General features: G+C 68.9%; 429 protein-coding genes, 10 tRNA genes, 2 other RNA genes and 7 pseudogenes (2 of these 448 running past the window's edge). 248 read left to right on the forward strand and 200 right to left on the reverse strand.

Annotated elements, in window-relative coordinates:
- Nucleotides 1-732: the 3' portion of a methyl-accepting chemotaxis protein gene (locus HMF7854_RS08240; protein WP_126718661.1), read on the forward strand. 666 nt of this gene lie to the left of the window's left edge; only the last 732 of its 1,398 coding nucleotides appear in the window; its start codon lies beyond the left edge, outside the window; the stop codon is at nucleotides 730-732.
- 6 nt (nucleotides 733-738) lie between these two features.
- Here HMF7854_RS08240 and HMF7854_RS08245 read toward each other — a convergent pair whose 3' ends face one another.
- Both HMF7854_RS08245 and HMF7854_RS08250 read right to left on the reverse strand, forming a co-directional pair.
- Nucleotides 739-1,581: an AAA family ATPase gene (locus HMF7854_RS08245; RefSeq protein WP_126718662.1), complete on the reverse strand. Its 843-nt coding sequence runs from the start codon at nucleotides 1,579-1,581 to the stop codon at nucleotides 739-741.
- A 38-nt stretch (nucleotides 1,582-1,619) separates the two neighbouring features.
- Nucleotides 1,620-2,288 (reverse strand): DUF6975 family protein, encoded by a 669-nt coding sequence (locus HMF7854_RS08250; protein WP_126718663.1) that lies wholly within the window; start codon nucleotides 2,286-2,288, stop codon nucleotides 1,620-1,622.
- A 266-nt stretch (nucleotides 2,289-2,554) separates the two neighbouring features.
- On the opposite strand from HMF7854_RS08250, the gene HMF7854_RS08255 reads away from it, so the two are divergent.
- The 3 genes from HMF7854_RS08255 (at nucleotide 2,555) to HMF7854_RS08265 (ending at nucleotide 5,276) form a co-directional block, all read left to right on the forward strand.
- On the forward strand, nucleotides 2,555-3,706 hold the full coding sequence (locus HMF7854_RS08255; protein WP_126718664.1) for a two-component system sensor histidine kinase NtrB: 1,152 nt from the start codon (nucleotides 2,555-2,557) through the stop codon (nucleotides 3,704-3,706).
- Nucleotides 3,707-3,806: 100 nt separating this feature from the next.
- Nucleotides 3,807-4,208 carry a hypothetical protein gene (locus tag HMF7854_RS08260; RefSeq protein WP_239016902.1) on the forward strand — a complete coding sequence of 134 codons (402 nt, stop codon included), beginning with the start codon at nucleotides 3,807-3,809 and terminating at the stop codon, nucleotides 4,206-4,208.
- Between the two features lie 30 nt (nucleotides 4,209-4,238).
- Complete coding sequence (locus HMF7854_RS08265) at nucleotides 4,239-5,276, forward strand: LLM class flavin-dependent oxidoreductase (RefSeq protein WP_126718666.1); 1,038 nt, start codon at nucleotides 4,239-4,241, stop codon at nucleotides 5,274-5,276.
- Nucleotides 5,277-5,299: 23 nt separating this feature from the next.
- Here HMF7854_RS08265 and HMF7854_RS08270 read toward each other — a convergent pair whose 3' ends face one another.
- Nucleotides 5,300-5,974 (reverse strand): protein-L-isoaspartate(D-aspartate) O-methyltransferase, encoded by a 675-nt coding sequence (locus HMF7854_RS08270; protein WP_126718667.1) that lies wholly within the window; start codon nucleotides 5,972-5,974, stop codon nucleotides 5,300-5,302.
- 203 nt (nucleotides 5,975-6,177) lie between these two features.
- On the opposite strand from HMF7854_RS08270, the gene HMF7854_RS08275 reads away from it, so the two are divergent.
- The gene (locus HMF7854_RS08275; RefSeq protein ID WP_126718668.1) at nucleotides 6,178-6,933 is read left to right on the forward strand and encodes an alpha/beta fold hydrolase; all 756 of its coding nucleotides are present in this window, start codon (nucleotides 6,178-6,180) and stop codon (nucleotides 6,931-6,933) included.
- Between the two features lie 86 nt (nucleotides 6,934-7,019).
- Nucleotides 7,020-8,894, forward strand: a complete 1,875-nt coding sequence (locus tag HMF7854_RS08280; protein WP_126718669.1) for a M2 family metallopeptidase — start codon at nucleotides 7,020-7,022, stop codon at nucleotides 8,892-8,894.
- Between the two features lie 3 nt (nucleotides 8,895-8,897).
- On the opposite strand, the gene HMF7854_RS08285 is transcribed toward HMF7854_RS08280, so the two are convergent.
- The 3 genes from HMF7854_RS08285 to HMF7854_RS08295 all read right to left on the reverse strand — a co-directional run bounded on the left by HMF7854_RS08285 (nucleotide 8,898) and on the right by HMF7854_RS08295 (nucleotide 11,166).
- Nucleotides 8,898-9,974 (reverse strand): SDR family oxidoreductase, encoded by a 1,077-nt coding sequence (locus HMF7854_RS08285; RefSeq protein WP_185829210.1) that lies wholly within the window; start codon nucleotides 9,972-9,974, stop codon nucleotides 8,898-8,900.
- A 74-nt stretch (nucleotides 9,975-10,048) separates the two neighbouring features.
- Nucleotides 10,049-10,594 (reverse strand): hypothetical protein, encoded by a 546-nt coding sequence (locus HMF7854_RS08290; RefSeq protein ID WP_126718671.1) that lies wholly within the window; start codon nucleotides 10,592-10,594, stop codon nucleotides 10,049-10,051.
- Nucleotides 10,595-10,689: 95 nt separating this feature from the next.
- Nucleotides 10,690-11,166, reverse strand: coding sequence for a peroxiredoxin (locus tag HMF7854_RS08295; protein WP_126718672.1), 477 nt, complete (start codon nucleotides 11,164-11,166; stop codon nucleotides 10,690-10,692).
- Nucleotides 11,167-11,266: 100 nt separating this feature from the next.
- On the opposite strand from HMF7854_RS08295, the gene HMF7854_RS08300 reads away from it, so the two are divergent.
- The 5 genes from HMF7854_RS08300 to HMF7854_RS08320 all read left to right on the forward strand — a co-directional run bounded on the left by HMF7854_RS08300 (nucleotide 11,267) and on the right by HMF7854_RS08320 (nucleotide 17,419).
- Nucleotides 11,267-11,839 carry a YqgE/AlgH family protein gene (locus HMF7854_RS08300; RefSeq protein ID WP_126718673.1) on the forward strand — a complete coding sequence of 191 codons (573 nt, stop codon included), beginning with the start codon at nucleotides 11,267-11,269 and terminating at the stop codon, nucleotides 11,837-11,839.
- Between the two features lie 36 nt (nucleotides 11,840-11,875).
- On the forward strand, nucleotides 11,876-12,889 hold the full coding sequence (locus tag HMF7854_RS08305) for a lysylphosphatidylglycerol synthase transmembrane domain-containing protein (protein WP_126718674.1): 1,014 nt from the start codon (nucleotides 11,876-11,878) through the stop codon (nucleotides 12,887-12,889).
- A gap of 105 nt (nucleotides 12,890-12,994) precedes the next feature.
- Complete coding sequence (gene ahcY, locus HMF7854_RS08310; RefSeq protein ID WP_126718675.1) at nucleotides 12,995-14,407, forward strand: adenosylhomocysteinase; 1,413 nt, start codon at nucleotides 12,995-12,997, stop codon at nucleotides 14,405-14,407.
- Nucleotides 14,408-14,615: 208 nt separating this feature from the next.
- Entirely contained in the window at nucleotides 14,616-15,887 is a 1,272-nt protein-coding gene (locus HMF7854_RS08315; protein ID WP_126718676.1) for a TonB-dependent receptor plug domain-containing protein, read from the forward strand.
- Entirely contained in the window at nucleotides 15,869-17,419 is a 1,551-nt protein-coding gene (locus HMF7854_RS08320) for a TonB-dependent receptor domain-containing protein (RefSeq protein WP_126718677.1), read from the forward strand. Before HMF7854_RS08315 ends, HMF7854_RS08320 begins: the two co-directional genes overlap by 19 nt.
- A 52-nt stretch (nucleotides 17,420-17,471) precedes the next feature.
- Here the strand turns inward: HMF7854_RS08320 and HMF7854_RS08325 are convergent, their stop codons facing one another.
- Both HMF7854_RS08325 and HMF7854_RS08330 read right to left on the reverse strand, forming a co-directional pair.
- Complete coding sequence (locus tag HMF7854_RS08325; RefSeq protein ID WP_126718678.1) at nucleotides 17,472-18,434, reverse strand: 2OG-Fe(II) oxygenase; 963 nt, start codon at nucleotides 18,432-18,434, stop codon at nucleotides 17,472-17,474.
- A 96-nt stretch (nucleotides 18,435-18,530) separates the two neighbouring features.
- Complete coding sequence (locus tag HMF7854_RS08330) at nucleotides 18,531-21,896, reverse strand: TonB-dependent receptor (RefSeq protein ID WP_126718679.1); 3,366 nt, start codon at nucleotides 21,894-21,896, stop codon at nucleotides 18,531-18,533.
- Nucleotides 21,897-22,286: 390 nt separating this feature from the next.
- Here HMF7854_RS08330 and HMF7854_RS08335 point away from each other — a divergent pair, with 390 nt between their 5' ends.
- From HMF7854_RS08335 to addB, 5 genes are read left to right on the forward strand one after another with little or no spacing between them, the layout of a single operon-like run.
- Nucleotides 22,287-24,623 carry a sensor histidine kinase gene (locus tag HMF7854_RS08335; protein WP_126718680.1) on the forward strand — a complete coding sequence of 779 codons (2,337 nt, stop codon included), beginning with the start codon at nucleotides 22,287-22,289 and terminating at the stop codon, nucleotides 24,621-24,623.
- Nucleotides 24,620-25,057 (forward strand): tRNA (adenosine(37)-N6)-threonylcarbamoyltransferase complex ATPase subunit type 1 TsaE, encoded by a 438-nt coding sequence (gene tsaE / locus HMF7854_RS08340; RefSeq protein WP_126718681.1) that lies wholly within the window; start codon nucleotides 24,620-24,622, stop codon nucleotides 25,055-25,057. Before HMF7854_RS08335 ends, tsaE begins: the two co-directional genes overlap by 4 nt.
- Nucleotides 25,042-26,043, forward strand: coding sequence for an aminoglycoside phosphotransferase family protein (locus tag HMF7854_RS08345; protein WP_239016903.1), 1,002 nt, complete (start codon nucleotides 25,042-25,044; stop codon nucleotides 26,041-26,043). The genes tsaE and HMF7854_RS08345 overlap by 16 nt, the downstream gene beginning before the upstream one ends.
- Nucleotides 26,040-26,798, forward strand: a complete 759-nt coding sequence (locus tag HMF7854_RS08350; RefSeq protein WP_126718682.1) for a nucleotidyltransferase family protein — start codon at nucleotides 26,040-26,042, stop codon at nucleotides 26,796-26,798. The genes HMF7854_RS08345 and HMF7854_RS08350 overlap by 4 nt, the downstream gene beginning before the upstream one ends.
- A complete protein-coding gene (gene addB / locus HMF7854_RS08355) occupies nucleotides 26,791-29,712 on the forward strand; it encodes a double-strand break repair protein AddB (protein ID WP_126718683.1) in 2,922 nt (973 codons plus the stop codon). The genes HMF7854_RS08350 and addB overlap by 8 nt, the downstream gene beginning before the upstream one ends.
- Before the next feature lie 6 nt (nucleotides 29,713-29,718).
- On the opposite strand, the gene HMF7854_RS15745 is transcribed toward addB, so the two are convergent.
- Nucleotides 29,719-29,871 (reverse strand): hypothetical protein, encoded by a 153-nt coding sequence (locus tag HMF7854_RS15745; protein ID WP_185829211.1) that lies wholly within the window; start codon nucleotides 29,869-29,871, stop codon nucleotides 29,719-29,721.
- A 74-nt stretch (nucleotides 29,872-29,945) separates the two neighbouring features.
- On the opposite strand from HMF7854_RS15745, the gene addA reads away from it, so the two are divergent.
- The 3 genes from addA to HMF7854_RS08370 all read left to right on the forward strand — a co-directional run bounded on the left by addA (nucleotide 29,946) and on the right by HMF7854_RS08370 (nucleotide 34,092).
- Nucleotides 29,946-33,338, forward strand: a complete 3,393-nt coding sequence (gene addA / locus HMF7854_RS08360) for a double-strand break repair helicase AddA (RefSeq protein ID WP_126718684.1) — start codon at nucleotides 29,946-29,948, stop codon at nucleotides 33,336-33,338.
- Nucleotides 33,339-33,394: 56 nt separating this feature from the next.
- Nucleotides 33,395-33,715, forward strand: a complete 321-nt coding sequence (trxA, locus tag HMF7854_RS08365) for a thioredoxin (protein ID WP_126718685.1) — start codon at nucleotides 33,395-33,397, stop codon at nucleotides 33,713-33,715.
- A gap of 86 nt (nucleotides 33,716-33,801) precedes the next feature.
- Entirely contained in the window at nucleotides 33,802-34,092 is a 291-nt protein-coding gene (locus tag HMF7854_RS08370; RefSeq protein WP_126718686.1) for a hypothetical protein, read from the forward strand.
- Here HMF7854_RS08370 and HMF7854_RS08375 read toward each other — a convergent pair.
- The gene (locus HMF7854_RS08375; RefSeq protein ID WP_126718687.1) at nucleotides 34,058-34,996 is read right to left on the reverse strand and encodes a LysR substrate-binding domain-containing protein; all 939 of its coding nucleotides are present in this window, start codon (nucleotides 34,994-34,996) and stop codon (nucleotides 34,058-34,060) included. The genes HMF7854_RS08370 and HMF7854_RS08375 overlap by 35 nt on opposite strands.
- 114 nt (nucleotides 34,997-35,110) lie before the next feature.
- Here HMF7854_RS08375 and HMF7854_RS08380 point away from each other — a divergent pair, with 114 nt between their 5' ends.
- Both HMF7854_RS08380 and ahpD read left to right on the forward strand, forming a co-directional pair.
- Nucleotides 35,111-35,653, forward strand: a complete 543-nt coding sequence (locus HMF7854_RS08380; protein ID WP_126718688.1) for a peroxiredoxin — start codon at nucleotides 35,111-35,113, stop codon at nucleotides 35,651-35,653.
- Nucleotides 35,654-35,856: 203 nt separating this feature from the next.
- Complete coding sequence (gene ahpD, locus HMF7854_RS08385; protein ID WP_126718689.1) at nucleotides 35,857-36,378, forward strand: alkylhydroperoxidase, AhpD family; 522 nt, start codon at nucleotides 35,857-35,859, stop codon at nucleotides 36,376-36,378.
- Between the two features lie 16 nt (nucleotides 36,379-36,394).
- Here ahpD and HMF7854_RS08390 read toward each other — a convergent pair whose 3' ends face one another.
- On the reverse strand, nucleotides 36,395-36,790 hold the full coding sequence (locus HMF7854_RS08390) for an acyl-CoA thioesterase (protein WP_126718690.1): 396 nt from the start codon (nucleotides 36,788-36,790) through the stop codon (nucleotides 36,395-36,397).
- Nucleotides 36,791-37,010: 220 nt separating this feature from the next.
- On the opposite strand from HMF7854_RS08390, the gene HMF7854_RS08395 reads away from it, so the two are divergent.
- Nucleotides 37,011-37,724, forward strand: coding sequence for a phosphatase PAP2 family protein (locus HMF7854_RS08395; protein WP_126718691.1), 714 nt, complete (start codon nucleotides 37,011-37,013; stop codon nucleotides 37,722-37,724).
- An 81-nt stretch (nucleotides 37,725-37,805) separates the two neighbouring features.
- Here HMF7854_RS08395 and HMF7854_RS08400 read toward each other — a convergent pair whose 3' ends face one another.
- Nucleotides 37,806-38,159: a hypothetical protein gene (locus HMF7854_RS08400; RefSeq protein WP_126718692.1), complete on the reverse strand. Its 354-nt coding sequence runs from the start codon at nucleotides 38,157-38,159 to the stop codon at nucleotides 37,806-37,808.
- Between the two features lie 104 nt (nucleotides 38,160-38,263).
- Between HMF7854_RS08400 and HMF7854_RS08405 the strand changes: the two genes are divergently transcribed.
- The gene (locus tag HMF7854_RS08405; RefSeq protein WP_126718693.1) at nucleotides 38,264-38,968 is read left to right on the forward strand and encodes an NAD-dependent deacylase; all 705 of its coding nucleotides are present in this window, start codon (nucleotides 38,264-38,266) and stop codon (nucleotides 38,966-38,968) included.
- Nucleotides 38,958-39,464, forward strand: coding sequence for a YcxB family protein (locus HMF7854_RS08410; protein WP_126718694.1), 507 nt, complete (start codon nucleotides 38,958-38,960; stop codon nucleotides 39,462-39,464). The genes HMF7854_RS08405 and HMF7854_RS08410 overlap by 11 nt, the downstream gene beginning before the upstream one ends.
- Nucleotides 39,465-39,512: 48 nt before the next feature.
- On the opposite strand, the gene era is transcribed toward HMF7854_RS08410, so the two are convergent.
- From era to lepB, 3 genes are read right to left on the reverse strand one after another with little or no spacing between them, the layout of a single operon-like run.
- Nucleotides 39,513-40,415, reverse strand: coding sequence for a GTPase Era (gene era, locus HMF7854_RS08415; RefSeq protein WP_239016904.1), 903 nt, complete (start codon nucleotides 40,413-40,415; stop codon nucleotides 39,513-39,515).
- Nucleotides 40,408-41,094 (reverse strand): ribonuclease III, encoded by a 687-nt coding sequence (gene rnc / locus HMF7854_RS16040; RefSeq protein ID WP_239016905.1) that lies wholly within the window; start codon nucleotides 41,092-41,094, stop codon nucleotides 40,408-40,410. Before rnc ends, era begins: the two co-directional genes overlap by 8 nt.
- Nucleotides 41,091-41,915, reverse strand: a complete 825-nt coding sequence (gene lepB / locus HMF7854_RS16045; RefSeq protein ID WP_239016906.1) for a signal peptidase I — start codon at nucleotides 41,913-41,915, stop codon at nucleotides 41,091-41,093. The genes rnc and lepB overlap by 4 nt, the downstream gene beginning before the upstream one ends.
- A gap of 92 nt (nucleotides 41,916-42,007) precedes the next feature.
- Between lepB and pgi the strand changes: the two genes are divergently transcribed.
- The 4 genes from pgi to HMF7854_RS08440 are packed head-to-tail and all read left to right on the forward strand — an operon-like array spanning nucleotide 42,008 to nucleotide 47,306.
- Complete coding sequence (gene pgi, locus HMF7854_RS08425) at nucleotides 42,008-43,507, forward strand: glucose-6-phosphate isomerase (RefSeq protein ID WP_239016907.1); 1,500 nt, start codon at nucleotides 42,008-42,010, stop codon at nucleotides 43,505-43,507.
- A gap of 19 nt (nucleotides 43,508-43,526) precedes the next feature.
- A complete protein-coding gene (locus HMF7854_RS08430; RefSeq protein WP_126718697.1) occupies nucleotides 43,527-44,357 on the forward strand; it encodes a pepsin/retropepsin-like aspartic protease family protein in 831 nt (276 codons plus the stop codon).
- A complete protein-coding gene (gorA, locus tag HMF7854_RS08435) occupies nucleotides 44,354-45,700 on the forward strand; it encodes a glutathione-disulfide reductase (RefSeq protein WP_126718698.1) in 1,347 nt (448 codons plus the stop codon). Before HMF7854_RS08430 ends, gorA begins: the two co-directional genes overlap by 4 nt.
- A gap of 22 nt (nucleotides 45,701-45,722) precedes the next feature.
- Entirely contained in the window at nucleotides 45,723-47,306 is a 1,584-nt protein-coding gene (locus HMF7854_RS08440; RefSeq protein WP_126718699.1) for a phytoene desaturase family protein, read from the forward strand.
- Nucleotides 47,307-47,425: 119 nt separating this feature from the next.
- On the opposite strand, the gene HMF7854_RS08445 is transcribed toward HMF7854_RS08440, so the two are convergent.
- Both HMF7854_RS08445 and HMF7854_RS08450 read right to left on the reverse strand, forming a co-directional pair.
- Nucleotides 47,426-48,151, reverse strand: coding sequence for a hypothetical protein (locus tag HMF7854_RS08445; protein WP_126718700.1), 726 nt, complete (start codon nucleotides 48,149-48,151; stop codon nucleotides 47,426-47,428).
- Nucleotides 48,148-49,335 carry a toxic anion resistance protein gene (locus HMF7854_RS08450; protein ID WP_126718701.1) on the reverse strand — a complete coding sequence of 396 codons (1,188 nt, stop codon included), beginning with the start codon at nucleotides 49,333-49,335 and terminating at the stop codon, nucleotides 48,148-48,150. Before HMF7854_RS08450 ends, HMF7854_RS08445 begins: the two co-directional genes overlap by 4 nt.
- Before the next feature lie 230 nt (nucleotides 49,336-49,565).
- Here HMF7854_RS08450 and HMF7854_RS08455 point away from each other — a divergent pair, with 230 nt between their 5' ends.
- The 3 genes from HMF7854_RS08455 to HMF7854_RS08465 are packed head-to-tail and all read left to right on the forward strand — an operon-like array spanning nucleotide 49,566 to nucleotide 51,819.
- Nucleotides 49,566-50,855 (forward strand): pilus assembly protein TadG-related protein, encoded by a 1,290-nt coding sequence (locus HMF7854_RS08455; RefSeq protein ID WP_126718702.1) that lies wholly within the window; start codon nucleotides 49,566-49,568, stop codon nucleotides 50,853-50,855.
- Nucleotides 50,855-51,388: a TadE/TadG family type IV pilus assembly protein gene (locus HMF7854_RS08460; protein WP_148104697.1), complete on the forward strand. Its 534-nt coding sequence runs from the start codon at nucleotides 50,855-50,857 to the stop codon at nucleotides 51,386-51,388. The genes HMF7854_RS08455 and HMF7854_RS08460 overlap by 1 nt, the downstream gene beginning before the upstream one ends.
- Complete coding sequence (locus HMF7854_RS08465; protein WP_126718704.1) at nucleotides 51,385-51,819, forward strand: TadE/TadG family type IV pilus assembly protein; 435 nt, start codon at nucleotides 51,385-51,387, stop codon at nucleotides 51,817-51,819. Before HMF7854_RS08460 ends, HMF7854_RS08465 begins: the two co-directional genes overlap by 4 nt.
- Here the strand turns inward: HMF7854_RS08465 and HMF7854_RS08470 are convergent.
- Nucleotides 51,816-52,583, reverse strand: coding sequence for an enoyl-CoA hydratase-related protein (locus HMF7854_RS08470; protein WP_126718705.1), 768 nt, complete (start codon nucleotides 52,581-52,583; stop codon nucleotides 51,816-51,818). The two genes, HMF7854_RS08465 and HMF7854_RS08470, sit on opposite strands and share 4 nt — an antisense overlap.
- A gap of 80 nt (nucleotides 52,584-52,663) precedes the next feature.
- Here HMF7854_RS08470 and fsa point away from each other — a divergent pair, with 80 nt between their 5' ends.
- The 3 genes from fsa to HMF7854_RS08485 are packed head-to-tail and all read left to right on the forward strand — an operon-like array spanning nucleotide 52,664 to nucleotide 54,842.
- On the forward strand, nucleotides 52,664-53,317 hold the full coding sequence (fsa, locus tag HMF7854_RS08475) for a fructose-6-phosphate aldolase (protein ID WP_126718706.1): 654 nt from the start codon (nucleotides 52,664-52,666) through the stop codon (nucleotides 53,315-53,317).
- 35 nt (nucleotides 53,318-53,352) lie between these two features.
- Nucleotides 53,353-53,934 (forward strand): DUF484 family protein, encoded by a 582-nt coding sequence (locus HMF7854_RS08480; protein ID WP_239016908.1) that lies wholly within the window; start codon nucleotides 53,353-53,355, stop codon nucleotides 53,932-53,934.
- Nucleotides 53,922-54,842, forward strand: coding sequence for a tyrosine recombinase XerC (locus tag HMF7854_RS08485; protein WP_126718707.1), 921 nt, complete (start codon nucleotides 53,922-53,924; stop codon nucleotides 54,840-54,842). The genes HMF7854_RS08480 and HMF7854_RS08485 overlap by 13 nt, the downstream gene beginning before the upstream one ends.
- A 235-nt stretch (nucleotides 54,843-55,077) precedes the next feature.
- Here the strand turns inward: HMF7854_RS08485 and gshB are convergent, their stop codons facing one another.
- From gshB to rsmI, 3 genes are read right to left on the reverse strand one after another with little or no spacing between them, the layout of a single operon-like run.
- Nucleotides 55,078-56,037, reverse strand: coding sequence for a glutathione synthase (gene gshB / locus HMF7854_RS08490; protein WP_126718708.1), 960 nt, complete (start codon nucleotides 56,035-56,037; stop codon nucleotides 55,078-55,080).
- A 32-nt stretch (nucleotides 56,038-56,069) separates the two neighbouring features.
- Nucleotides 56,070-56,423 (reverse strand): YraN family protein, encoded by a 354-nt coding sequence (locus tag HMF7854_RS08495; protein ID WP_126718709.1) that lies wholly within the window; start codon nucleotides 56,421-56,423, stop codon nucleotides 56,070-56,072.
- Complete coding sequence (rsmI, locus tag HMF7854_RS08500; RefSeq protein ID WP_126720138.1) at nucleotides 56,420-57,256, reverse strand: 16S rRNA (cytidine(1402)-2'-O)-methyltransferase; 837 nt, start codon at nucleotides 57,254-57,256, stop codon at nucleotides 56,420-56,422. The genes HMF7854_RS08495 and rsmI overlap by 4 nt, the downstream gene beginning before the upstream one ends.
- Nucleotides 57,257-57,269: 13 nt before the next feature.
- Between rsmI and HMF7854_RS08505 the strand changes: the two genes are divergently transcribed.
- Nucleotides 57,270-58,397 carry a penicillin-binding protein activator gene (locus tag HMF7854_RS08505; RefSeq protein WP_126718710.1) on the forward strand — a complete coding sequence of 376 codons (1,128 nt, stop codon included), beginning with the start codon at nucleotides 57,270-57,272 and terminating at the stop codon, nucleotides 58,395-58,397.
- Nucleotides 58,398-58,476: 79 nt separating this feature from the next.
- Complete coding sequence (locus HMF7854_RS08510; RefSeq protein ID WP_126718711.1) at nucleotides 58,477-58,860, forward strand: hypothetical protein; 384 nt, start codon at nucleotides 58,477-58,479, stop codon at nucleotides 58,858-58,860.
- Nucleotides 58,861-58,864: 4 nt separating this feature from the next.
- Here the strand turns inward: HMF7854_RS08510 and hemW are convergent, their stop codons facing one another.
- A complete protein-coding gene (hemW, locus tag HMF7854_RS08515) occupies nucleotides 58,865-60,040 on the reverse strand; it encodes a radical SAM family heme chaperone HemW (RefSeq protein ID WP_126718712.1) in 1,176 nt (391 codons plus the stop codon).
- 16 nt (nucleotides 60,041-60,056) lie between these two features.
- On the opposite strand from hemW, the gene HMF7854_RS08520 reads away from it, so the two are divergent.
- Nucleotides 60,057-60,662 carry a CAP domain-containing protein gene (locus tag HMF7854_RS08520; RefSeq protein WP_221766422.1) on the forward strand — a complete coding sequence of 202 codons (606 nt, stop codon included), beginning with the start codon at nucleotides 60,057-60,059 and terminating at the stop codon, nucleotides 60,660-60,662.
- Here the strand turns inward: HMF7854_RS08520 and rdgB are convergent.
- Entirely contained in the window at nucleotides 60,659-61,261 is a 603-nt protein-coding gene (gene rdgB / locus HMF7854_RS08525) for an RdgB/HAM1 family non-canonical purine NTP pyrophosphatase (RefSeq protein WP_239016909.1), read from the reverse strand. The genes HMF7854_RS08520 and rdgB overlap by 4 nt on opposite strands.
- The gene (gene rph, locus HMF7854_RS08530) at nucleotides 61,258-61,962 is read right to left on the reverse strand and encodes a ribonuclease PH (RefSeq protein ID WP_126718715.1); all 705 of its coding nucleotides are present in this window, start codon (nucleotides 61,960-61,962) and stop codon (nucleotides 61,258-61,260) included. The genes rdgB and rph overlap by 4 nt, the downstream gene beginning before the upstream one ends.
- 68 nt (nucleotides 61,963-62,030) lie before the next feature.
- On the opposite strand from rph, the gene hrcA reads away from it, so the two are divergent.
- The 4 genes from hrcA to HMF7854_RS08550 all read left to right on the forward strand — a co-directional run bounded on the left by hrcA (nucleotide 62,031) and on the right by HMF7854_RS08550 (nucleotide 64,741).
- On the forward strand, nucleotides 62,031-63,071 hold the full coding sequence (gene hrcA, locus HMF7854_RS08535) for a heat-inducible transcriptional repressor HrcA (protein WP_126720139.1): 1,041 nt from the start codon (nucleotides 62,031-62,033) through the stop codon (nucleotides 63,069-63,071).
- Entirely contained in the window at nucleotides 63,071-63,610 is a 540-nt protein-coding gene (gene grpE, locus HMF7854_RS08540; protein ID WP_126720140.1) for a nucleotide exchange factor GrpE, read from the forward strand. Before hrcA ends, grpE begins: the two co-directional genes overlap by 1 nt.
- A gap of 91 nt (nucleotides 63,611-63,701) precedes the next feature.
- Nucleotides 63,702-64,400, forward strand: coding sequence for a serine O-acetyltransferase (cysE, locus tag HMF7854_RS08545; RefSeq protein ID WP_126718716.1), 699 nt, complete (start codon nucleotides 63,702-63,704; stop codon nucleotides 64,398-64,400).
- On the forward strand, nucleotides 64,397-64,741 hold the full coding sequence (locus HMF7854_RS08550; protein WP_126718717.1) for a DUF2794 domain-containing protein: 345 nt from the start codon (nucleotides 64,397-64,399) through the stop codon (nucleotides 64,739-64,741). The genes cysE and HMF7854_RS08550 overlap by 4 nt, the downstream gene beginning before the upstream one ends.
- Before the next feature lie 41 nt (nucleotides 64,742-64,782).
- Here the strand turns inward: HMF7854_RS08550 and HMF7854_RS08555 are convergent, their stop codons facing one another.
- Nucleotides 64,783-65,862 (reverse strand): hypothetical protein, encoded by a 1,080-nt coding sequence (locus HMF7854_RS08555; RefSeq protein WP_126718718.1) that lies wholly within the window; start codon nucleotides 65,860-65,862, stop codon nucleotides 64,783-64,785.
- Between the two features lie 59 nt (nucleotides 65,863-65,921).
- On the reverse strand, nucleotides 65,922-66,233 hold the full coding sequence (locus HMF7854_RS08560; RefSeq protein WP_126718719.1) for a glycine zipper domain-containing protein: 312 nt from the start codon (nucleotides 66,231-66,233) through the stop codon (nucleotides 65,922-65,924).
- A gap of 108 nt (nucleotides 66,234-66,341) precedes the next feature.
- Here HMF7854_RS08560 and HMF7854_RS08565 point away from each other — a divergent pair, with 108 nt between their 5' ends.
- Together HMF7854_RS08565 and HMF7854_RS15750 are read left to right on the forward strand one after the other, a co-directional pair.
- Nucleotides 66,342-66,941 carry an SOS response-associated peptidase gene (locus HMF7854_RS08565; RefSeq protein WP_126718720.1) on the forward strand — a complete coding sequence of 200 codons (600 nt, stop codon included), beginning with the start codon at nucleotides 66,342-66,344 and terminating at the stop codon, nucleotides 66,939-66,941.
- 16 nt (nucleotides 66,942-66,957) lie between these two features.
- Complete coding sequence (locus HMF7854_RS15750) at nucleotides 66,958-67,302, forward strand: hypothetical protein (RefSeq protein WP_185829213.1); 345 nt, start codon at nucleotides 66,958-66,960, stop codon at nucleotides 67,300-67,302.
- Here HMF7854_RS15750 and rsmD read toward each other — a convergent pair.
- On the reverse strand, nucleotides 67,299-67,838 hold the full coding sequence (gene rsmD / locus HMF7854_RS08575; RefSeq protein WP_126718722.1) for a 16S rRNA (guanine(966)-N(2))-methyltransferase RsmD: 540 nt from the start codon (nucleotides 67,836-67,838) through the stop codon (nucleotides 67,299-67,301). The genes HMF7854_RS15750 and rsmD overlap by 4 nt on opposite strands.
- Nucleotides 67,835-68,602 (reverse strand): pseudouridine synthase, encoded by a 768-nt coding sequence (locus HMF7854_RS08580; protein ID WP_239016911.1) that lies wholly within the window; start codon nucleotides 68,600-68,602, stop codon nucleotides 67,835-67,837. Before HMF7854_RS08580 ends, rsmD begins: the two co-directional genes overlap by 4 nt.
- A 56-nt stretch (nucleotides 68,603-68,658) precedes the next feature.
- Between HMF7854_RS08580 and HMF7854_RS08585 the strand changes: the two genes are divergently transcribed.
- Both HMF7854_RS08585 and HMF7854_RS08590 read left to right on the forward strand, forming a co-directional pair.
- Nucleotides 68,659-69,087 carry a response regulator gene (locus HMF7854_RS08585; RefSeq protein WP_126718723.1) on the forward strand — a complete coding sequence of 143 codons (429 nt, stop codon included), beginning with the start codon at nucleotides 68,659-68,661 and terminating at the stop codon, nucleotides 69,085-69,087.
- 120 nt (nucleotides 69,088-69,207) lie between these two features.
- Nucleotides 69,208-70,932: an AmpG family muropeptide MFS transporter gene (locus HMF7854_RS08590; protein ID WP_239016912.1), complete on the forward strand. Its 1,725-nt coding sequence runs from the start codon at nucleotides 69,208-69,210 to the stop codon at nucleotides 70,930-70,932.
- On the opposite strand, the gene HMF7854_RS08595 is transcribed toward HMF7854_RS08590, so the two are convergent.
- From HMF7854_RS08595 to HMF7854_RS08615, 5 genes are all read right to left on the reverse strand, one after another.
- The gene (locus HMF7854_RS08595) at nucleotides 70,929-72,236 is read right to left on the reverse strand and encodes a bifunctional folylpolyglutamate synthase/dihydrofolate synthase (RefSeq protein ID WP_420822374.1); all 1,308 of its coding nucleotides are present in this window, start codon (nucleotides 72,234-72,236) and stop codon (nucleotides 70,929-70,931) included. The genes HMF7854_RS08590 and HMF7854_RS08595 overlap by 4 nt on opposite strands.
- Before the next feature lie 22 nt (nucleotides 72,237-72,258).
- Nucleotides 72,259-72,753, reverse strand: coding sequence for a cupin domain-containing protein (locus HMF7854_RS08600; protein ID WP_126718725.1), 495 nt, complete (start codon nucleotides 72,751-72,753; stop codon nucleotides 72,259-72,261).
- A gap of 149 nt (nucleotides 72,754-72,902) precedes the next feature.
- Nucleotides 72,903-73,757, reverse strand: coding sequence for an acetyl-CoA carboxylase, carboxyltransferase subunit beta (gene accD, locus HMF7854_RS08605; RefSeq protein ID WP_126718726.1), 855 nt, complete (start codon nucleotides 73,755-73,757; stop codon nucleotides 72,903-72,905).
- Nucleotides 73,758-73,819: 62 nt separating this feature from the next.
- Nucleotides 73,820-74,491 carry an orotidine-5'-phosphate decarboxylase gene (gene pyrF, locus HMF7854_RS08610; RefSeq protein WP_126718727.1) on the reverse strand — a complete coding sequence of 224 codons (672 nt, stop codon included), beginning with the start codon at nucleotides 74,489-74,491 and terminating at the stop codon, nucleotides 73,820-73,822.
- Nucleotides 74,488-74,772 carry a hypothetical protein gene (locus HMF7854_RS08615; protein WP_126718728.1) on the reverse strand — a complete coding sequence of 95 codons (285 nt, stop codon included), beginning with the start codon at nucleotides 74,770-74,772 and terminating at the stop codon, nucleotides 74,488-74,490. Before HMF7854_RS08615 ends, pyrF begins: the two co-directional genes overlap by 4 nt.
- Nucleotides 74,773-74,992: 220 nt before the next feature.
- Here HMF7854_RS08615 and HMF7854_RS08620 point away from each other — a divergent pair, with 220 nt between their 5' ends.
- Together HMF7854_RS08620 and HMF7854_RS08625 are read left to right on the forward strand one after the other, a co-directional pair.
- Complete coding sequence (locus tag HMF7854_RS08620) at nucleotides 74,993-76,267, forward strand: serine hydrolase domain-containing protein (protein WP_126718729.1); 1,275 nt, start codon at nucleotides 74,993-74,995, stop codon at nucleotides 76,265-76,267.
- A gap of 118 nt (nucleotides 76,268-76,385) precedes the next feature.
- Nucleotides 76,386-76,889, forward strand: coding sequence for a hemerythrin domain-containing protein (locus HMF7854_RS08625; protein WP_126718730.1), 504 nt, complete (start codon nucleotides 76,386-76,388; stop codon nucleotides 76,887-76,889).
- A 75-nt stretch (nucleotides 76,890-76,964) separates the two neighbouring features.
- On the opposite strand, the gene HMF7854_RS08630 is transcribed toward HMF7854_RS08625, so the two are convergent.
- Both HMF7854_RS08630 and HMF7854_RS08635 read right to left on the reverse strand, forming a co-directional pair.
- Nucleotides 76,965-78,266, reverse strand: a complete 1,302-nt coding sequence (locus tag HMF7854_RS08630; RefSeq protein WP_126718731.1) for a L,D-transpeptidase family protein — start codon at nucleotides 78,264-78,266, stop codon at nucleotides 76,965-76,967.
- Between the two features lie 332 nt (nucleotides 78,267-78,598).
- Complete coding sequence (locus HMF7854_RS08635; protein ID WP_239016913.1) at nucleotides 78,599-80,947, reverse strand: ATP-dependent helicase; 2,349 nt, start codon at nucleotides 80,945-80,947, stop codon at nucleotides 78,599-78,601.
- 875 nt (nucleotides 80,948-81,822) lie between these two features.
- Here HMF7854_RS08635 and HMF7854_RS08640 point away from each other — a divergent pair.
- On the forward strand, nucleotides 81,823-82,944 hold the full coding sequence (locus tag HMF7854_RS08640; protein WP_126718733.1) for an alpha/beta fold hydrolase: 1,122 nt from the start codon (nucleotides 81,823-81,825) through the stop codon (nucleotides 82,942-82,944).
- Nucleotides 82,945-82,953: 9 nt separating this feature from the next.
- On the opposite strand, the gene HMF7854_RS08645 is transcribed toward HMF7854_RS08640, so the two are convergent.
- Both HMF7854_RS08645 and HMF7854_RS15755 read right to left on the reverse strand, forming a co-directional pair.
- Nucleotides 82,954-83,334 (reverse strand): cupredoxin domain-containing protein, encoded by a 381-nt coding sequence (locus tag HMF7854_RS08645; protein WP_126718734.1) that lies wholly within the window; start codon nucleotides 83,332-83,334, stop codon nucleotides 82,954-82,956.
- 88 nt (nucleotides 83,335-83,422) lie between these two features.
- A complete protein-coding gene (locus tag HMF7854_RS15755; protein ID WP_185829214.1) occupies nucleotides 83,423-83,869 on the reverse strand; it encodes a ferritin-like domain-containing protein in 447 nt (148 codons plus the stop codon).
- Between the two features lie 120 nt (nucleotides 83,870-83,989).
- On the opposite strand from HMF7854_RS15755, the gene HMF7854_RS08655 reads away from it, so the two are divergent.
- Nucleotides 83,990-84,838, forward strand: coding sequence for an energy transducer TonB (locus tag HMF7854_RS08655; protein ID WP_126720142.1), 849 nt, complete (start codon nucleotides 83,990-83,992; stop codon nucleotides 84,836-84,838).
- On the opposite strand, the gene HMF7854_RS08660 is transcribed toward HMF7854_RS08655, so the two are convergent.
- Nucleotides 84,835-85,578, reverse strand: a complete 744-nt coding sequence (locus HMF7854_RS08660) for a hypothetical protein (RefSeq protein WP_126718736.1) — start codon at nucleotides 85,576-85,578, stop codon at nucleotides 84,835-84,837. The genes HMF7854_RS08655 and HMF7854_RS08660 overlap by 4 nt on opposite strands.
- An 86-nt stretch (nucleotides 85,579-85,664) precedes the next feature.
- Nucleotides 85,665-86,276: a glutathione binding-like protein gene (locus HMF7854_RS08665; RefSeq protein ID WP_221766423.1), complete on the reverse strand. Its 612-nt coding sequence runs from the start codon at nucleotides 86,274-86,276 to the stop codon at nucleotides 85,665-85,667.
- 98 nt (nucleotides 86,277-86,374) lie between these two features.
- On the opposite strand from HMF7854_RS08665, the gene HMF7854_RS08670 reads away from it, so the two are divergent.
- The 4 genes from HMF7854_RS08670 to HMF7854_RS08685 all read left to right on the forward strand — a co-directional run bounded on the left by HMF7854_RS08670 (nucleotide 86,375) and on the right by HMF7854_RS08685 (nucleotide 90,231).
- Nucleotides 86,375-87,139, forward strand: coding sequence for a class I SAM-dependent methyltransferase (locus HMF7854_RS08670; RefSeq protein WP_126718737.1), 765 nt, complete (start codon nucleotides 86,375-86,377; stop codon nucleotides 87,137-87,139).
- On the forward strand, nucleotides 87,136-88,425 hold the full coding sequence (locus HMF7854_RS08675; RefSeq protein ID WP_126718738.1) for a dicarboxylate/amino acid:cation symporter: 1,290 nt from the start codon (nucleotides 87,136-87,138) through the stop codon (nucleotides 88,423-88,425). The genes HMF7854_RS08670 and HMF7854_RS08675 overlap by 4 nt, the downstream gene beginning before the upstream one ends.
- Entirely contained in the window at nucleotides 88,422-89,669 is a 1,248-nt protein-coding gene (locus tag HMF7854_RS08680) for a dicarboxylate/amino acid:cation symporter (protein ID WP_126718739.1), read from the forward strand. Before HMF7854_RS08675 ends, HMF7854_RS08680 begins: the two co-directional genes overlap by 4 nt.
- A gap of 220 nt (nucleotides 89,670-89,889) precedes the next feature.
- Nucleotides 89,890-90,231, forward strand: a complete 342-nt coding sequence (locus HMF7854_RS08685; RefSeq protein WP_126718740.1) for a UrcA family protein — start codon at nucleotides 89,890-89,892, stop codon at nucleotides 90,229-90,231.
- Nucleotides 90,232-90,292: 61 nt separating this feature from the next.
- On the opposite strand, the gene HMF7854_RS08690 is transcribed toward HMF7854_RS08685, so the two are convergent.
- Both HMF7854_RS08690 and HMF7854_RS08695 read right to left on the reverse strand, forming a co-directional pair.
- A complete protein-coding gene (locus HMF7854_RS08690) occupies nucleotides 90,293-91,042 on the reverse strand; it encodes a LytR/AlgR family response regulator transcription factor (RefSeq protein ID WP_126718741.1) in 750 nt (249 codons plus the stop codon).
- A complete protein-coding gene (locus HMF7854_RS08695; protein ID WP_126718742.1) occupies nucleotides 91,035-92,297 on the reverse strand; it encodes a sensor histidine kinase in 1,263 nt (420 codons plus the stop codon). The genes HMF7854_RS08690 and HMF7854_RS08695 overlap by 8 nt, the downstream gene beginning before the upstream one ends.
- A 155-nt stretch (nucleotides 92,298-92,452) precedes the next feature.
- Here HMF7854_RS08695 and HMF7854_RS08700 point away from each other — a divergent pair, with 155 nt between their 5' ends.
- Together HMF7854_RS08700 and HMF7854_RS08705 are read left to right on the forward strand one after the other, a co-directional pair.
- The gene (locus HMF7854_RS08700; protein WP_126718743.1) at nucleotides 92,453-92,665 is read left to right on the forward strand and encodes a hypothetical protein; all 213 of its coding nucleotides are present in this window, start codon (nucleotides 92,453-92,455) and stop codon (nucleotides 92,663-92,665) included.
- Nucleotides 92,666-92,903: 238 nt separating this feature from the next.
- Complete coding sequence (locus HMF7854_RS08705) at nucleotides 92,904-93,455, forward strand: hypothetical protein (protein WP_126718744.1); 552 nt, start codon at nucleotides 92,904-92,906, stop codon at nucleotides 93,453-93,455.
- A 102-nt stretch (nucleotides 93,456-93,557) separates the two neighbouring features.
- On the opposite strand, the gene HMF7854_RS08710 is transcribed toward HMF7854_RS08705, so the two are convergent.
- From HMF7854_RS08710 to HMF7854_RS08720, 3 genes are read right to left on the reverse strand one after another with little or no spacing between them, the layout of a single operon-like run.
- Entirely contained in the window at nucleotides 93,558-94,043 is a 486-nt protein-coding gene (locus tag HMF7854_RS08710; protein ID WP_126718745.1) for a 5' nucleotidase, NT5C type, read from the reverse strand.
- Nucleotides 94,043-94,414: a hypothetical protein gene (locus HMF7854_RS08715; protein WP_126718746.1), complete on the reverse strand. Its 372-nt coding sequence runs from the start codon at nucleotides 94,412-94,414 to the stop codon at nucleotides 94,043-94,045. Before HMF7854_RS08715 ends, HMF7854_RS08710 begins: the two co-directional genes overlap by 1 nt.
- A 10-nt stretch (nucleotides 94,415-94,424) precedes the next feature.
- A complete protein-coding gene (locus tag HMF7854_RS08720) occupies nucleotides 94,425-95,816 on the reverse strand; it encodes a Mur ligase family protein (RefSeq protein WP_126718747.1) in 1,392 nt (463 codons plus the stop codon).
- Between the two features lie 47 nt (nucleotides 95,817-95,863).
- On the opposite strand from HMF7854_RS08720, the gene HMF7854_RS08725 reads away from it, so the two are divergent.
- The gene (locus HMF7854_RS08725) at nucleotides 95,864-96,676 is read left to right on the forward strand and encodes an LD-carboxypeptidase (protein WP_126718748.1); all 813 of its coding nucleotides are present in this window, start codon (nucleotides 95,864-95,866) and stop codon (nucleotides 96,674-96,676) included.
- Nucleotides 96,677-96,754: 78 nt separating this feature from the next.
- Nucleotides 96,755-97,030 (forward strand): SWIB/MDM2 domain-containing protein, encoded by a 276-nt coding sequence (locus HMF7854_RS08730; RefSeq protein WP_126718749.1) that lies wholly within the window; start codon nucleotides 96,755-96,757, stop codon nucleotides 97,028-97,030.
- 81 nt (nucleotides 97,031-97,111) lie between these two features.
- On the opposite strand, the gene HMF7854_RS08735 is transcribed toward HMF7854_RS08730, so the two are convergent.
- From HMF7854_RS08735 to HMF7854_RS08745, 3 genes are all read right to left on the reverse strand, one after another.
- The gene (locus HMF7854_RS08735) at nucleotides 97,112-97,831 is read right to left on the reverse strand and encodes an extensin-like domain-containing protein (RefSeq protein WP_126718750.1); all 720 of its coding nucleotides are present in this window, start codon (nucleotides 97,829-97,831) and stop codon (nucleotides 97,112-97,114) included.
- Nucleotides 97,832-97,856: 25 nt separating this feature from the next.
- Entirely contained in the window at nucleotides 97,857-98,597 is a 741-nt protein-coding gene (locus HMF7854_RS08740; RefSeq protein WP_185829215.1) for an NUDIX hydrolase, read from the reverse strand.
- Nucleotides 98,598-98,685: 88 nt separating this feature from the next.
- A complete protein-coding gene (locus HMF7854_RS08745) occupies nucleotides 98,686-98,982 on the reverse strand; it encodes a hypothetical protein (protein ID WP_126718752.1) in 297 nt (98 codons plus the stop codon).
- Between the two features lie 85 nt (nucleotides 98,983-99,067).
- On the opposite strand from HMF7854_RS08745, the gene ssrA reads away from it, so the two are divergent.
- Nucleotides 99,068-99,431: a transfer-messenger RNA gene (gene ssrA, locus HMF7854_RS08750) on the forward strand.
- Between the two features lie 37 nt (nucleotides 99,432-99,468).
- Here the strand turns inward: ssrA and yihA are convergent.
- The 6 genes and pseudogenes from yihA to HMF7854_RS15760 form a co-directional block, all read right to left on the reverse strand.
- Nucleotides 99,469-100,125, reverse strand: coding sequence for a ribosome biogenesis GTP-binding protein YihA/YsxC (gene yihA / locus HMF7854_RS08755; RefSeq protein ID WP_239016914.1), 657 nt, complete (start codon nucleotides 100,123-100,125; stop codon nucleotides 99,469-99,471).
- The gene (gene yidC / locus HMF7854_RS08760) at nucleotides 100,125-101,840 is read right to left on the reverse strand and encodes a membrane protein insertase YidC (RefSeq protein ID WP_126718753.1); all 1,716 of its coding nucleotides are present in this window, start codon (nucleotides 101,838-101,840) and stop codon (nucleotides 100,125-100,127) included. Before yidC ends, yihA begins: the two co-directional genes overlap by 1 nt.
- 16 nt (nucleotides 101,841-101,856) lie before the next feature.
- A complete protein-coding gene (gene yidD / locus HMF7854_RS08765; protein ID WP_126718754.1) occupies nucleotides 101,857-102,069 on the reverse strand; it encodes a membrane protein insertion efficiency factor YidD in 213 nt (70 codons plus the stop codon).
- Nucleotides 102,066-102,374, reverse strand: a pseudogene (gene rnpA, locus HMF7854_RS08770) (ribonuclease P protein component); the annotation flags it as partial. The pseudogene rnpA and the gene yidD, both read right to left, overlap by 4 nt.
- A 14-nt stretch (nucleotides 102,375-102,388) precedes the next feature.
- Entirely contained in the window at nucleotides 102,389-102,523 is a 135-nt protein-coding gene (rpmH, locus tag HMF7854_RS08775; protein ID WP_037504084.1) for a 50S ribosomal protein L34, read from the reverse strand.
- Between the two features lie 86 nt (nucleotides 102,524-102,609).
- Nucleotides 102,610-103,029 (reverse strand): hypothetical protein, encoded by a 420-nt coding sequence (locus tag HMF7854_RS15760; RefSeq protein WP_185829217.1) that lies wholly within the window; start codon nucleotides 103,027-103,029, stop codon nucleotides 102,610-102,612.
- A 126-nt stretch (nucleotides 103,030-103,155) separates the two neighbouring features.
- Between HMF7854_RS15760 and HMF7854_RS08785 the strand changes: the two genes are divergently transcribed.
- From HMF7854_RS08785 to HMF7854_RS08795, 3 genes are all read left to right on the forward strand, one after another.
- Complete coding sequence (locus HMF7854_RS08785; RefSeq protein WP_126718755.1) at nucleotides 103,156-104,664, forward strand: YifB family Mg chelatase-like AAA ATPase; 1,509 nt, start codon at nucleotides 103,156-103,158, stop codon at nucleotides 104,662-104,664.
- Nucleotides 104,665-104,871: 207 nt separating this feature from the next.
- Entirely contained in the window at nucleotides 104,872-105,777 is a 906-nt protein-coding gene (locus HMF7854_RS08790; RefSeq protein ID WP_126718756.1) for a LysR substrate-binding domain-containing protein, read from the forward strand.
- A 75-nt stretch (nucleotides 105,778-105,852) separates the two neighbouring features.
- Nucleotides 105,853-105,936: transfer RNA gene (locus tag HMF7854_RS08795), tRNA-Leu, on the forward strand.
- 104 nt (nucleotides 105,937-106,040) lie between these two features.
- Here HMF7854_RS08795 and HMF7854_RS16260 read toward each other — a convergent pair.
- The 3 genes and pseudogenes from HMF7854_RS16260 to HMF7854_RS08810 form a co-directional block, all read right to left on the reverse strand.
- Nucleotides 106,041-106,994, reverse strand: a pseudogene (locus HMF7854_RS16260) (acyltransferase family protein); the annotation flags it as partial.
- 10 nt (nucleotides 106,995-107,004) lie between these two features.
- A complete protein-coding gene (locus tag HMF7854_RS08805; RefSeq protein ID WP_126718757.1) occupies nucleotides 107,005-108,207 on the reverse strand; it encodes a dihydrolipoamide acetyltransferase family protein in 1,203 nt (400 codons plus the stop codon).
- Nucleotides 108,207-110,333, reverse strand: coding sequence for an alpha-ketoacid dehydrogenase subunit alpha/beta (locus tag HMF7854_RS08810; protein WP_126718758.1), 2,127 nt, complete (start codon nucleotides 110,331-110,333; stop codon nucleotides 108,207-108,209). Before HMF7854_RS08810 ends, HMF7854_RS08805 begins: the two co-directional genes overlap by 1 nt.
- Nucleotides 110,334-110,477: 144 nt before the next feature.
- On the opposite strand from HMF7854_RS08810, the gene HMF7854_RS08815 reads away from it, so the two are divergent.
- The 4 genes and pseudogenes from HMF7854_RS08815 to HMF7854_RS16050 all read left to right on the forward strand — a co-directional run.
- On the forward strand, nucleotides 110,478-110,945 hold the full coding sequence (locus HMF7854_RS08815) for an Lrp/AsnC family transcriptional regulator (RefSeq protein ID WP_126718759.1): 468 nt from the start codon (nucleotides 110,478-110,480) through the stop codon (nucleotides 110,943-110,945).
- Nucleotides 110,946-111,010: 65 nt separating this feature from the next.
- Nucleotides 111,011-112,237: an AI-2E family transporter gene (locus tag HMF7854_RS08820; protein ID WP_126718760.1), complete on the forward strand. Its 1,227-nt coding sequence runs from the start codon at nucleotides 111,011-111,013 to the stop codon at nucleotides 112,235-112,237.
- Between the two features lie 59 nt (nucleotides 112,238-112,296).
- Nucleotides 112,297-112,373, forward strand: a tRNA-Asp gene (locus HMF7854_RS08825).
- Between the two features lie 68 nt (nucleotides 112,374-112,441).
- A pseudogene (locus HMF7854_RS16050) lies at nucleotides 112,442-112,624 on the forward strand (J domain-containing protein); the annotation flags it as partial.
- A gap of 581 nt (nucleotides 112,625-113,205) precedes the next feature.
- Here the strand turns inward: HMF7854_RS16050 and HMF7854_RS15925 are convergent.
- From HMF7854_RS15925 to HMF7854_RS15765, 5 genes are all read right to left on the reverse strand, one after another.
- A complete protein-coding gene (locus HMF7854_RS15925) occupies nucleotides 113,206-114,369 on the reverse strand; it encodes a cell wall hydrolase (RefSeq protein ID WP_221766424.1) in 1,164 nt (387 codons plus the stop codon).
- A gap of 35 nt (nucleotides 114,370-114,404) precedes the next feature.
- Nucleotides 114,405-114,626, reverse strand: a complete 222-nt coding sequence (locus tag HMF7854_RS08840; protein ID WP_126718762.1) for a DUF2842 domain-containing protein — start codon at nucleotides 114,624-114,626, stop codon at nucleotides 114,405-114,407.
- On the reverse strand, nucleotides 114,623-115,213 hold the full coding sequence (locus HMF7854_RS08845; protein WP_126718763.1) for a 5-formyltetrahydrofolate cyclo-ligase: 591 nt from the start codon (nucleotides 115,211-115,213) through the stop codon (nucleotides 114,623-114,625). The genes HMF7854_RS08840 and HMF7854_RS08845 overlap by 4 nt, the downstream gene beginning before the upstream one ends.
- 159 nt (nucleotides 115,214-115,372) lie before the next feature.
- Entirely contained in the window at nucleotides 115,373-115,693 is a 321-nt protein-coding gene (locus tag HMF7854_RS08850) for a cell division protein ZapA (RefSeq protein WP_126718764.1), read from the reverse strand.
- A 2-nt stretch (nucleotides 115,694-115,695) separates the two neighbouring features.
- The gene (locus HMF7854_RS15765) at nucleotides 115,696-115,869 is read right to left on the reverse strand and encodes a hypothetical protein (protein WP_185829219.1); all 174 of its coding nucleotides are present in this window, start codon (nucleotides 115,867-115,869) and stop codon (nucleotides 115,696-115,698) included.
- 138 nt (nucleotides 115,870-116,007) lie between these two features.
- On the opposite strand from HMF7854_RS15765, the gene tkt reads away from it, so the two are divergent.
- Genes tkt through HMF7854_RS08870 form a run of 4 tightly spaced genes read left to right on the forward strand, consistent with a single transcriptional unit; the run spans nucleotide 116,008 to nucleotide 120,657 of the window.
- Entirely contained in the window at nucleotides 116,008-117,984 is a 1,977-nt protein-coding gene (tkt, locus tag HMF7854_RS08855; RefSeq protein ID WP_126720144.1) for a transketolase, read from the forward strand.
- Complete coding sequence (gap, locus tag HMF7854_RS08860; RefSeq protein WP_126718765.1) at nucleotides 117,981-118,988, forward strand: type I glyceraldehyde-3-phosphate dehydrogenase; 1,008 nt, start codon at nucleotides 117,981-117,983, stop codon at nucleotides 118,986-118,988. Before tkt ends, gap begins: the two co-directional genes overlap by 4 nt.
- 11 nt (nucleotides 118,989-118,999) lie before the next feature.
- Nucleotides 119,000-119,455 (forward strand): MOSC domain-containing protein, encoded by a 456-nt coding sequence (locus HMF7854_RS08865; protein ID WP_126718766.1) that lies wholly within the window; start codon nucleotides 119,000-119,002, stop codon nucleotides 119,453-119,455.
- Nucleotides 119,452-120,657, forward strand: a complete 1,206-nt coding sequence (locus HMF7854_RS08870) for a phosphoglycerate kinase (protein ID WP_126718767.1) — start codon at nucleotides 119,452-119,454, stop codon at nucleotides 120,655-120,657. Before HMF7854_RS08865 ends, HMF7854_RS08870 begins: the two co-directional genes overlap by 4 nt.
- A gap of 3 nt (nucleotides 120,658-120,660) precedes the next feature.
- On the opposite strand, the gene HMF7854_RS08875 is transcribed toward HMF7854_RS08870, so the two are convergent.
- Nucleotides 120,661-121,167, reverse strand: coding sequence for a TlpA family protein disulfide reductase (locus HMF7854_RS08875; protein ID WP_126718768.1), 507 nt, complete (start codon nucleotides 121,165-121,167; stop codon nucleotides 120,661-120,663).
- Between the two features lie 219 nt (nucleotides 121,168-121,386).
- On the opposite strand from HMF7854_RS08875, the gene HMF7854_RS08880 reads away from it, so the two are divergent.
- From HMF7854_RS08880 to HMF7854_RS08905, 6 genes are all read left to right on the forward strand, one after another.
- Nucleotides 121,387-122,292, forward strand: coding sequence for a fructose bisphosphate aldolase (locus HMF7854_RS08880; protein ID WP_126718769.1), 906 nt, complete (start codon nucleotides 121,387-121,389; stop codon nucleotides 122,290-122,292).
- 109 nt (nucleotides 122,293-122,401) lie between these two features.
- Nucleotides 122,402-122,878: a hypothetical protein gene (locus HMF7854_RS08885; protein ID WP_126718770.1), complete on the forward strand. Its 477-nt coding sequence runs from the start codon at nucleotides 122,402-122,404 to the stop codon at nucleotides 122,876-122,878.
- 22 nt (nucleotides 122,879-122,900) lie between these two features.
- Entirely contained in the window at nucleotides 122,901-123,596 is a 696-nt protein-coding gene (gene thiE / locus HMF7854_RS08890; RefSeq protein WP_126718771.1) for a thiamine phosphate synthase, read from the forward strand.
- Nucleotides 123,597-123,695: 99 nt separating this feature from the next.
- Nucleotides 123,696-124,274 carry a hypothetical protein gene (locus HMF7854_RS08895; RefSeq protein ID WP_126718772.1) on the forward strand — a complete coding sequence of 193 codons (579 nt, stop codon included), beginning with the start codon at nucleotides 123,696-123,698 and terminating at the stop codon, nucleotides 124,272-124,274.
- 12 nt (nucleotides 124,275-124,286) lie between these two features.
- Nucleotides 124,287-124,865 carry a hypothetical protein gene (locus HMF7854_RS08900; protein ID WP_126718773.1) on the forward strand — a complete coding sequence of 193 codons (579 nt, stop codon included), beginning with the start codon at nucleotides 124,287-124,289 and terminating at the stop codon, nucleotides 124,863-124,865.
- A 33-nt stretch (nucleotides 124,866-124,898) separates the two neighbouring features.
- Nucleotides 124,899-125,180: a hypothetical protein gene (locus HMF7854_RS08905; protein ID WP_126718774.1), complete on the forward strand. Its 282-nt coding sequence runs from the start codon at nucleotides 124,899-124,901 to the stop codon at nucleotides 125,178-125,180.
- Here HMF7854_RS08905 and HMF7854_RS08910 read toward each other — a convergent pair.
- Together HMF7854_RS08910 and HMF7854_RS08915 are read right to left on the reverse strand one after the other, a co-directional pair.
- Nucleotides 125,177-125,839 carry an HAD family hydrolase gene (locus tag HMF7854_RS08910; RefSeq protein WP_126718775.1) on the reverse strand — a complete coding sequence of 221 codons (663 nt, stop codon included), beginning with the start codon at nucleotides 125,837-125,839 and terminating at the stop codon, nucleotides 125,177-125,179. The genes HMF7854_RS08905 and HMF7854_RS08910 overlap by 4 nt on opposite strands.
- Nucleotides 125,840-125,846: 7 nt before the next feature.
- The gene (locus tag HMF7854_RS08915; protein WP_126720145.1) at nucleotides 125,847-126,599 is read right to left on the reverse strand and encodes a DUF72 domain-containing protein; all 753 of its coding nucleotides are present in this window, start codon (nucleotides 126,597-126,599) and stop codon (nucleotides 125,847-125,849) included.
- Between the two features lie 61 nt (nucleotides 126,600-126,660).
- Between HMF7854_RS08915 and HMF7854_RS08920 the strand changes: the two genes are divergently transcribed.
- The 25 genes from HMF7854_RS08920 (at nucleotide 126,661) to HMF7854_RS09040 (ending at nucleotide 149,740) form a co-directional block, all read left to right on the forward strand.
- Nucleotides 126,661-127,836 (forward strand): L,D-transpeptidase family protein, encoded by a 1,176-nt coding sequence (locus HMF7854_RS08920; protein ID WP_239016915.1) that lies wholly within the window; start codon nucleotides 126,661-126,663, stop codon nucleotides 127,834-127,836.
- Nucleotides 127,837-127,850: 14 nt separating this feature from the next.
- Nucleotides 127,851-128,483: a M23 family metallopeptidase gene (locus tag HMF7854_RS08925; protein ID WP_126718776.1), complete on the forward strand. Its 633-nt coding sequence runs from the start codon at nucleotides 127,851-127,853 to the stop codon at nucleotides 128,481-128,483.
- Between the two features lie 72 nt (nucleotides 128,484-128,555).
- Nucleotides 128,556-129,119: an elongation factor P gene (efp, locus tag HMF7854_RS08930; protein WP_126718777.1), complete on the forward strand. Its 564-nt coding sequence runs from the start codon at nucleotides 128,556-128,558 to the stop codon at nucleotides 129,117-129,119.
- A 2-nt stretch (nucleotides 129,120-129,121) separates the two neighbouring features.
- Nucleotides 129,122-129,937, forward strand: coding sequence for an inositol monophosphatase family protein (locus tag HMF7854_RS08935; RefSeq protein WP_126718778.1), 816 nt, complete (start codon nucleotides 129,122-129,124; stop codon nucleotides 129,935-129,937).
- 184 nt (nucleotides 129,938-130,121) lie between these two features.
- Complete coding sequence (gene ndhC, locus HMF7854_RS08940; RefSeq protein ID WP_126718779.1) at nucleotides 130,122-130,499, forward strand: NADH-quinone oxidoreductase subunit A; 378 nt, start codon at nucleotides 130,122-130,124, stop codon at nucleotides 130,497-130,499.
- A 98-nt stretch (nucleotides 130,500-130,597) separates the two neighbouring features.
- On the forward strand, nucleotides 130,598-131,071 hold the full coding sequence (locus HMF7854_RS08945) for a NuoB/complex I 20 kDa subunit family protein (RefSeq protein WP_420822375.1): 474 nt from the start codon (nucleotides 130,598-130,600) through the stop codon (nucleotides 131,069-131,071).
- Nucleotide 131,072: 1 nt separating this feature from the next.
- Nucleotides 131,073-131,972, forward strand: a complete 900-nt coding sequence (locus HMF7854_RS08950) for an NADH-quinone oxidoreductase subunit C (RefSeq protein ID WP_126718781.1) — start codon at nucleotides 131,073-131,075, stop codon at nucleotides 131,970-131,972.
- Nucleotides 131,969-133,201, forward strand: a complete 1,233-nt coding sequence (locus tag HMF7854_RS08955) for an NADH-quinone oxidoreductase subunit D (RefSeq protein ID WP_126718782.1) — start codon at nucleotides 131,969-131,971, stop codon at nucleotides 133,199-133,201. The genes HMF7854_RS08950 and HMF7854_RS08955 overlap by 4 nt, the downstream gene beginning before the upstream one ends.
- Nucleotides 133,201-133,890 carry an NADH-quinone oxidoreductase subunit NuoE gene (gene nuoE / locus HMF7854_RS08960; RefSeq protein WP_126718783.1) on the forward strand — a complete coding sequence of 230 codons (690 nt, stop codon included), beginning with the start codon at nucleotides 133,201-133,203 and terminating at the stop codon, nucleotides 133,888-133,890. Before HMF7854_RS08955 ends, nuoE begins: the two co-directional genes overlap by 1 nt.
- On the forward strand, nucleotides 133,890-135,200 hold the full coding sequence (nuoF, locus tag HMF7854_RS08965; RefSeq protein WP_126718784.1) for an NADH-quinone oxidoreductase subunit NuoF: 1,311 nt from the start codon (nucleotides 133,890-133,892) through the stop codon (nucleotides 135,198-135,200). The genes nuoE and nuoF overlap by 1 nt, the downstream gene beginning before the upstream one ends.
- Nucleotides 135,200-135,778, forward strand: coding sequence for a hypothetical protein (locus HMF7854_RS08970; protein ID WP_221766425.1), 579 nt, complete (start codon nucleotides 135,200-135,202; stop codon nucleotides 135,776-135,778). The genes nuoF and HMF7854_RS08970 overlap by 1 nt, the downstream gene beginning before the upstream one ends.
- Nucleotides 135,778-137,781: an NADH-quinone oxidoreductase subunit NuoG gene (nuoG, locus tag HMF7854_RS08975; protein ID WP_126718786.1), complete on the forward strand. Its 2,004-nt coding sequence runs from the start codon at nucleotides 135,778-135,780 to the stop codon at nucleotides 137,779-137,781. The genes HMF7854_RS08970 and nuoG overlap by 1 nt, the downstream gene beginning before the upstream one ends.
- Nucleotides 137,778-138,899, forward strand: a complete 1,122-nt coding sequence (gene nuoH, locus HMF7854_RS08980) for an NADH-quinone oxidoreductase subunit NuoH (RefSeq protein WP_126718787.1) — start codon at nucleotides 137,778-137,780, stop codon at nucleotides 138,897-138,899. The genes nuoG and nuoH overlap by 4 nt, the downstream gene beginning before the upstream one ends.
- Nucleotides 138,896-139,351: a hypothetical protein gene (locus tag HMF7854_RS08985; RefSeq protein ID WP_126718788.1), complete on the forward strand. Its 456-nt coding sequence runs from the start codon at nucleotides 138,896-138,898 to the stop codon at nucleotides 139,349-139,351. Before nuoH ends, HMF7854_RS08985 begins: the two co-directional genes overlap by 4 nt.
- Nucleotides 139,348-139,830 (forward strand): NADH-quinone oxidoreductase subunit NuoI, encoded by a 483-nt coding sequence (gene nuoI, locus HMF7854_RS08990; protein ID WP_126718789.1) that lies wholly within the window; start codon nucleotides 139,348-139,350, stop codon nucleotides 139,828-139,830. Before HMF7854_RS08985 ends, nuoI begins: the two co-directional genes overlap by 4 nt.
- 140 nt (nucleotides 139,831-139,970) lie before the next feature.
- Complete coding sequence (locus HMF7854_RS08995; RefSeq protein ID WP_126718790.1) at nucleotides 139,971-140,582, forward strand: NADH-quinone oxidoreductase subunit J; 612 nt, start codon at nucleotides 139,971-139,973, stop codon at nucleotides 140,580-140,582.
- Nucleotides 140,579-140,884 carry an NADH-quinone oxidoreductase subunit NuoK gene (nuoK, locus tag HMF7854_RS09000; protein WP_126718791.1) on the forward strand — a complete coding sequence of 102 codons (306 nt, stop codon included), beginning with the start codon at nucleotides 140,579-140,581 and terminating at the stop codon, nucleotides 140,882-140,884. The genes HMF7854_RS08995 and nuoK overlap by 4 nt, the downstream gene beginning before the upstream one ends.
- A gap of 1 nt (nucleotide 140,885) precedes the next feature.
- Nucleotides 140,886-142,940, forward strand: a complete 2,055-nt coding sequence (gene nuoL, locus HMF7854_RS09005; protein WP_126718792.1) for an NADH-quinone oxidoreductase subunit L — start codon at nucleotides 140,886-140,888, stop codon at nucleotides 142,938-142,940.
- Nucleotides 142,937-144,460, forward strand: coding sequence for an NADH-quinone oxidoreductase subunit M (locus HMF7854_RS09010; protein WP_126720147.1), 1,524 nt, complete (start codon nucleotides 142,937-142,939; stop codon nucleotides 144,458-144,460). The genes nuoL and HMF7854_RS09010 overlap by 4 nt, the downstream gene beginning before the upstream one ends.
- A complete protein-coding gene (gene nuoN / locus HMF7854_RS09015) occupies nucleotides 144,460-145,887 on the forward strand; it encodes an NADH-quinone oxidoreductase subunit NuoN (RefSeq protein WP_126718793.1) in 1,428 nt (475 codons plus the stop codon). The genes HMF7854_RS09010 and nuoN overlap by 1 nt, the downstream gene beginning before the upstream one ends.
- A gap of 5 nt (nucleotides 145,888-145,892) precedes the next feature.
- Complete coding sequence (locus tag HMF7854_RS09020; RefSeq protein ID WP_126720149.1) at nucleotides 145,893-146,579, forward strand: biotin--[acetyl-CoA-carboxylase] ligase; 687 nt, start codon at nucleotides 145,893-145,895, stop codon at nucleotides 146,577-146,579.
- The gene (locus HMF7854_RS09025; RefSeq protein WP_221766426.1) at nucleotides 146,572-147,048 is read left to right on the forward strand and encodes a GNAT family N-acetyltransferase; all 477 of its coding nucleotides are present in this window, start codon (nucleotides 146,572-146,574) and stop codon (nucleotides 147,046-147,048) included. Before HMF7854_RS09020 ends, HMF7854_RS09025 begins: the two co-directional genes overlap by 8 nt.
- Before the next feature lie 9 nt (nucleotides 147,049-147,057).
- Nucleotides 147,058-147,843 (forward strand): type III pantothenate kinase, encoded by a 786-nt coding sequence (locus HMF7854_RS09030; protein WP_126718794.1) that lies wholly within the window; start codon nucleotides 147,058-147,060, stop codon nucleotides 147,841-147,843.
- Entirely contained in the window at nucleotides 147,840-149,477 is a 1,638-nt protein-coding gene (locus HMF7854_RS09035) for a ribonuclease J (protein WP_126718795.1), read from the forward strand. Before HMF7854_RS09030 ends, HMF7854_RS09035 begins: the two co-directional genes overlap by 4 nt.
- On the forward strand, nucleotides 149,474-149,740 hold the full coding sequence (locus HMF7854_RS09040; protein ID WP_126718796.1) for a DUF1467 family protein: 267 nt from the start codon (nucleotides 149,474-149,476) through the stop codon (nucleotides 149,738-149,740). Before HMF7854_RS09035 ends, HMF7854_RS09040 begins: the two co-directional genes overlap by 4 nt.
- A 27-nt stretch (nucleotides 149,741-149,767) precedes the next feature.
- Here HMF7854_RS09040 and HMF7854_RS09045 read toward each other — a convergent pair whose 3' ends face one another.
- Nucleotides 149,768-152,062, reverse strand: a complete 2,295-nt coding sequence (locus HMF7854_RS09045) for a hypothetical protein (protein WP_185829220.1) — start codon at nucleotides 152,060-152,062, stop codon at nucleotides 149,768-149,770.
- Nucleotides 152,063-152,133: 71 nt separating this feature from the next.
- Between HMF7854_RS09045 and HMF7854_RS09055 the strand changes: the two genes are divergently transcribed.
- From HMF7854_RS09055 to HMF7854_RS09065, 3 genes are all read left to right on the forward strand, one after another.
- Nucleotides 152,134-153,315 carry a hypothetical protein gene (locus tag HMF7854_RS09055; protein ID WP_126718798.1) on the forward strand — a complete coding sequence of 394 codons (1,182 nt, stop codon included), beginning with the start codon at nucleotides 152,134-152,136 and terminating at the stop codon, nucleotides 153,313-153,315.
- Nucleotides 153,316-153,383: 68 nt separating this feature from the next.
- Nucleotides 153,384-154,376: a DUF2336 domain-containing protein gene (locus tag HMF7854_RS09060; protein WP_185829221.1), complete on the forward strand. Its 993-nt coding sequence runs from the start codon at nucleotides 153,384-153,386 to the stop codon at nucleotides 154,374-154,376.
- Nucleotides 154,360-155,700, forward strand: a complete 1,341-nt coding sequence (locus HMF7854_RS09065; RefSeq protein WP_126718800.1) for a sensor histidine kinase — start codon at nucleotides 154,360-154,362, stop codon at nucleotides 155,698-155,700. The genes HMF7854_RS09060 and HMF7854_RS09065 overlap by 17 nt, the downstream gene beginning before the upstream one ends.
- Before the next feature lie 93 nt (nucleotides 155,701-155,793).
- On the opposite strand, the gene HMF7854_RS09070 is transcribed toward HMF7854_RS09065, so the two are convergent.
- Both HMF7854_RS09070 and gltX read right to left on the reverse strand, forming a co-directional pair.
- Nucleotides 155,794-157,083 (reverse strand): citrate synthase, encoded by a 1,290-nt coding sequence (locus HMF7854_RS09070; RefSeq protein ID WP_126718801.1) that lies wholly within the window; start codon nucleotides 157,081-157,083, stop codon nucleotides 155,794-155,796.
- A 2-nt stretch (nucleotides 157,084-157,085) separates the two neighbouring features.
- Nucleotides 157,086-158,483: a glutamate--tRNA ligase gene (gltX, locus tag HMF7854_RS09075; RefSeq protein ID WP_126718802.1), complete on the reverse strand. Its 1,398-nt coding sequence runs from the start codon at nucleotides 158,481-158,483 to the stop codon at nucleotides 157,086-157,088.
- 185 nt (nucleotides 158,484-158,668) lie between these two features.
- Here gltX and HMF7854_RS09080 point away from each other — a divergent pair, with 185 nt between their 5' ends.
- The gene (locus HMF7854_RS09080; RefSeq protein ID WP_239016916.1) at nucleotides 158,669-160,651 is read left to right on the forward strand and encodes a ComEC/Rec2 family competence protein; all 1,983 of its coding nucleotides are present in this window, start codon (nucleotides 158,669-158,671) and stop codon (nucleotides 160,649-160,651) included.
- On the opposite strand, the gene HMF7854_RS09085 is transcribed toward HMF7854_RS09080, so the two are convergent.
- The 3 genes from HMF7854_RS09085 to dnaG all read right to left on the reverse strand — a co-directional run bounded on the left by HMF7854_RS09085 (nucleotide 160,648) and on the right by dnaG (nucleotide 164,887).
- Nucleotides 160,648-160,836, reverse strand: coding sequence for a DUF3008 family protein (locus HMF7854_RS09085; RefSeq protein WP_126718803.1), 189 nt, complete (start codon nucleotides 160,834-160,836; stop codon nucleotides 160,648-160,650). The two genes, HMF7854_RS09080 and HMF7854_RS09085, sit on opposite strands and share 4 nt — an antisense overlap.
- Nucleotides 160,837-160,994: 158 nt before the next feature.
- Nucleotides 160,995-163,037, reverse strand: a complete 2,043-nt coding sequence (rpoD, locus tag HMF7854_RS09090; RefSeq protein WP_126718804.1) for an RNA polymerase sigma factor RpoD — start codon at nucleotides 163,035-163,037, stop codon at nucleotides 160,995-160,997.
- Nucleotides 163,038-163,051: 14 nt separating this feature from the next.
- The gene (gene dnaG, locus HMF7854_RS09095) at nucleotides 163,052-164,887 is read right to left on the reverse strand and encodes a DNA primase (RefSeq protein ID WP_126720151.1); all 1,836 of its coding nucleotides are present in this window, start codon (nucleotides 164,885-164,887) and stop codon (nucleotides 163,052-163,054) included.
- A gap of 127 nt (nucleotides 164,888-165,014) precedes the next feature.
- Between dnaG and HMF7854_RS09100 the strand changes: the two genes are divergently transcribed.
- On the forward strand, nucleotides 165,015-165,638 hold the full coding sequence (locus HMF7854_RS09100; RefSeq protein WP_126718805.1) for a glutathione S-transferase family protein: 624 nt from the start codon (nucleotides 165,015-165,017) through the stop codon (nucleotides 165,636-165,638).
- Nucleotides 165,625-166,881 carry a M24 family metallopeptidase gene (locus HMF7854_RS09105; protein ID WP_126718806.1) on the forward strand — a complete coding sequence of 419 codons (1,257 nt, stop codon included), beginning with the start codon at nucleotides 165,625-165,627 and terminating at the stop codon, nucleotides 166,879-166,881. The genes HMF7854_RS09100 and HMF7854_RS09105 overlap by 14 nt, the downstream gene beginning before the upstream one ends.
- A 59-nt stretch (nucleotides 166,882-166,940) precedes the next feature.
- Here HMF7854_RS09105 and HMF7854_RS09110 read toward each other — a convergent pair whose 3' ends face one another.
- Nucleotides 166,941-168,251: a dicarboxylate/amino acid:cation symporter gene (locus HMF7854_RS09110; protein WP_126718807.1), complete on the reverse strand. Its 1,311-nt coding sequence runs from the start codon at nucleotides 168,249-168,251 to the stop codon at nucleotides 166,941-166,943.
- A gap of 149 nt (nucleotides 168,252-168,400) precedes the next feature.
- Between HMF7854_RS09110 and HMF7854_RS09115 the strand changes: the two genes are divergently transcribed.
- Nucleotides 168,401-169,198, forward strand: coding sequence for an HAD-IIA family hydrolase (locus HMF7854_RS09115; protein WP_126718808.1), 798 nt, complete (start codon nucleotides 168,401-168,403; stop codon nucleotides 169,196-169,198).
- Nucleotides 169,199-169,244: 46 nt separating this feature from the next.
- On the opposite strand, the gene HMF7854_RS09120 is transcribed toward HMF7854_RS09115, so the two are convergent.
- Together HMF7854_RS09120 and flaF are read right to left on the reverse strand one after the other, a co-directional pair.
- Nucleotides 169,245-171,266: an elongation factor G gene (locus HMF7854_RS09120; RefSeq protein WP_126718809.1), complete on the reverse strand. Its 2,022-nt coding sequence runs from the start codon at nucleotides 171,264-171,266 to the stop codon at nucleotides 169,245-169,247.
- A gap of 281 nt (nucleotides 171,267-171,547) precedes the next feature.
- Nucleotides 171,548-171,940 carry a flagellar biosynthesis regulator FlaF gene (flaF, locus tag HMF7854_RS09125; protein ID WP_126718810.1) on the reverse strand — a complete coding sequence of 131 codons (393 nt, stop codon included), beginning with the start codon at nucleotides 171,938-171,940 and terminating at the stop codon, nucleotides 171,548-171,550.
- A gap of 141 nt (nucleotides 171,941-172,081) precedes the next feature.
- On the opposite strand from flaF, the gene HMF7854_RS09130 reads away from it, so the two are divergent.
- Together HMF7854_RS09130 and HMF7854_RS09135 are read left to right on the forward strand one after the other, a co-directional pair.
- On the forward strand, nucleotides 172,082-172,531 hold the full coding sequence (locus HMF7854_RS09130) for a motility-associated protein (RefSeq protein WP_185829222.1): 450 nt from the start codon (nucleotides 172,082-172,084) through the stop codon (nucleotides 172,529-172,531).
- Between the two features lie 10 nt (nucleotides 172,532-172,541).
- Nucleotides 172,542-174,044 carry an acyl-CoA ligase (AMP-forming), exosortase A system-associated gene (locus HMF7854_RS09135; protein WP_126718811.1) on the forward strand — a complete coding sequence of 501 codons (1,503 nt, stop codon included), beginning with the start codon at nucleotides 172,542-172,544 and terminating at the stop codon, nucleotides 174,042-174,044.
- On the opposite strand, the gene truA is transcribed toward HMF7854_RS09135, so the two are convergent.
- Nucleotides 174,038-174,775, reverse strand: coding sequence for a tRNA pseudouridine(38-40) synthase TruA (gene truA / locus HMF7854_RS09140; RefSeq protein ID WP_126718812.1), 738 nt, complete (start codon nucleotides 174,773-174,775; stop codon nucleotides 174,038-174,040). The genes HMF7854_RS09135 and truA overlap by 7 nt on opposite strands.
- Entirely contained in the window at nucleotides 174,772-175,677 is a 906-nt protein-coding gene (fmt, locus tag HMF7854_RS09145; protein ID WP_126718813.1) for a methionyl-tRNA formyltransferase, read from the reverse strand. The genes truA and fmt overlap by 4 nt, the downstream gene beginning before the upstream one ends.
- 47 nt (nucleotides 175,678-175,724) lie before the next feature.
- Between fmt and recR the strand changes: the two genes are divergently transcribed.
- Both recR and def read left to right on the forward strand, forming a co-directional pair.
- Nucleotides 175,725-176,321 carry a recombination mediator RecR gene (gene recR / locus HMF7854_RS09150; RefSeq protein ID WP_126718814.1) on the forward strand — a complete coding sequence of 199 codons (597 nt, stop codon included), beginning with the start codon at nucleotides 175,725-175,727 and terminating at the stop codon, nucleotides 176,319-176,321.
- A gap of 32 nt (nucleotides 176,322-176,353) precedes the next feature.
- On the forward strand, nucleotides 176,354-176,911 hold the full coding sequence (def, locus tag HMF7854_RS09155) for a peptide deformylase (protein WP_126718815.1): 558 nt from the start codon (nucleotides 176,354-176,356) through the stop codon (nucleotides 176,909-176,911).
- On the opposite strand, the gene HMF7854_RS09160 is transcribed toward def, so the two are convergent.
- The gene (locus HMF7854_RS09160) at nucleotides 176,908-177,306 is read right to left on the reverse strand and encodes a four-helix bundle copper-binding protein (protein ID WP_126718816.1); all 399 of its coding nucleotides are present in this window, start codon (nucleotides 177,304-177,306) and stop codon (nucleotides 176,908-176,910) included. The genes def and HMF7854_RS09160 overlap by 4 nt on opposite strands.
- 117 nt (nucleotides 177,307-177,423) lie before the next feature.
- Between HMF7854_RS09160 and HMF7854_RS09165 the strand changes: the two genes are divergently transcribed.
- Nucleotides 177,424-178,914 (forward strand): DNA recombination protein RmuC, encoded by a 1,491-nt coding sequence (locus HMF7854_RS09165; RefSeq protein WP_126720152.1) that lies wholly within the window; start codon nucleotides 177,424-177,426, stop codon nucleotides 178,912-178,914.
- A gap of 15 nt (nucleotides 178,915-178,929) precedes the next feature.
- Here the strand turns inward: HMF7854_RS09165 and HMF7854_RS09170 are convergent, their stop codons facing one another.
- The 9 genes from HMF7854_RS09170 to HMF7854_RS09205 form a co-directional block, all read right to left on the reverse strand.
- Complete coding sequence (locus HMF7854_RS09170) at nucleotides 178,930-179,706, reverse strand: META domain-containing protein (RefSeq protein WP_185829223.1); 777 nt, start codon at nucleotides 179,704-179,706, stop codon at nucleotides 178,930-178,932.
- A gap of 2 nt (nucleotides 179,707-179,708) precedes the next feature.
- A complete protein-coding gene (locus HMF7854_RS15770) occupies nucleotides 179,709-180,056 on the reverse strand; it encodes a hypothetical protein (protein WP_185829224.1) in 348 nt (115 codons plus the stop codon).
- Nucleotides 180,057-180,090: 34 nt separating this feature from the next.
- Nucleotides 180,091-180,891, reverse strand: a complete 801-nt coding sequence (locus HMF7854_RS09175) for a TrmH family RNA methyltransferase (RefSeq protein WP_126718818.1) — start codon at nucleotides 180,889-180,891, stop codon at nucleotides 180,091-180,093.
- 69 nt (nucleotides 180,892-180,960) lie between these two features.
- On the reverse strand, nucleotides 180,961-181,230 hold the full coding sequence (locus tag HMF7854_RS09180) for an HPr family phosphocarrier protein (RefSeq protein WP_126718819.1): 270 nt from the start codon (nucleotides 181,228-181,230) through the stop codon (nucleotides 180,961-180,963).
- Complete coding sequence (locus tag HMF7854_RS09185) at nucleotides 181,227-181,634, reverse strand: PTS sugar transporter subunit IIA (RefSeq protein WP_126718820.1); 408 nt, start codon at nucleotides 181,632-181,634, stop codon at nucleotides 181,227-181,229. The genes HMF7854_RS09180 and HMF7854_RS09185 overlap by 4 nt, the downstream gene beginning before the upstream one ends.
- 6 nt (nucleotides 181,635-181,640) lie before the next feature.
- Nucleotides 181,641-182,570 carry an RNase adapter RapZ gene (rapZ, locus tag HMF7854_RS09190; protein WP_126718821.1) on the reverse strand — a complete coding sequence of 310 codons (930 nt, stop codon included), beginning with the start codon at nucleotides 182,568-182,570 and terminating at the stop codon, nucleotides 181,641-181,643.
- Nucleotides 182,570-183,022, reverse strand: coding sequence for an HPr kinase/phosphorylase (locus tag HMF7854_RS09195; protein WP_126718822.1), 453 nt, complete (start codon nucleotides 183,020-183,022; stop codon nucleotides 182,570-182,572). The genes rapZ and HMF7854_RS09195 overlap by 1 nt, the downstream gene beginning before the upstream one ends.
- Nucleotides 183,019-184,608 carry a sensor histidine kinase gene (locus tag HMF7854_RS09200; protein WP_420822361.1) on the reverse strand — a complete coding sequence of 530 codons (1,590 nt, stop codon included), beginning with the start codon at nucleotides 184,606-184,608 and terminating at the stop codon, nucleotides 183,019-183,021. Before HMF7854_RS09200 ends, HMF7854_RS09195 begins: the two co-directional genes overlap by 4 nt.
- Entirely contained in the window at nucleotides 184,595-185,320 is a 726-nt protein-coding gene (locus HMF7854_RS09205; protein WP_126718824.1) for a response regulator transcription factor, read from the reverse strand. The genes HMF7854_RS09200 and HMF7854_RS09205 overlap by 14 nt, the downstream gene beginning before the upstream one ends.
- A 185-nt stretch (nucleotides 185,321-185,505) precedes the next feature.
- Here HMF7854_RS09205 and HMF7854_RS09210 point away from each other — a divergent pair, with 185 nt between their 5' ends.
- From HMF7854_RS09210 to HMF7854_RS09220, 3 genes are all read left to right on the forward strand, one after another.
- Entirely contained in the window at nucleotides 185,506-187,119 is a 1,614-nt protein-coding gene (locus tag HMF7854_RS09210; RefSeq protein ID WP_126718825.1) for a phosphoenolpyruvate carboxykinase, read from the forward strand.
- Between the two features lie 115 nt (nucleotides 187,120-187,234).
- Entirely contained in the window at nucleotides 187,235-187,684 is a 450-nt protein-coding gene (locus tag HMF7854_RS09215) for a hypothetical protein (protein ID WP_126718826.1), read from the forward strand.
- Nucleotides 187,685-187,737: 53 nt separating this feature from the next.
- Nucleotides 187,738-188,343, forward strand: coding sequence for a DUF937 domain-containing protein (locus HMF7854_RS09220; RefSeq protein WP_126718827.1), 606 nt, complete (start codon nucleotides 187,738-187,740; stop codon nucleotides 188,341-188,343).
- Between the two features lie 57 nt (nucleotides 188,344-188,400).
- Here the strand turns inward: HMF7854_RS09220 and HMF7854_RS09225 are convergent, their stop codons facing one another.
- Genes HMF7854_RS09225 through HMF7854_RS09235 form a run of 3 tightly spaced genes read right to left on the reverse strand, consistent with a single transcriptional unit; the run spans nucleotide 188,401 to nucleotide 191,709 of the window.
- A complete protein-coding gene (locus HMF7854_RS09225; protein WP_126718828.1) occupies nucleotides 188,401-190,257 on the reverse strand; it encodes a DUF885 domain-containing protein in 1,857 nt (618 codons plus the stop codon).
- Nucleotides 190,250-190,714, reverse strand: a complete 465-nt coding sequence (locus HMF7854_RS09230) for an NfeD family protein (RefSeq protein WP_126718829.1) — start codon at nucleotides 190,712-190,714, stop codon at nucleotides 190,250-190,252. Before HMF7854_RS09230 ends, HMF7854_RS09225 begins: the two co-directional genes overlap by 8 nt.
- Nucleotides 190,711-191,709, reverse strand: coding sequence for an SPFH domain-containing protein (locus HMF7854_RS09235; protein WP_126718830.1), 999 nt, complete (start codon nucleotides 191,707-191,709; stop codon nucleotides 190,711-190,713). The genes HMF7854_RS09230 and HMF7854_RS09235 overlap by 4 nt, the downstream gene beginning before the upstream one ends.
- A 74-nt stretch (nucleotides 191,710-191,783) precedes the next feature.
- Here HMF7854_RS09235 and HMF7854_RS09240 point away from each other — a divergent pair, with 74 nt between their 5' ends.
- Both HMF7854_RS09240 and HMF7854_RS09245 read left to right on the forward strand, forming a co-directional pair.
- Nucleotides 191,784-192,449: a hypothetical protein gene (locus HMF7854_RS09240; RefSeq protein ID WP_126718831.1), complete on the forward strand. Its 666-nt coding sequence runs from the start codon at nucleotides 191,784-191,786 to the stop codon at nucleotides 192,447-192,449.
- Nucleotides 192,446-193,243 carry an HpcH/HpaI aldolase/citrate lyase family protein gene (locus HMF7854_RS09245; protein WP_126718832.1) on the forward strand — a complete coding sequence of 266 codons (798 nt, stop codon included), beginning with the start codon at nucleotides 192,446-192,448 and terminating at the stop codon, nucleotides 193,241-193,243. Before HMF7854_RS09240 ends, HMF7854_RS09245 begins: the two co-directional genes overlap by 4 nt.
- A gap of 54 nt (nucleotides 193,244-193,297) precedes the next feature.
- On the opposite strand, the gene HMF7854_RS09250 is transcribed toward HMF7854_RS09245, so the two are convergent.
- A complete protein-coding gene (locus tag HMF7854_RS09250; protein WP_126718833.1) occupies nucleotides 193,298-193,702 on the reverse strand; it encodes a hypothetical protein in 405 nt (134 codons plus the stop codon).
- A 168-nt stretch (nucleotides 193,703-193,870) separates the two neighbouring features.
- Here HMF7854_RS09250 and HMF7854_RS09255 point away from each other — a divergent pair, with 168 nt between their 5' ends.
- From HMF7854_RS09255 to HMF7854_RS09275, 6 genes are all read left to right on the forward strand, one after another.
- Nucleotides 193,871-195,010, forward strand: a complete 1,140-nt coding sequence (locus tag HMF7854_RS09255) for a glycosyltransferase family 4 protein (protein ID WP_126718834.1) — start codon at nucleotides 193,871-193,873, stop codon at nucleotides 195,008-195,010.
- 27 nt (nucleotides 195,011-195,037) lie between these two features.
- Nucleotides 195,038-195,850 (forward strand): metallophosphoesterase, encoded by an 813-nt coding sequence (locus tag HMF7854_RS09260; RefSeq protein WP_126718835.1) that lies wholly within the window; start codon nucleotides 195,038-195,040, stop codon nucleotides 195,848-195,850.
- A gap of 98 nt (nucleotides 195,851-195,948) precedes the next feature.
- Nucleotides 195,949-196,611, forward strand: coding sequence for a polysaccharide biosynthesis/export family protein (locus HMF7854_RS09265; RefSeq protein WP_126718836.1), 663 nt, complete (start codon nucleotides 195,949-195,951; stop codon nucleotides 196,609-196,611).
- Nucleotides 196,612-196,630: 19 nt separating this feature from the next.
- Complete coding sequence (locus HMF7854_RS09270; protein WP_185829225.1) at nucleotides 196,631-198,841, forward strand: GumC family protein; 2,211 nt, start codon at nucleotides 196,631-196,633, stop codon at nucleotides 198,839-198,841.
- A 20-nt stretch (nucleotides 198,842-198,861) separates the two neighbouring features.
- Complete coding sequence (locus tag HMF7854_RS15775) at nucleotides 198,862-200,001, forward strand: hypothetical protein (RefSeq protein WP_185829226.1); 1,140 nt, start codon at nucleotides 198,862-198,864, stop codon at nucleotides 199,999-200,001.
- Nucleotides 200,001-201,365: an O-antigen ligase family protein gene (locus HMF7854_RS09275; protein ID WP_185829227.1), complete on the forward strand. Its 1,365-nt coding sequence runs from the start codon at nucleotides 200,001-200,003 to the stop codon at nucleotides 201,363-201,365. The genes HMF7854_RS15775 and HMF7854_RS09275 overlap by 1 nt, the downstream gene beginning before the upstream one ends.
- On the opposite strand, the gene HMF7854_RS09280 is transcribed toward HMF7854_RS09275, so the two are convergent.
- Complete coding sequence (locus HMF7854_RS09280) at nucleotides 201,362-202,441, reverse strand: nucleotidyltransferase family protein (RefSeq protein ID WP_126718839.1); 1,080 nt, start codon at nucleotides 202,439-202,441, stop codon at nucleotides 201,362-201,364. The two genes, HMF7854_RS09275 and HMF7854_RS09280, sit on opposite strands and share 4 nt — an antisense overlap.
- 68 nt (nucleotides 202,442-202,509) lie before the next feature.
- Here HMF7854_RS09280 and HMF7854_RS09285 point away from each other — a divergent pair, with 68 nt between their 5' ends.
- A complete protein-coding gene (locus HMF7854_RS09285) occupies nucleotides 202,510-202,929 on the forward strand; it encodes a lasso peptide biosynthesis B2 protein (protein ID WP_185829228.1) in 420 nt (139 codons plus the stop codon).
- Here HMF7854_RS09285 and HMF7854_RS09290 read toward each other — a convergent pair.
- Entirely contained in the window at nucleotides 202,920-203,378 is a 459-nt protein-coding gene (locus HMF7854_RS09290) for a GatB/YqeY domain-containing protein (RefSeq protein ID WP_126718841.1), read from the reverse strand. The genes HMF7854_RS09285 and HMF7854_RS09290 overlap by 10 nt on opposite strands.
- Nucleotides 203,379-203,495: 117 nt before the next feature.
- On the opposite strand from HMF7854_RS09290, the gene carA reads away from it, so the two are divergent.
- A complete protein-coding gene (gene carA / locus HMF7854_RS09295; RefSeq protein ID WP_126718842.1) occupies nucleotides 203,496-204,680 on the forward strand; it encodes a glutamine-hydrolyzing carbamoyl-phosphate synthase small subunit in 1,185 nt (394 codons plus the stop codon).
- A 125-nt stretch (nucleotides 204,681-204,805) separates the two neighbouring features.
- Here carA and HMF7854_RS09300 read toward each other — a convergent pair whose 3' ends face one another.
- Nucleotides 204,806-205,156, reverse strand: a complete 351-nt coding sequence (locus HMF7854_RS09300) for an endonuclease domain-containing protein (protein WP_126718843.1) — start codon at nucleotides 205,154-205,156, stop codon at nucleotides 204,806-204,808.
- A 157-nt stretch (nucleotides 205,157-205,313) separates the two neighbouring features.
- On the opposite strand from HMF7854_RS09300, the gene carB reads away from it, so the two are divergent.
- The 3 genes from carB to HMF7854_RS09315 all read left to right on the forward strand — a co-directional run bounded on the left by carB (nucleotide 205,314) and on the right by HMF7854_RS09315 (nucleotide 209,844).
- Nucleotides 205,314-208,652: a carbamoyl-phosphate synthase large subunit gene (gene carB, locus HMF7854_RS09305; RefSeq protein ID WP_126718844.1), complete on the forward strand. Its 3,339-nt coding sequence runs from the start codon at nucleotides 205,314-205,316 to the stop codon at nucleotides 208,650-208,652.
- A gap of 75 nt (nucleotides 208,653-208,727) precedes the next feature.
- The gene (greA, locus tag HMF7854_RS09310) at nucleotides 208,728-209,201 is read left to right on the forward strand and encodes a transcription elongation factor GreA (RefSeq protein WP_126718845.1); all 474 of its coding nucleotides are present in this window, start codon (nucleotides 208,728-208,730) and stop codon (nucleotides 209,199-209,201) included.
- A 7-nt stretch (nucleotides 209,202-209,208) separates the two neighbouring features.
- On the forward strand, nucleotides 209,209-209,844 hold the full coding sequence (locus HMF7854_RS09315) for a rhomboid family intramembrane serine protease (protein WP_126718846.1): 636 nt from the start codon (nucleotides 209,209-209,211) through the stop codon (nucleotides 209,842-209,844).
- Nucleotides 209,845-209,892: 48 nt separating this feature from the next.
- On the opposite strand, the gene HMF7854_RS09320 is transcribed toward HMF7854_RS09315, so the two are convergent.
- The 5 genes from HMF7854_RS09320 to HMF7854_RS09340 form a co-directional block, all read right to left on the reverse strand.
- A complete protein-coding gene (locus HMF7854_RS09320) occupies nucleotides 209,893-210,108 on the reverse strand; it encodes a DUF4170 domain-containing protein (protein WP_126718847.1) in 216 nt (71 codons plus the stop codon).
- Nucleotides 210,109-210,199: 91 nt separating this feature from the next.
- Nucleotides 210,200-210,568, reverse strand: coding sequence for a hypothetical protein (locus HMF7854_RS09325; protein WP_126718848.1), 369 nt, complete (start codon nucleotides 210,566-210,568; stop codon nucleotides 210,200-210,202).
- Nucleotides 210,568-210,915 carry a DUF3618 domain-containing protein gene (locus tag HMF7854_RS09330; RefSeq protein ID WP_126718849.1) on the reverse strand — a complete coding sequence of 116 codons (348 nt, stop codon included), beginning with the start codon at nucleotides 210,913-210,915 and terminating at the stop codon, nucleotides 210,568-210,570. Before HMF7854_RS09330 ends, HMF7854_RS09325 begins: the two co-directional genes overlap by 1 nt.
- Nucleotides 210,912-211,259 (reverse strand): phage holin family protein, encoded by a 348-nt coding sequence (locus HMF7854_RS09335; protein WP_126718850.1) that lies wholly within the window; start codon nucleotides 211,257-211,259, stop codon nucleotides 210,912-210,914. The genes HMF7854_RS09330 and HMF7854_RS09335 overlap by 4 nt, the downstream gene beginning before the upstream one ends.
- A complete protein-coding gene (locus HMF7854_RS09340) occupies nucleotides 211,259-211,918 on the reverse strand; it encodes a hypothetical protein (RefSeq protein WP_126718851.1) in 660 nt (219 codons plus the stop codon). Before HMF7854_RS09340 ends, HMF7854_RS09335 begins: the two co-directional genes overlap by 1 nt.
- A gap of 151 nt (nucleotides 211,919-212,069) precedes the next feature.
- On the opposite strand from HMF7854_RS09340, the gene eno reads away from it, so the two are divergent.
- The 10 genes from eno to HMF7854_RS09390 all read left to right on the forward strand — a co-directional run bounded on the left by eno (nucleotide 212,070) and on the right by HMF7854_RS09390 (nucleotide 221,322).
- Nucleotides 212,070-213,380, forward strand: a complete 1,311-nt coding sequence (eno, locus tag HMF7854_RS09345) for a phosphopyruvate hydratase (RefSeq protein ID WP_126718852.1) — start codon at nucleotides 212,070-212,072, stop codon at nucleotides 213,378-213,380.
- 205 nt (nucleotides 213,381-213,585) lie between these two features.
- Nucleotides 213,586-214,602 carry a 3-deoxy-7-phosphoheptulonate synthase gene (gene aroF, locus HMF7854_RS09350; protein WP_126718853.1) on the forward strand — a complete coding sequence of 339 codons (1,017 nt, stop codon included), beginning with the start codon at nucleotides 213,586-213,588 and terminating at the stop codon, nucleotides 214,600-214,602.
- Nucleotides 214,599-216,122 (forward strand): anthranilate synthase component 1, encoded by a 1,524-nt coding sequence (locus HMF7854_RS09355; protein ID WP_185829229.1) that lies wholly within the window; start codon nucleotides 214,599-214,601, stop codon nucleotides 216,120-216,122. Before aroF ends, HMF7854_RS09355 begins: the two co-directional genes overlap by 4 nt.
- Entirely contained in the window at nucleotides 216,119-216,712 is a 594-nt protein-coding gene (locus tag HMF7854_RS09360) for an anthranilate synthase component II (RefSeq protein ID WP_126718855.1), read from the forward strand. Before HMF7854_RS09355 ends, HMF7854_RS09360 begins: the two co-directional genes overlap by 4 nt.
- 67 nt (nucleotides 216,713-216,779) lie before the next feature.
- On the forward strand, nucleotides 216,780-217,091 hold the full coding sequence (locus HMF7854_RS09365) for an FtsB family cell division protein (RefSeq protein ID WP_126718856.1): 312 nt from the start codon (nucleotides 216,780-216,782) through the stop codon (nucleotides 217,089-217,091).
- A gap of 83 nt (nucleotides 217,092-217,174) precedes the next feature.
- A complete protein-coding gene (gene pdhA / locus HMF7854_RS09370) occupies nucleotides 217,175-218,230 on the forward strand; it encodes a pyruvate dehydrogenase (acetyl-transferring) E1 component subunit alpha (protein WP_126718857.1) in 1,056 nt (351 codons plus the stop codon).
- Nucleotides 218,230-219,669: a pyruvate dehydrogenase complex E1 component subunit beta gene (locus HMF7854_RS09375; RefSeq protein ID WP_126718858.1), complete on the forward strand. Its 1,440-nt coding sequence runs from the start codon at nucleotides 218,230-218,232 to the stop codon at nucleotides 219,667-219,669. The genes pdhA and HMF7854_RS09375 overlap by 1 nt, the downstream gene beginning before the upstream one ends.
- Before the next feature lie 103 nt (nucleotides 219,670-219,772).
- The gene (locus HMF7854_RS09380; protein WP_126718859.1) at nucleotides 219,773-220,336 is read left to right on the forward strand and encodes a hypothetical protein; all 564 of its coding nucleotides are present in this window, start codon (nucleotides 219,773-219,775) and stop codon (nucleotides 220,334-220,336) included.
- A gap of 60 nt (nucleotides 220,337-220,396) precedes the next feature.
- The gene (locus HMF7854_RS09385) at nucleotides 220,397-220,852 is read left to right on the forward strand and encodes an EF-hand domain-containing protein (RefSeq protein WP_126718860.1); all 456 of its coding nucleotides are present in this window, start codon (nucleotides 220,397-220,399) and stop codon (nucleotides 220,850-220,852) included.
- Between the two features lie 41 nt (nucleotides 220,853-220,893).
- Complete coding sequence (locus tag HMF7854_RS09390) at nucleotides 220,894-221,322, forward strand: BLUF domain-containing protein (protein ID WP_126718861.1); 429 nt, start codon at nucleotides 220,894-220,896, stop codon at nucleotides 221,320-221,322.
- Here the strand turns inward: HMF7854_RS09390 and trmFO are convergent.
- Complete coding sequence (gene trmFO, locus HMF7854_RS09395) at nucleotides 221,319-222,662, reverse strand: methylenetetrahydrofolate--tRNA-(uracil(54)-C(5))-methyltransferase (FADH(2)-oxidizing) TrmFO (protein WP_126718862.1); 1,344 nt, start codon at nucleotides 222,660-222,662, stop codon at nucleotides 221,319-221,321. The two genes, HMF7854_RS09390 and trmFO, sit on opposite strands and share 4 nt — an antisense overlap.
- Before the next feature lie 40 nt (nucleotides 222,663-222,702).
- On the opposite strand from trmFO, the gene HMF7854_RS09400 reads away from it, so the two are divergent.
- Nucleotides 222,703-223,134, forward strand: a complete 432-nt coding sequence (locus HMF7854_RS09400; protein ID WP_126718863.1) for a DUF488 domain-containing protein — start codon at nucleotides 222,703-222,705, stop codon at nucleotides 223,132-223,134.
- Here HMF7854_RS09400 and HMF7854_RS09405 read toward each other — a convergent pair.
- Both HMF7854_RS09405 and gyrA read right to left on the reverse strand, forming a co-directional pair.
- Nucleotides 223,131-223,598 carry a host attachment family protein gene (locus tag HMF7854_RS09405; protein ID WP_126718864.1) on the reverse strand — a complete coding sequence of 156 codons (468 nt, stop codon included), beginning with the start codon at nucleotides 223,596-223,598 and terminating at the stop codon, nucleotides 223,131-223,133. The genes HMF7854_RS09400 and HMF7854_RS09405 overlap by 4 nt on opposite strands.
- 81 nt (nucleotides 223,599-223,679) lie before the next feature.
- Nucleotides 223,680-226,475, reverse strand: a complete 2,796-nt coding sequence (gene gyrA, locus HMF7854_RS09410) for a DNA gyrase subunit A (RefSeq protein WP_239016918.1) — start codon at nucleotides 226,473-226,475, stop codon at nucleotides 223,680-223,682.
- Nucleotides 226,476-226,773: 298 nt separating this feature from the next.
- Here gyrA and HMF7854_RS09415 point away from each other — a divergent pair, with 298 nt between their 5' ends.
- Nucleotides 226,774-228,015, forward strand: coding sequence for a tetratricopeptide repeat protein (locus tag HMF7854_RS09415; RefSeq protein WP_148104700.1), 1,242 nt, complete (start codon nucleotides 226,774-226,776; stop codon nucleotides 228,013-228,015).
- A gap of 162 nt (nucleotides 228,016-228,177) precedes the next feature.
- Nucleotides 228,178-229,770, forward strand: coding sequence for a histidine kinase dimerization/phospho-acceptor domain-containing protein (locus tag HMF7854_RS09420; RefSeq protein ID WP_126718866.1), 1,593 nt, complete (start codon nucleotides 228,178-228,180; stop codon nucleotides 229,768-229,770).
- A 15-nt stretch (nucleotides 229,771-229,785) separates the two neighbouring features.
- Here the strand turns inward: HMF7854_RS09420 and HMF7854_RS09425 are convergent.
- From HMF7854_RS09425 to HMF7854_RS09455, 7 genes are all read right to left on the reverse strand, one after another.
- Nucleotides 229,786-229,860: transfer RNA gene (locus tag HMF7854_RS09425), tRNA-Ile, on the reverse strand.
- 132 nt (nucleotides 229,861-229,992) lie between these two features.
- Nucleotides 229,993-230,069, reverse strand: a tRNA-Pro gene (locus HMF7854_RS09430).
- Between the two features lie 40 nt (nucleotides 230,070-230,109).
- Nucleotides 230,110-230,472: a hypothetical protein gene (locus HMF7854_RS09435; RefSeq protein ID WP_126718867.1), complete on the reverse strand. Its 363-nt coding sequence runs from the start codon at nucleotides 230,470-230,472 to the stop codon at nucleotides 230,110-230,112.
- Nucleotides 230,473-230,498: 26 nt separating this feature from the next.
- Entirely contained in the window at nucleotides 230,499-231,896 is a 1,398-nt protein-coding gene (locus HMF7854_RS09440; protein ID WP_126718868.1) for a M28 family peptidase, read from the reverse strand.
- Nucleotides 231,897-231,951: 55 nt separating this feature from the next.
- Nucleotides 231,952-233,022 (reverse strand): PA0069 family radical SAM protein, encoded by a 1,071-nt coding sequence (locus HMF7854_RS09445; RefSeq protein ID WP_126718869.1) that lies wholly within the window; start codon nucleotides 233,020-233,022, stop codon nucleotides 231,952-231,954.
- Between the two features lie 43 nt (nucleotides 233,023-233,065).
- Complete coding sequence (locus tag HMF7854_RS09450; RefSeq protein ID WP_126718870.1) at nucleotides 233,066-234,901, reverse strand: lytic transglycosylase domain-containing protein; 1,836 nt, start codon at nucleotides 234,899-234,901, stop codon at nucleotides 233,066-233,068.
- Nucleotides 234,898-235,638 (reverse strand): uracil-DNA glycosylase, encoded by a 741-nt coding sequence (locus tag HMF7854_RS09455; protein ID WP_126718871.1) that lies wholly within the window; start codon nucleotides 235,636-235,638, stop codon nucleotides 234,898-234,900. The genes HMF7854_RS09450 and HMF7854_RS09455 overlap by 4 nt, the downstream gene beginning before the upstream one ends.
- 82 nt (nucleotides 235,639-235,720) lie before the next feature.
- On the opposite strand from HMF7854_RS09455, the gene HMF7854_RS09460 reads away from it, so the two are divergent.
- Genes HMF7854_RS09460 through HMF7854_RS09485 form a run of 6 tightly spaced genes read left to right on the forward strand, consistent with a single transcriptional unit; the run spans nucleotide 235,721 to nucleotide 245,885 of the window.
- The gene (locus tag HMF7854_RS09460; protein ID WP_126718872.1) at nucleotides 235,721-237,373 is read left to right on the forward strand and encodes an electron transfer flavoprotein-ubiquinone oxidoreductase; all 1,653 of its coding nucleotides are present in this window, start codon (nucleotides 235,721-235,723) and stop codon (nucleotides 237,371-237,373) included.
- Nucleotides 237,374-237,389: 16 nt separating this feature from the next.
- Nucleotides 237,390-239,030, forward strand: a complete 1,641-nt coding sequence (locus tag HMF7854_RS15930; protein ID WP_126718873.1) for a tetratricopeptide repeat protein — start codon at nucleotides 237,390-237,392, stop codon at nucleotides 239,028-239,030.
- Nucleotides 239,027-239,839: a 4-(cytidine 5'-diphospho)-2-C-methyl-D-erythritol kinase gene (locus tag HMF7854_RS09470; RefSeq protein ID WP_126718874.1), complete on the forward strand. Its 813-nt coding sequence runs from the start codon at nucleotides 239,027-239,029 to the stop codon at nucleotides 239,837-239,839. Before HMF7854_RS15930 ends, HMF7854_RS09470 begins: the two co-directional genes overlap by 4 nt.
- Before the next feature lie 10 nt (nucleotides 239,840-239,849).
- A complete protein-coding gene (locus tag HMF7854_RS09475) occupies nucleotides 239,850-241,193 on the forward strand; it encodes an NAD(P)H-hydrate dehydratase (protein WP_126718875.1) in 1,344 nt (447 codons plus the stop codon).
- Nucleotides 241,190-242,377, forward strand: a complete 1,188-nt coding sequence (locus tag HMF7854_RS09480) for a class I SAM-dependent RNA methyltransferase (RefSeq protein ID WP_126718876.1) — start codon at nucleotides 241,190-241,192, stop codon at nucleotides 242,375-242,377. The genes HMF7854_RS09475 and HMF7854_RS09480 overlap by 4 nt, the downstream gene beginning before the upstream one ends.
- A gap of 58 nt (nucleotides 242,378-242,435) precedes the next feature.
- On the forward strand, nucleotides 242,436-245,885 hold the full coding sequence (locus HMF7854_RS09485) for a glycosyltransferase (RefSeq protein WP_126718877.1): 3,450 nt from the start codon (nucleotides 242,436-242,438) through the stop codon (nucleotides 245,883-245,885).
- Here the strand turns inward: HMF7854_RS09485 and HMF7854_RS09490 are convergent.
- Nucleotides 245,829-246,269: an MAPEG family protein gene (locus HMF7854_RS09490; protein ID WP_126718878.1), complete on the reverse strand. Its 441-nt coding sequence runs from the start codon at nucleotides 246,267-246,269 to the stop codon at nucleotides 245,829-245,831. The two genes, HMF7854_RS09485 and HMF7854_RS09490, sit on opposite strands and share 57 nt — an antisense overlap.
- 90 nt (nucleotides 246,270-246,359) lie before the next feature.
- Here HMF7854_RS09490 and HMF7854_RS09495 point away from each other — a divergent pair, with 90 nt between their 5' ends.
- The gene (locus tag HMF7854_RS09495) at nucleotides 246,360-247,142 is read left to right on the forward strand and encodes an SDR family oxidoreductase (RefSeq protein ID WP_126718879.1); all 783 of its coding nucleotides are present in this window, start codon (nucleotides 246,360-246,362) and stop codon (nucleotides 247,140-247,142) included.
- Between the two features lie 114 nt (nucleotides 247,143-247,256).
- On the opposite strand, the gene HMF7854_RS09500 is transcribed toward HMF7854_RS09495, so the two are convergent.
- Nucleotides 247,257-248,318 (reverse strand): 1,9-bis(guanidino)-5-aza-nonane synthase, encoded by a 1,062-nt coding sequence (locus HMF7854_RS09500; RefSeq protein WP_126718880.1) that lies wholly within the window; start codon nucleotides 248,316-248,318, stop codon nucleotides 247,257-247,259.
- A 146-nt stretch (nucleotides 248,319-248,464) separates the two neighbouring features.
- A complete protein-coding gene (locus HMF7854_RS09505; protein ID WP_239016919.1) occupies nucleotides 248,465-249,706 on the reverse strand; it encodes a type III PLP-dependent enzyme in 1,242 nt (413 codons plus the stop codon).
- Between the two features lie 206 nt (nucleotides 249,707-249,912).
- On the opposite strand from HMF7854_RS09505, the gene HMF7854_RS09510 reads away from it, so the two are divergent.
- Complete coding sequence (locus tag HMF7854_RS09510; protein ID WP_239016920.1) at nucleotides 249,913-250,860, forward strand: threonine ammonia-lyase; 948 nt, start codon at nucleotides 249,913-249,915, stop codon at nucleotides 250,858-250,860.
- On the opposite strand, the gene HMF7854_RS09515 is transcribed toward HMF7854_RS09510, so the two are convergent.
- Complete coding sequence (locus HMF7854_RS09515) at nucleotides 250,851-251,102, reverse strand: hypothetical protein (RefSeq protein ID WP_126718882.1); 252 nt, start codon at nucleotides 251,100-251,102, stop codon at nucleotides 250,851-250,853. The two genes, HMF7854_RS09510 and HMF7854_RS09515, sit on opposite strands and share 10 nt — an antisense overlap.
- A 53-nt stretch (nucleotides 251,103-251,155) precedes the next feature.
- Between HMF7854_RS09515 and HMF7854_RS15780 the strand changes: the two genes are divergently transcribed.
- Nucleotides 251,156-251,323: a hypothetical protein gene (locus tag HMF7854_RS15780; RefSeq protein WP_185829233.1), complete on the forward strand. Its 168-nt coding sequence runs from the start codon at nucleotides 251,156-251,158 to the stop codon at nucleotides 251,321-251,323.
- Between the two features lie 43 nt (nucleotides 251,324-251,366).
- Here HMF7854_RS15780 and HMF7854_RS09520 read toward each other — a convergent pair whose 3' ends face one another.
- The gene (locus HMF7854_RS09520; protein ID WP_126718883.1) at nucleotides 251,367-252,014 is read right to left on the reverse strand and encodes an alpha/beta hydrolase; all 648 of its coding nucleotides are present in this window, start codon (nucleotides 252,012-252,014) and stop codon (nucleotides 251,367-251,369) included.
- Between the two features lie 93 nt (nucleotides 252,015-252,107).
- On the opposite strand from HMF7854_RS09520, the gene HMF7854_RS09525 reads away from it, so the two are divergent.
- The 3 genes from HMF7854_RS09525 to HMF7854_RS09535 are packed head-to-tail and all read left to right on the forward strand — an operon-like array spanning nucleotide 252,108 to nucleotide 254,628.
- Nucleotides 252,108-253,178 (forward strand): cysteine desulfurase family protein, encoded by a 1,071-nt coding sequence (locus tag HMF7854_RS09525; protein ID WP_126718884.1) that lies wholly within the window; start codon nucleotides 252,108-252,110, stop codon nucleotides 253,176-253,178.
- Nucleotides 253,175-254,296 (forward strand): cysteine desulfurase family protein, encoded by a 1,122-nt coding sequence (locus HMF7854_RS09530; protein WP_126718885.1) that lies wholly within the window; start codon nucleotides 253,175-253,177, stop codon nucleotides 254,294-254,296. The genes HMF7854_RS09525 and HMF7854_RS09530 overlap by 4 nt, the downstream gene beginning before the upstream one ends.
- On the forward strand, nucleotides 254,293-254,628 hold the full coding sequence (locus tag HMF7854_RS09535; RefSeq protein ID WP_126718886.1) for a 2Fe-2S iron-sulfur cluster-binding protein: 336 nt from the start codon (nucleotides 254,293-254,295) through the stop codon (nucleotides 254,626-254,628). The genes HMF7854_RS09530 and HMF7854_RS09535 overlap by 4 nt, the downstream gene beginning before the upstream one ends.
- Before the next feature lie 111 nt (nucleotides 254,629-254,739).
- Here HMF7854_RS09535 and HMF7854_RS09540 read toward each other — a convergent pair whose 3' ends face one another.
- Entirely contained in the window at nucleotides 254,740-255,108 is a 369-nt protein-coding gene (locus HMF7854_RS09540) for a hypothetical protein (protein ID WP_126718887.1), read from the reverse strand.
- A gap of 109 nt (nucleotides 255,109-255,217) precedes the next feature.
- On the opposite strand from HMF7854_RS09540, the gene ffs reads away from it, so the two are divergent.
- The 5 genes from ffs to ettA all read left to right on the forward strand — a co-directional run bounded on the left by ffs (nucleotide 255,218) and on the right by ettA (nucleotide 260,850).
- Nucleotides 255,218-255,315, forward strand: an RNA gene (ffs, locus tag HMF7854_RS09545) — signal recognition particle sRNA small type.
- 63 nt (nucleotides 255,316-255,378) lie between these two features.
- The gene (locus HMF7854_RS09550) at nucleotides 255,379-257,043 is read left to right on the forward strand and encodes a DNA polymerase III subunit gamma/tau (RefSeq protein WP_126718888.1); all 1,665 of its coding nucleotides are present in this window, start codon (nucleotides 255,379-255,381) and stop codon (nucleotides 257,041-257,043) included.
- A gap of 14 nt (nucleotides 257,044-257,057) precedes the next feature.
- A complete protein-coding gene (locus HMF7854_RS09555; protein WP_126720155.1) occupies nucleotides 257,058-257,381 on the forward strand; it encodes a YbaB/EbfC family nucleoid-associated protein in 324 nt (107 codons plus the stop codon).
- Nucleotides 257,382-257,493: 112 nt separating this feature from the next.
- On the forward strand, nucleotides 257,494-259,083 hold the full coding sequence (locus HMF7854_RS09560; RefSeq protein ID WP_126720156.1) for a long-chain fatty acid--CoA ligase: 1,590 nt from the start codon (nucleotides 257,494-257,496) through the stop codon (nucleotides 259,081-259,083).
- 87 nt (nucleotides 259,084-259,170) lie between these two features.
- The gene (gene ettA / locus HMF7854_RS09565) at nucleotides 259,171-260,850 is read left to right on the forward strand and encodes an energy-dependent translational throttle protein EttA (protein WP_126718889.1); all 1,680 of its coding nucleotides are present in this window, start codon (nucleotides 259,171-259,173) and stop codon (nucleotides 260,848-260,850) included.
- A gap of 43 nt (nucleotides 260,851-260,893) precedes the next feature.
- On the opposite strand, the gene HMF7854_RS09570 is transcribed toward ettA, so the two are convergent.
- Entirely contained in the window at nucleotides 260,894-261,370 is a 477-nt protein-coding gene (locus HMF7854_RS09570) for a DoxX family protein (RefSeq protein ID WP_126718890.1), read from the reverse strand.
- A 126-nt stretch (nucleotides 261,371-261,496) separates the two neighbouring features.
- Here HMF7854_RS09570 and HMF7854_RS09575 point away from each other — a divergent pair, with 126 nt between their 5' ends.
- Nucleotides 261,497-262,417 carry a DMT family transporter gene (locus HMF7854_RS09575; RefSeq protein WP_126718891.1) on the forward strand — a complete coding sequence of 307 codons (921 nt, stop codon included), beginning with the start codon at nucleotides 261,497-261,499 and terminating at the stop codon, nucleotides 262,415-262,417.
- Here HMF7854_RS09575 and HMF7854_RS09580 read toward each other — a convergent pair.
- Together HMF7854_RS09580 and HMF7854_RS09585 are read right to left on the reverse strand one after the other, a co-directional pair.
- A complete protein-coding gene (locus HMF7854_RS09580; protein ID WP_126718892.1) occupies nucleotides 262,414-262,827 on the reverse strand; it encodes a DoxX family protein in 414 nt (137 codons plus the stop codon). The two genes, HMF7854_RS09575 and HMF7854_RS09580, sit on opposite strands and share 4 nt — an antisense overlap.
- 8 nt (nucleotides 262,828-262,835) lie before the next feature.
- Entirely contained in the window at nucleotides 262,836-263,561 is a 726-nt protein-coding gene (locus tag HMF7854_RS09585) for a DUF899 family protein (RefSeq protein WP_126718893.1), read from the reverse strand.
- A gap of 124 nt (nucleotides 263,562-263,685) precedes the next feature.
- Between HMF7854_RS09585 and dnaE the strand changes: the two genes are divergently transcribed.
- Entirely contained in the window at nucleotides 263,686-267,135 is a 3,450-nt protein-coding gene (gene dnaE / locus HMF7854_RS09590) for a DNA polymerase III subunit alpha (protein WP_126718894.1), read from the forward strand.
- Between the two features lie 45 nt (nucleotides 267,136-267,180).
- Here the strand turns inward: dnaE and HMF7854_RS09595 are convergent, their stop codons facing one another.
- Both HMF7854_RS09595 and mtgA read right to left on the reverse strand, forming a co-directional pair.
- Entirely contained in the window at nucleotides 267,181-267,831 is a 651-nt protein-coding gene (locus HMF7854_RS09595; protein WP_126718895.1) for a hemerythrin domain-containing protein, read from the reverse strand.
- A 326-nt stretch (nucleotides 267,832-268,157) separates the two neighbouring features.
- Nucleotides 268,158-268,898: pseudogene (gene mtgA / locus HMF7854_RS09600) on the reverse strand (monofunctional biosynthetic peptidoglycan transglycosylase); the annotation flags it as partial.
- A gap of 91 nt (nucleotides 268,899-268,989) precedes the next feature.
- Between mtgA and alaS the strand changes: the two are divergent.
- On the forward strand, nucleotides 268,990-271,644 hold the full coding sequence (gene alaS / locus HMF7854_RS09605) for an alanine--tRNA ligase (protein WP_126718897.1): 2,655 nt from the start codon (nucleotides 268,990-268,992) through the stop codon (nucleotides 271,642-271,644).
- A 90-nt stretch (nucleotides 271,645-271,734) separates the two neighbouring features.
- On the forward strand, nucleotides 271,735-272,187 hold the full coding sequence (locus tag HMF7854_RS09610; RefSeq protein WP_126718898.1) for a hypothetical protein: 453 nt from the start codon (nucleotides 271,735-271,737) through the stop codon (nucleotides 272,185-272,187).
- A gap of 5 nt (nucleotides 272,188-272,192) precedes the next feature.
- Here HMF7854_RS09610 and HMF7854_RS09615 read toward each other — a convergent pair whose 3' ends face one another.
- Entirely contained in the window at nucleotides 272,193-273,974 is a 1,782-nt protein-coding gene (locus HMF7854_RS09615) for a cation:proton antiporter domain-containing protein (RefSeq protein ID WP_126718899.1), read from the reverse strand.
- Nucleotides 273,975-274,069: 95 nt separating this feature from the next.
- On the opposite strand from HMF7854_RS09615, the gene HMF7854_RS09620 reads away from it, so the two are divergent.
- Genes HMF7854_RS09620 through HMF7854_RS09630 form a run of 3 tightly spaced genes read left to right on the forward strand, consistent with a single transcriptional unit; the run spans nucleotide 274,070 to nucleotide 276,732 of the window.
- Complete coding sequence (locus HMF7854_RS09620; RefSeq protein WP_126718900.1) at nucleotides 274,070-274,282, forward strand: hypervirulence associated TUDOR domain-containing protein; 213 nt, start codon at nucleotides 274,070-274,072, stop codon at nucleotides 274,280-274,282.
- Nucleotides 274,279-275,499 (forward strand): FAD-dependent oxidoreductase, encoded by a 1,221-nt coding sequence (locus HMF7854_RS09625; RefSeq protein ID WP_239016921.1) that lies wholly within the window; start codon nucleotides 274,279-274,281, stop codon nucleotides 275,497-275,499. The genes HMF7854_RS09620 and HMF7854_RS09625 overlap by 4 nt, the downstream gene beginning before the upstream one ends.
- A gap of 33 nt (nucleotides 275,500-275,532) precedes the next feature.
- Nucleotides 275,533-276,732, forward strand: coding sequence for an FAD-dependent oxidoreductase (locus HMF7854_RS09630; RefSeq protein WP_126718901.1), 1,200 nt, complete (start codon nucleotides 275,533-275,535; stop codon nucleotides 276,730-276,732).
- Here the strand turns inward: HMF7854_RS09630 and HMF7854_RS09635 are convergent.
- Together HMF7854_RS09635 and HMF7854_RS09640 are read right to left on the reverse strand one after the other, a co-directional pair.
- A complete protein-coding gene (locus HMF7854_RS09635; RefSeq protein ID WP_126718902.1) occupies nucleotides 276,726-277,388 on the reverse strand; it encodes a hypothetical protein in 663 nt (220 codons plus the stop codon). The two genes, HMF7854_RS09630 and HMF7854_RS09635, sit on opposite strands and share 7 nt — an antisense overlap.
- Nucleotides 277,388-278,623, reverse strand: coding sequence for an NADP-dependent isocitrate dehydrogenase (locus HMF7854_RS09640; protein ID WP_126718903.1), 1,236 nt, complete (start codon nucleotides 278,621-278,623; stop codon nucleotides 277,388-277,390). Before HMF7854_RS09640 ends, HMF7854_RS09635 begins: the two co-directional genes overlap by 1 nt.
- 107 nt (nucleotides 278,624-278,730) lie before the next feature.
- On the opposite strand from HMF7854_RS09640, the gene HMF7854_RS09645 reads away from it, so the two are divergent.
- Complete coding sequence (locus HMF7854_RS09645; protein WP_126718904.1) at nucleotides 278,731-279,459, forward strand: phosphatidylserine decarboxylase; 729 nt, start codon at nucleotides 278,731-278,733, stop codon at nucleotides 279,457-279,459.
- 41 nt (nucleotides 279,460-279,500) lie between these two features.
- Nucleotides 279,501-280,256, forward strand: a complete 756-nt coding sequence (locus HMF7854_RS09650) for a CDP-alcohol phosphatidyltransferase family protein (RefSeq protein ID WP_126720158.1) — start codon at nucleotides 279,501-279,503, stop codon at nucleotides 280,254-280,256.
- On the opposite strand, the gene HMF7854_RS09655 is transcribed toward HMF7854_RS09650, so the two are convergent.
- Nucleotides 280,189-280,422 (reverse strand): hypothetical protein, encoded by a 234-nt coding sequence (locus HMF7854_RS09655; RefSeq protein ID WP_126718905.1) that lies wholly within the window; start codon nucleotides 280,420-280,422, stop codon nucleotides 280,189-280,191. The genes HMF7854_RS09650 and HMF7854_RS09655 overlap by 68 nt on opposite strands.
- Nucleotides 280,423-280,695: 273 nt before the next feature.
- Here HMF7854_RS09655 and rpsB point away from each other — a divergent pair, with 273 nt between their 5' ends.
- From rpsB to fabZ, 11 genes are all read left to right on the forward strand, one after another.
- Entirely contained in the window at nucleotides 280,696-281,448 is a 753-nt protein-coding gene (rpsB, locus tag HMF7854_RS09660; RefSeq protein WP_126718906.1) for a 30S ribosomal protein S2, read from the forward strand.
- A gap of 83 nt (nucleotides 281,449-281,531) precedes the next feature.
- Nucleotides 281,532-282,476, forward strand: coding sequence for a translation elongation factor Ts (gene tsf, locus HMF7854_RS09665; protein ID WP_126718907.1), 945 nt, complete (start codon nucleotides 281,532-281,534; stop codon nucleotides 282,474-282,476).
- A gap of 118 nt (nucleotides 282,477-282,594) precedes the next feature.
- On the forward strand, nucleotides 282,595-283,320 hold the full coding sequence (gene pyrH / locus HMF7854_RS09670) for a UMP kinase (RefSeq protein ID WP_126718908.1): 726 nt from the start codon (nucleotides 282,595-282,597) through the stop codon (nucleotides 283,318-283,320).
- A gap of 3 nt (nucleotides 283,321-283,323) precedes the next feature.
- Nucleotides 283,324-283,881: a ribosome recycling factor gene (gene frr, locus HMF7854_RS09675; protein WP_126718909.1), complete on the forward strand. Its 558-nt coding sequence runs from the start codon at nucleotides 283,324-283,326 to the stop codon at nucleotides 283,879-283,881.
- Nucleotides 283,882-283,964: 83 nt separating this feature from the next.
- Entirely contained in the window at nucleotides 283,965-284,633 is a 669-nt protein-coding gene (gene uppS, locus HMF7854_RS09680; RefSeq protein WP_126720159.1) for a polyprenyl diphosphate synthase, read from the forward strand.
- Nucleotides 284,630-285,283: a phosphatidate cytidylyltransferase gene (locus HMF7854_RS09685; protein ID WP_126718910.1), complete on the forward strand. Its 654-nt coding sequence runs from the start codon at nucleotides 284,630-284,632 to the stop codon at nucleotides 285,281-285,283. The genes uppS and HMF7854_RS09685 overlap by 4 nt, the downstream gene beginning before the upstream one ends.
- Nucleotides 285,283-286,440 carry a 1-deoxy-D-xylulose-5-phosphate reductoisomerase gene (locus HMF7854_RS09690; RefSeq protein WP_126718911.1) on the forward strand — a complete coding sequence of 386 codons (1,158 nt, stop codon included), beginning with the start codon at nucleotides 285,283-285,285 and terminating at the stop codon, nucleotides 286,438-286,440. The genes HMF7854_RS09685 and HMF7854_RS09690 overlap by 1 nt, the downstream gene beginning before the upstream one ends.
- Nucleotides 286,440-287,567 (forward strand): RIP metalloprotease RseP, encoded by a 1,128-nt coding sequence (gene rseP, locus HMF7854_RS09695; protein ID WP_126718912.1) that lies wholly within the window; start codon nucleotides 286,440-286,442, stop codon nucleotides 287,565-287,567. Before HMF7854_RS09690 ends, rseP begins: the two co-directional genes overlap by 1 nt.
- 108 nt (nucleotides 287,568-287,675) lie before the next feature.
- Entirely contained in the window at nucleotides 287,676-290,303 is a 2,628-nt protein-coding gene (gene bamA, locus HMF7854_RS09700) for an outer membrane protein assembly factor BamA (RefSeq protein WP_126720160.1), read from the forward strand.
- Nucleotides 290,303-290,887, forward strand: coding sequence for an OmpH/Skp family outer membrane protein (locus HMF7854_RS09705; protein WP_126718913.1), 585 nt, complete (start codon nucleotides 290,303-290,305; stop codon nucleotides 290,885-290,887). Before bamA ends, HMF7854_RS09705 begins: the two co-directional genes overlap by 1 nt.
- Before the next feature lie 58 nt (nucleotides 290,888-290,945).
- The gene (fabZ, locus tag HMF7854_RS09710; RefSeq protein WP_239017032.1) at nucleotides 290,946-291,368 is read left to right on the forward strand and encodes a 3-hydroxyacyl-ACP dehydratase FabZ; all 423 of its coding nucleotides are present in this window, start codon (nucleotides 290,946-290,948) and stop codon (nucleotides 291,366-291,368) included.
- Here fabZ and HMF7854_RS09715 read toward each other — a convergent pair.
- Genes HMF7854_RS09715 through HMF7854_RS09725 form a run of 4 tightly spaced genes read right to left on the reverse strand, consistent with a single transcriptional unit; the run spans nucleotide 291,334 to nucleotide 295,577 of the window.
- Nucleotides 291,334-292,095, reverse strand: coding sequence for an ABC transporter ATP-binding protein (locus HMF7854_RS09715; protein WP_126718915.1), 762 nt, complete (start codon nucleotides 292,093-292,095; stop codon nucleotides 291,334-291,336). The genes fabZ and HMF7854_RS09715 overlap by 35 nt on opposite strands.
- Nucleotides 292,056-292,976 (reverse strand): iron chelate uptake ABC transporter family permease subunit, encoded by a 921-nt coding sequence (locus HMF7854_RS09720; protein ID WP_239016922.1) that lies wholly within the window; start codon nucleotides 292,974-292,976, stop codon nucleotides 292,056-292,058. The genes HMF7854_RS09715 and HMF7854_RS09720 overlap by 40 nt, the downstream gene beginning before the upstream one ends.
- Before the next feature lie 41 nt (nucleotides 292,977-293,017).
- Entirely contained in the window at nucleotides 293,018-293,758 is a 741-nt protein-coding gene (locus HMF7854_RS16055; RefSeq protein ID WP_239016923.1) for an ABC transporter substrate-binding protein, read from the reverse strand.
- A complete protein-coding gene (locus HMF7854_RS09725) occupies nucleotides 293,727-295,577 on the reverse strand; it encodes a TonB-dependent receptor plug domain-containing protein (RefSeq protein ID WP_185829234.1) in 1,851 nt (616 codons plus the stop codon). Before HMF7854_RS09725 ends, HMF7854_RS16055 begins: the two co-directional genes overlap by 32 nt.
- Before the next feature lie 309 nt (nucleotides 295,578-295,886).
- Here HMF7854_RS09725 and rpmE point away from each other — a divergent pair, with 309 nt between their 5' ends.
- Together rpmE and HMF7854_RS09735 are read left to right on the forward strand one after the other, a co-directional pair.
- Entirely contained in the window at nucleotides 295,887-296,117 is a 231-nt protein-coding gene (rpmE, locus tag HMF7854_RS09730) for a 50S ribosomal protein L31 (RefSeq protein ID WP_126718918.1), read from the forward strand.
- A 1-nt stretch (nucleotide 296,118) separates the two neighbouring features.
- Nucleotides 296,119-296,670 carry a GNAT family N-acetyltransferase gene (locus tag HMF7854_RS09735; protein ID WP_126718919.1) on the forward strand — a complete coding sequence of 184 codons (552 nt, stop codon included), beginning with the start codon at nucleotides 296,119-296,121 and terminating at the stop codon, nucleotides 296,668-296,670.
- On the opposite strand, the gene HMF7854_RS09740 is transcribed toward HMF7854_RS09735, so the two are convergent.
- Both HMF7854_RS09740 and HMF7854_RS09745 read right to left on the reverse strand, forming a co-directional pair.
- Nucleotides 296,667-297,857 (reverse strand): acyl-CoA dehydrogenase, encoded by a 1,191-nt coding sequence (locus HMF7854_RS09740; protein ID WP_239016924.1) that lies wholly within the window; start codon nucleotides 297,855-297,857, stop codon nucleotides 296,667-296,669. The two genes, HMF7854_RS09735 and HMF7854_RS09740, sit on opposite strands and share 4 nt — an antisense overlap.
- A gap of 42 nt (nucleotides 297,858-297,899) precedes the next feature.
- Nucleotides 297,900-300,038 carry a TonB-dependent receptor gene (locus tag HMF7854_RS09745; RefSeq protein WP_126718921.1) on the reverse strand — a complete coding sequence of 713 codons (2,139 nt, stop codon included), beginning with the start codon at nucleotides 300,036-300,038 and terminating at the stop codon, nucleotides 297,900-297,902.
- A 172-nt stretch (nucleotides 300,039-300,210) separates the two neighbouring features.
- Here HMF7854_RS09745 and HMF7854_RS09750 point away from each other — a divergent pair, with 172 nt between their 5' ends.
- Nucleotides 300,211-301,215, forward strand: coding sequence for a glycosyltransferase (locus HMF7854_RS09750; protein ID WP_185829235.1), 1,005 nt, complete (start codon nucleotides 300,211-300,213; stop codon nucleotides 301,213-301,215).
- A gap of 10 nt (nucleotides 301,216-301,225) precedes the next feature.
- On the opposite strand, the gene HMF7854_RS09755 is transcribed toward HMF7854_RS09750, so the two are convergent.
- Nucleotides 301,226-302,791, reverse strand: a complete 1,566-nt coding sequence (locus tag HMF7854_RS09755; RefSeq protein ID WP_126718923.1) for an oligosaccharide flippase family protein — start codon at nucleotides 302,789-302,791, stop codon at nucleotides 301,226-301,228.
- Nucleotides 302,792-303,034: 243 nt separating this feature from the next.
- Nucleotides 303,035-303,124: transfer RNA gene (locus HMF7854_RS09760), tRNA-Ser, on the reverse strand.
- Between the two features lie 136 nt (nucleotides 303,125-303,260).
- Here HMF7854_RS09760 and HMF7854_RS09765 point away from each other — a divergent pair.
- From HMF7854_RS09765 to HMF7854_RS09825, 13 genes are all read left to right on the forward strand, one after another.
- Nucleotides 303,261-304,379, forward strand: coding sequence for a lytic murein transglycosylase (locus HMF7854_RS09765; protein ID WP_275402005.1), 1,119 nt, complete (start codon nucleotides 303,261-303,263; stop codon nucleotides 304,377-304,379).
- A gap of 41 nt (nucleotides 304,380-304,420) precedes the next feature.
- The gene (locus HMF7854_RS09770; protein WP_126718924.1) at nucleotides 304,421-305,605 is read left to right on the forward strand and encodes a D-alanyl-D-alanine carboxypeptidase family protein; all 1,185 of its coding nucleotides are present in this window, start codon (nucleotides 304,421-304,423) and stop codon (nucleotides 305,603-305,605) included.
- Between the two features lie 11 nt (nucleotides 305,606-305,616).
- The gene (gene tmk / locus HMF7854_RS09775; protein ID WP_126718925.1) at nucleotides 305,617-306,258 is read left to right on the forward strand and encodes a dTMP kinase; all 642 of its coding nucleotides are present in this window, start codon (nucleotides 305,617-305,619) and stop codon (nucleotides 306,256-306,258) included.
- Between the two features lie 89 nt (nucleotides 306,259-306,347).
- Nucleotides 306,348-307,655: a cytochrome c gene (locus HMF7854_RS09780; RefSeq protein WP_221766428.1), complete on the forward strand. Its 1,308-nt coding sequence runs from the start codon at nucleotides 306,348-306,350 to the stop codon at nucleotides 307,653-307,655.
- Nucleotides 307,652-308,143: a (2Fe-2S)-binding protein gene (locus tag HMF7854_RS09785; protein ID WP_126718927.1), complete on the forward strand. Its 492-nt coding sequence runs from the start codon at nucleotides 307,652-307,654 to the stop codon at nucleotides 308,141-308,143. Before HMF7854_RS09780 ends, HMF7854_RS09785 begins: the two co-directional genes overlap by 4 nt.
- Nucleotides 308,140-310,365 carry a molybdopterin cofactor-binding domain-containing protein gene (locus tag HMF7854_RS09790; RefSeq protein WP_126718928.1) on the forward strand — a complete coding sequence of 742 codons (2,226 nt, stop codon included), beginning with the start codon at nucleotides 308,140-308,142 and terminating at the stop codon, nucleotides 310,363-310,365. The genes HMF7854_RS09785 and HMF7854_RS09790 overlap by 4 nt, the downstream gene beginning before the upstream one ends.
- A gap of 49 nt (nucleotides 310,366-310,414) precedes the next feature.
- Nucleotides 310,415-311,413: a DNA polymerase III subunit delta' gene (locus HMF7854_RS09795; protein WP_126718929.1), complete on the forward strand. Its 999-nt coding sequence runs from the start codon at nucleotides 310,415-310,417 to the stop codon at nucleotides 311,411-311,413.
- 12 nt (nucleotides 311,414-311,425) lie between these two features.
- The gene (gene metG, locus HMF7854_RS09800; RefSeq protein ID WP_126718930.1) at nucleotides 311,426-312,928 is read left to right on the forward strand and encodes a methionine--tRNA ligase; all 1,503 of its coding nucleotides are present in this window, start codon (nucleotides 311,426-311,428) and stop codon (nucleotides 312,926-312,928) included.
- The gene (locus HMF7854_RS09805) at nucleotides 312,925-313,704 is read left to right on the forward strand and encodes a TatD family hydrolase (protein ID WP_126718931.1); all 780 of its coding nucleotides are present in this window, start codon (nucleotides 312,925-312,927) and stop codon (nucleotides 313,702-313,704) included. The genes metG and HMF7854_RS09805 overlap by 4 nt, the downstream gene beginning before the upstream one ends.
- Nucleotides 313,701-314,468, forward strand: a complete 768-nt coding sequence (locus tag HMF7854_RS09810; RefSeq protein ID WP_126718932.1) for an MBL fold metallo-hydrolase — start codon at nucleotides 313,701-313,703, stop codon at nucleotides 314,466-314,468. The genes HMF7854_RS09805 and HMF7854_RS09810 overlap by 4 nt, the downstream gene beginning before the upstream one ends.
- Entirely contained in the window at nucleotides 314,465-315,049 is a 585-nt protein-coding gene (locus HMF7854_RS09815) for a retropepsin-like aspartic protease family protein (RefSeq protein WP_126718933.1), read from the forward strand. Before HMF7854_RS09810 ends, HMF7854_RS09815 begins: the two co-directional genes overlap by 4 nt.
- On the forward strand, nucleotides 315,046-315,630 hold the full coding sequence (locus HMF7854_RS09820) for a retropepsin-like aspartic protease family protein (RefSeq protein ID WP_126718934.1): 585 nt from the start codon (nucleotides 315,046-315,048) through the stop codon (nucleotides 315,628-315,630). Before HMF7854_RS09815 ends, HMF7854_RS09820 begins: the two co-directional genes overlap by 4 nt.
- A 92-nt stretch (nucleotides 315,631-315,722) precedes the next feature.
- On the forward strand, nucleotides 315,723-316,148 hold the full coding sequence (locus HMF7854_RS09825; protein ID WP_126718935.1) for an SET domain-containing protein-lysine N-methyltransferase: 426 nt from the start codon (nucleotides 315,723-315,725) through the stop codon (nucleotides 316,146-316,148).
- Here the strand turns inward: HMF7854_RS09825 and HMF7854_RS09830 are convergent.
- Nucleotides 316,082-317,347 carry a hypothetical protein gene (locus HMF7854_RS09830; protein WP_221766429.1) on the reverse strand — a complete coding sequence of 422 codons (1,266 nt, stop codon included), beginning with the start codon at nucleotides 317,345-317,347 and terminating at the stop codon, nucleotides 316,082-316,084. The two genes, HMF7854_RS09825 and HMF7854_RS09830, sit on opposite strands and share 67 nt — an antisense overlap.
- Nucleotide 317,348: 1 nt before the next feature.
- Here HMF7854_RS09830 and HMF7854_RS09835 point away from each other — a divergent pair, with 1 nt between their 5' ends.
- The gene (locus HMF7854_RS09835) at nucleotides 317,349-318,332 is read left to right on the forward strand and encodes a methyltransferase (RefSeq protein ID WP_239016925.1); all 984 of its coding nucleotides are present in this window, start codon (nucleotides 317,349-317,351) and stop codon (nucleotides 318,330-318,332) included.
- 115 nt (nucleotides 318,333-318,447) lie between these two features.
- Complete coding sequence (gene mazG, locus HMF7854_RS09840) at nucleotides 318,448-319,179, forward strand: nucleoside triphosphate pyrophosphohydrolase (RefSeq protein ID WP_126718936.1); 732 nt, start codon at nucleotides 318,448-318,450, stop codon at nucleotides 319,177-319,179.
- 3 nt (nucleotides 319,180-319,182) lie between these two features.
- On the opposite strand, the gene hflX is transcribed toward mazG, so the two are convergent.
- From hflX to dusB, 5 genes are all read right to left on the reverse strand, one after another.
- Entirely contained in the window at nucleotides 319,183-320,499 is a 1,317-nt protein-coding gene (gene hflX / locus HMF7854_RS09845) for a GTPase HflX (RefSeq protein ID WP_126718937.1), read from the reverse strand.
- Complete coding sequence (hfq, locus tag HMF7854_RS09850; RefSeq protein WP_126718938.1) at nucleotides 320,496-320,972, reverse strand: RNA chaperone Hfq; 477 nt, start codon at nucleotides 320,970-320,972, stop codon at nucleotides 320,496-320,498. The genes hflX and hfq overlap by 4 nt, the downstream gene beginning before the upstream one ends.
- 8 nt (nucleotides 320,973-320,980) lie before the next feature.
- Nucleotides 320,981-322,363 carry a nitrogen assimilation response regulator NtrX gene (ntrX, locus tag HMF7854_RS09855; RefSeq protein ID WP_126718939.1) on the reverse strand — a complete coding sequence of 461 codons (1,383 nt, stop codon included), beginning with the start codon at nucleotides 322,361-322,363 and terminating at the stop codon, nucleotides 320,981-320,983.
- A gap of 4 nt (nucleotides 322,364-322,367) precedes the next feature.
- On the reverse strand, nucleotides 322,368-324,680 hold the full coding sequence (locus tag HMF7854_RS09860; RefSeq protein WP_185829237.1) for a sensor histidine kinase: 2,313 nt from the start codon (nucleotides 324,678-324,680) through the stop codon (nucleotides 322,368-322,370).
- A gap of 66 nt (nucleotides 324,681-324,746) precedes the next feature.
- Nucleotides 324,747-325,745 (reverse strand): tRNA dihydrouridine synthase DusB, encoded by a 999-nt coding sequence (gene dusB, locus HMF7854_RS09865; RefSeq protein WP_126718941.1) that lies wholly within the window; start codon nucleotides 325,743-325,745, stop codon nucleotides 324,747-324,749.
- A gap of 53 nt (nucleotides 325,746-325,798) precedes the next feature.
- Between dusB and HMF7854_RS09870 the strand changes: the two genes are divergently transcribed.
- Nucleotides 325,799-326,941: a bifunctional 2-C-methyl-D-erythritol 4-phosphate cytidylyltransferase/2-C-methyl-D-erythritol 2,4-cyclodiphosphate synthase gene (locus HMF7854_RS09870; RefSeq protein WP_126718942.1), complete on the forward strand. Its 1,143-nt coding sequence runs from the start codon at nucleotides 325,799-325,801 to the stop codon at nucleotides 326,939-326,941.
- The gene (locus tag HMF7854_RS09875; RefSeq protein WP_126718943.1) at nucleotides 326,938-327,441 is read left to right on the forward strand and encodes a CinA family protein; all 504 of its coding nucleotides are present in this window, start codon (nucleotides 326,938-326,940) and stop codon (nucleotides 327,439-327,441) included. The genes HMF7854_RS09870 and HMF7854_RS09875 overlap by 4 nt, the downstream gene beginning before the upstream one ends.
- On the opposite strand, the gene HMF7854_RS09880 is transcribed toward HMF7854_RS09875, so the two are convergent.
- Nucleotides 327,402-327,863 (reverse strand): type II toxin-antitoxin system RatA family toxin, encoded by a 462-nt coding sequence (locus tag HMF7854_RS09880; RefSeq protein WP_126718944.1) that lies wholly within the window; start codon nucleotides 327,861-327,863, stop codon nucleotides 327,402-327,404. The genes HMF7854_RS09875 and HMF7854_RS09880 overlap by 40 nt on opposite strands.
- Nucleotides 327,863-328,783, reverse strand: a complete 921-nt coding sequence (gene lipA, locus HMF7854_RS09885) for a lipoyl synthase (protein WP_126718945.1) — start codon at nucleotides 328,781-328,783, stop codon at nucleotides 327,863-327,865. Before lipA ends, HMF7854_RS09880 begins: the two co-directional genes overlap by 1 nt.
- Before the next feature lie 82 nt (nucleotides 328,784-328,865).
- Between lipA and HMF7854_RS09890 the strand changes: the two genes are divergently transcribed.
- The 3 genes from HMF7854_RS09890 to HMF7854_RS09900 are packed head-to-tail and all read left to right on the forward strand — an operon-like array spanning nucleotide 328,866 to nucleotide 330,814.
- Nucleotides 328,866-329,501 carry a carbonic anhydrase gene (locus HMF7854_RS09890; RefSeq protein ID WP_126718946.1) on the forward strand — a complete coding sequence of 212 codons (636 nt, stop codon included), beginning with the start codon at nucleotides 328,866-328,868 and terminating at the stop codon, nucleotides 329,499-329,501.
- A gap of 9 nt (nucleotides 329,502-329,510) precedes the next feature.
- Nucleotides 329,511-330,227, forward strand: a complete 717-nt coding sequence (locus tag HMF7854_RS09895) for an NYN domain-containing protein (RefSeq protein ID WP_126718947.1) — start codon at nucleotides 329,511-329,513, stop codon at nucleotides 330,225-330,227.
- A 59-nt stretch (nucleotides 330,228-330,286) separates the two neighbouring features.
- Nucleotides 330,287-330,814: a pyridoxamine 5'-phosphate oxidase family protein gene (locus HMF7854_RS09900; RefSeq protein WP_126718948.1), complete on the forward strand. Its 528-nt coding sequence runs from the start codon at nucleotides 330,287-330,289 to the stop codon at nucleotides 330,812-330,814.
- Nucleotides 330,815-330,875: 61 nt separating this feature from the next.
- On the opposite strand, the gene HMF7854_RS15785 is transcribed toward HMF7854_RS09900, so the two are convergent.
- From HMF7854_RS15785 to proS, 4 genes are read right to left on the reverse strand one after another with little or no spacing between them, the layout of a single operon-like run.
- A complete protein-coding gene (locus HMF7854_RS15785; RefSeq protein WP_185829238.1) occupies nucleotides 330,876-331,871 on the reverse strand; it encodes a lysozyme inhibitor LprI family protein in 996 nt (331 codons plus the stop codon).
- A gap of 37 nt (nucleotides 331,872-331,908) precedes the next feature.
- Nucleotides 331,909-332,583, reverse strand: a complete 675-nt coding sequence (locus tag HMF7854_RS09920; RefSeq protein WP_126718951.1) for an ABC transporter ATP-binding protein — start codon at nucleotides 332,581-332,583, stop codon at nucleotides 331,909-331,911.
- Entirely contained in the window at nucleotides 332,576-333,826 is a 1,251-nt protein-coding gene (locus HMF7854_RS09925) for a lipoprotein-releasing ABC transporter permease subunit (RefSeq protein WP_126718952.1), read from the reverse strand. Before HMF7854_RS09925 ends, HMF7854_RS09920 begins: the two co-directional genes overlap by 8 nt.
- Complete coding sequence (gene proS / locus HMF7854_RS09930; RefSeq protein WP_126718953.1) at nucleotides 333,823-335,145, reverse strand: proline--tRNA ligase; 1,323 nt, start codon at nucleotides 335,143-335,145, stop codon at nucleotides 333,823-333,825. Before proS ends, HMF7854_RS09925 begins: the two co-directional genes overlap by 4 nt.
- Before the next feature lie 426 nt (nucleotides 335,146-335,571).
- Here proS and HMF7854_RS09935 point away from each other — a divergent pair, with 426 nt between their 5' ends.
- The 3 genes and pseudogenes from HMF7854_RS09935 to HMF7854_RS16265 form a co-directional block, all read left to right on the forward strand.
- Entirely contained in the window at nucleotides 335,572-335,889 is a 318-nt protein-coding gene (locus tag HMF7854_RS09935) for a hypothetical protein (protein ID WP_126718954.1), read from the forward strand.
- A gap of 30 nt (nucleotides 335,890-335,919) precedes the next feature.
- Complete coding sequence (locus HMF7854_RS16170) at nucleotides 335,920-336,054, forward strand: hypothetical protein (RefSeq protein WP_275402006.1); 135 nt, start codon at nucleotides 335,920-335,922, stop codon at nucleotides 336,052-336,054.
- Nucleotides 336,055-336,135: 81 nt separating this feature from the next.
- A pseudogene (locus HMF7854_RS16265) lies at nucleotides 336,136-336,333 on the forward strand (phosphatase PAP2 family protein); the annotation flags it as partial.
- 75 nt (nucleotides 336,334-336,408) lie between these two features.
- Here the strand turns inward: HMF7854_RS16265 and HMF7854_RS09945 are convergent.
- Entirely contained in the window at nucleotides 336,409-337,491 is a 1,083-nt protein-coding gene (locus tag HMF7854_RS09945; RefSeq protein ID WP_126718956.1) for a Zn-dependent alcohol dehydrogenase, read from the reverse strand.
- Nucleotides 337,492-337,651: 160 nt separating this feature from the next.
- Here HMF7854_RS09945 and HMF7854_RS09950 point away from each other — a divergent pair, with 160 nt between their 5' ends.
- From HMF7854_RS09950 to HMF7854_RS09960, 3 genes are read left to right on the forward strand one after another with little or no spacing between them, the layout of a single operon-like run.
- Nucleotides 337,652-338,917, forward strand: coding sequence for an acyl-CoA dehydrogenase family protein (locus HMF7854_RS09950; protein ID WP_126718957.1), 1,266 nt, complete (start codon nucleotides 337,652-337,654; stop codon nucleotides 338,915-338,917).
- Between the two features lie 13 nt (nucleotides 338,918-338,930).
- Complete coding sequence (locus HMF7854_RS09955) at nucleotides 338,931-340,127, forward strand: acyl-CoA dehydrogenase family protein (protein ID WP_126718958.1); 1,197 nt, start codon at nucleotides 338,931-338,933, stop codon at nucleotides 340,125-340,127.
- A 1-nt stretch (nucleotide 340,128) separates the two neighbouring features.
- On the forward strand, nucleotides 340,129-341,244 hold the full coding sequence (locus HMF7854_RS09960) for an acyl-CoA dehydrogenase family protein (protein WP_126718959.1): 1,116 nt from the start codon (nucleotides 340,129-340,131) through the stop codon (nucleotides 341,242-341,244).
- On the opposite strand, the gene HMF7854_RS09965 is transcribed toward HMF7854_RS09960, so the two are convergent.
- Genes HMF7854_RS09965 through HMF7854_RS09980 form a run of 4 tightly spaced genes read right to left on the reverse strand, consistent with a single transcriptional unit; the run spans nucleotide 341,241 to nucleotide 346,001 of the window.
- Nucleotides 341,241-342,788, reverse strand: a complete 1,548-nt coding sequence (locus tag HMF7854_RS09965) for a class I adenylate-forming enzyme family protein (protein WP_126718960.1) — start codon at nucleotides 342,786-342,788, stop codon at nucleotides 341,241-341,243. The two genes, HMF7854_RS09960 and HMF7854_RS09965, sit on opposite strands and share 4 nt — an antisense overlap.
- 4 nt (nucleotides 342,789-342,792) lie before the next feature.
- A complete protein-coding gene (locus tag HMF7854_RS09970; RefSeq protein ID WP_126718961.1) occupies nucleotides 342,793-343,704 on the reverse strand; it encodes an SMP-30/gluconolactonase/LRE family protein in 912 nt (303 codons plus the stop codon).
- 1 nt (nucleotide 343,705) lies between these two features.
- On the reverse strand, nucleotides 343,706-344,836 hold the full coding sequence (locus tag HMF7854_RS09975) for an acyl-CoA dehydrogenase family protein (RefSeq protein WP_126718962.1): 1,131 nt from the start codon (nucleotides 344,834-344,836) through the stop codon (nucleotides 343,706-343,708).
- 1 nt (nucleotide 344,837) lies between these two features.
- Nucleotides 344,838-346,001 (reverse strand): acyl-CoA dehydrogenase family protein, encoded by a 1,164-nt coding sequence (locus HMF7854_RS09980; protein WP_126718963.1) that lies wholly within the window; start codon nucleotides 345,999-346,001, stop codon nucleotides 344,838-344,840.
- Nucleotides 346,002-346,229: 228 nt separating this feature from the next.
- Here HMF7854_RS09980 and HMF7854_RS09985 point away from each other — a divergent pair, with 228 nt between their 5' ends.
- Both HMF7854_RS09985 and HMF7854_RS09990 read left to right on the forward strand, forming a co-directional pair.
- Nucleotides 346,230-347,024, forward strand: a complete 795-nt coding sequence (locus HMF7854_RS09985; RefSeq protein ID WP_126718964.1) for a tyrosine-protein phosphatase — start codon at nucleotides 346,230-346,232, stop codon at nucleotides 347,022-347,024.
- An 18-nt stretch (nucleotides 347,025-347,042) separates the two neighbouring features.
- A complete protein-coding gene (locus tag HMF7854_RS09990) occupies nucleotides 347,043-348,047 on the forward strand; it encodes an NADPH:quinone oxidoreductase family protein (RefSeq protein ID WP_126718965.1) in 1,005 nt (334 codons plus the stop codon).
- On the opposite strand, the gene HMF7854_RS09995 is transcribed toward HMF7854_RS09990, so the two are convergent.
- Nucleotides 348,044-349,243 (reverse strand): TetR/AcrR family transcriptional regulator, encoded by a 1,200-nt coding sequence (locus tag HMF7854_RS09995; RefSeq protein ID WP_126718966.1) that lies wholly within the window; start codon nucleotides 349,241-349,243, stop codon nucleotides 348,044-348,046. The two genes, HMF7854_RS09990 and HMF7854_RS09995, sit on opposite strands and share 4 nt — an antisense overlap.
- Before the next feature lie 128 nt (nucleotides 349,244-349,371).
- On the opposite strand from HMF7854_RS09995, the gene HMF7854_RS16175 reads away from it, so the two are divergent.
- The 9 genes and pseudogenes from HMF7854_RS16175 to HMF7854_RS10040 all read left to right on the forward strand — a co-directional run bounded on the left by HMF7854_RS16175 (nucleotide 349,372) and on the right by HMF7854_RS10040 (nucleotide 361,205).
- On the forward strand, nucleotides 349,372-349,710 hold the full coding sequence (locus HMF7854_RS16175) for an acyl-CoA thioesterase (protein ID WP_275402007.1): 339 nt from the start codon (nucleotides 349,372-349,374) through the stop codon (nucleotides 349,708-349,710).
- Complete coding sequence (locus tag HMF7854_RS10000; protein ID WP_275402008.1) at nucleotides 349,664-350,275, forward strand: acyl-CoA thioesterase; 612 nt, start codon at nucleotides 349,664-349,666, stop codon at nucleotides 350,273-350,275. The genes HMF7854_RS16175 and HMF7854_RS10000 overlap by 47 nt, the downstream gene beginning before the upstream one ends.
- Before the next feature lie 176 nt (nucleotides 350,276-350,451).
- The gene (locus tag HMF7854_RS10005; RefSeq protein WP_126718967.1) at nucleotides 350,452-352,188 is read left to right on the forward strand and encodes a class I adenylate-forming enzyme family protein; all 1,737 of its coding nucleotides are present in this window, start codon (nucleotides 350,452-350,454) and stop codon (nucleotides 352,186-352,188) included.
- Nucleotides 352,189-352,206: 18 nt separating this feature from the next.
- The gene (locus HMF7854_RS10010) at nucleotides 352,207-352,971 is read left to right on the forward strand and encodes an SDR family NAD(P)-dependent oxidoreductase (protein WP_126718968.1); all 765 of its coding nucleotides are present in this window, start codon (nucleotides 352,207-352,209) and stop codon (nucleotides 352,969-352,971) included.
- 25 nt (nucleotides 352,972-352,996) lie between these two features.
- The gene (locus tag HMF7854_RS10015; protein WP_126718969.1) at nucleotides 352,997-354,247 is read left to right on the forward strand and encodes a serine hydrolase domain-containing protein; all 1,251 of its coding nucleotides are present in this window, start codon (nucleotides 352,997-352,999) and stop codon (nucleotides 354,245-354,247) included.
- Nucleotides 354,248-354,420: 173 nt separating this feature from the next.
- Nucleotides 354,421-355,323 carry an SDR family NAD(P)-dependent oxidoreductase gene (locus tag HMF7854_RS10020; protein WP_239016926.1) on the forward strand — a complete coding sequence of 301 codons (903 nt, stop codon included), beginning with the start codon at nucleotides 354,421-354,423 and terminating at the stop codon, nucleotides 355,321-355,323.
- A gap of 70 nt (nucleotides 355,324-355,393) precedes the next feature.
- Nucleotides 355,394-357,889: pseudogene (locus HMF7854_RS10025) on the forward strand (TonB-dependent receptor).
- A gap of 14 nt (nucleotides 357,890-357,903) precedes the next feature.
- Nucleotides 357,904-359,400 (forward strand): MFS transporter, encoded by a 1,497-nt coding sequence (locus HMF7854_RS10035; RefSeq protein WP_126718972.1) that lies wholly within the window; start codon nucleotides 357,904-357,906, stop codon nucleotides 359,398-359,400.
- Complete coding sequence (locus HMF7854_RS10040; protein WP_126718973.1) at nucleotides 359,397-361,205, forward strand: flavin-containing monooxygenase; 1,809 nt, start codon at nucleotides 359,397-359,399, stop codon at nucleotides 361,203-361,205. Before HMF7854_RS10035 ends, HMF7854_RS10040 begins: the two co-directional genes overlap by 4 nt.
- 34 nt (nucleotides 361,206-361,239) lie before the next feature.
- Here HMF7854_RS10040 and HMF7854_RS16060 read toward each other — a convergent pair.
- Together HMF7854_RS16060 and HMF7854_RS10050 are read right to left on the reverse strand one after the other, a co-directional pair.
- Nucleotides 361,240-361,350 (reverse strand): annotated as a pseudogene (locus tag HMF7854_RS16060) (SDR family oxidoreductase); the annotation flags it as partial.
- A 92-nt stretch (nucleotides 361,351-361,442) separates the two neighbouring features.
- Nucleotides 361,443-362,489 (reverse strand): phosphotransferase family protein, encoded by a 1,047-nt coding sequence (locus HMF7854_RS10050; protein WP_126718975.1) that lies wholly within the window; start codon nucleotides 362,487-362,489, stop codon nucleotides 361,443-361,445.
- Between the two features lie 122 nt (nucleotides 362,490-362,611).
- On the opposite strand from HMF7854_RS10050, the gene HMF7854_RS10055 reads away from it, so the two are divergent.
- Nucleotides 362,612-363,889 carry a TetR/AcrR family transcriptional regulator gene (locus tag HMF7854_RS10055; protein WP_126718976.1) on the forward strand — a complete coding sequence of 426 codons (1,278 nt, stop codon included), beginning with the start codon at nucleotides 362,612-362,614 and terminating at the stop codon, nucleotides 363,887-363,889.
- 35 nt (nucleotides 363,890-363,924) lie between these two features.
- Here HMF7854_RS10055 and HMF7854_RS10060 read toward each other — a convergent pair.
- Nucleotides 363,925-364,001: transfer RNA gene (locus tag HMF7854_RS10060), tRNA-Met, on the reverse strand.
- A 127-nt stretch (nucleotides 364,002-364,128) separates the two neighbouring features.
- Between HMF7854_RS10060 and HMF7854_RS10065 the strand changes: the two genes are divergently transcribed.
- Nucleotides 364,129-364,545, forward strand: coding sequence for a DUF3775 domain-containing protein (locus tag HMF7854_RS10065; protein ID WP_126718977.1), 417 nt, complete (start codon nucleotides 364,129-364,131; stop codon nucleotides 364,543-364,545).
- Nucleotides 364,546-364,560: 15 nt separating this feature from the next.
- On the opposite strand, the gene HMF7854_RS10070 is transcribed toward HMF7854_RS10065, so the two are convergent.
- The 3 genes from HMF7854_RS10070 to HMF7854_RS10080 all read right to left on the reverse strand — a co-directional run bounded on the left by HMF7854_RS10070 (nucleotide 364,561) and on the right by HMF7854_RS10080 (nucleotide 367,619).
- Nucleotides 364,561-365,064 carry a 2'-5' RNA ligase family protein gene (locus tag HMF7854_RS10070; protein ID WP_126718978.1) on the reverse strand — a complete coding sequence of 168 codons (504 nt, stop codon included), beginning with the start codon at nucleotides 365,062-365,064 and terminating at the stop codon, nucleotides 364,561-364,563.
- Nucleotides 365,061-365,573: a PRC-barrel domain-containing protein gene (locus HMF7854_RS10075; RefSeq protein ID WP_185829239.1), complete on the reverse strand. Its 513-nt coding sequence runs from the start codon at nucleotides 365,571-365,573 to the stop codon at nucleotides 365,061-365,063. The genes HMF7854_RS10070 and HMF7854_RS10075 overlap by 4 nt, the downstream gene beginning before the upstream one ends.
- 90 nt (nucleotides 365,574-365,663) lie before the next feature.
- Nucleotides 365,664-367,619: a potassium transporter Kup gene (locus tag HMF7854_RS10080; protein WP_126718980.1), complete on the reverse strand. Its 1,956-nt coding sequence runs from the start codon at nucleotides 367,617-367,619 to the stop codon at nucleotides 365,664-365,666.
- Nucleotides 367,620-367,769: 150 nt separating this feature from the next.
- Between HMF7854_RS10080 and ald the strand changes: the two genes are divergently transcribed.
- Both ald and HMF7854_RS10090 read left to right on the forward strand, forming a co-directional pair.
- Entirely contained in the window at nucleotides 367,770-368,876 is a 1,107-nt protein-coding gene (ald, locus tag HMF7854_RS10085; protein ID WP_126720165.1) for an alanine dehydrogenase, read from the forward strand.
- A gap of 63 nt (nucleotides 368,877-368,939) precedes the next feature.
- A complete protein-coding gene (locus HMF7854_RS10090; protein WP_126718981.1) occupies nucleotides 368,940-369,167 on the forward strand; it encodes a DUF3072 domain-containing protein in 228 nt (75 codons plus the stop codon).
- A 36-nt stretch (nucleotides 369,168-369,203) separates the two neighbouring features.
- On the opposite strand, the gene HMF7854_RS10095 is transcribed toward HMF7854_RS10090, so the two are convergent.
- From HMF7854_RS10095 to HMF7854_RS10130, 9 genes are all read right to left on the reverse strand, one after another.
- Complete coding sequence (locus tag HMF7854_RS10095) at nucleotides 369,204-369,815, reverse strand: tetratricopeptide repeat protein (protein ID WP_126718982.1); 612 nt, start codon at nucleotides 369,813-369,815, stop codon at nucleotides 369,204-369,206.
- Nucleotides 369,812-370,156: a cytochrome c-type biogenesis protein gene (locus HMF7854_RS10100; RefSeq protein ID WP_239017034.1), complete on the reverse strand. Its 345-nt coding sequence runs from the start codon at nucleotides 370,154-370,156 to the stop codon at nucleotides 369,812-369,814. The genes HMF7854_RS10095 and HMF7854_RS10100 overlap by 4 nt, the downstream gene beginning before the upstream one ends.
- Nucleotides 370,157-370,236: 80 nt before the next feature.
- Nucleotides 370,237-370,797 carry a redoxin family protein gene (locus HMF7854_RS10105; RefSeq protein WP_239016927.1) on the reverse strand — a complete coding sequence of 187 codons (561 nt, stop codon included), beginning with the start codon at nucleotides 370,795-370,797 and terminating at the stop codon, nucleotides 370,237-370,239.
- Nucleotides 370,758-372,671, reverse strand: a complete 1,914-nt coding sequence (locus tag HMF7854_RS10110) for a heme lyase CcmF/NrfE family subunit (protein WP_126718984.1) — start codon at nucleotides 372,669-372,671, stop codon at nucleotides 370,758-370,760. The genes HMF7854_RS10105 and HMF7854_RS10110 overlap by 40 nt, the downstream gene beginning before the upstream one ends.
- The gene (gene ccmE, locus HMF7854_RS10115) at nucleotides 372,668-373,111 is read right to left on the reverse strand and encodes a cytochrome c maturation protein CcmE (RefSeq protein ID WP_126718985.1); all 444 of its coding nucleotides are present in this window, start codon (nucleotides 373,109-373,111) and stop codon (nucleotides 372,668-372,670) included. Before ccmE ends, HMF7854_RS10110 begins: the two co-directional genes overlap by 4 nt.
- Nucleotides 373,111-373,242, reverse strand: coding sequence for a heme exporter protein CcmD (locus tag HMF7854_RS15790; protein WP_185829240.1), 132 nt, complete (start codon nucleotides 373,240-373,242; stop codon nucleotides 373,111-373,113). The genes ccmE and HMF7854_RS15790 overlap by 1 nt, the downstream gene beginning before the upstream one ends.
- On the reverse strand, nucleotides 373,239-373,955 hold the full coding sequence (gene ccmC / locus HMF7854_RS10120; RefSeq protein WP_126718986.1) for a heme ABC transporter permease CcmC: 717 nt from the start codon (nucleotides 373,953-373,955) through the stop codon (nucleotides 373,239-373,241). Before ccmC ends, HMF7854_RS15790 begins: the two co-directional genes overlap by 4 nt.
- A 52-nt stretch (nucleotides 373,956-374,007) precedes the next feature.
- Entirely contained in the window at nucleotides 374,008-375,057 is a 1,050-nt protein-coding gene (locus tag HMF7854_RS10125) for a Glu/Leu/Phe/Val family dehydrogenase (RefSeq protein WP_126718987.1), read from the reverse strand.
- A 29-nt stretch (nucleotides 375,058-375,086) separates the two neighbouring features.
- Nucleotides 375,087-375,163: transfer RNA gene (locus HMF7854_RS10130), tRNA-His, on the reverse strand.
- 422 nt (nucleotides 375,164-375,585) lie between these two features.
- Between HMF7854_RS10130 and HMF7854_RS10135 the strand changes: the two genes are divergently transcribed.
- A complete protein-coding gene (locus tag HMF7854_RS10135) occupies nucleotides 375,586-376,209 on the forward strand; it encodes a Crp/Fnr family transcriptional regulator (RefSeq protein ID WP_185829241.1) in 624 nt (207 codons plus the stop codon).
- 90 nt (nucleotides 376,210-376,299) lie between these two features.
- On the opposite strand, the gene HMF7854_RS10140 is transcribed toward HMF7854_RS10135, so the two are convergent.
- The 3 genes from HMF7854_RS10140 to lon form a co-directional block, all read right to left on the reverse strand.
- Nucleotides 376,300-376,374 (reverse strand) — tRNA-Val (locus HMF7854_RS10140).
- Between the two features lie 51 nt (nucleotides 376,375-376,425).
- Nucleotides 376,426-376,698 carry an HU family DNA-binding protein gene (locus HMF7854_RS10145; RefSeq protein WP_126718989.1) on the reverse strand — a complete coding sequence of 91 codons (273 nt, stop codon included), beginning with the start codon at nucleotides 376,696-376,698 and terminating at the stop codon, nucleotides 376,426-376,428.
- An 86-nt stretch (nucleotides 376,699-376,784) separates the two neighbouring features.
- A complete protein-coding gene (lon, locus tag HMF7854_RS10150) occupies nucleotides 376,785-379,187 on the reverse strand; it encodes an endopeptidase La (protein WP_126718990.1) in 2,403 nt (800 codons plus the stop codon).
- 116 nt (nucleotides 379,188-379,303) lie between these two features.
- On the opposite strand from lon, the gene HMF7854_RS10155 reads away from it, so the two are divergent.
- On the forward strand, nucleotides 379,304-379,489 hold the full coding sequence (locus HMF7854_RS10155; protein WP_126718991.1) for a hypothetical protein: 186 nt from the start codon (nucleotides 379,304-379,306) through the stop codon (nucleotides 379,487-379,489).
- On the opposite strand, the gene HMF7854_RS10160 is transcribed toward HMF7854_RS10155, so the two are convergent.
- From HMF7854_RS10160 to HMF7854_RS10200, 9 genes are all read right to left on the reverse strand, one after another.
- Nucleotides 379,483-379,998, reverse strand: coding sequence for a hypothetical protein (locus HMF7854_RS10160; RefSeq protein ID WP_126718992.1), 516 nt, complete (start codon nucleotides 379,996-379,998; stop codon nucleotides 379,483-379,485). The genes HMF7854_RS10155 and HMF7854_RS10160 overlap by 7 nt on opposite strands.
- Before the next feature lie 126 nt (nucleotides 379,999-380,124).
- Nucleotides 380,125-381,390: an ATP-dependent Clp protease ATP-binding subunit ClpX gene (clpX, locus tag HMF7854_RS10165; RefSeq protein WP_126718993.1), complete on the reverse strand. Its 1,266-nt coding sequence runs from the start codon at nucleotides 381,388-381,390 to the stop codon at nucleotides 380,125-380,127.
- A gap of 178 nt (nucleotides 381,391-381,568) precedes the next feature.
- Nucleotides 381,569-382,588 carry an inorganic phosphate transporter gene (locus tag HMF7854_RS10170; RefSeq protein ID WP_126718994.1) on the reverse strand — a complete coding sequence of 340 codons (1,020 nt, stop codon included), beginning with the start codon at nucleotides 382,586-382,588 and terminating at the stop codon, nucleotides 381,569-381,571.
- An 11-nt stretch (nucleotides 382,589-382,599) separates the two neighbouring features.
- Nucleotides 382,600-383,706 (reverse strand): DUF47 family protein, encoded by a 1,107-nt coding sequence (locus HMF7854_RS10175; protein ID WP_239016929.1) that lies wholly within the window; start codon nucleotides 383,704-383,706, stop codon nucleotides 382,600-382,602.
- 121 nt (nucleotides 383,707-383,827) lie between these two features.
- Nucleotides 383,828-384,481 (reverse strand): ATP-dependent Clp endopeptidase proteolytic subunit ClpP, encoded by a 654-nt coding sequence (clpP, locus tag HMF7854_RS10180; protein WP_126718995.1) that lies wholly within the window; start codon nucleotides 384,479-384,481, stop codon nucleotides 383,828-383,830.
- A gap of 129 nt (nucleotides 384,482-384,610) precedes the next feature.
- Nucleotides 384,611-387,484 carry a TonB-dependent receptor domain-containing protein gene (locus HMF7854_RS10185; protein WP_126718996.1) on the reverse strand — a complete coding sequence of 958 codons (2,874 nt, stop codon included), beginning with the start codon at nucleotides 387,482-387,484 and terminating at the stop codon, nucleotides 384,611-384,613.
- 68 nt (nucleotides 387,485-387,552) lie between these two features.
- On the reverse strand, nucleotides 387,553-388,542 hold the full coding sequence (locus HMF7854_RS10190) for a glycosyltransferase (RefSeq protein WP_126718997.1): 990 nt from the start codon (nucleotides 388,540-388,542) through the stop codon (nucleotides 387,553-387,555).
- Nucleotides 388,543-388,598: 56 nt separating this feature from the next.
- The gene (gene tig, locus HMF7854_RS10195; protein WP_126718998.1) at nucleotides 388,599-390,257 is read right to left on the reverse strand and encodes a trigger factor; all 1,659 of its coding nucleotides are present in this window, start codon (nucleotides 390,255-390,257) and stop codon (nucleotides 388,599-388,601) included.
- Nucleotides 390,258-390,315: 58 nt separating this feature from the next.
- A tRNA-Leu gene (locus HMF7854_RS10200) sits at nucleotides 390,316-390,400 on the reverse strand.
- Nucleotides 390,401-390,492: 92 nt separating this feature from the next.
- Here HMF7854_RS10200 and HMF7854_RS10205 point away from each other — a divergent pair.
- A complete protein-coding gene (locus HMF7854_RS10205) occupies nucleotides 390,493-390,681 on the forward strand; it encodes a hypothetical protein (protein WP_126718999.1) in 189 nt (62 codons plus the stop codon).
- Nucleotides 390,682-390,772: 91 nt separating this feature from the next.
- Here the strand turns inward: HMF7854_RS10205 and HMF7854_RS10210 are convergent, their stop codons facing one another.
- The 7 genes from HMF7854_RS10210 to gatC form a co-directional block, all read right to left on the reverse strand.
- Entirely contained in the window at nucleotides 390,773-391,378 is a 606-nt protein-coding gene (locus tag HMF7854_RS10210) for a hypothetical protein (protein WP_126719000.1), read from the reverse strand.
- Nucleotides 391,375-392,595, reverse strand: coding sequence for a M48 family metallopeptidase (locus HMF7854_RS10215; protein ID WP_239017035.1), 1,221 nt, complete (start codon nucleotides 392,593-392,595; stop codon nucleotides 391,375-391,377). Before HMF7854_RS10215 ends, HMF7854_RS10210 begins: the two co-directional genes overlap by 4 nt.
- A 2-nt stretch (nucleotides 392,596-392,597) precedes the next feature.
- On the reverse strand, nucleotides 392,598-393,374 hold the full coding sequence (locus tag HMF7854_RS10220; RefSeq protein WP_126719002.1) for a hypothetical protein: 777 nt from the start codon (nucleotides 393,372-393,374) through the stop codon (nucleotides 392,598-392,600).
- A gap of 87 nt (nucleotides 393,375-393,461) precedes the next feature.
- The gene (locus HMF7854_RS10225; protein ID WP_126719003.1) at nucleotides 393,462-395,069 is read right to left on the reverse strand and encodes an alkaline phosphatase family protein; all 1,608 of its coding nucleotides are present in this window, start codon (nucleotides 395,067-395,069) and stop codon (nucleotides 393,462-393,464) included.
- 98 nt (nucleotides 395,070-395,167) lie between these two features.
- Nucleotides 395,168-396,643 carry an Asp-tRNA(Asn)/Glu-tRNA(Gln) amidotransferase subunit GatB gene (gatB, locus tag HMF7854_RS10230; protein WP_126719004.1) on the reverse strand — a complete coding sequence of 492 codons (1,476 nt, stop codon included), beginning with the start codon at nucleotides 396,641-396,643 and terminating at the stop codon, nucleotides 395,168-395,170.
- Nucleotides 396,643-398,124, reverse strand: coding sequence for an Asp-tRNA(Asn)/Glu-tRNA(Gln) amidotransferase subunit GatA (gene gatA, locus HMF7854_RS10235; protein ID WP_126719005.1), 1,482 nt, complete (start codon nucleotides 398,122-398,124; stop codon nucleotides 396,643-396,645). The genes gatB and gatA overlap by 1 nt, the downstream gene beginning before the upstream one ends.
- The gene (gatC, locus tag HMF7854_RS10240) at nucleotides 398,124-398,411 is read right to left on the reverse strand and encodes an Asp-tRNA(Asn)/Glu-tRNA(Gln) amidotransferase subunit GatC (RefSeq protein WP_126719006.1); all 288 of its coding nucleotides are present in this window, start codon (nucleotides 398,409-398,411) and stop codon (nucleotides 398,124-398,126) included. Before gatC ends, gatA begins: the two co-directional genes overlap by 1 nt.
- On the opposite strand from gatC, the gene HMF7854_RS10245 reads away from it, so the two are divergent.
- From HMF7854_RS10245 to HMF7854_RS10260, 4 genes are read left to right on the forward strand one after another with little or no spacing between them, the layout of a single operon-like run.
- Nucleotides 398,410-399,573, forward strand: coding sequence for an SPL family radical SAM protein (locus tag HMF7854_RS10245; RefSeq protein ID WP_239016930.1), 1,164 nt, complete (start codon nucleotides 398,410-398,412; stop codon nucleotides 399,571-399,573). The two genes, gatC and HMF7854_RS10245, sit on opposite strands and share 2 nt — an antisense overlap.
- A gap of 29 nt (nucleotides 399,574-399,602) precedes the next feature.
- Nucleotides 399,603-400,709 carry a DUF3089 domain-containing protein gene (locus HMF7854_RS10250; protein WP_126719007.1) on the forward strand — a complete coding sequence of 369 codons (1,107 nt, stop codon included), beginning with the start codon at nucleotides 399,603-399,605 and terminating at the stop codon, nucleotides 400,707-400,709.
- On the forward strand, nucleotides 400,706-401,179 hold the full coding sequence (ruvX, locus tag HMF7854_RS10255; protein WP_126720169.1) for a Holliday junction resolvase RuvX: 474 nt from the start codon (nucleotides 400,706-400,708) through the stop codon (nucleotides 401,177-401,179). The genes HMF7854_RS10250 and ruvX overlap by 4 nt, the downstream gene beginning before the upstream one ends.
- Before the next feature lie 11 nt (nucleotides 401,180-401,190).
- On the forward strand, nucleotides 401,191-402,069 hold the full coding sequence (locus HMF7854_RS10260; protein ID WP_126719008.1) for an aspartate carbamoyltransferase catalytic subunit: 879 nt from the start codon (nucleotides 401,191-401,193) through the stop codon (nucleotides 402,067-402,069).
- 7 nt (nucleotides 402,070-402,076) lie between these two features.
- Here the strand turns inward: HMF7854_RS10260 and HMF7854_RS10265 are convergent, their stop codons facing one another.
- From HMF7854_RS10265 to HMF7854_RS10275, 3 genes are read right to left on the reverse strand one after another with little or no spacing between them, the layout of a single operon-like run.
- Nucleotides 402,077-403,396, reverse strand: coding sequence for an SPOR domain-containing protein (locus HMF7854_RS10265; protein ID WP_126719009.1), 1,320 nt, complete (start codon nucleotides 403,394-403,396; stop codon nucleotides 402,077-402,079).
- Nucleotides 403,397-403,400: 4 nt separating this feature from the next.
- The gene (locus HMF7854_RS10270; protein WP_185829242.1) at nucleotides 403,401-404,063 is read right to left on the reverse strand and encodes a hypothetical protein; all 663 of its coding nucleotides are present in this window, start codon (nucleotides 404,061-404,063) and stop codon (nucleotides 403,401-403,403) included.
- Between the two features lie 14 nt (nucleotides 404,064-404,077).
- Complete coding sequence (locus HMF7854_RS10275; protein ID WP_126719010.1) at nucleotides 404,078-404,797, reverse strand: ParA family protein; 720 nt, start codon at nucleotides 404,795-404,797, stop codon at nucleotides 404,078-404,080.
- Between the two features lie 142 nt (nucleotides 404,798-404,939).
- On the opposite strand from HMF7854_RS10275, the gene HMF7854_RS10280 reads away from it, so the two are divergent.
- Nucleotides 404,940-405,857 (forward strand): SPOR domain-containing protein, encoded by a 918-nt coding sequence (locus HMF7854_RS10280; RefSeq protein ID WP_185829243.1) that lies wholly within the window; start codon nucleotides 404,940-404,942, stop codon nucleotides 405,855-405,857.
- Here the strand turns inward: HMF7854_RS10280 and serB are convergent.
- Nucleotides 405,854-406,744 (reverse strand): phosphoserine phosphatase SerB, encoded by an 891-nt coding sequence (gene serB / locus HMF7854_RS10285; RefSeq protein ID WP_126719012.1) that lies wholly within the window; start codon nucleotides 406,742-406,744, stop codon nucleotides 405,854-405,856. The genes HMF7854_RS10280 and serB overlap by 4 nt on opposite strands.
- Between serB and miaA the strand changes: the two genes are divergently transcribed.
- Both miaA and ilvC read left to right on the forward strand, forming a co-directional pair.
- Entirely contained in the window at nucleotides 406,737-407,669 is a 933-nt protein-coding gene (gene miaA, locus HMF7854_RS10290) for a tRNA (adenosine(37)-N6)-dimethylallyltransferase MiaA (RefSeq protein ID WP_126720171.1), read from the forward strand. The two genes, serB and miaA, sit on opposite strands and share 8 nt — an antisense overlap.
- Before the next feature lie 15 nt (nucleotides 407,670-407,684).
- Nucleotides 407,685-408,650, forward strand: a complete 966-nt coding sequence (gene ilvC / locus HMF7854_RS10295) for a ketol-acid reductoisomerase (protein ID WP_185829244.1) — start codon at nucleotides 407,685-407,687, stop codon at nucleotides 408,648-408,650.
- Here ilvC and HMF7854_RS15795 read toward each other — a convergent pair.
- The 5 genes from HMF7854_RS15795 to mutL form a co-directional block, all read right to left on the reverse strand.
- Nucleotides 408,647-408,814: a hypothetical protein gene (locus HMF7854_RS15795; protein WP_185829245.1), complete on the reverse strand. Its 168-nt coding sequence runs from the start codon at nucleotides 408,812-408,814 to the stop codon at nucleotides 408,647-408,649. The genes ilvC and HMF7854_RS15795 overlap by 4 nt on opposite strands.
- Nucleotides 408,815-408,904: 90 nt before the next feature.
- Nucleotides 408,905-409,477, reverse strand: a complete 573-nt coding sequence (locus HMF7854_RS10300) for an outer membrane protein (RefSeq protein ID WP_126719014.1) — start codon at nucleotides 409,475-409,477, stop codon at nucleotides 408,905-408,907.
- 388 nt (nucleotides 409,478-409,865) lie between these two features.
- Complete coding sequence (locus tag HMF7854_RS10305) at nucleotides 409,866-410,177, reverse strand: hypothetical protein (protein ID WP_239016931.1); 312 nt, start codon at nucleotides 410,175-410,177, stop codon at nucleotides 409,866-409,868.
- Nucleotides 410,178-410,256: 79 nt separating this feature from the next.
- Complete coding sequence (locus HMF7854_RS10310) at nucleotides 410,257-410,574, reverse strand: hypothetical protein (protein ID WP_126719015.1); 318 nt, start codon at nucleotides 410,572-410,574, stop codon at nucleotides 410,257-410,259.
- Between the two features lie 167 nt (nucleotides 410,575-410,741).
- Nucleotides 410,742-412,511 carry a DNA mismatch repair endonuclease MutL gene (gene mutL / locus HMF7854_RS10315; RefSeq protein ID WP_126719016.1) on the reverse strand — a complete coding sequence of 590 codons (1,770 nt, stop codon included), beginning with the start codon at nucleotides 412,509-412,511 and terminating at the stop codon, nucleotides 410,742-410,744.
- A 151-nt stretch (nucleotides 412,512-412,662) separates the two neighbouring features.
- Between mutL and HMF7854_RS10320 the strand changes: the two genes are divergently transcribed.
- The 6 genes from HMF7854_RS10320 (at nucleotide 412,663) to HMF7854_RS10345 (ending at nucleotide 418,398) form a co-directional block, all read left to right on the forward strand.
- A complete protein-coding gene (locus HMF7854_RS10320) occupies nucleotides 412,663-413,706 on the forward strand; it encodes a rod shape-determining protein (RefSeq protein WP_114228128.1) in 1,044 nt (347 codons plus the stop codon).
- 14 nt (nucleotides 413,707-413,720) lie between these two features.
- Nucleotides 413,721-414,593, forward strand: a complete 873-nt coding sequence (locus HMF7854_RS10325) for a rod shape-determining protein MreC (protein ID WP_126719017.1) — start codon at nucleotides 413,721-413,723, stop codon at nucleotides 414,591-414,593.
- The gene (gene mreD / locus HMF7854_RS10330) at nucleotides 414,593-415,111 is read left to right on the forward strand and encodes a rod shape-determining protein MreD (protein WP_126719018.1); all 519 of its coding nucleotides are present in this window, start codon (nucleotides 414,593-414,595) and stop codon (nucleotides 415,109-415,111) included. The genes HMF7854_RS10325 and mreD overlap by 1 nt, the downstream gene beginning before the upstream one ends.
- Nucleotides 415,108-417,129 carry a penicillin-binding protein 2 gene (gene mrdA / locus HMF7854_RS10335; protein ID WP_126719019.1) on the forward strand — a complete coding sequence of 674 codons (2,022 nt, stop codon included), beginning with the start codon at nucleotides 415,108-415,110 and terminating at the stop codon, nucleotides 417,127-417,129. The genes mreD and mrdA overlap by 4 nt, the downstream gene beginning before the upstream one ends.
- Nucleotides 417,126-418,238, forward strand: coding sequence for a rod shape-determining protein RodA (gene rodA, locus HMF7854_RS10340; protein ID WP_126719020.1), 1,113 nt, complete (start codon nucleotides 417,126-417,128; stop codon nucleotides 418,236-418,238). The genes mrdA and rodA overlap by 4 nt, the downstream gene beginning before the upstream one ends.
- Before the next feature lie 84 nt (nucleotides 418,239-418,322).
- A tRNA-Lys gene (locus HMF7854_RS10345) sits at nucleotides 418,323-418,398 on the forward strand.
- Nucleotides 418,399-418,429: 31 nt separating this feature from the next.
- Here HMF7854_RS10345 and HMF7854_RS10350 read toward each other — a convergent pair.
- Entirely contained in the window at nucleotides 418,430-420,415 is a 1,986-nt protein-coding gene (locus HMF7854_RS10350) for a TonB-dependent receptor (RefSeq protein WP_185829246.1), read from the reverse strand.
- 113 nt (nucleotides 420,416-420,528) lie between these two features.
- Entirely contained in the window at nucleotides 420,529-421,740 is a 1,212-nt protein-coding gene (locus HMF7854_RS10355; protein WP_126719022.1) for a CaiB/BaiF CoA transferase family protein, read from the reverse strand.
- Nucleotides 421,741-422,086: 346 nt separating this feature from the next.
- Here HMF7854_RS10355 and HMF7854_RS15935 point away from each other — a divergent pair, with 346 nt between their 5' ends.
- A complete protein-coding gene (locus HMF7854_RS15935) occupies nucleotides 422,087-423,040 on the forward strand; it encodes a methyl-accepting chemotaxis protein (protein WP_476712810.1) in 954 nt (317 codons plus the stop codon).
- A gap of 3 nt (nucleotides 423,041-423,043) precedes the next feature.
- On the opposite strand, the gene dapA is transcribed toward HMF7854_RS15935, so the two are convergent.
- Nucleotides 423,044-423,919, reverse strand: coding sequence for a 4-hydroxy-tetrahydrodipicolinate synthase (dapA, locus tag HMF7854_RS10365; RefSeq protein WP_126719023.1), 876 nt, complete (start codon nucleotides 423,917-423,919; stop codon nucleotides 423,044-423,046).
- 82 nt (nucleotides 423,920-424,001) lie between these two features.
- Between dapA and HMF7854_RS10370 the strand changes: the two genes are divergently transcribed.
- The 4 genes from HMF7854_RS10370 (at nucleotide 424,002) to HMF7854_RS10380 (ending at nucleotide 428,317) form a co-directional block, all read left to right on the forward strand.
- The gene (locus tag HMF7854_RS10370; RefSeq protein ID WP_185829247.1) at nucleotides 424,002-425,969 is read left to right on the forward strand and encodes a lytic transglycosylase domain-containing protein; all 1,968 of its coding nucleotides are present in this window, start codon (nucleotides 424,002-424,004) and stop codon (nucleotides 425,967-425,969) included.
- Nucleotides 425,970-426,002: 33 nt separating this feature from the next.
- Nucleotides 426,003-426,488: a transcription elongation factor GreB gene (gene greB, locus HMF7854_RS10375; RefSeq protein WP_126719025.1), complete on the forward strand. Its 486-nt coding sequence runs from the start codon at nucleotides 426,003-426,005 to the stop codon at nucleotides 426,486-426,488.
- Nucleotides 426,489-426,556: 68 nt separating this feature from the next.
- Nucleotides 426,557-427,114 (forward strand): PAS domain-containing protein, encoded by a 558-nt coding sequence (locus HMF7854_RS16065; protein WP_239016932.1) that lies wholly within the window; start codon nucleotides 426,557-426,559, stop codon nucleotides 427,112-427,114.
- A gap of 24 nt (nucleotides 427,115-427,138) precedes the next feature.
- The gene (locus HMF7854_RS10380; protein WP_239016933.1) at nucleotides 427,139-428,317 is read left to right on the forward strand and encodes a response regulator; all 1,179 of its coding nucleotides are present in this window, start codon (nucleotides 427,139-427,141) and stop codon (nucleotides 428,315-428,317) included.
- Nucleotides 428,318-428,320: 3 nt separating this feature from the next.
- Here HMF7854_RS10380 and HMF7854_RS10385 read toward each other — a convergent pair whose 3' ends face one another.
- Entirely contained in the window at nucleotides 428,321-429,082 is a 762-nt protein-coding gene (locus tag HMF7854_RS10385; protein WP_126719026.1) for a polyphosphate kinase 2 family protein, read from the reverse strand.
- Nucleotides 429,083-429,136: 54 nt separating this feature from the next.
- Nucleotides 429,137-430,933, reverse strand: coding sequence for an aspartate--tRNA ligase (gene aspS, locus HMF7854_RS10390; protein WP_126719027.1), 1,797 nt, complete (start codon nucleotides 430,931-430,933; stop codon nucleotides 429,137-429,139).
- A 186-nt stretch (nucleotides 430,934-431,119) separates the two neighbouring features.
- On the opposite strand from aspS, the gene rnd reads away from it, so the two are divergent.
- The gene (rnd, locus tag HMF7854_RS10395; protein WP_126719028.1) at nucleotides 431,120-432,304 is read left to right on the forward strand and encodes a ribonuclease D; all 1,185 of its coding nucleotides are present in this window, start codon (nucleotides 431,120-431,122) and stop codon (nucleotides 432,302-432,304) included.
- Nucleotides 432,297-432,590: an I78 family peptidase inhibitor gene (locus HMF7854_RS10400; protein WP_239016934.1), complete on the forward strand. Its 294-nt coding sequence runs from the start codon at nucleotides 432,297-432,299 to the stop codon at nucleotides 432,588-432,590. The genes rnd and HMF7854_RS10400 overlap by 8 nt, the downstream gene beginning before the upstream one ends.
- Here the strand turns inward: HMF7854_RS10400 and HMF7854_RS10405 are convergent.
- The 4 genes from HMF7854_RS10405 to HMF7854_RS10420 are packed head-to-tail and all read right to left on the reverse strand — an operon-like array spanning nucleotide 432,587 to nucleotide 438,072.
- A complete protein-coding gene (locus HMF7854_RS10405; protein ID WP_126719030.1) occupies nucleotides 432,587-434,044 on the reverse strand; it encodes a Ppx/GppA family phosphatase in 1,458 nt (485 codons plus the stop codon). The genes HMF7854_RS10400 and HMF7854_RS10405 overlap by 4 nt on opposite strands.
- Nucleotides 434,041-436,176, reverse strand: coding sequence for an RNA degradosome polyphosphate kinase (locus HMF7854_RS10410; protein WP_126719031.1), 2,136 nt, complete (start codon nucleotides 436,174-436,176; stop codon nucleotides 434,041-434,043). Before HMF7854_RS10410 ends, HMF7854_RS10405 begins: the two co-directional genes overlap by 4 nt.
- The gene (locus HMF7854_RS10415) at nucleotides 436,173-436,796 is read right to left on the reverse strand and encodes an HdaA/DnaA family protein (RefSeq protein ID WP_126719032.1); all 624 of its coding nucleotides are present in this window, start codon (nucleotides 436,794-436,796) and stop codon (nucleotides 436,173-436,175) included. Before HMF7854_RS10415 ends, HMF7854_RS10410 begins: the two co-directional genes overlap by 4 nt.
- 1 nt (nucleotide 436,797) lies before the next feature.
- Nucleotides 436,798-438,072 (reverse strand): heavy-metal-associated domain-containing protein, encoded by a 1,275-nt coding sequence (locus HMF7854_RS10420; protein ID WP_126719033.1) that lies wholly within the window; start codon nucleotides 438,070-438,072, stop codon nucleotides 436,798-436,800.
- Between the two features lie 65 nt (nucleotides 438,073-438,137).
- Here HMF7854_RS10420 and purM point away from each other — a divergent pair, with 65 nt between their 5' ends.
- The 3 genes from purM to HMF7854_RS10435 form a co-directional block, all read left to right on the forward strand.
- The gene (gene purM, locus HMF7854_RS10425) at nucleotides 438,138-439,229 is read left to right on the forward strand and encodes a phosphoribosylformylglycinamidine cyclo-ligase (protein ID WP_126719034.1); all 1,092 of its coding nucleotides are present in this window, start codon (nucleotides 438,138-438,140) and stop codon (nucleotides 439,227-439,229) included.
- A complete protein-coding gene (gene purN / locus HMF7854_RS10430) occupies nucleotides 439,210-439,794 on the forward strand; it encodes a phosphoribosylglycinamide formyltransferase (protein ID WP_126719035.1) in 585 nt (194 codons plus the stop codon). The genes purM and purN overlap by 20 nt, the downstream gene beginning before the upstream one ends.
- Nucleotides 439,795-440,056: 262 nt before the next feature.
- Nucleotides 440,057-440,207: the beginning of an asparagine synthetase B family protein gene (locus HMF7854_RS10435; protein ID WP_126719036.1), read on the forward strand. It continues 1,622 nt past the right edge of the window; 151 of the gene's 1,773 nt are visible here — the first part of the coding sequence; its start codon is at nucleotides 440,057-440,059; the stop codon falls past the right edge of the window.

A 440,207-nucleotide genomic window follows, 5' to 3' on the forward strand; every position in this document is an offset into this window, starting at 1 on the left:
ATCGTCGGCATGGTCGATCGCCAGACCGAGGGGATCGCCCACTCGACCAGCATGATCCAGACCAGCGTCGACCGGGTGAAGGCGGGGCTGACCGAGTTCGCCGCCGACGCCCGCCAGAACGGCGGCTCGCTGGTCGATGCCCGCAAGCGGCTCGCGCACCTCGAGCTGATCAGCAACTCGATGCTCGACACGCTGGCGAACTCCGGTTGCGAGATCGACGATACGCCGATGATCCTGATGTGCCAGGAGGCGATGCGCGAGGTCGCGTCGGTGGTCGAGCGCGGGATCGAGCAGGGAGAGGTCAGCCTCGAGCAGGTGTTCGACCGCAACTATGTCCCGGTGCCGGGTTCCAACCCGCAGCAGTATGACACCGGCTTCTGCACGTTCGCCGACAGCCATATCCGGCCGATTCTCGACCACTACAAGGCGCGCTCGAACAAGATCATCGGATCGGCGATCACCGACGTGAACGGCTATCTGCCGACCCATCTCAGCGCCCGCTCGCTGCCGCAGGGAGCGGACCCGGTGTGGAACGAGGCCAATTGCCGTAACCGCCGGATCCTGATGGACGAGCAGACCCGGCTCGCCATCCAGAGCGAGAAGCCCGCGATGCTCGCTACCTATCGGATGGAGCTGGGGGACACGGCCGTGGCGGTGAAGAACATCTTCGTCCCGCTGTTCATCAAGGGTCGTCGCTGGGGCAATTACGAGATCGCCTACCGCGACGACTGAGTCGCGCTAGCCCTTGCGGCGCGACATGAAGGCGAGCCGCTCGAACAGCATGACGTCCTGCTCGTTCTTGAGCAGCGCGCCGTGCAGCGGCGGGATGGCCTTGGTCGGGTCGCGATCCTGAAGCACTTCCAGCGGCATGTCCTCGTGAAGCAGCAACTTGAGCCAGTCGAGCAGCTCGCTGGTCGATGGCTTCTTCTTGAGCCCGGGCACGTCGCGGACCTCGAAGAAGAGGTCGAGGGCGCGGCTGAGCAGGATCTTCTGGATGTCGGGGAAATGCACCGCGACGATCCGCTCCATCGTCGCGCGGTCGGGAAAGCGGATGTAGTGGAAGAAGCAGCGGCGCAGGAAGGCGTCCGGCAGTTCCTTCTCGTTGTTCGACGTGATCACCACCACCGGCCGCTCGGCCGCCTTCACGGTCTGGCCGGTCTCGTAGACGTGGAACTCCATTCGATCGAGTTCCTGCAGCAGGTCGTTGGGGAACTCGATGTCGGCCTTGTCGATCTCGTCGATCAGCAGGACGGGGAGGGTCGGCGCGGTGAAGGCCTCCCACAGCTTTCCACGGCGGATGTAGTTGGCGATGTCGTGGACGCGCGGGTCGCCGAGCTGGCTGTCGCGAAGGCGCGCCACCGCGTCATATTCGTAGAGGCCCTGTGCTGCGCGGGTGGTCGACTTGACGTGCCACTCGATCAGCGGCGCTTCGAGCGCGCCGGCGATCTCGTGGGCGAGGACCGTCTTGCCCGTTCCCGGCTCGCCTTTGACGAGGAGGGGGCGGCGCAGCTTGACGGCGGCGTTGACGGCGACCTTGAGGTCGTCCGTGGCGACATAGTTGTGGGTGCCTTCGAAGCGCATCGCCCCGCTGTAGCAGGCCTTGGGCCCGCCTCAACGGGCTAGATGGCCTGACGGGCCTCGGCGCGGGCTTCAAGCAGGTCGAACAGCGAGCGGTGCTGCAGCAGGAGCTGCTCCGAACCGAAGCCGACCGCGCGCTGCGCCGCGACCTCGTCCGCGAGAAGCCCGACCGCGCCATCGATGCTGTTGTCGTCCGGAAGCTCGGCGACGGGACTCGCCGTCCCGATCCGTTCTGCCGCACGGTCGAGTAGCGGGCGGACGGTCCGCCAGTCGCACAGCAACGCGACCGCAGCGCCGAGCGCGCAGCCCCGGCGTTCCGAGCGGGCGAGAGTCTCCAGTGCATGGCGCTGCCCGGCAACCGCCGACTCGGTGTGCGCCGCACCGGGCGTGCTGGGAATGGGGCCGACGGCCGCGGTCAGGCGGACGACGAACATCCGCTCCTGCTCGAACCCGCGCGCGGCGCGTTCGAGCCACGCACGAGTCGGCCCGGTGGCGCTCGCCAGGGCCAGATCGACCAGTCCGGGGTACTGGCCGTAGAGCTTGCTGAGAAGGTGAACCAGGTCGGTCAGGGCTTGGGCATGGCCGGCCCCCGAGCCGAGACGGAGCGCCTCGACGTGCGGGTGCGCCGCGATCCCGTCGGCGACGATCCGCGCAGTGTGCGAGAGCGCCGACTGTCCGGCCTTCCTGCCCGCCACCCCGTTGACCGCCATTCCCTCGTCTCCCCTCGATGGTCGCCCATCCGACCTTCCTCGGCTGCGGCTAATCCAACTCGCGTAAAGAGGTCGTTGATGGCTCGGTAACCTCCTGTTCGGAGAAATTACCAACCGTCCCACGCTGGAACGCCGCTGCAGGCTAGGCTTCGGTTAACATTGGAATTCCCTGAAATCGGCCAATACTCACATACGTGACTCCACCCGTTCCGGTTTCGCTGCTATTCTCGTTGGCGAGCGGAACTCCAGCCGAACGGGGGACCAGCATGAACGCGATTGCTGGCGGATTCACGAGGCCTGCGCACGAGCCGGGATCTGGCGAAGGCGTCTGGCTGACCTCGGGCGACATGCTGCGCCATCAGTTCGACAGCTCGCCCGATTGCCTGTTCTTCGTGCGTTCGGACGCGGGTGGGCAGCTGGTCTACGCGGACGTGAACAACACCGCGCTGAAGCAGCTGGGACAGCCCTTGCACGCGGTGCTCGGGCGAGCACCCAAGAGCCTGATGCCGGGCGCGGCCGGAGAAGCGATCCAGACCGACCTCGAACGGGTATTCACCAGCGGCGAGCCCTTCAGCTCTTCGCCGATGCTGGACCTGCCGGACGCCTCGGGGCTGAGCTACGATGCGACCTACACGCCGGTGCGCAACGATGCGGGGCAGATCGTCGGCGTGTTCGGGCGGGCCCGGGACGTGACCGCGCTTCGGCAAGCCGAGCAAGCGAGCCGGCAGTCCTTCAAGATGGACGCGCTGGGATCGCTGGCCGGCGGGGTGGCGCACGATTTCAACAATCTCCTGTCCGAGCTGATCGCCTGCCTGACGCTGATCGACCGGCACACCGGCGAGGAGGAAACCCGCGAGCTGGTTCAGGACGGATTGCGCGCGCTGGAGCGGGGAAGCTCGCTGACCGGTCGCCTACTCGCCTTCGCCCGCCCGCAGCCGCTGGAAAAGCGGTGCGTCGACCTGCGCGGGCAGCTGGAAGACCTGGGTCGGATGCTCAGGCGCACGCTGGGCCGCCGGATCATCGTCCGGATCGACGTCGACGCGGATCTCCGCAAGGTCATGGTCGACGTCAACGAGCTGGAGCTGGCGATCATCAACCTGGCGGTGAACGCGCGGGATGCGATGCCGGACGGCGGAACGCTGACCGTGCGCGCGCGGAACGTCGAGACGGAGGAGGAGCCATGTCTCGCGCCCGGTTCCTTCGTCCGCCTGAGCGTCGTCGATACGGGCACCGGGATGGACGCGGCGACCCTGGCCCATGCGGTGGAGCCCTTCTTCACCACCAAGGCCGAAGGCAAGGGCACCGGCCTCGGGCTCAGCATCGTCTCGTCGATGGCCGCGCAGCTTGGCGGGGCGATGCGGCTGACCAGCCGGCCGGGCGAAGGCAGCCAGGTCGATCTCCTCCTGCCGGCCTGCTGAGCGGACCCGGCCGAAAAGCGCGGTCGGCCGCAACCGGGCGGTCGGAACGGCGGCCTGAAAAGGACCGTTCACCTCCGCACGTGGAGGTAAGCGTATGGACATGAAGAAGGTCGGCCTCGGACTCGGGGTCTTCAGCATCGGGCTCGGCGCGCTCGAGGTGACGGCGCCGGGCTGGATCGCGAAGAAGCTCGGTCTCGAAGGCTCGAAGACGGCGGAGACCACGACCCGGATCTTCGGTGCCCGCGAATTGCTGGCCGGAGCGATGTTGCTGCGCGGGCCGGCGGTGTCCACCAATGCCTGGAACCGGGTGATCGGCGATACCGTCGACGCGGGAGCGCTGCTGCTGGCGCTGCGCAGCTCGACCAAGAAGGGCGCGGTCGCCGGGGCGCTCGCTTTCGTTGCCGGGGCGGCGGCGCTCGACTGGTGGGCGGCGCAGGGCTTGGACCAGGAGACCGGGCGGACTTTCCCGGTGATCGTGGATCGCGAACCCGTCGGCGGTTGAACCCGGCGGCCGGGAGCCCATCTCGGCGGCATGCCCAAACTTTCCGTCCTCGACCTCGCGCCGATCACCGAAGGGAGCGATGCCGGCGAGGCGCTCCGACGCTCGGGCGAGCTGGCCGCGCATGCCGAGGCGCTCGGCTACAATCGCTACTGGATGGCCGAGCACCATTCGATGGTCGGGATCGCCAGCGCGGCCACGGCGGTCGGGCTAGCCTATGTCGGCACCCGGACCAGCCGGATCCGCATCGGCGCCGGGGGGATCATGCTGCCCAACCACGCGCCGCTGATCATCGCCGAGCAGTTCGGGACCCTCGACGCGCTGTTTCCCGGCCGGATCGACCTCGGACTCGGCCGTGCGCCGGGGACAGACCAGGCCGCGGCATACGCCATGCGCCGCAATCTCACTGCCGACGAGAACCAGTTCCTGCGCGACGTGCTGGAGCTGATTGGATACTTCAAGGGCGAGAACGGACGGGTCCGGGCCGTCCCCGGCGAGGGTGCGAACGTTCCCGTCTGGATTCTCGGGTCCTCGACCTATGGGGCGCAGCTCGCGGCCATGCTCGGGCTGCCTTACGCCTTCGCCTCGCATTTCGCGCCGCAGATGATGGATCAGGCCGTTCGGGTCTATCGCGAGACGTTCCGGCCGTCCGAATGGCTGGCCGAGCCCTATTTGATGATGGGTTTCAACGCGATCGTCGCCGACAGCGACGAAGAGGCGCGGCTTCTGGCCACGTCGATCCAGCAGGCCGTGGTTGCGCTGCGCACCGGTCAGCCCCGGCAGCTCCCGCCGCCGGTGGAGGGTTATGCCGACATGCTGCCGATGGAAGCGCGGCTGATGATCGACCAGTTCCTGTCCCAGGCGGCGATCGGCGCTCCCGACACCGCTAAGGCAGCGCTGGACGCCTTCGCCGCCCGAACGGGTGCGGACGAGTTGATGGTGACGAGCCAGATCTTCGACTTCGACGCGCGCAAGCGGAGCTACGAGCTGTTGATGGCGGTTGCGGGGGAGGGCGGCGCGCCGGCGACCACGGCAGCCCCTGCCGATGAGGAACTGGCGACGGTCTCCTGAGACCCGATCGTCCGGGGGGTCCGTCAGACCCCGACTTCGAGCTTGGTGAAGCGAACGGCCATGAGCGGGTCGGTCGATATCTCTCCCGCCTCGTCCTTGGTCACCAGGCTGAGCTGCTGGGCCTCCTTGTCGCCGAGCGGGATGACGAGCCGGCCGCCGGCTTTCAGCTGGTCCAGCAGCGCGGGCGGGACTTCGCTGGCGGCAGCAGTGACCAGGATCGCGTCGAACGGGGCGTTCGCCTCCCAGCCGCGGGTGCCGTCGCCGACCCGCACCTCGACGCCGAGCCCGAGCGCGGCGAAGCGCGCCTGCGCGGCCTCGGCGAACTCCTCCACCACCTCGACGCTCCACACACGGGCGCCCATCTCGGCCATCACGGCGGCCTGGTAGCCGAGGCCCGTGCCGATCTCGAGCACCCGCTGTTCGGGTTGGAGTTCCAGCAGGTCGATCATCAGCGCGCCGATGAAAGGCTGCGAGAGCGTCTTGTCGAAGCCGATCGGGAGCGGCGAGTCCTGGTAGGCCACCGCCATCAACTGGGAGGGCACGAAGAGGTGGCGCGGCACGTCCATCATCGCCCGGTGGAGGCCGGTCGGGAGGTGCTCCCGCCCGATGTCATCGCTGGCGAGATCGTAATGCATGTCGACGAGCTCGACCATGTGCCGGCGAAGGATCGCCAGGTGCTGCTCGGTCATCGGTTTCATGGGACGGGCCTTTCGATGGGCGAACGGCCGTGAGGCGAGGGACGTTCCCCAGCGAGCCGCCGAAGACCGGGCCTGCGCCCACGCGCTCCGCGGTTCGGCGCCCCCCTGCGGTTGCATCCCGGCAGCCGGCCTGACAAGCGGAGAAGCATGATTACGCTGATCGATCCGAATGCCTCGTGCTGCCCTGCTCTGGAGTGGCGGCCATGACTGCCACCAGTCTCCAGCGTTGGACGGCGTCGGACGGAGTCGAGCTGGCCTATCATGAGGTCGGCGCGGGACGAGCGGTCATCCTGCTGCACGGGCTCTTCTCGGACGCGCAGCTCAACTGGGTAAAGTTCGGCCATGCCGCTCGGCTCGAGGCGGCGGGATTCCGCGTGATCATGCCGGACCTCCGCGCCCATGGGGCATCGGGCAAGCCGCACGACCCGGCCTGCTACCCGCCGGGCATCCTGGCGCGCGACCTCAGGGAGCTGGTCGCCGGGCTGAGTCTCGCTGACTATGACCTCGGTGGCTTCTCGCTGGGCGGCCGGACAACGGTCCAGGCAGTCGGCGAAGGCGCCCAGCCTCGGCGTGCGGTGCTCGGCGGGATGGGGATCGAGGGTCTGCAGCGCTGGGTGCTGCGCAAGCGCTTCTTCCTCGACGCGATCGACGGCTTCGACGCGTTCGACCGTGGCGACCCGCACTGGCTGACGGTCCAGTTCATGAAGAGCCAGAAGATCGACCGCGTTGCCGCCCGCCTGCTGCTCGACGGGTTCGAGGATGCCCGGATGGACTGGCTCGAGGCCTTCACCATGCCGACGCTGGTGGTCTGCGGGACCGAGGATCATGACAATGGCTCGGCGCTGGAGCTCAGTCAGCGGCTGCCGAACGCGATCTACGTGCCGGTGCCGGGGACCCACATGAGCAGCGTGACCAAGCCCGAGCTTGGTCATGCTATCGCTCAGTTCCTCGCGGGCTGACGTTCGTCGAAAAGCGCGCGGGAGCGCTTGACCGGGTAGGTGCCAGCGGCAACGCTCAACCTTTCCATTCTGTCATGTGGGGCCCGATGAAGTCTCTTGCCGCTGTCTCCCTCGTCGCGCTGGCGCTCGCCGGCTGTGCGACCACGTCCGCTCCTCCTGCCGCAATGGCCGCGGCGCAGCCGGACGGCGCCGCGCTCGGCGCCGCGACACCCGAGACTGTTCCGACGGCCGAGCAGGCCCGCGCCTTCGTTGCCGGAGTCGAGAAGGAGCTGTTCGATCTCGGGGTGATCTCTGCCCGGGCCTCGTGGGTGAACGCGACCTACATCACCGACGATACCGACGCGATCGCCGCCTACTTCGGGACGATCGGGACCGAGAAGGGCGTGCAATATGCGAAGGAGGCGGCGCGCTATGCACGGGCGCCTGGGCTTGATCCGGACACGGCGCGCAAGCTGAACATCCTGCGCGGGGCACTGGTGCTCGCGGCGCCCTCGACCCCGGGCTCGGCGGCGGAGCTCAACGACATCACCACCCGCCTCCAGTCCACCTACGGCAAGGGACGGGCGAGCCTCGACGGCAAGCCGGTGACGGGCGACGTCGCCGAGGAGAAGATGGGTACGCTGCGCGATCCCGCACGGACGAAGGAGCTGTGGACCAGCTGGCACCAGAATGTCGGTCGGCCGATGCGCGCCGACTATATCAAGATGGTCGGTATCGCGAACCAGGGCGCCAAGGAGCTCGGCTATGCCGACACCGGGGCAATGTGGCGGTCGCAGTATGACATGACCCCCGAGCAGTTCTCGGCGATGTACGACCGGCTGTGGAGCGAGGTGAAGCCGCTCTACGACCAGCTGCACTGCTACACGCGGGCCAAGCTCAGCCAGAAATATGGCCCCGCCGTGCAGCCCGCAAGCGGCCCGATCCGCGCCGACCTGCTCGGCAACATGTGGGCGCAGGAATGGGGCAACATCTACGACGTGGTCGCGCCCAAGGGGGCGGGCGACATCGGCTACGACCTCACCGACCTGCTCGCGAAGAAGAAGTACACGCCCGAGCAGATGGTCCGCACCGGCGAGCGCTTCTACACCTCTCTCGGTTTCCCCGCGCTTCCCGCGACCTTCTGGACGAACAGCCAGATCGTCCGGCCGCGCGACCGCGAGGTGATCTGCCATGCCTCGGCCTGGGACGTGAACAACAAGGACGACCTGCGCATCAAGATGTGCACCAAGGTCAACGCCGACGACTTCGTGACCATCCATCACGAGCTCGGGCATAATTTCTACCAGCGCGCCTACAACCAGCAGCCCTATCTCTATCTCAATGGCGCCAATGATGGCTTTCACGAAGCCATCGGCGACTTCATCGCGCTGTCGGTCACGCCGGAGTATCTGGTGCAGATCGGGCTGCTCGACCGCTCGCGGGTGCCGAGTGCGGACAAGGACATCGGGCTGCTGCTCCGGCAGGCGATGGACAAGGTCGCCTTCCTGCCGTTCGGGCTGATGGTCGACAAATGGCGCTGGGGCGTGTTCGACGGCTCCATCCCGTCCTCGGGCTACGAGAAGGGCTGGACGGATCTGCGCCGCCAGTACCAGGGGATTACCCCGCCCGCCGAGCGCAGCGAAGCCGACTTCGACCCGGGCGCCAAGTTCCACATCCCGGCGAACACGCCTTACGCGCGCTACTTCCTCGCCCGCATTCTCCAGTTCCAGTTCTACAAGGCGGCCTGCGACATGAGCGGGTGGAAGGGCCCGCTTCATCGCTGCAGCTTCTACGGCAACAAGGAAGTCGGCCAGCGGCTGAACGCAATGCTGGCGATGGGCGCGTCCAAGCCCTGGCCGGACGCGCTGCAGGCGTTCACCGGCAGCCGCGAGATGTCGGGCCGGCCGATGCTCGAATATTTCGCGCCGCTCCAGCAATGGCTGGAGAAGCAGAACGCGGGGAAGAGCTGCGGCTGGAGCTGAGCGTCAGCTGGTGGAGCCGGCGGCGCGGATGCGCCGTTCGGCTTCCTCCGTGCCGATGTCGCGTTGCTCGCGGCGCGTAGCGAGCATGAACGCCCCGCCGGCCAGCGCCGCCAGTCCGCCCACGATCGCCGCCGTGGCGACGGGATGCAGCTGGGCCTCGAGGTAGAGCGAGGTCTGGCGGGTGAAGGGCAACTGGTTGCTCTCGGTCCGACCGTCGGCGCGGGGCTCGAAGAGGTTGTCCGCCGCCCCGGGGCCGGGCGGCACCGTGGTCGTCTGCAGCGGTTCGCCGCCGACGAGTTCCATGCCCTTGTCCGCCAGCCGCGGCACCGCCGGGGCAAGCAGGGCGATGCCGAGACCGCCTCCACCCACATACAGGGTCCGGCGCTTGTGGGCGGCCGCGAAGCAGATCGCCTTCGCGGCCAGCTCCACGTCGTAGATGGGCTGGGGTAGCCGGGCCGGGCGGTCGAGCTTGTTGCGCGCGTGCTCGGGATAGGGGGTGTCGATCGCGGCGGGCTTGATCAGGGTCACGCTGATGTCGGCGTCGTCCTTCTCGAGTTCCATCCGCAGTGCATCGGTGAACTGCATGACTGCCGCCTTCATCGCGGCATAAGGAGCCTGCAGCGGGATCGCGCGGTTGCTGAGCACCGAACCGACGTTGATCAGCGCACCGCCCTTGCCCTTGAGATGGCGAACCGCGGCCATGCTGCCCTGGACGAGCCCGAAATAGCCCACGTCAAACACTCGCCGGTGCTCCTCCGGGCTGACATCCTCGAGCTTGGCGTAGAGCGCCGTGGCGGCGTTGTTGACCCAGGTGTCGAACCCGCCGAACTCCTCGATCGCGCGCTCGGCGATGCGATCGGCCGCTCCCGCATCGGCCACGTCGACGGCGATGCTGATCGCCTGACCGCCCTTGTTGCGAATCCCGACCACGGCCTCGTCAAGCGCCTCGGCATTGCGGGCGGCAAGGACGACGCGGGCGCCGGCAGCCGCCGCGCGACGGGCGGTCGCAAGCCCGATCCCGGACGAGGCGCCGGTGATGATGATGGTCTGGTCGGCGAGGGCTTTGAGCGGATTGGGCAAGAGGGTCTCCGTTGGGGGCGATCTGGTCCGGATGTGAGAAGGGGCGCCGCAGCGCCCCTTCCTGTGCTTGACGATCAATAGGCGATGGCTCCGACCTGGCTCTGGTCCGGGACGGTGCTGCTGTCGCCGCTCTGCTTGAGCGAAAGCGCCTCGTTGGCGATGTCCGTCTGGCTCTTCCTGCTGCGACGGCCTGAGCTCATCCGCTGGGACTTGGCCTCGCTTGCCGAGTCCATGCCGGTCAACGGCGACTGGTCGGCCGAGTCATCGCTGCCCACGAGCTTGCCCGAAACCTCGCTCACCTTGTCGGTGAGGTTGGAGACCTGCTCACCGACGGCGGCGCGCTTGGCGAAGAGGAAGGCACCGGCACTGGCGGCGACGCCGGCGATCGCCGCGGTCGTCAGCGGACGCGACTTGATCGCCTCGATGAAGCCGCCGGCATAGCCGCCCGCCTGCTCGCGCGCCGAGGCGCCCGAGCGCGACTTGGCGGTGCTGCTCTTGGCGCGGCTGGTGCTGGTCGAGCGGCTGCCGCCGGTCGAGCTGTTGCGGTTCTTGCCGCGAGCGGTGATGGTGGTTCCGGTGGTGCGGCGCGAGCCGCCGTTGGATTTACGCGTGGTGGCCACTGCAATTCTCCCATGAGTTTTGCAGTCACAACGCCCACCCGCCGCAACCGTTCAACTGTCGGTGGCGGCGGGTGTAAGGGAACGGGTGAAACGGCTCAGAGCTGGCCGAGCAGCGTCTCCCCGCTAGACGCGGAATATTCGCCCGGCTTCTCGACGTTGAGCTGCTCGACCATGCCGTCGTTGACGAGCATGGAGTAGCGCTGGCTGCGCGTTCCCATGCCGAAGCCCGACCCGTCCATGGTGAGCCCAAGCGCCTGGGCGAACTCGCCGTTGCCGTCGGCAAGCATGGTGATGTCGCCGCTGCCCTGGGCCTGGTTCCAGGCGCCCATGACGAAGGCGTCGTTGACGCTGGTGCAGGCGATCTCGTCGACGCCCTTGGCCTTCATTTCGTCGGCCTTCTCGACGAAGCTCGGCAGGTGACGCGCGGAGCAGGTCGGGGTGAACGCCCCCGGGACCGCGAACAGCGCCACCTTCTTGCCCGCGAAATAGTCGCCGCTGGTCGTCGGCTGCGGGCCGTCGGCTGTGGCGAGGGTGAGCTTCACGTCAGGGATCCTGTCGCCGACCTTAATCATTTTGTCTCTCCGCTGAAATGGGGTGGGCGCGACATAGGCGGTGCTTTTCACGCGCTCAAGCGGGGTTGCCGCCGTCCCGCCCGCCCTCCATGCTAGGAGGATGGACGCGCCCCGCTTCCTTTCCGGCAAGCTGCTCCTCGCCATGCCCGGGATGGCCGACCTGCGCTTCGACCGCGCGGTGATCGCCGTCTGCGTCCATGACGAGAACGGCGCCGTCGGCATCGGCATCGGTCAGAAGCGCGCCGGCCTGCGCTTCCGAGACCTGCTCAAGCAGCTCGATCTCGATCCCGGGCAGGCGCCCGACGCGGCGGTCCATCATGGCGGCCCGGTCGAGCCGGGGCGCGGCTTCGTCCTCCACAGTGACGATTGGGGCGGGGAGGACACGCTGCACGTAACGGGCGAGGCGGGTGAGCTGTGCGCCATGACGGGGACCATCGACGTTCTCCGCGCGATCGCCGAAGGGCGAGGTCCGAGCCGGTGGATCGTGGCGCTCGGCTACGCCGGCTGGAGCCCCGGGCAGCTGGAACAGGAGATGACCGGGCATGGCTGGTTCGCCGTTCCCGGCAAGAGCGATCTGCTGTTCGACACGCCGACCGACGAGCGCTGGGCGGCGGCCTTCAAGGCGCAGGGCGTCGACCCGCGGCTCCTGTCGAGCGAGGCGGGGGTCGCCTGATCGCCGGATAGAAGCGCCGGGCTGCTGCGTTCGGCGATGATGGCGAGAAGGAAGGACAGTGCGGGAGCGGCGCAGCAGCCGGATCGCGGGATCGGCGCGCACTGGCGCAACTGGCTGCTTGCCGCCCTGCTGGTGGCGGCGCTCGCCGTCGCCATCCTACACTGGGGCGACGTCAAGAAGTTCGCGGCGCTGCTGGCCACGGCCGAGCCGCTGTGGCTGATCGTCGCCGGGCTGCTCCAACTGGCGACCTACTTCGGCCTCTCCGCTCAGTGGTGGCTGGTGCTGCGCCAGGGGCGGACTCCCGAACCGCACGCCGAGCTGTTCCGGCTGACCTTCGCCAAGCATTTCGCCGACCAGGTCGTGCCCACGGCCGGCATGAGCGGCAATGTCCTGCTCGTCGACCGGCTGGTGAACCTGGGCGTGCCGCGCGGGAATGCGGTCGCCGCGCTGCTGCTGCAGGTCATCGCTTATTATCTCAGCTATTCGCTGGGCGCCTTCGCGGTGCTTGTGGACCTGTGGTGGAAGCATCGCTCGAGCGCGCTCCTCGACGGTGCGGTGCTGCTGTTCCTGGTCGTCTCGGCTGGCATTCCTGCGCTCACCCTGTGGCTGCATCGCCGCGGGCAGGAGAAGCTCCCCCATTGGCTCGGCCGATGGTCGAAGGCGCGGAGCTTCTTCGCCCTGGTCGGCGAGGCGCCGCGCGAACTGATCCGCGATCCACGGCTGATCGCCTGGCTGACGCTGCTCAACCTCGCGGTGTTCGCGGCGGACGCGGCGACGATGCAGGCCTGCCTGCGGGCGCTTGGCGTCCATGCCCCGCTGAGCGCCGGCTATGTCGCTTTCATGATGGCCTCCATCGCCGTCATCCTCGGCCCGATCCCGATGGGCCTGGGCAGCTTCGAGGCGGTCAGCATCGCCATGCTGCGCCTGTTCGGAGTCCCGTTCGAAGCAGCGCTGTCGGCCACGCTCCTGTTCCGCGGCTTCACCTTGTGGCTGCCGCTGCTGCCCGGCGGGCTGCTGATGCGGCGCGAGCTCCGACCGGTCGAGGCGTAGGGAACATATAAAGCTTTCTTTATATGACGTTTGCAGCTAGGGCGCGGCGCTTCACCGCCCGAGCGCCGCTGGCGCGGGCAGACGCGACTTTCGGAGATAGACACCGTGGCGACCCAGCCCCAGACGATCGAGCATGACTATGTGATCAAGGACATCTCCCTGGCAGATTTCGGCCGCAAGGAGATCGAGATCGCCGAGACCGAAATGCCGGGCCTGATGGCGCTCCGTTCCGAATATGGCGCGTCGCAGCCGCTCAAGGGCGCGCGGATCACCGGCTCGCTGCACATGACGATCCAGACCGCGGTGCTGATCGAGACGCTGACCGCGCTCGGCGCCGACGTCCGCTGGGCGTCGTGCAACATCTTCTCGACCCAAGACCATGCCGCCGCCGCGATCGCCGCGACCGGCGTGCCCGTCTTCGCCGTCAAGGGTGAGACGCTCGAGGAATATTGGGACTATGTCGTCAAGATCTTCGACTGGGGGCAGGACCAGACCTGCAACATGATCCTCGACGACGGCGGCGACGCGACGATGTTCGCGCTGTGGGGCGCTCGGGTCGAGGCGGGCGAGACGCTGTTCACGCCGTCGAACGAGGAAGAGGAAATCTTCGTCGCGACGCTCAACCGCTTCCTCAAGGAGCGTCCGGGCTATCTCACCAAGACGGTCGAGGCGATCAAGGGCGTGTCGGAAGAGACCACCACCGGCGTCCACCGCCTCTACGAGCTCGCCAAGCAGGGCAAGCTCCCGTTCCCGGCGATCAACGTCAACGACAGCGTGACCAAGTCGAAGTTCGACAATCTCTACGGCTGCAAGGAGTCGCTGGTCGACGCGATCCGCCGCGCGACCGACGTCATGCTGGCCGGCAAGGTCGCCTGCGTCGCCGGCTTCGGCGATGTCGGCAAGGGCTCGGCCGCCTCGCTTCGCAACGGCGGTGCGCGGGTGCTGGTCACCGAGGTCGACCCGATCTGCGCGCTGCAGGCGGCGATGGAAGGTTATGAGGTGGTGACGATGGAGGAGGCCGCGGGCCGCGCCGACATCTTCGTCACCGCGACCGGCAACATGGACGTCATCACGCTCGACCACATGCGCGCGATGAAGAACATGGCGATTGTCTGCAACATCGGCCATTTCGACAGCGAGATCCAGATCGCGGCGCTCAACAACAACAAGTGGACCGAGATCAAGCCGCAAGTCGACGAGGTCGAGTTCGCTGACGGCAAGAAGATCATCGTCCTTGCCAAGGGCCGGCTGGTAAATCTCGGCTGCGCCACGGGCCACCCGAGCTTCGTCATGTCGTCGAGCTTCACCAACCAGACGCTCGCGCAAATCGAACTGTGGACCAAGAACGACGACTATAAGAACGAGGTCTACGTCCTGCCCAAGCACCTGGACGAGAAGGTCGCGGCGCTTCACCTCGACAAGCTGGGGGTGAAGCTCAGCAAGCTCAGCGAGAAGCAGGCGAGCTACATCGGCGTGACCCCCGAGGGTCCGTTCAAGCCGGACCATTATCGGTATTGATGACCATATCGTTGACCAGCGCCTGCTCGACGCGGGCGCTGGTCGGCAAATTCGTAAGCTTCTTGTAAAAAAGCTCGGGTCTGGCGCCCTCACTGTGGCCCGTTTGTTACAGTCGAGCGGTGATCATTAAGCGTCGGAAAACAGGACTTTCGAGAGTCACCGGGAAGGCGGAAGGCGGGCTGTCCCGAGTCTCTTTGGAAGGTTGCCGATGCGTACCCTTGTTGCATCCCTCGCCTCTGTTTCCATAACAGCTCTCGCCGCCACTCCGGCCTTCGCCCAGAGCGAAACCCAGCAGGTCCAGGCCCAGCAGGCCAATCAGCAGGCGGATTGTTCGACGACGACCACGGCAGCGGCCGCGCAGAAGTGCGTCGAGACCAAGGGCACCAATGCGCAACCGGTGAACGGCGGATCGGACGACAGCTCGGTGGTCGTCACGGGCAGCCGCATCCGCAAGCCCAACTTCGACACGCTCGAGGCAACCAACGTCGTCACCAGTGCGGCCATCGAGCAGCGCGGCTTCCAGACCGTCGCCGACGCATTGAACGAGCAGCCGTCGTTCGGCGTCCCCGGGTCGTCTCCGGTCGGCAACGCCCAAGGCGGCGCGTTCGGGTCGGGCCAGAACTTCGTGAACTTTCTGGGCCTCGGCAGCCAGCGCACGCTGGTGCTGGTCAACGGCCGACGCTTCGTGTCGTCCAACACCGCGTCGATCTTCGGACCGACGGCAACCGGCCTTCAGGTCGATCTCAACTCGATCAACACCAAGCTCGTCGAGCGGGTGGAGACGATCGCGATCGGCGGTGCCCCGATCTACGGGTCGGACGCGATCGCCGGTACGGTCAACATCATCCTGAAGCGCGATTACAACGGCTTCGATATCGACGCGCAGAACGGCATCTCGCAGAAGGGCGACGCGAACGAGTACCGCATCCGTGCGCTGGCCGGGCACAACTTCCTGGACGGCCGGGCCAACATCACCGTGGCCGCCGAGTACAACAAGGCGAACGGGCTGCTCAGCAGCGACCGTGCGCTGAGCCGCCAGAACAACTTCTACGCCAGCTGCCCGACCGGCTCGACCAACACCCAGTGCCTCTACCCCGACCTGCGCTACCCCGCGCTGGGCGCATCGGGCATCCCGAGCGTCAGCAGCTTCGCCTATGTGGTCAACCCGGCGCAGGCAGCGGTGCTGGGCGGCTTCTTCGGACTGCCGCAGCTCCAGCCAGGAGTCCTCGACGCCAACGGCAATGTGCTTCAGTTCACGCCCAACGGCAGCCTCGGCGCGATCGACTTCGGCACGATCGCGCCAACACCGACCTTTACCCCGGGCGGGCCAGCACCACGACGAAGCTGTACCGCCTCGTCGGCGGCATCGATGGCAGCTACAATCTCGGCTGGCGCAAGTTCACCTTCGAAGCGGTCGCAAACCTCGGGCGGAGCCGTACCGTTGGTCATTCGCCCGAGATCGTGTTCCAGAACTTCCTGAATGCGGTAAACGCCACGCGGGACGCGAGCGGCAACATCGTCTGCGCGCCGGGCTACACCAGCGCCAACATCGCGACGATCAGCCCGACCTGCGCACCGCTGAACCTGTTCGGCACCGGGCAAGCGTCGCAGGCGGCGATCAACTACATCACCGCGATCGCGACGCCGGTCGGGATCAACCACCAGCGGGTGTTCACCGCCTCGACCGCGGGGCCGCTGTTCAAGCTGCCGGGCGGCAACTTCAGTGTCGCGCTCGGCTATGAGCATCGTTACGAAAGCACCAGCTTCAGCCCGGGCGCCTATTACCAGGGGGAGCCGGACGGTAACGGCGGCTACACCAGCTTCGGCCAGTCGGTGACGATCAGCGGGGTCAAGGGAAGCTATCACACCAACGAGTTCTTCGGAGAGGCGACGGCGGACATCGTCGGTCCGAGCAACAATGTTCCGCTGATCCGCAGCCTCGAGCTGCACGGCGCCGCTCGGTGGGTGAACAACAGCATTGCCGGCAAGGACCTGACCTGGACGGCGGAAGGCCGCTGGAACCTCGTCCGTGATCTCGGCGTGCGGGCGAACTTCACCCGTGCGATCCGGGCGCCCTCAATCACCGAGGCGTTCAACCCGTCGAGCAGCTACTACGACTTCGCCAACGATCCCTGCGATCAGGATTACATCAACTCGGGTCCGGACCCGGCGACCCGGGCCAAGAACTGCGCGGCGGCGGGCGTTCCGGCCGGCTTTGTCGGCCAGGCGTCAAGCTTCCTGCAGGCGGTCGCGGGCAACCCGAACCTGCAAAACGAGAAGTCGCGTGGCTTCTCCGGTGGTGTGGTGCTGACCCCGCACTTCGTGCGCGGGCTGACCCTGTCGGCGGACTATATCAACATCCGCCTGCGCAGCGCGATCACCCAGCTGAACGGGACGCAGGTGGCGGACGCTTGCTACGATTCCAGCAGCTATCCCAACAACCAGTATTGCCCGCTGGTGACGCGCGACCCGACCAACCACCAGATCACCTTCATCCAGAGCAGCTACTTCAACGCGGCCTCCTTCGCCTACAAGGGGATTGTTGCGGCGCTGGACTATAGGGTTGCCACCCCGTTCCTCGGTGCGCGGAGCACGCTGGGGCTGACGGGCAGCTACCAGTATCTGAAGAGCCTCACCCAGACGGCCGACCAGGCCAGCCAGCCGACCCATTTGTCGGGCTCAATCGGCTATCCCAAGCACTCGGCGGTGGTGACGGCGAGCTATGCCAACGGCCCGGTGAACCTGTTCACCACGGTGAACTACACCGGCAAGGTGCGGGTCGATCCGGACACGACCTTTGACTACTACCAGTACCCGACGCGCAAGGCGGTCGCCTTCGTGAACTCGGGCTTCAGCGTCGATGCGGCGCGGAACATGACCTTCCGCTTCATCGTCGACAATGTGCTGAACACCAAGCCGCCCTATCCGTCGCCGGCGGGCGGCGGCTCGGTCGCCTATTTCCCGGGCCTGCTCGGCCGCTACTTCCGCGCTGGGGTCGACCTCCACTTCTAGGAGGCTGGTCGCGCCGAGAAGGGGCGGGTCGTCGCGAGACGGCCCGCCCTTTTCAATATTGGAGCGGAGCCGCCCGGATCCAGCGCGAGGCGAGGAGCTTCACGCCGGCGGTGACGGGCAGGCCGGCGTGGACCGCTCCATCGTCGGGGCGTCCGTCGTCGAGCACGTTGCGGAACAGCAGGCCGTCTCCCTTGCGCCCGCGGAGCCGCAGCCCTGCCTTCGGGAAAGCGGTTTCGCCGCCGGCAAACTCGTCATTGAGCCAGACGAGGAAGGTCCAGCGCCGCTGCTGGGCGGGGACCACGCCGGGGAGCGCGTCGCTGTGCAGCCGATACTCCTCGCCGGGCGCGTACCGCAGGACCTGCAGCGGCTCGCCCGCGCCCACCTCCGTTCCGCTCGCCGCGGCGAGGCGACGATTGAGGGCGTGAATGGCGGGACGCTCGTGGACGAACGGGAAGCTGGCGCCGCTCGACGTGCGGATCGGGTTGGGCCGCTGCTCCCCGGTCGCGGGATCCACGATCACGCTGGGCTGGAGCAAGGGCTCCGCCGCAGCGATTAGGTAGTCGCACTCCGCGTCGGTCAAAAGCTTCGGGAAGCGGCGCACCAGAGGCGCCTCGCTGACGATTTCCGCCGTACTCGGCGCTCGCGGATCGCCGGACGAATCCAGCGACATCTGCCCGAGGAGGGCGAACTCTTTCCGAGCGCTCTCGTCGGTGGCCGCGGCGTCGCGCAGCATCTGGAGAGCGGCCGCCCAGTCGCGTGAGCCGCCGATGCCCTGCGCCACGAAGGCCCGGAGGATCGCCTCGGCAGGTGCATCCCCGAGGCTGGCGGCGCGGGCGAACATGGCGCGCGCACCGGGAAGATCGCGCCGGACGAGCTGGCCGGAGAGCAGCCACAAGCCGAGCTCGCGCGCCGCGGCGCCGTCGCCGGCCACTTCGGCCTGCTTGAGAAGCCTGGCGGCGCCCTGCACGTCGCCGCGCTGCAGAAGCCCTGCCGCCTGCCGAACCGGATCGATCATGAGCCCGTCCTGCCAGCCTGCTCGGCACCGTGCCAGAGCCCAACGAAAAGGGCCGGGAATTTCTTCCCGGCCCCAGTTTCGAGTGTAGTCGGACGCTTAGAAGCGGACCTTCGCGCCCAGGTAGAAGTTGCGACCGCGGATGTCGTAGATCGCGCTGCCGCTGCCGGTGCCGGTCGAGCCGAGCGGCGGATGCCGATCGAACACGTTGTCGACGCCGCCATACACCTGGACGTTGCTCGCCTTGTAGGTCTGACCCAGGTCCACCGAGAAGCGGAGATCATGATAGGTGATCGCCGGATACTTCACGATGTCGGCATAGTCCGCGTTGTTGGGCGGGCAGCCGTTCGGGGTGCAGGCCGAGGCCAGCGGGTTCACGTCTTCGTAGGCGGTGACGAACATCGAACCGATGTAGTGCATCCGGTAGCCGAAGGTGACCTTCCCAACCTTCAGGTCGGCGTCGAACCGGACCTCGTCCTTCGGATCGCCAAGCTCGGAGAGCAGACGATCCTCGAACGCCGGGCGCGACGGATCCTGGAAGTTGCTCGACTGCAGGCCGTGAACATAGATCACGCTGGTGTCGAGGCCGATGTTGCTGGTCAGCTGCTTGCGGTAGTTGGCATTGAAGTCGATGCCACGACGTACGCGCTTCGCGAAGTTCTGACCCGCCGACAGCAGGGTGTTGCCCAGAACCTCACCCGGCAGCTCGCCCAGCGGACCGGTGCCGGCACCACGGAAGCGCTGGAACAGCGGGCAGAACGGGTTGTCCAGCGACGCCGCGTCATAGCAGCCGTTGACGATCGCCTGCGCCGAGAGCGAGACGATGACGTTCTTCACCTTGATGTTGTAATAGTCGACGCTCAGCGAGAAGCCCGGGATGAACCGCGGGGTCAGCACGCCGCCGAGGGTCAGCGAGTGCGAGACTTCCGGCTTCAGGTTCGGGTTCGAGCCGCTGAGGATCGGCAGCGAACGGGTCACGTTCGGGATGCCGGCCAGCAGGTTGCCGAGGTCCGCCGAGCAGTTCGCCTGACGGTTCGGGTTGCTGCCGATCTGGGTCGACGAGCAGGGATCGACGAAGCCCGGAGCGAAGTTCGGCACGACCGGGAAGCCGGTCTCCGACACGTTCGGCGCGCGGACGGCCTTACCATAGTTGCCGCGGAAGCGCAGGTCACGGACCGGCGCATACTCGGCACCATAGTTGTAGGTGTACACGGTGCCGACGGCACCCTTGTAGTCCGACACGCGGCCCGCACCGTTCAGCGACAGGTCGTGGAAGAACGGACGATCCTTCAGGATCGGCACGTTGATTTCGCCGAACGCTTCCTTGACCGCGAAGGTCGGCGGATCGAACTCGCCGATCACGACCGCGTTGGTCAGGCCGGTCTCGACGAACGGATCGTCCTTGTAGCGCGCGCGCTCACGACGATATTCGGCACCGATCGAGAAGCCGATCGGTCCGCCCGGCAGCTCGAACAGCTGGCTCGAGTCACCCGAGAGGGTGCCGAGGAAGTCCAGCTGGGTCAGGCTCGCCTTGGTATGGGCGTTGTACGAGAAATAGTTGACCGCGGCGGCGTTGTTGCCTGCGCCGAACGGATTGTAGGGCGTGCAGGCCGCGATGTCGGCCGCCAGCTTCGCCTGCTCCTGGGCGATCTGGTCCGGGGAAAGACCACGGGTGAACGCGGTCGCCGAGGCCGGATCATACTGCGAGCGGCACTGGATCTGGCCAGTGGCCGGATTGCGACCGGAGTCGAGCGACAGCAGGAAGCGCTGGCGATCGAGGTAGCCGTAGGTCGTCGTGTCCTGCTTGAATTTGCCGTAGTTGCCCGACAGTTCGTAGTGCCAGTCGTTGTTGAACGTACCGCGCGCGCCGAGCACGATGCGGTAGGTGTCACGACGGAACTTCTCGTCGCGGATGCCAGCGTCGAGCAGCGTGCGGGCGTCGACGAAGCGATACGTCCCGGCGTTGATCGCCGTGATGTCCGCCGCGTTGAGCGCGCCGCCGATGCCCTGGCCACTCAGCGTGGTGCGGGTCGCCGAGCAGGCCGCGGTCAGGCTGGTGTTGCAGCCCGAGGCGAGGATCGCGTTGGCGATTGTGGTGCGGTCGGCAGGGTTCAGGAACGGATTGTCGAGACGAACCCGCTCGCGGATGTCGAACTGGCCGAACGTGCCCTGGATGAACGACGGGCCGGCGTTGTTGCCGAGCGCATTCACGCGGTTCCACTTGGCTTCGATGAACGGCTCGAACGCGTCGCTGACGGTATAGTGCGCCAGCATGTTGAAGTTGACGCGGTTGAGCGACGGCAGGACCGACAGCTGCTGACCTTCGCGGCCCGTGGTGCCGTTGCCGCCCAGGATGCCGCCGATGATGCCGGTGCTGTAGCGGGTGCCGGTCTGCTGGACCAGACGTCCGTCCGGCGTGAACAGGTAGGTGCAGTTGTACGGCAGGCCGCCGGTGGTGCCCGACGGGCCGTTGGTCGCGGCCAGGCCGGTGCCGCAGCGCGGGTTCGCCGCCGACTGCGTGATCGGGACGAGGCCGAGATAGCTGATGCTGGTCTGGCGGATGTCGCGGACCAAGGTGCGGTCCGGGAAGCCGTCGCTGCCGTTGGGCAGACCGGCGGTGTCGACGTCGATGACGCCGAGGCCGTCGACCCGGCGGAACCACGGGATTTCCGAACCGAAGATGCGCTTCTGGTCGGAATATTCGCCGTGCAGGGTGATGTTGCCGCGACCGTCAGCGAAGTTCTTACCGAACAGCGCCGAGGTATAGTAGTTGCCGCCGAAGTTGGCGCCGGCGAGCGCACCCTGGCCGCGCAGCTGCAGGCCGTTGTAGTCGCGCTTCAGGACGAAGTTGACCACGCCCGCGATGGCGTCCGAACCATAGACCGCCGAGTTCGAGCCGGTGACGATGTCGACGCGCTCGACGAGATCGTTCGGGATCGTGTTGACGTCCGGCGAGACGGCGTTGTTGAGGATGTCGGCGGCGACATGGCGACGGCCGTTCACCAGCACGAGGGTGCGGGCGGTGCCGAGACCGCGAAGGTCGAGCAGGTTGAGGCCGGCGATGCCGATGCCCAGGCCCGGGTTCTGCTGCGCGAAGGTGCTGCGCAGCTGCGGCAGGTCGTTGAGCGCGTCGCCTATGTTGGTCTGGCCGCGCTGGAACACCTGCTCACCCGCGATCGAGGTGACCGGGATCGGCGATTCGAGGTTGGGACGACGGATGCGCGAGCCGGTTACGGTGATCGACTGGTCGGAGCGCGAGGCGGTGCCCTCGTCGGCCTTGGTGACCGGGATTACGTCCGCGGGATTGGTCGAGTTGGTGGTGTCGCTGGGACCGGCCGGTGGGGCCGGCGGAGCCGGAACCGGCTGGACCGCCGCAGCGGCGCCCGATGCGAAAAGGAGCAGTGCACCCGTCTGCAGCGCGGTCGCGCTGAGGATTGTACGATATTTCACTTGAAGCCCACCCATGGAGTTCTTTGGAGGTGGGCTGATTTCCCGAGACGCGCACGAACCGCAATGGATTGAACAACTTCGACGGGATTTTGGACCCCGCTGTAACATTATTATCACGTAAGTTGTTGCTCGATAAACAAGCATAAACAGCCCGCTTCATTAACATGGAGCGAGAGCCGTTTTTTAGGCTGGTGAAGTGACCCGCCGGCCGGCGGGCGATTCCCTGGCGGCTCCTCTGCTGTAAGCTGTGCGTAAGTGTCAAGCCGTGTCGCCGTTGCGCTCGTCATGGCCGGGCCACCGCCTCGCGGCGTTGCACCGCGGCCACGACAATGGCCGCTCTTTTCGCTTCAACCCGGCGCCGCTTGCCTTCTATGACAGTGACATGAGGCGGGGGACCGGCTGGTCATGATGTGGGTGATTGGAGGGGTGGCGGCCGTGTGGGTTGCCGTCGCGGTCGCCCTGTCGGTGCGGGCGGCGGCGCAGCTGCGGCGGGCGAACCGGCTGATCGCCACGCTGCGCTCGCTCGGCGCGGTGCTCGCCGCGGCGCCCGTCCGCCCGGTCGAGGTCGGCCGTGACGGCGCGATCCGGCTCGAGCCGCGGCTTGCCGCCGAACTCGGGCTCGACGGGTCTGGCGTGGCCCGCCTCTCCGACCTGTCGCAGGGTGAATGCGGAATCGAGGCGGAGGACCTCGCCGCGCTGGCCGACGACGTCGCCGCGAGCGCGCTCAGCGGGGGGCGCTTCGAGCGCACCGTCCGCCTTGCCGGCTCGCGCCGGGTCATGGACGTCCGTGGCGCGCCCGCACCGTCCCCGGCCGAGCCGGGCACGCTCCTCCTCTGGCTGGGCGACGCGACCAGCGCCGAAAGCGAGAAACTCGCGCTCGGGGCCCGGCTGCGCCAGACCGAGGCGGCGCTGGAAAGCCTCACCCACCTGATCGAGAGCGCGCCGTTCCCGATGTGGTATCGCGCCGCCGACCTCCGCCTCGGCCTCGTCAACAGCGCCTATGTCGCGGCGGTCGAGGGGCGCGACGCCGCGGACGTCATCCAGCGCGGCGCGGAGCTCATCGATTCGCCCGACGACGACAGCCCGCGCGCGGCGGCCAAGGCGGCGCTCGAGCATCGCCACAGCTTCACCCGCAGCCAGCCGGCGACGATCGGCGGCGAGCGGCGGATGATGAAGGTGGTCGACGTGCCGCTGCCGACCGGCGCGGTGGCCGGCTTCGCGATCGACATCCAGGACCTGGAGGACGCCCGCTTCGAGCTTGGCCGCCACATCGAATCGCAGCGCGAACTGGCCGACCGGCTGACCGCCGGCGTCGCCCAGTTCGAGGCCGACCGGACCCTGTCCTTCTTCAACCAGCCGTTCGCGATCATGGCGCGGATCGAGCCCGAGTGGCTCAACGACGCGCCCGAGTTCGACCGCGTGCTGGAGCGGATGCGCGAGAGCAACCGGCTGCCCGAGACCCGCGACTTCCCTTTGTGGAAGGGCGAACGGCGAGCCTGGTTCACCGCGACCGAGGAAGCGTTGGAGGAGGAATGGATCCTCGCCAACGGCGACCATATCCGTGTCGTCGGCCAGCCGCTGCCCGACGGCGGACTTCGGCTCATACTCGAGGACCGCACCGAGCAGGTCCGGCTGGCGTCGGCGCGCGACACGCTGCTGCGGGTCCGCACCGCGACCTTCGACAATCTGTTCGAGGCGATCAGCGTGTTCGCGGCGGACGGGCGGCTCTATCTCTGGAACAACCGCTTTGGCAGCGTGTGGGACCTCGATGAAAGCTGGCTCGCCGAGCATCCGCGGGTCGACGAGCTGGTGCCCGCCATGGCACGCCGGCTGGTCAACCCGACCGCGGCGGCGCAGCTGCGCGAGCTGATCCGTGCCGCGACGACCGAGCGGCGCCAGGGCGGCGGACGGATCAACATGGCCGACGGGCGCAACTTCGACTTCGCCGCGGTCCCGCTGCCGGACGGCAACGCGCTGCTGACGATGATCGACGTGACCGACAGCGCGCGGATCGAGAGCGCGCTGCGCGAGCGGGCGACCGCGCTGGAGCAGGCGGACCGGGTTAAGACCGACTTCGTCGCCAACATGAGCTACGAGCTGCGCACCCCGCTGACCTCGATCGGCGGCTTCGCCGAGATGCTGGCGGGCGGCTATGCGGGCGGGCTGACGCCGGCGGCGGCCGATTATGTCCATGCCATCCTCGAGGCGGTGGCGCGGCTGTCGCGGCTGATCGACGACGTGCTCGACCTGACCCAGGGCGACCGCCACGGGGTCGCGCTCGAACGCGACCGGATCGACCTCGGCGGGCTGTGCCGGATGGTCGCGGAGGGGCTGCAGTCCGGCGCGACCGCGCGCCAGCTCAGCTTCAAGACGATCATCCAGCCGAGCGCCGGGGCGGTGATCGGCGATAGCCGCCGGCTGCGCGAGGTGTTCGAGCATGTGCTCGGCAACGCGATCACCTACACCGACGAGGGCGGCAGCGTGACGTTCGAGGCTGCCGGCAACGACCATGAGGCGATCGTCACCATCGTCGACAACGGCCCGGGCATCGCGCCGGAGGACCAGAAGCGGGTATTCGACCGCTTCACCCGGATCGGCGGCACCCATGGCGAGGCGGCGCTCGGGCTCGGGCTGCCGCTGACCCGCCAGTTCATCGAGGCGCACGGCGGCGGGGTCGAACTGGTGTCCGCGCCGGGGCAGGGAACGGCGGTGACGCTGACCATCCCGCGCGGGCGGCGATGATCCTCGCCGACGAGGCGGCCACGGCCGCGCTGGGGCGCGCCATCGCCGGGCTGCTCCGGCCGGGTGACGTGGTCGCGCTGGAAGGCCCGCTCGGGGTCGGCAAGACGGCGCTGGCGCGGGCGATCCTGGCCGGCGCCGGGCACGACGGGGAGGTGCCGAGCCCAACCTTCGCGATCGTCCAGCCCTACGAGCATCTGCCGCTGCCGATCTGGCACGCCGACCTCTACCGGCTGGAAGATCCGGACGAGCTGGAGGAGCTGGGGCTCGACTCCGCGCTGGAGGACGGGGCGCTGCTGGTCGAGTGGCCGTCGCGCGCGGGAAGCGGTGCGTGGCGGCAAGCGCTCCGCCTGTCGCTCGCCTTCGGCGAGGGCGGCGCCCGGCGCTTGACAGCCGAACCGCCTGCGTCATGGGAGGACCGATGGCCGCCCCGATGAGTCCGCCCGAAGGGGCGCATGCGTTCCTGTCCGCGAACGGCTGGCACGACGCCAAGATCGAGCCGCTGGCGGGCGACGCCAGCTTCCGCCGCTACTTCCGCGTGTTCCGCGAGGGCGAGCAGGCGGTGCTGATGGACGCGCCGCCGCCGCACGAGGACCCGCGCCCGTTCGTCGCGGTGGCCGACTGGCTGAGCGGAGTGGGGCTGACCCCGCCGGCGATCCTCGCCCGCGACCTCGAGCAAGGAATGCTGCTGCTGTCCGATCTCGGCGACGTCCGGCTGCGCGAGACGCTCGACGAGGCGCCGCACCGCGAGGCGGAGCTCTACGCGGCGGCGACCGACGTGCTGGTCCATCTCCACGCGCATCCGCCGATGGCTGGCCTCAGGCCGCACGGGCTCGAGCAGTGGCTCGAAGAGCTGAGGCTGTTCCCCGACTGGTACGGCCCCGCCGTTGGGCTCGAGCTCGACCCCGACACCTATCGCGCCGCGTGGGAGGCGGTCCTTGCGCCGGTCGCCGGCGACGGGCTCGGCCCGGTCACGGTGCTGCGCGACTATCATGCCGAGAACATCATGCTGGTCGGCGGGCACGAGGGGGTTCGCCACCTCGGGCTGCTCGACTTCCAGGACGCGCTCGCCGGGCACCCGGCGTATGACCTCGCCTCGGTATTGGAGGATGCGCGGCGCGACGTCTCGCCGGACATCGAGCGGGCGATGATCGACCGCTACGTCGAGGCGACCGGCGCCAACGGGCGGTTCGAGCATGCATACTGGGCACTCGCCGCGCAGCGCAACACGCGGATCCTCGGCGTCTTCTGCCGGCTGTGGAAGCGCGACGGAAAGCCCGGCTACCGACGCTTCCAGCCGCGCATGTGGGGACTGCTAGAACGCGACCTCGCGAAGCCCGGGCTGGAGCCGGTGCGCGACTGGTTCGACGCGCATGTCGACCCGGTCCACCGCGCCGCGGCGTGGGCGGAGGTGGCGGCATGAGCCAGACCCGCACACTTTCGCTCCGTCCCGAGGTCAAGGCGGCGGTGCCGCGGACCGCGATGGTGATGGCTGCCGGGCTCGGCAAGCGGATGCGGCCGCTGACCGCGACCCGCCCCAAGCCGCTGGTCGAGCTCGCCGGGCAAGCGCTGCTCGACCATGTCCTCGACCGGCTGCGGGCGGCGGGGATCGCCAAGGTGGTGGTCAACGTCCATTATCTCGCCGACAGCCTCGAGGCGCACCTCAAGGCGCGGTCGGGCGGGCTGGAGGTGCAGGTCAGCGACGAGCGCGAGCTGCTGCTGGAAACCGGTGGCGGGCTGGTCAAGGCGCTGCCGATGATCGACGAGGATCCCTTCTTCGCGATCAACAGCGACAATTTCTGGGTGGACGGGCCGACCGACACGCTGAAGCTGCTCGCCAGCCACTGGGACGGGGCGCGGATGGACGCGCTGCTCCTGCTGGTGCCGCAGGCGCGGGCCGGCAACCATTCGGGGCTGGGCGACTTCCACATGGACTGCGAGGGACGGCTCCGGCGGCGGACCCGGAGCAAGGTCGCGCCGTTCGTCTATACCGGGATCCAGATTGTCTCGAGGCGGCTGCTGCGCGACGCGCCGGACGGGCCGTTCAGCACCAACATCCTGTGGGACCGGGCGATCGACGAGGGGCGCTGCTTCGGCGCGGTCCACCAAGGACTGTGGTTCGACGTCGGCACGCCCGGTGCGATCAAGGCGACCGAGCAGGCGCTCGACCTTGCCTGAGGCGGTCCGCCCCAGCGTCTTCACCATTCCCGGCCATCGCAGCTTCGCCGACGCGCTCGCGGCGGGGATCATCGCGCGCCACGGTCGCGACCCGCTGACCCTCGGCCGGGGGCGGCTGCTGCTCCCCAACAATCGCGCGGTGCGGACGGTGACCGGGGCGTTCGTCCGGGCGAGCGGCGGCGGGCTGGTGCTGCCGCGGCTGATCGCGATCGGCGATCCCGAACTCGACGACCGCATCGGCGGCGCGTTCGACCCGGCGGACCCGGGCGAGCCGGTCCCGCCCGCGATCGATCCGGGCGAGCGGCTGTTCGCGCTGGCAGCGCTGCTTCGGCGGCAGGGTGGGGCGGAGCTCACCGCGGCGGAGGCGCTGCGGCTGGCCGAGGACCTCGCCCGAACGCTCGACCAGCTGCTGATCGAGGAGATGCCGGCGGCGCGGCTGGCCGATGCGGTCGCCGAGGCACCCGAGCTGGCGCGGCACTGGCAGCTCTCGCTCGACCGGCTGCAAGCGCTGATCGAGCAATGGCCGGCCGAGCTGGCGCGGCGCGGGCGGATCGATCTCGCCGAGCGGCGCAACCGGCTGCTGCGGGCGACCGCGCAGCGGTGGCGCGACCGGCCGCCGGCGGGCTTCACCATCGCCGCGGGCGTGACGACCAGCGCACCGGCGGTCGCGGCGCTGCTGGCGCGGGTGGCGCGGATGGAAGGCGGGGCGGTGGTGCTGCCGGCGCTCAGTCTCGCCGCGACCCTGCCCGACGAGGAATGGGAGGCGCTCGGCCCCGACGAACAGGGGCGGGGCGAGGAGAGCCACCCGCAGTTCCACCTCAAGCGACTGCTCGAGCGGATCGGGGTCGCCCGCGACGAGGTCGTGGAATGGCGCGGGGCGGGGCGGGCGAGCGCGCCAGCGGTGCGCGGCCGGGCGATCGCCAATGCGATGACCGCGGCCGACTTTTCCGACAAGTGGGAGCGGCTGCCGCCCCCGGAACGGCGGCTGAGCGGCGTTCGCCATGCCGAGCTGGCCGACCCGGCGGCGGAGGCGCAGGCGATCGCCATCGCGCTGCGCGAGGCGCTGGAGGAGCCGGGCCGGACCGCGGCACTGGTCACCCCCGACCGGATGATCGCGGCGCGGGTCTCGGCGCTGCTCGGCCGCTGGGGGATCCAGGCTGACGACAGCGCGGGCCAGCCGCTCGCTCAGTCGCCGCCGGGAAGCCTGCTGCTGGCGATCGTCGCGGCGGCGGCGGAGCGTCTGGCGCCGGTGGCGCTGCTCGCGCTGCTCAAGCATCCGCTGGTGCAGGCCGGGGCGGACCGGCAGGAGTGGCTGGACGCGACCCGCCACCTCGACCTTGCGCTGCGCGGCCCGCGGCCGCCGGAGGGGCTCGACGGGCTGGATCGACACTGCGGCGAGAAGGCGGCCGAGCGCCGGCACCGCGAATGCGGGCGGGCGTGGCGCCAGCTACGGCCTCTCGTCGCCCGGGTCGCCGCGCTGCTGGCGGGCTCCACCACGCTTCAGCAGCTCGCCCGCGACCTGCGCGAAGTGGCCGGGGTGCTGGCCGGCGAGGCGGCATGGAGCGGACCGGCGGGTCGCGCCGCGGCCGAGCTGCTCGGAGAAATCGAGGAGGGCGAGGGGAGCGCCGCGCTGTGGCTCGACCCTGCCGACGCGCTGCCGATCCTCCGCCAGCTGCTCGATGCCCGCGCGGTGCGTCCGCCCTTCGGCGGTCATCCGCGGATCCAGATCCTCGGCCTGCTCGAGGCGCGGCAGGTGCAGGCCGACCTGATGATCCTCGCCGGGCTCAACGAGGGGACATGGCCGGCGCTGCCCCAGCCCGACCCCTGGCTGGCGCCGCGGATCCGGCGCACGCTCGGCCTCCCCGGGCTCGACTTTCGAGTGGGGCTCGCCGCGCACGACTTCGCCTCGGCGCTGGGCGCGCCCAAGGTGCTGCTGACCCGCGCCCGCCGCGATGCGAAGGGCCCGGCGGTCGCCTCGCGGCTGTGGCTGCGGCTGATGGCGATGACCGGCGGTCTCGCCCGCGATGTCCGGCTCGAGCGGCTGGCGAGCGCGATCGACGCGCCGGCTGCGGTCAACCCGGTCGGGCGCCCGCGCCCGCGTCCGCCGGTCGAGGACCGGCCGCGGACGATCTACGTGACCGACGTCGACCGGCTTAAAGCCGACCCCTATGCCTTCTATGCCAAGGCGATGCTGCGCCTGCGCGCGCTCGACCCGGTCGATGCCGACCACACGGCGCAGTGGAAGGGCAGCGCGGTACACCAGGTGCTGGAGGAGTGGCTGCGCGACGACGATTGCGAGCCCGACACGCTGCTCGACCGCGCCCGGGCGCTGGTGGCTGGCGAGGCGATCCACCCGATGCTGCGCGCGCTGTGGCAGCCACGGCTGCTGGAGGCGATCGACTGGATCGCGGGCGAGGAGCGAAGGAACCGGGCGGACGGTCGCCGGCCGGCGGCGGCGGAGATCGAGGGCGGCACCGAGCTCGCCGGGGTGACGCTCAAGGGCAAGGTCGACCGGCTCGACCGGCTGGCCGACGGGCGGGTCGCGATCATCGACTACAAGACCGGGCGGCCGCCGACCAGGAAGGCGATCGAGGAGGGCATGGCGCTGCAGCTCGGGTTGCTCGGGCTGATCGCCCGCGCCGGCGGGTTCCGAACGGTGGCCGGCGAGCCGGAAGCGCATGAATATTGGTCATTGGCGCGGGACCAGCGGACCCGCCGCTTTGGCTATCTCGCCAAGGCCGACGGCGGCGAGCCCGAAGCCTTCCTCGAGGCTGCCGAGCGCCACTTCACCGCGGCAGCCGCGCGCTGGCTGACCGGGGACGACGAGTTCACCGCCAAGCTCAATCCGGCCTATGCGCCGTGGGGCGACTATGACCAGCTGATGCGGTTGGAGGAGTGGTATGGGCGCGAATAGGGGCGCTCAGCCCTTCTTGCGCCCCTTGCCGCCCCTGGTGGTCGAGCGCGCGTAGAGCAGCGCGGCGACGATCGCCGCCGAGCCGATCCCGATCGCGACGCCGGCCTTGAACGGCCCATGGTCCTTCTTCGTCTCGTTGTTGTCCTGGTCGTCGGCCATGGTCGATCCTGATGGTTGATCCTGTTTAACCCTGCCATAGCGCCGGCCCGGACGGCTTGCTATCTCTCGCGGCGATGGCGCGTCGTTTCAAGGCCCTGCACCGCTTAAGCCCCAACCAGAGCCTGGCCGCCGACCCGCGGGTCCATGCGACGCTGTCGGCCTCCGCCGGCACCGGCAAGACGCAGGTGTTGACCGCCCGCGTGCTGCGGATGCTGCTGGGTGGGGTCAGGCCCGAGACGATCCTCTGCCTGACCTTCACCAAGGCGGGCGCGGCGGAGATGGCCAACCGCATCGGCGAGCGGCTCGCACACTGGGTGCGGCTGAAAGACGCCGACCTGCGCAAGGACCTGTTCGCGCTCGGCGAGGCGACGGATCCGGCGACGCTTCAGAACGCGCGCCGGCTGTTCGCGCGGGTGCTCGAGGCGCCGGGCGGGCTGCGCATCCAGACCATCCACAGCTTCGCGCAGACCTTGCTCGCTGCCTTCCCGGCCGAGGCGGGGATCGCCCCAGGCTTCCGCCCGGTCGAAGGGCGCGAGGAGCAGCTGCTGGTCCGTCAGACGCTGGCCGCGCTGATCGCCGACGCCGAGCGGAACGGCGACACCGGGCTGATCGCCGACGTCCAGGCGCTGAGCAGCCGGGTCGGCGAGACGGCGGCCGAGCGCTACCTCGTGCGCTGCGCGCACAGCGCGGAGGCACTCGAGGCGCTGGGGCCGCGGGACGGGATCACGGCCCGGATCTTCGGGGCGATGGGACTTCCGGAGGATGCCAGCGAGGAATGGCTGGCGGGCCTCTGCGCCGACGAGCAATTCGACTGCGGGCTGGTCCGCGAGATGATCGAGGCCAACCGCGCCTGGGGGACCAGCACCGGGGCGGGAGCGGCGGACGGGGCGGAGGCATGGCTCGCCCGCTCGCCCGAGGCGCGCGCCGCGACGCTCGACGAGCTGGCGCTGCTGGCGCTCACCCGCGACGGGAGCGAGCGCAAGGTGGCGGCCGGCCTGGCCAAGATCTGCCAGCATTATCCCTCGCTCTGCTCGGAGCTCGGGTCGGCGGTCGGCGAGCTGCTGCGGGCGCAGCGCGGCCTCGCCTTCGCGCGCGACGTGGCGGCGGGGCTGCGCGCCGGCGCGGCCTTCGCGGCGGCCTACGAAAAGGCCAAGCGGCAGGCGGGAGTGGCCGACTTCGACGATCTGATCGCCTGGACCCGCCGGTTGTTCGCGACGCCGGGGATGGGCGAGTGGGTGCGCTACAAGCTCGACCGCCAGACCGACCATATCCTGGTCGACGAGGCGCAGGACACCAACGCTGACCAGTGGGCAATCGTCGACGCGCTGGCCGAGGAATATTTCGCCGGGGCGGGGGCCGGCGCCGGGGTGCGGACCCTGTTCATGGTCGGCGACTTCAAGCAGGCGATCTTCGGCTTCCAGGGCACCGACCCGCGCGAGTTCAGCCGGATGCGGGAGACGGTGCGCGAACGCTCGCGGTTGCTCGAGGAGGCGGCACGCGGCAGCGACGAGCGGGCCGTCGAGTTCCGCGACCTCGCGATTACCGCCAGCTTCCGCTCGGCGCCGGCGGTGCTCGAGCTGGTCGACAAGGTGATCGAGGGGATGGGGCCGCAGCCAATGGGGCTCGAGCGCGCGCCCGAGCCGCATGTCGCCTTCCACGACGAGCGGCCCGGGGTGGTCGAGCTGTGGCGGCCGTTCGAACTGGCCGGGGGCGAGGAGGGCGACGAGGCGGAGGAGGGCTGGATCGACGAGCCGCAGCGGCATTTCGCGACGGCCCTGGCGCAGCAGATCCGCGCCTGGCTCGACGAGGCACCGGTGCTCGCGGCGACGCAGCGGCCGCTCGCCGCCGGCGACATTCTCGTGCTCGTCCGCAGCCGCGGCGAGTTCGCCTCGCTGCTGGTGGCGCGGCTGTTCGCGGAAGGCGTGCCGGTGGCGGGGATCGATCGGCTGCACCTGTCGCGGCCGCTGGCAGTGCAGGACCTGATCGCGGCGATCGGCTTCGCGGTTCAGCCGCGCGACGACCTGAACCTCGCCAATTTGCTGGTCTCGCCATTGCTGGGGATGAGCCAGGAGCGGCTCTATGAGGTTGCGCATGGGCGGTCGGGAACGCTGTGGGACTCGCTGCGCGAAGCCGCCAATTTCGCCGCCGAGCGGGAGGTGCTGACCGGGCTCCTCAACATGGCCGATTACACGACCCCGGCGCGGTTCCTGGAGACGATCCTGTCGGGGCCGATGCAGGGCCGGCGCAAGCTGCTGGAGCGGCTCGGCCCCGCGGCGCGCGACCCGATCGATGAGCTGGTCGCGGCGACGCACGACTTCGAGCGGCAGGAGCTGCCGTCGCTCGACCGCTTCCTCGCCTGGTTCGCGAGCGGCGACGTCGAGGTGAAGCGCGATCCGTCCGCGCCGGTGAATGCGGTGCGGGTGATGACGGTGCACGGGTCGAAGGGGCTGGAGGCGCCGCTGGTGATCCTCGCCGACGCGACCGCGGACCCGAGCGAACTGGGTGACCGGACCGCGCCGATCGCGGTCCCGGTCGACGGTCGGCGGGTCCCGGTCGTCCGCCCGCGCAAGCCGGAGCGGATCTCGCCGTTCGACGAGGTGATGAGCGACCAGGAGGTGCGCGACCTCGAGGAGCATTTTCGCCTGCTCTACGTCGGGCTGACCCGGGCGGAGGAGCGGCTGGTGGTGGCCGGGGTCAAGCGGCGGCGGGCGCTGACCGAGGACTGCTGGCACCCGCGGGTGCGGATCGCGCTGGAGGCCCTGGGCGCCGAGGCGGTTCCCGACGAGCGGTGGGGCGAGCGGCTGGTCTACCGCGGGCAGGTGCCCGAGCAGCGGGTGCGGCCGCGGCCCTCGCGACCCGAGCTCGCCGCGCCGGAGCTGCCGGCCTGGCTGCACGCGCCGGCACCGCCCGAAGCGAGGCCGCCGCGGCCGCTCGCGCCCTCCTCGCTGGGCGTGGACCAGGAGGCGGCACCGCCGCCATCGCCAGAGCTGCGCGACGCGGCCCGGCGTGGGACTTTGCTCCATGCGCTGTTCGAGCGGCTGCCCGAACTCGCCCCGGACCGGCGGCGAGCGGCGGCCCTGCACTGGCTGGAGCGGTCGGCGGGCGTGATGGACGCGACGGTCCGGAGCGAGATGGTGGAGGCGGCCTGCGGCGTGATCGAGGACGGCCGCTTCGCCGAGCTGTTCGCGGGCGAGGCGCTGGCCGAGGCGCCGATCGCCGCGACGCTGCCCGACGGGCGGGTGATCGCGGGCACGGTCGACCGGCTGCTGGTGGAGGAAGGACGGGTTCGCCTGATCGACTACAAGACCGGCCGCTCGGTCCCGCGCTCTGCCGGCGACATCCCCGAGGCACACCGGCGACAGATGAGCGCCTATGCCGAGGCGCTGGCGGTGATCTTCCCCGGGCGGAGGATCGAGCCGGCGCTGCTCTATACCGCCGGGCCGGCGCTGATCCCGCTCGCGGGTTGAGACGGCCGGCACGCGGCCCCATATCCGGGGAAAGCGATTCGAGGAGTAAGTTTCCCATGGCCACCAAGACCGTCACCGACCAGAGCTTCGCCACCGACGTGCTCGGTTCCGACAAGCCGGTGCTCGTCGACTTCTGGGCGGAATGGTGCGGCCCGTGCCGGATGATCGCCCCCGCGCTGGAGGAGATCAGCGGGCAGCTCGGCGAGAAGGTGACGATCGCCAAGATCAACATCGACGAGAACCCCGACACGCCGGGCCGCTACGGGGTCCGCGGCATCCCGACGATGCTGCTGTTCAAGGGCGGCCAGCCGGTCGCGCAGAAGGTCGGCGCTGCCCCGCGCGGCCAGATCCAGGATTGGCTCGAAGGCCAGCTCTAGGCCATGACGCCGCGGCGGGCGCGGCGGAGCGATCGGCTCGCTTGGGCGTTGAAACGGCGGTCTCCCGCCTGCTCCCGAGTGATGGCATGATCCAGCTTGCGCCCGTCGACCGGCTCGATCCCACCCACGTCTACTGGGTTGCGGCAGTGACCGCGCCATGCCGCGACTGGAGCGGCGCGCCCGGCTGCCGAAAGGGCGCGCGCTACCTGGTCGACCCCGATGACGGCAGCACCTCGCGCCAGGCGCGGCTGGTGTTCGACAGCCGCGCCGGCTGCCTGGAATGGATGATGGCGCACCGCTCCGAGCTCGTCCGCGACCTGCCGGGCGCGAGCGTCGTTCCGGTCAACTACGCGCGCTGGCTGCTGGGGCTGGACTAGCGAGGGCCGCGCGGATCTCGCGCAGCGCGTCGGCGAGCATCCGGAACTCCTCGGCGCGCGGGCTGCCGCGGCGCCAGACGAGGGCGATGTGGCGGCTGCGCTCCGCGGTCTCGAGCGCCCGAACCTTGATGCTGGTGCCGTTCAGGATGCCGGCGGTCACCGCCATTTCGGGCACGAAGGTCATGCCGAGGCCGTTGTCGACCATCTGGACGAGCGTGTGCAGCGAGGTGCCGAGCATGGTCGAGCCGGTCCGGAGGTCGGGCCGGTTGCACACCGCCAGCGCATGTTCCTTGAGGCAATGGCCGTCCTCGAGCAGCAGCAGCCGCTCCGGGTCGATGGCGCCGGCGGCGATCTGCGGCTGGGCCGGGGCTTCGCCCTCAGGATAGGCGAGCAGCAGGTCGTCGTCGAACAGGTCGGCGCGATCCACGTCGCCGCACGAGTAGGGCATGGCGAGGAGGACGCAGTCGAGCTGGCCGCGGTGAAGCGCATCGCAGGCGGCCTGGCTGGTTTCCTCGCGCAGGTGGAGCTTGAGTTCGGGCCACTGCCGCCGCAGCCGGGGCAGGAGGACGGGGAGCATGAACGGGGCGATGGTGGGAATGACGCCCATGTGCAGCGTGCCGGTGAGCGGCTGGCTCTCCGCCTGGGCGAGGTCGGCGAGCTCCTCCGTCTCCCGTAGCACGCGGCGGGCCTTCTCGGCGACCTTGATCCCGAGCGGGGTGAAGCGGACGACGCGGCGGGTGCGTTCGACGAGGGTGGTGCCGAGCAGGGTCTCGAGCTCGCGCAGGCCGGCGGAGAGGGTCGACTGGGTGACGAAGCAGCTCTCGGCCGCGCGACCGAAGTGCCCATGGTCGCGCAGCGCGACCAGATACTGGAGCTGCTTCAGTGTGGGGAGATAGATGGTCATCGGCTTACACGATCAATTTGATTGACATAATCGGATTGAACGATCAACGCCAGCGATCTAGATGCTGCGCCGCACCATTTCTATTGCGTAAGCGAACACCTACAGGAGACTGACATGCTGACCGTCGGCGACAAGCTGCCCGGCCTTACTCTTCCCGTCCAGCAGGGCACCGGCGCACTGCCCGCGGGCGAGACGATCGATCTTGCCCAGACCAACGGCAAGTGGAAGATCCTGTTCTTCTGGCCCAAGGACTTTACCTTCGTCTGCCCGACCGAGATCGTCGGCTACAGCGAGCTCAAGGGCGACTTCGCCGACCGCGACGCCGAGCTGATCGGCGCCTCGACCGACACCGCGCACGTCCACTTCGCGTGGCGCAAGTCGGACGAGCGGCTGGCTGCCTGCGACTTCCCGTGGATCGCCGACCAGGGCAAGGAACTGGCCGAGGCGCTCGGCATCCTCGACCAGGGCGAGAAGGTCGCGTTCCGCGCGACGTTCATCGTCGATCCCGACAACATCATCCAGCACGTCACGGTCAATGGCCTCAACGTCGGTCGCAACCCGGCGGAGACGCTGCGCGTGCTTGACGCGCTGCAGACCGACGAGCTGTGCCCATGCAACTGGTCGGCCGGTGACGAGGTGCTGAAGCCCGCCGCCTGACCTGATCGCCGAAACGCCGCCGGTTCCCCTACACCGGCGGTGCTGCCGCCCGGCGATCGCCGGGCGGTGGAGGGGTTCTCTCGTCAGCCCCCCTGTGGAGAACCCCTCCCGAGCGGCGGCGCCCGCGCGCCGCCCCGTACTCCCGCGTCTCACGAACCTGCCCGCGCCGGTCGAGCGGCCGCGGCACTGGAGCATTGCCACCGATGAACTCGCTCAAGGAATTCGCCGACACGCTGCCCGACTACGCCAAGGACCTGCGGCTCAACCTCGGCTCGATGCTCAGCGACCAGCTGCTTGGCGACCAGCGCAAGTACGGGCTGCTGCTCGCCTGCGCGCACGGGTCGGGGTATCGCCCGTTGGTCGCCGCGGCCGAAGCGGAGTGCGCGCCCAAGCTATCGTCGGAGGTCGCCAACGCGGCGCGGTCGGCGGCGGCGGTGATGGCGATGAACAATGTCTACTACCGCTTCGTCCACCTCGCCTCGAACGAGGAATATGGCCGGCTGCCCGCGCGGCTGCGGATGAACGCGATCGCGACCCACGGGACCGACAAGGCCGACTTCGAGCTGTACAGCCTGGCGGTCAGCGCGATGAACGGCTGCGGCATGTGCATCGACAGTCACGAGAAGCAGCTGCTGCAGCACGGGGTGAAGCCGGAGACGATCCAGGCCGCGGCGCGGATGGCGGCGGTGATGAAGGGCGTCGCGACCGTCCACGCGACGCTTTAGGGCGAGCGGCCGACGCTCACCCCTGGAAGAAGCGGGCCGCGACTTCCTTGGCGAGGCGGGCGGGGCGGCGGCTGGCGCTGTCGAGGCAGCACCAGACGCTCTTGACCTCGGCCAGCACCTGGTCGCCGCGCTTGATCACGGTAGTGAAGAAGGCGCGCGCGCCCTCGACCTTCTCGGCGACCACATCGGCGACGACCAGATCGTCGAGGAAGGTCGGGCGCCTGAACTCGATGTCGTGCTTGAGCGCGACCCACAAGTGGCGCTTGACCGCCTCGGCGGGGGCGAAGGTCTCCCAGTAGCGGACGACGGCGTCCTGGACCCAGGTGAGATAGACGCTGTTGTTGACGTGGCCCATGTGGTCGATGTCGGCAGAGCGTATGCCGATCGGGTAGCGGAACATGTTCAGGTTCATCCCGGCAGCATGGTGGATGCTGACAATCGTGTAAACTGATTAGACGCTAAACGGTTTCCATTCCTGTCATTTAGCAGACCCGGCAGGGTGGGCGGAGCGCCGAAGCAAAATGATCGACGACGTCACGCGACTGAGCGGTCCGCGCTGAATATGACAGTTTGATGAATTAACGGTTTGTCTGCTCATTGCTATAAACGCATGTTTAAGCAATCTTCGCTTGATGTACGGCGTAGTCAGGTTCGACGCGGCGGCGGCGCGGTTCTTCAGCGAGCTGAACAACCACAGCGTTCTGGCCGATCGCATCTTCGGCTTCATCTTCGCGCTCAAGACCTTCAAGGTCTTCCCCCTGGTCCTGATCCTCGTCGCGATGTGGTTCGCGCAATCGCGCAACGAGCGGATCCGCCGCGCCGTCATCGCGGGTGCGCTGGGGGCCACGCTGACCATGTTGCTGACGCACCTGCTGCAGCATGTCGCCCCGCCGCGACTTCGCCCCGCGCAGACGGGATTGTACGAGTTCCACATCTTCGGCCCGTTCGGGCCCGATGCCAGCTCCTTCCCGAGCGACACGATCGGCCTGGCCTGCGCGCTGGCGCTCGCGATCTTCGCCGGCTCGCGCTGGTGGGGGCTCGCGGCCTTCGCCTGGGTTCTTCTCGTCGATCTCGTGAACAAGCTCTACGGCGGCTTCCACTATCCGTCCGACGCACTGGTCGGCGCGCTGATCGGGATTTCCGCGACCGGTGCCTTCCTGCTGCTGCCCGCGCTGACCGGCGCGGTGAGCGGCTGGCTCGACCGCTTCGAGCGGACCCGGCCGATGTCTTTCTACATGCTGGTCCTGTTCGCCATGTTCGAGCTGAGCACCCTGTTCGACGACTTGAGGAAGTCCGGCAACGCGCTCATCTCGCGGCACGTCTACGCGATCGAAGCCGGCGCCTGAGGCGTCGGGGTACCCTCAAACGAAAGGAGCGCCCGCCGGCTGGCGAGCGCTCCCCGTCGAATTCCAAGATGGGCCTGAGGCCTACATCCCGTTGGCGAGGTTGGTGTCGCGATCGTGGGTGTTGAGGTCCTTCTGCTTCATCGCGTTCTCGGTCGCCGAGTTGGTCGCCATGTTGCCGTCGGCGCCGCCGGTCGCGTTCATGCCGGCGTCCATCGAACCGTTCGCGCCCATCGAGCCGTTCGCGCCCATTGCGCCGTTCGCGCCCATCGCGCCGTTGGTGCCCATCATGCCGTTCTGGTCGACGGTCATGTTGTCGGTCGTGGTCGTGGTGGTGCTGGTCGCGTTCATGTCGGCGTTGGCCGAGTTGTCGGCGTTGCGGCTGCAAGCCGAGACGGCCAGGGCGGTGGTGGCGATCGCCAGGACGATGGTACGCATGATCGGTTTCCCTCTGGTAGTGATCGGGGCGACAACGCCACGGCGCGCGCTTGGGTCCGCTCGCCGCAGTGGCGATGCACGATTCACGGGGCTAGGCTGCGGCCATGACCATCCGGAACATCGTCATCCTGACCGGCGCCGGCATCTCGGCCGAGTCCGGCCTTGCCACCTTCCGCGGGCCCGATGGCTTGTGGGAGGGGCATCGCGTGGAGGACGTTTGCACGCCTGAGGCCTACGCCCGCGACCCGGCCCTGGTGCACGACTTCTACGATGCGCGACGGGCGAAGCTTGGCACGGTGGAGCCGAACGCGGCGCACCGGGCGCTGGCGCGGCTCGACGCCGAGTGGTCGGGCGAACTGCTGATCGTCACCCAGAATGTCGACGACCTGCACGAGCGCGCCGGGGCAACAAGGCTGCTCCACATGCATGGCGAGCTGATGCAGGGCTGGTGCACGGCGTGCGGCGAGCGCTTTCGGTGGGCCGGCCTGATGGGCGAGGGCGCGGAATGCCCGTCGTGTGGTCGAAAGGGCGCGGTCCGGCCCGACATCGTGTGGTTCGGCGAAATGCCCTACGAGATGGAGCGGATCGACGCGGCGCTGCGGGATGCGGATTTGTTCGTGTCGATCGGGACCTCGGGCGCGGTCTATCCGGCGGCGGGGTTCGTCCAGACCGCGCGCTATGTCGGGGCGGAGACGCTGGAGATGAACCTCGAGCCGAGCCAGGGCAGCCTGTTCTTCGACGAGCGGCGCTATGGGCGCGCGGCGGCGCTGGTGCCGGCGTGGGTGGGGGAGATGCTGAGTGGGAACTAGTGAGCCGTACACGATCGGCGAAAAGGATTATCTCGCGGCGCAGAGGGCGTTCGTCCGGCCGGCGCTGCGCAGGCTCGGGCTGGTCGCGCTGCTGCTGGCGGTGACGATCGGACTGCTGTTCCTGCTGGACCGGGGAGGCTGGGGCGAGGTGCTGCTCTCGCTCGCGACGGGAGCGGCGATCGGGCTGGCGCTGCTGTTCCTCCTGGCGCTGATGGTGACCCCCGCGCAGCAGCGCCGGGTGTTTCGGCAGAGCTCGGTTTGGGCGATCGAGCGGCGGTTCGGGTGGGACGGCGAGGCGGGGGCGCTCAGCGGCGAGGACGGGCAATGGCGGACGCCGTGGCGCCGCTTCCATGCGTGGCAGGACGGCGGGCTGGTGCTGATGCTGTTCCAGGACAGACGGGTGTTCTTCATCGTGCCGTGGCGGGCGCTGCCGGAGAACGGGCGCGCGGAGGTGATCGCGGCGCTGGAGGGGGCGGGGGTGAGGCGGCGCCGGTAGGGCCCGTCCACCACCTGGCTCCCCTGAAGCAAGTTCAGGGGAGGAATTCTACTCCGACCAGTCCAGCCCGATCTCCTGGTAGAGGCCGCGGTCTTCGGCCCAGCGGGGCGCGACCTTGACGTGGAGGAAGAGGTGGACCTTGCGGCCGAGATGCTCGGCGATGCTCTCCCGGGCCTTGGCGCCGATTTCCTTCAGCCGGCTGCCGCCCTTGCCGACGACGATTGCCTTCTGGCTGTCGCGCTCAACCAGGATCTGCTGGTGGATCACCGCGGAGCCGTCCTTGCGGTCCTCCCACTTCTCGGTCTCGACCGCGGTCGTATAGGGGAGCTCCTGATGGAGCTGGTGGTAGATCTGCTCGCGGGTCAGCTCGGCCGCGACCATCCGGTCGGTGGCGTCGGTCAGCTGGTCCTCGGGGAACAGCCACGGCCCTTCCGGCATCGCCTGGGCGAGCGCCTGCTTCAAGTCCGCGACGCCTTCGCCGGTCGCGGCGCTGATCATGAAGACGCGGTCGGGCTGCAGCCGGTCGTGGAGCGCGGCGGCGGGCCCGAGCAGCTTTTCCTTCTTGGCGATGTCGGTCTTGTTGAGGACGACGAAACGCTTCTCCGGGCGGCCCTCGAGGCTCGCCGCGACCCGCTCGGCGGCGGCGTTGAGGCCGCTCGCCGCGTCGATCACCAGCAGGACGACGTCGGCTTCCTCCGTGCCCTCCCACGCGGCCTTGACCATCGCCCGGTCGAGCCGGCGCTTGGGGGCGAAGATGCCGGGGGTGTCGACGAGCAGGATCTGGGCCTGGTCCGCGATGGCGATGCCCATCAGCCGGGCGCGGGTGGTCTGCGCCTTGGCCGAGACGATCGCGACCTTCTGGCCGACCAGCGCATTGACCAGGGTCGACTTGCCGGCATTGGGCGCGCCAATAACGGCGGCGACACCGGCTCGGGTGCCCGGCTCAGCCACGGCGGGATCCCTTCTGCGCGGGCAGCTTGCCGAGCAGCGCGGTCGCCGCGGCCGTTTCGGCGTCCTGCTTGCTGGCGCCCTCGGCCTCGGCCTCGCCCGCATCCTTGATGCTGACCCGGACGCGGAAGGTCGGGGCATGGTGGGCGCCGAAGCGGGCGACCAGCTCGTAGACCGGGGTCGCGAGCTGGCGTGCAGCGGCGGCCTCCTGGAGCGCCGACTTGGGATGGAGCGGCGCCCGCTTCTGGCTGTCGAGATAGGGGGCCCAGGCCTTGCGGATGAACGCCTCGGCGGGTCCGATTCCGCCTTCGAGATAGACCGCCCCGAGCAGTGCCTCGACGACGTCGCCGACGACGTTGTCGCTGGTCGTCGCACCGTCTTCGCGGGCCTGCTTGCCGAGGATGATCCGCTCCGGGAGCCCGATTTCGCGGCCAACGTCGGCGCAGGTCTCGCGCGCGACCAGCGCGTTGTAGCGCCGGCTCATCTTGCCCTCGGGCTCGTCGGGGAAGCGTTCGAACAGCCAGGCCGCGATCGACAGGCCGAGCACGCGGTCGCCGAGGAACTCAAGCCGCTCGTAGCTGTCGGTGCCCGCGCTGGAGTGGCTCAGCGCCCGCTCGAACAGCGCCGGCTTGCGCGGGGTCCAGCCGAACTCGGCGGCGATCCAGTCGCTCGTCTCGTTCACCGGTAGACGTGCCCCATGCGCGAGGGACGGAGCGCGGTGAACCAGCTGATCGGGTTGATCCAACTGGCGCTGCCGTCGGTGGACCAGAAGCTGATCAGCGCGCGCCCGACCAGGTTCTCGACGGGTACGAAGCCCATCCCGCCCATCTCCGGCGCGAAGCGGCTGTCCGCGCTGTCGTCGCGATTGTCGCCCATCATGAAGACGGTGCCCGCGGGAACGCGGACCGGCCCGAAGTCGTCGGCGAGCGGATTGTCGATCTGGTCGAGAGTCACGTAGCTCCGCCCGTTGGGGAGCGTCTCGCGATAGGCGTGGAAGGCGCAGGGCTGCCCGGCCGGGACCGACATGCTGACTCCGGCCGGGGTGATCTGTCGGCACGGGGTATTGGGCGAAACGGGGAGCTGGACATCGGGGATCGCCTGGCGCGCAACCGGGCGATCGTTGAGGATCAGCTGCCCGTCGCGGGTCGCGATTGTGTCGCCGGGGAGGCCGACAACCCGCTTGATCACGTCCTCGCCCTCCGGTCCGATGAAGACGACCACGTCGCCGCGCTCCGGCAGGTGGCTGAACAGGCGGCCGGGGATCGGCGGAATGCCGAACAGGAAGCTGTTCTTCGAATAGCCGTAGGGCCATTTGGCGACGAGCAGATAGTCGCCGATGTAGAGGCCCGGCAGCATCGAGCCCGAGGGAATGCTGAAGGGCGCGACGATCAGGCAGCGCAGCACCCAGGCAGCCACCAGGAAGGTCAGGAGGGACTTCCAGCTGCTGGCCTTGGGCTCTGGGGTGGCGGTCGGCGCCTCCGCGGGCGTCACGGTCTCGGTCATTGCCGGTCTCCTTCCGGGCGGACGGCGCCGAGGTCAAGTGCGCCCGGCGCTTTCGACTGGCTTTTGCGGGCTCCGCGAGTATGAAGCCCGCCATGCCGAGCACCGACTGGACCGCCCTCGAGACCCTCGCCGACAAGCCGCTCGAGGCGCTGTTCGAGGGTGACGGACAGCGGCTTCGGTGGATGGCGTTCGACGCCGCCGGGCTCCACTTCGATTTCACCAAGACCCACCTCGACCAGGCGGTCGTGGCCGCCTTCGTCCGCCTGGCGGAACAGGCCGGGTTCAAGGAGGCGCGCGAGCGGCTGTTCAGCGGCGCGATCGTCAACCCAACGGAAGGCCGGCCGGCCGAGCATCCGGCCGAGCGCGGCGAGGGATCGGAGCAGGCGGTCGAGCTGGCCGGACAGCGCCACGCGCGGATGCGGGCGGTGGTCGACGCGATTGAAGCCGGCGCATTCGGAGACGTGACCGGCGTGCTTCACATCGGCATCGGCGGGTCCGCGCTCGGGCCCGCGCTGCTGGTCGACGCGCTCGGCCGCGAGGAGGAAAGCTACCGGGTCTCGGTGCTGTCCAACATCGACGGGCAGAGCTTCGACGAGGCGGTGCGCAACCTCGACCCGCAGACCACGCTGGTGGTCGTCGCCAGCAAGACCTTCACCACCGCCGAAACGCTGCGCAACGCCGAGAGCGCGCTCGAGTGGCTCACCGCCAACGATGTCGCCGATCCCTATGGGCGGGTCATCGCGGTGACGGCAGCGCCGGCCAAGGCGGTCGAATGGGGGGTCGACGAGACCCGGGTGCTGCCGTTCGGCGAAAGCGTCGGCGGCCGTTATTCGCTGTGGTCGGCGGTGGGCTTCAGCGCCGCGCTGGCGCTCGGGGTGGACGCCTTTTCCGACCTGCTCGACGGGGCGGCGGAGATGGACCAGCATTTCCGCCTCGCACCGCCCGAGCAGAACGCGCCCATGCTCGCCGCCTTCGGTGATCTCTACTATGCGCAGAAGCGCGGCGCCGAGACCCGAGCCATCTTCGCCTACGACGATCGGCTGCGCCTGCTCACCAGCTATGTCCAGCAGCTCAGCATGGAGTCGAACGGCAAGTCGGTGACCGCAGACGGGGCTCCGCTCGGGCGGCCGAGCGGGTCGGTCGTGTGGGGCGGCGTCGGGACCGATGCGCAGCACGCGGTGTTCCAGCTGCTCCACCAGGGCACGCATCTCGTCCCGGTCGAGTTCGTCGCCGCGGTCGAGGCCGATGACGGACAGGACCCGGCCCACCATCGCGAGCTGCTGCTCAATTGCTTCGCGCAGGCGGCGGCGCTGATGAAGGGGCGGAAGAGTGAGCAGGGCGCGCGCGACTATCCCGGCGACCGGCCGTCGACGACGATCCTCCTCTCCCGCCTCGAGCCGCGCAGCCTCGGCGCGCTGCTTGCCTATCATGAGCACCGGACCTTTACCGAGGCGGTGCTGCTGGGGATCAACCCCTTCGACCAGTATGGCGTGGAACTCGGCAAGGAGATGGCCCGCGCGATCGATGATCCCGAGACCCGCGACGGCTTCGACCCGTCGACCCGGGCGTTGATCGAGCGCGCCGGCCTCTGACCCGCAAGGGAGGGCAGGGATGACCAGGTCCGCCGTTCTGTCCGTGGCGCTGGCGCTGGCGACACCGGCTGCGGCCGAGCCGCTGCGACTCGTCAACGGGCGGCTGTTCATCGACGCGAAGGTCAACGGGGTTAAGACCGAGGCGCTGCTCGACAGCGGGGCCGAGGCGACGCTGGTCGACCCGCTGTTCGCCGCCCGCGCCGCTATCGCCCCGGGCGAGGCGCTGACCATCAAGGGAGCGGGCGGAACGCAGCCGGCGCATCTCGCCTCCGGGGTGACGGTCGAGGCGCTCGGGCAGCGGCTGGCCAGGCTCGACGTCGTCCTGGTCGATCTCGGCAGCATCCGCTGGCTGGTGGGGCACCCGACCCGAGTCGTGATCGGCCGCGAGCTGTTCGACGCCGCGCCCGTCGAGGTGAACATCGCGGCGCGCACCGTCCGCGCGCTGGTGCCCGGCGCAGCGGGGCGTGGCGTGGCCCAGGCGCTGACCCCGCATGCGGGCATCGAGGCCCTGGCGGTGACCGTCAACGGCGTGTCCGCCGCGGCCGAACTCGACTTCGGCAATGGGACCGAGGTGAAGGTCTCGCGCACCATGGCCGACCGCCTGAAGCCCAAGCGGCTCGGCCGGGTCGAGGGCGGCGGGATCGGCGGCCGGATCAGCCGCGAGCGCGTGAGCCTGGCGGAGCTGCGGATCGGCGGCAGGACCTTCCGCGACGTCCCCGCGCAGGTGGACCCGTTGCCCAATGCGGGCGAGCTCAACATCGGGACCTCGATCCTCCGGCATTTCATCGTCACCGCCGACTTCGGCCATCACCGCGTCTGGCTCCAGCCGCTTGCACGAGAGAAGAAATGAGCGATTTCGATTATGATCTGTTCGTCATCGGCGCGGGCTCGGGCGGGGTGCGCGCGAGCCGGGTGGCAGCGGCGCACGGCGCCCGTGTCGCCATCGCCGAGGAGTACAAGGTCGGCGGCACCTGCGTCATCCGCGGCTGCGTGCCCAAGAAGCTGCTCGTCTACGGTGCGCATTTCGCCGAGGATCTGAACGACGCGGCGATGTTCGGCTGGGACGTGCCCAAGTGCGAGTTCAACTGGCCGGTGCTGCGCGACGCGGTGCAGGCCGAGGTGACCCGGCTGGAAGGCGCCTACACCTCCACGCTCGAGAGCCACAAGGTCGAGCGATTCCTCGAGCGGGCGACGGTGAGCGGGCCGAACCAGGTCAAGCTCGCCTCGGGACGGACGCTGACCGCCGGCAAGATCCTGATCGCGGTCGGCTCGTGGCCGGTCCTGCCGGCGATCGAGGGGATCGAGCATGCGATCAGCTCCAACGAGGTTTTCCATCTGGAGGAGCTGCCGAGGCGGGTGGTGATCGCGGGCGGCGGTTACATCGCCAACGAGTTCGCGGGGATCTTCCACCAGTTCGGTTCGCACGTGACGATCGTCAACCGGTCGGACACGCTGCTGCGCGGCTACGACCAGCAGATCGTCGACCGACTGCTGCAGATCTCGATCAAGAAGGGGATCGACTTCCGTTTCAACAGCAAGTTCGAGCGGATCGAGAAGCGCGAGGACGGTTCGCTCAAGCTGACGATGACCGGCTGCGACGACATCGAGGCCGACGCCGTGCTGTTCGCCACCGGGCGCTCTCCCAACACCAAGGGTCTGGGCCTCGCCGAGTGCGGGGTGGAGCTGGACCCGCACGGCGCGGTGAAGGTCGGGGCCGACAACCGCTCGTCGGTACCGTCGATCTTCGCGGTCGGCGACGTCACCAACCGGATCCAGCTGACCCCGGTCGCGATCCGCGAGGGACAGGCGTTCGCCGACAGTGAGTTCGGCGGCAAGCCGACTACGGTCGACTACGGGTGCGTGCCGAGCGCGGTGTTCAGCCATCCTCCGATCGGGGCGGTTGGGCTGACCGAGGGCGAGGCGCGAAACAGGCTTGGCACCATCCGCACCTACACGAGCGACTTTCGAGCGATGAAGAATGTTCTCGCCGGGCGCAACGAGCGGTCGCTCTACAAGATGGTGGTCGACGACACGACCGACGAGGTAGTCGGGCTGCACATGATCGGGCCGGACGCGCCCGAGATCCTGCAGGCGGCGGCGATCGCGGTGAAGGCCAAGCTGAAGAAGCAGGATTTCGACGCCACGGTTGCGCTCCACCCGAGCATGGCGGAAGAGCTGGTGCTGTTGAAGTAGCCGCGGGGGCGGGGACGAGGACGTGTACGACGCAGTAATCATCGGCGCGGGCCACAACGGCCTGACCTGCGCCTTCTATCTGGCCAGGAAGGGCCTCAAGGTCGCGGTGCTCGAGGCGCAGGGCACGGTGGGCGGCGCGGCGGTCACCGACGAGTTCCTGCCGGGCTTCCGCAACTCGGCGGCGAGCTACACGGTCAGCCTGCTCCAGCCGCGAGTGATCCAGGACATGGACCTCGCCCGGCACGGGCTGAAGGTCGTGCTTCGCAAGATCGACAATTTCCTGCCTGGCGAGAATGGCTATCTGCTTGGCGGACGAAACGGGCTGACCCGCGCGGAGCTGGCGCGGCATCATCCCGAGGACGGCCCGGCCTACGACCGCTACACGGCGGAGCTGGAGACGGTCGTCCCGCTGATCCAGAAGTGGCTGCTGAAGAGCCCGCCGCAGGCCGGCGGCGGTGTGCGCGGGCTGCCGACCCTGCTGCAGCTGGGCAAGGACCTCGCCGGGCTCAAGCCGGACGAGATCCGGACGGTGCACGCCTATGCGACCAAAAGCGCCGGCGACATCCTCGACCGGCATTTCACCGGCGATCTCGCCAAGGCATTGTTCGGGTTCGACGGGGTGGTCGGCAATTTTGCCTCGCCCTACTCGCCGGGCACCGCCTACGTCCTCCTCCACCACCTGTTCGGCGAGGCCGCCGGCGTGCCCGGTGCATGGGGCCATGCGATCGGCGGAATGGGGGCGATCACCCAGGCGATGGCGCGCGCGGCGCGCGAAGCCGGGGTCGACATCGTGCTCGGCACGCCGGTCGAGGAAGTGGTGGTCGAGCGGGGACGGGCGGCGGGCGTCGTCGCGGGCGGCAAGGCCTGGCGCGCGCCGACGGTGATCGCCAACGTCAATCCGCGCCTGCTGTTCGAGCGACTGATGCCCGCGGGCGCGGTGGCGGCGCCGGTCGAGACGCACATGAAGGAATGGGCGTGCGAGAGCGCGACCTTCCGGATGAACGTCGCGCTGAGCGAGCTGCCGAAGTTCACGGTCAAGCCGGAAGCGGGCGATCACCTGACCGCCGGGATCATCATCGCGCCAAGCCTCGACTATATGGACAAGGCCTATCTCGACGCGCGGCGCGACGGCTGGTCCAAGCAGCCGATCGTCGAGATGCTGATCCCGTCCACGCTCGACGACACGCTGGCACCCAAGGGCAAGCATGTGGCGAGCCTGTTCTGCCAGCATTTCCGCTACAATCTTCCGGCCGGGAAGAATTGGGACAAGGTCCGCGACAAGGTCGCCGACCAAGTGATCGCGACGGTCGATCATCACGCACCGGGCTTCGCGGCCTCGGTGATCGGGCGGCAGATCCACTCGCCGCTGGACCTCGAGCGGCGCTTCGGGCTGATCGGGGGCGACATTTTCCACGGCAAGATGGGGCTCGACCAGCTGTTCAGCGCGCGGCCGATGATCGGTGCGGCGGACTATCGAATGCCGCTCAAGGGGCTCTACCTGTGCGGTTCAGGCGCGCATCCCGGCGGCGGGGTGACCGGCGCGCCGGGGCACAATGCCGCGAAGGCGGTGCTGGCGGATCGCCGGCCGTGGCGGCGGCGGGCTTGATCAGTCCTCCCCGAGCTTGCTTGGGGAGGGGGACCGCTCAGCGCAGCTGAGGGGTGGACGGCCCCCTCCACCATGCTTCGCATAGTTCCCCTTCCCTGCGAAAGCAGGGGAGGATAATTTCAGCTTTCGATTTCGCCGTCGCCGTAGCGGCTCTGGATGAAGCGGCCCTGGGTGGAGAAGGCGTCGACGTCCGCCCTGGCAAGATTCTGGCTGATGTCGTCGAGCGCATCGCGACCGGCCTCGAGGCTCTCGACGAGCCGCTGGTCGACGGTCTTACCCTCGCCGTCCGCCTCGGTCCGGAAGGCGGCGGGCACGTTGCGGTATCGCTCGACCAGCCCCGGCAGATGGACGCTCATCAGGCGGCGCGCGTCCTGCGCCTGCGGATCAAGGTCGGGGAGGCGGCCGAGCGTCTCGCGTAGCGGGCTGAGCCGGGCGCTGATCTGGTCGACCACGGTCTGCGCCGGGGCGGGCAGGGCGGGTCGGCTGCGGTAGAGAAAGCTGTCGAAGCGCTGGACCATCTCGCCGTTGGCGAGGCTCGCGGGAACGGTCGGGACGCTGCTCGACGGGCCGGGCGCGAAGGCAAGTACCGCGGCGATGCCGATCGCCAGTCCGACCGCGGCGAGGAACCCGAACATGCCGATCGGCATGATCAGCCCGACGATGATGGTGACCAGCGAGACCAGGCCGACGGCGATCCCGACCCGCGCCGCGCGCCGCCCGAAATCCGCGTTGATCCGCTGCCGCTCGCGCCGCCGCGCCGCCGCGACCTCGCCGCCCCTGGCGTCGATCGCGGTCGTGACCCGTTCGAAGCGGGCCAGCGCCTTCTCGACGCGCTGATCCGTCACGCCGCCTCGATCGGGGTCAGCGGGGAGGGCGCGCCGAGCTGCTTGTTCTGCGCGACGCCCTCGGCACGGGCGATATAACCCTTCGACTTCTCGACCTCGCGACCAAGCGTGTCGACGGTCTGCTTCATGTTGCCGAGTGCCTGGACCTTGAACTGGTCGATCTGGTCCATCGTGTCGTAGATGTTCTGGAAGGCGCGCTGGAGCGTCTCGAGCGGGATGGTCGAGCTCGCCGCCTGCTCGTGGATCGCGGCGGACTGGGTGCGGAGCATCTCGCCGGTGGAGTCGATCATGCCGGCGGTGGTGGTGTTGAGCGCGTTGACCTGCTCGAGCACCAGCTTCTGGTTGGTCATCGCCTGCGCGACGGTGACCGCGGTGCGCAGCGCGGAAACGGTGGTGGTCGAGGCGCGGTCGACGCCCTTCACCAGCTCGACATTGTTCTTCTTGACGAGGTCGAGCGCCAGATAGCCCTGCACCGTCACCGCCATCTGAGTGAGGATGTCGGTGGTCCGCTGGCGCGTGTAGAAGAGCGCGCTCTCGCGGATCGCCTTGGCCTTCCCCGGGTCGGTCGCGTCCAGCCCGTTGGCGGCTTCCTCGAGCTTGGCGTCCAATGCCTTGGAGATGTGCACCATCTGCTCCAGCCGGTGCATCGTCTTCCATAGGTTCGCGCGCTCGGTGTCGATCGCGGCATTGTCCATCAGCAGCTCGTCCTTGCCCGAGGCGAGGCGGGCGAGGATCGCCGAGATGTGCGTCTGCGAGCTCTGGTACTGGCGGAAGTAGTTCTGGATCTTGCTGCCGAAGGGGATCAGCCCGAACAGCTTGCGCGGTCCGGTGATCGCGCCGTTGCGCTTGGGGTCGAGCGCCTCGACGGTGCGGCGGAGCTCGGTCAGGTCGGCGCCGATCCCGGTGTCGCTGTCGATCGCCTTGACCGGCCGGTCGAGGAAGCGGTTCGAGGCACCGGCGGCGTCGCCGATTTCCTTGCGGCCCATGGCGGTGAGCTGGTCGACCTTCTTGCCGAAGTCGGGGCTGTTGGCATCGAGCGCGACGAGCTCGCCCACGAACTGGTCGACCTTGGTGTCGAGCTGGGTCCGCTCCGCGTCCTTCAGCGGCACGAGCCCGGCGGCGTCGGCGGGCTCCACCGTCTGGAGCACGTCGGGCGCCTCCAGCTTGAGCTTCGTCTCGGCCATCGTCTCGCGTCTCCCTGCACTTGCGCGAGCGAAGATGGCCAAGCGCCACTCCCTCTGCAAGCCTTTCACTGTATCATAATTACAATACAGGTGGGTTCAAGCGAGCCCGGTTATGGTTAAGCTTTGGTCCGGTTCGGTTAACCTTGCTCCTTCAGCCTTTGCTAGCCCTGTTCTTCTAGAGCGGTTGTCCATCCGCCGGCCTCGACCGGTCCGCTCAGGGAAACAGGCGAATGCTGCGCACAATTCGCAAGCTCTTCGGCCACGAACGGGGCAACGTGCTGGCCATCGCCGCCGCCTGCCTTCCACTCATCGTTGGTGCAGCGGGGTTGTCCGTGGACACGATCCAATGGACCTTGTGGAAACGCCAGCTGCAGCGAGCCGCCGACTCGGCCGCCATCGCCGGAGTCTACGATCGCCAGGCGAATGCCGGCAGCACCAGCAATGTTTCCCGCACGATCACGCGCGATCTCGCGCTGAACAATGAAACCTGGATGTCACTGCTGACTGGCTACCCAACCATCACCTATCCGGCGAACGCGGGAATCCAGACCAACCAGGTCAATGTGAGCCTGGCGATCCAGCAGCCTCTCCCGTTCAGCTCGCTGTTCGTCGATGCGCCGGTCATCACCGCGAACGCGACCGCTGCCGGCATCATGCTGGGCGACCCCTGCATCCTCGCTCTCGATCCGACCGCCGGAAGTGCGGTCTACTTCTCGGGCAACGCGGAAGTGAAAATGCCCGATTGCCCCGTGTTCAGCGATTCAGCGGCGACCAATGCCGCGATCGCGAAGGGAAGCAGCGCGGTCACCGCCAAGTCGGTCGGAGCGGTCGGGGGCATTCAGCAATCGAACAACTTCAGTGTGAAGGCTTACTACCCCTATTCGGCTTCGGTCCCGGATCCGTACGCCGACGTGGTCCCGGTCGCGAGCGAAATGCATTGCACGACGGCCGAGCTGGATGAGGGTACGAGCACGTCGACCATCGGGACGGGCACGGGGCAGTATAATTGCTTTTCGGCGCTTTCGGTTAAGTCGAACAAGTCGCTGACGATCCCGAGCAGCTATACCGGCCCGATCTACATCAACGGCGGCAGCATCGACTTCAAGGGTGACTTCACCTGCGCCGCCTGCACCATCGTGCTGACCAATTCGAGCACGTCTACCGCGGCGACCATCGGCAACATCACTGCGAACGCCAGTGCCAACGTCAACATTACGGCACCCACCTCGGGAACGTACAAGGGTCTTGCGATCTACCAGGACCGGCGGGCCGTCGACTGCAACAACTGCAACAAGATCAACGGCAACTCGTCGTCGCTCATCACCGGAGCCATGTATTTCCCGAAGCAGGAGCTGCAGTACAATGGCACCGGCAACACCAGCGCGGTCTGCGCCAAATTCGTTGCCAAGCGGATCACCTTCACCGGCAACAGCGGCACCAATCAGTTCAGAGGATTGGACCAATGCACCGACTACTTCACGGATGGTGGATCGCTGATGATCGTCAGGCTCGTCGGATGATGCGTCGCCCACTGCCATCGCTGCTTCTCGACGATCGCGCGGCTGCGATCATCGAACTGGCCCTGCTCGCTCCCGTTCTGGTCCTGACCTATGCGGGGATCGCCGACATCAGCACGGCGTACAGTCGCAAGCTGGCCCTGGAGCAGGGCGCCCAGCGCGCCATCGAAAAGATCATGCAGACGACGGAGGACTCGACGGTCGAGGGCACCTTGGCGACGGAGGCCGTCTGTCAGGTCAATGGCACGAACAGCGATGGCACCTGCAAGTCGACGCCGATCACGACCGCCAATGTCACGGTGACGTATCGGCTCGACTGCACGAACAAGTCGACCTACGCGATCACCAGCACGACGACGACCAACTCCGCGGATACGCTCACCTGGACCTGCCCGACCGGGACGCTGATGGCCCAGTACATCTCGGTCGTCGTGACCGACAAATACACGCCGACGTTCCCGATCCATTTTACCGGTTATGATTCCAGCGACGGGACTTACCACCTGTCGGCCACAGCGGGGATGAGGACCTCATGAAGCGGTTCGCGAGGCGCCTTCGGCTGGCCGGCAACGAGCGTGGGGCGGCGGCAGTGGAGATGGCGTTTGCCATTCCCGTCTTCATCATGATGATCTGGGCGTTCGTCCAGTTCGCGCAGATGTTCCGCGCGCTCGCCGGGATCCAGCAGGCACTCGGTCAAGGTGCGCGCTACGCAACGTTGTGCCTCAATCCGAGCGTGGCGGGCTGCAATCCGCCGTCGCCAAGCCAGATCCAGACCAAGATCACGGATAGCGTGTATGGGATCGGCCCGGGAACCTTCACCGTCGCATCGCCGGTACAGGGCAGTTCGGGCACTGGAAGCTATTACGACCTCTCCGTGTCCTACTCCCAGCCGACGAGCCTCTTGCTTCTGCCAGGGCCGACGCTCAGCGTCACCCGGTCAAAGCGGGTCTGGGTGGCCGGTACCTAAGATCTGGCCCTCTCGCGGCCGGCGAAGAAGCCGGCGATCGCCGTCTTGACCTCGTCGCTCTGCAGCCGCTCGCCGAAGTGGCGGTTCTCCAGGTCCATTCGCTCGATCAGCTCGTCGGGCGCGCCGGTGCGGAGCAGGCGCTGGGTCAGCCGCAGCGCCTCGGGCGGCTTGGCGAGCAGCGCGGCGCAGAGCTGCTCGAAACTCTCCCCGAGCGTGCCGGCGGGCACCCGATGGCTGGCCAGCCCGATCCGCTCGGCGGTCTCCGCGTCGAACGGTTCGCCGAGCAGCAGGTAGCGCGCCGCGGCCCGCCGGCCGGCAAGGCGCGGCAGCAGCAGCGAGCTGGCCGCTTCGGGCACGAGGCCGAGGTCGACAAACGGCATGACGAAGCGGCTGCCCTCCTCGGCCATGACGAGGTCGCAGTGGAACAGCAGGGTGGACCCGATCCCCACCGCATTGCCGTGAACCGCCGCGGCGATCGGGACGGGGTTCCTCGCCAAAGCCTTGAGCAGCCGGTGGACCGGCAGCTCGCCCGTGCCCGGCTCCGGCCGGAGCCCCAGGAAATCCTTGAGGTCGTTCCCCGCGGTGAAATCGACACCCTCGCCTTCAAGCGTGATCAGGCGAAGGTCGGGATCGTCCGCCGCACCCTCGATCGCGTCGGCGAGCGCCGCGTACATGGCGACGGTGATCGCGTTGCGCGCCTCGGGCCGCGACAGGGTGATGGCGAGCCGCCCCTCGCGGCGCTCAACGCGGACCTGTTCGCTCATCTTGGTTCCCCCCCGAATCGGATGACGTGCGCCTGTCCCCCCGCTATCGAGCGGGCGAGCAACCAAGCCAAGGGGCCAGCATGAAGTTCTTCGCCGACACCGCCGAAATCGCCGAAATCCGCGATCTCGCCGCGACCGGGCTCCTCGACGGAGTCACCACCAATCCTTCGCTGATCATGAAGTCGGGCGGCAACTTCATCGAGACGGTACGCGAGATCTGCTCCATCTGCCCCGGGCCGGTTTCGGCCGAGGTCGTCGCGCTCGACCATGCGGAGATGATGCGCGAGGCCGAGGTGCTGCGGAAGATCGCCGACAATGTCACGATCAAGGTGCCGCTGACTCCGGACGGGCTGAAGACCTGCAAGGCGCTGAGCGACGACGGGACGATGGTCAACGTGACCCTGTGCTTCTCGGCGGCACAGGCGTTGCTCGCCGCCAAGGCGGGAGCGACCTTCATCTCGCCGTTCGTCGGACGGCATGACGACGTCGGCTTCAACGGAATGGACCTGATCGCCGATATCCGGCTGATCTACGACAATTACGACTATGCGACGCAGATCTTGGTCGCCAGCGTGCGCCACCCGATGCACGTGGTCGAGGCGGCGCGGATCGGCGCGGACGTGATGACGGCGCCGCCCAAGATCATCCACCAGCTGTTCAAGCACCCGCTCACCGACAGCGGTATCGCGGCGTTCCTCAAGGACTGGCAGGCGACCGGCCAGACGATCGGCTGAGCCATTCGTCGCACGCGGCATAGGAAATTAACCTCGTGCGGCGTAGTCTCGCCGGCATGGCACGGGTGATCAAATTCGAGGATCATGCGCTGGCGCGGCTGCGCGCGCGCTGCGCCGCGGCGGAAGAAGCCAACCAGGATCTGATCGCCTTCGCCCGCGGCCATTCCGGCGCGGTCAGCTCGATTCACGCGGCCGTGCTCGCGGGCCTCGAGGCGGACGATCTCGACCACCTCTTCCATATCGTCACGCAGGAGTGGCCGCTGCTGCTCGGCCTCGACGCGGTGGCCTTGGCGCTTAGCGTCGGCGAGCGCGGGTTCCGCGTCGATTCGAGCGGTGTCCAATTGGTCGAGCCGCTGCTGCTGAGCCGGCTGATCGACGAGGTCGACGGCGTGGTGCTGCGTTCGGCCGAGCGCGGCCACCCGCTGTTCGGCCCGGCCTGCGACCTCATCCGCGCCGAGGCGCTGATCCGCATCGGTCTCGACGACAGCCTTCCGCTGCCGGGGCTGCTGGTGCTCGGCCAGCGCCAGGAACAATCGCTCGACACGCGCCACGGGTCGGAGCTGCTGATGTTCCTCGGGCACAGCCTTGCCGCTATGCTCAAGCGGTGGATCAGCTAGCGTCCCATCCCGCGACGGCCACCGCCGTCCGCTTCATCGAGCATCTTGGCAGCGACCGGCGGCGCAGCCCGCACACGGTCCGCGCCTATGGCACGACGGCGCACAGCTTCATCGCCTTCCTCGGCCGTCATCGCGGCGAGGCGATCGGCCGCTTCACCTTGCTGTCGATCCAGGCCACCGACCTGCGCGCCTATCTGGCCGAGCGACGCGGCGGGGGGCTTGGCGCCGCCTCCGCCGCGCGCGAGATGTCCGCGGTGCGTGCCTTCCTCCGCTTCGCCGCCAACGAGGAGGGGGAGGCACCGCAACTGCCGCGGACCCGGGCCCCGAAGCGCCCCCGAACGCTGCCGCGGCCGGCCAGCCCGGACGACGCGATGGCGCTGGCGGAGGACGCCGGGGAGTTCGCCTCGACCCCCTGGATCGGCACGCGCGACCTCGCCATCCTGCTGCTGCTCTACGGCTCCGGGCTGCGAGTATCGGAAGCACTGTCGCTGAGCGCGCGCGACCTCCCGCTAGGGCAGGTGCTGCGAGTGACGGGCAAGCGCAGCAAGCAGCGCGTCGTGCCGCTGCTGCCGGCGGTGCGCGAGGCGATCGAGGCCTATCTGAAGGACTGTCCCTGGCCGATCCGCGGCGAACGCCCGCTGTTCGTCGGCGCGCGAGGCGGTCCGCTCAATCCCGATTTGGTCCGTCGCTCGGTTCGGGCCGCGCGGGCGAGGCTGGGGCTGCCGGACAGCCTGACCCCGCACGCGCTCCGCCACAGTTTCGCGACGCACCTGCTCGCGCGAGGCGCCGACCTGCGGTCGCTGCAGGAACTGCTCGGCCATGCCAGTCTGTCGTCGACCCAGATCTACACCGGGGTCGATGCGGCGCATCTGCTCGACGTGTACCGCCACGCCCACCCGCGGGCCTGAGCGAGGTCGTCCACGGGCGGCTGGCCGGGTGGGGAGCGGCGGAGGGCTGCCGACCCGCGGACGTGCAGCCGGATTGAACGCCTGCGGTTAGCGAGATGCTAAAGACCCGGTTCGGACCGAGCCGGGCTCGGGCCAACTGTTTCGCACAACGCGAACTTTCCATCCGAAGCCGACCAGTCTCCCGATCCATTAACGGCGTCGCGCAAGTCGCCGGGCTGGCGGCGACTCGGGTGGTTCAGGTTGAACGATGCTCGGCGTGCCTGCGCTCGATCGCGTCCCAGATCAGCGCGGGCGTGTCGGTGCCGTTGAAGCGGTCGATGGCGACGATCCCGGTCGGAGAGGTCACGTTGATCTCGGTCAGCATGCCGCCGATCACGTCGATGCCGACGAACAGCAAGCCGCGCTGGCGGAGTTCGGGCCCGAGGGCGGCGCAGATCTCCTGCTCGCGGTCGGTGAGCTCGACCTTCTCCGCGGATCCGCCCGCGGCGAGGTTGGACCGGATTTCGCCCATGCCGGGCCGGCGGTTGATCGCACCGGCGACCTCGCCGTCGATCAGCACGATCCGCTTGTCGCCGTCAGCCACGGCTGGAAGGAAGGCCTGGACGATGAACGGCTCGCGCCAGACATGGGTGAAGAGCTCGGCAAGGGCGCCGAGGTTCGCCCCGTCGCGGCCGATCTTGAAGACCGCCGCGCCGGCGTTGCCGTGGAGCGGCTTGACCACGACCTCGCCATGTCTTTCGCGGAAGGCCTGCACCTCGGCGAGGCTGCGGGTGATCAGCGTCGGCGGCATGAACCGCGCGAAGTCGAGCACGAAGAGCTTCTCGGGCGCGTCGCGGACCGAGCGGGGGTCATTCACCACCAGCGTTTCGCTGGCGATCCGCTCGAGCAGGTAGGTGGCGGTGATGTAGCCGATGTCGAACGGCGGATCCTGCCGCATCAGCACCACGTCGACGTCGCGGGCGAGATCGAGACGGACCGGCTCTCCGGCCGCGAAATGGTCACCTTGGACCCGCTGCACCGTGACCGGCCGCGCCAGCGCGGAGACCCGGCCATCCTCGTAGCTCAGCTGGTCGGCGAGATAGTGGAACAGCTGGTGGCCGCGCGCCTGGGCGGACAGCATCAGCGCGAAGGTGGAGTCGCCGGCGATGCCGATCGATTCCAGCGGGTCCATCTGGACGGCGACGCGGAGGCTCATGCCGGGGCGACTAGGCGACCCGTTCGGCTTTGTCACCCGCTCCAGACATTCTCCTGGTGGCGCGGAAGGCGACCCGGGACAATGTAGACGACGTCGATGCGGATCATGTCGCAGCCGTTGCCGTATCGATGCGCGAGCTGCTCCGCTGCGGCGGCGACCCGGGCGAGGCGCGGCTCGTCGAGCGCGTAGCTGGCGGCGCCGGCGGTCGCGCGCTGCTTCACCTCGACGAAGGCGAGGGTTCGGCCGCGCCTGGCGACCAGGTCGATCTCGCCGCCGGGGACGCGCACCCGGCGCGCGAGGATCCGCCAGCCCTTGAGCTGCAGCCAGAGCCCGGCGAGCGCCTCGGCGCGCCGCCCGCGAACCTCGGCGGCGACACGGTCCCTCACTTGCCGGCGAGCTCGAGGGCGCGGGCGTAGACCCGCTTGCGGGGCAGCTTCAGCGCGGCGGCGACATCGGCGGCAGCGCGGGACGGCGACTGGCTGGCGAGCGCGGCGGCGAGTGCCTCGTCGAGTTCCTCGCCGCTCGCCTCCGCTGCCGGCGCCGGCGGACCGACGACGATCACGATCTCGCCGCGCGGCGGCGCGTCGGCATAGCGGTCGGCGAGGGTCGCGAGCGTTCCCGTCACGCATTCCTCGTGCAGCTTGGTGAGCTCGCGCGCGACCGCCGCCTCGCGGGCGCCGAGTCCGTCGGCGAGCGCGGCGAGCGTGTCGCCGAGGCGTGGGCCACTTTCGTAGAGGACGAGGCTGGCGCGGATGCCGGCGACCTCGGCGATCGCCTCGGCGCGCGCCTTCTCCTTTGCGGGAAGAAAGCCGAGGAAGAGGAACCGGTCGGTCGGCAGCCCGGCCAGCGTCAGCGCCGCGACCGCCGCGCAGGGGCCGGGGAGGGTGTTCACCGGATGGCCAGCGGCTCGGGCGTCCCGGACCAGCTTGTAGCCCGGGTCCGAGATGAGCGGCGTGCCGGCATCGCTGATCAGCGCGATGGCGTGATCGGCAAGCAGCGCCAGGATCGAGTCGCGCTCGGCCTCGCTCGTATGGTCGGTGTAGTTGATCATCCGCGCCGTCGAGCCGACGTGCTGGAGCAGGCGCGCGCTGACCCGGCGATCCTCGACCAGGACGCGGTCGGCCCGACGCAGAACGTCGGCGGCGCGCGACGTCATGTCGCCAAGATTGCCGATCGGCGTCGCCACGATATAGAGGCCGGGAGCGAGACGTTCGTCCATAAGGTGACGTGCCATGACATCTTCCCTCACCCTGCGGCAAGCTTGGCTCTGGGCGGCCGCGACGGCCACGCTGCTGGCGGGGTGCGCGCGCGGGGGCGGCAACGAGCCCCAGGTGCTGCCCCGTCCGCCCGGCGAGATGGCGAGCAACGGGGTGGCGGTGATCGTCCCCCTGTCCGGCGAGAATGGCGCGGTCGGCCAGTCGCTGGCGAACGCCGCCAGGCTTGCGCTGCTCGACAGCGGCAACCAGGCGCTTCGCCTCAAGGTCTACGACAGCAACCGGGCGGGCGCCGCGGCGGCGATGTTCCAGGCACTCGGTGACGGCAACCGGCTGGTGCTCGGGCCGCTGCTCGCCGCCGACGTGCGCGCGGTGGCGCCCGTGGCGGCGCGGGCCAACGTGCCGGTGGTGGCCTTCTCCAACGACGAGAGCGTCGCGGGGAACGGCGTCTACATCCTCGGCATCACGCCCGGGCAATCGATCGACCGGGTGGTCCGCTACACGCGTCAGCAGGGCGCGGCGCGCTTCGCCGCCTTGACCCCGCAGACCATCTACGGCGAGCGGGCGGCACCCGCCTTCGCGGCGGCGGTGCAGCGGAGCGGCGGGGTGGTCGCAGGCGCCCAGACCTATGGCCGCACCGCCGACGGACTGCGCGGCGCGGCTCGCGCGATCGCCGCCGGCAGCCCCGATGCGGTGCTGGTGGCGGATGGCGCGCGGGCTGCAGCGTCAGCGGCCGCGGTACTCAAGCCGGGGCCGCAGCGCCGCCTGCTCGGCACCGAGCTGTGGGCCGGCGAGCGCGACCTCGGCGCCTCGCCCGCGCTCCGCGGTGCGCTGTTCGCGGCGGCGCCCAACCAGCGCTACGGTCAGTTCGTCCAGCGCTACCGGGCTCGCTTCGGGAGCGCGCCGTTCCGCATCAGCAGCCTCGGCTACGACGCCGTGCTGCTGACGATACGAGCCGCGCGGGGCTGGAGTGCCAACAAGCGCTTCCCGGTTCGTCAGCTGCTCGACAGCGACGGCTTCGCCGGGGTCGACGGGATCTTCCGCTTCGGCCGCAACGGCATCGCCCAGCGCGCGCTCGAGGTCCGGCGGGTCACTGCCGCGGGCAGCGAGGTGGTGAGCCCGGCAGCGACCAGCTTCGGGGCTTAGAACCGCAGAAATACGGCGTTTCCGCCACGAGTGAAAAGAGTCATGCTGCCGCTCTTCGAGAGAGAGGAGAGCAGGGGCCATGGTCACGCTTTCGATCGCGCTGACGATGATGCTGCAGGGACCCGTCATCGACGCCCAGCGCCAGAGCTTCATGAAGTGCCTCGCCGCAGCGACCACCAGAGGGAGCGAGCAGAAGGTGGCGGCGGAGGACGTCGATGCCTTCCTTCGCCAGGCGTGCGGAGCGGACGGCGAGCGGCTCAAGGCGTCGCTGATCAAGTTCGACACGACCCACGGTGTCGGCCGCAAGCAGGCGGAAGCCGACGACCAGCAGATGATCGAGGATTTTTACAAGGACGCGGTCGGGCATTTCCGCGCCCGCGCCACGCCGCTCGACGCCAAGCCGGTGACCGCGGCTGCGCCGCCCGGGACCCCGCCCGCTCAGCCGGCGGTTGTTCCGAAGTAGGCGCTCAGTTCGCGGCGACTTCGGCGAGGATCGAGTCGAGCAGCAACCGGCCGGGCTCCGTCAGCGCGAGGTGACCGGGCGTGCGGGCGACCAGCCCGTGCGCGACGAGGCTGGCGACCTTTCGCTCGTCGATCAGTGGCGCTCCGGTCCTCGCGGCGAGGCGGTCCGGATCGATGCCCTCGGCCAGCCGAAGGCCCATGACCAGCGCCTCGTGCGCCGCCTCGACGGGCGTGAGCGGCGCCGCCTCCACCATGCCGTGGCCGTTGCGCGCGAGACCCGAGAGAAAATTCTCCGGCTTGCGGTGGCGCACCGTCCGCTCGCCTAGGCGGCGGCCATGCGCGCCGGGGCCGATCCCGGCATAGTCGCGATAGCGCCAGTAGGTGAGATTGTGCCGGCTCTCCTCGCCCGGACGGGCGTGATTGCTGATCTCGTAGGCGGGCAGGCCGGCGGCAGCGGTGCGTTCCTGGGTCTGCTCGAACAGGTCGGCGGCGGCATCGGTGGCGAGCGGTTCGAGCTTGCCCGCGGCGTGGAGCGCGGCGAAGCGCGTGCCCGGCTCGATCGTCAGCTGATAGAGCGAGAGGTGGCCGGTGCCGAAGCTAAGCGCCCGGTCGAGCATCGTCGCCCATTGCCCGGCGGTCTGGCAGGGCAGGGCGTAGATGAGATCGAAGCTGACCCGCGCGAACTGCTGCTGGGCGTTGGCCAGTGCCGCCAGCCCCTCCTCGACACCGTGCGCTCGGCCGAGGAAGCGTAGCGCTCTGTCATCGAGTGACTGGAGACCGAGGCTGACCCGGTTGACTCCCGCGGCGGCGAGATCCGCGAAGCGCTCGGCCTCAACCGAGGAAGGGTTGGCCTCGAGCGTGATCTCGACGTCGCCGGCCGGCCGCCAGTGGGTCGTCGCGGCATCGATCAGCGCGGCGACGGTGCGCGGGTCCATCAGCGAGGGGGTGCCGCCGCCGAAGAAGATGCTGGTCAGCCGCCGTCCGGGCAGCCGGCGTGCCTCATAAGTGAGGTCCGCGAGCAACGCCTCGCGCCAAATCGACTGGTCGATGTCGCTCCGGACGTGAGAATTGAAGTCACAATAAGGACATTTGGATACACAGAAAGGCCAGTGAACATATAATGCTAGCGCGTTCTCCGAAGAGGAGTTGTTAATGCTTGGGGCGGCAGAATCGCGAACCATGATCACGCGCGCTCTTATGCTGCTTCTGCTTGCCCTGCCATGCACAGCGACGGCGGCAGTCACGCCCGACCGTCCCAGCGCCAACTGGCCCCAGGCCGCCGACCGCGGCGACGCGCTGCTGCGCAGGACCGCGCTGCGCCTCCACAACGACGCCCGGCGGCGGTTCGGCGTCGCGCCGCTGACCTGGAACGAGGGCCTGGCGGCGGCCGCGCAGGCCTATGCCGCGCAGATGGCGGTCACCGGCATCTACCAGCACGACCCGACGCCCGGCCGGCGCAAGCTGATGGGCGAGAACCTCTGGCGCGGCCAGCGCGGTGTGTTCGGCTACGAGGTGATGATCGGGCTGATGGTCGACGAGGACGCGCTGTTTCAGCCGGGGGTCTTCCCGGCGATCAGCCGCACCGGCAGCTGGCACGACGTCGGACATTATACCCAGATTGTCTGGCCGACGACGACCGAGGTCGGCTGCGCAACCGCGTCGAGCGCGACAACCGACTATTTGGTGTGCCGCTATGCTCCGACCGGGAACAAGGACGGGACGGCGCTGGTCCCTGGAGGGGCCCGGCTTAGCGTCGCGGCGCTGACGGTGGCGGCGGGAGACCCGCTCGCGCCGCTCCCCTAGGAGAGCGCCGCGACCAGCTTGCGGAAAGCATCCGCGCGATGGCTGATAGCGTGCTTCTCCGCCGGGTCCATCTCGCCGAAGCTCTGCTCACGGCCGCTCGCGACGAACATCGGGTCGTAGCCGAAGCCGCGTTCGCCGCGCGGCGGCCAGACCAGCGTGCCGTCGACCCGCCCCTCGAAGCTTTCAATCGCACCGTCCGGCCACGCCAGCGAAAGCGCACAGGCGAAGTGAGCGTCCTGTCCGGCGTCCTCGCCGGCCGCCTCCGTCTCGGTCCAGACCTTCTCCATCGCGCGATGCCAGTCACGATTGCCGGCCTCGTCCTCGGCCCAGCGGGCGGAGAAGATGCCCGGACGGCCGTGGAGCGCGTCGACGCACAGGCCGCTGTCGTCTGACAGCGCGGGAAGACCGGAAAGGTCGGCCGCCTGCCGCGCCTTCAACTCGGCATTGTCGACGAAGCTGTTGCCGGTCTCCTCGGGCTCGGGAAGGTCGAGCTCCTCGGCGCCGACGCACTCGATCCCAAGCGGCCCGAGCAGGGCGCGGATCTCGCGCAGCTTGCCCTTGTTGTGGGTGGCGATGACGAGCTTCGTCGGGCGCTTCACCGGCCGACCGCCCGGCGCTGGCCCTCGAAGATCTCGCCGCAGCCGATGCGGGCAAGGCGGAGGAGTCGGAGCAGGCTTTCGTCGTCGAAGGTGGCGCCTTCCGCGCTGACCTGGGCCTCGACGATATTGCCGTCGCTGGTCAGGACGAAGTTTCCATCGCTGCCCGCGCTGGAATCCTCGACATAGTCGAGATCAAGAACCGCCTGTCCACCGTGGATGCCGCAGCTGACCGCGGCGACCTGCGTCATGATCGGGTCGACGTCGAGCTTGAGCGTGTCGACCGCGAGCCTCAGCGCGACCCAGGCGCCGCTGATCGAGGCAGTACGGGTGCCGCCGTCGGCCTGGATCACGTCGCAGTCGACGGTGATCTGCCGCTCGCCGAGCTTCTGCAGGTCGACCACGGCGCGCAGCGAGCGGCCGATCAGGCGCTGGATTTCCTGCGTCCGGCCCGACTGCTTGCCCTTGGCCGCCTCGCGGCTGCCGCGGGTGTGGGTGGCACGGGGGAGCATGCCATATTCGGCGGTGACCCAGCCCTGGCCCTTGCCGCGAAGGAAAGGCGGGACCCGCTCCTCGAGGCTGGCGGTGACGAGCACTCGAGTGTCGCCGAAGCTGACCAGACAGCTGCCCTCGGCGTGCTTGGTGAAGCCGGGCTCGAAGCGCAGCTCGCGCATCTGGTCGGGGGCGCGGCCGGACGGGCGCATGCAGGTCTCCTTGTTGGTTCGGGCGGTCCCTAGACCCGGCTTGCCGCCAATCCTAGATGGAAAGGACGATGACCGGCCTGCCGCTGCCCGAACTGAACGACCGCATGCGCTCGATCTTCGGGCTGGTGGTGGAAGCCTATCTGGACCGCGGCCAGCCGGTCGGGTCGAAGGCGCTGGCGGGGAGCGTCAACCTGTCCTCGGCCTCGATCCGGTCCGTCATGCAGGAATTGGAGGAGCGCGGGCTGCTCACCCACCCGCACACGTCGGCGGGACGGATCCCGACCGAGACGGGTCTCCGCCTGTTCGTCGACGGGATCATGCAGACGCACCTGCCGGGCGCGCGTGAGCGGGCGGCGATCGAAGCCGAGATCCGCGGCGGCAACCGCCCGGTCGAGGAGCGACTGGCGGCGGCGACGGCGGCCCTGTCCGGCCTGTCCGCCTGCGCCGGGGTGATCGTCGCCCCCAAGCGCGAGCTGCGGCTGCGCCAGCTCGGCTTCGTCATGCTCTCGCCCGGGCAGGCGCTGGCGGTGCTGGTCGGTGCCGACGGGAGCGTCGAGAACCGCGTCGTGGCATTGCCGCCCGGAACCAGCGCGGCGGGACTCGCCGAGGTCGCCAACTACGTCAGCGCGACGCTCGCCGGACTCACGCTCGGAGAGGCCGAAGCGCGGCTCCGGCAGGAGATCCGCGAAAGGCGCGAGGCGATCGACACGGTGGCGGCGGAGCTGGTCGCGGCCGGGCTGGTGGCGTGGGGGCAGGACAATGCCCGCCGCCCGGTGCTGATCGTTCGGGGTCAGGCCAACCTCGTCGACGAGCATGCGGCGGCCGATCTCGAGCGGGTCCGAAGCCTGCTCGACGAGCTGGAGGATCGGCAGGAGATCGTCCGGCTGCTGGAGGGTGCGCAGGAAGGCGAGGGCTGCCGGATCTTCATCGGTTCCGAGAACCGGATGTTCGCTTTGTCGGGCTCCAGCGTGATCGCCGCGCCCTATCGCGGGAGCGAAGGGCAGGTGCTTGGCGTTGTCGGGGTGATCGGGCCCACGCGGTTGAACTATGCGCGCGTGGTCCCCATGGTGGATTTTACTGCGCAAGCACTGACGAGATTGATGGGATGATGGACGAACAAGACCTGCACCAGGAAGCCGACAATATCCGCAACGTGACGGCCGATGTCGCGCCCGAACTGCAGGAGCATGACCGCGTGGCCGAGCTCGAGAAGCAGCTTGAGGAGGCGAACAGCAAGGCGCTCTACGCAGCCGCCGAGATGCAGAACGTCCGCCGCCGCCTGGAGAAGGAGAAGCTCGACGCGGCGGCCTACGCCAACACCGGCTTTGCGCGTGACCTGCTGGCGGTGCGCGACCATCTCGAGCGCGCGCTCGGGCATGTGCCGGAGAGCACTGACCAGAACGTCACCAACTTCGTGTCGGGCATCCAGGCCACCCTCCGCGAGCTGGACAGCGTCTTCTCGCGACATGGAATCAGCCGGATCGAGGCGCGCGGCCTGCCGCTCGATCCCAACCGCCACCAGGCGATGATGGAGGTGCCGAGCGACCAGCACGAAGCCGGCACGATCATCGACGAAATGCAGTCCGGCTACATGTTGAAGGAGCGGTTGCTGCGCCCGTCGCTGGTCGGCGTGGCACGCAAGCCCTGACCCGAAACGGGATCTCGGGCGGCGCCAAGCTGGCAAAAGCGCCGCCCGCGCCTTACATTACGGGCGAACAGACGTGAGGACGGGCGGCCCTGTGTCCCTGATCGATTATCTCGACAGCGTGAAGGCGCGGGATCCCGCTGCCCGCAACCGCTGGGAAATCCTGCTCTATCCCGGCGTGTGGGCACTCGGCCTGCACCGGGTCGGCCACTGGCTGTACGTCGGGCGGCTCTATTTCCTTGCTCGGCTGGTCAACCATGTCTCGCGCTTCCTGACGTCGATTGACATCCACCCGGGGGCGCGGATCGGCCGCAACTTCTTCATCGACCATGGCTTCACGGTGATCGGCGAGACGGCGGAGATCGGCGACGACGTCACCATCTACCAGAACGTCACGCTGGGCGGGACCAATCCCTCGACGGGGGTTGCCGGCAAGCGCCACCCGACGCTGCGCGACGGGGTCGTGATCGGTTCGGGCGCGCAGGTGCTGGGACCGATCGACGTCGGCGCGGGTGCCAAGGTCGGCGCCAACGCCGTCGTCACCAAGGACGTCCAGCCCGGCGCGACGATGGTCGGCATCCCGGCCAAGCCGGTCCCAGTCGACACGGTCCACTACAGCCCCGGCTTCGTCCCCTACGGGACGCTGTGCGGCGAGGACTGCGACCCCGTCCGGGCGCGGATCGTCGAGCTGGAGGGCGAGATCGAGGCACTGCGCCGCGAGGTCGCCGCGCTTCGGACCCACCCGCCAGCGCCGGTCGTTGCCGTCGCCGGGCCGCAGGTGAAGAGCGCTTGAGCGTCGTCACGCCGTTTCCGCATCCGCGGGACCGGCGCTCCATTACCGCCTTCGACCGGGCCGAGCTGCAGCGGATCCTCGATCTCTACGGCCGGATGGTCGCGGCCGGGCACTGGCGCGACTATGCGATGGATTTCTCCACCGACGTCGCGAGCTTCGCTGCCTTCCGCCGCGCGGCCGAGCGCCCCGAGATCCGGATCGAGAAGCGTCCCGCGCTGCGCCAGAAGCAGGGCGCCTGGGCGCTGATCAGCGAGCATGGCGCGGTGCTGAAGCGGGGTCACGAACTGCAGCCGGTACTCGCCCCGCTCGAAAGGCGCCTGCTCCGGTTGATCGAAGAGTAGGGCAGGGCCCGCCGCCGCTGGCGCGGCGGGGCTCCGCGTTTTCAGGCCGCCGCGGCCGCTGCCTCGTGCCGCTGCACCAGCGGCAGGTAGGCCCGCAGGTTGCCTGGCAGCGGCGCCACGATCGCCGCCCGCGCCTGCTGCCAGAAGGCCGACAGGAGGAGCAGCGCCGAGCCGATGATCAGCGTGGGCAGCGCGACGCTGAGCTCGGGCGAGACGATCCGGGTCATCGCGTACAGAACGTAGGCGAGTGCCGAGACCAGCAGCGCACGGCGGTCGACCGCCAGCGCGACGACGCCCAGCAGCACGTAGAGCAGGACCACGGTTGCGGCACCCCCGGCGCTGGTCGCGCCATGGTTGAGCCCGAGCAGCGCGAAGATCGGGTGGACGATCATCGGCGCGGCGAGCAGGTGGAGCCAGAAGGCGACGTCGCTTCGCCGGGTGACCCGCGCAGGATCGCTGCCGTCCCAGCGCATGGCGAGGAAGAAGACGGCGAGGCCGAGCAGCAGGACGAAGCCGAGGATCAGGTCCATCGCGTTCGGCTGCTTGCCGATCGCCGAGAAGAGCAGGGAGACAGCGATGACCGACACCGCCGCGGCGCCCGCCGCGATGGTGATCGGGACCCGGAAGCGGCGCCAGTGCAGCCAGGCGCCCAGCGCGGCAATGCCTGCCGCGGTCGCGGCGACCAGCCCGGAGAGCATGGCATCATTGTCGAAGCTGTTGGGTCCGATGGCGATAACCAGGCTCGCCCCGACGGCCTCGAACAGCCCGCCGACGAAGGCGATGAGAAGGATGATCGAGGGTAGCGCCATCCGCCGCCGGGCCGTGAAGAAGAGCGCCAGGCCCCAGCTCGCCGCCGCGATCAGCGCGCCGGAAAGGGGCGACGGGCCATCGGTCGGAATGCGCGGCCCAAACTCAGTCCCGAGCCAAGCCAGCGAAAAGAGCAGGATCAGCGAGGCAATGCTGACAAAGATGTCGTTGAAGCCAGTGAGAAGGCGAAAATCCTCCTCGTCGGCCAGCGGCAGCCGCCGTTGCAGCTCTACGTGCGAACGAAAAGAGGCGGCGGCCTCGGCGCTTAGCGCGCCGGCGGCCACCGCCTCGTCGAGATCATTCTGACTGTACATGGCGGCTCCTCCTGTCAGGGAAGGAGCCTACCATGCTGTATTATACAGTCAATACAGTCTTATCGACACCGATAGCGGCTGTTCTTGCGGTCGATGTGACGACCGAGGAGGCCACCCGCCGCGGCGCCGAGAATGGTGGTGGTAGTGCCACCCAGCGCGCTGCCGACGAGGGCGCCGCCGCCTGCGCCAAGCAGGAGCCCGGTGGTGCCGTTGCCGCGCTTGCAGCGATAGCGGCCATCCTGATCGCGCCACACGCGACCCTGGTAGTAGCCGTTGTTGTAGTTCTGGGCGCCAGCAACGGTCGGCAGCATGACCGAGGTGGCCGGAAGCGCCATCGAGGTGGCGGCGAGCGCCATGACCATCTTGCGCATATGAAGTCTCCCTTGAAAGTTTCGTTCGCAGAGAGGAACGGTTCGGCTCGACGCCGGGTTGCATGAACCTAAAACAACGTTTCCGGCCATTGCGAGGGAGCCCGGCGAATCTGCAATCTCTACTCCATGACCGCGACGGTGGAAGCGATGCGCAGTGTGATCGGCGCGTTTGATGGCGATACCGCCAACCTTCCACCGTTCGACGAGATCTACCCGGGCAAGCTCGCCCCGGTGCTGTTCCGCCCCGAGCCGGGCAAGCTCAAGCTCGAGTTGATGGAGTGGGGCTTTCCCGGGCCACAGGCCGCAAAGGGACGGTCGGTCACCAACGTCCGCAACCTGGAAAGCCCGTTCTGGCGCAACGCGCTGGTCAACCCGGTGCGGCGCTGCGTGGTGCCGGTGACCCGCTTCTGCGAGTGGACCGAGCAGCCCGATCCGGAGACTAAGCGCAAGGCCAAGGTGTGGTTCGGGCTGCACGAGGAGGACGAGCCGTGGTTCGCCTTCCCGGGCATCTGGCGGCCCGGCCCCGAGCGGCCGTTCATGGCCTTCCTGACCTGCGCCGCGAACAGCGTGGTGGGGGAAATCCATCCCAAGGCGATGCCGGTGATGCTTCGGCCCGGGCAGATCGCCGAGTGGCTCGACAATGACCATGCCAGCGCGTGCGCGCTGGCCCAGCCTTTCGCCGACGCGGAGATGCGCCGGCTGGTCTGAACTGCAAGGAGGAAGAATGGCGAAGGAAAAGGACAAGCCGGCCAAGAAGAAGGGCGGCAAGAGGGCCAAGAAGGCGTCGGCCACGGCCGCGCCGCAGGGCCAGGACCTCGGCAACAAGGCGCTCGATACGCTCGAGAAGATCATCGAGAACCCGATCGTCTCCGAGCTGGTAGCGGCGGGCGCGATGGCGGCGATCGCCGCGGTCGCCGCGTCGGGCAAGCTCGACCCCAAGGAGCTGGCCTCGAAGGACGCGCTCAAGGCGGCCGGCAAGGCGGCGGCGGCTGCGGTCGGCGCGCGGCTGGTCCAGCAGCTCGGCGGCGAGCCGGCCAAGCCGGCGGACAAGCTGCCGAAGAAGGCCTAGCCGCGGCGGAGCAGGGTCAGGCGGGCGGCGCCGGTGTCGCGCTCGGCGTCGAGCGCGAGCCCGGCCGGCTCGACCGGCTCGCCACGGGCGGTTTCGATCGCCAGCCATCCGCCGCCCGCCAGCCAGCCGGCACCCAGCACCGAGCGCACCACGGCGCTGCCGCTGCCGACGCTGTAGGGCGGATCGGCGAGAACCAGGTCGAACGGCGCCGACGCGGGGAGCGCCTGCGCCGAGCCGGGGCGGAGCTGCGCGCGGGCGATCGCGCCGAGCGCCTCGAGATTGGCGCGGATCGCTCGCAGTGCCTCGCGGTCCTGCTCGACGAAGCAGGCGAAGGCGGCCCCGCGTGACAGCGCTTCGAGCCCCAGCGCGCCGCTGCCGGCGAAGAGATCGGCAACGCGCAAGCCGTCGAACGAGCCGAGCCGGCTCGCGAGCATGGAGAAGAGCGTCTCGCGGGTGCGGTCGGCGGTCGGCCGTGTCGCTTCCCCCGTGGGCGCGACGAGGCGCCGGCCCCGCCACTCGCCGGCGATGATCCTCACTTCAGGCCCGACTTGAAGCGGAACAGCGTCTCGCGCTCGACCTCGTCGGCGTCGCCGGGAGCGAGGCCATCGAGCAGGAAGGGACCATAAGCGGTGCGGATCAGGCGGGAGACCTGCAGCCCGAGATGCGCGAGGACTCGGCGGACCTCGCGGTTCTTGCCCTCGGTCAGGCTCATCTCGACCCAGCAGTTGCGCCCGGTCCGTCGTTCCAGATTGGCGTCGATGCTGCCGTAGCGGACGCCTTCGATCTCGACGCCTTCGCTGAGCTCCTCGAGCTGGGCCTGGGTGACGTCACCGAAGGCGCGGGCGCGATAGTGGCGGACGACCCCGCTGCTCGGCAGCTCGAGCTTGCGCTTGAGTTCCCCGTCGTTGGTGAGCAGCAGCAGTCCCTCGGTCATGAAGTCGAGCCGGCCGACCGGCATGAGGCGGGGAAGGCCGGGCGGGAGCCGGTCGTAGATCGTAGGACGGCCCTTGGGATCGCGCGCCGCGGTAAGCGAGCCCGGCGGCTTGTAGAAGCGAAACAGGCGGCTGCGCTCGGCCGCCTTGACCGGCTGGCCGTCGACCGTCACGCCCCTGAGATCAGTGAGCAGGGTGGCGGGCTTGGTGACCTTCTCGCCGTTGAGGCCGATACGGCCGTCCTCGATCATCCGCTCGATGTCGCGGCGTGACGCGACGCCGGCGCGGGCGAGCAGCTTGGCGATCCGCTGCGGTCCGCTGTCCCGCGGCTGGGGCGGGCCGGCGTGCGCCGTTCGCCTTGACGGCACCGCTTTGCGGCTGGATCGTTCCGGGGGCACGTAATTTCCTCAAAGTCGGGGGTCTAATGCTGTTCGGCAAGCGCAAGCGGATCGTCAAGCGCATCCTCATCGTCGAGGACGAGCCGCTCGTCGCCTTCGACAACGAAAGCATGTTGAGCGACGCAGGCTACGACGTGGTCGCGACCGTCGACCGCGTCTCTGCGGCGCTCGAGCACATGAGCCCGGGTGGGGTCGACCTCGTGCTGACCGACGTCAAGCTGGCCGGCGCGCGGAGCGGGCTCGATCTCGCCGAGGAGGCGCGTCGCCTCAACATCCCGGTGCTGCTGGTGACGGCGCACGTGCCGCCGGGCGCGAGCGATCTCGCGCTCGCGGCGCTCAAGAAGCCGTACAACGAGCGTGGGCTCAAGTCGGCGCTGGAGGCGATCGAGGACCATCTCCAGGGGCGCAAGAAGAAGCTCCCGAAGGGGCTGGTCATCTACGCCGAAGAGGAATGAGCGGGCCCGCTCCCGACGAAAAGGTCACTTCCGCGCCATAAATCGGACCAGCCGTTCATCGGCGGGCTAGGCACGACCGGCCAGCCAGCTAAACCTTCGTCCGAGGCAAGGGAGGGCAAGGTGGCGAACGAACGGCCGAAAGGGTGGAAGCTGCTCAGGGCGGCGCTGCGGACGCGCAAGTCGGCGACGATGCTGGCGTTCGGCTTCTCCTCCGGCCTGCCGTTCGCGCTGCTGATCGGGACGCTCAACGCCTGGCTGGGCGACGCCAAGATCAATCTGGCAACGATCGGGGTGCTGTCGTGGATCGGGCTGACCTACAGCTTCAAGTTCCTGTGGTCGCCGCTGGTCGACCGGGTCGAGCTGCCCGGGATCTGGCGCTTCGGACGGCGCAAGAGCTGGATCATGCTCTGCCAGGCGGTGCTGATCCTCAGCTTCGCGCTGCTGGCGATGACCAATCCCGCCACCAGCATCGGCTGGTTCGCCATCTTCGCGGTGATGGGCAGCCTCGCCTCGGCGACGCAGGACATCGCGGTCGACGCGTGGCGGATCGACGTCGCCGACGAGGATGCGCCGGTCGAGCTGCTTAGCGCCATCTACCAGTTCGGCTACCGCATCGCCTCCATCGTCGGGGGCGCCTTCGCGCTGTTCCTCGCGGCGCGGATGAGCTGGGGCGTGGTCTATGCGATCATGGCCGCCTTCGTGCTCGTCATGCTGTTCGTCGCCGCCCAGGCGCCCGATACGGAGCGGCCGCCGCGCGGCCTCCTCAACGAGGCGCTCGAGCAGCCGGGCGAGCTCAACCCGCGGGTCCGGCTGGCGGCGCTCGCGATCGTCACGGTCAGCTGGGTGTGGGCGATCGCCACCATCGCCAGCTTCATGGCCTCGATGCTGACCGTCGCGCCGGGCGCCAAGCCGCCCTCGGTGGCCGACTTCACCCGGCTGGTCGGCCCCTGGATCATCGCCGCCACGGTGCTGGTCCCGTTGATCGTCGCCGCCACCACCAATTGGATGCGAGCGCACGGCAAGGGCGTTCAGGCCGAGCACGGCGACGCCTCGGGCAGCGGCCGGACGGCGCTCAACCACATGTACGGGGCGCTGGTCTCGCCGCTTGCCGAGCTGTCGGGCCGCCTCGGCTGGGGCGTCCTCATCATCATCGGCTTCATCCTGACCTATGCGCTCTGCTACAATATCTGGTCGAGCTTCGCCTTCCCCTTCTATCTCGACTATCTGAAGTACACGAAGGACGAGGTCGCCTTCGCCTCGAAGATCTTCGGGATCATCATGACGATGATCGGGATCAGCTTCGGCGGCTATCTGTTCGGCAAGATCGGCAAGTTCCCGACCGTGCTGATCGGCGCCGCGGTGACCCCGTTCGGCAACCTCGTCTATGCCGACCTCGCGGACGGCGGGCCGACGATCGACGTGGTGGCGCGGGTAACCGGGCTGACCGCGCTCGGCGCGCTGCTCGGCACCGACGAGCGGATGGTCCGGCTGCTGATGGCCATCAGCTACGAGAATATCGCCACCGGCATCGCGCTGACCGCCTTTGTCGCCTACCTGTCGGGAATCGTCTCCAAGAAGTTCACGGCCGTCCAATATGCGCTGCTGTCGTCGCTGACCTTCCTCGTCGGCTCGCTCGGACGCGGCGTCGCGGGCGAGGCGTTCGACAGCTATGGCTATGCCATTGTCTTCCGCTGGACCGCGGCCGCTGGGCTGATCGCGGTCGCCTTCGTGCTGATGGAATGGGCTCGGGTCACCGCTAAAGAGCGGCGCGAGCGGGCGCGCCCGGCGGACACCGGCGCGCGGGCCACCGAGGCGCTGGCGGAGAGCGGTGAGCCGGCGCGCTAATCGGGGAACTCGCCGTTGGCGGCGAGCACTTCCCCGGCGAGGTAGAGCGACCCGAAGATGAGGATTCGCGCTCCGGACGTCGTCCGGGCGAGTGCATCCGGCAGCGTGGCTGCGGGCTCGGCGGCGAAGCCGAGGTGCTGCGCCATGGCCGCCAGTTCCCCGGCCGGGCGGCTGTCGTGACCGGGGATGGTCAGCGTCCAGACTTGGCTCGCCAGGCCCCGGAAGGGCGCGAGGACGCCGCGCGCATCCTTGGTGCGCAGACTGGCGAAGAGAAGTTCGAGCGGACGGCCGTCGGAGAACCGGCGACGGAGCTCGGACACGATCGCGCGGCTGGCGGCCGGGTTGTGCCCGCCATCGAGCCACAGCTCGCGCCCGGGTGCGCCACGCGCCAGCGGTCCGTCACCGAGGCGCTGCATGCGCGCCGGCCAGCGGGCCCCCGCCATCGCTGTCGTGAACGCGTAGTCGTCGACCGGCAGCACGTGCTGGTGGCGGAGCATGGCGAGCGCGAGCGCGGCGTTCAGCGCCTGGTGGCGTCCGGGCAGGCTGGGAGGCGGGAAGGTCAGCGTGCCGCGATCGTCCCGGTAGCGCAGCCGGCCACGGTCGGCGGCGACGTCCCACGCGGGGCCGCGGGGCCGCCAGTCGGCACCGGCGGTGATGGCGACGGCTTGGACCCGCTCGGCAGCGGCAGCGGGATAGCGCTGGGTCACCAGCGGCACGCCGCGCCGCGCGATTCCGGCCTTCTCGCCGGCGATGTCGGCCAGGCTCTTGCCGAGCCACGCCTGGTGATCGAGCCCGAGGCTGGCGATGCCGGTGACCAGCGGGCGCTCGACGACGTTGGTGGCGTCGAGCCGGCCGCCCAGCCCGACCTCGAGGATGGTGGCGTCGGCCGGTGTCTCGGCAAAGGCGAGGAAGGCGACGGCCACTGCAGCCTCGAAGAAGCTGGGGGCCAGCCCGACTTCCTCGGCGGTGTCGATCACCCGGGCGAGCAGCTTTTCCAGCGTCGCGTCGTCGATCAGCCGCCCGGCGACCCGGATCCGCTCGTTGAAGCGGACGAGGTGCGGACTGGTGAAGACATGGACCCGCCGTCCCGACGCCTCGAGCGCGGCGCGGAGGAAGGCGCAAGTCGAGCCCTTGCCGTTGGTCCCGGCGACGTGGAACACGGGCGGCAGCCGGTCCTGCGGGCGCCCGAGCCGGTCGAGCAGCGCGCGCACCGTCGCCAGCCCGATCTCGCCGCCGCCCGGCATGGCCAGCCGGTCGAGCTGGAATTGAACTCCCGCGTGGGTCGAGGTGGCGAAATCCATCAGCGCACCCGACCGGCGCGGCCGGTCAGCAGCTGCTGGGCGTGCTCCGGTCGAGACGGAAGGCCAGGCCGACGAACCCGACCGGCCTGATGACGACCGCGACGAACTCGGCAGGAGGGCTGCCGGCCGTGGCGGGGTTGCGGACGTTGTGCGACCGGTAGGCTCCCTCGATGAACGACTGGCCGGCCGAATAGACGTGTGACGTGCAAAGTGCATCATCATACCATTCGATCGAACCCTGGGTCACCGTCACGAACACCGGCGACGGATGCGCGTGCCAGCCGGTGGAGCCCTGCGGCTGGATGGTGATCCGGTCGACCCCGACGTCGGTGTCGTCGAGGGTCTTGAGGATCATTCCCCAATGCCCGGTCTTGTCGTCCGCCGTGTTGACGCTGAGCGTCCCGAAGTGGCCGTTGGCGATCGGCGCCGGCGCCACTCCGGACGGGGGCGTGGCCCAGGCGGGAGCGTTGACGAGCGCCGCGGCGATCAGGGACGTGGCGAGACGGAGATGAAAGGTCATGGCAAGCCTCCCTCGTGAAGGAAAGGCCACAAGCCGCCGCCACCCCGGGCCCGGCGGCGCTGCAACATGCCCTCCGACCCTTTTCTGGGGCAATAATCCCGGTTTACTAGACCTCGGTCAGCTTGGTCTCGCAGCAACCAGTGCCGGTGTCAGGCCGCCTGCTTCTGCGGCGACAGATAGGCGATCAGCTTGCCGAGCGTCTCGCGCAGATTGCTTCGCGGAACGACCATGTCGATCATCCCGTGCTCGAGCAGATATTCGGCGCGCTGGAAGCCGTCGGGGAGCTTCTCGCGGATGGTCTGCTCGATGACCCTGGCGCCGGCGAAGCCGATGAGCGCGCCCGGCTCGGCGATCTGGACGTCGCCGAGCATCGCATAGCTGGCGGTAACTCCGCCGGTGGTCGGGTCGGTGAGGACGACGATGTAGGGTAGCCCGGCCTCCCGCAACTCGGCCAGGGCGACCGTGGTCCGCGGCATCTGCATCAGGCTGAGGATGCCCTCCTGCATGCGCGCTCCGCCCGCCGCGGTGAAGATGATGTAAGGGCAGCCCTCGGCGACCGCGGTCTCCACCCCTTTGAGGAACGCGGCGCCGACTGCGATCCCCATCGACCCGCCCATGAAGGCGAAGTCCTGGACCCCGACGACCGCCTTGCCGCCGTCGATCAGGCCCTTGGCATTGAGCAGCGCGTCCTTCTCCCCGGTCGCGGTCCGCGCCGCCTTGATCCGATCGGTGTAGCGCTTGGTGTCCTTGAACTTCAGCGGGTCCTCGCGGACGGTCGGCGCGGCAATCGGCTCGAAGCGGCCGTCGTCGAACAGCTGGGCAAAGCGGTCGGCCGGTCCGATCCGGTCGTGGTGGTTGCACCGCGGACAGACCTTTAGGTTGTCCTCCCACTCCTTGGTGAAGACCATCGAACCGCACTTGCCGCACTTGTGCCAAAGATTGTCGGCGGTCTGGCGCTTGGGGAGAAAGGGAATCCCGTTGCGGACCCGGCTGAGCCAGCTCATCGCGAACCTCTACTTGTATCGAAACCGGCCGGGCGACTGCCTGAAGCCCGCGCGAATGTCCACTAGAGCGCCGCGACGATCCGGCGCGCCGCCGCGGCCGGGTCCGGCGCCGCGGTGATCGGGCGGCCGATCACCAGCACGCTGGCGCCGCCCTCGAGCGCCTCGATCGGGCTGACCACCCGCTTCTGGTCGCTGAGGTCGCTGCCTTCGGGACGTATCCCCGGCACCACGAAGAAACCGCCGGGCCACCGGTCGCGCGCGGTGCCGACCTCCTCGCCCGAGCAGACGATCCCGTCCACTCCGGCGGCATGGGCGAGCGCGGCGAGCCGCTCGACCTGCTTGGCCGGCGCGTCCTCGACCCCAGCCTCGGCGAGGTCGCCGGCGTCGAGGCTGGTCAGCACGGTCACGGCGACGACCTTGGTGCTGAGCGGCGCCGCGGCCTTGGCAGCGGCGAGCATGGCCCGCCCGCCGGCAGCGTGGACGGTGAGGATGGCGGGCTCGAGCGGGGCGAGCGCCGCGACCGCCTTGCCGACCGTGTTGGGGATGTCGTGGAGCTTGAGGTCGAGGAAGATCGGCAGGCCGAGCCCGGCGATCTCGGCGACTCCCGCCGGCCCGTTCGCGCCGAAGAATTCCAGCCCGAGCTTGGCTCCGCCGACGATCCCGGCGAGCCCCGTCGCGAGCTCGCGGGCGCGGCCGAGGTCAGGCGTGTCGATCGCGACGAAGACCGGGTTCACGGCGCCGGCTCCTCGACCGGCAGGGGTTCGGCCGCGGGCGTCGCCAGCCGGTTGCGCTCGGACGAATCTAGCCGCCGCGCGAGCGTCCAGATCCGCGCGCGCTGGACGAGCCAGGTGGGCAGCAGGCCCAGCAGGAACACGAGCAGGAGCAGGACCGGCAGCTTGATGTCGGCTTCCAGATTCCCCCACAGCGCGATCGCCACATCGTGCCAGTTGCGCATCGCGAAGATCGTCAAGCAGACCGCAAGCAGGACCCAGAACAGGGTCTTCAGGAACCGCATGGCTCGCCCTCCCGTTGAGGGCTCTTAGGGCAGCCGCCGGGACTTGCCTAGAAGGCGCCGTTCGTCGCTGGACCGCCTCCATCCGGCGCAGCCTCCCTCTGTGACCCGTTGAGAAGGAACGAGCAGCCCGCCACGAGTTCTGGCGGGGAGGAGAGTTCAACTGGAACGTCAGTATCTTGCCGGGCTCGGCGCCTTTGCGGCGCTGGCCGCGGTCGCCGCCATGGCCATGCCCTGGCACAAGCAGCAGCCTACCGAGGCCGTTCTCGCCAAGACGCCCGCCGCGCATCTCAAGCTGGCCAAGATCAGCACGGCCGCCCGCCGCGACGTCAACTATGCGCAGCTCGACGAGCGGCTGAAGCGGCTCATGGGCGCGCCCTCGATGGTCGGGCTCGCGGTCGGGGTGGTCGAGAATGGTCGCATCACCTTCCTCTCGGGCTACGGCGAGACGGTGAAGGGCTCGGGCGACCGCGTGACGCCCGACACGGTCTTCCGTTGGGCGAGCTGCTCCAAGGGTGTCGCCGCGACGATGGTCGCCAAGCTGGCCGAGCAGGGCAAGATCGACCTCAACGCGCCGGTCGCCAACTATGCGCCGGACCTGAAGCTGCCGGCCGGGAACGAGTATAAGGCCACGGTCGGCGACCTCCTGTCGCACCGGCTCGGGCTGTACCGCAATGCGTTCGACAACAAGCTGGAGGAGGGGCAGGACCCGAGCTTCCTGCGGTCGAGCCTGGTGACCCTCAACGCTACCTGCCAGCCGGGGACCTGCTGGTCGTACCAGAACATCGCCTATGACGCGTCGAGCGAGATGGTCGTCCGGGCAATGAAGATGTCCTACGAGGACTCGGTCCGGCAGCTGCTGTTCAACCCAATCGGCATGTCGAGCGGCAGTGCATCGCTCGCCTCGCTCGAGGCGAACAAGAGCTGGGCGCGGCCGCACAACGCCGGGCGCAAGCCGCTGCCGCTGGTCGATACCTACTACAAGGTGCCCGCCGCGGGCGGGATCAACAGCGACATCAAGGACATGGCGCTGTGGATGATCGCGCAGGCCGGCGGCATGCCCGACGTCCTCGATCCCCGGCTGCTGGCGACGATCCACGGCCGCTACGTGCAGACGCCGACCGAGCGCGCCCGGATGCGCAAGTTCCTCGAGCGGCTGGGCGGCGCGTGGTACGGCTATGGCTGGCGCAGCTACGACTATGCCGGGCACACGATCGTCGGCCATCGGGGCGGGATCCGCGGCTACCGCAGCTTCATCCTGTTCGACCCGCAGCTCAAGAGCGGGGTCGTCGCGCTGTGGAACAGCGACACGTGGAAGCCCGGCGGGCTCGAGTTCGAGGTGATGGACATGATCTATCGCCTACCGTTCCGCGACTGGCTGGAGATCGACGGCGGCCATGGCCAGCGTGCGGTCGAGGCGCCAGAGGACGAGAGCGACGACGGCACCGCGTCGGGGCCGAACGTCGCCACGCTGCGGACCGGCGCGCGCCGGGGCTGACGCCAACCCGTCGGGGTCGGCCCCCGCCCGCCGAGGCTGTCCGAACCGCTCGCCCGATTGCGCCCACTGCCGGAACTTTGCCCCGCGCGCGTCGCTTGGCTGGCGAAGGAGAACCACCATGGCGCAGGACGCGGTCACGCTGCTGAAGGACGACCATCGCAAGGTCGAGGACCTGTTCAAGGAATATCAGGACGCCAAGGGCGACGGGCGCAAGGAGAAGCTCGCGCGCCAGATTTGCCTCGAGCTGATCGTCCACACCAAGCTGGAGGAGGAGATCTTTTATCCGGCCTGCGAGGGCAAGGTCGAGGAAGCGGACCTCAAGGAGGCCTTCGTCGAGCATGACGCGGCCAAGCTGATGATCGCCGAGATCGAGAAGGGCGAGCCGTCGGACGACTTCTACGACGCCAAGGTCAAGGTGCTGCAGGAAGAGATCGAGCACCACGTCAAGGAAGAGGAGCAGTGGCTTTCGGGGATTTTCTCGCAGGCCAAGCGGCACGGCGTCGACATGGATGCGCTGGGCGAGCAGATCGCCGCGCGCAAGGCGGAGCTGATGGCCGAGTTGGGCAAGGAGAAGAACCTGCCGCAGCCCGAGCTGACGACGATGAGCGGTCCGCAGAGCTGAACATCGCCGGATAGAGAAAAGGGCTGCGCGGTACCGTCCGCGCAGCCCTTGCTCATGTCCGGGCCGGGTCCGGCCTCAGTTCTGCCCGGCGGAGGCGACGCGGGCGGGCAGGGCGACGTCCTTGCCGTAGGGATCGGGCATGTAGGCGAAGCCCTTCGGATCCGGCTGCGCGGTCAGGTAGGTGACGTAGATCGGCACTCCCTGCGGAAGTTGGACATGCTGCTCCGGCTCCGGGCCCGAGGCGGACAGGTCGCGGCCCGACAGCCACTTGCCGAGCCGGCGCGCGTCCTCGAGCCGGATGCAGCCATTGGAAATGTCGCGCTTGGCCTGGGTGAACGGCACCTTGTTCGGCGTGTCGTGGAGGTAGATGCCCCAGCTGTTGTTGAAGGGGAATTTCATCTTGCCCATCGAGTTCTGCAGGCTCGGTTTCTCGCGGACATGGACCTTGGCCTTGCCGTCGAATACCGCCTGCCAGTCGATCGAGGTCGGGTCCACCGCCGGGGCGTCGGGATCGAAGCCGGTCAGCACCTCATAGCCGTGCAGCTTGAGATAGGGCGGGCCCATCTTGAGCATGTTCTTGGCGATGAGCGAGGAGGCGAGATTATCCGGCACGTGCCAGTAGGGGTTGAGGGTCGCGTACCACAGGCGGCTGACCATCATCGGCGTCGGCGTCTCGAGCTTGCCGACGACGACCTTCATTGAATCGACGACATTGCCGTCCTGGACCATCATCAGCCGGGCCGAGGGCACGTCGACGATGACCGCCTTGCCGGCAGCGGGAAGCATGCGGGCGCGATCCATCGAGCCCATCACCCGCGGGTCGGGCGTGCCACCGGCGCGCAGGGCCGCGTCGCGCAGCGCCGAATAGAAGGGGTTCACCGCGCTGACCCGCGCGACATGGTCGCGAAGGCTCGGCGCAGCAGCCGCCTGGCCGAGGAGCTGCGCGGCGGTCAGCACCCGCGGGCGGAGCAGCGGGTCGGCATATTCGATCCCCTCGACCGGGCGCTGGAGCAGCTGGGCATAGGCGACCCAGGCGGTCGAGAGCGCACGGTCGGCCTGGCGCACCGCGGCGGGATCGCCGCTGCCGGCGGCGGCCATCGCGGCCTCGGCGTTGGCGGCGAGCGCCGGACCGGCGGCGAGCCCCTCGACCGGCGCGCGCTTCAGCGCGGCAAGCAGGTCGGGGATGGCGGCGCGGCTGGCATCGCTGCCGAGCCACAGCGGGCGGTTCTGGTTGATCTGGTAGAAGGCGTCGATCCCGGCCGTGTCGGCGGGCGAGAGCAGCGCCGGGGCCGACATCGGCATCTGCGCGGTCGCCACGGACGACAGGCCGGCCAATGCCGCCGCCGAGCCGAGCAGGATTTTCGTGAGACCTTTCATGAACGCGCCCCTTTTGACCACCTGATGCCTTGAGCGTCGGAATCTAACCCTCGCCGAGTCCGCTGCCTAGGTGCTGGAGTTAACCAGCCGAGTCGGAATCCAGCATGAACGGCCGGGTGTTGCGCCAGGGACTCACCCTGGGCTGCTGAAGCGTGCGAACTACCCGATCATGACCGTGTCGAACCCGTTCCTCGACCGCGAAAGGTCCCAATGGTCACATGGTCGGCGGCCATCGGACGGACGTGCCTCCGCCCACTCGATCCTCGCACCATGCCCCGGGGCCGCCAAACGGCTTTACCGGAGCGTGGCCGTGTAGGACAGTGGGCGGCCGGTCACCCCGCGCTGACGAAGCTGTCGAGGACGCGCTTGCGGCCGGCGTGCTCGAAATCGATCTCCAGCTTGTTGCCCTCGATCCCAGCGATGGTGCCGTAGCCGAACTTGCCGTGGAACACGCGCTGGCCGAGCGCGAGATCGTCGCGGCCCTTGTTGCCGAGGCTGATCGCGCTGGCGCGGGCCTCGATGACCCGCTGCGGCTGGGGATTGAAGTTGCCGCTGGAGGCGGCGCGTTGCCAGCCGGGGCCGCGGGTGGTGGCGCGGTGGGAGGCACCCGAGGCGAGATGGGCGAAGGGGTCGCCGCGCTCGCTCCACTGCGCGCGCCACAGACTTTCGCCGCCGGTCATCGTCGTCTCCTCGTCGATATGCTCCTTGGGGAGCTCGGCGACGAAGCGGCTGGGGATGGAGCTGGTCCACTGACCGTAGATGCGGCGGTTGGCGGCATGGAAGATGGTCGCGCGCTTGCGGGCGCGGGTGATCGCGACATAGGCGAGGCGGCGCTCCTCCTCGAGGCTGGCGAGCCCGCCTTCGTCCAGCGCGCGCTGCGAGGGGAACACGCCTTCCTCCCAGCCGGCGAGATAGACCACCGGGAACTCGAGCCCCTTGGCGGCGTGAATGGTCATCACCGTGACCTTCTCCCCCGACTTGTCGGCGTCATTGTCCATGACCAGGCTGACATGCTCGAGGAAGGCGGAGAGGCTCTCATACTCCTCCATCGCCCGGGCGAGCTCGGCGAGGTTCTCGAGCCGGCCGGCGCTCTCGGCCGAGCGGTCGGCCTGGAGCATGGCGGTGTAGCCCGATTCCTCGAGGATCAGGCGGGCGAGCTCGGCATGTGGCGCGGCGCGGGCCTGGGCGCCGAGCTGCGGGTGCGGGGCCCGGTCGTCGGACGGGGTGGCGCGCGACAGCATCTCGCGCCAGCGGGCGACATCGCCGACGAAGCGGCCGAGCGAGCGGCGCGCCTGCGGGGTGAGCTCGTCGCTGTCGAGCATTTGCGCCGCGGCCAGCAGCAGCGGCTGGCCCTGCGCCCGGGCGAGGCGATGGATGGTGGCGATCGCCTTGTCACCGAGCCCGCGCTTGGGCGTGTTGACAATCCGCTCGAAGGCGAGGTCGTCGGCGGGCGACTGGACGAGGCGGAGATAGGCGAGCGCGTCGCGGATTTCGGCGCGCTCGTAGAAGCGGAACCCGCCGACGATCTGGTAGGGCAGCCCGACCGAGATGAACCGCTCCTCGAACTCGCGGGTCTGGAACTGGGCGCGGACGAGGATCGCCGTGTCGTTGAACGAACCGCCGTCGCGCTGCCAGCTCTCGATTTCGTCGCCGACGCGGCGGGCTTCCTCCGGCCCGTCCCACACGCCAATCACCCGCACCTTCTCGCCGACGTCGGTCTCGGTCCACAGCGTCTTGCCGAGGCGGCCGCTGTTGTTGGCGATGAGGCCGGAAGCGGCGCCGAGGATGTGCGGGGTGGAGCGGTAGTTCTGCTCGAGCCGGACCACGGTGGCGCCGGGGAAGTCCTTCTCGAAGCGGAGGATGTTGGCGACCTCGGCCCCGCGCCACGAGTAGATCGACTGGTCGTCGTCGCCGACGCAGCAAAGGTTGCGGCGCGGCTCGGCGAGCAGCTTCAGCCAGTCGTACTGCGAGGCGTTGGTGTCCTGATACTCGTCGACCAGGATGTAGCGGAACCGCTCGCGATAGGTCTCCAGCACGTCGGGCTGGGTGCGGAAGATGGTCAGCATGTGTAGCAGCAGGTCGCCGAAGTCGCAGGCGTTCAGCGCCTTCAGCCGGTCCTGGTACTGCTGGTAGAACTCGCCGCCGCGGCCGTTAGCGAAGGCCTCGCTCTCGCCCGCGTCGATGTCCTTCGGGATCCAGCCGCGGTTCTTCCAGCGGTCGATCAGGCCCGAGAGTTGCCGCGCGGGCCAGCGCTTCTCGTCGAGGTTGGCGGCGACGATCAGCTGCTTGAGCAGCCTGAGCTGATCGTCGGTGTCGAGGATGGTGAAGTTCGACTGGAGGCCGACCAGCTCGGCATGGCTGCGCAGCATCCGCGCGGCGACCGAGTGGAAGGTGCCGAGCCACGGCATGCCCTCGACCGCGCCGCCGGTGATGTGCGCGATCCGCTCCTTCATCTCGCGCGCCGCCTTGTTGGTGAAGGTGACGGCGAGGATCTGGCTCGGCCAGGCGCGGCGGGTGGCCATCAGGTGGGCGAGCCGAGCGGTCAGCGCGGCGGTCTTGCCGGTGCCGGCGCCGGCCAGCACCAGCACCGGACCCTCGGTGGTCAGGACGGCGAGTCGCTGCGGTTCGTTCAGGCCGCCGAGATAGGCGGGCTCGGGGCTGGGCAGTTCGGATTCGGACACGGGATCGAGGTAGGACCGGCGGAACGAAACGGCAACCGCGGGCGAGTGGCGCCGAAGCGGTTCGGTTATGCGCCATTTCCCCGTTTTCCACAGGCCCGCAGATGGCGAATCCACTTGGGCGACTCGGGGGTGGAGGCGCATACAGAATGGGTGATCGGGGATGAAGCCCCGGCCGGGTCGCAAAACGAACCGGCAGGTAGACGGAAGACCCGATCTCCGCCGGCAGGCGAAAGAGACAAGCCCCTGGGGCAGCGGCCTTTTCTCACGAGAAGGTCTCCCAGCGAAGAGGTCTCGATCCAGTGCCGGTTAGAGGCGCCGGAAGAGACGATTTTCTTCCTCCGTCGACGAGTTCCGGAGCCCGCAGGGGTGGCCGGAAGGAAGCGGCAGAGGGGAGCGTCCCAAGAAGGGCCGCACGAACATCGGCGGTGGCCTGTCCGCGAGGACAGGGGATCCCGCGAGGAACGGCAAGGCCGGGCGCTCTTCGGAGCGACTGGGCAGCCGGACCGGACGGCGGGGTGGGCCAGGAACGAGCAAGGAAGCGGTCCGCAAGGACGGCGACCCGCTCCGACCGGGTCGGCGAACCGAGCCCGCACGGGTCTCTGGAGCGCCGGTCACAAGGCTCGAAGCGCTTCTCCCAGGGAAGCGGCCACGATGGGAGGCGACGCCTGAGCTGGTGCGCCAGGATCGAGGACAAGGACATGGTGTTCCCCAAGAGCGCCGGGTCCGGACGATCGAACACCGGCAAATCCACGTCTCGGCGCAGTGGGGGCTGGCAGCAATGCCGGCCCCCATTTCTGTATGCGGGCCGTCCGGTTGACGCGCTCGGGGATCAGGCGGACAGTTGCGCCATGTCTCGTGCGTGAGGGAGTCGCGTCATGCCTCCTGTTCGACTGGCAATCCTCGCTCTGTTTCTCGTCTTCGGATCCGCGGCCGCCGCGCAGCGACCGGGACAGCTGATCGCCAGCGAGCCGGTTTCCGCAGCCCCTGCCGGGATGCGGGCGTGGCGCCTTCGCTACTGGACCCGCGACGGCGAGGGCCGCCCGGCCGCGGCGAGCGCAATGCTGGTTGCGCCGACCGGTGCCGCCCGGGCGCCACGTCCGCTGCTTGCCTGGACCCACGGCACCTGGGGCGTTGTCAGCCGCTGCGCGCCATCGCTCAGCCCCAACTTCTGGATCGTGACCGCCGGGCTCGACGCCGTCCGGCGCGGCTATGTCGTCGTGGCGCCCGACTATCCGGGGCTCAACGGCCCGGGCGTGCATCCCTTCCTCAGCGGTACCGACACCGCGCGCTCGGTTCTCGATTCCGTGCGTGCCGCGATCGCGGTGCCGGCGGCGGGCGCGGGGCGGCGCTTTGCGGTCTGGGGCGAGTCGCAAGGCGGCCACGCCGCGCTGTGGACCGCACAGGAGGTGCGCTCCTATGCCCCCGAGTTGACCCTGCTCGGTGCCGCGGCCGCCGCTCCGCCGACCGACCTCGTCGCCAACCTGCGCGAGACTAGGAACAAGGCCGTGCGGACCTTCTTCCTTGCGTACATCGGCTACAGCTGGTCGCACCGCTACGGAGCACCGCTGGCAACCTTCGGATCGCGCCAGGACCAGGTCATCCTGAGCCGGCTAGCGCGCAACAACTGCATCGAGCTGAACAGTCGGCCGCGGCTCGGGACGATCCTCGGGATCGGCGTGCTGCAGCGGCGCTGGAGCCGCCTCGATCTCGGCACGGTCGAACCATGGGCTGGACTGGCGCGCACCAACAGCCCCGCCCTGCGCTCGCCCGGCGTGCCGCTGCTGATCGCGCAGAACGCGGACGATGACCTGGTCGCTCCGGCAGTCACCCGCCGCTTCGCCCGGGCGCAGTGTCGGGCCGGGTCGGCGGTCAAGTGGATCGACATCGCCGGCAAGGGACATGCGACCAGCGCGAAGGACAGCAGCGCCGCGACGCTTGCGTGGCTCGACCGGCGGTTCGCCGGGCAACCTACCGAGACCAGTTGCGGGCGGTTCTAAGCGGCCGCCTTATTCGACGACGATGCCGGCCTTCATCCCGAGCGCGTCGTGCCCGAAGTGGCTGCAGTGGACCTTGTAGGTGCCCGGACGGGGGATCAGGGTAACGGTCTTGCGCTCGCCCGCCTTGAGCTCGATCGCGCCGCCCGGGGCGCTCCCGTCGACGATCTGCGCATTGGCGAAGAAGGTGCGGGCGACGAAGTTGTGGCTCTTGCCCGAGGCGTTGACGAAGATGAGCTCGGTCCGGGCGCCCCCGACCAGCTGGATGGGGTTGGGCTGATATTTGTAGCTGCTGAGGGTGACGGTGACCGCCTGGATCGCGGCCGTGGCGGGGACGGCGGCGATGGACAGGGTGGAGACGGCGGCGGCAGCGACGAGAAGGGGGTGGCGCATGGGGCTCTCCTGACCGGAGAATAACCCGTGGCCACCCCGCTTGTTGCGGGTCGGGGCGCGCCGCCGGCCGGCGCGCGCCCCGCCCGGCTCAGACCTCGAGACCGTGCTTGAGGTCGCTGATCTGGTCGTGGCCCTGACGGACCGACTGGTAGGCGCGCTCGATGATCGAGCGGCTCTCCGGAGCCAGCTCGGTGGCGTTCAGCGCCGCTTCGAACTTCTCCTTGAGATAGTCCTCGCCGCGCTCGACCTCGTTGACGATCGCCTTGTCGTTGCGCCCGGTGATCGCCGACTTGAGGTCGAGGAACACCTGGTGGGTCTTACCGAGGAAGCTTCCGTTCTCGGGCGGGGTGCCGCCGAGGCGGCGGATCTCGGCGCCGAGCTCGCCGGCGACTTCGCTGCGGTCACGCGCGAACTTGTCGAAGACCTGCTTGAGGCGGCTGTCCTGCGCATGCTCGGCTGCCTCGCGGTAGCCGTTGATGCTGTCCTGCAGGGTCGAGGTCAGGGTTTCGAGCGTGCCGGTATCGTGATCGGCCATGACGTTTCTCCAAAATAAGGGTGTTTGAAGCGGACAACGCGGCTCGCCTGCTCGCGCTCCGCAAAAAATCGTGGCAGCCTGCGCGTCGGCCGCCCGGCGCGGACGGCAAAGGGGGGTTGTATGCGTAGGTTGACGACGGCGCTGCTCGGCGCTGCCCTGATGATCCCGCAGGCGGCGGCGGCCGAACCGCTCCAGCCGACTGCCAGGTGGAATGTCGACATATCCGAGGCCCAGTGTGTCGCCACGCGGCCTTACGGCGCCGCGTCGACGGCGCTGACACTCGGGGTCAAGCAGCCGGCGCTCGGTGGGATTGTTCAGTTGATTTTCGCCAGTCCTCACGCGTCGACGGCGCCTTTTGCGATCGAGACCGGAGCGCTTCTCAGCTTCGACGAGGATCCACCGATCAAGATCGATCTGCTCTTCTACGATGTCCTGAAAGCCGGCAAGCGCATCTTGCTGGCGAACATACCGCGCCACTTGCTCGAGGAGCATGCGGGGGCGAGGCTGATGACCATCCATTCGAAAGGATTGATTGAACAGCAGTTCGCGCTGTCTGACACGGGGCCGCTGCTCAAAGTGCTGGGCGACTGCGGGGTAGATCTTCGGCACTACTGGAACATCGAGGACGACGCGGAACAGAAGTTCCCGCTGCTCAAGGAAGACAAGCAACCGGGCAAAGCTCACCACGCCACGGCTGACCTGTCGAACGTCCTGCAAGCCAGTGACTACCCGGGACAGGCGGCGTTGCGTGGACAGGCCGGGACGGTCCGGCTGGCGCTACTGGTCGACGACGGCGGCAGTGTGGCCGATTGCACGGTCATCGAGACGAGCGGTGTGGCGGTCCTTGATGCGCAAGGTTGTCAGGCCATGCGCAACCGTGCTCGCTTCGAGCCAGCAGCAGACGCCACCGGCAAGCCTCGCCGAGACGGAGTGCTGGTGAGGATCCGATGGGAAATGCCCAGTGACTAGGAAGTGACGCCCGGCAGGTGCGCGGCGACCGGGGCCCAGGCACCCGTCGCGAGGAAGGTCAGGCGGACGGCGTGCATCATGATCGCCAGGCTGATCCCGAGCCGGGTCGCCGGGTGCAGCTTGCCCAAAGTCCGGCGGTCCCACAGGATCAGCGGCACGAAGCAGGCGATCGACAGGAAGTTCAGGACCGCGAAGCCGCCGAGGACGGGTGGGACGATCGGCAGGCGGCCGATCGCCGGATCCATGAACAGCAGCCCCGCGCAGAGCATCGCGCGCTTGTGCCAGGCGGCCTGGCGGCGCCAGGTCCAGCCTTCGAAGAGGAGGATGGCGTACGGCGGGATGAGCGCCAGCGGGACGATCGTCCAGTCGAGCGCGGTGGTGAACGGCGGTTGGTTGGCGCGCGCGACCTGCCACACACCGACCAGGTACATCAGCGGCAGCATCGCCAGTGCGAGGATGAAGCTGGTCACCCCGAGCTTCATGTGAATGTCGCGGCGGCCGGCGGCGACCAGCTGGGTCTGGGCCACGAAGGCCAGCATCCACAGGCTGAACAGGACGCCGTGGAGCATGACGGCGGGCGGCAGGGTGGGATTGGGCCGCGGCGAGAAGACATAGCCCCGCAGGTAGAAGCTCGGCGCGAAGCCGATGAACACCATTACCAGCATGAACAAGGCCATGCGTGAGTAGAACTTGCGCTCGGCCGATGTCCGATCCGCCGAAGACGTCGCGATGGTCGCCATGGTCCAGCCCCCTGAAACCCCGAAGGCGGCCGGATACTCCCATTCCGGTGATTTTCAAAGTGGGCGGGCTGATCCGCCCGGGGCGGTCAGGCGCCGAGGCCGGTCCGCTCCAGGACGCGCGCGACAGGCTCCTCCGCGGCGACCCGGCGGCGGAACTCGGCGAGCGCCGGCCAGCGAACGAGATCGATCCCGAACTGGTCGGTCCAGCGCAGGATCACGTAGAGATAATAGTCGCAGATGCGGGCGTGCGCGCCGGTCAGGAACGGCCCCGCGCCGCCGAGCGCCGCTTCGACATAGTCGAACTTCTTGGCGATCAGCGCCTTGGTGGCATCTTTCAACTCGTCGCTGGCCGCGGGGTTGAAGAGCGGCCCGAACCCCTTGTGGAGCTCGGTCGTGACATAGTTGGTCCACTCCAGCACCCGGTAGCGCTCCAGCCCCGACAGCGGCAGCAGCGCGGCGCTCCCCGACTTGTCGGCGATGTAGACGAGGCAGGTCATGTTCTCGGTCAACACCTCGTCCTCGTCGACGCGCAGGGCCGGGACGGCACCCTTCGGGTTGACGGTCAGATAGTCGAGGCCGGACTCGAGCCGCTTGGCGCGGAGGTCGACAAGGACCGTGCTGTAGTCGAGCCCCGAGGCCTCGAGCGCGATGTGGGTCGCGGTGCTGCACGCACCCGGGGTCGTATAGAGAATCAGCATGGGGCCCTCCGTGGTCTTGCGGTCAACGACGCGGGCTCCGGCTTGTTTCGCCGCGCCGCGGCTCTACTGTCCGGGCGAGACAGAACAGGGGAGGCACCATGAAAAAATTGTCGATGCTGGGGCTCGCCGCCGGGACGCTGCTGCTGGCCCAGCCCGTTGCCAGCGCCGCGCCGCGCGCCGATGCCGCCGCGGCGGTCGCCAACACGGCGGCGCGCTCGCCCGACAACGTCAAGCTCGACGAGGGGCGGAAGCCGGCCGAGCTGCTGCGCTTCTTCGGGCTCCAGCGCGGGATGGCGGTGGGCGACCTGTTCGGGATCAATCTTTACTGGTCGGAGATCATGGCGCCCGCGGTCGGCCCGCGCGGCAGCGTGACCATTTGGGAGCCGACCCAGTTCGTCAATGCCGAGCGCAGCGCCGCGTTCGAGGCGTTCCGGGCGAAGCAGCCGAACGTGACCATGATCCAGTCGCCGTTCGAGGCGCCCAACCTGCCGCGCGGCAAGTTCGACTTCGTGCTGATCAACCTCGACTATCACGACGTCTACTGGATGAACGAGCAGCGCCATATTGTCCGGATGGACCCGGCGGTGCTGACCCGCGCCATTTACGCCTCGTTGAAGCCGGGCGGGGTGCTCGGGCTGGTCGACCATGCCGGGCCGGCGGGCGACACAAGGGCGATCGTCGACAAGCTGCACCGGATCGACCCGGCGGTGGTCCGCCGCGACTTCACGCGCGCCGGCTTCCGGCTCGAGGCGAGCAGCAGCCTGCTGCGCAACCCCGCCGACGACCATAGCCTGCTGGTGTTCGATCCCAAGATCCGCGGCCATACCGATCGCTTCGTCTACAAGTTCCGGAAACCGCGTTGAACGATCCGGCGGCGCCGGTCGCGGCGCCTGACAGGGTCAAGCCAGCGAGGGTCCGGGGCAGCGGCGCCGCGGCGGTGCTGGTCGGGCTCGGCGCCGGGCTCGCCGCGGGGGTCGCCGCGCAGGCGATCGGCGGACCCGTCGGAACGGGCGTGGTCGCGGTCGCCGGTACGCTCGGCGGCCTGTGGCTGGACGCGCTGCGGATGACCATCGTCCCGCTGCTCGTTTCCCTGGTGGTGACCAGCGTTGCGGGGGCAGGCGAGCAGGCCGAGGCACGGCTGACGGCCCGCAGCCTGCTGCTGTTCCTCGGCCTGCTCGCGGGCTCGGCGGTGATCGGCGCGCTGGTCGTGCCGCCGCTGTTCGCCGGGATGTCCGCCGGCCCGGGCGCCGCCGCAGCGCTGGCCGGAGCCCCGCCGTTGGCCGCGCCGCCGGTGCCGGCGTTCGGCGAGTGGGTGCGGGCGCTCGTTCCGACCAACATCGTCCAGGCGGCGGCGGATGACCGGATTGTCGCGCTGGTGCTCTTCTCGCTGCTGCTCGGCGCCGCGATGATTCGGATCGAGGAACGGCACCGCCGGCCGCTGCTGGCGCTGTTCGCCGGGCTGCGCGAGGCGATGCTCGCGCTGGTCGGGTGGATCCTCCGCCTCGCTCCGCTCGGGATCGCGGCGCTGGCGCTTGCCGCGGCGTCGGGCGACCTGTTCGCCGCGGCGGGGATTACGGTCCGCTACATTGTCTCGCAGATCCTCGTTTCGCTGCTGGTCATCCTGCTGTGCGTGGCGCTCGTCGCGCTGTTCCGCCGCGCGCTGGCCGAGCGATTCGTCCGCGCTCTAGGCGGACCGCTGGCGCTGGCGGTCGGCTCGCGATCCTCGATCGCCTGCTTCCCGGCAATGATCGTTGCGACCGAGCGGATGAGGCTCGAGCGGAACGCCTCCGCCAGCGTGCTGAGCCTCGCGATCAGCCTGCTCAAGACCAGCTCCCCCGGCGCGATCGTCGGGACGATGGCGGCGCTGGCGGCCTTCTCGGGCATGCACCTCGGGGTCGGCCAGGTGCTGATCGTCGCCGCAATGGGCGCGCTCGGCACGCTGACCATTGCCGGTCTGCCGGGTGCGGTCAGCTTCTTCGCGGTGATGATCCCCACCGCCCAGGTCGCGGGGATTCCGCTCACCGCGCTGCCGTTGCTGCTGGCGGTCGAGGCGCTGGGCGACATGGCGAGGACCGCGTGCAACGTCGCCGGCGACCTGGCCGCGGCCGCGCTCCTGTCGCCCGACGCCCCGGCGGAGGAGCCGGCGTGACGGGCGGCGGCACGGTCCGGATCCTTCTCGCGCTGATCGGCGGGATCCTGCTCGGGGCGCTCTCGCTCCGGCTCGGCGACGGCTGGCGCGAGCCGCTGCTGTCGATCGCCTCGACGGTCGGCGGCCTGTGGCTCGACGGGCTGAAGATGACAGTGGTGCCGCTGATCGTCGCGCTGCTGGTGACCGGAATCGTCGGGAGCGCGGACGCGGCGCGGGCAGGCGGGGTCGCCGGCCGCAGCATGGCCTGGATTGCGCTGATCCTCACCGGCTCGGCGATCTTCGGGGCGCTGGTGATGCCGCTGCTGCTGGGCCTGTTCCCGCTGCCGCAAGGCGCGGCGGCGGCGCTCCAGGCCGGGCTGGCCGGGGTCGACCGGCAAGCCGCCGCGGCCTCCGTCCCGAGCGCGGCCGACTTCGTCCGCTCGATCGTCCCGACCAACGCGATCGCGGCGGCGGCGGGCGATCATATCCTGCAGCTGGTGGTGTTCACCGCGCTGTTCGCCTTCGCGATCACCCGCATCGACGCGAGCTTCCGGCGTCCGCTGGCCGAGCTTTTCGAGGCGCTCGCGCAGGCGATGCTGGTGATCATTGGCTGGATCCTCCTGCTGGCGCCGATCGGGGTGTTCGGGCTCGCCTTCACGGTCGGGGCGGGCGCCGGCGGCGCCGCGTTGGGTGCGATCGCGCATTATGTCGCGCTGGTTGCCAGCCTCGGCTTCGCCATCCTGCTCGCCGGCTATGCGGTGGCGGTGCTGGCCGCCAAGTGGAGCCCGGCGCGGTTCGCCCGAGCGATGATCGCCCCGCAGGCGGTGGCGATCTCCACCCAGTCCTCGCTGGCCAGCCTGCCCGCGATGCTGGCCGCGGCGCGCGAGCTCGGCGTGCCCGACCCGCAGGCCGATGTCAGCCTGCCGCTGGCGGTGGCGCTGATGCGGGCCACCGGACCGGCGATGAACATGGGCGTCGCCATCTACGTCGCGCACTGGCTCGGCATCCCGCTCGGGCCGTGGCAGCTCGCGGCCGGGGTGGTGGTCGCCGCCACCACGACCTACGGGACGGTCAGCCTCCCCGGGCAGATCAGCTTCGTCACCTCGATCGCACCGATTGCCCTGTCGATGGGGGTTCCGGTCGAGCCGCTCGCGCTGCTGATCGCGGTCGAGACGCTGCCGGACATCTTCCGGACGCTCGGCAACGTGACGATGGACGTGGCGATGACCGGCGCGGTTGCCCGCCGCACCGCCGCGGCCGGCTGAGCCGCGCCGCCGTTCGTCGATCCGCCGATCCACGAAGCGCGTTCGTCGCGGACCCGTTCCGATCGCCGATCCGGGCCGCTTGCCGGTCGAGCGACCCGCGCTGCCGTCCGCGCGATCCCCTACGCCGAAGGAGCGACGCGGGGGACGCTTGAGATCCCCAAACCGAAACGCCTCCCGCGCCGCACCTTTTGATCATCAAGCGAACGCAAAGGAGGACAAGATGAAGACCATCGCAACGGGCGGCGCCCTGCTCCTCGCGGCCACGCTGGGCACCGCCACCATCGCCGCAGCGCAGGAGGTCAGGAGCGAGCGGGTCAGCTATGCCGACCTGAACCTCGCCACGCCGGCCGGGCTCAAGGCTCTCCACTACCGGATCGACAAGGCCGCCGGGCGGATCTGTGGAAGCTCGCCCTTCCTCGACGGCGCCGGCCAGGCGGTGTGGCAGGCCTGCATCGACAATGTCCGGGCAAGCGCCAAGCCGCAGCTCGCCCTGCTGATCGAGCGGAATGGCAAGGGGCCGGCACTCGCCTCCGCCTCACTGTCGGTCAGCGCGGTCCGCTAGGCGGCACCCCTTCGCCCGCGCGGCTTCTCCCCAGCCCCGCGCGGGCGAACCCGCCAGCCGGTCAGCGGCCGACCATCGCCCGGACCGCATCGGCGTAGAGGCGCCCGACCGGCTGTTCGGCCCCGTCGTTGAGGCGGGCGATCCACCGTCCCGAGGGCACCCGCTGGAAGCCGGTGATGAAGTCGCGGCGGACGATCGCCGAGCGGTGCAGGCGGACGAACATGGCGGGGTCGAGCCCTTCCTCCAGCGCGTTCATCGAATGGTGGATGAGCCAGCTGCGCTGCCCGACGTGGAGCCGCATATAATCGCGCTCGGCCGAGACCCGGTCGATGTCGGCGACCGCGATCCGCACCAGCCCCGACAGGTCCGACGCCCAGAACTCCTCGAGGAAGCCGGTGCCGGGTGCCGGCGTCGGGGCGGTGCCCGGAGGATTCCGCTCGAGATAGGCGCGGGCCCGCTCGATCGCGCGGCCCAGCCGCTGCGGCTCGACCGGCTTCATCAGATAGTCGACCGCGTTGACGTCGAAGGCGGCAACGGCGAACTGGTCGAACGCGGTGATGAAGACCACCGCCGGGCCCGGTCGGCGCGCGGCGATCGCGCGGGCGACATCGATTCCGTCGAGCCCGGGCATGGCGATGTCGAGCAGCATCACATCGGGCTTGAGCGCCTCGGCCATCCGGACCGCGCCGTCTCCGTCGCTCGCGGTGCCGACGAGATCGACGCCCTCGCACCGCGCGAGCAGCAGCTGCAGCCGCTCGGCCGCGAGCGGCTCGTCGTCGGCAATGAGGATCTTGAGAACCGGCTCAGCCATCGGCCCGTTCGAACGGCATGGTCATCCGCACCTCGAACCCTCCTTCGTCGAGGGGGCCGTGGTGGCATTCGGCGCGCGCTCCGAAGCGCGCCTGCAGGCGCTGGCAGACATTGGCGAGGCCGACCCCCGTGCTCTCGTTCATGACCGCGTGCCGCGACGGGCGGGACTGGGCGCCGCCGGAGGTCCGGTTGGTCACCGCCAGCTGGACCGACCGGTCGTCGACGCGCCTCGCGACGATGCTGAGGACGACCTTGTCGCGGGTCGGCGACACCCCGTACTTGATCGCATTCTCGATCAGCGGCTGGAGCAGCAGCGCCGGCAGCCGCGCCTTCTCCAGCTCCGCGGGAACGTCGACCTCGACCTTCAGCCGGCGCGGGAAGCGGACCGTCTCGATGTCGAGGTAGAGGCGCTGCATCGCGATCTCCTCGGCCAGCGTGACGTCGGCGGTGGCATCGGCGGTCAGCGTCGAGCGGAGGAAGTTGGACAGCTTGAGGATCATCGCCTCGGCCTCGTTGGGACGGCCCGACAGGACCAGCGAGGAGAGGCTGTTCAGCGTGTTGAACAGGAAGTGCGGATTGACCTGGTAGCGGAGCGCGCGGATCTGCGCGGTCTGCGCGGCGCGTTCCGCCCCGGCCAGCCGGCGCTGCGCGGCGAGCGCTTCCGACTGGGCGAGGGTGGCGAGATAGAAGGCGCTCCACGCGGCGAAGAAGAAGAGCCAGATGACCGCGGCGTCGGCGGCGATCTTGAGCTGCTCGCGCTGGTTGAGCGCGCTCATCTTGGGCAGGGTGAGGACGAGCGGCTCCTGCGCGGTGCGCTCGATCCGGATCTCGGGTCCGCGCTGGATGACGGTGAAGCCCTCGCGCGCCTGGTAGCGGCTCTCCTCTCGGCTGTGCTCGTCGCGCCAGCGATCGGAGACCATGAGCACGCCGGCCTGAAGGCAGGCGGCGAGCAGCGAGGAGACGCCCGCGACCAGCGCCCGGCGGCGGATCGTCGCGTCCTGCGCGACCAGCTCGATCGCGGCGTAGATCCCGACCGTCAGGACGACTCCGCCGAGGATCATGAAGCTCTTGTCGGACAGCGTTCCCTGGAGATCTCCGGCCAGCCAGCCGCGGGCGACGACGGTGAGCGCGTAGACGACCCAGAAGCCGAGGATCGACTTGAGCGCGATCCGCCACTCGCCGAAGCGGCGGCGCTCCTGGCCGGGCTCGCTCGCGCCGGCCCGGGCCGGGCGAGTGGCGAGGAAGGGCATGTTCATCACGCCGATTGTGCCGGGACGCGCGGGAACAGGCAATCGGCCGCTTCGGCGCCGGCAGAGCGGGGCGCGCGGCTGGTCGAAAAGCGAGTGGTCGTTTCGGGGCGGAACAGAGCAAATGGGCGCACGTTTGAAATCGGGAACAAGGAGACGTTTCCGTGGCCGACGACAAACAGCAGACGATCCGCGAACCGGTGCTTTCGGGACCTCCCGAGCGAGAGCTGGAGCACCGGCTGCGCAAAAACCCGACCGATCATGACACCAAGGTCGACGTCGGCAGCGACGAGTCGATGGACGCGTCCGACCCCCCGGCGGCCTCGCAGCCCGGGACCGCCGACGAGCCGGTCGCCTCGTCGGGCTTCCCGGACTGACGGGACCCGCATTTCCGCTCTCCGGCAAAATCAAGCTGGAGAGCGGACCGTTACGGGAGCGATTCAACTAAAAGTTGCAGGGAAGTGACACGACCACATGATCTAGTGGTCGGTGAGAAATTGGACTTGCGAAAGACGGTCCGCTCCGGCTCAATCTGAACGGGGGGTGGGATCGTGGTTAAGCTTTTTGCAAGCGCTACCACAACATGATCTCGCTCGGGCAAAAGGAGTCGGGGTCATGACGACGCGGACGAGCCAGCCGGCTGGCGGCACGCTGCTGATCACGGAATTGAAGGAGTTCGCCAGCTTTCCGAAGGCGACGCAGCGGTACATCCGCCGCTCGCTGGACGTGGCCTACGGCCGACGCGATGCGATCGGCTGCTGGGCGCGCGACGAGGCGGAAGCGGCATCGATCCGGGCGCAGACCCGGCTCTACAAGCAGATCGACACGCTTCGCCACCAGGTGCCGGACGACAGCGGCCTCGACATGATCGAGCCGTTCCTCGGGCTGCTGGTGACTCTGAGCGCGTTCGACCTCGGCCAGGACCGGCTGCCGAACTTCGCCGCCTACCGCTTCCTATACGAGCGGCTGCTGGGCGCGGCGGTGCGGCCGTGGCTGCCGAGCGCCTTCTGCTCGGCCGCGGCGCTCCCGCACCTCCATCCGGACCGGCGCCGGAGCCTGCTCCAGTCGATCAGCGAGAGCGCGGCAACCGCGCCGGGTTGGTCGAACCGCGAGCCGGTGTTCTGGCCGGAATGGGTCGAGAAGGTGGACGTCAAGGCCGCGGCCTGACGCTCGACCGCGACGACAGGAAGAGGGCGGGCCGGGGGACTCGCCCTGTTTCGTTGGGGCTTCGGTGGTGGAGATCCTGCTGCCGAAGGGGTGCCGACCAGACTAAGCCGGCCGCAGCCCCGGATAGATCTCGGCGAGCGCCGCAATGCTGGTGGGCGCATCGCGATGGTGGACGAAGATCCCGCCCGCTTCCTCCCAGCGGTGGCGGTGGTCCTCGCGGTCGTCGACGAGCACGTCGGCGCCGCTCATGTGGCGATGCTTGTCGCGCGCCATGCAGGTGATGATGGAGACGCCGGGGAAATGCTCCTCGGCCCAGCGCAGCTTCTGCGGTGCCGCCCAGTTGCCGAGCGGAAGGCCGGTGAGGATCGTCGGCTCGAGATGGCGGACGGCGGCGAACAGGGCACGCGCGTCGGGCATCTCGGGCAGCCGGGCGTAGAAGTCGGGCGCGGCCGCCAGGCGGCGCCAGAAGTCGCGCCGGCCGTGGCGCTGCTGGAAGGTCTCGGCGTCGGTGCCGAGCAGCCGGCGGGCGCCCGCGTCGAAGTCGGCGAGCACGCCGTCGCAGTCGAGGAACAGCCGCGGGCGGTCCATCAGAAGCGGGCGGGGGCGACCGGCACCGGGACGGGATGGTCGAGTTCCTGCCAGCCCTGCGCCTTCAGCACGTCGTTGCTCTCGCGCGCGGTGCGGCCCGGGCCCAGCGACCAGGTGATGTGATAGGTGGAGCCGTCCGGCCGGTCGGCGGTACCGTCGATCGTCACCACATAGCATTCGACCCCGTCGCCGTCGTCGGCCCGGCCGACGATCACCGCGCGCACCGGCGCTGGCCGCTCGGCCCCCGGCTTCACGGCGAGGGTGACATGGTCGGCGACGACCTCGGCATAGGCGGGCGGGAAGCGCTCGAGCAGGGACGCGCGCTCGGCGCGGTCGAGTTTCCAGCCGATCACGGTTCCGGGCCTGGCCATGCCGCTCCAATCAGCCGCGGTCGGCGAGGTTCCCGACGAGTTCGGCGGCGAACTCGCTCAGCGTGTCGTCGCGGGCGCCCATCACCGCGATGCGGTCGCCGGGGCGGGCGAGTTCGAGCAGGCGTTCGCCGATCCGGGCCCGCTCGGGGATATGCTCGGCCTTCCCGCCGGCGCGCTCGACCGCGGCGGCGAGCCAGTCCGATCCGCGCGAGCGGTCCACGGTCCCGCCCTGGTAGACGGGGTCGGAGAGGATCAGCAGGTCGTCGCCGCGAAGGCCGCGGGCGAAGGTGGCGGCGAGCTCTTCGCCCATCTTGGCGAGCGGGCCGTAGCCGTGCGGCTGAAAGAAGACGAGCAGCCGCCCGGGCGCGGCGGTCAGCGTCGCGAGGGTCGCGGCGATCTTGTCAGGGTTGTGGCCGAAATCGTCGATCACCGTCACGCCGCCAGCTTCGCCGACCGTCTCGAGCCGCCGCTTCAGCCCGGCGAAGCGGCCGAGCGCCGGGGCGGTCTCCGCCAGCGGAAGGCCGAGCGCATGGGCGGCGCCGAGCGCGGCGAGCGCGTTCAGCGCGTTGTGGCGACCGGGCACCTGCAGCTCGACCGGGTGGGTGTCGCCGGCGATCGTGACCGAGAAGCGGCTCCCGCCCGGCACAAGCTCGAGGTTGCGGCCCTGGACCGCCGCGCCGGGGCTGTCGAACCCGTAGCCGATCGGCTCCTTGAGGATCTCGGCGATCGCGCGCGCTTCCGGGTCGTCGAGATTGACGACCGGCCGCGCCGCGCGGCTGAGGAAGGCCCCGAACAAGCTGCGCAGCTCGTCCATTTCCTTGTGGTCGAGGCTGACATTGTTGAGCACCGCGATGTCGGGTCGGTAGAGCGCGATCGATCCGTCGCTCTCGTCGACCTCGGAGACGAACAGCTCGGGGTCGCCGACCAGCGCGCTGGCGAAGGGGGTCGCGGGCGAGACGAAATTCTTCATCACCGCGCCGTTCATCACCGTCGGCTGGCGGTGCAGCGCGTGGAGGATCCAGCCGATCATCCCGGTCACGGTCGACTTGCCGCTGGTCCCGCCGACGGCGACGCTGCGGCCGGCCTGGTTGAGCAGCCGGGCGAGCAGCTGCGGGCGGGTGAGATGCTCGAGCCCGAGCGCGCGCGCCCGCTGGACGTCGGGGATCGTCTCCTCGACCGCGGCCGAAGTCACCAGCACCATCTCCTCGGCGAGCCCGCTGCCGTCCTGCGGGAAGAGGCGGATGCCGAGCGAGCGGAGATAGTCGAACTTGGGGGCAAGGCGGCCGGCGTCGAGCGCGCGGTCCGACCCGGCGACCCTCGCTCCCGAGGCCCGCACGATCGCCGCCAGGGGAAGCATGCCGCTGCCGCCGACGCCGCAGAAGAAGAAGCTGGATTGTGTCATCACCGCCGCCCTATTTGAGCTTCGGCGCCAAGACAAATGGGGTGGGGATGCGAATCGCGGTAGTGGCACCCAGTTGCACGCTGAAGCTCGACGCGGCGGCGGCGGTGAAGGGGATCGTCGCTGCGCGCGGCGATGCCGATCTGCTGATCCATCCCCAGTGCTTCCTCTCCGACGGGCATTTCGCCGGCGCGGACGCCGCCCGGCTGGCCGCCTTCCGCGAGGTCGCGGCCGATCCTGCGATCGACGCGGTGTGGTTCGCGCGCGGGGGCTATGGATCCAATCGGATCGCCGCGGCGGCGGCGGCCGACCTGCCCCCCGCCGCGCTGACCAAGCGCTATGTCGGGTACAGCGACGGCGGCTTCCTGCTCGCCGCGCTGCACCGCGCCGGCGCTCCGGTAGCGCACGGGCCGATGGTCCAGGACGTCGCGCGCAGCGGCGGCGAGAAGGCGGTCGGACGAACGCTCGACTGGCTGGCAGGCGGCTCGCCGGAGGCGCTCGAACCTGGGCTGGGTGGCCCTGCCTTCGCCTTCAATCTGACGGTCTTGTCCTCGCTTCTTGGCACCGCGCTCGAACCCGAGTGGAACGGCGCCGAGCTGCTGATCGAGGACCTCGCCGAGCATCACTACCGGATCGACCGGATGATGTTTCACCTGACCGGGCAGGCCGGCGTTCGGCGGCTGCGCGGGATTCGCATGGGCCGGCTCAGCGACATTCCCGACAACGAGCCCCGCTGGAGCGGCGACGCCGAGGCGATCGTCCGCGACTGGTGCGGGCGAAGCGGGATCCCGTATCTTGGCCATGCCGACATCGGCCACGACGCCGCCAACCGGATCGTCCCGTTTCCGCTCCGCGACGGCTGAATTTTCCCCTTCCGCAGAGCCATTGCAAAGCGCGTTGAACTACGCTCTACCTTGCGCAGAGTTCAACAGGAGGGCCTCATGGCAAAAGCATCGAGCGGGACTGGGCGCAAGGCAGGAGGCGGGCTTGCCCGTCCGGTAACCCCGTCGCCGGATCTCGCCGCGATCGTCGGCACGTCGCCGCTGCCGCGCAGCGAAGTGGTTTCGAAGGTGTGGGACCATATTCGCAAGAACAACCTGCAGAACCCGCAGAACAAGCGGGAAATCGTCGCCGACGACAAGCTGAAGAAGATCTTCGGCAAGGATCGGGCGACGATGTTCGAGATGAACAAGCATCTGTCTAACCACCTCAAGTAGGGTCCGCCTCCAGGCGGACGAGAAGGGCTCGCGCGGGGACACGCGCGGGCCCTTTTTCACGTCCGGCGCGCCCGAATCCGCTCAGCGGCACGCGCTCCAGCCGCTGTGCCGGGCGAGGTCGAGGTGGAAGTGGCCGCGGTGGGCCTTGTTGTAGTCGGGCGACAAGGTGGTGGTGAACAGCCCGCACGCACCGTCGCGGAGCCGGTGGAGGAAGGCGGCCGCGCGCGGATCGCCGCCGCGCCAGCCGCTGCCGACCAGGATCGTCCGGCCACCGGCGAGCCGGACGCCGACCAGGTCGATCGCGTTCGCCGTCGCATGTTCGCTGAAGGCGCCGGCCTTCCGTCCGTAGAGGCGGCGGCAGCTGAGCGTGCCGGCATGGAGCAGCTGGACCGCGCGCTCGCCGTAGAGGTCGTGCGCGGCGGGCTGGAGCACGTCGCGATCCCACAGCAGCAGGCCGGCCGCGAGCGGACAGCTGGCGAGCGGCGACGCCGGGCGGAAATCCGCCTTGCGGCTGCCCCCGGGCAGGATCCGGACCGCATCGTCGAAGCGGCAGTCCGGGCCGGCGTCCACCGCTGCCGCGGGCCGGTCGGCCGCGCCCGCCTCGGCGAGCAGCGCTAGGCACTGGGCCGGATCGTCGCGGAGCGCGGCGAGCTTCTCGGCGGTGAAGCGCCCGGGCGGATCGCCGAGGCGAAGCCGGGTCCACGGCAGGTCCTGCGGATGGCGCCCGGTCCACCCCGCCAGCTCGATGATCGCGACCGCCGCCACGGTCAGCAGGATGAAGAAGAGGAGGGCGCGGCGCACCGCGGGTGAACGCCCAGCGCGGCGTTCAGGCGCGCACGGCGCTGCTCAGCGGCTCGCTCGTCACCGGATAGCCGATCCCCGACGGAATGCAGACATGGTCGACCCCGTCGCGCGCCTCGACCCAGGGGCTGACCAGTTCCGCCGGGTGGGCGAGCGTGTCGCGGATCGCCTCCTCGTGGCTGGCGAAGCGGGCCAGCCGCTCGAGGTTGCGGACCGTCGGGAAGATCGCCTGAGCCCCGCCGCGTCCGATACGGTCGAGCATCGCTTCGGCCGTGATCCACAACGCGTCCGCACACTCGCCTTCCTGCGCCAGCGGGGTCCAGTCGCCGGGGGGCACGGCGGCGAGGAAGAAGCGGGTGTCGAAGATCCGCGCGTGGCGGAAGCTGGGTCGCCAGCGGGTGAAGAAGGTGAGCGCGTCGGGATCGAGCGCCAGTCTATGCTCGGCGAGCAGCGCGGCGAAGCCGGCGCCCGCGTGCAGGCGGCGCTGCAACTCGGCGGCGACCGCGGGATCGGGCTGGGGCGAGAGGCCGACCGCGATCCCGCTTTCCTCGAGCGTCTCGCGGATCGCGGCGACCCGCGCCGCGCCGAGCTCGTCGTCGCCGGCCTGGTCGCGGTCGGCGGCGTCGATCCGGCCGCCCGGGAACACCATCGCGCCCGCCGCGAAGGCCATGGTGGCGGTCCGCTGGACCATCAGCAGCTCGGGCGCGCCCGCAGGCCGGTCGCGGACGACGACCAGGGTCGCGGCGGGAATGGCGGTGTCGCTCATGCCCGACACCTAGGCAGCGGCCGCGCACAAAAAAAGGCCGGCTGCCCCGATCGGCGCCGGCCTTTTCGTCGGGCCCGAGCGGGCGCGCTTACATCGCGTTGACGTCGCGCGCGTTGCTGTCGCTGTTGGTGACGTTCTCGGCGACATTGTCGCTGCCGTTCGCCGCCGCGCTGTTGCTGGCGACCTGGTTGAGCTCGGCCGCCTGGTTGCCCAGCGCCTCCGCCTCGGCGTTCACCGCCTCGACCTGCTCGTTCACGCTGGTGTCGTTGACGGTCATGGCGCTGTTCGTCTCGACGTTGCCGCTGACCTGGTCGGGGTTATTGTTGTTGCACGCGGCGAGACCCAGCGCGCCAGTGGCCAGCAGGGCGAAAGCAACTTTCTTCATCAACGACTTCCCTCAAAGTGCGAGTTGAACCGAGCCGCCTGTAACAGCGGGAACGCCCCGCCGTGAAGACGCTTTCTCGCTGTCCGGGCTTGTTCCGACTCGCCCGAGCGACTAGATTGGCCGTGCCGGGAAACCGGCTACGCTGGTAGATTGCTTGGTGAAATAGGCATTTCGGACCCGGGGGGCAGTACCCCGGCGCCTCCACCAGCAGCGGCGCTCGGGACACGAGCGGGGGCTCTAGGGCGCCGTTGCTGATGGGGGCGAAACAGGATCGACGAGTGCAGTAAAGGCCTGGTTGCCAGTCGGCATGGAACCGCCGCTAACGGTCCATTCTCACAAGTGCCAACGATAACGAGGCGCTCGCGATTGCCGCGTAACTGAGTCCTAACGGACAAGGTTACAAAGCTTAAGCGCGGTCGGACCCCACCGGGCAACAGAAGGGGATTCCAGCGGTACGGGGAGCACCGGGCAACAGAAGCTCCCCACTCATTCTTCCTCGACGACCTCCACCCCCAGCGCGGCGTCGACGATCGCGGTGCGAAGCTCGGGAATGCCGTCGCCCTTCTCGCTCGAAGTGGCGATGATCTGCGGATGCGCGGCGACGTGCCGGGCCGCCTCCGTCCGCACGGCGTTGATGGTTTTCGCCAGTTCGGTCGGCTTGACCTTGTCCGCCTTGGTCAGGACCAAGTGGTAGGAGACCGCCGCCTCGTCGAGCATCTTCATGACGTCCCGATCGACGTCCTTCAGCCCGTGGCGGCTGTCGACCAGCACCAGCGCCCGCTGGAGCACGGCGCGGCCGCGCAAATAGTCGTTGATGAGGAAGCGCCAGCGCTTGACCATGTCCCGCGGCGCCTCGGCGAAGCCGTAGCCGGGCATGTCGACCAGCCGGAAGGCGAGGGGCCTCCCGACGTCGAAGAAGTTGAGCTCCTGCGTCCGCCCCGGCGTGTTGGAGGCGCGGGCCAGCTTGTTGCGCCCGGTGACGGCATTGAGCAGCGAGCTCTTGCCGACGTTGGAGCGGCCGGCGAGCGCGATCTCCGCCACCGCGGGATCGGGCAGATGCTCCAGCGCCGGGGCCGAGCGGAGGAACTCGACCGGGCCGGCGAACAGCTTGCGCGCGCGTTCCTGCCGCTCCGCCGGTTCCACTAGCGGGCCGCCACCGTGGTCGCCGGCGCGGGCGTGTCGTCGCTGTACTTGCGCAGCAGGAACCATTGCTGGGCGATCGTCAGCAGATTGTTGACGACATAGTAGAGCTGCAAGCCCGCCGCGAACGGCGCGAAGACCACGGTCATCACCACCGGCATCAGCGCGAAGATCTGCTGCTGCGCGGGGTCCATCGGCTGCGGGTTGAGCTTCTGCTGAACCCACATGGTCAGGCCGAACAGGATCGGCAGCACCCCGATCGCCAACATGTGCGGCGGGGTGAAGTGGAGAAAGCCGAACAGATTGACCGGGGTCAGCGGATCGGGCGCCGAGAGGTCGTGGATCCACAGCGCGAACGGCTTGTGCCGCATCTCCACCGAGATGAGCAGCGTCTTGTACAGCGCGTAGAAGATCGGGATCTGGATCAGGATCGGCAGGCAGCCCGCCGCCGGGTTGATCTTCTCGGTCTGGTAGAGCTTCAGCATCTCCTGCTGGAGCTTGGGCTTGTCGTCCTTGTAGCGCTCCTGCAGCGCCTTCATCTTGGGCTGTACCTTGCGCATCCCGGCCATCGAGCGGAACTGCTTGTTGGCGATCGGGAACATGATCGCCTTGACGATCAGGGTGAGGCAGATAATCGCCAGCCCGAAGTTGCCGACTACGCCGTACAGCCAGATCAGCAGCGAGAAGATCGGCCGCATGAACCATTCGAACCAGCCCCAGTCGATCGCCTTGGAGAGCTTGGTGATGCCCTCGTCCTCGTAGCGGTCGAGCCAGGCCTTCTCCTTGGCGCCGGCGAACAGGCGGGTGGTGGTGGTCGCCACCTGGCCGGGCGCGACCTGCACCGGCTCGTTGGCATAGTCGGCCTGGTAGCCGCCGGCCTGGCCGGTGCGGAAGCTGGTGGCGATCGATCCGTTGCCGGCCGGGGCGAGCGCGGTCAGCCAATATTTGTCGCCGAAGCCGAGCCAGCCGCCGTTGCTGTCGAGCTTCTGCGGGCCGTCCTGGTCGAGCGTCTTCCAGTCGATCCCATAGTCCGCCTTGCCGCCGAGGAAGGCGACCGGGCCGACGTGGTTGGTCCAGGTCGACGGGTCGATCGACTTGGTCGCGCGGCTGACGAGCCCGTAGGGGCGCAGCTGCACGGGCGCGGCGGCGCCGTTGGCGACGCGCTGCCGGACGGTGAAGAGATAGCCGTCGTCGATGCTGACGACGAGCTCGAAGCGCTGGCCGGTGGGATTGCTCCAGCTCAGCGTCACCGGGCGACCGGGCGTCAGCTGCGGCGCGCTGGCGGTCCACAGGCTGTTGGCGTCCGGCACGGCAACCCCCTGACCGATCCACCCGAAATCCGCGAAATAGGCGCCCGGCGCGCCGGCCGGGCTGAGCAGCCGGACCGGCGGCGAGTTGCGGTCGATGGTGGTGCTGTGGCGAACCAGGACGAGATCGTCGAAGCGGGCGCCCTTGAGCGCGATCGAGCCCGCGAGGCTGGGGGTCGCGACGCGCAGGCGCGGGCTCGCGGCGAGCGCGGCCGGCAGCGACTGCGCAGGGGCATTGGCGGGGGTGATCGTCGCGGTCTTCGGCTCGTTGACCGGCCGCGGCTTGCCGTTGACGACCTTGGTCGACTGCGGCGCGGAGGTCGGCACCACCCGGTCGCCAAGCACCAGCCAGCCGAGCCAGACGATCATGCACAGCGCCAGCGCGAGGATCAGGTTGCGGTTCTCGTTCAAGCTCGAAGGATCCTCTTTACGGAACGGGGTCGGGGCCTTGGCCGCCCCACGGATGACAGCGCATGATGCGCTTCAGGGCCAGCCAGGAGCCGCGCGCCGCCCCATAGCGCTCGACGGCGGTGATCGCATAGGCCGAACAGCTCGGCTGGAAGCGGCAACTCGGCGGCATCACCGCGCTCGGACCCTTCTGCCAGCCGCGGGCGATCAGGATGAGCAGGCGGGCGATCATCGCGTGACCTTGCCGAGCGCCTTGACCAGCTCCGCGCGGAGCAGGCCATAGTCGCGCTCGATCCCGCCGGCACGGCCGATCAGCACATGGTCGGCGCCCGCCAGCCCCTGCTCGGCGAGCACCTCGCGAGCGAGCGAGCGGAAACGCCGCTTCATGCGGTTGCGCACCACGGCGCCGCCGATCTTCTTGGTGACGGTATAGCCGATCCGCTTGTCGGGCGAGCCGTCCGCGCGGGGGCGGACCAGCAGCACGAAACCCGGCATCGCCGCCCGCTTACCTGCGTTGGCGGCGAGGAAATCCGAGCGCTTGCGGAGCTGGACTAGGCGCTGAGCTTCTTGCGGCCGCGGGCGCGGCGGGCATTCAGCACCTTGCGGCCGCCGACCGTCGCCATCCGCGACCGGAAACCGTGCCGACGCTTGCGAACCAGATTGCTCGGCTGAAAGGTGCGCTTCATTACTCATGCCCTGAAAGCTGAAAGAAAAAGGGCCGCCCGCCGGGCAGCCTCCGTTGCGCCGCCCCTATGCCGTGCTTGCGGGAAAGTCAACGCCGGCCGCCATGGCCCGGCCGCGCGGGCTCGATCTCGACCGCAGCCGGATCGATCGGCACCGGCTCGAACCCCTGCGGCGCGGGAAGGTCGCCGAGACCGCCGCCGGCGACCGCTGCCGCGCCGGCCTGACCGTCGCGTTCGCGCCGCCGCTTCGCGCTCTGGCGACGCAGCGCCCGGTCCATCCACCCGCCCGCGCGCGGCTGCCAGCGCTTGAACCGGACATAATGGCGGCGGGCCCACAGCGAGCTGCGAAGGAGGAGGGTCAGGCCGGCCGCGGCAAAGACGATCCCGCCCGGACCGGGGATCGGCCCGACCACCGCCGCACCGGCGAGCAGGAGCAGCCCGAGCCCGAACTGGATCCACTGGCCGGAACGGCTGTCGAGCCATCGACGGAAGGCACCGGGCTTGCTCATGCGGTCGCATGTGGGCGCCGCGGGCGGGTCCGGCAAGGCTTTGCACCCGCCGCCGCCCGCGGTACAAGGAGGCGCCGAGCTAGGGGGATGCTTGCGTCAGCGTGATTGCCGGGCGGGCGCGATCTGATGGTCGCGACCGTTTCCACCGTGGCCTATCTCGGGCTGGAAGCCCGGGCGGTCGAGGTCCAGGTCCAGCTCTCGCCCGGCCTGCCCAAGTTCCTGATCGTTGGGCTGCCGGACAAGGCGGTGGCGGAAAGCCGCGAGCGGGTCCGTGCGGCGCTGACCGCGATCGGGCTAGCACTCCCGCCCAAGCGAATCACCGTCAACCTGTCCCCGGCCGACCTGCCGAAGGAGGGTTCGCACTTCGACCTGCCGATCGCGCTGGCGCTGCTGGCAGCGCTCGGCGCGGCCGACCCCGAGACGCTGTCGCACTATGTCGCGGTGGGCGAGCTCAAGCTCGACGGGCGGATCGCGCCGAGCCCCGGGGTGTTGCTGGCGGCGCTCCACGCGTCGCAGGAGGAGAAGGGGCTGATCTGCCCGCAGGCGCAAGGCAGCGAGGCGGCCTGGGCCGGTGACCTGGAGCTGCTCGCGGCACCCGATCTCTTGGCTCTGCTCTCCCATCTGCGCGGCAGTTCGCGGCTGCGCCCGCCCGAGCCGGGGGAGGCCGAGCCGGTCGGCCGCGGACCCGACCTTCGGCAGGTCAAGGGGCAGGAGGTCGCCAAGCGCGCGCTGGAGATCGCCGCGGCGGGCGGGCACAACCTGCTGATGAGCGGGCCGCCCGGCGCGGGCAAGTCGCTGCTCGCCTCCTGCCTGCCGGGCATCCTGCCGCCGCTGAGCCCGGCCGAGGCATTGGAGGTGTCGATGGTCGCCTCGGTCGCCGGCGAGCTGGAGGGCGGGCGAATGACCCGTCGCCGGCCGTTCCGGGCCCCGCACCACAGCGCCTCGATGCCGGCGCTGGTCGGTGGCGGGCTGCGCGTCCGGCCAGGCGAGATCAGCCTCGCGCACCTCGGCGTCCTGTTCCTCGACGAGCTGCCCGAGTTCCAGCGCGCGGTGCTCGACTCGCTGCGCCAGCCGCTCGAGACCGGCAGCGTCACGGTCGCCCGCGCCAACACCCATGTGACCTTCCCGGCGCGGGTGCAGCTGGTGGCGGCGATGAACCCGTGCCGCTGCGGCCACCTCGGGGATGCGGCGCTCGCCTGCAGCCGGGCGCCGCGCTGCGCCGTCGACTATCAGGCAAGGCTCTCGGGGCCGCTGCTGGACCGGGTCGACCTCCACGTCGAGGTCGCCGGGGTGAGCGCCGCGGACCTGACCCTGCCGCCCCCGGCCGAGGGCAGCGCGGCGGTGGCGGCGCGGGTCGCTGCGGCGCGGCGGGTGCAGGGCGAGCGCTACCAGGGCTGCGGGGTTCGGACCAACGCCGAGGCCGATGGCGAGCTGCTCGAGCGGGTGGCGACCCCCGACGAGCCGGGCCGTCGCCTGCTCGCCGAAGCCGCCGCGGCCATGCGGCTGTCGGCCCGCGGCTTCCACCGGGTGATCCGCGTGGCGCGCACCGTCGCCGACCTTGCCGGCGCCGGGCAGGTCGGTCGAATCCATGTCGCGGAAGCGCTCAGTTACCGGCGGCAGGCGCCTGTGAACTGAGAAAAGTTCACCCCGGCGTTCGTTTTCTGCAACCGCACAAGCTCCTTTTCGCACTTGCAGCAAAAGTTGCGAATGCTAGTTTGTGTAGGCCGATTTTCGGCATCCTCTCCTCAACTTCATGGCCCTCCCGGCCTTCGGGAGGGCCTTTTTTTGTTGTCGAGTGCGGCCGCTCCGCGCTATCCGCTGCAGTGCAGCAAGGGAGAGCGCATGCGGCGATTGCCGCCCCTCGGATCCATCCAGGCCTTCGTCCACGTTGCCCGGCTCGGGTCGGTCAAGGCCGCCGCCGATGCGCTCGCCCTCTCGTCGCCCGCGCTCACCCGCCGCATCCAGAGCCTCGAACAATATCTCGGCCTGCCGCTGTTCGATCGCCAGCACAACAGCATCCGGCTGAACGGCAACGGTGACCGCTTCCTCGTCGAGGTGGCGCCGCACGTCGACGCGCTAGCCGACGCGGTCGACCGGGTCGGGTCGGGCGGGGGCTCGACCAGCATGCGGCTGAAGGTCGCCATGCCCTCGCTGTTCGCCGCCCAGCGGCTGATGCCCGCGGTCAACGACCTGCGCCGGTCGCACCCGACGCTCAGTCTCGACCTCGACACCGGGCCCAATCGGCTCGGCCGGTTGCGGGAGGGGCTCGACGCGGCGATCGTGATCGCCGAGCGGATCGACGACCAATATTATTCCCGCCACATCACCGGCGGGCAGATCGTCCCGCTGGGATCGCGCCAGCTGCTGGAGGGGCCCGACGCGGTACGCTCTCCCGCCGACATCCGGCGCCTGCCGATCCTCCTCCACCGCGACCTGCCCGGCGCGTTCCGGATCTGGAAGGAGGCGATCGGCATGCCCGACCTCGAGCCGCTGTCGACCAGCAGCTTCGATGCGGGGCAGCTGATCCTCGAAGCGGCGGCGGGCGGGATGGGGATTGCCTACATGCTCGACGGGCATCTCGCCTCCTCGACCGACCAGCGACTCGTCCAAGTCTTCGCCCAGACGGCGCCGAGCCCCTACCGCTACTGGTTCGTCTGCCTGCCCGGCGCGCTCAACCGCCGCCCGGTGCGGCTCTTCCACGACTGGCTGTTCGAGCGGTTCGCCGTCGCGCCGGCCCACGCCGCCTGAGCGCGGCTCGGCCGTTCTTCCGCTCCGCCATCGCACAGTTGCCGACCGGCGGCGCGGCGGCTAGGTGACGCGGGTGCCCCTGTGGCGGAATGGTAGACGCGATCGACTCAAAATCGATTGCCGCGAGGCGTGTCCGTTCGAGTCGGACCAGGGGCACCATCATCGCCGGAGCAGCTGCCCCGCGCCCTGAGCGCGGCTCCGGCCAACCTTTCGCGATCCTTTCGGAACAGGGCTTCCACCGTCGCGTAGGACAGTGCCGCCAAGGCGATCGACAAGAGCATCGTGAGCCCGAAGGTGGCGGCGGCGTCGAAGCGCGCGCGGAGCGCCGCGGCGATCGGGTAGTGATAGAGATAGATCCCGTAAGACAACTTCCCGAAGATCCTCAGCGACGGATGCTGGAGCAGGGGCACTCGGCCATCGACGGCCGCCTGCACCAGAACGACCGCAGCCAGTTCGGCGAGGGTGATCGGCAGGTTGGCGCTCCGGAATTGGCCGAGGAACAGGAGTGCCGTCAGGAGAAGCGCCGGGACCGCGATGCCGCGCAGCGGCACGCGCGCGAAGGCCAGCGCGCTCCCGAGCAGGAGACCGGACAGCCGCGTGTCCGCGCGGTAGTAATAATCGTGCGGATCGCCGAAGCTCCACCGCCACAGCGAGGCGAGGGCGAAGAGGACCAGCAGCCCTTGCTCCGGCCGGCGCAGGCGCATGACCAGCGGGAGCAGCAGCGGCCAGAGCAGGTAGAATTTCTCCTCCACCCCGAGCGACCAGCTGTGCTGGAGATAGAAGGGGATGCGGAAGACGCTGAAGCTGTAGTCGCTGGTGTAGGTGGCGGTGAGGACGGCGTCGCGCAGGTGCGGGTAGCCCGGCCAGACGAGCGGCGCGACCAACGCGTAGAGCGCCAGCATCAGGAGGAGCGCCGGGCCGAGCCGCGACAGCCGCCGCAAGTAGAAGCGGGTGAGATCGACCGTCCCGCTCGCGGCGATCTCCTGACGCAGCAGGGAGGTAATCAGGAAACCCGACAGGACGAAGAAGAGGTCGACGCCGACGAAGCCGCCGAAGAAGGGCCCGTGCTGATCCGAGCTGTGGAACAGCACGACGAAGATCGCGGCGAGCGCGCGAAGCCCGTCAAGTTGAGGCTTGTACCCCACCGTCCTGCCCGTGAACCTCCCGGGGCAGCTTCTACCATCAAGCCGGCGCCCGACCAACCGGCCGGGGGTCACCCGGACGGAGTCAGTCCGACCAGTTCTCCAGCGCGGCGACGAAGGCGGACAGCCAGGCGTTGGTCTGGTGGCCGTCGACCACTCGGTGGTCGATCGTCAGCGTGACATAGCTCATCGGCCGGATCTGGATCGTGTCATGCCCGTCGACCTCGCGGACCACCACGCGCTTCTCGAGCTTGCCGATCCCGAGGATGGCGGACTGCGGCTGCTGAATGATGATCGGGGTGGCGAGCAGCGAACCCGACACGCCGTGGTTGGAAATGGCGAAGGTGGCGTCCTTGAGGTCGCCCGCCTTGAGGTCGCCCGAGCGGGCGCGCGCGGTGACGTCCTGCAGCCGGGCCGCGATCCCGAGCAGCGACAAGCGGTCGGCGCCATGGACGACGGGGACGATCAGCCCCTTGTCGCCGAGCGCGGTGCCGATGCCGATGTTGACGTCGGCGAACAACTCGAGATGGTCAGCGTGCCAGCGGCTGTTGACCGCCGGGGCCGCCTTCATCGCGGCGACCGCGGCGGCGACGAAATAGGCGGTGTAGGTCAGCGCGACGCCCTGTTCCTCGAACGCGCGCCGATTGGCTGCGCGATGCGCGACGATGCGGCTGAAGTCCGCCTCGAACACCGCGGTGACGTGCGGCGCGGTGGTGAGGCTGCCCAGCACGTTATCGGCGATCAGCCGGCGCATGCGGTCGTGCGGAACGATGGTGGAGCCCTGCGCCGGTGCCGACGGGGGTGCGGACGGAGCAGTGGACGGCGAGGGAGCGCCGGCGCCGCCGGCGGCGAACGCCTCTACATCGGCGCGGGTGATCCGACCGTTGCGACCCGTTCCCTGGACCTGGCGCGGGTCGACGCGGTGTTCGGCAACGGCCTTGCGCACGGCAGGAGAGAGGCGGAGCGCCTGCGCGTCGGTGGCGGTAGGCAAGCGGGTCGCGCCCATCGGCTCCGGGGCCGCAGTCGCGGCGGACGTTTCCTCCCCCGTGCTTATGCTCAGCCGGCCCAGCAGCGCGCCGACCCCGGCCTCGCAGTCGCTGTCGAGCAGGATTTCCGCCAGCACGCCATCGGCCGGCGCCGAGACCTCGCTCGTCACCTTGTCGGTCTCGAGCTCAACCAGCGGCTCGTCCCGGGCCACCCGCTCGCCGACCTGCTTGAGCCAGCTGCGGACGACTGCCTTGGTGCCTTCAAGCTCCAGCGGCATCACCACGTCGATCAGCTCGGCCATCAGAAGCTCACCAGTTCGTCGATGCGGGCCCGGATCCGGTCGACGGAGGGGACAGCATGATTGAGGAGGGTCGGATGGTGCGGGCTGGGAATGTCGGGCATGGTCAGTCGCGAGACCGGCGCGTCGAGGTCCATGAACGCCTCGTCGGCGACAACCGCGGCGATCTCGGCCCCGAAGCCGCCGGTCTGCAGATCCTCGTGGACGATCAGGCAGCGATGCGTCCTGCGAACCGATGCGAGCACCATCTCCCGGTCCCATGGCATCAGCGTGCGAAGGTCTATCACGTCGGCCGAGACATGCGCCGCGGCAGCCTCGCAGCGCGGGGTCATCGCGCCCCAGGTGACGACGGTGATGTCGGTTCCCTCGCGGACCTTGCTGGCCTTGCCGAAGGGCAGGACGAAGCGGTCGCCCGGCCAGGGGCGCCGCGCCCAGCTGTCGTCGAGCATGGCGCGATGCTCGAAAAAGATGACGGGGTCGTTGCCGCGCAGCGACGCGCGGAGCAGCCCGACGGCATCGGCGGTGTTGGACGGCACCGCGACCTTCCAGCCGGGCTGATGGACGAAGGCGACTTCGTTGGTCTGGCTGTGCCAGGGGTCGCCGCACTTGAAGAAGCCGCCCGGAATGCGGACGACCATCGGTGCGGCGAAGCGGTTGGCGGTGCGCCAGCGCATCGTCCCGCAATCGTTCAGCTGCTCGGTCGCGGGCTCGGCATATTTGCGGAACTGGATTTCGGGGACCGGCATCAGCCCGGCGAGCGCCATCCCGACCGCCCGGCCGATGATGCCCTCCTCCGATAGGCTGGTGTCGAAGACTCGGGCCTCGCCATGCTTCTCCTGCAGCCCGAGCGTGACCGCGTGGACGCCGCCCTTGGGCCCGACGTCCTCGCCGAACACCAGCACGCGAGGGTTGAGCTCCAGCTCTTGGTCGAGGGTTCGGCGGATCGCCGCGCCCATGTTGATCCGCTGCCCGCTCGTCTCCGCGGTCTCGACGGCGGCGGGCGCGACATAGCCGTGGGTTGCCATGCCGCCCTCGGCCTGCAGCTCGCCCTCGAAGAAGACGTTGCGGGTGACCCGGTCGGGCGGGGAAGGGGCGCGTTCCTCGGCAGCGGAGCGGGCGACCTCGGAGGCGGCTCGGGCCTCGGCCTCGATCCCGTTCCACTCTTCCTCGCTCAGCAGCGAGCCGACGAGATAGGAGCGGAGCTTGGGCAGCGGGTCGCGGGCCCATTCGGCGGCAACCGTCTCGGGCGGCTTGTAGGCCTGGGTGTCCTGGAAGCTGTGGCCCTCCAGCCGCGGGACGGTGAGGCGAAGCAGGACCGGGCGTCGCTCGCCGCGGACGATGCGCAGCGCGGACTCGAGGAGGCGGGCGGCTTCCGCCGGCTCGGTTCCGTCTCCGCTCAGGACTTCCAGCCCGGCGAAACTGGCGAGGTTCGCGGCGATGTCGCCGCCGGGTGTCTGGAAGCGGCTCGGGACCGAGATGCCGTAGCCATTGTCCTCGATGAAGAAGAGCATCGGCAGGCGCTGGGTGGTGGCGATGGTCAGCGCCGACCAGAAGCCATTGGTGGCGCAGCTCGCCTCGCCGCCGAGGACCACCGCGATCGCGTCGGCATAGCGCTCGTCCTTGAGCATGGTGCGGTGATATTCGATCGCCTGCGCCCAGCCGGCGGTCGGGGTATATTGAGCGCCGACCCCGCCGCACATCGGCAGCGCGGAGGCGCCGTGCGGATTGGGGTAGTTGAATACCACGCCGATGTCGCGGCCGTCGGAATACCCACCGGAGCGGCCCATCGCCGAGGCGAGCGCGTCCTCGACCGGGACCCCGAGCGACAGCAGCATGGGCCGTGAGCGATAATAGCCGCAGGCGGCGTCGGCCGGGTCGGTCAGCCGCGAGCCGAGCAGCACCTGCGCGAGGTCGTGGCCGCGCGCCGAGAACTGGTAGAGCACCTTCTTCTCGGGAACGAGGCGGGTCTCCTCCATCTCGTCGAGCGCGCGGGAAAGCTGCACGAAATAGGCGACGCGGCGCCAGTCCCAGCCGGGCGCGGGCCCGTTGCCGCCGGTCGCGATTGTCCCGGCCGGCGCGGACGCTCCGCCCGCCTGCAGCGTGTCCGCCCGCTCCACCACCGTCGCCATCGCCATTCCTCGCCTGCGAACCGTCTCTCTAGCGGTCAGTGTAGCTCGCCAGCGGCGAATTTTCTCGCCAGAGTTTGACATCTGAGCATCGGAAGTGAAACAATTGTTTCACCTAAGGGGTAATCAAAGGCGGGAGTGTTGCAGATGGCGGGCGAGCAACTTGACCCGCTGGACCGGCGGATCCTGGCCGTCCTCCAGCGCCGCGGCGACATCAGCCAGGCGGACCTGGCGGCGGAGGTGGCGGCCTCGCCGGCATCCTGCTGGCGCCGCATCCGGGCGATGGAGCAGGCGGGGGTGCTCGGCGCGACGGTCCGGCTGGTCAACGCGGCGGCCGTCGGGCGCGAGCTCAACGCCATATGCCAGGTGCGGATGAAGGCGCATTCTAGCGAGGTGCGCCAGTCGTTCGAGGCGTTCGTCCTGGCTCAGCCCGAGGTGCTCGACTGCTGGTCAATGTCGGGGGAGTGGGATTATCTGCTGCGGGTCAGCGTCGCGCGGGTCGCCGACTATGAGGATTTCCTCATGCACCGGCTGCTCAACCATCCGGCGGTCGCCAACTCCGCCTCGCAGTTTGCGCTCAAGACGGTCAAGAACGTCACCAGCCTGCCGGTCTGACGGAACGGCGGTGCCCTGCGCGTCGCGACTGGCGGCGCGGCGGGGCCGTGCTATGGTCGCGGGCGATGGACCTCCCCGCCGCCAAGAATCCCAACCAGGTCAGCGCCAATCTGGCCCTCACCGACAACACCGATCCCAAGCGCGACCGGCTGTTGGCGTCGCTGACGCTGATCGCCGGGCTCGGGCTGCTGGTCGGGCTGCCCTTTGCGTTGCGCGAAGGCGCGGAGTTCTTCCTGCCGGTGACCGCCGCGCTGGTGGTCGCGATCACGCTGGTGCCGCTGCTCGAATGGTTCGAGCGGCGCGGCGTGCCGTCGCGCGCGGCGGCCGGGCTGTGCGTGGTGATCTTCCTGCTCGTCGCCGCCTTCGCGCTGGCCTCGATCGTGCTCCCGGCGATGGACTGGGTGACGCTGGTGCCGCAGCGGATCGGGCGGGTCCGCTCGGCGCTGCAGCCGGTCATGGACCTCTACCAGTCGCTCGAGCACTTCATCGACAAGACGGCGTCGCAGATCGCCAAGGGCGCGGCGGAGCAGGGCAGCCGGACGGTCCGGGTCGAGCAGCCGAACTCGATGCTCGGGCTGCTCGCGACCTCGGCGCCGCACCTCCTCGTCCAGCTCTTCTTCGCGCTGCTGGTGATCTTCTTCTTCCTCAGCGGCTGGACGGCGATGCGCAAGCAGACGATCACCAGCCGCGGCAGCTTCGAGGGCGCGCTGACCACCGCGCGGGTGATCCAGCAGGTGGTCGACGCCACCTCGACCTATATCGGCACCATCACGCTCATCAACGTCAGCCTCGGCGCGATCACCGCCGGCATCCTCTTCTTCTACGGCATGGACTCGCCGCTGATGTGGGGCGGCATCGTCGCGGTGCTGAACTACATCCCCTACCTCGGCCCGATCGCCGCGGCGGTGCTGCTGGGGGTGGGGGCGCTGATGAACTTCGCCGACCCGTGGCAGGCGATCTTCCCGCCGGCGATCTTCATCGGGCTGCACCTGATCGAGGCCAATGCCTTCACGCCGCTGATCGTCGGGCACCGGGTCAAGGTGAACCCGCTGCTGATCCTGGTCTCGCTGAGCTTCTGGTCGTGGATCTGGGGCACCACGGGCGCGCTGCTGGCGGTGCCGCTGCTGATCATCATCAAGACGATCTTCTCCGCCGCGGGCACCCCCGACATCGCCGGTTTCCTGTTCGAGCACGGCACCCTCACCCATGTCGGCGAGGAGGACGAGGTCGAGGTGCAGGAGGAAGCGCGGGAGAAGGTCAAAGAAAACACGGGCGAGGCGTTCATCGGCTGATTGGCCGTGTTGACAGCCTGCGGACCCTCCCGTAGTTGCCCGCCCACGCCGCAAGCTCAGCGGGTGTAGCTCAGTTGGTTAGAGCGCCGGCCTGTCACGCCGGAGGTCGCGGGTTCGAGCCCCGTCACTCGCGCCATTGCTTCGGCGATGGCCCTGGAAACTGGTTGCTTTCCACCATCGCGGCGTTCCTTTAGACCAAAGCGGATGCGTCCCTCCGTCTCGCTCTACTCGACGCTCGGCCTGTCCCCGTCGGCCGACCGCAAGGCGGTGGACGAGGCCTATCGCGCGCTGATGAAGCAGCATCATCCCGACCGGGCCGGCGGGAACGCGGCGACCGCGGCGGAGATCAACCGCGCCTATGCGATCCTCCGCGACCCGGCCAAGCTGGCGGCGTTCGACGAGACAGCCGCGGCGGCCTGGAGCGCCGCGCCGGCCGCGCCGGTCCGGCGCCCGCGCTCGCGGCGCCGGCGGCACAGCCGGGTCCATCGCGGGCGATCGGGAGCGCTGCTGCTGGGGTTGCTGCTGCTGGGCGGCACCGGCTGGATCGCGGCCCACCCGGACCTACTCGCGGCGCTGGAACTGGGTTCCTTCGGCGATCCGCCGGCGCCGGCCGGCCACCCGACGGCGGCCGACCCGATGGTCGAGCCGGTCGCGCACGAGGCGGTGCTGTCGGCCGCCCGGCTAGGGCTTCGGCTGGGGCGCGAGCCCGGGCTGGCCGCGGCCAGCAGTTACTCGCGCGACTGCCAGCGGCTGCTGCGGATGGACGGCAGCATGGAGCGGTTCGACGAGTGCGTCGCGTTCGACGCGGCGGTGGCGCTGGAGGCGCCGGACAGCAGCGACCTGTTCAATCCCGTGACCACCACCGCGCGCCAGATGGCAGCGGCGCGAACCCTGTCAGGCCGGTTCGACCTGATCGAGCATCGGCTCGACCTGCTGCGGAACGAGGTCGAGGTGATCGCGGCGCAGGATTATCGCGCCGAGGCGGAGCCGGCAGCCGCGACCGAGTCGGCCAAGGCGGCGACCGGCGCGGACGATGCCGCCGACGATGCGGGGGCGGCAACCGCCGGGGCAGTCGCGGAACGGCCCAGCGGCTTTTGATCTTCGGCCTTGGGCGCGGAGCCGCCGAGTGCCCATTGGAGGTTGCTCGAGCTGGCGGTCGCAGCCGGGTCGGTCGCGGGGAGTGCGCCCGGACGCGGGTTCTTGCCAGCGACGTTGAGTTTCATCTCGACCCGCTGGCCGTTGAGACCCGGCTCGGCATTGAGCAGCGCGGCGAGCTCGGGCGGCAGCTCCTTGCGGGCGGCGTCGATCCCGGTCGCGGCATTGTCGCTCGCCAGTTCCTTGTCGGTCGACAGCGCGGCGTTGCGGAGCGCCGCCACGTCGGGCTCGACCCGCGTGTAGCGGCCGCTGAAGGCGACCGGGGTGCCCCAGCTGCCCGCCCAGCGATAGAAGATGTGCGCGCCCACTACTGCCGACTTGGTCAGCGCCGACGACCAGTAAGGGACGACCCAGTCGGTATGATAGTGGGTCGCCTCGCCGACCGGCGTGAAGACGTAGCCGGCGAGCGCCGAGCGGGCGACCTCATAGGCGCGGTCCCAGGCCCAGCGGACCGGCGAGCGGTTCAGCGAGCCGTCGCAGGTGAAGGTGAACTGGCATCCCGTGGCGCGGTCGCTGCCCTGGTAGACGACGCCGCATACGCTCTTGGGAAAGGCGGGGTGGCGGAGTCGGTTCAGGACGACCTGCGCGACCGCGCGCTGGCCGTCGACGCTCTCGCTGCCCGCCTCGTAGTAGATGGCCTGCGCCAGGCAGTCGGTGGCCCGCTCCCGGGTGGTCGCATCGAGCTTGCCGAGGAGGAAGGGACGCGCGGCGGGGTTGGGACCGGCGTCGAGCGGGATGGCAGCGTTGATCTGCTCGGCCGTTTGCGGCGCGACGTTGCGCATCAGCATGGGCTCAACGGCGGGCGGCACGGCAGCCGACTCCACGGCCGGGAGCCGCGGCGTGGAGGCGGCGGGAGCGGCGAGCGAGGCGATCCCCACCAGCGCAGCGGCGGCCACCAGGCCGGCCGAGAAGACTTCGCGCGGATAGTCGCGGAGCACGCCGGAAAGGCGGTTCTGGGGCAAGGTCAGGACTGTCATGGAGGTGATCTATTTAGACGATACACCCGCGATTTTCAACCCCGGGGCGGTTCCACCCGCCAGCGCCCCGTCTCCATCCAGCGCAGCAGCGGCTTGAGCGGCGCGATCCAGATTATCCCCGTCACGAGATAGAAGGGGAGCTGGAGTAGGATCGGCCAGCGGCCCACGAGCGGCGCGGCCGACGCGACGATCACCGCCCAGACGATGATCAGGAGGATGATGGCGAACATGCCGCCGAGCTTGCGGAAGGCGGTCATCGCTTGAACTCCTCGAGGCCTTCGGGCGACAGGAAGCCGTCGAGCGGAACATCCCAGGGATCGGCGGCGATCGGCTCCGCCACCCGCTGGAACGCCCATCCGGCGCCGATCAGCCGGGCACCTTCTTCGCGCAGCCCCGGGAGCGCGCGGTCGTAGTGGCCCTTGCCCATGCCGATGCGATTGCCCCGGCGGTCGATCGCCAGCAGCGGGACGATGACGAGATCGGGCGCGACCGTCGGTGCCTCGGGTGCGGGCTGGAGGATGCCCCACGGCCCGGGGTCGAGCGGCGGGCCCGCCCGGAAGCTCATCCGCGCATCGCGGGCCGCGAAGGCGGGAAGGGCGGTGACCAGGCCTCGCTGCTCCGCCGCGGCGAGCAGCGGGAGCACGCTCATCTCGTCCTTCATGGGCTGATAGCCGGCGACGACGCGCGCGGACAGGAGCAACGGCGCGGCCGTTTCCACCAGCGCCTGCTCGAGCGCGAGTCGCGTGTCGTGCGACAGGCTCGCGGCGTAGGCGCGGCGCCGCTCGCGCATCGCGGCGCGGAGGGCCTGCTTGTCAGCGACGGGGGAGGGTGACGGGACCGCCATGGTCGTTTTCTCGGAAATCCTCTGACGCCAGTAACGTCAGGTGGGAACCATGTGCACCGGACCAGGATCCGGGCAGGGACAGCTCCCTAGGATCGGGAATAGCCTCAGGGATGTTCGTGAGCTCGTGCCTGGCAGTACCCGTCACCAGCCCATGTAGGGTCAGGCGAGCGACTGCTCAAGGTTGTCGGCCAATCGCTCGATGCGATCGGCGAGCGCTTCGACCCGGCGGGCGACCATCGGGTCGGCGGGCGGCTGGGGCGGGGGGACCGCCTCCGGGCCCTTCTTCTCGATCAGCTGGTCGGCGATCAGCAGTGAGGCGAACAGCAGCTGGCGCGCCTCGGACAAGGCGCCGAGCCCGGACAGCGCCTCGCGGCTCTTGCTGTCGACCAGCGCGCCCGCGGCCCGCAGATTCTCTTCCTCGCCGTCGCGGCACCCGACCCGGTAGGTCCGGCCGGCAATCGACAGTTCGACCTCGGCCATGCTCACACCTCCGCCTTCTGGATGAGCTCGTCGAGCTGCGCGATCGCGTCGCGGACCTTGGCCCGGAGCGCCTCGTCCCGGCCGCTCTGCCGCGACGCCCGCTCGGCCACCCGTTCCACCCGGGCAAGAGCCCGTTCCGCGCGAGTCAGCGCGTTCTGCAGCCGTTCGTCATCCATGTTGCCGAAAGTAGGACTGCAAGGGGCGGCCCGCAAGCGCCGCGCGCAGGTTGACGGCCATCGTTCCGCCGCTCAAAGGAGCCATCCCATCGGCCCGGTCGAATCCGGCTGCGGGCCGCCCGATCTAACGGAGCCATGATGCAGACGACGCAGCGTCGCCTCGCCAACGCCATTCGAGCGCTCTCCATGGACGCGGTCGAAACCGCGAACAGCGGTCACCCGGGCATGCCGATGGGCATGGCCGACGCCGCCACTGCGCTGTTCACCCGGGTCCTGAAGTTCGACCCGGCCCAGCCGCGCTGGCACGACCGCGACCGCTTCGTGCTGTCGGCGGGCCACGGCTCGATGCTGATCTACGCGCTGCTTCACCTCACCGGCTATGCGCAGCCCACGCTCGACGACATGCGGCGCTTCCGCCAGCTCGGCAGCCCCTGCGCCGGGCATCCGGAGAATTTCGAGCTGCCGGGAGTCGAGACGACCACCGGTCCGCTCGGTCAGGGTCTTGCTACCGCGGTCGGCATGGCGATCGCCGAGCGTCACCTCAATGCGATCTACGGCGACGAGCTGGTCGACCACCGGACTTATGTGATCGCCGGCGACGGCTGCCTGATGGAGGGCATCAACCACGAGGCGACGGGGCTCGCCGGGCATCTCAAGCTCGGCCGGCTGATCGTCCTGTGGGACGACAACAAGATTACCATCGACGGCTCGACCGAGCTCAGCCGCAACGAGGACGTGATGGCCCGCCACGCCGCGATGGGCTGGCACACGATCGAATGCGATGGGCTCGACGCCAACAAGGTCGCGCAGGCGCTCGACAAGGCGATCGCCGACCCGCGGCCGAGCCTCATCCGCTGCAAGACGATCATCGGCTATGGCGCGCCCAACAAGCAGGGCACGTCGGCGACCCACGGATCGGCGCTCGGCAAGGACGAGGTCGCCGCGGCGCGCAAGGAGCTGGGCCTCTCGCCGGAGGAGTTCAGCATTCCCGACGACGTCCTCTCCTCGTGGCGGAGCTGCGGCCAGCGCTCGGTCGCCGAGCGGCAGGCGTGGGAGAAGCGGCTCGCCGCGCATTCCAAGAAGGCGGAGTTCCTCGCCCGGATGGAGGGCAAGGCCGATGACCGCTGGCTTCAGCCCTACCTCGACGAGCTGCTCAAGAGCCCGCCCAAGGTCGCGACCCGCAAGGCGTCGGAGATGGCGCTGGAGGTGATCAACACCGCGGTGCCGGCGACCGTCGGCGGCTCGGCCGACCTCACCGGGTCGAACAACACCAGGACCAAGGGCCAGCAGCCGCTCACCGCCGACGATTATGGCGGTCGTTACATTTATTACGGAATTCGCGAGTTCGGAATGGCCGCCGCGATGAACGGGATGGCGCTGCACGGCGGGGTGATCCCCTACGGCGGCACCTTCCTCGTCTTCTCCGACTATTGCCGACCGGCGATCCGCCTCTCGGCGCTGCAGAACGCGCGGGTCATCTATGTGATGACCCATGACAGCATCGGGCTGGGCGAGGACGGGCCGACCCACCAGCCAATCGAGCAGCTGCAGAGCCTGCGGGCGATGCCCAACCTCGACGTCTACCGGCCGGCCGACGCGGTGGAGACCGCCGAGTGCTGGGCGCTGGCGCTGCAGTCGGAAGGGCCGTCGCTGTTGGCCCTGTCGCGCCAGAACCTCCGCCCGGTGCGCACCGAGGCGGCCGAGGAGAACCTCACCGCGCGCGGCGGATATGTGCTGAAGAAGGCCGGCGGCGAGCGCAAGGTGGTGCTGATCGCGACCGGCTCCGAGGTCGAGATTGCGCTCGACGTCGCAGCGCGGCTCGAGGAGCAGGACGTCGGCGCCGATGTCGTCTCGCTCCCCTGCTGGGAGCGGTTCGAGGCGCAACCGGCGGACTATCGCGACAGCGTCCTCCCGCCGGTCGGGCCCGAGCAGATCCTTCGGGTGTCGATCGAGGCCGGGTCCACCTTCGGCTGGGAACGGCTGACGATGGTCCAGGGGCTTCGCTTCGGGATCGACGGCTTCGGCGCGTCCGCGCCCGGGCCGGCCCTCTACGACCACTTCGGCCTGACCGCCGACCACATCACCCCCAAGATCATGGAGGCTCTCCGGGCATGACCAAGGTAGCAATCAACGGCTTCGGCCGCATCGGCCGGCTCGTTGCCCGCGCCATCCTCGAGCGGCCCGACTGCGGGCTCGAGCTGGTCGCAATCAACGACCTCGCCGACGCCAAGTCTAACGCCTGGCTGTTCAAGCGCGACAGCGTCCACGGCATGTTCCCGGGCGAGGTGAGCGCCGAGGGCAACGACCTCATCATCAACGGCAAGCGGATCCACGTCACCGCCGAGCGCGACCCGGCCAACCTGCCGCACGCGGCGAACGGGGTCGAGCTGGCGCTCGAGTGCACTGGCTTCTTCACCGACAAGGCGGGCGGCGAGAAGCATCTGCAGGCGGGCGCCAAGCGGGTGCTGATCTCGGCCCCGGCCAAGGGCGCCGACCTCACCGTTGTCTACGGCGTCAACCACGACAAGCTGACCCCCGAGCACAAGATCGTCTCCAACGCGAGCTGCACCACCAACTGCCTCGCGCCGGTCGCCAAGGTGCTCAACGATACGATCGGGATCGAGCGCGGGCTAATGACCACGGTCCACGCCTACACCAACGACCAGAAGATCCTCGACCAGATCCACCCCGACCTGCGCCGCGCGCGCGCGGCGGCCATGTCGATCATCCCGACCACGACGGGCGCCGCCCGCGCGGTGGGCGAGGTGCTGCCGGAGCTCAAGGGCAAGCTCGACGGCTCGGCGGTGCGCGTTCCGGTGCCGGACGGCAGCCTGATCGACCTCACCTTTACCCCCAAGCGCGACACCAGCGTCGAGGAAGTCAACGCGGCGCTCAAGGCGGCGGCGGAAAACGGGCCGCTCAAGGGCGTGCTGGTCTATTCCGAGGATCCGCTGGTCTCGATCGACATCGTCCACACGCCGCAGAGCTCGACCGTCGACAGCCTGGAGACCGCGGTCCTCGAGGGCAAGCTGGTCCGCGTCGTCAGCTGGTACGACAATGAGTGGGGCTTCTCGAACCGCATGGTCGACACGGCCTGCGCGATGGCGAAGCTGGGCTAACCCCGCCGGCGATGGGCGGGCGACTTCTGGGGATCGCGCGGCGGGAACGGCCGCGTGCCCCGATGGAGGTGATCGAGCATGGCCGCATCATCCCCGGACAGGGCGTCGTCGGCGACTTTCGCGGGGCGCTCAAGTCGGGCCGCAACAAGCGCGAGATCAGCATCCTCGCGCGCGCCGACTGGGAAGCCGCGCTGCGTGAGCTCGGGCAGCATGTCTCGTGGGAGATGCGGCGGGCAAACCTTTACGTCGACGGCATTTTCCTGCCGCGCAGCCCGGGAAGTCGGATCCGTCTGTCGGGTGGGGCGCTGCTCGAGGTGACCGGCGAGTGCGACCCCTGCAACCGGATGAACGAGATTGCCGAAGGGCTGCGGGCGGTGCTCACCCCCGATTGGCGCGGCGGGGTGCTCACCCGAGTGATCGAAGGCGGACCGATCATGGTCGGCGATAGCGTGGAAGTGGAAGAATGAGCTTCAGGACCCTCGACGACCTCCCGTCCGACCTCACCGGCAAGCGCGTGCTGGTCCGGGTCGACCTGAACGTGCCGATGCAGGACGGGGCGGTCAGCGACGACACCCGGCTCCGTGCGGCGTTGCCGACCATCCTCGACCTCGCCGACCGGGGCGCGATCGTGCTGCTGCTGTCGCACTTTGGTCGACCGAAGGGGCAGAGCCGTCCCGACATGTCGACCGCCCAGCTGGTTATGCCGCTGCACCGGCTGACCGGCCGCTCGGTCCGCTTCATCGAGGATTGCGCAGGGCCAGAGGCGGAACGGGCGATCGCGACCATGCTTCCGGGCAACATCGGCATTCTCGAGAACACCCGCTTCCATGCGGGCGAGGAGAAGAACGATCCCGAGCTGGCCAAAGGGATAGCGGCGCTCGGCGATTTCTACGTCAATGACGCCTTCTCCGCCGCGCATCGCGCGCATGCTTCCACGGAGGGTGTTGCACACCTGCTGCCGAGCTTCGCCGGTCGCGCGATGCAGGCCGAACTGGAAGCGTTGGAGAAGGCGCTCGGCCGTCCGGAGCGGCCCGTCGCGGCGGTGGTCGGCGGCGCCAAGGTCTCGTCCAAGCTGGCGGTGCTCGGCCATCTCGTCGACAAGGTCGATCACCTGATCATCGGCGGCGGAATGGCTAACACCTTCCTCGCGGCACGCGGTGTCGATGTCGGGAAATCCCTGTGCGAGAAGGACTTGCTGGGCGAAGCCGAGAGCATCTTCGAAGGCGCCGAGACGGCCGGTTGCACGGTGCACCTGCCCTATGACGTTGTGGTGGCCAAGGAGTTCGCCGCCAATCCGGCATCCCTGCGCACCTGCAACGTTCACGAGGTCGCGCCGGACGAGATGATCCTCGACGTCGGTCCGGCTGCGGTCGAGGCGCTCGGCGATGCGCTGAAGACCTGCCGCACCCTGGTCTGGAACGGGCCGCTCGGCGCATTCGAGACCCCGCCATTCGACGCGGCAACGGTGTCGCTGGCGCGGACCGCGGCGGCGCTGACGCAGGACGGCAGCCTCGTCTCGGTCGCCGGCGGCGGAGACACGGTCGCGGCTTTGAACCAGGCAGGGGTCGCCGACCAGTTCAGCTTCGTCTCGACCGCGGGCGGTGCCTTCCTCGAGTGGATGGAGGGGCGCACCCTGCCGGGGGTCGCCGCCCTGTTGCGGCAGGACTGAGGCTCAGTTGGCGCTTGTTCCGGCGGGCGGAGGTTCGCGCAGCAGCGGAACCAGCACACCGTTGAGCGTGCCCAAATTGAACGCTCCGGGCTTGGCGTAGCGGAGGTGCCCGCTGCGATCGATTACGAAGTTGGTCGGCAGCGCCTCGGCGTCATAGGCGCCGCGAACCCCGCGGACCGGGGGGATGTGCATCACCGCGAACAGCTTTCTGAGCTGATAGAGCGGAAGCGAGTCCTCGGTGGTGACGGCGAAGACCCGCAGCCCGAACCGTACCTGGGCCTTGTAGTAGGCGTCGAGCAGCGGAAGCTCCTGGCGGCACGGGCCGCACCAGGTCGCCCAGAAATTGAGAACGACTACCTTGCCGCGAAGCTCGCTCAGCGCGACCTTGTGCCCGTCGACGAGGGTCAAGTTGAAGTCCGGCGCCAGCTCGCCCAACTTGGGCGTCCCGGCCTCGGCCGGCGCCGCGGCGAGCACCAGGCCGATGAATATGAGACGCAACAGGCTCGACATGCTGACTACCCCCGCACGGCAACCTGCCCGCCTGGCGGCGAGGGGTCAACCGTTGCTCCCAGGCGCGAGCGCGCGATAGTTCTCGCGACTGTTCTGAAGTGCAACGATCCGGCTGATCCTGTCGCAGGAGGTTGCCCGAGGTTGCCGCTCGGCATGGTGCGCGCTAGAGCGCCGGGGAACGCGCATACCTATGCGTAGACCATGGATCAGGGGACCCGAATGACCACCAGCTTCGACGCGATGCGCGACAAGATCCGAGACGGGAAAGGGTTCATCGCGGCGCTCGACCAGAGCGGCGGATCGACTCCGGGCGCGCTCAAGGCCTATGGTGTCGGCGAGGACAGCTATGCGAACGACGAGGAGATGTTCGGGCTGATCCACCAGATGCGCGAGCGGATCATCACCTCGCCCTGCTTCAATGGCGACAAGGTGATCGGCGCCATCCTGTTCGAGCGGACGATGGACGGCGAGGCAGGCGGCCAGCCGGTTCCGACCGCGCTGTGGGAACGTGGCGTCGTGCCGTTCCTCAAGGTCGACAAGGGGCTCGAGGAGGAGAAGGACGGCGTCCAGCTGATGAAGCCGATGCCGGGCCTCGGCGACCTCCTCGACCGCGCCCGGGAAAAGGGCGTCTATGGGACCAAGATGCGCTCGGTCATTAAGCTCGGCAACGAAGCCGGGATCGCGGCGGTGGTGGCCCAGCAGTTCGAGGTCGCGGGCGAGATCGTCCGCCACGGTCTGATGCCGATCATCGAGCCGGAAGTCTCGATCAAGAGCCCGGAGCGCGACGCCGCCGACCGCATCCTCCTCGCCGAGACGCTCCGCCACCTCGATCGCCTGCCCAAGACCCAGCAGGTCATGTTGAAGCTCTCCATCCCGGCCGAGGCCGGGCTGTTCCAGCCGCTCGTCGACTATCCTCGCGTGCTCCGCGTCGTCGCGCTGTCGGGCGGGTTCAGCCGCAGCGACGCCTGCCGCGAGCTGGCGAAGAACCCCGGGATGATCGCCAGTTTCAGCCGCGCCCTTCTGGAGGATCTCCGTCATCAGATGAGCGGCGACGAGTTCGATCGCTCACTCGGCGGTGCGATCGACGAGATCTACCAGGCCTCGGCGGAGAAGGAACCCGCCTGAGCCGCGGCGAACCCGACTGGCTCGTTTCGCGCGAGCAGATCGCGGCGCTACTGACCCCCGGTCAGCGCGCGGCGATCGTCCGGGGCTCCGGAGGCGGGGAAGTGGCGCCGTGAGCACTGGGGAGCCGGACGCGGAGTTTTATTATCATCGCTCGGTGGCTCCGACGCTCTGGGTTCTGTTCGCCCTTGCGGCGACGGAGATGCTGGCCGTGCACCTCTTCATCGTTGCCAAATGGCCGAGGGTTTCCTGGCCGCTGCTCCTGCTGACTTTGGCCGGGCTGGTCTGGCTGGTCGTTGCGATCCGATCCATGCCCTGCATGCCGCACCGGATCGATGGCGACCGCCTGCTCCTCTTCGCCGGGCGGCTGAAGCGGGTGGAGGTGCCGCTCGCCGATATCTGCGAGGTGCGGAGCAGCTTTACCGGCGAGGAGGTGAGGGAAGGCACCCGCAACCTCGCGCTCGCCGCTTATCCCAACCGGCTGATCGAGCGGCGCACGCCGGGCCGCCGTTCGCGCATCGGGGTCCGCCTCGACAACCCCTCGACGTTCGACGCAGCGCTGCGAATGCGGGGAGTCGACGTGCGCTAGTCGCCCCGGCTAGGGGGCGACGATGATCGACGAGGACGAGTTGGACGAACGGGAGGCGCTCGACGCCTTCGCCGAAACCTTCACCCGCGAGCCGGGGCGACCTTGCCAGCTCTATCTGATCAGTCCGCAGGAGGTCGGTGGCGGCTTTCCCGACCGGCTCCGAGCGGCGCTGCAGGGCGGACCGGTCGCGGCCTTTCAGCTGCGGGTCAAGGACATGGACGAGCATGCGCTGGCGAAGCTGGCCGAGCCGCTGCAGCGGATCTGCGCCGACCACGAAGTCGCCTTCATCGTGAATGACAGCGTGAGCCTCGCGCGGAGGCTCGGGGCGGATGGTGTCCACCTCGGCCAGAAGGACGGCGACCCACGCGAGGCGCGCTCCCGGCTTGGTCCGCAGGCGCAGATCGGGGTGACCTGCCACGACAGCCGTCACCTGGCGATGGAAGCGGGGGAGGCGGGTGCCGACTATGTCGCGTTCGGCGCCTTTCATCCGACCACCACCAAGCCGACCGACTATCGCCCGACCCCTGCCATCCTCAGCTGGTGGTCGACCCTGTTCGAGATTCCCTGCGTGGCGATCGGCGGGATCACGCCGGCGAACGCGAGGCCTCTGGTGGAAGCGGGCGCCGACTTTCTCGCGGTCTGCCAGTCGGTATGGGTCAACGACGATCCCGCGGTGGCGGTCGGCGCTTTCGGTGCGCTGCTGGCGCCGACCGGCTAAGCGCCTCGGGGCAGAGCCCCGTCCCTGATCGGTTCGGTCGTGAACCAAACCCCGCAAGGCGCGTTCGCCGGAGACTGCGTCCACAGGGGTAAACGATTTATGCGTTCAACAATGATCGCGGCGCTGGCGACGGCCACGCTCGCGCTGTCCGGCTGCCAGACCGACGGGATGGGCGACAAGGTTCGGAGCGCCGGGTCGGCGGTGGGAAGCGCGGCCAGCAACGCCGCCGGTGCCGTCACTTCCGGCATTCCCTCGCTGGTCAATGTCGATCTCAGCAACGTGCTGAACAACTTGGCAGTCGATCTTCACCTCGACCGCGCCAATGTGCCGATCAACGCCCAGATCCCGATCACGCTCGCGGCGAACGTCTGCGGCGTGTCGATCAACATCCTATCGGTTTCGACGGGCGGACAGGCCAACTGCACCGCGAAAACCGCCAGCCCCGAGCTGGCCCAGGTCGTCCAGCAGCAGATCGCTGCCGGCGGCAACGTCGGCGGCGGCGCGCAGGGCGGTTCGACGGCAACCAACCCCGGCACCACCGCGACTGGCGGTACGGCGGCCTCCGGCTCGACCGGGACGACCGGCACCTCGACCGGGGCGACCACCACCAGCGGGACGATCCCGCCGGCGACTGGAACGACCAGCGCGACGACCACCACCACTCCGCCACGCAACTAAGGGGAAATCATCATGTCAAAGCGTCCCATCCTGGGCGCGGCCGTTGCGGCCTGCGCGCTTCTCGCCGGCTGCAAGACCACCGATTCTGGCACCAGCACAGGGAGCGCCGGCTCGCAGAGCGTTCCGAGCTCCACCGGAGCAGCGGCACCCGCCGGAACGACCTCGAGCGGCGGCTCGACCATGACCACGCCGGGCGGCGAAAGCGGCATTCCAGCGCTGGTCAACGTCAACCTGAACAATGTGCTTAACGACCTGTCGGTGCGCCTCAACGTCGACCGGGCGAACATCCCGGTCAACGCGCAGGTGCCGATCGATGTGGCCGCTAACGTCTGCGGCGTGTCGGTCAACGTGCTGTCGGTCTCGACCGGTGGTCAGGCAAGCTGCACCGCCAAGGTCGCGAGCCCGCAGCTCGCCCAAGTCGTCCAGCAGCAGGTCGCGGCCGGCGGTTCGGTCGGCGGCGGGGCGCAGGGCGGCTCGACCGCGACCACCGGCACCGCGACCGGCAGCGCCGGCAGCGGCACCTCGGGTTCGTCGAACACCGGTGGCACTTCGACCGGTACCACGGAAACGACGACCCAGCCGCCGCGTTGATCGGCTGAGCCGTTAGATTTGAGGAGCCTACCCGTGAGCCAGGACCAGAAGCAGCCAATGCAGGCCGACGGGTCACAGTCCGACATCCAGTCGGACGAGGACATGGGTGGGCTCGCCTCACGTCGCGAAGGCGGCGGTGGCGAGTCCGAGGGCGGCGCCTATCCCAACCCGCACTCCGGGGACGAAGGCGACAAGGACGGGTCGGACAAGTTCTTCGGCCATGGTGGCCAGAGCGACCAGGCTTATTATGGCAAGGACCAGCTCGGCGAGGACAAGCTCGGCAAGACCGACAATTCGCAAACCAGCACGGACTAGGCTGGCACTGCGGCGAGGACCGCCTGGTCGAAATGGGCGAGCACATCGGCGACGTCGTCGTAAATTCCGAGGCTGTCCGCCAGTTCCGCATCGCTGAAGCCGCCGCTGCGAACGGCGAGCGCGCCCATCCCGCCTTGGCCTGCCGCCATGACGTCATAGGGTGTGTCGCCAATCACCAGCGCTTCGGCTGTCCAGACTCCTGTCTTGCGGGCAGCGGTCTCGAAGATATCGGGACAGGGCTTTGTGCGCTCGACATCGTCGCGGCTGGTGGTGGCGTCCAGCAGACCGGCGATCCCCAACAGGTCGATATAGTGGTCCAGCTCGCGCCGACTGCTCGACGAGGCGAGCACCGTGACCAGTCCTGAGTCCCGACAGCGAGCGACCAGGTCGTGCGCGCCGGGAAAGGGCATCACCGCCGCCATCATCTCGCGCTGGAAGATGCGGCCATGCTCCTCGTCGACCCGCTCCCGAAGCGACCGAGAAGCACCGGGAAGCAGGGCCGGGACAAGATTGTCGCCGCCCTTGCCGATCTGGTGATGGATCGCGCCGCGATCGAGGTCGGCGCCGACGGCGGCAAAGGCGCGCTGCCAAGCGGTGACATGAAGGTCGTTGCTGTCGACCAGCGTGCCGTCGACGTCGAACAGGATGGCTTTGAGCATGCGCGGCCTAACCAGCCACCGTCCCGATCGTTGCTATGGCATCCCGGAGGGCGCGCGCGTCGTCGATCGCGTCCCCACCGCTGTCGTTGTTGAAATAGGCCCAAACGGAGCGGCCAGCCGACCGCTGCTCAAGCAGCCAGCGGGCCCAGTCGCGGGTTTGTTCACCGGAGTAGCGGCCGCGATACTTGCCGCCAGTGCCATGGAAGCGGACGTAGGCGGTGCGCCCGCTCGCCCGGCGCGGGCTGACGAGCCCGATTAGGTCATGCGCGACGAAGCCGACACCGTGGCGGTCAAGGAGGGCGAGCACCGCCGGATCATACCAGCTGGCGTGGCGGAACTCGACGACATGCTCGAGGTCTGCGGAGAGCAGCGCAAGATATTCGACCAGCCGTTGGTCATCGCGGTGGAGGCTGGGCGGAAGCTGATGGAGGATGGGTCCGAGGCTTGATCCAAGGCGCCGCGCGAGAGCGACAAACTGGGCGAGAGGCTCGGCGCAGTCGAGCAGCCTTTTGCTATGAGTGATGAAGCGGTTGACCTTAAGCGCGTACCGAAAGCCCGCGGGCGCCTTCTCGCGCCAGCCGTCAAAAGTCGCGGGCAGCGGCAGACGATAGAAGCTGGCGTTGATCTCCACCGTGTCGAATGTTTCAGCATAGCAGGCAAACCAGCGCCGCTGCGGCAGATCGGCAGGATAGAAACGGCCCTTCCAGTGGCGATAGACCCAGCCGGAACAGCCGATGTGGATGTCGTTCAACCCGGCCATGGAAAATAACGTCGGCTCCCTCGTTACGGTCATCAACTAACGTTTCGATGGGAGAGTTTCGTTGTCGATCAACCGTCTCGCGCCGCTTGTCGCCGGCGCCGGTCTGCTTGCCCTTGCCGGAGCCGCGCTGGCCCAGGCTCCTGCCCAACGTGGCGCGCCTGGCCGGACGGCGGCGGGCCAGCCGTCGACGGCTGGTCCCGCGAACGGTGGGGGGTGGGTGGCGCCCGGCACGCCGGGGTCGCCGATCGACGGCACCATCTTCCATGCGCAGGTTCTCCTCGATGCTGCCGGCTTCCCCGCTGGGCCGATCGACGGCAAGGCCGGCCAGTCGGTCAAGCGCGCCGTCACGGGGTTTCAGACCGCCAACGGGCTGCAGCCGACCGGTAACCTCGACAACCCGACCCGCACCGCGCTGCTTCAGAACAGCCGCGCCTCGACGGTGATGGTCACGCTGAGCCCGGGCCAGGTGGCCGGGCCGTTCGTCAATCCAATCCCGCGCAAGCCCGAGGACCAGGCCAAGCTGTCCTGCCTCTGCTACCGCAACATGCTGGAGAAGGTTTCAGAGGAGTTCCACACCACCCCGGCGACGATCATCGCCCTCAACGGGCCGGACAAGATGATCGGCGCGGGCAAGACGCTGCGCCTGCCGAATGTCATCCCGACCGATCGCAGCTACAACGCGACCGTGCCGCAGCAATATCAGGGCTGGTTCGCCGGCCTCAACGTCGGTGGCGGCCAGAAGGGCGACTATATCGTCGTCGACAAGAGCGACGGCGTGCTCCGCGTCTACCAGGGCCCGGTGCCGGAGGGGGCTTACAGCACCAACAAGGGCGGCAAGGGCGACAGCGCCGGCTCGCCCCCAGCCAACGCGGGCGAGGGAGCCAAGCTGGTCGCGCAGTTCAACGTGACCATGGGCTCGAGCCACGATCCGTTGCCCCTGGGCAAGTGGAAGGTGCCGACATACAGCTTCCTGCCCAAGTTTCACTACCAGCCCAATCTCTTCTGGGACGCGAAGGACAAGACGGCTGATGACAAGATGCTCCCGGCAGGCCCCAACGGCCCGGTCGGCGTCGCCTGGCTCGACCTCACCAAGGAGCATTACGGCATCCACGGCACCAGTAGCCCGGAGACCATCGGCCGCGCCGAGAGCCATGGCTGCGTCCGCATGACCAACTGGGACGTGCTTCGGCTCGCCGGGATGATGAAGCCCGGCTTCACCGCGATCTTTCAGGCCTGACGAACGAGGGAGGAATGACGGGACGAGGTTTTTCTATCGCCAGTACCCTGATCGTCGTCGCGGTCCTGCTTGGCGCGGTCTGGCTGTTCATCTTCAACATCCAGCACGCACCGAGCGGACTGTCGCCGGGCCGAGCGCCGGGGCGGACCGATGCCACTCCCGCTTCAACCGCACCGGAGCAGCCGCGTAACGTCGAGGTCGGTCCGTTCGGCCTTGCCGTTCCGGTCGCCGGGGTTCGGACGGGCGAGCTCGTCGACACGTTCGACGCGGCCCGCTCGGGTGGCCGGGTGCACGACGCGATCGACATCATGGCACCGGAGGGAACACCGGTGGTGGCGGCCGCCGACGGGCAGGTCGAAAAGCTGTTCAACAGCTTTCGCGGCGGAATCACCCTCTACGTGCGCTCGCCCGACACCCGGTGGAACTATTACTATGCCCACCTCAACCGCTACGCGCCGGGGATCGGCGAGGGACAGCAGGTGCGGCGCGGCCAGCTGCTGGGATTCGTCGGGCACACCGGCGATGCCAGCCCGTCGGGTCCGCACCTCCACTTCGCGATTAACCAGATGGGCCGCGGCGACGGCTGGTGGGAAGGACAGGCGATCAATCCTTACCCCTTGCTTGCGGGGCGGCCGGGCAGCCGCTAAGGGGCCGGCAGCTGGTGCCCGGGTGGCGCTCGGCGGCTCTTTCCAACGGTACAAGCGGAAGCAGGCGGTCCCATGAAGATCAGCGGCGTGGACATTCGTCCCGGCAACATCATCGAATATGAAGGCGGCATCTGGCGGGCGGTGAAGATCCAGCACACCCAGCCGGGCAAGGGCGGCGCCTACATGCAGGTCGAGATGAAGAACCTCATCGACGGCCGCAAGACCAACGTCCGCTTCCGCTCGGCCGAGACCGTCGAGCGCGTCCGCCTCGACACCAAGGATTTCCAATATCTCTACGCCGACGGCGACGACCTCGTCTTCATGGACAAGGACAGCTACGAGCAGGTCAACCTGCCTAAGGACCTGATCGGCGAGCCGGCGGCCTTCCTGCAGGACGGCATGGACGTGGTGATGGAGCTCTACAACGAGCGGCCGATCAGCGTTCAGCTGCCCGACCAGATCGAGGCGACCATCGTCGAGGCCGACGCGGTGGTGAAGGGGCAGACCGCCTCGTCCAGCTACAAGCCGGCGGTGCTCGACAACGGCGTCCGCGTCATGGTCCCGCCGCATATCGCGAGCGGAACCCGGATCGTGGTCGACGTCTACGAGCAGACCTACATCCGCCGCGCGGACTGACGATGGTTGCCCATTCCGGCCTGATCACCGTTCTCCAGCGCGCCGTCCGCAAGGCGGCGCCGCGGCTCCGGCGTGACTTCGGCGAAGTCGAGCAGCTGCAGGTCAGCCGCAAGGGGCCGGGCGATTTCGTCACCATGGCGGACAAGCGTGCCGAGCAGACGATCGTCGAGGAGCTCCGTAACGCCCGGCCTGACTGGGGCATGCTGCTGGAGGAGGGCGGAAAGGTCGAGGGCGACCCTGACAAGCCGCGCTGGATCGTCGACCCGCTCGATGGAACTACCAACTTCCTTCACGGCATCCCGCATTTCTCCATCTCGATCGCGGTCGAGGATCCGCGAGGCGCAGGCGGCAAGCCCGAGATCACTCATGGGATCATCTACCAGCCGCTGACAGACGAGAGCTTCTGGGCCGAGAAGGGCAGAGGCGCCTGGCTCCACGACCGCCGGCTGCGCGTCTCGGCGCGGCGCTTCCTCGACGAGGCGGTGATCGGGACGGGGATCCCGCACATCGGACGCGGCGACTTCGCCCGGTGGAGCCGGATCTACGGCGCAATCGCGCCCGAAGTGGCGGGGATCCGGCGCTTCGGCTCGGCGGCGCTCGACTTTGCCTGGGTCGCCGCAGGCCGGATGGACGGCTTCTGGGAGGATGACCTCGACCCGTGGGACTCTGCGGCCGGCATCCTCCTCGTCCGCGAGGCGGGCGGGTTCGTCAGCGACTATCGCGGGCAGGACCGGATGATGGAGAAGCGCGAATATCTCGCGGCAAACGGTGAGCTGCACAGCAAGCTCCACAAGCTGCTGGCGGGCTCGCTGCGCTAAGCCGTCGCCCTGGCGGAGGCCGGCGGCGCGGTGATTGACGGCTTCTCCTTCCCGACGTGTCTAAGCCGGCGATCCCGCTCTTGCCCGGGAGACGTTAAACCCCATCTTGTCTCAACAGGATGTTGCCCCTTTCGCCCCTCCGTCCTAAAGCGCCGCCAACCTCTTTTCCCTCGGAGTCCTCTCCTTGGCTCACGTCGCCTTTGGTTATCTTCCGATCCTGCTGTTCCTCGGGGTAGCGCTCGGCCTCTCGGGTGCCTTCGTGGCGCTGCCGATGGTCGTCAGCCGCCTGACCGGGACCCACCGGCCGGACGCCATGAAGCTCAGTGAATATGAGTGCGGCTTCCCGGCGTTCGAGGACAGCCGCTCGCAGTTCGACGTCCGTTTCTATCTGGTCGCGATCCTGTTCATCGTGTTCGACCTCGAGGCGGCCTTCCTCTTTCCCTGGGCGGTCTCGCTCAATCTCACCAAGTGGACCGGCTGGCTGTCGATGATGGGCTTCATCGGCGAACTCGCGCTGGGCCTCGCCTATGCGTGGAAGAAGGGTGCGCTCGAATGGGAGTGATGCTCGACCCCGCGGCGAACCCTTACCCGACCGAGGAGGAGCTTGCGCGGATTGCGGGGCTCGTTCCCGGCAGCGCCGACATGCAGCAACTCGAGCAGATGCGCGCCGACCTCGACGAGAAGGGCTTCCTCGTCACCTCGACCGAGAGCCTGTTCAACTGGGCCCGCACCGGCTCGCTGTGGTGGATGACCTTCGGCCTGGCCTGCTGCGCGGTCGAGATGATCCACGTCAACATGCCGCGCTACGATCTCGAGCGGTTCGGCGTTGCCCCGCGCGCCAGCCCTCGCCAGTCGGACGTGATGATCGTCGCCGGGACCCTGTGCAACAAGATGGCCCCCGCGCTCCGCCGGGTCTACGACCAGATGGCCGAGCCGCGCTACGTCATCTCGATGGGCAGCTGCGCCAACGGCGGCGGCTATTATCACTACAGCTATTCGGTGGTCCGCGGCTGCGACCGCATCGTGCCGGTCGACATCTACGTCCCGGGCTGCCCGCCGACTGCCGAGGCCTTGCTTTACGGCATCCTCCAGCTCCAGCGGAAGATCCGCCGCGAAGGGACGATCGAGCGCTAGCATGGCGACCCTGGCCCCCCATGTCCCGACCCACCCGGTCGCGGCCGATCTCGCTGGCGAGGCGGCGTCCGCCCTTGGTGGCATGCTGCTCGACAGCAAGGACCATGTCGGCGAACTGACCTTGACCGTGGCGCGCGAGAGCGTCGCCGAGGCCTGCGCCATTCTGCGCGACCGGCTCGGCTTCCAGCAGCTGATGGAGATCGCCGGGGTTGATTATCCCGAGCGGCCCGAGCGGTTCGAGGTCAACTACCAGCTGCTGTCGGTCACCCGCAACTTGCGCCTGCGGGTCAAGGTGCTGACCGACGAGGCCAAGCCGGTGCCGACGGTGACTGGCGTATGGCCGGTCGCCGGATGGCTCGAGCGCGAGGTGTTCGACCTCTACGGCGTGACCTTCGCCGGCCACCCGGACCTGCGCCGGATCCTCACCGACTATGGCTTCGAGGGCTTTCCCCTTCGTAAGGACTTCCCGCTGACCGGTCATGTCGAGATGCGCTATTCCGAGCTCGAGAAGCGCGTCGTGTACGAGCCCGTCAGCCTTGCCCAGGACTTCCGGACCTTCGACTTCCTGACCCCATGGGAGGGGCCCGAGTACCGGCTTCCGGGCGACGAGAAGGCGGTGCCCGAGGCGCCCGGCGCGCCGTCGCCGGCTCCGGCCGCGCCGCCCAAGACCAGCGAGAATGTCGCCACCCCGGACAGCGACAAGCGCGCCGCGAAGGGCGACAAGCCCTACACGGGTGAGGACGAGGAACGCGGCCGCGCCGGCGCCAAGCAGGCCGACGCTGAGGCGCGCAAGCCGACCTCGGAAAAGGCCGCCAGCGAAGTCAGCAAGAACAGCAACACCGCCGAGCCGAAGCCGGCGGCGCGTTCCGGCCAGAAGCCGAGTGGGGACGCCACCGCATGACCACCACCGTCGAACTCAGCGTCATCCCGGAGGCCGGTCCGAAGCCGACTGCCGGTGACGAGGCAATCAACAACTACACGATCAATTTCGGGCCCCAGCACCCGGCCGCGCACGGCGTGCTGCGGCTGATCATGGAGCTGGACGGCGAGATCGTCGAGCGGGTCGACCCGCATGTCGGGCTGCTTCATCGCGGCACCGAGAAGCTGATCGAGTACAAGACCTACGCCCAGGCGCTGCCCTATTTCGACCGCCTCGACTACTGCTCGCCGATGTGCATGGAGCACAGCTTCGTGCTCGCGGCCGAGAAGCTGATGGGGCTCGAGATCCCGCTCCGCGCGCAGTACATCCGCGTGCTGATGGCGGAACTGACCCGCATCAAGAACCACATGCTGAATCTCGGCTCCCACATCATGGACGTGGGGGCGATGACGCCCAACCTCTGGCTGTTCGAGCTCCGCGAGGACTTGATGCAGATCTACGAGGCGGTGTCGGGCGCGCGCATGCACGCCAACTACTTCCGCGTCGGTGGCGTCCACCAGGACATCCCGCCCAAGGTCCTCAACCAGATCGGCGAGTTCCTCGACAACCGGGTCCAACTGTTCGAGGACGCGATCAGCCTCGTCGCGGACAACCGCATCTTCAAGCAGCGCAATGTCGACATCGGCATCGTCTCCAAGGAAGATGCGCTGGCCTGGGGCTTCTCCGGCCCGATGATCCGCGCTTCCGGGCTGCCGTGGGATCTCCGCAAGTCGCAGCCCTATGAGGTCTACGACCGAATGGACTTCGATATCCCGGTCGGCACCAACGGCGACTGCTACGACCGCTTCATGGTCCGGGTCGAGGAAGTGCGGCAGAGCTGGCGGATTGCCCGCCAATGCCTGAAGGAGCTGCCCGCAGGCCCGGTCGGGACGCTGGACCGCAAGGTCTTCCCGCCCCAGCGCGCCGAGATGAAGCAGTCGATGGAAGCGCTGATCCATCACTTCAAGCTCTACACCGAGGGCTATCACGTGCCCGCCGGCGAGGTCTATGTCGCGACCGAGAGCCCCAAGGGCGAGTTCGGTGTCTATCTGGTCGCCGACGGCACCAACAAGCCCTACCGTTGCAAGATCCGCCCCACCGCCTTCTCGCACCTGCAGGCCATGGATTTCATGATGAAGGGCCACATGCTGGCCGACACCACCGCCGTCCTCTCGGCGATCGACATCGTATTCGGGGAGTGCGACCGCTAATGGCCGAGCGCTTCTTTGCCCCCGACGTGCCCGAGCTGCGCGAGCGCTGGGGATCGTTCACCTGGACCTCGGCTAACGAGAAGACGGCCCGCATGTATGTCGGCCGCTATCCCGAGGGCCGACAGCAGTCGGCGGTCATCCCGCTGCTGGACCTCGCCCAGCGGCAGGTCGGCGACGAGACGGGCACGCAGGGCTGGCTGCCGATCCCGGTGATCGAATATGTCGCCGCCTATCTCGGCATGCCGCCAGTCCGCGCGCTCGAGGTCGCGACCTTCTACACTATGTTCAATCTGGTCCCGGTAGGAAAGTACCACGTCCAGGTCTGCGGGACGACACCGTGCATGCTGCGCGGCTCGGACGATGTGCTGTCCGCCTGCAAGTCGCGCGGCCTGAAGAAGGGCCACACGACCGCGGACGGCCTGTTCACCCTGACCGAAGTCGAGTGCCTCGGCGCCTGCGCCAACGCGCCGATGGTCCAGATCAACGACGACAATTACGAGGACCTCACGGAGGAGAGCATGGGCGCGATCCTCGACTCACTGGCACGCGGCGAGGCACCCAAGCCCGGCCCGCAGGACGGTCGCCAGACGAGCTGTCCCGCCGGCGGCCCGACGACGCTGAAGAAGATGGCCGAACGCAACTACGACTATCGCCCGCAGTGGAACGCGGCGGCCGGGGAGGGCGCATAATGGGCAGCACCGCACCCCTCGCGGACAAGGACCGCATCTTTACCAACGTTTATGGCTTCCAGTCGCCCGACCTGAAGGCGGCGCAGGCTCGCGGCGACTGGGACAATACCGCGGTGCTGATGGCCCGGGGGCAGGACGCGATCATCGAAGAGATCAAGGCCTCGGGGCTGCGCGGCCGCGGCGGCGCGGGCTTCCCGACCGGCATGAAGTGGAGCTTCATGCCCAAGGAGCCCAAGCCCGGCAAACCCAACTTCCTCGTCATCAACGCCGACGAGTCCGAACCCGGATCGTGCAAGGACCGCGAGATCATCCGGCACGATCCGCACAAGCTGATCGAGGGCGCGCTGATCGCCGGCTTCGCGATGCGCGCGCGGGCCGGGTACATCTACATCCGTGGCGAGTTCATCCGGGAGTCGCAGGCGCTCGAGCGCGCGGTCGCCGAGGCCTATGACGCGGGGCTGCTCGGCAAGAACGCCGCCCGGTCGGGCTACGACTTCGACCTGTTCGTCCACCGCGGCGCCGGCGCCTATATCTGCGGCGAAGAGACCGCGATGCTCGAGAGCCTCGAGGGCAAGCAGGGCAAGCCGCGGCTGAAGCCGCCGTTTCCGGCCGGTGCGGGCCTCTACGGCTGCCCGACCACGGTCAATAATGTCGAGAGTATTGCCGTCGTCCCCACGATTCTGCGCCGCGGCGCGGCCTGGTTCGCGGGTTTCGGCAATCCCAAGAACGAGGGCACCAAGCTCTTCCAGATCAGCGGCCATGTGAACAGGCCGTGCGTGGTCGAGGAGACGATGGGCATACCGTTCCGCGAGCTGATCGACCGCCATGCCGGCGGCATCCGCGGCGGGTGGGACAATCTCCTGGCAGTCATTCCCGGTGGCTCGTCGGTCCCGCTGGTCCCGGCGGCCGAGATCATGGACGCGCCGATGGACTTCGACGGGCTGAAGGCGCTCGGCAGCGGGCTCGGAACCGCCGCGGTCATCGTCATGGACAAGTCGACCGATGTCGTCCAGGCGATCAGCCGGATCAGTTACTTCTACAAGCATGAAAGCTGCGGCCAGTGCACCCCGTGCCGCGAGGGTACCGGCTGGATGTGGCGGACCATGGAACGGCTCCGCGAAGGCGATGCCGAGGTCGCGACCATCGACCGGCTGCTCGACGTCACCAAGCAGGTCGAGGGACACACCATCTGCGCGCTTGGCGACGCCGCCGCCTGGCCGATCCAGGGGCTCATCCGCCATTTCCGCCCGGAACTGGAGCGTCGCATCGCCGAGCGTCGCGGTCGGACCATGCTTGAGGCTGCAGAATGATGCTGCTCGCCGTCGCTCTTGCCACCGTTGCCGCCGCCGCGGCGTTGCCCACCAACGATCCGCAGTCTCTGTCGAAGCTGCGCATGATTGCCCAATGTGCGGTGAAGGGAGACTCTCAACGCGTCGTTCGCCTGCTCCGCAGCAATTATAACCAGGTCAACGAGCGCGAGGACCTTCGCGATCAGGCGCGTGACCAGTCGCGCTGCCTTGGCGAGGGGCGGTTGCGCTTCACGCCACTGGTTTATCGCGGCGCATTGGCCGAGATGATGCTCTCCGCGCGGCCGGCTGACCTTGGCGCCGCCGTCAAGGCGGACGGTCTGCCGCTCAAGGCGTTCGGCGCGCTCGACGTGATGGCGCTGTGCGCCGTGCGCGAGGATCCGGCCGGCGTCGGTGCGCTGTTCGCCACTCAGCCCGGCAGCGCCGGCGAGAACCAGGCGATCGCAGCGCTGTCGCCGGCGCTCGGTGGCTGCCTCAAGAGCGGCGTTCAGGCGAACGTCAACGCCGTTGCCATCCGCTCCCTCCTGGCGGTCGCCGCCTGGCGCATCGCCGACCGCGCCGCCCATCCGAAGAGCTACTGATGCCCAAGGTCACCGTCGACGGAGTCGAGATCGAGGTTCCTGCGGGAGCCACCGTGCTCCAGGCCTGCGAACTCGCCGGCAAGGAAATCCCGCGCTTCTGCTATCATGAGCGGCTGTCGATCGCGGGCAACTGCCGCATGTGCCTCGTCGAGGTCGCGCCGGGTCCGCCCAAGCCGCAGGCGAGCTGCGCGCTGCCGGCCGCCGACGGGCAGACGATCAAGACCGACACGCCGATGGTCAAGAAGGCGCGCGAGGGGGTGATGGAGTTTCTCCTCATCAACCACCCGCTCGACTGCCCGATCTGCGATCAGGGCGGCGAGTGCGACCTTCAGGACCAGGCGATGGCCTATGGCCGTTCGGCCAGCCGGTTCGACGAGAACAAGCGCGCGGTCGACGACAAGTATATGGGCCCGGTCATCAAGACCTCGATGACTCGCTGCATTCAGTGCACCCGCTGCGTCCGCTTCGCCGAGGAAGTCGCGGGCACGCCCGAGATCGGCATGCTGTATCGCGGCGAGGACAGCCAGATCACCGCTTATCTCGAGAAGGCGCTGACCAGCGAGCTCAGCGGCAACCTCGCCGATGTCTGCCCGGTCGGTGCTCTGCTGCAGCGGCCGCAGATCTTCGAATCCCGTCCATGGGAGCTGAAGCGCGTCCCTTCGATCGACGTGATGGATGCGCTCGGTTCCAACATCCGCCTCGATGTTCGGCAGCGGCAGGTGATGCGGGTGCTCCCGCGTATCAACGACGACGTCAATGAGGAATGGATCCACGACAAGACGCGGCATCACGCCGACGGTCTCGTTCGTGGTCGCCTCGACCGTCCGTGGGTGCGGGAGAATGGCAAGCTGCGCGAGGCTTCGTGGCAGGAAGCGCTCGAGACGCTCGCGGGCAAGATGAAAGCCGCCTCGGGCCGAGTCGCGGCGATCGCCGGCGACTTGCTCGACGCCGAGACCATGTATGCCGCGAAGAAGCTGCTGCAGTCGGTTGGTTCGGAGCTGCTCGAGGGGCGCCAGACTGGGCTCGACTATGACGTGTCGAACCTTGGCGCGGTCGGGTTCAACACGCCGATTGCCGAACTCGAGAACGCCGACTTCATCCTGCTCGTCGGGTCCAATCCACGGTGGGAAGCGCCGCTGGTCAACACCCGGCTGCGCAAGGCCGTCCGCAAGGGCGCTCAGGTGTTTGCAATCGGCCCGGTGGCGGACCTCGCCTATCCGGTGACCAACATCGGCGACGATCTGAAGCTGCTGTCCAAGCTGCCCAAGGACGCGGCCGAGCTGCTCAGCAAGGCGGAGCGGCCGGTGATGATCGTCGGCCCGGGCGCGCTCGCGGCGGGCGGGCAGGGGGCGACGCTCAAGGCGGCGGCCCAGTTCGGCCGCGACGGCTGGAACGGCTATAACGTTCTCCACACCAGCGCGGCGCGGATGGCGGGGCTCATCCTCGGCTATGCCCGGGACGGCGGGATCGCCAGCGTCGAGGCGGCGCGGCCTGAGGTCGTGCTGCTGCTCGGCGCGGACGAGATGGCCGCGACCCGCTTCGGCGGCGCGTTCAAGGTCTACATCGGCCATCACGGCGATGCGGGTGCGCGCCAGGCCGACCTTGTCCTTCCGGGTGCCGCCTACAGCGAGAAGCATGGCACCTACATCAACCTCGAGGGCCGGGTGCAGCGCGCCGAGCGGGCGACCTTCCCGCCGGGCGACGCCCGCGAGGATTGGGCGATCCTTCGCGCGCTGTCGGGAGTGATGGGCCAGCCGTTGCCGTTCGACAGCTTCGACCAGCTGCGCGCCGCCATGGCCGCCGAGTTCCCGCAGCTTGGTCAGGAGGGGCTGATCGACCTCGGCTTCGTCGCACCGTCGCTTGGGGCGACCGACGTCAGCGTCACGGCGCTTCCAATCAAGGACTTCTACCTGACCAACGCCATCTGCCGGGCCAGTCCGACCATGCAGCGCTGCTCCGCCGAATTGATCCACGGAGAAGAACTGGCGGAGGCTGCGGAGTGACCGCCTTCTTCACCTCGCACGGGATGATCTACGGCTGGGCCTGGTTCCTCGCCACAATCATCGGCATTCTCGTCATCGCGCTTCCGCTGATGCTGGCGGTCGCCATGATCATCTATGCCGAGCGCAAGATCTGGGCCGCCATCGCGCTTCGTCGCGGGCCCAACGTGGTCGGTCCGTTCGGACTCCTGCAAAGCTTCGCAGACGGACTGAAGGTCTTCCTCAAGGAAACCATCATCCCGACCGCGGCGAACAAGGGCCTGTTCCTCCTCGCGCCGATCATCAGCTTTACCGTCGCACTGATAGTCTGGGCGGTGGTCCCGTTCGACGTCAACGTCGTGCTGGCGGACGTCAACGTCGGATTGCTCTACATCCTCGCGGCGAGTTCGCTGGGCGTGTACGGGATCATCATCGCCGGCTGGGCGTCCAATTCGAAGTACCCCTTCTTCTCCGCGCTCCGTGCCGCGGCGCAGATGGTGAGCTACGAGGTGTCGATCGGGTTCGTGCTGATCAGCGTCGTGCTGTGGTCGGGAACCTTCAACCTGACCGGCATCGTGTTGGCGCAGAAGGGGCATGTGCTCGGCATCCTCAACGGCTTCGGGTTCAACCCGCTGCTGTTCCCGATGGCGGTGGTGTTCCTGATCAGCTCGATGGCTGAGACCTTCCGCACCCCGTTCGACCTCACTGAGGCAGAGAGCGAGCTGGTCGCCGGGTTCCAGACCGAGTATTCGTCGATGAGCTTCGCGCTCTTCTGGCTCGGCGAATATGGCAACGTCATCCTGATGACGGCGTTGAACGCGATCCTCTTCTGGGGCGGGTTCCTGCCGCCGCTTGATATTCCGATCCTCTACGCGGTGCCGGGCATTATCTGGCTGCTCATCAAGATGGGCTTCTTCTTCTTCGTCTTCGGCTGGGTCCGCGCGACCGTGCCGAGGTATCGCTACGACCAGCTGATGCGGCTGGGCTGGAAGATCTTCCTGCCGCTGTCGCTCACCTTCGTCGTCCTTGTCTCGGGCTGGCTGATGCTGACCCGCTATGGTTGCTCGGCGGATCCGGCCGATGGCTACCGGGCCTCGACCTTCATCGGGTCCTCGGCCGCCTGTGTAGGAACTCCGCAATGATCGCCCTAATTCTGGCTGCCGCCGCCTCGACGCTCGGTTTCGATTGCGCGGTTGATCCGCCGCGTAATGTGATTCCCAACGGTGCATCGGTTACCAGCCAAACGATTCATCTCCCACCAGAAATGAATCACTGGCAGTTCGGCGTGACGATTGTTGATCTGAAGAAATCTACTGAGGTCAAATTGGATTGGCCGGGAGATCCGATCGGCGCCGGCCAAGCGCTGGCTGCGTTGCCGGTCGGACCGCACGACTATTCTTTTGTATCAATGCATCAAAGTCCCTGTCTCTTTACTGCGGGGGCTTGCATGTTCTTGTACACCCTCAGCGAACAGGCGGACGGCACGGCAGACATATTGATTCAGCCGGCTGCCTTGGCGACGGACGGTGATCGGAGCAAGCCATTCCAAGTCTATATGAGTGGCCGCTGCACGCCCAAGGCTGTCGCACGATGATCGCTCAATGGGTCAAGTCGTTCACACTGTGGGAGCTGTTGAAGGGCCATGCCCTCACCCTGAAGTATTTCTTCAAGCCCAAGGCGACGATCAACTATCCCTACGAGAAGACGCCGATGTCGCCGCGCTTCCGTGGGGAGCATGCGCTGCGCCGCTATCCGAACGGGGAAGAGCGGTGCATCGCCTGCAAGCTGTGCGAGGCTGTTTGCCCGGCGCAGGCGATCACCATCGAGGCCGAGCCGCGCGAGGACGGCAGCCGCCGGACCACCCGCTACGACATCGACATGGTGAAGTGCATCTACTGCGGGCTTTGTGCGGAAGCCTGCCCGGTCGACGCAATCGTCGAAGGTCCGAACATCGAGTTCTCGACCGAGACCCGCGAAGAGCTGCTCTACGACAAGGCCAAGTTGCTCGCCAACGGTGACCGATGGGAACAGGCTATCGCGGCCAATCTTGCCGCCGATGCGCCGTATCGGTAGGGGCGGCTCAGCTTCGTGAAACAGGGCTCTCCAGTGTTCCAATCCGTCATTCCCGCGAACGCGGGGAACCCGCTTCTTCGCCCGGCCGCCTCGCGGCAGCCGGCCCCTCGCTCAGGCGAGAACGGTCGTGGTGAGCCGTCGTGATCGCGCTCATTGCCTTCTACCTGTTCGCGACCCTCACCATCCTGTCGGGGTTGCTGGTCATCTTCGCGCGCAATCCGGTGCACAGCGCGCTGTGGCTTATCCTCGCCTTCTTCAATGCGGCGGGACTGATGCTGCTGACCGGTGCCGAGTTCATCGCCATGCTGCTGGTGATCGTTTACGTCGGCGCGGTTGCAGTGCTGTTCCTGTTCGTCGTGATGATGCTCGACATCGACTTCGCGGCGCTTCGTAGCGGCTTCACCCGCAACCTGCCGTTCGGAATCCTCATTGCGCTGGTCCTGCTGGCCGAGATCGTGGTGGCGACCAGCGCGCACCGGGCTGGGCCGGTGCTGACACCGGCGGTGGACACGGCGGCGGCGCCGGTGCAGCCGAACATCGTCAGCCTGGGTGCGGCGCTCTACAGCCGCTACCTCGTGCCGTTCGAGGTCGCCGGGCTGATCCTGCTCGTTGCGATGATCGGTGCCATCGTCCTCACCCATCGCAGTCGCGGCGACACCCGCGGTCAGCGCGTCAACCGGCAGGTCCGGCGACGCCCGGACGAAGCGGTCAAGATCGCCAAGCCGGCGACCGGCGAGGGAGTGCAACTATGATTGGGCTCGCCCATTACCTCACCGTTTCGGCAATCCTGTTCGTGATCGGCGTCCTTGGCATCTTCCTCAACCGTCGCAATGTCATTTTAATGCTGATGGCGATCGAGCTGCTGCTGCTGGCGGTGAACATCAACTTCGTGGCGTTCTCCGGCTACCTCGGCGACATGATCGGCCAGGTCTTCGCAATGTTCGTGCTGACCGTCGCCGCGGCCGAGGCGGCTATCGGCCTCGCCATTCTCGTCATCTTCTTCCGCCGGCGCGGGACGATCGCAGTCGACGCCGCCGACCGGATGCGGGGCTAACGTGCAGAGCATCATTCTCATCGTCTTCCTGCCGCTGCTGGCCGCGATCGTCGCTGGCCTGGGCGGACGCTGGATCGGCAAGGTTCCGGCCAAGGCGATCACCACCGCCGCGCTGTTCGTCAGCTGCGCGCTGTCCTGGCCGATCTTTCTGTCCTTCCTCGCGGGGACCGCCGAGGCGCAGGTCGTGCAGGTGTTCGACTGGATTCACTCGGGCGACATGAACGTCGCCTGGTCGCTGCGGGTCGACGCGCTGACCGCGGTGATGCTGGTGGTCGTGACGAGCGTCTCGAGCCTCGTCCACCTCTACAGCTGGGGCTACATGGCGGAGGACCCAAGCCAGCCTCGCTTCTTCGCCTATCTGTCGCTGTTCACCTTCGCCATGCTGATGCTGGTGACCGCCGACAGCCTGGTGCAGATGTTCTTCGGCTGGGAAGGGGTGGGCCTCGCTTCCTACCTGCTGATCGGGTTCTGGTATTACAAGCCGTCAGCCAACGCCGCCGCGCTCAAGGCCTTCGTCGTCAACCGCGTCGGCGACTTCGGGTTCAGCCTCGGCATCTTCGGCACCTTCCTGGTGTTCGGCACCGTCTCGATTCCCGCGATCCTCGCCGCCGCGCCCGGCATGGCGGGCTCGACCATCCATTTCGCCGGGATGACCGTCGAAACGATGACCCTCCTCTGCCTGCTGCTGTTCGTCGGCGCGATGGGCAAGTCGGCGCAACTCGGCCTCCACACCTGGCTGCCCGACGCGATGGAGGGCCCGACCCCGGTCAGCGCGCTGATCCATGCCGCGACGATGGTCACCGCCGGCGTGTTCATGGTCTGCCGCCTGTCGCCGATGTTCAACGTCTCGCCGACCGCCCTGACCGTGGTCACCTGGATCGGGGCGCTGACCTGCATCTTCGCCGCAACGGTCGGCTGCGTGCAGAACGACATCAAGCGGGTGATCGCCTATTCGACCTGCTCGCAGCTGGGCTACATGTTCTTCGGTGCGGGCGTCGGCGCTTATGGCGCGGCGATGTTCCACCTCTTCACGCACGCCTTCTTCAAGGCGCTGCTGTTCCTTGGCGCCGGCGCAGTCATCCACTCGATGCACCACGAGCAGGACATGCGCTATTATGGCGCGCTGCGGCGGGCGATCCCGATCACCTTCGCGGCGATGGTCGCGGGCACGCTGGCGATTACCGGCGTCGGAATCGAGGGCGTGTTCGGCTTCGCGGGCTTCTACTCCAAGGACGCCATCCTCGAGAGCGCCTGGGCCGCGGGCACGACGCAGGGAACCATCGCCTTCTGGATCGGCAGCTTCGCGGCGCTGCTCACCAGCTTCTACAGCTGGCGGCTCATCTTCCTGACCTTCTTCCAGAAGCCGCGCTGGGCCGCGTCGGAGCATATCCAGCACGCGCTTCATGGCGATCACCACGACCATCCCGACGAGGAGCATGGCGACAGCGAGCACGACTCCCATGCGGTGCCGGTAACCGGCGACGGCGGCTACCATCCGCACGAGAGCCCCTGGCCGATGCTGGTGCCGCTGGCGCTGCTCTCGCTCGGCGCGGTGCTCGCCGGCTTCGTCTTCGCGCATTGGTTCGTCGGACCGGAAACGGCGGGCGAGTTCTGGAAGGGCAGCCTCGCGTTCAATCCGCACCTGGCGGAAGCGATCGAGCAACTGCCATTCCTGGTCAAGTTCACGCCAACCATCGTCATGCTGGTCGGACTGTTCATCGCCGTCCGCAACTATCTGCTCGATCCGGACGCACCGGCCCGCTTCATCGCGGCCACGGGGGGCTTGCACACTTTCCTCATGCACAAATGGTATTTCGACGAGCTCTACAATGCCGTCTTCGTTCGCCCGGCGCTGTGGTTCGGCCGGCTGTTCTGGCATCGTGGCGACGAGCAGACGATCGACCGCTTCGGCCCGCACGGCGCAGCGGTGCTGGTTGCCGCGGGCAACCGGGCGACCGCTCGGCTCCAGTCCGGCTATCTCTATTCCTACGCCCTCGTCATGCTGCTCGGCCTGATCGCCGCGGCCGGCTGGGTCATGCACTGGGCGGCGCGCTGATGGGCTTTCCGATCCTCACGGCACTGATCGCGGTGCCGTTGCTGGCGGCGCTCGCCTGCCTGTTCGTCAGTGCCAGCAGCGCGCGCTGGATCGCGCTGGTGGCGACCCTTGTCGACTTCGCGCTCGGCTGCGTGCTGTGGGCGGGCTATGTCCCGGGCGGCCCGCAGTGGCAGTTCGTCGAGAACATCCCGCTCGGCGGCAGTTTCGCCTATGCGCTCGGCATCGATGGCATCGCGCTGGTGCTGATCATGCTCTCGACCTTCCTCATGCCGATCTGCATCGGCGCGAGCTGGCAGGCCATTACCAAGCGCGTGCCCGAATATATGGCCGCCTTCCTGCTGATGGAGGCGCTGATGATCGGCGTCTTCGCCGCGCAGGATTTGTTGCTCTTCTACGTGTTCTTCGAGGGCGGCCTCATCCCGATGTACCTGATCATCGGCATCTGGGGCGGCGCCGATCGGATCAAGGCCGCATACAAGTTCTTCCTCTACACGCTGTTCGGCTCGGTGCTGATGCTGATCGCGATGCTGGTGATGATCAACGTCGCCGGCACCAGCCGCATCCCCGAACTGATGGTCTACAACTTCGACCCGTCGCTGCAGTGGTGGCTGTGGCTGGCCTTCTTCGCCAGCTTCGCGGTCAAGATGCCGATGTGGCCGGTGCACACCTGGCTGCCGGATGCGCACGTCCAGGCGCCGACGGCGGGGTCGGTGATCCTCGCCGGCGTGCTGCTGAAGATGGGCGGCTATGGCTTCATCCGCTTCTCGCTGCCGATGTTCCCGGAAGCCTCGGCAGTGTTCCTTCCGCTGGTCTTCGCCTTGTCGTCGATCGCGGTGGTCTACACCAGCCTGGTCGCGCTGGTGCAGCGGGACATGAAGAAGCTGATCGCCTATTCGTCGGTCGCCCACATGGCGTTCGTTACCTACGGCCTATTCGCCTTCAACGTGCAGGGCCTCGACGGCGCGATGATCGTGATGCTGAGCCACGGCCTGGTTTCGGGCGCGCTCTTCTTATGCGTCGGCGTCATCTACGATCGCATGCACACTCGCGAAATCGCTCAGTACGGCGGACTGGCGAACAACATGCCCGCCTACGCGCTGCTATTCCTGCTGTTCACCATGGCGAGTGTCGGTCTACCCGGGACCAGCGGCTTCGTCGGCGAATTCTTGTCGATGGTTGGCACCTACAAGGCGTCGAGCTGGGGCGCGATCTTCGCGACGACCGGGATCATCCTGGGCGCGGCCTACATGCTCTACCTATACTGGCGGATCAGCTACGGCGCTGCCAGGACCGAGGAGGCGTCCCGCATGCCGGACCTGTCCGCGCGGGAATGGGCCCTGCTCGCGCCGATCGCCGCCGCGGTCATGTGGATGGGTATCTATCCCGAGAGCTTCCAGCGTCCATTCCGCGGCGACATCGAGTGGCTGCAGACCCATCGCCTCGCCAAGGCTGCCCCGGCCGGCGATGCCCACCTGACGCCCGGCAAGGGCATGCCCCAGACGGCCGAGGCCCACCACTGATGTTCGCTCCCATCCTCCCCGAGCTGCTCCTGGGCACCGGCGGCATCGTGCTGATGCTGGTCGCGGCTTTCTGGCGGCGCACTTCCTCCTTCTGCCACGCGGCCGCAGTCGCTCTGCTGGTCGCCGCCTGCTTCGCGCTAATCGGCCCGGCCCAGACCAGTGGCCCGATCTACGGCGGCATCCTCGCGGCCGACACGTTCTCGGCATTCGGCAAGCTGGTCATCTTCCTTTCCGCCGCGGTCGCCATCATCGCCGCGCACGGCTGGTTCGACCGCGACTTCGAGCATGGCGCCGAATATCCGGTCCTGCTGCTCTTCTCCGCGGTCGGTATGGCGGTGATGGTCAGCGCGCGCGACCTCATCACCCTTTACGTCGGGCTCGAGCTGCAGAGTCTCGCGGCCTACGTCCTCGCCTCCTACCGCCGGACGGACGAGCGGTCCGCCGAGGCGGGGCTGAAGTATTTCGTACTCGGCGCGCTCGCGAGCGGCATCCTGCTGTACGGCATCTCGCTGCTCTACGGCTTTACCGGGACGACGGGCTTCACTGGCGTCGCCGCCGCCTTCGTGCGCGAGGGCACCACCTCGATCGGGCTGCTGTTTGGGTTGGTTTTCCTGCTCGCCGGTCTCGCCTTCAAGATCAGCGCGGTGCCGTTCCACATGTGGACGCCCGACGTCTACGAGGGCGCGCCGACGCCGGTCACCGCCTTCTTCGCCTCCGCGCCAAAGGTGGCCGCGCTGCTGCTCTCGACCCGGGTCTGCCTCGAGGCGCTCGCGCCGGCGACCGAGGCGTGGCGCCAGATCGTCATCTTCGCTTCGCTCGCGTCTATCTTCCTCGGCGCGATCGCGGCATTCGGGCAGACCAACGTCAAGCGATTGCTCGCCTACTCGTCAATCAACAACGTCGGCTTCGTGCTGATCGGGCTCGCCGCGGGCGGCCGCGCCGGCGCTCAGTCGGTGCTGTTCTACGTCGCCGTCTATGTCGTCATGACGCTCGGCGCTTTCCTTTGCGTGCTCAAGCTGCGCGAGGAGGACGGAACGCCGTTCGAGAGCCTCTCGCGGCTCGCCGGCCTGTCGCAAACCCGGCCGGGCCTTGCGCTCGCGCTCGCCATCTTCATGTTCAGCCTGGCTGGCATCCCGCCGCTATTCGGTTTCTGGCCCAAGCTGATGGTGTTCCAGGCCGCGATCAACGCGGGGTTGGTGCCGCTGGCGGTGGCGGGCATCATCGGTACGGTGGTCGGCGCCTATTATTACATCAAAGTCGTCAAGATCATGTACTTCGACGAGGCGGCCGCGCCGCTCGGCCGCTTCCGTGCGCCGATCGAGAGCGCGCTGATCATGGTTGCGGCGGTGATCGTCTCGCCACTGGGCTACCTGCTGATCGGGCCGCTGGGGACGCTGACGGCCAACGCCGCGAGCGTGATCCGCTGAGCAGGATCCGCTTCGTCGAGCGGACCGGTTCGACCAACGCCGACCTGCTCGCCAACGCCGCCGCGCCTGACGGCGAGTGGCTGGTCGCGCTCGAGCAGCAGGACGGGCGAGGCCGGCAGGGCCGCGAGTGGACCTCGCCGCCCGGCAATTTCTATGGCTCGACGCTGATCGCTTTCGGGCCGAATGATCCGCCCGCACAGGCGCTCTCGCTTGCGGCCGGCATCGCGCTCATCCGCGCGGTCGAGGCGGCGGCGCCCGCCACCGGGCTGATGCTCAAGTGGCCGAACGACCTTCTGCTCGGAGCGGGCAAGCTCGGCGGCATCCTGCTCGAGCGAAGCGGGGACCGGATTGTCGCGGGCTTCGGCGTCAATCTCGCGGCCGCGCCAGACTTCGCCGATCGCCCAACCGCGGCGCTGTCCAGCGTGTCGCTGGTCAGCCCGGAGTCGTTTGCCCCGCTGCTTGCCGCCAGCATGGACCGGGCGATGAACCTGTGGCGGAGCGACCTGGAATCGCTCCGGTCGATGTGGCTGGAAAGCGCGCATCCGCTGGGAACCAGGCTGACCGTGCACGGTGGCGACGGCGAACTTGTCGCCGGACGGTTCGAGGGGCTGGAACCCGACGGCGCTCTCCGGCTTCGGACCGATGATGGACAGCTTCGCACCCTCCACGCGGGAGACGTCAGCCTTGGCTGAGCGCCACCTGCGTCCGGTAACCCCGGACGACCTCGACCTGATCTCCGGCCACCGCCGCCGAATGTTCCTGGAAAATGGTCGGCCGCCGCGCGCGGTCGACGCGGCCGAGGGCCCGTTCCGCGAGTGGTTGCGCCGTCATCTCGCTGACGGCAGCTACTTCGGCTGGATCGTCGAGCAGGATGGCGCTTCGGTGGCCGGGTGCGGGATGATGGCGATCGAGTGGCCGCCGCATCCGATCCACCCTGACCAGGACCGGCGCGGCTACGTCCTCAACGTCTACGTCGAGCCGGGCCACCGCGGTGAGGGCCATGCCCGGGCTCTGATGGAGCGATGCTGCGGTGAGGCTCGCCGGCGCGGGCTGCGCTACGTCATCCTTCATGCCACCGCGCAGGGCCGGCCGCTCTACGAAAAGCTCGGGTGGGAGGACACGGCGGAAATGGCGCTGGTCGTCCTGTCCGAGGAAGAATAGAGCGAGCCGATGCTTCTCGCGATCGACGCCGGCAACACCAACCTGGTCTTCGCACTGGTCGACCACGAGCGGCAGATCCGTGCCCGCTGGCGGATCGCGACCGACCCCCGGCGGACGGCGGACCAGTATGCGGTATGGCTCCACCAGCTGCTTGAGCTGGAGGGTTTCACCCGCGACGACGTTGACGCGGTGATCATCGGCACGGTGGTGCCGCGCGCGCTCCACAATCTGCAGGTCCTTTCGAGCAAATATTTCCACCGCGAGGCCTTGGTCGCGGGGCAGGGGAGCGCGGCGTGGCCGATCCGGCTAGATGTCGACGAGCCGGAGAATGTCGGTGCCGACCGCGCGCTCAACGTCATCGCCGCGCACGCCAAATATCCCGGCGATCTGGTCGTCATCGATTTCGGCACCGCGACGACCCTGGAGGTCGTCGACTACAGCGGAGCCTACAAGGGCGGGATCATCGCGCCCGGGATCAATCTCAGCCTCGACGCACTCGTCGGGGCAGCAGCCAAGCTGCCGCGGATCGCGATTGAAGCCCCGGAGAGCCGCAGCGTCATCGGGCGCACGACCAACAGCCAGATGCTGTCCGGCATCTACTGGGGCTATGTGGCGATGATTGAAGGACTGCTAGCGCGGGTGAAGGCGGAAATCGGCCGTCCCGTGACGGTGGTTGCGACCGGCGGCCTCGCCGTCCTGTTCAATCGGCATACCGATGCCTTCGACGCGCTCGAGCCCGATTTGACCATTCAGGGGCTGGCGCTCCTCCATCAGCAGGTGACTCAGAAAGCATGACCCCCGGCGACGAGCTTCTCTTCCTGGCGCTCGGCGGCTCGGGCGAGATTGGCATGAACGTCAATCTCTACGGCACGCAGGGCAAGTGGCTGATGGTCGACTGCGGCCTGACGTTCAGCGATCATGACTACCCCGGGATCGACCTTGTCCTACCCGACCTCGACTTCATTGAGCGGCGGCGGCGCGACCTGGTCGGCATTGTCCTGACGCATGGTCACGAGGACCATATTGGGGCGCTTCCCTACCTCGCCGCCGACCTCCAGGTGCCGCTCTACGCCTCGCCCTTCACGGCCGGGCTGATCGCCGGCAAGCTGGAGGAGGAGGGGCTGACCGGCACTGTTCCGCTCCGCATCGTCGAGCGTGGCGCGTCGGTCGATCTCGGACCGTTTAAGGTGCGCTGGGTTCCGCTCGCCCACTCCATTCCCGAGGCCAACGGCCTGCTGATCGAGACTACCCGGGGCAAGGTCTTCCACACAGGCGACTGGAAGATCGACCGAACGCCGGTGCTTGCCCAGCCGAGCACTCCCGAGGCGCTGACCAAGATCGGCGACGCGGGCGTGCTGGCGCTGGTGTGCGACTCGACCAACGTCTTCACCGAGACGGAGAGCGGCAGCGAATCGGACGTCTACCAAGGCCTCCTCGACAGCTGCCGGGACGCGCCGGGCCGCATGCTCGTGACGACCTTCGCCTCCAACGCCGCGCGGATGGAGACGATCGGGCGGGTGGCGGTCGAGACGGGGCGCCAGGTTTGCGTGGCCGGCCGTTCGCTTGACCGCATCCTGAAGGTGGCGCGTGCGACTGGCTATCTGCGCGACTTCCCCGAGCCGATTCGGTTCGACGAGGCGATGCGCCTGCCGCGACGCGAGGTGATGATCATCGCGACCGGTGGCCAGGGCGAGCCGCGCGCGGCGCTTGGCCGGATCGCCTTTGGCCAGCATGAACTCAAGCTCGGCGAGGGTGACACGGTCATCTTCTCGTCCAAGCAGATCCCCGGAAACGAGGTCGCGATCAGACGGATCATGAACGCGCTCAGCGACCTGGGCGCACTGATCATCACGGATCGCCAGGCGCATGTTCACGTCTCGGGCCATCCGGGTCGGCCCGAGCTGCTCCAGATGTACCGCTGGATCCGGCCCGAAATCCTGCTGCCGGTTCATGGCGAGGACCGGCACATCGCCGAACAGGCGCGGCTCGGGGCGTCGGCGGGCATCCCGTACAATTTTCGACAGACCAACGGCGACCTGGTCCGCCTCGCCCCGGATGGCCCGGTCAAGATCGGCGAGGAGAGGGTCGGGCGCCTGGTGCTCGACGGCGACGTGATCCTATCCTCCGACGGCGCCACCATCAATCAGCGGCGCAAGATCGCCTTTTCCGGGCTGATCGCCGTATCGATCGTGCTTGACCGCCGTGGCGCGCTGGTCGGGGAGCCGCAAGTCCGTCCGGTCGGCGTGCCAGTGGAGGAGGACCGCGAGGACTTCATCCGTGACGCCGCCGGAAGCGCGGCCAAGGCGGTCGGCGCCGGGATCGACGAGGAAGCGCTGAAGGAGAATGTCCGGCTCGCCGTCCGCCGCTGCGCGACAGCCTGGACGGGAAAGAAGCCGGTGGTCGAGGTGCTGATCACCCGCCTGCCATGAAGTGGACGTCGATCAGCGCGATCTACTTCCTGTTCTGGACGTTCAGCGCCTTCGTCCTCCTGCCCTTCGGGGTGCGGACGAGCGAGGAGGCGGGCGAGGAGCGGATCCCGGGCCAGGCCGACAGCGCGCCGCACCGGTTCGACCTATCGCGCCACCTGCTGCGCACGACGGTCGTCGCGACTGCCCTGTTCGCACTCTATTATCTCAACTGGACGTTCGGCTGGATCGGCACCGACGCGTTCGACTTCTACCACCCGAACTGATCGCTCGCGGCCAGCGCCGGGCGCAGGTCAGCGCTTCCGATCGACCAGTGGCGCCAGCGCTGCGTAGAGCCGGCCCATGTCGCTCGCCATCAGCGTCACCGCGATCGGACCACCATCCCGCTCGGCATGGACCCGGCGGAGCATCGCCTCGAAGTCGTGGACGTAGCGGTTCACCGCAGCCTGGAACTCGCGATCGTTCTCGTAATGCTGCGGAAGTCCGCGCTGCTCGGCACCGCCGATGAGCCGCGCCGCGCGCCGCGTGAAGGCGCCGCGATCGCCCTTGAGGTAAGCCTGCCAGCTGCGCTCGTCGACTTCGTCCGAAAGGATCTTGCCGACATCGATCGAAGCCGAGTTCATCGAGTCGATCAGCATCGATACGCGGCGGGCGAAGGCCTCGCTATCGCCGGCTCGCTGCGCTTGCTGGTTGCGTTCGATATGCTCCTCGAGTGCGCTGGCGGTCTGGCCGATGGTAAGCATCTGGCGAGTCAGCCGCTCCGACGCCGTCCGCGCCGCCTCCACCGCGCGCACCGCCACGTCCTCGATCTCGCGAAGCTGGCTGGCGACGCTCTCGTCGACCGCCTTCTGCAGCGCGGCCCGGGTCGCGTCGGACATCCGCTCGGCGCTGTCGGGGATGACCGCAGCAATCGCCTCGCGGGCGCGCTCGGCTGCGTGCGCCGAGGCTTCCTTGACCTGCACCATCGCTTCGACCAGCGCGGGGGCCGTCTCGCCCTGCAGCCGCGCCGCTTCCGACTCGGCTGCCGACAAGGCATCACGCAGCGAGCCAAGGCGGGTTTCGGCCGAGCCGACGCCCTCGTCGACCGAGGCGAGCAGACCCGCCAGCCGGTCCTGCTGCGCCGCCATCGCGCGCTCCGCTGCCTCAAGCCGGGTCGCCGCCTCGTCGCTCGCCGCGCGCATCCATTCGATCTCCGGCTTGGCGCTGGCGACCGCGGTCCCGAGCCGCTGAGCGCCGCCCTCGGCCTCGCCGAGCGCCGCGCTGATCAGGTCGCGGACGTCGACGGCGAGCCCGTCGACCAGGCCGCGCAGCGCGCCGGTGCGATTCGATAGCGCCTCGACCGAGCCGTCGCTGGCGGCCGCCTGCATGGTGAGATGCTCGAGCTCCGAGCGGAGCTGGCGGAGCGAGCCGCTGACCGCCTCGGCGCGGCGATCGCCCTGGTCGGCCATCACCGCGAAGCGTTGGTCGAGTTCGGCGATTGCGCGATCGGTGTCGGCGATGAGCGCGCGCGAGGCGCGATCCTGCTCGGCGAGCTGGCGGGTGATCCGGTCGAGCGAGGCGTTGGCGCCCTGCAGCCGCTGACCGATCGTCTCGGCCGCCTCGATGCCCGCCCGCCCAAGCGCGGCGGAGGCCTGCTCGGTCAGCGCAGTGACCGCCTCGGCCTGCACGTGGATGCCGTGACGGACCTCATCGAGCGCATGCGCGGTGCGGTCGAGCAGCTGGTCGACGATCAGCGCGGCGGCCTCGCCGGTTTCGGTCACCCGCGCCGCGGCGCCAAGAGAGGCGCTCTCGATCTGGTTCAGCGTGCCGACCAGCCGGTGCGCGGCGCTGCCGACATGATGGTCCGCCTCGCGGGCGCGGTTGGTGATGGCCGACAGCGCGCTCTCGAGCGCCGCCGCCTGCTGCCCCGCTTCGTGCCCGGTGCCACGCAGGTTCTCGGCCATGGCGCGGGCAATCGCCTCGGCCCGGGGAAGATCGTCGAGTAGCACGCCGAGGTCGATCCGGGCGTTCTCCGCCGCGCGGTCGAGCGCGACGCCGTGCCGCGCGAGCGTCTCCGCACCCGAGCCCATTTCCCGCGTGATCCCGGCGAGCTTGTGGGTGGCTTCGTCGCCTAGCCGCATCAGCCGGTCGGCCATGGCGGTGAGCGCATGCTGTTCCTCGTCGATCCGCTGTCGAAGGACGCCGAGCAGGCCCTCGAGCGAACGGGCTTCCTGCCGCATGGTCACGACCGACTGGGTAAAGCGCTCCGCCTCGCGCCGGCGGGTCCGGCCGAATACCAGCCAGGCAAGACCGATCAGCGCGAGCGGGCCCGCGGCGATCGCCAGCCACTGGGCAACGGCGGGAAGGGCCAGCGCGGTCCCGCCCAGCGCCCGACCGGCGGCCCAGGCCGCAAAGCCGACCCACAGGAAGGCGAGCACGGCGAGCGCCCCGCCGAGCACCGCCCGGCCGCCCGCGCCGGTCTCGCGCTGTTCGCCATAGTCCGCCTGCACCGCTTGCGGGTCGAACCCCGCCCAGGGATCCACCGCCTCGTCCACGGGCGGCAGGGGCTCTTGCTCGGAGAGCGACGCTGACTGGCTGATCGGGTTCATGACGGGCAGTTTACCATCTTTCCTTGGCGGCGAAAGCGCCTAGGTAGCGGGGCGAGGGGTGGGAGAGACGAATGGCGCCGGGCGCCCTGATTGCTGCTTATCAGGAAGACGATCTGGGTGGATTGCGAGCTCTGCTTCCGCTCGCCGGCCGGACTCTGGTCGAATATCAGGCGCGCTGCGTCGCGGCTGCCGGCTGCACCCCGATCGTCCTGCTGGTCGAGCGCATTCCGGCCGAGTTGGCGGCGGCGGTGGAACGGCTGCGCGGGGAGGGGATCGCCGTCACCCCGGTGACCGACGGCAACGAGGCCGCATCGCGTTTCGAGGCCGGTGCGCTGGTGCTCAATGTCGCCGACGGGCTCGCCCCCGACATCCGCCTGGTCGAACGGATCGCCGCCGCTGACAGCGCGGTGGTCGCGGTCGTCCCTGACGACGAGCTTCACGAACGATTCGAGCGGATCGATGGCGAGACCCGCTGGGCCGGCCTTTCACTGGTGACCGGGCAAACCTTGGGCTCGACCGCATCGATGCTGGGCGACTGGGATCTGCAGTCGACGCTGCTTCGGCGCACCATCCAGGCCGGCGCGGCGCGCATCCCCGCCGGCGTGTCGGAGCCGCTGCTGGCCGAGCGGCCGGGCGATCTCGCCACTTTCCAGCGGCGCCTGCTGCTCGCCTCGCGCGGGGTCCGGCGGGACTGGACCAGCCGCTTCCTCCTGCCGATCGTCGAGGAGTTCGCGACCGAGAAGCTGATGGAGCGGTCGGTGCCGCCGGACTGGTTGCTGGCCGGCGCGGTGGGGCTGCTCGGCATCGCCGCGGTTTGCCTGTCGCGCGGCTGGCTGCTTGCCGCGGCCGTGCTGCTGCTCCTGTCGCTTCCGCTCGATCTTGTCGCGGAGCGATTGGCGGTGCTTCGGCTGAAGCCGCTGCGGCGCAACCTCCTGACCCGGCGGCTGCTTTGGCCGCTGATCGGGATCGCGCTGCTGTTCGCCGGCTGGTGGGCGTCGCGCCACGGCAGCGGCTGGGGGGCGATGGCGACCGCGCTGACCGCTACCGGCTTCGCGGAGGCGCAGCGTGTCGAACGCGGGCTCGACGACCTGCCCGCCGACGGCTGGCTGTTCAGCCGCCGCAACGCCATCCTGCTGTCGCTGCCGCTGCTTGTCGCCCAGGCGCCGGCCACCCTGGTCAGCATGCTGGCGCTTTATGCCGCCATCAGTTTCTTCTTCGTCCAGCACCTGCGCCACAGCATCATTCGCGATTGACGCCGCGTTAATCCTGTTCCTCTAACAGGACCTGCATGTTGCCAGAGGAATGGCCGATCGCTGCCGAGATGGCTGACCGCCCGGTCCACCCTGCGCGCCCCGCGCGGGAGCGCCGGCTTGCGGTCGTGCGCACCGATTTCTTCCTGCCGGAAGCCGAGCGGCTTACCGAGCAAGAGCGGGCGTTGATGACGGCAATGCTGCTCGGGCTGGTCGAAAGCCTGTCCGACGAGATTAGGGTCGAGCTGCCCGGCTCCGCACCGCCGGTCGGCGAGCCGGACGCGGCGCTCCTGTGCGCGCGGCTGGGCGAGACCGGGCTGCTGCAGCAGGACCGATTGGTCGCGCTGCTGCTGCGCCGGGCCGACGAGGCGCGGGTCGCCGATCAGCTTGTTTCCGGCGGTGCGACTCCGCGCTTCGTGCAAGGGCTGGTTAGTCACCACAACAGCATCGTGGCCGAGGCGGCGATGGGCCTGGTCCTCGCGCGCGGGCGGCGGCGCGACCGCTTCGGGCATGTCGGGGTGGATTTTGCGGACCTCGACGGCGACACCGCCGTGCTGCTCGCCCATGCACTGGCGGCGGCTCTGGCCGTCGAGACCGAGCGGGGGGACGAGCCGTTCGCCCATGCCGCCGACGCGCTGCTCGGCCGACACGACGAAGGCCTGCGGCTGGAGGCCATAGAGGGACGGCTGATCGCCGCGCTTCAGGCTGGCGGCGAGCTCGACGACGCCTTGCTGCTGACGCTCGCGGACGAGGGCGAGCTTGGGCTGCTCACCGCAGCACTCGCCGAGCGAGCGGGGATCAGCGGTGACGAAGCATGGGAGAGGCTGAGCTGCCCCGGCAGTGGCCGGCTCGCCGAGCTGCTGCGGATCGCGGCAGTTACGCGGCCGGCGGCAGCCTCGTTGTTTGCCGGGATCGGCGCGGTCATCGGCCTTCAGGACCCGGCCGGAGAAATCGGCCGCTTCGACCAGATCAGTGGCGCGCAGGCCGAGGCTTGCCGCCGCGCGCTTCGTCTTAACCCCGCCTATCGTCGCGCCGCGGACCGGTTGCATGGCCAGCGCGGCTGAGCTCCCGCCCTTCGGCGGTCTGCTCGACCGGGTGGGCCACTTGGTCGAAGCCGACGAGCCGCTTGCGCGCCTGCAGCAGGAAGCCGGGTCCGCGCTCGGGCAGCCGCTAGCCGTGCCGCAGCTCGCCGCGCTGGCCCGGCTCGCCCGGCGGCTCGGCGTGCCCATCTCGCGTCCGATCATCGCCGCGGGGGCACGCCGCGACATCGACCTGTGGGTGCGAGCAGAGCCGGCCGACGATCAGGTGCGTCTGATCGTCGAACGCTGGACCGAACGGCCACCCGCAAGCCCACGCTGGGCGCTCGCGCTCGCCCCCGAGCCGGAGCCGGAGCCAAGCTCGGCGGACGAGCAATGGAGCACCGATCGCGAGCTTCGGATCACCCGCATCAGCGACGGGCTTGCGCGCTGGCTGGCGATCACGCCGGAAGCTGCGCTCGGCAACCCGCTCACCCGACTCGTCCGGCTTGAGGAGGATGAAGAGGGCGCAATCCCGCTGATGGTCGCGCTGGCCGGCCGACGCGGCTTCTCCGGCCAGGCTGCTAGCCCCCGGTCGGCCGGCAGCGAACCGCTGCTGCTCGCGGCCGAGGTGCTGACCGATCCCGCAGGACAATTCGCCGGGTTCGAGGGCCGGGCCACGCTGGCCGCCGCCGAGGCGTCGCGCTCCGCCGCGGCCGTTGCCCAGGCCAGCAGCGACGTGGACCATGCGCTCGACGAGGCGCTGCGCAGCCCGCTGGACCGGATCATCGCCGAGGCGGAGCAGATCGTCGATCGCTCCGAAGGGCCGCTGCGGTCAGATTATGCGGCCTACGCCAGCGACATCGTCGCTGCCGGGCGCCATTTGCTCGAAGTGATCCGGGCGATGGGCAAGGAGCCGGCGGAAGAAGATGGCCGTGTCGACCTCGGCGATCTCGCCCGGGAGGCGGTCGGCCTGGTCGAGAAGCGGGCGCAGGAGCGGAGCGTGAACCTGGTCGCAAGCGGCGAGCGTGGGGCGCTCCCGGTTCGCGGGCAGTCCCGCGCCATCGTGCAGATCCTCGTCAACCTGATCGGCAACGCGGTCCGCCACTCGCCCCAGGGCGGGCAGGTCGAGCTACGCTTTGGCGGCGGTCCGCTTACCTCGGTCACGATCGCGGATCGCGGTCCCGGGATTGCACTTCAGGACCAGCAGCGCATCTTCGAGCGGTTCGAGCAGGCCGGCCAGCCAAGGGAAGGCGCCGGACTCGGCCTCGCCATCTCGCGCCGGCTGGCCCGCGCTATGGGCGGCGACATTCATCTCGAGAGCGTGGCAGGGCAAGGCGCCCGCTTCACGCTGATGCTGCCGGCCGCCTGAGCGGAAACCCGCGGAACAGCGGGACACGATCATTCCGGACTGCACGACGACCGAAGTCCCGACCTTGCGCCGGGACGACGGCCGCCATGCCACTTACTTGCGGTCGCCGACCTGGACGTAGTCGCGCTGCGCGGAGCCGGTATAGAGCTGGCGCGGACGGCCGATCTTCTGTTCGGGATCGGCGATCATCTCGTTCCACTGCGCGACCCAGCCGACCGTTCGGGCGAGCGCGAAAAGGGCGGTGAACATCTCCGTCGGGAAGCCAATCGCGTTGAGGATCACGCCCGAGTAGAAATCGACATTCGGATACAGCTTCTTGTCGATGAAATAGCTGTCGCTGAGCGCGATATGCTCGAGTTCCTTGGCGACATCGAGGACGGGGTCGGAGATGTTGAGCTCCTTCAGCACCTCGTCGGCAGTCGCCTTCATCACCTTCGCCCGCGGGTCGAAGTTCTTGTAGACGCGGTGGCCGAAGCCCATCAGGCGGAATGGGTCGTCCTTGTCCTTGGCCCGGGCGATATACTCCGGAATCCGCTTTACGTCGCCGATCTCGCGCAGCATGTTCAGCGCCGCCTCGTTGGCGCCGCCGTGGGCGGGACCCCACAGGCAGGCGATGCCAGCCGCGATACAGGCGAACGGATTGGCGCCCGACGAGCCGGCCAGGCGAACAGTCGAGGTCGACGCGTTCTGCTCATGGTCGGCATGGAGAATAAAGATCCGCCGCATTGCCCGCTCGATGACCGGATTGACCTCATAATGTTCGGCCGGGACGCCGAAGGTCATGCGGAGGAAGTTGGCGGTGTAGCCGAGGCTGTTGTCGGGATAGAGGAACGGTTGGCCGATGCTGTACTTGTAGGCCATCGCGACCAGTGTCGGCATCTTGGCGATCAGCCGGTGCGAGGCGATCAGGCGCTGCTGGGGGTCGGTGATGTCGGTGCTGTCGTGGTAGAAGCTCGACAGGGCGCCGACCACGCCGACCAGCACCGCCATCGGGTGCGCGTCGCGCCGGAAGCCGCGGAAGAAGGTCGCCAGCTGCTCGTGGACCATCGTGTGGCGGCTGATGGTGTAGACGAACTTGTCCAGCTCGTCCTTGTTCGGAAGCTCGCCATGGAGCAGCAGATAGGCAACCTCCATGAAGGTCGAATTCTCGGCCAGCTGATCGATCGGGTAGCCGCGGTGGAGAAGGATGCCCTGCTCGCCGTCGATGTAGGTGATCGCACTCTGGCAACTGGCGGTCGAGGTGAAGCCCGGATCGTAGGTGAAGGCCCCTGTCTGGCCGTAGAGCTTGCGGATATCGACGACGTCGGGACCGACCGTCCCCGACATGACCGGGAGCGGCACGTCCTTGCCGGCAAGGTTCAGCGAGGCGCTGTCGTTCGACATCTTCATTGCTCCGTCATCTGGTCGGCGATCCGGGCCAGGCTTTCCGTCTGGCCGAGAAGGGCGAGCACATCAAAAATCCCCGGACTGGTCGTCCGACCCGTCAGCGCCGCGCGCAGTGGCTGGGCAAGCTTGCCGAGCTTGAGCCCGGCCTTGTCAGCCACCGCGCGAACCGCTTCTTCCGTCCCCTCTTTGTCCCAGTTCTCGATCTTCGCAAGTGCAGCATGGGCCTGACCGAGAAGATGGCGGGACGACGCGTCAAGCAGGGCTGCCGCGCCGGGCTCGACGGCGAGCGGCCGGGTTGCGAACAGGAAGTCGGCGGCACCCGCTAACTCGTTCAGATCCTTGGCCCGGGCCTTCAGTTCCGGCATGGCGCGCTCGAGCAGGGCGAGATCCTCCGCCTCCCTCCCGCCGCGACGGGCCGCCGCGAGCGTCGCCAGCCGGGCGTCGTCCGCTTCCCTAATATAGTGGCCGTTGAGGTTCTCGAGCTTCTTGAGGTCGAATCGGCTCGGGCTCTTGCCGACATGGTCGATGTCGAACCACTCGATCGCCTGCTCGCGGCTGATGATCTCGTCGTCGCCATGGCCCCAGCCGAGACGGAGCAGGTAGTTGCCGAGCGCCTCGGGCAGGATCCCCATCTCGTCGCGATAGGCGTCGACCCCGAGTGCACCGTGGCGCTTGGACAGCTTCGCCCCGTCCGGCCCGTGGATCAGCGGGATATGCCCGTAGACCGGCTCTGGCCAGCCCATCGCGCGGACGATCGCCAGTTGGCGGAAGGCGTTGTTGAGGTGGTCGTCGCCGCGGACCACATGGGTGACGCCCATGTCATGATCATCGACTACGACCGCCAGCATGTAGGTGGGGGTGCCGTCGGAGCGGAGCAGGACGAAGTCGTCGAGTTCGGCGTTGGCGACCGTGACCCGGCCCTGGACCAGGTCGTCGATAAGCGTCTCGCCGTCCTTCGGCGCCTTGAGGCGGACGACGAATGGCTGGTCGGCGGGACCGTCCGTCCGCTCACGCCATTCACTGTCGATGCGGAACGGGCGGCGCTCGGCCTGCGCCTTTTCGCGCCGATCCTTCAGCTCCTCGGCGGTCAGGTAGCAGCGATAGGCGGAACCGCGCTCGATCAGCTGGTGCGCAACCTCGGCGTGCCGCTTCTCGAACTGCGACTGGAAATAGGGCTCGCCGTCGCCCTCGATCCCGAGCCATGACAGTCCGTCGAGAATGGCGTCGATCGCGGCCTGGGTCGAGCGGGCGCGATCCGTGTCCTCGATCCGCAGCAGGTAGGTGCCGCCGTGATGACGCGCGAACAGCCAGTTGAACAGCGCCGTCCGGGCACCGCCGATATGAAGGTAACCGGTGGGCGAGGGGGCGAACCGGGTGACGACCTTGCTTGCGCTCAAGCGCGCTTTCCTCTTTCATTGCGGCGCCGGATCGCGCGGGGTGGGGCCCTAGGGTGTATTTGCATGTCCGGCAACCGTCGGCGGACGGCGTAACCGACGGTTACGAACCCAGCGCGGCTGCCCGATGGCGGAACTCGATCGAGGCCGTGCTGGAAGCTGAACGCGCGCAGCTGCCGCTTTGGTCCGTGATCGGATTCGGCGCCGGGATCGCAGCTTGGCTGGCCCTGCCCGGACCATCGGCGTGGGTGAGTTTTCTGCTGATAGCGGCCGCAGCCTCGCTCGCGGGGTTTGCGGCCGGTGGGGGAAGGCTGGAGCGGGGGATCGGCTGGTTCGGGCTGGCGATGGCGCTGGGTTGCGCCTTGCTGTGGGCGCGCAGCGCGCTGGTGGCGGCGCCCCGCCTCACGAGCACGGGGGTGGTGGCGGTCTCCGGATCGGTCGAGAACGTCGAGCGGCTCGCGGCGCGCGACGTCGTCCGGATAATCCTGGCACCCGCGCCCGGCCGACCTCGGCTGCGCATCTCCATCCCCGAGGACGCGGTCCCAGACCTGCTCGCGGCCGGCGCTGAGGTGCGCCTCCGAGCCCGCCTGACGCCACCCATGGCCAAGCCGCTGCCGGGAGCCCACGACTTCGCCCGAGACTTGTGGTTCGCCCAGATCGGCGGGGTCGGTCGGGCGCTCGGCACGGTCGAGGTCACCCGACCAGCGCCGCCGAGATGGAGCCTCGACGGGCTTCGCACGCGGCTCGACCGCCACATCCGCTCGCGCCTGCCCCCAAGCGAAGGTGCGATCGCCACTGCGCTCGTCAGCGGCGACCAGGGCGCCGTCCCCGAGGTGGATGCCGAGGCGATGCGGCGGAGCGGCCTCGCGCACCTCCTGTCAGTTAGTGGCCTGCACATCGCCGCAGTGATTGGAGCCGCCATGTTCGCGAGCCTTCGCCTGCTGGCGCTGAGCGAGCGGCTGGCGCTCCGTTTCAATCTGATAGTCGTCTCGGCCGTGCTCGGCGCGGTGACCGGGGTCGGCTACACGCTGCTGACCGGCGCGCAGGTGCCGACGGTACGCAGCTGCCTCGGCGCGCTGATTGTGATGCTCGGCATGGCGCTCGGCCGCGACGCGCTGTCGCTCCGAGTCATCGCGGTGGCGGCCCTGCTAATCCTGCTCGCCCGCCCTGAGGCACTGGCCGGGGCCAGCTTCCAGCTGAGCTTCGCCGCGGTAACCGTGATCGTGGCGCTCCACTCGACCCGGTTCGCCCGAACCCACCTCGGCCCGCAGGAGGAGGGTTGGGTCCGGCGCACGGTTCGGTCCGGCGCCGGCCTGTTCCTGACTGGCCTTGCGGTCGAGGTGGGGCTGATGCCCTTCGCACTCTACCACTTCCACCGGGCCGGCCTCTACGGCGTTGGCGCCAACTTGGTGGCAATCCCCCTGACGACCTTCGTGATCATGCCGCTCGAGGCGCTGGCGCTGCTGCTCGACCCGCTTGGACTGTCCGGGCCGTTATGGAAGGCGACCGGCGTTGCGATTCGCTTGCTGCTGTGGCTCGCGCAGACAACCGCCGGGGCGAGCGGGAGCGTGGTGACCGTGCCGAGCATTCCCGCCTGGTCGTTCGCGCTGATGGTTGGGGGCGGCCTCTGGCTGTGCCTGTGGACGACGCGATGGCGATGGCTGGGACTGCTGCCAATCGCGGGCGGTGCCCTTGCCGCCGCCGCAACGAGCCCGCCGGACCTGTTGGTCACTGGCGACGGGCGGCACCTGGCGATCGTCGACGAAGCCGGGACCCCCGCCATTCTTCGCGAGCGGAGCGGGGACTTCATACGCGACCTGCTGGGCGAATCGTCGGGGTTCGACGGCGAACTGCCGCCGCTCGCCGGCGCGACCTACGCCCGCTGCACGCGCGAAGCCTGCGTCGCGCAGCTCGTCAGGGGCGGCCGAAGCTGGCGTATTCTCGCCCTCCGCTCACAGCAGCGCCTTCCGTGGGGAACGCTGGTCGCCGCTTGCGCGCGGGCGGACCTGGTCGTCGCCGAGCGGAGTTTGCCACGCGGCTGCGCCCCGCGCTTAGTTCGGCTGGATGGACCGGCACTGGCGCGCAGCGGCGGGGTCTCGATCCGCCTGTCACCCACGCTGCGCATCGACAGCGTCGCCGAGCAGGTCGGTGACCATCCATGGCGGCTCTAGCGCGGCTTGACGTACTCCGGCTTGCCCTTGCGCTTGGTGCTGGCGAGCTCTTCCAGCTCCTTTTCCGTCATCGACTCCTCCATCTGCTTGGAGGCACCGCGCAGCTTCGACTCAGGGGCGTCGCCGCGCTTGGCGGCGAGAGCGGCGCCGGCGGCCTTCTGCTGAGCCTTCGATTTAGCGGGCATGATCGTCTCCTCGTCGGCGCAGAAGCTGACCCCTCGGGCAAACGTGTCCGCAGGGCATGGAAGTAGCGTGCGGCGCGGCAATTGGTTGCCTGCGGCCTCAGGCCCGACGATCGGTGCGGGGAAGACAGCTCCTCCCGCGAGCGAGAGGAGCGTGAGCCCTACTGGTCGAGGAACGACCGCATCTTGCGAGACCGGCTCGGGTGCTTGAGCTTCCTGAGCGCCTTCGCCTCGATCTGGCGGATGCGCTCGCGGGTGACGCTGAACTGCTGGCCGACTTCCTCGAGCGTATGATCGGTGTTCATGCCGATGCCGAAGCGCATGCGCAGCACGCGCTCTTCGCGCGGAGTGAGGGAGGCGAGGACCCGGGTGACCGTTTCCTTGAGGTTGGCCTGGATCGCCGCGTCGACAGGAATGACCGCATTCTTGTCCTCGATGAAGTCGCCGAGGTGGCTGTCCTCCTCGTCGCCGATCGGGGTCTCGAGGCTGATCGGCTCCTTGGCGATCTTCATCACCTTGCGGACCTTCTCGAGCGGCATCGAGAGGCGCTCGGCGAGTTCTTCCGGCGTCGGGTCGCGGCCCGTCTCGTGGAGGAACTGGCGGCCGGTGCGGACCAGCTTGTTAATCGTCTCGATCATGTGGACCGGGATGCGGATGGTCCGCGCCTGGTCGGCGATCGAGCGGGTGATTGCCTGCCGGATCCACCAGGTCGCGTAGGTCGAGAATTTATAGCCGCGGCGATACTCGAACTTGTCGACCGCCTTCATCAGGCCGATGTTGCCTTCCTGGATGAGGTCGAGAAATTGCAACCCGCGGTTGGTGTATTTCTTGGCGATCGAGATCACGAGGCGGAGGTTGGCCTCGACCATCTCCTTCTTGGCGATCCGCGCCTCGCGCTCGCCTTTCTGGACCTGGTTGACGATCCGCCGGAACTCGGGGAGCGCCATTCCGGTCGACTGCGAAATCTCGGCGATCTCGTTGCGGATGCGCGCAACGGTGTCGCCCTCCGCGCTGGCGAAGGCGGCCCACTTCTTGTCGAGCTTGCCGACCCGGTCGAGCCAGCTGTCATCCAGCTCATGACCCATATACTCGTCGAGGAACGACTTGCGGTTGACCCGGTGCCGCTCGGCGAGGCGAAGCATCTGGCCGCCGAGCGCGGTTAGGCGCCGGTTGAAGTTGTAGAGCTGCTCGACGAGATATTCGATCTTGGCGGCATGGAACTGCACGCTCTCGACCTCGGCGGTGAGCTCCTCGCGCAGCGCCTGGTACTTCTTCTCTTCGCCGGCGGCATAGGACTGGCCGGTGCCGAGCGCGGCGAGGCGGGCTTCCTGGAGCTTGCCGAATCGCTTGTAGAGCGCGGTGATCGCGGCGAATTTCTCGAGCGCTGAGGGCTTCAGCGTCTCTTCCATCTGGGCGAGCGAGAGAGTGTTGTCGTCTTCGTCGTCGTCGGCCGGGCGCGGGGTGCGCCGCTCGACCATGTCGTCGTCCTCGCCTTCGGCGGCGGGCTCCTCCTCGACGTCTTCCTCTTCCTTGATGGTCGGGCCGGCAACCTTCTCGCTGATCTCGTCGTCGCCCTCGCCTTCTTCCTCCGAGGCGCTGATCTGCTCGGCGGTCGGACCCTTGGACAGCATCGCCTCGAGATCGAGGATCTCGCGCAGCTGCATCCGCCCCTCGTTGAGGGCCTCGGACCAGTCGATGATGGCGTTGAAGGTGATCGGGCTCTCGCACAGCCCCCAGATCATCGTGTCGCGGCCGGCCTCGATCCGCTTGGCGATCGCAATCTCGCCCTCGCGGGAGAGGAGCTCGACGGCACCCATCTCGCGCAGGTACATGCGCACGGGGTCGTCGGTGCGGTCGGTCGGCTCCTTCTTGGTCGCCGCGGCGGGGCGCGGGCCGCCGTCGTCGAGCGGATCGACCTCTTCCTCGTCGTCCGCTTGCGAGCTCGTGTCCTCGCCTTCCTCGCCGTCCTTGTCCTCGTTCTCGACGATGTTGATGCCCATTTCCGAGATGGCGGACATCACATCCTCGATCTGCTCGGACGACATCTGGTCCTGCGGAAGCGCTTCGTTCAGCTCGTCATAAGTGACGAAGCCACGCTTCTTGGCGCGCGCGATCAGCTTCTTGACCGCGGCGTCGTTGAGGTCGAGCAGCGGGGCGTCGCCGCCTTCCTGCTGTTCGGTGTCGATTGCTTCGTTCTTTGCCATGTTGATCGAGCCGCTTAATCGCTGACTGCCAAGGACGCCAGCCGTTCGTTGTTTTCCCGCTTGAGACGCAGCAGCCGCACCTGTTCGGCAAAGGCTGCCTCGTCTCCGGCCTGAAGCCGCGCCGTCGCCCGGTCGAGCGCTGCCGCTACCTCGTGCTCCCGGGCGAGAGTGTCGACCGCTTCGCCCAGGTCCCGCAGGGCCAGGGTCGGTTCGCTCTCTTCGCGGGTGAAGGTATAGGCCACCGAGGAACGCTCGTCGGACGTCGGCAATGCCGTGCCGTTGGCTTCCAATATGGTGCGCAGTCCCTCGCGATCAAGAAGCGTGCCATCCATCGCCGCATCCACCAGCCGATCGCGCCAGCGGGCCTGTCCCGGGTCAGCGATCATGAGGTGCGCGAGAGCCTCGGAATGGTCGGCGAGCGCGGCGGGGAACAGCGTGAAGCCGAGTAGGACGGCGCGGAGGGTCTCGTCCTGCAAACCGCGCTGCCCGATGACCCGGGTCTGGGCAAGGGTCGGCGGCTCGGGCGGGACGAAGCCCTTGCCCTTCACGTAGCGGCCGCGTCGCTCGAAGGGGCGGCCCGGGCCTCCGCGCTGCGGCCGGACGAGGGCGTCGAACCGCTGCATCCACTCGTCGCGATAGAGCTGGGCAAGACCCTTGTCGCCGATCGCGGAGACATGGGCGAGCAGGCGCTGGCGGAGCCCGGCGCGCTCCTCGGGCGTGGTCAGCGGCGCTGCTTCCGCTTCGTGCCGCCAGACCCGGTCGACCAGCGGCTCGGGCGCGGAAAGCAGTCGCTCGATGGCGTCCCGGCCGCCCGCTCGAACGAGATCATCCGGATCCTGGCCGGGGGGAAGCGCGACGAAGCGGAGTGTCCGTTCGGCCGAGAGGAAGGGGAGGGCACGGGCGGCGGCGCGTATTGCGGCCTTCTGCCCCGCGCTGTCGCCATCGAAGCAGAGGATCGGCGCGGGATCGAGCCTCCACATTCGCTCGAGCTGCGCCTCGGTGACCGCGGTTCCGTTGGGGGCGACGGCTTCTGCGATCCCGGCGCGATCGAGCGCGATCACGTCCATGTACCCCTCGACCGCAATCAGCCGCCGGGCGGTCCGGCTGGCGGGACTGGCGAGGTCGATATTGTAGAGGGTGCGGCCCTTGTCGAATAGGATCGTCTCGGGCGAGTTCAGATATTTGGGCTCGCCCTCGCCGATGATCCGGCCGCCGAACCCGATCACCCGCTTGCGCACGTCGCGGATCGGGATCATCAGTCGACCGCGGAAGCGGTCGTAGGTTTCGCCCGAATCTGGTCTGATCAGCATGCCCGTCTCGACGAGCCGGTCCTCGCCGAGCGTCGCCAGCGCGTTCTTCAGCCGGCCGCGACCCTCCGGGGCGAAGCCGATGCCGAAGCGCTGGACCGCCGCCGCGTCGATTGCGCGCCGCTTCAGATACTCGCGGGCGGGGGCGCCATCGATCCCGGCCAGCTGCTCGGCGAACCATCGCTGCGCGGCGGCGGTCACGTCGGTCAGGCTCGCCGTTCGCTCCTGCTTCTCGCGGGCGCGAGGGTCGGGCGCGGGGACGTCCATGCCCGCCTTGCCGGCCAGCTCCTTCACCGCCTCCATGAAGGGCAGCCCGCCGGCTTCAGTCAGGAAGCGGATCGCGTCCCCGTGCGCGCCGCAGCCGAAGCAATGATAGAAGCCCTTCTCGTCGTTGATCGTGAAGCTGGGCGTCTTTTCCTGGTGAAACGGGCAGCAGGCCTTCCACTCCCGCCCGGCACGGGTGAGCTTGACCTTCGGCGCGATGACCGAAGACAGGAGAGTGCGGGCGCGCAGCTCGTCGAGGAAAGCAGGGGTGAGGCTCACCGCCGCCTTGTCGCGCATGCCGGAGCCGGCTTCAATCTGCGAAAATCGCCTTGATAGTGCCATCCTTCGTTGCAACAGGGAGTCGCGCCGACGCGTGTTGTTGGTCTGCCTAGGGGGAGTAAGGCGGATGACGATTATCGTTCATCATCTGGAGAACAGCCGAAGCCAGCGCATCCTGTGGATGCTCGAGGAGCTTGAGCTGCCTTATTCGATCAAGCGCTATGCGCGCGACCCCAAGACGATGCTGGCGCCGGCGGAGCTGAAGCGGGTGCATCCGCTCGGCAAGTCGCCGATGATCCAGGACGACGGGCTGCTCATCATGGAAAGCGGCGCAATCGTCGAGTATCTGGTGGCGAAGACGGGCCGGCTGGGGGCTCCGGAGGATCGCTGCAACGCGCTGCGTTACCGCCAATATCTCCACTACGCCGAAGGGTCGCTGATGCCGCCCCTGCTGTCGTTGCTGGTGGTGCAGCGCTTGGGGCTGCTCGGGCGACCGGCGCGCAAGCCGCTGCTGGCGATGTTCTCGCGCCACCTCGACTGGCTCGATTCGGAGCTGTCGGCACGGCCCTATTTCGCGGGCGACGAGCTGACCGGTGCCGACATCATGATGAGCTTCCCGCTCGAAGCGGCGAAGGCGCGCGCCGGGCTGGGCGCCGATCGCAAATATATCTGGGCTTGGCTGGAGCGGATCCATGCGCGGCCGGCCTATCAGCGGGCGCTGAAGAGCGGCGGCACCTATGCCTTTGCTTGATCGGCGCGCGGCGCTCGCCTCTGGGCTCGCCGCCGCGCTGCTACCGACGACCGGCCTCGCACGGACCGCGATCGGCGAGGCGGGCGAGCTCCGGAAGCGCGTGCTGCCGCCCCCAATTGGCGTCGCGGAGCGCGAGGCCCGGCTGGAGCGGGCGCGCGGGCTGATGCGGGTCACCGGGATCGGCGCGGTGATCGTCGAGCCTGGCGCGAGCCTGGACTATCTGACGGGTGTCCAGTGGTGGCGCTCGGAGCGGCTGACCGCGGCGATCGTGCCCGTCGAGGGCGACCCGGTCATTGTCACTCCTTTCTTCGAGCGCCCGTCGGTGGCGGAGAGTCTCGCGGTCAAGGCCGAGATCCGCACCTGGAACGAGGATGAGGAGCCGCTCAAGCTCGTCGCCGACGTTCTGCGCGAGCGGCAGGTGGCGGGTGCGCCGGTCGGCTTTGAGGAGACCAATCGCTACTTCATCCTCGAACGCCTGCGCCAGCAGCTGCCCGCGCTGCGCTTCACGACCGCCAATCCGGTCGTCCGCCGGCTGCGGATGGTGAAGACCGCGTCCGAGCTGGCGCTGATGCAGGCGGCAAACGACATCACGCTGGCCGCGATCCGGCATGCCGGTCGGCGGGTGAAGGCGGGGATGAGCCCGGGCGACATCGACGCGATGATCACCGCCGCCACCGTAGCGATGGGTGGACGAACCGATGGCGGTCTGGTGCTGCTCGGCGAAGCAGCGGCCTATCCGCACGGCAGCCACAAGCCGCAGTCGGTACGGCGCGGCGAGGTGGTGCTGATGGACTGCGGCTGCTCGGTCCACGGCTACGAAAGCGACATCAGCCGGACTTTCGTGTTCGGTGCCGACCCGACCCCGCAGCAGAAGAAAGTCTGGACGCAAGTCCGGCGCGGGCAGGAGATCGCCATGGCCGCGGCGAAGCTCGGCGCCCCCGCCGGCAGCGTCGACGATGCGGTCCGCGCCGCCTACACCAGCTGGGGCTATGGTCCCGGCTACCAGCTTCCCGGCTTGTCGCACCGGACCGGGCACGGGATCGGCATGGAAGGCCACGAGCCGGTCAACCTGGTCCACGGGGAACCGACCGCGCTGGCTACAGGCATGTGCTTTTCCAACGAACCGGGGATCTATCTGCCCGGCTCGTTCGGGGTGCGGCTGGAGGATTGTTTCCACATGACCGAGAGCGGGCCGCAATGGTTCACGGTCCCGCCGGCCAGCCCGGAAGCGGTGCTCGCCTAACTCTCATCAGGGCAGACCTAGGCAACCGAAGCTGTAAGCCTGCAGTCCGCTGCGCTCGCCTAGCGGCTCTCCACCACCGGTCCCGTCCGATGCGTCGGCGCGTGGGGATGGTCCGCGTCGACCGGGAGCTCGGGTTCGACCACGCCCTCCCACTTGGCGACGAGCACCGCGGCCACCGCATTGCCGACCACGTTGGTGGCCGAGCGCCCCATGTCGAGGAAGTGGTCGACGGCGAGGATGAGCAAAAGGCCGGCCTCGGGGATCTTGAACAGCGACAAGGTGGCGGCGATCACGACCAGGCTCGCGCGGGGCACGCCGGCGATGCCCTTACTGGTTATCATCAGCACCAGCAGCATGGTGATCTCTTGGCCCAGGCTGAGGTCGATTCCGTAGGCCTGCGCGATGAAGATCGACGCGAAGGTCATGTACATCATCGAGCCGTCGAGGTTGAAGCTGTAGCCGAGCGGCAGGACGAAGCTGGCGATGCGCGGCGGGACGCCGAACTTCTCCAGCGCCTCGAGGGTGCGGGGATAGGCGGCCTCGCTGCTCGCGGTCGAGAAGGCGAGCACCAGCGGATCACGGACGTAGCGGACGAGGTGGCTCGCCCGGCGCCCCACGGCGAGGAAGGCGATTCCAACGAGGATCGCCCACAGGATCACCAGCCCGAGGTAAAAGCTGCCGATGAACTTGCCGAATGTGGTGAGGATGCCGATGCCCTGCTCGGTGACGGCGCTGGTGACCGCGGCGAATACCGCCAGCGGGGCGAGGCGCATCACGTAGCTGGTGACCTGCAGCATCACCGCGACCAGCGCCTCGACGGCACGGACGAGCGGCCGGGCGACGTCGCCCACCGCGGTGATCGCGACCCCGACGAACAGCGAAAAGATGACGATCTGCAGGATCTCGTTCTCGGCCATCGCCTGGATCATCGAGGCGGGCACGAGGTGGGTGATGAAGTCCTTGAGGTTGAACGCCTTGGTCTCGACGCCGCTCGCCGCGGTGACGTCGGGCAGCGGCAGGTTCAGACCCACCCCCGGCTGGAGCAGGTTGACCAGCAGCAGGCCGAGCGTCAGCGAAATGAGGCTGGCGGTGATGAACCAGCTGAGCGAGCGCAGCCCCACCCGGCCGAGCGCGGCGGTGTCGCCCATGTGGGCGATCCCCGCGACGAGCGTCGAGAAGACGAGCGGCGCGATGATCATCTTGATGAGGCGCAGGAAGAGGGTGGTGACGATCCCGAAGTAGCCGGCGATGTCCTTCAGCCGGGCGGCGCTTTCCGGCGTTCCGCTGTCGACCCCCGTGTTGATCGCCCAGCCGGCGATGATGCCGAGGACGAGCGCGCCCAAGATGTACCAGGTGAGGCGTTTCGCCACTGTGTCTTCCCCTCCACCGTCATTGCGAGGAGCGCAGCGACGAGCATTGCTGGGACGGGCGGCGGCCGGTTGGCTTGAAGGCACCCGTCGTGATCGCAGGGACTCAAGCTTGTTGGTGGAACGGCGTCAAGCTTGTAGGCGCGCGGGTGATGAGCGGCTTCCTCGACGCGCTGCCGGCGCGATATTCCACCGTATTTTGCGACATCTGGGGCGTGGTCCACGACGGCGGCAGGCTTTACCCCGGCGCCTGCGAGCGGCTGCTCGGCTGGAAGCGGGAGGGGCGGTCGATCCTCCTCCTGACCAACGCGCCGCGCAGCGAGGCGGCGGTGGAGCGTGCGCTCGACCGCATCGGACTGCCGCGTTCGGCCTACGACGGGGTCGCGAGCAGCGGCGAGGCGGGGATCGCGGCTCTCCAGGGCCGACCGGTCGGGTTCCTCGGCACGGCCGCCGACCGCGCCGACTATGTCGGGCGCGGGCTGGAGATCGTCGACGAGGGTTATTCCGAGCTCGCCTGCGCCGGCCTCGACGAGCGGCGTAACCGGCCCGAGCAATATGGACCCGATCTCGAGCGCTGGGCCGCCGCGGGTGTGCTGATGCACTGCCTGAACCCCGACCGGATCGTCATGCGGGAGGGGGCGGAGGAAGCCTGCGCGGGGGCGCTGGCGGACATTTACGAGACGCTGGGCGGCACGGTGCGTTGGTACGGCAAGCCGCACGCGCCGATCTATGACTATGCTTTGGAGCGCGCCGGCCGCCCGCCGCGCGAAAATGTGCTGGCGATCGGCGACGGGCTGGTCACGGACGTACTGGGGGCAGCCCGGGCCGGGATCGATTGCGTGTTCGTGACCGGCGGCATCCACGGTGGCCGCGACTTTCCGGCGGACTTCGCGACTGTCCACCGGCTCGGACACTGGCAGCCGGTCGCCGTGGTAGCGGGCCTAGGCTGATCCTCGCTCAGCCTTCACGCCGTTGCCCGGATGAGAGCTTGAGGCGCTAGGCCGGCTCCGGCGACCGCTGCTTTACTACTTTCTCCGCCAGCGGACCGTTCAGCTCCGCGAGGTGGTCGTAGGCCGCCTCATAGGTCGCCAGCCCTTGGCTCAGCGAGCGGAGCTCGGCTTCCAGTCCGGCCAGCTCGGCCTCGGGGATCAGCGCGTCGACACGGTCCCAGCCATCCCAACCGTCGCGCGGACCCATGCCGAGCATCTGCCCGCGGCGGCCGGCCACGGTCGAGGAGACCCGCGAACTTGCGTTTCCGGGCGCGACGACCATCACCCGCTGCATCGGCTCGAGAAGGTTCGGCGAGGCAGCGGCGAGCGCCTCCGCCATAGCGATCCGGCCGGCGGTGCGGAACGCCAGCTCGCTCGAATCCACGCTGTGGTAGCTGCCGTCGACGAGGGTCACCGCGACGTCCACCACGGGAAAGCCCAACGGGCCCTTTTGACAAGCGTCGCGGACGCCCTGCTCGACCGCGGGAATCCACTGTCTCGGGATGGCGCCGCCATGGATCTTCTCCTCGAAGACGATCCCGTCGCCGCGCCCGAGCGGGCGAACCTCGATGATCACGTCGCCGAACTGCCCATGGCCGCCCGACTGCTTCTTGTGCCGTCCGCGCTGGGTCACCGGCTTGCGGATCGACTCGCGGTACCCGATCGATGGCGCCCGGCTGTTCACCCCGACCCCGTAGCGTCGCTTCAACCGGGCCAGTGCGGTCTGCAGCTGCTCGTCGTTGACCCCGGACAGGCGCATCTCGTGGCTCGCCTCGTCATGCTCCAGCCGCAGCGTCGGGTCTTCCTCGACCAGCCGGGCCAGCGCGCCGGACAGCTTGACGTCGTCCTTGCGGTCGGCCGGCTCGATCGCGAGGCTGCAGTTGAGCGCAGGCAGGGGCACGTCGATCGCGGGCGGCAGCGGCCCCTGCGAGAGCCACTCGCCGGCCTTGAACTCGTCCATCTTGGCCACCGCGACCACATCGCCGTCCCGCGCCGTGCCCGCCTTCTGCAGCTTGTCGCCCTGTAAGGAGAAGATCGCGCCGAGCCGCTGGCCGTGCCCCTGCCGAAGCTCGCTCCCTTCCGCGATCGAGCCGCCAAGCGCCCGTCCGTAAAGGAGGCGCCCGGCAGTGCCCCCGTGACTGATCTTGAAGGCGTAGAGAGACGGTGCCTCGACCCCGAGCCGCTCGGCGGTGCGGGCGGCCTCGGGGCACTCGTGGCGGAGTGCCTTGAGGAGCCGCCGGACGCCGAAGCCGTTGGTCGCCGAGCCGAATAGAACCGGCACCGCCATGTTCTCGCCGGTCTCGCGGGCAAGGTCGCCGAACACGCGCGCGGCTTCGGGCGTCTCCTCATTGAGCAGCTGCTCCAGCAACGCGTCGTCATGGTCGGCGAGATGCTCGAGCAGGTGGGTCCGCTCCTCGGCCTCGCGCCCGGCGACCTCGGCGGGAATGTCGATCCGCTCAGACGGCCTGCCGGCGACATAATGGAAGGCGCGCTCCAGCGCGACATCGACAAAGCCGGTGACCTTCTCGCCTTCGCGGATCGGGATCTGCCGCGCGATCAGCGGCGACACGCTCATCGGCTGCAAGGCCTCGAGCAGCGCGCGGATCTGGCCCCGGGCCTGGTCGATGCGGTTCACGAAGAGGAGGTGCGGGACTCCGAGTTCGTCGAGCATCCGGAGCGCCGGCGCGGCGAGGGGGGCACGCGCCGGGTCCGCGTCGACCACCACGATGGCAAGGTCGGCGACTGCCAGCGCCCGCGCGCCATCGGCGGCAAAGCCGGTGGCACCGGGCACGTCGATCAGCGCGAAATGCTCGCCGAGATAATCGAAGTGGAGAAGGTTGAGTTCGGTCGAGCCGCCGCGGGCGCGCGCCTCGGGGCTCGAATCACCGATGCTGGTGCCGTTACCGGTGCTGCCCTGGCGGTCGATGGTTCCGGACGCGAACAGCAGCGCCTCGGCGAGGCTGGTCTTTCCCGCGCCGGCGGGTCCGACCAGCGCGACGGCTCTCGTGCCGTTGTGGGTTCCAGGCATGCGACTCTCCTTCGTCCGGGGTGTCCTTGTCCTCGGGCGCGCGAGTCGCGCGAAGGCGCTCACGCGCTCTTCAGGACGGCCAGCGTCGGCCTGTTCGCCGGCAAAGGCAAGGGGCGGCGAACGCTCGGGCGGATGGTAGCAAGGAGGAGTAGGGACGGGACCAGCCCTGCGCGAGGGAGCCGCCGGACTGGTCCCGTGACGTCGACTGATCTTGGGAGAAAACAGCCGCCGGTACGCGCAGGTGTGGGAACGCGTGCCAGGCCTCTATGCGGCGCGGCCGCTCACTCCCGGCTGGCGACCGAATGAAGCTTCGGCAATGTCGCGGAACCGGCTGCGGCCAGACCCTCCATGATGCTGCGATTGACCTCGAGCAGCGGCTCGATGTCCTCCTCGCCGCGCACCACTCCGCTGGTGAAGCGGTCGACCCACAGCGAAAGAGAGATGATCGCCGCACGCAGCCCGTCCGGCAGCCCGTTGCCCGCGGCCGCGCAGTCGGCGGCGAAGGCGCTCCACATCTCGCGGTTGCGGTGGAGGACCGGGACGAGGGCGGCGCCGCGCAGCCCATGCGCCCATTGCGCCTGCACCTGAGCGGTGACCTGCGCGATCAGCCGATATTCGGTCGTACGGGGATGTTCGGCGAGCGTCTGCGCCCGCGAGTAGCTGGCCAGGGACATGGATCCTCCCACCGCCATCATAGGATGCCGGCGACGGGCGCCGCTCCCGAGCGGACGAAATTGGGACGAACCGGGCCGGGCCGCCGGGCCGCCTTCCTATAACGAGCCTGTCCTCGGCTTGCAGGAAGGGACTGTCACACCGTGCTCAATGCGGTCGGCTTCGTCGTGATCCTCGTCTGCGTGTTCGGCAGCTTCATCATCTCCGGCGGCAGCATGGAGGTGATCCTGCACGCGCTGCCGCACGAGATGATGGCGATCGCCGGCGCGGCCATCGGCGCCTTCATCGTCTCCAACTCGATGGGCACGGTCAAGCTGGCGGGCAAGGGGATCATGCGCTCGTTCAAGGGCGCCCGCTACAAGGCCGAGACCTACCGCGAGCTGCTCACGTTGCTGTTCAACCTTCTGAATACCTTCAAGAAGAGCGGCGCGACAGGTATCGAGCCGCACCTCGACAACCCGCACGAGAGCAGCATCTTCTCGCGCTACCCGGCGATCGTCCACGACCATCATCTTACCGAGTTCATCTGCGACTACGTGCTGGCGCTGGCGCGGAGCCGGCGCGGGGTTCCGCCGGGGACGCCGCCCCGGTAAGCCCGCCGGCATGGCGCCCGACCTCAACCCCCGTCCGCTCGACCATCTCGCGCTGTGTGGCGAGCGCGGGGCGCCGTCGCTGACGGTCGGCGCGGAGCGGCTCAGCTACGGCGCGCTCGACGAGCGGGTGGGGCGGGTCGCGGCGGGGCTCCGGGCGCGCGGTCTGGCGCCGGGGGACCGGGTGGCGAGCTGGATGGGGAAGACGAGCCTCGCCTGCCTCCTGCCGCTCGCCGCGGCGCGGGCGGGGCTGGTGCATGTTCCGGTCAACCCGGTGCTGCGGCGCGCGCAGGCGGCGCACATCCTGGCGGACAGCGGCGCGCGGCTGCTGGTCGGGAACGCGGCCCGGCTGCAGACGCTGGAACAGGGCGACCGGGCCGAGGCGGTGCCGGTCGCGCTCGAGGAGTGGAGCAATGGGGAGCAGGCGCTGCCCGCCTCCGGGTGGGCGCCCGATACGCTCGCCGCGCTGATGTACACCAGCGGCTCGACCGGCCGGCCCAAGGGCGTGATGCTGAGCCATGCGAACCTGTGGCTCGGGGCGGCGAGCGTCGCGCACTATCTCGGGCTGGGCGGCGGGGACCGGACCCTGTGCGTGCTGCCGCTCGCGTTCGACTATGGCCAGAACCAGCTGCTCTCGACCTGGCATGCGGGGGGCGAGGCGATCGGCTTCGACTATCTCCTGCCCAAGGACGTGGTGCGCGCGGTCGGGCGTCATGACGTCACCGTGCTGGCAGGCGTGCCGCCGCTGTGGCGCCAGCTGGCGGAGGCGGACTGGTCGAAGGGCGAGGGGGCGGGCCTGAGGACGCTGACCAACAGCGGCGGGCATCTGCCCGAACCGCTGGTGCGGCGGCTGCGCACCCTGTTCCCGGCCGCGCGGCTGCACCTCATGTACGGGCTGACCGAGGCGTTCCGCTCGGCCTCGCTCGACCCGGCGCTGGTCGACGCGCACCCGGACAGCGTGGGATCGGCGATCCCGTTCGCCGAGCTGCTGGTGATGCGCGAGGCGCTTACCGAGGCCGGGCCGGACGAGGAGGGCGAGCTGGTCCATGCCGGGCCGCTGGTGGCGCAGGGCTATTGGCGAGATGCGGAGAAGACGGCCGAGCGCTTCCGCCCGGCGCCGACGCAGAGCCGCTCAGGCGGGACGGCGGTCTGGTCGGGCGACCGGGTGGTGCGCGGCGCGGACGGGCTGCTGCGCTTCCGCGGCCGCGACGATGCGATGATCAAGGTCAGCGGCAACCGCGTCTCCCCAACCGAGGTCGAGGAAGCAGCGCTGGCGAGCGGCGTGGTGGCGGAGGCGGCGGCATTCGGGGTGCCCGACGCGGCGCTGGGGCAGGCGATCCTGCTGTTCGCGGTGGCGTCGGGGGACGATGCCGAGGAGCGGCTGCGGGCCTATATGACCGCCGAGCTGCCGCCGCACATGCGCCCGGCGCGGGTGGAGTGGCGGGAGGCACTCCCGGTAGGGCCGAACGGGAAGCTGGACCGGGCGGCGCTGAAGGCCGATCTCGACGCTCAGTAAAGGGCTTCGACGAAGTAGAGGCCGTCCGGGGGCGCGTTGAAGCCGAGGGCGCTGCGGTCGCGGGCCTCCAGCGCCGAGCGCATGTCGGACGGCGTCCATTGTCCTTGACCGACCAGCGCCAAGCAGCCGACCATCGAGCGGACCTGGTGGTGGAGGAAGCTGCGCGCGGCGGCGTGGACGTGGAGCTCCTCGCCGACCCGCTCGACGTCGAGCCGGTCGAGCGTCTTGACCGGGCTGTCGCTCTGGCAATGGACCGAGCGGAAGGTCGTGAAGTCGTGGTTTCCGAGCAGCATGGATGCCGCTTCGCGCATCGCGTCGAGGTTCAGCGCGGGTCCGATCCGCCACGCCTTGCCCTTGTCGAGGGTGAGCGGCGCGCGGCGGTTGGCGATCCGGTACAAGTAGCGGCGGCCGCGGCAGGAGAAGCGGGCGTGCCAGTCGTTGGCGACCGGCTCGCAGTGGAGCACGGCGACCGGATCGGGCCGGAGCAGCGCATTCAGCCCCTCGCGCAGGCGGTGCGGGGAGAGGTCGCGGGCGAGGTCGAGGTGGGCGGCCATGCCGAGTGCGTGGACCCCGGCGTCGGTGCGGCCGGCGGCGTGGGCCGTCACCGCTTCGCCGGTCATCGCACTCGCGGCGCGCTCGACCGCGGCCTGCACGCTCGGCCCATGGTCCTGGCGCTGCCAGCCCATGAACGGCGCGCCGTCCCACTCGAGGATCAGCTTCCAGCGGGTCACGGAAGGCGGGTGCCCGGCGGGATGGCGAAGCCGCGGAGCAGCTCGTCGGGTCGCATCGGCCCGCGACCGGCACGCTGGACAAGGGTCGGGCGGAGCGCGCCGGAGCCGGAAGCGATCGTCAGCTGGTCGTCGAGCAGGGTGCCGGGCGGAGCGCCGCCGTCGACGATGTCCGCGGCGAGCAGCTTCACCCGCTCGCCGTTCGCCTCGAACCAGGCGCCGGGCGCGGGAGCGAAGGCGCGGACCTGCCGCTCGAGCTCGGGAGCGGGGCGGGTCCAGTCGAGGCGGAGCTCGGCCTTGTCGATCTTGGCGGCGTAGGTGACGCCCGCGTCGGGCTGGTCCTGCGGGACATAGTCGCCCGGCTCGGCGAGCCAGCGGAGCATCAGCTCGGCGCCAAGTTTCGCCAGTTCGTCCGTGAGTTGGCCACCGGTCTTGCCATCGATGCTCACCTCTTGCGCCAGCAGCATCGGGCCGGTGTCGAGCCCGGCCTCCATCTCCATGATGGTGACGCCGGTCGTCTCGTCGCCGGCAAGCACGGCGCGGTGGATCGGCGCGGCGCCGCGCCAGCGCGGGAGCAGCGAGGCGTGGACGTTGACGCAGCCGAGCATGGGGGCGGCGAGGATCGGCGGGGGGAGGATCAGCCCGTAGGCGGCGACCACCGCGACGTCGGCGTCGAGATCGTCGAACGCCTTCTGCTCCTCGGGCGACTTGAGGCTGGCGGGGTGGCGGACCGGCAGGCCGAGCGCCTCGGCGCGGGCGTGGACGGGGGTCGGCTGGAGCTTCTTGCCGCGCTGAGCCGGGCGGGGCGGCTGGCAGTAGACGGCCGCGATCTCGTGGCCGGCACCGACGAGGGCGTCGAGGGTCGGCACGGCGAAGTCGGGCGAACCCATGAAGATGATGCGCATCAGCGCGCCTATGGCGAAGTTCGGGCGTATTTCCTATCTGCAGAGCGATGGCATCCCCCGAAATCGAGACATTGGCCAACGCGCTGGCGCGGCTGCCGGGGCTGGGACCGCGCTCGGCGCGGCGGGCGGTGCTGCACCTGATGAAGAAGCGGGAGGGCGCGCTGCAGCCGCTGCTCAGCGCGCTGCAGACGGTCGCCGACCGGCTCTCGACCTGCTCGACCTGCGGCAATGTCGACACCAGCGACCCCTGCCAGATCTGCCGCGACCCACGGCGCGACGCGGCCAGCCTGTGCGTGGTCGAGGAAGTGTCGGACCTGTGGGCGCTCGACCGCTCGCGGCTGTTCCCCGGGCGCTACCATGTGTTGGGCGGGCGGCTCGCGGCGCTCGAGGGCATCCGCCCCGAGGACCTCGCGATCGACAGCCTGATCGGGCGGGTCGCGGCGGGCGGGATCGACGAGGTGGTGCTGGCGATGAACGCCACGCTCGAGGGGCAGACCACCGCCCACTACCTCGCCGAGCGGCTGGAGAAATTTCCGGTCCGGCTGACCCAGCTGGCGCATGGCCTGCCGGTCGGGGGCGAGCTCGACTATCTCGACGAGGGCACGCTGGCGCAGGCGCTGCGCGCGCGGCGGCCGGTTGCTTGACCGCCCAGCGGGCCTGACGTAGCGGCCGGGCCATGTCCCTGCTGCCGATCATCGAGGTTCCCGACGCGCTCCTGCGCACCACCAGTGCGCCGGTCGAGCGGGTCGACGAGGAGTTGAAGGCGCTCGTCGGCAACATGTTCGAGACGATGTACGAGGCGCCGGGGATCGGGCTTGCCGCGGTCCAGGTCGCGGTACCGCGGCGGGTGGTGGTGATCGACCTGCAGGATCCGGACCCGGTCGGCGAGGGCGAGGAGCCCGGCCCGCCGGTCAAGCGGCCGCACGTCTTCATCAATCCCGAGATCCTGCAGCGCTCGGACGGGCGCAAGATCTACAACGAGGGCTGCCTGTCGATCCCCGACCAATATGCCGAGGTCGAGCGGCCGGACATCGTCCGCGCGCGCTGGCTCGACGTCGAGGGGCGAAGCCACGAGGCCGAGTTCGACGGGCTGATGTCGGTCTGCCTCCAGCACGAGGTCGATCATCTCGACGGCGTGCTGTTCATCGACCATTTGTCGCGGCTCAAGCGCGACATGATCGTCCGCAAGGTGATGAAGGCCAAGCGCGAGCGCGGCCAGGCCGCCGTCCTCTAGGCGGGTTCGAGCAGGCTCTCGGCGGCGTTGCGGCAGTCGGCCGCGCATTCGCGGCACATCTGCGCGCACAGCTTGCAATGCTCGTGATCGTGCTTCTCGCATTCCGAGGCGCAGGCGTCGCACATGCGCGCGCACAGCTCGAGCAGATCGCGCAGTACCGGCTGGTCGTCGCCGTTCCGCCGAAGCCCTAGCCGGGCAGTCGCTTCGCAGATGTCCGAACAGTCCATGCAGAGGCGGATGCACTGGGTCATGTCCATCGGCTCGGCGAGACAGGCGTCGGCGCAGCTCAGGCACATCTTGGAGCAGTACATGAGGTGGTGGACCGCGTCGCCGAGCGGCTGGTTGACGTGGTCGCGGCTGTTCGGGTGAAGGCTGATCATCTTGCGGATGGACATTGGCGCTCTCCTGCTCGGGTGCTTCAAGGGACGGATGAAAGGCGGCAAGGTTCCGCTTGAGGTCGGGTCGGCGGCGGGCTAGGTTCGCGCTCTGTTCTCTTGGTGTCGGGGGCGTTGATGGACGCGGTGATGGTGGTGATCCTGGCGGTGGGCGCGCTGCTCGCGGGGCTGGCGGCCGGCTGGCTGCTCGCTTCGCGTAGCCTGGGCCCGGTCGGGACCGAGCGCGACCAGCTGCGCGAGCGGGCGGGCGCAGCGGAGCGGGAGCTGGCGGTCGCCGGGGAACGGGCGAGCCGGGCCGACGCGCTCGAGCAGTCGCTGCGCGCCATCACCGGGGAGCGCGACCAGGCGCAGCAGGAGCTGGCCGCGGCGACCGAGCGCAGCGCGCAGGCCGAGCAGCTCAGGACCCTGCTCAACGAGGTCACTCGGGAGCGCGACGCGGCGCATGGCGAACTGCGGGCGCTGCGGGCTGCCGACGAGGAGCGCGTGAAGGCGCACCAGTCGCAGATGGACGAACTGAAGGCCGCGCGCGAGGCGATGACGGCGCATTTCTCGGAGATCGGCGGCAAGCTCCTGACCGAGGCCCAGAAGCAGTTCCTCGAGCGTGCCGACCAGCGCTTCCGCCAGTCGGAGGAGCATAGCGGGCAGAACCTCAAGGCGCTGCTCCGCCCGGTCCACGACCGGCTGGAGAAATATGAGCAGGCGGTTGGCCGGGTCGAGGAGGATCGCAAGAAGGAGTTCAACACGCTCGCCGGGCAGATCGAGGCGATGCGGAGCGGGACCGAGCGGGTCTCGGCGGAGGCGGCCAAGCTGGTCAACGCACTGCGCAACGCCCCCAAGGCGCGCGGGCGCTGGGGCGAGCAGCAGCTCCGCAACGTGCTGGAGAGCTGCGGCCTGTCCGAGCATTGCGACTTCGCGACCGAGGTCAGCGTCACCGGGTCGGAGGGCGAGCGGCTGCGGCCCGACGCGGTGGTGCGGGTGCCGGGCGGGCAGAGCCTGGTGATCGACGCCAAGGTCTCGCTCAACGCCTACCAGGACGCGTTCGGCGCGGTCGACGAGGCGGAGCGCGGGCTGCACCTCGCGGCGCATGCGGCGGCGATCAAGGCGCACGTCAACACGCTCGGCAACAAGGCCTACTGGAACCAGTTCGCCGACGCGCCCGACTATGTGGTGATGTTCATCCCCGGCGAGCATTTCCTCTCTGCGGCGCTGGAGCAGGACCACAAGCTGTGGGATTTCGCGTTCGAGCGGCGGGTGCTGCTGGCGACCCCGACCAACCTCATCGCCATCGCTCGGACGGTCGCGGCGGTGTGGCGGCAGGAGAAGCTGGCCAAGGAGGCGCGGCAAATCGGGGAACTGGGCAAGGAGCTGTACGAGCGGCTCGCCAAAGCCTCCACCGATCTTCGCAAGGTCGGCACCGGGCTGACGAGCGCGGTCAACAATTACAACAGCTTCGTTGCGTCGTTTGAGAGCCGCTCGCTGGTTTCCGCGCGCAAGTTCCGCGACCTCAACATCGACACCGGCGGGCGCGAGATCGAGCCGATGAGCCCGGTCGAGGCGCTCCCCCGCTACGGCAGCGAGGACGAGCTTCCGCAGATCGCGGCGGAATAGCGCCAGCCGCTCGGCTCAGTAGATGCGCCGCAGCGCCATCGTGCCTCCGGCGCCGGTCAGCGTCCCGCGCTCGTTCTCGAGCAGCTGGACCGCGAAGGGCCGGGCAAGGATGCCGCTCCCGCTCGTCTCGAAGCTCATGTCCGGGCAGGCCTTGCGGGTCGCGGCGAGCGGCTGGGCGACGCTGACGTTCCAGCCGTTCGCGGTGTAGCGCGACGACAGCCGGTTGCAGCCGAGCAGGCCGGTGAAGCGCCCCTTGGCATCGAAGCTCAGCGTGTAGAGATCCTCGGCGCGCGGCTGGCGCTTGCCGCGCCGCCGGCCGTCCTCGTCGACGCCCGCCATCCCGGCGCGCTGCCGCCGCGCCGCCGGCGTGTCGCGGCCGTTCACCGCCAGCACCTGCCAGCTGGTCCCGACGATCGAGCGCGGGGTCGCGAAGACGCCGCCGCAGCCGCGATAGGGCTTGCCGCCGTCGACGCTGACCTCGACCGTGTCGCCGTAGGTCTCGTCGCTCATCCCGTTGCTGCAGTCGGTGTGGGTGACGCTGATCGCCAGCCGCCCGCTGCGATAGCTCTCCCCGTTGCTGCTGATCGCCGAGCTGGGGGTCGCCTCGCTGATGCTCGTCCCGGTGCCGCGGTCGGTGAAGACCAGCCGGGCGGGATCGATCGTCAGCGTCCAGAACGGCTCGGTCCCGCTGGCTCGGTACTGGTAGTTGCTCGGCGGCGGCGCGGGCCGGGCGAGCGCCGCGGCGGCGGCCAGCAGCAGGGCGGGGGCGATCAGGGTGGAAGTCCTCGGCATGACTAGCGTCCTCCGCAGCCGTCGAACCGCCGGCCGTCGACCGTCAGCTGGACCTTGTCGGGATAGGCGGCCCCGCTCGTCGCGTCGATACAGCGGGCATGAACGATGTTGAGATCCATCCGCGGCGTCCGGTAGATCTCGCCGGCGAAGCCGATGATCGGCCGCGGCGTCGGCTGGGCGAGGCGGGTGCCGTCGGGGCCGGTGAAGACCATGGTCCGGCCGATCGCCAGGCTCCAGCCCGCGCCCGCCGCCCGGTACGCGGCGGCCGGCTCCGGCGTCACCGGTGCCGCGCCGCTCGTCGCGCATCCGGCGAGCGAGGCGGCGGCCAGGAGCAGGGCGGCGGTCTTCACGTCGGGCAACTCCTTCGGTCGTTCGCCAGCCCGTCTAGCGTCGCCAGCTTGCTCGCACCTGAAAGGCCATCACGGCAGCCGCGACGGCGGCGTTGAGGCTGTCCGCGCGGCCCAGCATGGGCATCTTCACCAGCAGGTCGCACCGGGCCTCGTAATCGGCGGGAAGGCCCTGCTGCTCGTTGCCGACGAGGATGAAGCAGGGCTCGGCATAGCGCGCGTCGAGATAATCGGTGTCGGTGCGCAGACTGGTCCCGACCAGCTGCCCGGGGCCGCCGCGAAGCCAGGCGAGGAACTCGTCCCAGCGCGCCGCCGCGATGCCCTGCGTAAACACCGCCCCCATCGAGGCGCGGACCGCCTCGACGCTGAACGGGTCGGCGCAGTCGTCGACCAGGATCAGCCCGCCCGCGCCGACCGCGTCCCCGGTACGCAGGATGGTGCCGATGTTGCCGGGATCGCGCAGCGCCTGGGCGACCAGCCACAGCGGCGCGGCGGCGCGGTCGAGCTGCTCGAGCGCGGTGTCCGACTGGCGATAGGCGCCGATCAGCATCTGCGGATTGTCCTTGCCGCTCATCTTGGCGAGCAGCTCGGACGGCACCTCGAGCGCGTCGCCGCCCGCGCGCTCGGTGGCGTCGATGATCTCGGTGGCGAGGGGGTGGACCCCGTGCTCGGACGAGAAGGCGATGAGCTCGGGCAGCCGGCCGCTGTCGCGCGCCTCGGCGATGATTCGGAGGCCCTCTGCGAGGAACAGGCCCTCGGTCCGGCGCGCCTTCTTGTCGCGCAAAGAGCGGAGCCGCTTGACGGTCTCGTTGGAGAAGGAGGTGATCAGGCGCGGCATGGGCTCGTCAATGCGGGCAGGGGAGCGTCGGCGCAATCCGGGGACCGGCGCCATGGTCGCGGCAGCGGCTCAGTCCTCGCCGAACCGGCCCTCGACCAGCTCGACCAGCTGGCGGAGCGAGTCCTCCGCCCCGTCGCCCTCGGTGCGGATCTCGATCGAGTCGCCGATCGCGGCGCCGAGCATCATCAGCCCCATGATCGAGGTGCCGACCACGCTGTGCCCGTCCTTGGCGACGTGGATCTGGGCGGGAAGCTGGCTCGCCAGCGTCACGAACTTGGCCGACGCCCGCGCGTGGAGACCGCGGCGGTTGCGGATCTCGACCGTCTGCGAGCAGGTCAAGCGGCGGCCTCGCCGAGGATCTCGCTGGCGACCGAGATATATTTGCGGCCCGCTTCGCGCGCGGCGGCGACGGCGGCGTGGACGTTCATCGCCTTGCGCGCGCCCTCCAGCCGGATCAGCATCGGCAGGTTGACCCCGGCGATGACCTCGACCTTGTCGGTCTTCATCAGGCTGATCGCGAGGTTCGACGGGGTGCCGCCGAACAGGTCGGTGAGGATGATGACGCCGTCGCCCTGGTCGACGTTGGCGACCGCCGCCGCGATGTCGGCCCGGCGCGCTTCCATGTCGTCCTCGGGACCGATGCAGATGCCCTCGATCGCATCCTGCGGACCGACCACATGCTCCATCGCCGTGATGAACTCGGCGGCGAGACGGCCGTGAGTCACCAGAACCAATCCGATCATTCAAACTTACTCGCTAGTATTCGTGTCCGAGGCTGCCGGGCCCGCCGAGGGATCTTCGATGCTGTCGCTGGGGGTCAGGGAGAGATCACGGTGGCGGATATTCGGCGAAAAGCCTTTCTTACGCAACCTTGACGCCATTTCCTCCGCCGCCGCGACCGACCGATGTCTCCCTCCGGTACAGCCGAAAGCGACCGCAATATAGGTCTTCCCGGCCGCGAAATAGCGCGGGATGAGGTCGGTGAGGAGGGCCTCGATGCTGTCGAGGGTCGGCTCCCAGCCCGGCTGCGCCGCCACGAACTCCTGCACCGGCGGATCGCGCCCGGTGAGGGGCCGGAGCGAGTCGACCCAGTGCGGATTTGGGCAGAAGCGCATGTCGAAGACGAGGTCGGCGGTGCGGCTGATCCCGCGCGCGAAGCCGAAGCTGCCGACCGTGACCACCGGCTGGTTGCGGTCCTCGCCGTAGCGGCGGCGAAGCTCGTCGCGCAGGTCCATCGGCGTGAGGTCGGTGGTGTCGATGATCGATTCGGCCGCGGTGCGCAGTCCCGCGGTCAGGTCGCGCTCGCGCGCCACCCCGTCCTCGGCGGGCCGGTCGAGCGCCAGCGGGTGGCGGCGGCGGGTCTCGTCGTAGCGGCGGATGAGCTCGGCGCCGGCCGAGTCGAGGAACAGGATCTCGGGCCTGACGCTGTCGAAGCCGCGGACCATCGCCAGCAGCGCCTCGGCATCGAAGCCGCGGCTGCGGGCGTCGATCCCCACCGCCATGTGGATCCCGCCATGGCCGGCGACCTCGGCGACGAACGCCGGCAGCAGCGCGAGCGGGAGATTATCGACGCACTCCCAGCGAAGGTCCTCGAGCGCGGCCAGCACGGTGGACTTGCCGGCGCCGGACATGCCGGTGACGATGAGCAGGCGCGGCAGGTCGGACCGCGCCGCCGGCATCAGAAGCGAAGCCCGAACTGGTCGAGCGCGAGCGACACCTTGGACGGCGCCGAGGCAGTCATCGCGTCGACGCTGATCAGCGGTACGCTGCTCCCCAGGATGATGCGCGAGCGGCTGTCGTCGGGCAGGCGCTGGATCTCGCTGGTGAGCTCGACCAGCAGCGCCACGGGCACGTCGTCGACGACCGGCATCGCGACGATCCCGATCCCGCGGATCTCCAGCTTGCCGCGGATGGTGGCCGGCGCGGTCGCCACCAGCGTGCCGTTGAGCTTCTTGACGATCGTCTGGTCGTCGCTGACCAGGGTGAAGCCGCGGTCGATCAGGCGCAGCGCGAGGTCCGACTTGCCGGACCCCGACAGGCCGCTGATCAGCACGGCGCGGCCGTCGATCGCCACCGCGCTCGCGTGCAGGGTTTCCGACGAGAGCCGGCTGGCGGTACCGCCGCCGTTCACGACCGGGCCTCCGCCGCCGGCAGGCGGATGATGAAGCGGGCGCCCGATGGCGCGTCGTCGCGGTCTGCCACACTGATCTCCCCGTCATGGCCCTCGACGATCGCGCGGGCGATCGCAAGGCCGAGCCCCGAATGCCGGCCGAACTCGTCGGCCTCGGGCCGTACTGAATGAAATCGGTTAAAGATGGCTTCTCGCGAGGCGGGCGGAACGCCCGGTCCCTCGTCGTCGATCCGCACCCGCACGTCTGCGCCAACCCGGGCGGCGGCGATCTCGACCAACCCCCCGGGCGGGGAGAAGCTGATCGCATTGTCGATGAGATTGTCGATCGCCCGGCTCAGCCGGTTGGGCTCGCCGAGGACGATCGTCGAGTTCTTCCGCGGCCGGGCAAAGGCGAGCCGGACGTCGCCCTTCATCCGCCGTTGGTCCCAGCTTCGGCACAGCTGCTCGATCAGCTCTCCGAGATCGACCGGGATGAAGCGGGCGCGGGCGAGCTCGGCGTCGGTCCGGGCCGCTTCGCCGATGTCGCCGACCAGCCGGTCGAGCCGCAGCACGTCCTGGCGGATGACGTCGAGCAGCTGCCGGCGGAGCGCCGGATCCTCGATCCGCTCGAGCCCGTCCACCGCGCTGCGCAGCGAGGCGAGGGGGTTCTTGAGCTCGTGGGTGACGTCGGCCGCGAACGCCTCGATATTGTCGAGCCGGTGCTGCAGCGTCCGGGTCATGTCGGCCAGCGCGCGGGCCAGCGTGCCGATCTCGTCGTGCCGCGCGGGCAGCAGCGGGACCCGCACCTCGCGGGCGCGGCCGAGCCGCACCCGGTGCGCGGCGATGGCGAGGCGGCGCAGCGGCCGGACGATGGTGCGCGCAAGGAAGATCGAGAGCAGGACCGACAAGAGGCTGATCAGGACCAGCGCGATGCCCAGCCGCGAGCGCTGCAGGCGGACGGTCCGGGTGATGTCGCGGTCATTGTCGGTCGACAGCAGCGCGCCGCCGCCGGGGATCGGCATCGCCGCGGAGAGGACCGGGGTCGCGTCGGGGGCCAGCCGGATCCGGCTCACCGAAGTGCCGCCGGCTCTGGCCTCCGCAATCTCGGGCCAGCCCTCGGCCCGGTCGTCGGCGGCCTCGACGAAGTCGGGCAGCCCCGGGTAGCCGACCAGCCGGTTGAAGCCGCGGTCGAGCGCGCGCGCCGCGGTCTTGTCCCAGCCCTGCAGCTTGGGATCGCGCAGGACGTAGGTCGGCGGCCCGTAGCGCCAGCTGTCGATGAGGAGCCGCCCGTCCGGTGCGAAGATGCGGAACCGGCTCCCGGTCTGGTCGCCGAGCGCGTGGAGCCAGGGCCCGACCCGCGCCTGCGGCAGCTCCGCGAGGCCCGCGCTGACCAGCTGCACCTCGTCCCGCGCCGTCCGCTGGCGCTCGCTGACAATCTGGTTGCGGAACGCGTCGAGGTAGAAGATAGAGAGCAGGAAGAGCGCGACGGTCAGGATGTTGACCGCCAGGATCCTGTAGGTGAGCGTCAGGCGCCCGGCGAAGTGCGGGGCCGGCGGCTCCTCCTCCGCTTCCGGCAACAGGGCCGGCCCGGGCTCACTCCTCGCCAAAGCGGTAGCCAACCCCGTAGAGCGTATCGATCGCGTTGAAGCTGGGGTCGGCGCCGCGGAACTTGCGGCGGATCCGCTTGATGTGGCTGTCGATGGTGCGATCGTCGACGAACACGTCCTCCTGGTAGGCGGCGTCGAGCAGCTGGTTGCGGTTCTTGACCACCCCGGGACGCTGCGCGAGCGCCTCGAGGATCATGAACTCGGTGACGGTCAGCGAGACCTCGCGCCCGTCCCACAGGACGCGGTGTCGCGCCGGGTCCATCGCCAGCCGCCCGCGGACGATCTGCGGCACTTCCGGCTCGGTCCCGCCGTCGGCGGCCTCGCCGCCGGCCGACAGCTCGGCGCGGCGAAGGATCGCGCGGATCCGGGCGATCAGCAGGCGCTGGCTGAACGGCTTGGCGATATAGTCGTCCGCGCCCATCGCCAGCCCGAGCGCCTCGTCCAGCTCGTCGTCCTTGCTGGTGAGAAAGATGACCGGCATCGCCCCGGCTCGGCCGCCGCCCTCGCGCAGCCGGCGCAGCAGTTCCATCCCGTCCATCGCCGGCATCTTGATGTCGAACACGCCGAGGTCCGGCACATTGTCGCGGATCGCCTTCAGCGCGGTCGCCGCGTCGGTGTAGACCCGGGTCACGAACCCCTCGGCCTGGAGCCCGATCGAGACGGAGGTCAGGATGTTGCGGTCGTCATCGACCAGCGCGATCACCTGGCTCATGGCGAAAGGTTCCCGGCCGCGCGCGTCATCCTTCCGGTCGTCTAGCGGTGGGACGGGGGCCAGACAAGCAAGGCCGCCGCTTTGCCACGCGGGAACTAAGTTGATAGAGGAGCGCTACGCATACGTATGCGGCGTCGGACCGAGCTGTCCGTGCGCCCTTTTATCTTAGCGGGAGGGTTTCCAACGTGAGCGAGCGTGTACCGAGCCATGGTCTTGAGGCGCAGGGGTTTGCGACCACGGCCGAACTGCACTGGAACCTGACCACCGCGCCGCTGGTCGAGCTTGCCGTGCAGCGTGGCGAGGGCGAGCTCGCCAAGGACGGGCCGCTGGTGGTCAAGACCGGAAAGCACACCGGCCGCAGCGCGCAGGACAAGTTCACCGTCCGTGACGCGGAGACCGAGAACAATGTCTGGTGGGGCAAGTCCAACAAGCCGATGGAGCCGGCGCACTTCGCCGCGCTGAAGGAGGACTTCCTCAAGGCGCTCGGCGAGAAGCCGACCCTGTTCGTGCAGGACCTCTACGGCGGCTCGCAGGCCGAGCACCGGGTCAAGGTTCGCGTGATCAACGAATATGCCTGGCACAACCTGTTCATCCGCACGATGCTGGTGCGGCCGAACGCGGGCGACCTGCCGGGCTTCGTACCCGAGTTCACCATCATCGACCTGCCGAGCTTCCGCGCCGACCCCGCCCGCCACGGCTGCCGCACCGAGACGGTGATCGCGGTCAACCTCAGCGAGAAGTTGATCTTGATCGGCGGCACCGAATATGGCGGCGAGATGAAGAAGAGCGTGTTCGGCCTGCTGAACTACCTGCTTCCGGAGCAGGGGATCATGCCGATGCACTGCTCGGCCAACATCGGCCAGAACGGCGACACCGCGATCTTCTTCGGCCTGTCGGGCACCGGCAAGACGACGCTGTCGGCCGATCCCAACCGCACGCTGATCGGCGACGACGAGCATGGCTGGTCGGACACCGCGGTCTTCAACTTCGAGGGCGGCTGCTACGCCAAGATGATCCGCCTGTCGGCCGAGGCCGAGCCGGAGATCTTCGCGACCACCAAGCGGTTCGGCACGCTGCTCGAGAATGTCGTGATGGACCCGGCGACGCGCGAGCTCGACCTCGACGACGCGACGCTCGCCGAGAACAGCCGCGGCGTCTATCCAATCGACTTCATCCCGAACACCTCGGGCGCCAACATGGGGCCGGTCCCGAAAAACCTCATCATGCTGACCGCCGACGCGTTCGGCGTGCTCCCGCCGATCGCCCGGCTCACCCCGGACCAGGCGATGTACCACTTCCTCTCGGGCTACACCGCCAAGGTGGCCGGGACCGAGATCGGCGTGACCGACCCCGAGGCGACCTTCTCGACCTGCTTCGGCGCGCCGTTCATGCCGCGCCACCCGTCGGTCTACGGCAACCTGCTGCGCGACCGGATCGCCAAAGGCGGGGTGACCTGCTGGCTGGTCAACACCGGCTGGACCGGGGGCAAGTTCGGCGTCGGCAAGCGCATGCCGATCAAGGCCACCCGCGCGCTGCTCAACGCCGCGCTCGACGGCAGCCTCAACAACGCCGAGTTCCGCAAGGACCCGAACTTCGGATTCGAGGTGCCGGTGTCGGTGCCGGGTGTCGACGGCGCGATCCTCGACCCGCGGACCACCTGGCCGGACAAGGACGAGTATGACCGCACCGCGGCCAAGCTCGTCGACCTGTTCTGCGACAATTTCGCGCAGTTCGAGGAGCATGTCGAAGAGGGCGTGCGCCAGTGCAAGCCCCGGGTCACCGTTCAAGAAGCGGCCTGAGGCCTTCCACAAGACGGTCGAGCAATGATGCCGCGCGCCGGGACCATGATGGTTCCGGGCGCGGCTCGCTGCGCCTTGCCGGCGCACCGCTCATTGCTCAACAACGAGGACCGTCATGACCAAGATGCTGACCCCGCGCCTGTTCGCGGACGATGAAGGCGTCGTCCGGGTCGGCGAGGGGCTGCTCGCCCGCTCGCTCCCGCGCGACGAATGGACCCACGAAGCGCACCTCGCGGCGACGCTCTACCTGCTGCTGCGGCGCCCCGACCTCGACCTCGATCGCGACCTGGCGGATATTATCCGCCGGTACAACGCGAGCGTCGGGGGCGTGAACAGCGACACCGAGGGCTATCACGAGACGATCACCCGCGCCTTCCTCCACGGCGTCCGGTTGTTCCTGGCGGAAGCCGACCGCTCGGCGCCGCTTCACCGGCTCGCCAACGAGCTGCTGCTCTCGCCGATGGGGCGCCGGGACTGGCCGCTGCGCTTCTGGTCGCGCGAGCGCCTGTTCAGCGTCGAGGCGCGCCGGCGGTTCGTCGCACCCGACCTTCGCACCATGCCCTGACCCGGAACGCCGGCCCGTCACGCTCATTGAACGGGCAAAACGGGAGACGAACCATGAGTATGCTTGACGCCCTGACCCAGGCCGGCGGTGCCGACGCGATTTCGCGCGAGCTCGGGGTCGACCAGCAGACGGCGCAGACCGGCATGGCGGCCCTGCTGCCGGCGGTGCTCGGCGGGATGCAGAACCATGCCGAGGGCCAGCCGCAGGGTCTCGGCGGGCTGATCGGCATGCTCGGCGGCCTCGGCGGCGGCGGGCTGATGGACAACGCGACCAGTGCCGCGCCGACCGACGTGTCACAGGGCAACGGCGTGCTCGGCCGGATCTTCGGCAACAAGGACAACAGTCGCGCGGTCGCCGACCATGCCGCGCAGCAGACCGGCCTCTCGCCCGACCTGCTGAAGCGGATGCTGCCGATCGTCGCGATGCTCGCGGCGGGCTATTTCTGGAAGCAGGCGCACAGCCATGGCGCGACCGCCGATGCCGGCGCCGCGGGGGGCGACCCCACCGGCGCAGCCCCGGAGACGCAGCACAGCGGCGGCCTGCTCGCCGGCGGGCCGAGCGGCCTCGGCGGGCTGCTCGGCGGCCTGTTCGGGCGCGACGGCGACACGTCCAACCCGCTCAACCGGATCCTCGGCGGCCTGACCGGCACCTCGCGCTAGGCCTGGTGCCGGCACCCGTCGCTCCGGCCAAGGCCGGGACGGCGGGTGCGGCGCCGGTCAGGCACGCCGGGTGCGGGCGATATAATCGTCGATGTTGAGCGCGAGCACGTCGAGCGGCACGTTGCCGCCCTGAACGACCGCGTCGTCGAAGTCCCTCAGGTCGTATTTCGCCCCGAGCGCGCGCTGCGCCTTGCCGCGCAGCTGGACGATCCGGTCCTGCCCGATCTTGTAGCCGCAGGCCTGGCCCGGCCAGCTGCAGTAGCGGTCGACCTCGCTCGCCACCTCGAGCGGATTGGAGCCGTTGCGGTCGACGAAGAACTGCACGCCCTGCTCGCGGGTCCAGCGCTTGGAGTGGATCCCGGTGTCGACCACCAGCCGGCAGGCCCGGAACGCGATCGACTGGAGGAAGCCGAGCCGCCCGACCGGGTCGCGGTCGTAGACTCCGAGCTCGTCGACCAGCTGCTCGGCGTAGAGCGCCCAGCCTTCCGAATAGGCGTTGAAGGCGAGGATGGTGCGGATGCGGGGGAGGGCGAACGTATATTCGCCCTGCCAGACGTGGCCGGGGATCGCCTCGTGCGCCGCGAGGTCGGGCAGGCTGTACTTGCTGTGGAGGTCGGGGGTCCTGAGATTGATCCAGAACTTGCCGGGGATCTTGCCGTCGGGCGAGCCGGGGCCGCCGAAGGCGCCGGGGGCGCCCTCCTGCTGGGCGACCGGGATCCGCTTCACCTCGAGGTTGCCCTTGACCAGCGTGCGGAAGGCGCGCGGGAGCACCGCGCGCATGATCTTCAGCCGCTCGCCGATGAAGGCGACGATCTCGGCGCGGCCCTTGTCGCCGTCGCTGAACTTGTAGCGCGGGTCCTTCGCCAGCGCCTTCATCCGCTCGCCGACCGACCCTTGCGTATAGCCGAGCGACTTCAGGATCGGGTCCATCCGGCCGTGCAGCTCGGCCAGCTCGGCAAGGCCGCGGCGGTGGATCTCGTCCGCCGACAGCTCCGTCGTGGTGCTCGCCCGCAAGGCATAGGCGTAATAAGCGTCGCCCGCGGGGCGCGACCACATGCCGGCGTCGTTGGTGGCCGCCGCGCGCTGGCGGGTCAGCTCCGCGATCTGCCGCTCGAGCGCCGGCGCGACCGTCTCCCGCGCGATTCGCGTCGCCTGCGGGCCCCACTCGCCCGGGATCTTGGTCGTGCGCTTGGTCAGCGAGGAGACGATGTCGCCGCCGTCGCGCGCGTCCTTGGCGGCGATCCCCAGTTGCCGCACCGCCTTGTCGATCAGGAAGGCCGGCGGGACCAGCCGCTTGGCCGCCGCCGCGCGCATCCGTCCCAGCTCGCCGTCGAGCTGCGCCGGGAGCTCGGCCAGGCGCGACAGATAGGCCTCGGCGTCAGTGCGGTTCTCGACCAGATGATCGGTGTCGAGGAAGCTCGGCGTGTCGAGATAGGCGCCGGTGTTCTGGCTGACCACATAGGGGCTGTTGCGATAGCCGCCGACCGCCACGTCGCCATAGGGCAGGGCGTAGCCCTTGAGCGCGGTGCGGTAGGCGCTCCTGACCACTTCGACGCTGGTGCGGTTCGCCGCGGACAGGCGCGACGTGTCGACCGCCTCGGCCCGGGCGAGGTTGCGACGGACCATCGCCGCGAACCTTTCCTGGCCGGCCTGGCTGCGGTCGCCGAGGTGGAACTTGGCCGCGGCGCGCGGGCCCTTGTCGATGTTGAGGCTGGTCGCGGTCTCGGGGGAGAGCGCCATATAGTCGTCGGCGACCTGCGCCAGCAGCCGGTCGGCCGCCGCGTCGGCGGCGCTGGCCGGGCGGGGCGAGGCCGGCGCCGCCGCCGGGGCTGCCGCCGCCTGGCCGGTCGCGGCGATCGTCGCCGCTCCCGCCAGCGCCAGCGCGTCCCGCCGGCTCACATACGCATCACTCATTCGTCTCTCCTGACAAGCGCTCGCGGGTCACGATCAGGCAGTTGCCCTCGACCGCGACGATCCTGACCTGGTCCCCGGCGTCCGCCGGGCCGCCCCGAGCGCTCCATTCGCCGTCGCCGACCCGGACCCGGCCGCCGTGCCCGTCGATCGCCCGGGTGACAAGCACCGAGCGGCCGATCAGCCGGGCCGAGCGGTCGTTGAGGTGCGGGTCGCTCGCCGGGGTGCCCGCCCGCGCGTAGATCTTGCGGCCGGCCATCACCGCGACCACCGCGTAGAGCGCGAACAGCAGCAGCTGCGCGGCGAGGCCGAGCGGGAAGAGCAGGGCGAACAGCCCGGTGACGATCGCCGCCGCGCCGACGAAGACGAGGAAGAAGCCGGGCGCGACGATCTCGGCGATCAGCAGCAGAACGCCGCCGATCGCCCAGATCCAGCCCGGTTCGAGCCCGGCCGGGATCATTGGCCGGCGGAGGGGAGGCCGGTCGGCGACGCGGGCGGGGCGACCCGCCGCTCGCGCGGGGCCGGGGCGGGGGCCTTCGCCGCATCGCCGCTCCCCAGCACTTCCTTCGCCAGCTCGCCGATCCCGCCCAGCGTCCCGATCAGCTGGGTCGCCTCGACCGGGAAGAGGATGGTCTTGGCGTTGGGCGAGGTGGCGAACTGGCTGATCGCCTCGACGTACTTCTGCGCGATGAAATAGTTGATCGCCTGCGCGCTGCCCTGCTCGATTGCGTCGCTGACCGCCTTCGTGGCGCTCGCCTCCGCCTGTGCCGCGCGCTCGCGCGCCTCGGCCTCGCGGAAGGCGGCCTCCTTGCGCCCCTCGGCCTGGAGGATCTTGGACTGTTTCTCGCCCTCCGCCCGCAGGATCTCGCTCGCGCGCAGCCCCTCGCTCTCGAGGATCGCGGCGCGCTTCTCGCGCTCGGCCTTCATCTGGCGGGTCATCGCGTTGACGATGTCGGCGGGCGGACGGATGTCGCGCAGCTCGACGCGAGTGATCTTCACCCCCCAGCTCTCGGTCGCATGGTCGACCACGCTGAGCAGCCGGGCGTTGATCTCGTCGCGCTTCGACAGCGTCTCGTCGAGGTCCATCGAGCCCATCACCGTCCGGAGGTTGGTCGTCGAGAGCGCGGTGATCGCAGTATAGAGGTCACTGACCTCGTAAGCCGCCTTGGCCGGGTCCAGCACCTGGAAGAAGACCACGCCGTCGACCGCCACCATGGCATTGTCCTTGGTGATGATCTCCTGCCCCGGGATGTCGAGCACCTGCTCCATCATGTTGATGCGCCGGCCCACCCGGTAGAAGAAGGCGGGGACGAAGTTGAAGCCCGGGTCGGCCACCCGAACGAACCGGCCGAAATGCTCGATCGTGTAGCGGTAGCCCTGGTGGACGATCTTGACGCTCATCATCACGAAAAGGACGACCAGGATCACCACGGCCATCAGAAAGCTGGTCAGCATGACTTCCCCCCAATTGGTCGCGCACTTATGAGCCGGCGAGGCGCAAGCTCAAACAGATTTCGGCGGGACGGCAGGTGACGGGCGAGACGGCGGAAGCGGACGGACGGAGCCGGGGCGAGCGCTACCGCGCGGACGGCTATGTCGCGCTTCCGCAGTTCTTCCCCACCGCGGTGCTCGACGCCTTCTACGGCCGGCTCGCCGCCGACCTCGACCTCGCCCGCAACGCCGCGCGCTACGCGGTGAACGGGCCGCTGCTGACCAAGCCGGCGATCGAGGTCTACAGCCACGCCTATGCGCCGCTCGCCGGCTTCCTGTGGGGGCTGACCCCGGCGGTGGCGGCGATCGCCGGCTGCCGGCTGCTCCCGACCTACGCCTATTTCCGCATCTACCAGCAGGGCGACGTCTGCCGGGTCCACGGCGACCGCCCCGCCTGCGAGCACAGCCTGTCGCTGACCCTCCAGCTCGACGACGACCGGCCGTGGGCGCTCAGCGTGGAGCGCGAGCGCCGCCCCGGGCTCGACCGGGTGGTCCAGGCGGACTTCGGCGAGGGCGCGTACGGCTCGGTCGCGATGCGGGCCGGGGACGCGGTCCTGTACCAGGGCGTCCACCATCGCCACGGCCGGCTCGAGCCCAACCCCAACCGCAGCTCGGCCCACCTCTTCCTCCACTGGGTGGATGCCGACGGCGCCTATGCCGGTGAGGCGTTCGACCAGCCCACCCTGCAGGGAGCGCAGCGATGACCCAGGTCTTGGCGGAGCGCCGCTCGCTCCTCTTCCTTCCCGCCTCCAACCCGCGGGCGATCACCAAGGCGCGCACGCTCGGCGTCGATGCCGTCGTTCTCGACCTCGAGGACGCCGTCCGCCCCGAGGCCAAGGTCGAGGCGCGCGCGGCCGCCGTCGCGGCGGTGGCCGAAGCCTGGTCCGGCGCGATCGGTATTCGCGTCAACGGGCTTGCGAGTGAGTGGCACGGCGCCGACGTGGCGGCGGTCGCCGCCTCGCGGGCGGACTTCGTGGTGGTGCCGCGGACCGACGGCCCGGCCGTGATCGCCGAGGTGGCCACGCTGACCGGCAAGCCGGTGGCGGCGATGATCGAGACTCCCGCCGGGGTGATCCACGCCCCGGCCATCGCCCGCGAGGCGGCCGCGCTGATCGCCGGCACCAACGATCTCCGGGCCGAACTCCGCATCCCGCCGGGTTCCGGCCGGACGCCGCTGTTCGCCGCGTTGCAGATGACGGTGCTCGCGGCCCGCGCCGCCGGCATTCCCGTGTTCGACGGCGTGTTCAACGGGCTCGAGGACGAAGACGGGCTCGCCGCGGAGTGCGCGGAGGGGCGGGCGTTCGGGTTCGACGGAAAGAGCCTGATCCACCCTGCCCAGGTGGAGGCCTGTCACGCGGCCTGGGCACCGCGCCCCGAGGAGCTCGACCGCGCCCGGCGGCTCGTCGCGGCGGCGAGCGGTGGCGCGGAGCGGTTCGAGGGCGCGATGATCGAGCGGATGCACGTCGAGGCGGCGCGCCGCCTCATCGAGCGGACATGAAAAAGGCCGCCGGATCGCTCCGGCGGCCCTTCCCTGTTGATCCTGACCCGGCGCTTAGGACGGGCTGAAGTTGCGGAAGTTCGCGCTGCTGCCCTTCGAGGCGATCAGCGCGCCGATCCCGACGACCGCGGCGAGCGCCAGCAGGAGCGGGAGGGCGCCGATGCCGGCACTGGCGGCGACCGGAACGGCCTCGACCGGAGCAGGCGGGGGCGGAGCGGCTTCGGTGGTCGGAACCGGCGCCGGGGCGTCGGTCACGGGCAGGACGCAACCGGCCGGCGCACCCTGCGCCGCGGTCGCTGCCGCCGCGCCACCGGCGCAGACCGCATTCGCCGCGCTCTGCACGCCGAAGGCGCTCAGCGCGACCCACGGGCTAACCGTCTGCGAAACCTGCGCAGCCGCAAAAGCCGGAGTGCTGAACGCCATCGCCACGCTGGCCAGCGACGCACCAAATTTGATCATTCCCCGCCTTGTCATCCGAGCACTCCGTTTACTTCTCCCACGGCTTTAGCCTCAGCAAGCCTTTAAGCCAAGTTATGAAACGACATAAATCGGGGTTAGTTGCGCATCGGTTCCATTCTCGTCCGAAATTGCTGGCTTCCCGCATCGGGGGCCCGCATGACGAACCGGATGAATGCCGCAAAACCCGAGATTGTCCTTTCTGCGAACAGTTGTTGGAACCTCGTAAATTTCCGGGGTGCGCTACTCAAGGGGCTGCAGGAACGTGGCTTTCAGGTCACAGGAGCGGCCCCGCTCGACGGTAGCGAGGGCCTGTTGTCCCGCGCCGGGGCGGCGGTCGAGCCGATCGCGATTCGAAGCGACGGCCTCAACCCGCTGGAGGATGCCCGGCTGGCGGTCCGCTACTGGCGGCTGCTGCGCCGCCGCCGCCCGGCCGCCTTTTGCGGCTTCACTGCCAAGCCGAACGTCTACGGCTGCCTCGCCGCCGGGCAGCTCGGCATCCCGGCAATCGCCAATGTGAGCGGGCTCGGGACCGCCTTCATCCGTGGCGGTTCCCTCGAGAAGCTGATCACCGGCCTCTACACCGCCGCGTTCCGGCGCGCCGCGCTCGTCTTCTTCCAGAACCGCGAGGACCGGGCGCTGTTCGTCGACCGCGGGATCGTCCGTCCGGAACAGGCGGGGCTCCTGCCGGGGTCGGGAGTCGATCTCGCGCGCTTCCGGCCGACGCGGCGAAGCGGCGACGCGACGGGCGAGACACGCTTCCTGTTCGTCGGCCGGCTGATCGGGGACAAGGGCGTGCGCGAGTTCGCCGACGCGGCGCGAATTGTCCGGGCGGCACGTCCCGACTGCCGCTTCGCGCTGCTGGGGCCGCTCGGCGTCGCCAACCGCACCGCGATCACCCGCGAGGAACTCGACGGCTGGGTGGGGGAGGGGATCCTCGACTATCGCGGCGCGGCGGACGACGTGCGGCCGCATCTCGACTGGGCCGACGCGATCGTCCTGCCCTCCTATCGCGAGGGATTGTCGCGGGTGCTGCTGGAGGGCGCGGCGATGGAACGGCCGCTGCTCGCCTCGGACGTGCCGGGCAACCGGGAGCTGGTTCGCGACGGGGTGAACGGCCTCTCGTTCAGCGTCCGGTCAGCCGATTCGATGGCAGAGGCGATGCTCCGCTTCGCCGCCATGCCCTTCTCGCAAAAGCAAATATTGGCGGCGGCCGCACGGCGGGGGGTGGAAGTGGAGTTCGACGAGGCTATAGTCGTCGAGCGCTACGTGAATGCAATCAGGGCGGCGATCGGGCCCGCCGCCGGCTGAGCAGCGCAGGGGAAATCGACGACTCACATGTTCGGCCTGTTCAAGAGGAAGGGCGGCACGCCATCGGTGCCGGCAGGCTACCGCGCCTATGCGGTGGGCGACGTCCACGGCCGGCTCGACCTGCTCGAGCCGCTGCTCGACGACATCGTCACCGACGCCCAGGCGCGGGGCAACTCGCGCAACCTGCTGGTGATGCTCGGCGACCTCATCGACCGCGGCGCCTGGTCGGCGCAGGTGATCGACCGGCTGCGCTCCTGGAAGCCGCACGGGTGGCGCAGCGTATTCCTGATGGGCAACCATGAGGAGGTGCTGCTGCAGGTGCTCGACGGCGACGTCGGCCTGATGCGGCAGTGGTTCCGCTTCGGCGGCACCGAGTGTCTCGCCAGCTATGGCGTGGCGGCCGGGCAGCTGGCCGAGCTCGACGATCCGGCAGCGCTGGCGCTGGTGCGCCAGGTAATCCCGCCCGACCATGTCGCCTTCATCCGTGGCTTCGGCGACACGCTCAGCCTCGGCGACTATCTGTTCGTCCATGCCGGGATCCGGCCCGGCGTCCCGCTCGAGCAGCAGGCGCGCAGCGACCTGCGCTGGATCCGCGAACCCTTCCTGTCGCACGGTGACCGGCACGAGGCGCTGGTCGTCCATGGCCATACCATCCACGACGAAGTGGTGGAGCTGTCCAACCGGATCGCGCTCGATACCGGCGCCTATCGCACGGATCGGCTCAGCGCGATGGGCTTCGAGGGCGAGCAGCGCTGGCTGCTGCAGTCCGCGGGCGGCGATCGTGTCGCTGATGAAACGAACCAACATTCCGCTCGTTTAGCCGCTATTCGAAGCGCTTAGGCTTGCGCTTCGGGCGAGCTGCTGGTGTAGGAGGGCCCGTGACCAACAACAAACCTCAGCGCACGTTCTCCGTCCGGGCGACCGCGACGGCAACCCTCATGCTGACCACCCTCCTCCCCAGCTGCGCGGACAAGCGCGGCGGGCCCATCCCCTATGACGTGGCGCTCGGCAAGCCGGACGCGCCCAGCCTGACGCCGTTGGGGGCGGACTACCGGATCGCGCCGCTCGACAAGCTGGCGATCAAGGTCTTCAAGCAGCCGGACCTCAGCTCGGACTATGACGTCGATCTGCTCGGCAACATCTCGATGCCGCTGGTCGGCGAGTTGAAGGTGATCGACAAGACGCCGGTCGAGGTGAAGGATGAGGTCACCTCGCTGCTCGGGGCCAAGTATCTGGTCCACCCGGAGGTCAGCGTCGGCGTCAAGGAGTCGACCCGCAACAGCGTCACGGTCGACGGCGCGGTGAACAAGTCGGGGGTCATCCCCGCCTTCGGTTCGGTCACGCTCATCCAGGTCATCGCCGCGGCCGGCGGCCTGAAGGAAGACGCCAACGCCCGCCGGGTCGCGGTCTTCCGGCAGATCGGCGGCAAGCGCCAGGCGGCGGCGTTCGACCTGACCGACATCCGTCGTGGCCAGTCGCCCGACCCGCAGATCTATCCCGGCGACATCGTTATCGTCGACGGCTCGTCGGTCAAGAATACGCAGAAGCAGATCCTCACGTCGCTTCCGCTCCTCAACGTCTTCAGCCCGCTCGGGCTCTGAGCTTCCAGTCGGAGTGCCTGTGAACGACAATGGAAAGAACCTGGCTCTACCGACCGAGCCGGGCACGCTTGCACTGGAGCGGAACGATCTTCGCGACGGCCGCTACTATGAGGAGCGGCGCTACCATCCCGCGTCCGAGCTCAACCTCGCGAGCCTGCTTCGGATCATTTCCGAGTGGCGCTGGCTGATCATCTCCGCGCTCGCGGTCGGCCTGGCGCTCGGCGTCGCGATGACGCTGCTGACCCGTCCCTTGTACAAGACCTGGGTCACGATCGAGGTCAACCCGCCGTCGGTCGATGTCTCGGACGAACAATCGCGGCAGCGCCAGCAGGGCGGCGCGCAGGCGTGGGACGCGGTGGCGACCCAGGTCGGGCTGCTGGGCAGCCGTAGCCTGGCCGAGCGGGTCGCCCAGGATCTCAACCTCGCGGCCGACGCGGACTTCGTTGGAACCGGGGGGACAGCGCAGTCGCGGATCAAGTCCGCTGCCGGGCGCATCCAGGGCGGGCTGAACGTGATCGCGCCGGAAGAAGGCACGCTGATCCGCTTCAGCTATGTCGACACCAACCCGCAGCGCGCCGCGCGGATCGCCAACGGGATCGCGGATTCGTTCATCAACTCCAATCTCCAGCGCAAGTTCGAGGCGAGCGCCTACGCGCGGACCTTCCTCCAGAACCAGATCGCCAAGGTCCGCGGCGATCTCGAGCGGGGCGAGCGGCAGCTGGTCGCCTATGCCCAGTCGCAAGGCATCATCAACACCGCCTCTGCGGGGGCGGACGGCAAGCCCACCGGCGATACGTCGTCGCTGCAGGGAGACTCGCTCGTTGCGCTGAACAAGGCCTTGGCGGACGCCACGGCCAAGCGGGTGTCGGCGGAAGGCGCGGTCCGGTCGGCCAGGCTGGCCGCGCAGTCGGCGGGTCTCGAGGCCGGGGCTCCGCTGCGCACGCAGAAGGCGGCGCTCGAGGCGGACTATCAACAGAAGCTCGGCACCTTCAAGCCCGAGCATCCGGACATGCTCGCCGAGCGCAAGCAGATCGCCGAACTCGACCGCCAGATCGCGGCCCAGTCGGCGACGGCGGTCAGCGGTCGCGTGTCGGGGGTCGAGGCCGAATACCAGGCTGCCGTGTCGGCGGAGAATGGCCTGCGCGCGCGGGTCGCCGGGCTCAAGGGTTCCGTGCTCGACCTGCGGGGCCGGAGCATCCAGTACAACATCCTCCAGCGCGACGTGGATACCAACCGGTCGCTGTATGACGCCCTGCTGCAGCGCTACAAGGAGATCGGCGTCGCCGGCGGGATCGGCACCGCTCCGGTGTCCGTGGTCGACCATGCCGACGTGCCGGGCGGACCGTTCAAGCCCAACCTGCTGCTCAACCTGATGATCGGCACGCTGGCCGGTCTTCTTGCCGGGATCGCGGCGGCGGTGGCGCTCGAGCTGATCAACGACACCATCCGCAATCGCGAGGATGTCCGGACCAAGCTCGGCATCGCCTGCCTCGGCGCCATCCCGAAGGCGCGGGCGCAAACCGAGTTCCTCGATGAGCTGCGCGATCCGACTTCGACCGTCTCGGAGGCCCACTCCGCGGTGCTCACCTCGCTTCGGTTCAGTACCGACAGCGGCACGCCGCGGGTGCTGACCCTGACCAGTGCGCGGCCGGCCGAGGGCAAGTCGTCGACCTGCCTTGCGCTGGCCCAGAACTGCGCCCGCCGCGGCCAGAAGGTGCTGCTGATCGACGCCGACCTGCGCAACCCCGCATTCAAATCGTCGAGCGACCAGCGCGGGCTGACGCGCCTGCTGACCTCGCACGACAAGATCGACGGCGACATCATGCCGACGCAGCACGAAGGCCTGTGGTTGCTGCCCTGCGGCGCGCGTCCGCCCAACCCGGCGGACCTCCTGTCGACGGGCCGCTTCGCCGAGATCCTCACCGAGGCGCTGCAGCACTTCGACATGGTGCTGGTCGATGCTCCGCCCGTGCTCGGCCTCGCCGATGCCCCGCTGCTCGCCGCGGCATGCCGCAACGTCATGCTGGTGGTCGAGGCGGGGCGGACCCGTACCCGCGCCGTGATCGACGCGCTGAACCGGATCGAAGCCACGGGTGCCCAGGTGATCGGCGCCACGCTGACCAAGGCCAACGAGGCCTCGAGCGGTTACGGCTACGGCTATTCGGCCTATCGTTATGACGAGGTCGGCGACAAGCGTCCGCGTATCCAGCTGATCCCGCAGCAGGTCTGACCGAGTTGCGACGGGCGCTGGTGGGGGTTGGCGCGGTGCTGCTCGGCGCCGCGGTGCTGCGGGTCGGGCTGACCGATGCATTGTTGCCCAATCATCCGCAGGCTGCGGCGGCGGTCTGGCCGGGGCACCCCCAGGTCCGCATCCAGCAGGGGCTCACCAAGATCGGCGAAGCCGCCGCGAAGGGCCAAGCGCCGTCGGCCGACGCTATCGCGGAAGTCGGCGGCAGCCTTGCCGCTGCGCCGCTCGCCACGGCGCCATTCCTGGTCGCCGGTACCCAGGCGGTCGCAAGCGGGCGTGCGGCAGCCGCCGAACATGATTTCGCCGAGGTTCGCCGACGCGATCCCCGCAACGTGGCCGCACGCTATTTCCTCGCCCAGCATTATCTGTCCGGCGGCCGCGACCTCGACGGCCTGCGCGAACTGGCGGCGCTGGCGCGGCTGCTGCCCAACGCCGACGCCCTGATCGGCCCCGCCATTTCCGCCTATCTGCGGCAGGGCCATGACCCGGCGCGGGTCCGCTCGGTCCTTGCCTCCGATCCCGCGCTCAAGGAGCAGGTGCTGGCCACGCTGGCAGCCAACGCCGACAATGCGAAGCTGGTGCTGGCGCTTGCGGGAACGCCGGCGCCGAACCGTCCGGTGCCTGGATGGGTGCAGACGCTGGCTCAGGCGATGATCGACAAGGAGCAGGCAGCGGCCGCCTACACTGTCTGGTCCGGCCTGTCGGGTGTGCGTGCGCCGGCAGGCGGTCTCTACAATGCCGGCTTTGCCGACAAGCGCTCCCCGCCACCGTTCAACTGGTCCATTCCGACCAGCGATGCCGGCCTTGCGGAGCCGGGGAGCGGGGGCCTGAACATCGTCTATTATGGCCGTTCCGACGCGACCCTCGCCAGCCAACACCTGCTGCTGTCGCCCGGACGCTACCGGCTGGCCATGTCCGTCGACGGCAATCCGCAGGGGGCGCTGTCCTGGACGCTGACCTGCGTCGCGAGCAAGGCGGTGCTCGGCAGCCTTCCGCTCCGCAGTGGGCCGGTCGCCGGCAGCTTCGTCGTTCCGGCGCAGAACTGCCCGGTGCAGCGGCTCGAGCTGGTCGGCCGGATGCAGGACAGCAGCCAGACGCTGTCGGCGACGGTGTCGCGGCTGCAGCTCGGACGGGAGGGCTGATGATGGCCGATCGCTTCGCGCGTTTCGGGCTGCCGGCCTTCTTCGCGCTCGGACTGCTGCTGGGCGGCAGTGCGCAGGGATTGTGGGGCAAGCTTCTTCTCGAGTTTGTCGCCGTCGCCGTCATGGCTGCCACCGTCTGGGTGCGCCGGGACCGGGCGCTGGAGAGCAGCGACCGCTTCATGCTCGCGATGATCGGGCTGGTCGTCCTGCTTGTCGCCTTCCAGATTCTTCCGCTCCCGCCAGCCCTGTGGAGCGCGCTTCCCGGACGCGCTCCGATCGCGGCTGGATTTGCGCTGCTCGGCCAGTCGCTGCCCTGGGCACCCGTGTCGCTCGCGCCGTCGACCAGCCTTTCCACCGCGCTCACGCTGCTGCCGGCGGTTGCGATGTTGATGGCCGTGCTGTGGTTCCCGCATGTCCGGCGCGGCAGCTTCAGCCTGGTGCTGGTCGGTGTTGCGCTGGCCAACATCCTGCTCGGCACGCTGCAGGTGAGCAACACGGGCGATGAGGCGCACTGGTACCTCTACCCCGACACCAATCTCGGCGCGGCGACCGGCTTCTTCGCCAACGCCAATCACCTCGCGATCCTGCTGGTGACCGCTGTGCCCTTCCTTGCCGCGCTGGTCATGCGGATGAGCCGAAACAAGCGCGACCGCCGCTCGGCCGGGCTCGCCGGCGCGGGGCTGGGTGGATTGCTCCTGCTGCTGCTCGGAATCCTGCTCAGCGGTTCGATCGCCGCGACCGTGCTCATGCTCCCCGCGCTGCTCGGTGCCGCCGCGCTGGTCCTGAAGCCCAGCCGCACCACCCGCCTGACGCTGCTCGGGCTGGCGCTGGCCGTCGGGGCGGGGGCCGTCGCCGTCATGCTCTCGGGCGGCGTGCCGGCCGGCATGCGCGGCGCCAACAAGGTCGCCAGCTTCGACACCCGGGCCGAGTTTGCGCATCATACCGTCGGCCTCATCCCGACCTACATGCCGGTGGGAAGCGGTCTCGGGACCTTCCCGACCATCTATCCGACCAGCGAGAACCCGAACACGGTGACCCTGGACTTCGTCAACCACGCCCACGACGACTATCTCGAGCTGGCGCTCGAGACCGGCCTGCCGGGCCTGCTGCTCGTCGTCCTGTTCGTCGGCTGGTGGGCATGGCGGACGGTGGTGATCTGGCGCTCGGCGGCGGGGAGCGGGCACGCGCGCGCGGCGACGATCGCCAGCGGCGTGCTGCTGCTCCACAGCATCGTCGACTATCCGCTGCGGACGATCGCGATCGAGATGGTCTTCGCCTACTGCGTCGCGTTGATGGCGCTGCCGCTGACCCAGGCCGCCGCGGCGGAAGAGGGCGGCGAGGCGCGCCACCTTCGCATCGGCTAGCGCCCGAGCCGCATCCGCACGACCTCGATCGCCTGCCGCCGCGCCTCCGCCGCGCCGGCGCCCGGCTTGGGGACAAGCGCGAGCTGGCTGAGCCGGAGCGCAACCGAGCCGAATGGGCGGTCGAGCGGCGCTTTGGACGCGGCAAGCTCGCGAAGCGAGAGCCGCGCGAGCCGGTGTTCGACCGGGTCGTCGAGCGCCTCCACCGCGGCGCGCCACGGCGGATCGAACAAGGCAACGGCGACGAGCAGCCCCATGCCGCTGCAACGCCCTGCGCCGAGAGCAAGCGCCCGCCGGTGCAGTTCGAGCACCTCCGCCGCCGATCGCTCGCGCAGCAGCGCCGCGAGATCGCAGATCCACTTCAACCGGAACCAGGCGCTGGAGGCGCCGTGGACGCAAAGATAGGCAAACAGGATGTCGTCCGCGAAGGTCGGCAGGACGATCCCCGGCGCGACCTCCACCGGCTGGCTGGGCGCGTTGGCGTCGAGACCGGCGAGCAGTCGGGGGTGGCTGACGGCGGCGTCGTGCAGTTCGACCACCAGTCCGTCTCCTCGCTCCCACACCGACTCCTTGTGCCAGCCGTGCCAGGAGCGGAGCCGGCGTCGGTGCCGGGGGAGGACTAGGGCGAACCCCTGCGCCTCGAGAATGTCGGCGCTCGCCTCGACATGGCCGGGCAGCACCAGCATGTCGATGTCGGAGCTCATCTTCACGAACGGCGCGCCATAGGCGAGCATGCCGACCGGCAGTCCCTTGAGGAACAGCAGCGGAATGGCGGCCCGTGCGTGTGCGTCGAGTAGCTGGCGGCAGGCGAGCAGCGACTGGAGCCCGGTCCGCGCGATGTCGCGGCTGTCGTGACTGAGTCCCGCCCGGACGGCTTCGGGCAGACGATCGGCAAGCGGTTCGAGCCCGCGCCAGGCCAGCCCCTGCACGCGGTGCCGCCGGGCGAGCGGAAGCGCTTCCTTCGCGCCCGCTTCCAGCCAAGGCTCGAGCCGCGCCGTCGCTCCGGGCGCAAACGCCTCGCGGCAGGCCTCGACGAGCAGCCGGAACCCGGGCGTGAAGGTCGGCGCGCGGTCGATCATCCTACCGGTCTAGCGAGCCACGTCCGCTTTGTATTGCATGGCCGGCAGGAGGAGGGCAGTCGGGGCGCGTGGCCCGCCGTCTTCTCTCGCGCTTCGCCGCTGTCACGCCCGAGCGGCGCCGCCTGCTTGCCGAGGCGGCCGCGGCGCTGGTCGCGGCCTGGCTGCTGATCCGCGTCCGCCCCTTTCTCAAGACACTCGCCTTCGGTCAGCCTGCCGCCGGCCACGACGACGGCGTCGCTCCGCGCCATTTGGCCAGCGCAGTGGTGAGCGCCGCGGGCAAGCTGCCGTGGCCGATGGTCTGCTTCCCGCAGGGTCTGGCGCTGCAGCGGATGCTGCGCCGGCGCGGTCATGACGCGCGGCTCCACTACGGGATCGCTCGACCCGGCGAGGGGCCGCTCAAGGCGCATGTCTGGGTGTCGCTCGACGGCGAGACGCTGGTCGGCGGCGAGACCGCGGCCGAGTTCCGCGAGGTCGCGCGTTACCCTTGAGCGAGCGCGGCGCGGACCAGCGCGCTGGCACGGGCCGGTTCGATCTGGGTGCCCAGCCGCGACTTCACCTCGGCCATGACCTTGCCCATGTCCTTCATCGAGGAAGCACCGGTGTCGACGACGATCGTGCGGATCGCGGCCTGCGCTTCGTCGTCGGACAGCTGCCTGGGCAGGAAGCGCTCGATGACGCCAATCTCGGCCTGCTCGGCGTCGGCCAGCTCGTCGCGGCCGCCCTTGCGGTAGAGCTCGACGGACTCGCGACGCTGCTTGATCATCTTCTGCAGCACCTCGGTGACGAGCGCGTCGTCGTCCGCCGGGGCAGTGCCGGTGCGAAGCTCGATGTCGCGGTTCTTGAGCGCGCTCTGGATGAGGCGGATGGTGCCGGTCGCGGGCTTGTCGCCGCTCTTCATGGCGCTCACCAGCGCGGCCTTGATGTCGTCCCTGATCATGGCAGCGCCGTAGCGTTCTTGCCCCACGCTGACCAGCCGTTGACGGGCCGGGCCGATGCGCCTAGCGGCTGTGGCTTAACGACATCGTCGCAAAACCTTGCACGGGAGCCCAGAGCCTTGGCCGATCCACGACCCTTGTCCGCGCCCCAGCCGCCGGGCGCGACGGGAGTCCTCGTCTTCGCCGACGGCCGGGTCGTGTGGGGGCAGGGGTTCGGGGCTGAAGGCGCGGAGGTCGGTGAGCTCTGTTTCCACACCGCGATGACCGGCTATCAGGAAGTGATGACCGACCCGTCGTTCGCGCGGCAGATCGTCTGCTTCACCTTCCCGCACATCGGCAATGTCGGCGCCAACGACGAGGATGTCGAGGCGGACGACCCGCACGCGATCGGCTGCATCGTCCGTGAAGCGGTGACCCAGCCCTCCAACTTCCGCGCGAAGATCGACTTCCCGACCTGGATGGCGCGTCACGGGCGGATCGGGCTGGCCGGGGTCGACACGCGGGCGCTGACCCGGCTGGTCCGCAAGGAGGGGCCGCCGACGGTGGTGATCGCCCACGCCGCGGACGGGCGGTTCGACATGGACGCGATGCAGCGCATGGCGGCGGAGTGGCCGGGGCTCGAGGGCATGGACCTGGCGAAAGACGTCAGCCGCGAGCAGGTCGAGCACTGGTCGGGCGGGGCGTGGGACATCGAGCTCGGCTATGGCGACTCGCCGCTGCCGCATGCTGGGGGCGAGCCGGCGCGGGCGCATGTCGTCGCGGTCGACTATGGCTCCAAGCGCAACATCTTCCGCAACCTCGTCGAGGCCGGCGCGCGGGTGACGATTGTCCCCGCGACCGCGACCTTCGAGGAGATCATGGCGCACCGGCCCGACGGCTTCTTCCTGTCGAACGGACCGGGCGACCCGGCGGCGACCGGGGAATATGCGATCCCGGTGATCCGGCAGATGCTGGACACGGGCAAGCCGTTGTTTGGCATCTGCCTCGGGCACCAGCTGCTCGCGCTCGCCGTCGGCGGCCGCACCGCCAAGATGTTCCAGGGCCACCGCGGCGCCAATCACCCGGTCAAGCGGCTTGCGGACGGGGCGGTCGAGATCACCAGCATGAACCACGGCTTCGCGGTCGAGCGCGGCGGGCTGCCGGCGAACGTGCGGGAGACGCATGTGAGCCTATTCGACGACAGCAATTGCGGGATCGAGTTGACGGATCGGCCGGCGTTTTCTGTGCAGTATCACCCCGAGGCGAGCCCGGGGCCGCAGGACAGTTTCTATTTGTTCGAGCGGTTCGTGGGGATGATGGGGTGAAGGAGAGCTTCGGGAACCCCTCACCCCAGCCCTCTCCCCGTCGGGGAGAGGGAGTTCGGTGGTGCCCTTTCTTAGCCCTCTCCCCAGCGGGGAGAGGGTTGGGAGAGGGGGCTCCATCCTCGCATTCACTCCCGTCGGCCGAACCCCAGCAAGAGCTCGGCACGGATCGCCTCGAGCACCGCGTCGGTGTCCTCCAGCACGTCATGATCCCAGAAGCGAACGACCTGATAGCCGAACGCTTCCAGCTCACGGGTCCGTGTCGCATCGACGGCCGGTCCATGCTGACCACCGTCAAGCTCAACAATCAGATGGGCCGACCGGCAGGCGAAATCCGCGACATAACGCCCGATCGGAAATTGCCGGACGAACTTCGCGCCTTCGAGCTGACGGGAACGCAGGCGGGACCAGAGGCGCAGCTCGGCGTCGGTGCTGTCTTGCCGAAGCCTGCGCGCGATCGGCGTCAGTCGCTTCATCATCGGCGTGGTGCCCCCTCACCCCAGCCCTCTCCCCGCCGGGGAGAGGGAGTTTGGTCGGCACCGATGCCCTGTACATCATCCTCTCCCCAGTGGGGAGAGGCGACTCGGCGGAGCCGAGCGGGTGAGGGGGCGCTGCACATCTCCAGAAAAGAAGCACATGCCTAAGCGTACCGACATCTCCTCCATCCTCATCATCGGCGCTGGTCCGATCGTCATCGGGCAGGCGGCGGAGTTCGATTATTCGGGGTCCCAGGCGGTCAAGGCGCTGAAGGCCGAGGGCTACCGGGTCATCGTCGTCAATTCCAACCCGGCGACGATCATGACCGATCCCGAACTGGCGGACGCGACCTACATCGAGCCGATCACGCCGGCGATGGTGGCCAAGATCATCGAGGCGGAGAGGCCCGACGCGCTGCTGCCGACGATGGGTGGCCAGACCGCGCTCAACACCGCGCTGGCGCTGGCGAAGGACGGGACGCTGGAGCGGCTAGGGGTCGAGCTCATCGGCGCCAATGCCGAGGCGATCGAGAAGGCGGAGGATCGGCAGAAATTCCGTGACGCGATGGACCGGATCGGGCTGGAGAGCCCCAAGTCGGCGATCGTCCACACGGTCGAGGAAGCGGTCGCGGCGCTGGAGACGGTGGGTCTTCCCGCCGTCATCCGCCCCAGCTTCACGCTCGGCGGAACGGGCGGCGGGATCGCCTACAACCGCGCGGAATATCTCGAGATCGTCAAGTCGGGGCTGGAGGCGAGCCCGACCACCGAGGTGCTGATCGACGAGAGCGTGGTCGGGTGGAAGGAATATGAGATGGAGGTGGTCCGCGACCGCGCGGACAACGCCATCATCATCTGCTCGATCGAGAACATCGACCCGATGGGGGTCCATACGGGGGACTCGATCACCGTCGCCCCGGCGCTGACACTCACCGACAAGGAATATCAGCGGATGCGCTCGGCCTCGATCGCGGTGCTGCGCGAAATCGGTGTCGAAACAGGCGGTTCCAACGTCCAGTTCGCGGTCGATCCGAAGACCGGGCGGATGATCGTGATCGAGATGAACCCGCGCGTGTCGCGCTCCTCGGCGCTGGCGTCCAAGGCGACCGGCTTCCCGATCGCCAAGGTCGCGGCCAAGCTGGCGGTCGGCTACACGCTCGACGAGATCGCCAACGACATCACTGGCGGCGCGACCCCGGCGAGCTTCGAGCCGACGATCGACTATGTCGTCACCAAGATCCCGCGCTTCGCGTTCGAGAAATTCAAGGGCGCCGAGGCGATCCTGTCGACCGCGATGAAGTCGGTCGGCGAGGTGATGGCAATCGGGCGGAGCTTCGCCGAGAGCCTGCAGAAGGCGCTGCGCGGGCTGGAGGTCGGCTATTGCGGGCTCGACCGGGTGCGCGAGCTCGAAAATGCCGCGCCCGAGGTGATCGAGAATGCGCTGACCCGCTCGACCCCCGACCGGCTGCTGGTCGCGGCCGAGGCGCTGCGCCACAACTTCACCGTCGAGCGGATCTGCCAGCTCGCCGGGTTCGATCCCTGGTTCGTCGAACGACTGGCGGAAATCGTCCGTGCCGAGGAGCAGGTCCGCGCCGAGGGGCTGCCGCAGGACGCGGCGGGCCTGCGCCGGCTGAAGGCGATGGGCTTTTCCGACGGGCGGCTGGCGCAACTCGCGCTGCGCTCGGCGCACGCGCACCGCGGCATGGGCGAGGCCAATGCGCGCGGATCGGGGATCGTCCACGACGCCATTCGCGCGATGACCGGCGGGATCACCGAGGCCGAGGTGCGCGCGCTGCGCCACAAGCTCGGCGTCCGCCCGGTCTACAAGCGGATCGACAGCTGCGCGGCCGAGTTCGACGCTTCCACGCCCTACCTCTACTCGACCTACGAGGCGCCACTGTTCGGCGAGGCGGAGGACGAGGCCAATGTCTCCGACCGCGAGAAGGTGATGATCTTGGGCGGCGGGCCAAACCGGATCGGGCAGGGAATCGAATTCGATTATTGCTGCTGCCATGCCGCCTTCGCGCTGCGCGATGCCGGGTACGAGACGATCATGGTCAACTGCAACCCGGAGACGGTCTCGACCGACCCGGACACCAGCGACCGCCTCTATTTCGAGCCGCTGACCGCCGAGGACGTGCTGGAGATCGTCGCGCAGGAGACCGAGAAGGGCAGACTCAAGGGCGTCATCGTCCAGCTCGGCGGGCAGACTCCGCTCAAGCTGGCGGCCGAGCTGCAGGCGGCGGGGGTGCCGATCCTCGGCACCTCGCCCGACAGCATCGACCTTGCCGAGGACCGCGAGCGGTTCGCGGCGCTGGTCAGCAAGCTGGGGCTCAAGCAGCCCGCCAACGGCATTGCGCGCAGCCGCGACGAGGCGGTGCAGGTGGCCGAGCGGATCGGATTCCCCGTGCTGCTGCGCCCGAGCTACGTGCTGGGTGGGCGGGCGATGGAGGTGGTCGACGGGATCGCCCAGCTCGACAATTACATTGCCACCGCGGTGCAGGTGTCGGGGACTAGTCCGGTGCTGATCGACCGCTATCTGCGCGACGCGATCGAGGTCGACGTCGACGCCATCTCGGACGGCACCGACGTGGCGATCGCGGGGGTGCTCCAGCACATCGAGGAGGCCGGAGTCCATTCTGGCGACAGCGCCTGCTCGATCCCGCCCTACAGCCTGTCGGACAGCGTGGTCGCCGAGATCGAGCGACAGGCGCGCGAGCTGGCGCTGGCGCTCAAGGTCCAGGGGCTGATGAACATCCAGTTCGCGGTGAAGGATGGCGAGGTCTACCTGATCGAGGTGAACCCGCGCGCCAGTCGGACGGTGCCGTTCACCGCCAAGGCGATCGGCAAGCCGGTCGCCAAGATGGCGGCGCGGGTCATGGCGGGGGAGGCGCTCGCCGGACTGCCGCCGCTCGATCGCCACATCGACCATATCGCGGTGAAGGAGAGCGTCTTCCCCTTCGCGCGCTTCCCCGGGACCGACCCGGTGCTCGGGCCCGAGATGAAGAGCACGGGCGAAGTGATGGGAATCGATCGCGATTTCGACATCGCCTTCGCCAAGTCACAGATCGGCAGCGGGATCGTCCTGCCGGACTCGGGGACGGTGTTCGTGTCGGTCAAGAACAGCGACAAGGAACCGATCCTCGCGACCGCCAAGCAGATGGTCGAACTGGGCTTCAGGCTGATCGCGACGACCGGCACCGCGGCGCACCTCGAGGCGGCGGGGATCCCGGTCGAGCGGGTCAACAAGGTGGCTCAGGGGCGGCCGCATATCGTCGACCGACTGCTCGACGGACAGGTGCAGCTGGTCTTCAACACGACCGAGGGCTGGCAGTCGCTGCAGGACAGCCAGGCGATCCGCGCCACGGCGCTGACCAGCAAGGTGCCCTACTTCACCACCGCGGCGGCGAGCGCGGCCGTGGCGAGGGCGATCGCGGCGCTGCGGGGACGTCCGCTTGAAGTCAGGTCGCTCCAGTCCTATTATTCCGCCTCCAAACAGTGAATTTCCCCCACCGCCGGCTTGTTTGAAGCGCTTCCGGGCGCCGGGGCGGGGTTTTGACAAAGGACAGGGCGGAGAATGGCGAGCGAGAAGGTTCCGATGCTGGCCGAAGGCTATCGGCAGCTTGAGGACGAACTGAAGCGGCTGAAGCTGGAGCGTCCGCAGATCGTCGATGCGATCGAGGAAGCCCGCGCGCACGGCGACCTGTCGGAGAACGCCGAATATCATGCCGCCAAGGAGCGGCAGGGCCAGATCGAGGCGCAGATCGCCGACATCGAGGACCGGCTCAGCCGCGCCATGGTGATCGACCCGACCACCCTGTCGGGCGACAAGGTGGTGTTCGGCGCCACCGTCGGACTGCTCGACGAGGACGAGAAGAAGGTCCGCTACCAGCTGGTCGGCCAGCAGGAGGCGGACGCCAAGGTCGGGCGGATCAGCTACAACTCGCCGCTCGGCCGGGCGCTGATTGGGCGGCAGGTCGGCGAGGAAGTCGAAGTCGCGACGCCGTCGGGCGACCGCTACTACGAGATCGAATCGATCGAGTTCATCTAGGGTGCTGATGGAACGTCGCCGCTTCAAGGTCACCGCCACGGCGCTGACCACGGCGGTGACGCTCGCCGTCTCGCTGCTGATCTTCGCGCTCGGCGCGGACGACCGCGCGGCCTTCCTGTTCGGGCTGGTGCCGGCGCGGCTGCTGGGCGTCTACCACCTGGCGCCCGCGGTGCCGGCCTGGTTGACCCCACTCAGCGCGACCCTCGTCCACGGCGGGTTCGCGCACCTGTTCCTCAACATGGTGGCGCTGGTTTTCTTCGGCCTGCAGGTCGAGCGGGTGCTCGGCGCGTTCGGCTTCGCCGTGCTCTATCTCGTCGGCGCCTACGTCGCCGGGCTGACCCAGTTTGCGGTCAATCCTGCCTCGATAAACCCGATGATCGGCGCCAGCGGTGCGATCAGCGCGCTGGTCGGCGCCTATGGACTGATGTTCGGGGTGCCCAAGAAGCTGACCCGCAGCATCGGAGTGAACCGCCTGCTTCATGCGGTTTGGCTGGCGGTCAGCTGGACGCTGCTGCAGATCGCCTTCGGCTGGCTGATGGGCGAGCAGGGGATGATGCTCGCCACGCCCGCGCATGTCGGCGGGTTCGTCGCCGGGCTGCTGCTGCAGCGCCCGCTGCTGCTGTGGCGTTACCGCAAGGCCTGAGCGCCTCGCGCACGCGGTGAACGGCGCGCCCGGCGCCGCCCGGTCTGCCTAGTCCTTCAGCTCGGGCTCGAGCAGGCGGTGGAGGTGGACCACCACATATTTCATCTCGGCGTCGTCCACCGTGCGCTGCGCATTGGCGCGCCACGCTTCCTCCGCGTCGTGATAATTGTCGTAGATGCCGACGAGGTCGACGCTCTTGGTGTCGAAATCGAGGCCCTGCGGATCCTTGACCCGCCCGCCGAACACGAGGTGAAGCTTGCTCATGGGGCAAGGTCGCTAGCAAAAAGGGCGGACGACGTCAGCCCCGATGCGGCGGGAACCGCACCGGGGCCGATCGTCCGCGATGCGGGGCGACTCAGCTGTCGCTGTTCGAGCCCGCGCCGAAGAACTCGCGCACCTTGTCGCCGGCGAGCTCGTTGAACTTCTCGCGGCCCATCTCGCGGCCGCGATCGAGCGCGCCGCGGCTCGCCTCGTTGAGCTTCTGCCCGAGCGGGCGGAGCATCTCCGTCTCGCGGTCGCTGCGCGGCAGGACCGAGGCGATCAGCGCACCGAGCGCCGCGCCCGCGCCAAGCGCGATCAGCGGGGCCGAGCCGACCCGGTCGGTGATGTCGCTGCCAAGATCGCCGATCCGCTCACGGACATCGTCGATCCGGCTGCTGGAGGAGGAAGCGCTGCTCCCGGTGCTGCTCGAGCGGCTGCCGGTCTCGTTGGTGCTGGTGGCCATTACTCTTTCTCCGTTACGCGATGGCGCCGCTCGGACGCCGTTTCGTCTGGGGTGTCGCGATCGTCGCTGCCGGAGAACCAGCCGGCAACGGTCGCGAACAGGGGTTTGCGGGCGAGGAACAGGGCCGCCGCGGCGGCCACGCCGGCGGCCATTCCGGGCCGCTGCCTGACTGCCGTGACCGTCTGGTCCGCGACCTCGATCGACTTGTTCTTGGCACCCTGGATGGCATCCGAGGTGACTTTCTGGGGCGACAGCCGAGCCTTGAGCTCGTCCACCGTTCCCATCAGCTTCGCCCGGGCCGCTTCCGCCTCGCCGCGGGCGCGCGCGATCTTCACGTCCGTCGTCATGGCTTGGGAGCCTTCAGCTTGTTGATCCCGATCTTGCCGACGACCGCCGCCACCACCAGGAACAACAGGGTGGTGACCACGCCGGCGAGCGCCGGGTTCATGATCTGGGCGAAGGCGACGAAGACCGTCGCGGCGAAGCTCAGGGCACCGACGTGCGCGAAGAAGGCGGCGACCGCCAGCAGGATGACCGGGGTCTTCCAGGCCTGGAGCTTCTCCGTGCCGATGGTCTTGTAGAGGTTGACCTCGGCCTGGGCGTAAGCCTTCCCGTCCTCGACGAGCCGGTGGAACAGCTCGCCGAGGCTATCGGGTTCGGGCGCGCCTGCCTCATCGCGCGGCTTGAGCATCAGTCGTTGTCGACGCTCGGCGCGCGGTTGCTGCTGCTACGCGTACCGCTGGTGCCCGCCTCGTTGCCGGCCTTGACCAGCCGGACAAGTGCGAAACCGAGGATGGCGGCGCCGGTCAGCGCGACCCCCGGGCTCTTGCGGACGAGCTCGCGCACGTCATCGATCAGCTCCTCGGGATCCTTGCCGCCGAGGTTGGTCGCCGCCGACTGCAGCGAGGTGGCCGCGGAACGGGCATAGTCGGCATATTGCGGGCCGAGCTTGTCCTCGATCCCGGCGACGGTGTCGTTGATCAGCGCCGAGACGTTCTGCAGCGCGTCGCTGCCGCGCTCGAGGCCCTGGCCGACGAGGCCGTAGGTGCGGGTCGAGACTTCGCTCTTCAGCTTGTCGCCGCCGCTCTTCAGGCTCTCGCGGATGCCGCCCGACGAGCTGCTCGACGAGGACGAGGTGCTGCTGCTATTCGAGGTGCGGGCCGGGGTGGTGCGGTCCGTGTCGCTCACGATCAAATCCCCTTCAAGGTCGCTGCCAGACGCGGCGCCGATGGCGGCACCCTGTCCGGAGACGTCGGTGTTGCTGGTATTGCCGGTGGTCGACGAACGGGGCGCGCCGGCGCCCTCGATGATCGTATCGGTGCCTTCCGGCATTTGGTTGGTGTCGGCCATGCGGACCTCCTTGACGCAGATGAACAATTCACTTGCCCAAACTGCGGGTCGCACGCCTTCGTTCCGGTTGTGCGCCACGAATGTTGCCGTGTGCACGACGGACCGATAGGGCGCCGAGCCTAACGAGATTTCCGACCGGAGGCCACCTTCAATGACCGCGATCATCGACGTCCACGCCCGCCAGATCCTCGACAGCCGGGGCAATCCCACGGTCGAGGTGGACGTCACGCTGGAGGACGGCAGCATGGGGCGGGCGGCGGTGCCCTCGGGTGCCTCGACCGGTGCGCACGAGGCGGTCGAGCTGCGCGACGGCGACAAGAGCCGGTGGGGCGGCAAGGGCGTCGAGAAGGCGGTCGAGGCGGTCAACGGCGAGATCGCCAACGAGGTGGTCGGTCTTGACGCCGAGGATCAGGCCGAGCTCGACCAGGCGATGATCGAGCTGGACGGGAGCGACAACAAGGGCCGGCTCGGCGCCAACGCGATCCTCGGGGTCAGCCTCGCGGCGGCGAAGGCCGCGGCGGACGCGCGCGGGCTCCCGCTCTATCGCTACGTCGGCGGAGTCGCGGCGCACCTGCTGCCAGTGCCGATGATGAACATCCTGAACGGCGGCGCGCACGCCGACAACCCGATCGACTTTCAGGAATTCATGATCATGCCGGTCGGCGCGGAGAGCTTCGCGGAAGCCCTGCGCTGCGGCACCGAGATCTTCCATGCGCTGAAGAGCGAGTTGCACGGCAAGGGGCTGTCGACCTCGGTCGGCGACGAAGGCGGCTTCGCGCCGAACATCGCGTCCCCCCGCGAGGCGCTCGACCTCATCGCCAAGGCGACCGAGAACGCGGGCTACAGGCTCGGTGACGAGGTGCTGGTGGCGCTCGACTGCGCGGCGAGCGAGTTCTTCCGGGATGGCCGCTACCTGCTGGGGCAGAAGGAGGGCCGCTCGGGCGGCGACGCGCGGTCGCTGTCGTCGGTCGAGATGGCCGACTTCCTCGCCGATCTCGCCCGCGACTATCCGATCGCCTCAATCGAGGACGGCATGGCCGAGGACGACATGGAAGGCTGGAAGGCGCTGACCGACAAGCTCGGCGACCGCGTGCAGCTGGTCGGCGACGACCTGTTCGTGACCAATGTCGAGCGGCTGGGGCAGGGGATCCAGGACGGGATCGCCAATTCGATCCTGGTCAAAGTCAACCAGATCGGTACGCTCAGCGAGACGATCGCGGCGGTTCGGATGGCGCAGAGCCACGGCTATACCGCGGTCATGTCGCACCGCTCCGGCGAGACCGAGGACTCGACGATCGCCGACCTCGCGGTGGCGCTCGACTGTGGGCAGATCAAGACCGGCAGCCTCGCCCGCTCGGACCGCACCGCCAAGTACAACCAGTTGCTGCGGATCGAGGAGGAGCTGGGCTCGAGCGGCCGCTACGCCGGGCGGCTCGCGCTCAAGGCGACGAAAACGCGTTGACGATGGCGCGCGAACGGCTCATCAGACCCGCGATGACCGTTCGCACGGCCCTTGTCGCTTCGTTCCGCTGGTGGTGGCGTCCGCCGGCTGAGGAGGCGTGCGCCGCGATCGTGTAACCGGAGCGAGAGCTTCGATCCGACGACCAGCCCGCCTCCCTCGAGGCGGGCTTTTTTTTGCCCTTCATTCGAGACCTCCGAGACCCAGCATGATCATCGTCCTCAAGCCCGAAGCCACTCCCGAGATCGCGCAGGAACTCCTCGCCCGCATCGAGGAAAAGGGGTTGAAGCCCCTCCACATGCCGGGAGCGGAGCGCGTCGTGCTCGGCGCGCTCGGCGACGAGCGGGTCCTCTCCGAGCTTCGTCTCGAGGGGCATCCCTATGTCGAGAGCGTCAAGCCGATCCTCGCCCCGTACAAGCTGGTCAGCCGCGAGCTCCACCCGCACGACACGGTGGTACGGCTCGGCAAGGTGGCGGTCGGCGGGCGCGGCTTCACCGTCGTTGGCGGCCCCTGCGCGGTCGAAACCGAGGAGCAGATGCGGGAGACTGCCGGCGCGGTGAAGAAGGCGGGCGGCCACGCGCTGCGCGCCGGCGCCTACAAGCCGCGGACCAGCCCCTATGCCTTCCAGGGTCATGGCGAGGAGGGGCTGAAGATCCTCCGCCGCATCGGCGACGAGACCGGGCTGCCGGTCGTCACCGAGGTGATGGAGAGCGGCGATGTCGACGTCATCTGCGAACATGCCGACGCGCTGCAGATCGGCGCGCGCAACATGCAGAACTTCGCGCTGCTGAAGGCGGTCGGGCGGGCGTCCAAGCCGGTGCTTCTGAAGCGCGGGATCGCGGCCAAGCTCGACGAGCTGCTGCTCGCCGCCGAATATATCATGGCGTCGGGCAACGAGCAGGTCATGCTGTGCGAGCGCGGCATTCGCACCTTCGAGACAGCGACCCGCAACACGCTGGACCTGAACGCCATTCCCTGGATCAAGCAGCGCACGCACCTGCCGGTGCTGGTCGACCCGAGCCACGGCACCGGGATCCGCGACCTCGTCGTGCCGATGGCGCTGGCGGCGGCGGCCTGCGGCGCGGACGGGATCCTGGTCGAGGTCCACCGCGATCCGTCCGCCGCCTGGTCCGACGGCGCGCAGTCGCTCTACCCGCAGCAGTTCGAGCAGATGATGGGGCAGCTGAAGCCGATCGTCGCCGCGGTGGGTCGGCAGCTCGCGTGAAGGCCGAGCGGCAGCCCTGCGGAAGCGCGCGGGCGCTGACCCGGCGGCTCGACAGCGAGGCCGACCGGCTGGCGCTCTACGCCGCGCTGACCGGACGCGGCGCGCGGCGGGACACGATGCTGCTCGAGACGCTGGCGGGCGCCAGCCTGCTGCTCGAGCGGGCGGCGCTGCGGATCGAGTGCCGCGGGCAGCAGGTCACGGTGACCGCGGTGAGCGCCAACGGTCGGACCCTGCTGGGCAGCCTCGCCGAGCGGTTCGGCACGAGCGAGCGCGACAGCGACCGGCTGGCGATCGGGTTCGAGCGGGCCACCGGCGACGATGCCGAGGCGCGGCTGCTCGCCGCTTCGCCCTTCGATGTGCTGCGCGCGCTCTCGACCGGGCTTCGCAACGACAGTCCGGAGGAGCCCTTCACGGTGGCGCTGCTGGGGATCGTCGCGTTCGACCATGTCGAGCTGTTCGAGGAGTTGCCGGGTGCCACGGGGGATCCGAGCGGGGTGCCCGACTTCCTCTTCTGGCTGGCCGAATCGCTGGTGGTGTTCGAGCCCGGCCTCGCGCCGCGGATCGTCTGCACCGGCTTCAACGGCGAGGGCGAGGGGGCGGCGGCCGGGCGGATGGCAGAGATCGCCGCCCGGGCTGCTTCCGTCGCGCCGCTTGCCGTGCCGGCACTCGGCGCGCCGCCGCAGGGCGAGCCTGATCTCAGCGACGAGCAGTTCGGCGCGCTGGTGCTCGACATGAAGGAGCATGTGCTGGCGGGCGATGTCTACCAGGTCGTGCCCTCGCGAGGGTTCGCCACGGCCTGCGCCGACCCGCTCGCCGCCTTCGCCGCGGCGCGCTCGCTCGACCGCAGTCCCTACATGTTCTTCGTCGCCGCCGAGGGCTTCACCCTGTTCGGCACCTCGCCCGAGACCTCAGTCCGGGTCCGCCGCGCCGAGGGGGAGCTGGAGGTCGAGATCAAGCCGATCGCCGGCACTCGCCCGCGCGGCGCCGATGCGGACGAGGACGACCGGTTCGAAGCCGAGCTGCGCCTCGATACCAAGGAGATCGCCGAGCACATGATGCTGGTCGATCTCGCCCGCAACGACGTGGCGCGGGTATCGCGGGCGGGCTCGCGGCGGGTCAACAGGCTGATGACGGTCGAGCGCTACGCCCGGGTGATGCACCTCGTGTCCTCGGTCACCGGGCTGCTCCGGGGTGGCTACGACGCGCTCCATGCGCTGGTCGCAGGGCTCAACGTCGGCACGCTGTCGGGCGCACCCAAGCTTCGGGCGACGCAGCTCATCCGGGCGGCGGAAGGGCGGCGGCGCGGCGCCTATGGCGGGGCGATCGGCTGGTTGTCGGGGGAAGGGACGCTCGACACCGGCGTGATCATCCGCTCGGCGCTGGTCCGCGACGGAATGGCGGAGGTCCGCGCCGGCGCCGGCGTGGTCTACGACAGCGACCCTGCGGCCGAAGCGGACGAGACCCGCCGCAAGGCCAGCGCCATCCTTTCCGCCATCGCCGCCTCGGAGGCCGCCCGATGATCGACCAGGTCGTCATGATCGACAATCTCGACAGCTTCACCTTCAACCTGGTCGAGGCGGTCGAACGGCTCGGCGCGGAAGTGACGGTGCTGCGCAACACGGTCGCGCCGGAGGAAGCGCTGGCGCTGGCCGAGGAGCGCGGCGCGCTGATCCTCCTCTCGCCCGGACCGGGCACGCCAGAGGACAGCGGATGCTGCTCCGAGCTGATCGATCTCGCCCGCGGCAAGGTGCCACTGTTCGGAGTCTGTCTCGGTCACCAGGCGATTGTCCAGCGGGCCGGCGGCGCGGTGCAGCGGGCGCCGGCGCCGGTCCACGGCAAGGCCTCGCTGCTCGAGCATGACGGGGAGGGGCCGTTCGCCGGGCTGCCCAGCCCGCAGCGGATCGCGCGCTACCATTCGCTGTCGACCCCGGCGGTGCCGGAGAGCTTCGTGGTGCATGGAGAGATCGACGGCATGGCGATGGCGATCAGCCATCCGGAGGCGCTGCAGATGGGGGTGCAATTCCACCCAGAATCGGTGCTCACGCCTGCGGGAGGCGCGATGCTGCGCAACGTGCTCGACTGGGCCGAGCGTTGCCGCCGCGCTCGCTGAGGAAATTATTCGTTCACCACAAGCGCAACTCCTTGCGCTGAGCGGCCAATTCTGATTCTGTGTCGTCATGACCGGGGGCAAGAGCATCAGTCTGATCCGTCGCGCGGCGATACCTGCCGTGGCGCTCGTCGTTCTTGGCACCTTCGCCGGTCACGCGGTGGCGGGCCCGAACGGGCTGCTGGCGTGGGGCGGCTATCATCGTGACCTTCAGTCGCGGAAGAAGGAGCTCGCCGCGCTCGAGGCGCAGAAGGACGAGCTGCAGCATCGCTCGGCGCTGCTCGACCCCAAGAAGGCCGACCCCGACATGGCGGACGAACTGGTCCGCCGCGACCTCGGGCTGGTCCGCCCCGACGAGGTGATCGTCCCGCTCGACAAGTAGGTCGGCGCCGCCCCGGGTCGCCTTGCCGCCGCGGAACGGCAATCCTATAGGCCGACTGTCACATCTTTACAGTCGAGGTCCCCGTGGCGCGTTCCGCCAAACCCACCGCTTCTGCCGAAACGCCGCCGCTGACGCCCAACCGCGCGCGCCCGCCCGAACCGACGCGGTTCGAGGCCAGCAAGGACCAGCTGCTCGACTTCTACAAGCAGATGCTGCTCATCCGCCGCTTCGAGGAGCGCGCGGGCCAACTCTACGGCCTCGGGCTGATCGGCGGCTTCTGCCACCTCTACATCGGCCAGGAAGCGGTCGCGGTCGGGCTGCAGAGCGCGATGACGGTCGGCAAGGACAGCGTCATCACCGGCTACCGCGATCATGGCCACATGCTCGCCTACGGGATCGATCCCAACGTCATCATGGCCGAGCTGACCGGCCGCGCCGCCGGCATCTCCAAGGGCAAGGGTGGCTCGATGCACATGTTCAGCGTCGAGCATGGCTTCTACGGCGGACACGGCATCGTCGGCGCGCAGGTCAGCCTCGGCACCGGGCTCGCCTTCAAGCACCAGTACAGCGGCGACGGCGGAGTCTGCCTCAGCTACTTCGGTGACGGCGCGGCCAACCAGGGCCAGGTCTACGAGAGCTTCAACATGGCCGAGCTGTGGAAGCTGCCGGCGATCTACGCGATCGAGAACAACCAGTATGCCATGGGCACGTCTGTCGCCCGCTCCGCCTCGGAGCCGGACTTCTACAAGCGCGGCGAGAGCTTCCGCATTCCCGGCCTGCAGGTCGACGGGATGGACGTGCTGGCGGTGCGCGGCGCGGCCGAGACCGCGCTCGAGTGGGTGCGCGGCGGCAACGGCCCGATCATCCTCGAGCTGAAGACCTACCGCTATCGCGGCCACTCCATGTCGGATCCGGCCAAGTATCGCAGCCGCGAGGAAGTCCAGGGCTTCCGCGAGCACCACGACCCGATCGACCGCGCCGCCAAGGAGCTGGAGGCGCTCGGGGCGAGGGAGGACGAGCTCAAGCAGATCGACAAGGAGATCAAGGACATCGTGGTCGAAGCTGCCAAGTTCGCCGAGGAAACGCCCGAGCCTGAGGCGGCCGAGCTCCACACCGACGTGCTGGTGGAGAGCTACTGATGGCGCTCGAGCTCAAGATGCCCGCCCTGTCGCCAACGATGGAGGAAGGGACCCTGGCCAAGTGGCTGGTCAAGGAGGGCGACGCGGTCAAGTCGGGCGACATCCTGGCCGAGATCGAGACCGACAAGGCGACCATGGAGTTCGAGGCGGTCGACGAGGGGACGATCAGCAAGATCCTCGTTCCCGAGGGCACCGAGGGGGTGAAGGTCGGCGCGCCGATCGCCGAGATGAACGGCGAGGCCGGCGCTGCGCCCGCACCGGCAGCTCCGGCGCAGGCCGAGGCGCCCGTCGCGGAGGAGGCCAAGCCCGCCACCGCCGAGGCGCCGAGCATTCCGCAGTCCTCGTCCCAGCAGCCCGAGGGTACGCCGACCCCGCACCAGATGGAGACCGCCGCCCGCGCGCTGGTCGCCGACGTCCACAAGACCCACGACGATCCCGAGGTGCCCGCCGGCACCGCCGTCGCCCCGACCAGCGTCCGCGAGGCGCTGCGCGACGCGATGGCCGAGGAGATGCGCAAGGACGAGCGCGTGTTCGTGATCGGCGAGGAGGTCGCGCAGTATCAGGGTGCCTACAAGGTGACCCAGGGGCTGCTCGACGAGTTCGGCGCCAAGCGGGTGATCGACACGCCGATCACCGAATATGGCTTCGCGGGGCTCGGTACCGGCGCCGCGATGGGCGGGCTGAAGCCGATCGTCGAGTTCATGACGTTCAACTTCGCGATGCAGGCGATCGACCACATCATCAACTCGGCCGCCAAGACCAATTATATGTCGGGCGGCCAGATGCGCTGCCCGATCGTGTTCCGCGGGCCCAACGGTGCGGCCGCCCGGGTCGGCGCGCAGCACAGCCAGAACTATGGTCCCTGGTATGCCAGCGTTCCCGGACTGATCGTGATCGCGCCCTACAGTGCGGCGGACGCCAAGGGGTTGCTCAAGGCCGCGATCCGAAGCGAGGATCCGGTCGTGTTCCTCGAGAACGAGCTGCTCTACGGCGAGAAGTTCGACGTTCCGCAGCTCGACGACTATGTCCTGCCGATCGGCAAGGCGCGGGTCGTGCGCGAGGGCAAGGACGTGACCCTCGTCAGCTACTCAATCGGGGTCGGAGTCGCGCTCGCCGCGGCGGACCAGCTCAAGGGCGAGGGGATCGAGGCCGAGGTGATCGACCTCCGCACGCTTCGCCCGCTCGACAAGAGCACGCTACTCGCCAGCCTCAAGAAGACCAACCGGATGGTGGTCGTCGAGGAAGGCTGGCCGACCTGCTCGATTGCCTCGGAGATCAGCGCGATCTGCATGGAGGAAGGCTTCGACGACCTCGACGCGCCGGTCACCCGCGTGACCAACGTCGACGTGCCGCTGCCCTATGCCGCCAATCTCGAGAAGCTGGCGCTGATCAAGGACGCCGACGTGGTGAAGGCGGCGAAGGCGGTCTGCTATCGCTGAGCGGCCGCTCGACCGCGACCGCATCATTGCCCTCGAGGCGACCCCGCCGCGCATTCGCCCGGCGATAGAGGCGCTGTGGGGAATCGACCTCGCCTTCGCCGACGTGGTTGCTTCCTCCTCGCAGCCGCCGCTCGGCGCGGTCCGCCTGGCGTGGTGGCGCGAGCAGCTCGAGCAGCTCGACTCGGAGGGTCATGCGGCGCCGGCAGAGCCGCGGCTTCAGGCAAGCGAGGCCGAGCTGCTTGTCCGCGGCATCAGCGGCGCCGAGCTGAGCCGCCTCGAGGACGGCTGGCTGCCGCTGCTCGAGCCCTTTCCATGGGGCGCGGAGCAGGTCGCCGGGCTCAAGCGGCGGGGGCGAATGCTGTTCGCGCTCGCCGCCCGGCTGCTCCAGGCCGATGTCGCCGCGGCGCGACCGGCGGGCGAGTTCTGGTCGCTGGTCGACGGCGCCCGGCACGCGAGCGACGATTCGGCCCGGGCGCTCCTGCTCGGAGCTGCGCGCGAGCTGCTCACCAGCATCCCGCCCGCACCCCGCCAGCTGCGCGCGATCAGCGTGCTTTCCGCGCTGTCCGCCTATGATCTCGCCTCGGGCCACCCGCTGTTGCCCGAGCCCGGGCCGGCACGCGGCTGGGCGGCGCTCCGCCACCGGCTCACCGGCGCATTGACTCGCTAGCCCGCGCAAGAGACAAGAAGGGCGCCGGATCGACTGCTCGGGTTTTGGGGGAAACACGAGATGATGCGTCTTCTGGCGGGCGCCGCGGCCGCCTTCTTCGCGCTGACCGGCGCCTTCATTTTCTGGCAGGGACGCGCGGCGAACGCGCCGACGACCGGACCCGCGGCACCCGCCGCCACCGCCGCGCTGGCGAGCGCCAGCATGAGCGGGAGCCCGGAACTGCCGGATCTCGACCCGCCTGCCGCCGATCCCAAGGACAAGGAGGGCAGGCGCTTCGCCCGCGCCGACCGCAACGACGACGGGAAAGTCAGCATAGCCGAGCTGCTCGACCCGCGACGCAAGGCCTTCGCCAAGCTCGACCGCGACGGCAATGGCAGCCTGAGCTTTGACGAGTGGGCCGCGCGGACCGAGCAGAAGTTCGCGCAGGCGGACGGCGACCACAATGGCTGGCTGACCCCGCAGGAATATGCCGCCACGGCGCCGAAACGACCCAAGCGCAAGATCTGCTCCTGCTGACGTCTTGCGGACGCGGTCCATTGCCACCATTTTGCGCGGCGATGGACCTGCTTTCGCTTGCTTACACCAGCTGGGCCAGTCCCGGCTTCCGCCCGGACGAGCTGGACGAGATCATGCGCCAGTCGCACACCAACAACCCGCTCGACGGGATCACCGGGCTGCTGGCGTTCAACGGCGCCGCCTTCCTGCAGATCATCGAGGGCGCCGAGACGGCGGTGCTCGACTTGGAGGAGCGGTTGCAGCGCGATCCCCGCCACTGCAGCCTGGTGGTGCGTGATCGCCGGACCGTCGACAAGCGGGCCTTTCCGGGCTGGTCGATGGGACTGATGCGGATCACCAGCGGGCGGTTCGAGGGCCAGTCCGAGCTCATGAAGGCACTCGAGCGCGACACCGCGCCGCCGGTCCGCGAACTCATCCTGGCGATGATGCGCTCGATCCCGTTCGACGAGCCGATGAGCGAGGCCGGCTAGGCGGGTTCGACGACCCGCGCGACGCTTTCCCGCCAAGCCGCGAAGGCGTCGCGGGCGCGGGCGGTGTAGAGCTTTTTGCGATCCGCCTTCTTCGACTTGGGACCGGTCAGCGGCGGCATCAGCCCGAAGTTGACGTTCATCGGCTGATAGGTTTCGGCCGCCGCCCCGCCGGTGATGTGCCCGAGCAGCGCACCGAGCGCGGTTTCCGCCGGGGGCGGTGTCAGCGTCTCGCCGTGCGCCTCGGCAACGGCGAAGCGCGCGGCGATCAGGCCGATCGCGGCGCTTTCGACATAGCCTTCGCAGCCGGTGATCTGCCCGGCGAAACGGATGTTCGGCTTCGACTTTAGCCGCAGCGCGGGGTCGAGCAGCTCGGGCGAGCGGATGAAGCTGTTGCGGTGGATCCCCCCGAGCCGCGCGAACTCCGCCTTTTCAAGGCCCGGGATGGTGCGGAAGATGCGGACCTGCTCGGCATGGCGGAGCTTGGTCTGGAAGCCGACCATGTTCCACAGGGTTCCGAGCGCATTGTCCTGCCGCAGCTGGACGCAGGCATAGGGCCAGCGGCCGGTCCGCGGATTGTCGAGGCCGACCCCCTTCATCGGGCCGTAGCGGAGCGTCTCGGGACCGCGCTCGGCCATGACCTCGACCGGCATGCAGCCCTCGAAATAAGGGGTGTCCTTCTCCCATTCCTTGAACTCGGTCTTCTCGCCCTCGTTCAGCGCGGCGACGAAGGCCGCGTACTGGTCTCGGTCGAGCGGACAGTTGATATAGTCCTTGCCGCCCTTGTCCCAGCGCGCGGCCATCCAGCAGACGTCCATGTCGATGCTGTCGCGATGGACGATCGGGGCGATGGCGTCGAAGAAGGCGAGGGCGTCGGCGCCGGTCTCGGCGGCGATCGCCTGGGCCAGCGCCGAGCCGGTGAGCGGTCCGGTGGCGATGATCGTCGGATGGTCGGGGAGGGAGTCGATCCGCTCGCGAATCACGGTGATGTTCGGATTAGCCTCGATCGCTGCGGTGACCGCGGCGGCGAAGCCCTCGCGGTCGACGGCGAGCGCCGAGCCGGCGGGCACGCGGTGCTCGTCCGCCTTGGCCATCACCAGCGAATCCAAGTCCCGCATCTCGCGGTGGAGCAGCCCGACGGCATTGTTCTCCGCATCGTCCGAGCGGAAGCTGTTGGAGCAGACCATCTCGGCCAGACGGTCGCCGTCGTGCGCCGGGGTGGTGTCGCCGGCGGCATTGCCGCGCATCTCGCTGAGGCGGACCCTGAGCCCGGCCTCGGCGAGCTGCCACGCAGCCTCGGACCCGGCGAGCCCGCCGCCGATGATATGAATGTCGAAGCTCATGCGCCTCGCATTGGCGGGATCGGCCTCCTAAATCCAGTCCATGCGCATCTTCACCATCGGCTATGAGGCGACCACCATGGCGGAGTTCGTCGCCGCACTGGAGGCGGCAGGAGTCGAGCAAGTGATCGACATCCGCGCGCTGCCGCTGTCGAGGCGTCCCGGCTTCTCCAAGACTCCGCTCCGCACCGCGCTGGCCGAGCATGGAATCGACTATGTCCACCTGAGGGCGCTCGGCACGCCGGCGGCGGGGCGGGCAGCGGCACGGGCCAATCGGCACGAGGAGCTGCGGCGGATCTACGCCGGGCAGCTCGAGCTTCCGGAGGCGATCGCGCAGGGGGCGCAGATGCTGGAGCTGGCGGCGGAGAAACCGAGCGCGCTGCTCTGCTTCGAGCGACAGCCGCATGGCTGTCACCGGGCGCTCCTGCTGGAAGCGATCGCGCCCGATGCAGAGGTCGTAGACCTCTTCGCCTAGACCTCGGCGGGTGCCTTGGCCGCGGTCTCGCTCTCGATCAGCCGCTCGATGTCGGGGATCGGGCGGCCGCTCATCTCTTTGTTGATGGTGCAGATCAACCGTTTCTCGACCTCCTTGTGGAGCGCCTTGCGGAGCACGCCCAGCGCCTTGGGCGGGGCGACGATGCAGAGATGGTCGAAGTCGTTCCTGAGCGCCCGCTTGCACAACTCGTCCGCGGCGTCCTTCACCCAGCGGTCTTCCTCCTGCTGGTGGAAGTCGGTCTCCTCATAGGAGGAATGACCGGTCCCGGCCGATCCTTGGGCGCTGCCCGGCGCGTCGGTCTTGATGTCGCCGTCCTTGCGGTCCTCGCGCTCGTCGTGCGCCTCGGTGCGAAGGTCGATCTGATTCTCGTCCCCATGATTGCGAAAGAAGAGGGTCTTGCGGCCGTCGACAACCAGGACCAGCGCATTGTTGGGGATCGGCATTCTAACGTTCTCCTTGGGTATTCTCCCAAAAGCAACGCGGTGCGCGGCGGGGCCGTTCCCGCTGCGCACTGCCGGTTGCGATCAGTCGCCCGAGCTCATCCCCGGGTCGACCGGCTTGTCCAGTTCCTGCTCGCCGGTCGAGGCGCCGTCGTCGTGCGCCAGCTCGCCGGTGGACGCGGTCTCGACCTCGTCTTCCTCGCTCTCGTCGATCTTGGCGACCGAGACGACATGCTCGTTCTGGGCGACGCGGAAGATGGTGACGCCCATCGTGTTGCGACCGGCGATGCGGATGTCGCCGACGGTGGTGCGGATGAGCTTGGCCTGGTCGGTCACCAGCATGATCTGCTCGCCCGAGCGGACCGGGAAGCTCGCCACCACGCAGCCGTTGCGGGCCGAGGTGTCGATGTTGGTGATGCCCTGGCCGCCGCGCCCGGTGCGGCGATACTCGTAGGCGCTGGTGCGCTTGCCATAGCCGTTCTCGGTCACCGTCAGGATGAACTGCTCGAGCTCGGCCATCTCGGCGATCCGGTCGGCGGAGATGGTGCATTCGCCCTCGCGCTCGCCCTTCCAGGGGGCGAAACGGAGATAGGCTTCCTTCTCCTCCTGGCTGGTGCCGGCGCGATGCAGGATCGACATGGAGATGACATGGTCGTCGCCGAGCAGGCGGATGCCGCGCACACCGGTCGAGGTGCGGCTCTGGAACTCGCGCACGTCGCTGGCCATGAAGCGGATCGCCTTTCCCTTGCGGGTCGCGAGGAGGACGTCGTCCTCCTCGGTCAAGAGGCCGACGCTGATCAGCCGGTCGGTTGCGTCATCCTCCTCGCCCTCGCCGGCGGAGAAGCGCATCGCGATCTTGCCGGCGGTCGGGATGTTGCGGAACGCGTCCATGCTGTTGCGGCGGACCGTGCCATGCGCGGTCGCGAACATGATGTGGAGGTCGCTCCAGCTCTCCTCGTCCTCCGGCAGCGGGAGCACGGTGGTGATGACCTCGCCGGCCGCGAGCGGCAGCAGGTTGATCATCGGCCGGCCGCGGGCGTTGGGCCCGCCCTCGGGCAGGCGCCACACCTTCATGCGGTAGACCTTGCCGAGGTTGGAGAAGAACAGGACCGGGTTGTGGGTCGAGGTCACGAACAGGCTCGTGATCGCGTCCTCGTCCTTGGTGCTCATCCCCGAGCGGCCCTTGCCGCCGCGCTTCTGCTCGCGGAACAGGGCAAGCGGGGTGCGCTTGATGTAGCCGGTCAAGGTGACGGTGACGACCATCTCCTCGCGCTCGATCAGGTCTTCGTCGTCGATCCCGTCGGCGGCGGCGGCGAGCTCGGTGACGCGCGGCGTGGCGAACTCGCGCTCCACCTCGTCGAACTCCTCGCGCATCACCTGGTAAAGGCGGACGCGGTTGGAGAGGATCTCGAGCAGCTCGGCGATGCTCCTGGCGAGGCCCTCGAGCTCGGTGCCGATCTCGTCGCGGCCGAGTGCGGTGAGGCGGTGGAGGCGGAGGTCGAGGATCGCCTTCACCTGCGCCTCGCTGAGGCGATATGTCTCGCCCGCCGCCTGCGGCTCGATCGCCTCGACGAGGCGGATGTAGGGGCGGATCTCGTCGCCCGGCCATTCGCGGGCGAGCAGCTTCTCGCGCGCATCCGCCGGGCTCGCCGAACCGCGGATGATCCGCACCACTTCGTCGAGATTGGTGACCGCGACGACGAGGCCGAGCAGGATGTGGGCCCGGTCGCGGGCCTTGGCGAGCTCGAACTTCGCGCGGCGGGTGATCACCTCCTCGCGGAACTTGACGAAGCTCTCGATGATGTCGCGCAGCGTGAGCGTCTCGGGCCGGCCGCCGCGGATCGCCAGCATGTTGGCCGGGAACGAACCCTGCGCCGGGGTGTGCCTCCACAGCTGGTTGAGCACCACGTCGGGGGTCGCGTCGCGCTTCAGGTCGATGACGATCCGCACGCCCTCGCGGTTGGACTCGTCGCGGATGTCGCTGACGCCCTCGACGCGCTTGTCCTTGGCCGCCTCGGCGATCTTCTCGACCAGCGCGTTCTTGCCCTGCTGGTAGGGGATCTCGGTCAACACGATCGAGCGGCGGTCGCCGCGGCCTTCCTCGACCTTGTAGCGGCTGCGCAGCACGATCGAGCCGCGCCCGCTGGTATAGGCGCTGCGGATGCCGGCGGTGCCGAGGATGATGGCGCCGGTCGGGAAGTCCGGCCCCTTCACATGCTCCATCAACCCTTCGGTGGTGATCGCCGGATCGTCGATGAACGCCTTGCAGGCCGACAGCACCTCGCCGAGGTTGTGCGGCGGAATGTTGGTCGCCATGCCGACCGCGATCCCGCCTGCGCCGTTGACCAGCAGGTTGGGAAAGCGCGCCGGGAGCACCTGCGGCTCGCGCTCGCTGGCGTCATAGTTGGGCTGAAAGTTGACCGTGTCCTTGTCGAGGTCACCGAGCAGGAAGCTCGCCGCTTTGGCAAGGCGCGCCTCGGTGTAGCGCATCGCCGCGGGCGGATCGGGGTCCATCGAGCCGAAGTTGCCCTGGCCGTCGATCAGCGGGACCCGCATCGACCAGTCCTGCGTCATCCGCGCAAGCGCGTCGTAGATCGCGGTGTCGCCGTGCGGGTGATATTTACCGATGACGTCGCCGACGATGCGGGCCGACTTGCGATAGGGGCGGTTGTAGAAGAAGCCGTTCTCGTTCGCCGAGAAGAGGATGCGGCGATGAACGGGCTTCAGCCCGTCGCGAACGTCCGGCAGCGCGCGGCTGACGATGACGCTCATCGCATAGTCGAGATAGCTGGTCTTCATCTCCTCGACGATGGAGATGGGGGCAATGTCGCTCCCGCCGGGTGTGTCGGCGCGGTCGTCGGCCGGTGGAGTGGTGGCCAAGTTGTTCTACTCGCTAGGTCGATGGAAACGCGCGAATCCGGCGATTGCCGGCGCACCGACGGCCTAGCAAGAAGGCTTGCCGGATACCACCCCGTGTGCGTGCGCGTGCCCGTGCGGGCGAGAGACCGGTGAGCCGGGGCGAAACGGGGAAAAATCGCCTGGTCACGGCGAGGCCGCTGCAGCCGGACGGTTCAAACGGCGTTCACGAGCCTGACGTCAGAGGCGCTGGCAGCTTGTCGCGAACGCCTGTATGGGCCCGTCGCGACACCCGGCCCCCACCGGAGAACAGGAGAGAAGTATGTCCTTGAAGAAGCTTGGCTTCGCGACCCTGCTGGCCAGCGGCGCGCTGACCCTGGCGAGCGCGCCTGCCACGGCCCAGACCGCCCCTGCCGCGGCAGCCGCCCCGACCAAGCCCGTCCCGGTCTCGGATCAGGTGCGGCCGAGCCTCATCGCGCTGCAGACGGCGGTCAATGCCAAGAACTATGCCGCGGTGCCCGGCTTGATCGCCGCCGCCAACGCCAAGGCCAAGACTTCGAACGACCGCTATCTGATCGCGCAGATGCAGCTCAAGGCCGCGGTTGACCAGAACGATTTCAGCACCGCCGCCTCGGCTGTCGCGACGATGCGGGCGAGCGGGGCGGGGACGCCGGCGCAGCTGGACCAGTTCGACCTGGCGATCGCCCAGTCGCTCTACAACGCCAAGAATTATGCGGCCGCCGCGCCCGTGCTGGAGCGGCTGACCCAGTCGAACCCCAACAACACCGACGTCTACCTGGTGCTGGCCGAGACCCGCAACGCGCAGGGCCAGCCGGCGCAGGCGATCGCGACGCTGCAGCGCGCGATGGCGGTCCGCACCGCCGCCGGGCAGCCGGTTCCGCAGGAGTGGTACAAGCGCGGGATCGCCTTCGCCTACAACGGCAAGCTGCCGACCGCCAGCGCGCTCGCCTACGACTGGGTCAAGGCCTATCCGAGCACCGACAGCTGGCGGGACTCGCTGCGCATCTTCGAGCAGCTCTCGCCCGCGAGTGCATCCGACAAGCTGGACCTCTATCGCCTCCGCCGCGCCGCCGGGGTGCTCGACAGCGAGAATGAATATGCCGGCTATGCCCAGCTCGCGACCGATCGCGGGCTCCCGGGCGAGACCGTCGCGGTGATCAACGACGGTTATGCCAAAGGCAAGATCAACCGCGGCAACGCCGCCATCCGCTCGCTGCTGACCTCGGCGCAGGGGCGGGTGACCACCGACAAGGCTTCGCTGCCCGGGCTCGAAACCCGCGCCGCTGCGGCGGCATCGGGCCGTCCGCTGCTAAACACCGCCGACGCCTATTTCGGGTATGGCGATTACGGCAAGGCGGCGACGCTGTACCGGCGGGCGCTGACCAAGCCGGATGTCGACAAGAACGTCGCCAACCTGCGGCTTGGGATCGCGCTGGCGCAGAGCGGCGACAAGGCCGGCGCGCAGGCCGCCTTCGCGGCGGTTACGGGGCCGACTGCGGATCTCGCCAAATACTGGCAGCTGTGGGCGAACCGCGCCGCCTGATCGCGGGGCTGCTTCAAGGCAATGGGGGCGTCGGCGCAAGTCGGCGCCCTTTTTGTTAATTCTGTCCCCGTTTGGGATGGTTAACGGTTAGTTACTGTGCCAGTCGCGGCCATCGCTACATAGGCGAGTTTGGACAGGGGGTTCTCACGAAAGGGTCCGTTGTTGCGTTTCGACGACCGACTATCAACGGTGCTCAGCACGGCCGCCTTCGATGCGCGCGCCCGGGCGGTGCAATGGCGCCAGCTCGTTGAGCTGATCGCGCGCAGCCGCGGAGAGGCGGACCCCGCGCTGATGGCCGCGGCGATGACCCGCATCGACCAGTTCCGCGACGAGGTGCCGGAGCCACTGCGGGCCGCGGCGGCGCGTGCCGTGGCCGGCCCCGAGCTGCCGGCCGAGCTCGTCGCCGCCTTCGCCGCCGACCGGCCCCTGGTCTCGGCGCCGGTGCTGATGGCGGCCGAGCTCGACGCGGCCGGCTGGTCGCTCGTCGCCGGGCAGATTTCGGCGGAAAGCCGCGCCCTGGTTGAGGCCGCGCGGCCCGGGCTGCTGAGCCTGCCCTTCATGCGCGAGGAGCCTGGCCCTAACGAGCGGCCGGCGCTTCTCACCCCGACGACCGGCGAACCTGGTGAAAAGCCTTCGATCAGCGAGATCATCGACCGGATCGAGCGCGTCCGTCAGGACCGCGCGGCGGAGGTTGGACCACCGCCGCCGACCTATTCGACGCTCGAGCTGACGGAAGAGCTTGCCGAGCCCGCGTCGCCCGCACCGGCTCCGGTCGAGGTGCCGAATGCGCCCGCGCTGTTCCGCTGGGAGACCGGCACTTCGCTGGCGATCGACTGGGTCGATTGCGAGCCGCGCGGCGCGCTGATCGGGCAGCTGCTGGCGCAGCCCGGCGACACTGGCGAGGCAGCGCGGGCACTGGCCGCCCGGCTGCCGTTCCGAGACGTCGAGCTGCAGCTGAGCGAAGTGCCCGCGCTGGGCGGGCGGTGGCGGGTGAGCGGCGTTCCCGCCTTCGAGCCGGGGACCGGCCGCTTCGCCGGCTACCGCGGCATCGCCCGGCGCGAGGGCTCGGTGCTGCCGCCGGCCGCGACCGCGCTCCGCACCCCGCCCGCACTGCCGCGCGACAGCGACAGCCTCCGCGAGCTGGTTCACGAGATCCGCACGCCGCTGAATGCGATCATTGGCTTCGCCGAGATCATCGACGGCCAATATCTCGGGCCGGCCCACCGCGGTTATCGCGAGCGGGCGTCCGAAATCGTCCGCCAGGCCCGTCGCCTGCTCGACGCGGTCGACGACCTTGACCTCGCCGCCAAGCTCCAGTCGGGGCGGGCGACGCAGGAACATGCGCGCTGGTCGGCGATCGAGCCCGAGTTGCGCCGCATCGCGCAGCAAGACCCGGCGCTGGTGATCGGCGCACCGTCCGCCGACCCGCTGCTCGGCCTCGATGGCGAGCTGGCGCGGCGGCTGGTCGGCCGCTTCGCCGAGGCGGTTCTGGCGACAGCCACGCCGGGCGAGCAGATCGCGGTGTCGGCCAACCCGGAAGCGGGCCGGTTCCTCGTCGTCCTGACCCGGCCGCGGCAGACGTTGTTCGCGGGGGAAACCGAGCTGCTCGACCCGAGCTTTGCCATCGTCTCGGACCAGGACGGGTCGCTCGGCTTCGGCTTCTCGCTCCGCCTGCTCCGCGGCCTCGCCGGGCTCGCCGGCGGCGCGCTGGCGATCGAGCCGCAGCGCTTCGTGCTCAGCCTGCCGCTCGCCTAGCCGCATCGGCGAGGGTGGTGGGCCCGGAGGGATTCGAACCCCCAACCTGGCCGTTATGAGCGGCTGGCTCTACCATTGAGCTACAGGCCCCGGCAGCCCGGTTAGCGGTGGCGGGGCGGGTCCGCAATGCGGCTGCGGGAAGAAGGGTCAGCGGCGCCGCGCCACGCGCTGGGTTCGATCCGCCACGAACGCCCACCCGGACGTTCACAACAGGCGGATCGATGGTCGGGGAGACAGGATTCGAACCTGCGACCCTCTGCTCCCAAAGCAGATGCGCTACCAGACTGCGCTACTCCCCGAGGCTGGTGCGCCTAGCAGGGGAGCAGCGCGTCCGCCAGCCTACTGCTTGTTGGTGGTGGTGGTCGTCGTGGTCGTGGTGCTGTGACGCGTGTCGCTGTCGCGATCATTGGTGTGGACGTCGACGCTCACGTTCTTGGTCCGGTCGGCGGCATTGCTGATCGAATCGCCCGCCTTGTCGGCCGCGTTGGAAATGGCGTTGCCGGCATCCTTGAGGGCCGGGCCGGCGCGGTTGGCGGCCTCGTTGGCGGCGTTGGTCGCCGCGTCGCCGAGCTTGTCCGCCTCGTTCGCCGCCTTGTCCTGGTTGAAGGAGACGGTGGTGGTGCCGTTGCCCTCGTCCTTTTCGACGCTGCAGGCCGACAGGGTGCCGGCGAGGACGACGGTAGCAATGATGAGCTTGCGCATGGCTTGTTCCTCCTGGTTTTCCGCGCTCAACGCCGCCGACGGGCAGTTGGTGCCTCGATCGGTCCGGCGAGCACCGCCAGCATCGCCGTCCAGGCCGCGACATTCTGCCGCAGCTGCTCCGGATCGATCTTGTCCAGCGTGTCGTCGGGCGTGTGATGGATGTCGAAGTAGCGGGTGCCGTCCTGGCTCAGTCCGACCCCGGGCTGGCCGGCATCGATCATCCCGCCGATGTCCGAGCCTTCCGCCTCGTCGAGCTTGCCGGGAACGATCCCGAGCGGCGCGAGCGCCTCCTGCAGCAGCTGGGCTTCCGCCTTGCGCGCCGGGCCGAGCTTGCTGTTGAGCTTCCAAATGCGATCGGCGCCGAAGTCGCTCTCGGCCATGACGTAGTGCGGCTCGGTGCCATGCGCCTTCTGGTAGGCGGTGCCGCCAAACAGGCCGGGCTCCTCCGCGCCGAACCAGACGATCCGGATCGTCCGCAGCGGCCGCCCGGCATCCATGATCCGCTTGGCCGAGGCCGCCGCGATCGCCACGCCGGAGGCGTCGTCGATCGCCCCGGTGCCGAGATCCCAACTGTCGAGATGGCCGCCGACCAGCACCGGCGGAAGCCGGGGATCGCGCCCAGGCACCTCGGCGATGACATTGCCCGACTGGTCCTGCAGCTGCTGCGAGACGAGGGTCAGGTGCATCGTCACCGGCTTGCCGCGGGCCAGCACCCGCTTCAACTGCTCGGCGTCGGGAACGGTCAGCGCGCCGGCCGGGATCGGGCGGACCCCGGCGACGAAGCTCTGGGTGCCGACGTGCGGGTTGCGGTGGTGGTCGGTGCCGATCGAGCGGATGACGATCGCGATGGCGCCCTTGGCTGAGGCGACGCTCGGCCCCTGGCGCCGCGGGCCGCCGAAATAGCCGTAGCCCGAGCCGTCCTGGTTGGCGGGCATGTCGTGCCGGACGAACACGATCTTGCCCCGCACCGCGCTGGCCGGGGCCTGCTCGAGCTCGGACAGCGAATTGAAGCCGACCACCTCGCCGGTGATCCCGTCGGGCTCGGTCGAGCCGCTGTTGCCGAGCGCGGCGACGACCAGCCGCTGGGGGTAAGGAGCGAGGATCTCGGCGCTTTCCTGGCCGCGGACCCAGACGGGCATGGAAAAGGGCTCGACCCGGATGTTGGCGAAGCCCATCGCGCGGAGCTTGGCGACCGCCCAGTCGCGGGCGCGGGCTTCCGCCGCCGTTCCGGCCTGGCGCTGGCCGATCTCGGTCGTCAGACCCTCGGTGATGTCCCAGGCATAATGGTCCTGCAGCGCCGCGTCGCGTAGCGCGGCGACCTGCGGCGGCACCACCGGCGGGGTCGGCGGCAGGGTCGGAGCGGGCTGGGCGGCAAGCGGCGCGGCGATTGCGGCGGCGAGCAGGAGGGCAAGGCTGATACGCATGGGGCAGGGGGCGTAAAGACCGGTCCGCGCGCTGTCATCTCCCGTTCGTCGATTTTCACAGCAGCCGCATCTGGGCTCCGTCGGGCGGGCTGAACAGGTCGCGGCGGAGCACCGGCTTCTCCGCCCGGAGCCGGTAGCGCGCCGCCGCCTTCTCGAACCGGGTCTTCAGCAGGTCGGCCCAGGGGCCCTGGCCGCGCATCCGGCTGAAGAAGCCCGGATCATTGTCGCGCCCGCCACGCATCTGCTGGATGACGCTCATCACCTTGCCGGCGCGGTCGGGGTAATGTTCGTCGAGCCAGGCGCGGAACAGCGGCGCGACCTCGTGCGGGAGGCGGACCGGCAGATAGAAGCCGCCGCGCACATTGGCCTCCACCCCGGCGGCGACAATCGCCTCCAGCTCATGGTCGGTGATCTGCGGAATGACCGGCGCGATCGCGATCAGGGTCGGCACGCCGGCCTCGCCGAGGATCTTCAGCGCCTCCAGCCGCTTGCGCGCGGCGGGCGCGCGCGGCTCAAGCGTGCGCGACACGGCGGGGTCGAGCGAAGTGACCGAGATCGCGACCGCCGCGAGCCCCTGATGGGCGGCCGGGGCGATGAGGTCGAGGTCGCGCAGCACGCGGCTGCTCTTGGTCGTGATGGTGAACGGGTGCCTGGTCTCGACCAGCACTTCGAGGATCGAGCGGGTGATCGACCAGCGTTCCTCGATCGGCTGATAGGGATCGGTATTGGTCCCGAGCGCGATCGGCGCGACGTCGTAGCCCGGGCGCGAGAGGGTCGAGTGGAGCAGCTTTGCGGCGTCAGGCTTGGCGAACAGCCGGCTTTCGAAGTCCAGCCCGGGCGAGAGGTCGTGATAGGCGTGCGTCGGCCGTGCGAAGCAGTAGATGCAGCCATGCTCGCAGCCCCGGTAGGGGTTCACCGAGCGGTCGAAGCCGATGTCGGGCGAGGCGTTGCGGGTGAGAATCGAGCGCGGCTTCTCGATCGTCACCGTGGTCCGCCGCGGCGCCACCCCGTCGAGGGCCTCGACGCTGTCGAGCCAGTCGCCCTCGATCAGCTTCTGCTGGAGGTTGAAGCGGGTCGGCCCGCCATTGCGCGTGGCTCCCCGTCCCGATCTCGACTCGACGGCCATCGAGCAAAGCTAGAACAAACAGGGAACATTCTCAACCGGATCTTCACCGATGGTTGGGGAAGTCCGGCCACTTGTGTTCGGCGACGGCGGTCAGGCTCGGGGTCGGCGATCCCTCGAGACCCTGGTAGACCCACATGTTCCGCATCACCGCGGGAACATAGTAGCGGGTCTCCCAGTAGGGCACGCTCTCCATCCACAGCAGCGGGTCGCCCTTGTCGTTGACCGCCCAGCGCGCCACCGGGAGCGGCCCGGCATTGTAGCTGGCGATGACCTTGGGCAGCTGCCCGCCGGTCGCCGAGTGGGTCCGCATATATTCGATCCAGCTCTGCCCGAACTCGATGTTGGTGGCGGGATCGTAGAGATTGCCGACGCTCCCGCCGCGCCGCCGGGCGAGCAGCGCCGCGGTGCTCGGCAGCACCTGCATCAGGCCGACCGCGTTGGCCGGGCTCACCGCGTCGTAGCGGAAGTTGGTCTCCTGCCGGGCGTGGGCGAAGGCGAGCGCCGGATCGATCCGCCAGCCGCCGGCGGGCGACCAGTTCGGCACCGGGAAGCGGTCGGCGGGCGAGACCTGCGCGCCCGGGATGCCGAAATGGGCAAGCCAGAACTGCGCACCGGGGAGGTTGAGCCGCTTGGCGACGGCGATCAGCGCCGGCTGGTCGGCCGGGCTGCCGATCATCGCCTGGTGGCGGAGATGGGCCTCGGCCAGCGAATATTCGCCCATGCCCGCGAGCAGCACGGCGCGCTGAACGTTGGGCAGGTTGTCGACCCGGGCGTTCGACTGGCTAGTCGAGGGCGAGAGATTCGTCGCCATGCCGAGCGTGCGCCGGGCGACGAGGCCGTAAAAGCTCTCGCTGCTCGCTGCCGCGCTCTTCAGCAGTCCTTCGACCGCCTGCGGCCGGCGGCACGCCATCTCGCTGCGGGACGCCCAGTAGCTGCCCGCCGCCGCCATCTCGCGGTCGGTCGAGAGCCTGGCGACGTCGCGGAAGGCGAGGCTCGCGCTGTTGCAGTCGTTCTGACGCCATGACGCCAGTCCGGACACCCAGGCCGCCTGCACGCCCCACTCGCCGGTCGCCCCGTAGCGCCCGGCGTCGGCGACGCGCTTGGCCTGCGCATCCTGACCGATGACATAGTAGATCCAGGCGATCCGCTGCGACGCCTCGGCCCGAGCCTCGTAGCTGAGCGTCGGCATCGCCGCGTTGTAGGCCTGCTCGGCGTTGTAATAGTCGTCAACCTTGACCAGCGGGTCGAGCAGCAGCCGGAGCGCGTCGGCAGCAGGCTCGCCGATCACGCCCTTGGCGCGGGTCCGCTTGGGCGCGGAGCCGAGCAGCACCGGGCGATACTCGGCCTGGATCGGCGGCAGGTCGTCGGCGCCCCGAAGCTGCGCGAGCTTTGCCACCTGCGCTGCCTGCGGCATCTCCGGACCTTGCAGCAGCAGGTCCATCAGCGGCCCGAGCTCCGTCCGCGGCGAGTTCTTGGCGAGCGCGAGTTCCGCCCTGGCGGTCAGGGTGAGCGGGGAGGGTGGAAGCGCGGCGATGCCCGCCTGTGCGCTCGCCCAGTCGCCCTGGCGGAGCGCGACGAACACGCCCTTCCAGTCCTTCGGCACGACCACCACCCGAACAGGGGGCGGCGGCGGCACCGGCGCCACCACCTGCGGCGGGGCCGACGACAGCTGCGCGTCGATGCCGGCGGGCGCGTCGGCGGGCGGGGTGGACTCCGCCGGCGGCAGCGCCGCGGGCTTGCGGACGACGGGCACGGCGCGGAGTGGCTTGTGGAGGATCGGCGGAGTCGTCGGCGCGGCTTTCGCGGCCGGGGGCGTCTCCGGCAGCGGCGCCAGCGGATCCGACTGGAGGACGGTGGCGGCGAGCAACAGGCTGATCAAGTCGGTTCACCCATGAGCAGAAGGAGGTCGGCCCAGGCCCGCGCCTTGTCCGCCGGCCGCTTGAGCAGCCATCGCGGGTGGAAGGTAACAACGGCCTGAACGCCCTTGATTCGGTGGATCTTGCCCCGCGCCTGCGCTACCGGGGCGCCGGTCAGGGCCCGCGCCGGCCCGTCGCCGAACAGGATCAGCCGCTTCGGGCCGACCAGTTCGACCTGGTGGAGGATGAGGTCGCGGCAGCGCGCGGCGGCGCCGGTGTCGAGCTTGCGCCCGACCAGCGGATAGCAGGAGAGGGCGGCGACATAGGCGTCCTCGGCACTGACTCCGATCGCCTTCAGCATGCGGGTCATCAGCGCGAAGCTGTCGCCGGTCACCGGCCGACTCTCGTCGCCGTCGTCGGGGGCGTCGGCGACGATCATGATCTCCGCCTGCGCGGGCCCGTGCGGAAGCGCACGCCGTGCTCCCGGGCTGGCGAGCGGCAGGTCCTCGGTTGCGCCGATCCAGGCGTGGAATGCCTCGAGTGTTGGCGGGAGCGGGTCGGTCGCGGCGGGCGGGGGCGGGCTGGCTAGGGCCGGCCGCGCCGGAGTGGGTTGCTCGACGTTGGTCGCCGGCACGCGCGCCGGCGCCTTCAACCACTGCCGCGGCGCCTCGTCGACCAGACAGTCGACGCCCGCCTCCAGCCACCAGCCCAGCAGGCTGGCCGCCTCGTCGCGCGACAGCGTCAATCCTTCCCCACCCATGCCCCGGAATCTCTCTCACCATTGACGGCTGGGTCAAGTCGTTGAATGGCCGCACTTAAGACGAAGTGAGGGGATGAGAGGCATGAGCGACCGCGAGTCGATGGAATATGACGTGGTCATCGTCGGCGGCGGTCCGGCGGGTCTGGCGGCGTCGATCCGGCTGAAACAGCTCGCCGCCGAGGCGGGCCGCGAAATCTCGGTCTGCATCCTCGAGAAGGGCAGCGAGATCGGCGCGCACATCCTGTCCGGCGCGGTGGTCGATCCCAAGGCGCTCGACGAGCTGCTCCCTGATTGGCGCGAGGACGGCAGCTGCCTGCTCGCCCGCGTGCCCGTCACCAGCAACCACCACTGGGTTCTGACCAAGGGGAAGAAGTTCAACCTTCCCCACATCATGATGCCCAAGTTCCTCGAGAACAAAGGCAATTTCACCGGCAGCCTGGGCAATCTGTGCCGCTGGCTGGCGGGCAAGGCGGAGGAGCTGGGGGTCGAGATCTTCCCCGGCTTCCCGGCCGCCGAGGTGCTCTACCACGAGGACGGGTCGGTGAAGGGCGTCGCGACCGGCGCGATGGGCATCGCCCGCGACGGCTCGCACCGCGACGACTACCAGCCCGGGATGGAGCTGCACGCCAAGTACACACTGTTCGCGGAAGGCGCGCGCGGCTCGCTGACCAAGCAGCTCAAGCGCCAGTTCGACCTCGAGGCGAACTGCCAGCCGCAGGTCTACGGCCTTGGCGTCAAGGAGTTGTGGGACATCGATCCGGCCAAGCACGAGCCGGGCAAGGTCATCCACACCCAGGGCTGGCCGCTCGACGATGCGTGGGGCGGCGGGTGGATCTACCACCAGGACAATGGCCAGGTGTCGATCGGCTTTGTCGTCGCCTTGTCCTACGCCAACCCGCACCTCTCCCCGTTCGAGGAGATGCAGCGGTGGAAGCAGCACCCCGCGATCCGGCCGCTGCTCGAGGGCGGACGGCGCGTGTCCTACGGGGCGCGGGCGATCAACGAGGGCGGCTGGCAGTCCATTCCGACGCTCGCCTTCCCGGGCGGCGCGCTGATCGGCTGCTCGGCGGGCTTCGTCAACGTGCCGCGGATCAAGGGCAGCCATACCGCGATGAAGAGCGGGATGCTGGCGGCCGAGAGCATCGCGGCGGCGCTCGCGGCGAACCGGCAGAGCGACGTGCTGGCCGACTATGAGCCGGCGGTGCGCAACGGCTGGATCGGCGACGAATTGAAGCTGGTCAAGAACGCCGAGCCGGCGGTCAGCAAGTTCGGCGCGACGCTCGGCACGCTGGTCGCAGGCACCGACATGTGGATGCGCAGCCTCAAGATCGGCCTGCCGTTCGAGCTCAGGCATCATGCCGATCACACGACGCTCACCCGCCGCGACCATGCGGCGCTGATCGCCTATCCGAAGCCCGACGGGGTGATCAGCTTCGACCGGCTGTCCTCGGTGTTCCTGTCCAACACCAATCACGAGGAGGACCAGCCGGTCCACCTCGTGCTCAAGGACCCGACCGTCCCGACCCGGATTAACTTGCCGCAATTCGACGGACCCGAGCAGCGCTACTGCCCGGCGGGCGTTTACGAATATGTGGAGGAGAATGGCGCTCCCCGGCTGCAGATCAACGCGCAGAACTGCGTGCACTGCAAGACGTGCGACATCAAGGATCCCACCCAGAACATCGACTGGGTGACGCCGGAAGGCGGGGGAGGACCGAATTATCCCAACATGTAAGCGCCTCTTCCTCGCATTGCTTCTGAGCGGCGCGGCCGCCTCGCCGGCCACCGCGCGGACTCTCGTCCGCCCGCCGCTCGGGAGCGCGCTGTCGGGCTATGTCGCCGCTCGGGCAGCGAGCCTGACCGGCGATCATGGCGAGGCCGCGCGGCGCTACGTGGCGCTGCTCGCACTGGATCCGGGCAACGCGATGCTCGCGCGCGATGCGATCAGCGAAAACATTCGCGCCGGAATGCCCGAGCAGGCGCTCCGCCTGGCGGCCCAGCGTCCGCTGGCGAGCCTCGGAGCGGACGCCCGGTTGCTGCTGGTCACCGACGCTCTGAAGCGCGGCGACGGCGCACGCGCGCTCGAGCTTCTCCGTTACAAGGATGGCGAGATCGAGCTGGGCTTCCTGGCGCCCCTGATCGGAGCCTGGCAGCAGGCCGAGCGGGGTGATGCAGGCGCCATCCAGACCCTCGCCGCGGTGCCACCCGCAAGCGCTGCCGCGCCGCTGCTCGCCGAACACCGCGCGCTCATTCTCCTGAAGCTCGGGCGGGGGGGCGAGGCCGACCCCTTTGCCCGCCGCGCGATCGCCGCCGGCGGTGGGCGCGAGGACCGGGTCCGGCTGGCGATGGCGCAAGGCTTCGCCCGTCTTCGCGACCAGCCGCGCGCGCAGGAGATGCTGGGCGGGAACGACCAACTGCTCGCCCGTGCCCGTGCCCAGCTTGCCTCGGGGCGGCTCGACAGCGTCGCGGTCCACACGTCCGCGCGGGGCTTCGCGCAGATCCTCGCCGCCCTTTCGCTGGCGCTGAACGGGGGCGAGAGCCGCAGCCTGGCGCTGTCGCTGGCGCAACTCGCGCGATTCGCCGACCCGGCCGATGGTGAGCTTCCGGTGCTGACCGGATTGCTGCTCGACGCGGACGGCCAGACCGACGCGGCGCTGGCGGCGTTCCGCGCGGTCCCCGCTTCCGACCTGTTCGCCAGCGAGGCGCGCGACGCGGCGGTCCGTAGCCTGATTCGCTCGGACCGGACCCGGGAGGCGCTGGCCCTGGCCGACCCCGCCGCGCGAGCCCGCGACGCCAGCGCCGACGACTGGTCGCGGCTCGGCGACGTCTATGCGGCGATGAACCGGAACGGCGACGCGGCGGGGGCCTACGGCCGCGCGGTGGCGCTGGTCGCGGCGGGCGGCCCAGGACCGGCGGAGTGGCAGCTTCGGCTGCTGCAGGGAAGCTCGCTCGACCAGGCAGGGCAATGGCCCGCGGGGCGCGCCACGCTCGAGCAGGCGCTCCGCCAGTCGCCCGACCAGCCGTTGCTGCTCAACTATCTCGGCTATGCCAAGCTGGAGAAGGGCGAGCAGCTCGAGGAAGCGGAAAGCCTGATCCGTCGCGCCAGCACGCTCGCCCCGCAGGACGCCTCGATCACCGACTCGCTCGGCTGGATGCAGTTCAAGCGTGGGCGGGTGAACGAGGCGATCGCCACGCTGGAGAAGGCGGCCGCGGCCGATCCGTCGCAGTCGGAGATCCGCGAGCATCTCGGCGACGCGCTGTTCACCGCCGGCCGCCGCTACGAGGCGCGTTATGCCTGGGCGGCGGCGCTGGTCACCGCGGAGTCCAAGGACGCGGGGCGGATCCGGGCCAAGCTCGACGCCGGGCTGACCGGGGCCACCGTCGCCCCTTGAGGAAGCCCGCTGTCGACATCGCCGCCGCCAAGCTCAACCTCGCGCTTCATGTGCGGGGCCGGTTGGCCGACGGCCGGCACCGGCTCGAGACGCTGTTCGCCTTTTGCACCGACGGCGACCGGCTCAGCGCGGCGCCCGCGGACGATCTGTTGCTGACCGTCACCGGGCCATTCGCCGCCGCGCTCGACGACGGGGAGGACAATCTCGTGCTCCGCGCCGCCCGGGCGCTGCGCAAGCGGTCCGGGACGAGCGCAGGCGCCGCGCTTCAGCTCGACAAGAGGCTGCCGGTCGCCTCGGGGATCGGCGGCGGCTCGGCCGACGCGGCGGCGGCGCTGCGGCTTTTAACGGCCTTGTGGCGGATCGATCCCGCCCACGCCACCGCGGTCGCGCCCGGGCTGGGAAGCGATGTGCCCGCCTGCCTGCTCAGCCTGACCGCGCGCGGCGAGGGGGGAGGGGACGAGCTTCGCCCGGTTCAGCTCGACGGCCTGGCCGGCACCCCCGTCCTGCTGGTCAACCCGCGCGTCCCGCTCGCCACCGGCCCGGTGTTCGCCGGCTGGGACGGGGTCGACCGCGGCCCGCTCGGCGACTGGCGCGCCGGGCGCAACGATCTCGAGCCGTCCGCGCACAGGCTGGTGCCCGAGATCGGCACGGTGCTCGACTGGCTGCTGGAGCAGGACGGCGTCGATCTCGCGCGCATGTCGGGCTCGGGCGCGACCTGCTTCGGGCTGTTCGCGGACGAGGCGGCGCGCGACCGGGCCGCCGCGGCCTGCCCGCCCCAATGGTGGCACCTCGCGACCTTCCTGCGCTAAGGGCCGCGCGATGACGAGACCGATCCTCACCGCCGCCGCGATGCGCGCGGCCGAAGCGCAGGCGATCGCTTCCGGCACCAGCGTCGACACGCTGATGGAGCGGGCCGGCGCCAGCCTCGCCGAGGCAGCGATCCGCTTCGCCGGGCGGACGCCCACGCTGCTGGTCTGCGGTCCGGGCAACAATGGCGGGGACGGCTATGTCGCCGCTCGCCATCTCGCGGAACGCGGCCTCGCGGTCCGGGTCGCGGCGCTGGCCGAGCCGGCGACCGAGGCGGCGCGACGCGCGCGGGCGCGCTGGGATGGGCCGGTTGAACCCTTCGCCACGGCGGAGCCGGCTCCGTTGCTGATCGATTGCCTGTTCGGGACCGGCCTCAAGCGCGGGCTTGAACCAGCTGTATTCGAACGGCTTCTTGCCCTGTCGGGTGCTGCCCAACTCACCGTGGCGGCGGACCTTCCGAGCGGGGTGGCGGCCGACAGCGGCGAGTGCCTGTCATCGGTGCCGGCAGCGGATCTGACATTGGCTTTCGGGGCGCTGAAACCGGCCCACCGGCTGATGCCGTCGCTCGCGCGGATGGGCCGCGTCGTGCTGGCCGACATCGGCGTCGAGGCGGACCACCGCTGGCACGAGATCGGCCGTCCCGCGCTGCCGCCGCTCGACCCCGCCGGCCACAAGTTCAGCCGGGGGCTGGTCCATGCGCTCGCCGGCAAGATGCCGGGGGCGATCGCGCTATCCTGCACCGCCGCCGCTCGCGCCGGCGCCGGCTATGTCCGGGTCTCGACCTCGCTCCGGATCGACCATCTGCCCGCGGCGGTGGTGCAGACCGACACGGCGACGCTCGCCGACCCGCGGATCGGCTGCATCCTGGTCGGCCCCGGCATGGGCGACCTGCCGCAGATCCTCACCCTCGCGCTGACCGCCCACGCGCCCAAGGTCATCGACGCGGACGCGATCCGGGCGATCGGCGAGCCGGAGCGTCTCAAGGGTCAGGACGCGATCGTCACCCCGCACGAGGGCGAGTTCGAGGCGCTGTTCGGCAAACTCGAGGGGAACAAGGCGGAGCGCGCGCTCGCGGCGGCGCGGCGGTCGGGCGCGGTGGTCGTCTACAAGGGTCCCGACACGCTCGTCGCGGCGCCCGACGGGCGGCTCGGCTTCGCCCCGCCGAGCCCCGCCTGGCTGGCCAGCGCCGGCACCGGCGACGTGCTCGCCGGGATCTGCGCCGCGATGCGCGCGCGCGGGCTGGAGGCCTTCGACGCGGCCTGTGCGGCGGTATGGATCCATGGCCGCGCCGCCGAGCAGGCCGGCCCGGGGATGATCGCCGACGATCTCGCCGCCGCCATCCCGCTCGTCCTGTGAGCGACTCCGAGACGATCCTGCGCATCGCGGCGCGGGGCGACGGCGTGACCGCAACCGGCCGCCACGCGGCGCTCGCCGCGCCGGGCGACCGCCTGCTGGCCGACGGATCGGTCGAGCCCGGCCCGCACCACCAGACGCCGCCGTGCCGCCACTTCCCGGCCTGCGGGGGGTGCCAGCTCCAGCATGTCGACGACGAAGCCTATCGTTCCTACCTCGTCGCGCGGATCGAAGGGGCGCTTGCGCAACAGGGGATGGCGGCGACCGTCCGCGATCCGCACCTGTCGCCGCCACGCACCCGGCGCCGGGCATCGCTTCGGGCGCTCCGCACGGGCCAGGGTGTCGCGATCGGCTTCAACGAGGAGCGTTCGCACCGCATCGTCGACATGCGCGAATGCCACGTCCTCGCGCCCGAGCTGTTCGCGCTGGTCGCGCCGCTGCGCCGCCTGCTGGCGACGCTGCTCGCGCCTCGCCGCGGGGCGGAGGTGCGGATGACGCTCGCCGACCAGGGTATCGACCTGCTGATCGCCGGGGTCGAGGCGGAAGGCCTCGCCGCCGCCGAGGCGCTCACCGCCTTTGCCGAGGCCAACGGGCTTGCCCGGCTGGCGCTCGACGGTGGGCTCGGTCCTGAGGTCCGCTACGAGCCGGGTCCCACAACGGTCAGCCTGTCGGGCCGACCGGTCCCGCTGCCGCCTGGCGCCTTCCTCCAGGCGACGCGCGACGGCGAGGCCGCGCTGGTCGCCGCGGTGCGCGAGGCGGTTGGCGACCCGCGCCGGACCGCCGACCTGTTCGCCGGGCTGGGCACCTTCGCGCTGTCCCTGCCGGGGCAGGTCTATGCCGCCGAGGCGGGGCGCGACGCCGTCCTGGCGCTGAAGCGCGCCGATGGTGCGATTGCCGCCGACCACCGCGACCTCTACCGCCGCCCGCTCGGCCCGGAGGAGCTCGACCGGTTCGACGCGGTCGTGCTCGACCCGCCGCGGGCCGGGGCGGCCGAGCAGGTCGCCGCGCTGGCCCGCTCGGCGGTGCCGGCGATCGCCTATGTGAGTTGCAATCCCGCAACCTTCGCCCGCGACGCGGCGACCCTGGTGGCGGGCGGCTATCGGCTCGACTGGATACGTCCGGTCGGCCAGTTCCGCTGGTCGACCCACGTCGAGCTGGCGGCCCGGCTGTCGCGGCCGCCGGCCTGACGCAAAGCTGACAAGAGCTTCACTGGCCGGGAGGGCGGCAGGCGCATAAGCGGGCGCAATGGCCGACAGCCCGATCTTCTACGACCCGTCGGGTCGGCGCCGGAAGCGATTCCGCCTCGCCATGCTGCTGTTCGCGCTGCTGCTGGTGCTGGTCGCGACCGGGCTGTTCGCGACGATCCGGGTGGTGCCCTATGCGCCGCCGCTGCCGGTCAATGCCGAGCGTGGCCGCCCGCTCCCGCCGCCGCGGACCAGCCTGCTCGCGCGGACCGAGCGCAACCTCAACCACGCGATCGAGCGGCTGCTCGGCACGCGTCCGCCGAGCGCGCGGCAGGTCGGCGCGGTCCGCGCGACCCAGGCGCGCCAGTCGCTCGGCAAGCCGCTGAGCGTCGGCTTCTACACGCCGTGGGACCCAAGCAGCTCGGCCTCGCTGCAGCGGCACATCGGCGATCTCGACTGGCTGGCGCCGGTCTGGGTCACGGTGACCGGTCCGAAGCACGACTTCCAGGTGGTGCCCGACCGCGACGGACGGAACATCATCAACCAGGCGCGCGAGCGGCCGCTGATCCTGCCCGTCATCCAGAACTTCACCAACGGGGCGGTCGATCCCGCCGGGGCGCAGGCGCTGCTCGCCAGCACCGCTGCCCGGCGCCGGCTGATCCAGCAGACCGAGGCCTTCCTGCTCCAGAACCGCGCCTCGGGCGCGGTGTTCGACTTCGAGGACCTGAACGGTCCCGGTCAGCTCCATTATCTCCAGCTGCTGCAGGAGGCCCACGCCGTCTTCGCCAAGCATGGCTGGCTGGTCACCGTGGCGGTGCCGGTCGATGCCGGCTGGAACCTCCGCCGCTTCGCCGCCGTCGCCGACAAGCTGTTCGTCATGGCCTATGACGAGCATACCAACGACGGCGAGCCGGGGCCGATCGCCTCCAACGGCTGGTGGGCCAGCAGCGTCGCCACCGCGCTGCGCCAGATCCCGCGCGGCAAGGCGATCGTCACCATCGGCAACTACAGCTACGACTGGCACGACGGCGGCGGCGAGCCGCTGAACGTCGAGGAAGCCTGGAACCGCGCGCTCGACAATGACGCCAAGCCGGTGTTCGACGCCGCCTCAGGCAATTCGAGCTTCGCCTATGACGACGAGAAGGGCCATCCCCATACCGTCTGGATCCTAGATGCGGCGAGCGCCTTCAACGAGCTCAGCCTGCTGCAGCGGATCGGCATTGGCGACGTGGCGGTCTGGCGAATGGGCGCGGAAGACCCGGCGCTGTGGAGCCTGTTCGGCCGCAACGCGGCGCGCCCGCTGCAGGCGAGCGGGCTGGAACGACTTCCGGTGGGCACCAACGTCGACATCGAGGGCAATGGAGAGATCCTCAAGATCAGCTCGCTCCCGACCGAGGGGCGCCGTCGGATCGCGATGTCTCGCGACGGGCTGATCGGCGGGGTGGACTTCCTGACCCTGCCGCGACCGTTCACCGTCACCCGCTCGATGGGCAAGCCCGGGCTGGTGGCGCTCACCTTCGATGACGGTCCCGACCCGCGCTGGACCCCGAAGATCCTCGACATCCTCAAGGCCAAGCAGGTCCCCGCGACCTTCTTCATCGTCGGCGAGAACGCGCTGACCGAGCGGTCGCTGCTCAACCGGATGGTGGACGAGGGCCACGAGGTGGGAAGCCATACCTATACCCACCCAAACCTCGCGACGACCGGCCAGACCCAGACCTTGTTCGAGCTGAACGCAACCCAGCGCCTGTTCCAGGCCTATACCGGGCGCACGCTCAAGCTGTTCCGGGCGCCGTATTTCGGGGACGCCGAGCCGACCACCGCGGACGAGCTGCTGCCCGCGCTCGACGCGCAGAACCGCGGCTACATCTCGGTCGGCCTCCACGTCGACGGCGAGGACTGGCAGCGGCCTGGCGTCCCGGCGATCGTCGCCAATGTGGTGAACGGGGTGGTCGGGCTGCGCGACAATCCCGACAAGGCGGGCAATGTCGTCCTTCTCCACGACAGCGGCGGCGACCGCCAGCAGACCATCGACGCGCTGCCCATCCTGATCGACCAGCTCCGCGCCAAGGGCTACCGCTTCGTGCCGGTCTCGGAGCTGGCCGGGCTCAGCCGCGATCAGGTGATGCCGCAGCTGTCCGCCGCCGACGCGGCCGCGGTGCGGCTCGACCTCGGCCTGTTCGAGATCCTCGGCCTCGTCGTCCGGGCGCTCGCCGCGCTGTTCGCGTTCGCGCTGACGCTCGGCATCCTGCGCGCGCTGTTCCTCAGCGGGCTGGCCCTCAACGCCGCCCGAAGGGAGGCGCAGCGCGCCCGGCCGCCGGTCGACCCCGATACCTTCGTCACGGTGCTCATCCCGGCCTTCAACGAGGAACGGGTGATCGAGCGGTCGGTCCGCACCGTGCTCGCGAGCGAGAATGTTCGGCTCGAGGTGATCGTTATCGACGACGGGTCGAAGGACCGCACCGGCGCGATCGTCCACGAGGTCTTCGACGGCGACCCCCGGGTGCAGCTGCTGACCCTGGCAAACGGCGGCAAGGCGCGCGCGCTCAACGAGGGGTTGGCGCTGGCGTCGGGCGAGATCGTCATCGCGCTCGACGCCGATACCCAGTTCGAGCCGGGGACGATCGCCCGGCTCGCGCGCTGGTTCGCCGCCGACGAAAAGCTCGGCGCGGTGGCTGGCAACGCCAAGGTCGGCAACCGGATCAATCTCGTCACCAAGTGGCAGGCGCTCGAATATGTGACCGCGCAGAACCTCGAGCGGCGCGCGTTGGCCCGGCTCGGCGCGATGATGGTCGTGCCCGGCGCGGTCGGTGCCTGGCGGAAGGCCGCGATCGAGGCGGTCGGCGGCTACCCGCCGGACACGCTCGCCGAAGACCAAGACCTCACCATCGCAGTTCAGCGCGCGGGCTGGCACGTGACCTACGACCAGAGCGCGATCGCCTGGACCGAGGCGCCGCAGACGCTCCGCCAGCTTGCCCGGCAGCGGTTCCGCTGGGCCTATGGCACCATCCAGTGCATCTGGAAGCACAAGCGCGTGCTCGGCACCGGGCGGCCGGCGGGCCTCGCCTTCATCGGACTGCCGCAGGCGATCATGTTCCAGCTGCTGTTCGCGCTGGTCTCGCCGATCATCGACCTTGCGCTGCTGGTCAGCATTGTTTCGACCGCCGTGTCGATCCACGCGCACGGCTACGAGATGGTGAAGGGCGACCTTCACCACATGGCCACCTTCTGGCTCCTGTTCGCCGCGATCGACCTTACCGCCGGGCTGATCGCCTTCGCGCTGGAACGGCGCGAGCGGTGGGGGCTGATGCTGTGGCTGGTCCCCGCCCGCTTCGTCTACCGCCAGGTCATGTACTATGTCGTGGTCAAGGCGGTGATCCAGGCGCTGCGCGGACCGCGCGTGGGCTGGGCCTCGATTGCGCGGTCCGGTCAGGTGCAGCTTGGTGTCAGGCGGTCAGCCTCGGTGGAACAAGGCGATGGCCGCGTGAAGCGTGAGGCCGAGCAAGCATAGGGTCGCGAGGACGAAGATCAGCCCGCGGACGCGTCCGACGTTCACCGTCGACTGGTAGAGGCTGTGGACGACCCGCAGGGCGACATAGGCCCAGGCCAGCCAGAGATTGATGGCGAAGCGGTCGCCCATCGCCACCAGCGCGAGCAGGATCGCGTAGAAGAGCGTCGGCTGCTCGAGCAGATGCTCGTAGTTCTGGCGCGGCCAAGAAGCCTTGGCCGGGATCACCCCCTCGAGGTCGCGGAGGCGGGTGCCTTCGGCCGGGATGCGGTCCGGATCGGCCTGCCGGGCGGCCCCGACGCTGCTCGCGACGGCCCAGAACAGCATGACGATTGTCCAGGCGACCAGCGCGACGAGCGGTCCCAGCAGCGGCGAGATGTGGTTCATCGATGTTTCCCCCCAAGCGGGCGGCACTCCCCTGGCACGCCCGCCACACCATCCTATCTCCGCCCAAAGCGAGAAGGAAAGGCATCAAGCATGAAGACCAGTGGCAACACGATCCTGATCACCGGCGGCGGATCGGGGATCGGGCGGGCGCTCGCCCGGCGCTTCCACGACCGTGGCGACCGGGTGATCGTCGCCGGGCGCCGGCGCGAGGCGCTGGAGGAGACCGCCGCCGGGCGCGACGGGATCGCCGTCATGACGCTGGACGTGGGCCAGTCCGGTGCAGTCGACAGGTTCGCGCGCGCGCTTCTTGCGGAACATCCGGAGGTCAACGTGCTGATCAACAATGCCGGGATCATGCCGCTGGAGAAGGTCGGGTCGAAGCGCGATCTCAAGGATGTCGAGCGGGTGGTCGAGACCAACCTCCTCGGCCCGATCCGGCTAATCGACGCTTTGGTCGACCATCTCGCCGGGCGGCCGGACTCCGCGATCGTCAACGTGACCTCGGGGCTTGCCTATGTCCCGCTGATCGCCGCGCCGACCTACTCGGCGACCAAGGCGGCGATCCACAGCTATACGGTCGCGCTCCGCCAGGCGCTCAAGGAAAGGGTCGAGGTGATCGAGCTGGTGCCACCGGGCGTGCAGACGGGCCTCACTCCCGGGCAGGAGCAGCGGCCCGGTTACATGCCGCTCGACGAGTTCGCCGACGAAGTGATGAGCTTGTTCGGTCGGCAGCCGACCCCCGGCGAGATCCTGGTCGAGCGGGTCAAGTTCCAGCGCGATGCGGAGGCGGAGGGACGGTTCGACCGGACCCTGATCGAGATGAACCAGCGCGCCGAGGCGGCCCGGGCGGCGCAGCCCGAGCCGGTTGGTTGACCCTGCACGTCACCCCCGCGAAAGCGGGGGTCCAGCTCCTGGGCTGGCAGCCGAAAGCTGGATCCCCGCTTTCGCGGGGATGACGGCTATGGAAAGGCCGAGCTTCGGGTTGCTCTAGTCGTTGAACAGCTTGGCGAAGGCGCGCTTGGCGCGGTTCTTCCAGGCGCCCTTGTGGTAGGCAGCCGAGGCGAGCAGCGGGAGGACCGAGGTGGCCTCGGCGAACACCATTTGCTCGAGCGCGGTCGAGACCTTGCCCCAGCTCGCCGCCTCCTGGAGGGTCGAGGAAGAGCACGCGCCGTCGCGCACGTCGGCGACGGTGATCTGCACGGCGTACTTGTGCACCTCGACGTCGTCATGGCCGAGGATCTCGGCGCAGACGACCGTGTCCTGCGTGAAGTTCTTGGGGACGCCGCCGCCGATCATCAGCAGCCCCGTGGTGCCCGCCTTGATCTTGATGTCGGTCAGCTCGCGGAAGTCGGCGATGGCGTCGAGGACGAGATAGGGCTTGCCCTGCTTCATCCGGTCGACCTGGTGCTTGACGAGGCCGAAGCCGGCCGAGCTGTCGACGAAGGCCGGGCAGAAGATCGGCACGTCATGCTCGTAGGCGAGCTTGACGAGGCTGTTCTCCTTCTTGCCGTTGCCCTCGCTCAGCCACTTGCCCATCTCGCGGATGAACGCGCGCGACGAATAGGGCTTGGGCTCCAGGCTGTCGGCGAGGCGGCCGATGGTGAAGTCGCAGTCCTGAAGCTGCTCCTCGTCGATGTACGTGTCGTAGATCCGGTCGATGTAGAGGGAGCGCAGCGTGTCGTCGTCCGGGATCTCGAGCGCCTGGTAATGCTTGTGGCCGAGCGCCTCGAAGAAATCCATGTCGACGATTGATGCGCCGGTGGCGACGATCGCGTCGACCATGTTGGAGCGGACCAGCTCGGCATAGAGGTCCATGCAGCCGCCGGCCGAGGTCGAGCCGGCGATGACCAGAATTATCGAGCAGTCGGGGTCCTCCAGCATCTGGTTGTAGATGCCGGTGGCGCGGGCGAGGTCGCGGCTGGTGAAGCTCATCTTCCCCATCGCGTCGACGATCGGGCGCGCGTCGAAGCTGGTGATGTCGATATGCTCGACGGTCGACGACAGGAGCTCCGCCTTGCGGGTGTCGTTGATCTTGGACTCGGTGTTCATGTCTTCGCTCCAATAGCGCTGCTCCCCCTCCCGCGGACGGGAGGGGGCTGAGGATGGGCGTTCGAGCCCGCTATTGGCCGTCGTTGCGATAACAGGGGGACAGGCCCACCCCCGACCCCTCCCGCGAGCGGGAGGGGAGCATGGCTCTACAGCGTCACCACGTTGGAACGCGCCGGCGCTGCCGCCGCTCCGTAGAGGCTGGCCATCGGCTCGTCTTCGACGAAGATCCGGGCCTCAGGCCCGAAGCCGTTGAAGCCGGTCCGCATCGCGCAGCCATAGGCGCCGAGCATTCCGATCTCGATATAGTCGCCGGCCTGGACGTCGCCGGGAAGCTCGAACGGCCCGGTCATGTGGTCGAGGTCGTCGCAGGTGGGTCCGTAGAAGCTGAAGCCCATCGGCCGGGCGCGGCTCGGCTCGGCGCGAACCAGCGCGACGGGGAAGCGCCAGCCGATGTGCGCGGCGTCGAACAGAGCGCCGTAGGCGCCGTCGTTGATGTACAGCTCGTCGCCGCGGCGCTTCTCGACCCGCACCAGCACGCTGGCATATTCGGCGCACAGCGCTCGGCCCGGCTCGCACCAGAGCTCGGCCGAATAGCTGATCGGCAGCTTCTCGAACGCTTCGTGGATCACCGCGAAATAATTCTCAAGCGGCGGCGGCTCCATGCCCGGGTACGAGGAGGGGAAGCCGCCGCCGACGTCGACGATATCGACGGTGACCGCCGCCTCGACGATCGCGTCGCGCACGCGCGCCATCGCCTCGGCATAGGCCGCCGGGGTCATCGCCTGGCTGCCGACGTGGAAGCAGATGCCGAGCGCGTCGGCGGCCTGCCGCGCGGCGAACAGCAGCGGCTTCACCTCGTGCGGCTCGGCGCCGAACTTGGCGGCGAGGCTGAGCTTCGAATGCTCCGAGCTCACCCGCAGGCGCACCAGCAGGTTGAGGTCGCTCGCGGCGACGCCGTCGGTGGCGGTCGCCTCGACGATCTTCTCCAGCTCGTCGAGCGAATCGAGGCTGAAGGTGCGCACGCCATAGGCGTGATAGGCTTCGGCGATCGATTCCGGCGCCTTGACCGGGTGCATAAAGCAGAGCGTCGCCTGCGGCAGCGTCTCGGCGACGAGGCGCACCTCGCCGAGCGAGGCGACGTCATAGTGAGTGACGCCACTGTCCCACAGCACCCGCAGCAGCTCGGGCGACGGGTTCGACTTTACCGCGTAAAGCGACCGGCCCGGGAACTTCTCGGCGAAGAAGCGGGCGGCGCGCCGGGCGGCGTGCGGGCGAAGCAGGGTCACCGGCTGAACCGGGCGATCCTTGGCGATGTCGGCAGCACCGGAAACGACGGCGGTGCCGATCGGGGCGGTCGCTAGCCCCAGCGCGCGATGATGCTTGTGCAACTCAAGGGACCTCCAAGTGCCTGACGGCGAACGTTGACGAAAGCTGCCTTGCGGTTGGAAGTCCCATGGGGCAGCGGAGGCGCGATATATGGGCGGGAGACCCCCCATGCAAGATTTTTTGGACCGCTTGCGACGGCATTCCAACGGCTCGTCTCAACCCCGAACCGGCCCGCCCAAGCTGTTGCGTCGCAAGGAGATTATCGAAGGTGCCAAGGCTCGATCGGAGCGAGGTGGAAGCGGCCGCGGAACGGATCGGCGATGCGGTCATCCGGACGCCGCTGCGCGAAGCGGAGATTCGCGGCCGCCGAGTCTGGCTCAAATGCGAATCCGAACAGACCGGCGGCGCGTTCAAGCTGCGCGGCGCGACCAACCGGCTGCTCCAGCTGTCGGACGAGGAACGGCAGCGCGGAGTCGTCGCCTTCTCCTCAGGCAACCATGCGCAGGGGGTGGCCATCGCGGCCAGGCGGCTCGGCATCCCGGCGCTGATCGTCATGCCGGCAGACGCGCCCAAGGTGAAGGCCGACGCGACCGCGGCGGCCGGGGCCGAGATCGTCTTCTACGACCGGCGCAGCGAAAGCCGAGAGGAGATTGCCGCGCGCATCGCCGGCGAGCGCGGCGCGACAGTCGTGCCGAGCTTCGACGATCCGGCCATTATTGCCGGGCAGGGGACGGCGGGGCTGGAGATCCTCGAGCAATGCCCCGAACCGGTTCGGACGATCGTCGTGCCGGTCGGCGGCGGCGGGCTGGCGGGCGGGATTGCCCTGGCCTGTCCCGACGCGACCATCGTCGGGGTCGAGCCGGCAGGCTGGGACGACATGAACCGCTCGCTCGAGCTGGGCGAGATCGTGCCGGTCGAGCCCGACGCGCCGGCTACCCTGTGCGATTCGCTACAGACCCCGCGGGTCTCGCCGCTGACCTTCGCCATCCTGCGCGAGCGCGAAGCGCGCATGCTGAGCGTCAGCGAGGAGGAAGTGCGCGCCGCGGTGCGCTGGGCCGCTGAGACGCTCGACCTGGTGGTCGAACCCGGCGGCTCGGTCGCACTGGCGGCAGTCCTGGCGGGTAAGGTCGAGCCGGAGCCCGGGACGGTCATCCTCTTGTCGGGCGGCAACATCGACCCGGCGCTGCACGCCGAGATCGTGGCGGGTCAGCCGTGAGACGCGACCCGATACTGGCCGGGACCGACATGCGCGGGGCTGCTCAGCTCGACCATCCGGGTCAGCCCTTCCAGCTCCGCGGCGAGCGTCTGGAGCTCGGCGGCGAGCGCCTTCGGATCCGTTTCGGCCAGATTGGCGGACGCGTCGAGCAGCGTGTCGAGCATCATGGCGATGCACGGAAGGATGGTCTCTTCGATCCGCTCGAACGCCTCGGCGAGGCGCTGCTCCCGTTCGTGGTGCATGCACATGCCGCTGCCGTTAGCGCCGGATCGGTTAAGAAGAGGTCAAGGCAGGGATGAGCGAGTGGGGGTCGACGCTGCTGGCGCTGGCGATGATCGGCGCCGTGATCCTGCTGCTGGGCGGCATCCGCGCAGCGCGCTCTGCCGCGAGCCGCCAGCAGGGTCTCCTGATGATCGCCGCCGCCATCGTGATCATCGGCAACGTGCTGATCTGGACGTTGTAGCGATGGCCGTCCCGGCCTACGCAGCGCGAGTGAGCGCCGAAGCCTAGCGCGTCGTTCCCAGCCGCATGTCGAGATAGCCGTCGACGCTCTTCATCAAGAGGTCGAGCTCGTTGGCGAAGAAGTGGTTCGCGCCCGGGATCAGGTCGTGGTGGATGGTGATGTGCTTCTGGGTGCGCAGCTTGTCGACCAGCTTCTGCACCGCGCTCGGGGTCACCACCTCGTCGGCCTCGCCCTGGATGATGATGCCCGACGAGGGGCAGGGGGCAAGGAAGCTGAAGTCGTACATGTTGGCCGGCGGCGCGATCGAGATGAAGCCCTTGATCTCCGGCCGGCGCATCAGCAGCTGCATGCCGATCCAGGCGCCGAAGCTGACTCCGGCGACCCAGGTCTGCTCAGCCTCGGGATGGATCTGCTGGACCCAGTCGAGCGCGCTCGCCGCGTCGGACAGCTCGCCCACGCCATTGTCAAACAGGCCCTGGCTCTTGCCGACCCCGCGGAAGTTGAAGCGGAGAGTCGCGAAGCCGCGGCCGACGAAGTCCTTGTGGAGCAGCTGGACGATCTTGTTGTTCATCGTCCCGCCCGCCTGCGGGTGGCTGTGCAGGATCAATGCGACCGGCGCCCGCGGCCGCGGTCCTGGCGTGAAGCGCCCTTCGAGACGACCCTCGGGTCCGGGAAAGATCACTTCAGGCATAAGGGTTCGCGCTCACAAGACGGTGACGAGGACAGGGCGGCGCCTATATAGGCAGGCGTAACATTATCGCAATCGGCGGATTACGGGGCCAAATTGAGCGCGCGAATTTATCTCGACCATGCCGCGACGACGCCGGTCTTGCCGGCGGCACGGGCGGCGGTGGCCGAGGCGTTCGAGCGTTGGGCCAATCCGAGCAGTCCGTACGCCGAGGGGCGCGCCGCAAGGGCCGCGCTCGAGCAGGCGCGCGAGCGGGTCAAGGCCGCGCTCGACTGGCGGCATGACGTCATCTTCACCTCCGGCGCGAGCGAGGCGCTGGCGATCGCACTGCGCGGCGAGCAGCGTCCGACGCTCATTTCGGCGGTTGAGCATGACGCGGTGTTCCGCGCCGCGCCGGGCGCCGAGCTGCTGGCGATCGGAGAGAAGGGGGCGATTGACCGCGACCGGCTCGCGGCATGGCTGGGCGCGAACACTGGCGGGATCGTCGCCATCCAGCATGTGAATTCCGAAACGGGCGTGGTGCAGCCCGTGGACGATCTTGCCCGCGAGGTGCGCGAGGCTGGCGGGATCCTCCTCTCCGACTGCTCGCAGAGCGCAGGCAAAATCCCGTTGCCCGACGCCGACCTGATCGCGCTGTCGGCGCACAAGTTCGGCGGGCCGCCGGGCATCGGAGCGCTGCTGGTCCGCGACCTTGCTTCGCTCCGCCCGACCGGCGGGCAGGAGCGGGGCTATCGGGCGGGGACGCAGAACCTGCCCGGCATCGCTGGAATGGTGGCGGCGCTGGAAGCGGGTGCGACCGACGATTGGCTCGGGCTGCTGCGCCAGCCACTTCGCGACATAAACCATCGTCTCCAGGCAGCCGGCGCGACCATTCAACCGCCGGACGCCTTCACCTCCGGACACATCATAGCCATCACCATGCCAGGGGTCAGCGCGGAGGCGCAGGTCGTCCAGCTCGATCTGGCCGGGATCGCCGTCTCGGCCGGGAGCGCCTGCTCCAGCGGGAGCATGAAGCCGAGCCGCACGCTAAAGGCGTTCGGCGTGCCCGACCAGGACGCCGCCTGTACCATCCGGGTCAGCGTCGGCTGGACGACGACTCCAGCGGACCTGGAGCGGTTCGTCGAGGCCTGGACCTCTATCGCCCGGCGGAGCGCCAGGGAGGCATGATCTACCTCGACTATCAGGCGACCACGCCGCTCGCGCCCGAGGCCAAGGCGGCGATGCTTCCCTGGCTCGCCCAGTTCGCCAATCCGCACAGCTCGAGCCGTGCCGGGCGCGAGGCGGCGGCAGCGATCGAGGTGGCGCGCGGGCAGGTCGCGGCATTGCTCCCGCCGGGCGGAACGACGGTCTTCACCTCCGGCGCCACCGAGGCGCTCAACTGGGCGCTCAAGGGAGTGGCGGCGAACGCTGCGGCGGGGCGGAAGCGGATCGTCACGCTGGCAACGGAGCATGCCGCGGTGCTCGACAGCGTCGGCTGGTTGGCCGGCCAAGGCCTGGAGGTGATCGTGCTTCCTGTCGAACCGGACGGGCTGGTCGACCTCGACGACGTGCGCGCGGCGGTCGACGAGCGAACCGCGCTGGTCGCGGCGATGCTGGTCAACAACGAGATCGGGGTGATCCAGCCGATCGCCGAGATCGCCACGATCGCGCACGAGACGGGCGCGCTGATGCTGTGCGACGCGGTCCAGGGGTTCGGGCGGCTCAAGCTGCCGCCGGGACCCGACCTGTTCGCCGTGTCCGCACACAAGGTCCATGGCCCGAAGGGCATCGGCGCGCTGTGGATCGGTCCCGGCGTGACGGCGCCCGAGCCGCTGCTCCACGGCGGCGGGCAGGAGCAAGGACTACGCTCGGGCACGCTCTCGCCGATGCTGTGCGCCGGCTTCGGGGCGGCGGCGAAGCTTGCCGCGCGTTGCCGGGCGGACGATCTCGCCCTTGTGGACCGGCTGTGGGCCGCGGCGCGAGAGGCACTCGGGCCGGGCTGGATCGTCAACGGCAGCAGCGAGGCCCGCCACCGGGGCAACCTCAACCTGCGTCGCGACGGGCTCGACACCGCCCGCCTCCTGTCGGAGCTGCGCGGAATCGCATTCAGCCTCGGAAGCGCCTGCGCGAGCGGCTCGGGACGCCCCAGCCATGTGCTGCGCGCGCTCGGGCTCAGCGATCGGGAGGCGCGATCGAGCATCCGGCTCGGCTTCGGCCGCTACACGATGGAAGCCGAGCTGGTTTCGGCCTGTCGTTCCATCGCGCAAGCCGCCGAAGTCCAGTCGCCGCTGAGCGTGCGGGCATGAGCGTGACGGTCACCTTCCTGCGCGCCGACGGCAGCTTCGATCGCGAGGTCACCGTCGAGCCGGACCGCAGCTTGCTGGAGATTGCGCAGGCCGCCGGGCAGCCGCTCGAAGGGACTTGCGAGGGGCAGATGGCCTGCTCGACCTGCCATGTTCATGTCGCCGCGGCTGATTTCGACCGCCTTCCGCCGGCGAGCGACGAGGAGGACGACCTGCTCGACCTCGCGGCGGACGTGAGGCGGACCAGCCGGCTTGCTTGCCAGATCAGGCTCACGCCAGAACTGGGCTCGCTGACCGTTCGCATTCCGAACGCGGTGACCGACTGGAACCGCTGATCCGAGTGGCACCGGCAACGCTTCGACCCAGTGCTCGCTTCGTGGGGTAAGTGGCGGAATTTCGTCGCCAATCCGCTTCCGCCCATCGTCCGCCAGTGCAACAGCCGGAGGTCATGATCGTTCTTCCCGAGGGCTAGTCACAGCCTCACCGGAAGGAATTGCCATGATCAAGCGAGCCTTGTTTGCCGTCGCTCTGGGAGGTCTCGTCGCATCCGCCGCCTCTGCACAGCAGAACATGCCGAGTGGAAGTAGCAGTTCGCAGCCGACCACCACCACCGTTCCGCCGCCGATCACCACGCCCAGTAGCCCGTCGACCAGCGCGCCGGACCCGAGCATGCCGCCGGACATGGGCAACATGAACAGCTCCACGCCGGACATGAATACCCCGGGCGCCGGAATGTCGAGCAGCCCGACCATGTCCAGCCACCGGATGATGGCCAGAAGCCATCGCAGTTCGTCGCGCCACTGCACGACCCACATGCGGCACGGCAAGAAGGTGCGGAGCTGCAGCACCCGCCACCGCTAGACTGGCGATCAGACCGTCGGCGGCGGGAGGTTGAACCCGCCGCCGCTCTCCGCCATATGCGCGTCCGGGAGTCGGGCGGACGGGCTTGTCGCCAACCTGGTCAGGTCCGGAAGGAAGCAGCCACAACGATTTCGGTCCGGGTCGTTCCGGCTCCCACCCTCCACGATAATGACGGCCCGCCGTTACGCTGGAACGGCCCGCGTTCAGCGCTTACATCCGAGCCGATGAACGACGAATCGCCCGGGCTCGGGCTTGATCTTCCGGAACCTGCCGCACCGGCCGCCGCGTCGCCCTACCGGGTGCTCGCCCGCAAATATCGTCCGCAGAACTTCCACGAGCTGATCGGCCAGGATGCCATGGTCCGGACGCTGGGCAACGCGATCGCCTCGGGGCGGATCGCCCATGCCTTCCTGCTGACCGGCGTCCGCGGGGTAGGCAAGACCTCGACCGCGCGGCTGGTCGCCAAGGCGCTCAACTGCATCGGCCCGGACGGGCAGGGTGGGCCGACGATCGATCCCTGCGGGGTCTGCGAGCCGTGCCGGGCGATCACGGAGGGCCGCTTCATCGACGTCATCGAGATGGACGCCGCCTCCAACACCGGGGTCGACGACGTCCGCGAGATCATCGAGAGCGTGCGCTACGCGGCGGTCTCGGCGCGCTACAAGATCTACATCATCGACGAAGTGCACATGCTCACCAAGAACGCCTTCAACGCGCTGTTGAAGACGCTTGAGGAGCCGCCGCCGCACGTGAAGTTCCTGTTCGCCACCACCGAGGTCGCCAAGGTGCCGGTGACGGTCCTCTCGCGCTGCCAGCGCTTCGACCTTCGGCGAATCCCCGCCGAGGCCCTCGCGGCCCATTTCGCGCGGGTCGCCGCGGCCGAGCAGATCGACGTCGAGCCCGAGGCACTCGCCGTGGTCGCCCGCGCGGCCGAGGGATCCGCCCGCGACGGCCTGTCGATACTCGACCAGGCAATCGCGCACGGCTCGGGAACGATCACGGCGACCGAGGTTAGGCAGATGCTCGGCCTCGCCGACCGAGGCCGGGTGCGTGACCTGTTCGCCGCCTTGCTCGCGGGCGACGCAGGCGCGGTGCTCGGCCAGCTGGACGAAGCCTATTCGCTGGGGATCGACCCGGCCTCGCTGATGCGAGGGTTGATGGAGACGGTTCACACGGTGACCCGCGCCAAGGCGGGCGGCGCCGGTGACGTGCTCCAGTCGGCCGAGGAGCGCGAGGCCGCGGGCGAGTGGGCCGGGCGGCTCGGATGGGCCGTGCTGCACCGGCTCTGGCAGATGATGCTCAAGGGCCTTTCCGACATCGGCCAGGCGCCCGACCCGCACGAGGCCGCCGCGATGGCGCTGCTGCGCCTGGTCCATGCCGCCGAGCTGCCCGATCCTGCGGCCGTTCTCGGCCGACTGCAGAACGGAGAAGCGGTCGCGGCGGTGCTCTCGCGACAGGCTTCCGCCCCGGCGTCGGCGCCGGTCGCCGAGGTTCGTCCCGCCGCCCCTCCGCCGGTCGAGCCGGCCCAGCCACGAAACCTCCGCGAAGTCATCGAACTGGTCGAGAAAGAGGGACGGGCGCTGTTAGCGCAGCAGCTCCACGACCAGGTCGGGCTGGTGAGGCTCGCGCCGGGCGAGCTGGTCGTCCACCCCCAGCGGCCGCTCGGCTCGGACTGGGCGCGCGATCTCGCCGCGGTGCTGAAGGCGGCCAGCGGCTCCACCTGGGCCGTCAGCCTATCGGACGATGCCGCCGAGCCCTCGCTGCTCGACCAAGATCGGATCGCCGAACAGCGCGCCCGGGATGCCGTGCTGGCGGAACCAATGGTGGCAGCAGTGTTTGCATCTTTTCCGGACGCCACGCTAACGTCCATCATCGCCAAAGAGGCCTGACGACCATGCCTGAAATGCCAGACTTCAACGCCATCATGGAAATGGCCCAGAACGCCCAGGCTGAGTTGCAGAAGGCTCAGGACAATCTCGACAAGATCGAGGTCGAGGGAAGCGCCGGTGGCGGACTGGTCAAGGTGCGCGCGAGTGCCAAGGGACGCATCATCGCGGTCGACATCGACGAGAGCCTGCTGCAACCGTCCGAGAAGACGATGGTCGAGGACCTCGTTGCGGCCGCGCTGAACGACGCTCGTTCCAAGGCGGACGCCGCCGCCGGCGACGAGATGCAGAAGATCAGCGCGGGCATCCCGGTACCCCCCGGGTTTAAACTGCCGTTCTAAACTTTCCGGCTGAAATCAGCCAATTTTCTTCTTGCTTGTGCGGTGATCCCGCTCCAATTTGAACCCGCTTGGGTTCAAAATTGGGAGAGAAACCGTGCTGCGCCTCGGGGCGATGCAGGAATGGCCGCTGCGCCTGATGCGGCTGGTCGATCATGCCGAGCGTGCCAACGCCCGCCAAGAGATCGTGTCTTCCTGGCCGGATGGACGGGTGACCCGCACCAGCTGGGGGCAAGTCGCGCACGATGCCCGGCGGATGGCGCAGGCACTCCAGCGGCTGGGCATGCGCAAGGGCGACCGGATCGCGACCCTGGCGATGAACCATGATCGCCACCTCGTCGGCTGGTACGGCGCGGCCGGGATGGGCGGCGTCCTTCACACCCTCAATCCTCGCCTCTCGGACGAGCACCTCGTCTTCATCGCCAACCATGCCGAGGACCGGGTCCTCGTGTACGACCGCAGCTTCGCGCCGCTCGTGTCGCGGCTGAAGCCGTTCTGGCGGACGATCGAGCATTACATCTGCTTCGATGACGAGTTCCCGGCCTGGCTCGACGCCGAGACGGGCGATTACGCCTGGGTGGGCGGCGACGAGCGCGACCCCTGCGGCCTCTGCTACACCAGCGGGACGACCGGCGAGCCCAAGGGCGTGCTCTACGAGCACCGCTCGACCGTCCTCCACGCGCTGGCCGAGATCCAGCCCGACTGCTTCGACCTGTCGGCCCGCTCCGTGGTGGCGCCGATCGTTCCCATGTTCCACGCCAATGCGTGGGGCATTCCGTGGGCGGCGCCGCTGACCGGCTGCAAGCTCGTCCTTTCGGCGGACTTCGATCCCGGCCGGATCGCCGAGCTGTTCCGGGAGGAGGCCGTCACACACAGCGCCGCGGTCCCGACCGTCTGGCTCGAGATGATCAAGCATGTCGAGGAAACGGGGGCCAGCCTCGGATCGCTGGAGAAGGTCACAATCGGCGGTTCGGCAGCGCCGCGCGCGATGATCGACTGGTTCCGCCGCCGCGGGATCACGGTCGGCCATGCCTGGGGAATGACCGAGCTGTCGCCAATTGGCACGCTCGCCGGGCCGCCTGCCGAATGGGACATGATGACCGATATCGAGCAGCTCGACTATGCCGCCCGGCAGGGGCGGACGCTGTTCGGGGTCGAGCTCCGCACCGTCGATGACCAGGGCCGCGAACTGCCGCGTGACGGGGTCAGCAGCGGCATGCTTCAGGCGCGCGGCGCCTGGGTGGTCCAGCGCTACTTTAAGGCTCCGGCCGACGCTATCGACGCGGACGGCTGGTTCGACACCGGCGACGTCGCCACGCTCCACCCCGACGGCTCGATGCAGATCACCGACCGGGCCAAGGACGTCATTAAGTCCGGGGGCGAGTGGATCAGCTCGATCGAGCTGGAGAATGCGGCGGTGGGCTGCCCGGGCGTGGCCGAGGCCGCCGCGATCGGTCTTCCGCATCCCAAGTGGGACGAGCGCCCCTTGCTCTGCATCGTCCGTCAGCCGGAGAGCCGGCTGTCCGAGGCGCAGGTCCGCGCGCATCTCGTCGGCCGGATCCCGCGCTGGTGGCTGCCCGACGCGATCGAGTTCGTCGACTCGCTGCCGCACACCGCCACGGGGAAGCTCAGCAAGAAGGATCTTCGCGAGCAGTTCGCCGACTATGTGTTCCCCGGCGCCGAGCGGATGATCGGGCGCGCCTAGGCGCAGCCGCATGGAACTGGAAAAAGCGCTTCGCATCTCCTAAGTGCGGCGGCGAAATCCCACATCATCCAAGGATCATGCGACCCCATGGCCGCCCAATACAGCTATGTGATGAAGGGTCTCACCAAGACCTTCCCCGGCGCTCCCAAGCCGGTGCTCAACGGCATCCACCTGCAATTTTATCCCGATGCCAAGATCGGGATCGTCGGCCCGAACGGCACCGGCAAGTCGACCCTGATGAAGATCATGGCCGGCCGCGACACCGAATTCTCGGGCGAGGCATGGCCGGGCACGAACATCACCGTCGGCTATCTCGAGCAGGAGCCTCAGCTCGACGAGACGAAGACGGTCATGGAGAATGTTCGCGAGGGTGTGAAGCCGATCGTGACCATGATGGATCGCTTCAACGAAATCTCGATGCTGATGGCCGATCCGCCGGCGGACGCGGATTTCGACGCGCTGATGGGCGAAATGGGCGAGCTTCAGGAGAAGATCGACGCGGTCGACGGCTGGACCCTCGACAACCAGCTCGAGATCGCGATGGACGCGCTCCGCTGTCCGCCGGGCGACAGTCAGGTCACCAATCTGTCGGGCGGTGAGAAGCGCCGCGTCGCGCTCACCCGCCTGCTGCTCGAGAAGCCGGACATCCTGCTGCTCGACGAGCCGACCAACCATCTCGACGCCGAGAGCGTTCAGTGGCTCGAGAAGCATCTGGTCGACTACAAGGGCAACGTCATCCTCGTCACCCACGACCGCTACTTCCTCGACAATGTGGTGAACTGGATCCTCGAGCTCGATCGCGGAAAATACTTCATCTACGAAGGCAACTACTCCACCTACCTCGACAAGAAGGCCAAGCGCCTCGAGCAGGAGGAGCGCGAGGACGAGGGACGCCAGAAGGCGATCAAGGAAGAGCTCGAATGGATCCGGCAGAGCCCCAAAGCGCGTCAGACCAAGTCCAAGGCCCGCATCAAGGCGTTCGACGCGCTGGTCGAAGCGTCGGAGAAGCGCGTCGTCGGCAAGGCGCAGATCGTTATCCAGACGCCCGAGCGGCTGGGCGGCAAGGTCATCGAGGCCTCGGGACTCAGCAAGGCTTATGGCGACAAGCTGCTGTTCGAGGACCTGAGCTTCAACCTGCCGCCGGGCGGGATCGTCGGGGTGATCGGGCCGAACGGCGCCGGCAAATCGACCCTGTTCAAGCTGATCACCGGCCAGGAGCAGCCCGACAACGGCTCGATCGCCGTCGGTGAGACGGTCCACCTCGGCTATGTCGACCAGAGCCGCGACGCGCTCGATCCCAAGAAAAACGTGTGGGAGGAGATCTCCGGCGGGCACGACCTGATGACGGTCGGCAAGCACGAGATGCAGACCCGCGCCTATGTCGGGGCGTTCAACTTCAAGGGCGTCGACCAGCAGAAGAAGGTCGGCCAGCTGTCGGGTGGCGAACGCAACCGCGTCCATATCGCCAAGATGCTGAAGGAGGGCGGCAACGTCCTCCTGCTCGACGAGCCGACCAACGACCTTGACGTCGAGACTCTGCGCGCGCTTGAGGACGCTTTGGAGAATTTCGCCGGCTGCGCCGTGGTGATCAGCCACGACCGCTTCTTCCTCGACCGGCTGGCGACGCACATCCTCGCCTTCGAGGGCGACAGCCATGTCGAGTGGTTCGAAGGCAATTTCGAGGCCTATGAGGAGGACAAGCGCCGCCGCATGGGTCCTGAGGCCGACCGCCCCCACCGCATGAGCTACAAGAAGCTCACCCGCTGACGACAGCGGCGGGGCCGGGTGTCACCGGTTCCGCCGTGCCCATTCAGGCCGCTCCGGCGCGTCCGTGGTGGACGCTCTCCCAATAGCCCTCGTTCCCCTCGGCGGCCCAGCGGCGGGTCAGCCAGGCGTCGACGCTCCACGGGCCGGGCCCCGCGAAGGCGATGTAGAGGAAGGCAAAGCAGAACAGCACCGCGGCCTCGCCGCCGTTGACGACGGGAAAGACCGAGTGCGGCGCGTGCACCGCCCAGTAGCCGATCGCCATCTCGCCCGACAGCAGCAGCGCCACCGGCCGCGACAGCAGGCCGACCAGGAGGAACAGGCCGCCGACAAGCTCGATGATGCCGGCGATCCAGTAGAGCGACCAGGGATCGGGCCCGCTCATCGAGGTCAGGGGGAACATCAGCATCTTGCTGGTGCCATGTTCCAGGAACAGAAGCGCGGTCACGATCCGCAGAACGCTCAGCAACGGTCTGGCCCAGCGATCGGTCTGACCGCCGTCGTCGAAGAGTTGATTGATCATCGCTGCCCTCCTTGCGCGTGGAGCTCAGGGACGATGCCAGCATAGCAGAGTCGCGACCTGTTTTCGACCGGCAACTGCCTCGGTCGGCGCTTTTCATCGGCATTCAACCCGGCCATGAGCCCTCGCATGCCGAGCCTTGCCTCCGACATGCCCGCGACGGACGTCGTCGCCCGAGGCATTCTCTGCCGCCTGGGCGCGGTCGTCGGCTTCTCCTTCATGTCGGCGATGCTCAAACTGGCCTCGCTGCGCGGGATGAACGCGCCCGAACTGGTGTTCTGGCGATCGACATTCAGCCTGCCGGTCGTGCTGGCCTGGGTGCTTCGCCGCTACAGCCTCGAAATCCTCCGCCCGAACAATGTCATGGCCCACGTCAGCCGGAGCGCAATCGGACTGGCGTCGATGACGGCCACCTTCCAGGCGCTGATCCTGCTTCCGCTGGGTGACGCGACGACCATCAACTTCACCGCTCCGCTGTTCGCGACGATCCTCTCCTTCGTTCTTCTCAAGGAGCCTGTCGGTCGGCATCGCTGGGCAGCGGTGCTGGTCGGCTTTGTCGGGGTCATCATCGTCGCCCACCCGAGTGGCGCGGGGCTGCCGCTGCTCGGGGTCGCCATCGCGCTCGCCGCGGCGGTTGGCCAGGCGAGCGTCACCATCACGCTACGCCGGCTGCAGCGGAGCGAGCATGTCGGCGCCATCGTCTTCTGGTTCGCGGTCGCCGGGATCCTTGTCGGCGGCCTGCTCATGCCGGTGTTCGGGCATGCCCATGAAACGACGGCGTTCGTTCTGGTGGCGCTCGGCGGGCTGGCTGGCGGGACGGCGCAGCTGCTGATGACCGCGTCGCTCCGCGCGCCGGTCTCGGCCGTCACCCCGTTCGACTATCTGCAGATGGTCGGCGCATTGCTGTTCGGCTGGCTGTTCTTCGCGACGATGCCGACCGCCGCGACCCTTGGCGGGGCGGCGCTGATCGCCGGCAGCGGCCTCTACACCGCCGTGCGAGAGCACCGGCTGCGGCGGCGCTCCGCCCCGGCCGTCTTGCCCGCCGCCTAGGCGGTCCTGCCGCTCAGGCGCCGCTGGCGGATCGCCTCGTCGACGCTCCACGGCCCGCTTCCGGCGGTGCTGAGGAAGAGGAAGACGAAGCAGAAGAGGATCGCGGCATCGCCCATGTTGATCGCCGGGAAGGTCGACTGCGGTGCGTGGAAGGTCCAGTAGGCGACCGCCATCTCGCCCGCGAGAATAAAGGCGACGGGACGGGTGAACAGGCCGACCAGCACCAGCAGCCCGCCCACCAGTTCGAGCACCCCGCCGATCCACAGGAGCGAGCCGACCGTGGGGGCCGGGTGGCCAGGCGCCGATGGCGGGAAGCCGAGCAGCTTCTGCGTGCCGTGCTCGATGAACAGCAGCCCGGCGACAATCCGCAGCAGCGCGTGGGTGATCGGTGTGAGGCGGCTCGTGTCCATGAGGTCTCCTAGTCGGCGTAGCTGAGCTTGGGATACCACTCCGAACCACGTCCGGCGGGAGTGATGTCGAGCATGTTCCACAAGGGCGCCATGTCGGGTGCGCCGCGCGGGTCCTGCCCGGGATCGGCCATGTCCATGTTGAACTCGCCCGACCAAAACAGCCGAACCTGGTCGCCGTCTTTGCGGAACACCACCAGGGAGGGCACCTCCCATTCCTCGCCCGAGCCGTCCCAGGCGGGTACGAGGCTGCGGAAATCATGCGGGAACGCGTCGTCCTTCGCCTGCACGAAGCGCAGGTGCCGCCAGCCGCGCTCCTGCGCGAAGGCCTTCTGTCGCTCCACGGTCGAGCGGCCGACCACCACCAGCGCCGCCTTCTCCTCGATGTCCCGGGCGTTCTGATCCAACGGCCCGAGAAAGTTGGTGCACATCGGGCAGGGACGAGCCCTGTCGGGCCCATACATCCAGCTGTAGCTGATTAGCGTGTCGTGCTGGCCGAATAGCTCGGCGAGTCCGACCTCGGACCCGTTCTCGTCGAGAAACCGATAATTCTTAAATATGGCTGGACCCGGGGGCAGGTGGCGGCGCTGCTCGGCAACGCGCTCGAGGTGGCGGCGGAGTTCGATTTCTTCTCGGAGAAGTGCCGCCCGGGCAGCCGCATAATCGTCGCTCTCCCCGGGCCAGGGCTGGCGGTGCTCGTTCGCCAGTCGCTCGGCGGGTACAAGGGACGCGTCCATCGGTCGATCTCCTTCAAACCTTGGCAACGCAGTGGGCGGCGGAAGTCTCCAGACGGCCATTCAGCTGTGGATAAGCGGAGGCTTGCCACTTTTCTGCCTCCTGTCGCAACGCCATAGTTCACCAATGCCGCACCCTTTCGTTCCGCTTCGCGTCTTTTCCAGCTTCTCGATGCTGGAGGGCGCGATCGAGCCGAAGGCGATCGCCAAGCAGGCAAAGAAGCTCGGCTTCCCGGCGATCGCTGTGACCGATCGCAACGGTCTCTACGCGGCGATGGCCTTCTCCGAGGCGTGCCAGGGCGAGGGCGTCCAGCCGATCATCGGGACGCTGCTCGGGATCGCCCGCCCGGCCGAGCTGCCGGGGGAGAAGGGCGTCATCGACTGGCTGGCACTGCTCGCCAAGGACGAGGCCGGCTACAACCATCTCTGCCGGCTCGTCTCCGCCGCGCACATGGGCCGTCCCGCCGACCAGCCGCCGCACGTCGACCTCGCGACGCTGGAGTCGATGAGCGCCGGGCTGATTGCGCTGAGTGCTGGCGGGGAGGGGGCGCTCGCCCGGCTGGTCGCGGACGGGGCGGTTGCGGCAGCGCGCAGCCACGCGACGGAACTCCAGCGGATCTTCGCCGACCGCTTCTACATCGAACTGTCGCGGCGCGGCCATGCTATCGAGCAGGCGGCGGAAGAGGGGCTGATCGACCTCGCCTACGCGCTCGACCTGCCGCTCGTCGCCACCAACCCGGCGAGCTATGCCGAGCCGAACTTCCACGCCGCGCACGACGCCATGCTGTGCATCGCCAGCTCGAGCCAGATCGACAATGCCGACCGGATCACCTCGTCGCCGGACGCCTGGCTGAAATCCTCGTCGATGATGGCGGAGATCTTCGCCGATCTGCCCGAGGCGCTCGTCAACACGGCGGTGGTGGCGCAGCGCTGTGCGGTGGCGGCGCCCAAGCGCAAGCCGATCCTCCCGCGTCTCAGCAACGACGAGGACGAGCAGCTTCGCCGCGACGCGCACGCCGGGCTGGAGCGGCGGATCGCCGAGCGTCCCGCCGAGGACCGCGCCCGCTATGTCGAGCGGCTCGACTTCGAGATCGACGTCATCCAGCGGATGGGCTTCTCCGGCTACTTCCTGATCGTCGCCGACTTCATCAAATGGGCCAAGGCCAACGACATCCCGGTCGGCCCGGGGCGCGGTTCGGGCGCGGGCTCGGCGGTCGCCTGGGCGCTCACCATTACCGACCTCGACCCGCTCGAGCTGAAGCTCCTCTTCGAGCGCTTCCTCAACCCCGAGCGCGTGTCGATGCCCGACTTTGATATCGATTTCTGCGAAACCCACCGCGACAAGGTCATCACCTACGTCCAGCAGAAATATGGCTCGGACAAGGTCGCGCAGATCATCACCTTCGGGCGGCTGAAGGCGCGCGCGGTGCTGAAGGATACCGGCCGCGTGCTGCAGATGAGCTACGGCCATGTCGACCGGCTGGCCAAGCTGGTCCCCAACCATCCGACCGATCCCTGGACGCTCGACCGCAGCCTGGAGGGCGTGCCCGAGCTTCGCCGCGAATATGAGAACGAGGCGGAGGTGAAGCGCCTGTTCGACCTCGCGATGAAGCTCGAAGGCCTGCCGCGCCACTCCTCGACCCACGCGGCGGGCGTGGTGATCGGCGACCGGCCGCTCGACCAGCTCGTCCCGCTCCATCGCGACCCGCGCTCGACCATGCCGGTCACCCAGTTCGACATGAAATATGTCGAGGCGGCGGGGCTGGTGAAGTTCGACTTCCTCGGCCTGAAGACCCTGTCGGTGCTCAAGGAAGCGCAGCGGCTGCTGAAGCTGCGCGGGGTCGAGGTCGATTACGAGACTCTGCCGTGGGACGATCCCGCGGTCTACGAGCTCCTCCAACGCGGCGACACCGTCGGCGTGTTCCAGCTGGAATCGGAGGGCATGCGGCGGACCCTGTCGGCGGTCCGGCCGACCAATTTCGGCGACATCATCGCGCTGGTCTCGCTCTACCGACCGGGCCCGATGGACAATATTCCACTGTTCGGCGACCGCAAGAACGGCCGCGCGGCGATTGAATATCCGCACGCGATGCTGACCGAGGTGCTGGCCGAGACCTACGGCATCTTCGTCTACCAGGAGCAGGTGATGCAGGCGGCGCAGGTGCTGGCCGGCTACAGCCTCGGCGACGCCGACCTGCTGCGGCGCGCGATGGGCAAGAAGATCAAGGCGGAGATGGACGCCCAGCGTGCCCGCTTCGTCGAGGGCGCGGCGCGCAACGACATCCGGCCCGAGAAGGCCAACGAGCTGTTCGACCTCATCGACAAGTTCGCCGGCTACGGCTTCAACAAGAGCCACGCCGCCGCCTATGCGCTGGTCGCCTATCACACCGCCTGGCTGAAGGCGCATCACCCGGCCGAGTTCTTCGCCGCCTCGATGAGCTACGACATGGCGCAGACCGACAAGCTCGGCCTGTTCATCGAGGATGTCCGGCGCTCGGGGCTCGAGTGCCTCGGGGTCGACGTCAACGCCAGCGAGGCCGCCTTCTCGGTCGAGCAGGGGCAGGTCCGCTACGCACTGGGTGCGCTGAAGGGTGTCGGCGAGAAGGCGATGGAGAGCCTGGTCGAGGAGCGCAGCGCCTCGGGCAAGTTCAAGAGCCTCGACGACTTCGCCGATCGGATCGACCCGCGCCTGCTCAATCGCCGCCAGCTCGAGAGCCTCGCAGCGGCGGGTGCGTTCGACAGCCTCGAGCCGGACCGAGCCAAGGTCTTCGCCGCTGCCGAGACGATCCTCGCCCACGCCGCCAGCGCGCACGAGCAGCGCAACAGTGGGCAGGGCGGCCTGTTCGGCGGCCCCGCCGATAGCGGGGTCCCGCCGATCCGGCTGCCCCGCGACGCGAGCTGGACGCTGGCCGAGCGGATGGCCAGCGAGCGGGACAGCTTTGGCTTCTACTTCTCCGCCCACCCGGTCGATCACCACAAGCATCTGCTCGGCGCGCATAAGGTCCGCCACTTCGCGGACATCGGCCAGGTGCCGGTGCCCGCCGAGGGCCGCGCCGGAGCGACGATGGCCGGCCTGGTCGAGGGAATCCGCTGGCGGGTCTCGCAGCGGGGCCGCCGCTTCATGATGGCCAGCTTCAGCGATCCCAGCGGCCAGTTCGAGGCGACGGTGTTCGACGACGATGCCGCCGCCGCGCTCGAGGAAGCGGCCAAGCTCGGCCAGTGCGGGCTGCTCGGGGTCGAGCTGGACAGGAAACCCGGCGATGATCTGCCGCGGATCTCGATCAAGAGCTTCAAGCCGCTCGACCAGCTCGCCAAGGCGACCCGGCTCGAGATGACGATCGCTCTCAGCGACATCGGGCAAGTCGCTCATGTCGCTTCGGAAATGTCCCGCGCGCGGGGCGGCACGGGGTGTTTGTCGTTCCGCATCCCGGTGAGCGGCGAGCGCGAGGCGGCGGTCCTTGCCGGGCGCGACTTCACGCTCGACGCGGAGCTTCAGATGCGGCTGGAACGGATCGTCGGCGAAGGTGCGGTGACGCTTTCGGCGAAGGAGCCGCCGCGGCTGGCGCTGGTCGGCTGACCCAGACCCTCCCCTGAACCGGGTTCGGGGGAGGGCCGGAAGGGCTCAGGCCTGCAGCAGCCCGTCGATGTTCACCAGCTTGGTGATCTTGGCGTTCTGCTCGGGGGTGAGCCGCGCCTTGAACAGCGGGAAGACCTGTTCCTCCTCCATCTTGGCATGCTCGGCGACCAGCTCGCGGAACTGCCGGACCTTGGTGAGGAACTCGGGGTTGCCCTTCTCCATGTTGTTCAGTTCGTAGAGGTAGGTCTTCACATAGCCGTGCTCGCCCTCGAGCTTGTCGGCGTCGCCGGCCTGGTCCGCCTCGCGAAGCGCCGGGTAGACCACCATCTCCTCTTCGTGGGCATGCTTGTCGAGCGCGTGGGTCAGCTGCTTGATCATCAGCCCGCGCTTGAAGGTCTGGCTGTCGTCGGTCGCCAGCAGCTTGTCGAAGATCGCCAGCGCCATCTTGTGCTCGGCCTTGAGCACCTCGTCCCAGTCGCCCGCGATCCCGCTGACGCCCTGCACGATCAGCTTGCGGCCGTAATTGGCCGCTAGTCCGAGCACCGCACCGGCGGCGGCGGCCCCGAGGATGGTGGCGGTGTCGGCCGAGCCCCAGCTGAACGCCGAGCGGCCGTTGCTCCGGTTTGCGCGATTGCTGCGGCTGCGATCCTCGCCGCTGGTCCGATCGTCCGTCCGAGTGTCGTTACGCGTCGCCATTACTGCCTCCTTCGGTTCGGTCGCAAAACCGATGGGCAAGGGCGCGCGTTCCGCCGTTCGGCTCAGCCCGGCGGAGTAGCGCTGTTGTCCGGCGCAGGTGGCGGGGCCTGGTCGGGCTCGGTCTGCTCCTCGGACGGGGGCTGCGCTTCGGGAACGGGAGGCGGCGAGGGCTCGGTCACGTCCTCGTCGGCCGGCGCACGGGCCTGCTCGGCGGGCGGGAGCGGCGGGAGCGGCCGGGTCGTCTCATATTCCTCGCCGGGCTGCGGTCGCCGCGCTGGCGCGCTCTTCGGAGGCGCCTTGTTCGCCGGCACCGGGAGGCCCCGGTAGACGCAAGAGTCGAGACCGTCGTGGCCGACCACCCCGAGCCGGGCCAGGATCGAATTGCCGTAGCGGCGGGTGAAGCCTTTCGGAGCGATGGCGCCGCGCTTCTTGGGGAGAGGCAGGATGGCGGCCAGCCGCGCGGCCTCGGACCCGCTCATCGCGCTGGCATCATGACCGTAGTAGCGCTCCGACCCGGCGTTGACGCCGTAGGTCCCGATCCCGGTCTCGGCGAGGTTGAGGTAGACCTCCATGATCCGCCGCTTGCCCCAGAGATTCTCGATGAGGAAGGTGAACCAGGCTTCGAGCCCTTTGCGGACATAGCCGCCGCCCTGCCACAGGAAGGCGTTCTTGGCGGTCTGCTGGCTGATGGTCGAACCGCCGCGGATCCGTCCGCCCGAGGCGTTGCGCTTCATCGCATCCTCCATCGCCTCGAAGTCGAAGCCGTGATGCGCGCAGAACTTGCTGTCCTCCGCGCCGATCGCGGCGCGGACCATGTCGCGGTCGATGGTCGAGATCGGCATCCACGCCCGCTCGGCGCCGCGGCCCGCAATCATGTCGCCGAGCATGGTGAAGGTGATCGGCGGATTGACGAAGCGATATGCGGCTACCCACAGCACCGAGCCGACCACTGCCGCGAACAGGGTGATGACAAGAAATCGCAGCAGCCTACCGAGGAACGAACCGCCGCCGCCTCGGCGGCCCCGCTTATACTTGGGGATCGACCTGCTTGTGCTGCTTCGCGCCATGCAGCCGGCGTAGCGGGCCTGGGCGGGCCTCTCAAGATCGGTCCATCGTCGCCTTGCCGCGGTGCAGCGAGGGATTTACATCGCGCTCATCATGACCTCGACCAACGACGTTCGCCGCAGCTTCCTCGACTATTTCGAGAAGGCCGGCCATGCCCGGGTGCCCTCCGCCCCGCTGGTGCCGCACAACGACCCGACGCTGATGTTCGTCAATGCCGGGATGGTGCCGTTCAAGAACGTCTTCACCGGGCTCGAAACCCGGCCCTATTCGACCGCGTCCAGCTCGCAGAAGTGTGTTCGTGCTGGCGGCAAGCACAACGACCTCGACAATGTCGGCTACACCGCGAGGCATCACACCTTCTTCGAGATGCTGGGGAATTTCTCCTTCGGCGATTATTTCAAGGAACAGGCGATCCACCACGCCTGGACCCTGATCACCAAGGAATGGGGCCTGTCGCCGGATCGGCTGACCGCCACCGTCTATCACACCGACGACGAGGCGTTCGGCCTGTGGCAGAAGATCGCCGGGCTGCCCGAACATCGCATCATCCGCATCCCGACCAAGGATAATTTCTGGGCGATGGGCGACGACGGGCCGTGTGGGCCGTGCTCGGAGATCTTCTTCGACCATGGCGAGCATATCCCCGGTGGGCCGCCCGGAAGCCCGGACGAGGACGGCGACCGCTTCGTCGAGATCTGGAACCTCGTCTTCATGCAGTATGAGCAGGCGGCGGGGGAAATCGTCTCCGAGCTTCCGAAGAAGTCGATCGACACCGGCATGGGCCTCGAGCGGATCGCCGCCGTGCTGCAGGGCGTGCCGGACAATTATGACACCGACACGTTCAAGGCGCTGATCCACGCCTCGGAGGAATTGACCCGGACCCGCGCCGAGGGCGAGCAGAAGGCGAGCCACCGGGTGATCGCCGACCATCTCCGCGCCTCGGGCTTCCTCGTCGCGGATGGCGTGCTGCCGGCCAACGAAGGGCGAGGCTATGTGCTGCGCCGGATCATGCGGCGGGCGATGCGCCATGCCCACCTGCTCGGCGCGAAGGAGCCGCTGATGCACCGGCTGGTGCCCGCGCTGGTTGCCGAGATGGGCGCCCCCTATCCCGAGTTGGTCCGCGCCCAGCCGCTGATCGAAGCGACGCTGGCGCAGGAGGAAACGCGCTTCCGCCAGACGCTGGCGAACGGGCTCAAGCTGCTCGACGAAGCGACCGGCGGGATGGACAAGGGCGGCACGCTGCCCGGCGAGACCGCCTTCAAGCTCTACGACACGTTCGGCTTTCCATACGACCTTACCGAGGACGCGCTGCGCGCCCGCGGGCTGCGGGTCGAGCGCGGGGGGTTCGACGCGGCCATGGCGCGGCAGAAGGCCGCGGCCCGGGCGGCCTGGAAGGGCTCGGGCGACAAGGCCAGCGACGAGCTGTGGTTCGACTTCGCCGAGGAGCAGGGGCCGACCGAGTTCATCGGTTATTCGGGGACCGAGGGCGAGGGCGTGGTCCTCGCGCTCGTCAGGGACGGCCAGCGGGTCGAGCGTGCCGAAGTCGGCGAAACGGTCGACGTGCTGCTCAACCAGACGCCCTTCTATGGGGAGAGCGGCGGACAGGTCGGCGATGCCGGGAAACTGACCAGTCTCAAGCGCTTCGAAGGCGCTGTCGAGGACACGTCGAAGCCGCTCGGCCGGCTCCACGCGCTTCGCACCCGGGTCGTCGCGGGTGAGCTCGCCGTGGGCGACACGCTGCACCAGTCGGTCGATGTCGAACGACGCGACGCGACCCGGGCGAACCATAGCGCCACCCACCTGCTCCACGCCGCGCTGCGGCACCGGCTCGGGACGCACGTCACGCAGAAGGGCAGCCTGGTCGCGCCCGACCGGCTCCGCTTCGACTTCTCGCACCCGAATGCGCTCACGGGCGACGACATCGCCGCGATCGAGACCGAGGTGAACCGGCACATCCGCGACAACCAGCCGGTCGGAACCCGGCTGATGACCCCCGACGAGGCGATCGCCGAGGGCGCGATGGCGCTGTTCGGGGAAAAATACGGCGACGAGGTGCGGGTGCTGTCGATGGGCCGCAACCCGGACGCGACCTATTCGGTGGAGCTGTGCGGCGGGACCCATGTCACGGCGCTGGGCGACATTGCGATCTTCAAGATCGTGTCGGAAAGCGCGGTCAGTTCGGGCGTGCGGCGGATCGAGGCGCTGACCGGCGAGGCGGCGCGGCAATGGCTGCTGCAGCGCGACCAGCGGCTGCGTGAGATCGCCGCCAGCCTCAAGAGCGCGCCCGACGAGGCACCGGCCCGCGTCGCCGCGCTGGTCGAGAGTGCCCGCCGGCTCGAGCGCGAACTGGCTGAAGCGAGAAAGCAGCTCGCCATGGGCGGCGGCGGCAAGGCCGAGGCAGCCGGTCCGGAGCAGGTCGCGGGGCTGAGCTTCCTCGGGCAGAGCGTCGAGGGGCTCGACCCCAAGGCGCTGCGCGGCGAGATCGATGCGCTGAAGCAGCGGCTCGGCTCGGGCGTGGCGGCGCTGATCGCGGTCAACGAGGGCCGGGCCAGCGTCGCGGTCGGGGTCACTGGAGACCTCGCCGGCCAGGTCAGCGCGGTCGACCTCGTCAAGGCGGCGGTCGCGGCGCTCGGCGGGCAGGGCGGCGGCGGCCGTCCCGACATGGCGCAGGGCGGCGGTCCGGACGGCAGCAAGGCCAACGAGGCGCTATCGGCGATCCGCGATGCGCTGGAGAAGGCGGCGGCTTAAGCCGGACCTTCGGCTGTCCGGAGCATGGCCGCTTGCTCAATCGTCGTGCCTGTGTTTGTTTCGGCAAACGGATGATTGGGGAGCATTCCAATGCGTCGACTTCTGTTTACCGCCGGACTGTTAGTCGGCACCAGCCACGCGATCGCCTACGGGCAGTCCGCAGGCGCTCCATCCGGTCCGACACCAGACATCAGCAAGTCGGACATGGCTGCGCATGATACCGCAACCCAGCCCAGCAATCTCGATGCCCTCCGCAACGGCGTCCGTTCCAACGATTTCGATCGGACTGCGGAGCGCATGCGGGAGAAGCTCGGACCCGCTCGGCCCGCGACGGCCAAGGAACTGATTGCGGGCGCGCCGATCAACGACAACACCGGGGTGGGAATTGCCACCGTGGTCTCGGTCGATGCTGACGGAGTGACCGTCGGCATGGGCTCGTCGAAGGTCAAGGTCCCAGCGAACGCGTTCGGTCACAATCGGGTCGGGCTCATGCTCGACATGACGAAGGCGGCCTTCGAGAAGCTGGTCGCCGGGGCAAGCTAGCAGCCCTACCGCTCCGTTGTCGCGACCGTTGGCAGCAGGTCTCGCGCGCGGCGTCGACCCAGGCTCGGTTCCTCGGCCAATTCGCCCGCAGCCATGATCTCCGACCGGAGCTGGGCGCGCTTTTCGTGGATCGAGGCGATCACCGGGCCCATCGCCAGTCCGACGTCGACCAGCACCGCCTCCGACAGCTGGAGCGAGGCTTCGAGCGTTTCCGGAACCGCGTCGGTCACTCCGGCGCGGTAGAGCTGGGCGGCATGGGCGGTGTCGCGGGCCCGGGCGATGATCGGGAGGTCGGGGGCGGCCGAGCGGAGCTGCCGCGCCAGCCGGACGACCTGGACCGGGTCGTCCATCGTCAGGACCAGGGCGCGGGCGTCGGCGACGTGCAGATGCTCGACCAGCTCGCGGCGCGAGGCATCGCCGAACAGGACGTTGAACCCGTCCTGGCGCGCGCTCTTCACCGCATCGATGTCGCTCTCGACCGCCAGATAGGGCCGGCCATGTTCCTGCAGCATGGTGGCGACCAGCCGGCCGACCCGGCCAAAGCCGAACAGCAGCACCCGGCCCTCGCTCTTCTCCTCGGTCGGCAAGGCGGCGCGGTCGACCCGGCGGGCCAGCGCGCGTCCGACGATCCCGAGCAGGGGGGTCACCGTTAGCCCCAGCGCCGTGACCGCCTGCCAGAAGGTCGCCGCGTCGGGCCGGATCACCCCGGCGGCGGTGCCCGCGCCGAGCAGGATCAGAGTCGTTTCCGACGGGCTCGACATGAGCAGCCCGGTCTCGGCGGCAATCCCCTTTCCGGCACCGCTCGCCCGCAGCAGCAGACCGGTGACCAGCGCCTTCGCCACCAGGACCAGCAGCAGCGCAAACAGCAGCTCGTGCCAGCGGTCGAGCAGCATGCGAAGGTCGAGCCGCATCCCGACGCTGATGAGGAAGACGCCGAGCGCCAAGCCCTTGAACGGCGCGGTGATCGCTTCGACCTCGCCGCCATATTCCGTCTCGGCGATCAGGACGCCCGCCAGTAGCGCTCCCATCAGGGCGGACAGGCCGACCGCGCCCGTCGCCAGTGCCGAGACGATGACCACGAGCAGCGAGATGGAGAGGAAGAGCTCCGGGCTTTTGGTGCGAGCCGCCTGCGCGAACAGCGGCGGGAGCAGGTAGCGCCCAGCGATGAGCATGGTCGCGATCACCGCGGCGCCCTGCCACGCCACCTTCCACAGTGCCGCCAGATCGCTGCCGCCGCCCAGCGTCCCGAACAGGAAGAGGAGCGGGACCAGCGCGATATCTTCGAACAGCAGCATGGCGAAGGCGGCACGACCGACCGGGCTTTCGGTCCCGGCGATCGGCAGCACCAGCGCGGTCGAGGACATGGCGAGCGCCACGCCGAGCACCAGCGCGGCGGCGAAGCTGTTGCCCATCGCCATCAGCCCGCCGCCGACGAGCAGGGCCGACCCGAACAGCTCGGCCGGACCGATCCGGAAGATCTGCCGCCGCATCGCCTTCAGGCGGCGGAAGCTCAGCTCCAGCCCGATCGAAAAGAGCAGCATGATGATCCCGAACTCGGCGAAGGGTTCGACGGCGTGCGGGTCCGAGATGCTGACGGCATGAAGCCACGGATAGCGGGTGTTGAGCGCGCCGAGGGCGAACGGGCCCGCGATGATCCCGACCAGGATGAAGCCGAGCACGGGGTTGATCCGCAGCCGGGCGAACGCCGGGATCACGATCCCCGCCGCGCCGAGGATGGTCAGCGCGTCCGAGAGCGCAGGGGTGACGGTCACTGCTTCTCCGGCCATGCGTCCATTAAGCAGGATGGGCCGGGCATGTCACGGCGGCACCGCGCGCCGCCATCGTGCGTTGCACGGTGCAACTGGACACGAGGAGAAGCGCGATGGCGAACGACCTGAAGAGCGGCGACAAGGTAAGCTGGAAAAGTCACGGCGGCACGGCCCACGGCAAGGTCGTGAAGAAGGTCACCAGCGAGATGGAGATCAAGGGCCACCACGTCGCTGCGTCCAAGGACAATCCCGAATATCTCGTCGAGACGGACGAGGGAAAGCAGGCCGCGCACAAGAAAGAGGCGCTGACCAAGACCACGAAGTGACGCATTGCCGCCGCGGGCCGGACTGGAGCCGGCCCGACCTCCTGATCGTCGGCGGCGGCCCGTGCGGGATCATGGCCGGCCTGCTCTTCGCGCGCGTCGGCGTGCGGGTGCAGGTCGTGGAAAAGCACGGCGATTTCCTGCACGATTTCCGCGGCGACACCGTCCACCCGTCGACCATGGCGGTGCTTGGCCAACTCGGGCTGCTCGACGCCTTCCTGGCTCGCCCGCACCAGCGGCTGAGCCGGGCCGAGCTCCGCATCGCGGGACAGGACATGATCGTCGGCGATCTGAGCCGGGTGCCTGGTCCGACGCCGTTCGTCGCCATGGTGCCGCAGTGGGAGTTTCTCGACTTCCTGCGCCGCGAAGCCTCTCGGCTTGACACCTTCCGGATGGACATGGCCTGCCCGGTCGAGCGACTGATCGAGGAAGACGGGCGAATTGCCGGGGCACGGCTGGCGGGCGGCGACGAGATCCGGGCCGGGCTGACGATCGCCGCCGACGGGCGTCGAAGCATTGTCCGGCGCGACTCCCTGCTCCCGGTCAAGGACCTGGGTTCGCCAATCGACGTCTTCTGGTTCGAACTTCCGAAGCGGAACGGCCGGGCCGCGGGGCTCAAGATCGCGGTGGATGGCGGCCGAATCCTGGTTCGGGTGGATCGGGGGAGCTACTGGCAATGCGCGCTCGTCTTCCCGAAGGGTCGGGCGGATAAACTGAAGGCCCGCGGGATCGCTGCGATCCGAACCGAGATCGAGGCCGTCGACTCGCGGCTGGGCAGGCTGTCGGCCGACCTCGCCAGCCTTGACGACCTCCACCTGCTCGAAGTGTCGCTCGACCGGCTCACCCGCTGGCACCGACCCGGACTGCTGGCGATCGGCGACGCGGCCCACGCGATGAGCCCGATGGGCGGGATCGGGATCAATCTCGCGATCCAGGATGCGGTCGCGGCCGCGAACCTGCTGGCGCCTGCGCTGGCCGGCGGCGCGGACGTCGATGCGCTGCTGCACAAGGTGCAGCGTCGCCGTCATGGCAGCACGCGGCTCATCCAGCTGGTCCAGAAGATCGCCCAGGACTGGGTGCTCGCGCCCATGCTCGGCCGTGGCAAGCCGATCAGCGGGCCGCCATTGCCATTGCTGCTCCTCCAGCGCTTCCCGGCGCTCCGGCGCATCCCCGGTCGCGCGATCGCGCTCGGGATCCGGCAGGAGCGCGTCGCCGCCTAGGCGCGCGGTTCGCCCGGCGCTATGCTGGGTGGCATGAACGACCGCGATCTCCTGATCGTCGGCGGGGGCCCGGCCGGGGTGATGGCCGGCTATCTGTTCGCCCGTGCCGGCGTCCAAGTCACCATCTTCGAAAAGCACCAGGACTTCTTCCGCGATTTCCGCGGCGACACCGTCCATCCCTCGACGATGGAGATCCTGTCCGAGCTTGGCCTGCTCGACCGCTTCCTTCAGCGTCCGCACAACCGGCTCGATCGGGCCGAGATTCGGATTGCCGGGCACGATTGGCTGGTCGCCGACCTGTCGCACCTCGACACGCCCGCGCCGTTTGTCGCGATGATGCCGCAGTGGGAGTTCCTCGACTTCCTCCGCGACGAAGGGAGCCGCTTCCCGGGGTTCGAGCTGGAGATGGAGAAGGAGGTCAGCGGCTTCCTCGAAGCGGAGGGCCGGATCGTCGGGGTTCGCCTCGCCGACGGCAGCGAGCGGAGGGCGCGGCTGGTGATCGCCGCCGACGGCCGCTCGTCGCTGGTCCGAAAGGAGTCCATGCTCCCGTTGCAGGCGCTCGGCGCGCCGATGGACATCCTGTGGTTCCGCATTCCCAAGGGTCACGCCGGCAACGCCCTGCGCGGCTCGGTCGAGCAGGGACGGATGCTCGTGCTGATCGACCGCGGCGACTATTGGCAGTGCGCCTTCGTCATTCCCAAGGGCAAGGCCGCGGAGATCCTCGGGCGCGGCATGGAGGCGTTCCGGGCCACGATCCGCGAAGCCGCGGCGGACCTCGATGTGGACGCGCTGAAATCACCCGAGGACATCAGGCTGCTGAGCGTCGCGCTGGACCGGCTGACCTGCTGGCATCGGCCGGGACTGTTGGCGATCGGCGACGCGGCGCATGCGATGAGTCCGATCGGCGGGATCGGCATCAACCTCGCGATCCAGGATGCCGTGGCCGCGGCCAATTTCCTCGCCGGGCCGATGGCGGCCGGGGAGGACCCCGACCCACTTTTGCACAAGGTACAGGACAAGCGGCTGCTGCCGACACGACTCGTGCAGGGCGCTCAGAAGCTCGCGCAGGACCGGGTCGTCGGCAAGCTGATCCAGCCGGGACCGCCGCTGAACGATGCCCCGTGGCTGCTCAAGCTGCTGAACCGGTCAGCCCCGCTGCGCCGGATCCCGGGGCGACTGATCGGGCTGGGGGTGGGCCGCGAGCGGGTGCGGAGCCCGGCTGCCGTTCAGTAGGCGCCGTGCGCGGCGAACAGTCGCTCCACCGACCCGCCGTTGGCCCTGAGCTCGGCCTCGACCTGCTTGCGGCCACGCCAGTAGAGTAGGGCGGGGCGGTCCTGGCCCGACCGGACGAGCTGTTCCGCTTCGTCGTCCGACAGGCTGCCGCCGCCGGCTACCTCGTCGCAATAGCCTTCGCGCAGCCAGGCGGGAAAGCGCCAGTCGGCGAGCAGCCCGAAGCGGGCGCGGATGGCGGTGTGGGTCATCTCGTGCGCCAGCACGCCCGAGAGCGAGCGATGCGCCCCGGCGATAAGCGTGCTGCTGACCTCGTCGCGTACGACGTCGGAGCGGTTGACCACGATGCTCTCGGCGAGCGGGCGGGTGAAGGCGAAGGCGCCGTGCGCGACGTTGGCGAGGTAGAGCCAGCGCCAGCCGCCCGCGGTCAGGAAGATGGGCTGGGTGAGCTCGAGCGAGCGGCTGAGGGGAGAGCGCCGGACCTTGTCGTCCGCCAAGTGTACCAGCGTCGGCAGACGCGGGTCGATCGGTGCCTCGCTATAGATCGCATGTCCCGCCACCTGCGCCCGGTAGGGGAACGCCAGCAGCGGCGGGACGGCGAGCGGCGACAGGAGAAGCAGCGCGAGCGCCGCGTACAACCCCCGCCGCCGCCACGTCATCAGGCGGGCTGCGCGATGCCGGTTTCCGCCATCGCCGTCTCGAGGTTCGCGCGGATCGCTTCGAAGAACTGCTCGGTGGTCATCCAGCTCTGCTCGGGGCCGACCAGCAGCGCGAGATCCTTCGTCATCTTGCCGCTCTCGACGGTCTCGATGCAGACCCGCTCGAGCGTCTCGGCGAAGGTGACCACGTCCGGCGTGTTGTCGAACCGGCCGCGATAGATGAGCCCGCGGGTCCAGGCGAAGATCGACGCGATCGGGTTGGTCGAGGTCGCCTTGCCCTGCTGGTGCATGCGGTAGTGCCGGGTGACGGTGCCGTGCGCCGCCTCCGCCTCGACGGTCTTGCCGTCGGGGGTCATCAGCACGCTGGTCATCAGGCCCAATGAGCCGAAGCCCTGCGCCACCTGGTCCGACTGGACGTCGCCGTCATAGTTCTTGCAGGCCCAGACGAACTTGCCGCTCCACTTGAGCGCGCTCGCCACCATGTCGTCGATCAGGCGGTGCTGGTACTCGATCCCAGCCTTCTCGAACTGCGCCTTGAACTCGCTGTCGTAGACTTCCTGGAAGATGTCCTTGAAGCGGCCGTCATAGGCCTTGAGGATGGTGTTCTTGGTCGACAGATAGACCGGCCAGCCGCGCTGCAGGCCGTAGTTGAGGCAGGCTTTGGCGAAGTCGCGGATCGATTCGTCGAGGTTGTACATGCCCATGGCGACGCCGGCCGATGGGAAATCGAACACCTCGTATTCGAGCTCCTCGCCGTTGGTCCCGGTCCACTTCATGGTCAGCTTGCCCGCGCCCGGGACCTTGAAGTCGGTGGCCTTGTACTGGTCGCCGAAGGCATGGCGACCGACGACGATCGGGTCGGTCCAGCCGGGGATCAGCCGCGGGACGTTGGCGATGACGATCGGCTCGCGAAAAACGACGCCGCCAAGGATGTTGCGGATCGTGCCGTTGGGGGACTTCCACATCTTCTTGAGGTGGAATTCCTCGACGCGCGCCTCGTCGGGCGTGATCGTCGCGCACTTCACGCCGACGCCGTACTGCTGGATCGCCTTGGCACTGTCGACCGTGACCTGGTCGTCGGTCGCATCGCGGTTCTCGACCGAGAGGTCATAATATTTGAGGTCGATGTCGAGATAGGGCTGGATCAGCTTCTCGCGAATCCACTGCCAGATGATGCGGGTCATCTCGTCGCCGTCGATCTCGACGAGCGGGGTCTGCACCTTGATCTTCGCCATTACGCTTGCTTCCATGGTCTGAACGGGATTGTGCGCGCCTCTAGGACCGGAGGCGTTCCAAGGCAACTTGGGTTGTCGCCGAAAGGGACCACGTCTAGGAACGGCGAATGGCCGAAATCCAAAAACCCGACAGCCAGCTGACCGCCGTCAAGTGGCGCTTTCCCGATGTCCACCCGGAAGGCCGCAAGTTCACCCTGATCGCGCTCGCCGCGACGCTCATCGCCTATTTCGGGCTGAGCCATTTCATCGGCGTACTGCTGATCGGCGTGACGATCTGGGTCGCCGCCTTCTTCCGCGATCCCGTGCGCACCACGCCGCAGGACCCGCGCTTCGTCGTGTCGCCCGCGGACGGGATGGTGACGATGATCAAGCGGGTGCCTGCACCACCCGAGCTGCGCGCCGACATGGGGGAGGGCGAGTTCACCCGCGTGTCGATCTTCATGTCGGTCTTCGACGTCCACATCAACCGCACGCCGATTGCCGGGCGCATCCGGCGCATGGCCTATGTCCCGGGCAAGTTCGTCAATGCCGACCTCGACAAGGCGAGCGAGGACAATGAGCGGCAGCATTTCCTCGTCGAGCGCGAGGACGGCACCCGGATCGCCTTCACGCAGATCGCCGGCCTCGTCGCGCGTCGGATCCTCGCCTTCGTTCGGGAGGGCGACCAGGTCCAGGCCGGCGAGCGGATCGGGCTGATCCGCTTCGGCAGCCGGGTCGACGTGTTCCTTCCGGAGGGGACCGGGGCCAAGGTGCTGCTCGGCCAGCGGGCGATCGCCGGGGAGACGATCCTCGCGGAACTCGGCACCGACGAGACGCTGCGCGGTATCGCCCAGTGATCGAGCCGGGCGACGCCCCGCGTCGCATCCCGTTCCGGGCGATGATCCCCAACGCGGTCACCGCGCTGGCGCTGTGCTTCGGGCTGACCGGGGTCAGCATGGCGATCGGCGGCAAGTGGGATCAGGCGCTCGCCTGCATCATCATCGCCGGGGTGCTCGACGGGATGGACGGGCGGATCGCGCGACTGCTCCGGGCGCAGAGCAAGTTCGGGGCCGAGCTCGATTCGCTCAGCGACAATATCGCGTTCGGCACCGCGCCGGCGCTGATCCTGTTCCTCTGGTCGCTCAAGGCCGAGCCGCGGTTCGGCTGGCTGGCGGCGTTGGCCCTAGCGGTCTGCTGTGCGCTCCGCCTTGCCCGCTTCAACGCCCGGCTCGACGCCGCCGAGCAGCCGCACAAGTCGGCCGGCTTCAACACCGGCGTTCCGGCTCCGGCGGGGGCCGGGCTGGCCTTCGTTCCGATCTTCCTCTGGCTGATCAGCGGCAGCGAGTGGACCCGCGTCTGGTACGTGGTAATGCCGTGGACCCTGTTCATCGCCGCGCTAATGATCTCGGCCATTCCGACCTACAGCTGGGCGTCGATCCGGATCCGTCGCGACTGGCGGCTGTTCGCGCTCGCCGGTGTCGGCCTGCTCGGCGCCGCGCTGATCGTCGCGCCATGGCACACGCTGCTGGTGGTCGCGCTCCTCTACCTCGGCTCGCTGCCGCTCGGGCTCGCGAGCTATGCCCGCGTCAGGCGGCGGCGCGCCAGCCTGCTTGCGCCCGCACCGGAACCCGCTGCACCGGCCCACGGCCACTGAACCGCACTGTCACCGGGCGGGTCGCCAGCACCGGCTCGGCTGCCCAGCTGCGGCCCTTCAGCGCCGCCACGATCTTCGCGCCTTCCTGCTGCCAGGTGTCGATCGCGAACAGGGCAAGCATGGTGACGGTGACGAGGAAGGGGAGGATGGCAACGGCTGCGAGCATTGGCTGAACCTCTCTGAATTGTATCCCGTAACGGGTTCCGATTCGTTCTGTTCCGAAACGGGAACAGATTTCCTTGGAATGACGCCAATGTTCCCCTTCTGTTCCCGTCTGTCAAGCCTCCGCTTTGCGCCGAGCCCAAGCGCTTGAAAGATCAGCGCTCCTCCGCTAGGGGGCGCACCTCAACCCGCATGGGAAGCAACATAGCCCGGTGCGCGGGCGGCCTGGCCGCTGGCGTTCCCGCTTCCCAGAGGAACAACCGGAAGGAGATATCCTATGGCGACCAATGTCGTCACGCTGCAGCAATTGCTCGAGGCTGGCGCCCACTTCGGCCACCAGACCCATCGCTGGAATCCGCGGATGAAGCCGTATATCTTCGGCGACCGCAACGGCGTCCACATCATCGATCTCTCGCAGACCGTGCCGCTGTTCGCGCGCGCGCTCGACTTCGTCCAGCAGACCGTCGCCCGCGGCGGCAAGGTCCTGTTCGTCGGCACCAAGCGCCAGGCCCAGGATGCGGTGGCCGAGGCCGCCCGCACGTCGGGCCAGCATTTCGTCAACCATCGCTGGCTCGGCGGCATGCTGACCAACTGGAAGACCGTGTCCAACTCGATCAAGCGGCTCAAGAGCCTCGAGGAGCAGCTCGCCGGCGACACTGCGGGGCTGACCAAAAAGGAAGTGCTGCAGAACACCCGTGAGCGCGACAAGCTCGAGAAGAGCCTCGGCGGCATCCGCGACATGGGCGGCCTGCCCGACATCATGTTCGTGATCGACACCAACAAGGAAGAGCTGGCGATCAAGGAAGCCAACGTCCTCGGCATCCCGGTCGTGGCGATCCTCGACTCCAATTCGGATCCGAACGGCATCGCCTTCCCGGTTCCGGGCAACGACGACGCGAGCCGCGCCATCCGTCTCTATGCCGAGGCAATCGCGAGCGCTGCCAACAGCGGCAAGTCGGGCGGCGCCCAGTCGCGCGGCGAGGACCTCGGCGCGATGGCCGAGCCGCCGGCGGAAGCCGCGCTCGCCTAAGCTGCTGTGCCCCTGCGAAGGCGGGGGCCAGTCTTGTTCATCGAGACCCCCCGCCTTCGCCGGGGCACTAAAAGGATATTCTGATGGCTGAGATCACGGCCGCCAGCGTCAAGGAGCTGCGTGAGCGCACCGGCGCGGGCATGATGGACTGCAAGAAGGCGCTCGCCGAGAACAATGGCGAGATGGAAGCGTCGATCGACTGGCTGCGCGCCAAGGGCCTCGCTGCTGCCGCCAAGAAGGCCGGCCGCACCGCCGCCGAGGGTCTCGTCGGCGTGGCCGTCGAGGGCACCCGGGGCGCGGTCGTGGAGGTCAACTCCGAGACCGACTTCGTCGCCAAGAACGAGCAGTTCCAGGCGTTCGTCCGCGACGTCGCGAGCCTCGCGCTGCAGGCGAACGGTGACGTCGAGGCCTTGTCCAACGCGGCCTATCCGGGCGGCGGCACGGTCGCCGAGAAGCTGACCGCCAACATCGCCACCATCGGCGAGAACCAGTCGCTTCGCCGCACCGCGGTGCTCGACGTCAGCCAGGGCGCGGTCGTGAGCTACGTGCACAACGCCGTCGTTCCGGGTCTCGGCAAGATCGGCGTGCTCGTCGCGCTCGAGAGCGCGGCCCCGGCGGAAGCGCTGAACGGCCTCGGCAAGCAGCTCGCCATGCACATCGCCGCGGCCAATCCGCAGGCGCTCAACGCGGACGACCTTGACCCGGCGCTGATCGATCGCGAGCGCGCGATCGCCCAGGAGAAGGCGAACGAGAGCGGCAAGCCTGCCAACATCGTCGAGAAGATGGTCGAGGGCTCGATGGCCAAGTTCCGCAAGGAAAATGCGCTCGTCAGCCAGCTGTTCGTGATGGACAACAAGACTCCGGTCGCCGACGTCGTCGCCGCCGCCGGCAAGGAGGCCGGCGCGCCGGTCACGCTCAAGGCGTTCGTCCGCTTCCAGCTGGGCGAGGGCATCGCGAAGGAGCAGAGCGACTTCGCCGCCGAGGTCGCGGCTGCCGCCGGGACCAACAAGGCCGAGCCGGTCGCCTGATCCCGATCCGGTCCGGGACGCCCGGGCCGGAGATTGTGAGTTGGCAACGGGGCGGGTGCGCCATAGAAGCGCGCTCGCCCCGTTTGCTTATCCAGTTCGCCAAGGAATATCGCGCCGCATGACCCGCCCCCGCTTCAACCGCATTCTCTTGAAGCTGTCGGGCGAGGCGCTGATGGGACCGGGGCAGTTCGGCATCGACCCGGCGACGGTCGCCGGGATGGCGGCGGAAATCGCCGACGCCAAGCAGCGCGGCCACGAGTTGTGCCTGGTTGTCGGTGGCGGCAACATCTTCCGCGGCGTGGCCGGTGCCGCGGCCGGGTTCGAGCGCGCCAGCGCCGATTATATGGGCATGCTGGCGACCGTGATGAACGCGCTCGCGGTTCAGAACGCGCTCGAGAAGCTGGGGGTCGAGACCCGGGTCCAGTCGGCGATCCCGATGGACAATGTATGCGAGCGCTACATCCGCCGCCGCGCCGTCCGCCACATGGAGAAGGGCCGGATCGTCATCTTCGCCGCCGGCACCGGCAATCCCTATTTCACGACCGACACCGCCGCCGCGCTGCGCGCTGCCGAGATGAGCTGCGACGCGCTTTTCAAGGGCACCAGCGTCGACGGCGTCTACACCGCCGACCCCAAGAAGGTGCCCGACGCCAAGCGTTACGAGACCCTCGGCTTCAGCCGGGTCCTGGCCGACGACCTGCGCGTGATGGACGCCGCCGCCGTCGCCCTGTGCCGCGACAACAATATCCCGATCGTCGTCTTCAACATCCGCCAGCCGGGCAACCTCGCCCATGTGCTGGCCGGGGAGGGCACCGCGACGATCGTCCAGAACGAGGAGATCTGACCCATGCCCGCCTACAACAAGGCCGACATCCAGCGCCGCATGACCGGTGCCGTCGACGCGCTCAAGCACGATCTCGGCGGCCTGCGCACCGGGCGCGCCTCGACCGCGCTGCTCGACCCCATCCAGGTCGAGGTCTACGGCGCCAACATGCCGCTCAACCAGGTCGCGACCATCTCGGCTCCCGAGCCGCGGATGCTCAGCGTGCAGGTGTGGGACAAGTCCAACCTGTCGGCGGTCGAGAAGGCGATCCGCAACGCGGGGCTCGGCATCAACCCGATCACCGACGGGCCGAACATCCGCCTGCCGATCCCGGACCTCACCGAGGAGCGCCGCAAGGAGCTTGCCAAGCTCGCCAGCCAATATGCCGAGAAGGCGCGGATCGCGGTCCGCAACGTCCGCCGCGACGGGATGGACGCGCTCAAGACCGACGAGAAGAAGAAGGAAATCAGCGAGGACGAGCACAAGCGGCTCGACACCGAGGTGCAGAAGCTGACCGACGACACGATCAAGGAGATCGACACCGCGGCCGCCGCCAAGGAAAAGGAAATCCTCGGCAAGTGAAGATCGGGAAGGTCGAACGGCTCGGCGGTTCGCCGCTGCCGGGCGACTCCCCGGTGGCGGTCCCGCGCCACGTCGCGATCATCATGGACGGCAACGGCCGCTGGGCACAGCGGCGCCACCTGCCGCGGGTCGCCGGCCACCGTGCCGGCGCCGAGGCGGTCCGCCGCGCGATGACCGCGGCGCGCGACGCGGGCGTCGAGGTGCTGACCATCTACGCCTTCTCGAGCGAGAACTGGCGCCGCTCCGAGGAGGAGGTCAGCGCGCTCAAGGGCCTGCTCGGCTACTACGTCGACAAGGAACTGAAGACGCTCGAGAAGGAGGGCGTGCGCCTCCGGCTGATCGGCGAGCATGAAGCGTTCGGACCCGACCTCGCGCGGCGGCTCGAGACCGCGATGGCGCGGACTGCCGGGAACGACCGGCTGACCTTGGTGGTCGCGCTCAACTATGGCGGCCGCGCCGAGATCTGCGCCGCGACCCGCGAGCTGGCGCGGCGGGCCGCGGCGGGCGAGATGGCGCCGGAGGACATTGACGAGGCGGCGATCGGCGGGCTGCTCCAGACCCGCGAGCTGCCCGAGCTCGACCTCCTCATCCGCACCTCTGGCGAGCAGCGCCTGTCCAACTTCCTCCTCTGGCAGGCAGCTTATTCTGAGCTGGTCTTTACCGACACGCTGTGGCCGGACTTCGACGAGCAATGCTTCAACGATGCGCTGCATCAGTACGCGTCGCGGCAGCGCCGGTTCGGCGGGCGATGAGCGAACAGCAGGGCGCCAGCGAACTTACCAAGCGTGTTGTTGCCGGGGTGGCGATGGTCGTCGTCGCGCTTGCCGCGGCCTGGGCCGGCGGCACCGTCTTCGCGATTCTCTGCGCCGCCGCGGCGACCCTGATGTTCTACGAGTGGAGCCGCATGGTGCGGGGCTGGGGCTTCGCCTGGCAGGCCGCGGGGTTCGTCTATGCGCTGATCCCGGCACTGTCGCTGCTGTGGATCCGCGAACGCGCGCATGACGGGTTTGCGCAGCTCATGTGGGTGTTCCTTGTGACTTGGTCGGCCGACATCGGCGCCTACTTCACCGGCCGGGCGCTGGGCGGTCCCAAGCTGGCGCCGAGCATCAGTCCCAACAAGACCGTATCGGGCTTGGTCGGCGGGCTGGTCGCCGCCACCCTCGTCGCCGGCCTGTGGGTCGCAGCCAACCACCTTCAGGCGCGTTGGTACCTGCTGGCGCCGCTGTTCGCGTTCGCCAGCGCGATGGGCGACCTGTTCGAAAGCGGACTGAAGCGGAAGGCCGGCGTGAAGGATTCAGGAACGATCTTGCCTGGGCATGGCGGCGTTCTCGACCGTTTGGACGGGCTGGTCCCGGTGGCGGCGCTGGCCGGACTGACCGTGCTGCTGGGAGCGGCGGCCTGATGAAGCGGATTGCCATCCTCGGCGCCACCGGATCGATCGGCAAGTCGACGCTCGACCTCGTCGAGGCCAGCCCGGACGACTATCGGGTCACCGCGCTCACCGCCGCGACCGATGTCGACGGGCTCGCCGCGGCTGCGCGCCGGACCCGCGCCGGCCTGGCGGTGATCGCCGACGAGCGCCGGCTCGACGACCTTCGATCGGCATTGGCGGGCACCTCGACCCGGGTCGCGGCCGGACGCGCCGCGCTGTCCGAGGCCGCCGTAGCCGACGCCGACTGGGTGATGGCCGCGATCGTCGGCTGCGCGGGGCTCGAGCCGGTCATGGCCGCCGTCGACGCGGGCCTCTCGGTTGCGCTCGCCAACAAGGAGGCACTGGTTACCGCCGGCACGCTGATGACCCGCGCGGCCGAGCGATCGGACGCAACCATCCTGCCGGTCGACAGCGAACATAACGCCATTTTTCAATGCCTTGCCGGGCAGAACCAAGATGCCGTCGCAAGGCTTGTGCTGACCTCCAGCGGCGGGCCGTTCCGAACCTGGACGGCGGAGCGGATGGCCGGCGCCTCGCCCGAGCAGGCGGTCGCCCACCCCAATTGGTCGATGGGCGCCAAGATCAGCGTCGACAGCGCGACGATGATGAACAAGGGGCTCGAGCTGATCGAGGCCCATCACCTCTTCGCGATGCCGTCGGCGCAGATCGACATTCTCGTCCACCCGCAGTCGGTGATCCACTCGCTGGTCGAGTTCACCGACGGTTCAATGCTCGCTCAGCTAGGATCGCCCGACATGCGGATCCCGATCGCCCACACGCTGGCCTGGCCGCAACGGATGCAGACCCGGGCCCAGCGGCTCGACCTTGCCGCCGTCGCGCAGTTGAGCTTCGAAAGTCCCGATCCCGTCCGCTTCCCCGCGCTCCGGCTGGCCCGCGCGGCGCTCGAGGGTGGCGGCGCGGCGCCGATCGTCCTCAACGCCGCCAACGAGATCGCAGTCGCCGCCTTCCTCGACCGGCGGCTCCCGTTCGGACGCATCGCGGCCCTGGTCGAGGATGCCTTGGACCGATCCACCGCGACGGCGCCGACCTCGATTGGCGACGTGCTCGAGATCGACCGCACAACCCGGCGCGCCGCCGACGCGCTCCTGCCCGCGATGGCCGCCTGATGCTTCCGCAGCCGCCGGTCTGGTTCATCGCAATCGCCTTCATCGCGGCGCTCGGCCCGTTGGTCTTCTTCCACGAGCTCGGCCATTACCTCGTCGCGCGCTGGTTCGGAATCGGGGCCGAGACCTTCTCGATAGGGTTCGGGCGCGAGATCGCCGGCTGGAGCGACCGCCGCGGCACCCGCTGGCAGATCGGCTGGCTGCCGTTCGGCGGTTACGTGAAATTCACCGGCGACATGGATCCGGCCAGCCAGGGTGCGCGTAAGGACCTTCCCCCGGAGGTCGCCGTGCGGAGCTTCCACACCAAGCCTTGGTGGCAGCGCTTCCTGGTAGTGCTGGCCGGCCCGATGGCCAATTTCCTGCTCGCGATCCTCATTGTCGCCGGGCTGTTCGCCATTCAAGGCGAGCCGCGCACTCCGCCGGTCGTCAACATGGTCCAGCCCGGCAGCGCGGCCGCCCAGGCCGGCTTCCGGCCGGGCGACCGCATCGTCGCCGCCAACGGGCGCGGGATCGACGATTTCAGCCAGCTGAGCGAGTTCGTGATGCTTCGGCCGGGTGCCGACGTGACGATCCAGTTCGTTCGCGGCGGTCAGACGTTCTCCACTACCGCGCACGTCCGGCGCGAGGTGCAGCGCGATCGCTTCGGCCAGACCTTCCAGATCGGCCGGCTCGGCATCTATGCGACCGGTCGCGACTACCAGCGGGTCTCGCCGCTGCGGCTGCTCCCCGATGCCGCCGGCTTCACGGTGCGGATGACGCGCTCGATGGTCGACGGCATCTGGCAGATCGTCACCGGCCGGCTGTCCGCCGACCAGATCGGCGGCCCCTTGAAGATGGCTCAGATCGCGGGCCAGCAGGCGTCGCTCGGCCTTGTCGACTTCGTCTGGCTGCTGGCGCTCTTCTCCATAAACCTCGGGTTCATCAACCTCTTGCCAGTTCCCATGCTCGACGGTGGACATCTGGCTTTCTACCTGGCCGAGGCGGTTCGCCGCCGACCGGTCAGCGAGCGGGCTCAGGAGTGGGCGTTTCGGGGAGGGTTTGCGGCATTGCTGACGCTGCTCCTCTTCACCACCGTTAACGATCTTGGCTCGCTGGGGCTGTGGGAAAGGCTCGAGCGCTTGATTGGCTGACCGGCTTGGGGCAGGGGGCTGACGGGCAGATTGAACGAGGCGGCGCCGCGGACAGGGGCAGCGCCACCTTAAGCTTTAGGCGGGGACCGCGTGATTTCGACCAAGGCCATGACTTATCGGCAGCGTGCTGGCGCCGCCCTGCTTATCAGCACGGCGCTGACCTCCTGGTCGGCACCGCTCCTGGCGCAGGCGGCCCCGGCGCCGGCCCAGACCACCCCGCAGCAGGCTCCGGCCGCGGAGCCGCAGGCGCCCGCCGCCGCGCCGGCACCCGTCGTCGCCGCGCCGACGCAGGGCACGATCCGCTCGGTCCGGGTGGTCGGTACCGAGCGCCTCGAGGCGGAGACGGTGCGTCAGTATGCGAACCTCTCGCCCGGCCAGACCTACACCGCCGAGACGCTCGACCAGGCGATCAAGGATCTCTACGCGACCGAGCTGTTCGCCGACGCCCAGATCGGCGGCGGCAACACCGGCGACATCGTCATCACGGTGCGCGAGAACCCGGTCATCAACCGCATCGTGCTCGAGGGCAACAAGCGGCTCAAGAGCGACAAGATCAACCCCGAGATCAAGCTCGCGCCGCGGCAGATCTTCACCCGTTCCAAGGTCCGCGCCGACGTCGATCGGATCATCGAACTGTACAAGCGGCAGGGCCGCTTCGCCGCGACGGTCGAGCCGAAGGTCGTCCAGCTCGACCAGAACCGCGTCGACCTCATCTTCGAGATCAACGAGGGTGACCTCTCCAAGGTCCGCGCGATCAACATCATCGGCAACAAGAGCTTCGGCCACGACCGCCTGGTGAAGGAGATGTACACCAAGCAGGCGGGCGGGTTCCTCGGCTTTTTGAAGTCGAACGACACCTATGACCCGGACCGGCTCGCGGCCGACCAGCAGAAGCTCCGCGCCTTCTACCTGACCCAAGGCTATGCCGACTTCCGGGTCGTCCAGGCGCTCGCCGAGCTGACCCCGGACCGCCGCGACTTCATCATCACCTACGTCGTCGAGGAAGGTCCGCGCTACAAGTTCGGGAAGATCGACGCCGACAGCCAGCTGCGCGACTTCGCAAACGCCGAGGTGCTTAAGACCGCCAACATCAAGACGGGCACCTGGTTCAACGCCAAGCAGATCGAGGATTCGGTCACCGCTTTGAACGAGAAGGCGGGCGGCCTCGGCTACGCCTTCGCGGACATCGATCCCGACTACAACCGCAACGTCGAAACCAAGACGATGGACGTGACCTTCAAGGTCAACGAGACGCCGCGCGTCTACGTCGAGCGGATCGAGATCACTGGCAACACCAACACGCGCGACAAGGTCATCCGCCGCGAGTTCCGCATCAACGAGGGCGACGCCTTCAACGCGCAGCGGATCAAGCGCACCCAGGACCGCATCCAGAGCCTCGGCTATTTCCAGGACAAGCTGGAGGTCAAGCAGGCGCAGGGCTCCGCGGCCGACCGGGTGGTGCTCAGCACCGACGTCCAGGAAAAGTCGACCGGCCAGCTCCAGGTGTCCGCCGGCTACTCCAGCCTCGAGAAGTTCATCGTCGCCTTGTCGGTCGAGCAGAACAACTTCCGCGGCATGGGCCAGTCGCTCAGCGCCGGGGTCAACTACAGCCGCTACTCGAAGTCGGTGCAGCTGGGCTTCACCGAGCCCTATCTGTTCGACAAGCAGGTGCTGCTCGGCGGCGAAATCTACCGCCGCGACCTCAACAGCTTCAACTACATCGGGAACGAGCGCAACACGACCTATTCGCAGACGACCACGGGCGGCGGGCTCCGGCTAGGCTTCCCGGTCAACGAATATCTGACGATCGGCACGCGCTACAGCCTGAACTTCGACAAGATCTCGCTTGATCAGAGCACCTTCTATACCAACGGCGTCTGCGATCCGCTGAAGGCCGGCACCTACCTGTGTGACGAGCTCGGCAAGCGGACGACCTCGTCGATCGGCTACAGCTTCGCCTACGACAACACCAACGGCATTCGCGCGACCCGAGGGCAGCGGGCGGTGTTCAGCCAGGACTTCGCGGGCCTCGGCGGCGACGTGCGCTACCTGCGGACCCAGGCCAATGGCACGAAATACTGGGGCCTGCCGCGCGGCTTCATCCTCTCGGCCCATGCCGAGGGCGGCTACATCAAGGCGCTCAAGAGCTCGTCGGATCCGACCAAGGATCCGATCCGCCTGAACGACCGCTTCTTCGGGCAGGACCTCCGCGGCTTCGACATCCGCGGCATTGGTCCGCGGGTCATCCGCACGCCGTACGACATCACCACCGGCAACCTGGTGGCGGTGGACAAGAACAACCGCATCACCGATGCGCTGGGCGGCCGAGCCTACTACATGGGCCGGCTCGAGCTCGAGATCCCGTTGTCGTCGGCGGCCCGCAACCTCGGCCTCCGCCCGTCGGCGTTCGTTGACGTCGGCTCGGTCTTCGGGCTGCGGACCCCGGCCCTCCAGAACTTTCTGGCGCGCTGCATCGACTCGACAACCGGCAATACGGTTTCGACGATCGCGCCTGGCTCGACTGTCCCGGTGACCTGCCCGACCGGCCAGACCGCGGTGGCGGGCTACCAAGAAGTCTTCTCTGGCAACTCGCCCAAGCCGCGTGTCTCGGTCGGCATCGGCGTCAACTGGACCTCGCCGTTCGGCCCGCTGCGCATCGATCTCGCTAAGGCGCTGGTCAAGCAGCCGGGCGACGAAACCAAGCTCTTCTCCTTCAACGTAGGAACGTCCTTCTGATGAACAGCAAGCTTCTTCTTGCCGCGGTCGCGGCGACCCTCGTCACGGCGCCGGGTGCCGCGCTGGCGCAGCGCGCGCCTGCCGCCACGATCGTCGTCGTCGACACGGCGCGGGTCTATCGCGACTGCAACGCCTGCCGCACCGCCGCCACCAACCTGCAGGGCCAGCTGACCAGCGCGCAGCAGCGCGCGCAGACGCTCGGCCAGCAGCTGCAGACCGAGCAGGCGTCGCTGCAGACCGCGGTCGCGGCGCTCAAGGGCAAGGATCCGGATGCCGCGCTCAAGGGTCGCATCACCGCCTTCCAGCAGCGCCAGCAGAACGCCCAGCAGGAGCTGGCGCGGCTGCAGACGAACATCCAGTCGACCCAGGCGAACGTGACTCGCCAGATCGACGCCAAGATCGGCCCGATCTACCAGCAGGTGATGACCACGCGCGGCGCCAACATGGCCGTCGACGTTGGCGCCACGCTGGCCAGCGCGGCCGGTCTGGACGTCACCAACGACGTTCTCGCTGCGCTCAACAGCCAGCTTCCGAGCGTCAGCGTCACCCCGCTGCCGCAGCAGGCGCAGCCGCAGGGCCGCTAGTCGGGTGGCGGACACGGACGCCGGCGCCGCGCTCGGCCCGCTCGACGTGACGCGGGTCATGGCGGCGCTGCCGCACCGCTACCCGATGCTGCTCGTCGATCGGGTCGAGGAGCTGGTCCGGGACCAGCGGATCCGCGCCGTCAAGGCGGTGACGATCAACGAGGGCTTCTTCCAGGGGCATTTCCCCGGACGGCCGATCATGCCGGGCGTGCTGATCGTCGAGGCGCTGGCGCAGGCCGCCGGCGTGCTCGCGGTCGAAAGCCTTGGGCTCGCCGGCTCGGGCAAGCTCGTCTATTTCATGGCGATTGACGGCGCGAAGTTCCGCGTCCCGGTCGAGCCGGGCGTGCTGCTCCACCTCGAGGTGGAATTCGTCCAGAAGCGCTCGAGCGTGTGCAAGTTCGCGGGCCGCGCGCTGGTCGACGGCAAGCTCGCCGCCGAGGCGAACTTCACGGCGATGATCGCGGATCCGCCGAAGGCCTGAGGCCGAGTTCGACGGCGTCGAGTCGGAAGGCTTCGGCGAAGCTTGCGGAATCAAGGACGTGGGCCGGGTCGCCGTCGGCGGTGACCCGGCCTTCGTGCATCAGCAGCAACCGTTCGAAGCGTGGCGCCTGCGCAAGGTCGTGCAGCGCGACCAGCACCGCGGCGCCGCGCCCCGCCTCGGCTCCCAGCAGCTCGAGCGTTCGCAGCACCCACCAGGGATCCAGATTGGCGAGCGGCTCGTCGAGCAGCAGCACGCGCGGCCGACCGGCCAGGGCCCGCGCGAGGAGCACGCGGGCGCGCTCTCCGGTCGAAAGCCGGTCGAGCGGCCGCTCGGCGAAGCGCGAAACCTCCAGCGCGGCCATCAACTCCTCGACGCGGGCGGGATCGGGGCGATCGAGGCCCAGCGCGATCACGTCCTGCGCGGCGATCGGCCAATGCGCGTCGCGCGACGCTGGGAGGTAGGCGAGCAGCTGGCGGCGGCGCGCCGGGGCGACCCGGCCCAGCTCCTCGCCGGCAACGCGCACCGTCCCGCTCGCCTCGGGATCGATGCCGGCCAGCGCACGGAGCAGGCTCGTCTTGCCGCCGCCGTTCGGCCCGATCACTGCTGCCAGCGCTCCGGCCGACAGGGTCAGCCCCGTCGGCTGCAGCCGGCCGGCAACCTCGAGGCGGTCGGCGGCGAGCAGCGCCGTCATGGCGTCAGCCTCCAGCGCATCTGCACCAGCAGCCATAGGAACAGCGGCGTGCCGAGCAGCGCGGTGATCGCGCCCGGCGGGATCGAGCGGCCGAGCGGCGCCAGCCGGCTCAGCAGGTCGGCCAGCCCGAGCAGCAGCGCCCCGAGCAGCCCGGCGGGGAGCAGGGCGCGGCCGGGATGCCCGCGGGTCAGGCGCCGCGCGAGCACGGGGGCGACCAGGCCGATGAAGCCGACCGCGCCGCCCACGGCCACGCAGGCGCCGACGGCCACCGCGACCAGCACCACCACTTCCCGGCGCAGCCGTCCGGTGCGCACCCCGAGCGAGGCGGCGACGTCCTCGCCGAGCGCCAGCCGGTCGAGCGCGCGGCTTCGCGCCAGGAGCAGGGCGCAGGCCCCCGCCGCGGGGAGCAGCACCGCCGCCTGCGCCAGGCTGCGATCGGCGAAGTCGCCGAGCAGCCAGGAAAAGGCTTCGTAGAAGGCGAAGGGCGAGGGCGCGAGCGCCAGTGCCAGCGTGGTCGCGGCGCCCGCGGCGAGGCTAATCGCGAGCCCGGCCAGCAGCATGGTCAGCGGATCGGCGCGGCGTCCGGCCAGCGCGAGAAGCAGGAGCAAGGCCAGCAGGGCGCCCGTCGCCGCGCCGAAGCCCAGCGCCAGCGGGCCGGTGAGGCCGAGCCAGGCGCTTGCAGCCACCGCCCCCAGCGCCGCGCCGCTGGAGGAGCCGGTCAGGTCGGGTGACGCTAGGGGATTGGCGAACAACGCCTGCAGCGCCGCGCCGCAGATGCCGAGGACGGCCCCGTAGCCGAGCGCAAGCAAGGCCCGCGGGAGCCGAAGCTCGACGAAGATCTCGCGGGCGAGGGCCGGGTCGAGCCGGGCGAGCGCCCGCAACGGCGCGAGCGGCACGCAAAGCTCCAGCACCGCCACCAGCAGGAGCGACGCCAGGCCGAGCAGGACGGCGGTGCGGCTCAGCCTCGCCTCCGCAATCGCTCGACCTCGTCGATCATGGTCGGTCCGGCACAGGTCCAGCGGCGGCCGTCGGCAACGAGCCTGCGGCTGGCCGCGCGCTGCACCAGCGGATGCCGTAGCCAGTCCCGCCCGCGCGACTGCTGGTCGGAGCGATAATTGCTGACGATCAGCCACTTGGGCGGGTTGGCGGCGAGCGTCTCGAGGCTCAGCCGATTGCCGGGGAGGGAGCGCTGCCGAAAACCGGCAAGGCGCAGCCATCGCGCGCCGAGACTGTCCGGCGCCAGCGACTGGCCCGCGTTGGCGACGAAAATGGCGTCCTCGGCGCGCGGCGGCGGGCTCCGCTGAAGCATGGCGAGGCGGGCGATCTGGCTACTGGCGCGGGCCGGTTCACCGAGCGCGGATGCGACCTGCCGGAGGTTGGCGGCCACGTCCGCCAGGCTGGCCGGACTGCGCAGGTCGAGGACCCGCAGTCCCAGCCGCCGGGCGATCAGCCCGGTCGCACGGCCACCGCCACCCATGGTGAGCACGAGATCGGGACGGCTCGCCAGCGCCGTCTCGAGCGTGCCGGCGTTGCGAGGAAACGGCCGTGCCTGCCGCCACAGCGCCGACTCCGCGGGATCACTGCTGAGGTAGGACAGGCTGGCGATCTCCGGCGGACGCGCCAGCAGCAGCAGATATTCGTCGGCGCAAAGGTTGAGCGAAGCGACCCTAGCGGTCCAGAGCAAGGCGGATGCCAGCATCGATGCTCCTCCCCTCGGTGCGGTAGCCGACCACGTCCTGGTAGCGCGCGTCGAAGGCGTTGGCGACGCGGACGAAGGCATTGAGCCGACTGTTCAGGGCATAGGCGGCCCGTGCTCCGACGAGCGCATAGCCGTGGAGCCGCACCCGCTGGGCCGGGGAGACGTCGAAGTCGGTGTCGAAGCGCACGCCGACATAGGCGAGCGAGGCGCCATAGCTGAACTTGCCGGTCGCGCCGTCGAGCAGGACCGCGCCGCTGTGCCGCGGCCGCCGCTCCTCACGGGTGGCGGTGTCGGTGGGCTCGACCTGCTGGGTGGCGTGGAGCCAGGCATAGTTGGCGCTCAGCCGAAGCGCGGATGAGGGAGACCAGCCGAGGGTCAGTTCGGCGCCCTCGCGCCGGCTCCGCCCCGTGGCATTGGCCGTGGTGGAGAGGAAGGTCGCACCATCGAAGCGGGTGACGATCTCGTCCTTCAGATGCTGGCGATAGAGGGTCGCGGAGGCGTCCCAGGCCCGCCGCTTCCAGCGCAGCGAAACCTCGCCCCCGCGGGAGCGCTCCGGGAGTATGTTCGGATTGCCGACGAAACTGCCGGGAAAGAAGCCGTAGAGATCGGTGAAAGTGGGCTGCGCAATTCCCTCGCTATACGAAGCGGTTAGCGCCAGTGCCTCGGACAGCTTTAGAAGCGCCGAGGCGCGCAGGCTGGTGGCGTCGTGGAAGCGGTTGAAGGCGTCCCGGCGGAGCGCGAGGTCGGTGACAAGCCGCCCCGTCCAGTCGGCCCGCCACTCGCCCGTGACCGAGCGATGGCGCCGGGTGCGTCGCTGGTCGGTGAAGCCGCCGTAGACCGCGTCGGAGGCGGTGTAGCGCTCGTTCTCCTGCTCGACTGCGGCGGTGAGCTGCTGCTTGACCGATCCGGTGGCGAAGCGGCGCGAGACCTGCGCGGCATAGGTGGCACGCCGGGCGTCGGTGCGGTTGAGATAGGTGTCGCCGAGATCGTTGCGGTTGGTCGAACCGAGCAGCGAGGCGGAGAGGCTGGCGCTCCAGTCCTGGTCCTGGTGCGACAGCCAGGCCCGCCCGGCGCTCAGCCGGTTGTGGCTGTTGTCGAGCGTGTCGGCGTGAAGGAAAGTGACGGGATTATAGCCGTCGAAGTCGCTTCGGGCGCGGATCGCGAAACCACTCAGGCCCGCCTCGTTGCCGCCGCCCAAGGTCAGTGCGGCGCGGCCGCGGAAACTGGCGTTCCAGTAGCCGTCCTTGTCCCCGCCGGGCCCGCCGAAACTGTCGATCCCGGTGGCGCGCTGGTAGCCGCCCCCGAGCGCCACGCTGAGCGGCCCCTGCGCGAAGCCGGTGCCGGCGGAGACACGGGCGAAGCCGAACGAACCGGCCTCAACCGTTGCCGCGGTCACCGCCTTGCGATCGCTGTCGACGGCGACCACTCCGCCGATCGCTTCCGAGCCCCACAGCGCCGACTGCGGCCCGCGGACCACCTCGATCCGTGAGGCGAGGTCGGTCGAGAGCAGTTCGAACCGGGGTTCGTTGCCGGCGGCGGGGTCGTTGGCGCGGATCCCGTCGATGAACAGCAAGGTGTGGTTCGCCTCGGCGCCGCGGATCCGGAGCTGGGCCTGCGACCCCGCCGAACCGCTGGTCGCCAGCGAGGCCGACGGGGTCAGCCGGAGCAGGCTGTCGGCGAGCGGCTCGCCGAGACGCTGGATCGTATCCGCGTCGAGGACGGTGGCGCTGGCAGCGCTGTCCGACTGCGGCTCGGGCGTCCGCGACGCGGTGACGACAATGGCGGTGGCGGGCGGGGCAGGGGGAAGGTCGGCGAACATACGGTCTCTCCGTGGCAACGACATGAAGTCGTCACGGAGGGCACGAACCGGCCCACGCCCCGCCGCTGGTCCCGGCAACGAAGACGGACGACGGACCGGGCCAGCGATCTGGCTTCTCCCGCGCCTCGTCGGAGGCGAAGGATCACAGTTGCGGGCACAGCGCCGGTCTTGCACCGGACTTCCCTGGGTCCCGATCCTGGCCGGGCCGCTATGAGCCTGCCCGAGCCTTGTCAATCCGCGGCCCGTCCGCTAGGGCGCGCTCCGCATCCGGGCTGGTCGGAAACCAGCCGAGCTCAAGGACAAGAGATCATGAAGAACGGGAGCCACCCCGACTATCACTTCATCACCGTCGAGATGACCGACGGGACGAAGTTCCAGACCCGCTCCACCTACGGCAAGGAGGGCGACACCCTCCACCTCGACATCGATCCGACGGTGCATCCGGCCTGGACCGGCGGCAATGCCCGCGTGCTCGACAGCGGCGGCCAGGTGGCGCGCTTCAACAAGCGCTTCGGCGGGCTGACGCTCGGCAAGAAGTAAGGTGCAGCGCTCGGCTCCACGGCTGGAGACCGGGCGCCTCATCCTCCGCGAATTTCGCCGCGACGACCTCGCCGCCTACGCAGCAACGCTGGGCGATGCAGTCATCATGCGCCATCTCGGCGGCCAGCCGGTCAGCCGCGAGGACAGCTGGCGCAAGCTGATGATGATCGTCGGTCAGTGGCCGCTGCTCGGTTATGGCTATTGGGCGGTGGAGCGGAGGGACGACGGGCGGATGGTCGGCCATGTCGGCTTCTGCGATTTCGAGCGTGCGGTCGAGCCGCCGCTCGCGCCCGGGCCCGAGATGGGCTGGATCTTCGATGCGAGCGTCCACGGCGAGGGCATGGCCGGCGAGGCGTGCCGGGCGGCGCTGGCGTGGATCGATTCGACCCTCGCCCCGGCCACCATCCCGGCCATCATCAATCCCGACAACCAGGCGTCGATCCGGCTGGCCGAGCGGCTCGGCTTCGAGCGCCGGCCCGACGCCGTCTATCATGGCGGCCCGATCACCGTCTTCGAGCGCCGCCGACCGGCGGCCGCGCCCGTCGCCGCCTAGAAGGCTGCCAGCCCGGTAATCGCGCGGCCCATGATCAGCGCGTGGACGTCGTGGGTGCCCTCGTAGGTGTTGACCGTCTCGAGGTTCGCCGCGTGGCGCATCACGCCGAACTCGGCGCTGATCCCGTTGCCGCCGTGCATGTCGCGGGCGACCCGGGCGATGTCGAGCGCCTTGCCGACATTGTTGCGCTTGATGAGGCTGATCGTCTCGGGGACCAGCTCACCCGCCTCGAGCCGGCGCCCGACGCGAAGCGCGGCCTGCAGCCCGAGCGCGATCTCGGTCGCCATGTTGGCGAGCTTGAGCTGGACGAGCTGGGTGGCGGCGAGCGGACGGCCGAACTGCTTGCGGTCGAGCGTGTACTGGCGCGCGGCGTGGAAGCAGGCCTCTGCCGCACCCATCGAGCCCCAGCCGATCCCGTAGCGGGCGCGGTTGAGGCAGCCGAACGGACCCTTCAGCCCCTCGACGTTGGGCAGCAGCGCGTCCTCGCCGACCTCAACCCCGTCCATCACCACCTCGCCGGTGATCGAGGCGCGAAGCGAGAGCTTCTCCTTCACCTGCGGCGCGGACAGGCCCTTCATGCCCTTGTCGAGGACGAAGCCGCGGATTTTGCCGCCGTGCGCGTCCGACTTGGCCCAGATCACGAAGACGTCGGCGATCGGCGAGTTGCTGATCCACATCTTGGTGCCGGAGATGCGATAGCCGCCGTCGACCTTCTCGGCGCGGGTCCGCATGCCGCCAGGGTCGGATCCGGCGTCCGGCTCGGTCAGCCCGAAGCAGCCGACCAGCTCGCCGCGCGCGAGACCCGGGAGATACTTCCGCCGCTGCTCGTCCGAGCCATAGGCGTGGATCGGGTACATGACGAGCGAGCTCTGGACGCTCATCGCCGAGCGATAGCCGCTGTCGACCCGCTCGACCGCGCGAGCGATCAGGCCATAGGCGACATAGCCGAGCCCGGCGCCGCCGAACTCCTCGGGGATGGTCGGGCCGAGCAGGCCGAGCTCGCCCATCTCGCTCATGATCTCGCGGTCGAACCGCTCGTGCAGATAGGCGTCCTTGACGCGCGGAAGCAGCTTCTCCTGCGCATAGCCCTCGGCGGTGTCGCGGACGAGCCGTTCCTCGTCGGTCAGCTGATGCTCGAGATCGAACGGGTCGGCCCAGTTGAACGGCAGGATGGCGGGTTCGGCCACGGCGAAAGGCTCCGGCAAGGGGTGAAGATTTCGCCGCTGCCCTTAGCGGGCCGGAGCCGGCTTCGCCACCCCGCCGCCGCCCAGGCTCCGCCGCAGCGACAGGGTGAAGCTCGGGTGGATGTTGCGCTGCGCGAACTCGTCGACCCCCGACAGCGGCACCGCTCGATTGGGAAAGTAGAAGTTTCTCAGTCGATGGACCTTGCTGTCGAGCAGATTGTCGACGTCCAGCCGCACCGTGGTGAGCGGGTCGGGGCGGTACTCGACGAACGCGGTGGCATAGGGGCCGACATTCCACACCCGCTCGATCATGTCGGTGCGGAACAGCGTGGTGCCCTGGCGATCGGCGAGGGTCCCGCCATACGCCCAACGGCCGCGATCGCGGCGCAGCTCGAGGCTCCACTGCCAGTCGGGCCAGAAGCCGCTGAAGCGGCGCGGGTCGCCGCTGATGGGGTCGTCGACGCGGGTTCGCTGGAAGGTGGCGTTGGCCTTGCCGCGCAGCCCCTTCCACCAGCGGCCGAGCGGCGCGTCGAGCGTCAGGTCGACGAAGCTCCGCGTTCCTCTGCCCAGGTTGCCGGGCGCGTCGAAGCCGTCTTCGGTGAGGATCCGGTCCTGGACCTTGCTGATCCGGTCGTGGCCAACCTCGACGCGCAGTTGCCCGTCGCCGAGCAGCTTGTGGTCTGCGGTGGCGCGGAACTCCCAGGCGCGTTGCGGCTCGAGGTCGGCATTACCGCCGTTGACCCGGCCTGCGGCGAGGTCGGCGCTCGACACGAAGTCGTAGAAGTCGAGCTGCGCGACGGTACGGCGGGCGATCAGCTGCGCGTGCCAGCCGCCGCCGGGCTGCAGGTCGAGGGTGAGGCTGGGCTTGAGGAAGCCGAGCGAACGCCGCGCCTCGGCATCGCCCGACACCGTCAGCCGCGAGGTCTCATAGGCGAGCCGGGCATCGACCCGGACCGCGCGCGAGACCTGGCGGCCGGCGTTGACGAAGCTCTCGGTCCGCACCTCCTTCACCACCGCGTTGCTGAGCGGCAGCTCGACGATGGTGCGGTTGCCAACCTCGTCGAAGGCGGCCAGGCTCGTGCCGTAGGTGAGCTTGTTGAGCGCCACTTCGCTGCCCAGCTCGACCGCCATGCCGGCGAGATTCGACCGGGTCCAGCCGAGCCTCGCCAGACTCTCGTCGTAGCGCGAGCGGCTGTTCTGCTCGAACCCGCCGACGATCCGCTCGTCGATCCGATTGTAGTAGGCGTCCAGCGCGGTCTTGCGCCGCCGCGTGGCGAGGCCGACCAGCTTGATCGTCCCGCCGGCCAGCGGCTGGCTGACATCGCCGCCAAGCTCATAGGCGGGGACCTTGTACTGCTCGATCAGCCGGTCGTCGCGCTCGGGGCCGGCGACCGGCACGACATGGTTGGTCTGAAGCAGGTCGAACTTGCCCGGCTGGGCGCGCAGGTTGACGTGGGCCGCCCGGTTGCCGCCCGGTTCGAAGCTCCAGCTCGCCGCGAGGAAGGGAGCGGGCTGCTTGTAGCGGTTGACCTTGCGCCGATACTCGATCGGCTCGCCGCTGCCCGCGACCGTGACCCGGTCGTAGCCTTCCTCCTGCGTCGTGTTGGTGCCGGTACCGGCGGCGACGCTGAAGCTGTGCTTGCCGCGCCGCCACAGGGCATTTCCCTCGAGGTCGGGCACCAGGCGGCCGTCGTAGAGGCGGGTGAGCTTGCCCTTGACGCTGCCGTCGAGCCCGCCCTCGGCCGCAAGGATGATGTTGAGCACCTGCGTCTTGGAGGAATAGTCCGAGCCGTAGAGATCGCCGGGCCCGACCTCGACTTTCTGCACCCGGCGCGCCGGGATGCGGGCGAGCAGGGCGTCGAGCGTCTCCGACTTGGACGAGGGACGGGCGCCGTTGACGACGACGTTGCCCGCCGCGCCGGCGAAGCCACGCACGTCGGTGCTGCCGGTCTCGAGCACGAAGCCGGGAACGCGGGTGACGATGTCGAGCGCGGTGGAGGGAGCATAGGGGGCGAAGAACTCCGGGCCGTAGACCGACGTCCTCGCGCTGCCCGCGCTATGGGCCGGGCGGTCCCCTGCCGGCGCCTGCTGGGCGAAGGCCTGAGCCGCGCCCGAGAACGCCACCAACGCCAATGACAGGCCGGTGCGCGGCCACGGCCGCTCCGGCGATTTCCCCTGTTTCATTCGGGCCGTTGTGGAGCCGAAAGGGCCTTCGGCCGAGACGTCATCGACCAATGGCCGGGCGTTTCTGCCAATGACCAGCAGACGAGGGCAGACGAATGGACCGTTCGGTGCGGTTGCGGATTCGACCCGCTTCTGTATCGCCTTCGCACGCGGGTGCAGGAAGAGGCGTAGCATGCGACTAGCTGGGAAGTCCGTCGGCGTCGTCTACGTCTCCGACCGCAACTATCACGAGCTGACCCTCTTCTCGATCGCCTCGCTCGCGCTGTTCCTCAAGGAGCGGGTGTCGATCACCCTGTTCCAGGTCGGCTACGAACAGCCGCTCGACCCGGCGCTCGCGGCCTATCTCGCCAAGGTCGGGCACAGGATCGAGGTCGTTCCGCTCGCCAGCCGCGATCCCAGCCACGAGGAGGTCCAGCTCCACGAGCATATCAGCCCGGCCTCGCTGCTGAAGGCCGACGCGATCGACGCGGTGGCACCCCGCCATGACCTCGTCGTGTTCCTCGACGGCGACACGCTGTTCATGCGCCCCTGTTCGTTCGAGAGCCTGCCGGAATTCACCACCAGCTTCGCCGGGGTCTACAACTTCCTCTCCTACATGCCGTTCTGGGAGCAGGACCTGATCGGCCACACCGAGCGGACCGGCGTGTCGTCCGACTATTTTAACTCCGGCGTCATCTTCATCCGCAGCGAGCGGTGGATCGCGCTGGGGCTGCGCGAGCGCTACCGCCGCAACCTCGTCGCGCACGAGGCGCGCTGCCCCTACCGCCACGACGCCGAAGGCAATGATCCGCGCGACTGCGTCGGCTCGGACCAGTGCGCCTTCAACATGTCGGTCGAGCATGACTGGACGCCGCTCGATTTCCGCTGGAACATGCAGAAGACGACGCGGCACATGGCCGGGTGGCGGCATGCCTTGATCCGCCACTACACCGGGCATCGCAAGTTCCTGACCACCAGCAACCGCCACCGCGACGCGGCCGAATACCGGGTGCTCAGCGCGATCCGGGAGCAGGTCGGGCTGCGGCCGGCCAGGCCGATCCACTATCGCGACCGCGGCCTCGTCTACGCGCTCGACTATGCGGCCAACTTCAAACTGATGCTGGGCTATGGCCGGCTGCTGCGGAAGCTGAGCGCCAAGATGGCCGGCGGGCGAGCAACCGAACGCGCGGCGGGCTGATCTAAACGGATCAGCCGTCCGGTGCGTCGCGGCCGCGGCGGCGGGCGATGGAAACCAGCCGCTTCATCTCGGGATAGCCGAGCAGCGTCACAGTGACGGCGAACACCGCAAGCAGCAGCGGCGGGAGCAGCAGCAGCCGCAGCAGCGGCGCCGCGTGGAAGGGCAGAAGGAGATAGGCCGCAGTCATCGCCCCGGCGCCGGCAGCGGGGAGTGCCAGCGCCTTCAGCATCGCCAGCACCGAGCGACCCTCGCGCGCCGCCGCGGCGATGCAGAGCGCGACGAGCGAGCTCCAGGTGATCGCCGCCACGCCGAAGGCGACCCCGCGCGCGCTGACATGGGCCAGCAGCGGCAGCACGCAGACGGTCGCGACGGCCCCGCCCAGCACCACCGCGGTGAACTGGCGGTCGGCGCGCGCGGCGATGAGGTAGTTGGTCACCAGCGAGGCCATGCCCTGGCCGAGCGTGGACAGGGCGAGGATGGAGAGGATCGCGCCCGAGGCCAGCCACTTCTTGTTGAGCAGCAGGGCGATGACGTCAGTGCCGAGCAGCGACAGGCCGACGAAGACGGGGAAGAAGACCAGCCCGACCACCAGCAGCGAGTTCAGCAGCCGCTGGTAGGCGGCGGGGTTCTCGCTGCCGCGCGAGAAGAGGGCGAGGATCACGCTGCCGGTCGAGCTGACGATGATCAGGTTGGCGGCCAGCATCAGCCGCTTGGCCGCGCTGTAGATGCCCGCCGCGGTCGACCCGAGATAATAGGTGATGAAGAAGACGTCGGCCTCGTAGCCGACGAAGTTGAGCACGTTGATCAGCGCGAGGTGGCGGGCCGAGCCGAGGTGCCGCCGCGTGTGGCCGAGGTGGAAGCGCAGGCGCGGCCGCCACGGGCTGAGAAAGACGAGCAGCACCACCGTCACCGCCGTGCTGACGAGCTGCTGAGCAACGAGGCTCCAGACGCCGAAACCGGCCAGCGCCATGCCGATCCCGGTCGCGCCGCCGAACGCCGAGGCGATCGACGAGCGCACCGCCAGCGCATGATATTCGAAGCGCTTGGAATACCAGATCTCGTGCGAGCGCCACAGACCGGTGCCGAACAGCACCACCGCGATCAGCTCGACGACCGGGGCCAGCGGCGGCTCGCGAAGGATCCAGGCGATCGGATAGGCGAGGAGGAAGATCGCCGCCGACCCGAGCCCGGAGAGGAGCACGATCGAGGAGAAGAACTCGTTATACTCGTCCTCGCTCGGGTCGGGGAGCGACATCAGGCGGATCGCCAGCGGCTCGACCACCAGTCGCTTCGAGACCTCGACAATCAGCGTGGCGATGGCGACGAGGCCGAAGGCGGCCGGGCTGATGATCCGTGCGGTGATGAGAAAGGCGAGCAGCGACAGGCCCTGCGAGGTGGCGGCATTGCCGACCGACCACAGCGCGGCCTTGCCCACCGCCCAGGCGCTGAGGCGCGCCGCCGGCGCAGCCGGGGGCGGGGCGGCCGGCGGGTCGAGCTCGCTCAGCCGACCAGCCCTTCGGTCACGGACCGGGTCCCAGAGGGGTGGAGAGCGGACAGCGGGTGGTTCCTTCGGCACGAGCGACGGTCACGAACCGTCAGGATGGATTTGCGGTAGCAGCTGGTCGGACCCGGCGCAGCCGCCATTCCTTCCTGTCCCGCCGTGGCACGATGGCGGTCGGCTTCCAAGCGCGTCCGTCGTCCTTGCCGCGCGTGGGCAAGGGCTCGACCGGAGATGCGCAGAGCGGGTCGGCCTTCGTGTCGTGCCGGACCGCAGGACGATCGCGCGGATGTCGGAAATGGCCTTTATGCGCCATCGCCGTGGCGGAGAGGGTGGGATTCGAACCCACGGTGAGCGTGAACCCACGGCGGTTTTCAAGACCGCTGCCTTAAACCACTCGGCCACCTCTCCGCTGCCGTTCGCCGCATAAGCGGAGCGTTCAGCTTGCCTCGCCTATCGGTTAGGGCAGGAAGAAAGGCAACCGTCCGCCGCAACGAGGGGACGGGGCGGGGCGTTCGGAAAAGGGAGTAGGTACGGGGTGAAGCGCGTGACGAGGCGAGTGATCAAGGGCGCAGCCGTGGCGGTTGCGGCCTCGCTCGCGCTGACCCAGGCCGTCGCCCAGGTCGATCCGCTGGCGCCGCTGCCGGAAGCCCAGCCACGCCCGGCGAGCGCTATTCCCGCCACTCCGACCGCCTCGGCCGGGTTCGGCTATCCCGGCGGGTTTGCCGCCTATCGCAACCGGCTGGGCGCGCTGGCCCGCTCGGCGGGGGTGCGCGAGGCGACGATCCAGGCGGTCGTGCCGACGCTGCAGCTCAACAGCCGGGTCATCCAGCTCGACCGCGGCCAGCCGGGGCAGGTCGGCAATCCCAACTCGACGCCGCCGTTCGCGCCCTATCGCCGCGAGCATGTCACCGCCGACCTCATCAGCCGCGGGCAGGCCCGCTACTCGGCGCTGTGGCCGCAGCTCTCGCGCATCCAGACCCGCTACGGGGTCGAGCCGCAGGTGCTGATGGCGATCTTCGGGCACGAGACCAGCTACGGCCGGGTGACCGGCGGGTTCGACCTGCTCCAGTCGCTTGCCAGTCTCGCCTACGACGGGCGCCGCCGCGGCTTTTTCGAGGACGAGTTCGTCGCCGCCATGCGCCTGCTCGACCAGGGCGTCGCGCGCGACCGGCTGAAGGGCAGCTGGGCCGGAGCGACCGGCTATCCGCAGTTCATGCCGACCATCGTCCAGCGGCTGCGGGTGGACGGCGACGGCGACGGCTATGCCAACATCTGGACCAACGAGGCCGACGCGCTCGCCTCGATCGCCAACTATTTCCGCGATGCCGGATGGAAGCCCAACGTCCACTGGGGCGTGGCGGCGCGGGTTCCGGCCGGGTTCAACCGCTCGGCGGTGGCGACGCGGCTGAAGTCGCCGCGGTGCGAGCGCGTCTATGCTCGGCACAGCCGCTGGATGACCATGCGCGAATGGCGCGCGCTCGGCGTGGTGCCGACCGGGCGCACACTTCCCGACAGCGAGATGGCGAGCCTGATCGAGCCCGACGGGCCGGGGTCGACGGCCTATCTGCTCAGCCAGAACTACCGTGTCATCCTCGACTACAACTGCTCGAATTTTTACGCGCTTTCGGTCGGGCTGCTGGCGGACGCCATCGCGCGCGGCTAAGCTTCGCTGGTCCAGTCCAGCCGAGGATTCATCACCCGATCATGCGTGCCCACCTGCTCAGCACCGCCGTCCTGCCGTTCCTGCTCGCCTCCGCTGCCCCGGCGGCCGCCCCGGCCGCGCCGCCGTTCGACACGCCCGCGCGGGTCGCCTTCCTGATCGACCTGTCGTCGGGCGCGGTGCTCCTCGACAAGGGAGCGGACGTCCGCATGCCCCCGGCCTCGATGGCCAAGATGATGACCACCGACGTCGCCTTCGAGCTGATCGACAAGGGCGAGCTGCCGCTGAACAAGATGTGCACCGTGCGGCCGGAAACCTGGGCCAAGTGGCACGGCCCGCAGGCCGGCTCGACCATGTTCCTCTCGCCTAACGAGCAGGTCAGCGTCGAGAACCTCCTGCACGGCATCGTCACGCTGTCGGGCAACGACGCCTCGGTCGTGCTGGCCGAGTGCATCGCCGGGACGGAGCCCGCCTTCGTCAACCAGATGAACGACTGGGCCGGGCGCCTCGGCCTCAAGAACAGCCATTTCGGAACCGCCAACGGCTGGCCCGACAATGGCGTCACCTACGTCACCGCGCGCGACCTCGCGACCCTCGCCCGCGCCGAGATCGAGCATCATCCCAAGCTCTACAAGCAGTTCTACGCGCAGCCGAGCTTCACCTGGGGCAAGACGCTCGGATCGGGCGCGGACATCAAGCAGGACAACCGCAACCCGATCCTCGGCAAGGTCGCCGGCGCCGACGGGCTCAAGACCGGCCATACCGAGGAGGCGGGCTACGGCTTCACCGGGTCGGCCGAGCAGAACGGGCGGCGGCTGATCATGGTCGTCGCCGGGCTCAACAGCTTCAACCAGCGGATCGAGGAGTCGGTCAGGCTGATGCAGTGGGGCTTCAACGCCTGGCAGTCCAAGCCGCTGTTCGACAAGGGCGCCAATGTCGGCGACGCGCAGGTCCAGCTGGGCAGCGCCGCGAGCGTGCCGCTGGTCGCCGAGAACAAGATCGCGCTGACCCTGCCGGCCGGGCTGGGGGGCGGCGTCAAGAACATGAAGATCCGCTACAACGGGCCGCTGGTGGCGCCGATCGCCAAGGGGGCACACGTCGCCGACCTGGTGGTGACGACCGACACCAGCACCGCCAGCGTGCCGCTGGTGGCCGGGGACGAGGTCGGCCGCGCCGGCTTCTTCGGCCGCCTGTGGCTCGGCTTCAAGCAGCTCGTCGGCATGGCCTGACGCCCCTGGCGGTGCGCGGCAGCTTCATCACGCTCGAGGGCGGGGAGGGGGTCGGCAAGTCGACTCAGGCCCGCGCCCTCGCCGAGGCGCTGCGCGCCCTCGGGCTGGAAGTCGTGACCACCCGCGAGCCGGGCGGGAGCGAGGGCGCGGAGATGATCCGCGCGCTGCTGCTCGGCGGCCCGGAGGAGCGCTGGACGGCGGAGGCCGAGGCGCTGCTGTTCGCCGCCGCCCGCGCCGACCATGTCGCCAAGACGATCCGCCCGGCGCTGGAGCGCGGCGCCTGGGTGCTGTGCGACCGCTTCCTCGACAGCTCGCTCGCCTACCAGGGCGGGGCGGGCGGGCTCGGCACCGACCGGGTGCGGGCGATCAACCTGTTCGGGCTGGGCGGCACGCTGCCCGACCGGACGCTGGTGCTGGCGCTCAGCGACGGAGCCGAGCGGGCGCGGGCGCGCGACAATGACGCGCCGGACAGGATTGGTGGCCGCCCCGCGGACTATCATGACGCCGTCGCCGCAGCCTTCCGCGGCCTCGCCGGGGAAGAGCCGGAGCGGATCCGCTGCATCGACGCGCACGGCGCGCCGGAGGCGGTGACCGAGCGGCTGATGACCGCGCTCGCCGACCTGCTCCCGGCCCAGCAGATTACGCCAGGCTGACGACCGAGCGACGGCTCGGAACCCCATGCCTCCGCGCGGCTTTGATGGTCCGTGCCCGGTCTTCCTCACAACGCCATTCGGATCCGCCGTTGCTAGCCACTCGGGCGAGGCGACGCGGACTGCCGTGGTGGGGATGGGGTCTGCTCCTCATCGCCCTGCTGTTCGTGGTCTTCCTGGTCTGGGCGCACCGGCCCGCGATCGCGGCCGAGGCACCCCCGCCGGCGGCGAGCTTCGCCCCGGCCGAGGTCGCTTACGGCAAGGACCTCGCGGCGGTCGGCAACTGCATCAGCTGCCACCAGGCGCCGGGCGGCGGCAAGCCATTCGCCGGCGGCTATGGCGTCGTTTCGCCGTTCGGGACGATTTACGGGACCAACATCACCCCCGATCCGGACACCGGGATCGGCCGCTGGTCCTATCTCGCCTTCGCCCGGGCGATGCGCGAGGGCGTCGCCCGCAACGGCTCGCACCTTTACCCGGCCTTTCCCTACGACCATTTCAGCGCGCTCCAGGATCGCGAGCTTCGCGCGCTCTACGCCTATCTAATGACCCGGACGCCGGTCCGCGCCGAGAACCGCACCAACGGGCTGTTCCTGCCGCTGCGCTTCCGGCCGTTCATCGCCGGGTGGAAGCTGCTCTTCTTCCGCCCCGCGCACTGGAGCCCCGACGCCGGCCAGTCGGCGGCGTGGAACCGCGGCGCCTACCTCGGCGAGGCGCTGGCGCACTGCGGCGGCTGCCACACTCCGCGTGGGCGCCTCGGCCAGGAACTCAAGAACAAACCCTTTGCCGGCGCCTTCGTCGAGGGCTGGTACGCGCCGCCGCTCGGCTCGACCTCGCCCGCGGTGCGCGCCTGGACCCAGCCGCGGCTCGCCGAATATCTCGCCACCGGGCTCAGCCGCAGCCACGCGGCGGCCGCCGGGCCGATGAACGCCGTCCCGCACAACCTCGCCACCGCCGACCCGCGCGAGGTCGCCGCGCTCGCCACCTACTACGCCCGGACGCTCCGCGACGCGCGGGCGAGCAGGGCCGAGCCGCAGCTCCCCGACCGCGCCGAGGCGGCCGCCCGCGCCCACCCGCTCGGCGCCGCCACCTTCGCCGGCGCCTGCGCCGCCTGTCACGGCGAAGGCGCGCCGATGATGGTTCAGGACGGCCGCCCCGCGCTGCCGCTCGGCAGTCCGCTCCACGAGGACAACCCGGCCGACACGATCCAGATCATCCTCAAGGGGCTGGCGCCGCCGCTCGGCCGGACCGGGCCGATCATGCCGTCCTTCGCCGCCTCGCTGACCGATGCGCAGGTGGCGGAGCTGGTCGGCTACATGAAGGCGCGGTGGGGCACGGGACCCGACTGGCCGAACCTCGAGCGGGCGGTCGGCCGCGCCCGGAAGGGCAAGGCGCCATGATCCACCTCAACGTCAACGGCGCCGAGCGGCAGGTCGATGTCGATCCCTCGACGCCCCTGCTCTACGTGCTTCGCGACGACCTCAAGCTCCATGCCGCCAAGTTCGGCTGCGGGCTGGGCCAGTGCGGCGCCTGCACCGTGCTGGTCGACGGCGAGGCGGCCTTCTCCTGCATCACCCCGGTGGCGCTGCTCGCCGGTCGCCGGGTGACGACGGTCGAGGGTCTCGGCACCGCGGAAACGCCCGGGGTGGTACAGCAGGCCTTCATCGCCGAGCAGGCGGCGCAGTGCGGCTACTGCATCCCCGGCATGATCGCGCGCGCCGAGGCGCTGCTCCGCCAGACCACGACGCCCAGCGAGGCGCTGCTGCGGACGGCGATGCAGCCCTCGCTCTGCCGCTGCGGCACCCACATGCGGATCCTGCGCGCGGTCCGGCGCGCGGCCAAGGCGATGGGCGGCGGCGTCACCGACCCGGCGGAGCCGACGTCATGACGGCGGCAACCCGGCGCGAGGTGCTGGCCGGCGCCGGCATCACCGTTCTCTTCTCCCTCGCCGGACCCGCGCTGGCGCAGCAGGCGGGGAGCGGCGGCGGCGAGCAGCAGGGCGGGGGCGAGCCCCAGAAGGTCCGCCCCGACCTGCCCGGCGACCTCGCCAAGTTCCCCGCGCTCGACAGCTGGATCCGGATCGACGGGGAGGGGCGGGCGACCGTCTTCACCGGCAAGGCCGAGTTGGGCCAGGGCATGAAGACTGCGCTGACCCAGCTCGCCGCCGACGAGCTGGACATCCCTCTCGAGCAGGTCACGCTGGTCACCGCCGATACCGCGCGCACCCCCAACGAGGGGGTGACCGCGGGCAGCCACACGCTGCAGGACAGCGGCACCGCCATCGCCAACGCCGCGGCCAACGTCCGCTACCTGCTCGCCGAACAGGCGGCGCAGCGCTGGAACCTCCCGATCACCGCGGTCAGGACCCGGCGCGGGACGGTGCTCGACGGCGGTTCGCGCTCGGTCAGCTATGCCGAGCTGGCCCGGAGCGTCTCGCTTCACGTTCCCGCCCGGCCAGGGGTGCCGCGCAAGCGGATGGAAGGGCGGCACTTCATCGGCCGCGACGTGCCGCGGGTCGACATTCCCGGCAAGCTCACCGGCGCGCCGGCCTATGTCCACGACCTCAGCTTCCCCGACATGCTCCACGCCCGGGTGGTGCGCGGGCCGCATTCGGGCACCCGGCTCTTTCCCAATGTCGACGCGCTGCGCCGGCTCCCCGGGGTCGAGCAGGTCGTCACCCGCGGCCGCTTCGTCGCCATGCTGGGCCCGCGCGAATGGCCGCTGGTGCGGGCGCTCCGCCTTGCCGGGCAGATCCGCTCGGCGCCGACGGGCCGGGTCCCGTCGGGGTCGCTGTCGCAAATACTGACCGGACTTCGCGACCAGCCCTCGACCATCCTCGACCGTCATGCCGATCCGGCGCTGGTTCCCACCCGCAGCCTCGCCGCCGACTACAGCCGGCCGTGGCTGATGCATGGCTCGATCGGGCCGTCCTGCGCGCTCGCACTGTTCCGCGACGGGCAACTCACCGTCTGGACCCACACCCAGGGCGTCGAGCCCCTGCGCGGCGCGCTGGCCGAGCTGACCTCCCTCCCCAAGGAGCGAATCCGCTGCATCCATGCCGAGGGGGCGGGCTGCTACGGGCACAACGGCGCGGACGACGTTGCCGCCGACGCCGCGCTCGCCGCCATCGGCGTTCCCGGTCGCCCGGTCCGCCTCCAGTGGAGCCGCGAGCAGGAACATGGGTGGGAGCCGATGGGCCCGGCCCAGCTCGTCCGGATGCGCGGCGGGGTCGATGCCACCGGCCGCATTGCCGCCTGGGAGCATCAGGTGTGGAGCAACACCCACAGCACGCGGCCGGCGAAGGCCGGGGACCTGCTGGCGGGCCAGGAGGTCGACCAAGGGTTCCAGCCAACCCCGGTCAAGCCGATCCCGCAGCCCGAGGGCGGCGGTGACCGCAACTCGGTCCCGCTCTATGCCTTCCCCAATGCCCGGGTCGTCTCGCACTTCCTCCCCGACATGCCGATGCGGGTCTCGGCGCTGCGCTCGCTCGGCGCGCACATGAACGTGTTCGCGATCGAGAGCTTCATCGACGAGCTGGCGCACGGGACCGGCCACGATCCCGTTGCCTACCGGCTCGCCCACCTGACCGACGCGCGCGGCCGGGCGGTGATCGAGAAGGCGGCGCAGCGCTTCGGCTGGTCCGCCAACCGCCGCGCCCCCAACCGCGGCGCCGGCTTCGCCTTCGCCCGCTACAAGAACCTCGGCGCCTATTGCGCGATCGCGATGGACGTGGAGGTCGAACGCGAGACGGGGCGCCTGACCGTCCACCGGGCGGTCGCCGCGGTCGACAGCGGGGAGGCGGTCAACCCCGACGGCATCCGCAACCAGATCGAGGGCGGGATCGTCCAATCGCTGAGCTGGTCGAGCGTCGAGCAGGCGCCCTATACCGCCGCCGGGCGCACCGCCTTCGACTGGAGCAGCTACCCGATCCTCCGCTTCGACGGCGTTCCGCGCGCGGTCACGGTCGAGGTCATCGACCGTCCCGGCCAGCCCTTCCTCGGCACCGGTGAGGCGGCGCAGGGACCGACCGCCGCGGCGCTTGCCAATGCGGTGTTCGCCGCCTGCGGTCAGCGGCTCCGCTCGATGCCGCTGCGCCCGGCGAAGAACTGACCGCGCGGGGGCTTGCCAGCCGCCGCCGCGCACCTATCAACCGGAAACCATGTCCGGGGACACGCCCTCCATCATCATCGGCCAGGACCGCGCGGTCGAAAGCTTCGTCGCCGCGCGGGAAAGCGGCGCGCTCCATCACGCCTGGCTGCTGTCGGGGCCGCGCGGGGTCGGCAAGGCGCTGTTCGCGGTGCAGGCGGCGACCCGGCTGCTGGCCGACGCGGCCGGCCCGCCGGTTGGCCTCCCGGGCCTCGCCACGCCCCCCGAGCACCGCATCGCCCGGCTGATGGCAGCCGGCAGCCATCCCGATTTCCGCCTGCTCGAGCGGCTGGAGAACAAGAGCGGCACTGGGCTGGCCCGCAACATCACGGTCGACCAGGTGCGCGAGCTCGCCGGGCTGTTCGCGGCCACCCCGGCGCTGTCCGAGTGGCGCGCGGTGGTGATCGACAGCGCCGACGATCTAGAGCGCTCGGCCGCCAACGCCCTGCTGAAGATGCTTGAGGAGCCGCCGGCCAGGAGCGTCTTCTTCCTCGTCAGCCATGCCGCCGGCCGGCTTCTTCCCACCATCCGCTCGCGCTGCCGCCGGCTGGAGTTCCAGACGCTCGACGATGACGCCATGGCGGCAGCGCTGGCCCAGGCCCTGCCGGAGGCGAGCGCCGCCGAGCGGGCCGGGCTGGTGCCGCTGGCCGGCGGATCGGTCGGCCGCGCGCTCAACTATCACGAACTCGACCTCGCCCCGCTGGAAGCGCAGGCGCTCGACATCCTCCGCACCGGCGACGCGACCAATCTCAAGCGGAGCAAGCTGGCCACGGCGCTCGGCGGCCGGGGTGCGGCACCGCGCTACGCCGCCTTCCTGGAGCTGCTGCCCGCCCTCGTCGCTCGGGAAGCGCGCAGCCTGAGCGGAAACGGGCAGGGGCGCGCCCTCGATGCCTACGCCCGCGTGCGCGAGACCTGCGCGCTGGCGCCGCGCCTCTCGCTCGATGCGGCCGCCACCGGCTTCCAGCTCGGGACCATCCTCGCCTCCGTTGCCGGGGAGCCGACCCGCCGCTAGGGCAGGCGCGCCATGTCCGAGCCTTATTACATCACCACCGCGATCAGCTATCCCAACGGCGCACCGCACATCGGCCACGCCTACGAGGCGATCGCCGCCGACGCGATCGCGCGCTTCCAGCGGTCGCAGGGGCGCGACGTCCGGTTCCAGACCGGCACCGACGAGCATGGCCTCAAGATGGCCCAGGCTGCCCGCAAGGAGGGCGTCGAGCCCGCGGCCTATGCGGACAAGATGTCGGCCCTGTTCAAGGACATGTGCGACGGATTGAACATCAGCTATGATCGCTTCATCCGCACCTCCGAGCCGGCGCACCATCGCGCCAGCCAGGCGATCTGGAGCGCGATGGCGGAGCGCGGCGATCTCTACCTCGACCGCTACGAGGGCTGGTATTCGGTCCGCGACGAGGCCTTCTACGACGAGAGCGAGCTGACCGACGGGAAGGGCGGCGAGAAGCTGTCCCCGCAGGGCACGCCGGTCGAGTGGACCGCCGAGGAGAGCTGGTTCTTCCGCCTCTCCGCCTATCAGCAGAAGCTGCTCGACCATTATGCGGCCCATCCCGACTTCATCCGTCCGGAGAGCCGCCGCAACGAGGTGCTGCGCTTCGTCGAGGGCGGGCTGCAGGACCTCAGCGTCTCGCGGACCAGCTTCGACTGGGGGATCAAGGTGCCGGGAGCGCCGGCCCACGTCATGTATGTCTGGCTCGACGCGCTCACCAACTACATCACCGGGCTCGGCTATCCGGACGACACGCCTGAGTGGGACAAATGGTGGCCGGCGAACGTCCACCTCATCGGCAAGGACGTGGTCCGCTTTCACGCAGTTTATTGGCCCGCCTTCCTGATGAGCGCCGGCATCGCGCTGCCGAAGCAGGTTTACGGGCACGGCTTCCTGCTCAGCCGCGGCGAGAAGATGTCGAAGAGCGTCGGCAACGTCGTCGACCCGAACAGCCTCGCCGAGCGCTACGGGGTCGACGCGCTGCGCTATTTCCTGCTGCGCGAGGTCACCTTCGGGCAGGACGGGAGCTACAGCCACGAGGCGATCGTCAACCGCGTCAACGCCGAGCTGGCGAACAGCTTCGGCAATCTGGCGCAGCGCAGTTTCTCGATGATCTTCAAGAACATGGACGGCGTCGTTTCCGCGCCGGGCGAGCATCAGGACGACCAAGCGCTACTGGCGGCGGTCGACGAGGCCAAAGCCCGGCTGGCGGCGGAGTTCGAGCAGTTCGCCTTCGCCGCCGGCCTAGAGGCATGGATGGCCGCGGTGTTCGCCGCCAACGCCTATGTCGATGCCCAGGCGCCGTGGGCGCTGCGAAAGACCGATCCGGCCCGGATGGCGGCGGTGCTGGGCACGCTGGCCGCCGTGGTGGAGCGGCTCGCGGCGATGGTCGCGCCGGTGGTGCCCGCCGCCGCGGCAACGATCGCCGACTATCTCGCCGCCGGCCGCGCCGCCGGAAAACTCGCCGCGCCGACCCCCGTCTTCCCGCGCCTGGAGCTGCCCGAGGACGAGCCCGCGTGACCCTGATCGACAGCCACTGTCACCTCAACTACGCCGGGCTGGCCGAGCGGGAGGAGGAGGTGCTCGCCGCCGCCCGGGCGCGCGGCGTGGCCGGCTTCCTCAACATCTCGACCCGCCGCTCGGAATGGGGTGCGGTGGTCGGCGCCGCCGAGCGCCACCCCGACGTCTGGGCCTCGATCGGGGTCCACCCGCACGAAGCCGACGCGCACCCGGACCTCGGCGCGCAGGCGCTGGTCGAGGCGGCGGACCATCCGCGTGTCGTCGGAATCGGCGAATGCGGGCTCGACTATTTCTACGACAAGAGCGACCGCGACGCGCAGAAGGAGCGCTTTCGCGCCCATATCGCCGCCGCGCGCGAGACCGGGCTGCCGGTCATCATCCACACCCGCGAGGCGGAGGAAGATACCGCCGCGATCCTCGCCGAGGAGATGGGGAAGGGGACCTTCAAGGCCGTTCTCCATTGCTTCACGAGCAGCGCGTGGCTGGCCGAGAAGGCGCTCGACCTTGGCCTGTTCATCTCGCTGTCCGGCATCGTCACCTTCAAGAATGCCAAGGACTTGCAGGAGGTCGCTCGCACGATCCCGGAGGATCGGCTGCTGGTCGAGACCGACGCTCCTTTCCTCGCGCCGGTGCCCAACCGCGGCAAGACCTGCGAACCCGCCTTCGTCGCTGACACCGCCGCCTTCGTCGCTCGGCTCCGCGGCGAGCCGGTCGAGCAGCTGGCCGAACGCACCACCGCCAACTTCTTCCGCCTGTTCGACCGGGCCGCCGCATGAAGGTCCGCATCCTCGGCTGCGGCACCTCGTCGGGTGTGCCGCGGATCGGGGAGGGGGGCTGGGGCCGCTGCGATCCCGCCGAGGCGCGCAACCGGCGGCTGCGGTCGTCGATCCTGGTCGAAACGGCCGGGGAAAGCATCCTCGTCGATGCCGGTCCCGACATGCGCGAGCAGCTGATCGCCGCCGGCACCGCGACCATCGACCGCGTCGTCATCACCCACGACCATGCCGATCACTGCCATGGCATCGACGACCTGCGCCAGCTTGCCCACAACCGCGACGAGCCAGTCACCGTCTACGCGCGTGCCGATGTGCTGCAGCGGCTCGAGGACCGCTTCCGCTACCTGTTCCACGGCACTGCGCTCTATCCGCCCGTGGCCGGGGCCGCGGTGCTGGAGGGCGAGTGGCAGTGCGGCGGGGTGCGGGTCCGCTTCGTCGACCAGCCCCACGGCCGCATCACCTCGGTCGGCATGCGCTTCGACGAAGGTGGCCGGAGTCTCGGCTACGCGATCGACTTCCATGACGTCACGCCTGCCATGGCCGATCTCTACGTTGGGGTCGATGTGTGGATCGCCGACGCGCTCCGCCGGACCCCGCACCCGACCCATGCGCATCTCGACGCGACGATCGGCTGGGCCCGTGAAATCGGCGTCAAGCAACTCTATCTAAGTCACATGGACAACAGCATGGACTGGGCCACGCTGGCGAAGGAGCTGCCGAGCTGGGCGGCGCCCGCCTTCGACGGCCAGGAGATCCTCCTTTGAACGACGACGCCGCGCCGCGCGCCGTCTACCTGCTGATCATCATCGTCATGATCGCCTCGTCGCTGGCCGCCCGCCGCCTCCCGCTGCGCGAGACGGCGAAGATGGCGCTCGCCTGGGTCGCCATCTTCGGGGTGGTTTTCGCGCTTTTCGTATTTAGGGACGATTTTTCCACCCTCGGCGCCCGCCTCCGCGCCGAGGTGACGGGAGCGCCGGTCGAGTGCGCCGGCACGCTCCGCATTCCGCGCAGCGAGGACGGACATTATTGGGTCGAGGCGAGCGTCAACGGCGAGCGCGGTCGCTTCCTCGTCGACAGCGGTGCAACCATCACCACGATCAGCCCGCAGCTGGCGCGCTCCGCAGGGATCGCCCGCAGCGGTCCGGGATCGATGGTCGAAACCGCCAACGGCGCGGCGATGGTCGACCAGGCGACCGCCGACCGCTTTGCGCTCGGCTCGATCGAACGAACCGACTTTCCCGTGAACGTCAGCCGGTCGGACGGCGTCAACGTGGTCGGGATGAACTTCCTGACGCGGCTTTCGGGCTGGGGGGTCGAGGGAACCACGCTGGTGCTCCGCCCATGAACGACCTGATGGTCGGCACCGTCTACTGGGTCATGGCCGGCATGCTGCTGCTCGGCATGCTGCTGAGCCGCCGCGGGCGGTTCACCCGAGTCCTGCTGGCGACCTTCGGCTGGGCCAGCGTGTTCGCGGCCTGCTTCGTGCTCCTCACCTTTCGCGACAACCTCGGCTATGTCGCGGCGCGGCTGAAAACCGAGGCGACCGGGGAACCGCTCGCAGTCGGGCGCGAGACCCGGATCCCGATGGCGATCGACGGCCATTTCTGGGTCGATGCTGAGGTCAACGGCCAGCCCGTCAAGTTCCTGATCGACAGCGGCGCGACCATGACGACCGTGGGCGCCGACACCGCGCGGCGCACCCACGTCAGCATCGACCCCGACCGCACCGCCATGGTCCGCACCGGCAACGGGATCATTCGCGTCGCCCTCGGCAACGCCGACGAACTCCGCTTCGGCTCGCTCGTCCGCCACGACGTTCCGATGCACGTCAGCGAGGAAGGGGACCTCAACGTCCTCGGCATGAGCTTCCTTTCGGGGCTCCAGCGCTGGGGCGTCGAAGGACGCTGGCTGATCCTCCAGAGCTGAGGCCAGCGGACCGGCACCTTCGTGCGCGCGCTTCGTTGGGTCGCTCGGATCAGCGAATAAGAGGTGCGTCAGTGTTGATGGTCGCTACCGAGTTGAAGCCCAGTTCAATCCATGGAATCGGCGTTTTCCTCACCGAGCCGGTCAGCAGGGGCCAGCTGATCTGGCGCTTCGACAGCCGGATCGACCGGGTCTACTCCGACCATGAAATCGCGGAAATGCCGGCCGAACTCCGCGCTTTCCTGCGCACCTATTCGACTTTCCACGAGGGCCAGAAGCTATGGGTGCTGTGTGGCGACAATGGCCGCCATTTCAACCATAGCGACGATCCCAACACGGCCTCGCTGGGAATCGCCTTCGGTGACGACGTGGCGATGGTCGAACTTCCCGCCGGGACCGAGCTCACCAGCGACTACCGAACGATCTGCGACGCGATCCGCCGCAACGGCGCAGACTACAGCCAACCCCACGAGCTCAGTTCTCTGAGCTCGCCGGCGATCAGCCTGTCGCCGATGTCCTGACGGTAGCGCAGGCTGGGGATCCGGACCGAACCGACGCGGCGGTAGGCGGCCGCCTGCGCCTCGGCGACGCTGTCGCCCGTTCCGGTGATCACGGCCGTCCAGCCGTAGAGACCGCTGGTGACCAGCCGTCCGTTCGCCAGCCCGACCTCGCCCCAATGGAGATGCTCGGGCGACGCCGGGCCGACCTGCACCGGCAGGCCAATGGGGCTATCAATCTCGTGCCGCGACCAGGGGAAGGGCGGTGTCGTCAAGACGACCCCGAGCGAGAAGCCGGGCGACGTGGGAAAGTTCGTGCTCGCGGGGTCGGCGACGCGGGCCAGCAGCTCCGCCCAGTCGAGGCGCTGCAGCGGCTCGAGCACGGCATAGCCGGGATAGCCGAAGCGGCAGGTGAACTCGAGCGGCCAAATCCCTCGTGCGTTGACGATGCAGTTGAGGTTGACCCAGCCGACATGCCCTGCCGCGGCGAGCTCGGGTGCGATCCGAGCGAGGGTCAAATCGAACAGCGCGTCCGCTCGCTCATAGGTGACGACCGTCCCCATCTCTCCGGTCAGTTCGCCAAGATCGCCGGGGAAGAAGCGCTTGTGCTCCCAGTCAAGGCAGGCGGGCCGAAGGAAGCGGCGGCCGTTGAACCAGGCGCCGATGCCCGTCTCGACCCCGTCGACATGGTCCTGCAGCACGAACGCGCCCGCGTCGTCCGAGCGGCTCTCGATCAGGGCCGCGACGTCGCTGCCATCGGCGAAGCTGCCAACGAAGGTCTCGCCATCCGAGGCGCTCCGCTTGAAGACGCAGCGGCGGGGTCGGGCGGCAAGGTCGGCGAGCGCGTCTGCGCGGCTCTCGAAGCTGAGCACCGGCGCGATCCGCAGGCCCTTGTCCGCCAACATCTGCTGCGCGAACGCCCGATCGCCTTCGAGCCGGTCGCCCAGGGCGCTCCCGCCGATCACCCGATATCCTTCCTGCCGGAGCCGATCCTGAAGCGCGCCGAAGCCGACCGCCTCGAAGAGGATGAGGCCCTGATCATCGGCGTCGCGAACCCAGCGGAGCTCGGCGGTCCAATCCTCGACCCGCGGGACCATGCCGAGCATCGTACCCGCCGCAAGCGGTTCGCCGACCGTAATCCGCACCTCATGGCCAACCTCGATCAACCGCAGGTAAAGCGAGCCGAGGTCGCAAGTTTCCGTGATCCCGAGGATACGCATCATCATGGCAGCAAACGCTCGGAACCCGCTGACGGCCAAGGCGCTTTGCATCAAGATGTCGACCCAGCCGGATCTGCCGCCGCCCGACGACGAGGTCCGCCGGGAAGGGGCGCTGGCCCTGCTCCGGCATCTGCGCGCCAGCGACTACCGCTTCACCGCCGTCACGCCCGCGACCCACGCCCGGGTTCTCGCACGACCCGCGCCCGCAAGGCCGTCGCTGCGGGACATCTTCGGCTGGAACAGGTCGTTCGCGCCGGACGATCTTCCACCAGGGTTGCTGGCGACGCTCCGTAACGCCGAACTCGTCGAGCAGACGGTTGACGGGCTGCGCAGCCGATTGCGGGTCGCGACGCTGGAGAATCTTTCTTTCGTCCACTCGGCTTACCCGACGACCGCGCCCGATTCCGTCTTCTTCGGGCCCGACACCTATCGCTTCATCCGCTTCGTCGAGCAGCATGCCCCGGCGCTGCGCCCTCGACGAATCCTCGACATGGGGACCGGCTGCGGCGCTGGCGGGATCGTGGCGGCGCGGCTGTTTCCGGACAGCGACACCGTGTTGGCGGACGTCAACGAGGGCGCGCTGCAGCTTGCCTCGGTGAACGCCGAAGCCGCCGGCGTCTCGGTAGGGATGGCAAGCACGGATCGGGTGCTTTCCGGTTTCGACCTCATCATCGCCAATCCGCCGTACATCGCGGACAGTGGCGCGCGGACCTACCGAAACGGCGGTGGGCTGATCGGCGGTGCGCTGTCGCTCGACTGGGCCAGGCATGCACTCAATGCGTTGACGCCGGGCGGCACGCTGCTGCTCTATACCGGCGCAGCCTTCGTCGGCGGCCGAGCGCCTTTGCTTGATGCGCTCGCGCCGCTCGGTCGAAACCTGACGGTCGACGAACTAGATCCCGACGTGTTCGGCGAGCAGCTGGACGAAGAAAGCTATGAAAGTGTCGAGCGCATCGCAGCTGTAGGTATCGTGCTCAGACGCCTCTGACATCCCGACAACACGCCTTTCCTTTACATAATGTATATTATCATACTTGCCGATGAAAGCGTTGGCGCTCGCTTTGCGGCTGACATCCAAGCCCTGCTCCGGCAAAGCTCGCAGCATGACTCTCGACCGTCTCGTCACCATCATGAAGCGCCTGCGCGATCCCGTCCGGGGGTGCGAGTGGGACAGCGTGCAGACCTTCGCGACCATCGCTCCGTACACGATCGAGGAAGCCTATGAAGTTGCCGACGCGATCCAGCGCGACGACATGACGGCACTCGCCGACGAGCTCGGCGACCTGCAGCTCCAGGTGGTTTTCCATGCCGAGATGGCCGAAGAACTGGGGCTATTCACGCTCGACGACGTCGTGACCCGCATCAGCGACAAGCTCGAACGCCGCCATCCGCACATTTTCGGCGACGCCGAGAATGGCGGTCATCATCTGTGGGAGCAGATCAAGGCCGAAGAACGCGCCGCCGATCCCGACCAGAGTGCGCTCGCCGGGGTGGCGCTAGCTCTTCCGGCGCTCGAACGCGCCGCCAAGCTGCAGAAGCGCGCCGCCCGGGTCGGTTTCGACTGGCCCGATGCCAGCGGCCCGCGCGCCAAGATCGACGAGGAACTGGCCGAGCTGGAGGCCGAGACCAGCCACGAACGGCGAACGGATGAGCTGGGGGACCTGCTGTTCGCGGTCGTGAACCTCGCACGCCATCTGAAGGTCGATCCCGAAGAGGCGCTCCGGCAGGCCAATCGCAAGTTCGAGCAGCGCTTCCGTTCGATCGAGACCGCCCCCGACTTCGCCGATCTCAGCCTGGATGAGAAGGAAGCGCTGTGGCAGGCAGCCAAGCGCTGAGCATCACTCGGCGGCGAGCTTCTGCCCGGCCTGGAAGCGGGTCCAGTTCTCGGGGCTGAGCCGCACCCGCAACCGCATGACATGCTCGTCGACGTCGCTATCCAGCACCTCGCCGCGGGCATGAAGCCACGCGATCCGCTCGCCGTCGCTGACCGGAAGCTGGATCTCGTGGATCTCCGCCCCCTCGCGCAGCCGTTCGGCGATCCGCTCGCGCAGCGCATCGGTCCCCTCCCCGCCGAGCGCGGAAAGCGGCACGACATCGTCGCGCCGGGCGGCTTCGGCGAGCACCGCGGCGCGCTCGTCGCCGTCGAGCAGGTCGAGCTTGTTCCACGCCTCCAGCCTTGGCGGCGAGTCCGGCTCGTCGAGCCCCAGCGACGCCAGCACGTCCTCGACATCGCTCTTCTGCGCGTCCGTATCGGGATGCGAGATGTCGCGGACATGGACGATGAGGTCGGCCGAGGCGACCTCCTCCAGGGTTGCGCGGAACGCGGCGATCAGCTCGGTCGGGAGGTTGGAAACGAACCCGACTGTGTCGGACAGGATCGCCTTGTCGAACCCGGGCAAACGCACGTCGCGCATCGTCGGGTCGAGCGTCGCGAACAGCAGGTTCTCGGCGAAGACATGGGCCTGCGTCAGCCGGTTGAAGAGCGTCGACTTGCCGGCGTTGGTATAGCCTACCAGCGCGATCACCGGCCAAGGTGCGCGCTGGCGCCGGTCTCGATGGAGGCTGCGGGTGCGCTTCACCTGCTCCAGCTCGCGGCGGATCTTGGCCATGCGATCGCGGATCAGCCGGCGGTCGGCCTCGATCTGGGTTTCGCCCGGCCCGCCAAGGAAGCCGAAACCACCGCGCTGCCGTTCGAGGTGGGTCCAGCTGCGGACCAGCCGCCCCGCCTGGTAGTCGAGATGCGCCAGTTCGACCTGCAGCCGTCCCTCGGCGGTCGCCGCGCGCTCGCCGAAGATCTCGAGGATCAATCCGGTACGGTCGATGACCTTGGCCTTGGTGCCGTCTTCCAGGCTCTTCTGCTGCACCGGCGTGAGGCTGGCATCCACGACCAGCAGCCCGGCCTCCTCCGTCTCGACCTGCCCGGCGATCTCCTCCACCTGCCCCTTGCCGAACAGGGTCGCGGGGCGCGGCTGGCGGATGCGAAAGGCGCGGCGGCCGACCACGTTGATTCCGATCGCCTCGGCCAGTCCGGCGGCTTCGTCGAGCCGCGCGTCCTGGCTGCGCGCCGAGCCTTGCCCGTCACGGTCCGGCAGAACGAGGATCGCCCGCTCGCCCCGCCCGATCCCCGCGTCGGATTCGCGGTTGAAGACGCTCATTCTTCCTCGGCCGGCTCGCTCGGTCCGAGGTTCAGATGTCCCATCGGCTGAAGCGTCGAGATAGCATGCTTGTAGACCAGCTGGGTCTGGCGATGCCGCTCTAGGAGCAGCGAGAATTGGTCGAAACCGGCCACCTCGCCCTGCAGCATCACTCCGTTCACCAGGTAGAGCACCATCGGCTCCTGCTCGCGCCGGGCGGCGGTCAGGAAGATGTCCTGGAGCCCCTTCCCCTCGCCTTCGGGCGGCGGCAGCTCGAGGCCGTCGACGGGGGCCGCCGGCATGATGGTCGAGATCGCATGCTTGTAGACGAGCTGCGCCGTGCCTTCGCGGCGAAGGAGAAGCGAGAAGGTGTCGAACCAGGTGACGATCCCCTGGAGCTTGACCCCCTTGATCAGGAAAACGGTCGCCGGAATCTTCTGCCGGCGCATGCTGTTGAGGAAATGATCCTGAAGGTTGAAGGGTTTATTGCTCATCCTTCGAATTATTCCTCTCCGTTGCGGGTCTCGCCGAGCCCGAGCGCCTTGAGCTTCCGGTGGAGCGCCGAGCGCTCCATCCCGATGAACGAGGCCGTCCGCGAGATGTTGCCGGAAAAGCGGCGGATCTGAACGCGGAGATATTCACGCTCGAAGCTCTCGCGCGCCTCGCGGAGTGGCGAGCCCATGATCGACATGGTGGACGAATTGACCCCGGGCGTCCCTTGGGTCTCGATCACCTCGCCCGGCAGCATGTCGACCTCGATGCTGGTCAGCCGGTCGCCCGGGGCGAGAATCACGGTGCGCTCGATGATGTTGCGAAGCTGGCGGACGTTGCCCGGCCAGTCATGCGCCTGCAGCGCGGCCATGGCCTCGTCGCTGAACACCGGGCTCTTGATCCGCCGCTCGGACGCGTAGCGGGCGAGAAAGTGCCCGGCGATCTCGGGAATGTCTTCGCGCCGCTCGCGAAGCGGCGGAATCCGCACCGGGACGACGTTCAGGCGGTAATAGAGATCCTCGCGGAACTTGCCCGCCGCGATCAGCTCGCCGAGGTCGCGGGAAGTCGCCGAGAGCACCCGCACGTCGACCTTGACCGGTCGCTGCCCGCCGACCCGCGTATAGCTCTGGTCGGTCAGCACGCGAAGGATCTTGCCCTGGGTGGTGATCGGCATGTCGGCGATCTCGTCGAGGAACAGCGTGCCCCCGTGCGCCTGCTCGAGCAGGCCCGGACGGGCAACCCCGTCCTGCTCGCTGCCGAACAGCTCCTCCTCGACCCGCTCCGGCGCCATCATTGCCGCCGAGACGACGATGAAGGGCCCGCTCGCCCGGGTGCTCCAGTTGTGGATGGTCCGCGCGGCGATCTCCTTGCCCACGCCCGCGGGCCCGGTGATCATCACCCGGCTGCCGGTCGGCGCGACCCGCTTCAGCGTGGCGCGTACCGTGTTGATCGCGACCGAGCTGCCGTCGAGCTGCTCGTCCGCCCCGGCGCTCCGGCGCAGCGTCGCCACCTCGCGCTTCAGCCGGTCGGTCTCTGTCGCACGGTCGACCAGGTGGAGCAGCCGGTTCGCCTCGAACGGCTTCTCGATGAAGTCGACGGCGCCCTCGCGGATCGCGGCCACCGCGGTGTCGAGGTTGCCGTGGCCCGAGATCATGATCACCGGCAAAGTCGGATCCCGCCGCTTGACCTGCTCGAGCAGTTGCAGCCCGTCGAGCCGCGAGCCCTGCAGCCATACGTCGAGCAGCAGCAGGCTCGGGCGCCGGCTCTCGATCGCGTCGAGCGCCTCGGTCGAGTTGGCCGCGGTGCGCACGGCATAGCCTTCGTCTTCGAGGACGCCCGACACGAGTTCGCGAATGTCGGCCTCATCGTCGACCACCAGCACTTCCAACGCCATGGGTTTATCGCTCCTCGCTCTCGTCGGTCCGGCGCCGGGGCGTCGCGTCGCCGTCGGTTGCCGAACCATTGTCTTGCCTGTCGTCGGCGCCTTCGTCGGCCTGGGCCAGCGCCGCCAGACGCTGCCGGTCGAAGGCGATGCGGACGTGGGTGCCGCCGCCGCGCCGGTCGAGGAAGGCGATCTCGCCGCCATGTTCCTCGACGATCTTCTTGACGATCGCCAGCCCGAGCCCGGTGCCACGCACGCGGGTGGTCATGTAGGGCTCGGTCAGCCGTTCGCGGTCCTCGGGCAGCCCGACGCCCGTGTCGGTGACATCGATGACGATGTTTTCGTCGCTCTCGCGCAGCGCGAGCGCCACCCGGTCGCCTTCGAGGCTCTGGTCGCCCCGGCTGCGGCGGGCGTCGATCGCCTCCACCGCGTTTTTGACCACGTTGGTCAGCGCCTGGCCGAGCTGGCGCCGGTCGCACACCATCCGCAGCGCGCCGGTCGGCGGATCGAGGGTGAAGCTGATCCCGGGGTGCGCGACCTCGTGGAGGAACAGCGCGGTCCGCGCGATGTCGTGGAGGTTCTCCTCGCGGAACACCGGCTTGGGCATGCGCGCGAAATTGCTGAACTCGTCGACCATCCGCCGGAGGTCGCCGACCTGCCGGACGATCGTCTCGGTCAGCCGCTGGAAAGTGTCGGGATCGGTCTTGATCTCGCCGCCGTAGCGCCGCTGCAGCCGCTCCGCCGCGAGCTGGATCGGGGTCAGCGGGTTCTTGATCTCGTGCGCGATGCGCCGCGCGATGTCGGACCAGGCGGCGCGACGCTGGTCGCTGAGCTGGTCGGTGATGTCGTCGAAGGTCAGGACGAAACCGTCCTGGGTGCGCGAGCGCTTGACCGCAAGCGTTCGCTGCCCGCTCTCCGCCGCCGCGACCTGGACCTGCGCCTCGCGCTGCTCGGTACGGAGGAATTCGTCGAGCTCCTCCGACAACTCGGCCAGCGGCTGTCCCTCGGGCTCGCCCGAACCGCGGCGGAGCAGCTCTTCGGCCGAGCGATTGATCAGCGACACGCGGCGATCCCGGTCGATCGCGACCACCCCCGCGGTCACGCTCGACAGCACCGCCTCGATGAAGGCGCGGCGCAGGTCGAGCTGGGTGTTGGCGGACTTGAGGTCGCCGGTCTGCTCCTCCAGCCGCCCGGTCATCCGGTTGAACGCCGCGGCGAGCAGCCCGATCTCGTCGTCCGACTTGTCCTCGACCACCCGGGTCGAGAAGTCGCCTTCCTCGATCCGCCCGGCCGCGCCGACCAGCTGCCCGAGCGGCCGCACCAGCCGATCCGCGATGCTGAGCGCGAAGAAGATCGCCAGCCCGACGATCAGCAGCGATCCCAGCAGCAGCGCCGCGTTGAACTTCAGCTGGTTGTTGCGGGATCGGACGAGCAGCGTCCGATAGTCGGCGAGCACGTCGTTCGCCTGCCGCATCTGGCTGCGGAAGGCGGGATCGTAGATCTGCGCCGCGTAGAGGTAAGGCGCCGGCGAATAGTCGACCTTTATCAGCGCCCCGATCCGGTCCTTGGAACTCACCTCGACGAAGGTCCGGTTGGCCAGCTGCTTCACCATCGCGGCGTTCACGGCCTTGTCGAGCTGCCGCTCGTAGGGGCTGACGATGGCGAAGGTGCGGATCTGGCCGTCCTTGCCGATGTTGAACAGCATCGCCTCCGACAGGCCGCGCTGGTAGACCTGCGTCCGCGCGAAATAGTCGGCGAAGCGCGGGTCCTCGATCGGCAGCGCGTGGAGGAAGGCCGCCAGGTCGGTGCTCATCGCGAGCGTGTTCCCGGCGACGTCATTGACCTCGCGCTCGTAGGTCGAACGGGCAAGCTGGACCGTGTTCTCCAGCATTCCGCGGGCCTTGTTGGAGAACCAGAACTCGAGACCCGACTGGAGCAGCAGCGAGGCGAAGATGGCGACCAGCACGGTCGGCACCGCGGCGATGACCGAGAAGAGCGCGACCAGCCTGACGTGGAGCCGCCCGCTGCCGAGCCCGCTCCGCTCCGCCCGGCGAAGCGCGAGCCGGCGGGAGAAGAGAACCATCAGCGCGATGGCAGGGATGAGATTGACGACCAGCAGCAACGCCATCAGCGGCGGCGGGACCATCTTTCCCGGTGCCGACACGCCCCGCAGGAAGGCGTAGCTGGCCGCGAGCACGACCAGCAGAAGCAGGGCCGTCCCTGCCTCCAGCGCCGCGTAGAAGCGGCCGCCGGCGCGGTCCTGTTCAAGCCAGCGGGCGATGCGCCGCGGGCTGTTGGTCAGGGGAGAGGCAGCGGCCGGCGCATCCATCGACGCAGGCTTAGCACGCCCGCGTTGCATGAAAAACACAGTTGTGACGAACGATCGAAGAATTTGTCAGGCGGCGGCGCGGCTCAGGAAAGGCGCGTAGAATTCGCGCAGCATGGCGACGACCGTCACCGGATCGTCGACGAAATTGACCTTGTTCCGGAACTCGGCCGAACCCGGCAACCCCTTGGTGTACCAGCCGAGATGCTTGCGGGCGAGGTTCACGCCCGTCTGCCGCCCGTACAATGACTGCATGGCGTCATATTGCTCAAGCATGGTCGCCAGCTGCTCGTCGAGGCTGGGGTCGGGCCGCGTGCCGCCGCCGGACAGGTCGGCCATGACCTGACCCAGAAGCCACGGCCGCCCGTACGCCCCGCGCCCGATCATCACCCCGTCCGCGCCCGACTGCTCGAGCGCGGTCCGCGCCTCCTCCCGGGTGCAGATGTCGCCGTTGACGATCACCGGCAGGCTGACCGCCTGCTTGACCCGCCGGACGAACGCCCAGTCGGCGCTGCCCTTGTACATCTGGTTGCGGGTCCGCCCGTGGACCGTGATCATCCGCGCGCCGAGATCCTCCGCGATGCGCGCGAGCTCGGGCGCGTTCAGGCTGTCGTGGCACCAGCCCATCCGCATCTTCACGGTGACCGGGATCGACACCGCCTTGACCGTCGCCTTGATCAGGCTCGCGGCGAGCGGCAGGTCGCGCATCAGCGCGGACCCAGCATCGCCGTTCACCACCTTGCGGACCGGACAGCCCATGTTGATGTCGATGATCGCCGCGCCGCGCTGCTCGTTCAGCTTGGCGGCCTCGGCCATCTCGATAGGCGAGCAACCGGCGAGCTGGAGCGAGACTGGCTCCTCGCTCGGGTCCCACAGCGCCTTCTGCAGCGACTGGCGCGTCTCGCGGATCGCGGCCGCGCTCGCGATCATCTCGCTGACCGTCAGCCCCGCCCCGAACCGCTTGACGATCTTGCGGAACGGCAGGTCGGTGACGCCGGTCATCGGCGCCAGGATGACCGGCGCGTCGATGCGGACCGGGCCGATCGAGATGGGTTTGACGAGGCTCATGGGAAGGCGCGCCTTTACAGGAAGGGGGTGGAAGCGGCAAGGCGCGCTCGCCCATGACCGTCATCGCCCTCATCGTCGCCGCCGGCAGCGGCCAGCGCCTCGGCGGCGGCCTGCCCAAGCAGTATCGCTTGCTCGGCTCCCGGTCGCTCCTTCGCCGCGCGGTCGAGGCGCTGATAGGCCATCCGCGGATCGACGCCGTCCGGGTGGTGATCGGCCCCGGGCAGGACGCGCGGGCAGCCGAGGCGCTCGCCGGACTGGACGTGGGCGAGCCGATCGTCGGCGGCGCCGAGCGCGCCGAGAGCGTGGCCAACGGCCTGGCTGCCATCCCCGACGGGATCGTCCTCGTCCATGACGCCGCCCGCCCCTTCTGCCCGCCCTCGGTGGTCGACCGGCTGCTCGATGCCCTGCAGAGCCATGACGGCGCGGTGCCGGTGCTGCCGGTGGCGGACACGCTGGCGAAGGGCGACCGGGTGCTGACCGGCACCGTCGAGCGCGACCGCCTGTACCGGGTGCAGACCCCGCAGGCCTTCCACGTCGAGGACCTCCGGTTCGCGCTGGAGGAGGCGGGGAGCCGCCGGGCGACCGACGAAAGCTCGGTCCTGATCGCCGCCGGGCTGCGGGTCGCGACGGTCGAGGGCGATGAGAACCTGCACAAGCTGACCACTTCAAGCGACTGGGAACGCGCGGAAATGTTGATTGCGGCACAGATGGTCTCCCGCACCGGCATGGGCTTCGATGTCCACGCCTTCGAGGGTCCCGGCCCGATCATGCTTGGGGGGATCGAGGTGGCGCACGATCGGGGTCTCGCCGGACACAGCGACGCCGACGTCGTGCTCCACGCCATCACCGATGCGCTGCTCGGCGCGGCGTCGCTGGGCGACATCGGCCAGCACTTCCCGCCCAGCGATCCCCAGTGGAAGGGCGCCGCCTCCGCCCTGTTCCTCGACCATGCCGCCGGCCTGATCCGAAATCGCGGCGGGATCATCGACCATGTCGACTGCACCGTCATCTGCGAGGCTCCGAAGGTCGGCCCGCACCGGGACGCGATCCGCGCCCGGGTGGCGGACATCCTCGGCCTTTCGGGCGAAGCGGTGAGCATCAAGGCAACCACCACCGAGAAGCTGGGTTTCACCGGACGACGCGAAGGGATTGCCGCGCAGGCGGTGGCCACCATTCGCATGGAACAGGCGCGATGACCGACCTTCTCTCCCCTGAACTCGTCGACAAGGCCCGCCAGGTCATCGAGGCCAACCGCGCCGCCGGTCGTCGCATCGCGCTGGCCGAAAGCTGCACCGGCGGGCTCGTCTCGGCGGCGCTGACCGAGATCCCGGGTTCTTCCGACGTGTTCGAAGTCGGCTTCGTAACCTATTCGAACGAGGCGAAGAGTTCGGCACTGCGCATCAGCGAAGACATCATCTCGACATTTGGCGCGGTCAGCGTCGCGACTGCCTGGCAGATGGCCCGTGGCGCGCTCGAAAAGTCGGGCGCGGACGTGGCGGTGGCAATCACCGGGATCGCGGGACCGGGCGGCGGGTCGGCGACCAAGCCGGTCGGCACCGTCGTCTTCGCCCGCGCCGAGAAGGACGCCGACCCGGCCAAGATCGTCGCCGACAGTCACTTGTTCGACCCGTCGGAAGGCCGCGCCGGGATCCGCCGTCAGGCGGCGCTCTGCGCGCTCGACCTGTTGCTGCCGTAGAGTTCGGCGGCGCGGGTCTCGAACGCGCCCGTCATGCGCCGCAGCGCGCGGTCGAATACCTGCCCTGCCACCGCCTCGAACAACCGCGACTTGAAGGCGAAGTCGACCGAGAAGAAGACGTCCGTCCCGCCGTCCTCGGCCGGACTGAACTTCCACTCGTTATGCAAATATTTGAGCGGCCCCTCGATATAGTCGACGCAGATCCGCCCGGGCCGCTCCTTGTGGACCTTGCTGGTGAACCGCTCCTTGAACGCGCTGAACCCGACGACGAGGTCGGCGATCGTCTCGACCTCGCTCGACGAGCGGACCCGCACCGCGGTCACCCACGGCAGGAACTTGTCGTAATTCTTCACGTCCGCGACCAGCTCGAACAGCTGCTCGGGCGTGTAGGGCAGATGCTTGGTCTCGCTGTGGCGGGGCATCAGATCCCGGCGCGCGCGACCTGCGCCTGACGCGCCGCCTGCATCTTCCGGAAATCGTCCCCGGCATGGTAGCTCGACCGGGTCAGCGGCGAGGCGGCGACCAGCAGGAAACCCTTGGCCCGGGCGATCGAGGCATAGGCATCGAACGCCTTGGGCGTGACGAACTCCTCGACCTTGGCGTGGCGCGGGGTCGGCTGGAGATACTGGCCCATGGTCAGGAAATCGATCCCGGCCGAGCGCATGTCGTCCATCACCTGGTGGACCTCGAGCCGCTGCTCGCCGAGCCCGACCATCACGCCCGACTTGGTGAAGATGGTGGGATCGAGCCTCTTGACCTGCTCCAGCAGCCGCAGCGAAGCATAGTAGCGCGCGCCCGGGCGGATCGTCGGGTAGAGCCTCGGCACCGTCTCGAGGTTGTGATTGTAGACGTCCGGCCGCGCGGCGACGATCGCCTCGACCGCCGCCTCATGCTTGTTGCGGAAGTCGGGGGTGAGAATCTCGATGGTGGTCGACGGCGTGGTCCGGCGAAGCGCCTCGATGACCTTGACGAACTGGCTCGCGCCGCCGTCCGGCAAATCGTCGCGGTCGACGCTGGTGACGACGATATGCTCGAGCCCGAGCGCCGCCGCCGCGTCCGCCGTGTGCTGCGGCTCGAGCGGGTCGACGCTGCGCGGCATGCCCGTCTTGACGTTGCAGAAGGCGCACGCCCGTGTGCAGGTGTCGCCCAGGATCATCACCGTCGCGTGCTTCTTGGTCCAGCACTCGCCGATGTTCGGGCAGGCCGCCTCCTCGCACACGGTAGCGAGATTGAGGTCGCGCATCAGCTTGCGGGTCTCGGCATAGCCGTGGCTGGTCGGCGCCTTGACCCGGATCCAGTCGGGCTTGCGCTGGCGCGGGGGGATGGGGAGCGGGGCGTTCATCGTGGGGCGCAGATAGCGACTGCGCGAGCGGCTTGCCACCCCTCCCCACCCGCTTTACCCGCCCTCCGCGAGAGGAGAGACGATGAAGGGTTTCGGCAACCTGCTGGAAGGCTACCACCGCTTCCGCACCAACGACTATGCGCCGCGCAAGGAGATGTGGCGCGACCTGGCGGACGGGCAGAGCCCGCGCGCCTGCATCATCGCCTGTTCCGACAGCCGCGCCGAGCCCGCGATCGTGTTCGACGTCGATCCGGGCGAGATCTTCGTCGTCCGCAACGTCGCCAACCTCGTTCCGCCGTTCGAGAAGAACGGCGGTCGTCACGGCGTTTCCGCTGCGCTGGAGTTCGCGGTCACCCAGCTCGAGGTGCCCGAGATCGTCGTCATGGGCCACGAGCGCTGCGGCGGCATCAGCGCCGCGCTGACCGGCATCTTCCACGGCAAGCCAGCCGGCGAGGGCGGGTTCGTCGACCGCTGGATGGAGCAGGTCGATGCCCGCGCCCAGGCCATCGCGGCCGAGCATGGCACCGGCGAGGACGCCGCTCGCCTGCTCGAGGAGGACGGCATCCGCCAGAGCCTCGCCAACCTGCGCAGCTTTCCCTTCGTCAAGGAGCGCGAGGACGCGGGGAAGCTCATCCTGCTCGGCTGCCACTTCTCGATCGGCGAGGGCTGCCTCTACCTGCTCGACGAGCAGAGTGACCGCTTCGAGCCGGTAAGGTAAGGCAATCTCATGCCCGAGCGTCTCGACGAACCCAATATCGCCCTGCTGATCGACGCCGACAACGCGTCCCCGGACCATCTCGACGAGGTGCTGCTGGTGCTGGGCGAACTGGGCACGATCAACATCCGCCGCGCCTACGGCAACTGGCAGAAGGCCGCGCTCAAGGGCTGGGGCGGGCTGACCAACAGCCATTCGATCATCCCGGTCCAGCAGTTCGACGTCGTGAAAGGCAAGTCCGCGACCGACATGCGGATGACGATCGACGCGATGGACCTCCTCTTTCGCGGCCATGTCGACGGGTTCGGGATCATGTCGAGCGACAGCGACTTCCTCCCGCTTGCCCAGCGGCTGCGCGAGGACGGGCTGCAGGTCTACGGCTTCGGCACCGCCAAGACCCCGATCAGCTTCCAGAACAGCTGCACCCGCTTTTTCGACGTCGCCGCGCTGGACGGCGCCAAGCAGAGCGACGAGAGCGCCCCTGCTCCCGCCGCGCGCCCCGTGGACGAGGAGCTGATCTCGACCCTCGGCGCCGCCTACAAAGCCTCCAAGCGCGATGACGAGGGATTCGCCTCGCTGTCGGAGATGGGACAGCGCGCCAAGGCGGTCTCCAGCTTCGCCGCGCGCAACTATGGTTTCACCCGCCTCAGCGAAATGGTCCGGGCGCTTCCCAATTTCGAGGTGAAGAGCGGTCCCGACGGAACGCTGCTGGTTCGCCGCCTCCGCTAGGGGAACCCGCCTGTGCCCTGCCCGTTCGACGTCGAAACCGACGCGAAGGAGCAGTCAGAATGGCCGAAGACCCCAACCGGGATCAGGAAATCCGCGAGAAGTTCTGGAAGGAACTGGATTCCTCTCCCTTCATGATGCTCGGCCTCGAAGGGGTCGAGGACGATCGCACGCGGCCGATGACCGCGCAGGTCGACCAGTCCGACGATGCCGCCACCAAGGACGGCGGGACCATCTACTTCTTCGGTTCGAAGAGCGACGGTGTTGGCCGTGACCTGACCGGCTCGCACCGGGCGGTCGCCACCTACACGGCCAAGGGCCACGACCTGTTCGCGCACATTCACGGACGGCTGGTGCCGGTCCAGGACCGCGCGATCGTCGAAAAGCTGTGGAACCCGATGATCGCCGCCTGGTACAAGGACGGCAAGGATGATCCCGATCTCCAGCTGATGCGGTTCGACACCGAGAAGGCGCAGATCTGGGAAGCGCACACCGGCACCTCGCTGGTTGCCGCCGCCCTCCGCTTCGTCGGCCGCGGCGATCCGGGCAAGGAGCTCAGCAAGCAGACGGTGACCGAAGTCGCCCTCTAGTCCCTTGGTGATCTGACGCGAGGCGGCGGTACCCGGTGGTGCCGCCGCCTTTTGCTTGTCCTCAGCGCGGCGGGGTCCAATCGCCGTTCATGATGTCGCGGATCTCGCTGATGCGGTCGCGGTAGGCGCCAGCGATGCACGCCGCGCTGCCGCAATTATCGCGGAAGGCGTAGAAGCGCCGGGCGGTCTGGCGGAGGATGTAGCGCTGGCTGTCGTCGGCATCGGCGACGGCGCTGCCGTAGACCGACGCCATCTGCCGGTCGAGCGCCGCGAGCCCATCGTCGCGGCACACCGCCTGCTCGCCCTGGGTACGCGCCGAGGCGCACGGATAGCTCGGGTTGCTGGTCCGGGGACGGGTGGCGGCCGGGGCCGGAACGGGCCTGGCCGGGGGTGCCGCGACCGGCGGCCGGGCCGGAGCGCTCGGTGCGACCGGCGCAGTCGGCGTCACCGGCTGGCTCGGCGCGACCGGCTGCCCGAGCGGCGATGCCGGCGGCGCCTGCGGGAGCGTGTTGGCGGGCGCCCCGGCGGCTCGGGCCAGCGTTGCGAGGGGCACGGTGATCGCGTCCGCGTTCTGGACCATCAGCACGTCACCGGTCTGGTCGGCCGCGGCCTGAAGCGAATATTGGATGGCGGCGGCCAGGCTGGTCCGGCCGCCCGCGACCTGCAGTCCGGGCGGGAGCTCGAGCGTCGCCTGGCCGGCGCAGCGGACCAGCCCCAGTCCCTGGTCCTCGCTCTCGAGCACCGGATTGTCGACCCGCAGCACCGCGACGTCGGCGAGGCGAGCGAAGGTGTCTCCGTCGCTTCCGCGGGTACGCGCCGCCTGGTCGAACAGCTGGCGCTTGATCTTGTCGTAGTTGGCCTGGCCGGCGCAGCGGCGGGCCGGGTTGTCGGCCTTGACCGGCTCCTGCGTGTTGCTCGCGTCCGCGACCTGGTTGTCGTTCAGCCGGTCGGGGTTGCCGGCGCCTCCGCCGGTCATCCGCACGGCGAACAGGCCGACGAGGATCAGCAGGAAGACGGCGCCGGCGACGAGGGCGATGGTTCGGGTGCGGTCGGTCATCAGCCTTGCTGAACGCGCCGCGCCCGGTTCCGCCGCATCAGGCGAGTACGCCCTCGTGCAGCCGCACCACCCGGTCCATCCGGCTGGCGAGCCGCTCGTTGTGGGTGGCGACCAGTGCCGCGCTGCCTTCGCCGCGAACCAGCGACAGGAACTCCGCCAGCACCACGTCGGCCGTCGCCTCGTCGAGATTGCCAGTCGGCTCGTCGGCGAGCACCAGCGGCGGCCGGTTGGCGAGCGCGCGCGCCACTGCCACCCGCTGCTGCTCGCCGCCCGACAGCTTGGACGGGCGATGGTCGAGCCGCTTGCCGAGCCCCAGCGCGGTCAGCAGCGATTCTGCCCGCTCGCGCGCCGCCTCCGGTTCCGCACCGTGGATCAGCTGCGGAAGCACGACATTCTCGACCGCGTTGAAGTCGGGCAGCAGGTGGTGGAACTGGTAGACGAATCCCAGCGCGTCGCGGCGCAGTTCGGTCCGCCCGTCATTGTCGAGGTTGGCCGCCTCGCGCCCGGCGATCCGGATCGAGCCCTCGAATCCGCCTTCGAGCAGCCCGACCGCCTGGAGCAGCGTCGACTTGCCCGACCCGGAGGGGCCGAGCAGCGCGACGATCTCGCCCGCCCCGACCGCAAGGTCGACCCCGCGTAGCACCTCGATGGTGACGTCGCCCTGGGTGAAGCGCCGGCGCAGGTCGCGGGTCTGGAGGACCGCCTCACTCATAGCGGAGCACCTGCACCGGGTCGGTGCTCGCGGCCTTGAAAGCGGGATAGAGGGTGGCGAGGAAGCTCAGCACCAGCGCGGTGACGATGATCACCGTCACCTCGATGGGATCAGTCTTGCTCGGCAGGTCGGTGAGGATCCGCACGGTCGGGTCCCACAAATTCTGCCCGGTAAGCGCCTGGATGGCGTCGACGACGCCCTGGCGGAAGAAGAGGAATACCGCGCCCAGGATGATGCCGAGGGCGATGCCGAGCACGCCGATGGTCACCCCGACGGTCATGAAGATCCGGATCAGGCCGCGCCGGCTCGCGCCCATGGTGCGCAAAATGGCGATGTCGCGGGTCTTCGCGCGCACCAGCATGATCAGCGAGGAGAGGATGTTGAACACCGCCACCAGCACGATCAGCGAGAGCACCACGAACATGGCGATGCGCTCCACCTCCAGCGCCTGGAACAGCGCCGAGTTCATCTGCCGCCAGTCGACGATCTGCCCATGCCCGCGAACCACGTCCTGCAGCGGAGCGAGAAACTGGTCGACCTTGTCGGGGTCGGTGGTCTGGATCTCCACCATGCCGACCTGGTCGCCCATCATCAGCAGGTTCTGCGCCTCCTCGAGCGGCATGACGACATAGCTGTTGTCATAGTCGTAGACGCCGACCTCGAAGGTCGCCCCGACGGTGTAGCTGACGATCCGCGGCACCGTGCCGATCGGGGTCGAACGGCCCTCGGGGCTGATCAGGCTGATCTGCGATCCGGGAAAGGCGCCGATCGCCTCCGCCAGCCGCGAGCCGATCGCCACCGTGTTGCTGCCCGGCCTGAGGTTGGCCAGGCTGCCCGACTTGATGTGGCTGGCGATGGTCTTGTTGTGGACGATGTCCTCGAAGCGCATCGCATGGACCAGCACGCCCTCGACTCGCCCGTTGGCGCTCGCCATCAGCGGCTGGTCGATCAGCGGCAACGCCGAAGTCACGCCCGGCGACTTGCGCGCGGCGGCCGCGATCTGCTGCCAGTTGCTGAGCCGGCCCTCGTAGCCCTGCACCACCGCATGGCCGTTCAGGCCGACGATCTTGTCGAACAGCTCCGCCCGGAACCCGTTCATCACGCTCATGACGATGATCAGCGCGGCGACGCCCAGCGCCACCGCGGCGAGGCTGATCCCGGCGACGAGGAAGATGAACCCCTCCCCCTTGCCCGGGAGCAGGTAGCGCTTGGCGATGACCCGTTCGTAGCGGGAGAGGATCACGCGGTCAGCCGGTTGAGCACCGCCTCGGCACTCAGCTCCTCGCGCTCGCCGGTGCGGCGGTTCTTGAGCTCGACCACCCCGTTGGCGATCCCGCGCGGTCCGACGATCACCTGCCAGGGGAGGCCCAGCAGGTCCATCGAGCCGAGCTTCACCCCGCCCCGCTCGTCACGGTCGTCGTACAGCGTGTCGACGCCCACCGCGTTGAGCTTGGCGTAGAGGTCGTCGGCCGCCGCCGAGCTCGGGCCGTCGTCGGCGCGCATCGTCACCAGCCCGACCGTCCACGGCGCCACCGCCTCGGGCCAGACGATGCCGCTGTCGTCGTGGCTCGCCTCGATGATCGCGCCGACCAGCCGCGACACGCCGATCCCGTAGCTGCCCATCATCGGGGTGAGCGGGCGACCGTCCGGGCCAGAGACCTTGAGCCCCATCGCCTTCGAATATTTGTCGCCGAAGTAGAAGATGTGCCCGACCTCGATCCCGCGCCCGGTCCGCTGCTTCTCGGCCGGGACCTGCGACCAGCGCGCCGCGTCATGGGTCTCGTCGGTCGCCGCGTAGGTGCCGCTGACCTGCTCGAACAGCCGGGTGAGCCCCTCGGCATCGCCGTAGGCCACGTCCGCTTGATTCCAGTCGAACCCCTCGAACGCGGCGTCGTAGAAGACTTCGCTCTCGCCGGTCGGCGCCAGCACGATGAACTCGTGGCTGAGGTCGCCGCCGATCGGTCCCGAGGCCGCCTTCATCGGGACCGCGCGGATGCCGAGCCGCTGGAAGGTCCTGAGATAGGCCAGCAGCTGAGTGTAGTAGCTCTGCCGCGCGCCCGCCTCGTCGAGATCGAAGCTATAGGCGTCCTTCATCAGGAACTCGCGCCCGCGCATCACCCCGAACCGCGGCCGCACCTCGTCGCGGAACTTCCACTGGATATGGTAGAGCGTGCGCGGCAGATCGCGGTAGCTGGAGACATCGTCGCGGAACAGCGCGGTGATCATCTCCTCGTTGGTCGGCCCGAACAGCATCTCGCGCTCGTGCCGGTCGCGAATCCGCAGCATCTCGGGCCCGTAGGCATCGTAGCGCCCGCTCTCGCGCCACAGCTCGGCCGACTGCATCGTCGGCATCAGCAGCTCCTGCGCGCCCGCGCGGTCCTGCTCCTCGCGGACGATCTGCTCGATCTTCCTGAGCACCCGCCAGCCGACCGGCAGCCAGGCATAGATGCCGGCGGCCGTCTGCCGGACGAGGCCGGCGCGGAGCATCAGCTTGTGGCTGACGATCTGGGCGTCGGCGGGGCTTTCCTTGAGAACGGGCAAGAAGGCGGAGGACCAGCGCATGGCAGCGCGCTCTAGGGAAGCGAAGCTGAACTGGCAATGCGAGGAGGCCTGTGTCCCGCCCGCCACATGTTCACGGCAAATCGTGGCTGTACCGAGTTAGGGAGTGACAAGAAGCTGACATTGGGCCAGCTTCTCCAAGTCATCGGTATTCGGACGCAAGAGCCGAGGTCCGGGAGGACACTCCAAGGGGGCTGACGAGGCAATCGTCACGCAGGACGCCCGGGTTGCCCAGTGCAGCCCGGGCGTTTGCTTTATGCCGGATCAACCTTTTCTTAGCGCCATTTCGGATAACAGGGCGCGTGACGACCCCCGGCCTGCCCCTCGTCTCGCGCTGATCGCCGGAATTGGCAGGCACTGGCGATCGGCAAGCCCGACCGGGACGCCCCCTACGCCCTGCTCGCACTGGTTCTGACCTACGGCTCGGCCATGATGCTGCTCAGCGACGTGCGCATGCCGGCGTTGCTCGGCGTCGTCGATGTGTTCGGCGTGGTCGCCAGCAACACCGCCGTGCTCATCCTGTGCGCCTTCACCGCGGCCGCGCTGTGGCGTCCGGCGCTGATCGGCGAGTGGAAGGACCGCCTCTTCTGGGTCTGGTGGGCGCTGGCTGTTCGGCCAGTCGACCTGGGTCTTCACCCATCGCTATTTCGGCAGCCTCGCCGCGACGCGCCTGCTCGACCAGGCCGATACGCTGTGGATGGTGCTGATGTTCGCCTATCCGCTGTCGACCTCCCTTCTCTTTCATGACCGGGTGACCCGCTTCCGGCTGATGGCGAGTTGGCTGCTCGGCTGGATCCTCATCGGCAGCCTCCCGCCTGGTTCTTCGCCTCCGCCGGGCCCTGCTTCTACAACCAGTTCGTCGGCCACGATCCGAGCTATGCCGAGCTCGCCCGACACCTCGCCGCGCTCTAGCAGGCAGCCGGGGCACAGGGCTATGAGCTGCGGGCGCTCGACTATCAGCCCGCCCTGCTCCACTTCTACCACTCGCGCGAGCTGGTTCCCGCAGCGGGCACCTCGGGCATGCCCCCCATGCACGTCGCCTTCGCCACCCCGCTGGCGATCGCCGGATGGCGGCTGAATCGCGTCTCCGGCCTGCTGCTCACCGGCTATGCGCTGGTGATCTGGATCGGCTCGATCCACTTCGGCTGGCACTATTGCGTCGATGGCCTCGTCGCGGCGACCCTGATGCTCGGCATCTGGTCGCTGAGCAGGCTCCTCGCCCGGCCCTTCTATGGCATTGGCGAACAGGACGACTCGGCGGCGCGTTCAGTCGAACAGGATGACCGAGCGGGCGATCTGCCCAGTCTTCATCTCCTCGAACGCCTCGTCGATGTCGCCAAGCCCGACGCGACGCGAGATCATCTCGTCCAGCCGGAGCTTGCCCGACTGGTAGAACGACACCAGGCGCGGGACGTCGACCGGGAAATGGTTTGATCCCATCAGCGAGCCCTGCAGCTTCTTCTCGGCGAGGAACTGCCAGCCGTCGATCGACAGCTTCTGCCCGACCGGGATCATCCCCACGATCGTCGCCGTCCCGCCGCGGCGGAGCATCGCAAAGGCGTCCTGCGCGGTCGTCGCCAGCCCGATCGCCTCGATCGCGTGGTGGACCCCGCCGCGCGTGAGCTCGACGACCGTCGCTACCGAATCGCCGTCCGACGCTTCGATGAAGTCGGTCGCCCCGAACGCCCGGGCGAGCGATTCCTTGCCGGCGACCCGGTCGACCGCGATGATCCGTCCGGCCCCGGCGATGGCCGCGCCGTTGATCGCCGCCAGCCCGACCCCGCCGCAGCCGATCACCGCGACCGTCTCGCCCGGACGCACCTTCGCGGTGTGCGACACCACGCCGTAGCCGGTCAGCACCGCGCAACCGATGATGGCGGCGCGGTCGAACGGCATGTCGCGGTCGATCGCCACGCAGGCATGTTCGTGAACCAGCATCTGCTCGGCGAAGGCGGAGAGATTGAGGAACTGGTTCATCGGCCGGTCTGCGTCGCCGAGCCGCGCCGGCTGGTCGGCGGGGCGCTGCAGCTCGGGTTCGACGCACAGGCTCATGTGCCCGGTCAGGCAATGCTCGCAATGGCCGCAGAAGGCCGACAGGCAGGTCACCACATGGTCGCCGGGCCGCACCGTCCGCACCTCGCTGCCGACCGCCTCGACGATCCCGGCGCTCTCGTGCCCGAGGATGGTCGGCAGGCGGGTCGGGTAATGGCCCTCGCGGAAGTGGAGGTCGGAATGGCAGACCCCGCAGGCCGCGGTGCGGATCAGCACCTCGTGCGGCCCCGGCTTGCTGATCGGAACCTCCTGGATCTCCAGCGGAGCCCCGACCGCGGTCAGTACGGCAGCCTTCATCCTCTCACTCCCTCGAAACCATGGTTTGCTGCACTCTGCCCGAGTTCGCCCCCATCTCCAAGTCGGCAGTGCAGCGGGCGATTGGCAAAATCAGAAAACTGCGTATGGAGTTTGCAAGGCTGGCGACAAAGCCTGCAAGCTTGTCTGGAGGAGCGACTCGATGGACTTCGAACTCAGCGATCGGCAGCGTCACTTCCGCGACCGGGTGCGAAGCTTCATCGACACCCGCATCCGCCCGCGCCACTCCGACTATCTGCGCCAGTCGCACGAGGGCGACCGGTGGAAGGTCATCCCCGTGATCGAGGAGCTGAAGCCGGTCGCGCGCGCCGAGGGACTGTGGAATCTGTTTATGCCGCCGCGCGGCGCGCTCACCCATGTCGACGACAGCTTCGCCTTCGAGGGCGAGCAGCTGACCAACCTCGAATATGCGCTGTGCGCCGAGGAGATGGGGCGGATCGGCTGGGCGAGCGAGGTGTTCAACTGCTCCGCTCCCGACACCGGCAACATGGAGGTGCTGCTGCGCTACGGCACGCGCGAGCAGAAGGACGAGTGGCTCACCCCGCTGATGAACGGCGAGATCCGCTCCGCCTTCCTGATGACCGAGCCGGCGGTCGCCTCGTCCGATGCGACCAACATCGAATGCTCCATCATCCGCGACGGCGACGACTATGTGATCAACGGTCGCAAATGGTGGTCGTCGGGCGTCGGCGATCCGCGTTGCAAGCTGGCGATCGTCATGGGCAAGTCGGACCCGGAAGGCTCCCGTCACGGCAGCCAGTCGATGATCCTGATGCCGATGGACGCCCCAGGCGTGACGATCGAGCGGATGCTGTCGGTCTACGGCTACGACCATGCGCCGCACGGTCATGGCGAGGTGGTGCTCGACAACGTCCGGGTGCCCGCTTCCAACATGCTGCTCGGCGAGGGTCGCGGGTTCGAGATCGCGCAGGGACGCCTCGGGCCGGGCCGAATCCACCACTGCATGCGCACCATCGGCGTTGCCGAGAACGCGCTCGAGGCGATGGCCCGGCGCCTGACCAGCCGGGTCGCGTTCGGCAAGCGCATCTCCGACCATAGCGTGTGGGAGCAGCGGGTCGCCCGCGCTCGCATCGACATCGAGATGAGCCGGCTGCTTTGCCTCAAGGCGGCGGACGTGATGGACCGTGCCGGCAACAAGGCCGCCAAGCTGGAGATTGCGATGATCAAGGTCCAGGCGCCGACCATGGCGCTGCAGATCCTCGACGACGCGGTGCAGGCGCATGGCGGCGGCGGCGTGTCGGGCGACTTCCCGCTGGCGCACGACTGGGCCGCGGTGCGGACGCTCCGCTTCGCCGACGGTCCGGACGAGGTGCATGCGCGCGCCATCGCCCGTGAGGAGTTCGGCCGCTACGCCGATCTCAAGACCCGCCCGACCACGGCTCCCTGAGGACGACACCGCCATGGATCTCAGCTTCACCCCCGAGGAGGAGGCCTTCCGCGAGGAGGTCCGCCAGTTCCTCCGCGACCAGTTGCCGGCGCGGCTGTCGGACAAGGTCCGCAAGGGCCAGCACCTGACCAAGAGCGACATGGAGGAATGGCACGCCATCCTCAACGCGCGCGGCTGGCTCGCCAACCACTGGCCGGTCGAGTGGGGCGGTACCGGCTGGACGGTCATGCAGCGCTTCATCTTCGAGACCGAAACCGCGCTTGCCCATGCGCCGCGGGTGGTGCCGTTCGGCCTGTCGATGCTGGCCCCGGTGCTGATCCGGTTCGGCTCGGAGGAGCAGAAGCGCCACTGGCTCCCGCGGATCCTCGACGGCAGCGACTGGTGGTGCCAGGGTTATTCCGAACCCGGCGCCGGCTCCGACCTCGCGAGCCTCAAGACCAGCGCGGTCCGCGACGGCGACCACTACATCGTCAACGGCCAGAAAACCTGGACCACGCTCGGCCAGTTCGCCGACATGATCTTCTGCCTTGTCCGCACCTCGAACGAGGGCAAGAAGCAGGAGGGCATCAGCTTTCTCCTGATCGACATGAAGTCGCCCGGGATTGAGGTTCGTCCGATCAAGCTGCTCGACGGCGACCATGAGGTGAACGAGGTCTTCTTCACTGATGTGAAGGTGCCGGTCGAAAACCTCGTCGGGGAAGAGAACAAGGGCTGGACCTACGCCAAATATCTCCTGACCTACGAGCGGACCAACATCGCCGGTGTCGGCGCCTCGATGGCGGCGTTCGAGCGGCTGAAGCAGGTCGCTCGGAGCCAGCGCCGGAACGGCCGCCCGCTCGCCGACGACCCGCTGTTCGCCGCCCGCCTCGCCCGTCTCGAGATCGACCTCGAGAACATGAAGACGACCAACCTGCGGGTCCTCGCCGCCGCCGGGGCGGGGCATGCGCCCACGGCCGAAAGCTCGATGCTCAAGATCCGCGGGACCGAGATCCGCCAGCAGATCACCGACCTGATGCGCCGCGCCGCCGGACCCTATGCGCAGCCGTTCGTCGCGGAGGCGCTGGACGCCGGCTTCAACGGCGAGCCGGTCGGGCCCGAGTGGGCGGCGCCGGTGTCCGCGCAATATCTCAACAATCGCAAGCTCTCGATCTTCGGCGGGTCCAACGAGGTCCAGCGGGAGATCATCACCAAGTCGATCCTGGAGCTGTAACGTGGACTTCTCGCTCGGCGACGACCGCCAGATGCTCTCGGACACGCTGCGGCGCTTCCTCGCTGACACCGCCGGCTGGAAGGAACGCGAGGCCGCCGCCGAGAGCCCGGAAGGCTTCTCGCGCAGCGTCTGGCGCGGGCTGGCCGAACTGGGTGCCCTCGGCGCGCTCTTCCCGGAGGAACAGGGCGGCTATGGCGGGTCGCCGTTCGACGTCGGCGTGCTCTTCGCGGAACTCGGCCGAGCGCTCGTCACCGGTCCCTTCCGCTCCGCTCTCGTCGCCGGGCGCCTGCTCGGCGCGAGCGGCGAGACGGACGAACTCGCCGCGCTGATCGCGGGTGAACGGCTGATCGGCTTCGCCCACGACGAGCCGACGAGCGCCGATGATCCCCTGGCGATTGGCACCTGCGCCGAGCAGCGGGACGGCGGCTGGACGCTGACCGGCGACAAGGCGGTCGTGCCCTACGCCGCGGCGCTCGACGCTCTGCTGGTGGTCGCGCGTGCCGGAAGCGAGCCGGGCGACGAGGAGAGCCTGTCGCTCTTCCTGGTGGAACGCGGCGCCCCCGGTCTGGAGATCCGCGACTATCCGCTGATCGACGGCGGAAGCGGCGGTGAGGTCGCGCTGCGCTCCACGCCCGCCCGGCTGGTCGGCACCGCGGGCGGCGCCTGGCCGCTGCTCGAGGAAGCCCGCGCGCTCGGCGTTGTCGCGCTCGCCTGGGAAGCGGTCGCGATAATGGACGTGCTGCGCGACTCGACACTCGACTATCTGCGCACCCGCAAGCAGTTCGGGGTTCCGATCGGCAAGTTCCAGGCGCTGCAGCACCGCATGGCGACCGTCGCGCTGGAGATCGAGCAGGCGCGCTCGGCCGCGATCAATGCCGCCGACCGCTTCACCCACGGCCGGATCGAACGCGAACGCGCCGCCGCCGCGGCGAAGGTGACGATCGGCCGGGCGGGGATGCTCGCCGCCGAGGAAGCGATCCAGCTCCACGGTGGCATCGGCATGACCTGGGAACTGCCGCTGTCGCATTATGCCAAGCGGTTGGTGATGCTCGCGCAGGAAGACGGCGACGAGGACGTCCACCTTTCGCGCTACATCGCGCTGGGAACGGCCGCCTAGCCCGCGAGGTAGCGGTCGCGCAGCTCGCGCTTCAGCACCTTGCCGATCGCGCTGCGCGGAAGCTCGTCGATCGGCAGCAGCTCACGAATGCGCTGGGTCGAGCCGAGCCGCTGGTTGACGCTCGCCAGGATGGCGTCGGGCGCCGCGCCGGGCTCCAGCACCACATAGGCGACGGGCGTCTCGCCCCACTGCTCCGACGGCACGCCGATCACCGCCGCGTCGAGGACCCCTGGCTCTCTCCGCAGCTCGCCCTCGAGGTCGGAGGGATAGATGTTGAACCCGCCCGAGATGATCAGGTCCTTGGCCCGGTCCATCAGGATCAGGAAGCCGTCCTCGTCGAACCGCCCGATGTCGCCGTGCCGGATGAAGCGCCGCCCCTCGGGATCGAACCACTCGGCCTCGCGCGTCTTGGCCGGCTGGTTGCGGTAGCCGTCCATCATCGTCTCCGAGCGGCCGACCACCTCGCCCATCCCGCCGGGCGGGACCTCCCTCCCCTCCTCGTCGATCAGGCGGATGTCGTGCCCGGGCGCGGGCGGACCGACCGTGTGCAGCTTGTCGGGATGCTCGTGGGCGCGAAGGATGCAGCTGCCGCCGCCTTCGGTCATGCCGTAGAACTCGGTCAAGCCACCCGGCCAGCGCGCCAGCACCTCGGCCTTGAGCGCTGCCGAAAACGGTGCCGAGGTGCAGGTCTTCGAGATGAAGCGCGACAGGTTGAAGCGATCGAAGTCAGGGAGCGCCATGATCCGCTGGTACTGCACCGGCACCAGCATGGCGTGGGTGACGCCGTACGCCGCTGCCAGCTCGAGGAAGCGGCGCGCGTCGAAGCGCGGCATGAAGATGACCTCGCCGCCGCCGACCAGCGCCGGCAGGAAGCTGACCAGCGTCGTGTTGGAGTAGAGCGGCGTGGAGACGAAGGTCACGCTGTCGGCATCGAACCGCGATTCGGCGATCCGTCGGAAATGGCCGACGCGCATCGCATGGCTCTGGACGATGCCCTTGGGCGTGCCGGTCGTCCCCGACGAATAGATGATGTTGAAGGCGTCGGCCGGACGGATCTCGACCGGCCTCGGTCGAGCACCCTCGGGCGGAATCCACGCCGACAGCGGCTCGCCCACGCCGCTGTCGTCGAAGGCAATCCGGGACACGCCTGCGGGTAGCGCAGTCCCCGTCAGCCGATCGCCGGCGCTCCGGTCGAGGAACAGGTGGCGAGCGCCGCTGTCCGCCAGCATCGCGGCGATTGCCTCGGGCGGCGCGGAGGTCGTCAGCGGCGCGGCCGCGGCGCCGATCCGGACGGCGGCGCAGAAGGCCAGTGCATAGCCGATGGCGTTGTAGCCGAGGATCGCGACCGTTGCGCCGCGCCCGACTCCCTCGGCCTGCAGCCGCGCTCCGATGCGGTCGAGCCGGGCGTCGAACTCGGCCCAGTTCAGCGTGCCCCCGTCCGCGTCGCGCAGCGCGACCGCAGCGGGATGCTCGAGCGCGCGACGGCGAAGGATGTCGCCGAACGCCAGGAAGTCGCCTGCCGCCAGCTCCTCGGCGATGCTCATCCGGTCATCCTTGCTGCTGCTCGTGCTGGAGCCGCAGCCCCGCCCGCGGCCAGTCGGCGGCGAGCAGCCGGCCGGTTCCCGACGCCGTGACATAGGCCGTCCGCCGGTCCGCCCCGCCCCAGGCTATGTTGGTCGTGTAGATGTCGTCGGTGGCCACGAACTCGGCCAGGCCGCCCGCCGGCTCGACGACGCTGATGCCGCAGTCGCCGATGGTGGCGACGCAGATTCGGCCATTGTCCTCGACACCCAGGCTGTCGAACCAGCGCTGCCCGGCGGGACGGTACAGCATTCGGCGGCTGTGCGGCGCGATTCGCCCGGGCGCCTCGACCGTGAAGGCCAGCAGCATGCAGCTGGTCGTGTCCGCGACGTAGAGGGTGGTCCCGTCGGGCGACAGGCCGATGCCGTTCGGATCGCCGAACGGCGCGATCACTTCCTCGATGAAGCTGCCGTCGGTTCGGGCGTAGAAGACGCCGCAGCGATCGCGACTGCGGGCGAAGGTCTTGCCATGATCGGTGAACCAGAATCCGCCATGGGCGTCGAACACCAGATCATTGGGGCCGCGCAGCGGCACCTCGGGCGTGCTGGCGTACAGGGTCAGCACGTCGCCCGTCGCGGGATCGACGGTCTGGATCGAGCCGCCGGCATAGTCGTCCGGCGTTCCGACCGGGGCCAGGCGACCGGCCTCGTCCTCGTGCCAGCGCATCCCGCCATTGTTGCAGCAGTAGAGCAGCCCGCCCGGCCCCCACGCCAGTCCGTTGGGGCCGCCGCCGGTCTCGGCGATCATCTGCCGGTCGCCGTTCGAGCTGACTCGGGTCACCCGCCCGGCGGCGATCTCCACCAGAATGACGCTGCCGTCGGCGCAGGCGACGGGTCCCTCGGGGAAGCGCAAGCCCTCGGCGATGCAGCGCCACTCCATCTCAGTAGCCCGAAAGCTGCGCCACCCGGTTCGCGTGGAAGCGTTCGTCTCCGAACAGCGCGCCGAGAACCGCCTCGCGCTTCATGTAAAAGCCGATGTCGTGCTCGTCGGTCATGCCGATGCCGCCGTGCATCTGCACGCCCTCCTGCGCCGACAGCTTCGCGGCCCGCCCCGCCTTGGCCTTGGCGACGCTGACCATCAGCTCCGCCCGCTCGTCTCCCTTGTCGAGCAGTTCGGCCGCCTTCCAGGCGGCGGCGCGGGCGATCTCGATCTCGCTGAACAGGTGCGCGGCGCGATGCTGCAGCGCCTGGAACTCGCCGATCAGCCGGCCGAACTGCTTGCGCTGCTTGAGATAGTCGTTGGTCATGTCAGCAGCCCCCGCGGCCACCCCGACCAGCTCCGCCGCCGCCCCGGCCCGGCCCGCGCTGAGCGCGCGCGACAGGGGCGCCCAGCCACCGTCCACCTCGCCGATCACCGCGTCGGCGTCCACTTGCACATCGTCGAACCGCAGCCGCGCGGCCTTCGACGCATCGGCCAGCGCGACATTGTCGACCGCGAGCCCCTCGGCATCCTTCTCGACGGCGAACAGGGTGATCCCGTCCGTCTCCCCCGGCGCACCGGCAGTCCGCGCGGCGACCAGGATCAGGTCCGCCGAAGCGCCATGGACCACGAACTGCTTGGCACCGGACAGGGTGAAGCCGTTGCCCGAGCGCTTCGCCGCCAGCGCAGTGGCGGCGGGGGCATGGTGCCTTCCCTCGTCGACCGCGAGCGCCGCGACCGTGTCGCCGGCGGCGATACCGGGAAACCAGCGCTCCGCCAGGGCCGAGCCGTCCAGCGCGCGCACTGCGGCGACGGCCGTGGTCAGGAAGGGCGACGGCGTGAGGTTGCGCCCCACCTCCTCCAGCACCAGCGCCGTCTCGACCGCGCCAAGCCCGAGCCCGCCCTGCGCCTCGGGGACGGCGATCCCGGCAAGGCCCAGCTCGCCGAACTGTTTCCACAGGTCATGCCCGAACCCGTCCTTGCAGCCGATGTCGCGCCAGTGGCGGAGCTGCTTGGCGACAGTGCCTTCCCCGGCGAGGAAGCCCTTCGCCATCTCGTTGAGCTGCTTCTGTTCGTCGGTGAGGATGGTCATGTCAGGCGCCCGGAAGACGGAGGATGTGCTTGGCGACAATGTTCAGCTGGATCTCGCTGGTGCCGCCCTCGATTGAGTTGGCCTTGGTACGCAGCCAGTCGCGCGGGGCCTTGCCGCCCTTGGACCGCTCGCTGTCCCATTCCAGCGCGTCGCTGCCGCCCGCCGCCATGATCAACTCGTGCCGCCGCTTGTTGAGCTCGGTCCCGGCATATTTCATCATGCTCGGCATGGCGGGGTGCGCTTCCCCGGCCTTGAGCTGATCGATGAAATGCTCGCTCATCGCGGTGAAGGCGAGCGAGTCGACGTCGAACTCGGCAATCTCCGCGCGCAGCAGCGGATCGTCGATCGGCCCGACCCCCGCGCCCAGCGCCTTGCGCTCACCGCCCAGCCCCATGCCGCTGATCATCTCGCGCTCGTGGCCGAGCAGATATTTGGCGACGTCCCAGCCGCGGTTGATCTCGCCGACCACATTGGCCTTAGGGACCGAGACGTCGTCGAAGAAGGTTTCGCAGAACGGCGAGTAGCCGCTGATCAGCAGGATCGGCTTGGTCGAGACGCCGGAGCTCTCCATGTCGAACAGGACGAAGCTGATCCCGCCCTGCTTCGACTCGGTCGAGGTGCGCACCAGGCAGAAGATCCAGTCCGCCTTGTCGGCGTAGCTGGTCCACACCTTCTGCCCGTTGACGATGAAATGGTCGCCCCGGTCCTCGGCGCGGGTCGCGAGGCTGGCAAGATCGGACCCGGCATTGGGTTCGGAATAGCCTTGGCACCAGCGGATCTCGCCGCGCGCGATCGGGGGCAGATACTCGAGCTTCTGCTCCTCGGTGCCGAATTTCAGCAGCGCCGGGCCGAGCATCGAGATGCCGAAGCTGTTCAGCGGGCTGCGGCAGCCGAGCGCCGCCATCTCCTGGCGCAGGATCTTGGTCTCGGCCGGCGACAGCCCGCCGCCGCCATAGGCTTTCGGCCAGTCCGGCACCGTCCAGCCGCGTGACGTCATGGCGTCGAGCCACTGCTTCTGCGCCGGGCTGGTGAAGACGGCATTGCGGCCGCCCCAGCAGACGTCCGACTCCGACCGGATCGGCTCGCGCATCTCGGGCGGGCAGTTCGCGCTCAGCCAGCCGCGCACCTCGGCCCGGAAGGAGTCCAGATCCTGTTCCGCCGTCATTCCATCCTCCTCGCACGCTCCGCCGAACCCGCCGCGCGTCTATCCTCAGCCGACATCGGCCACTCCGCAAGAGAGGCCTCGCCGGGGCAATTGGTCGTCCATACCGTCATTTTGAATTTCGCACCGCCGCCTTGCTGTCAAGAGGCGAGCTCAAGGCGGAGCCGGTTCGGACCGCCTTTTTAGAACAGCATTGCCATCAGGCTTGCCGGCCGCTTAGGATCGACGCCGATGAGCGATGCTGTCACTCCCCGCGGGATGCCCGAGCCGCTACTCCAGGGCGCGCCCAACTTCCGCGACTTCGGCGGCTATCCCAGCGCGGATGGCCGGCGGATCCGTCGGTCGGTCCTGTTCCGCTCGAGCCATCTCGCCGATCTCACCGACCGCGATCGAGCCTGGCTCGACGAAATCGGGCTGCGCACCATCTTCGACCTACGCTCGCGCGGCGAACGCGATCTCGATCCCAGCGCCTGCGATCACCCCTCGCGCACCACCCATGTCTTCCGCCCGGGCCACAAGCGCCGGCTGGTCGACATGGCGCTCGACTATCCCGCCACCGAGGCGGGTGTCGAACGGCTGATGCTCGATTTCTACGCCGAGCTGCCGCGCACCATGGCGCATGTGTTCGGCGAGATCCTCGTCCGCCTCGCCGACGACCCCTCGCCGTGCATCATCCACTGCTCGGCCGGCAAGGACCGGACCGGCATGGCGGTCGCGCTCGTCCAGGCGGCGCTCGGGGCGTCGCGGGCGGACATGCTTCACGACTATGCGCTGACCAACCATGTTCCGCGCTCGCAGAAGGACATGGCGCGATCGGTGCAGCGGCAGGGAAGCGACACCTCGCTCAAGGCCGCCTACCCGCCGGAAGCGATCGCCCGGATGATGGCTGCCGATCCCGCCTATCTCGCCGCCGCGCTCGACGCGATCGTATCGGAGCATGGCGGAATGGACGCCTATCTCGAGACGATCGGCCTGACCGCCGCCCACCGTGAGCGGCTCCGCGACCACCTGCTCGAACCCGCCTGATCGAAAGGACGACTGCCCATGAAAGCCCTCATCTCGGCCGCGCCGGGCGGTCCCGAAACCCTTCAGCTGAGCGACCTGCCGGAACCCGCGCCCGGGCCGGGCGAGCTGCTGGTGAAGGTGCTCGCCTGCGGCATCAACTACCCCGACGTGCTGATCATCGAGGACAAGTACCAGTTCAAGCCGCCGCGGCCCTTCGCCCCCGGCAGCGAGATCTGCGGCGAGGTAATCGGGCTCGGCGAGGGCGTCGCTGGCTGGCAGGTCGGCGACCGGCTGGTCGCGGTCACCGGCCATGGCGGACTGGCGGAGCAGCTGACCCTTCCCGCCGCGCGCGCCTTCCCCCTGCCGGCAGGTCACGACCCGGTCGAGGCGGCGGGTCTGCTGATGACCTATGCGACCACCATCCACGCGCTGGTGGACCGCGGGCAGCTGCAGGCGGGCGAGACCTTGCTGGTGCTCGGCGCTGCGGGCGGCGTCGGCCTCGCCGCGATCGAGATCGGCAAGGCGCTCGGCGCGCGGGTGATCGCCGCCGTCTCCAGCGAGGAGAAGGCGACCGCCGCACGCGATGCCGGCGCCGACGACACGCTGGTCTACGGCCGCGCCCCGTTCGACCGCGACCAGTCCAAGGCGCTGGCGCAGGCGTTCAAGGCGGCGGTCGGCGAGCATGGCGCGGACGTCATCTACGACCCGGTCGGCGGCGACTACTGCGAGCCCGCGCTGCGCTCGATCGCGTGGGAGGGCCGCTATCTCGTCGTCGGCTTCCCGGCGGGCATCCCCAAGCTCCCGCTCAACCTGACGCTGCTCAAGAGCTGCGATGTCCGGGGCGTCTTCTGGGGTGCCTTCGCCGGCCGCGAGCCGAAGCGCAACGCCGCCCACGTCGAGCAGCTGTTCGCCTGGTGGCGCGAGGGCCGCATCCGGCCGCGGATCGCCAGGCGCTTCGCGCTGGAGCAGGGCGGCGACGCGATCCGCTGGCTGGCCGACCGCAAGGCCGTCGGCAAGGTCATCGTCGACGTCGCGGCTTCCTAGGCCTCGCCGAACATGCCCCGGCCGACCAGCCGGAGCATGCCCCCGACCGCCTCCTCCAGCGGACGTCCCGCCGCCCAGCCGCGGAGGTCCGACGCGGCATTGATCGCGGCGAGCACGGCGTGCCCGGCCAGCACCGCGTCGATCGGGCGCAGCGAACCGTCGATCATCCCATCGCTGATCGTCCCCGCGATGTGCCGCGTGACCTGCCCCGTCCGGTGCAGCATCTGCAGCCGCAGCTCGACCGGAAGCGCCTGGTAGGCGTTGATCCGAAGCAGGGGGCTTTCCCCCGCGAACTGCAGCGCGAGCAGGCTGGCCAGGGTCCGCGCCAGCTGCTCCCCCTGCGCCCCGCCCTGTGCCGCCGATGCCTGCTGCGCCCGCTTGATGAGCGCGAAGCTGCGCTGGAAGCAGGCGATCACCAGGTCGTCCTTGTTGTCGAGGTGGTGGTAGAAGCTGCCGGTCGACACCCCGAGTTCGGCGGCGATCTTCTCCACGCTCGCGCCGAGATAGCCCTCGCGGTTGATGAGGTTGGTGGCGGCGAGCAGGAAGCGGCCCTGGGCCGAACGGTCGACCTCCTCCAGCGGCTCGATCGCCGGCTGCCACCGTCCGCCGACCTGCAGCCCGTCGAACAGGATGTCGCACAGCCGTTGCTCGATCCGCTCGAAGTCGCCGACCATGTAGCGGTCGATCCACGCCGGCAGCCACAGGATGGTCGCGAGCAGGTAGCTGGTGCACAGCAGGCGATGGTCGCGCTCTTCCGTGGTCGCGTCGAAGAAGCCGCGGACGATCCGGAACACGTCGCGATACTGCGCCTCGAGCCTGGAGCGCACCGGCTCGGGCAGGGTCGGCAGGTCGGACAGCAGCGCCAGCCGCGGTTCGGCGGGATCGCGCTGGCGACGGTGAAGCGCGAGATGCTCGTGGACGAAGCGGCGGACGCGATGGCGCGGACTCGGCTCCTCCGCCGCCATCCGCGCCGACTCGTGAAGCCAGTGCATCGTCCGCGCCAGGCAGGCGCCGACCAGATCATCCTTGCGCTTGAAATAATAAGTCACGCTCGACGTATCGAGCGAGAGCTGCTTGGCGACCGCCGTCAGGGTCATGGCCCGCGCGCCCTGGTCGTTGATCTGGCGCGAGGCGAGGTCGAGCAGTTGCTCGCGGCGACGGGCGAACTTCTTCGTGCGCGGCGCGGTGGTGGCCATGACGCGTGCTTAATCGCACCGGGCGCCGGTTGGAAGCAGCCGTCGCAACCGCGGCGAAGCCCCCCAACTTTGCATTTTTCGAAACGATGGTATTCTCGCGCGAAAACAGGTTGGCGGGGTGATCGGGAATGGACGGAACGGGCGCAGTCGGCGCGGAAGGCCAGGACGAGACGCCCGAGGCGCGCCGGGTTCGCCATCTCTGCCGGTTGCTCGAGCTAGCCGAGCTGGGTGGCGACCGGTTCCGCGGAATGGCCGTCCCGGGCGCGAGCGGACGGGTGTTCGGCGGCCAGGTGATCGCGCAGGCGCTGATGGCGGCCGGCGCAACGACCGGCGAGCGCCTGCCCCACTCGCTCCATGCCTATTTCCTCCGCGCGGGCGATGCCGCGCAACCGGTCAGCTACCAGGTCGAGCGCGACTTCGATGGCGGGCGGTTCAGCAATCGCCGGGTCATCGCGCGCCAGGGGTGACGAGCCGATCCTCACCATGATTGTCGGCTTCCATCTCGGCGATCGCGGCTTTGACCATGCCGAGCGGATGCCCGACGTCCCGCCGCCGGATGCGCTGGAGCCCCAGTCGCGCTGGGCTCAGCGCAACACCGATCGACTCTCGCCCGAGATGGTCCGCCGGCTGAGCGGCCCCCGGCCGATCGACATCCGGCGGATCGATCCCGACGTGCCGGACGGAACCGGGAAGGACAGTCGCCACGGCCTGTGGATGCGAGCCGCCGCGCCGCTTCCTGCCAGCCCCCTCCTCCACGCCGCAATCCTCGCCTTCATGAGCGACATGGGTCTGCTGTCGAGCGGGCTCCGGCCGCACGGGCTCGACTGGGGCAGCCCGGGACTGCAGGGCGCCAGCCTGGACCACGCGCTGTGGTTCCACGAGCCGGTCGCCGCCGACCAATGGCTGCTCTACGCGATGGAAAGCCCATGGGGTGGCCATGGTCGGAGCATGAACCAGGGCCGCTTCTTCAGCCGCGACGGCCGGCTCATCGCCTCGGTCGCACAGGAAGGGCTGATGCGCCTGCGCACGTAGCATGGCCACTCTCCCTGCCGGACCCCCGCGAGGCGCTGGCGGCTACCGCCTTGCCGTTTTTCCAAGCAGAGGTATGTTCAACCGAGTCGACCGGCGGGAATGAGGCAAGCGATGGCTCGGGTCACCGGAATAGAAATGAGGCGTCTCCGCCCCGTCCACACGGGTGTCGAGCGGCGATGACGGCGTCCCGCCCACTCGCCGTTCCGGACGCCTGGCCCGCCTGTTCGCTCGAGGATGCCAGCGCCCTCCTGTGCGCGCCCGGCGCCAAATTCGAGATCGACACGCTGTCCATCCGGGGCATCCCGACCCGCGTGTGGAAGCAGGCGCTGCCGTCGCTCGCTGCCCTCGTCGCCGTCGGGCGCAGCCACGGCCCGGCGGAGTTCCTCGTCTACGAGGACGAGCGCGCCACCTTCGACGAATGGCACAGGGCGGTGGCAGCGCTGGCCGGGGCGCTGCGGGCGCGCGGCGTCGGCAAGGGCGACCGCGTCGCGCTCGCCATGCGCAACCTGCCCGAATGGCCGGTCGCCTTCTTTGCCGTCACCATCCTCGGCGCGATCTGCGTCCCGCTGAACGCCTGGTGGACCGGTCCGGAGCTCGCCTACGGCCTCTCGGACTCGGGTGCGTCGGTCCTGATCGCCGATGCCGAGCGGCTCGCGCGCATCCTCCCCCACCGCGACGATCTGCCGGCATGGCGGCACATGATCGCCAGCCGGGTCGAGGAAGCTCGGCCGGCGGGGGTCGAGCGGCTGGAGGCGCTGATCGGCGCGACCGCGGACTGGGGCCAGCTTCCCGACGCCGAGTTGCCGGTCGCGGACCTGAGCCCCGACGACCACGCCACCATCTTCTACACCAGCGGCACGACCGGGCAGCCCAAGGGCGCGCTCGGGACCCACCGCAACCTCATCACCAACATCTACTCCGCCTCCTTTGCCGCCGCCCGCGCCGCCCTCCGCCGCGGCGAGGCGCCGCCGGAGCCCGAGCCCAAGACGATCCTGCTCGCCATCCCGCTGTTCCACGTCACCGCGTGCAGCGCGACGCTGATGGGAGCGGTCGCGGCAGGTCACAAGCTGGTCTTCATGCATCGCTGGGACACGCTGCGCGCGCTGGCCCTGATCGAGCGCGAGAAGGTCAACGCGACCGGCGGCGTTCCGACCATCGCTTGGCAGCTGATCGAGCATCCCGAGCGGGAGCGCTTCGACCTCTCCAGCCTCGAGCTGATCAGCTACGGGGGCGCCCCCAGCGCGCCCGAGCTCGTCCGCAAGGTTCACGAGCTCTTCGGCGCCCTGCCCGGCAACGGCTGGGGCATGACCGAGACGATGGCGACGGTCACCAGCCATTCGGCCGAGGATTATCTCAACCGGCCGGACAGCTGCGGACCGCCCGTCCCGGTCGCCGACCTCAGGATCATGGACCCGGACGGCGAGCGCGAGCTTCCCGTCGGCGCGGTCGGCGAGCTGTGGGCGCGCGGCCCGATGGTGGTCGCCGGCTACTGGGGCAAGCCCGACGCGACCGCCGCGACCTTCGTCGATGGCTGGGTGCGCACCGGCGACCTCGCCCGGCTCGACCCGGAAGGCTTTTGCTTCATCGTCGACCGGGCGAAGGACATGGTGATCCGCGGCGGCGAGAACATCTATTCGTCCGAGGTCGAGAACGCGCTCTACGAGCATCCCGCGGTCACCGACGCGGCGGTGATCGGCCGGCCTCACCGGACGCTCGGCGAGGAACCCGTCGCCGTGGTGCATCTCGCCCCCGGTGCCGAGGCGGGCGAGGAGGAGCTGCGCGCGTTCGTCCGCGACCGGCTCGCCGCCTTCAAGGTGCCGGTCCGCATCCTCTTCCTCGACGACCATCTGCCGCGCAACGCCAACGGCAAGATCCTCAAGAAGGACCTCGCCCCGCTGTTCGCCGCCACCTGACCCTGCAAGGAGAACCGCATGAGCCTCTTCGATCTGACCGGCAAGGTTGCGATCATCACCGGCAGCTCGCGCGGGATCGGCCGCGCCATTGCCGAGGCGATGGCCGAGCAGGGTGCGCGCGTCGTCATCTCCAGCCGCAAGCAGGATGCCTGCGAGGAGGTCGCCGCCGCGATCAACGCGCGTCACGGTGCCGGGCGCGCTACCGCGATCGCTGCCAGCATCTCGAGCAAGGAGGCTCTGCATCAACTCGTCGTCCGCACCGAGGCGGAGGTCGGGCCGATCGACATCCTCGTCTGCAACGCCGCCTCCAACCCCTACTACGGGCCGCTGGGCGGGATCAGCGACGACCAGTTCCGCAAGATCATGGACAATAATGTCCTCTCCAACCACTGGCTCATCCAGTTCTGCCTGCCGGGCATGATCGAGCGGCGCGACGGCGCGGTGATCGTCATCTCCTCGATTGGCGGGCTGCGCGGCTCGCCGACGATCGGCGCCTACAACATCTCCAAGGCCGCGGACTTCCAGCTCGTCCGCAACCTCGCGGTCGAGGTCGGCCAGCACAATGTGCGGGTGAACGCGATTGCGCCCGGGCTCATCCGGACCGATTTCGCCAAGGCGTTGTGGGACAATCCCGAGGCGCAGGCGGCCTACAACCGGAGCCATCCGATGCGCCGCATCGGCGAGCCGGAGGAGATCGCCGGCGCCGCGGTCTTCCTCGGCTCGCGCGCGGGAAGCTATGTCAACGGCCAGGCCATCGTCGTCGACGGCGGCAGCACGATCTGACCAGACCCCTCCGCGGAGAGCAGCCATGAAGTGTACCGCCACGGCAACCCCTGCCCAAGCCAAGCAACTCGGCTTCCACCCGGAGCGCCTCGATCGCATCGGTGCCTTTCTCGCCCGTCGCTACGTCGAACCCGGTCTGCTGCCGATGGCACAGCTGCTCGTCGCCCGGGAGGGACAGCCCGTCTACCACGCCAGCCTCGGCCAAGCGCGTGCGGACGGTTCTCCGCTCGGTGAGGACGCGATCTTTCGCATCGCCTCAATGACCAAGCCGATCACCTCGATCGCGTTCATGCAGATGATCGAGGAAGGTCTGGTCACGCTCGACACGCCGGTCGCGAAGGTCGTGCCTGAGCTGGCGGCGCTCGGCGTTTACACGGGCGGCGGCGGATCCTTCCCCTTCTTTCCGACACGACCCTGCGCGCCAATGCGGATGGTTGACCTCCTCACCCACATGAGCGGGCTTACCTACGGCTTTCAGAACCGCACCAGCGTCGACGCCGCTTATCGGACGCTGCTCAACGACGGCGATCGTGCCTGGGGCGACTACGACCGCTACCTCGCGGCGTTGGCCAAGATCCCGCTGGAGTTCGAACCCGGAACGGCCTGGAACTACTCCATCTCCACCGACCTCCTCGGCATCATCGTAGCGCGCCTGTCGGGCAAGAGCCTCGGCGAGACATTCCAAGAGCGGGTATTCGCACCGCTCGGAATGACCGACACTTTCTTCACGGTCCCGGAGGAGAAGCTCGGCCTTCTATGCGACCTGTGGACCTTCCAGCCGGGGACGAAGCCCAAGCTGGTCGGGCGTGCCGAGGACGGCACGGCGGTCCGGCCGGCCGCGTTCGAGGGCGGCGGTGGCGGACTCTTCTCGACAACGTCCGACTATGACCGCTTCTGCCGGATGCTGGTCGGTGGCGGAGCGCTCGACGGGGTCCGGATCGTCTCGCCGAAAACGCTGGCGCTGATGACCAGCAATCATCTGCCGGGCGGCGCTGACCTGACCCAGATGTCGCGATCGCTGTTCAGCGAAGCGCACAACGCGGGAACCGGGTTCGGCCTCGGCTTCGGAATCACGCTCGATCCGGTCAGGACCCTGATCCCGGGCAGTTCTGGCGAATATTTCTGGGGCGGAATTTACTCGACCGCCTTCTTCGTCGATCCGGTCGAACGCATCCACATGGTGTTCATGACCCAGCTGTCGCCCTCCAGTGCCTATCCGATCCGGCGCGAGCTAAAGACCCTGATCTACGCGGCACTGACCGACAGCTACGCCTGATCCGTACGCCACTGCAGTACCCGCGCGGGTCAGGCGAGCCGAGTCGCGCGTCGAACTGATCTGAATTCCTGATTCGGCTATGCTGCGTCGCACCTAGGCGACACGGCGCGATTGCGTGCTAGCATCTATGCTGCGCTCGCACACAAACCGCATCTTCGAAAAAGAATTGACAAGTGTTCTCGTTTTTCCAAACCTCGTTACGCAGAACAGCGAGGGAGAGGCAGTTGCGCTTCGCGGAGCAGGTCATTCTCGTCACGGGCGCCGGTTCGGGGATCGGCCGTGCCGCCGCATCGGCCTTCGCCCGTGAGGGCGGACGGGTATATGCCAACGACCGCGAAGCTGGGCGGATTGAAGCCCTCGCCGCGGATCAGCCCGGCCACATTATTCCCCTTCCGTTCGACGTCACCGACGACCAAGCATTTCAGGAAGCGTTCGCACGGATCGACGACGAGCAGGGCAAGCTCGACGTCCTCTTCAACAATGCCGGCGCAGCAGGCGCGCCGGCCCGTATCGACGAGATCGAGATGGCCGAGTGGGATCGCACTCTCGCGCTCCTCCTCCGCTCGGTGGCCGCAGGGATCCGCTTCGCCGCGCCGTTGATGGCGCGCGGTGGCGGCGGCGCGGTCGTCAACACGGCTTCGGTTGCCGCCTTCGGCTCGGGCTTTGCGCCCGTTGCTTACTCTGTTGCCAAGGCTGGCGTGCTCCACCTGACCAAGCTCGCAGGGGCGCAACTGGCGCGCCAGGGCGTTCGGGTGAACGCGGTTTGCCCGGGCCTCATTCTCACCGGCATCTTCACGGAGAGCTACCGCGATGCCGCGCCCGCGCTGGCGGCGGAGGTGGATGCCTATATGCAGCGCACCGCGGTCGACGCCCAGCCGCTGGCGCGCCCCGGTCTGCCTGAGGACGTCGCCGAGGCTGTGCTGTTCCTGGCTTCCGATGCCGCCCGCTTCGTCACCGGCACCCATCTGATGGTCGACGGCGGCATCACCGTCGGCGCCCGCCACAGCTGGGACCCGGCATTGCAGCGACCCGACGATCATCCGCTGAACAAGGTCGCGGTGGCCATGAAAGCCTGAGGGAATGAGCCGAACAATCATCCGCAACGGCGCGCACCACCACGTGCCGCACGAGGGGGAGAGTTGGAACATGAAGAGTGTCTATCGAGCGTCCGCCGCCAGCATTGCCATCCTGGCCTGCGCCGCCCCGGCTTGGGCCGAGGAGACTGCCCAGACCGCCACGCAAGCGCGCTCGGCACCCAGCCCCAAGGCTCCGGACGAGATCGTTGTCACAGCCCAGCGTCGCGAGGAAAATCTTCAAAAAGTGCCGGTGGCGGTGACCGCGTTCGACGACAAGAAGCGCGATCAGCTCGGCATTCGCACCATCCAGGACATGTCGAACGTTGCGCCCGGCCTTAGCTTCAACGCGCAACTCGACCGGCTGTCGATCCGCGGTGTGGGACGCCTCACCAATACCATCGGCTCGGACCCCGGAGTCGCCGTCTACAACGATGGCTTCTATACCTCGTCAAACGCCGAGGCGTCCAAAACGCCGATGTTCGTTCAGAGCGTGCAGGTGCTGCGCGGGCCGCAGGGAACGCTGTTCGGCCGCAACTCGGTCGGCGGCGCGATCATGGTCATTTCCAAGCGCCCCGCCGACCGCTTTGGCGGCGAGGTCCGGCTGTCGGGAGACGCCTACAATGGACTGATCGCCGAGGGCTATGTCACCGGACCGATCACCTCGGGGATCAAGTATCGTGCGTCGGTCCAATTCGGCCCGCGACCGGTCAAGGAGGCGTTCCACAACATCGGACCGGCCGGAGACCAGGGGTCGTCCAAGCGCTTCCTGCTCGAAGGCCAGCTGCAATGGGACTTCAGTCCCGATGTCCAGCTCTGGCTCAAGTACAGCCATGCCGAATGGGATCATGAGCGATACGGGATCACCAACTTCGTCTCGCCCTATGCGACCACGCCCTTCTTCCCGGCCGGCGCGCTCGTGCCAAATGCGGCCTACGGCTACGCCGTGCCAAATCCCGGCGCGACCGACACCCGCGAAACCAACCTCAACACGACCAACGAGGACACGCTCAAGAAGAACCACAACATCGTCGGGAACTTCCGCGCGGCGCTGTCCGACAATGTGCAACTGAAGTACGTCGCCGGCTACTCTCAGTACGTCTACGACCTGTTCACCGACCTCGACTATACGGCTGCTGGAAAACAGACTTCCAATCTCGGCTCACGCTACGGCGCCTTCAGCTTCAACCCGACCTACGTCCAGCGTTATGTCGAAGACAAGAAATACTACAGCAACGAGATAACGCTCTCCAACATCGGCAGCAATGACCGGCTGAACTGGGTCCTCGGTGCCTATCAGTATCACGAGCATTACTACCAGCCGATCAGCTGGTACGTGGGCGGCGATGGGACCGACAGCATGGCGACCGCGCTGACGAAGCCGATCTGCCTTAACGCGGCATTCGGGCTGGCTGCGACCTGCGCGCCGAACCCCGAACGCGACTTCTATCGCGGCACCGGCGACCTCAGGATCAACAGCCTCGCGGCGTTTGGCCAGGCAGACTATCGCTTCACCGACGCTCTGAAGGTGACCGCGGGCCTGCGCTACAGCAGCGATCGCAAGCGCGGAGTCGAGACCTACCGACTGGTCAGCTACAACCCGGTCGGCGCAGCCTATTGCGTGTTCGCGCCGTTCGGCGTAATCGGCTTCGGCAACTGCGGCCCGCTCACCGCGGCGCAGGACATCACAACGTACGTGTTGCAGATCGCCGGGTCGGGAGAGCAGACGAGAACACTGCGGAAGCGCTTCAGCGGCTGGTCGTGGCGGCTCGGCGCCGACTGGCAGCTTGGCCGCAACACGCTCGCCTATGTCAGCTACAACCGCGGGTTGAAGGCAGGCGGGTTCAATCTCGGCAGCTAGGCCGTCAATCCCGTGGTCGGAAACGAGAAGGTCGACGCGGTCGAAGTCGGCCTGAAGACGCAGCCCGCGCCCGGGGTGACGCTCAACGCCGCCGCCTTCTACGACTATCGCGACGCGCAGGTGCCGGTCATCGTCCCGCTCGGCAACGGAGCGCTCGGGCTCACCACCACCAACTTCTTCAACATCCCCAAGTCGCGCTCGGCAGGCTTTGAGCTGGAATCGACGTGGCGAGTCACCCCGCGGTTCGACATCACCGGCAGCTATTCCTACCTTGACGCGACGATCCGGCGCGGCCCCCGGCTGTTCGACGATCCCAACCAGCCCGGGACGGTGCTGATCGATCTTGCCGGCAAGCGCAGTCCGACGAGCTCGCGTCACAAATTCTACGTCGCCGGCCTCTACGACCTGCCGCTAGGCGCAGCACATCTCCTGTTCGCCGGCAGCTATGCCTACCGCTCGAGCGCCTATTACGACGTGTTCAACTCGCCCACCGGCCGCGCTCCGGGCTGGAGCCAGGTCGACGGGCGGATCACCTTCGTGTCGCCCAGCCAGCGGGTGACGGTGATCGGATATGTCCGCAACCTGTTCGACACGCGCGGCTATGTCGGCGCGGCCGGCAACAACGGGACCGGCGCGACCGGCTTCGGGCAGCTCTACGCCTACACGCCGCCGCGCCAGATCAGCGCCGAGATCCAGTTCCGCTTCTGACCGGAGATCGCAAGATGGCCACCGCACCGCAACTCCGCAAGCTCCCGCTCGCAACCAAGCTTGCCTATGGTTTCGGTTCGGTGGCCTACGGGATCAAGGACAACGGGTTCCAGACCCTGCTCCTGCTCTACTACAATCAGGTCGTCGGGGTGCCGGCGCACCTCGTCGGGCTGGCGATCATGGTCGCGCTGGTCATCGATGCGTTCGTGGATCCCATCGTCGGCCACCTCTCCGACCATCTCCGCTCGCGCTGGGGGCGGCGACACCCGTTCATGTACGCCGCGGCACTGCCGGTCGGACTGCTCTACCTGCTGCTGTGGAACCCGCCGACGAGCTCGCCTGGCGCAACCGTGGCCTGGCTGGCCGGAACAGCCATTCTCATCCGCACCGCGATCAGTTGCTACGAAGTGCCGTCTTCCGCCCTCGCGCCCGAGCTGACGGCGGATTATCACGAGCGCACCTCGGTGCTCGGCTACCGCTATCTCTTCGGCTGGATCGGGGGGATGACGATGCTCCTCCTGACTTTCAACGTCTTCCTCCAGCCTACCGCGCAATATCCGCTCGGTCAGCTCAACCCTGACGGCTACCATCGCTACGCGCTGGTCGCCGCGATCGCGATGACCCTGTCGATTGCCATCTCGGCGCTCGGCACCCACCGGGAAATCCGGCATCTGCCGCAGGGCCGCCCGGCACGCACGAGCATCGCCGGCACCTTCCGAGAGATCGCCGCGACCCTGCGCAACCGCGCCTTCCTGATCCTCATCGGCGCCGGCGTGTTCGCCTACACCAGCCAGGGCCTGAGCTTCGCCCTCTCGACCTATTTCAACACCTTCGTATGGGGCTTCCCCGCCGCCGCCCTGGGGCTGTTCACCATCGCCGTGCTGGTCGGGGTGGGGCTGGCGTTCCTGCTTGCCTCGCGTGTTTCGCGTCGGCTCGGCAAGCGGCGCACCGCGGTGCTGCTGTCGCTTTGCTACATCATCGTCTCGATCATCCCGCTCCTGCTGCGCCGCAACGGGCTGTTCTTCGTCAACGGCGACCCGGCGCTCATGCCGGTGCTGATGGGCTTCACCGCGCTCGGTACCGCGCTGGGCGTGGGCAACATGATCCTCGGCGCGTCGATGATGAGCGACGTCGTCGAAGAGGCGCAGGAACGCACCGGTGCTCGCAGCGAAGGCCTGTTCTTCGCCGGCTCCTTCTTCATGCAGAAATGCGTTTCAGGCCTCGGCCTGTTTCTGACCGGGATCATTCTGTCGGGAGTTGGCTTCCCGACCGGCGCACTGCCAGGGCAGGTGTCGCAACAGACCCTCTACCGGCTGATCGACACCTACTGCGTGCTGCACATCGTTCTCGGGCTCACCGGGCTGCTGATCCTCTCGCGCTTCCCGATCACCCGGGCGCAGCACGAGCAGCGCGTCGCACGCCTCGCCGAGACGGCCTCGCATGCCGCGCCGCTGCCGGGCAGCGAGCCCGAATACACCCTCCCCTCAAACGCGCAGGCTGCCCCACTATGACTCACTCTCCCGCTGCCGATCTCGGCTTCGATCCCAAGGCGCTGCGCGACAAGTACCGGGCCGAGCGCGACAAACGACTGCGCGCGGATGGGAACGATCAATATGTCGAGGTGGCGGATCGCTTCGCGCACTATCTCGACGACCCCTACATCGAGCAGCGGATCGAGCGTCCCCCGCTCGTCGACGAAGCGGAGGTGGTGGTTATCGGCGGCGGCTTCGGCGGCCTTCTCGCGGGTGCCCGCCTTCGACACGCCGGCGTTAAAGACATCCGCCTGATCGAGAAAGGCGCGGAGTTTGGGGGCACCTGGTACTGGAATCGCTATCCCGGAGCCGCCTGCGACATCGAAAGCTATGTTTACCTTCCGCTGCTGGAGGAGACCGGCTTCATCCCGGAGCGAAAATATTCGCGCGGGCCCGAGATCCGCGAGCACAGCCAGCGGATCGCCGACCGCTTCGACCTTCGCCGCGACGCCTTGCTCCAGACCGAAGTCACCGACCTCGCCTGGGACGAGGAAGCACGCCGCTGGACCGTATCCACCAACCGCGGCGATCGGCTCCGCGCGCGCTTCGTGGTCATGGCAAACGGTCCGCTCCACCGCCCCAAGCTGCCCGGCATCCCCGGCATCGAGAGCTTCGAGGGCCATACCTTCCACACGAGTCGCTGGGACTATGCCTACACCGGCGGCGATACCGATGGCGGGCTCACCGGGCTGAACGACAAGACGGTCGGGATCATCGGCACGGGCGCGACCGCGGTGCAGGTTGTCCCCCACCTCGGAGAATGGGCCAGGCAGCTCTACGTCTTCCAGCGCACCCCGTCTTCGATCGACGTCCGCAATGACCGGCTCACCGATCCCGACTGGGCCGCGGCGCTTGCGCCGGGCTGGCATCGACACCGGATGGAGAATTTCAACACGCTGGTCTCGGGCGGCTGGGCCGAGGAAGACCTCGTCAATGACGGCTGGACCGACATCATCCGCAACCTCGGCGTCCTTGCGCGCACTCGGGCAGCGAACGAGGATGGCGAGGGTGCGGTCGATCCGGCCGCGCTGGTCCAACTCGCGGACTTCCGGAAGATGGAGTCGCTCCGCGCGCGGGTAGATGAAGTAGTGACCGATCAGCAGACCGCCGAGGCGCTCAAGCCCTGGTACAACCAGTTCTGCAAGCGCCCGTGTTTCCACGACGACTATCTGGCGACCTTCAACCGGTCCAACGTCTCACTGGTCGATACCGAGGGCCGCGGGGTCGAGCGGATCACCCCGGCCGGGGTGGTCGCCAACGGCACCGAGTATCGCGTCGACTGCCTGATCTTTGCCACCGGCTTCGAGGTCGGGACGAGCTACGCCCGCCGGGCCGGCTACCAGATCCGCGGAGCAGGCGGCCGCACGCTCGAGGAGAAATGGGCGACCGGCGGCAAGTCGCTGCACGGAATGATGATCAACGGCTTTCCGAATTGCTTCATCTTCTCAACCATCCAGTCCGGCTTTACCGCCAACTACCCGCACGCGCTGGTCGAACAGGCCACCCACGCCGCCTACATCATCGGTGAGGGGCTTAAGCGGCAGAAGAGCCGAATCGAGCCGACCGAGGCCGCGGAGGACGGCTGGACCCGGGAGATCCTCGACGCTGTGCTCGACCGCCGCCAGTTCCTCGAGGAGTGCACGCCGGGATACTATAACGGCGAGGGCCAGATCAGCCCGCTTGCGGCGAGCTACGCCTCGTACGGCAAGGGTTCGAACGCCTTCTTCGCCATTCTCGCGCAATGGCGCGCGTCGGGCGAGATGCCGGGCATGACGCTGGACTGACGCGGTCGCGCGCTACCAGGCCGCACGACCCTTGCTGTCGCGCGGTCGGGTGCGACGAGGACAGGCCGCCGTCAACCGCGATCGTCTGTCCGTGCACGTAGCTCGCGGCGTCCGACACCAGGAACAGCGCGACGCTGGCGATTTCCCGGCCAATGCCGGACCCCGCCCCGGTGACGATCGCGACCTTGCCGGCAATCCCGTTTCCGTTCGGCATTGCTTCTCCCCTGTCGGTTCCGATCAGGCGCCCGCCTTCTCGGCGAAGGCCCAGGCCTGCTCGGCAAGCTGCGGCACCCGCGCCGAGGCGGCTTCCGCATCCGCGCTCGACGCATTGCCGTTGAGGAAGCGCTTGCGGATGCCCTGGACGATGCCGACCAGCCGAAACAGACTGTAGGCGAAATACCAGTTGAGGTCGGGCACCCCGTCGCGCCCGGTCGCTCGGCAGTAGCGCTCGACGATCCGGTCGAGCCCGGGAATGGAGCTGGCCGCAAGGTCGACATCACCGATCTGCGCCCGGCTGCCGTCGCCCGGAAGCGCCCAGTTCATCGCCAGATAGGCGAAGTCCGCCAGCGGATCGCCGAGGGTCGACAGCTCCCAGTCCAGCACGGCCGCAATCCGCGGGGCGGCGGGCGCGTAGACGAGATTGTCGATCCGGTAGTCACCATGGATGATTGCGGTTCGCGACTGGGCCGGAAGGCTTGCCGGCAGCCAGTCGATCAGCCGCTCGACCGCCGCGATCTCGTCGGTCTGGCTGGCCCGGTACTGTTTGGTCCAGCGCCGAACCTGCCGTTCGAAGTAGTTGCCGGGGGCACCATAGTCGGCGAGCCCGACCGCCTCCGGATTGACTGAGTGAAGCCGCGCGAGAACGTCCACCATGTCCTCGTAGGCCGCGAGCCGGTCGGCGGGCGCCAACTCGGGCAGGAGCCCGCTCCAGAAAATTCGCCCCTCGACCCGCTCCATCAGGTAGAAGGGCGCGCCGATGACCTCGGGATCCTCACACAGCGCATAAGGGCGCGCGACCGGGAAGCCGGTCGGATGGAGTGACTCGATCAGGCGGTACTCCCGCTCGATCGCGTGCGCCGAAGGAAGGATGTCCCCGAACGGCTTGCGGCGCAGCACGAGGCTGAGCCGCTCGCCATCGATCCGGTAGGTTGGGTTGGACTGGCCGCCGGGGAACTTCTCGACCTGCATCAGGCTCCCGAACTCGGGAACATGTTCGCCCAACCAGTCCGCCAGCGCCGCCCCGTCGAAGTCTGCGAACCTGCCGTCGGCTGCCGCTCCGTCCATCTGCCTCTCCCAAGTACGGCGATACCATATCTTCGAAAAAGCTCGGGTAAAGCCCTTGGCAGACCTGCTCGCCGGACAACGAAAGATTTGGATCGGGCCGAGCTCCGTTGCATAACACGGCCATGTCCGTCGTCGCCGAAGCCGAATCCGCTCCTTCCGCCGTCAAGCCGCGCAGCAAGGCTCGGTTCCAGCGCAAGCGCGAGGCGGTTCTCGACGCCGCGACCGATCTCATCAACCAGCATGGTGCGCGCGGCACCACCCTGCTCGAGGTCGCGCGGGCGGTCGGGCTGAACACGACCAGCGTCACCTATTATTTCCGCAAGAAGGAGCAGCTCGCCGCCGCGGTATTCGAACGTTCGCTCGAGCGGCTCCACGACATGGTCCGCGACGCCGCCGCGGCGGACACGCCGCAGCAGCGCGTCCGCGCCTTCGTCTGGCAGCATTTCGCGCTCCGCACCGCCGTCATTCGCGGCGAGGCCCGGCCGCTCGCTTCCCTCTCCGACGTGCGCACGCTCGATCCCGAACTGCGAACCCCGCTCGAAAAGCGCTACCAGGCCGTCTTCCGCGACGTCCGAACGCTATTCGGCGAGTGGCGCGACCCCGACCACAAGGCGCTGCTTACCGCCCGTGCGCACATGCTGCTCGAGGTGGTCTTCTGGCTCCCGGTCTGGCTGAGCCGCTTCGCCATCAACGATTTTGAGCGGGTCGCCGACCGGCTGCAGGACATTCTCGAACATGGGCTGGCAACGGGGGATCGCCGCTGGGCGCCGCGCCGCCTTGGCGACCAGGCGCTGCGTGACGAGCTCCCGCCGATGGATCCCGGCCAGGAGAATTTCCTGCGGGTGGCCACGCGTCTTATCAACGAGAGCGGCTACCGGGGCGCCTCGGTCGCCCGCATCGTCGACGAGCTCAACGTCACCAAGGGCAGCTTCTACCACCACCTCGATGCCAAGGACGACCTCGTCCTCCAGTGCTTCCGAACCAGCTACAAGCGGATCGCGGTCATTCAGTGGTGGGCGCATCGGGAAGGTCGAGACGAGTGGGACCGGCTGACCTCGGCGATCGCCGCCCTGCTCGACCTCCAGTTTTCCGGGGAGTGGCCGCTGACCCGGACGACCGCCATTCACGCGCTCCCGCCGGAACTGCGACGCGAAGTGGTCGAACGCTCCGATCGCACCGCGTTGCGCTTCTCCGGCACGCTCATCGATGGCGGGCGTGAGGGGAGCCTGCGGCTGGTCGACCCGGTGATCGCGAGCCAGCTGATCATGTCGACCTTCAATTCGGCTTACGACCTTCGGAGCTGGGCCTCGTCCCTCCCCCGCGAAACCGCGATCCGCCTCTATGCCTCGACCCTCGTGGACGGCTTGTTCGATGATCGATCACTGTCGCTGGCCGAGTGACGTTGGCCCTGGCTGGCCTATGGTCAAAAGGGTAATGGTAGCGGAGGAGGGACTTGAACCCCCGACACGCGGATTATGATTCCGCTGCTCTAACCAGCTGAGCTACTCCGCCCCAGATCGGGCGCCCCGCACCGCAGCGCGTTGGGCCCGGCGCATATAGGCAAGGCTTTTCACGCGGTCAACGCGTGGGAACCGCCGGTTTTCACCCTCGTTGGGCGAGCAGTGAGGAGGCTTGCCGAATGGATCCGTTGACGCCCTTGGAAACGCTGTGCCGCATTATCCTGCGAGCGCGCGAATTCGAGGCCCAGACCCCAAGCGATTATGACGGGGGCGAGGATCCCGACAATATCGACGATGAGGAGGAAGGCTCGCTCTCCGTTCTTGAGGACGAGGTGAACACCGGCGTCGAAGACGAACTCCGGACCGCGCTCGACGATCTCGGCGACGATCAGGTCGCCGAAGTGCTCGCCTTCTGCTGGGTTGGCCAAGGGACCTACGACGCTGGTGACTGGGCCGAAGCTATGGAAGAGGCCACCGACGAGGGCCGTGAAGGTGCGATCGACGAGCTGATGGACATGCCGATGCTCGCTTCGGTACTCGAGGCCGGACTGGCCGCCTTCGATCTCAGCTGCGACGGGATCGGCGACCTCAGCTAGGTCGCCGCCCTTCCATCAGCCCCGGAAGCGCCACTTCCCGATCGAGTCCCACGGGCCGCCGAGATAGCGGTGGAGCAGGAGGCCGCGGATCGCCAGCGGGCGCGGCTGGAAGCTGGCCTGCAGCTCGTCGAACAGCAACTTGGCCTGACGACTCGACACCTTGTTCTGGATGGTGACGTGCGGACGCCATCCCTGCCCGTCCTGCGCGGTCAGCAGGCCATGGAAATGGTGGGCGATCCGGGCCCGGATGCCGTCTAGCTCATCCGACACGACGCGGTAGGCGACCCCGCCGCCGAGGTTCATCAGCCCGGCGAGTGTTGCTCGCGGTGGCGGTCCGGCGGCTTCTCGCGCCAGCACCCTTTCCGCCTCCGGCTCACTCGAGGGCGGAAGTGCGTGGAACATGGTCAGGTGCGCGGCGAGCTGGTTACGCTCGGGCGGAAAATGGCGCGTGCGCTGGCCGTCGAGCCAGGCGGAATCCTCCGCGCCCATCTCGGCCGTGACGATCAAGGCGCCGCTCATCGGCCTGGCCACCGATCCTTCTCAAGCGTCGGCAGGCTGGCGAAGGTGGCTCGGTCGAGCCGAAGCCGGATCCGGTCGCCGTCTACCGCAGCCCGCTTCCAGTCGACCCGCCGCAATGTCTCGCCGACGCCCGCAACCCCGCCCTCCGAGGCGACCAGGTAGGCGAGCCGTCCGCTCTGGCACTGAGCCATCGCGTCGACGCAGCTGCCGACCTCGTCGCCATCGAGCGTTACCAGCCGACCCTTGCCCAGCAGCGATACCGGAAAAAGATCCTCGCCGGGCGCGGCGCTGCTCTCCTCGGCGGCCTTGCCGGCCCCTTTCTCCAGCCCGGCCTGCCGTCCCAGCCAGCGCCAGATGCCGAACAGGTTGAGCGCGGTCAGGATGGCATTCTGCCAGACGAGATTCGGCTGGCCGGTTGCCAGCCCAAGCGCGATCCAGGCGATCGATCCGATGGTGAACACGCCGAACCCCCAGCCGGTGACCCGGCTGCCGAGGTTGGAAGCAGTCATGAAAGCAGCGATGGTGGTGGCGATCGGCGCGACCCAGGTGGCGATGGACTCCATGCCGAGCCAACTGCCGAGCCGCGCGACGGTTGCCCGCTAGATCTCGACCTGGCTGCCGAGCTCGACCACCCGGTTGGGCGGCAGCTTGAAGAACTCCATCGCGCTTTCCGCGTTGCGCAGCATCCAGGCGAACAGCTTCTCGCGCCACAGCGCCATGCCCGGCCGAGCGGTCGAGATCAGGGTCTGGCGCGCCAGGAAGAAGCTCGTGTCCATCATCTTGCAGACCGCACCACAGCCCTTGAGCCGCATCAGCTCGGACGGGACGTCGATCTCCTCCATGAAGCCGTAGTGGAAGACCGCGCGGAAGAAGCCGCTGGAATAGTCGTGGGTTTCCGCCCGCTTGTGCTCGGGAACGTACGGCACGTCCTGGATCCGCACCGTCAGCAGGATGATCCGCTCGTGCAGCACCTTGTTGTGCTTGAGGTTGTGCAGCAGCGCATGCGGCACCCCCTCGGACGATGAGGTCATGTAGACCGCGGTCCCGGGCACCCGAGCGGCGCTCTGGCTGGCGGACTTGATGAACACCTCGATCGGCAGGCTCTCCTCGGCCATGCGGACCATCAGCAGCTGCCGTCCCCGCGCCCAGGTGGTCAGCATGGTGAAGGCGATCAGCCCGATCATCAGCGGGAACCAGCCTCCGACCGGCACCTTCAGCAGGTTGGCGCCGAAGTAGCTGACGTCGACGATGACGAAGAGCGCGATCAGCAGGCTGGCGCCGATCTTGTTCCACTTCCACAGCTGGAACAGCACGACCGAAATCAGCAGGCTGTCGATGAACATCGCGCCGGTCACCGCGATCCCGTAGGCGGCGGCGAGGTTGGACGAGGTGCGGAAGTTCAGCACCAGCAGCAGCACCATGATCATCAGCGCCCAGTTGATCGCCGGGATGTAGATCTGGCCCGCCGCCGTCTCGCTGGTGTGCTGGATTCGCAGTCGCGGAATGAATCCGAGCTGGATCGCCTGCTGGGTGACCGAGAAGGCCCCGGAGATCACCGCCTGGCTGGCGATGATCGTCGCGAACGTCGCCAGCAGCACCAGCGGCAGGCGCAGCATGTCGGGCGCCAGGAAGAAGAAGGGGTTGCGGATCGCCTCGAGCGCGGCGTGGCCCGGAAGCGACAGCAGCATCGCCCCCTGCCCCATGTAATTGAGGATCAGCGCCGGCAGGACGAAGAACATCCATGACACGCGGATCGGATTGCGGCCGAAGTGGCCCATGTCCGAGTAAAGCGCCTCGGCACCGGTCACCGACAGCACCACCGATCCCAGCGCGACGAAGGCGCGGACCGGGGCCTCGGCGAAGAAGCGGTAGGCGTTCAGCGGGTTAAGCGTGTGCCAAAGTACCGCCGGGTGATCCATGATGTGCATCAGCCCGAGAACGGCGAGCACCAGGAAGTAGACGATCATCACCGGCCCGAACAGCAGCCCGACCTTCGCCGTCCCGCGCGACTGGATCGCGAACAGCCCAATGAGGATCGCGATGGCGACCGGTACAACAAACGGCTCAAACCCCTGTTGTACCGTGGTCAGTCCCTCAACCGCCGACAGAACCGAGATAGCCGGCGTGATCATCGAATCGCCGTAGAACAGCGCGGTCGCGAACACCCCGAGCAGAACGATCCCGCTGGTCCATTTTCGCTTGCCGCCGACCGAGCGGTTGATCAGCGCGAGGAGCGCGAGGCTGCCGCCTTCCCCCTTGTTGTCGGCGCGCATGATGACGGTGACGTACTTCAGCGTCACGATGATCATCATCGACCAGAAGATGAGACTCAGCACCCCGTAGATGTGCAGCGCGTCGACCCGGAGCGTGTGATGGCCGGCGAATGTCTCGCGAAAGGCGTAGATCGGCGAGGTGCCGATGTCGCCAAAGACAATGCCGATCGCGCCAACCGCCAGCTTGACCAGCGGGCCGCGTGCGTCGCCATGAGCGGTGGGTTCGTCGAGGTTGGTCGCCGGCCCGGCCGGCACGGCCTGTCCGGTCGCGGTGATGTTCATTTCGGTCGCGTGTTAGCAGCGGCCGGCCGGAGCGGCAATCGGCCCGGCTTGCCCCTAATTAAGTTGCCCGCGGCAGCCGGACATTGCTCCCCCGCGGCGGCCCTCCTATAGGCGCGCGAAATCTTCACCATCGGAATGAGCGAACGAACCATGCGCGTCGGTGTGCCCAAGGAAATCAAGAACCATGAATATCGTGTCGGCCTAACCCCGGCGTCGGTTCGAGAGCTGGTCGCCGCCGGGCACCAGGTCGTCGTCGAGCACAACGCCGGGACTGGCATCGATTGTTCCGACACGGCTTACGAACGTGCCGGTGCGACGATCCTCGCGACGGCGGCGGACGTGTTTGCTGGTGCGGACATGATCGTGAAGGTCAAGGAGCCACAGCCGTCCGAGATCGCGATGCTCGAGGCCCGCCACCTCCTTTTCACCTATCTCCACCTCGCCGCCGACAAGCCGCAGGCCGAGGGGCTGATGAAGTCGGGCGCGACCTGCATCGCCTACGAGACGGTGACCAGCCGCTCGGGCGCGCTGCCGCTGCTGAAGCCGATGAGCGAGGTCGCGGGCCGCATGTCGGTTCAGGTCGGCGCCCACTACCTTGAGAAGGAACAAGGCGGCCGCGGCGTGCTGCTCGGCGGAGTTCCGGGCGTTTCTCCTGCCAAGGTTGCGATCCTTGGCGGCGGAGTCTCGGGCGTCAACGCGGCGCAGATGGCGACCGGCATGCGCGCCGATGTCACCATCTATGACATTTCCAACGACCGGCTGGCCGAGCTCGACATGTTCTTCTCCAGCCAGATTAAGACGGCCTACGCCAGCCGTGCCGCCATCGCGCAGGCCGTCTCCGAGGCGGAGCTGGTGATCGGCGCGGTGCTGGTCCCCGGCGCGGCCGCTCCCAAGCTTGTTACCCGCGAGATGCTCAAGACGATGAAGCGTGGCTCGGTCCTCGTTGACATCGCCATCGACCAGGGCGGCTGCTTCGAGACCAGCCACGCCACCACTCACGACGACCCTGTCTACGAGGTTGATGGGATCATCCACTACTGCGTAGCCAACATGCCCGGCGCCGTGGCGCGGACCAGCACCTTCGCGCTCAACAATGCGACCCTGCCCTTCGCCCTCAAGCTCGCTACGCTTGGCGCGGATGAGGCCATGCGGCAGGACCCACATCTCGCCAATGGGCTGAACGTGTCGGACGGCAAGATCCGCCATCAGGCGGTCGCCGACGCGCTCGACCTCCCGTTCGAACCGGTAGCGGCTTAACGGGAACAGAAGTGGAACGCGAGGCGTTGGGGCGGCAGACTAACTCTCTGGAAAGCCTTCCCAATGTCTACCCAGCCCATCGACGACAACCCCAAGGCCCATCCGACTGGCAACGCTGTCAAGGATCCGGACGATTGGACTACCGGCGGCGAGCCGATGACCGGCGCACAGGCGAGCTATCTCAAGACTCTCAGCGAGGAAGCGAACGAGGAATTCAATCCCGAGCTGAACAAGGCCGACGCGTCCAAAAAGATCGACGAACTCCAGGACAAAACCGGCCGCGGCGAGTGACCTGCACCCTCCCCTGAGCCGGGCTCAGGGAGATAATTACCGCCCCGGCTGTCCGCCCAGCGCCACGATCCCCCCCTCGACCATTGGCCGCCAGCTTACTCCGGGCGATTTCGCCAACATCCGGTTCCACAACTCAAGTGCACCCGCCCGATCTCCACTTCGCGCCCGCGCCAGACCTAGGAAGAAAAGCGGCGCCGGATGATCGGGTGCAAGCCGGAGCGCGCGATCGTAGGCGAACTGCGCCGGAGGCGTGAGCGCCCCGGCATGGTCGACCAGCGTGTTGCCGAGAACCGTCCACAATCCGACATCGTTCGGATGACTTCGGACTGCCGATTGCATGATCTGCGCTGCGCCCTGCGTGTCGCCCTTGCGGGCTAAGCTCTCGGCGATTGTCGCCCAGGTATCGGTCTGGTTGAATCGACCGAGCAACGCATGGCGCGGAACGGTCAGGGGTAGCGGCGGACGCGGCGGCGCGAACTCGCGCGGGTTGCCGTCATAGGAAGGGTTGGCCTGGACGGCATAGCCCGCGGCGCCAAACAGCAGCGCCGCCAGCGCCAGCTGCAGGCTGGTTCCACGCAGTCGACCGAGCAGCAGGAACCCCGCCCCTGCCATCGCGACCAGCAGCAGGAGGATCATCCACCCGTTCATGCCGTCCTCCGCTTCAGGCGCCGCACGACCAGCAGGCCGCCACCTACAAGCAGCAGCAATGGGGCGATCCACAGCGGCCAGGTCAGCGGTTCCATTGGCGGTGCAAGGCTGATCCAGTCGCCGTAGCGACCCACCAGCCATCGCCGCACCTGCGCGGGGCTTTCACCCGATGCAATCCGCCGCCGCACCATGTCGCGCATGTCCCCGGCCAGCTCCGCGTCGCTGTCGGCAATTGACTGGCCCTGGCAGACAAGACAGCGAATCTCCTCCATCAACGCCTTCGCGCGAGCTTCCTGTGTGGCGTCGGGGAGCTGGCGATAGGCGTAGGGCGCCGGCGCCATGCTGGAGTCCGCCCAAGCCAATCTGCTGGGCAGCGTCAGCAGCAGGACAAGGCCCACCGCCGGTCTCAGTCGCACTCGGCTCACCGCGCCCGCTCCAGCTCGGCGACGATGGTCGCTATATTGTCGTCGGTGATCGGGCCGGGCCATTGGTAGGTAATCAGGCCGCGCCCATCGACGACGAAGCTCTCCGGCACGCCCGACGAGCCCATCGCCAGCTGCACAGCGCTGCGCGGGTCGGCGCCGATCCGCGCATAAGGGTCACCATTGTCGCGCAGGAAGCGGGCGATGTCCTCAGGCCGATCGCGGATCGCGACGCCGTCGATCTCCACCCCCTGTGCCCTCAACCGCGCCAGCATCGGCGCCTCGGCGATGCAGGGCACGCACCAGCTGGCAAAGAAGTTGATCACGCGCGGCTTGCCCCGCAACTCGGCCGAAGCGAAACCCGGCTTGCTCGGGACCCCGGCTGCCAAGGTGAAGTCGGGGACCGGTTTGCCCACCATCTGGGAGCGGACGATCGTGCTCGGCGGGTTGTCGAGGCGCCAGATGAAGGCCGCGACCAGCAACGCCGCGACGACCAGCGGCAAGATGGCCCACCAGCGCCTCACCAGGCCGTCCGCCGCTTGCGCCACCAGCTCCGCCACTCGCGCCCGAGCAGTGCCAGGATCCCGCCAAACGCAATCAACGCGCCGCCGAGCCAGATCAGCGTCACCATCGGCTTCCACCACAGTCGCAGCTGCCAGCGCCCCTCCTCGTCGGTTTTGCCGAGCACTGTGTACAGCTGACCATCGAGACGGGTGCGGATGGCGGTCTCGTTCGTCTCGGTGAACGGCGTGGTGAAGAAGCGGCTCTCTGGGGTCAGCACCAGCGAGCTGCCGCCACGAAAAGCTTCCAGCCGAGCCTCCAGCGCCGTGAAGTTCTTGCCCGCGATCGGGCGGACGCCGGCCAGCCGAACCGCCCATGGGCCAACCTGACGGGTCTCTCCCACCCGCACCGCGGCGAGCGTCTCCTTGGTGAAGGCGGTGTCGAACGCCATCCCGGCGAGCGCAACTGCAATACCAAGATGCGCGACGACCATCCCCCAGGTGGCGAGCGGTGTACGCAGGAGGTTGCGCCCGACCAGCGGCATCAGGGACGCCGGCACCAGCCCCGCCGCCACTGCCAGGCCAAGCCGGGCCAGCCACGACATCGCCGGCACCGATATGAAGCTAACCAGCAGCGCGGCCAGCGCGACCGAAAGCGGCAGCGCTGCCCGGCGGAGCAGCGGCCGCCGGTCACGCCGCCAGTTGAGAAGCGGCCCGACGAACAGCAGCAACCCGAGGAGCAGCGTCAGCGGCCCCGCCACCGCGTTGAAATAGGGCGGCCCGACCGACATCTTCTCGCCCGTCGCGGCCTCCGCCATCAGCGGATAGAGGGTTCCGACGAACACCGTGCCGAGGATGGTCGCGAGCAGCAGATTGTTCATGACTAGCGCGCCTTCGCGGCTGACCACGTCGAACCGCGCCCCCTCACGAACCGTCCCGATCCTCGCCGCGAACAGGCTCAGCGCGCCGCCGACATACAGCGCGAGCAGCGCAAGAATGAAGGTGCCGCGCCGGGGGTCGACCGCGAAGCTGTGGACGCTGGTCAGGATGCCCGAGCGGACTAGGAACGTGCCGACCATCGACATCGAGAAGGCGATAAGCGCCAGCATGATCGTCCACGCCCGCAGGCCTCCGCGCGCGGACAGCACGTTGACGCTGTGGAGCAGCGCGGTGGCGGCGAGCCACGGCATCAGCGAGGCATTCTCGACCGGGTCCCAGAACCAGAAGCCGCCCCAACCCAGCTCGTAATAGGCCCAGTAGCTCCCGGCGGTGATCCCCAGTGTCAGGAGCACCCAGGCGCCGAGTACCCAGGGCCGCATTGCGCGGGCCAGCGCCGGTCCGACCTCGCGGGTCAACAGTGCCCCGACCGCCAGGCTGAAGGCGACCGAGAGGCCGACATAGCCAAGGTAAAGGGTTGGTGGATGGAAGGCGAGGCCGGGGTCCTGGAGCAACGGATTGAGCCCCTGCCCATCCGGCGGCGCCGGATAGAGGCGGGCGAAGGGATTGGAGGCGAACAGGAGAAAGGCGAAGAAGCCGAGCGCCAGCGCCGCCTGGCTGCCCAGCGCGGCGTTCAGCGTGTCCCGCGGCAGCCGCCGTTCGAGTAGCGCGACGGCTGCGCCGGCAACGGTCAGGATTGTCACCCACATCAGCATCGAGCCCTCGTGGTTCCCCCACGCGCCCGCGAACTTGTAGATCCACGGCTTGGCGCTGTGGCTGTTCTCCGCGACCAGCAGCACGGAGGTGTCGGTACGCAGGAAGACGGCGATCAGCGCACCGAAGGCGGCAAGGGTGAACAGCCCCTGCCCGACCGCGATGCTGGCGACGGTCCGCGGCTCAGCCTGGTCGCGCAAGGCAGGAACCAGGGTCAGCAATAGCTGCAGCAGCGACAGCGCTGCGGCGAGCCACAGCGCGGCGAGGCCGAACTCGGCGATCATTCGACCGTCTTCCGGGTCTGCTTCTCGGCAGCGATGTTGCCCATCTGCGGGGGCATATAGCGCTCGTCGTGCTTGGCGAGGATGTTGGAGGCGATGAAGACGCCGGCGGCGGTCATCTGCCCCTCGGCGACCACCCCGCTGCCCTCGCGAAACAGGTCGGGAAGGATGCCGCGGAAGGTCACCGGCACGCTGGCCGGTCCGTCGGTCACCCGGAAGTTGACGGTAACGCCGTCGGCGGCGCGCCGGAGCGAGCCCTTCTGGACCATCCCGCCAAGCCGCATTGCCTTGTTCGGAACCGCCTTGCCGGCAGCGATGTCGGCAGGGACGTAGAAGTAGGCGGCACGGTCTCTGAGGCCCCACATCGCGAGCAGCGCGGCACCGATGAGCGCCACCACCGCAGCCAGCGTCAGCGCCAGCCTCTGCTGCTTCGGCGCGGCCATCAGCGGTTGTGCTTGTGCCGGTCCGCAGCGGCTTCGGCCCGGCGCATCGCCACCAGCGTCCAGGCAAGCAGCCCGCCGGTGCCGCCGATCGCCACCGTGTAGGCAGCCCAGACGAATGCCCACTGGTTCATTCGGCAAGCGCTCGCTTGAGCCGTGCCTCGAGCTTGGCCTCGGCCAGTTCGGCGCGCATCCGCATCAGGACCACCGCCCCGAACAGGCAGGAGAAGCCCAGCATGGTGAACGGCAGCGGCCAGAGTAGGCTATTGTCGATCGTCGAACCCGACAGCGAGATGCTCTCGCCCTGGTGGAGCGTCCGCCACCACTGCACCGAGAAATGGATGATCGGCAGGTTGACCGCACCGACCAGCCCGAAGATGGCGGCGATCCGCCCGTCAGGCCCGCGCTCGCGCTCCGCAGAGGCAAGCGCGATGTAGCCGAGATAGAGGAAGAACATCAGCAACATGCTGGTAAGGCGCCCGTCCCATTCCCACCAGGTGCCCCAAGTCGGACGCCCCCAGATCGAGCCGGTCGCGAGGCAGATGGCGGCGAACAGCGCGCCGGGCACCGCGCAGGCTCGAGCGGCGATCCCCGCCAGTGGGTGACGCCACACGATCTGCATCAGCGACGCGACCGCGATCCCGCTCCAGCCGGCCATTCCGAGCCACGCCGCCGGAACATGGATGTACATGATCCGCACCGTCTCGCCTTGGATATAGTCGGGCGGAGTCAGAAATAGCCCGCCTGCCACCCCAGCAGCCGTCAGCACCAGCCCGACCGCAAGCAGCCAAGCCGAGGCCGGGCGGGCGATCGCGAGAAAACGAGTGGGATTGGCGAAGCGGTGCATGTCGGTTCGTGCTCCTACCGCATAGCGGCTCCGGAGCACCATGGGAAAGCCCCTAGGCGCGGCCAATCAGACGTTGGGCCATGAGGTCCGCGACCGCCGCCGGATTGGTCCCGCTCGATTGGCTCTCCGCCCAGATCTGCTCAAGCCGGACCGGAATGCCCGCAATCTTCTCGCGGACTTCGTCCTGCCCGCCGTCCTGCAGATACTCGGTGGCGACGTTGATGATGCCCCCGGCATTGATGACATAGTCGGGAGCGTAGAGGATCCCGCGTTCGTGGATCCGCTGGCCGTCCTCGCCCGTGGCGAGCTGATTATTGGCGCCTCCAGCGACGATCGGAGCCTTCAGTCGGGCGATGCTCTCCTCAGTCAGCACCGCACCAAGCGCATTGGGGCTCACCACGTCGGAGTCGAGGAAGAGAATGTCGGCCGGATCGATCACCGACCCGCCGACCTGCTCGGCGAGCTTGGATGCCTTGGCCGCGTCGACGTCGGCAATGCTGATGCGGGCACCTTCCGCGGCCGCGTGCATCGCGAGCCCGCTCGCAACGCTGCCCGCGCCCTGGATGGCAAGCCGGATGCCATCGAGACTCTCCTTGCCGAGCGCGCGCTTCACTGCGGCCTTGACCCCGAGGAACACGCCCAAGCTGGTGTGCGGGCCCGGGTCGCCGCCGACCGCGCCGGTGGCGACCGGAAGCCCGGACACGAACTTGGTCTGACGGCTGACCTCAGTCATGTCGGTGACGTTGATCCCGACATCCTCGGCGGTGACGTAGCGACCGCCCAAGCTGTTCACCGCCCGACCGAATGCCGCCATCAGCTCGGCCGGCTTGTCGCGGTCGGTCGGGGCAAGGATCACGCCCTTGCCGCCGCCCATGCGAAGCCCTGCCATCGCATTCTTGTAGCTCATCCCGCGCGACAGCCGCAGCGCGTCGGTGAGCGCCTCCGCCTCGTCGCCATAGTGCCAGAAGCGGCACCCGCCGCCGGCCGGACCAAGGTGGGTGGAGTGGATCGCGATGATGGCCTTGAGGCCGGTCTTCTCGTCGGTGAAGAAGTGCACGTCCTCGTGCGCATCGAAGTCGGGCAACGCCCACAGGCTGGTCATGCGGTTCCGGCTATCAAGAAGGAGAAAAATGGGGCGATCGACGGGACTTGAACCCGCGACCCTCGGTACCACAAACCGATGCTCTAACCAGCTGAGCTACGATCGCCATGATCCCGCGCGAGGGTATCGCGGCGGGACGCGCGCTCCTTAGGATCCGCCGCTTCCCTTGGCAAGCAGGACCCGGTCCGGAGTATTTTCCGCCCGTATTTCCCCGCAAGCGGGCCGTACGGTACTATAACGAGGTTGGCAAAATGCGTCGCAAACAGGATTTTGTGATCTGCTTGTGTTAGGGGTGCATTCGACACCGAATCGCGACCTGCGTGACGGTCGCGTGGCACTGGAGGACCAACGGAGGGCAGCGATGTCGAGCATCGCTGCATCGCCTTCCGTGGGAGTGCCGCGTAGCCCCTTGACCTGGCAGACGATGTGCCGGGGGGAGGAGTATCAATGGGAAGGCGAATGAATGTCGGGCCAACCGAGCTTGGACCGAGGTTGATTGAAGCAGGCCTGGATCCGCAGATTGCGGACATGCTGGAGGCAATGCCGCACCGCGTCGTCCAGGTGGACCCGCGTCGTCCGTTCCGCGATCCGGGCGTCGCACGGGACGAGGTGTTTTTCGTCCGGTCGGGCATCCTGTCCAAGTTCAAGACGGACGGCGCGGGCCGCCGCCAGATCGTTGCTCTTCGGTTCAGCGGCGACGGTATCCTCCCGCGCGAAGGGGCCGCCGACTATGGGCTGCAGGCTATCGTGCGCAGCGAAGTAATGGTCGGCCGCGCCGAGGACCTCAACGCCATCATCGACAATAATCTCGAACTCGCGCGCTTCTTCATGCGGCTCACCCAGCTGCATGCGGCGATCAGCTACGAATGGCTGGTCAATTGCGGTCGGCGCGATTCCACTGCTCGTGTCGCGCATCTCCTGTGCGAGACTGCCGAGCGGACGCCGGACCGACCCGCTGCCGACCGGCTCTACAATCCGTTCACGCAGCAGCAGATCGCCGACATCACTGGCCAGACCTCGGTCAACGTCAATCGGGTCTTCGCCGATCTCGAACGACAGGGTCTAATCACCCGCGACGGCCGCGAGATTATCTTCCGCGACTGGCAGGAGATCAGGCGGATCGCTAGCTTCCAGCCGGCTTACCTGCAGTAGGCACTTGTGCGGCTGGCGCTCGCCGCCGCGCAGGCTGTCCCACGACAGCCGAGTGCAACGGAGCTTACCGGATCGGTTGTCAGCGGAGCATGGTGGGCGCGGTAGGGATTGAACCTACGACCCCACCCGTGTGAAGGGTGTGCTCTACCACTGAGCTACGCGCCCATGCCCGCGATCGAGCCGCGCCTCTACGCAAGGCACGGCAGCATGTCCAGCCTACTGGACGGCGTCCTTGAGGATCTTGCCCGGACGAAATTTGGGGGTCGAGCTCGCCTTGATCGCCATCGGCTCGCCAGTCCGCGGATTGCGCCCGGTGCTCGCCTTGCGGCGGGTAACCGAAAAATTGCCGAACCCGACGAGACGAACCTCGTCGCCTCGCTTCAGGGTCAAAGTCACGACATCAAGCATGGTCTCAACCGCTCGTGACGCGTCGCCACGGCTCAGGCCGGCACGATCCGCCACGACCGAAATCAATTCCTGCTTGTTCATGCCTAACCTCCACGCGCGTCCCAGAAGACTCACCGGCACGCCTTTCGGGTCCGCTTAAAGCGATGAGCCGAACCGAAAACAAGAGGTCAGTGACGAACCGTGGGCGAGACCTGCCCCGAGCCGGGACCGGGCACGGGCTCGGTCGCATGCTCGTCGGCGTCGCTCCATTCGATCGGCTCGAGCTTCTGGGTCAGCGCGATCGACAGGACCTCGTCGACATGGGCGACCGGGATGATCTTGAGACCGTCCTTGACGCTCCTCGGAAGCTCGTCGAGATCCTTCTCGTTCTCGGCCGGAATGAGCACAGTGGTAATGCCGCCGCGAAGCGCCGCCAGCAGCTTTTCCTTGAGGCCGCCGATCGGCAGCACCCGCCCACGCAGCGTCACCTCGCCGGTCATCGCAACGTCGCGCCGAACCGGAACACCGGTGAGGGTCGAGATCATCGCCGTCACCATCCCGATGCCGGCGCTCGGGCCATCCTTCGGCGTAGCGCCCTCGGGAAGATGGACGTGGATGTCCTTGCGCGCGAATACCGAGGGCTTCACGCCATAGGCCGGTGCGCGCGCCTTGACGAAGCTCATCGCGGTCTGGATCGATTCCGTCATCACCTCGCCGAGCTTGCCGGTCGTGCGGATCTGTCCCTTGCCGAGGACGGTCACCGCCTCGATCGTCAGCAGCTCGCCGCCCACTTCGGTCCAAGCCAGGCCGGTCACCGCGCCGATCTGGTCTTCCTCCTCGCTGACGCCGAAGCGGAAGCGGCGGACGCCGAGGAACTCGCCGACATTCTCGCCGGTGAGTACCACCTTGTCGGTCTTGCCCTCGAGGATCTGGCGGAGCGACTTGCGCGCAACCTTGGCGAGTTCGCGCTCGAGCGTCCGAACGCCGGCCTCGCGGGTGTAGTGTCTAATGACCGAGCGCAGCCCCTCGTCGCTAAACTCAAGCTCCTCGCCCTTCAGCCCATGGGCCTCCATCTGCTTGGGGATGAGATGGCGGCGGCTGATCTCGACCTTCTCGTCCTCGGTGTAGCCCTCGAGCCGGATGATCTCCATCCGGTCCAGTAAGGGCTGCGGCATGTCGAGCGAGTTGGCGGTCGTGACGAACATGATGTCCGAAAGGTCGTAATCCAGCTCCAGATAATGGTCCTGGAACTTGCTGTTCTGCTCGGGGTCGAGCACCTCCAGCAGCGCCGAAGCCGGATCGCCGCGGAAATCCTGGCCGAGCTTGTCGATTTCGTCCAGCAGGAACAGCGGATTGTTGGTCCCAGCCTTCTTGAGGTTGGACACGATCTTGCCCGGAAGCGAGCCGATGTAGGTGCGGCGATGCCCGCGGATCTCCGCCTCGTCGCGCACGCCGCCAAGCGACTGACGAACGAACTCGCGGCCCGTGGCCCGAGCGATCGAACGACCCAGCGACGTCTTGCCGACGCCCGGCGGCCCGACAAGACAGAGAATCGGACCCTTCAGCCGGTTGGTCCGGGCCTGTACCGCCAGATACTCGACGATCCGGTCCTTGACCTTCTCCAGCCCGTAATGATCCTCGTCGAGCACCGCCTGCGCCTCGGCGATGTCCTTCTTAAGCTTGGACTTCTTGCCCCATGGTAGGCCGAGCAGCACGTCGAGATAATTGCGCGCGACCGTCGCCTCGGCGCTCATCGGCGCCATCGCCTTGAGCTTCTTCAACTCGGCGTTCGCACGATTGCGGGCTTCCTTGCTGAGGCGCGTCTTGCGGATTCGGGCCGCCAGTTCCTGCAGCTCGTCGCCGCCCTCCCCGTCGTCATTGCCTAGCTCGCGCTGGATCGCCTTCAGCTGCTCATTGAGGTAATATTCGCGCTGGGTCTTCTCCATCTGTCGCTTGACCCGGCTGCGGATCTTCTTTTCGACCTGAAGGACGCCGAGCTCGCCTTCCATGAAGGCGAACACCATTTCGAGCCGACGCGATGGATTGAGTTCGCCGAGCAGCGCCTGCTTGTCGCTGACCTTGATCGACAGGTTGGAGGCGACCGCATCGGCGAGGATCGACGGGCTGTCGATCTCGCTCAGCTGGACACTGGTCTCGGGCGGAAGCCGCTTGTTGAGCTTGGCATAATTTTCGAATTGGTCGACCACCGACCGCATCAGCGCTTGGATCTCGGGTCCGTCGACCTCCTCCTCCGGCACCTCCTCGACTTCGGCCACCATGTGGCCTTCGCCCTGCTCAAGCGAGACGAGGCGGGCACGACGAGCCCCTTCCACTAGCACACGGACGGTCCCGTCGGGCAGCTTCAGCAGCTGCATGGCCGTCGCAATCACGCCAAGGTCGTACAGCGCGTCCCGGTCGGGATCGTCCTCGCTCGGATCAAGCTGTGCGACCAGGAAGATTTCCCGGTTGGAGGCCATCGCTGCCTCGAGCGCCGCGACGCTCTTCTCTCGCCCGACGAACAGGGGAACGATCCGCTGCGGAAAGACGACGATGTCGCGCAGCGGCAGGATGGGATAATTGGCCAACTTCATCTCCGTTCGCGGCTCCGCCGAGCCGTGTTGCGCCTCATATGGGCCGACGCCCGGCGCTTATCAATTCTCGGGAACAATCGCCCGGCCACGCTCGCTCACCCGGCAGGAGAGCTGTCATGGACGAGCGTGAGAAGATCAGCACGGGCCCCAACGAGAGCCCGATCAACGAGACAATTGCCGGCACCGGCCCCGGCATCCCCGACGAGGCACTGGCACCGGGCGAAGGGATGCCGGAGCCGCCCAGGGACGAGGAAGTCGCCCGCATCGCAAAGAAGCTGGGCGCGCCCGACCCGGCTCAGTGACCGGTCAGCGCCAGCGCTGCGGGTAGAAGATTCTGCAGCCCATGGGTCAACGCGACCAGCCCTACCGCGACCCAGAAGCCGCGCTCGCGCCAGGTGACGAACGCGATCGAAAAGATCAGGAAAGGCCACCAGATCACCAAACCCCACGCCGGTGCGAAGGAGGAGTGGAAGGCGCCCCATGCCACGGCGCTGGCGACGACCGCTGTCGCCGGAGCGACCAGTCGCAGCAGCAGCAGGATGAACGCCGCCATCATCAGCGTCTCGATCAAGGGCGACAGGATGACCACCAGGAACATGAGGATGGCCGCAGGCTGCTTGCCGAAATCCGGCCCGGCGAGATCGGGCGAAACTGCGTGCACGAGGAATGATAGCAGCATGCTGCCCGCGAAGCTCAGCGCCCACGCGACCGCGATATAGCGGACCGGCCGCTCGGGCCGGAACAGCAGGTCGGGTAGTACGGCCAGCCACGAGGGGCGCCGTTGCAGGTCGGCGGGAGGCTCTACGTTCATGTCCGGACCCCGACCTGCGTCATGCTGCCTATTAGCCAGTGATCCATCGTCGCCCCGCCCCCCTGCTGTCATGAAGAAGGGCGAGCCCTTGCGGACCCGCCCCTACCGTCATTCTTCAGCGCGCGCTCAGGCAGCGTCGCCGGTCTTTTCCTTCTTGGCATAGACCCGCACCGGGTCCTTGCGTCCCTCGACCACGTCGCGGTCGACATGGACTTCGTCTACCCCATCCATCGACGGCAGGTCGAACATCGTGTCGAGCAGGATGCCCTCAAGGATCGAGCGCAATCCACGCGCGCCGGTTTTCCGCTCGATCGCCTTACGCGCGACCGAGTGAAGCGCATCGTCGGTGAAGTCGAGTTCGACTTCCTCCATGTCGAACAGCTTCTGGTACTGCTTGACCAGGGCGTTCTTCGGCTCGACCAGGATTTTGACCAGCGCGGTCTCGTCGAGGTCCTCGAGCGTGGCAATGACCGGAAGACGGCCGATGAACTCGGGGATCAGGCCGAACTTCAGCAGGTCCTCGGGTTCGCAATTCTTGAGCACTTCGCCGGTACGCCGCTCCTCGGGTGCCGCGACATGCGCGCCGAACCCGATCGACTTGCCCTGCAGGCGGTCGGCAATGATCTTGTCGAGCCCGGCGAAGGCGCCGCCGCAGATGAACAGGATGTTGGTCGTGTCGACCTGCAGGAACTCCTGCTGCGGATGCTTGCGACCACCTTGCGGCGGGACCGAGGCGGTGGTGCCCTCCATCAGCTTCAGCAACGCCTGCTGAACGCCCTCGCCCGACACGTCGCGGGTGATGGAGGGGTTATCCGATTTACGGCTGATTTTATCGATTTCGTCGATGTAGACGATTCCCCGCTGCGCCTTCTCGACATTGTAGTCGCTGGCCTGGAGCAGCTTGAGGATGATGTTCTCGACATCCTCGCCGACATAGCCCGCCTCAGTGAGGGTTGTGGCATCGGCCATGGTGAAGGGCACGTCGAGGATCCGCGCCAGCGTCTGCGCCAGCAGCGTCTTGCCGCAACCGGTCGGACCGATGAGCAGGATGTTAGACTTGGCTAGCTCGACCTCGGCGCCAGTCTTAGCGCCGTGATTGAGCCGCTTGTAGTGGTTGTGGACGGCGACCGAGAGAACCCGTTTGGCGCGGCTCTGGCCGATCACATAGTCATCAAGAACCTTGCAGATCTCCGCCGGAGTCGGAACGCCGTCGCGGGTCTTGACCAGCGCCGACTTCGATTCCTCGCGGATGATGTCGTTACACAGCTCGACACACTCGTCACAAATGAACACGGTCGGCCCGGCAATGAGCTTGCGAACCTCATGCTGCGACTTGCCGCAGAAGCTGCAGTAGAGGGTGCTCTTGCTGTCGCCGCCAGAAAGCTTAGTCATATTGATCCTTAGTCGAGGAGGGCGCACGCACCCCCCGATGCACGGCATGCTAGCCGCTCTTGTGGCACATTCAACCTCAGTAAGAGCTTAACGCCCGCGTTCCGGTTCGGTGCCTTCCGCTCGAATATGGAGAGATCGCCAACGGACAACAAGGGCGACGCCCTCGTAAGCCCCTGGATCAGCGGGTGAATAGCCGAGTGGCGAGAAAGAAAAGGGCGGCGACGCTGGCCGAGGCAGGAATGGTGATCAGCCAAGCGAGCACCACGTTGCGCGCGACGCCCCAACGCACGGCGGACGCGCGCCGGGCGACTCCGGCGCCGATGATCGAACCGGTAATCGTATGGGTGGTGGACACCGGAATCCCGAACCAGCTCGCGCCGAACAGCAGGACCGAGCCGCCAGTCGACGCCGCAAAACCTTGGTGCTGGTCGAGCTTGGTGATGCGGCTGCCCATCGTCTCGATGATCTTCCAGCCGCCGGTCATCGTTCCCAGTCCCATCGCCGTGTAGCAGCTGATCGCCACCCAGTGCGGCACCGCAAAGGCGCCATGAAGCCAGCCGGTCGAGTACAGGAGAACAGTGATGATTCCCATCGTCTTCTGGGCATCGTTGAGGCCGTGGCCGAGCGAGTAGGCGGCCGAGGAGACGAGATGGAGCAAACGGAAGCTTCGCTCTGCTCCGCGATTGGACGCCGTGCGAGCAAGCCAGCTGGTCAGCAGCATAATTGCCATCGAGATGGCCATGCCGATCAACGGGGCAAGCGGGATGAACAGCAGCGTCTTAGTGACCCCGTTCCACTGGATCGTACCAAGCCCCGCCGCGGCGACGCCCGCGCCGATGATCCCACCGACCAGCGCATGGCTGGATGAACTTGGTATCCCCTTGAGCCAAGTCACCACGTTCCAGAACATTGCCCCGACCAGCGCCGCGAAGACGGCCGCGGGAGTCACCATATCCTTGTCGATCAACCCCTTGCCGATCGTATCGGCGACCTTGTGCAGCTGCGGAAATTGCAGCGTCAGGAAATAGGCCGCGAAGTTGAAGAAGGCAGCGAAAGCGACCGCTTTGACTGGGCTCAGAAGCCGGGTCGCGACGACCGTTGCGATTGAGTTGGCGGCGTCGTGCAGTCCGTTGAGGAAGTCGAACGCCAGCGCCACCACGACGAGGGCGACCAGCAGTGGGAGGGCAAGTTCGTGCACGGCCGGGCGGCTCAGGCGTGATCGATGACGAGGCCGTCGATCTCGTTCGCAACGTCCTCGAACGCGTCGACGATCCGCTCGAGATGCTTGTAGATCTCGCGGCAGACCATGAAGCGGACGCTGTCGCTCTTGGCATAATCCTGGAAGGCGCGCTTCAGGCCAGCGGCATGAACCTCGTCGGCATGGCTCTCCATTCGGACCAGGCGGCCGGTCAACTCGTGCAGCCGGGCGCCGTTGCGCCCGACATCCCGCAGAAGCGGCATTGCCTCGGCAGTCAACCGCGCGGCGTCGACGATGATCCCGGCGATATCGCGCATCCCGGGCTCGAACTGGCCGACCTCGTAGATGTCGATCGCCCGCGCCGCCGACTGCATCTCGTCGATCGCGTTGTCCATCGACCCGATCAGCGAGGTGATCGCGCCACGATCGAACGGGGTCAGGAAGGTACGGCGCACGGTGGTCAGCACCTCCCTGATGACGTCGTCCGCCTCCCCTTCGCGCTCGTCGATCTCGCGGATGTTCTCGGCGAGCGCCGAGCCGCCCTCGAAGGCGCGCCCGATCGCGTTGGCTGCCGCGACCACCGCCACTGCATGCGCTTCGAACAAATCGAAGAAATTGCCCTGGCTGGGGAGCAGTCGCTGAAACCAGGCGAACATCGAGGTAACCCTTGTCTTGTCGGAGATGGCGGACAGCATCGTCTTGCGCCGTGCCGCGCGGTTGAATTCACTGGCTCCGAAGGAGCGGATGAGGTCGGCGAGATCGCTCTCCTCGACCGCCTTGGCGGCCTCATCGAGCGAAAACCAGCGCCGCTCCCGCTGCGAATCTTCTTTCCATTCGGGGAGCTCCTGCTGCACCGCTAACGGAAAAACGTCCACATCGAACATGAGCGAGGCGCCGGTCTTGCGGCGCTTGCGGTAGCGATAGGAGCCGAGCGGGACCGGGCAGACCGCTCCGCGCACCCCCGCCTCCTCCTCCGCCTCCAGCGCGGCGGCGAGATGCGGGGTCATGCCCGCCTCGGGGTTGCCCTTGGGAATGACCCAGCGCTTCGTCTCGCGCGAGGTGACCAGCAGCACGCTCACCGGCGCGCTGATCGCGCTTCCGCGGGTGCGGTACGGCAAGGCGGCAATCTGGCGAATGGTCCCGTCCCCTTTCCCGCCGCTCTAGCGGCGGCTTTGTGACGGTTCCATGACAGGCTCGGCGGAGAGTTCAAGCCTCTCCGCCGAGTTCAAGGCAATCGCGTCAGGCCGGGGTGACGTCCCCGGCGCGGGTCTCGCCGTCCTCGCCGGCGTCCGGCCGCTTGTCGAACACCTCGTCGATCAACCCGAACTCCTTGGCCTCGTCGGCCTCGAGGAACTTGTCGCGGTCCATCGCCGCCTCGATCTCCTCGATCGGCTTGCCGGTGTACTTGGCATAGAGCGCGTTCAGCCGGCTGCGCATCCGCAGGATCTCGCGCGCCTGGATCTCGATGTCGGCCGCCATGCCCTGCGCGCCGCCCGACGGCTGGTGGATCATGATCCGGCTGTTGGTCAGCGCGACCCGCATCCCCGGCTCGCCGGCGGAGAGGAGAAAGCTGCCCATCGACGCCGCCTGGCCGATGCACACCGTCCCGACCCGGGGACGGATGTACTGCATCGTGTCGTGGATCGCGAGACCGGCCGTCACGACGCCGCCCGGCGAGTTGATGTACATGAAGATGTCCTTCTTCGGGTTCTCGGACTCGAGGAAGAGCAGCTGGGCGGTGATCAGCGAGGCCATGTGGTCCTCGATCGGCCCGGTGACGAAGATAATCCGTTCCCGCAGCAGGCGCGAATAGATGTCGAAGCTGCGCTCGCCGCGGTTCGACTGCTCGATGACGATCGGAACGAGCTGCGAGACGATGTCGGGATATTCCATGGAGTTGTTCGCGTCCTCTGGTGGGTCGTTGCCAACCCTACATCGGACGGGTCGCGCCAAGGTTCAAGCCGGCGAAAAGGGGCGGCCGGCAGGCCCGACCGCCCCTTTCCAAGACAAGCTGCTGTCAGCTCAGAACATTTTCACGGTCGCGCGAAGATAGAAGTAGCGGCCGGGAATGTCGTAGGTGGTCGGATCATAGTTGTTGAGGCCGCAGCTGATGCAGCCCGGCGGGTCCTTGTCGAACAGATTGTTGACCCCGAACGCAAACCCGAACTGCTGGCCGAACGCCTCGGGTTCCCAGCGGAGTTGGGCGTCGGTGTAGAAGCGGTCGCCGAGGCGGTTGCCGTTCTGCGATTCGGTGACGTGGCGGATGTAGCGGCCGGTCAGCGAGGCGCCGAAGCCCTTGAGGTTCCAGTCGAGGATACCGATCCCCTTCCACTTCGGGAAGGCCTGGTCGGGCGAGCCCTGCTCGGTCCCTTCGCGCTTGATCGTGGTAGAGCCGCCAAGCGCCGGCACCGACACGCGATACTTGAACAGGAAGTTGTTGTTGAGCGTGACGCCGAAGCTGCCGAGCGGCCCCGGAGCGCTGCGATAGGTGAAGTTGACGTCGAGACCGTCGGTCTTCAGCCCCGCGATATTCTGCAGGAGACCCTGGATGTTGGCGATCTGACCGGACGCGGTGCGGGTGATGAGCGCGCAGGCGACCGGATCATTGCCGATGACGCACTGCTGGAGCGTCGTGTTGGCGTCGATTGCCTGGATCGCGCCCTTCACCTTCACATTGTAGTAGTTGACCTCGAGGCTGGTGCGGGCGAGCCAGCTCGGGCTGTACACGCCGCCGACCCCCCAGCTCTTCGAGGTTTCCGGCTTGAGCCCCTGGTTGCCGCCGGTGATCACCGAGATCTGCGGGTTGTTCTGGACGTAGCCGGCCGGAACGCCCTGAGCGCGGCAGTTGGCGAGGGTGCTTCCGGTCGGCGTGCCCGAGCAGGGATCGGTCAACTCCTGGTCGAAGCGCGACGGCGTGCCGAACAGCTCGCCGATGGTTGGAGCGCGGAAACCCTCGGCATAGTTGGCGCGGAAGCGAAGGTCGCGGACCGGCTTCCAGTTGACGTCACCCTTGAAGGTCGTGGTCGAGCCCGACGTCGAATAGTCCGAGAAGCGAACCGCGCCGCCGAGCTCGAGCAGGTCGGCGAAGGGAACGCCCTTGAGCAGCGGGGCGCTGAGCTCCGCATAGGCTTCCTTGACGTCGTAGCTGCCGCGGGTCGGCAGCGCCGGGATGTCGGAACCGAGCCCGGCGGCGACGGTCGCGTCGGGGTCGAAGCGGCCGCGATACTTGCGATACTCGGCGCCCACCGCGAGGCTGAGCGGTCCGCCCGGCAGCTCGAACAGCCCGCCGGTGAGGTTCGCGCTGGCGCCCCACAGCGACTGGCGCGAGCGGTCGCGCTGGGTAAAGGCCACGAAGTCCAGCATCTGCTGGGTGATCGAGCCGACACCCCCGAAGATGTTGAACGGCACGCAGGCGCCGGTGCAGGCGCCGATCGGTCCGAGCGCCTGGGCCAGATTGGCCGCGTTGACGTTGCCGTGGACCGTCTGGCGCGCCTTGTTGCGCCCGTAGAGCCCGTTCACGTCCCAGAACCAGTCATGGTTGAAGGCGGCGAACTTCCCGTCGAGGGTCGCGGTGCCGTAGGTCGTGTCGACCCGCTGCTCGTAGCGGCGCGGCCCGTTCTCGATCAGGCGACGGCCGATGAAGCTGTAGTTGGGGGTCGTGCCGTTCGCCACGCCGCCCAGCGTCACGCCCGACTGGAGCGTCACGCCGAACGGGTTGTAGGGATTGGTGGCCGAGATGGAGATGCGGTCGAGCAGGTTGCCGTTGCCGGCGTCCGGCCCCACGAAGAGCGGGAGCGGCGCCGCCTGGTTGGCCGAATTACGACGGTTCCACAGCAGCTTGGCCGAGAAGTTGAGATCCGGTCCGAACTCCTGCTTGAGGTTGGCGAAGGCGCCATAGCGCTCGAGCGGGATCTGGATGAGGTTGTAGGGCGCGAAGTTGAACCGGTCGGCGGTGGTGAACGCCTTAAAGTCGCTCGCCGGATCGGTCGGATTGGCCGGATTGTAGACCGGCCGGCGCCCGATGACGGGCCCGCGCAGGGTCAGGTTCTGGCCGAGGACGATGAAGCGGCCGAGCGGGGTGCCCGAGGAGCAGCCGCCGGCGAGGCAGCTGGTCGCGCCCGGTTCCGGGAACAGCGAGATGTCGCGGTCGCCCGAGCTGATCGAGCCCTGCTTCACATAATTGCCGCCGATGACGATCTGTGTCGGCCCGTTGCCGCCGTTGCCCCAGCTGATCTGGTAGTTCTGGCTGGTCCCGTCGCCCTGCTGATACTCGCCGACCTGGGCGCTGGCGATCAGGCCCTTCTGGCGGCTCTTGGTGATGATGTTCACCACGCCCGCGATCGCGTCCGAGCCGTAGATCGCCGACGCGCCGCCCTGCAACACCTCGACCCGCTCGATCATGCTCTCGGGAATGGCGTTGAGATCGACCGAGCCGGGCACGCCGGAGGCCGAGGCGCCGTTGACGAAGCGCAGCCCGTCGACCAGCACCAGGGTGCGCTTGGAGCCCAGGTAGCGGAGGTCGATCTCGGCCGCGCCGGCGCCGACGCCGCCGCCGTCGGGCGGGTTGCCGAAGTTGCCGCTGTTGTTGAACTTGCCGTTGAGGCCGCCGCCGCTGCTCGGCAGCCGCTGGAGGACGTCGGTGATCGAGTTGAGGCCGGTCCGCGCGATGTCCTGCTGGTCGACGAAGGTGATCGGAGCGTCCTGTGCGAGCGGATCGCGGCGGATGCGCGAGCCGGTGACGACGATCTCGCCGGTCGGGTCGGCCGTGGTCGACTGATTGCCGGCCGCGGTCGGCGGCGGCAGGTTGCTCTGCGCAGCCGCGGGCGCGGCGGCGAGCATGGTGGCAAGCGCAAGCACTCCGCTGGTCGCGCGGAAGCGGTCAAACCGGCTAATCATCCATTCCCCCTGTCGTTGACGCCACGCGGGGCGGCGCCAGCGCAACTTACGCCAATGTTACTGGAGCGTCAGCGGGAGATGCGGGAACGGGAGGATTCTGCGGAAAGCTGTTGCGGCAACGTTACAGTCGGCTGCGGCGCGGGCTGCGCCAGATAGGCCAGCCGGCGGACCTCGCGGCGTCCGCGGGTCACGGTGTCGAGGATCAGCCCGGCGAAGAAGCAGAGCACGGCGACGATCACCATCCCGGTGACGAGAATTGCGGTCGGGAAGCGCGGGACCAGCCCGGTGCTGGCGTAGGTGACGATCAGCGGCTCGGCGAGCAGCAGCGCCAGCAGGACGAGGATCGCGCCCAGCGTCCCGTAGAAGAGGGTCGGCCGCTCGACCCGGTAGAGGGTGCCGATGGTGGTGAGAATCCGCCAGCCGTCGCGATAGGTCGACAGCTTGCTGTGCGAGCCTTCCGGCCGCGCGGCGTAGCTGGTTGTCACCTCGCCGACCGGCATCCGCAGCTCGAGCGCGTGGACGCTGATCTCGGTCTCGATCTCGAAGCCGGAGGACAGGACGGGGAAGCTCTTCACGAAGCGGCGCGAGAAGGCGCGATAGCCGCTGAAGATGTCGGTGAAGCTGCGCCCGAACAGGCCGGCGAGCAGACCGGTAAAGACGCGGTTGCCGAGCACATGGCCGCCGCGATACGCTTCCGCCGCCTCGTGCCGGCGGGTGCCGACCACCATGTCGAGCTGCTCGGCGAGCAGCTGCTCGACCATCAGCGGGGCGGCAGCGGGATCATAGGTGAGGTCGCCGTCGGCCATGACATAGACCTCGGCGTCGATGTCGGCGAACATCCGGCGGACGACGTGGCCCTTGCCCTGCTGCCGCTCGGTCCGGACCACTGCCCCGGCGGCGCGCGCCAGCTCGACCGTCCGGTCGCGGCTGTTGTTGTCGTAGACATAGACGGTTGCGCCCGGCAGCGCGGCGCGGAAGCCGGCGACCGTCTGCGCGATCGCCGCTTCCTCGTTGTAGCAGGGGAGCAGGACCGCGACCCGTGGTTGCTGTTCGATCATCGCCCGCCCCCTGCTTCAGCTCAGTCCTCCCCGGCTATGGCCGGGGAGGAACGAGATCAAGCGGGCTTCTTCGGGGCGGCCTTCTTCTTGGCGGCGGGCTTGGCGGCGGCGCCGTCCTTGTCCGGCTCGCCCTGCGGCTGCGGAGTCGCCGGCTCGGCCTCGACCGCGCCCTTGACCGGCTTGGCCGCCTTCGGCTTCGCGGCCTTGGCCGGCTTGGCCTCGACCGCGGGGGTCGCCTCGGCGGCCGGAGCCGCCTCGCTCACCGAGGCCTCGTCGCCGCCAGCGGCAGGCTCGGCCTTCTTGGCCTTGGCCTTCTTCGCCGGCTTGGCGGGGGCGTGGTCATGGTCGTGATGGTCGTGCCCGCAGCCCGGGCCATGGACATGGCCTTCCTCGCTCTCGAGGTCCGCCTCGATCTCCGAGCGGCTGACGGTCCGGTCGGTCACGTCGGCCTTGGAGAAGAGGAAGTCGACGACCTTGTCCTCGTAGAGCGGCGCGCGCAGCTGGGCGGCGGCCATCGGCTCCTGCTGGACATACTGGATGAAGCGGTCGCGGTCGGCCGGCGGGTATTGCGACGCCGCCTGCGCGATCAGCCGGTTCATCTCCTGGCTGCTGATCTCCACCCCGTTGGCCTGGCCGATCTCGCTCAGCAGCAGCCCGAGGCGGACCCGCCGCTCGGCGATCTTGCGGTAATCGTCGGCCTCGGCCTCGATCTCCTTCAGGGTCGCGTCGGGATCGGCGTCATGGCTCGCCTCGTGGCGGAGCTGGGCCATGATGTTCTGATACTCGGCGTCGACCATCGAGGGGGGAACCGCGAAGTCGTGGCTCTCGGCGAGCTGGTCGAGCAGCTTGCGCTTCATGTGGGTGCGGGTGAGGCCGTTCAGCTCCTGCTGCGCCTGGTCGCGGAGCAGGCCCTTGAGCTGGTCGAGCGACTGGAGGCCGAGCGACTTGGCGAAGTCCTCGTCGATCTGCATCTCGCCGGCGGTCTTCACCGCCTTCACCGTGACGTCGAAGGTCGCCGGCTTGCCCTTGAGGTTCTCGGCCGGGTAGTCGTCCGGGAAGGTCACGTTGAGCTGGCGCTCGTCGCCGACCTTGGCGCCGACCAGCTGGTCCTCGAAGCCCGGGATCAGCGATCCGCTGCCGATCTCGACCGGCATGTCGGTCCCGGTGCCGCCCTCGAAGGCGACGTCGCCGGTCTTGCCGACGAAGTCGATGACGACCTGATCGCCGGTGGCCGCGGCATGGCCCTCGGCCGCGTCTTCCCAGCGCTTCTGCGAGCCGGCCAGCTCGGCGATCTTCTGGTCGACCTCGGACTCGTCGAGCTCGGCGCTCAGCCGCTCGAGCTTCAGCCCGTCGATCTTGGGCGCCTCGATGGTCGGCAGCGTCTCGAGCTTGACCTTGACCTCGGCGTCCTTGCCCGGCTCGTAGCCCTCGCCGAGCTCCACTTCCGGCTGCATCGCCGGGCGGATGTTCTGCTCGGTCATCAGCTGCTGGACGCTCTGCTGGACGGCGCTGTTCAGCGCGTCGGCCTGGATCGCGTCGCCGTGCATCTTGCGGATGAGGTTCGGCGGCACCTTGCCGGGACGGAAGCCGGGCATCCGCACCTGCGGCGCCAGGCGCTTGATCTCCTGATCGACCCGGGCATCGATCTCGTCGGCCCCGATGGTCAGCGTGTAGGCCCGCTTGAGGCCCTCATTCTCCGTCTCGACGGTCTTCATGTCTGCGGCAAAGCCCTAAATAAGTCGCACCAATCCGGCGTGCGCGATGCGTGAAAGGTGGTGCGGGCGAAGGGACTCGAACCCCCACATCTTGCGATGGCAGGACCTAAACCTGCTGCGTCTACCAATTCCGCCACGCCCGCGCGGACGCTCGAAGGCGCGCCCTATACCAGTCTCGTGGAGGCGGGCAACCCACGGCGGCGGCGTTCGTTCTTGGAGGCAAAGGAGATTTCGCGTGCAGCAGCTTCCCCCCTTCCCCGACCAGCAGCCCGGCCAGCCCGAATATACGCCCGAGCCCTCGCTGCCCGGCGGCCCCAGCCCGGCCCCGGCCGAGAACCCGCCGGGCGGCCCCGACATCGACGTGCCCTCGCCCTCGACGCCCGGCACCGCGCCCCCGACCACGCCCATCTCGCCGACCGCCTGATGGCCAGTCAGCCGCCCGAACCCGAGCCCGACCAGCCGCCGGACCTTCCCGGCGAGCCGGACGGGCCGCCGGACCCCGACCCGATCGCCGGTCAGCGGATCCGGGCCGACTCCACCATCGCTTCGAAGTCGGGCATCGCCGCGGCGAAATAGTGCGAGCGGGCGCCATCCAGCACCACCATGTAGAGGCGCCCGCCGACCACCGCCCCCACCGCCCGGCCCTTGCGCCAAAGCTCGTCGCCGTCGAGATGCTCGAAGTCGAGCTGGAAGCCGGGCGCTCCGGCGAACGCCCGCGGCGCCAGCGCCAGGGTGCGATATTCGACCGACCCGCCCCGCGCCCGGTAGGCGGTCTCCAGCAGCGAGGCGATCTCCGGCGCGGTCATGGTCGCCCGGAAGCGGGGCACCTGCCGGTCGTCGCGCTTGCTCTGGCGGACGATCGTCTTGCCGTCGGGAAGCCCGGCGACGAAGCTGATCCCGTCGAGATAGGGCCCGTTGAGCGTCCAGTCCTCAACCCAGCGGATGTCGAGGATGCTGCGCTGCGAGCGGTTCCACTCGTGCGGCGCGGTGACCAGCATCGACCCATTGGCGACCGCCACCGTCCGCCCCTGCCGGACCAGCGCATAGCCGGGTCCGAGTTCCTGCCCCGCACAGCCCGCGAGCAGCAAGGCCAGAGCGGCAAATGCCGGTACGCGCTTCACATCTCTCCTCCCGCAGTGGCGATCATCTGGCGGACGAACGGCGCTTCCGGTGCCGCCGGGGTCATGGCGAGATAGCGCTGCAGCGCCGCGCGTCCCGCGGCCGGCCGGCCCGCCTTGAGCTCCATCGTCCCGTGCCAGCGCCACGCATCCGCCGGCGCGTCGGGATAGGCGACCGCCGCCGCGTAGCTGAGCGCGGCGCGATCGGTGCGCAACGGCCCGCCCTGCAGCCGCAGGACCTCGCCCTCATAGTAGCGCAGCAGCCCGTTCCACCCGTCTCTCGCCAGCGCGTCGATGACGTAAAGGCTGGCGCCCGGATCGTTGAGCCGCACCTGGTCGTCGAGCAGCATCGGCCGGATCGCCGCGATTTCGCGCAGGTAGCGCTCGCGCCCGCTGTCGTAGCGCTTTCCCGGGACGGTCAGCTCGGCGGCGGACAGCTTGAGGTCGATCATCCGGTCGGCCGGAGCCGGGTGGGTGGCGAAGATTGAATAGCCGCGGTCCGGCCGCTTGCGCCGCTGCGCCGCGCTGGCCTCGATCTCGCCGATCAGCTGCAGCCAGGTGTCCGACATGGCCATCGGCGAATAGCCCGCCTCGGCGATGAGCTTGAGCCCCAGCGCATCGGCCTCGGCCTCGAGCTGGCGGCTGTATCGGAACAGGCTGAGCACCGTCGCCAGCTGCGCCAGCTGGGTCATGTTGCCGGTGTAGATCCCGGCCGCGCCGCCCGCGACCCCCGCCGCCATCGCCAGCACCGAGAAGATGTCGCTCTTGCGCTTGAGGTCGCGCCACTGGCGGATCTGGTGGCGGAGGAGAAAATGCGAGCTTTCGTGCGCGATCACCCCGGCGAGCTGCGCCTCGTCGCGCATCCGCAGCAGCAGGCCGGAGAAGACGATCGCGAAGCCGGTCGGGAACATGGCGGCGTTGAAGTCCGCCACATGCACCAGGTAGATCCGCATGTCCCTGGCGGCCGGGCCGCCGACCTTGCCGATCAGCTCCTTGAGATAGGCGTTGAGCCCGGGGTCGCGGATCAGCAGGTTGGACCCGGCGACCTCCTCCTCGACCCGCCCGAGCTGCTGCCACAGCCCGATCTCGTCGGTCTCGGTCGGGCGGTAGCCGCGGCCGATCAGCGGGTGGAGCGAGGACGGCGGGATCCGCGCCGGGGCGCTCGTCCCCGCGCCGACCGCCGCCGCTCCCAGCCCGCCCAGCAGCGCGCGCCGGGACATGCTCACCGGCTGCGCTCCGCCGCGCGGACCGCCTTGCCCGGCTTCATTCGACCCATCAGCCGCTCGACCATCTGCGTGGCGCCGTCGGGCGAGCGGATGTCCCCCATCTTGGTGCCCGCCACCTGGCTGCCGGCAGTCAGCACGTTGAACCACACCATCTTGCCGGTCCTGAGGTCGACCAGGCTGGCGTAGGCAAGCTGCCCGCCACCGCCGCCATTGGGGGCGCAGAAACCGACGAAGCAGCCGGCGATCCCGAGCACCTGAAGCGCGACCCGCTTGTTGTCGGCGAAACTGTCCTCGGCATGGAGGAACAGCGCATAGTCGAAGCCCGTCTTGCGCCCGAACTGAACCGCCTCGTCGCCGAGCGTGTAATCCAGCCCGCGATGGCGCTTGGTCGGCAGCGGGTAGCCGAGGTAGCGGTGCAGCGCGACCGAGATGGTGACGGCGTTCTGAAGCCGCTCGACGTCCGCCACCTCGTCGGCGCTGACCCCGGGCACGCCACTGCGGCGCTCGGCCACCAGCATCGTCCCGCCCCGTCCGGCCTGCTGCGCGCGCAGCGCCGCGACGAGGTTGGCGCGGGCCTGGTCGGTCCAGTCGGCGCGCGGCTGGGTCACGCCGCCGACCCCGACCGAGCCGACCTCGACATCGGGGCGAAGCACCAGCAGCCGGTAGTCGCCCTGCGGCGGCGAGAATTGCAGGTCGGCGACCTGGCGGGTCGACACGCACCCGCTCAGGACCAGGCTCGACAGCAACAAGGCAGCGATTCGACGACCGGCCATAAGGACCCCTCGAGTGTCCAGATGACAGCCAGCTTACTACCAGCGAGCCGCGAGGCAAGCTGCGGATTTCAGGTCGAAAACGTGCCTTTATGGAGCACAGCTGGTGCCCGCCGCCCCGGAAAGGCAGCGCCCGTCCATGGCGGGCGCGCGGAACGGCACGCCGATCATCGCCGCGAGTGTCGGGGCGATGTCGACGGTCTCGACCGGCTCCGCCCGCTCCGCCGCCGCGCTACCGCGCCGCCAGAACAGGATCGGCACGCGCCGGTCATAGTCCCACGGAGTCCCATGGGTCGCGACATAGCCGCTCGCCCCCGCCGGGACGGGCAGCACATGTTCCTTGATCAGCACGACGAAGTCGCCCGAGCGCCGCGGGTCGAAGCTGGCGCGGGCGCGGGTGAGCAGGCTCCAGCCGGTCGGCGGGCCGGACGGCGCGGGCGCCGCGGCGAGCTCGGCGGCGGTAAACACCGCGGCGACCTGCGGATGCTGCCTATAGGTCGCGATCGCCGCCGCCATGGCGCGCTGGCGGACCGGCGCCGGCAGCGTCCGGTCCACGAACACGTCGCCGTCGGCGCCGCCGCCCAGCAGCACCGGCCCGGCGATGCCGAGCCGCGCGCCGAGAGCCTTGCCCATCGTCGCCGGGACCAGCGCGGGGTCGACCCTGACGGCGCTCGTCACCCCCTGGTCGCGCAGCCGCTCGGGAATGTCCTGCCCGCCATGGTCGGCGGTCAGCACCACCGCATAGTCGACGCCGGTCCGGTCGAGCTGCGCGAAGAAGTCGCCGAGCTCGCGGTCGAGCTCGGTCAGCTGGAGGCACATCTCGCCCCCGCCTGGGCCGTAGGTATGGCCGACATAGTCGGTGCCCGACAGTCCGACCGCGATGAGGTCGGTCGCCTGGCCGCGGCCGAGCCGCATCTCCTGGATCAACCCGGCGGCGAGCGCCAGCGTGGCGCCGTCGATCTCTGGCGAGGCGCGGAACGCCTTGGCGTCATTGGCCGCGCGGCCGAGGCGATTGTTGCCCACGGTCTGGCTGCCGACGACATAGGGCTTGCTCCGACCCAGGCAGAAGGGGGTGGGCTCGAGCGGCGCGCGGGGCTGCGCCAGGGCGTTCGCCAGCGCCGCGTCGAAGCTCGTCAACACCCGCGGCGTCGCCGTGCCGGCGAGGTCGGTCACATAGGTCTTGCCGTTCCAGTACCAGCGCTGGTCGGGGCGCTGCCCGGTCATCATCACCGCCGCCCGGTCCTTGCCGGCGACCGCGACCACCCGGCTCGCCGGCGATGCCGCCTTCAGCCGCTCGCCCAGTGTCGGCACCCGGAGGTGAACCGGCGACACCTTGTAGTTGGCGAAGGTCGAGCCCGGCGCTGTCTCATCCTCGGCGCAGTAGACGTCCTTGTCGCCCCGCGCCGCGCCCTGGTCGATCCAGTCGTTGGCGACGATCCCGGTGTGCATCGGGCGCATCCCGGTCAGGATGGTCGAGTGGCCGGGGCAGGTCTCGGTCGCCGCATGGCTCTGGTAGCCGTTGCGGAACACCGTCCCCTCCCGCGCGAGCCGCGCCATCCCGCCGCTGAACTGTGATCGGTAGGCGTCAAACAGGTCGGCGGAGAACTGGTCGACCGAGATGGTGACCACCAGCTTGGGCGGCGCCGCCGCGGCGGGCGTGGCGATCAGGGCAGCAGCGGCGAGCAGAAAGGAACGCATGTCTTCTCCAACGTCATCCCGGCGTAGCGCCGCGATCCGCCCTCCTTATGGAGCGGAAGTGACAAAGAGAAGGCAGCGCCGGGGCGGACGAACCGGCGTCAGCCCAGCTTGGCCTTCAGCCGCTCGTTAACGACCCCCGGATTGGCCTTGCCCTGCATCGCCTTCATCGTCTGCCCGACGAAGAAGCCGAACAGCTGCTGCTTGCCGCCGCGATACTGGTCGACCTTGTCGGCATTGGCGGCGAGGATCCGGTCGATCTCGGCGTCGATCGCGCCGGTGTCGCTGGTCTGCTTAAGGCCCCGTTCCTCGACGATCGCGCCCGCGCCCTGCCCGGTCTCGAGCATGATCTCGAACACCTGCTTGGCGATCGTGCCGCTGATGGTCCCGTCGCCGACCAGAGCGAGCAGCTCGGCCGCGCCCTGCGGGCTGACCGGCGCCTGGTCAATCGTCTCGCCGCGCCGGTTCAAGGCCCCGAACAGCTCTGCCACCACCCAGTTCGCCGCCTTGGCCGCATCCGCACCGGCCTCGAGCAGCGCGTCAAACCAGCGCGCGGTCTCGACCTCGGCGGTCAGCACGCTCGCGTTGTAGGGCGTGATCCCCGCTGCCTCGTAGCGCTTCCGCTTGGCGTCGGGCAGCTCGGGCAGGCTGGCCCGGCACTCGGCGAGGAAGGTGTCGTCGAGCTCGAGCGGCAGGAGGTCCGGGTCGGGGAAGTAGCGATAATCGTGCGCGTCTTCTTTCGACCGGAGAGTCCGCGTCTCGTTGCGGTCCGGATCGTAGAGGCGGGTTTCCTGCGCCACCGCGCCGCCCTCCTCGATCAGGTCGACCTGGCGCCGCGCCTCATGCTCGATCACCGCCATGACGACGCGGACCGAGTTGACGTTCTTGGTCTCGGTGCGGGTGCCGAACTCGGCGCCCGGCCGGCGCACGCTGACATTGACGTCGGCGCGCATCGAGCCCTCCTCCATATTGCCGTCGCACGACCCGACGTAGCGGAGAATGGCCCTGAGCTTGCGCAGGTAAGCCCCTGCTTCGGCCGGAGAACGCATGTCCGGCTTGCTGACGATCTCCATCAGCGCGACGCCCGACCGGTTCAAGTCGACATAGCTCATCGTCGGGTGCTGGTCGTGCATCAGCTTGCCCGCGTCCTGCTCCACGTGGATCCGCTCGACCCCGATCGTGCGCGCGCTCGCCTCGTCCTTCTCGTCGGTCAGCACCGTCACCGACCCCTCGCCGACCAGCGGATGGTAGAGCTGACTGATCTGGTAACCCTGCGGCAGGTCGGCGTAAAAATAGTTCTTGCGGTCGAAGCGCGACCATTTGTTGATCTCGGCCTCGATCGCCATGCCGGTGCGCACCGCCTGGCGGATGCACTCGCGATTGGGCACCGGAAGCATCCCCGGCATCGCCGCGTCGACCAGGCTCACCTGCGTGTTCGGCTCCGCCCCGAACGCCGTCGCCGCGCCCGAGAAGAGCTTGGCGTTGGAGACGACCTGCGCGTGGACCTCGAGGCCGATCACGACCTCCCACTCGCCGGTCGCGCCGCGAATGCGATAGGGTGCGCTTGCGTCGGCCATTACCACCACCTCTCCGCGCGGGCCGTGAACCCGGCGCGTTCCTCGATCGCGAGGCCGGCGTTGAGCACGCCCTGCTCGTCCAGTTCGTTTCCGATCAGGTGAAGGCCGAGCGGCAGACCCTGCGAATCCAGCCCGCCCGGAACGCTCATCGCCGGCAACCCGGCGAGGCTCGCTGGAACCGCGAACACGTCGTTGAGGTACATCGCCAAGGGGTCGCTCATCTTCTCCTTGAGCCCGAACGCCGCGCTCGGCGCGGTCGGGGTGAGGATCAGGTCGCACTGGGCGAAGGCCTCGCGGAAGTCGCGCTTGATAAGCGCCCGGACCCGCTGCGCCTTGGTAAAATAGGCGTCGTAAAAGCCCGCCGACAGCACATAGGTGCCGATCATGATGCGGCGCTTGACCTCGGCCCCGAACCCCGCCGCGCGCGTCGCCGCGTACATCGCGTCGAGATTGCCGCCCTGCGGCTCCTCGCGCAGCCCGTAGCGGACCCCGTCATAGCGGGCGAGGTTGGACGAGGCCTCCGCCGGCGCGATGATGTAATAGGTCGGCAGCGCGTACCTGGTGTGCGGGAGGCTGATCTCGACCGGCTCGGCACCCGCATCCTTCAGCCACTCGATCCCGCGATCCCACAGCGCGTTGATCTCGTCGGGCACCCCGTCGATCCGGTATTCCTTGGGAATACCGATCCGCTTACCCTTGAGATCGCTCGACAACCCCGCTTCCCACTGCGGCACGGGAAGTTCCAGCGAGGTCGCGTCGCGATGGTCAAACCCGGCCATCTGCTCGAGCAGGATCGCGCAGTCGCGCACGTCTCGCGCCATCGGCCCTGCCTGGTCGAGCGAGGAGGCGAAGGCGACGATGCCCCAGCGCGAGCAGCGCCCGTAGGTTGGCTTGATGCCGGTAATGCCGGTGAACGCCGCCGGCTGTCGGATCGAGCCGCCGGTGTCGGTGCCGGTGACGCCCGGCGCCATCCCCGCCGCGACCGCCGCCGCCGAGCCGCCCGAGCTGCCGCCCGGGGTCAGCGCCGCATTGCCGCCGTCGTTGCGCTTCCACGGGCTGATCACCGGGCCGTAGGCGCTGGTCTCGTTGGACGAGCCCATCGCGAACTCGTCCATGTTGAGCTTGCCCAGCATCCCCGCGCCCGCCCGGCGCAGGTTGGCCGAGACGGTGCTCTCGTAAGGCGGCTTGAAGCCACGCAAGATGTTCGAGCCCGAGGTGCTGTCCACGCCTTCCGTCGCGAACAGGTCCTTGATCCCGAGCGGGATGCCCGACAGCGGCTTCAGGTCTCCCGACTGGCGCGCGGCATCAGCCGCTTCGGCGCAAGCCAGCGCATCCTCGGGCGTCTCGACCGTATAGGCGTTGAGCGGACGTCCCGCTTCGACCGCGGCGTTGAAACTCTCCGCGATCTCGCGCGCCGAGAACTCGCCGGCGCGGAAGCCGTCGCGCAGCTCGGCGATCGTCTTGAGGTTGAGATCGCTCACTATTCGATCACCTTGGGAACCGCGAAGAAGCCGTGCTGCGCATCCGGCGCATTCCTTAGCACCGCATCGCGGCAGTCGCCGTCGTTCACGATATCGTCGCGCAGCCGCAGCTTCTGGTCGATCACCGCGGTCAGCGGCTCGACCCCGCTGGTGTCGACCTCGCCAAGCTGCTCGACCCAGCCGAGAATGGCGTTCAATTCGGGCACCATCGCCTCCACCTCGGCATCGCTCATGGCGAGCCGGGCGAGCTTGGCGATGTGCCGCACCTGTTCGGAACCGACGGACATGGCCGGGCCGATAGCCGTGCCACCCCTCGCTCGCAAGCGCCCGAACCTGTTCCGCCCGCGTTGGGCCGCCATGGCCACCGCCGCCGCCGCCCTCCCCGCCCGAGCCGCCCGCCTGTGGCGCCCCGCGCGCGTGCTGGTCACCCGCTCCTTGCTCGAGTGGGAGCATGGCCGGGCGATCGCGGAGCGCTGCGCGGCGCTCGGGATCCCGGTCGAGCGGCTTCCTGCCGACCGCCTCAGCCTCGGCCTCCCCGACGACCCCCGCCGCGCTTATGCGATCGCCAAGCAGACCCTGGCCGTCACCGTCGCCCCGCCCTCCAAGCGCCGGCTCCAGCCGATCGCCCCCTCGGCCGACTGGCGGGTCGACCTGGCCGAGGGCTGCCCGGCGCATTGCAGCTACTGCTACCTCGCCGGCTCGCTCGGCGGGCCGCCGATCACCCGCGCCTACGCCAACCTGCCCGAGATCCTCGCCGAGCTCCCGCCCCGGCTCGGCCAGGGCACGATCACCTCCCGCTCGCGAGACCGAGCACACGAGGGGACGACCTTCGAGGCGAGCTGCTACACCGACCCGCTCGCGCTCGAGCACCTGACCGGTTCGCTGTCCGCACTCATTCGCTGGTTCGGCGCGTGGGACGCCCCGGTCCAGCTCCGCTTCACCAGCAAATTCGCCGCGGTCGAACCGCTGCTCGGCCTGCCCCACCGCGGCCGCACCCGGATGCGCGCGTCGGTCAATCCGCCCGCCTACGCCCGCTTCGAAGGCGGCACCGACCCCGTCGCCGCCCGCCTCGCCGCGCTCGCCCGGATGGCGCGCGCCGGCTATCCCGTCGGCCTCACCATCGCCCCGATCATCGCCGCCGAGGGCTGGCGCGGAGCCTATGCCGCGCTGATCGCGGACACGGCGTCGGCCCTCTCCGCGATCGACCCGCTCGACCTCACCGTCGAGCTCATCACTCACCGCTACACGCCGGGCAGCAAGGCCGTGCTCGAAAGCTGGTATCCCGGCTCCCAGCTCGACATGAGCGCCGCTGGCCGGACCGAGAAGCGGACCAAGTTCGGCTCGGTCAAGATGGTCTACGACAAGCCGACCATGGCCGCGCTCCGCAGCTTCTTCGAGACGGAGATCGCGCGGGCGCTGCCGACGGCCCGCATCCTCTACTGGACCTGACCGCGCCTCTTCCCTAACCGCCGCCCGGCATGTGCGCGCGCCGCTTCCTCCTCGTCATCTTCGTGCTGACCCTGATCGTGGTCGCGGCCGCCTTCGCCATCTTCCAGTTCGGCGGGAGCGTGCTGCGCTCGCAGATGACCCCGCAGGGTCATTTTCAGGCCCCCGCCCGGCAGAGCGGCCCGGACTATTCGCTCGCCGACAACTGGCTTGCGCGCCCGGGTAGCGAGGGCGACAGCGAATGGCTTCCGCCCGGGGTCGAGCCCGCCGCCACGCGCCCGGCCGCGGTCTTCTACATCCACCCGACCACCTATCTCGACCGCGACCGCTGGAACGCCGGGGAGCATCCCGGCGGCGACGCCGAGTACCGTATCCAGCTCTTCCTGCGCAGCCAGGCGAGCGTCTTCACCAGCGTCGGCGAGGTGTGGGCGCCGCGCTATCGCCAGGCCGCGTTCGGCGCCTTCCTGCTCAAGAGCGAGGATGCGCAGAAGGCGCTCGACCTCGCCTATTCCGATGTCGCGCGCGCCTTCGACCGCTTCGTCGCAGAGGTGCCCGCCGGGCGCCCGATCATCCTTGCCGGTCACAGTCAGGGCGCGCTCCACCTGTCGCGGCTGCTGCGCGAGAAGGTCGCGGGCAAGCCGATCGCCCGCCGCGTGGTCGCCGCCTATGTCGTCGGCTGGCCGCTGAGCGCCACCGCCGACCTTCCGGCCATGGGCCTGCCTGCCTGCGCCGGCCCCGACGACGCTCGCTGCGTGATGAGCTGGCTGACCTTCGGCGAGCCGGCCAACCCCGACCTCATCCTCGATGCCTACAGCGGGACCAAGGGACCGACCGGGATCGAGCGCAAGCGTGCAGACTTGGTCTGCACCAACCCGGTCAGCGGGACCCTGGGCGGCAAGGCGGACCCGGCACTCAATCCCGGCACGCTCGTCCCGGACGCTGCCTTCGCCACCGCGACTCTCCTTCCCGGGTTGGTCGGGGGCGAGTGCGACAAGGGCTTCCTGATCGTCAACGGCAAGCTTCCGGCGATCGGCCCCTACGTCCTCCCCGGCAACAATTACCACGTCTACGACTATGCGCTGTTCTGGGGCGCAATCCGGCGCGACGCGGAGCGGAGGCTGGCGGCATGGCGTCACTGATCACTGCCTCGACCGCCGACTTCGCCGACCGGCTTCCCGGTGGCGGCAAGCTCGCCGGGCTCGACGTCGGGACCAAGACCATCGGTCTCGCCCTGTGCGATGCGCAATGGAGCTTCGCCGGCCCCGCCGAGACGATCCGCCGGACCAAGTTCACCCGCGACCTGGAGGCGCTGACCGCCTTCATCCGCACGCACGGGATCGCCGGGCTGGTCGTCGGCCTGCCGCTCAACATGGACGGCACCGACAGCCCGCGTACCCAGTCCGTCCGCGCATTCGCCCGCAACCTCGCCCCGCTCGGCCTGCCCGTGCTGCTGTGGGACGAGCGCTGGTCGACCCAGGCGGTCGAGCGGGCGATGATCGCCGCCGACGTCAGCCGGGCCAAGCGCGCGGAGCAAGTCGACCGCCTCGCCGCCGCGCATATCCTGCAGGGCGCGATCGACGCGCTGGTCAACCTGCCGCGGCCGGTCTAGCAAACGCTCTCGTGCACCTTCTTTCCATCGACTCGCTCGACGACGAGCAGATCGCCGCCCTGCTCGACCGGGCGGACCAGTTCGCCGCCGCCAACCGCCGCCGCGAGAGCAGCACCCAGCTTGCCGGGCGCACCGTGTTCAACGTCTTCTACGAGAACAGCACTCGCACCGCGATGAGCTTCGCGACCGCCGCGGCACGGCTCGGCGCGCAGCCGCTGACGCTGTCGGTCGAGCATTCGAGCGTCAAGAAGGGTGAGACGCTGGAGGACACCGCGCGGACGCTCAACGCGATGCGCCCCGATGCGCTGGTGCTCCGCCACCGCGAGGACGGCGCGGTCGCCACTGTCGCGGCGCTGATGGACTGCCCGGTGATCAACGCGGGCGACGGGACCAACGAGCATCCCACCCAGGCTTTGCTCGACGCGTTGACACTTCGCCAGCAGTTCGGCTCGCTGGACGGGGTGACCGTCGCCATCCTAGGCGACGTCCGTCACAGCCGGGTCGCGCGTTCCAACGCCAAGCTGCTGCCTCGGCTGGGTGCGAACGTCCGACTGGCCGGGCCGCCCGGGCTGGAGCCGGCGGGCTCGACCCTGTCGATCGACGAAGCGCTCGAGGGCGCCGACGCGGTGATGATGCTGCGGATCCAACGCGAGCGGCTCGACGAGGAGCTCGGCGACGCGCCGGGCGAATATCTGTCGCGCTATGGCCTGACCTTCGGCCGGCTGGCGATCGCCCGGCCGGAGGCGGTCGTCCTCCACCCCGGCCCGATGAATCGCGGCGTCGAGATCGCCGACGAGGTTGCCGACCTGCAGGACCGCTCGCTCATCCTCCGCCAGGTGGAGAATGGCGTGGCGATGCGGATGGCCTGCCTCGAACTGCTGATCGGCTAGACGCGGCTCAGCGCGACGCCATCTGGACCGGCGCGTCGCCTGCCACCCGGCGGACGAAGCAGGATCCGCCGGCTGAGCGGAGCGACCCGCACAGCCGGAGCGCGGCGCCCTCGCTGGGAAAGCCGCTGAGCGACAGGCGATAGACGGTCCCGCGCGGACCGCTGAACCTCGCGCTGGCCGGCTGGTAGCGCTTGAGGCTGGGATAGCGGCGAGCGGCCGCGTTCCAGGCGGCGGCGACCCGATCGGGCGAGCCATAGGCGCCGAGCTGAACGACCGCGCCACCCTGCGGCGAGAGACGCGGCATGACTGCCGGGCGCAGCAGCGCGCCCTTCGGCGTATAGCTCGCCGGGCGGAAGGCACGACCGAGCTTGCGGACCTGGACGTAGGGCTCTGCGGCGGCCTGCACGACCGGCGCGGGCGCGATGGCGCGCGGCGCGGCGGTGGCGATGTCGGGCATCGGAGCCGCCGCCGCGACGGCAGCCGGGGCCGGCAGCGGCAGAACGGTGGAATTGTCAGTGACGGCGACCGGCGCCGCCACGTCAGCGGGCGCTGCCGCGACCGGCGCGGCCTGCGCGAGGCGGACCGGGCTTGCCGGCTGGGTGAGCGCGAGGCGCACCGGCTGGCCCGGATCGCTGGCCGCGGGCGTGACTCCGATCAGCGAGGCGACCTGCGAAGCCGTGGTGGCCGGATGCGCGAACCCCATCCATTGCTGGAGCCGGCTGTCGAGCGCCGCGGCGGGCAGGTCCTGCGCCGCGACGACGCGGGCCTGCGCCCAGTCTCCGGCGAGGCCGTGGGCCAGCGCGAGGTTTTGGCGGACCCGGGCATCGGCGCCCGGCTGGGCGGCCGCTTCCTGGAGCACCGCGACGGCGTTGCCCGGCTGCCCGGCCAGCGCCATCGCCAGCCCGACGTCGGCGGCATCGCCGCTGCTGCGGAGCTGGTCGAGCAGGCCGAGCGCCTGGTCCTTCTTGCCTTCGGCGACGAGGCTGAGCGCCAGCTTCATTGCGACCGAGGAGTCGCTGGGATCGAGGCTGAGGGAGTCGCGGAAGGCGGCTTCGGCCGAAGCGAAGCGGCCTGCCGCCATGTAGCTGCTGCCGAGCAGCGCCCGGAACTGGGCATTGTCCGGCTTGCCGGCGACCGCCTGTTCGGCGAGGTCGACCGCCGCGGCACCGTTCCCGCTCATCAGCGCGGCCTGCGCCCGGGTCGCAAGCCCGATCCTGGATCCATCCGCCGACGCGCTCTGGGGCTGCCGGCTCCCCGGCCCGGCGCAACCCGCCAGCACAGTCGAGACGGCAAGGGCGGAGAGCGCAGCGCGCAGCGGCGTGGTCATCGGGTCAATCCTTTCGAGCGGCCTTCCGGGCCATGGCGTCGAGCTCGGGCATGGAGCTCAGCAGCGTATCGAGTGCGGCGGTTACCAGCTGCTGCGCGGAGCGACTGCTGACCGCGCAGGCGAGACGAAGCTTGAGATGCCGGTCCGGATCGAGGCGGAGAGTGAACGCCGCCTTGGCCTTGGCCCCCGCGACGGAACGCTGGCGCGGCGTCCGCTGCACCTTGGCGACCGGAGCAACCGGGGCTGGAGCGACCACGGCCGGAGCGACCGGCTCGGGCGCCGCGACGAGGACCAGCGGAGCGGCCTCGTCACCGGGCTCGTGGAGCTCGGCGGTCTCGTCGACTTCCTCGGGCTCCTCCACCGCGACCAGCCGGTTCTCGATGACGGCCTGCTGCTCGTGGACGGGCGAGCCGACCGGGGTCAGGCCGGCGACCGGGTTGCGGATCGGCGCGGGGCCGATCTCGGCGCCGAACGCGTCATGAGCCGCGTCGCGCACCGGCACGAGCGCCGGCTTGGGCGGCTCGAAGCCCATGTCGTTCCAGCCGAGGTCCTCCATGTTGCCGCCCATCTGGCCGAAGCCTTGGGGGCGCATGGCGGGACGCGCGGCGCCCTTGCGGGCCAGGAGACCCGAGGACAAAGACGCAAAAGCCTTGGGTTCGATCTTCACGACGACCTCTTCCCTTACTGGCCGACCACACGACGGCCGAAGCCGCCGACGGGACGCGGCTGCGCGACGCTGGCGCCCGGCGCGGCGGGTGCGGCGAAGACGGTACGGCGGAAATTCTTCTCGAGGCGGTCCGAAATATAGTCCCACAGCTCGATGACCTCGTTGGCCGACTTGCCCTTCGGATCGATCTCCATGACGGTCCGGCCGTCGATCATCGAGGCGGCGAAGTCGGTGCGGTGATGCAGCGTGACCGGGGCCACAGTTCCGTGCTGCGACAGAGCGACCGCAGCCTCGTAGGTGATCTTCGCCTTGGGCGTCGCCGCGTTGACGACGAAGATCAGCGGCTTGCCGGCACGCTCGCACAGGTCGACCGTGGCGCCGACGGCGCGCAGATCGTGCGGGCTCGGACGGGTCGGGATGACGATCAGCTCGGCCACCGCGATGACGCTCTGGATCGCCATGGTGATCGCCGGCGGCGTGTCGATGACGGCAAGGCGGAAGCCCTGCTGACGAAGGACCTCGAGATCCGAGGCGAGCCGCGCCACGGTGGTCTGCGCAAAGGCCGGCATGTCGTCCTGCCGCTCGTTCCACCAGTCGGCCAGCGATCCCTGCGGGTCGATGTCGATCAGGCAGACCGGGCCGGCCCCTGCCAGCTGCGCCTGCACCGCCAAGTGACCGGAGAGCGTCGTCTTGCCGCTGCCCCCCTTCTGCGATGCCAAAGCCAGAACGCGCATTCCTGTCCCCTCGCCAAATGCGATGCTGTTGAGCAACGGAATGGGCTGTCCGGCCTAAAATCTGGTTAAGATCATCAAGACGCTGTTTCGCGCTTCCGGGCCGGCGATTATTCAGGGCGGCGGGAGAATGCGGGGTCGTCGGATGAACAAGGTACTGATCGCGGTCGCGCTCGCGCTGGCGAGCGGGTCGGCCCCGGCGCAGACGGTGAAGGCCGGGATCGACGCCTGGCAGAAGAACGACCCTGCACGTGCCGTCAGCATCTGGAAGCCGCTCGCCGACAAGGGGGACGCGGACGCCCAATTCAATCTCGGCCAGGCCTACAAGCTGGGCCGCGGCGTGCAGCTCGACCTCGCCGCCGCCCAGGGCTGGTTCGAGCGCTCGGCGCGGCAGGGGCATGCCGACGCCCAGACCAGTCTCGGGCTGATGCTGTTCCAGAACGGCAACCGGATCGCTGGGATGCGCTGGCTCAAGACCGCGGCCGAAGGCGGCGAGGCGCGCGCCATGCTGGTCTACGGGACGGCGTTGTTCAATGGCGACGGGGTGCCGCAGGACCAGATCCTCGCCTACGCCTTCGTCAGCCGCGCCGCGGCGCAGGGCCTCGCCCCGGCGAAGGACACGCTGACCCAGATGGACGGCGCGCTGCCGCTGGGCGCCCGCCAGCGGGGGGTCGCGATGGCGCAGGCGATGGCTGCCGCCCGGCCGCCCGGCGGGGTCGTGCCAGCCGGCAAGGAGGGCAAGGCGATCGCCGCCCGGAAGGTGCCGCCAGCTCCGGTCGCGACCGCCGCGGCGCCTCCGCTCCCGCACCCCGCTGCCGCACCGGTCGTCGCTGGCGGCAAGTGGCGGATCCAGCTCGGCGCCTTCTCGCAGCGAGCATCGGCGGACGCGCTGATGCGGCGGCTCGCCAACACCGTGCTTCACGACCGCATCGCCTATTTCGTCCCAGCGGGATCCGTCCTCCGGTTGCAGGTCGGCCCCTACGCCAGCAAGGCGCAGGCGGATTCGACCTGCGCGGCTCTGGCCCGGGCCGGGACGGCCTGCTTCGCGGTCCCCGAGCGCTAGGTCGCGACCCACTCGCGACGGGGAATGCCCTGCGCCCACAGCAGCGCGGTCAGGTCGTTATGGTCGATGCGCACGTCGGCCGCCTGCGCGAGCCTGGGCTTGGCGTGATACGCGACGCCCAGCCCGGCCTCCTCGATCATCGGCAGGTCGTTGGCGCCGTCGCCCACCGCCATGACCTGGTGCGGCGCGAGCCCCATCTGCTCGCGGAACTCGACCAGCGCGGCCCGCTTCGCCGCCGAATCGACGATCTCGCCGACGACCCGCCCGGTGAGATGACCGTGCATGCTCTCGAGACTGTTGGCCCGCACCTCGCTGAAGCCCAGCTGCGCCGCGAGCGGGTCGGCGAAGTCGTGGAAGCCGCCGGTCACCAGCAGCGTCGTCGCGCCCCTCGCCCGCAGGGTCCGGACCAGCGTCGCCGCGCCGGGATTGTGGCTGATCTTGTCGCGCCGGCACCGCTCGATCTGGACGATCCCGAGCCCCGAGAGCGCCGCCACCCGCTCCTCCAGCGCCTGGCGGAAGTCGATCTCGCCCTGCATCGCCCGCTCGGTGATGGCGGCGATCGGCGCCTTCAGCCCGGCGTAGTCGGCGAGTTCGTCGATGCATTCCTGCCCGACCATGGTCGAGTCCATGTCGGCGACGAACAGCTGCTTGGCGCGGTGCTCGGCCAGTTGAACGACGACGTCGATCCCGACCAGTCCCTCCCTTAGCCGGGCGCGGAGCGATCCGACCGCCGTCGGGCTCCCTTCGACCTCGATGTCCGCCGCGTCGCCCTCGTCGAGCCAGCGCCATCCCGGGGATTCCAGTCCCGCGTCCGCGACGAGCCGACGCGCGTCGTGAATATTGTCCCGGGTCAGGCGACCGGCTGCTATCAGCGTGACGATGATCAAGGGGCGACCTCCTGTCCTGCTCATCGCCGGTCCGACGGCGAGCGGCAAGTCCGCGCTCGCGCTCGCCGCGGCGGAACGCTGGGGTGGCGCGGTCGTCAACGCCGACAGCGCGCAGGTCTATGCCGATCTGTCGATCCTGAGCGCCCGGCCTTCGGCGGCCGACGAGGCGCGGGCACCGCACCGCCTCTACGGCTGTTGGGACGCCGCCGAGCCCTGCTCCGCCGCCGACTGGGCGGCCGCGGCAAAGGCGGAGATCGACGCCCTCCATGCGGCCGGGCGGCTTCCGGTCCTGTGCGGCGGGACGGGCCTTTACCTGCGCACCCTGCTCGACGGAATCGCGCCGGTGCCGCCGATCGATCCCGCGGTGCGCGCCGAGGTGCGAAGCCGCTCGGTGGCCGAGAACCGAGCCGAGCTGGAGCGGCTCGACCCCGATCGCGCGGCAAAGCTCAACGCCGCCGACACGACGCGGATCGCTCGCGCGCTCGAGGTGGTGCGCTCGACCGGGCGGACGCTCGCTGAATGGCAGGCCGAGCGTAGCGGCGGGATCGGCGATGCCATCCAGCTTCGTCCACTGGTCCTGCTGCCTCCGCGCGACTGGCTCTATCGCCGCTGCGACCAGCGCTTCGCCGCCATGCTCGACCTCGGGGCCGCGGACGAGGTCGAGCGGCTGCTCTCCCGCCGCCTCGACCCGGCGCTCCCGGCCATGCGCGCGATCGGGGTCCGCGAGGTGTCGGACTGGTCGGCGGGCCGGACCGACCGGGCGGCGGCACTGGCAGCCGGACAGCAGGCAACGCGCCGCTACGCCAAGCGGCAATATACCTGGTTCGCGCACCAGCCGCCGGCCGACTGGCCGCGCTTCACTGCCCCGCTCGACGAGCCGGGGGCGGTCGAGGCCGCGCTAGCCTTGCTCGCGCCGGCCGCCTAGTCGGGCGGCATGGACATGATCCGAGAAGACCAGATCGATGCCGCCCCGCTCTCCGGCAAGCGGGTGGCGATCATCGGCTATGGCAACCAGGGGCGGGCGCAGGCGCTCAACCTGCGCGACAGCGGCATCGACGTGGTGGTGGGCCAGCGCGCCGGCTCCGCCGCGATTCCCCGGGCTCGCGAAGACGGGTTGATGGTGGTGGCGCCGGTTGAAGCGGTTGCCGACGCGGACCTCGCCATGCTGCTGGTGCCCGACGAGCATCTGCCCGCCCTCTACCGCGAGCTCGAGCCGGCGCTGAGCCCCGGCCGCGCGATCGGTTTCAGCCATGGCCTCGCGGTCCACTTCGGGCTGCTGACGCCGCGTCCCGACCTCGACGTGCTGATGATCGCGCCCAAGGGGCCCGGCACGGCGCTCCGCAGCCTCTACCGCGACGGCAAGGGGATGATTGCGCTGGTCGCCGTCCACCAGGACGCGAGCGGCCGGGCACGCGCGCTGGCGCTGGCCTATGCGAAGGCGCTGGGCTGCGGACGCGCCGGGATCATCGAATCCAGCTTCGAGGAGGAATGCGTTTCCGACCTGTTTAACGAACAGGCGGTGGTCTGGGGCGCGGTTCCCGACATCCTGGTCGCCGGTTGGCAGACCCTCGTCGCCGCCGGCATCTCGGAGGAAGTCGCCTACCTCGAGTGCGTGTCCGAGCTGAAGCTGCTCGCCGGGCTGATCGAGGACCGCGGTCTCGCCGGCATGCGCGAGGCGATCAGCAACACGGCCGAACTCGGCGCGGCGCTCGGCGGACCGCGCATCGTCGACGAGGGGGTGCGCGAGCGGATGGCGGCGATCCTCGCGAGCGTCCGTTCCGGCGCCTTCACCGACGAACTGCAGCGCGAGCGGGACTCGGACTATGCCCGGCTTCGCGAGCGGCGGAAGGGCGACCGCGCCTCGCCGCTCGAGGCTGCCCGCACCCGCCTGTTTCCGTCGGGCTAGCCGACGATCTCCCGCGGTCCATGGCGGTCGCCGGTGCTGGCGCGCTCGAGATAGGCGCGCTGCATCTGGCGATGGGCGTCGGCCGCATGGGGGTCCATGGCTTCGGTGGCGCGAGCCTCTTCCTCGGCGGCGCGCCTGGCGAAGTAGATCCGGTTCTCTTCCACCGTTCGTCTCCTTCGATAGCCGAGTCCGATGGGTAGCAGAACGGTATCGACCGCGCCAGTTCCCCGCTGACAGGCAGATGACGCCGTCGCCTAGAAGCGCGTGCCGATCAGCAGCGCGCCCTGGTGCCGGGTCACGTCCGACTGGTAGTTGGTGTAGCGATACTCCAGCCCGACAAAGGCCTTGCCACCGAGCGAACCCTGGACGCCGCCGCCAAGGCGGAGGCCGTCCAGCGTCGTGCTGGCGCGAAGGTTGCCGTCGCGACCGGTGAAGCGGGCGTTGCTGTAGCCCGCCTTCAGGTAGAGATTGGTCCGGCTCGCGACCGCCAGGCTGACCCGCCCACCGGCGTAGAGGTCGCGGCTGGCGCGGATGCTCGCCGTCGAGTCGCTCGCCTTGAGCGTCGAATCGGTCGCCTCGACATCGACGCCGAGCGAGACGCGGCTCGTCGCCGCGAAGTCGAAGCCGGCGCCCAGGCCATAGAGGATGCCCTCGTCGCCGACATGGCCGCCAAGGCCAAGATCGTCGAGCTCGAGCCGGACATGGTCGACCCCGAGCACCGCCTCGACATGGGCCCCGACCGGGCCGGTCGGCCCGCCCTGGGCAGCCGCCGGCGCAGCGATGGCGGTCGTCGCGGCAACGGCCGCGAGCGCAACAAACTTGTTCACAATAGTTCCCCCGGAACGATGATTAGGCACGCCCCCCGGCGTGCCGGCGAGCGAATGCAATGTTTCAGCGGAGTGAAAAAGATGCTGGGGCCACGCCGGCCTGCTTTTCGCGGGCTCGTGTCGGCGGCGCAACAATCCGAAGCAAGTTCAGCGCGCTTGGGCCGTCTTTTGACACGATGGTGCTCCTGGATGGTGGAGATGTAGCCCGACTGCAGTCATGCTTCAGCGATCGTCGACAACCCGCCCGGCCGGGAAGTTCGAGCCGACCGGGCTGCTCACCTCCGGCCGAACAGCTTTTCGACGTCAGGCATGGAAAGTTTCACCGAGGTGGGTGCACGAAACAAGGGAGTGCGAATGTCCGCAATGGGTGGAAAGCGGACGTTCGCAGTCAGCTTGCCGCTCGGACGAACTGACTCGCAAACTTCACATTATATGCGTAGAACTCGCCATCCGGCGTCCTGACTAACCCCGTGATGTTGGAACGTTGAAATGTGTCCTCACAGGCCTCGTTGTTGATTTTCAGGCTCACGGTGAGAGCACCGTCATCTTCACCGACCAACTTGTAGTCGTAATCGATTGCTTGGCCGAAACAGGTAACTTCCCCTCCGTTCACAATCAGTTCGGCTGCGGGGTCTTCGACGGCGACCCAGCGTCCCTGCATCTCACTCGGAAGCGGTGCATCGCGACCTAATTGCTCCACTGCTCATGCCCTCCCATCGAAAGATCCGCCATTTCAAGGTCGGGCCTAATGTCCGCAATGGGTCGAAAGCGGACGTTCGTCATTGTGCCATCTGGACAGCGTCCAGAGCATTCAGCCATATCAAGACAACGCCGCTCGTGAAGACGGGAAGCAAGGCGATGTGGGCAATGACATTGTTCCTAAAGAGGCTCCGCTCACTATCGCGGTGCGCTCTCCCGTAGAGGTCGGTATCGAAGTAGCCCTCCATGGCCGCCGTGTAGAGCTTTCTGGCAAAATCCCAGACGAGCCACGGCCCACCGGTCGACACGATGAGAAGCCAAAGGCTGCTCAAGTATCGAGTTTTCGGGACGGCAATCGCCAGCAAGGCGGCAACCACACCAAACAGGATCACGAACAAGAGGCGACGGCGTCGAAGCACACCCCAACCTACCTCGCCACTCAATGTATGCAATCGATCGAGCTCGGACCTTTGGCTCGAATGTCCGCAATGGGTCGGGAGCAGACATTGGCCCGGTAATCACGGCTGTCCCACCTGACCAACTCATCGGTCTCGAGCTAAGCCCTTCATTTCCGTCCGAAAAGCCGCTCCACGTCAGGCATGGAAAGCTTCACCCAGGTCGGGCGGCCGTGGTTGCACTGGCCGCTGTGCGGCGTGACTTCCATCTCGCGCAGCAAGGCGTTCATCTCGGCGACGGAGAGGATCCGTCCCGCCCGGACCGAGCCGTGGCAGGCCATGGTGGCCGCGACATGGTCGAGCCGGTCCTGCAACGCCATCACCCCGCCCAGCTCGGCGGCCTGCGCGGCGAGATCGCGGACGAGCCCTTCGACGTCGGCTCGGCCGAGGGCGGCGGGCGTGGCGCGGACGAGGATCGCCGTCGGCCCGAACCGTTCCAGCTCCAGTCCGAGCGCGGCGAGTTCGCCGGTCAGCTCCTCGACCCGGTCGGCATCCGGCTCGTCGAGCTCGACCACCACCGGCAGCAGCAGCGGCTGGCTCGACGTGGCGCCGCCGGTCCGCGCCGCGCGCATCCGCTCGAGCACCAGCCGCTCGTGCGCGGCATGCTGGTCGACGATCACCAGCCCGTCCTCCGCCTCGGCGACGATGTAGGTCGCCGCGACCTGCCCGCGGGCGACGCCGAGCGGATGGCTCGGCACCGGCGCGGTCGCCGGCTCGGCACGCGCGGCGGGTGCGGCGGTGAAGAGCGAGCGGCTTTCCGCCACCATCAGCCCGGCGAACGGGGCCGGCGGAGGAAAGGGCATGGGCGCGGTCCCGAGATCCGGACCCGCGCCTCCCGGCCGGACCGGCTCGACCGTCCAGTTCACCGGCGCCGCCGCCTGATCGTGGATTCCGCTGCGGTGCCCCGCCTCGTCCAGTGCCGCGCGGAGCCCGCCGACGATGAGGCCGCGCACCGCCTGCGGGTCGCGGAAGCGGACCTCGGTCTTGGCCGGGTGGACGTTGATGTCGACCTCTTCCCCTGGCAGCACCAGGAACAGGGCGGCGAGCGGGTGGCGGTCGCGGGCGAGCAGGTCGCGGTAGGCGGCGCGGAGCGCCCCGACCAGCAGCCGGTCCTTGACCGGCCGGGCGTTGACGAACAGGAACTGCTGGTCCGCCGCGCCGCGATTGAAGGTCGGCAGGCTGACCACCCCGCCCAGCTGCAGCCCGCCGCGAACGAGGTCGATGCCGACGCCGCTCCGCGCGAGGCCCGGGTCGAGCAGCGCGGCGACCCGGTTCTGCAGCGTGTCCGGCTGGACCGACAGCACCCTGCGCCCATCGTGCTGGACCGAAAAGGCAACGTCGGGCCGCGCCATTGCCAGCCGCCGCATCGCGTCCAGGCACGCGGCATATTCGGCGCGGGGAGAGCGGAGGAACTTGCGCCGGGCGGGCACCTTGCCGAACAGCTCCTCGACCCTGACCCGGGTGCCCGGCGGAAGCGCCGCCGGCCCCTCGCCCGCCGGTTGGCCGTGATCCACCACCAGCCGCCAGCCCTCGGCGCCCCGGACCCGGCTCTCCAGCGTGAAGCGGGCGACGCTGGCGATCGACGGCAGCGCCTCGCCGCGGAAGCCGAAGCTCGCCACCGCCTCGATTCGCTCGTCCGGGAGCTTGGAAGTGGCGTGCCGCTCGAGCGCGAGGCGCATGTCGTCGGGGCTCATCCCCGACCCGTCGTCGGCCACCTCGACGAGGTCGAGCCCGCCGGCAGCGAGCCTTACGTCGACGTTCCGAGCCCCGGCGTCGAGCGCATTCTCGACCAGCTCCTTGAGCGCGCTTGCCGGCCGCTCCACCACCTCGCCGGCGGCGATGCGGTCGACGAGATGCGAGGGCAGCCTTCTTATTGACATGGATGATGCTCTAGCCCAATCCGAGCGAACCTGCGAAGCGCCTGATTTCTCCAGATTTACGGCGCGCTTGCCGGTACCGGTTTAATCATCCGTGAAGAGCACTTCGGGCAGGGCGCAGGCCACACGGGCAACAGCGAGAGACAAGTAGGGCATGTTCTGGACGCGCTGGTTCAAATGGATGTCGCACGACATGGCGATCGACCTCGGGACGGCCAACACGCTGGTCTATGTCCGGGGCCGCGGCATCGTCCTCAACGAGCCCTCGGTCGTCGCGATCGAGACCATCAACGGCGTCAAGAAGGTCAAGGCGGTCGGTGACGACGCCAAGCTGATGATGGGCAAGACGCCCGACCAGATCGAAGCCATCCGCCCGCTGCGCGACGGGGTCATCGCCGACATCGATGTCGCCGAGCAGATGATCAAGCACTTCATCCACAAGGTCCACGGCGGCAAGATGCGCGCCTGGCGCTTTCCGGAAATCGTGATCTGCGTGCCCTCGGGCTCGACCAGCGTCGAGCGCCGCGCGATCCGCGACGCCGCGTCGAACGCCGGCGCCAGCGCCGTCTACCTGATCGAGGAGCCGATGGCCGCCGCGATCGGCGCCGACATGCCGGTGACCGAGCCGATCGGCTCGATGGTCGTCGACATCGGCGGCGGCACCACCGAGGTCGCCGTCCTCTCGCTCCGCGGCCTCGCCTACACGACGTCGGTGCGGGTCGGCGGCGACAAGATGGACGAGGCGATCTCCTCCTACGTCCGGCGCAACCACAATCTGCTGATCGGTGAAGCGACCGCCGAGCGGATCAAGCAGGAGGTCGGGATCGCCAAGCCGCCGGTCGACGGCATCGGCAAGACCGTCCACATCAAGGGCCGCGACCTCGTCAATGGCGTGCCCAAGGAAATCTCGATCAACCAGGGCCAGATCGCCGAGGCGCTGTCGGAACCGGTGGGCACGATCGTCGAGGGCGTCCGGATCGCGCTCGAGAACACCGCGCCCGAGCTCGCCGCCGACATCTGCGACCAGGGCATCGTGCTGACCGGCGGCGGCGCGCTGCTGCAGGGCCTCGACGAGGTGCTGCGCGACGAGACCGGGCTGCCGGTCACGGTCGCCGAGGATCCGCTGACCTGCGTCGCCCTGGGCACCGGCCGGGCGCTCGAGGAAGAGCAGTTCCGCGGCGTCCTCCAGACCGCGTAAGAGGGGGATAGCAGGTGGCGCCGCCGACAGGTGCGCGCCCGGGCTGGTCGCGGCGGGCGCAGTATAGCCTCTTCTTCAGCTTCCTGGCGGCGATCGCCGGCCTGGTGGTGGGACTGGTCCTGCTCGCCATGTCGCTGGTGGCGCCCAAGGCCTTTGCGGGCGTCCGCGGCGCGGCGCTCGACGCCTCGGCCCCAGTCACCGGGGCGTTGCGCGAGGTGGTCGACACGGCCAGCGGGATCACGACCGGGGCCGGCAACTACTGGGACGCCGCGACCCAGAACGGCAAGCTCAAGGCCGAGCGCGACGGGATGCGCCGCGAGATCCTCGAGGCCCGCGCGATCATGCAGGAGAACCGCCAGCTCAAGGCGGCGCTCGAGCTTCGCGAGCACAGCCGAGAGGCGGTCGCCTCGGGGCGCGTGGTCGGCTCCAGCTTCGAGAGCCAGCGCCGCTTTGCCATCCTCTCGGCCGGGCAAGGCGACGGGGTGGCGGTCGGCATGCCGGTGCGCGCGCCGGAGGGGCTGATCGGCCGGATCATCGACGCGGGCCATCTCGCCAGCCGGGTGCTGCTGATCTCCGACCGCTCGAACATCGTCCCGGTGCGGCTGTTGCGGACCGGCCAGGCGGTCATTTCGACCGGGCGGGGCGACGGGACGATCGACCTCCGTCCGCTCGAAGTCGGCCGCAACCCGTTCCGCCGCGGCGACATCGTGGTGACCAGCGGCACCGGCGGACTCTACCCGCCGCTGGTTCCGGTCGCTCGGGTGGTCAAGCTGGACGACGACGGCGCCATCGCCCTGCCCCTCGCCGATCCCAGCCAGGTCAGCTTCGCGCTGGTCGAGCGACCATTCGAGGACGCCGCGCTGACCGCCGCCAACGAGAAGCCCTGATGGTCCGCGCGGCGCTCGGCACCGGGCGGATCGACCGGGGACCGCGCCGGCTCGCCACCTACTGGCCGGCGATCTCGGTCGTGCTCGCCTCGGCGCTCTCGCTGCTGCCGATCGTCACCCAGACCGGCTGGTTCCCCGATTTCGGGCTGGTCATGCTGCTGACCTGGCGGATGCTCCGGTCGGACGTCTGGCCGAGCTGGTGGGCGGGCCCGCTCGGCTTTGCCAACGACCTGCTGACCGCCAGCCCGATCGGCCTCTCGATCGCGCTGTGGACGGGGTGCATGCTGCTGCTCGACCTCAGCGATCGGCGCACCATGTGGCGCGACTATTGGCTCGAATGGGCGCTGGCGGCGCTGCTGCTGCTCGGCTCCGCCGCGTTCCGCTGGTGGATCGACGGCCTCGCCGGAAGCCATCTTCCGTTCACCCATTCCCTGCCATCGCTCGCCTTTTCCATTCTCGCCTTTCCGTTCGCGGCGCGGCTGGCGGGGGCGATCGACCGCTGGCGGCTCGGCCGATGAACAAGATGCAGCGCATCACGACGACCCACCAGTCGATCAGCTTCTCGCGCCGCATGCTGTTCGTCGGCGGCGCGCAGGGGGCGATCGGCGCTGTGCTGATCGGACGGCTGGGCTGGCTCGCCATCGCCCAGAACGAAAAATACCAGCTGATGAGCGAGAGCAACCGGGTCCAGCTGATCCCGGTGCCTCCCAGGCGCGGCTGGATCATCGACCGCGGCGGCAAGCCGATCGCGATCAATCGCTCGAGCTTCCGGGTTGACCTCATCCCGCAGCAGATGGACAAGAACGAGCGCAACCGGATCATCGCCACTGTCGCGCAGGTGCTCCAGCTGGCGCCCGACGACATCGACCGGATCAAGGGCGAGCTCGAGCAGACCCACGGCTTCCGCCCCGTGCCGGTCGCCGACAACATTCCCTACGAACAATATGCGGCGCTCACTGTGCGGCTGCCCGAACTCCCCGGCGTCGCGCCCTCGCGCGGCTTCGCCCGCTTCTACCCGGCCGGGAGCGCGGTCGGGCAGCTGATCGGCTATGTCGGCGCGGCCAGCCAGCAGGATTATGAGAAGGAGAACAAGAATCCGCTGCTGATCATCCCCGGGGTGAAGATCGGCAAGGAGGGGCTCGAACAGTCGCTCGAGCCGCTGCTCCGCGGGCAGCCCGGCGGGCAGCGGGTCGAGGTTACCGCGCGCGGCAAGCTGGTGCGGGAGCTGGAGCCCAAGCCGGATCGTAGCGGGCGCACCGTGCAGCTCACCATCGACGCCGACCTCCACGAATATGCCGCCCGGCGGATCGGCGACCAGTCCTGCTCGGTGGTCGTCATCGACGTCACCAACGGCGACATCCTGGCGATGCCCTCGATGCCCTCGTTCAACCCCAACAACTTCTCGGACGGGATCAGCCAGGCCGAGTGGAAGATGCTGTCCGGCGACGATCACCTGCCGCTCGTCGACAAGGCGCTGCAGAGCCTCTACCCGTCCGGCTCGACGATCAAGCCGTCGATGGCGATGGCGCTGCTCAATGCCGGGATCGACCGCAAGCAGCGGGTCTACTGCAACGGCTCCTATCCGCTCGGCAACCACGTCTTCCACTGCGACGCCAAGCATGGCGCGGTCGACATGGACGCGGCGGTCGTCCACAGCTGCGACATCTATTTCTACGAGATGTGTCGCCGCGTCGGCGCCGAAAAGCTGGCCCCGATGGTCCGCTCGATGGGCTTCGGCGAGAAGTTCGACCTGCCGTTCAACAACCAGCGATACGGCACCATCCCCGACCCGCAGTGGATGATGCGCAAATATCATCGCGAGTGGCAGACCTACGACACGATCAACATGTCGATCGGCCAGGGCTATGTCCTGATCAACCCGCTCCAGCTCGCGGTCATGGCGAGCCGGCTCGCGACCGGGAAGCGGGTCGTGCCCCGGCTCCTCAAGGCCGCGCCCGTGGTGCCGCAGGCCCAGCTGGCCGTCGACGCCGACCACCTCGCCTTCATCCGCACGGCGATGGCCGGCGTGGTCGATCACGGCACGGCGGCCGCCGCCAAGCTTCCGCTGGCCGGGATCCAGATGGCTGGCAAGACGGGCACGGCGCAGACCCACAATCTCGCCGCGCACGAACGCGGCAACTACACCGCGGCGAACTGGAAGCTGCGCGACCATTCACTGTTCATGGCTTTCGCGCCCTACGACAACCCGCGCTACGCCGCAGCGGCGATCGTCGAGCATGGCGGGTTCGGCGCGGCGGTGGCGGCGCCGCTGATCCGCGACACCGTGACCTTCCTCTACGACCGCAACAAGGCGATCGACGCGCTCCACCGCTTCGAGACCAGCATCGGCGGCTCGCTCGAGGAACGCACCGAGCGCAAGACCGCCGCGTGGCGGGCCGCCAACGGCTACCCTCCGCTTCCTCCCTCGCGCTCGCCGGCGGCAGCGGCCTCGATACTCGATGCCCCGCCCGCGGGCGTAGCCCCCTCCCCCACCGCGGCGGGCGCCCCGCCGCGACCGGCGACCCCCACCACATGATCAGTTCGGCCATCATCCCGCAACCGCTCGCCCGCCTCCCCTGGCGGCTGATCTTCATGGTCATGACGATCGGCGGCTTCGGCCTGCTCGTGCTCTACTCGGCCGCCGGCGGCTCGAGCTCGCCCTGGGCGCTCAAGCAGGGCGTGACCCTGCTCGTCTTCCTCGGGATCGCGGTCGGCATCTCCAAGATCCGCGAGACGACGATCAAGAGCCTGGTCTTTCCCGCCTATGGCGCGATCCTGCTCATGCTGATCGCGGTCGAGATGATCGGCTTCGTCGGCAAGGGGGCGCAGCGCTGGCTCGACCTCGGCCCGGTCCGGCTCCAGCCGTCCGAGTTCATGAAGCCGGCGATCGCGCTGGTCCTCGCCCGCTTCTACGAGCTGCTGCCGATCGGCGAGATCAAGCGCTGGCGGGCGATCTGGCCCGCCGCCGCGCTGCTCGGCGTCCCGGCCTTCCTGATCCTCGTCCAGCCCGACCTCGGCACCTGCATCGTCGTCGGGCTGGTCGGGATCACGGTGATGTTCCTCGCCGGCATCCCGCTGTGGGTGTTCATCGGCCCCGCCGTCGCGCTCGGCGCACTGGCCCCGTTTGTCTACCACCTGATGCACGGCTACCAGAAGAAGCGGATCGACATCTTCCTCGACCCCGAGAGCGATCCGCTCGGCGCCGGCTACCACATCAGCCAGTCGAAGATCGCGATCGGCTCGGGCGGGATCATGGGCAAGGGCTTCCTCCAGGGCAGCCAGAGCCACCTCGACTATCTCCCCGAGGGGCACACCGACTTCGTCTTCGCGACGATGGAGGAGGAATGGGGAATGGTCGGCGGGGTGCTGCTGATCCTTGCCTTCGCCATGGTGATCCGCTGGGGGATGACGGTCAGCTACAACGCCAAGTCGCGCTTCGCCCAGCTGTCCGCCGCGGGCCTGTCCGGCGTGATCTTCTTCTACGTCTCGATCAATCTCCTGATGGTGATGGGCCTTGCTCCGGTCGTCGGCGTGCCGCTTCCGCTGGTCAGCTACGGCGGCTCGGCGGTGATGACGGTCATGCTCTGCCTCGGGTTGCTGATGGCGTTCGAGCGGCAGCAGCGCACCGTTTCAACTTTGTCGTAAAGGGCGGTTGCCAAGCCGGCCAACCCCCGTTAGAGGCCCCCACGCGCCCCCGGTCACCGGACCGGCGCGCTGCCTGACAGGCATGGACGCATAGCTCAGTTGGTAGAGCAGCTGACTCTTAATCAGCGGGTCCTAGGTTCGAGCCCTAGTGCGTCCACCAGCCTTCACCGCCGCCCTGCTTGTGCTCCCGCCTACTTGGCCGGACCGAGGGTCTTCGCCAGCTTGATCCGCAGCTCCGGCCCGGGAAGGCGACGGTCATAGTCTTCCTGCACGTCCGGCGCGAGGAGGCGGTGGCGGTTGTGGAGCGAGCCCAGGTTCTTGAGTTGAGCGGTGACCGCCAGCGTCTTGCTGAGACTATGGGTGTAGGAGGTCGTTAAGCTCAGGTAGGAGCCGTAGCGGAGCTGATATTGGCGCCAGGGACTCTGGTAGTCGACCTGCAGCTGGGCGCTGTCGCCGGGACGGCCGCGGCGGTCGGGACCGGTCCAGTCGAGCGTCGAGGTGGCGGTGTAGCGGAAGATCCGGACGGGGATGGTGCCGAGCGGCGTCACGACCGGCGTGCGGCTGTCGAACAGGTTGACCGAGGCGTTTGCCTTCACCCGCTTGACCAGCGGAAGGTTGACGTCGAACTCGGCGCCGCGATCCGTCTTGTGGCCGCTGTTGACCGGCTGGTTGATGACGATGCCGTCCGGCGCGGTCTGGTAGCCGACGCTCCACAGCCGGCGGGTCAGCCGGTCGTAGACGATCACCCCCGCGTCGATCGACTTGCGGTGGTAGTGGAAGTTGGCCTCGACATTGTCGTTGATCTGGTCGCGCAGTCCCGGGTTGCCCTGCTGCGCATTGAAAAGGTCGTTGATGATGACATAGGGCCGGACCCAGTCGAACGAGGGCCGGTCGATGCGCCGGCTGTAGCTGAGCGACAGGTTCCACCACTTGCCGAGCGCACGGTCGAGGTGGAACGAGGGAAAGAGGCTGGTCCGGTGCACCTCCACGGTGGGAGCGCCGGGGCTGGTCACGCGGCGGTCGAACCGCTCGAGGCGAAACCCGGGCATGACGGTGAGGCTGCCGAGCGGCTGCTGGAAGGTCAGGTAGACCGCCGCGGTGTTCTGCAGTCCCGAAAAGCGGTCGCTGGCCGCTCCCTGCACCGCGCCGCCTGGCGCAAATCCCACGAAATCGTAGCTCCGCCGGCTGTGCTCGCGAAAGTCGCTCGCGCCGAGCGAGAGGATGCGCTTGCCCGATAATGGATGCTGCCAGTCGACCTGGCTCTCGAGGAAGCGGTTGCGGTTGCCGGTGCGCACCGACAGGCCGCCACCATCGTCGGTCCGGATGTCCGTGGACTCGTTCGCATAGGGGTTGCCGAAGAGGTTCACATGTCCCTTCAGCGTCTCCCCGTCCTTGCGGCCCTTGTGGTCGAGCGCGAGCGAACCGGTGGTGAAGCGCACATCGGTTCGGTTGCGCTGACGCTGCGAAAAGGAACGGAAATTGGGGGTGAGCCCGAGGAAGTCGGCGCTGCCCCGACTGCTATCGCGCACCAGCCCCTCGGACAGTTCCACCGACACGGTGGTGCGGGGATCGAGGTCGTAGCTGAGCTTGCCGTCCAGCATCCCGAACCCGCCGCCCGACCGGCCCCGCCCGGTTTCGCGGTCGGCGACGAGGCCGTCGGGCCCGTCGAGGATCGTCCGCAGCTTCTCGTAGCGCGAGCGGTCCTGCAGCCCGATCCGCCCCTGCGGCTGGAGCTCGAGCGTCCAGCGCCCCTTGCGGACCTTGATGCTGGCGTTGCCGTTCAGCCCGCCGAGGCTGCTCGCCTCGAGGCTGGCCGACCCGGACGTGCCGTCCTGGGTCGGCTTGCGAAGCACGAAATTGATGATTCCGCCGGTCCCCGCCGCCGGATATTCGGCCGACGGATTGGTGATGATCTCGATCCGCTCGATGTCGCCGCCGCGCAGGCCGCGGAGGAACTGCACCGCGTCGCCACGGACCGGCACGCCGTCGGTCATCAGGGTCACGTTGGGATTGCCCAGCAGCATGACCCGGTCGTCCGGCGAGATGGTGACCGCCGGCAGGCCCCGGAGCAGCTGAAGGCTGTCCGCCTGCACCGAGCGCGGAGTCTCGCGCACCCGATAGGTCCGCCGGTCGATCTTGAGCGCCTGGTCGGGACGGGAGCCGACGACCTCGATCATCGGCTCTTCGGACGCGGGGGCAACAATGACGGGCGGTGCGGCTGAAAGCATACAAGGCCCCTTCAGGCGGGCGAGGCTAGGCCGATGACGTGGGTCAACGCAACGGCGGAGCGTCAGCCGATCGCGCCGCTTCCGCGAAGCTCGGCGATGCTCGATATCCCGTAGCCGAGTTCGCCCAGGATCGCGTCGGCGTCGGCGCCGTGCAGCGGGGGCGCCGCGGCCGGGCGCACCGGCGTGCGCGACAATTTCAGCGGCGAGGCGACCAGGTCGACGCTGCCGGCAGTCGGGTGGGCGACCGTCTCGACCATTCCACGCGCCAGAGTCTCGGCCGCATCGAGCGCCTCGCGGACCCCGCGCACCTTGCCCGACGGCACGCCGATCGCCTGAAGGCCGCCCAGCCACCAGTCGGTCGACTGCGCGGCGATGAGCGGCACCAGTTCGGCGAGCAGGTCGTCGCGGTGCTGGACCCGGGCGCGGTTGGTGGCGAAGCGCTCGTCCGCGCAAAGGTCGGGGCGGTCGAGCAGGCGATTGCACAGCGCCGCGAACTGGCCGTCGTTGCCGACCGCGATGACGACCTGTCCGTCACTGGTGTCGAACAGCTGATAGGGGACGATCGTCGGGTGGCCGTTGCCCCAGCGGCGCGGTTCCCGCCCCGACACCAGCGCCGCGCTGCCGACGTTGGCGAGCATGGCGAGCTGGCAGTCGTAGAGCGCCATGTCGAGGTGCTGCCCCTGCCCGTCGCGGTCGGCGGCGATCAGCGCGGCGAGGATCGCCTGGGCGGCGGCCATCCCGGTGAACAGGTCCGCCACGGCCACACCGACCTTCATCGGCTCGCCGTCGACCGGCCCGGTGACCGCCATCAGCCCTGCCTCGGCCTGGACGACATAATCGTAGCCCGCGCGGTCGGCGAGCGGCGAGGCACGGCCGTAGCCGGAGATGGAGCAGTAGACGAGGCGCGGGTTGAGGATCGCGAGCGACTCATAGTCCAGTCCGAAGCGGGCGAGCCCGCCCTGCTTGTAATTCTCGACCAGCACGTCGGCGCGGGCCGCCAGCTCGCGCACGATCCGCTGGCCGTCGGCGCTGGCGAGGTCGATCGCGATGCTGCGCTTGTTGCGATTGGCGCAGAGATAATAGGCCGACTCCCCGCCGGTGTAGGGTGGCCCCCAGTGCCGGGTGTCGTCGCCGCCGCGCGGGTTCTCGACCTTGATCACGTCGGCGCCGAGATCCGCCAGCACCATCGTCGCCCAGGGCCCGGCGAGCACCCGCGACAGGTCGAGGATCCGGCGTCCGGCCAGTGGTGCCGCTCCCCTCTCCTGCCCGTCCATCTGCTCTGGTTCCCCCACCCTTATGACGGCCCTCCCCTAGCGGCCGGCGCCGAATGAGGCGAGCAGCAACAGAAGCGGGGTTGCGCCGCCGCCCGAAGCGCGTCGCTCCTATAATTGATGGAGAGGCCGAGGTGGGAACCGCGATGCACGATCAGTGGCGAGCGACAGTCGAAGATATGAGCTTGGCTGCCGCTGCACCGAGCGACCTGGACCTTTCGGGTGAGCGGCTGCCCGCTGCCGCCATCGCGACGCCAGGCGCCCGTTCCGAGCACGCCCCGAGAGGAGCGTCAGGCAGGAGGAAGCCCGGGCCGCCGCGCTCGCCGCCGCACGCGCCGCGGCGGAGCGGATAGGCACGGAGCTTGCGCAGGGTTCGGCGACCGCCGCCGAGACGCTCGAGTGCGCCGATCGCGCGACCGCCGCGATGATCGGCGGCCGCCGGGTCACCGAGGAGGCGGTGACGACGATGGGCCGGGTCGCGCGCTGCGCCAAGGGCATCGACGCGGTGATCGAAGGACTGGACAAGATCGCCTTCCAGACCCGCGTGCTGGCGATGAACGCCGCGGTGGAAGCGGGCCGGGCGGGCGAGGCCGGGCGCGGCTTCGCCGTCGTTGCCGACCTGGTGAGCGCCCTCGCAATGCGGGCCGAAGAAGAGGCGAAGCGGGCGCAAACCCAGCTCACCACTACCCAGACGGAGATCGCCGCGGCGGTCGGATCGGTCGAGAAGGTGGACCAGGCGCTGGCGACTATCACCACCGATGCCGAGGCGGTGCACGACCTGCTCGACACCATCGCGACCCAGAACCGCTCGCACTCGACTTTGCTGTCCGACCTTTCCGCGCTGCTCGGCGCGGCCGAGAGTGGCGTCATGCCCGTCGCAGCGGCCGGCGCAGCGAAGCCGGTCCGCCCGGAACAGGCGAACGTCCGCCCCGCCGCGCCGCCTGGCGGCCCGGCGCGATCCGCTTCGGTGACGCCTTCGGCTCTTCCCGCGACACCCATACCGGCACGCAGCCCGACGACCGTCCAGGCGCGACCCGTCCCGCCCGCCACGAGGCCCGCTTCGCCGGCCCGGCCGGTCCCTGCTGCCGCTCCACCGACCGGCGTCCGCCCGGCAGCGCCGGCACCCCGACCACCCGCATCTCCGCCGCCCGCGACTGTGAAAGCGCAGCCAACCCCTAGCAAAGCGCTCGCGGGCAAGACCGCGGCTGCACCGCCGACCTATGTCTCCCCGGTGAAGCCGCTGCCTCCGGCGCGGGTCGACCCGCTGCAGCAGCGCAGCGCGAGCGACTGGAACGAGTTCTGACGACTAGAGCAGCCCGGCGTGGGCCAGCGCGGCGTCGACCGCGGCCCGGCTCTCGGCGCTCGCCTCGACCAGCGGGAGGCGGATCTCGGTCGGGAAACCGGGCCGCACCCTCGACAGCGCATATTTGGTCGGCGCCGGGGACGCATCGCTGAACAGCGCGACGTGCAGCGGATAGAGCCGGTCCTGCAGGGCGATCGCCTCGGCCCATCGCTGCTCGCGCATTGCCCGCTGGAAGTCGGCGCAGAGCCGCGGCGCGACATTGGCGCTGACCGAGACGCAGCCCACCCCGCCCATCGCGTTGAAGGCGAGCGCGGTCTCGTCATTGCCTGACAGCTGGGCGAAGTCGGTGCCGCAGGCCAGCCGCTGGGCCGTGACCCGCCCGAGATCTCCGGTCGCATCCTTGATGCTGGTCACCGTCGGCAGCGCGGCGACCTTCGCCAGCGTCTCCACGCTGATGTTGGTGACCGTTCGGCCGGGCACGTTGTAGACCATGATCGGCAGGTCGCAGGCGTTCGCCAGCGCCTCGAAATGGGCGACCAGTCCGGCCTGCCCCGGCCGGTTGTAATAGGGCAGCACGACGAGCGCCGCGTCGGCGCCGAGCTCCTTGGCCCGCTGCATGTTCTTGATCGCGATGCGCGTGTCGTTGGAGCCGCAGCCGGCGATCACCGGCACCCGCCCGGCTGCGACCTCGACGCACAACTCGACGACCCGAAAATGCTCCTCGAAGGTCAGCGTGGCCGACTCGCCCGTGGTGCCGCAGGGCACCAGCCCGTTCGAGCCCTCCGCGATCTGCCACTCGACGAACTCGCAGAAGAGGTCCTCGTCGATCGTCCCGCTGCGGAACGGGGTAACGAGGGCCGGGATGGAACCGAAAAACATCAATGAACCCTCTTCCGTGTCTCAGCCGGAACAATCCCTGCCGATCGGCTGTTCACCGCCTGATAAGGACGGGGGTCCCAATATGTCCAGCATGAGGCGAGCGGCACTACTTCTGGCGCTGTTGCTGGGCACGGCGACGGCAGCATCCACGCAATATGCGCAGCCCGGCTATGTCCAGCCGACGGCGTCGGCGAGCACCGCGGCGGCGGATGTCGCCGTGTCGCTCAACGACTGGCGCCGGCTGCGGCAGTCGAACGGCTATGCGTTCCAGGATTATGCCCGCTTCCTGATCACCAATCCCGGCTGGCCCGGCGAGATCGCGCTGCGCCGCGCGGCCGAGAAGAACATGGTTCCGGGCGAGACGCCCGCGACGGTGCTGGCCTTCTTCGCCGCCACCCCTCCGGTCAGCGCGAACGGGTTCGCGCGCTACGCGGATTCGCTGGCAGCCAGCGGTCGCTCGGTCGAGGCGCTCGCCGCCGCCCGCGAGGCCTGGGCGGGTTCGAAACTATCGGCGTGGGACGAGCAGAACATTTTCGCCCGCTACGGCGCGCAGTTCAGCGCCGCCGACCACGACCGGCGGGTCGATCGGCTGCTGCTCGAGAACGACAGCGTCAACGCCGCCCGCTGGCTCCCCTACACGAGCGCCGTGCGCCGCGCCGCTTTCACCGCCCGGCTGGCGCTGCTCAAGCGGGATCCGGCCGCGGAAAGCCTCTACACGCCGGTGATGGCGCAGGTCACCACCGACGCCGGGCTGATGATGGATCGTGCTCGCTACCTTCAGGCGGCCGGCTACGATGCCGCGGCCCGGCAGCTGCTGGCGCGCCCGCACCAGTTCGCGGCGCTGCCGGTCGACACCGAGAAATGGTATGAGCTGCTGCTGGCGAACGCCAAGGCGGCGCTCGCCGCGCGCAACTACCAGCAGGCGTTCGACATCGCCCGCCAGCTCGACGACGCGGTGCCGGCCGGCACCGACATCTCGCTGAAGTCGCTCGGCGTGCGCGACGATTATACCAGCCTCGCATGGCTCGCCGGCGAGACCGGGCTCAGCCTCGGCCGGGCGGCGGAGAGCGTCGGCATCTTCGACAAATACGGCAAGGGCGGCCGGTCGCTCCAGGTGAGCGCCAAGGGTGCCTACTGGGCTGGCCGAGCGGCCACCCAGGCTAGCCAGTTCGCCGCCGCGACCGAGCATTTCAGCCGGGCTGCCGCCTACCCCGACCTGTTCTACGGCCAGCTCGCGCTGGAGCGGCTCGGTCGGCCCGTGCCGGTGCCGACGGTGCAGGCGGCCCTTGCGGTCACCCCGGACCAGCGGACCGCCTTCAACCAGCGCCGGCTCGTTCGCGCCGTCCGGCTGCTCGGCGGGCAGGGCCGCCGCGACGAGCAGGGGCTGTTCGTCCGAGCGCTCAGCGAGTCGCTCAAGACCGAGGCTGACCGGGTACTCGCGACCGAGCTCGCGGCGCAGATCGGGCGACAGGATCTTGCCGTGTGGACCGCCCGCTCCGCGCGCAACGGCGGCGACAGCTTCTACTATCGCAGCGCCTATCCGACCCTGACCTTCAGCGACGGCCGGCTCTGGTCGATCACGCACGGCATCACCCGGCAGGAGTCGAGCTTCGATCGCGGCGCCATGTCCGGGGTCGGCGCGCGCGGGATGATGCAGCTGATGACCGGCACCGCGCGCGAGCAGGCCGGCAAGCTGGGGATCGGCTACGACGATGGCCGGCTCACCAGCGACCCGAGCTACAACGTCATGCTCGGATCGGCCTATTTTTCACGCCTGCTGAGCAATTTCGGCGGCAGCTACCCGCTCGCGGTGGCGGCCTACAATGCCGGCACCGGCAATGTCCGTCGCTGGATCGCGGCCAACGGGGATCCGCGCCGACCGGGCGCCGACGTGGTGCGCTGGATCGAGGACATCCCCTTCAGCGAGACCCGCGGCTACGTCCAGCGGGTGCTCGAGAACAGCGTCGTCTACGACCAGCTCAACCCCTACAACCGACCGGCGGCACCGCTTCATCTCAGCTATTACCTCGGCAAGTCGCGGCCGGGTTGAGGCTCGTTCCGTCGACTGGCAGACACAGCACTGATGGCACCGCCTCCCCGCTTCATCACGCCGGCAGGCTTCGCCCGACTGCGTGCGGAATATGAGCAGCTGTTCGCCAGCGAGCGGCCGGCGCTGGTCGAGACCATTTCCTGGGCGGCCGGCAACGGCGACCGCTCGGAGAACGGCGACTATATCTACGGTCGCAAGCGGCTCCGCGAGCTCGACCGGCGACTGCAGCACCTCTCACGGATTATGAAGAATGCGCGGGTGGTCGATCCAGCCGACCAGCCGGATCGCGACCAGGTGCGGTTCGGCGCGACGGTCCAGCTGGCCGACGAAGACGATCAGCGGCGGCGAATCACCATCGTCGGCGACGACGAGACGGACGCGAGCGCCGGGCTGATCGGCTGGTCCGCACCGCTGGCGCGGGCGCTGGTCGGCGCCCGCGTCGGAGACGAGCGCGCGGTCCGGCTACCGGCTGGCGAGAAATGGTATGAAGTAATCGACATCGACTATCCGGACTTATGAAGCCTTTGCTCGCGTTCGTCCGTTAAGCGAACCAACCCGCCTGCACTTTTCCCCTTAAGGTAAGCGTTTTGACCGACAAGACCCGGTCGCACGAGAGCGACCCGTCCGAAGCCAGCGTGGTTGATCCGACCGGCAAGATCCGGGGCGAACCGGCGGGCGGCGAGCTTGATCTCGCTGTCGCGGACAACCCGAGCAATTCCGCCGGTCTCAATCATTGGCGCGAGAGCGTCATCAGCGAACCCGGGCTCGACGATCGCGGCAACGTCTTCTTCGCGGCGATCGAGATGACACGCATGCCGATGATCCTCACCGATCCGAACCAGCACGACAACCCGATCGTCTTCGCCAACAAGGCCTTTCTCGACCTGACGGGCTACGAGGAGAGCGACATCCTCGGCCGCAACTGCCGCTTCCTGCAGGGCGCGCACACCGACCGCGAAGTGGTCGCGGACCTCCGCGACGCGGTCGGCAGCGGCAAGTCGATCGCGGCGGAGATCCTCAACTACAAGCGCGACGGCACGCCCTTCTGGAACGCGGTCTTCATCGGTCCGGTCTTCGACACGCAGGGCAAGCTGGTCTACCAGTTCGCCAGCCAGCTGGACGTGACCCGCCGCCGCAACACCTAGCAGGCTTTCCGCCAGGCGCAGAAGATGGAAGCCATCGGCCAGCTCACTGCCGGCCTCGCGCACGACTTCAACAATCTGCTGCAAGTCGTTGATGGCAATCTCGAACTTCTTGGCTCGCATGTCGAAAACGACCGTCCCAAGCGCTACATCGACAATGCCCGCGCGGCCGCCGAGAAGGGAGCGAAGCTGACCAAGCAGCTGCTGGCCTTCGCTCGCAAGACCCGCCTCAGCCCGCGGCCGACCGACCTCACCCAGCTGGTCAGCGACTTCATCGACGTGATCGAAAGCTCGCTCGGCAGCGCAATCCACCTCCAGCTCAACCTTCGTCGTCGCCTCCCGCGCGTCATGGTCGACCCGGAGCAGCTCGAGATGGCGGTGCTCAACATCATCATGAACGCCAAGGACGCGATGCCGGGCGGCGGGACGGTGACCATCACCACCCGAAGCATGCATCTCAACGGCGACGCCGCGAAGCGGGACCTCAGCTCCGGCGACTATGTCGCGCTCGAGATCGCCGACGAAGGCGACGGCATGAGCAGCGAAGTCATCGAACGGGCGACCGAGCCCTTCTTCACCACCAAGCGCGAAGGCAAGGGCACCGGCCTGGGGCTCGCCATGGCGAGCGGCTTCGTCCAGCAATCGCGCGGCCGGCTGGATATCGAGTCTGCGCACGGCGAGGGTACGCTCATCCGCCTCATCTTCCCGATCAGCCATGCGCAGCCAGAGCCGGCCGAACCCGTGCAGCCGACGTCCGACCATCAGGCGGAAGACGGCGCAAAGATCGCGGCACACATCCTGGTGGTCGAAGACAGCAGCGAGGTTCTCGAACTCGGGCGGGAGATCCTTGAAAGCGCCGGCTATCGGCTGTCGACCGCGGAGAGCGGCGAGGAAGCGCTGCGAATCTTCAAGTCGCGCGACAAGGGGACGTTCGACCTCCTGTTCACCGACCTGGTCATGCCGGGCGGGATGAACGGGCTGATGCTCGCCGACGAGATCGGCTCGATCGACCCCGACCTGCCGGTCCTGATGACGACCGGTTACAATGAGGAGCTGGTGGTGGCGGGTCCCGACCGCCCGACCCGCGACGTGCTGGGCAAGCCCTACCGCCGCGCCGAGCTGCTCGACCGTATCCGCCAGGCGCTCAGCAACCGGCACAGCGGCGAACGGCGGATGAGCTCGGAATATGGTTCGGTCGAGGCCTGACGGTCAGGCAGTGCGGTTGAGCACCACCACATTATCCTTGTCGGCCGGCGGTTCGACGGGAATGGCCTTCGTCATCGCCTCGCGAACCGCCTTCAGACCGGTGACCAGCGCCGTCTGAGCGTCGTTGGCGTCGATGATGGTCCAAGGCGCCCAGCGCGTGTCAGTCTCGCCCAGCAACGTCGACCAGGCCGCCTGCCAGGCGTCGCGGGCGTCCAGCCCCCTCAGCTCCTCGTCGCGAAGCCGCCAGCGCTGCCACGGGTCGCTCGCCCGTGCCTGAAGCCGCTCGCGCTGGACCGGCGCGGTGACGTGGAGGAAGAGCTTGACGATCTTGGCGCCATGCTCCGCCTGCGTGTTCTCGAACTCGTTGATCTCGTCCGCGGCGCGGCTCCACTGCTTGCTCGTCAGCAGGTTGGCGACGCGGGCGTGCGCCGCCTGCTCGTGCCAGCTGTGCAGGAACAGGCTCGTTTCCCCGGCGCGGCCGAGCTTGCTCCAGAAGGGCGCCAGCCAGTGGCCGTGGCGGCCCCAGCCCGTTTCCTCCAGCGAATGCGCGCGGACATGGGTCGGGTCGAGCCCCGCGCACAGCGCCTTCAGGAGCTCGCGACGACCCGCGCCTTCCCACCCGTCGACGACGATGATCAGGCGGCGGCCATGCACGATCTGGCCGAGCTGGAGCGCGCCCATGCGCTCCTGTTCCGCGGCGATCGCGGCGACGGCATCTCCGGCGAACGGCGCCCCCCGTTCAAATCGCGCTAAGTCAGTTGGCACGGCGCTCCGAATTAACCGAGTCCCACGGGGGCGGCAATTGAGGCAGCCTAGCGACTAGTCCCGATCTGGAACAGCCGCGGCCGCCTTTCCCACCACCCGGATCGACAGTTCGCGCAGCTGCTTGAGGCTGACCGGCGCCGGGGCGTTCATCATCAGATCCTCGGCCTTCTGGTTCATCGGGAAGACGACCACCTCGCGGATGTTGGGTTCGCCGGCGAGCAGCATGACGATTCGGTCGATCCCCGGCGCCGACCCGCCGTGCGGCGGGGCGCCGAACTTGAAAGCGTTGATCATGCCCGCGAAGTTGGTGTCGACCTCCTCCTGCGTGTAGCCGGCGATCGCGAAGGCCTTGTACATGATGTCGGGACGATGGTTGCGGATGGCGCCCGAGCTCAGCTCCACCCCGTTGCAGACGATGTCATACTGCCAGGCGAGGATGTCGAGCGGGTCCTTGGTCTCGAGCGCCTCGAGCCCGCCCTGCGGCATCGAGAAAGGATTGTGCGAGAAGTCGACCTTCTTGGCGTCCTCGTCATATTCGAACATCGGGAAGTCGACGATCCAGCAGAACTCGAACCGGTTCTCGTCGATGAGTCCGAGCTGCTGACCGACCCGGGTGCGGGCGAGGCCGGCGAGCTTGGCCGCCTCCGCTTCCTTGCCCGCGGCGAAGAAGATGCCGTCGTCCGGCCCGAGACCCAGCTCGGCGGCAAGCTTGTCCATGCCGTCGGTGCCGTGGTTCTTGGCGATCGGGCCGCCCCACTCGCCGCCCTTGCGGGTCGCGTAGCCGAGGCCCGCATAGCCCTCGCCGCGCGCCCAGTCGTTCATTTCGTCGAAGAACTTGCGACTCTTGTCGGCGGTGCTCGGCGCCGGGATCGCCCGGACCACCATGCCCTTCTCGACCAGCCCGGCGAACAGGCCGAAGCCCGAATCGCGGAAATGCTCGCCGACGTCGCTGATAACGATCGGGTTGCGAAGGTCCGGCTTGTCGTTGCCGTACTTCAGCATCGACTCGCGGTAGGGGATACGCGGGAAGGCACCCTCGGTGACGCTGCGCCCGTTGGCGAACTCGCGAAACACGCCGGCCAGCACCGGCTCGATCGCGTTGAACACGTCGTCCTGGGTGACGAAGCTCATCTCGAAGTCGAGCTGGTAGAATTCGCCGGGGGAGCGGTCGGCGCGCGCGTCCTCGTCGCGGAAACAGGGCGCGATCTGGAAGTAGCGGTCAAAGCCCGCGACCATCAGCAGCTGCTTGAACATCTGCGGCGCCTGCGGGAGCGCGTAGAACTTGCCCGGGTGAACGCGGCTCGGAACCAGATAGTCGCGTGCGCCCTCGGGGCTCGACGCGGTCAGGATCGGGGTCTGGAACTCGGTAAAGCCCTGCTCGATCATCCGTCGGCGAATGGAAGCGATGACCGAGGAGCGCAGCATGATGTTGGCGTGGAGCCGCTCGCGGCGAAGGTCGAGGTAGCGATACTTGAGGCGGATATCCTCGGGATATTCCTGCTCGCCCGCGACAGGCAGCGGCAGCTCGGCCGCGCTCGACTGGACCTCCACCTGGCGCGCGATCACCTCGATCTCGCCGGTCGCCAGCTTCGGGTTCACCGCCCCGCCCTCGCGCGCCACCACGTCGCCGGTGATCGTCACCACGCTCTCGGCCTTGAGCGAATCGAGCAGCTTCAGGCTCTCGGAACCGGCTGCCGCGACTACCTGGGTCAGGCCGTAATGGTCGCGCAGGTCGACGAACAGCACGCCGCCATGATCGCGCTTGCGGTGGATCCAGCCCGACAGCCGGACCTGGCTGCCGACGTCGGAAGCGCGAAGCTGGCCGCAATTGTGGGTGCGATAGGCGTGCATGACGAACTCTCTGTTCTCGCGTCATTTCCGCAAAAGCGGAAATCCGGCTTACTCCGCACGTCGCGACGGAGGCGAAAGCTGGCCCCCCGCTTCCGCGGGGGTGACGAACCGGTGGAATTGGCCGCGCGCTTCCCCTTACCCTCTCCTTTTGTCAACCCGGCGTGCCTTGGCTAAAGGCCGCTCGACATGAAGATTCACCCCCTGATCACCGACAGCGCCAGCCTCGCCGCGCTGATCGAGCGCATGACGGCCGCATCGTTCGTCGCCGTCGACACCGAGTTCATGCGCGAGAACAGCTACTGGCCCGAGCTCTGCCTGATCCAGATCGCCACGCCCGAAGAGGCGGCCGCAATCGATCCCAAGGCCGACGGCATCGATCTCCAGCCCCTGCTCGACCTGCTCGTCGACAATGAGGAGGTGCTGAAGGTCTTCCACGCCGGCGGGCAAGACCTCGAGATCGTCCACAATCTTACCGGTAAGGTCCCGCACCCGCTGTTCGACACCCAGATCGCCGCCATGGCGCTCGGGCTGGGCGAGCAGGTGGGCTATTCCAACCTCATCGAGTCGATGCTCGGGCACCAGCTCGACAAAGGCGCGCGTTTCACTGACTGGAGCCGCCGCCCGCTCGACAAAAGGCAGATCGACTATGCGATCGCCGACGTCACGCACCTCGCCACCGTCTTCCCGCGGATGGTCGAGAAGCTGAAGCGCAGCCGGCGCGGCGAGTGGCTCGACGAGGAGATGGAGCGGCTGGCCGACCCGTCCAGCTTCGCCTTCGAGCCCGAGGACGCGTGGAAGCGCCTCAAGCTGCCGAGCCGCAACCCGGCGGTGCTCGGACGCCTCAAGGCTCTCGCCGCCTGGCGAGAGACCGAGGCGCGGGGCAAGAACCTGCCGCGCGGGCGGATCGTCAAGGACGACACGCTGAACGAGCTCGCCTCGCACGCGCCCAAGAGCCAGGACGACCTCGGCAAGGTCCGCGGCCTGTCGGCAGGGTGGCGGAACAACGACATCGGCGCACGGCTGATGGCGGCGGTCGCCGCGGCCCGCCCGCTCGGTCCGGACGAACTTCCCGACCGCGAGCCGCGCCGCCCGGGCCTCACCAAGGATGCGGCGCTGGTCTCGGACCTGCTGAAGCTGCTCCTTAAGATTCGCGCCAAGGAGGCCGGGGTCGCCGCCCGCCTGATCGCCCGCTCCGACGAGATCGAGGCGCTCGCCGCCGGGGTGCGCGACGGGCTGAACATCCTTTCAGGCTGGCGCTACGACGAGTTCGGCCATGACGCGCTCGACCTGGTCGAGGGCCGACTGGCGTTCGGAATCGAGAACGGCAAGCTCAAGATGACCCGGGCCCTGAAGGAGAATGTCGATGCGTAAGGCAGGCTGGAGTGCGCCCCTGCTGCTCGCGGCCTGTGCCGCGCAGCAACCCGAACCGGTGGTCCACGGAGTGACGCCGGGGCATCGCTGCACGACGGATGCCACGCAGGCGTTCGTCGGCCAGCCGGGCACCGCCGAGACCGAGGCCGCGATCCGCAAGGCGAGCAATGCCGCGGTGCTCCGCTGGGCGCCCCCGGGCGTGATGCTGACGATGGACTATCGCGAGGACCGGGTGACGGTCCGTCTCGGGCCGGACAACCGGGTCACCGCGATCAACTGCGGCTAGGCGATCTCGACCCTCGACTTGCGGCCGAGCGTCTCGGCCAGGCTCTTGAGGCGGCGTTCGACCGCCTCGGCGCACAAGGCGCGATACTTGGCCCGGATGTGAAGCACGACCGCCTCGTCCTCGAGATCGATGGCGGTTTTGTGGAGCAGCGCTTCGGTGCCGCCACTGAGGCGCTGGGCGAGCCGGATCGCCTTACCCCAGGCAACCGCCGATTGCCGCTGCTCGGGCGAGAGCAGCGCTTCCAGCCGCGGATCGAAGCCGCCGTCGCCGCCGAAAGCGGTGCATAAAGTACGCCCGAGGATCGCCCGCCCCTCGCTGTCGATGCCGACCCAGTTGCCATGCACGGCGAGGTCGACGGCGCGCTCGGCCCGATAGTCCGGGTGCGCATTCCAAGCGATGTCGGCCAGCAGGCAGGCGGCGAGCCTAAGCCGCACCTGCGCAGCCCCGTCGCTGGTGAACAGTGGCGCCATCCACTGGTCGAGCGCGGCGCCATGATCGCCGAAGCGGCCGAGCCGCTCGCCCACCTCCAGCGCGGCGGCGAGCAGCGGGTCCTCCTTGCGGACCTCCGTATCGAGGCCCGCGTAGAGGATGCCCTCGCGCAGCCCGAAAGCCGAAGCGACGATCGCCTTGGGGTTCAGGGCGCGCTGCAGCGCGTCGAGCATGGCGGCGCCGGCCGGGAGCGAGCCGACCCGGGCCGACGACACGCCGGCAAGCCGCTTCAGCTCGTCGGGCTCGGAAGAGCGGACTACCGCGCGGATCCGGGTCACCCGCCGCGGCTCAATCCGGTGTCCGTGAATAATTGGCAGCGGATGCTCCTGCTGGCGCAGATCGAGCAGCGCGAGCGCCCGGAAACTGCCCCCGACCAGGTAGAGCGACGAACCGCGGGGAACGCGCATGCCCTTCATCCCGGCGCGCACCTGCTCGGCCAGCTCGCTTGCGCTGGGCCGGTCGCCCAGCCGAAGCACCCCCAGCGGTAGCGAAACGCCCTTCCCGGCCTTGCCCTTGCTAACCGGCACCAGTTCGAGGCTGCCGCCGCCGAGATCGGCGACAATGCCGTGCGCCTCAGGGATCGCGGAGATGACCCCAAGGGCCGAAAGCCGGGCCTCCTCGATCCCGGGGAGGAGCTGGGGCTCGAGACCGAGCGCGGTGACCTCGTCGAGGAAGGACCCGCCGTTGCTGGCGTCGCGAACCGCGGCGGTGGCGACCGTGGTCAGGCTCTTGAGGCCGATCTCGCGGGCGATGAGCCGATAGCGGGCGAGCGCCTCAAGGGTCCGACCCATGGCCTGCTGCTCGAGCGCGCCGTTGCGGGCGACCCCGCGCCCGAGCGCGGCCATGATCTTCTCGTTGAACAGGTTCACCGGGACCCGCTCGGTGCCGGCATAGGCCACGAAGCGCACCGAGTTGGAGCCGATGTCGATGATGCCGATCGGTCCGAACAGGCGAGAGCCGCTCATCCGCGCTGGGTGAGCCGCAACTTGGGCACCGCCTTGCCGGCGAGCGCCTGGCCCCGGCCGGAAAGCGACGGGTTCGTCATGAAATAATGGTGCAGGTTGAAGGCGCGCTTGCCCGGCTGCAACCGGGTGTAGGTCCCGTCCGACCCGAGTTCCCAGCTCTGCTCATTGTCGATGAGGTTCGCGATCATGACCTGGTCCAGCACCTGCGCGTGAACGGTCGGGTTCTCGATTGGAAGCATATATTCCACGCGCCGGTTGAAATTTCTCGGCATCCAATCGGCCGAGCTGATGAACACGCGCGCCTTGCGATCGGGCAGCCGGGCGCCGTTGGCGAAGACGAAGATGCGGCTATGCTCGAGGAAGCGGCCGAGGATCGACTTGACGCGGATGTTGGACGAGAGGCCGGCCACCGCGGGCTTGAGGCAGCAGATCCCGCGCACGACTAGGTCGATCGACACGCCGGCCTCGCTCGCCTCATAGAGCTTGTCGATAATCTGCTGGTCGACCAGCGCGTTCATCTTGGCCCAGACCGCCGCCGGCTTGCCGGCCCTGGCATTCGCCATCTCGGTGTCGATCAGCGCCATCAGCCGGTCGCGCAGGTTGAGCGGGCTCATCGCGATCATCTCGAGCCCCTTGGGCGCGACATAGCCGGAGACGAAGTTGAACAGCTTCCCCGCATCGCGCGCGGCACGGCGGGAAGCGGTGAAGAAGCTGAGGTCGGTGTACACCCGCGCCGTCACCGGATGATAGTTGCCGGTCCCGAAATGGCAGTAGGTGCGCATGATCTCGCCCTCGCGGCGGACGACCATCGAGACCTTGGCGTGGGTCTTGAACTCGGGAATGCCGTAGATGACCTGCACGCCCGCGCGCTCGAGCCGCGATGCCCAGAGCAGGTTCTGCTCCTCGTCGAAGCGAGCCTTCAGCTCGACGATCGCGGTTACCGATTTGCCTGCCTCGGCCGCGGCGACCAGCGCGTCGACGATCGCCGACTGCTTGCCCGCGCGATACATGGTCTGCTTGATGGCGACGACGTCCGGGTCCTCGGCCGCCTGGCGGAGGAAATCGACGACCACCTCGAAGCTCTCGTAGGGATGGTGGACGATCAGGTCCTTGGCGCGGATCGCCGCGAAACAGTCGCCGCCATGCTCCAGGATCCGCTCCGGGAAGCGCGGGGTGTAGGGCAGGAACTTGAGGTCGATCCGCTCTTCCGCGACCAGCAGGCCGAGGTCGGCGATGCCGATGAAGCCGGCGCTTTCGCTGATCAGCGCGTCCTTGGCGTCGAGCCCGTCGCGGACGAGCTGCTCGAGGTCCTGCGGGGTGTCGACCGAGAACTGGAGCCGGATCACCCGGCCGCGGCGCCGCCGCTTGATCGCCGAACGGAAGTGCCGGACGAGGTCCTCGGCGTCTTCCTCGATCTCGATGTCGCTGTCGCGCAGCACGCGGAACACGCCGGCGCCGAGCAGCTCGAAGCCCGGGAAGAGCAGCTCGAGATAATGCTCGATTACGGCTTCCATCGGGACGTAGCGGACCGCATCTCCCGGCAGCCGAACGAACCGCGGCAGGCGTGGCGGAAGCATCAGCAGCTCATTGAGCGGCTCATTGTCCGCCCGGTCGCGCATCGCGAAGATGAGCGAGATGCCGAGGTTGGGAATGAACGGAAATGGATGCGACGGGTCGATCGCCTGCGGAGTAAGCACCGGCAGGATCTGCTCGCGGAAATGGGCCTGGAGCCACTCCCGTTCCTCGGCGCTCAGCTCGCGCGGACGGGTCACCTCGAACTGCTCGGCCGCCAGCAGCTTCTGGAGGTTGAGCCATTCCTTGTTCTGCGCGGCGACCAGCGCGTCGGCGTCCTTGGCGATCGCGGCCAGCTGCTGCGAGGGCGTGAGCCCGTCGGTCGAAGGCTCGCCGACCTGCCGCAGCTGCTGCCCCTGCAGGCCCGCGACTCGGGTCATGAAGAACTCGTCGAGGTTGGCGCCGGAAATCGAGAGGAAGCGCACCCGCTCGAGCACCGGGTGCGCCGGGTTGCTCGCCTCCTCCAGCACCCGCCAGTTGAAGGCCAGCCAGCTCAGCTCGCGATTGAAGTAGCGGGCGGGAGCCTCGGTGGCCCGGACGATCTCGGCCGGCGCGTTCATTCCCCTTCCTCCCCGATCAGCCCGGCGGCGACCAGCGCCCGCCGGACCGTCGGCAAGGTAAGCCGCGCCCGCTCGGCGATGGCGAAGCGGTCGATCGCCTCGACCACCCGCTCGGCGGTCAGATAGGTGCGGGTCACGCGAGTGACCACGTAGCGCAACGCGTCGGCCGGCATGTAGAGCCCGCGATCGGCGAACAGCCGCTGGATCAGCGCGGCGAACAGCTCGTCGTCGGGCGGGTAGATGGTGGCGACCGGCGTGATCGCCAGCCGGGTCCGAAGATCGGGCAGCAGGATCCCCCAGGCGGGCGGCGGCTGGTCCGCGACCAGCACCAGCGGACGCTTGCTCTCCTGCGCTTCGTTCCAGGCATGGAAGAGCAGTTCTTCGTCCTGCCGCTCCGCTTGGTCGAACAGCCGGCCGCCGACCCGCGCGACGAAGGCCCTGGCCAGCAGCGAGCGGCCGCTCCGCCGCGGTCCGACGAGAATGGTGGAGCGGACCGGCCAGGTGCTCCACCGGCGAAAATGGTCGTAAGCCTCGCGGTTGGCGTCACCGACGATGAACCGCTCGTCATCGCAACCCTGCGGCCAGTCGAGCGGAAGCGCGATCTGGTCGGAGATCCGCATCTTACTCGCCGGCGGGTGACGGTGCCGGCGGCGCGGGCTGCGGACCCGGGCGGGCATTGGCGACCGGCATCCGCCAGACGTGTAGCGCGCTGCCGTTCTCGACCGAGTTCCAGCCGCGCGCGTTGAGGCCGGCCTTCACCACCGCGAGATCGCCCTGGTAGCGGATGTTGATCAGCGCGATCTTGCCCGGCTGCGTGCTCGATGCTCCGACCCCGCCCGGTACGGCAATTGAGCGGAGCGCGCTTTCGAGTTCGCCGAGCTGGGAAGCGTCGGCAATATTGGCCTGGATGAGCACCGTGCGGATCGGGGCCTCGCTGGGCGCGGCCTGCTGCTGCGTCTTGGCCTCGGGCGCCTCGGTCGGCGGCGGTGGCGGCGGCGGCGGCTGGTTGAGGCTCGAATCGCGGTCGAGCCGCCCGGCCGCGAAGGCCTGCGCGAACAACCCGTCCATGCGCCGGACGCCCTCGTCCATCAGCGACTGGAGCTGCTGCCCGTCGCGCATCTCGATCCGGAAACTTCCGACCACCTGCCCGTCGGGCCCGTGCCGGCCGAGGAAGGTGGCGACCGCCGGGCCACCGGGATAGGCGCGATGGAGATCGACCTGCGCCACCAGCAAGTCCGTCGCGCCGTAGAGATCGAGCAGGTTGCGCCACCAGCCGCGACCCGGCCGCGCGGTCTGGGCCGCGTTGATCAGCAGCGGATCGCTGCCGAAGCCCGAAATCCGAACATAGTCGATCGGGCTCTGCGCGGTCCGGAAGGTTGCCCAGGCGCGTTGCCAGCTGTTGCGCAGTTCGACCGTGGTCATCACCCCACCGGTGGTCATGATCGGAATCAGCAGCATCGGCTGCGAGCGAACGGCGGGACCGCCCGGCACCCCGAGCAGCTGCGCCGCCCGCGCCCGGTCGAACAGCACGCCCAGTGTCGCAATATAGCGGTTGGGACCGATCTGCTCGCGCTGGACCATGATCGAGCTCACGATCCCGTCGAGATCCGAATCCGGAAGCGTCGGCGCTTCGCTCAGCGGGACCCCGTGCGCCTTGGCGTAGAGCGCCCGGAACCCCAGCCGCTGCGCCTCGCGCCAGCCGGCGAGGCGCGCCTCTTCCCCCGACTTGCCGCCCGTGTCGACGGTGATGCCGTCGACCTCGAGCGTGTTGCTGCTGTCCAGCGGCATGATCCCGCGGTCGCCGCTCTCGAGCTGCGCGGAGGAGCCGCCGCCGAGAAGGACGAAGCCGAGGAGCGCAGTGGTGGCCAGGAAGAGCGAGCGAAAGCCGGGACGCATGGCCCGCCTTCTGGCGACAAGGGCGTGGAAATGGAAGCCGCTTCTCGGCTAGGGCACGCTTTGTCATGACCAATAAGCCGCTGACCTACGCCGATGCGGGCGTCTCCATCGCCGCCGGCAACGCGCTGGTGAAGGCCATCGCCCCCCTCGCCCGAGCCACGGCACGGCCCGGCGCCGGTGCCGAGCTCGGCGGTTTCGGCGGCTTCTTCGACCTCAAGGCGGCCGGATACCGCGACCCGCTGCTGGTCGCCGCCAACGATGGGGTCGGCACCAAGCTCAAGCTGGCGATCGACAGCGGTCGGCACGACGGCGTCGGCATTGACCTGGTCGCGATGTGCGCCAACGACCTCATCGTCCAGGGCGCCGAGCCGCTCTTCTTCCTCGACTATTTCGCCTGCGGGAAGCTCGACAACGACGTCGCGACCCAGGTGGTCGCGTCCATCGCCGAGGGCTGCCGCCAGGCGGGCTGCGCGCTGATCGGCGGCGAGACGGCGGAGATGCCGGGGATGTACGCGCCCGGCGACTACGACCTCGCCGGCTTCTGCGTCGGCGCGGTCGAACGCGGCGAGGCGCTGACCGGCGAGGCGATCGCTGCCGGCGACGTCATCCTCGGGCTGGGCAGCTCGGGGGTGCACAGCAACGGCTATTCGCTCGTGCGCCGCATCCTCGCCGAGAAGGACTGGAAGCTCGATCGGCCGGCGCGGTTCGATCAGGAACAGCTGCTCGGCGACGCGCTGCTGGAGCCGACCCGCATCTATGTCCGCTCGCTCCTGCCCGTTGTGCGGGCCGGCGGCATCAAGGGGCTGGCCCACATCACCGGCGGCGGGCTGCTCGAGAATGTGCCGCGGGTCCTGCCAGAGGATTGCCGGGCCGAGATCGACGCCGACCGCTGGCCCCTGCCACGCCTCTTCGCCTACCTCCAGGCGGGTGGATCGATCGAGCCTGGCGAGATGGCCAAGACCTTCAACTGCGGGATCGGCATGGTCGTGATCGTCGCCGCCGACAAGGCCGATGCCGTCGCCGGGAAGCTGCAGGCGGCGGGTGAGACGGTCCACCGGATCGGCGAAATCCGCGAAGGCCGTCGCGGCTGCACCGTTCGCGGCAACACCGAAACCTGGAGCGCGCGCGAGCCCTGGAATGCCGAGTTCGACGCCTGATCCGCGCCGCGTCGCGGTCCTGATCAGCGGCCGCGGGAGCAATCTCGAAGCCCTTGCTGACCACGCGGGACCATACAGGATCGTCCTGGTGGTCTCGAACAAACCCGAAGCGCCGGGGTTGGACCTCGCCCGGATGCGCGGTCTGCCGACCCTGGCGCTCAGCAGCCGCGGGCTCGATCGCGAGCAGTTCGACCGCCGCGTCGGCGACGCGATCGAGGCGGCCGGCGCCGGGACCATCGTACTCGCGGGTTACATGCGGCTGCTCTCGCCGGCGTTCGTGCGCCGGTTCGCGGGCCGCATCCTCAACATCCATCCTTCGCTGCTGCCGCTCTACAAGGGCCTCGACACCCATGCCCGCGCCATCGCCGCGGGCGACACCGAAGCGGGTTGCAGCGTCCATCTCGTGACCGAGGAGCTGGATTCCGGCGCCGTCATCGCTCAGGCACGGGTGCCGATCCACGAAGGGGATACCCCGGAGGATTTGTCGGCTCGAGTGCTCGCCGAAGAGCACCGCCTCTACCCCCAGGCTGTATCCGATTTTATCCGAAACGGATCGGGTTGTTAGCTTCCCGTTATCCCTTGCCAGCCGCTAACTTCCTCCGTAGAAACTAATTTAACGCCTGTTCGGTTTTAACAGGTGTATCCGTTTGCGTTGTATCGAAGGGGCTCGGTAATGCAGAAGAAGGTGTGGCAGCGTCCGGAAGTGAAGACTCTCAGCGCCGGGTCGGCGGAGAATGGCACACTCAGGAATCGCGTGGACGGAGGTCCGCCAACCACTCGCTCATAAGCCGGCCAGACACAGCAGGCGCTAGCGTCTGTCGCAACTTATGAATCATGGTTCCGGCTGGTTCGTCGCAGCCGGTCCAGACGCCTGCGGCATTGTGCAGGCGAGCTTACCCGATTACCCGACCGGACAATTTCTCTTCTTCCGTGTCGCCGATCCTTCTATGGTGTCGGAGCGTCACGGCGTTACGGTGC

The organism is Sphingomonas ginkgonis (genome assembly GCF_003970925.1).
GTDB classification, from domain to species: Bacteria; Pseudomonadota; Alphaproteobacteria; order Sphingomonadales; family Sphingomonadaceae; genus Sphingomicrobium; species Sphingomicrobium ginkgonis.

What these genes read in the sequence shown, in the direction of transcription:
- HMF7854_RS09225 (WP_126718828.1), bottom strand. Translation starts at nt 190,257, where the DNA reads ATGAGTGATGCGTATGTGAGCCGGCGGGACGCGCTGGCGCTGGCGGGA.
- fmt (WP_126718813.1), bottom strand. Translation starts at nt 175,677, where the DNA reads ATGCGCATCATCTTCATGGGTTCGCCCGACTTCGCCGTGCCGACCCTC.
- HMF7854_RS09620 (WP_126718900.1), top strand. Translation starts at nt 274,070, where the DNA reads ATGGCGAACGACCTGAAGAGCGGCGACAAGGTAAGCTGGAAAAGTCAC.
- HMF7854_RS08430 (WP_126718697.1), top strand. Translation starts at nt 43,527, where the DNA reads ATGACCAGGTCCGCCGTTCTGTCCGTGGCGCTGGCGCTGGCGACACCG.
- HMF7854_RS09405 (WP_126718864.1), bottom strand. Translation starts at nt 223,598, where the DNA reads ATGCCGATCCCCAACAATGCGCTGGTCCTGGTTGTCGACGGCCGCAAG.
- HMF7854_RS09230 (WP_126718829.1), bottom strand. Translation starts at nt 190,714, where the DNA reads ATGATCCCGGCCGGGCTCGAACCGGGCTGGATCTGGGCGATCGGCGGC.
- rodA (WP_126719020.1), top strand. Translation starts at nt 417,126, where the DNA reads ATGATCAGTTCGGCCATCATCCCGCAACCGCTCGCCCGCCTCCCCTGG.
- HMF7854_RS10010 (WP_126718968.1), top strand. Translation starts at nt 352,207, where the DNA reads ATGAGCCTCTTCGATCTGACCGGCAAGGTTGCGATCATCACCGGCAGC.
- HMF7854_RS08705 (WP_126718744.1), top strand. Translation starts at nt 92,904, where the DNA reads ATGACGACGCGGACGAGCCAGCCGGCTGGCGGCACGCTGCTGATCACG.
- rseP (WP_126718912.1), top strand. Translation starts at nt 286,440, where the DNA reads ATGCTTCCGCAGCCGCCGGTCTGGTTCATCGCAATCGCCTTCATCGCG.
- HMF7854_RS09650 (WP_126720158.1), top strand. Translation starts at nt 279,501, where the DNA reads ATGATCCCCAACGCGGTCACCGCGCTGGCGCTGTGCTTCGGGCTGACC.
- HMF7854_RS09615 (WP_126718899.1), bottom strand. Translation starts at nt 273,974, where the DNA reads ATGGCCGGAGAAGCAGTGACCGTCACCCCTGCGCTCTCGGACGCGCTG.
- HMF7854_RS08465 (WP_126718704.1), top strand. Translation starts at nt 51,385, where the DNA reads ATGAAGCGGTTCGCGAGGCGCCTTCGGCTGGCCGGCAACGAGCGTGGG.
- HMF7854_RS08955 (WP_126718782.1), top strand. Translation starts at nt 131,969, where the DNA reads ATGACCACCACCGTCGAACTCAGCGTCATCCCGGAGGCCGGTCCGAAG.
- HMF7854_RS09705 (WP_126718913.1), top strand. Translation starts at nt 290,303, where the DNA reads ATGAACAGCAAGCTTCTTCTTGCCGCGGTCGCGGCGACCCTCGTCACG.
- HMF7854_RS15785 (WP_185829238.1), bottom strand. Translation starts at nt 331,871, where the DNA reads ATGACCGACCGCACCCGAACCATCGCCCTCGTCGCCGGCGCCGTCTTC.
- HMF7854_RS09045 (WP_185829220.1), bottom strand. Translation starts at nt 152,062, where the DNA reads ATGAACCCGATCAGCCAGTCAGCGTCGCTCTCCGAGCAAGAGCCCCTG.
- HMF7854_RS15925 (WP_221766424.1), bottom strand. Translation starts at nt 114,369, where the DNA reads ATGACAGTCCTGACCTTGCCCCAGAACCGCCTTTCCGGCGTGCTCCGC.
- HMF7854_RS09540 (WP_126718887.1), bottom strand. Translation starts at nt 255,108, where the DNA reads ATGTGGGTCGTGCAGTGGCGCGACGAACTGCGATGGCTTCTGGCCATC.
- HMF7854_RS09335 (WP_126718850.1), bottom strand. Translation starts at nt 211,259, where the DNA reads ATGCTCAAGCCGCGCGATGAGGCAGGCGCGCCCGAACCCGATAGCCTC.
- nuoN (WP_126718793.1), top strand. Translation starts at nt 144,460, where the DNA reads ATGTTCGCTCCCATCCTCCCCGAGCTGCTCCTGGGCACCGGCGGCATC.
- HMF7854_RS10215 (WP_239017035.1), bottom strand. Translation starts at nt 392,595, where the DNA reads ATGTCCCGGCGCGCGCTGCTGGGCGGGCTGGGAGCGGCGGCGGTCGGC.
- HMF7854_RS08460 (WP_148104697.1), top strand. Translation starts at nt 50,855, where the DNA reads ATGCGTCGCCCACTGCCATCGCTGCTTCTCGACGATCGCGCGGCTGCG.
- HMF7854_RS09390 (WP_126718861.1), top strand. Translation starts at nt 220,894, where the DNA reads ATGGACCTGCTTTCGCTTGCTTACACCAGCTGGGCCAGTCCCGGCTTC.
- HMF7854_RS09965 (WP_126718960.1), bottom strand. Translation starts at nt 342,788, where the DNA reads ATGAGCATCGCCGAGGAGCTGGCGGCAGGCGACTTCCTGGCGTTCGGC.
- HMF7854_RS08450 (WP_126718701.1), bottom strand. Translation starts at nt 49,335, where the DNA reads ATGGCCGAGACGAAGCTCAAGCTGGAGGCGCCCGACGTGCTCCAGACG.
- HMF7854_RS09975 (WP_126718962.1), bottom strand. Translation starts at nt 344,836, where the DNA reads ATGACCATCCTCACCGACGAACAGAAGCAGCTCAACGAGATGGCGAAG.
- HMF7854_RS09055 (WP_126718798.1), top strand. Translation starts at nt 152,134, where the DNA reads ATGGCGCCGGGCGCCCTGATTGCTGCTTATCAGGAAGACGATCTGGGT.
- HMF7854_RS08585 (WP_126718723.1), top strand. Translation starts at nt 68,659, where the DNA reads ATGCTGTTCGGCAAGCGCAAGCGGATCGTCAAGCGCATCCTCATCGTC.
- eno (WP_126718852.1), top strand. Translation starts at nt 212,070, where the DNA reads ATGACCGCGATCATCGACGTCCACGCCCGCCAGATCCTCGACAGCCGG.
- accD (WP_126718726.1), bottom strand. Translation starts at nt 73,757, where the DNA reads ATGAGCTGGCTCAGCCGGGTCCGCAACGGGATTCCCTTTCTCCCCAAG.
- HMF7854_RS10110 (WP_126718984.1), bottom strand. Translation starts at nt 372,671, where the DNA reads ATGATCGCCGAGTTCGGCCTCGCCGCGCTGTGGCTCGCCGCAGCGCTG.
- HMF7854_RS09375 (WP_126718858.1), top strand. Translation starts at nt 218,230, where the DNA reads ATGGCGCTCGAGCTCAAGATGCCCGCCCTGTCGCCAACGATGGAGGAA.
- HMF7854_RS09340 (WP_126718851.1), bottom strand. Translation starts at nt 211,918, where the DNA reads ATGGCCGACACCAACCAAATGCCGGAAGGCACCGATACGATCATCGAG.
- HMF7854_RS08985 (WP_126718788.1), top strand. Translation starts at nt 138,896, where the DNA reads ATGATCGCCCTAATTCTGGCTGCCGCCGCCTCGACGCTCGGTTTCGAT.
- HMF7854_RS08925 (WP_126718776.1), top strand. Translation starts at nt 127,851, where the DNA reads ATGACGGGACGAGGTTTTTCTATCGCCAGTACCCTGATCGTCGTCGCG.
- HMF7854_RS09575 (WP_126718891.1), top strand. Translation starts at nt 261,497, where the DNA reads ATGCCGAGCCTTGCCTCCGACATGCCCGCGACGGACGTCGTCGCCCGA.
- HMF7854_RS08370 (WP_126718686.1), top strand. Translation starts at nt 33,802, where the DNA reads ATGATCCAGCTTGCGCCCGTCGACCGGCTCGATCCCACCCACGTCTAC.
- HMF7854_RS09985 (WP_126718964.1), top strand. Translation starts at nt 346,230, where the DNA reads ATGAGCGATGCTGTCACTCCCCGCGGGATGCCCGAGCCGCTACTCCAG.
- HMF7854_RS08710 (WP_126718745.1), bottom strand. Translation starts at nt 94,043, where the DNA reads ATGGACCGCCCGCGGCTGTTCCTCGACTGCGACGGCGTGCTCGCCGAC.
- ald (WP_126720165.1), top strand. Translation starts at nt 367,770, where the DNA reads ATGCGCGTCGGTGTGCCCAAGGAAATCAAGAACCATGAATATCGTGTC.
- HMF7854_RS08640 (WP_126718733.1), top strand. Translation starts at nt 81,823, where the DNA reads ATGCCTCCTGTTCGACTGGCAATCCTCGCTCTGTTTCTCGTCTTCGGA.
- HMF7854_RS08330 (WP_126718679.1), bottom strand. Translation starts at nt 21,896, where the DNA reads ATGGGTGGGCTTCAAGTGAAATATCGTACAATCCTCAGCGCGACCGCG.
- HMF7854_RS08715 (WP_126718746.1), bottom strand. Translation starts at nt 94,414, where the DNA reads ATGGCCAGGCCCGGAACCGTGATCGGCTGGAAACTCGACCGCGCCGAG.
- HMF7854_RS10190 (WP_126718997.1), bottom strand. Translation starts at nt 388,542, where the DNA reads ATGATCGAACAGCAACCACGGGTCGCGGTCCTGCTCCCCTGCTACAAC.
- HMF7854_RS08625 (WP_126718730.1), top strand. Translation starts at nt 76,386, where the DNA reads ATGGCGCAGGACGCGGTCACGCTGCTGAAGGACGACCATCGCAAGGTC.
- HMF7854_RS08660 (WP_126718736.1), bottom strand. Translation starts at nt 85,578, where the DNA reads ATGGCGACCATCGCGACGTCTTCGGCGGATCGGACATCGGCCGAGCGC.
- HMF7854_RS09170 (WP_185829223.1), bottom strand. Translation starts at nt 179,706, where the DNA reads ATGCCGAGGACTTCCACCCTGATCGCCCCCGCCCTGCTGCTGGCCGCC.
- tsaE (WP_126718681.1), top strand. Translation starts at nt 24,620, where the DNA reads ATGATCCTCGCCGACGAGGCGGCCACGGCCGCGCTGGGGCGCGCCATC.
- nuoF (WP_126718784.1), top strand. Translation starts at nt 133,890, where the DNA reads ATGGGCAGCACCGCACCCCTCGCGGACAAGGACCGCATCTTTACCAAC.
- HMF7854_RS08265 (WP_126718666.1), top strand. Translation starts at nt 4,239, where the DNA reads ATGCCCAAACTTTCCGTCCTCGACCTCGCGCCGATCACCGAAGGGAGC.
- tkt (WP_126720144.1), top strand. Translation starts at nt 116,008, where the DNA reads ATGCAGACGACGCAGCGTCGCCTCGCCAACGCCATTCGAGCGCTCTCC.
- HMF7854_RS09245 (WP_126718832.1), top strand. Translation starts at nt 192,446, where the DNA reads ATGACCCAGGTCTTGGCGGAGCGCCGCTCGCTCCTCTTCCTTCCCGCC.
- gatC (WP_126719006.1), bottom strand. Translation starts at nt 398,411, where the DNA reads ATGTCCGTCGGTTCCGAACAGGTGCGGCACATCGCCAAGCTCGCCCGG.
- HMF7854_RS09485 (WP_126718877.1), top strand. Translation starts at nt 242,436, where the DNA reads ATGGCCGACAGCCCGATCTTCTACGACCCGTCGGGTCGGCGCCGGAAG.
- HMF7854_RS08315 (WP_126718676.1), top strand. Translation starts at nt 14,616, where the DNA reads ATGCGTACCCTTGTTGCATCCCTCGCCTCTGTTTCCATAACAGCTCTC.
- HMF7854_RS10000 (WP_275402008.1), top strand. Translation starts at nt 349,664, where the DNA reads ATGGCGGGCGGTTCAGCAATCGCCGGGTCATCGCGCGCCAGGGGTGAC.
- HMF7854_RS09435 (WP_126718867.1), bottom strand. Translation starts at nt 230,472, where the DNA reads ATGCGCAAGCTCATCATTGCTACCGTCGTCCTCGCCGGCACCCTGTCG.
- greB (WP_126719025.1), top strand. Translation starts at nt 426,003, where the DNA reads ATGGCACCGCCTCCCCGCTTCATCACGCCGGCAGGCTTCGCCCGACTG.
- HMF7854_RS09215 (WP_126718826.1), top strand. Translation starts at nt 187,235, where the DNA reads ATGACCAAGATGCTGACCCCGCGCCTGTTCGCGGACGATGAAGGCGTC.
- HMF7854_RS09320 (WP_126718847.1), bottom strand. Translation starts at nt 210,108, where the DNA reads ATGAGCAAGCTTCACCTCGTGTTCGGCGGGCGGGTCAAGGATCCGCAG.
- HMF7854_RS09315 (WP_126718846.1), top strand. Translation starts at nt 209,209, where the DNA reads ATGGAACGTCGCCGCTTCAAGGTCACCGCCACGGCGCTGACCACGGCG.
- HMF7854_RS09100 (WP_126718805.1), top strand. Translation starts at nt 165,015, where the DNA reads ATGACGATTATCGTTCATCATCTGGAGAACAGCCGAAGCCAGCGCATC.
- rpsB (WP_126718906.1), top strand. Translation starts at nt 280,696, where the DNA reads ATGGCGACCAATGTCGTCACGCTGCAGCAATTGCTCGAGGCTGGCGCC.
- mreD (WP_126719018.1), top strand. Translation starts at nt 414,593, where the DNA reads ATGGTCCGCGCGGCGCTCGGCACCGGGCGGATCGACCGGGGACCGCGC.
- dapA (WP_126719023.1), bottom strand. Translation starts at nt 423,919, where the DNA reads ATGTTTTTCGGTTCCATCCCGGCCCTCGTTACCCCGTTCCGCAGCGGG.
- HMF7854_RS09385 (WP_126718860.1), top strand. Translation starts at nt 220,397, where the DNA reads ATGATGCGTCTTCTGGCGGGCGCCGCGGCCGCCTTCTTCGCGCTGACC.
- HMF7854_RS09265 (WP_126718836.1), top strand. Translation starts at nt 195,949, where the DNA reads ATGCTGACCACCCTCCTCCCCAGCTGCGCGGACAAGCGCGGCGGGCCC.
- HMF7854_RS09530 (WP_126718885.1), top strand. Translation starts at nt 253,175, where the DNA reads ATGATCTACCTCGACTATCAGGCGACCACGCCGCTCGCGCCCGAGGCC.
- HMF7854_RS09365 (WP_126718856.1), top strand. Translation starts at nt 216,780, where the DNA reads ATGACCGGGGGCAAGAGCATCAGTCTGATCCGTCGCGCGGCGATACCT.
- flaF (WP_126718810.1), bottom strand. Translation starts at nt 171,940, where the DNA reads ATGTCCCTGGCCAGCTACTCGCGGGCGCAGACGCTCGCCGAACATCCC.
- HMF7854_RS08520 (WP_221766422.1), top strand. Translation starts at nt 60,057, where the DNA reads ATGCTGCTTCTGCTTGCCCTGCCATGCACAGCGACGGCGGCAGTCACG.
- HMF7854_RS09460 (WP_126718872.1), top strand. Translation starts at nt 235,721, where the DNA reads ATGAGCGACCGCGAGTCGATGGAATATGACGTGGTCATCGTCGGCGGC.
- HMF7854_RS08295 (WP_126718672.1), bottom strand. Translation starts at nt 11,166, where the DNA reads ATGATTAAGGTCGGCGACAGGATCCCTGACGTGAAGCTCACCCTCGCC.
- HMF7854_RS08510 (WP_126718711.1), top strand. Translation starts at nt 58,477, where the DNA reads ATGGTCACGCTTTCGATCGCGCTGACGATGATGCTGCAGGGACCCGTC.
- rnd (WP_126719028.1), top strand. Translation starts at nt 431,120, where the DNA reads ATGAAGATTCACCCCCTGATCACCGACAGCGCCAGCCTCGCCGCGCTG.
- HMF7854_RS09120 (WP_126718809.1), bottom strand. Translation starts at nt 171,266, where the DNA reads ATGCCTGGAACCCACAACGGCACGAGAGCCGTCGCGCTGGTCGGACCC.
- HMF7854_RS08600 (WP_126718725.1), bottom strand. Translation starts at nt 72,753, where the DNA reads ATGACCTTTCATCTCCGTCTCGCCACGTCCCTGATCGCCGCGGCGCTC.
- HMF7854_RS08280 (WP_126718669.1), top strand. Translation starts at nt 7,020, where the DNA reads ATGAAGTCTCTTGCCGCTGTCTCCCTCGTCGCGCTGGCGCTCGCCGGC.
- HMF7854_RS08895 (WP_126718772.1), top strand. Translation starts at nt 123,696, where the DNA reads ATGCGTTCAACAATGATCGCGGCGCTGGCGACGGCCACGCTCGCGCTG.
- greA (WP_126718845.1), top strand. Translation starts at nt 208,728, where the DNA reads ATGGCGAGCGAGAAGGTTCCGATGCTGGCCGAAGGCTATCGGCAGCTT.
- HMF7854_RS08870 (WP_126718767.1), top strand. Translation starts at nt 119,452, where the DNA reads ATGAGCTTCAGGACCCTCGACGACCTCCCGTCCGACCTCACCGGCAAG.
- mrdA (WP_126719019.1), top strand. Translation starts at nt 415,108, where the DNA reads ATGAACAAGATGCAGCGCATCACGACGACCCACCAGTCGATCAGCTTC.
- gap (WP_126718765.1), top strand. Translation starts at nt 117,981, where the DNA reads ATGACCAAGGTAGCAATCAACGGCTTCGGCCGCATCGGCCGGCTCGTT.
- HMF7854_RS10075 (WP_185829239.1), bottom strand. Translation starts at nt 365,573, where the DNA reads ATGACTGCTTCCAACCTCGGCAGCCGGGTCACCGGCTGGGGGTTCGGC.
- HMF7854_RS09895 (WP_126718947.1), top strand. Translation starts at nt 329,511, where the DNA reads ATGCCCGAGCGTCTCGACGAACCCAATATCGCCCTGCTGATCGACGCC.
- HMF7854_RS10005 (WP_126718967.1), top strand. Translation starts at nt 350,452, where the DNA reads ATGACGGCGTCCCGCCCACTCGCCGTTCCGGACGCCTGGCCCGCCTGT.
- HMF7854_RS08970 (WP_221766425.1), top strand. Translation starts at nt 135,200, where the DNA reads ATGCTGCTCGCCGTCGCTCTTGCCACCGTTGCCGCCGCCGCGGCGTTG.
- HMF7854_RS09040 (WP_126718796.1), top strand. Translation starts at nt 149,474, where the DNA reads ATGAAGTGGACGTCGATCAGCGCGATCTACTTCCTGTTCTGGACGTTC.
- HMF7854_RS08300 (WP_126718673.1), top strand. Translation starts at nt 11,267, where the DNA reads ATGGACGCGCCCCGCTTCCTTTCCGGCAAGCTGCTCCTCGCCATGCCC.
- thiE (WP_126718771.1), top strand. Translation starts at nt 122,901, where the DNA reads ATGATCGACGAGGACGAGTTGGACGAACGGGAGGCGCTCGACGCCTTC.
- HMF7854_RS08790 (WP_126718756.1), top strand. Translation starts at nt 104,872, where the DNA reads ATGCGGCGATTGCCGCCCCTCGGATCCATCCAGGCCTTCGTCCACGTT.
- gorA (WP_126718698.1), top strand. Translation starts at nt 44,354, where the DNA reads ATGAGCGATTTCGATTATGATCTGTTCGTCATCGGCGCGGGCTCGGGC.
- HMF7854_RS08645 (WP_126718734.1), bottom strand. Translation starts at nt 83,334, where the DNA reads ATGCGCCACCCCCTTCTCGTCGCTGCCGCCGCCGTCTCCACCCTGTCC.
- HMF7854_RS09185 (WP_126718820.1), bottom strand. Translation starts at nt 181,634, where the DNA reads ATGATCGGATTGGTTCTGGTGACTCACGGCCGTCTCGCCGCCGAGTTC.
- HMF7854_RS09205 (WP_126718824.1), bottom strand. Translation starts at nt 185,320, where the DNA reads ATGAGCCAGGTGATCGCGCTGGTCGATGACGACCGCAACATCCTGACC.
- HMF7854_RS08820 (WP_126718760.1), top strand. Translation starts at nt 111,011, where the DNA reads ATGGACCTCCCCGCCGCCAAGAATCCCAACCAGGTCAGCGCCAATCTG.
- HMF7854_RS09030 (WP_126718794.1), top strand. Translation starts at nt 147,058, where the DNA reads ATGCTTCTCGCGATCGACGCCGGCAACACCAACCTGGTCTTCGCACTG.
- rpmE (WP_126718918.1), top strand. Translation starts at nt 295,887, where the DNA reads ATGAAGAACGGGAGCCACCCCGACTATCACTTCATCACCGTCGAGATG.
- HMF7854_RS09570 (WP_126718890.1), bottom strand. Translation starts at nt 261,370, where the DNA reads ATGATCAATCAACTCTTCGACGACGGCGGTCAGACCGATCGCTGGGCC.
- HMF7854_RS08740 (WP_185829215.1), bottom strand. Translation starts at nt 98,597, where the DNA reads ATGAGCGACACCGCCATTCCCGCCGCGACCCTGGTCGTCGTCCGCGAC.
- HMF7854_RS09920 (WP_126718951.1), bottom strand. Translation starts at nt 332,583, where the DNA reads ATGAGTGAGGCGGTCCTCCAGACCCGCGACCTGCGCCGGCGCTTCACC.
- HMF7854_RS08345 (WP_239016903.1), top strand. Translation starts at nt 25,042, where the DNA reads ATGGCCGCCCCGATGAGTCCGCCCGAAGGGGCGCATGCGTTCCTGTCC.
- HMF7854_RS08505 (WP_126718710.1), top strand. Translation starts at nt 57,270, where the DNA reads ATGACATCTTCCCTCACCCTGCGGCAAGCTTGGCTCTGGGCGGCCGCG.
- trxA (WP_126718685.1), top strand. Translation starts at nt 33,395, where the DNA reads ATGGCCACCAAGACCGTCACCGACCAGAGCTTCGCCACCGACGTGCTC.
- HMF7854_RS09610 (WP_126718898.1), top strand. Translation starts at nt 271,735, where the DNA reads ATGCGTCGACTTCTGTTTACCGCCGGACTGTTAGTCGGCACCAGCCAC.
- HMF7854_RS15760 (WP_185829217.1), bottom strand. Translation starts at nt 103,029, where the DNA reads ATGAGCAAGCCCGGTGCCTTCCGTCGATGGCTCGACAGCCGTTCCGGC.
- HMF7854_RS10015 (WP_126718969.1), top strand. Translation starts at nt 352,997, where the DNA reads ATGAAGTGTACCGCCACGGCAACCCCTGCCCAAGCCAAGCAACTCGGC.
- HMF7854_RS08805 (WP_126718757.1), bottom strand. Translation starts at nt 108,207, where the DNA reads ATGGCCGAGCTGATCGACGTGGTGATGCCGCTGGAGCTTGAAGGCACC.
- HMF7854_RS10090 (WP_126718981.1), top strand. Translation starts at nt 368,940, where the DNA reads ATGTCTACCCAGCCCATCGACGACAACCCCAAGGCCCATCCGACTGGC.
- HMF7854_RS08665 (WP_221766423.1), bottom strand. Translation starts at nt 86,276, where the DNA reads ATGCTGATTCTCTATACGACCCCGGGTGCGTGCAGCACCGCGACCCAC.
- tig (WP_126718998.1), bottom strand. Translation starts at nt 390,257, where the DNA reads ATGAAGACCGTCGAGACGGAGAATGAGGGCCTCAAGCGGGCCTACACG.
- HMF7854_RS09065 (WP_126718800.1), top strand. Translation starts at nt 154,360, where the DNA reads ATGGCCAGCGCGGCTGAGCTCCCGCCCTTCGGCGGTCTGCTCGACCGG.
- ntrX (WP_126718939.1), bottom strand. Translation starts at nt 322,363, where the DNA reads ATGGCGTTGGAAGTGCTGGTGGTCGACGATGAGGCCGACATTCGCGAA.
- frr (WP_126718909.1), top strand. Translation starts at nt 283,324, where the DNA reads ATGCCCGCCTACAACAAGGCCGACATCCAGCGCCGCATGACCGGTGCC.
- recR (WP_126718814.1), top strand. Translation starts at nt 175,725, where the DNA reads ATGGCATCCCCCGAAATCGAGACATTGGCCAACGCGCTGGCGCGGCTG.
- HMF7854_RS09220 (WP_126718827.1), top strand. Translation starts at nt 187,738, where the DNA reads ATGAGTATGCTTGACGCCCTGACCCAGGCCGGCGGTGCCGACGCGATT.
- HMF7854_RS08630 (WP_126718731.1), bottom strand. Translation starts at nt 78,266, where the DNA reads ATGAAAGGTCTCACGAAAATCCTGCTCGGCTCGGCGGCGGCATTGGCC.
- HMF7854_RS09555 (WP_126720155.1), top strand. Translation starts at nt 257,058, where the DNA reads ATGCCAGACTTCAACGCCATCATGGAAATGGCCCAGAACGCCCAGGCT.
- HMF7854_RS08620 (WP_126718729.1), top strand. Translation starts at nt 74,993, where the DNA reads ATGGCCATGCCCTGGCACAAGCAGCAGCCTACCGAGGCCGTTCTCGCC.
- HMF7854_RS09970 (WP_126718961.1), bottom strand. Translation starts at nt 343,704, where the DNA reads ATGGAGTGGCGCTGCATCGCCGAGGGCTTGCGCTTCCCCGAGGGACCC.
- HMF7854_RS10100 (WP_239017034.1), bottom strand. Translation starts at nt 370,156, where the DNA reads ATGGCGCCGGCGCCCTACGCCTATCGCCAGCTCCCCGACGCCACACAG.
- lepB (WP_239016906.1), bottom strand. Translation starts at nt 41,915, where the DNA reads ATGACCGAGACCGTGACGCCCGCGGAGGCGCCGACCGCCACCCCAGAG.
- HMF7854_RS09035 (WP_126718795.1), top strand. Translation starts at nt 147,840, where the DNA reads ATGACCCCCGGCGACGAGCTTCTCTTCCTGGCGCTCGGCGGCTCGGGC.
- HMF7854_RS09785 (WP_126718927.1), top strand. Translation starts at nt 307,652, where the DNA reads ATGATCCACCTCAACGTCAACGGCGCCGAGCGGCAGGTCGATGTCGAT.
- HMF7854_RS09880 (WP_126718944.1), bottom strand. Translation starts at nt 327,863, where the DNA reads ATGCCCCGCCACAGCGAGACCAAGCATCTGCCCTACACGCCCGAGCAG.
- gatB (WP_126719004.1), bottom strand. Translation starts at nt 396,643, where the DNA reads ATGGCCGACGCAAGCGCACCCTATCGCATTCGCGGCGCGACCGGCGAG.
- HMF7854_RS09830 (WP_221766429.1), bottom strand. Translation starts at nt 317,347, where the DNA reads ATGATGCGTATCCTCGGGATCACGGAAACTTGCGACCTCGGCTCGCTT.
- HMF7854_RS10415 (WP_126719032.1), bottom strand. Translation starts at nt 436,796, where the DNA reads ATGCGGATCTCCGACCAGATCGCGCTTCCGCTCGACTGGCCGCAGGGT.
- ccmE (WP_126718985.1), bottom strand. Translation starts at nt 373,111, where the DNA reads ATGGCCGCGCCGAAGCAGCAGAGGCTGGCGCTGACGCTGGCTGCGGTG.
- HMF7854_RS08865 (WP_126718766.1), top strand. Translation starts at nt 119,000, where the DNA reads ATGGGCGGGCGACTTCTGGGGATCGCGCGGCGGGAACGGCCGCGTGCC.
- HMF7854_RS10320 (WP_114228128.1), top strand. Translation starts at nt 412,663, where the DNA reads ATGTTCTGGACGCGCTGGTTCAAATGGATGTCGCACGACATGGCGATC.
- fsa (WP_126718706.1), top strand. Translation starts at nt 52,664, where the DNA reads ATGAAGTTCTTCGCCGACACCGCCGAAATCGCCGAAATCCGCGATCTC.
- HMF7854_RS08390 (WP_126718690.1), bottom strand. Translation starts at nt 36,790, where the DNA reads ATGAACCTGAACATGTTCCGCTACCCGATCGGCATACGCTCTGCCGAC.
- efp (WP_126718777.1), top strand. Translation starts at nt 128,556, where the DNA reads ATGAAGATCAGCGGCGTGGACATTCGTCCCGGCAACATCATCGAATAT.
- HMF7854_RS15755 (WP_185829214.1), bottom strand. Translation starts at nt 83,869, where the DNA reads ATGGCCGATCACGATACCGGCACGCTCGAAACCCTGACCTCGACCCTG.
- HMF7854_RS15790 (WP_185829240.1), bottom strand. Translation starts at nt 373,242, where the DNA reads ATGAACCAGTGGGCATTCGTCTGGGCTGCCTACACGGTGGCGATCGGC.
- HMF7854_RS10250 (WP_126719007.1), top strand. Translation starts at nt 399,603, where the DNA reads ATGTGCGCGCGCCGCTTCCTCCTCGTCATCTTCGTGCTGACCCTGATC.
- HMF7854_RS08880 (WP_126718769.1), top strand. Translation starts at nt 121,387, where the DNA reads ATGACCACCAGCTTCGACGCGATGCGCGACAAGATCCGAGACGGGAAA.
- HMF7854_RS08670 (WP_126718737.1), top strand. Translation starts at nt 86,375, where the DNA reads ATGAAAAAATTGTCGATGCTGGGGCTCGCCGCCGGGACGCTGCTGCTG.
- HMF7854_RS09475 (WP_126718875.1), top strand. Translation starts at nt 239,850, where the DNA reads ATGACGAGACCGATCCTCACCGCCGCCGCGATGCGCGCGGCCGAAGCG.
- HMF7854_RS09360 (WP_126718855.1), top strand. Translation starts at nt 216,119, where the DNA reads ATGATCGACCAGGTCGTCATGATCGACAATCTCGACAGCTTCACCTTC.
- HMF7854_RS16175 (WP_275402007.1), top strand. Translation starts at nt 349,372, where the DNA reads ATGGACGGAACGGGCGCAGTCGGCGCGGAAGGCCAGGACGAGACGCCC.
- HMF7854_RS08910 (WP_126718775.1), bottom strand. Translation starts at nt 125,839, where the DNA reads ATGCTCAAAGCCATCCTGTTCGACGTCGACGGCACGCTGGTCGACAGC.
- HMF7854_RS09655 (WP_126718905.1), bottom strand. Translation starts at nt 280,422, where the DNA reads ATGCTCGCAGCCGTTGCCATCCTCCCCTTCCTCGTCACCGTCACCATG.
- HMF7854_RS09955 (WP_126718958.1), top strand. Translation starts at nt 338,931, where the DNA reads ATGGATCTCAGCTTCACCCCCGAGGAGGAGGCCTTCCGCGAGGAGGTC.
- mutL (WP_126719016.1), bottom strand. Translation starts at nt 412,511, where the DNA reads ATGTCAATAAGAAGGCTGCCCTCGCATCTCGTCGACCGCATCGCCGCC.
- HMF7854_RS09860 (WP_185829237.1), bottom strand. Translation starts at nt 324,680, where the DNA reads ATGGATGCGCCGGCCGCTGCCTCTCCCCTGACCAACAGCCCGCGGCGC.
- HMF7854_RS15780 (WP_185829233.1), top strand. Translation starts at nt 251,156, where the DNA reads ATGAGCGAGTGGGGGTCGACGCTGCTGGCGCTGGCGATGATCGGCGCC.
- HMF7854_RS08260 (WP_239016902.1), top strand. Translation starts at nt 3,807, where the DNA reads ATGAAGAAGGTCGGCCTCGGACTCGGGGTCTTCAGCATCGGGCTCGGC.
- HMF7854_RS10265 (WP_126719009.1), bottom strand. Translation starts at nt 403,396, where the DNA reads ATGACCACGCCGCTGCGCGCTGCGCTCTCCGCCCTTGCCGTCTCGACT.
- HMF7854_RS09070 (WP_126718801.1), bottom strand. Translation starts at nt 157,083, where the DNA reads ATGTCGAACGACAGCGCCTCGCTGAACCTTGCCGGCAAGGACGTGCCG.
- purN (WP_126719035.1), top strand. Translation starts at nt 439,210, where the DNA reads ATGCCGAGTTCGACGCCTGATCCGCGCCGCGTCGCGGTCCTGATCAGC.
- HMF7854_RS08915 (WP_126720145.1), bottom strand. Translation starts at nt 126,599, where the DNA reads ATGGCCGGGTTGAACGACATCCACATCGGCTGTTCCGGCTGGGTCTAT.
- HMF7854_RS09935 (WP_126718954.1), top strand. Translation starts at nt 335,572, where the DNA reads ATGATGCTGCTCAGCGACGTGCGCATGCCGGCGTTGCTCGGCGTCGTC.
- HMF7854_RS09685 (WP_126718910.1), top strand. Translation starts at nt 284,630, where the DNA reads ATGAGCGAACAGCAGGGCGCCAGCGAACTTACCAAGCGTGTTGTTGCC.
- HMF7854_RS08945 (WP_420822375.1), top strand. Translation starts at nt 130,598, where the DNA reads ATGCGCGCCGACCTCGACGAGAAGGGCTTCCTCGTCACCTCGACCGAG.
- HMF7854_RS10070 (WP_126718978.1), bottom strand. Translation starts at nt 365,064, where the DNA reads ATGAGCGGCGCCTTGATCGTCACGGCCGAGATGGGCGCGGAGGATTCC.
- HMF7854_RS09900 (WP_126718948.1), top strand. Translation starts at nt 330,287, where the DNA reads ATGGCCGAAGACCCCAACCGGGATCAGGAAATCCGCGAGAAGTTCTGG.
- HMF7854_RS10125 (WP_126718987.1), bottom strand. Translation starts at nt 375,057, where the DNA reads ATGACCAGCCTGTGGGCGTTGCCCGACTTCGATGCGCACGAGGACGTG.
- HMF7854_RS09890 (WP_126718946.1), top strand. Translation starts at nt 328,866, where the DNA reads ATGAAGGGTTTCGGCAACCTGCTGGAAGGCTACCACCGCTTCCGCACC.
- HMF7854_RS08555 (WP_126718718.1), bottom strand. Translation starts at nt 65,862, where the DNA reads ATGTACAGTCAGAATGATCTCGACGAGGCGGTGGCCGCCGGCGCGCTA.
- HMF7854_RS08950 (WP_126718781.1), top strand. Translation starts at nt 131,073, where the DNA reads ATGGCGACCCTGGCCCCCCATGTCCCGACCCACCCGGTCGCGGCCGAT.
- HMF7854_RS09585 (WP_126718893.1), bottom strand. Translation starts at nt 263,561, where the DNA reads ATGGACGCGTCCCTTGTACCCGCCGAGCGACTGGCGAACGAGCACCGC.
- HMF7854_RS10220 (WP_126719002.1), bottom strand. Translation starts at nt 393,374, where the DNA reads ATGGCCGGTCGTCGAATCGCTGCCTTGTTGCTGTCGAGCCTGGTCCTG.
- def (WP_126718815.1), top strand. Translation starts at nt 176,354, where the DNA reads ATGTCCCTGCTGCCGATCATCGAGGTTCCCGACGCGCTCCTGCGCACC.
- HMF7854_RS08305 (WP_126718674.1), top strand. Translation starts at nt 11,876, where the DNA reads ATGATGGCGAGAAGGAAGGACAGTGCGGGAGCGGCGCAGCAGCCGGAT.
- HMF7854_RS10050 (WP_126718975.1), bottom strand. Translation starts at nt 362,489, where the DNA reads ATGGACGGAGCGGCAGCCGACGGCAGGTTCGCAGACTTCGACGGGGCG.
- HMF7854_RS08900 (WP_126718773.1), top strand. Translation starts at nt 124,287, where the DNA reads ATGTCAAAGCGTCCCATCCTGGGCGCGGCCGTTGCGGCCTGCGCGCTT.
- HMF7854_RS09325 (WP_126718848.1), bottom strand. Translation starts at nt 210,568, where the DNA reads ATGGCCACCAGCACCAACGAGACCGGCAGCCGCTCGAGCAGCACCGGG.
- lon (WP_126718990.1), bottom strand. Translation starts at nt 379,187, where the DNA reads ATGAAGTTGGCCAATTATCCCATCCTGCCGCTGCGCGACATCGTCGTC.
- HMF7854_RS09105 (WP_126718806.1), top strand. Translation starts at nt 165,625, where the DNA reads ATGCCTTTGCTTGATCGGCGCGCGGCGCTCGCCTCTGGGCTCGCCGCC.
- HMF7854_RS10145 (WP_126718989.1), bottom strand. Translation starts at nt 376,698, where the DNA reads ATGAACAAGCAGGAATTGATTTCGGTCGTGGCGGATCGTGCCGGCCTG.
- uppS (WP_126720159.1), top strand. Translation starts at nt 283,965, where the DNA reads ATGGACGGCAACGGCCGCTGGGCACAGCGGCGCCACCTGCCGCGGGTC.
- HMF7854_RS09745 (WP_126718921.1), bottom strand. Translation starts at nt 300,038, where the DNA reads ATGAAACAGGGGAAATCGCCGGAGCGGCCGTGGCCGCGCACCGGCCTG.
- HMF7854_RS09280 (WP_126718839.1), bottom strand. Translation starts at nt 202,441, where the DNA reads ATGATCGACCGCGCGCCGACCTTCACGCCCGGGTTCCGGCTGCTCGTC.
- HMF7854_RS08350 (WP_126718682.1), top strand. Translation starts at nt 26,040, where the DNA reads ATGAGCCAGACCCGCACACTTTCGCTCCGTCCCGAGGTCAAGGCGGCG.
- HMF7854_RS09810 (WP_126718932.1), top strand. Translation starts at nt 313,701, where the DNA reads ATGAAGGTCCGCATCCTCGGCTGCGGCACCTCGTCGGGTGTGCCGCGG.
- HMF7854_RS08875 (WP_126718768.1), bottom strand. Translation starts at nt 121,167, where the DNA reads ATGTCGAGCCTGTTGCGTCTCATATTCATCGGCCTGGTGCTCGCCGCG.
- clpX (WP_126718993.1), bottom strand. Translation starts at nt 381,390, where the DNA reads ATGACTAAGCTTTCTGGCGGCGACAGCAAGAGCACCCTCTACTGCAGC.
- HMF7854_RS09645 (WP_126718904.1), top strand. Translation starts at nt 278,731, where the DNA reads ATGGCCGAAATCCAAAAACCCGACAGCCAGCTGACCGCCGTCAAGTGG.
- addA (WP_126718684.1), top strand. Translation starts at nt 29,946, where the DNA reads ATGGCGCGTCGTTTCAAGGCCCTGCACCGCTTAAGCCCCAACCAGAGC.
- clpP (WP_126718995.1), bottom strand. Translation starts at nt 384,481, where the DNA reads ATGGAATATCCCGACATCGTCTCGCAGCTCGTTCCGATCGTCATCGAG.
- HMF7854_RS09595 (WP_126718895.1), bottom strand. Translation starts at nt 267,831, where the DNA reads ATGGCGACGCGTAACGACACTCGGACGGACGATCGGACCAGCGGCGAG.
- gshB (WP_126718708.1), bottom strand. Translation starts at nt 56,037, where the DNA reads ATGAGCCTCCGCGTCGCCGTCCAGATGGACCCGCTGGAATCGATCGGC.
- ettA (WP_126718889.1), top strand. Translation starts at nt 259,171, where the DNA reads ATGGCCGCCCAATACAGCTATGTGATGAAGGGTCTCACCAAGACCTTC.
- HMF7854_RS09995 (WP_126718966.1), bottom strand. Translation starts at nt 349,243, where the DNA reads ATGGCCACCACCGCGCCGCGCACGAAGAAGTTCGCCCGTCGCCGCGAG.
- aroF (WP_126718853.1), top strand. Translation starts at nt 213,586, where the DNA reads ATGATCATCGTCCTCAAGCCCGAAGCCACTCCCGAGATCGCGCAGGAA.
- HMF7854_RS08730 (WP_126718749.1), top strand. Translation starts at nt 96,755, where the DNA reads ATGGCAAAAGCATCGAGCGGGACTGGGCGCAAGGCAGGAGGCGGGCTT.
- HMF7854_RS08690 (WP_126718741.1), bottom strand. Translation starts at nt 91,042, where the DNA reads ATGGCTGAGCCGGTTCTCAAGATCCTCATTGCCGACGACGAGCCGCTC.
- fabZ (WP_239017032.1), top strand. Translation starts at nt 290,946, where the DNA reads ATGGCGGCGCTGCCGCACCGCTACCCGATGCTGCTCGTCGATCGGGTC.
- HMF7854_RS09490 (WP_126718878.1), bottom strand. Translation starts at nt 246,269, where the DNA reads ATGAACCACATCTCGCCGCTGCTGGGACCGCTCGTCGCGCTGGTCGCC.
- HMF7854_RS09725 (WP_185829234.1), bottom strand. Translation starts at nt 295,577, where the DNA reads ATGTTCGCCGACCTTCCCCCTGCCCCGCCCGCCACCGCCATTGTCGTC.
- HMF7854_RS08725 (WP_126718748.1), top strand. Translation starts at nt 95,864, where the DNA reads ATGCGAATCGCGGTAGTGGCACCCAGTTGCACGCTGAAGCTCGACGCG.
- rpmH (WP_037504084.1), bottom strand. Translation starts at nt 102,523, where the DNA reads ATGAAGCGCACCTTTCAGCCGAGCAATCTGGTTCGCAAGCGTCGGCAC.
- HMF7854_RS09715 (WP_126718915.1), bottom strand. Translation starts at nt 292,095, where the DNA reads ATGGCTGCTGGTGCAGATGCGCTGGAGGCTGACGCCATGACGGCGCTG.
- HMF7854_RS10055 (WP_126718976.1), top strand. Translation starts at nt 362,612, where the DNA reads ATGTCCGTCGTCGCCGAAGCCGAATCCGCTCCTTCCGCCGTCAAGCCG.
- HMF7854_RS15750 (WP_185829213.1), top strand. Translation starts at nt 66,958, where the DNA reads ATGGCGAAGGAAAAGGACAAGCCGGCCAAGAAGAAGGGCGGCAAGAGG.
- HMF7854_RS08455 (WP_126718702.1), top strand. Translation starts at nt 49,566, where the DNA reads ATGCTGCGCACAATTCGCAAGCTCTTCGGCCACGAACGGGGCAACGTG.
- grpE (WP_126720140.1), top strand. Translation starts at nt 63,071, where the DNA reads ATGGACGAACAAGACCTGCACCAGGAAGCCGACAATATCCGCAACGTG.
- HMF7854_RS09290 (WP_126718841.1), bottom strand. Translation starts at nt 203,378, where the DNA reads ATGATCAGGGACGACATCAAGGCCGCGCTGGTGAGCGCCATGAAGAGC.
- nuoE (WP_126718783.1), top strand. Translation starts at nt 133,201, where the DNA reads ATGGCCGAGCGCTTCTTTGCCCCCGACGTGCCCGAGCTGCGCGAGCGC.
- purM (WP_126719034.1), top strand. Translation starts at nt 438,138, where the DNA reads ATGACCAATAAGCCGCTGACCTACGCCGATGCGGGCGTCTCCATCGCC.
- HMF7854_RS10275 (WP_126719010.1), bottom strand. Translation starts at nt 404,797, where the DNA reads ATGCGCGTTCTGGCTTTGGCATCGCAGAAGGGGGGCAGCGGCAAGACG.
- aspS (WP_126719027.1), bottom strand. Translation starts at nt 430,933, where the DNA reads ATGCACGCCTATCGCACCCACAATTGCGGCCAGCTTCGCGCTTCCGAC.
- yidD (WP_126718754.1), bottom strand. Translation starts at nt 102,069, where the DNA reads ATGATCGCCCGCCTGCTCATCCTGATCGCCCGCGGCTGGCAGAAGGGT.
- tsf (WP_126718907.1), top strand. Translation starts at nt 281,532, where the DNA reads ATGGCTGAGATCACGGCCGCCAGCGTCAAGGAGCTGCGTGAGCGCACC.
- HMF7854_RS09690 (WP_126718911.1), top strand. Translation starts at nt 285,283, where the DNA reads ATGAAGCGGATTGCCATCCTCGGCGCCACCGGATCGATCGGCAAGTCG.
- ccmC (WP_126718986.1), bottom strand. Translation starts at nt 373,955, where the DNA reads ATGCACCGCTTCGCCAATCCCACTCGTTTTCTCGCGATCGCCCGCCCG.
- HMF7854_RS09255 (WP_126718834.1), top strand. Translation starts at nt 193,871, where the DNA reads ATGAATGCCGCAAAACCCGAGATTGTCCTTTCTGCGAACAGTTGTTGG.
- HMF7854_RS09945 (WP_126718956.1), bottom strand. Translation starts at nt 337,491, where the DNA reads ATGAAGGCTGCCGTACTGACCGCGGTCGGGGCTCCGCTGGAGATCCAG.
- HMF7854_RS10410 (WP_126719031.1), bottom strand. Translation starts at nt 436,176, where the DNA reads ATGAACGCGCCGGCCGAGATCGTCCGGGCCACCGAGGCTCCCGCCCGC.
- HMF7854_RS09820 (WP_126718934.1), top strand. Translation starts at nt 315,046, where the DNA reads ATGAACGACCTGATGGTCGGCACCGTCTACTGGGTCATGGCCGGCATG.
- HMF7854_RS08745 (WP_126718752.1), bottom strand. Translation starts at nt 98,982, where the DNA reads ATGAAGAAAGTTGCTTTCGCCCTGCTGGCCACTGGCGCGCTGGGTCTC.
- HMF7854_RS08845 (WP_126718763.1), bottom strand. Translation starts at nt 115,213, where the DNA reads ATGGCGGTCCCGTCACCCTCCCCCGTCGCTGACAAGCAGGCCCTCCGC.
- HMF7854_RS09515 (WP_126718882.1), bottom strand. Translation starts at nt 251,102, where the DNA reads ATGCACCACGAACGGGAGCAGCGCCTCGCCGAGGCGTTCGAGCGGATC.
- HMF7854_RS08400 (WP_126718692.1), bottom strand. Translation starts at nt 38,159, where the DNA reads ATGCGTACCATCGTCCTGGCGATCGCCACCACCGCCCTGGCCGTCTCG.
- HMF7854_RS09520 (WP_126718883.1), bottom strand. Translation starts at nt 252,014, where the DNA reads ATGCCTGAAGTGATCTTTCCCGGACCCGAGGGTCGTCTCGAAGGGCGC.
- HMF7854_RS09950 (WP_126718957.1), top strand. Translation starts at nt 337,652, where the DNA reads ATGGACTTCGAACTCAGCGATCGGCAGCGTCACTTCCGCGACCGGGTG.
- HMF7854_RS09275 (WP_185829227.1), top strand. Translation starts at nt 200,001, where the DNA reads ATGATGGCCGATCGCTTCGCGCGTTTCGGGCTGCCGGCCTTCTTCGCG.
- HMF7854_RS09085 (WP_126718803.1), bottom strand. Translation starts at nt 160,836, where the DNA reads ATGCCCGCTAAATCGAAGGCTCAGCAGAAGGCCGCCGGCGCCGCTCTC.
- HMF7854_RS09165 (WP_126720152.1), top strand. Translation starts at nt 177,424, where the DNA reads ATGGACGCGGTGATGGTGGTGATCCTGGCGGTGGGCGCGCTGCTCGCG.
- HMF7854_RS09535 (WP_126718886.1), top strand. Translation starts at nt 254,293, where the DNA reads ATGAGCGTGACGGTCACCTTCCTGCGCGCCGACGGCAGCTTCGATCGC.
- HMF7854_RS10040 (WP_126718973.1), top strand. Translation starts at nt 359,397, where the DNA reads ATGACTCACTCTCCCGCTGCCGATCTCGGCTTCGATCCCAAGGCGCTG.
- trmFO (WP_126718862.1), bottom strand. Translation starts at nt 222,662, where the DNA reads ATGAGCTTCGACATTCATATCATCGGCGGCGGGCTCGCCGGGTCCGAG.
- pyrH (WP_126718908.1), top strand. Translation starts at nt 282,595, where the DNA reads ATGACCCGCCCCCGCTTCAACCGCATTCTCTTGAAGCTGTCGGGCGAG.
- HMF7854_RS08810 (WP_126718758.1), bottom strand. Translation starts at nt 110,333, where the DNA reads ATGGCGACGGTGGTGGAGCGGGCGGACACGCTGCAGGCGGGCGGAGCG.
- HMF7854_RS09445 (WP_126718869.1), bottom strand. Translation starts at nt 233,022, where the DNA reads ATGGCCGTCGAGTCGAGATCGGGACGGGGAGCCACGCGCAATGGCGGG.
- nuoI (WP_126718789.1), top strand. Translation starts at nt 139,348, where the DNA reads ATGATCGCTCAATGGGTCAAGTCGTTCACACTGTGGGAGCTGTTGAAG.
- nuoK (WP_126718791.1), top strand. Translation starts at nt 140,579, where the DNA reads ATGATTGGGCTCGCCCATTACCTCACCGTTTCGGCAATCCTGTTCGTG.
- miaA (WP_126720171.1), top strand. Translation starts at nt 406,737, where the DNA reads ATGATCAAGGGGCGACCTCCTGTCCTGCTCATCGCCGGTCCGACGGCG.
- HMF7854_RS09400 (WP_126718863.1), top strand. Translation starts at nt 222,703, where the DNA reads ATGCGCATCTTCACCATCGGCTATGAGGCGACCACCATGGCGGAGTTC.
- HMF7854_RS09640 (WP_126718903.1), bottom strand. Translation starts at nt 278,623, where the DNA reads ATGGCGAAGATCAAGGTGCAGACCCCGCTCGTCGAGATCGACGGCGAC.
- HMF7854_RS09795 (WP_126718929.1), top strand. Translation starts at nt 310,415, where the DNA reads ATGTCCGGGGACACGCCCTCCATCATCATCGGCCAGGACCGCGCGGTC.
- ilvC (WP_185829244.1), top strand. Translation starts at nt 407,685, where the DNA reads ATGATCCGAGAAGACCAGATCGATGCCGCCCCGCTCTCCGGCAAGCGG.
- HMF7854_RS09500 (WP_126718880.1), bottom strand. Translation starts at nt 248,318, where the DNA reads ATGAACACCGAGTCCAAGATCAACGACACCCGCAAGGCGGAGCTCCTG.
- HMF7854_RS09990 (WP_126718965.1), top strand. Translation starts at nt 347,043, where the DNA reads ATGAAAGCCCTCATCTCGGCCGCGCCGGGCGGTCCCGAAACCCTTCAG.
- HMF7854_RS10160 (WP_126718992.1), bottom strand. Translation starts at nt 379,998, where the DNA reads ATGAACGTAGAGCCTCCCGCCGACCTGCAACGGCGCCCCTCGTGGCTG.
- HMF7854_RS09415 (WP_148104700.1), top strand. Translation starts at nt 226,774, where the DNA reads ATGTCCTTGAAGAAGCTTGGCTTCGCGACCCTGCTGGCCAGCGGCGCG.
- HMF7854_RS08380 (WP_126718688.1), top strand. Translation starts at nt 35,111, where the DNA reads ATGCTGACCGTCGGCGACAAGCTGCCCGGCCTTACTCTTCCCGTCCAG.
- HMF7854_RS09790 (WP_126718928.1), top strand. Translation starts at nt 308,140, where the DNA reads ATGACGGCGGCAACCCGGCGCGAGGTGCTGGCCGGCGCCGGCATCACC.
- HMF7854_RS09635 (WP_126718902.1), bottom strand. Translation starts at nt 277,388, where the DNA reads ATGACGTGGCGGCGGCGGGGGTTGTACGCGGCGCTCGCGCTGCTTCTC.
- HMF7854_RS09560 (WP_126720156.1), top strand. Translation starts at nt 257,494, where the DNA reads ATGCAGGAATGGCCGCTGCGCCTGATGCGGCTGGTCGATCATGCCGAG.
- HMF7854_RS08685 (WP_126718740.1), top strand. Translation starts at nt 89,890, where the DNA reads ATGAAGACCATCGCAACGGGCGGCGCCCTGCTCCTCGCGGCCACGCTG.
- carB (WP_126718844.1), top strand. Translation starts at nt 205,314, where the DNA reads ATGCCTAAGCGTACCGACATCTCCTCCATCCTCATCATCGGCGCTGGT.
- HMF7854_RS08405 (WP_126718693.1), top strand. Translation starts at nt 38,264, where the DNA reads ATGACCATCCGGAACATCGTCATCCTGACCGGCGCCGGCATCTCGGCC.
- HMF7854_RS09980 (WP_126718963.1), bottom strand. Translation starts at nt 346,001, where the DNA reads ATGACGGCGGAACAGGATCTGGACTCCTTCCGGGCCGAGGTGCGCGGC.
- HMF7854_RS09875 (WP_126718943.1), top strand. Translation starts at nt 326,938, where the DNA reads ATGACCGACCTTCTCTCCCCTGAACTCGTCGACAAGGCCCGCCAGGTC.
- HMF7854_RS10065 (WP_126718977.1), top strand. Translation starts at nt 364,129, where the DNA reads ATGGATCCGTTGACGCCCTTGGAAACGCTGTGCCGCATTATCCTGCGA.
- HMF7854_RS08255 (WP_126718664.1), top strand. Translation starts at nt 2,555, where the DNA reads ATGAACGCGATTGCTGGCGGATTCACGAGGCCTGCGCACGAGCCGGGA.
- HMF7854_RS08615 (WP_126718728.1), bottom strand. Translation starts at nt 74,772, where the DNA reads ATGCGGTTCCTGAAGACCCTGTTCTGGGTCCTGCTTGCGGTCTGCTTG.
- hrcA (WP_126720139.1), top strand. Translation starts at nt 62,031, where the DNA reads ATGACCGGCCTGCCGCTGCCCGAACTGAACGACCGCATGCGCTCGATC.
- rph (WP_126718715.1), bottom strand. Translation starts at nt 61,962, where the DNA reads ATGCGCCCGTCCGGCCGCGCCCCCGACCAGATGCGCGAGCTGCGCTTC.
- alaS (WP_126718897.1), top strand. Translation starts at nt 268,990, where the DNA reads ATGACCTCGACCAACGACGTTCGCCGCAGCTTCCTCGACTATTTCGAG.
- HMF7854_RS10420 (WP_126719033.1), bottom strand. Translation starts at nt 438,072, where the DNA reads ATGCGTCCCGGCTTTCGCTCGCTCTTCCTGGCCACCACTGCGCTCCTC.
- HMF7854_RS10350 (WP_185829246.1), bottom strand. Translation starts at nt 420,415, where the DNA reads ATGATCGAGGTCGTCGGCTCCCGTCCCGACCAGGCGCTCAAGATCGAC.
- HMF7854_RS09630 (WP_126718901.1), top strand. Translation starts at nt 275,533, where the DNA reads ATGAACGACCGCGATCTCCTGATCGTCGGCGGGGGCCCGGCCGGGGTG.
- HMF7854_RS08270 (WP_126718667.1), bottom strand. Translation starts at nt 5,974, where the DNA reads ATGAAACCGATGACCGAGCAGCACCTGGCGATCCTTCGCCGGCACATG.
- HMF7854_RS10280 (WP_185829243.1), top strand. Translation starts at nt 404,940, where the DNA reads ATGAACAAGGTACTGATCGCGGTCGCGCTCGCGCTGGCGAGCGGGTCG.
- HMF7854_RS08395 (WP_126718691.1), top strand. Translation starts at nt 37,011, where the DNA reads ATGTACGGCGTAGTCAGGTTCGACGCGGCGGCGGCGCGGTTCTTCAGC.
- metG (WP_126718930.1), top strand. Translation starts at nt 311,426, where the DNA reads ATGTCCGAGCCTTATTACATCACCACCGCGATCAGCTATCCCAACGGC.
- HMF7854_RS09300 (WP_126718843.1), bottom strand. Translation starts at nt 205,156, where the DNA reads ATGATGAAGCGACTGACGCCGATCGCGCGCAGGCTTCGGCAAGACAGC.
- HMF7854_RS09440 (WP_126718868.1), bottom strand. Translation starts at nt 231,896, where the DNA reads ATGCGTATCAGCCTTGCCCTCCTGCTCGCCGCCGCAATCGCCGCGCCG.
- HMF7854_RS09870 (WP_126718942.1), top strand. Translation starts at nt 325,799, where the DNA reads ATGACCGTCATCGCCCTCATCGTCGCCGCCGGCAGCGGCCAGCGCCTC.
- HMF7854_RS08695 (WP_126718742.1), bottom strand. Translation starts at nt 92,297, where the DNA reads ATGAACATGCCCTTCCTCGCCACTCGCCCGGCCCGGGCCGGCGCGAGC.
- HMF7854_RS15745 (WP_185829211.1), bottom strand. Translation starts at nt 29,871, where the DNA reads ATGGCCGACGACCAGGACAACAACGAGACGAAGAAGGACCATGGGCCG.
- HMF7854_RS10370 (WP_185829247.1), top strand. Translation starts at nt 424,002, where the DNA reads ATGTCCAGCATGAGGCGAGCGGCACTACTTCTGGCGCTGTTGCTGGGC.
- HMF7854_RS08470 (WP_126718705.1), bottom strand. Translation starts at nt 52,583, where the DNA reads ATGAGCGAACAGGTCCGCGTTGAGCGCCGCGAGGGGCGGCTCGCCATC.
- HMF7854_RS09495 (WP_126718879.1), top strand. Translation starts at nt 246,360, where the DNA reads ATGAAGACCAGTGGCAACACGATCCTGATCACCGGCGGCGGATCGGGG.
- HMF7854_RS10095 (WP_126718982.1), bottom strand. Translation starts at nt 369,815, where the DNA reads ATGAACGGGTGGATGATCCTCCTGCTGCTGGTCGCGATGGCAGGGGCG.
- hemW (WP_126718712.1), bottom strand. Translation starts at nt 60,040, where the DNA reads ATGGTTCGCGATTCTGCCGCCCCAAGCATTAACAACTCCTCTTCGGAG.
- HMF7854_RS10155 (WP_126718991.1), top strand. Translation starts at nt 379,304, where the DNA reads ATGGACGAGCGTGAGAAGATCAGCACGGGCCCCAACGAGAGCCCGATC.
- HMF7854_RS08850 (WP_126718764.1), bottom strand. Translation starts at nt 115,693, where the DNA reads ATGGCCGAGGTCGAACTGTCGATTGCCGGCCGGACCTACCGGGTCGGG.
- HMF7854_RS10400 (WP_239016934.1), top strand. Translation starts at nt 432,297, where the DNA reads ATGCGTAAGGCAGGCTGGAGTGCGCCCCTGCTGCTCGCGGCCTGTGCC.
- HMF7854_RS10135 (WP_185829241.1), top strand. Translation starts at nt 375,586, where the DNA reads ATGCTGGAGGCAATGCCGCACCGCGTCGTCCAGGTGGACCCGCGTCGT.
- HMF7854_RS10035 (WP_126718972.1), top strand. Translation starts at nt 357,904, where the DNA reads ATGGCCACCGCACCGCAACTCCGCAAGCTCCCGCTCGCAACCAAGCTT.
- HMF7854_RS08815 (WP_126718759.1), top strand. Translation starts at nt 110,478, where the DNA reads ATGGCGGGCGAGCAACTTGACCCGCTGGACCGGCGGATCCTGGCCGTC.
- HMF7854_RS08560 (WP_126718719.1), bottom strand. Translation starts at nt 66,233, where the DNA reads ATGCGCAAGATGGTCATGGCGCTCGCCGCCACCTCGATGGCGCTTCCG.
- HMF7854_RS09750 (WP_185829235.1), top strand. Translation starts at nt 300,211, where the DNA reads ATGCGACTAGCTGGGAAGTCCGTCGGCGTCGTCTACGTCTCCGACCGC.
- HMF7854_RS09835 (WP_239016925.1), top strand. Translation starts at nt 317,349, where the DNA reads ATGGCAGCAAACGCTCGGAACCCGCTGACGGCCAAGGCGCTTTGCATC.
- proS (WP_126718953.1), bottom strand. Translation starts at nt 335,145, where the DNA reads ATGCGCTGGTCCTCCGCCTTCTTGCCCGTTCTCAAGGAAAGCCCCGCC.
- HMF7854_RS10225 (WP_126719003.1), bottom strand. Translation starts at nt 395,069, where the DNA reads ATGCGTTCCTTTCTGCTCGCCGCTGCTGCCCTGATCGCCACGCCCGCC.
- HMF7854_RS09330 (WP_126718849.1), bottom strand. Translation starts at nt 210,915, where the DNA reads ATGACGACGGACGTGAAGATCGCGCGCGCCCGCGGCGAGGCGGAAGCG.
- HMF7854_RS08375 (WP_126718687.1), bottom strand. Translation starts at nt 34,996, where the DNA reads ATGACCATCTATCTCCCCACACTGAAGCAGCTCCAGTATCTGGTCGCG.
- hflX (WP_126718937.1), bottom strand. Translation starts at nt 320,499, where the DNA reads ATGAGCGTCTTCAACCGCGAATCCGACGCGGGGATCGGGCGGGGCGAG.
- HMF7854_RS10080 (WP_126718980.1), bottom strand. Translation starts at nt 367,619, where the DNA reads ATGAACATCACCGCGACCGGACAGGCCGTGCCGGCCGGGCCGGCGACC.
- HMF7854_RS08720 (WP_126718747.1), bottom strand. Translation starts at nt 95,816, where the DNA reads ATGACACAATCCAGCTTCTTCTTCTGCGGCGTCGGCGGCAGCGGCATG.
- HMF7854_RS09770 (WP_126718924.1), top strand. Translation starts at nt 304,421, where the DNA reads ATGCGTGCCCACCTGCTCAGCACCGCCGTCCTGCCGTTCCTGCTCGCC.
- rsmI (WP_126720138.1), bottom strand. Translation starts at nt 57,256, where the DNA reads ATGGACGAACGTCTCGCTCCCGGCCTCTATATCGTGGCGACGCCGATC.
- dnaE (WP_126718894.1), top strand. Translation starts at nt 263,686, where the DNA reads ATGCCGCACCCTTTCGTTCCGCTTCGCGTCTTTTCCAGCTTCTCGATG.
- HMF7854_RS08325 (WP_126718678.1), bottom strand. Translation starts at nt 18,434, where the DNA reads ATGATCGATCCGGTTCGGCAGGCGGCAGGGCTTCTGCAGCGCGGCGAC.
- HMF7854_RS08655 (WP_126720142.1), top strand. Translation starts at nt 83,990, where the DNA reads ATGCGTAGGTTGACGACGGCGCTGCTCGGCGCTGCCCTGATGATCCCG.
- HMF7854_RS10185 (WP_126718996.1), bottom strand. Translation starts at nt 387,484, where the DNA reads ATGATTAGCCGGTTTGACCGCTTCCGCGCGACCAGCGGAGTGCTTGCG.
- HMF7854_RS09160 (WP_126718816.1), bottom strand. Translation starts at nt 177,306, where the DNA reads ATGTCCATCCGCAAGATGATCAGCCTTCACCCGAACAGCCGCGACCAC.
- HMF7854_RS10245 (WP_239016930.1), top strand. Translation starts at nt 398,410, where the DNA reads ATGGCCGGGCCGATAGCCGTGCCACCCCTCGCTCGCAAGCGCCCGAAC.
- HMF7854_RS09260 (WP_126718835.1), top strand. Translation starts at nt 195,038, where the DNA reads ATGTTCGGCCTGTTCAAGAGGAAGGGCGGCACGCCATCGGTGCCGGCA.
- HMF7854_RS09235 (WP_126718830.1), bottom strand. Translation starts at nt 191,709, where the DNA reads ATGCTGACCAGCTTTCTGATGGCCGTGGTGATCCTGGTCGTCCTTTTC.
- HMF7854_RS09250 (WP_126718833.1), bottom strand. Translation starts at nt 193,702, where the DNA reads ATGATCAAATTTGGTGCGTCGCTGGCCAGCGTGGCGATGGCGTTCAGC.
- HMF7854_RS09455 (WP_126718871.1), bottom strand. Translation starts at nt 235,638, where the DNA reads ATGGGTGGGGAAGGATTGACGCTGTCGCGCGACGAGGCGGCCAGCCTG.
- pgi (WP_239016907.1), top strand. Translation starts at nt 42,008, where the DNA reads ATGCCGAGCACCGACTGGACCGCCCTCGAGACCCTCGCCGACAAGCCG.
- HMF7854_RS08935 (WP_126718778.1), top strand. Translation starts at nt 129,122, where the DNA reads ATGGTTGCCCATTCCGGCCTGATCACCGTTCTCCAGCGCGCCGTCCGC.
- HMF7854_RS09060 (WP_185829221.1), top strand. Translation starts at nt 153,384, where the DNA reads ATGGCTGACCGCCCGGTCCACCCTGCGCGCCCCGCGCGGGAGCGCCGG.
- bamA (WP_126720160.1), top strand. Translation starts at nt 287,676, where the DNA reads ATGACTTATCGGCAGCGTGCTGGCGCCGCCCTGCTTATCAGCACGGCG.
- HMF7854_RS08785 (WP_126718755.1), top strand. Translation starts at nt 103,156, where the DNA reads ATGGTCGCGACCGTTTCCACCGTGGCCTATCTCGGGCTGGAAGCCCGG.
- HMF7854_RS09550 (WP_126718888.1), top strand. Translation starts at nt 255,379, where the DNA reads ATGAACGACGAATCGCCCGGGCTCGGGCTTGATCTTCCGGAACCTGCC.
- rapZ (WP_126718821.1), bottom strand. Translation starts at nt 182,570, where the DNA reads ATGCCGGCGGCGCGGTCCGACCTGCCGCGCCTGCTCATCGTCACCGGC.
- HMF7854_RS16055 (WP_239016923.1), bottom strand. Translation starts at nt 293,758, where the DNA reads ATGCTGGCATCCGCCTTGCTCTGGACCGCTAGGGTCGCTTCGCTCAAC.
- HMF7854_RS09135 (WP_126718811.1), top strand. Translation starts at nt 172,542, where the DNA reads ATGGCGCCCGACCTCAACCCCCGTCCGCTCGACCATCTCGCGCTGTGT.
- HMF7854_RS08250 (WP_126718663.1), bottom strand. Translation starts at nt 2,288, where the DNA reads ATGGCGGTCAACGGGGTGGCGGGCAGGAAGGCCGGACAGTCGGCGCTC.
- HMF7854_RS10405 (WP_126719030.1), bottom strand. Translation starts at nt 434,044, where the DNA reads ATGAGCGGCTCTCGCCTGTTCGGACCGATCGGCATCATCGACATCGGC.
- HMF7854_RS09175 (WP_126718818.1), bottom strand. Translation starts at nt 180,891, where the DNA reads ATGCCGCGCCTGATCACCTCCTTCTCCAACGAGACCGTCAAGCGGCTC.
- HMF7854_RS09580 (WP_126718892.1), bottom strand. Translation starts at nt 262,827, where the DNA reads ATGGACACGAGCCGCCTCACACCGATCACCCACGCGCTGCTGCGGATT.
- HMF7854_RS08840 (WP_126718762.1), bottom strand. Translation starts at nt 114,626, where the DNA reads ATGACCGCCTTCCGCAAGCTCGGCGGCATGTTCGCCATCATCCTCCTG.
- HMF7854_RS10355 (WP_126719022.1), bottom strand. Translation starts at nt 421,740, where the DNA reads ATGGACGGGCAGGAGAGGGGAGCGGCACCACTGGCCGGACGCCGGATC.
- HMF7854_RS15765 (WP_185829219.1), bottom strand. Translation starts at nt 115,869, where the DNA reads ATGGATGACGAACGGCTGCAGAACGCGCTGACTCGCGCGGAACGGGCT.
- mazG (WP_126718936.1), top strand. Translation starts at nt 318,448, where the DNA reads ATGACTCTCGACCGTCTCGTCACCATCATGAAGCGCCTGCGCGATCCC.
- rpoD (WP_126718804.1), bottom strand. Translation starts at nt 163,037, where the DNA reads ATGGCAAAGAACGAAGCAATCGACACCGAACAGCAGGAAGGCGGCGAC.
- HMF7854_RS08245 (WP_126718662.1), bottom strand. Translation starts at nt 1,581, where the DNA reads ATGCGCTTCGAAGGCACCCACAACTATGTCGCCACGGACGACCTCAAG.
- lipA (WP_126718945.1), bottom strand. Translation starts at nt 328,783, where the DNA reads ATGAACGCCCCGCTCCCCATCCCCCCGCGCCAGCGCAAGCCCGACTGG.
- hfq (WP_126718938.1), bottom strand. Translation starts at nt 320,972, where the DNA reads ATGAGCAATAAACCCTTCAACCTTCAGGATCATTTCCTCAACAGCATG.
- HMF7854_RS09115 (WP_126718808.1), top strand. Translation starts at nt 168,401, where the DNA reads ATGAGCGGCTTCCTCGACGCGCTGCCGGCGCGATATTCCACCGTATTT.
- dusB (WP_126718941.1), bottom strand. Translation starts at nt 325,745, where the DNA reads ATGAGCCTCGTCAAACCCATCTCGATCGGCCCGGTCCGCATCGACGCG.
- HMF7854_RS10380 (WP_239016933.1), top strand. Translation starts at nt 427,139, where the DNA reads ATGGAAGCCATCGGCCAGCTCACTGCCGGCCTCGCGCACGACTTCAAC.
- nuoG (WP_126718786.1), top strand. Translation starts at nt 135,778, where the DNA reads ATGCCCAAGGTCACCGTCGACGGAGTCGAGATCGAGGTTCCTGCGGGA.
- ahpD (WP_126718689.1), top strand. Translation starts at nt 35,857, where the DNA reads ATGAACTCGCTCAAGGAATTCGCCGACACGCTGCCCGACTACGCCAAG.
- HMF7854_RS08335 (WP_126718680.1), top strand. Translation starts at nt 22,287, where the DNA reads ATGATGTGGGTGATTGGAGGGGTGGCGGCCGTGTGGGTTGCCGTCGCG.
- HMF7854_RS08275 (WP_126718668.1), top strand. Translation starts at nt 6,178, where the DNA reads ATGACTGCCACCAGTCTCCAGCGTTGGACGGCGTCGGACGGAGTCGAG.